General features: G+C 55.2%; 432 protein-coding genes, 4 tRNA genes, 4 rRNA genes, 1 other RNA gene and 5 pseudogenes (2 of these 446 cut by a window edge). 270 read left to right on the forward strand and 176 right to left on the reverse strand.

All coding sequences use genetic code 11. From position 1 onward, the window contains the following. Positions 1-1652, forward strand: partial view of an acetolactate synthase large subunit gene (gene ilvB / locus ACWPW2_RS14690; RefSeq protein ID WP_124966940.1) — the 3' portion only. The gene continues 37 nt to the left of window position 1, outside the view; 1652 of the gene's 1689 nt are visible here — the last part of the coding sequence; the start codon falls outside the window, past its left edge; the stop codon is at positions 1650-1652. Between the two features lie 3 nt (positions 1653-1655). Continuing rightward, positions 1656-1940, forward strand: coding sequence for an acetolactate synthase small subunit (gene ilvN, locus ACWPW2_RS14695; protein WP_454123832.1), 285 nt, complete (start codon positions 1656-1658; stop codon positions 1938-1940). Between the two features lie 154 nt (positions 1941-2094). On the opposite strand, the gene ACWPW2_RS14700 is transcribed toward ilvN, so the two are convergent. After that, on the reverse strand, positions 2095-4128 hold the full coding sequence (locus tag ACWPW2_RS14700) for a DUF4034 domain-containing protein (RefSeq protein ID WP_454123834.1): 2034 nt from the start codon (positions 4126-4128) through the stop codon (positions 2095-2097). A gap of 157 nt (positions 4129-4285) precedes the next feature. Here ACWPW2_RS14700 and ACWPW2_RS14705 point away from each other — a divergent pair, with 157 nt between their 5' ends. Both ACWPW2_RS14705 and nepI read left to right on the forward strand, forming a co-directional pair. Then, complete coding sequence (locus ACWPW2_RS14705; RefSeq protein WP_124966942.1) at positions 4286-4738, forward strand: DUF1198 domain-containing protein; 453 nt, start codon at positions 4286-4288, stop codon at positions 4736-4738. A 96-nt stretch (positions 4739-4834) separates the two neighbouring features. Then, positions 4835-6019 carry a purine ribonucleoside efflux pump NepI gene (nepI, locus tag ACWPW2_RS14710; RefSeq protein ID WP_042715086.1) on the forward strand — a complete coding sequence of 395 codons (1185 nt, stop codon included), beginning with the start codon at positions 4835-4837 and terminating at the stop codon, positions 6017-6019. Between the two features lie 539 nt (positions 6020-6558). Here the strand turns inward: nepI and ACWPW2_RS14715 are convergent. From ACWPW2_RS14715 to ACWPW2_RS14740, 6 genes are all read right to left on the reverse strand, one after another. Next, on the reverse strand, positions 6559-7461 hold the full coding sequence (locus ACWPW2_RS14715) for an EamA family transporter (protein ID WP_042715084.1): 903 nt from the start codon (positions 7459-7461) through the stop codon (positions 6559-6561). Between the two features lie 100 nt (positions 7462-7561). Then, a complete protein-coding gene (locus ACWPW2_RS14720; protein ID WP_124966944.1) occupies positions 7562-8941 on the reverse strand; it encodes a carbohydrate porin in 1380 nt (459 codons plus the stop codon). A gap of 144 nt (positions 8942-9085) precedes the next feature. Then, complete coding sequence (locus ACWPW2_RS14725; protein ID WP_454123837.1) at positions 9086-9391, reverse strand: PTS lactose/cellobiose transporter subunit IIA; 306 nt, start codon at positions 9389-9391, stop codon at positions 9086-9088. Between the two features lie 5 nt (positions 9392-9396). Further along, complete coding sequence (locus ACWPW2_RS14730; RefSeq protein WP_289744540.1) at positions 9397-10788, reverse strand: glycoside hydrolase family 1 protein; 1392 nt, start codon at positions 10786-10788, stop codon at positions 9397-9399. 12 nt (positions 10789-10800) lie between these two features. Continuing rightward, on the reverse strand, positions 10801-12132 hold the full coding sequence (locus ACWPW2_RS14735; protein WP_076769302.1) for a PTS sugar transporter subunit IIC: 1332 nt from the start codon (positions 12130-12132) through the stop codon (positions 10801-10803). A gap of 11 nt (positions 12133-12143) precedes the next feature. Then, positions 12144-12458, reverse strand: coding sequence for a PTS sugar transporter subunit IIB (locus tag ACWPW2_RS14740; RefSeq protein ID WP_042715075.1), 315 nt, complete (start codon positions 12456-12458; stop codon positions 12144-12146). Between the two features lie 292 nt (positions 12459-12750). Here ACWPW2_RS14740 and ACWPW2_RS14745 point away from each other — a divergent pair, with 292 nt between their 5' ends. From ACWPW2_RS14745 to ACWPW2_RS14755, 3 genes are all read left to right on the forward strand, one after another. Next, positions 12751-13707, forward strand: a complete 957-nt coding sequence (locus ACWPW2_RS14745; RefSeq protein WP_042715073.1) for a LacI family DNA-binding transcriptional regulator — start codon at positions 12751-12753, stop codon at positions 13705-13707. A gap of 201 nt (positions 13708-13908) precedes the next feature. Next, a complete protein-coding gene (locus ACWPW2_RS14750; protein WP_454123841.1) occupies positions 13909-14352 on the forward strand; it encodes a hypothetical protein in 444 nt (147 codons plus the stop codon). A 123-nt stretch (positions 14353-14475) separates the two neighbouring features. After that, complete coding sequence (locus ACWPW2_RS14755) at positions 14476-14685, forward strand: hypothetical protein (RefSeq protein WP_042715070.1); 210 nt, start codon at positions 14476-14478, stop codon at positions 14683-14685. Positions 14686-14874: 189 nt separating this feature from the next. Here ACWPW2_RS14755 and ACWPW2_RS14760 read toward each other — a convergent pair whose 3' ends face one another. Together ACWPW2_RS14760 and ACWPW2_RS14765 are read right to left on the reverse strand one after the other, a co-directional pair. Beyond that, on the reverse strand, positions 14875-15714 hold the full coding sequence (locus tag ACWPW2_RS14760) for a helix-turn-helix transcriptional regulator (protein ID WP_454123843.1): 840 nt from the start codon (positions 15712-15714) through the stop codon (positions 14875-14877). Between the two features lie 49 nt (positions 15715-15763). Beyond that, a complete protein-coding gene (locus tag ACWPW2_RS14765; RefSeq protein ID WP_454123845.1) occupies positions 15764-16618 on the reverse strand; it encodes a hypothetical protein in 855 nt (284 codons plus the stop codon). A gap of 605 nt (positions 16619-17223) precedes the next feature. On the opposite strand from ACWPW2_RS14765, the gene ACWPW2_RS14770 reads away from it, so the two are divergent. The 6 genes from ACWPW2_RS14770 to ACWPW2_RS14795 all read left to right on the forward strand — a co-directional run bounded on the left by ACWPW2_RS14770 (position 17224) and on the right by ACWPW2_RS14795 (position 24126). Next, the gene (locus ACWPW2_RS14770) at positions 17224-18954 is read left to right on the forward strand and encodes an ABC transporter substrate-binding protein (RefSeq protein ID WP_454123847.1); all 1731 of its coding nucleotides are present in this window, start codon (positions 17224-17226) and stop codon (positions 18952-18954) included. A 47-nt stretch (positions 18955-19001) separates the two neighbouring features. Beyond that, the gene (locus ACWPW2_RS14775) at positions 19002-19958 is read left to right on the forward strand and encodes an ABC transporter permease (RefSeq protein WP_042715061.1); all 957 of its coding nucleotides are present in this window, start codon (positions 19002-19004) and stop codon (positions 19956-19958) included. Between the two features lie 2 nt (positions 19959-19960). Continuing rightward, positions 19961-20908, forward strand: coding sequence for an oligopeptide ABC transporter permease (opp4C, locus tag ACWPW2_RS14780; RefSeq protein ID WP_454125230.1), 948 nt, complete (start codon positions 19961-19963; stop codon positions 20906-20908). Beyond that, entirely contained in the window at positions 20905-21888 is a 984-nt protein-coding gene (locus ACWPW2_RS14785; protein ID WP_454123850.1) for an ABC transporter ATP-binding protein, read from the forward strand. Before opp4C ends, ACWPW2_RS14785 begins: the two co-directional genes overlap by 4 nt. Continuing rightward, entirely contained in the window at positions 21885-22859 is a 975-nt protein-coding gene (locus tag ACWPW2_RS14790; protein WP_454123852.1) for an ABC transporter ATP-binding protein, read from the forward strand. The genes ACWPW2_RS14785 and ACWPW2_RS14790 overlap by 4 nt, the downstream gene beginning before the upstream one ends. Positions 22860-22932: 73 nt before the next feature. Continuing rightward, complete coding sequence (locus tag ACWPW2_RS14795) at positions 22933-24126, forward strand: zinc-dependent alcohol dehydrogenase (RefSeq protein ID WP_042715056.1); 1194 nt, start codon at positions 22933-22935, stop codon at positions 24124-24126. Between the two features lie 56 nt (positions 24127-24182). Here the strand turns inward: ACWPW2_RS14795 and ACWPW2_RS14800 are convergent, their stop codons facing one another. The 3 genes from ACWPW2_RS14800 to ACWPW2_RS14810 all read right to left on the reverse strand — a co-directional run bounded on the left by ACWPW2_RS14800 (position 24183) and on the right by ACWPW2_RS14810 (position 25701). Further along, positions 24183-24584: a type II TA system antitoxin MqsA family protein gene (locus ACWPW2_RS14800; RefSeq protein WP_124966951.1), complete on the reverse strand. Its 402-nt coding sequence runs from the start codon at positions 24582-24584 to the stop codon at positions 24183-24185. Beyond that, positions 24585-24890: a type II toxin-antitoxin system MqsR family toxin gene (locus ACWPW2_RS14805; protein ID WP_124966952.1), complete on the reverse strand. Its 306-nt coding sequence runs from the start codon at positions 24888-24890 to the stop codon at positions 24585-24587. Between the two features lie 157 nt (positions 24891-25047). Beyond that, positions 25048-25701 (reverse strand): oxygen-insensitive NAD(P)H-dependent nitroreductase NfsB, encoded by a 654-nt coding sequence (locus ACWPW2_RS14810; RefSeq protein WP_054802733.1) that lies wholly within the window; start codon positions 25699-25701, stop codon positions 25048-25050. A gap of 194 nt (positions 25702-25895) precedes the next feature. Here ACWPW2_RS14810 and ACWPW2_RS14815 point away from each other — a divergent pair, with 194 nt between their 5' ends. The 3 genes from ACWPW2_RS14815 to ACWPW2_RS14825 all read left to right on the forward strand — a co-directional run bounded on the left by ACWPW2_RS14815 (position 25896) and on the right by ACWPW2_RS14825 (position 28365). After that, positions 25896-26831 (forward strand): LysR substrate-binding domain-containing protein, encoded by a 936-nt coding sequence (locus ACWPW2_RS14815; RefSeq protein ID WP_454125232.1) that lies wholly within the window; start codon positions 25896-25898, stop codon positions 26829-26831. Between the two features lie 61 nt (positions 26832-26892). Further along, positions 26893-27846 (forward strand): aldo/keto reductase, encoded by a 954-nt coding sequence (locus ACWPW2_RS14820; protein ID WP_454123856.1) that lies wholly within the window; start codon positions 26893-26895, stop codon positions 27844-27846. 108 nt (positions 27847-27954) lie between these two features. Continuing rightward, a complete protein-coding gene (locus tag ACWPW2_RS14825) occupies positions 27955-28365 on the forward strand; it encodes a lysozyme inhibitor LprI family protein (protein WP_312201871.1) in 411 nt (136 codons plus the stop codon). Between the two features lie 79 nt (positions 28366-28444). Here the strand turns inward: ACWPW2_RS14825 and ACWPW2_RS14830 are convergent, their stop codons facing one another. Together ACWPW2_RS14830 and ACWPW2_RS14835 are read right to left on the reverse strand one after the other, a co-directional pair. Further along, a complete protein-coding gene (locus ACWPW2_RS14830) occupies positions 28445-29617 on the reverse strand; it encodes a multidrug effflux MFS transporter (protein WP_454123858.1) in 1173 nt (390 codons plus the stop codon). A 107-nt stretch (positions 29618-29724) separates the two neighbouring features. Beyond that, positions 29725-30327, reverse strand: coding sequence for a helix-turn-helix domain-containing protein (locus ACWPW2_RS14835; protein WP_438440318.1), 603 nt, complete (start codon positions 30325-30327; stop codon positions 29725-29727). Positions 30328-30372: 45 nt separating this feature from the next. Between ACWPW2_RS14835 and ACWPW2_RS14840 the strand changes: the two genes are divergently transcribed. The 3 genes from ACWPW2_RS14840 to vapB all read left to right on the forward strand — a co-directional run bounded on the left by ACWPW2_RS14840 (position 30373) and on the right by vapB (position 32297). Further along, positions 30373-31062, forward strand: a complete 690-nt coding sequence (locus ACWPW2_RS14840; protein ID WP_454123860.1) for a B3/B4 domain-containing protein — start codon at positions 30373-30375, stop codon at positions 31060-31062. A 13-nt stretch (positions 31063-31075) separates the two neighbouring features. Further along, positions 31076-31969, forward strand: coding sequence for a dihydrodipicolinate synthase family protein (locus ACWPW2_RS14845; protein ID WP_054802728.1), 894 nt, complete (start codon positions 31076-31078; stop codon positions 31967-31969). A 106-nt stretch (positions 31970-32075) separates the two neighbouring features. After that, positions 32076-32297 carry a type II toxin-antitoxin system VapB family antitoxin gene (gene vapB / locus ACWPW2_RS14850; RefSeq protein ID WP_054802727.1) on the forward strand — a complete coding sequence of 74 codons (222 nt, stop codon included), beginning with the start codon at positions 32076-32078 and terminating at the stop codon, positions 32295-32297. Between the two features lie 172 nt (positions 32298-32469). Here the strand turns inward: vapB and ACWPW2_RS14855 are convergent, their stop codons facing one another. From ACWPW2_RS14855 to ACWPW2_RS14875, 5 genes are all read right to left on the reverse strand, one after another. Then, positions 32470-33528, reverse strand: a complete 1059-nt coding sequence (locus ACWPW2_RS14855; RefSeq protein WP_076769313.1) for an AbrB family transcriptional regulator — start codon at positions 33526-33528, stop codon at positions 32470-32472. A 217-nt stretch (positions 33529-33745) separates the two neighbouring features. Next, positions 33746-35239 (reverse strand): pyridoxal-dependent decarboxylase, encoded by a 1494-nt coding sequence (locus ACWPW2_RS14860; RefSeq protein WP_232374422.1) that lies wholly within the window; start codon positions 35237-35239, stop codon positions 33746-33748. A gap of 251 nt (positions 35240-35490) precedes the next feature. Next, positions 35491-36081 (reverse strand): hypothetical protein, encoded by a 591-nt coding sequence (locus tag ACWPW2_RS14865; protein WP_042715029.1) that lies wholly within the window; start codon positions 36079-36081, stop codon positions 35491-35493. Positions 36082-36432: 351 nt separating this feature from the next. Then, complete coding sequence (locus tag ACWPW2_RS14870; RefSeq protein ID WP_054802725.1) at positions 36433-37476, reverse strand: virulence RhuM family protein; 1044 nt, start codon at positions 37474-37476, stop codon at positions 36433-36435. Between the two features lie 120 nt (positions 37477-37596). Then, positions 37597-37896 (reverse strand): SymE family type I addiction module toxin, encoded by a 300-nt coding sequence (locus ACWPW2_RS14875; protein ID WP_042715025.1) that lies wholly within the window; start codon positions 37894-37896, stop codon positions 37597-37599. A 134-nt stretch (positions 37897-38030) separates the two neighbouring features. Here ACWPW2_RS14875 and ACWPW2_RS14880 point away from each other — a divergent pair, with 134 nt between their 5' ends. Next, positions 38031-38216 carry a hypothetical protein gene (locus tag ACWPW2_RS14880; protein ID WP_076769314.1) on the forward strand — a complete coding sequence of 62 codons (186 nt, stop codon included), beginning with the start codon at positions 38031-38033 and terminating at the stop codon, positions 38214-38216. Positions 38217-38328: 112 nt separating this feature from the next. On the opposite strand, the gene ACWPW2_RS14885 is transcribed toward ACWPW2_RS14880, so the two are convergent. After that, a tRNA-Sec gene (locus tag ACWPW2_RS14885) sits at positions 38329-38423 on the reverse strand. Positions 38424-38709: 286 nt separating this feature from the next. Here ACWPW2_RS14885 and ACWPW2_RS14890 point away from each other — a divergent pair. Together ACWPW2_RS14890 and yicI are read left to right on the forward strand one after the other, a co-directional pair. Continuing rightward, on the forward strand, positions 38710-40101 hold the full coding sequence (locus ACWPW2_RS14890; protein ID WP_454123865.1) for a glycoside-pentoside-hexuronide family transporter: 1392 nt from the start codon (positions 38710-38712) through the stop codon (positions 40099-40101). Between the two features lie 10 nt (positions 40102-40111). Further along, on the forward strand, positions 40112-42430 hold the full coding sequence (yicI, locus tag ACWPW2_RS14895) for an alpha-xylosidase (protein WP_454123867.1): 2319 nt from the start codon (positions 40112-40114) through the stop codon (positions 42428-42430). A gap of 286 nt (positions 42431-42716) precedes the next feature. On the opposite strand, the gene ACWPW2_RS14900 is transcribed toward yicI, so the two are convergent. The 7 genes from ACWPW2_RS14900 to gmk all read right to left on the reverse strand — a co-directional run bounded on the left by ACWPW2_RS14900 (position 42717) and on the right by gmk (position 51941). Next, positions 42717-44438 carry an AsmA family protein gene (locus ACWPW2_RS14900; RefSeq protein ID WP_454125234.1) on the reverse strand — a complete coding sequence of 574 codons (1722 nt, stop codon included), beginning with the start codon at positions 44436-44438 and terminating at the stop codon, positions 42717-42719. Positions 44439-44561: 123 nt separating this feature from the next. Further along, complete coding sequence (locus ACWPW2_RS14905; protein WP_128481863.1) at positions 44562-45947, reverse strand: nucleobase:cation symporter-2 family protein; 1386 nt, start codon at positions 45945-45947, stop codon at positions 44562-44564. Between the two features lie 125 nt (positions 45948-46072). Further along, entirely contained in the window at positions 46073-48154 is a 2082-nt protein-coding gene (gene recG, locus ACWPW2_RS14910; protein WP_054802721.1) for an ATP-dependent DNA helicase RecG, read from the reverse strand. A 3-nt stretch (positions 48155-48157) separates the two neighbouring features. Further along, positions 48158-48847 carry a tRNA (guanosine(18)-2'-O)-methyltransferase TrmH gene (gene trmH / locus ACWPW2_RS14915; RefSeq protein ID WP_054802720.1) on the reverse strand — a complete coding sequence of 230 codons (690 nt, stop codon included), beginning with the start codon at positions 48845-48847 and terminating at the stop codon, positions 48158-48160. A gap of 4 nt (positions 48848-48851) precedes the next feature. Then, on the reverse strand, positions 48852-50969 hold the full coding sequence (gene spoT / locus ACWPW2_RS14920; protein ID WP_042715011.1) for a bifunctional GTP diphosphokinase/guanosine-3',5'-bis pyrophosphate 3'-pyrophosphohydrolase: 2118 nt from the start codon (positions 50967-50969) through the stop codon (positions 48852-48854). 18 nt (positions 50970-50987) lie between these two features. After that, positions 50988-51263, reverse strand: coding sequence for a DNA-directed RNA polymerase subunit omega (gene rpoZ, locus ACWPW2_RS14925; RefSeq protein ID WP_007369481.1), 276 nt, complete (start codon positions 51261-51263; stop codon positions 50988-50990). 54 nt (positions 51264-51317) lie between these two features. After that, positions 51318-51941, reverse strand: coding sequence for a guanylate kinase (gene gmk / locus ACWPW2_RS14930; RefSeq protein ID WP_279793959.1), 624 nt, complete (start codon positions 51939-51941; stop codon positions 51318-51320). Positions 51942-52196: 255 nt separating this feature from the next. On the opposite strand from gmk, the gene ligB reads away from it, so the two are divergent. Then, positions 52197-53876 (forward strand): NAD-dependent DNA ligase LigB, encoded by a 1680-nt coding sequence (gene ligB, locus ACWPW2_RS14935; protein WP_454125236.1) that lies wholly within the window; start codon positions 52197-52199, stop codon positions 53874-53876. On the opposite strand, the gene ACWPW2_RS14940 is transcribed toward ligB, so the two are convergent. Next, on the reverse strand, positions 53870-54487 hold the full coding sequence (locus tag ACWPW2_RS14940; protein WP_042715004.1) for a trimeric intracellular cation channel family protein: 618 nt from the start codon (positions 54485-54487) through the stop codon (positions 53870-53872). The two genes, ligB and ACWPW2_RS14940, sit on opposite strands and share 7 nt — an antisense overlap. Positions 54488-55180: 693 nt before the next feature. Between ACWPW2_RS14940 and ACWPW2_RS14945 the strand changes: the two genes are divergently transcribed. The 3 genes from ACWPW2_RS14945 to ACWPW2_RS14955 are packed head-to-tail and all read left to right on the forward strand — an operon-like array spanning position 55181 to position 58487. After that, a complete protein-coding gene (locus ACWPW2_RS14945; RefSeq protein WP_454123871.1) occupies positions 55181-56716 on the forward strand; it encodes a recombinase family protein in 1536 nt (511 codons plus the stop codon). Beyond that, positions 56717-57595, forward strand: a complete 879-nt coding sequence (locus ACWPW2_RS14950) for a ParB N-terminal domain-containing protein (RefSeq protein WP_411201671.1) — start codon at positions 56717-56719, stop codon at positions 57593-57595. Between the two features lies 1 nt (position 57596). After that, positions 57597-58487: a plasmid partitioning protein RepB C-terminal domain-containing protein gene (locus ACWPW2_RS14955; protein ID WP_454123874.1), complete on the forward strand. Its 891-nt coding sequence runs from the start codon at positions 57597-57599 to the stop codon at positions 58485-58487. Between the two features lie 369 nt (positions 58488-58856). Here ACWPW2_RS14955 and ACWPW2_RS14960 read toward each other — a convergent pair whose 3' ends face one another. Next, positions 58857-59069, reverse strand: a complete 213-nt coding sequence (locus tag ACWPW2_RS14960; protein ID WP_454123876.1) for a DUF4062 domain-containing protein — start codon at positions 59067-59069, stop codon at positions 58857-58859. 76 nt (positions 59070-59145) lie between these two features. Between ACWPW2_RS14960 and ACWPW2_RS14965 the strand changes: the two genes are divergently transcribed. The 7 genes from ACWPW2_RS14965 (at position 59146) to ACWPW2_RS14995 (ending at position 65695) form a co-directional block, all read left to right on the forward strand. Continuing rightward, positions 59146-59997, forward strand: a complete 852-nt coding sequence (locus ACWPW2_RS14965) for a DUF6387 family protein (protein ID WP_454123878.1) — start codon at positions 59146-59148, stop codon at positions 59995-59997. Positions 59998-60097: 100 nt separating this feature from the next. Further along, positions 60098-60304 carry a helix-turn-helix transcriptional regulator gene (locus ACWPW2_RS14970; protein ID WP_263753661.1) on the forward strand — a complete coding sequence of 69 codons (207 nt, stop codon included), beginning with the start codon at positions 60098-60100 and terminating at the stop codon, positions 60302-60304. Between the two features lie 327 nt (positions 60305-60631). Continuing rightward, complete coding sequence (locus tag ACWPW2_RS14975) at positions 60632-61837, forward strand: tyrosine-type recombinase/integrase (RefSeq protein ID WP_454123880.1); 1206 nt, start codon at positions 60632-60634, stop codon at positions 61835-61837. A 1-nt stretch (position 61838) separates the two neighbouring features. After that, positions 61839-63152, forward strand: a complete 1314-nt coding sequence (locus ACWPW2_RS14980) for a tyrosine-type recombinase/integrase (protein ID WP_454123882.1) — start codon at positions 61839-61841, stop codon at positions 63150-63152. Continuing rightward, the gene (locus ACWPW2_RS14985) at positions 63149-64780 is read left to right on the forward strand and encodes a DNA-binding protein (RefSeq protein ID WP_454123884.1); all 1632 of its coding nucleotides are present in this window, start codon (positions 63149-63151) and stop codon (positions 64778-64780) included. Before ACWPW2_RS14980 ends, ACWPW2_RS14985 begins: the two co-directional genes overlap by 4 nt. Continuing rightward, positions 64781-65185 carry a hypothetical protein gene (locus tag ACWPW2_RS14990; RefSeq protein ID WP_454123886.1) on the forward strand — a complete coding sequence of 135 codons (405 nt, stop codon included), beginning with the start codon at positions 64781-64783 and terminating at the stop codon, positions 65183-65185. A gap of 96 nt (positions 65186-65281) precedes the next feature. Continuing rightward, a complete protein-coding gene (locus ACWPW2_RS14995) occupies positions 65282-65695 on the forward strand; it encodes a hypothetical protein (RefSeq protein ID WP_454123888.1) in 414 nt (137 codons plus the stop codon). 57 nt (positions 65696-65752) lie between these two features. Here ACWPW2_RS14995 and ACWPW2_RS15000 read toward each other — a convergent pair whose 3' ends face one another. The 5 genes from ACWPW2_RS15000 to ACWPW2_RS15020 form a co-directional block, all read right to left on the reverse strand. Next, positions 65753-66418, reverse strand: coding sequence for a hypothetical protein (locus tag ACWPW2_RS15000; RefSeq protein WP_454123890.1), 666 nt, complete (start codon positions 66416-66418; stop codon positions 65753-65755). A gap of 305 nt (positions 66419-66723) precedes the next feature. Next, the gene (locus tag ACWPW2_RS15005) at positions 66724-67983 is read right to left on the reverse strand and encodes a relaxase/mobilization nuclease domain-containing protein (protein WP_454123892.1); all 1260 of its coding nucleotides are present in this window, start codon (positions 67981-67983) and stop codon (positions 66724-66726) included. Further along, complete coding sequence (locus ACWPW2_RS15010) at positions 67952-68389, reverse strand: hypothetical protein (RefSeq protein ID WP_454123894.1); 438 nt, start codon at positions 68387-68389, stop codon at positions 67952-67954. The genes ACWPW2_RS15005 and ACWPW2_RS15010 overlap by 32 nt, the downstream gene beginning before the upstream one ends. A 769-nt stretch (positions 68390-69158) precedes the next feature. Next, entirely contained in the window at positions 69159-69365 is a 207-nt protein-coding gene (locus tag ACWPW2_RS15015; RefSeq protein ID WP_148719884.1) for a hypothetical protein, read from the reverse strand. 3 nt (positions 69366-69368) lie between these two features. Further along, positions 69369-70322 carry an MvdC/MvdD family ATP grasp protein gene (locus ACWPW2_RS15020; protein WP_454123896.1) on the reverse strand — a complete coding sequence of 318 codons (954 nt, stop codon included), beginning with the start codon at positions 70320-70322 and terminating at the stop codon, positions 69369-69371. Between the two features lie 255 nt (positions 70323-70577). Between ACWPW2_RS15020 and ACWPW2_RS15025 the strand changes: the two genes are divergently transcribed. Further along, complete coding sequence (locus tag ACWPW2_RS15025) at positions 70578-72737, forward strand: ATP-dependent nuclease (protein WP_454123898.1); 2160 nt, start codon at positions 70578-70580, stop codon at positions 72735-72737. A 2-nt stretch (positions 72738-72739) separates the two neighbouring features. After that, the gene (locus tag ACWPW2_RS15030) at positions 72740-74491 is read left to right on the forward strand and encodes a UvrD-helicase domain-containing protein (RefSeq protein ID WP_454123900.1); all 1752 of its coding nucleotides are present in this window, start codon (positions 72740-72742) and stop codon (positions 74489-74491) included. A 136-nt stretch (positions 74492-74627) separates the two neighbouring features. Here the strand turns inward: ACWPW2_RS15030 and ACWPW2_RS15035 are convergent. The 5 genes and pseudogenes from ACWPW2_RS15035 to ACWPW2_RS15055 form a co-directional block, all read right to left on the reverse strand. Continuing rightward, positions 74628-74870 (reverse strand): annotated as a pseudogene (locus ACWPW2_RS15035) (integrase); the annotation flags it as partial. 243 nt (positions 74871-75113) lie between these two features. Beyond that, positions 75114-75560, reverse strand: a complete 447-nt coding sequence (locus ACWPW2_RS15040; protein WP_454123902.1) for a DUF943 family protein — start codon at positions 75558-75560, stop codon at positions 75114-75116. Continuing rightward, on the reverse strand, positions 75547-76356 hold the full coding sequence (locus tag ACWPW2_RS15045) for a DUF3289 family protein (RefSeq protein WP_454123904.1): 810 nt from the start codon (positions 76354-76356) through the stop codon (positions 75547-75549). The genes ACWPW2_RS15040 and ACWPW2_RS15045 overlap by 14 nt, the downstream gene beginning before the upstream one ends. A gap of 173 nt (positions 76357-76529) precedes the next feature. Further along, positions 76530-77753 carry a tyrosine-type recombinase/integrase gene (locus ACWPW2_RS15050; RefSeq protein WP_454123906.1) on the reverse strand — a complete coding sequence of 408 codons (1224 nt, stop codon included), beginning with the start codon at positions 77751-77753 and terminating at the stop codon, positions 76530-76532. Positions 77754-77956: 203 nt separating this feature from the next. Then, complete coding sequence (locus ACWPW2_RS15055; RefSeq protein WP_124966977.1) at positions 77957-78820, reverse strand: YicC/YloC family endoribonuclease; 864 nt, start codon at positions 78818-78820, stop codon at positions 77957-77959. A gap of 124 nt (positions 78821-78944) precedes the next feature. On the opposite strand from ACWPW2_RS15055, the gene rph reads away from it, so the two are divergent. Beyond that, positions 78945-79661, forward strand: a complete 717-nt coding sequence (rph, locus tag ACWPW2_RS15060; protein WP_279793960.1) for a ribonuclease PH — start codon at positions 78945-78947, stop codon at positions 79659-79661. Between the two features lie 120 nt (positions 79662-79781). Further along, positions 79782-80423, forward strand: coding sequence for an orotate phosphoribosyltransferase (pyrE, locus tag ACWPW2_RS15065; RefSeq protein WP_454123909.1), 642 nt, complete (start codon positions 79782-79784; stop codon positions 80421-80423). A 35-nt stretch (positions 80424-80458) separates the two neighbouring features. Here pyrE and ACWPW2_RS15070 read toward each other — a convergent pair whose 3' ends face one another. The 4 genes from ACWPW2_RS15070 to coaBC form a co-directional block, all read right to left on the reverse strand. After that, positions 80459-81475, reverse strand: a complete 1017-nt coding sequence (locus ACWPW2_RS15070) for an SMP-30/gluconolactonase/LRE family protein (RefSeq protein WP_454123911.1) — start codon at positions 81473-81475, stop codon at positions 80459-80461. A 184-nt stretch (positions 81476-81659) separates the two neighbouring features. Then, a complete protein-coding gene (gene slmA / locus ACWPW2_RS15075) occupies positions 81660-82256 on the reverse strand; it encodes a nucleoid occlusion factor SlmA (protein WP_124966979.1) in 597 nt (198 codons plus the stop codon). A gap of 124 nt (positions 82257-82380) precedes the next feature. Next, positions 82381-82839 (reverse strand): dUTP diphosphatase, encoded by a 459-nt coding sequence (gene dut, locus ACWPW2_RS15080; protein ID WP_042714993.1) that lies wholly within the window; start codon positions 82837-82839, stop codon positions 82381-82383. Next, positions 82817-84031 (reverse strand): bifunctional phosphopantothenoylcysteine decarboxylase/phosphopantothenate--cysteine ligase CoaBC, encoded by a 1215-nt coding sequence (gene coaBC / locus ACWPW2_RS15085; protein WP_042714991.1) that lies wholly within the window; start codon positions 84029-84031, stop codon positions 82817-82819. Before coaBC ends, dut begins: the two co-directional genes overlap by 23 nt. A 169-nt stretch (positions 84032-84200) precedes the next feature. On the opposite strand from coaBC, the gene radC reads away from it, so the two are divergent. The 4 genes from radC to mutM all read left to right on the forward strand — a co-directional run bounded on the left by radC (position 84201) and on the right by mutM (position 86398). After that, positions 84201-84869 (forward strand): RadC family protein, encoded by a 669-nt coding sequence (gene radC / locus ACWPW2_RS15090; protein WP_279793963.1) that lies wholly within the window; start codon positions 84201-84203, stop codon positions 84867-84869. Positions 84870-85085: 216 nt separating this feature from the next. Continuing rightward, complete coding sequence (gene rpmB, locus ACWPW2_RS15095) at positions 85086-85322, forward strand: 50S ribosomal protein L28 (protein ID WP_002436699.1); 237 nt, start codon at positions 85086-85088, stop codon at positions 85320-85322. A gap of 20 nt (positions 85323-85342) precedes the next feature. Continuing rightward, positions 85343-85510, forward strand: coding sequence for a 50S ribosomal protein L33 (gene rpmG, locus ACWPW2_RS15100; RefSeq protein ID WP_003024094.1), 168 nt, complete (start codon positions 85343-85345; stop codon positions 85508-85510). Positions 85511-85588: 78 nt separating this feature from the next. After that, on the forward strand, positions 85589-86398 hold the full coding sequence (mutM, locus tag ACWPW2_RS15105) for a bifunctional DNA-formamidopyrimidine glycosylase/DNA-(apurinic or apyrimidinic site) lyase (RefSeq protein WP_124966982.1): 810 nt from the start codon (positions 85589-85591) through the stop codon (positions 86396-86398). A gap of 39 nt (positions 86399-86437) precedes the next feature. On the opposite strand, the gene coaD is transcribed toward mutM, so the two are convergent. Both coaD and waaA read right to left on the reverse strand, forming a co-directional pair. After that, the gene (coaD, locus tag ACWPW2_RS15110) at positions 86438-86917 is read right to left on the reverse strand and encodes a pantetheine-phosphate adenylyltransferase (protein WP_279793965.1); all 480 of its coding nucleotides are present in this window, start codon (positions 86915-86917) and stop codon (positions 86438-86440) included. Positions 86918-86925: 8 nt separating this feature from the next. Continuing rightward, complete coding sequence (gene waaA, locus ACWPW2_RS15115) at positions 86926-88203, reverse strand: lipid IV(A) 3-deoxy-D-manno-octulosonic acid transferase (protein ID WP_054802713.1); 1278 nt, start codon at positions 88201-88203, stop codon at positions 86926-86928. 385 nt (positions 88204-88588) lie between these two features. Between waaA and rfaQ the strand changes: the two genes are divergently transcribed. From rfaQ to ACWPW2_RS15160, 9 genes are all read left to right on the forward strand, one after another. Then, positions 88589-89641 carry a lipopolysaccharide core heptosyltransferase RfaQ gene (gene rfaQ, locus ACWPW2_RS15120; RefSeq protein WP_454123918.1) on the forward strand — a complete coding sequence of 351 codons (1053 nt, stop codon included), beginning with the start codon at positions 88589-88591 and terminating at the stop codon, positions 89639-89641. Further along, positions 89641-90765 (forward strand): glycosyltransferase family 4 protein, encoded by a 1125-nt coding sequence (locus ACWPW2_RS15125; RefSeq protein ID WP_454123920.1) that lies wholly within the window; start codon positions 89641-89643, stop codon positions 90763-90765. Before rfaQ ends, ACWPW2_RS15125 begins: the two co-directional genes overlap by 1 nt. Next, complete coding sequence (gene rfaP / locus ACWPW2_RS15130; RefSeq protein ID WP_454123922.1) at positions 90758-91555, forward strand: lipopolysaccharide core heptose(I) kinase RfaP; 798 nt, start codon at positions 90758-90760, stop codon at positions 91553-91555. Before ACWPW2_RS15125 ends, rfaP begins: the two co-directional genes overlap by 8 nt. Positions 91556-91574: 19 nt before the next feature. Next, complete coding sequence (waaB, locus tag ACWPW2_RS15135) at positions 91575-92669, forward strand: lipopolysaccharide 1,6-galactosyltransferase (RefSeq protein WP_454123924.1); 1095 nt, start codon at positions 91575-91577, stop codon at positions 92667-92669. Next, the gene (gene waaO, locus ACWPW2_RS15140; protein WP_454123926.1) at positions 92666-93682 is read left to right on the forward strand and encodes a lipopolysaccharide 3-alpha-galactosyltransferase; all 1017 of its coding nucleotides are present in this window, start codon (positions 92666-92668) and stop codon (positions 93680-93682) included. Before waaB ends, waaO begins: the two co-directional genes overlap by 4 nt. Positions 93683-93702: 20 nt before the next feature. Beyond that, positions 93703-94725: a glycosyltransferase family 8 protein gene (locus ACWPW2_RS15145; protein WP_454123928.1), complete on the forward strand. Its 1023-nt coding sequence runs from the start codon at positions 93703-93705 to the stop codon at positions 94723-94725. A 20-nt stretch (positions 94726-94745) separates the two neighbouring features. Further along, the gene (gene rfaY / locus ACWPW2_RS15150; protein WP_454123930.1) at positions 94746-95444 is read left to right on the forward strand and encodes a lipopolysaccharide core heptose(II) kinase RfaY; all 699 of its coding nucleotides are present in this window, start codon (positions 94746-94748) and stop codon (positions 95442-95444) included. A gap of 97 nt (positions 95445-95541) precedes the next feature. Further along, positions 95542-96399, forward strand: a complete 858-nt coding sequence (waaZ, locus tag ACWPW2_RS15155) for a 3-deoxy-D-manno-oct-2-ulosonate III transferase WaaZ (protein WP_454123932.1) — start codon at positions 95542-95544, stop codon at positions 96397-96399. Positions 96400-96425: 26 nt separating this feature from the next. Next, positions 96426-97508, forward strand: coding sequence for a glycosyltransferase family 9 protein (locus tag ACWPW2_RS15160; protein ID WP_454123934.1), 1083 nt, complete (start codon positions 96426-96428; stop codon positions 97506-97508). 34 nt (positions 97509-97542) lie between these two features. Here ACWPW2_RS15160 and ACWPW2_RS15165 read toward each other — a convergent pair whose 3' ends face one another. Genes ACWPW2_RS15165 through rfaD form a run of 4 tightly spaced genes read right to left on the reverse strand, consistent with a single transcriptional unit; the run spans position 97543 to position 101754 of the window. Further along, positions 97543-98799 (reverse strand): O-antigen ligase family protein, encoded by a 1257-nt coding sequence (locus tag ACWPW2_RS15165; protein ID WP_454123936.1) that lies wholly within the window; start codon positions 98797-98799, stop codon positions 97543-97545. Positions 98800-98809: 10 nt separating this feature from the next. After that, on the reverse strand, positions 98810-99769 hold the full coding sequence (gene rfaC, locus ACWPW2_RS15170) for a lipopolysaccharide heptosyltransferase RfaC (protein ID WP_454123938.1): 960 nt from the start codon (positions 99767-99769) through the stop codon (positions 98810-98812). Between the two features lie 3 nt (positions 99770-99772). Beyond that, the gene (gene rfaF, locus ACWPW2_RS15175) at positions 99773-100819 is read right to left on the reverse strand and encodes an ADP-heptose--LPS heptosyltransferase RfaF (RefSeq protein ID WP_042718688.1); all 1047 of its coding nucleotides are present in this window, start codon (positions 100817-100819) and stop codon (positions 99773-99775) included. Between the two features lie 2 nt (positions 100820-100821). Beyond that, on the reverse strand, positions 100822-101754 hold the full coding sequence (gene rfaD, locus ACWPW2_RS15180; protein WP_076769324.1) for an ADP-glyceromanno-heptose 6-epimerase: 933 nt from the start codon (positions 101752-101754) through the stop codon (positions 100822-100824). A gap of 214 nt (positions 101755-101968) precedes the next feature. Here rfaD and kbl point away from each other — a divergent pair, with 214 nt between their 5' ends. From kbl to ACWPW2_RS15195, 3 genes are all read left to right on the forward strand, one after another. Beyond that, positions 101969-103162, forward strand: a complete 1194-nt coding sequence (kbl, locus tag ACWPW2_RS15185; RefSeq protein ID WP_124966997.1) for a glycine C-acetyltransferase — start codon at positions 101969-101971, stop codon at positions 103160-103162. Between the two features lie 9 nt (positions 103163-103171). Further along, a complete protein-coding gene (gene tdh / locus ACWPW2_RS15190; RefSeq protein WP_454123941.1) occupies positions 103172-104197 on the forward strand; it encodes an L-threonine 3-dehydrogenase in 1026 nt (341 codons plus the stop codon). Positions 104198-104485: 288 nt separating this feature from the next. After that, entirely contained in the window at positions 104486-105520 is a 1035-nt protein-coding gene (locus ACWPW2_RS15195; protein ID WP_454123943.1) for a glycosyltransferase, read from the forward strand. Between the two features lie 6 nt (positions 105521-105526). Here ACWPW2_RS15195 and ACWPW2_RS15200 read toward each other — a convergent pair whose 3' ends face one another. From ACWPW2_RS15200 to gpmM, 3 genes are read right to left on the reverse strand one after another with little or no spacing between them, the layout of a single operon-like run. Then, positions 105527-106456 (reverse strand): divergent polysaccharide deacetylase family protein, encoded by a 930-nt coding sequence (locus ACWPW2_RS15200; RefSeq protein WP_312118368.1) that lies wholly within the window; start codon positions 106454-106456, stop codon positions 105527-105529. A 2-nt stretch (positions 106457-106458) separates the two neighbouring features. After that, positions 106459-107724 carry a murein hydrolase activator EnvC gene (envC, locus tag ACWPW2_RS15205; RefSeq protein WP_454123946.1) on the reverse strand — a complete coding sequence of 422 codons (1266 nt, stop codon included), beginning with the start codon at positions 107722-107724 and terminating at the stop codon, positions 106459-106461. Between the two features lie 9 nt (positions 107725-107733). Further along, complete coding sequence (gene gpmM / locus ACWPW2_RS15210; RefSeq protein ID WP_454123948.1) at positions 107734-109278, reverse strand: 2,3-bisphosphoglycerate-independent phosphoglycerate mutase; 1545 nt, start codon at positions 109276-109278, stop codon at positions 107734-107736. A 244-nt stretch (positions 109279-109522) separates the two neighbouring features. Here gpmM and ACWPW2_RS15215 point away from each other — a divergent pair, with 244 nt between their 5' ends. The 5 genes from ACWPW2_RS15215 to cysE all read left to right on the forward strand — a co-directional run bounded on the left by ACWPW2_RS15215 (position 109523) and on the right by cysE (position 112675). Further along, a complete protein-coding gene (locus ACWPW2_RS15215) occupies positions 109523-109954 on the forward strand; it encodes a rhodanese-like domain-containing protein (protein WP_042718673.1) in 432 nt (143 codons plus the stop codon). Between the two features lie 47 nt (positions 109955-110001). Beyond that, complete coding sequence (gene grxC, locus ACWPW2_RS15220) at positions 110002-110253, forward strand: glutaredoxin 3 (protein WP_054802704.1); 252 nt, start codon at positions 110002-110004, stop codon at positions 110251-110253. Positions 110254-110292: 39 nt separating this feature from the next. Next, a complete protein-coding gene (gene secB / locus ACWPW2_RS15225; RefSeq protein WP_042718670.1) occupies positions 110293-110760 on the forward strand; it encodes a protein-export chaperone SecB in 468 nt (155 codons plus the stop codon). Then, positions 110760-111770 (forward strand): NAD(P)H-dependent glycerol-3-phosphate dehydrogenase, encoded by a 1011-nt coding sequence (gene gpsA / locus ACWPW2_RS15230; protein WP_042718668.1) that lies wholly within the window; start codon positions 110760-110762, stop codon positions 111768-111770. Before secB ends, gpsA begins: the two co-directional genes overlap by 1 nt. Before the next feature lie 83 nt (positions 111771-111853). Beyond that, the gene (cysE, locus tag ACWPW2_RS15235; protein ID WP_042718667.1) at positions 111854-112675 is read left to right on the forward strand and encodes a serine O-acetyltransferase; all 822 of its coding nucleotides are present in this window, start codon (positions 111854-111856) and stop codon (positions 112673-112675) included. Between the two features lie 215 nt (positions 112676-112890). On the opposite strand, the gene trmL is transcribed toward cysE, so the two are convergent. The 8 genes from trmL to ACWPW2_RS15275 form a co-directional block, all read right to left on the reverse strand. Next, positions 112891-113364 carry a tRNA (uridine(34)/cytosine(34)/5-carboxymethylaminomethyluridine(34)-2'-O)-methyltransferase TrmL gene (gene trmL, locus ACWPW2_RS15240; RefSeq protein ID WP_312118380.1) on the reverse strand — a complete coding sequence of 158 codons (474 nt, stop codon included), beginning with the start codon at positions 113362-113364 and terminating at the stop codon, positions 112891-112893. Positions 113365-113426: 62 nt separating this feature from the next. Next, positions 113427-114614, reverse strand: coding sequence for an FMN-dependent L-lactate dehydrogenase LldD (gene lldD, locus ACWPW2_RS15245; RefSeq protein ID WP_454123952.1), 1188 nt, complete (start codon positions 114612-114614; stop codon positions 113427-113429). Continuing rightward, complete coding sequence (gene lldR / locus ACWPW2_RS15250) at positions 114611-115387, reverse strand: transcriptional regulator LldR (RefSeq protein WP_454123954.1); 777 nt, start codon at positions 115385-115387, stop codon at positions 114611-114613. Before lldR ends, lldD begins: the two co-directional genes overlap by 4 nt. Beyond that, positions 115384-117039, reverse strand: a complete 1656-nt coding sequence (gene lldP, locus ACWPW2_RS15255) for an L-lactate permease (protein WP_124967006.1) — start codon at positions 117037-117039, stop codon at positions 115384-115386. Before lldP ends, lldR begins: the two co-directional genes overlap by 4 nt. A 261-nt stretch (positions 117040-117300) precedes the next feature. Continuing rightward, positions 117301-117663, reverse strand: coding sequence for a YibL family ribosome-associated protein (locus ACWPW2_RS15260; RefSeq protein WP_042718723.1), 363 nt, complete (start codon positions 117661-117663; stop codon positions 117301-117303). Between the two features lie 54 nt (positions 117664-117717). Next, a complete protein-coding gene (mtlR, locus tag ACWPW2_RS15265) occupies positions 117718-118305 on the reverse strand; it encodes a mannitol operon repressor MtlR (RefSeq protein WP_454125238.1) in 588 nt (195 codons plus the stop codon). Next, the gene (mtlD, locus tag ACWPW2_RS15270) at positions 118305-119453 is read right to left on the reverse strand and encodes a mannitol-1-phosphate 5-dehydrogenase (RefSeq protein WP_446669816.1); all 1149 of its coding nucleotides are present in this window, start codon (positions 119451-119453) and stop codon (positions 118305-118307) included. The genes mtlR and mtlD overlap by 1 nt, the downstream gene beginning before the upstream one ends. Before the next feature lie 109 nt (positions 119454-119562). Next, complete coding sequence (locus ACWPW2_RS15275; protein WP_454123957.1) at positions 119563-121476, reverse strand: PTS mannitol transporter subunit IICBA; 1914 nt, start codon at positions 121474-121476, stop codon at positions 119563-119565. A 654-nt stretch (positions 121477-122130) separates the two neighbouring features. Here ACWPW2_RS15275 and ACWPW2_RS15280 point away from each other — a divergent pair. From ACWPW2_RS15280 to ACWPW2_RS15295, 4 genes are all read left to right on the forward strand, one after another. Then, the gene (locus ACWPW2_RS15280; protein WP_454123959.1) at positions 122131-122739 is read left to right on the forward strand and encodes a glutathione S-transferase; all 609 of its coding nucleotides are present in this window, start codon (positions 122131-122133) and stop codon (positions 122737-122739) included. Positions 122740-122831: 92 nt separating this feature from the next. Then, positions 122832-124208, forward strand: a complete 1377-nt coding sequence (gene selA, locus ACWPW2_RS15285) for an L-seryl-tRNA(Sec) selenium transferase (protein WP_454123961.1) — start codon at positions 122832-122834, stop codon at positions 124206-124208. After that, on the forward strand, positions 124205-126055 hold the full coding sequence (selB, locus tag ACWPW2_RS15290; RefSeq protein ID WP_454123963.1) for a selenocysteine-specific translation elongation factor: 1851 nt from the start codon (positions 124205-124207) through the stop codon (positions 126053-126055). The genes selA and selB overlap by 4 nt, the downstream gene beginning before the upstream one ends. A 106-nt stretch (positions 126056-126161) precedes the next feature. Next, positions 126162-126629, forward strand: a complete 468-nt coding sequence (locus ACWPW2_RS15295; protein WP_454123965.1) for a 4Fe-4S dicluster domain-containing protein — start codon at positions 126162-126164, stop codon at positions 126627-126629. Between the two features lie 19 nt (positions 126630-126648). Here ACWPW2_RS15295 and avtA read toward each other — a convergent pair whose 3' ends face one another. After that, positions 126649-127893 carry a valine--pyruvate transaminase gene (gene avtA / locus ACWPW2_RS15300; protein WP_454123967.1) on the reverse strand — a complete coding sequence of 415 codons (1245 nt, stop codon included), beginning with the start codon at positions 127891-127893 and terminating at the stop codon, positions 126649-126651. A 136-nt stretch (positions 127894-128029) separates the two neighbouring features. Continuing rightward, positions 128030-130066 carry an alpha-amylase gene (locus tag ACWPW2_RS15305; protein WP_454123969.1) on the reverse strand — a complete coding sequence of 679 codons (2037 nt, stop codon included), beginning with the start codon at positions 130064-130066 and terminating at the stop codon, positions 128030-128032. Between the two features lie 317 nt (positions 130067-130383). On the opposite strand from ACWPW2_RS15305, the gene ACWPW2_RS15310 reads away from it, so the two are divergent. Continuing rightward, positions 130384-131211 carry a protein bax gene (locus ACWPW2_RS15310; protein WP_076769334.1) on the forward strand — a complete coding sequence of 276 codons (828 nt, stop codon included), beginning with the start codon at positions 130384-130386 and terminating at the stop codon, positions 131209-131211. Positions 131212-131259: 48 nt separating this feature from the next. Here ACWPW2_RS15310 and xylR read toward each other — a convergent pair whose 3' ends face one another. The 4 genes from xylR to xylF all read right to left on the reverse strand — a co-directional run bounded on the left by xylR (position 131260) and on the right by xylF (position 136321). Further along, entirely contained in the window at positions 131260-132438 is a 1179-nt protein-coding gene (xylR, locus tag ACWPW2_RS15315; RefSeq protein WP_454123971.1) for a D-xylose utilization transcriptional activator XylR, read from the reverse strand. A gap of 102 nt (positions 132439-132540) precedes the next feature. Continuing rightward, complete coding sequence (xylH, locus tag ACWPW2_RS15320) at positions 132541-133722, reverse strand: xylose ABC transporter permease XylH (protein ID WP_042718639.1); 1182 nt, start codon at positions 133720-133722, stop codon at positions 132541-132543. Continuing rightward, on the reverse strand, positions 133700-135241 hold the full coding sequence (locus ACWPW2_RS15325; RefSeq protein WP_454123974.1) for a xylose ABC transporter ATP-binding protein: 1542 nt from the start codon (positions 135239-135241) through the stop codon (positions 133700-133702). Before ACWPW2_RS15325 ends, xylH begins: the two co-directional genes overlap by 23 nt. A gap of 87 nt (positions 135242-135328) precedes the next feature. Further along, positions 135329-136321, reverse strand: a complete 993-nt coding sequence (gene xylF / locus ACWPW2_RS15330) for a D-xylose ABC transporter substrate-binding protein (RefSeq protein WP_124967016.1) — start codon at positions 136319-136321, stop codon at positions 135329-135331. A 349-nt stretch (positions 136322-136670) separates the two neighbouring features. On the opposite strand from xylF, the gene xylA reads away from it, so the two are divergent. The 4 genes from xylA to ACWPW2_RS15350 all read left to right on the forward strand — a co-directional run bounded on the left by xylA (position 136671) and on the right by ACWPW2_RS15350 (position 141063). Next, positions 136671-137993, forward strand: coding sequence for a xylose isomerase (gene xylA / locus ACWPW2_RS15335; protein WP_042718634.1), 1323 nt, complete (start codon positions 136671-136673; stop codon positions 137991-137993). A gap of 39 nt (positions 137994-138032) precedes the next feature. Beyond that, positions 138033-139487 carry a xylulokinase gene (gene xylB, locus ACWPW2_RS15340; protein WP_454123977.1) on the forward strand — a complete coding sequence of 485 codons (1455 nt, stop codon included), beginning with the start codon at positions 138033-138035 and terminating at the stop codon, positions 139485-139487. A gap of 121 nt (positions 139488-139608) precedes the next feature. Next, positions 139609-140145, forward strand: a complete 537-nt coding sequence (locus ACWPW2_RS15345; RefSeq protein WP_200134903.1) for an isochorismatase family protein — start codon at positions 139609-139611, stop codon at positions 140143-140145. Continuing rightward, complete coding sequence (locus ACWPW2_RS15350) at positions 140146-141063, forward strand: GlxA family transcriptional regulator (protein WP_128481905.1); 918 nt, start codon at positions 140146-140148, stop codon at positions 141061-141063. It abuts the gene before it with no gap. Here the strand turns inward: ACWPW2_RS15350 and ACWPW2_RS15355 are convergent. Continuing rightward, a complete protein-coding gene (locus ACWPW2_RS15355; RefSeq protein WP_454123978.1) occupies positions 141056-142051 on the reverse strand; it encodes an acyltransferase in 996 nt (331 codons plus the stop codon). The genes ACWPW2_RS15350 and ACWPW2_RS15355 overlap by 8 nt on opposite strands. Before the next feature lie 171 nt (positions 142052-142222). Between ACWPW2_RS15355 and ACWPW2_RS15360 the strand changes: the two genes are divergently transcribed. The 4 genes from ACWPW2_RS15360 to ACWPW2_RS15375 all read left to right on the forward strand — a co-directional run bounded on the left by ACWPW2_RS15360 (position 142223) and on the right by ACWPW2_RS15375 (position 146065). Continuing rightward, complete coding sequence (locus tag ACWPW2_RS15360; RefSeq protein WP_128481907.1) at positions 142223-142522, forward strand: YsaB family lipoprotein; 300 nt, start codon at positions 142223-142225, stop codon at positions 142520-142522. 135 nt (positions 142523-142657) lie between these two features. After that, entirely contained in the window at positions 142658-143569 is a 912-nt protein-coding gene (glyQ, locus tag ACWPW2_RS15365; RefSeq protein WP_042718627.1) for a glycine--tRNA ligase subunit alpha, read from the forward strand. Between the two features lie 9 nt (positions 143570-143578). Then, positions 143579-145648 carry a glycine--tRNA ligase subunit beta gene (gene glyS / locus ACWPW2_RS15370; RefSeq protein ID WP_333870982.1) on the forward strand — a complete coding sequence of 690 codons (2070 nt, stop codon included), beginning with the start codon at positions 143579-143581 and terminating at the stop codon, positions 145646-145648. Between the two features lie 168 nt (positions 145649-145816). After that, positions 145817-146065: a hypothetical protein gene (locus tag ACWPW2_RS15375; RefSeq protein ID WP_454123981.1), complete on the forward strand. Its 249-nt coding sequence runs from the start codon at positions 145817-145819 to the stop codon at positions 146063-146065. Here ACWPW2_RS15375 and ACWPW2_RS15380 read toward each other — a convergent pair. The 3 genes from ACWPW2_RS15380 to ACWPW2_RS15390 are packed head-to-tail and all read right to left on the reverse strand — an operon-like array spanning position 146043 to position 148014. Continuing rightward, a complete protein-coding gene (locus ACWPW2_RS15380) occupies positions 146043-147002 on the reverse strand; it encodes a GGDEF domain-containing protein (protein ID WP_454123983.1) in 960 nt (319 codons plus the stop codon). The genes ACWPW2_RS15375 and ACWPW2_RS15380 overlap by 23 nt on opposite strands. 2 nt (positions 147003-147004) lie before the next feature. Further along, positions 147005-147646, reverse strand: coding sequence for a chemotaxis protein CheC (locus tag ACWPW2_RS15385; RefSeq protein WP_454123985.1), 642 nt, complete (start codon positions 147644-147646; stop codon positions 147005-147007). Beyond that, positions 147643-148014, reverse strand: coding sequence for a response regulator (locus tag ACWPW2_RS15390; RefSeq protein WP_054802698.1), 372 nt, complete (start codon positions 148012-148014; stop codon positions 147643-147645). Before ACWPW2_RS15390 ends, ACWPW2_RS15385 begins: the two co-directional genes overlap by 4 nt. Before the next feature lie 420 nt (positions 148015-148434). On the opposite strand from ACWPW2_RS15390, the gene ACWPW2_RS15395 reads away from it, so the two are divergent. The 3 genes from ACWPW2_RS15395 to ACWPW2_RS15405 all read left to right on the forward strand — a co-directional run bounded on the left by ACWPW2_RS15395 (position 148435) and on the right by ACWPW2_RS15405 (position 151778). Beyond that, complete coding sequence (locus ACWPW2_RS15395) at positions 148435-150054, forward strand: ABC-F family ATP-binding cassette domain-containing protein (protein ID WP_454123987.1); 1620 nt, start codon at positions 148435-148437, stop codon at positions 150052-150054. Between the two features lie 174 nt (positions 150055-150228). Continuing rightward, a complete protein-coding gene (locus ACWPW2_RS15400) occupies positions 150229-151191 on the forward strand; it encodes a hypothetical protein (protein ID WP_312118656.1) in 963 nt (320 codons plus the stop codon). Continuing rightward, the gene (locus ACWPW2_RS15405; RefSeq protein ID WP_312118425.1) at positions 151191-151778 is read left to right on the forward strand and encodes a hypothetical protein; all 588 of its coding nucleotides are present in this window, start codon (positions 151191-151193) and stop codon (positions 151776-151778) included. Before ACWPW2_RS15400 ends, ACWPW2_RS15405 begins: the two co-directional genes overlap by 1 nt. 51 nt (positions 151779-151829) lie before the next feature. Here ACWPW2_RS15405 and ACWPW2_RS15410 read toward each other — a convergent pair whose 3' ends face one another. Beyond that, on the reverse strand, positions 151830-152123 hold the full coding sequence (locus tag ACWPW2_RS15410) for an HTH-type transcriptional regulator (protein ID WP_042718609.1): 294 nt from the start codon (positions 152121-152123) through the stop codon (positions 151830-151832). 390 nt (positions 152124-152513) lie between these two features. Here ACWPW2_RS15410 and ACWPW2_RS15415 point away from each other — a divergent pair, with 390 nt between their 5' ends. Together ACWPW2_RS15415 and ACWPW2_RS15420 are read left to right on the forward strand one after the other, a co-directional pair. Further along, positions 152514-153224, forward strand: coding sequence for a DUF3053 domain-containing protein (locus ACWPW2_RS15415; RefSeq protein ID WP_042718608.1), 711 nt, complete (start codon positions 152514-152516; stop codon positions 153222-153224). Positions 153225-153557: 333 nt separating this feature from the next. Further along, positions 153558-153878 carry a hypothetical protein gene (locus ACWPW2_RS15420; protein ID WP_279794006.1) on the forward strand — a complete coding sequence of 107 codons (321 nt, stop codon included), beginning with the start codon at positions 153558-153560 and terminating at the stop codon, positions 153876-153878. A 67-nt stretch (positions 153879-153945) separates the two neighbouring features. On the opposite strand, the gene ghrB is transcribed toward ACWPW2_RS15420, so the two are convergent. The 5 genes from ghrB to ACWPW2_RS15445 all read right to left on the reverse strand — a co-directional run bounded on the left by ghrB (position 153946) and on the right by ACWPW2_RS15445 (position 159115). Continuing rightward, on the reverse strand, positions 153946-154920 hold the full coding sequence (gene ghrB, locus ACWPW2_RS15425) for a glyoxylate/hydroxypyruvate reductase GhrB (RefSeq protein WP_054802695.1): 975 nt from the start codon (positions 154918-154920) through the stop codon (positions 153946-153948). Then, complete coding sequence (locus ACWPW2_RS15430; protein WP_054802694.1) at positions 154917-156209, reverse strand: MFS transporter; 1293 nt, start codon at positions 156207-156209, stop codon at positions 154917-154919. Before ACWPW2_RS15430 ends, ghrB begins: the two co-directional genes overlap by 4 nt. 79 nt (positions 156210-156288) lie before the next feature. Then, a complete protein-coding gene (locus ACWPW2_RS15435) occupies positions 156289-157230 on the reverse strand; it encodes a sugar kinase (protein WP_454123991.1) in 942 nt (313 codons plus the stop codon). Further along, complete coding sequence (locus tag ACWPW2_RS15440) at positions 157223-157984, reverse strand: sugar phosphate isomerase/epimerase family protein (RefSeq protein ID WP_454123993.1); 762 nt, start codon at positions 157982-157984, stop codon at positions 157223-157225. Before ACWPW2_RS15440 ends, ACWPW2_RS15435 begins: the two co-directional genes overlap by 8 nt. 114 nt (positions 157985-158098) lie before the next feature. Then, entirely contained in the window at positions 158099-159115 is a 1017-nt protein-coding gene (locus ACWPW2_RS15445; protein WP_076769342.1) for a LacI family DNA-binding transcriptional regulator, read from the reverse strand. Positions 159116-159307: 192 nt separating this feature from the next. Between ACWPW2_RS15445 and ACWPW2_RS15450 the strand changes: the two genes are divergently transcribed. Continuing rightward, the gene (locus ACWPW2_RS15450) at positions 159308-161638 is read left to right on the forward strand and encodes a molybdopterin guanine dinucleotide-containing S/N-oxide reductase (protein ID WP_454123996.1); all 2331 of its coding nucleotides are present in this window, start codon (positions 159308-159310) and stop codon (positions 161636-161638) included. Here the strand turns inward: ACWPW2_RS15450 and ACWPW2_RS15455 are convergent. Together ACWPW2_RS15455 and tag are read right to left on the reverse strand one after the other, a co-directional pair. Beyond that, entirely contained in the window at positions 161601-162047 is a 447-nt protein-coding gene (locus ACWPW2_RS15455) for an N-acetyltransferase (RefSeq protein ID WP_454123998.1), read from the reverse strand. The two genes, ACWPW2_RS15450 and ACWPW2_RS15455, sit on opposite strands and share 38 nt — an antisense overlap. Next, complete coding sequence (gene tag / locus ACWPW2_RS15460) at positions 162025-162606, reverse strand: DNA-3-methyladenine glycosylase I (protein ID WP_454124000.1); 582 nt, start codon at positions 162604-162606, stop codon at positions 162025-162027. Before tag ends, ACWPW2_RS15455 begins: the two co-directional genes overlap by 23 nt. Positions 162607-162753: 147 nt before the next feature. Between tag and ACWPW2_RS15465 the strand changes: the two genes are divergently transcribed. The 13 genes from ACWPW2_RS15465 (at position 162754) to dppF (ending at position 174873) form a co-directional block, all read left to right on the forward strand. Continuing rightward, entirely contained in the window at positions 162754-163434 is a 681-nt protein-coding gene (locus tag ACWPW2_RS15465) for an autotransporter domain-containing protein (protein WP_128481915.1), read from the forward strand. A gap of 241 nt (positions 163435-163675) precedes the next feature. Then, positions 163676-164878, forward strand: a complete 1203-nt coding sequence (locus ACWPW2_RS15470) for an L-lactate MFS transporter (RefSeq protein WP_454124002.1) — start codon at positions 163676-163678, stop codon at positions 164876-164878. A gap of 182 nt (positions 164879-165060) precedes the next feature. Then, positions 165061-165351: a type II toxin-antitoxin system Phd/YefM family antitoxin gene (locus ACWPW2_RS15475; RefSeq protein WP_288874886.1), complete on the forward strand. Its 291-nt coding sequence runs from the start codon at positions 165061-165063 to the stop codon at positions 165349-165351. Further along, the gene (locus ACWPW2_RS15480) at positions 165348-165608 is read left to right on the forward strand and encodes a Txe/YoeB family addiction module toxin (protein WP_054802690.1); all 261 of its coding nucleotides are present in this window, start codon (positions 165348-165350) and stop codon (positions 165606-165608) included. Before ACWPW2_RS15475 ends, ACWPW2_RS15480 begins: the two co-directional genes overlap by 4 nt. A 103-nt stretch (positions 165609-165711) precedes the next feature. Next, positions 165712-166143 carry an organic hydroperoxide resistance protein gene (locus ACWPW2_RS15485; RefSeq protein WP_042718589.1) on the forward strand — a complete coding sequence of 144 codons (432 nt, stop codon included), beginning with the start codon at positions 165712-165714 and terminating at the stop codon, positions 166141-166143. A 214-nt stretch (positions 166144-166357) separates the two neighbouring features. Beyond that, positions 166358-168040, forward strand: coding sequence for a kdo(2)-lipid A phosphoethanolamine 7''-transferase (eptB, locus tag ACWPW2_RS15490; protein ID WP_312605497.1), 1683 nt, complete (start codon positions 166358-166360; stop codon positions 168038-168040). Positions 168041-168130: 90 nt separating this feature from the next. Further along, positions 168131-168207: transfer RNA gene (locus ACWPW2_RS15495), tRNA-Pro, on the forward strand. A gap of 29 nt (positions 168208-168236) precedes the next feature. Then, positions 168237-168368, forward strand: a non-coding RNA gene (locus tag ACWPW2_RS15500) — RtT sRNA. Positions 168369-169189: 821 nt separating this feature from the next. After that, positions 169190-170797: a dipeptide ABC transporter periplasmic-binding protein DppA gene (gene dppA / locus ACWPW2_RS15505; protein ID WP_042713259.1), complete on the forward strand. Its 1608-nt coding sequence runs from the start codon at positions 169190-169192 to the stop codon at positions 170795-170797. Between the two features lie 141 nt (positions 170798-170938). Continuing rightward, entirely contained in the window at positions 170939-171958 is a 1020-nt protein-coding gene (gene dppB / locus ACWPW2_RS15510) for a dipeptide ABC transporter permease DppB (protein WP_042713258.1), read from the forward strand. A gap of 9 nt (positions 171959-171967) precedes the next feature. Further along, on the forward strand, positions 171968-172870 hold the full coding sequence (gene dppC, locus ACWPW2_RS15515; protein ID WP_054802687.1) for a dipeptide ABC transporter permease DppC: 903 nt from the start codon (positions 171968-171970) through the stop codon (positions 172868-172870). A gap of 10 nt (positions 172871-172880) precedes the next feature. After that, positions 172881-173873, forward strand: a complete 993-nt coding sequence (gene dppD / locus ACWPW2_RS15520) for a dipeptide ABC transporter ATP-binding protein (RefSeq protein ID WP_042713256.1) — start codon at positions 172881-172883, stop codon at positions 173871-173873. Next, entirely contained in the window at positions 173860-174873 is a 1014-nt protein-coding gene (dppF, locus tag ACWPW2_RS15525) for a dipeptide ABC transporter ATP-binding subunit DppF (RefSeq protein ID WP_042713255.1), read from the forward strand. Before dppD ends, dppF begins: the two co-directional genes overlap by 14 nt. Before the next feature lie 205 nt (positions 174874-175078). On the opposite strand, the gene ACWPW2_RS15530 is transcribed toward dppF, so the two are convergent. Next, complete coding sequence (locus tag ACWPW2_RS15530) at positions 175079-176227, reverse strand: integrase core domain-containing protein (RefSeq protein ID WP_454121351.1); 1149 nt, start codon at positions 176225-176227, stop codon at positions 175079-175081. A gap of 785 nt (positions 176228-177012) precedes the next feature. On the opposite strand from ACWPW2_RS15530, the gene bcsO reads away from it, so the two are divergent. From bcsO to ACWPW2_RS15565, 7 genes are read left to right on the forward strand one after another with little or no spacing between them, the layout of a single operon-like run. Beyond that, positions 177013-177432, forward strand: a complete 420-nt coding sequence (gene bcsO, locus ACWPW2_RS15535) for a cellulose biosynthesis protein BcsO (RefSeq protein WP_454124007.1) — start codon at positions 177013-177015, stop codon at positions 177430-177432. Further along, a complete protein-coding gene (gene bcsQ, locus ACWPW2_RS15540) occupies positions 177423-178226 on the forward strand; it encodes a cellulose biosynthesis protein BcsQ (RefSeq protein ID WP_454124009.1) in 804 nt (267 codons plus the stop codon). Before bcsO ends, bcsQ (ACWPW2_RS15540) begins: the two co-directional genes overlap by 10 nt. 14 nt (positions 178227-178240) lie before the next feature. After that, positions 178241-180346, forward strand: a complete 2106-nt coding sequence (gene bcsA, locus ACWPW2_RS15545) for a UDP-forming cellulose synthase catalytic subunit (protein ID WP_454124011.1) — start codon at positions 178241-178243, stop codon at positions 180344-180346. Then, the gene (gene bcsB, locus ACWPW2_RS15550) at positions 180343-182598 is read left to right on the forward strand and encodes a cellulose biosynthesis cyclic di-GMP-binding regulatory protein BcsB (RefSeq protein WP_454124013.1); all 2256 of its coding nucleotides are present in this window, start codon (positions 180343-180345) and stop codon (positions 182596-182598) included. Before bcsA (ACWPW2_RS15545) ends, bcsB (ACWPW2_RS15550) begins: the two co-directional genes overlap by 4 nt. Further along, the gene (locus tag ACWPW2_RS15555) at positions 182595-186557 is read left to right on the forward strand and encodes a cellulose synthase subunit BcsC-related outer membrane protein (protein ID WP_454124015.1); all 3963 of its coding nucleotides are present in this window, start codon (positions 182595-182597) and stop codon (positions 186555-186557) included. The genes bcsB (ACWPW2_RS15550) and ACWPW2_RS15555 overlap by 4 nt, the downstream gene beginning before the upstream one ends. Next, positions 186554-187030: a cellulose biosynthesis protein BcsD gene (gene bcsD, locus ACWPW2_RS15560; protein WP_454125240.1), complete on the forward strand. Its 477-nt coding sequence runs from the start codon at positions 186554-186556 to the stop codon at positions 187028-187030. Before ACWPW2_RS15555 ends, bcsD begins: the two co-directional genes overlap by 4 nt. Positions 187031-187038: 8 nt before the next feature. After that, positions 187039-188034 carry a glycosyl hydrolase family 8 gene (locus ACWPW2_RS15565; RefSeq protein ID WP_454124017.1) on the forward strand — a complete coding sequence of 332 codons (996 nt, stop codon included), beginning with the start codon at positions 187039-187041 and terminating at the stop codon, positions 188032-188034. 595 nt (positions 188035-188629) lie between these two features. On the opposite strand, the gene bcsG is transcribed toward ACWPW2_RS15565, so the two are convergent. The 3 genes from bcsG to bcsE are packed head-to-tail and all read right to left on the reverse strand — an operon-like array spanning position 188630 to position 192055. Beyond that, positions 188630-190309, reverse strand: a complete 1680-nt coding sequence (bcsG, locus tag ACWPW2_RS15570) for a cellulose biosynthesis protein BcsG (protein WP_023481977.1) — start codon at positions 190307-190309, stop codon at positions 188630-188632. Beyond that, the gene (bcsF, locus tag ACWPW2_RS15575) at positions 190299-190499 is read right to left on the reverse strand and encodes a cellulose biosynthesis protein BcsF (protein ID WP_023482035.1); all 201 of its coding nucleotides are present in this window, start codon (positions 190497-190499) and stop codon (positions 190299-190301) included. The genes bcsG and bcsF overlap by 11 nt, the downstream gene beginning before the upstream one ends. After that, on the reverse strand, positions 190496-192055 hold the full coding sequence (gene bcsE, locus ACWPW2_RS15580; protein WP_454124020.1) for a cellulose biosynthesis c-di-GMP-binding protein BcsE: 1560 nt from the start codon (positions 192053-192055) through the stop codon (positions 190496-190498). The genes bcsF and bcsE overlap by 4 nt, the downstream gene beginning before the upstream one ends. A 172-nt stretch (positions 192056-192227) precedes the next feature. Here bcsE and bcsR point away from each other — a divergent pair, with 172 nt between their 5' ends. The 9 genes and pseudogenes from bcsR (at position 192228) to ACWPW2_RS15625 (ending at position 207861) form a co-directional block, all read left to right on the forward strand. After that, positions 192228-192416: a cellulose biosynthesis protein BcsR gene (bcsR, locus tag ACWPW2_RS15585; protein ID WP_023482010.1), complete on the forward strand. Its 189-nt coding sequence runs from the start codon at positions 192228-192230 to the stop codon at positions 192414-192416. 11 nt (positions 192417-192427) lie between these two features. Next, entirely contained in the window at positions 192428-193174 is a 747-nt protein-coding gene (gene bcsQ, locus ACWPW2_RS15590) for a cellulose biosynthesis protein BcsQ (RefSeq protein WP_124967042.1), read from the forward strand. Then, a complete protein-coding gene (bcsA, locus tag ACWPW2_RS15595; protein ID WP_454124023.1) occupies positions 193171-195774 on the forward strand; it encodes a UDP-forming cellulose synthase catalytic subunit in 2604 nt (867 codons plus the stop codon). The genes bcsQ (ACWPW2_RS15590) and bcsA (ACWPW2_RS15595) overlap by 4 nt, the downstream gene beginning before the upstream one ends. 25 nt (positions 195775-195799) lie before the next feature. Continuing rightward, the gene (gene bcsB / locus ACWPW2_RS15600; RefSeq protein WP_454124025.1) at positions 195800-198205 is read left to right on the forward strand and encodes a cellulose biosynthesis cyclic di-GMP-binding regulatory protein BcsB; all 2406 of its coding nucleotides are present in this window, start codon (positions 195800-195802) and stop codon (positions 198203-198205) included. A gap of 6 nt (positions 198206-198211) precedes the next feature. Next, entirely contained in the window at positions 198212-199318 is a 1107-nt protein-coding gene (gene bcsZ, locus ACWPW2_RS15605) for a cellulose synthase complex periplasmic endoglucanase BcsZ (protein WP_454124027.1), read from the forward strand. After that, on the forward strand, positions 199300-202788 hold the full coding sequence (bcsC, locus tag ACWPW2_RS15610) for a cellulose synthase complex outer membrane protein BcsC (RefSeq protein WP_454124029.1): 3489 nt from the start codon (positions 199300-199302) through the stop codon (positions 202786-202788). Before bcsZ ends, bcsC begins: the two co-directional genes overlap by 19 nt. A gap of 219 nt (positions 202789-203007) precedes the next feature. Further along, positions 203008-204654, forward strand: a pseudogene (locus tag ACWPW2_RS15615) (EAL domain-containing protein); the annotation flags it as partial. A 213-nt stretch (positions 204655-204867) separates the two neighbouring features. Further along, on the forward strand, positions 204868-206154 hold the full coding sequence (locus tag ACWPW2_RS15620) for a dicarboxylate/amino acid:cation symporter (protein ID WP_023482021.1): 1287 nt from the start codon (positions 204868-204870) through the stop codon (positions 206152-206154). A gap of 216 nt (positions 206155-206370) precedes the next feature. Beyond that, on the forward strand, positions 206371-207861 hold the full coding sequence (locus tag ACWPW2_RS15625; RefSeq protein ID WP_454124032.1) for a M16 family metallopeptidase: 1491 nt from the start codon (positions 206371-206373) through the stop codon (positions 207859-207861). A 41-nt stretch (positions 207862-207902) separates the two neighbouring features. Here ACWPW2_RS15625 and ACWPW2_RS15630 read toward each other — a convergent pair whose 3' ends face one another. Next, a complete protein-coding gene (locus tag ACWPW2_RS15630; protein WP_124967049.1) occupies positions 207903-208832 on the reverse strand; it encodes a 2-dehydro-3-deoxygluconokinase in 930 nt (309 codons plus the stop codon). Between the two features lie 273 nt (positions 208833-209105). Between ACWPW2_RS15630 and pdeH the strand changes: the two genes are divergently transcribed. Both pdeH and ACWPW2_RS15640 read left to right on the forward strand, forming a co-directional pair. Continuing rightward, positions 209106-209834 carry a cyclic-guanylate-specific phosphodiesterase gene (gene pdeH, locus ACWPW2_RS15635; RefSeq protein WP_370277300.1) on the forward strand — a complete coding sequence of 243 codons (729 nt, stop codon included), beginning with the start codon at positions 209106-209108 and terminating at the stop codon, positions 209832-209834. Positions 209835-209901: 67 nt separating this feature from the next. After that, positions 209902-211956, forward strand: a complete 2055-nt coding sequence (locus ACWPW2_RS15640; RefSeq protein WP_454124034.1) for an AsmA family protein — start codon at positions 209902-209904, stop codon at positions 211954-211956. Positions 211957-211994: 38 nt separating this feature from the next. Here the strand turns inward: ACWPW2_RS15640 and ACWPW2_RS15645 are convergent, their stop codons facing one another. From ACWPW2_RS15645 to ACWPW2_RS15655, 3 genes are all read right to left on the reverse strand, one after another. Beyond that, positions 211995-213311: an MFS transporter gene (locus ACWPW2_RS15645; protein ID WP_279794042.1), complete on the reverse strand. Its 1317-nt coding sequence runs from the start codon at positions 213309-213311 to the stop codon at positions 211995-211997. 270 nt (positions 213312-213581) lie between these two features. After that, positions 213582-214625 carry an inner membrane protein YhjD gene (gene yhjD / locus ACWPW2_RS15650; RefSeq protein WP_454124036.1) on the reverse strand — a complete coding sequence of 348 codons (1044 nt, stop codon included), beginning with the start codon at positions 214623-214625 and terminating at the stop codon, positions 213582-213584. Positions 214626-214674: 49 nt separating this feature from the next. Continuing rightward, positions 214675-215577, reverse strand: a complete 903-nt coding sequence (locus ACWPW2_RS15655) for a LysR family transcriptional regulator (protein ID WP_454124038.1) — start codon at positions 215575-215577, stop codon at positions 214675-214677. Between the two features lie 118 nt (positions 215578-215695). Between ACWPW2_RS15655 and ACWPW2_RS15660 the strand changes: the two genes are divergently transcribed. Then, the gene (locus tag ACWPW2_RS15660) at positions 215696-216454 is read left to right on the forward strand and encodes an SDR family NAD(P)-dependent oxidoreductase (RefSeq protein ID WP_454124040.1); all 759 of its coding nucleotides are present in this window, start codon (positions 215696-215698) and stop codon (positions 216452-216454) included. A gap of 42 nt (positions 216455-216496) precedes the next feature. Here the strand turns inward: ACWPW2_RS15660 and ACWPW2_RS15665 are convergent, their stop codons facing one another. Beyond that, positions 216497-216895 carry a YdeI family stress tolerance OB fold protein gene (locus ACWPW2_RS15665; protein WP_124967055.1) on the reverse strand — a complete coding sequence of 133 codons (399 nt, stop codon included), beginning with the start codon at positions 216893-216895 and terminating at the stop codon, positions 216497-216499. Positions 216896-217171: 276 nt separating this feature from the next. Here ACWPW2_RS15665 and ACWPW2_RS15670 point away from each other — a divergent pair, with 276 nt between their 5' ends. Beyond that, entirely contained in the window at positions 217172-218764 is a 1593-nt protein-coding gene (locus tag ACWPW2_RS15670; RefSeq protein ID WP_454124043.1) for an STY4199 family HEPN domain-containing protein, read from the forward strand. Positions 218765-219309: 545 nt separating this feature from the next. On the opposite strand, the gene ACWPW2_RS15675 is transcribed toward ACWPW2_RS15670, so the two are convergent. The 3 genes from ACWPW2_RS15675 to aguB all read right to left on the reverse strand — a co-directional run bounded on the left by ACWPW2_RS15675 (position 219310) and on the right by aguB (position 223367). Then, positions 219310-220989, reverse strand: a complete 1680-nt coding sequence (locus tag ACWPW2_RS15675; protein WP_023482028.1) for an alpha,alpha-trehalase — start codon at positions 220987-220989, stop codon at positions 219310-219312. Between the two features lie 408 nt (positions 220990-221397). Further along, positions 221398-222480, reverse strand: coding sequence for an agmatine deiminase (gene aguA / locus ACWPW2_RS15680; RefSeq protein ID WP_454124045.1), 1083 nt, complete (start codon positions 222478-222480; stop codon positions 221398-221400). Continuing rightward, the gene (gene aguB, locus ACWPW2_RS15685) at positions 222480-223367 is read right to left on the reverse strand and encodes an N-carbamoylputrescine amidase (RefSeq protein WP_094422496.1); all 888 of its coding nucleotides are present in this window, start codon (positions 223365-223367) and stop codon (positions 222480-222482) included. The genes aguA and aguB overlap by 1 nt, the downstream gene beginning before the upstream one ends. 131 nt (positions 223368-223498) lie before the next feature. On the opposite strand from aguB, the gene ACWPW2_RS15690 reads away from it, so the two are divergent. Both ACWPW2_RS15690 and dinQ read left to right on the forward strand, forming a co-directional pair. Next, entirely contained in the window at positions 223499-224392 is an 894-nt protein-coding gene (locus tag ACWPW2_RS15690) for a LysR family transcriptional regulator (protein WP_023482113.1), read from the forward strand. Between the two features lie 436 nt (positions 224393-224828). Beyond that, entirely contained in the window at positions 224829-224915 is an 87-nt protein-coding gene (gene dinQ, locus ACWPW2_RS15695) for a damage-inducible type I toxin DinQ (RefSeq protein WP_312118660.1), read from the forward strand. 81 nt (positions 224916-224996) lie between these two features. Here dinQ and pqqF read toward each other — a convergent pair whose 3' ends face one another. The 9 genes from pqqF to ACWPW2_RS15740 form a co-directional block, all read right to left on the reverse strand. Further along, positions 224997-227177 carry a pyrroloquinoline quinone biosynthesis protein PqqF gene (gene pqqF, locus ACWPW2_RS15700; protein WP_454124048.1) on the reverse strand — a complete coding sequence of 727 codons (2181 nt, stop codon included), beginning with the start codon at positions 227175-227177 and terminating at the stop codon, positions 224997-224999. Positions 227178-227179: 2 nt separating this feature from the next. Next, positions 227180-228313 (reverse strand): pyrroloquinoline quinone biosynthesis protein PqqE, encoded by a 1134-nt coding sequence (gene pqqE, locus ACWPW2_RS15705; RefSeq protein WP_094422491.1) that lies wholly within the window; start codon positions 228311-228313, stop codon positions 227180-227182. Continuing rightward, a complete protein-coding gene (gene pqqD / locus ACWPW2_RS15710; RefSeq protein WP_454124050.1) occupies positions 228306-228584 on the reverse strand; it encodes a pyrroloquinoline quinone biosynthesis peptide chaperone PqqD in 279 nt (92 codons plus the stop codon). Before pqqD ends, pqqE begins: the two co-directional genes overlap by 8 nt. Continuing rightward, positions 228584-229339 (reverse strand): pyrroloquinoline-quinone synthase PqqC, encoded by a 756-nt coding sequence (pqqC, locus tag ACWPW2_RS15715; RefSeq protein WP_076769366.1) that lies wholly within the window; start codon positions 229337-229339, stop codon positions 228584-228586. The genes pqqD and pqqC overlap by 1 nt, the downstream gene beginning before the upstream one ends. A gap of 8 nt (positions 229340-229347) precedes the next feature. Continuing rightward, positions 229348-230259 carry a pyrroloquinoline quinone biosynthesis protein PqqB gene (gene pqqB / locus ACWPW2_RS15720; RefSeq protein WP_454124053.1) on the reverse strand — a complete coding sequence of 304 codons (912 nt, stop codon included), beginning with the start codon at positions 230257-230259 and terminating at the stop codon, positions 229348-229350. A 55-nt stretch (positions 230260-230314) separates the two neighbouring features. Then, positions 230315-230386, reverse strand: a complete 72-nt coding sequence (pqqA, locus tag ACWPW2_RS15725; RefSeq protein WP_071789594.1) for a pyrroloquinoline quinone precursor peptide PqqA — start codon at positions 230384-230386, stop codon at positions 230315-230317. A 40-nt stretch (positions 230387-230426) separates the two neighbouring features. Next, positions 230427-231470: a dipeptidase gene (locus tag ACWPW2_RS15730; RefSeq protein WP_454124055.1), complete on the reverse strand. Its 1044-nt coding sequence runs from the start codon at positions 231468-231470 to the stop codon at positions 230427-230429. Between the two features lie 52 nt (positions 231471-231522). Further along, entirely contained in the window at positions 231523-232875 is a 1353-nt protein-coding gene (gorA, locus tag ACWPW2_RS15735) for a glutathione-disulfide reductase (protein ID WP_454124057.1), read from the reverse strand. An 84-nt stretch (positions 232876-232959) separates the two neighbouring features. Further along, the gene (locus ACWPW2_RS15740; RefSeq protein WP_454124059.1) at positions 232960-233802 is read right to left on the reverse strand and encodes a 23S rRNA (adenine(2030)-N(6))-methyltransferase RlmJ; all 843 of its coding nucleotides are present in this window, start codon (positions 233800-233802) and stop codon (positions 232960-232962) included. Positions 233803-233982: 180 nt separating this feature from the next. Here ACWPW2_RS15740 and prlC point away from each other — a divergent pair, with 180 nt between their 5' ends. Further along, entirely contained in the window at positions 233983-236025 is a 2043-nt protein-coding gene (gene prlC / locus ACWPW2_RS15745; protein WP_454124061.1) for an oligopeptidase A, read from the forward strand. 3 nt (positions 236026-236028) lie between these two features. Then, the gene (rsmJ, locus tag ACWPW2_RS15750) at positions 236029-236781 is read left to right on the forward strand and encodes a 16S rRNA (guanine(1516)-N(2))-methyltransferase RsmJ (RefSeq protein WP_054802668.1); all 753 of its coding nucleotides are present in this window, start codon (positions 236029-236031) and stop codon (positions 236779-236781) included. A gap of 65 nt (positions 236782-236846) precedes the next feature. Here the strand turns inward: rsmJ and uspA are convergent, their stop codons facing one another. After that, positions 236847-237284, reverse strand: coding sequence for a universal stress protein UspA (uspA, locus tag ACWPW2_RS15755; protein ID WP_023482018.1), 438 nt, complete (start codon positions 237282-237284; stop codon positions 236847-236849). 453 nt (positions 237285-237737) lie between these two features. On the opposite strand from uspA, the gene uspB reads away from it, so the two are divergent. Next, positions 237738-238073, forward strand: coding sequence for a universal stress protein UspB (uspB, locus tag ACWPW2_RS15760; protein ID WP_023481978.1), 336 nt, complete (start codon positions 237738-237740; stop codon positions 238071-238073). Between the two features lie 718 nt (positions 238074-238791). Here the strand turns inward: uspB and pitA are convergent. Continuing rightward, a complete protein-coding gene (pitA, locus tag ACWPW2_RS15765; protein ID WP_454124064.1) occupies positions 238792-240288 on the reverse strand; it encodes an inorganic phosphate transporter PitA in 1497 nt (498 codons plus the stop codon). Between the two features lie 229 nt (positions 240289-240517). On the opposite strand from pitA, the gene ACWPW2_RS15770 reads away from it, so the two are divergent. From ACWPW2_RS15770 to ACWPW2_RS15825, 12 genes and pseudogenes are all read left to right on the forward strand, one after another. After that, positions 240518-241717, forward strand: coding sequence for an NAD(P)/FAD-dependent oxidoreductase (locus ACWPW2_RS15770; RefSeq protein WP_454124066.1), 1200 nt, complete (start codon positions 240518-240520; stop codon positions 241715-241717). A gap of 387 nt (positions 241718-242104) precedes the next feature. Then, a complete protein-coding gene (locus tag ACWPW2_RS15775; RefSeq protein ID WP_454124068.1) occupies positions 242105-244027 on the forward strand; it encodes a type VI secretion system Vgr family protein in 1923 nt (640 codons plus the stop codon). Then, positions 244027-244446, forward strand: coding sequence for a DcrB-related protein (locus tag ACWPW2_RS15780; RefSeq protein ID WP_094422477.1), 420 nt, complete (start codon positions 244027-244029; stop codon positions 244444-244446). Before ACWPW2_RS15775 ends, ACWPW2_RS15780 begins: the two co-directional genes overlap by 1 nt. Positions 244447-244448: 2 nt before the next feature. Beyond that, on the forward strand, positions 244449-249008 hold the full coding sequence (locus ACWPW2_RS15785; protein ID WP_454124070.1) for an RHS repeat-associated core domain-containing protein: 4560 nt from the start codon (positions 244449-244451) through the stop codon (positions 249006-249008). 2 nt (positions 249009-249010) lie between these two features. Then, positions 249011-249475 carry a hypothetical protein gene (locus tag ACWPW2_RS15790; RefSeq protein WP_454124072.1) on the forward strand — a complete coding sequence of 155 codons (465 nt, stop codon included), beginning with the start codon at positions 249011-249013 and terminating at the stop codon, positions 249473-249475. A gap of 725 nt (positions 249476-250200) precedes the next feature. Next, positions 250201-250308: pseudogene (locus ACWPW2_RS15795) on the forward strand (RHS repeat-associated core domain-containing protein); the annotation flags it as partial. Between the two features lie 539 nt (positions 250309-250847). After that, positions 250848-251174, forward strand: a complete 327-nt coding sequence (locus ACWPW2_RS15800) for a hypothetical protein (protein ID WP_080263024.1) — start codon at positions 250848-250850, stop codon at positions 251172-251174. Between the two features lie 84 nt (positions 251175-251258). After that, positions 251259-251645 (forward strand): hypothetical protein, encoded by a 387-nt coding sequence (locus ACWPW2_RS15805; RefSeq protein WP_051372134.1) that lies wholly within the window; start codon positions 251259-251261, stop codon positions 251643-251645. Further along, a complete protein-coding gene (locus tag ACWPW2_RS15810) occupies positions 251645-252148 on the forward strand; it encodes a hypothetical protein (RefSeq protein WP_454125244.1) in 504 nt (167 codons plus the stop codon). The genes ACWPW2_RS15805 and ACWPW2_RS15810 overlap by 1 nt, the downstream gene beginning before the upstream one ends. A 162-nt stretch (positions 252149-252310) precedes the next feature. Then, complete coding sequence (locus ACWPW2_RS15815) at positions 252311-252811, forward strand: hypothetical protein (RefSeq protein ID WP_454124074.1); 501 nt, start codon at positions 252311-252313, stop codon at positions 252809-252811. Continuing rightward, positions 252808-253161, forward strand: coding sequence for an SMI1/KNR4 family protein (locus tag ACWPW2_RS15820; RefSeq protein WP_454124076.1), 354 nt, complete (start codon positions 252808-252810; stop codon positions 253159-253161). The genes ACWPW2_RS15815 and ACWPW2_RS15820 overlap by 4 nt, the downstream gene beginning before the upstream one ends. Positions 253162-253363: 202 nt before the next feature. Further along, on the forward strand, positions 253364-255256 hold the full coding sequence (locus ACWPW2_RS15825; RefSeq protein ID WP_454124078.1) for a methyl-accepting chemotaxis protein: 1893 nt from the start codon (positions 253364-253366) through the stop codon (positions 255254-255256). 40 nt (positions 255257-255296) lie between these two features. Here ACWPW2_RS15825 and ACWPW2_RS15830 read toward each other — a convergent pair whose 3' ends face one another. The 9 genes from ACWPW2_RS15830 to ACWPW2_RS15870 form a co-directional block, all read right to left on the reverse strand. Continuing rightward, a complete protein-coding gene (locus tag ACWPW2_RS15830) occupies positions 255297-256289 on the reverse strand; it encodes an alpha/beta fold hydrolase (RefSeq protein ID WP_454124080.1) in 993 nt (330 codons plus the stop codon). Between the two features lie 17 nt (positions 256290-256306). Next, on the reverse strand, positions 256307-257101 hold the full coding sequence (locus ACWPW2_RS15835) for an SDR family NAD(P)-dependent oxidoreductase (protein ID WP_454125246.1): 795 nt from the start codon (positions 257099-257101) through the stop codon (positions 256307-256309). Between the two features lie 74 nt (positions 257102-257175). Further along, a complete protein-coding gene (gene nikR, locus ACWPW2_RS15840; protein WP_454124082.1) occupies positions 257176-257589 on the reverse strand; it encodes a nickel-responsive transcriptional regulator NikR in 414 nt (137 codons plus the stop codon). Beyond that, on the reverse strand, positions 257571-258362 hold the full coding sequence (gene nikE / locus ACWPW2_RS15845) for a nickel import ATP-binding protein NikE (RefSeq protein WP_454124084.1): 792 nt from the start codon (positions 258360-258362) through the stop codon (positions 257571-257573). The genes nikR and nikE overlap by 19 nt, the downstream gene beginning before the upstream one ends. After that, positions 258359-259123 carry a nickel import ATP-binding protein NikD gene (nikD, locus tag ACWPW2_RS15850; protein ID WP_454124086.1) on the reverse strand — a complete coding sequence of 255 codons (765 nt, stop codon included), beginning with the start codon at positions 259121-259123 and terminating at the stop codon, positions 258359-258361. Before nikD ends, nikE begins: the two co-directional genes overlap by 4 nt. Continuing rightward, positions 259123-259956, reverse strand: a complete 834-nt coding sequence (gene nikC / locus ACWPW2_RS15855) for a nickel ABC transporter permease subunit NikC (RefSeq protein ID WP_023482000.1) — start codon at positions 259954-259956, stop codon at positions 259123-259125. The genes nikD and nikC overlap by 1 nt, the downstream gene beginning before the upstream one ends. Next, positions 259956-260897 carry a nickel ABC transporter permease subunit NikB gene (gene nikB / locus ACWPW2_RS15860; RefSeq protein ID WP_023482093.1) on the reverse strand — a complete coding sequence of 314 codons (942 nt, stop codon included), beginning with the start codon at positions 260895-260897 and terminating at the stop codon, positions 259956-259958. The genes nikC and nikB overlap by 1 nt, the downstream gene beginning before the upstream one ends. Further along, the gene (gene nikA / locus ACWPW2_RS15865; protein ID WP_454124089.1) at positions 260894-262465 is read right to left on the reverse strand and encodes a nickel ABC transporter substrate-binding protein; all 1572 of its coding nucleotides are present in this window, start codon (positions 262463-262465) and stop codon (positions 260894-260896) included. Before nikA ends, nikB begins: the two co-directional genes overlap by 4 nt. Positions 262466-262660: 195 nt before the next feature. Continuing rightward, positions 262661-263521, reverse strand: a complete 861-nt coding sequence (locus tag ACWPW2_RS15870) for a LysR family transcriptional regulator (RefSeq protein ID WP_128481959.1) — start codon at positions 263519-263521, stop codon at positions 262661-262663. 98 nt (positions 263522-263619) lie between these two features. On the opposite strand from ACWPW2_RS15870, the gene ACWPW2_RS15875 reads away from it, so the two are divergent. The 8 genes from ACWPW2_RS15875 to arnF all read left to right on the forward strand — a co-directional run bounded on the left by ACWPW2_RS15875 (position 263620) and on the right by arnF (position 271898). Beyond that, the gene (locus tag ACWPW2_RS15875) at positions 263620-264129 is read left to right on the forward strand and encodes a phenolic acid decarboxylase (RefSeq protein ID WP_042713196.1); all 510 of its coding nucleotides are present in this window, start codon (positions 263620-263622) and stop codon (positions 264127-264129) included. 411 nt (positions 264130-264540) lie between these two features. Further along, a complete protein-coding gene (arnB, locus tag ACWPW2_RS15880) occupies positions 264541-265677 on the forward strand; it encodes a UDP-4-amino-4-deoxy-L-arabinose aminotransferase (protein ID WP_454125248.1) in 1137 nt (378 codons plus the stop codon). 1 nt (position 265678) lies between these two features. Continuing rightward, the gene (gene arnC / locus ACWPW2_RS15885) at positions 265679-266662 is read left to right on the forward strand and encodes an undecaprenyl-phosphate 4-deoxy-4-formamido-L-arabinose transferase (RefSeq protein ID WP_042713194.1); all 984 of its coding nucleotides are present in this window, start codon (positions 265679-265681) and stop codon (positions 266660-266662) included. Beyond that, on the forward strand, positions 266659-268638 hold the full coding sequence (gene arnA, locus ACWPW2_RS15890; RefSeq protein WP_454124092.1) for a bifunctional UDP-4-amino-4-deoxy-L-arabinose formyltransferase/UDP-glucuronic acid oxidase ArnA: 1980 nt from the start codon (positions 266659-266661) through the stop codon (positions 268636-268638). Before arnC ends, arnA begins: the two co-directional genes overlap by 4 nt. Positions 268639-268640: 2 nt before the next feature. After that, entirely contained in the window at positions 268641-269543 is a 903-nt protein-coding gene (gene arnD / locus ACWPW2_RS15895) for a 4-deoxy-4-formamido-L-arabinose-phosphoundecaprenol deformylase (RefSeq protein ID WP_454124094.1), read from the forward strand. Continuing rightward, complete coding sequence (gene arnT, locus ACWPW2_RS15900) at positions 269540-271180, forward strand: lipid IV(A) 4-amino-4-deoxy-L-arabinosyltransferase (protein ID WP_454125250.1); 1641 nt, start codon at positions 269540-269542, stop codon at positions 271178-271180. The genes arnD and arnT overlap by 4 nt, the downstream gene beginning before the upstream one ends. Beyond that, positions 271177-271515: a 4-amino-4-deoxy-L-arabinose-phosphoundecaprenol flippase subunit ArnE gene (gene arnE, locus ACWPW2_RS15905; protein ID WP_454124096.1), complete on the forward strand. Its 339-nt coding sequence runs from the start codon at positions 271177-271179 to the stop codon at positions 271513-271515. The genes arnT and arnE overlap by 4 nt, the downstream gene beginning before the upstream one ends. Next, positions 271512-271898, forward strand: coding sequence for a 4-amino-4-deoxy-L-arabinose-phosphoundecaprenol flippase subunit ArnF (gene arnF / locus ACWPW2_RS15910; RefSeq protein ID WP_454124098.1), 387 nt, complete (start codon positions 271512-271514; stop codon positions 271896-271898). Before arnE ends, arnF begins: the two co-directional genes overlap by 4 nt. On the opposite strand, the gene ACWPW2_RS15915 is transcribed toward arnF, so the two are convergent. Further along, complete coding sequence (locus ACWPW2_RS15915) at positions 271895-272944, reverse strand: AI-2E family transporter (RefSeq protein WP_023482089.1); 1050 nt, start codon at positions 272942-272944, stop codon at positions 271895-271897. The genes arnF and ACWPW2_RS15915 overlap by 4 nt on opposite strands. Positions 272945-273091: 147 nt before the next feature. On the opposite strand from ACWPW2_RS15915, the gene ACWPW2_RS15920 reads away from it, so the two are divergent. Then, complete coding sequence (locus ACWPW2_RS15920) at positions 273092-274282, forward strand: MFS transporter (protein ID WP_454124100.1); 1191 nt, start codon at positions 273092-273094, stop codon at positions 274280-274282. 69 nt (positions 274283-274351) lie between these two features. Here the strand turns inward: ACWPW2_RS15920 and ACWPW2_RS15925 are convergent, their stop codons facing one another. Continuing rightward, positions 274352-274909, reverse strand: coding sequence for a DcrB family lipoprotein (locus ACWPW2_RS15925; RefSeq protein WP_042713186.1), 558 nt, complete (start codon positions 274907-274909; stop codon positions 274352-274354). Positions 274910-274981: 72 nt separating this feature from the next. Continuing rightward, positions 274982-275647: a 7-cyano-7-deazaguanine/7-aminomethyl-7-deazaguanine transporter gene (locus ACWPW2_RS15930; protein WP_454124102.1), complete on the reverse strand. Its 666-nt coding sequence runs from the start codon at positions 275645-275647 to the stop codon at positions 274982-274984. A gap of 188 nt (positions 275648-275835) precedes the next feature. Between ACWPW2_RS15930 and tusA the strand changes: the two genes are divergently transcribed. After that, positions 275836-276081, forward strand: coding sequence for a sulfurtransferase TusA (tusA, locus tag ACWPW2_RS15935; RefSeq protein WP_023481988.1), 246 nt, complete (start codon positions 275836-275838; stop codon positions 276079-276081). On the opposite strand, the gene zntA is transcribed toward tusA, so the two are convergent. From zntA to rsmD, 4 genes are all read right to left on the reverse strand, one after another. Then, positions 276078-278285 (reverse strand): Zn(II)/Cd(II)/Pb(II) translocating P-type ATPase ZntA, encoded by a 2208-nt coding sequence (gene zntA, locus ACWPW2_RS15940; protein ID WP_454124104.1) that lies wholly within the window; start codon positions 278283-278285, stop codon positions 276078-276080. The genes tusA and zntA overlap by 4 nt on opposite strands. Before the next feature lie 75 nt (positions 278286-278360). After that, positions 278361-278987, reverse strand: a complete 627-nt coding sequence (locus ACWPW2_RS15945) for a lysoplasmalogenase (protein ID WP_023482129.1) — start codon at positions 278985-278987, stop codon at positions 278361-278363. Between the two features lie 122 nt (positions 278988-279109). Beyond that, a complete protein-coding gene (locus tag ACWPW2_RS15950; protein ID WP_023482020.1) occupies positions 279110-279379 on the reverse strand; it encodes a DUF1145 family protein in 270 nt (89 codons plus the stop codon). Then, complete coding sequence (gene rsmD / locus ACWPW2_RS15955) at positions 279369-279971, reverse strand: 16S rRNA (guanine(966)-N(2))-methyltransferase (RefSeq protein WP_094423010.1); 603 nt, start codon at positions 279969-279971, stop codon at positions 279369-279371. Before rsmD ends, ACWPW2_RS15950 begins: the two co-directional genes overlap by 11 nt. A gap of 190 nt (positions 279972-280161) precedes the next feature. Here rsmD and ftsY point away from each other — a divergent pair, with 190 nt between their 5' ends. From ftsY to ACWPW2_RS15985, 6 genes are all read left to right on the forward strand, one after another. Further along, the gene (ftsY, locus tag ACWPW2_RS15960; protein ID WP_454124106.1) at positions 280162-281652 is read left to right on the forward strand and encodes a signal recognition particle-docking protein FtsY; all 1491 of its coding nucleotides are present in this window, start codon (positions 280162-280164) and stop codon (positions 281650-281652) included. Positions 281653-281654: 2 nt separating this feature from the next. After that, entirely contained in the window at positions 281655-282323 is a 669-nt protein-coding gene (gene ftsE / locus ACWPW2_RS15965) for a cell division ATP-binding protein FtsE (RefSeq protein WP_023482101.1), read from the forward strand. After that, entirely contained in the window at positions 282316-283374 is a 1059-nt protein-coding gene (gene ftsX / locus ACWPW2_RS15970; RefSeq protein WP_454124108.1) for a permease-like cell division protein FtsX, read from the forward strand. Before ftsE ends, ftsX begins: the two co-directional genes overlap by 8 nt. 266 nt (positions 283375-283640) lie before the next feature. Further along, complete coding sequence (gene rpoH / locus ACWPW2_RS15975; protein ID WP_023482062.1) at positions 283641-284498, forward strand: RNA polymerase sigma factor RpoH; 858 nt, start codon at positions 283641-283643, stop codon at positions 284496-284498. Positions 284499-284646: 148 nt separating this feature from the next. Next, positions 284647-285912: a 4-aminobutyrate--2-oxoglutarate transaminase gene (locus ACWPW2_RS15980; RefSeq protein ID WP_312118566.1), complete on the forward strand. Its 1266-nt coding sequence runs from the start codon at positions 284647-284649 to the stop codon at positions 285910-285912. A gap of 241 nt (positions 285913-286153) precedes the next feature. Next, positions 286154-287257, forward strand: a complete 1104-nt coding sequence (locus tag ACWPW2_RS15985) for a branched-chain amino acid ABC transporter substrate-binding protein (protein ID WP_454124111.1) — start codon at positions 286154-286156, stop codon at positions 287255-287257. 127 nt (positions 287258-287384) lie between these two features. Here the strand turns inward: ACWPW2_RS15985 and panM are convergent, their stop codons facing one another. Beyond that, complete coding sequence (gene panM / locus ACWPW2_RS15990) at positions 287385-287768, reverse strand: aspartate 1-decarboxylase autocleavage activator PanM (RefSeq protein ID WP_454124113.1); 384 nt, start codon at positions 287766-287768, stop codon at positions 287385-287387. Between the two features lie 463 nt (positions 287769-288231). Here panM and ACWPW2_RS15995 point away from each other — a divergent pair. The 13 genes and pseudogenes from ACWPW2_RS15995 to ugpQ all read left to right on the forward strand — a co-directional run. Next, positions 288232-288509: pseudogene (locus ACWPW2_RS15995) on the forward strand (hypothetical protein); the annotation flags it as partial. A gap of 88 nt (positions 288510-288597) precedes the next feature. Then, entirely contained in the window at positions 288598-289524 is a 927-nt protein-coding gene (gene livH / locus ACWPW2_RS16000; RefSeq protein ID WP_023482039.1) for a high-affinity branched-chain amino acid ABC transporter permease LivH, read from the forward strand. After that, entirely contained in the window at positions 289521-290798 is a 1278-nt protein-coding gene (locus ACWPW2_RS16005; RefSeq protein ID WP_128481969.1) for a high-affinity branched-chain amino acid ABC transporter permease LivM, read from the forward strand. The genes livH and ACWPW2_RS16005 overlap by 4 nt, the downstream gene beginning before the upstream one ends. After that, complete coding sequence (gene livG / locus ACWPW2_RS16010) at positions 290795-291562, forward strand: high-affinity branched-chain amino acid ABC transporter ATP-binding protein LivG (RefSeq protein WP_023482112.1); 768 nt, start codon at positions 290795-290797, stop codon at positions 291560-291562. The genes ACWPW2_RS16005 and livG overlap by 4 nt, the downstream gene beginning before the upstream one ends. 1 nt (position 291563) lies before the next feature. Next, complete coding sequence (gene livF / locus ACWPW2_RS16015) at positions 291564-292277, forward strand: high-affinity branched-chain amino acid ABC transporter ATP-binding protein LivF (protein WP_023482055.1); 714 nt, start codon at positions 291564-291566, stop codon at positions 292275-292277. A gap of 585 nt (positions 292278-292862) precedes the next feature. Further along, entirely contained in the window at positions 292863-293018 is a 156-nt protein-coding gene (locus ACWPW2_RS16020; protein ID WP_023482078.1) for a type I toxin-antitoxin system Hok family toxin, read from the forward strand. 39 nt (positions 293019-293057) lie between these two features. Then, positions 293058-293231 carry a hypothetical protein gene (locus tag ACWPW2_RS16025; protein ID WP_438440398.1) on the forward strand — a complete coding sequence of 58 codons (174 nt, stop codon included), beginning with the start codon at positions 293058-293060 and terminating at the stop codon, positions 293229-293231. A 162-nt stretch (positions 293232-293393) separates the two neighbouring features. Next, positions 293394-293549: a type I toxin-antitoxin system Hok family toxin gene (locus tag ACWPW2_RS16030; protein ID WP_454124117.1), complete on the forward strand. Its 156-nt coding sequence runs from the start codon at positions 293394-293396 to the stop codon at positions 293547-293549. Positions 293550-293831: 282 nt separating this feature from the next. Beyond that, the gene (ugpB, locus tag ACWPW2_RS16035) at positions 293832-295148 is read left to right on the forward strand and encodes a sn-glycerol-3-phosphate ABC transporter substrate-binding protein UgpB (protein WP_454124119.1); all 1317 of its coding nucleotides are present in this window, start codon (positions 293832-293834) and stop codon (positions 295146-295148) included. Between the two features lie 97 nt (positions 295149-295245). Next, positions 295246-296133 carry a sn-glycerol-3-phosphate ABC transporter permease UgpA gene (gene ugpA / locus ACWPW2_RS16040; protein ID WP_124967100.1) on the forward strand — a complete coding sequence of 296 codons (888 nt, stop codon included), beginning with the start codon at positions 295246-295248 and terminating at the stop codon, positions 296131-296133. Beyond that, positions 296130-296975 (forward strand): sn-glycerol-3-phosphate ABC transporter permease UgpE, encoded by an 846-nt coding sequence (gene ugpE / locus ACWPW2_RS16045; protein WP_139966392.1) that lies wholly within the window; start codon positions 296130-296132, stop codon positions 296973-296975. Before ugpA ends, ugpE begins: the two co-directional genes overlap by 4 nt. A 1-nt stretch (position 296976) precedes the next feature. Continuing rightward, positions 296977-298050 carry a sn-glycerol-3-phosphate import ATP-binding protein UgpC gene (locus ACWPW2_RS16050; RefSeq protein WP_200580547.1) on the forward strand — a complete coding sequence of 358 codons (1074 nt, stop codon included), beginning with the start codon at positions 296977-296979 and terminating at the stop codon, positions 298048-298050. Further along, positions 298047-298787: a glycerophosphodiester phosphodiesterase gene (ugpQ, locus tag ACWPW2_RS16055; RefSeq protein ID WP_454124122.1), complete on the forward strand. Its 741-nt coding sequence runs from the start codon at positions 298047-298049 to the stop codon at positions 298785-298787. Before ACWPW2_RS16050 ends, ugpQ begins: the two co-directional genes overlap by 4 nt. 161 nt (positions 298788-298948) lie before the next feature. Here ugpQ and ACWPW2_RS16060 read toward each other — a convergent pair. After that, positions 298949-299341: pseudogene (locus tag ACWPW2_RS16060) on the reverse strand (DUF2756 family protein); the annotation flags it as partial. A gap of 123 nt (positions 299342-299464) precedes the next feature. Between ACWPW2_RS16060 and ggt the strand changes: the two are divergent. Continuing rightward, the gene (gene ggt / locus ACWPW2_RS16065; protein ID WP_124967103.1) at positions 299465-301225 is read left to right on the forward strand and encodes a gamma-glutamyltransferase; all 1761 of its coding nucleotides are present in this window, start codon (positions 299465-299467) and stop codon (positions 301223-301225) included. 35 nt (positions 301226-301260) lie between these two features. On the opposite strand, the gene yhhY is transcribed toward ggt, so the two are convergent. Beyond that, positions 301261-301752, reverse strand: a complete 492-nt coding sequence (gene yhhY / locus ACWPW2_RS16070; RefSeq protein WP_023481986.1) for an N-acetyltransferase — start codon at positions 301750-301752, stop codon at positions 301261-301263. Positions 301753-301970: 218 nt separating this feature from the next. Next, positions 301971-302579, reverse strand: coding sequence for a bactofilin family protein (locus tag ACWPW2_RS16075; RefSeq protein ID WP_454124125.1), 609 nt, complete (start codon positions 302577-302579; stop codon positions 301971-301973). 237 nt (positions 302580-302816) lie between these two features. On the opposite strand from ACWPW2_RS16075, the gene ACWPW2_RS16080 reads away from it, so the two are divergent. From ACWPW2_RS16080 to gntU, 5 genes are all read left to right on the forward strand, one after another. Beyond that, positions 302817-303854: an oxidoreductase gene (locus tag ACWPW2_RS16080; protein ID WP_454124127.1), complete on the forward strand. Its 1038-nt coding sequence runs from the start codon at positions 302817-302819 to the stop codon at positions 303852-303854. A 122-nt stretch (positions 303855-303976) separates the two neighbouring features. Further along, positions 303977-304672, forward strand: coding sequence for a pirin family protein (locus ACWPW2_RS16085; protein ID WP_023482050.1), 696 nt, complete (start codon positions 303977-303979; stop codon positions 304670-304672). A gap of 104 nt (positions 304673-304776) precedes the next feature. Continuing rightward, the gene (gene gntR / locus ACWPW2_RS16090; RefSeq protein ID WP_023482014.1) at positions 304777-305772 is read left to right on the forward strand and encodes a gluconate operon transcriptional repressor GntR; all 996 of its coding nucleotides are present in this window, start codon (positions 304777-304779) and stop codon (positions 305770-305772) included. A gap of 136 nt (positions 305773-305908) precedes the next feature. After that, a complete protein-coding gene (gntK, locus tag ACWPW2_RS16095; RefSeq protein WP_034814182.1) occupies positions 305909-306442 on the forward strand; it encodes a gluconokinase in 534 nt (177 codons plus the stop codon). Beyond that, a complete protein-coding gene (gntU, locus tag ACWPW2_RS16100) occupies positions 306439-307779 on the forward strand; it encodes a gluconate transporter (RefSeq protein ID WP_023481953.1) in 1341 nt (446 codons plus the stop codon). Before gntK ends, gntU begins: the two co-directional genes overlap by 4 nt. Positions 307780-307831: 52 nt before the next feature. On the opposite strand, the gene glpD is transcribed toward gntU, so the two are convergent. Then, the gene (gene glpD, locus ACWPW2_RS16105) at positions 307832-309337 is read right to left on the reverse strand and encodes a glycerol-3-phosphate dehydrogenase (RefSeq protein ID WP_023482029.1); all 1506 of its coding nucleotides are present in this window, start codon (positions 309335-309337) and stop codon (positions 307832-307834) included. Between the two features lie 188 nt (positions 309338-309525). Here glpD and glpE point away from each other — a divergent pair, with 188 nt between their 5' ends. The 3 genes from glpE to ACWPW2_RS16120 are packed head-to-tail and all read left to right on the forward strand — an operon-like array spanning position 309526 to position 311517. Beyond that, entirely contained in the window at positions 309526-309852 is a 327-nt protein-coding gene (glpE, locus tag ACWPW2_RS16110; protein WP_454124131.1) for a thiosulfate sulfurtransferase GlpE, read from the forward strand. 58 nt (positions 309853-309910) lie between these two features. After that, a complete protein-coding gene (glpG, locus tag ACWPW2_RS16115) occupies positions 309911-310741 on the forward strand; it encodes a rhomboid family intramembrane serine protease GlpG (RefSeq protein WP_454124133.1) in 831 nt (276 codons plus the stop codon). Positions 310742-310758: 17 nt separating this feature from the next. Beyond that, complete coding sequence (locus ACWPW2_RS16120; RefSeq protein WP_023482097.1) at positions 310759-311517, forward strand: DeoR/GlpR family transcriptional regulator; 759 nt, start codon at positions 310759-310761, stop codon at positions 311515-311517. Between the two features lie 3 nt (positions 311518-311520). On the opposite strand, the gene malT is transcribed toward ACWPW2_RS16120, so the two are convergent. Continuing rightward, positions 311521-314226 carry an HTH-type transcriptional regulator MalT gene (gene malT / locus ACWPW2_RS16125; protein ID WP_124967109.1) on the reverse strand — a complete coding sequence of 902 codons (2706 nt, stop codon included), beginning with the start codon at positions 314224-314226 and terminating at the stop codon, positions 311521-311523. 516 nt (positions 314227-314742) lie between these two features. Between malT and malP the strand changes: the two genes are divergently transcribed. Together malP and malQ are read left to right on the forward strand one after the other, a co-directional pair. Next, positions 314743-317136, forward strand: coding sequence for a maltodextrin phosphorylase (gene malP, locus ACWPW2_RS16130; protein ID WP_270222001.1), 2394 nt, complete (start codon positions 314743-314745; stop codon positions 317134-317136). A 9-nt stretch (positions 317137-317145) separates the two neighbouring features. Further along, positions 317146-319227: a 4-alpha-glucanotransferase gene (gene malQ / locus ACWPW2_RS16135; protein ID WP_454124136.1), complete on the forward strand. Its 2082-nt coding sequence runs from the start codon at positions 317146-317148 to the stop codon at positions 319225-319227. Between the two features lie 370 nt (positions 319228-319597). On the opposite strand, the gene gntT is transcribed toward malQ, so the two are convergent. From gntT to gntX, 3 genes are all read right to left on the reverse strand, one after another. Beyond that, positions 319598-320914 (reverse strand): gluconate transporter, encoded by a 1317-nt coding sequence (gntT, locus tag ACWPW2_RS16140; RefSeq protein ID WP_023481969.1) that lies wholly within the window; start codon positions 320912-320914, stop codon positions 319598-319600. A 576-nt stretch (positions 320915-321490) separates the two neighbouring features. Then, positions 321491-322066 carry a Fe-S biogenesis protein NfuA gene (gene nfuA / locus ACWPW2_RS16145; RefSeq protein WP_023481993.1) on the reverse strand — a complete coding sequence of 192 codons (576 nt, stop codon included), beginning with the start codon at positions 322064-322066 and terminating at the stop codon, positions 321491-321493. A 58-nt stretch (positions 322067-322124) separates the two neighbouring features. Further along, positions 322125-322808 carry a DNA utilization protein GntX gene (gntX, locus tag ACWPW2_RS16150; protein ID WP_454124139.1) on the reverse strand — a complete coding sequence of 228 codons (684 nt, stop codon included), beginning with the start codon at positions 322806-322808 and terminating at the stop codon, positions 322125-322127. A 38-nt stretch (positions 322809-322846) separates the two neighbouring features. Here gntX and bioH point away from each other — a divergent pair, with 38 nt between their 5' ends. Further along, positions 322847-323617, forward strand: a complete 771-nt coding sequence (gene bioH, locus ACWPW2_RS16155) for a pimeloyl-ACP methyl ester esterase BioH (protein ID WP_454124141.1) — start codon at positions 322847-322849, stop codon at positions 323615-323617. A 41-nt stretch (positions 323618-323658) separates the two neighbouring features. Here bioH and envZ read toward each other — a convergent pair whose 3' ends face one another. Further along, entirely contained in the window at positions 323659-325011 is a 1353-nt protein-coding gene (gene envZ / locus ACWPW2_RS16160; protein WP_094422385.1) for a two-component system sensor histidine kinase EnvZ, read from the reverse strand. After that, positions 325008-325727 (reverse strand): osmolarity response regulator transcription factor OmpR, encoded by a 720-nt coding sequence (gene ompR / locus ACWPW2_RS16165; RefSeq protein ID WP_006177890.1) that lies wholly within the window; start codon positions 325725-325727, stop codon positions 325008-325010. Before ompR ends, envZ begins: the two co-directional genes overlap by 4 nt. A gap of 217 nt (positions 325728-325944) precedes the next feature. Between ompR and greB the strand changes: the two genes are divergently transcribed. From greB to feoC, 5 genes are all read left to right on the forward strand, one after another. Continuing rightward, on the forward strand, positions 325945-326418 hold the full coding sequence (gene greB, locus ACWPW2_RS16170; protein WP_023482054.1) for a transcription elongation factor GreB: 474 nt from the start codon (positions 325945-325947) through the stop codon (positions 326416-326418). A 101-nt stretch (positions 326419-326519) separates the two neighbouring features. After that, positions 326520-328856: a Tex family protein gene (locus ACWPW2_RS16175; protein WP_454125253.1), complete on the forward strand. Its 2337-nt coding sequence runs from the start codon at positions 326520-326522 to the stop codon at positions 328854-328856. A 449-nt stretch (positions 328857-329305) separates the two neighbouring features. Then, entirely contained in the window at positions 329306-329533 is a 228-nt protein-coding gene (gene feoA, locus ACWPW2_RS16180; RefSeq protein ID WP_023482091.1) for a ferrous iron transporter A, read from the forward strand. Positions 329534-329563: 30 nt separating this feature from the next. Further along, a complete protein-coding gene (gene feoB, locus ACWPW2_RS16185; protein ID WP_454124145.1) occupies positions 329564-331882 on the forward strand; it encodes a Fe(2+) transporter permease subunit FeoB in 2319 nt (772 codons plus the stop codon). 11 nt (positions 331883-331893) lie between these two features. Beyond that, entirely contained in the window at positions 331894-332133 is a 240-nt protein-coding gene (feoC, locus tag ACWPW2_RS16190; protein ID WP_454124147.1) for a [Fe-S]-dependent transcriptional repressor FeoC, read from the forward strand. A 62-nt stretch (positions 332134-332195) separates the two neighbouring features. Here feoC and pckA read toward each other — a convergent pair whose 3' ends face one another. From pckA to ACWPW2_RS16215, 5 genes are all read right to left on the reverse strand, one after another. Continuing rightward, positions 332196-333815 (reverse strand): phosphoenolpyruvate carboxykinase (ATP), encoded by a 1620-nt coding sequence (pckA, locus tag ACWPW2_RS16195; RefSeq protein WP_454124149.1) that lies wholly within the window; start codon positions 333813-333815, stop codon positions 332196-332198. Between the two features lie 335 nt (positions 333816-334150). Further along, positions 334151-335029, reverse strand: coding sequence for an Hsp33 family molecular chaperone HslO (hslO, locus tag ACWPW2_RS16200; RefSeq protein WP_054802627.1), 879 nt, complete (start codon positions 335027-335029; stop codon positions 334151-334153). 24 nt (positions 335030-335053) lie between these two features. Then, positions 335054-335455 (reverse strand): ribosome-associated heat shock protein Hsp15, encoded by a 402-nt coding sequence (gene hslR / locus ACWPW2_RS16205; RefSeq protein WP_023481974.1) that lies wholly within the window; start codon positions 335453-335455, stop codon positions 335054-335056. Then, positions 335455-336132 carry a GMP/IMP nucleotidase gene (gene yrfG / locus ACWPW2_RS16210; protein WP_454124152.1) on the reverse strand — a complete coding sequence of 226 codons (678 nt, stop codon included), beginning with the start codon at positions 336130-336132 and terminating at the stop codon, positions 335455-335457. The genes hslR and yrfG overlap by 1 nt, the downstream gene beginning before the upstream one ends. A 66-nt stretch (positions 336133-336198) precedes the next feature. After that, positions 336199-338334, reverse strand: coding sequence for an intracellular growth attenuator family protein (locus tag ACWPW2_RS16215; protein WP_454124153.1), 2136 nt, complete (start codon positions 338332-338334; stop codon positions 336199-336201). A 317-nt stretch (positions 338335-338651) separates the two neighbouring features. Here ACWPW2_RS16215 and nudE point away from each other — a divergent pair, with 317 nt between their 5' ends. Continuing rightward, complete coding sequence (nudE, locus tag ACWPW2_RS16220) at positions 338652-339212, forward strand: ADP compounds hydrolase NudE (protein ID WP_124967119.1); 561 nt, start codon at positions 338652-338654, stop codon at positions 339210-339212. A 67-nt stretch (positions 339213-339279) separates the two neighbouring features. Here the strand turns inward: nudE and mrcA are convergent, their stop codons facing one another. Beyond that, a complete protein-coding gene (mrcA, locus tag ACWPW2_RS16225) occupies positions 339280-341832 on the reverse strand; it encodes a peptidoglycan glycosyltransferase/peptidoglycan DD-transpeptidase MrcA (protein ID WP_454124155.1) in 2553 nt (850 codons plus the stop codon). A gap of 119 nt (positions 341833-341951) precedes the next feature. Here mrcA and ACWPW2_RS16230 point away from each other — a divergent pair, with 119 nt between their 5' ends. The 12 genes from ACWPW2_RS16230 to trpS all read left to right on the forward strand — a co-directional run bounded on the left by ACWPW2_RS16230 (position 341952) and on the right by trpS (position 352038). Then, positions 341952-342737, forward strand: a complete 786-nt coding sequence (locus ACWPW2_RS16230) for a DNA utilization protein HofM (RefSeq protein ID WP_454124157.1) — start codon at positions 341952-341954, stop codon at positions 342735-342737. Beyond that, a complete protein-coding gene (locus tag ACWPW2_RS16235) occupies positions 342737-343276 on the forward strand; it encodes a PilN domain-containing protein (RefSeq protein ID WP_454124159.1) in 540 nt (179 codons plus the stop codon). The genes ACWPW2_RS16230 and ACWPW2_RS16235 overlap by 1 nt, the downstream gene beginning before the upstream one ends. Further along, on the forward strand, positions 343260-343721 hold the full coding sequence (locus ACWPW2_RS16240) for a HofO family protein (protein WP_454124161.1): 462 nt from the start codon (positions 343260-343262) through the stop codon (positions 343719-343721). The genes ACWPW2_RS16235 and ACWPW2_RS16240 overlap by 17 nt, the downstream gene beginning before the upstream one ends. Then, positions 343711-344058 carry a HofP DNA utilization family protein gene (locus ACWPW2_RS16245; RefSeq protein ID WP_454124163.1) on the forward strand — a complete coding sequence of 116 codons (348 nt, stop codon included), beginning with the start codon at positions 343711-343713 and terminating at the stop codon, positions 344056-344058. The genes ACWPW2_RS16240 and ACWPW2_RS16245 overlap by 11 nt, the downstream gene beginning before the upstream one ends. Further along, positions 344024-345259 carry a DNA uptake porin HofQ gene (gene hofQ / locus ACWPW2_RS16250; RefSeq protein WP_454124165.1) on the forward strand — a complete coding sequence of 412 codons (1236 nt, stop codon included), beginning with the start codon at positions 344024-344026 and terminating at the stop codon, positions 345257-345259. The genes ACWPW2_RS16245 and hofQ overlap by 35 nt, the downstream gene beginning before the upstream one ends. Positions 345260-345545: 286 nt before the next feature. Continuing rightward, a complete protein-coding gene (gene aroK, locus ACWPW2_RS16255; RefSeq protein ID WP_002920267.1) occupies positions 345546-346067 on the forward strand; it encodes a shikimate kinase AroK in 522 nt (173 codons plus the stop codon). Between the two features lie 54 nt (positions 346068-346121). Next, positions 346122-347210 carry a 3-dehydroquinate synthase gene (gene aroB, locus ACWPW2_RS16260; protein ID WP_454124167.1) on the forward strand — a complete coding sequence of 363 codons (1089 nt, stop codon included), beginning with the start codon at positions 346122-346124 and terminating at the stop codon, positions 347208-347210. Positions 347211-347297: 87 nt separating this feature from the next. After that, positions 347298-348659 carry a cell division protein DamX gene (gene damX, locus ACWPW2_RS16265; RefSeq protein ID WP_454124169.1) on the forward strand — a complete coding sequence of 454 codons (1362 nt, stop codon included), beginning with the start codon at positions 347298-347300 and terminating at the stop codon, positions 348657-348659. A 67-nt stretch (positions 348660-348726) separates the two neighbouring features. Continuing rightward, positions 348727-349554 (forward strand): adenine-specific DNA-methyltransferase, encoded by an 828-nt coding sequence (gene dam, locus ACWPW2_RS16270; RefSeq protein WP_023482009.1) that lies wholly within the window; start codon positions 348727-348729, stop codon positions 349552-349554. A 55-nt stretch (positions 349555-349609) separates the two neighbouring features. Continuing rightward, positions 349610-350287 carry a ribulose-phosphate 3-epimerase gene (gene rpe, locus ACWPW2_RS16275; protein ID WP_023482084.1) on the forward strand — a complete coding sequence of 226 codons (678 nt, stop codon included), beginning with the start codon at positions 349610-349612 and terminating at the stop codon, positions 350285-350287. Beyond that, entirely contained in the window at positions 350280-351041 is a 762-nt protein-coding gene (gph, locus tag ACWPW2_RS16280) for a phosphoglycolate phosphatase (RefSeq protein WP_023482033.1), read from the forward strand. The genes rpe and gph overlap by 8 nt, the downstream gene beginning before the upstream one ends. Further along, positions 351034-352038, forward strand: coding sequence for a tryptophan--tRNA ligase (gene trpS / locus ACWPW2_RS16285; protein WP_042717438.1), 1005 nt, complete (start codon positions 351034-351036; stop codon positions 352036-352038). Before gph ends, trpS begins: the two co-directional genes overlap by 8 nt. Before the next feature lie 539 nt (positions 352039-352577). Here the strand turns inward: trpS and cysG are convergent. The 3 genes from cysG to nirB form a co-directional block, all read right to left on the reverse strand. Next, positions 352578-353942, reverse strand: coding sequence for a siroheme synthase CysG (gene cysG / locus ACWPW2_RS16290; RefSeq protein ID WP_454124173.1), 1365 nt, complete (start codon positions 353940-353942; stop codon positions 352578-352580). A gap of 123 nt (positions 353943-354065) precedes the next feature. Beyond that, a complete protein-coding gene (gene nirD / locus ACWPW2_RS16295) occupies positions 354066-354392 on the reverse strand; it encodes a nitrite reductase small subunit NirD (protein ID WP_042717441.1) in 327 nt (108 codons plus the stop codon). Continuing rightward, positions 354389-356932 (reverse strand): nitrite reductase large subunit NirB, encoded by a 2544-nt coding sequence (gene nirB / locus ACWPW2_RS16300; RefSeq protein WP_454124176.1) that lies wholly within the window; start codon positions 356930-356932, stop codon positions 354389-354391. The genes nirD and nirB overlap by 4 nt, the downstream gene beginning before the upstream one ends. Before the next feature lie 240 nt (positions 356933-357172). On the opposite strand from nirB, the gene ACWPW2_RS16305 reads away from it, so the two are divergent. The 4 genes from ACWPW2_RS16305 to ACWPW2_RS16320 all read left to right on the forward strand — a co-directional run bounded on the left by ACWPW2_RS16305 (position 357173) and on the right by ACWPW2_RS16320 (position 360087). Further along, the gene (locus tag ACWPW2_RS16305; RefSeq protein ID WP_023481975.1) at positions 357173-358471 is read left to right on the forward strand and encodes a cytosine deaminase; all 1299 of its coding nucleotides are present in this window, start codon (positions 357173-357175) and stop codon (positions 358469-358471) included. A gap of 155 nt (positions 358472-358626) precedes the next feature. Continuing rightward, on the forward strand, positions 358627-359199 hold the full coding sequence (gene ppiA / locus ACWPW2_RS16310; protein ID WP_042717446.1) for a peptidylprolyl isomerase A: 573 nt from the start codon (positions 358627-358629) through the stop codon (positions 359197-359199). Between the two features lie 125 nt (positions 359200-359324). Continuing rightward, positions 359325-359495 (forward strand): YhfG family protein, encoded by a 171-nt coding sequence (locus ACWPW2_RS16315; protein WP_023482040.1) that lies wholly within the window; start codon positions 359325-359327, stop codon positions 359493-359495. Further along, positions 359485-360087, forward strand: coding sequence for a putative adenosine monophosphate-protein transferase Fic (locus tag ACWPW2_RS16320; protein WP_023482067.1), 603 nt, complete (start codon positions 359485-359487; stop codon positions 360085-360087). The genes ACWPW2_RS16315 and ACWPW2_RS16320 overlap by 11 nt, the downstream gene beginning before the upstream one ends. Positions 360088-360106: 19 nt before the next feature. On the opposite strand, the gene ACWPW2_RS16325 is transcribed toward ACWPW2_RS16320, so the two are convergent. Both ACWPW2_RS16325 and ACWPW2_RS16330 read right to left on the reverse strand, forming a co-directional pair. After that, positions 360107-360430 (reverse strand): helix-turn-helix domain-containing protein, encoded by a 324-nt coding sequence (locus tag ACWPW2_RS16325; protein WP_305207350.1) that lies wholly within the window; start codon positions 360428-360430, stop codon positions 360107-360109. Next, positions 360408-360785: a type II toxin-antitoxin system RelE/ParE family toxin gene (locus ACWPW2_RS16330; RefSeq protein WP_034814189.1), complete on the reverse strand. Its 378-nt coding sequence runs from the start codon at positions 360783-360785 to the stop codon at positions 360408-360410. The genes ACWPW2_RS16325 and ACWPW2_RS16330 overlap by 23 nt, the downstream gene beginning before the upstream one ends. 151 nt (positions 360786-360936) lie before the next feature. Between ACWPW2_RS16330 and pabA the strand changes: the two genes are divergently transcribed. Together pabA and argD are read left to right on the forward strand one after the other, a co-directional pair. Beyond that, entirely contained in the window at positions 360937-361500 is a 564-nt protein-coding gene (pabA, locus tag ACWPW2_RS16335; protein WP_454124180.1) for an aminodeoxychorismate synthase component 2, read from the forward strand. Positions 361501-361587: 87 nt separating this feature from the next. Beyond that, positions 361588-362808: a bifunctional acetylornithine/succinyldiaminopimelate transaminase gene (argD, locus tag ACWPW2_RS16340; protein ID WP_023481981.1), complete on the forward strand. Its 1221-nt coding sequence runs from the start codon at positions 361588-361590 to the stop codon at positions 362806-362808. Here argD and ACWPW2_RS16345 read toward each other — a convergent pair. Further along, entirely contained in the window at positions 362798-364876 is a 2079-nt protein-coding gene (locus ACWPW2_RS16345) for a YccS/YhfK family putative transporter (RefSeq protein ID WP_124967134.1), read from the reverse strand. The two genes, argD and ACWPW2_RS16345, sit on opposite strands and share 11 nt — an antisense overlap. Before the next feature lie 48 nt (positions 364877-364924). Continuing rightward, a complete protein-coding gene (crp, locus tag ACWPW2_RS16350) occupies positions 364925-365557 on the reverse strand; it encodes a cAMP-activated global transcriptional regulator CRP (RefSeq protein ID WP_000242758.1) in 633 nt (210 codons plus the stop codon). A gap of 309 nt (positions 365558-365866) precedes the next feature. On the opposite strand from crp, the gene ACWPW2_RS16355 reads away from it, so the two are divergent. Beyond that, a complete protein-coding gene (locus ACWPW2_RS16355) occupies positions 365867-366271 on the forward strand; it encodes an OsmC family protein (protein WP_023482049.1) in 405 nt (134 codons plus the stop codon). Positions 366272-366301: 30 nt separating this feature from the next. Here the strand turns inward: ACWPW2_RS16355 and ACWPW2_RS16360 are convergent, their stop codons facing one another. Genes ACWPW2_RS16360 through ACWPW2_RS16370 form a run of 3 tightly spaced genes read right to left on the reverse strand, consistent with a single transcriptional unit; the run spans position 366302 to position 368460 of the window. After that, entirely contained in the window at positions 366302-367171 is an 870-nt protein-coding gene (locus ACWPW2_RS16360; RefSeq protein WP_454124183.1) for a phosphoribulokinase, read from the reverse strand. A 54-nt stretch (positions 367172-367225) separates the two neighbouring features. Continuing rightward, positions 367226-367444 (reverse strand): YheU family protein, encoded by a 219-nt coding sequence (locus ACWPW2_RS16365; protein ID WP_023481955.1) that lies wholly within the window; start codon positions 367442-367444, stop codon positions 367226-367228. Then, a complete protein-coding gene (locus ACWPW2_RS16370) occupies positions 367441-368460 on the reverse strand; it encodes a hydrolase (RefSeq protein WP_346440351.1) in 1020 nt (339 codons plus the stop codon). The genes ACWPW2_RS16365 and ACWPW2_RS16370 overlap by 4 nt, the downstream gene beginning before the upstream one ends. A 173-nt stretch (positions 368461-368633) precedes the next feature. Here ACWPW2_RS16370 and ACWPW2_RS16375 point away from each other — a divergent pair, with 173 nt between their 5' ends. Together ACWPW2_RS16375 and ACWPW2_RS16380 are read left to right on the forward strand one after the other, a co-directional pair. After that, a complete protein-coding gene (locus tag ACWPW2_RS16375; RefSeq protein ID WP_454124186.1) occupies positions 368634-369746 on the forward strand; it encodes a toxic anion resistance protein in 1113 nt (370 codons plus the stop codon). Between the two features lie 14 nt (positions 369747-369760). Beyond that, positions 369761-370717 (forward strand): 5-bromo-4-chloroindolyl phosphate hydrolysis family protein, encoded by a 957-nt coding sequence (locus ACWPW2_RS16380; RefSeq protein ID WP_454124188.1) that lies wholly within the window; start codon positions 369761-369763, stop codon positions 370715-370717. A gap of 34 nt (positions 370718-370751) precedes the next feature. Here the strand turns inward: ACWPW2_RS16380 and ACWPW2_RS16385 are convergent, their stop codons facing one another. Further along, complete coding sequence (locus ACWPW2_RS16385) at positions 370752-371474, reverse strand: NUDIX hydrolase (RefSeq protein WP_312118673.1); 723 nt, start codon at positions 371472-371474, stop codon at positions 370752-370754. Between the two features lie 196 nt (positions 371475-371670). Here ACWPW2_RS16385 and prs point away from each other — a divergent pair, with 196 nt between their 5' ends. Continuing rightward, positions 371671-372531, forward strand: a complete 861-nt coding sequence (prs, locus tag ACWPW2_RS16390) for a ribose-phosphate diphosphokinase (RefSeq protein ID WP_454125256.1) — start codon at positions 371671-371673, stop codon at positions 372529-372531. Between the two features lie 12 nt (positions 372532-372543). Continuing rightward, positions 372544-374034, forward strand: coding sequence for a nicotinate phosphoribosyltransferase (locus ACWPW2_RS16395; RefSeq protein ID WP_454124191.1), 1491 nt, complete (start codon positions 372544-372546; stop codon positions 374032-374034). A gap of 58 nt (positions 374035-374092) precedes the next feature. Here ACWPW2_RS16395 and ACWPW2_RS16400 read toward each other — a convergent pair whose 3' ends face one another. Continuing rightward, positions 374093-375997 (reverse strand): ABC transporter ATP-binding protein, encoded by a 1905-nt coding sequence (locus ACWPW2_RS16400; protein ID WP_454124193.1) that lies wholly within the window; start codon positions 375995-375997, stop codon positions 374093-374095. A 179-nt stretch (positions 375998-376176) separates the two neighbouring features. Here ACWPW2_RS16400 and kefG point away from each other — a divergent pair, with 179 nt between their 5' ends. From kefG to slyD, 4 genes are all read left to right on the forward strand, one after another. Next, the gene (gene kefG, locus ACWPW2_RS16405) at positions 376177-376728 is read left to right on the forward strand and encodes a glutathione-regulated potassium-efflux system ancillary protein KefG (protein WP_454124195.1); all 552 of its coding nucleotides are present in this window, start codon (positions 376177-376179) and stop codon (positions 376726-376728) included. Continuing rightward, on the forward strand, positions 376728-378533 hold the full coding sequence (gene kefB, locus ACWPW2_RS16410) for a glutathione-regulated potassium-efflux system protein KefB (RefSeq protein WP_023482115.1): 1806 nt from the start codon (positions 376728-376730) through the stop codon (positions 378531-378533). Before kefG ends, kefB begins: the two co-directional genes overlap by 1 nt. 10 nt (positions 378534-378543) lie before the next feature. After that, positions 378544-378744 carry a YheV family putative zinc ribbon protein gene (locus ACWPW2_RS16415; RefSeq protein WP_023482007.1) on the forward strand — a complete coding sequence of 67 codons (201 nt, stop codon included), beginning with the start codon at positions 378544-378546 and terminating at the stop codon, positions 378742-378744. Positions 378745-378838: 94 nt separating this feature from the next. Beyond that, positions 378839-379432, forward strand: coding sequence for a peptidylprolyl isomerase (slyD, locus tag ACWPW2_RS16420; RefSeq protein WP_023482004.1), 594 nt, complete (start codon positions 378839-378841; stop codon positions 379430-379432). Positions 379433-379542: 110 nt separating this feature from the next. Here the strand turns inward: slyD and ACWPW2_RS16425 are convergent, their stop codons facing one another. After that, positions 379543-379761: a protein SlyX gene (locus ACWPW2_RS16425; protein WP_023482131.1), complete on the reverse strand. Its 219-nt coding sequence runs from the start codon at positions 379759-379761 to the stop codon at positions 379543-379545. A 229-nt stretch (positions 379762-379990) separates the two neighbouring features. Between ACWPW2_RS16425 and fkpA the strand changes: the two genes are divergently transcribed. The 11 genes from fkpA to bfr all read left to right on the forward strand — a co-directional run bounded on the left by fkpA (position 379991) and on the right by bfr (position 388218). After that, positions 379991-380839 carry an FKBP-type peptidyl-prolyl cis-trans isomerase gene (gene fkpA, locus ACWPW2_RS16430; protein ID WP_023482031.1) on the forward strand — a complete coding sequence of 283 codons (849 nt, stop codon included), beginning with the start codon at positions 379991-379993 and terminating at the stop codon, positions 380837-380839. Between the two features lie 159 nt (positions 380840-380998). Further along, on the forward strand, positions 380999-381721 hold the full coding sequence (locus ACWPW2_RS16435) for a helix-turn-helix transcriptional regulator (protein ID WP_023482043.1): 723 nt from the start codon (positions 380999-381001) through the stop codon (positions 381719-381721). Further along, positions 381721-382107, forward strand: a complete 387-nt coding sequence (tusD, locus tag ACWPW2_RS16440; RefSeq protein ID WP_076769407.1) for a sulfurtransferase complex subunit TusD — start codon at positions 381721-381723, stop codon at positions 382105-382107. Before ACWPW2_RS16435 ends, tusD begins: the two co-directional genes overlap by 1 nt. Beyond that, positions 382107-382466 carry a sulfurtransferase complex subunit TusC gene (tusC, locus tag ACWPW2_RS16445; RefSeq protein ID WP_454124200.1) on the forward strand — a complete coding sequence of 120 codons (360 nt, stop codon included), beginning with the start codon at positions 382107-382109 and terminating at the stop codon, positions 382464-382466. Before tusD ends, tusC begins: the two co-directional genes overlap by 1 nt. Positions 382467-382473: 7 nt before the next feature. Beyond that, positions 382474-382761, forward strand: coding sequence for a sulfurtransferase complex subunit TusB (tusB, locus tag ACWPW2_RS16450; RefSeq protein WP_454124202.1), 288 nt, complete (start codon positions 382474-382476; stop codon positions 382759-382761). Between the two features lie 125 nt (positions 382762-382886). Next, positions 382887-383261, forward strand: coding sequence for a 30S ribosomal protein S12 (gene rpsL / locus ACWPW2_RS16455; RefSeq protein WP_023482011.1), 375 nt, complete (start codon positions 382887-382889; stop codon positions 383259-383261). A 96-nt stretch (positions 383262-383357) separates the two neighbouring features. After that, the gene (gene rpsG, locus ACWPW2_RS16460) at positions 383358-383828 is read left to right on the forward strand and encodes a 30S ribosomal protein S7 (RefSeq protein ID WP_007369802.1); all 471 of its coding nucleotides are present in this window, start codon (positions 383358-383360) and stop codon (positions 383826-383828) included. Between the two features lie 100 nt (positions 383829-383928). Further along, positions 383929-386043: an elongation factor G gene (gene fusA, locus ACWPW2_RS16465; protein WP_023481958.1), complete on the forward strand. Its 2115-nt coding sequence runs from the start codon at positions 383929-383931 to the stop codon at positions 386041-386043. 70 nt (positions 386044-386113) lie between these two features. Further along, positions 386114-387298, forward strand: a complete 1185-nt coding sequence (gene tuf, locus ACWPW2_RS16470) for an elongation factor Tu (RefSeq protein WP_076768836.1) — start codon at positions 386114-386116, stop codon at positions 387296-387298. 176 nt (positions 387299-387474) lie between these two features. Further along, positions 387475-387669 carry a bacterioferritin-associated ferredoxin gene (gene bfd / locus ACWPW2_RS16475; RefSeq protein ID WP_034812717.1) on the forward strand — a complete coding sequence of 65 codons (195 nt, stop codon included), beginning with the start codon at positions 387475-387477 and terminating at the stop codon, positions 387667-387669. 72 nt (positions 387670-387741) lie between these two features. Beyond that, positions 387742-388218 (forward strand): bacterioferritin, encoded by a 477-nt coding sequence (bfr, locus tag ACWPW2_RS16480; protein WP_034812713.1) that lies wholly within the window; start codon positions 387742-387744, stop codon positions 388216-388218. Here bfr and ACWPW2_RS16485 read toward each other — a convergent pair. Further along, positions 388215-388670: a prepilin peptidase gene (locus ACWPW2_RS16485; RefSeq protein ID WP_454124206.1), complete on the reverse strand. Its 456-nt coding sequence runs from the start codon at positions 388668-388670 to the stop codon at positions 388215-388217. The two genes, bfr and ACWPW2_RS16485, sit on opposite strands and share 4 nt — an antisense overlap. Before the next feature lie 377 nt (positions 388671-389047). Between ACWPW2_RS16485 and rpsJ the strand changes: the two genes are divergently transcribed. The 31 genes from rpsJ (at position 389048) to ACWPW2_RS16640 (ending at position 403925) form a co-directional block, all read left to right on the forward strand. Further along, positions 389048-389359 carry a 30S ribosomal protein S10 gene (gene rpsJ, locus ACWPW2_RS16490; RefSeq protein ID WP_001181005.1) on the forward strand — a complete coding sequence of 104 codons (312 nt, stop codon included), beginning with the start codon at positions 389048-389050 and terminating at the stop codon, positions 389357-389359. A gap of 32 nt (positions 389360-389391) precedes the next feature. Further along, positions 389392-390021: a 50S ribosomal protein L3 gene (gene rplC, locus ACWPW2_RS16495; RefSeq protein ID WP_023479430.1), complete on the forward strand. Its 630-nt coding sequence runs from the start codon at positions 389392-389394 to the stop codon at positions 390019-390021. A 10-nt stretch (positions 390022-390031) separates the two neighbouring features. Continuing rightward, positions 390032-390637 carry a 50S ribosomal protein L4 gene (gene rplD / locus ACWPW2_RS16500; RefSeq protein WP_023479434.1) on the forward strand — a complete coding sequence of 202 codons (606 nt, stop codon included), beginning with the start codon at positions 390032-390034 and terminating at the stop codon, positions 390635-390637. Beyond that, on the forward strand, positions 390634-390936 hold the full coding sequence (gene rplW / locus ACWPW2_RS16505; RefSeq protein WP_000617546.1) for a 50S ribosomal protein L23: 303 nt from the start codon (positions 390634-390636) through the stop codon (positions 390934-390936). The genes rplD and rplW overlap by 4 nt, the downstream gene beginning before the upstream one ends. A 17-nt stretch (positions 390937-390953) precedes the next feature. Further along, the gene (gene rplB, locus ACWPW2_RS16510; RefSeq protein ID WP_000301859.1) at positions 390954-391775 is read left to right on the forward strand and encodes a 50S ribosomal protein L2; all 822 of its coding nucleotides are present in this window, start codon (positions 390954-390956) and stop codon (positions 391773-391775) included. 16 nt (positions 391776-391791) lie between these two features. Then, a complete protein-coding gene (gene rpsS / locus ACWPW2_RS16515) occupies positions 391792-392070 on the forward strand; it encodes a 30S ribosomal protein S19 (RefSeq protein ID WP_001138115.1) in 279 nt (92 codons plus the stop codon). Between the two features lie 14 nt (positions 392071-392084). Further along, positions 392085-392417, forward strand: coding sequence for a 50S ribosomal protein L22 (gene rplV, locus ACWPW2_RS16520; protein WP_002919773.1), 333 nt, complete (start codon positions 392085-392087; stop codon positions 392415-392417). Positions 392418-392434: 17 nt separating this feature from the next. Next, positions 392435-393136, forward strand: coding sequence for a 30S ribosomal protein S3 (gene rpsC / locus ACWPW2_RS16525; RefSeq protein ID WP_000529945.1), 702 nt, complete (start codon positions 392435-392437; stop codon positions 393134-393136). 12 nt (positions 393137-393148) lie between these two features. After that, complete coding sequence (gene rplP / locus ACWPW2_RS16530; protein ID WP_007369814.1) at positions 393149-393559, forward strand: 50S ribosomal protein L16; 411 nt, start codon at positions 393149-393151, stop codon at positions 393557-393559. Further along, on the forward strand, positions 393559-393750 hold the full coding sequence (gene rpmC, locus ACWPW2_RS16535; RefSeq protein ID WP_004388609.1) for a 50S ribosomal protein L29: 192 nt from the start codon (positions 393559-393561) through the stop codon (positions 393748-393750). The genes rplP and rpmC overlap by 1 nt, the downstream gene beginning before the upstream one ends. Continuing rightward, a complete protein-coding gene (gene rpsQ / locus ACWPW2_RS16540) occupies positions 393750-394004 on the forward strand; it encodes a 30S ribosomal protein S17 (RefSeq protein WP_017460070.1) in 255 nt (84 codons plus the stop codon). Before rpmC ends, rpsQ begins: the two co-directional genes overlap by 1 nt. 165 nt (positions 394005-394169) lie before the next feature. Beyond that, on the forward strand, positions 394170-394541 hold the full coding sequence (rplN, locus tag ACWPW2_RS16545) for a 50S ribosomal protein L14 (protein ID WP_023479426.1): 372 nt from the start codon (positions 394170-394172) through the stop codon (positions 394539-394541). 10 nt (positions 394542-394551) lie between these two features. Then, positions 394552-394866 (forward strand): 50S ribosomal protein L24, encoded by a 315-nt coding sequence (gene rplX / locus ACWPW2_RS16550; RefSeq protein WP_016538464.1) that lies wholly within the window; start codon positions 394552-394554, stop codon positions 394864-394866. A gap of 14 nt (positions 394867-394880) precedes the next feature. After that, the gene (gene rplE / locus ACWPW2_RS16555) at positions 394881-395420 is read left to right on the forward strand and encodes a 50S ribosomal protein L5 (RefSeq protein ID WP_023479410.1); all 540 of its coding nucleotides are present in this window, start codon (positions 394881-394883) and stop codon (positions 395418-395420) included. Positions 395421-395434: 14 nt separating this feature from the next. Continuing rightward, entirely contained in the window at positions 395435-395740 is a 306-nt protein-coding gene (gene rpsN, locus ACWPW2_RS16560) for a 30S ribosomal protein S14 (protein WP_007369817.1), read from the forward strand. A 33-nt stretch (positions 395741-395773) separates the two neighbouring features. Continuing rightward, on the forward strand, positions 395774-396166 hold the full coding sequence (gene rpsH, locus ACWPW2_RS16565; protein ID WP_023479407.1) for a 30S ribosomal protein S8: 393 nt from the start codon (positions 395774-395776) through the stop codon (positions 396164-396166). A 12-nt stretch (positions 396167-396178) separates the two neighbouring features. Continuing rightward, complete coding sequence (rplF, locus tag ACWPW2_RS16570; RefSeq protein WP_023479418.1) at positions 396179-396712, forward strand: 50S ribosomal protein L6; 534 nt, start codon at positions 396179-396181, stop codon at positions 396710-396712. A 9-nt stretch (positions 396713-396721) separates the two neighbouring features. Next, complete coding sequence (gene rplR, locus ACWPW2_RS16575) at positions 396722-397075, forward strand: 50S ribosomal protein L18 (RefSeq protein ID WP_017460073.1); 354 nt, start codon at positions 396722-396724, stop codon at positions 397073-397075. Positions 397076-397089: 14 nt separating this feature from the next. Continuing rightward, positions 397090-397590 carry a 30S ribosomal protein S5 gene (gene rpsE / locus ACWPW2_RS16580; RefSeq protein ID WP_007369821.1) on the forward strand — a complete coding sequence of 167 codons (501 nt, stop codon included), beginning with the start codon at positions 397090-397092 and terminating at the stop codon, positions 397588-397590. 6 nt (positions 397591-397596) lie between these two features. Further along, a complete protein-coding gene (rpmD, locus tag ACWPW2_RS16585) occupies positions 397597-397776 on the forward strand; it encodes a 50S ribosomal protein L30 (protein WP_001140434.1) in 180 nt (59 codons plus the stop codon). Positions 397777-397779: 3 nt separating this feature from the next. After that, positions 397780-398214: a 50S ribosomal protein L15 gene (gene rplO / locus ACWPW2_RS16590; RefSeq protein WP_023479414.1), complete on the forward strand. Its 435-nt coding sequence runs from the start codon at positions 397780-397782 to the stop codon at positions 398212-398214. Between the two features lie 7 nt (positions 398215-398221). Continuing rightward, positions 398222-399553, forward strand: coding sequence for a preprotein translocase subunit SecY (gene secY, locus ACWPW2_RS16595; protein WP_007369823.1), 1332 nt, complete (start codon positions 398222-398224; stop codon positions 399551-399553). 30 nt (positions 399554-399583) lie between these two features. Next, entirely contained in the window at positions 399584-399700 is a 117-nt protein-coding gene (rpmJ, locus tag ACWPW2_RS16600) for a 50S ribosomal protein L36 (protein ID WP_000868187.1), read from the forward strand. A 146-nt stretch (positions 399701-399846) separates the two neighbouring features. Then, positions 399847-400203, forward strand: coding sequence for a 30S ribosomal protein S13 (gene rpsM, locus ACWPW2_RS16605; RefSeq protein ID WP_023479435.1), 357 nt, complete (start codon positions 399847-399849; stop codon positions 400201-400203). 16 nt (positions 400204-400219) lie between these two features. Next, positions 400220-400609, forward strand: coding sequence for a 30S ribosomal protein S11 (rpsK, locus tag ACWPW2_RS16610; RefSeq protein ID WP_002919257.1), 390 nt, complete (start codon positions 400220-400222; stop codon positions 400607-400609). A gap of 32 nt (positions 400610-400641) precedes the next feature. Continuing rightward, the gene (gene rpsD, locus ACWPW2_RS16615; protein WP_000135224.1) at positions 400642-401262 is read left to right on the forward strand and encodes a 30S ribosomal protein S4; all 621 of its coding nucleotides are present in this window, start codon (positions 400642-400644) and stop codon (positions 401260-401262) included. A 25-nt stretch (positions 401263-401287) separates the two neighbouring features. Then, positions 401288-402277 carry a DNA-directed RNA polymerase subunit alpha gene (locus ACWPW2_RS16620; RefSeq protein ID WP_023479415.1) on the forward strand — a complete coding sequence of 330 codons (990 nt, stop codon included), beginning with the start codon at positions 401288-401290 and terminating at the stop codon, positions 402275-402277. A gap of 40 nt (positions 402278-402317) precedes the next feature. After that, a complete protein-coding gene (gene rplQ, locus ACWPW2_RS16625) occupies positions 402318-402704 on the forward strand; it encodes a 50S ribosomal protein L17 (protein ID WP_023479432.1) in 387 nt (128 codons plus the stop codon). A 105-nt stretch (positions 402705-402809) separates the two neighbouring features. After that, positions 402810-403178 (forward strand): DnaJ family domain-containing protein, encoded by a 369-nt coding sequence (locus tag ACWPW2_RS16630; RefSeq protein ID WP_454124244.1) that lies wholly within the window; start codon positions 402810-402812, stop codon positions 403176-403178. Positions 403179-403180: 2 nt separating this feature from the next. Further along, a complete protein-coding gene (gene zntR / locus ACWPW2_RS16635) occupies positions 403181-403612 on the forward strand; it encodes a Zn(2+)-responsive transcriptional regulator (RefSeq protein WP_054804495.1) in 432 nt (143 codons plus the stop codon). Between the two features lie 58 nt (positions 403613-403670). Next, entirely contained in the window at positions 403671-403925 is a 255-nt protein-coding gene (locus tag ACWPW2_RS16640) for an alternative ribosome-rescue factor A (protein ID WP_454124246.1), read from the forward strand. Here the strand turns inward: ACWPW2_RS16640 and mscL are convergent. The 5 genes from mscL to def all read right to left on the reverse strand — a co-directional run bounded on the left by mscL (position 403875) and on the right by def (position 408646). After that, positions 403875-404288, reverse strand: coding sequence for a large-conductance mechanosensitive channel protein MscL (mscL, locus tag ACWPW2_RS16645; protein WP_023479411.1), 414 nt, complete (start codon positions 404286-404288; stop codon positions 403875-403877). The genes ACWPW2_RS16640 and mscL overlap by 51 nt on opposite strands. A gap of 143 nt (positions 404289-404431) precedes the next feature. After that, on the reverse strand, positions 404432-405808 hold the full coding sequence (gene trkA, locus ACWPW2_RS16650) for a Trk system potassium transporter TrkA (protein ID WP_023479428.1): 1377 nt from the start codon (positions 405806-405808) through the stop codon (positions 404432-404434). A gap of 22 nt (positions 405809-405830) precedes the next feature. Then, positions 405831-407120, reverse strand: coding sequence for a 16S rRNA (cytosine(967)-C(5))-methyltransferase RsmB (gene rsmB / locus ACWPW2_RS16655; RefSeq protein WP_454124248.1), 1290 nt, complete (start codon positions 407118-407120; stop codon positions 405831-405833). A gap of 47 nt (positions 407121-407167) precedes the next feature. Next, complete coding sequence (gene fmt / locus ACWPW2_RS16660) at positions 407168-408115, reverse strand: methionyl-tRNA formyltransferase (protein ID WP_279794949.1); 948 nt, start codon at positions 408113-408115, stop codon at positions 407168-407170. 21 nt (positions 408116-408136) lie between these two features. Beyond that, positions 408137-408646 carry a peptide deformylase gene (gene def, locus ACWPW2_RS16665; RefSeq protein ID WP_454124251.1) on the reverse strand — a complete coding sequence of 170 codons (510 nt, stop codon included), beginning with the start codon at positions 408644-408646 and terminating at the stop codon, positions 408137-408139. 129 nt (positions 408647-408775) lie between these two features. Between def and dprA the strand changes: the two genes are divergently transcribed. Genes dprA through ACWPW2_RS16695 form a run of 6 tightly spaced genes read left to right on the forward strand, consistent with a single transcriptional unit; the run spans position 408776 to position 412569 of the window. Further along, positions 408776-409900, forward strand: coding sequence for a DNA-protecting protein DprA (gene dprA / locus ACWPW2_RS16670; RefSeq protein ID WP_454124253.1), 1125 nt, complete (start codon positions 408776-408778; stop codon positions 409898-409900). Next, positions 409872-410345 (forward strand): DUF494 family protein Smg, encoded by a 474-nt coding sequence (smg, locus tag ACWPW2_RS16675; protein ID WP_023479416.1) that lies wholly within the window; start codon positions 409872-409874, stop codon positions 410343-410345. The genes dprA and smg overlap by 29 nt, the downstream gene beginning before the upstream one ends. Before the next feature lie 26 nt (positions 410346-410371). Beyond that, on the forward strand, positions 410372-410914 hold the full coding sequence (locus tag ACWPW2_RS16680; RefSeq protein ID WP_124967151.1) for a DNA topoisomerase family protein: 543 nt from the start codon (positions 410372-410374) through the stop codon (positions 410912-410914). 4 nt (positions 410915-410918) lie between these two features. Further along, positions 410919-411491, forward strand: coding sequence for an L-threonylcarbamoyladenylate synthase type 1 TsaC (tsaC, locus tag ACWPW2_RS16685; RefSeq protein ID WP_454124256.1), 573 nt, complete (start codon positions 410919-410921; stop codon positions 411489-411491). Between the two features lie 5 nt (positions 411492-411496). After that, positions 411497-412315: a shikimate dehydrogenase gene (gene aroE / locus ACWPW2_RS16690; protein WP_454124258.1), complete on the forward strand. Its 819-nt coding sequence runs from the start codon at positions 411497-411499 to the stop codon at positions 412313-412315. Beyond that, positions 412312-412569 (forward strand): DUF1488 family protein, encoded by a 258-nt coding sequence (locus ACWPW2_RS16695; protein WP_139967063.1) that lies wholly within the window; start codon positions 412312-412314, stop codon positions 412567-412569. The genes aroE and ACWPW2_RS16695 overlap by 4 nt, the downstream gene beginning before the upstream one ends. Here ACWPW2_RS16695 and ACWPW2_RS16700 read toward each other — a convergent pair. Then, the gene (locus tag ACWPW2_RS16700) at positions 412545-413099 is read right to left on the reverse strand and encodes a gamma carbonic anhydrase family protein (protein ID WP_200581497.1); all 555 of its coding nucleotides are present in this window, start codon (positions 413097-413099) and stop codon (positions 412545-412547) included. The two genes, ACWPW2_RS16695 and ACWPW2_RS16700, sit on opposite strands and share 25 nt — an antisense overlap. A 469-nt stretch (positions 413100-413568) precedes the next feature. Between ACWPW2_RS16700 and ACWPW2_RS16705 the strand changes: the two genes are divergently transcribed. The 6 genes from ACWPW2_RS16705 (at position 413569) to rrf (ACWPW2_RS16730) (ending at position 418835) form a co-directional block, all read left to right on the forward strand. Then, positions 413569-415110 (forward strand): 16S ribosomal RNA (locus ACWPW2_RS16705). Between the two features lie 84 nt (positions 415111-415194). Then, positions 415195-415270, forward strand: a tRNA-Glu gene (locus ACWPW2_RS16710). Positions 415271-415472: 202 nt separating this feature from the next. Continuing rightward, positions 415473-418379 (forward strand): 23S ribosomal RNA (locus ACWPW2_RS16715). Between the two features lie 93 nt (positions 418380-418472). Then, a 5S ribosomal RNA gene (gene rrf / locus ACWPW2_RS16720) occupies positions 418473-418588 on the forward strand. Between the two features lie 14 nt (positions 418589-418602). Then, positions 418603-418678 (forward strand) — tRNA-Thr (locus tag ACWPW2_RS16725). Positions 418679-418719: 41 nt separating this feature from the next. Then, positions 418720-418835, forward strand: a 5S ribosomal RNA gene (rrf, locus tag ACWPW2_RS16730). The 16S, 23S and 5S rRNA genes sit together here with 2 tRNA genes alongside, the layout of an rRNA operon. 118 nt (positions 418836-418953) lie before the next feature. On the opposite strand, the gene ACWPW2_RS16735 is transcribed toward rrf (ACWPW2_RS16730), so the two are convergent. The 18 genes from ACWPW2_RS16735 to msrP all read right to left on the reverse strand — a co-directional run bounded on the left by ACWPW2_RS16735 (position 418954) and on the right by msrP (position 436018). Continuing rightward, the gene (locus ACWPW2_RS16735) at positions 418954-419712 is read right to left on the reverse strand and encodes an amino acid ABC transporter ATP-binding protein (protein WP_054803019.1); all 759 of its coding nucleotides are present in this window, start codon (positions 419710-419712) and stop codon (positions 418954-418956) included. 8 nt (positions 419713-419720) lie between these two features. Then, positions 419721-420767, reverse strand: a complete 1047-nt coding sequence (locus tag ACWPW2_RS16740) for an amino acid ABC transporter permease (RefSeq protein ID WP_454125258.1) — start codon at positions 420765-420767, stop codon at positions 419721-419723. 66 nt (positions 420768-420833) lie between these two features. Beyond that, on the reverse strand, positions 420834-422015 hold the full coding sequence (locus ACWPW2_RS16745) for an amino acid ABC transporter permease (RefSeq protein ID WP_454124262.1): 1182 nt from the start codon (positions 422013-422015) through the stop codon (positions 420834-420836). Positions 422016-422088: 73 nt separating this feature from the next. After that, positions 422089-423114, reverse strand: a complete 1026-nt coding sequence (locus ACWPW2_RS16750) for an amino acid ABC transporter substrate-binding protein (RefSeq protein ID WP_454124264.1) — start codon at positions 423112-423114, stop codon at positions 422089-422091. Positions 423115-423587: 473 nt separating this feature from the next. Then, positions 423588-423809 (reverse strand): lipoprotein, encoded by a 222-nt coding sequence (locus tag ACWPW2_RS16755; RefSeq protein ID WP_023480815.1) that lies wholly within the window; start codon positions 423807-423809, stop codon positions 423588-423590. A 334-nt stretch (positions 423810-424143) separates the two neighbouring features. After that, positions 424144-426231, reverse strand: coding sequence for a bifunctional diguanylate cyclase/phosphodiesterase (locus ACWPW2_RS16760; protein ID WP_454124267.1), 2088 nt, complete (start codon positions 426229-426231; stop codon positions 424144-424146). 164 nt (positions 426232-426395) lie between these two features. Then, complete coding sequence (locus ACWPW2_RS16765; protein ID WP_023480928.1) at positions 426396-426557, reverse strand: DUF2556 family protein; 162 nt, start codon at positions 426555-426557, stop codon at positions 426396-426398. 160 nt (positions 426558-426717) lie between these two features. Beyond that, positions 426718-427014: a DNA-binding transcriptional regulator Fis gene (gene fis, locus ACWPW2_RS16770; RefSeq protein WP_000462905.1), complete on the reverse strand. Its 297-nt coding sequence runs from the start codon at positions 427012-427014 to the stop codon at positions 426718-426720. 25 nt (positions 427015-427039) lie between these two features. Continuing rightward, positions 427040-428005 (reverse strand): tRNA dihydrouridine synthase DusB, encoded by a 966-nt coding sequence (dusB, locus tag ACWPW2_RS16775; protein WP_034813628.1) that lies wholly within the window; start codon positions 428003-428005, stop codon positions 427040-427042. 310 nt (positions 428006-428315) lie between these two features. Next, entirely contained in the window at positions 428316-429053 is a 738-nt protein-coding gene (locus tag ACWPW2_RS16780; protein WP_454124270.1) for a carbonic anhydrase, read from the reverse strand. A 142-nt stretch (positions 429054-429195) separates the two neighbouring features. Continuing rightward, positions 429196-430077, reverse strand: coding sequence for a 50S ribosomal protein L11 methyltransferase (gene prmA, locus ACWPW2_RS16785; RefSeq protein WP_312122076.1), 882 nt, complete (start codon positions 430075-430077; stop codon positions 429196-429198). 11 nt (positions 430078-430088) lie between these two features. Further along, positions 430089-431540 carry a sodium/pantothenate symporter gene (gene panF / locus ACWPW2_RS16790; protein ID WP_023480847.1) on the reverse strand — a complete coding sequence of 484 codons (1452 nt, stop codon included), beginning with the start codon at positions 431538-431540 and terminating at the stop codon, positions 430089-430091. After that, positions 431530-431772, reverse strand: a complete 243-nt coding sequence (locus ACWPW2_RS16795; protein ID WP_023481056.1) for a YhdT family protein — start codon at positions 431770-431772, stop codon at positions 431530-431532. Before ACWPW2_RS16795 ends, panF begins: the two co-directional genes overlap by 11 nt. A 108-nt stretch (positions 431773-431880) precedes the next feature. Continuing rightward, a complete protein-coding gene (gene accC / locus ACWPW2_RS16800) occupies positions 431881-433230 on the reverse strand; it encodes an acetyl-CoA carboxylase biotin carboxylase subunit (RefSeq protein ID WP_023480919.1) in 1350 nt (449 codons plus the stop codon). A gap of 10 nt (positions 433231-433240) precedes the next feature. After that, positions 433241-433711: an acetyl-CoA carboxylase biotin carboxyl carrier protein gene (gene accB, locus ACWPW2_RS16805; RefSeq protein WP_187800287.1), complete on the reverse strand. Its 471-nt coding sequence runs from the start codon at positions 433709-433711 to the stop codon at positions 433241-433243. A gap of 21 nt (positions 433712-433732) precedes the next feature. After that, complete coding sequence (gene aroQ / locus ACWPW2_RS16810) at positions 433733-434185, reverse strand: type II 3-dehydroquinate dehydratase (protein WP_023480704.1); 453 nt, start codon at positions 434183-434185, stop codon at positions 433733-433735. Positions 434186-434419: 234 nt separating this feature from the next. Next, the gene (gene msrQ / locus ACWPW2_RS16815; RefSeq protein ID WP_312122069.1) at positions 434420-435019 is read right to left on the reverse strand and encodes a protein-methionine-sulfoxide reductase heme-binding subunit MsrQ; all 600 of its coding nucleotides are present in this window, start codon (positions 435017-435019) and stop codon (positions 434420-434422) included. Continuing rightward, positions 435020-436018 carry a protein-methionine-sulfoxide reductase catalytic subunit MsrP gene (gene msrP, locus ACWPW2_RS16820; protein WP_454124275.1) on the reverse strand — a complete coding sequence of 333 codons (999 nt, stop codon included), beginning with the start codon at positions 436016-436018 and terminating at the stop codon, positions 435020-435022. A 289-nt stretch (positions 436019-436307) separates the two neighbouring features. Here msrP and csrD point away from each other — a divergent pair, with 289 nt between their 5' ends. The 8 genes from csrD (at position 436308) to tldD (ending at position 448590) form a co-directional block, all read left to right on the forward strand. After that, positions 436308-438251 carry an RNase E specificity factor CsrD gene (gene csrD / locus ACWPW2_RS16825; RefSeq protein ID WP_454124277.1) on the forward strand — a complete coding sequence of 648 codons (1944 nt, stop codon included), beginning with the start codon at positions 436308-436310 and terminating at the stop codon, positions 438249-438251. A gap of 306 nt (positions 438252-438557) precedes the next feature. Next, on the forward strand, positions 438558-439601 hold the full coding sequence (gene mreB / locus ACWPW2_RS16830) for a rod shape-determining protein MreB (RefSeq protein ID WP_006818047.1): 1044 nt from the start codon (positions 438558-438560) through the stop codon (positions 439599-439601). 61 nt (positions 439602-439662) lie between these two features. Beyond that, the gene (gene mreC / locus ACWPW2_RS16835) at positions 439663-440661 is read left to right on the forward strand and encodes a rod shape-determining protein MreC (protein WP_023480946.1); all 999 of its coding nucleotides are present in this window, start codon (positions 439663-439665) and stop codon (positions 440659-440661) included. Further along, on the forward strand, positions 440661-441149 hold the full coding sequence (mreD, locus tag ACWPW2_RS16840; protein WP_454124280.1) for a rod shape-determining protein MreD: 489 nt from the start codon (positions 440661-440663) through the stop codon (positions 441147-441149). Before mreC ends, mreD begins: the two co-directional genes overlap by 1 nt. Before the next feature lie 8 nt (positions 441150-441157). After that, on the forward strand, positions 441158-441751 hold the full coding sequence (locus ACWPW2_RS16845; RefSeq protein ID WP_023480864.1) for a Maf family protein: 594 nt from the start codon (positions 441158-441160) through the stop codon (positions 441749-441751). Continuing rightward, the gene (gene rng / locus ACWPW2_RS16850; protein WP_023481025.1) at positions 441741-443210 is read left to right on the forward strand and encodes a ribonuclease G; all 1470 of its coding nucleotides are present in this window, start codon (positions 441741-441743) and stop codon (positions 443208-443210) included. The genes ACWPW2_RS16845 and rng overlap by 11 nt, the downstream gene beginning before the upstream one ends. Positions 443211-443265: 55 nt before the next feature. Then, positions 443266-447060 (forward strand): AsmA2 domain-containing protein YhdP, encoded by a 3795-nt coding sequence (gene yhdP, locus ACWPW2_RS16855; RefSeq protein WP_454124283.1) that lies wholly within the window; start codon positions 443266-443268, stop codon positions 447058-447060. A gap of 84 nt (positions 447061-447144) precedes the next feature. Beyond that, positions 447145-448590 carry a metalloprotease TldD gene (gene tldD, locus ACWPW2_RS16860; protein WP_023480905.1) on the forward strand — a complete coding sequence of 482 codons (1446 nt, stop codon included), beginning with the start codon at positions 447145-447147 and terminating at the stop codon, positions 448588-448590. A gap of 43 nt (positions 448591-448633) precedes the next feature. Here the strand turns inward: tldD and aaeR are convergent, their stop codons facing one another. Then, complete coding sequence (aaeR, locus tag ACWPW2_RS16865) at positions 448634-449557, reverse strand: HTH-type transcriptional activator AaeR (RefSeq protein WP_094422282.1); 924 nt, start codon at positions 449555-449557, stop codon at positions 448634-448636. 178 nt (positions 449558-449735) lie between these two features. Here aaeR and aaeX point away from each other — a divergent pair, with 178 nt between their 5' ends. The 6 genes from aaeX (at position 449736) to ACWPW2_RS16895 (ending at position 458931) form a co-directional block, all read left to right on the forward strand. After that, positions 449736-449939 carry a p-hydroxybenzoic acid efflux pump operon protein AaeX gene (gene aaeX / locus ACWPW2_RS16870; protein ID WP_023480966.1) on the forward strand — a complete coding sequence of 68 codons (204 nt, stop codon included), beginning with the start codon at positions 449736-449738 and terminating at the stop codon, positions 449937-449939. Between the two features lie 7 nt (positions 449940-449946). After that, positions 449947-450879: a p-hydroxybenzoic acid efflux pump subunit AaeA gene (gene aaeA / locus ACWPW2_RS16875; RefSeq protein WP_454124286.1), complete on the forward strand. Its 933-nt coding sequence runs from the start codon at positions 449947-449949 to the stop codon at positions 450877-450879. 5 nt (positions 450880-450884) lie between these two features. Next, on the forward strand, positions 450885-452852 hold the full coding sequence (gene aaeB, locus ACWPW2_RS16880; protein ID WP_454124288.1) for a p-hydroxybenzoic acid efflux pump subunit AaeB: 1968 nt from the start codon (positions 450885-450887) through the stop codon (positions 452850-452852). Between the two features lie 83 nt (positions 452853-452935). Next, positions 452936-454390 (forward strand): NAD-dependent succinate-semialdehyde dehydrogenase, encoded by a 1455-nt coding sequence (locus ACWPW2_RS16885; protein WP_454124290.1) that lies wholly within the window; start codon positions 452936-452938, stop codon positions 454388-454390. Positions 454391-454417: 27 nt separating this feature from the next. Beyond that, positions 454418-454687, forward strand: coding sequence for a barstar family protein (locus ACWPW2_RS16890; RefSeq protein WP_454124292.1), 270 nt, complete (start codon positions 454418-454420; stop codon positions 454685-454687). Positions 454688-454848: 161 nt separating this feature from the next. Beyond that, positions 454849-458931: a S6 family peptidase gene (locus tag ACWPW2_RS16895; protein WP_454124294.1), complete on the forward strand. Its 4083-nt coding sequence runs from the start codon at positions 454849-454851 to the stop codon at positions 458929-458931. 58 nt (positions 458932-458989) lie between these two features. Here ACWPW2_RS16895 and yhcN (ACWPW2_RS16900) read toward each other — a convergent pair whose 3' ends face one another. The 3 genes from yhcN (ACWPW2_RS16900) to argR form a co-directional block, all read right to left on the reverse strand. Further along, positions 458990-459253: a peroxide/acid stress response protein YhcN gene (yhcN, locus tag ACWPW2_RS16900; RefSeq protein ID WP_023480975.1), complete on the reverse strand. Its 264-nt coding sequence runs from the start codon at positions 459251-459253 to the stop codon at positions 458990-458992. 102 nt (positions 459254-459355) lie between these two features. Then, positions 459356-459619 (reverse strand): peroxide/acid stress response protein YhcN, encoded by a 264-nt coding sequence (gene yhcN / locus ACWPW2_RS16905; RefSeq protein WP_023480826.1) that lies wholly within the window; start codon positions 459617-459619, stop codon positions 459356-459358. Positions 459620-459998: 379 nt separating this feature from the next. Then, positions 459999-460469, reverse strand: a complete 471-nt coding sequence (gene argR / locus ACWPW2_RS16910; RefSeq protein WP_023480960.1) for a transcriptional regulator ArgR — start codon at positions 460467-460469, stop codon at positions 459999-460001. A gap of 412 nt (positions 460470-460881) precedes the next feature. On the opposite strand from argR, the gene mdh reads away from it, so the two are divergent. Beyond that, on the forward strand, positions 460882-461373 hold the 5' portion of the coding sequence (gene mdh / locus ACWPW2_RS16915) for a malate dehydrogenase (protein ID WP_042715833.1). Its footprint extends 447 nt past the window's final position; only the first 492 of its 939 coding nucleotides appear in the window; the start codon lies at positions 460882-460884; the stop codon falls past the right edge of the window.

Here is a 461373-nt window from a genome sequence, read left to right on the forward strand (position 1 = left end):
ACACCGGCGCGCAGCTGATTGTTCATTTACTGGAACGACAGGGCATCACCACCGTTACCGGCATTCCGGGCGGCACCGTGCTGCCGCTGTACGATGCCCTGAGCCAGAGTACGCAGATTCGCCACGTGCTGGCCCGCCACGAACAGGGCGCCGGTTTTATCGCTCAGGGAATGGCGCGCACGCAGGGTAAACCGGCGGTCTGTCTCGCCTGTAGCGGGCCGGGTGCGACGAACCTGGTTACCGCCATTGCCGACGCGCGCCTCGACTCCATCCCGCTGGTCTGCATTACCGGCCAGGTGCCCGCCTCAATGATCGGCACCGATGCGTTTCAGGAAGTGGACACTTACGGCATCTCTATCCCCATCACTAAACACAACTATCTGGTCCGCGACATTGCCGAACTGCCGCAGGTGATCAGCGATGCGTTTCGCATTGCGCAGTCCGGCCGTCCAGGCCCGGTGTGGATAGATATTCCTAAAGATGTGCAGACTGCGGAGATCACCTTAAGCGAGCTTCCGGAACCGGGCGTTAAAGCCCCGGCTCCGGCGTGGAATGCGCATGACGTTCGTGCCGCAGCGGAGATGATCAACGCCGCGCAGCGCCCGGTGCTCTACCTGGGCGGCGGGGTGATCAATGCGCCGCAGCAAATTCGCCTGCTGGCGGAGAAAGCCAGCCTGCCGACTACCATGACGCTGATGGCGCTCGGTATGCTGCCGAAACACCACCCGCTCTCCCTCGGCATGCTCGGCATGCACGGCGCGCGCAGCACCAACTTCATTCTGCAAGAGGCGGATCTGCTGATTGTGCTGGGCGCGCGTTTTGATGACCGGGCGATTGGCAAGACCGAGCAGTTCTGTCCGAATGCCAAAATCATTCATGTTGATATCGACCGCGCTGAGCTGGGGAAAGTGAAGCAGGCACATGTCGCGATCCAGGGCGATGTCGGCGAAGTATTGGATGTATTGATCCCGCAGATTGAGGCGAGCGCGCGCCACGCCTGGCGCAACACCGTCGAGCAGCTGCAAGCGGAGTTCCCTTCCTCCATTGCGCAGAACAGCGATCCCTTAAGCCACTACGGGCTGATTAACGCGGTGGCCGCCTGCGTTGATGATGAGGCGATTATCACCACCGACGTCGGGCAGCATCAGATGTGGACGGCGCAGGCCTATCCGTTCAATCGCCCGCGCCAGTGGCTCACCTCCGGCGGCCTCGGCACCATGGGCTTTGGCCTGCCGACGGCGATCGGCGCGGCGCTGGCGAACCCGGAGCGGAAGGTGATCTGCTTCTCCGGCGACGGCAGCCTGATGATGAATATTCAGGAGATGGCGACGGCGGCGGAAAACAATCTCGATGTCAAAATCATCCTGATGAATAACGAGGCGCTGGGGCTGGTGCATCAGCAGCAGAGTCTGTTCTACAAATCCGGCGTCTTTGCCGCGACCTATCCGGGCATGGTTAACTTTGTGCAGATTGCCGCCGGGTTTGGCCTGCATACCTGCGATTTAAACGCCGCCGCCGATCCGCAGGCCGCGTTGCAGGAGATTATTGACCGCCCAGGGCCTGCGCTGGTGCATGTGCGTATCGATCCACAACAGAAAGTCTATCCGATGGTGCCGCCGGGCGCGGCGAATACAGAAATGGTGGGGGAATAAGCCATGCAGAGCAATGATAACGTCATTCTTGAACTCACCGTGCGTAACCATCCGGGCGTAATGACCCACGTCTGCGGGCTATTTGCCCGCCGGGCATTCAACGTGGAGGGCATTCTCTGCCTGCCGCTACAAAACGGCGAGCAGAGCCGCATCTGGCTTCAGGTCGCCAACGATCAGCGGCTGGAGCAAATGATAAGCCAAATCGACAAGCTGGAAGATGTGGTGCAGATCATCCGTCACCAGAGCGATCCCGGCGTGTTCAACAAATTGGGGCTCTTTTTCGAGTAAGCGCTAAATTGGCACGCCGCCCGTAAAGGCGGCGCGCCTGTGCCCTACTTTTTGCGCGGCAGCGGGGTGCTGAGGTAGTAGCGCGACTTCTTATTGGTTCTCACGCCGACGACCACAAGTACCACGACGAACAGAATGTAACCGATATAAGACATTACTCATCCTCCAGTATGCCAAGCTTGTCCAGTAATTCCACCTGCCACTCGGGCGCGCGTTTTCTATCCCGCTTCGCCAGGAAGCGAACCACTAAAAAGTTGACGTAGCGCGATTCGAAGAACTGCTGCATTTTTTGGTAGTGCTCGTCCGGCCAAAGCTCGATGGCGTAGTTGATCCAGCGGATAAACAGCCAGACATTTTTACGCATACCGCCGCGTTGATTGAGCACGCCAAACGCGTAGAGATAGGCGATATAGGCCAGCTTCTCCTCTTCAACGCGCGACTCAAGCAGCACCTCCGCACACACTTTTTCCACCGCCAGCCGCTGATGCTCCACATCGCGCGACCAGAAGAGCGCACAGGCATAATCATAATGCGCCAGCGCGTGTCCGCGGCGGGTCGCCTCCTCTAACAGCTTCAGGCGCTCTGGCTGGGCCTCTCTTCCGTGCTGCGCTTCCATAATGCGGCTTTTGCGGAACAGTGCTTCCGGCGAGCGGTTCTGGCAGGCGCGATCAAGCGCTACGGCCGCCGACTCTGCGGATGGCGTAATCAGCAAATTGGTCGCCGCAACCGGTGCCAGGCCACTGTGAATATCGCTTAACAGCAGCAGGGCGGGGATCACGTCATGTTCGGCGAGCAGTGTTAAAAAGCCCTGCGCCTGCGCTTTCTGCTGGAAGAAGCAGAGACGGTTGAGCAGCACGTTCAGCTTGTCCGGCCCGATGCGATCGTCCGTCTGCTTCAGGCGCGCAAGCCACGGCTCTGCCGGACCAGGAAGATGCACACCCTCCAGCGTCTGCAAACGCAGATAGGCGCTCAGCAGCAGTTCGGTGTCGTTTTCGCAGCGCGCACCGGTCAGCGCGATATAGCGCGGGAACAGCCCCTTCTCATCTTGCAGCGCGTACTCTTTATGGCACAGCACCGACAGCAGCCAGAAGAGCAATGCCCCTTCCTGGGCAAACAGCAGCCGGACTGAGCCGTGGTTGAGCATAAACTCAATGCTCTCATAAATGCGCCGCGCGAAGAGCGGGCTATGGGCGTAGAAGGTGTAATCGTCGTCCAGCAGGAAATGGACGTAGGTATCCAGGCAGGTGAGGTGCAGCGCCGCCTTATCTTCCGGCTCCATCGGCAGGGCCAGCATCTGCTGGAACTCCTCATCGAACGCGCCGATCGCTTTGCCGCTGTGCTTATCGGGCCAGTACTCGGGGTTGCCGAGCTTATCCAGCCACTTCACGCTGTAGAGTTTGTTGCGCTTAAGCTCCGGCAGCACGGTGCAGTAGTTGCTGGCTAAAAAGTTGTCGATGGCGACATGTTCATCATCGCCGTACCAGCGCGGATAGAGGTAATAGATAAACTGCTCGCGCACCGGCATGCTTTGCGGGTCGCACTCCAGCGCGCGGTTGAGCCAGTAAAGCGGCGGCATCTCCGCTTCCTGCTCGTCGGCCACGGGCAGACCGGTGTAAATCGGCTCACTGGAGAGCGGTAAACCGCCTTTTTCGCGGGCAAAGGCCAGCGCCGCGTCTGAATAGGCGCTCAGGTCGAGCGCTATCGGCTGATGCGGCTCCTCGAACCACGCGGGTTGGTTAAAGTGCCCGCTCGCCGTCAGCAGTAGGTAATAGAGAAAAGGCGTCTGGTTATTCAGGGAGATCGCCTTCGCCGCCCAGTAAAAGAGCAGATCGCTACTGATGCGGGCGCGGCTCCACTGGGTGGCCGTCACCCGGTCAGCGTAGTGGCCGCCGCGCGCTTCGCCAGCGATGTTAAGCCAGCGCTGGGCCAGCATCGCACAGGGATAATGGGCCTGCGGCTGCTGCTGATGCCAGGCGGTCAGCAGTTCGACGATCTTCTCTTCGCTATACAACTGCGAGGTAAAGAGAAAGGTGTACTGGCTGATGATGGGAAAAAACGCATCATCGCGATCCTGCTGCCAGCGGGACTCGGCAGCCGCATAGTAACGGGTAAGGGCTTCAAACTCCCCGGCGTGCATCAAATCGCGCAGCTGCTGGCGGACGGAAAAAATCTCATCCAGTGAAATCATGGTGCCTCATAAGGGAGATGTGAGAAAAATGTTGCCCATTGTCCCGAAAAAAGCTGGCAGGAACAAACCCCTGATTTAGGTGTTTGAGCGCACTTAGCGCTGTTAGTCGACGCCGATTTGCCCGTATGATGAGCCTCTTTTCGCTGCGGGAGAACGTATGATCTGGTTGATGTTGGCCACGCTGGTGGTGGTCTTTGTGATTGGTTTTCGGGTATTAACCTCCGATTCCCGCCGTGCGATCCGCCGTCTTACCGACCGGCTTAATATTCAACCCGTGCCGGTGGAGTCGATGATTGATCAGATGGGCAAAACCGCGGGCAATGAATTTCTGCGCTATTTAGCGCGTCCCGATGAAGCGCACCTGCAAAACGCGGCACAGTTGCTGCTGATCTGGCAGGTGGCGATTGTGGATAGCGGCGAGCAAAATTTTCACTACTGGCACCGCCTGATGCAGAAAGCACGGCTTGCGGCACCGATCACCGACGCGCAATTACGCCTGGCGCTTGGCTTTCTGCGTGAAATCGATCCGGATAAAGCCGAACTGAGCAATTTCCAGATGCGCTACAACGCGCTCTTCGCGCCGCAAGAGGGCGTCTACTGGCTGCACTGAGGGCGACGCTGAAGAGTTGCCGAATTGTTAATTGCGTCACACTTTATGAATGTTACACTGCGCGACTTTCACGTTTAACAATTAAGCAGGTAATCAATGAGTGAGCAAAGTATGGCGCAATCTTCAGCCGATCCGGTCACGCGGCCGAACTGGTCCGCCGTTTTCGCCGTGGCCTTCTGTGTAGCATGCTTGATCACCGTTGAGTTTCTGCCGGTCAGCCTGCTGACGCCGATGGCGCTGGATCTGGGCGTTTCCGAAGGGCTTGCCGGGCAAACCGTCACCGTGACGGCTTTTGTGGCGATGTTCGCCAGCCTGTTTATTACCAGCATCATCCGTACAACTGACCGCCGCTATGTGGTGTTCGCCTTTGCGCTGCTGCTTACCCTCTCCTGCCTGCTGGTCTCGTTTGCCACCAGTTTTACCCTGCTGTTAGTCGGGCGCGCCTGCCTCGGGCTGGCGCTCGGCGGTTTCTGGGCGATGTCCGCCTCGCTGACCATGCGTTTAGTGCCGATGCGCACGGTGCCGAAAGCGCTGTCGGTCATCTTTGGCGCGGTGTCGATTGCGCTGGTGATTGCCGCGCCGCTGGGCAGTTTTCTTGGTGGGATTATCGGCTGGCGTAACGTCTTTAACGGCGCAGCGCTGATGGGCGTGGCCTGCATTATCTGGGTGTGGATGGCGCTGCCGTCGCTGCCTGGGCAGACCGAGCAGCACCAGAATATGTTTGGCCTGCTGAAACGCCCCGGCGTTGCGGCGGGAATGCTGGCGATTTTCATGGTCTTCGCCGGCCAGTTCTCCTTCTTTACCTACATTCGCCCGGTCTATACGACCCTCGCCGGTTTCAGCGTCGATGGGCTGACGCTGGTGCTGCTCAGTTTTGGTATCGCCAGTTTCGTCGGCACCTCGTTCTCGTCAGTGGTGATGAAGCGCTCAGTGAAAATGACGCTGGCCCTTGCGCCGCTGACGCTGGCGATAAGCGCGCTGGTGCTGATTTTGTGGGGCAGCGATAAAGTGGTGGCGGCGGGGATCGCCATTGTCTGGGGGCTGGGCTTCGCCCTGATTCCGGTGGGCTGGTCAACGTGGATCACCCGCACTCTGGCCGATCAGGCAGAGAAAGCCGGTTCGATCCAGGTGGCGGTTATTCAATTGGCGAATACCTGCGGCGCGGCGATTGGCGGCTTCGCCCTCGATCATTACGGCCTGCTCTCGCCGTTGATGCTCTCCGGCGGCCTGATGCTGCTCACCGCGCTGCTGGTGGCGGCAAAAGTGAAGGTCAGAGCCTGAATCTCAAAATGCCGGGTGGCGCTTCGCTTACCCGGCCTACAATTCGCGTAGGCCCGATAAGGCGTAGCCGCCATCGGGCATTATGCCGGGTGGCGCTCTGCTTACCCGGCCTACAATTTGCGTAGGCCCGATAAGGCGTAGCCGCCATCGGGCAATGTGCCGGGTGGCGCTTCGCTTACCCGGCCTACAACTCGCGTAGGCCCGATAAGGCGCAGCCGCCATCGTGCTTTATGCCGGGTGGCGCTCTGCTTACCCGGCCTACAATTTGCGTAGGCCCGATAAGGCGTAGCCGCCATCGGGCAATGTGCCGGGTGGCGCTTCGCTTACCCGGCCTACAATTCGCGCAGGCCCGATAAGGCGCAGCCGCCATCGGGCAATGTGCCGGGAGGCGCTTTACTTACCCGGCCTACAATTCACGTAGGCCCGATAAGGCGCAGCCGCCATCGGGCTTTATGCCGGGTGGCGCTGCGCTTACCCGGCCTACAATTCGCGTAGGCCCGATAAGGCGCAGCCGCCATCGGGCAATGCACCGGCGTTCGTTATGCGGCGCGCACCTTGCGGCGCGAATCCAGCGCGATAAGCAACACCGACGAGACAATCAACAGCGTGCCGAGCCAGTCCGGCAATGTGAAGACCACGCCGAGCAAGGCCACCGAAAGCAGGGCGCTACTGAGCGGTTCGGCGCAGCTTAAAATGCTCGCTTTCGAGCCGCCAATCATCTGCGCGCCCTTCAAATAGAGGCTAAAAGTCACCGCCGTACCAATCACTACCAGGTAGAAAAAGGCCATCAACAGCGCGCCGTCGATGACAAAATCACTCCCCTGCCCGGCATAGAACGGCGTCAGCATTAACCCCGCCAGCAACATACTCCAGCCGACAATCGGCAGCGTGCCGTAACGGGCAATCAGCGCCGAAGGGTATGTGGTGTAAAACGCGGCGGAAAAGGCGGAAATAATCCCCCACACCAGCGCGCCGGAGGAGATGGAGAGCGAGGTGAGATTACCGTGCGTCACCAGCAGGAAGGTGCCGATTAACGAGGTCATGATCGCCGCTGAGACCAGCAGCGTCGGGCGCGCTTTGCGTACCAGCGCAAACCACGCGACGATAATCGTCGGCGAGAGGAATTGCAGCACCGTGGCGGTGGCGGCGTTGGATTTCTCGATGGTCACCAGGAAGCTCAACTGCACCACCATCGCGCCAAACAGCGAGAAGAAGAGCAGGCTCAGCGCATCTTTCCGGTTTTTCAGAATGGTAAAAATCTTGTCGCCGTGAACAAACGACAGCGTAAGCAGGATCACGCCGGTAAAAAGCAGGCGCGTCATGGTCAACCACTGCGCAGAGATGGCGCTCTTCTCCATAATAAACTGCGCGCATACCCCGGAACTGCCCCACAACACTGCCGCTGCGAGCACGCAGAGCATCCCTTTTTTCGTCGAACTCATCGCTAACCCGTTGATAACTTATTAACAGGTTAAGAAGCATAACACAGGGCCGGGCAGGAACCGGAGGCGGCCTGAGGGAAACCGCCTCCGGGCTGTTACCTTACCACCAGGCTTCCCACATCGCGCCGATATTGAGCGAGTCGAGGGAGGTATCGTTGGTGCCGTTAACGCGTGCGGTGCGTTTGTTATCCACTTCGCCGCCGGTTACGTAGAAGCGCAGCATCGGGCGGAACTCCGGCCCCATCGCGATAGAGATGTTCTGCGACAGCGTGGCTTTCCAGCCGTGGTTGTCGCCGCCATCATCATAATCCACGCGCTGGTAGCCCAGCTCCAGCCAGGTCGAGTGCACATCGTTCCACCAGTGCATCGGGCGAACAATCGCGCCATAGTTGCGGCGGTTATCCGTTTTTATGCGGCTGTTGTCGTAATCATGGAAGGCGAGCAGGTAATCCACCTGGGTTTGCTGGGTGAATTTATAAGTCCCTTCGAAGCTGGTGTAGATGGCCTTCAGATCGTCGGTTTTGTTAAAGACGCTGTTGTCCGAGTTATCGGAGTAGCGGGCGATCAGCTTGTTGATGCCGCTGTCGTAGGTATGGCTCAGCACCGCGCCGCCCTGCCAGGCGTGCAGGCGCTCGTCGCGATCCACCGCTTTCGAGTCAAAGCCGTAGTTGGCGTAAATCTCCAGATCGAGCGGGCCAACTTTCATGCCGTGCACTTTCGAGGTGACCGCATAGTTGCCTTTATCGCCAACGTTAGAGCTGCCGGTACAGGTGATGCGCGACGGGTTGGATTCATCCTCCAGTACTTCCGGGCTACAGGATTCGATGGAGCCAACGGCCGCAACGTCAAACTGCACGCCGCCAATGTCGAAGTTTTTCACCCCCGCGCCCTGACCGTCGTGGTTCATCCAGAAGTAGTCGTTGATCCCCTGCTGCGGACGTTGGTGGAAATCACGCCCCGCCCAGAAGTAGGCGTTAGGGTTGGAGGCCAGCAGATTAGTCACGCCAGCGTAGGCTTTTTTCAGGTTAACTTCATCGCCCCAGTGATCGAACATCACGTTGACGTCCCAGATCGCGCCATTATCGCCTTTGAACGCTTTCGAGAGCTGAAATTCGCCGCCGTTGCCTTCGTTGCCAAGACGACCAATCGCCGACGCGCCGTTGTAAGAGCCGTCAACGCCGACATATTTCTGATCGCCGGACTGATAATGCGCGCCATAGCGGGCATAGCCGGTAAATTTCACGCCGTAAGGGATCGCCAAATCGGGCGTTTGCGCTGCGCTTTGCGGCTCAACCACCACATCGGCTTTTTTATTCATTGCGGCGTCCATTTTCGCCTGGCGTTCCGCCAGCGCTTTATCCACCGCTTTTGCGACAATGGCGTCAATTTGCTCTTGCGTAAACTCCTGGGCGAGGGCGGAACCAGAGCAAAGTGTAGCCGCAACCGCCAGCGCCACTGGAAGTTTTTTATTTATCTTCATGGTTATCTCAATATAGTAAGTTGTTCTCAGACAATAACCTTCCGCTCCGTTACAGAGTGGAATATTGCCATCATCAAAACAGACTGCTTTATTTTATTAAGTTGGGTACAGACGTATTAAGATTTACCGTAATCAATTCTCCATTCAGTTACGCTGATAAAGCTGAACGATCTCCTCAGATAATTCGCGAGCTAATAACGACGTCATTAAATGGTCCTGCGCATGCACCATAATTAAGGTCATCAGCTGGCGGCCTTCGCCGGCATCCTGTTCGATTAATTTGGTTTGCATCTGGTGCGCCTGGCGCGCATAGCCATCGGCCTCTTTCAACAGCAGTTTTGCTTCATCGATGTTGCCTTCGCGCGCGGAGCGCAGGGCTTCAAAGCAGAGGCTGCGCGACTGCCCGGCGTTGACGATAATCTCCATTACCGCCTCTTCAAGTGCGACCATAATTTTCAATCCTGAGTAGTAAAACCATTATTTTCAGCGGTGGCGGCAAACCACTCTCCACTTTTTTTAACGGTGCGTTGTTGGGTGTCGAGATCTAATTGCACGAAACCGTAGCGGTTTTTATAGGCATTACACCACGACCAGTTATCAATAAAGGTCCACATATGGTAGCCAAGACAGTTGCTGCCTTCGCTAATCCCTTTATGCAGCCAGATAAGGTGATCGCGAACGAAATTAATTCGGTAGCTATCGTTTATTTGGCCATCTTCAATAAACCGCTGTTCATTCTCGACACCCATACCGTTTTCAGAAATAAAACAGCGTGGGTTACCGTAATTCATGCGCAGGTTGGTGAGAATATCGTAAATACCCGGTTCATAAATTTCCCACCCGCGATAAGGGTTCATTTTACGGCCCGGCATATCGTAATAATCAAACAGCCACTCCGGCATAAACGGTGAATCGGGATTGACCGCGCTCTCCCGGCACTTTACCCGCCGCGGCTGGTAATAGTTGATGCCGAGCAAATCGATCTTCCCTTCTGCGATCAGCGCAATATCGTCTGGCTGGCAGGCGGGCAGCTGATTGTGCTCTTTCAGCAGCGCCACCAGGTCAGCGGGATACTCGCCACGCAGTACCGGGTCGAGAAAACTGCGGTTAAACAGTAAGTCAGCGTAGTGCGCCGCTTTCACATCCGCCGGGTGCTGCGAACGCGGATAAGAGGGTGTCAGGTTGAGCACAATGCCAATCTCACCGGGATGATGCCCGGCGCGAAAGGCGCGCACCGCGCTGGCGTGAGCCAGAACCGTGTTGTAAGCCACCGTGGCCGCGCGTTTAAAATCGACCACATTCGGGTAGTGGAAATCGTAAAGATAACCGCCTTCCACCGGCACAATCGGCTCGTTGAAGGTGAACCAGTGATGCACGCGATCGCCGAACAGCTCAAAGCAGATCTGCGCATAACGGCTGAAGGCGTCGACCACTTCCCGGCTCTCCCAGCCGCCCTTCTCCTGCATCACCATCGGCATATCGAAGTGGAACAGGGTAATAAACGGCGTAATGCCCTGCGCCAGCAGTTCGTCAATCACACTGTTATAAAACGCTACCGCCTGCGGATTCACCTCGCCGGTACCGTCCGGGATAAGACGCGCCCAGCTCAGTGAGGTGCGAAAGCTGTTGTGCTTAAGCTGTTTGAGCAGGGCGATATCCTGCCGCCAGTGGCGGTAGAAGGTCGACGTCTGCTGCGGCCCCACCTGCTGATGAAAACGCCACGGCTGACGGGCAAACCAGGCATCCCACGTGGTGGCGCTTTTACCGCCCTGTTCGCTTTCCCCTTCGGTTTGCAGCGCAGAGCAGGCGCTGCCCCACCAGAAGTTTGCGGGAAATTCATATTTCATTACCGGCTCCTTTTAATTACTGCTGACGGTTTCCGCCATCGGGGCGCTGCTCTGCGCGGCTTTTTCCTCTTCTGCTTTCATCAGCGAATGCTCGTAAGCACGCAGGAAAGGCAGATACATCAGGGCGGACATCACCATACAGATCAAACACATCACCAGCGGGCTAAAGGCCCAGTTTGCGGCCCAGGAGGCACCGATTGGCGCAGGCGTTGTCCACGGCGTCAGGGAAACGACCTGTGCCAGCAGCCCCATTTTGGTGGCGGTCCAGGCGAGCACGGCGTTAATCAGCGGCACGCAGACAAAAGGCACAAACAGCATCGGGTTCATGATGATCGGTGCGCCGAAGAGGATCGGTTCGTTGATGTTAAAGAAGCTCGGCACCACGCCCATTTTGCCGATGGTACGCAGATGGGTGACGCGGCTGCGCAGCAGCAGGAAGGCCAGCGGCAGCGTAGAACCAACACCGCCAATCAGCAGGTAGTGATCCCAGAAGCCTTGCAGATAGACGTGCGGTAACGCTGCGCCCGCTGCCAGCGCGGCCTGGTTCGCGGAGAGGTTGGCCATCCAGAACGGGTTCATGATGCCGGTGACAATCAGCGAACCGTGGATGCCGGCAAACCAGAAAATCTGGCACAGCAGCACAGAGAGCAGAACCGCGGGCAGCGAGTCAGAGGCAGAAACCAGCGGCTCCAGCAGGTGCATAATCGCCTGCGGCATAATCATGCCGGTTTGCGCTTCGATAAAGAGGTTAAGCGGGTGCAGCGTGCCAATAATCACCAGCACCGGAATGAGGATCTCAAACGAGCGGGCCACGCCGGTCGGCACCTCTTTCGGCAGACGAATGGTGATCTTGTGCTGCTTCAGCCAGGCATAAACGCGCGACGAATAGATAGAGGTAATCAGCGCAGTAAAGATGCCCTGGCCCGAAAGATACTGCGTCGAGATGGTGCCATCTTTGTAAGGTGCGGCGACCAGCAGAAAGGCCATAAACGCCAGCAGGCCGGTCATTACCGGGTCGAGATTAAACTGGCGACCGAGACTGGCACCAATGCCGACAGAGATGAAAAAGGTCATCACCCCCATGCTGAGGTTAAATGGCAACATCAGCTGTTCGCGGTATTCAGTCGAGAAATCAAGCCACGCGCGGGCGAAGCCGACGGTGGTATCCGCTGAAAAGGGCGGGAAGATAAACACCAGCATAAACGAGCCGATGATCATAAACGGCAGCGCGGCGGTAAAGCCGTCGCGGATGGCGATAACGTACTTTTGCTGACCGAGACGACCGGCCAGCGGCGTGATGCTTTGCTCAATCACCGTAATCATGGATTGGTAGAGGGAACTCATAAGAACACCTTTTAATGTGCCGCTTCAATCAGCGACAGAGCATAGTCCAGTACCTCGTCGCCACGTTGCATGCCGTAATCCATCGGGTTGATGGGTTGTACCGGAATGCCCTGGGCGGCGGCCTTTTCTGCCAGTGTTTTTAACATGTATTTAACTTGTGGACCGAGAAGCACGACCTGGTAGCGCGGAAACTGCAGATCAAACTCAGCTACGCCGTACGCGTCGATCTCAACCGGAATATCGCGGGCTTTCGCCGCCTCTTCCATTTTTCTGACCAGCAGACTGGTGGACATACCGGCTGAGCAACACAACATGATCCTGAACATCGTTAACCGTCCTCGAAGTGTAAAAAGTTATTGCGGAGACGATTGGATATCATATGGAAACCGGTTTCCATGAATTCGCCGTAGAAGTGTGATAGCTGTCAATATCTGTAAATAATAAGGCTGAGTTATTGGATTTCGGTCACGAAATTGCGCTGTTTGAACAAGAAAAACGGCGCAAATGGAAAATCGGTTTCCATGAAAAAAAGAAACGGCTATACTCGCGGTGGTTATAGATTAGCCATTGCAGTGTCTGTTTTTTGCGGGCGCACATTGCGCCTGCCAGGGGAGAAAGATGTCTACAATCAACGATGTATCACGTTTAGCTGGGGTGTCGAAAGCCACAGTCTCACGGGTGTTGAGCGGTTCGCGCGGCGTTAAGGAAGCCAGCCGTCTCGCGGTACTGAAAGCGGTCGACGAGCTGAACTATCGGCCCAATGTTATCGCCCAGTCGCTGCTCAGCCAGTCGACAGGCTGCATCGGAGTGATTTGCGCGCAGGAGAATGTTAACCAGACCACCGGTTACCTCTACGCACTGGAGAAGCATCTCAGCCAGAGCCAGAAGCATCTGCTGCTGCGCTTTGCTAACACCAAAACGGAGGTGATGAGCGCGCTCGATGAGCTCACCTGCGGGCTGTGTGACGATGTACTGATCATTGGCGCCCGTTTTCCGTTATCCATTGACGACGAGAATGTGATTCTTGTGGATTGCGTCGAGTCTGCCGATACCACGCTCAACAGCATTCAGTTCGATCGCGCCTTTGCCGCCGAAACTGCCTGCAACTATCTGACAAGCCAGGGCCGCCGCCAGATCGCGCTTATTCACCCGCATAATGCCGCCGCCGAACAGGTGCTGCACGGTTATAAACTGGCGCTGGAAAACAATTTCCTGCCTTTTAACCGCAACCTGGTCTTTATGGACGACACCTCATCATCCGTGGCGTTGCAGGTGCTGCTGAACAACGCCACCACGCTTAATTTCAATGCGTTGCTGGTCGCCGATGAGCAGGAAGCGCAGCGCGTGATCCCGCAACTGCAGGCGTTTAATAAATCGGTGCCGGAAGATATTATGGTCTTCAGCCTCGCCGGCTCGCTGCATCTGCCGGGTATTCCGACTATTCCGGCAATTGAATATTCAATGGATGCGATGGCAGCGCGTATTGTGTCGTGGCTCAATGAAAAAACGCAGAGCGTATTAGGAACATATCGCGTGCGCGGGGATTTAATTATTCCGGACGTAAGAAAACGCTAAATAACCAGGCCTTCGAAAGGAGGCTTTTTATTTTATATCAGATAAGAATACTCTTTTCGGCGGTTAACCTTTCCCAAACTCTCCCTTCGCTATTGAAATGTAATAGAAAATAAACAAACCTATCATACATCGATTTTAAGGGAGCTTAATCGGTATCGAGTCGTACCTGTAAAATCCATTCTTTTAATAAGGAAGGTAGCTATGCGGCACTCGAATATATGTGAACCAGGGATAAAAATCCTGTTCGCTTTTATTATTATGATGGTCGCCATGCCTGCGGATTCACATATTCAGAAGCCAATATCCGCTGCAATCGTACAGGTGTCAGCGGATTCATTTACTACCTTTCTTCCCTCTGGTCGCAACACGGCGGCCAGACAGTTCGTCCGCATCGCCGGCGAAAAGCAAAAAAACATCGATCCTGATGGGCTGCGGCAACGGGGCTATTTCCGCAACCTGGCAGAATGCCCCCTCTCGTGTGATCTGTGTGCATCCTGTTGCACCTGCTTTATGGGGCTTAGCGATAACCGTTCACAACTGACCAGCTACAGCGTGCCGTTTAAGCCAGAAAACCGAGGTTATTCCGGCGATATCGAATGGTTCTCACCCTGCTGCCACACCATGCAAATGGCAGCCTGTTATTGAACTGAGAGTGCGTTTTTTCATATACCCCTGCGTTGATGGTCTGACTTGTACGACTTGTTAGATTTGCCGGTCTGTGGACCGGCTTTTTTTTGGCAGGCCGCCGCAGAGCCAAGGAGAAGAGCCGTGGAAAAGAGAGAGAGCCTCTGGAAAGTCGCTGGCATTACTAACCTCGCCAGCCGCCTCTATTGTCCGCTAGTCTCCCTGACGGATGGCCGCGTATTTCGCACAGTCCGGCTGGAGCTTGATGGGGATCGGTTGAAATATATGACGTTGCGCGAGATAGAGGTGGTGGCAGTCAGCCTGATTAAAAACCATGCTGATGAGAAAACCTGAAACAGGCAGACGAGCAGAAAGTAAAAAGCATTCGTCTGGGCACTACCTTCAGCGTGAAAATGAAGGCCGGGAATAACCCATAATGCCCAGGCGAATGCGTTCTGGAAGCGCAAAAAATATTATTGAAATATAGCGAGATGTTCGCGCGTCATAAAGCGATGGATTTCACTATCAGACAAAATAACCCGCTCACGGAGGGGTCTCATCGTTACCTTTTTTACACCCTTCGTGGCAGGGTAAATTACATTTATCAGACTCTGAGTCATAGCAGAAATGGTAAAGCGGACAGGTTTCGCACAGCGCTCTTTCATTATTACAACGCGTCTTGTACATATGATTAAGGCACTCGTTATCCTGGTTTTTATCCTCGACGCTTAATACACGAATTAACTCGCGTGAAGACATGGTGTGTTCTATTTTTTGCGCCAGTTGCGATTTGTAAGCGTAAATGGTTTTAATCTGTAGGTTCTTTAATTCCGCTATTTTCTGTATCGAGAAACCAGCGATAAGCAGTCGCAGGGTGTTAATCTCATTGGGCGTTGCGCCCAGCAAATAGAGTCGGTGATAGATTTTGTCCTGAATCTCTTTATATAACGTCTGCCTGTCATAGAGCAGATTCATCATTCTGGGTCGCATAATACCCGGGGAGAGGCAGACCGGTGAGCGATCGACACGCATCGCTGTCTCTATATCCGCGCGCGTCATGGTAATCAGTTTTGAATGCGTTATGCAGCGCTTCTCTTCAAAATAAAATTCAGCAACGACTTTATCATTGAGATGAATTTTCCGCGCCGTAAAAAAAACCGCGCGCAGGCGTGAAGTTGAGGCAACCGCCGCGATAAGTACTACTTTGCGATGCGGTGAGGCATCAATGATTAAAGGGAGTGCGGTGTTTTTATGCAGGACCTCTAACAGCTTTTGCTCATCCTGGTATATTTTTATAACGATATAACTGTTTTTTTCAAAAAAAGCGGTGATGGCCAGGAGCGCAGGCCAGGAATAGCTAAAGACGATGATCTCAGCAGACATACAAAAACTCCCTTTATTTATACCTGCAAATATGAGAGGTATTTCCTTTTTAAAGCCCGGTGTAAATCTCCAGACCGAGCCAAATCAAGCTAACGACCAGCATGATTAAATAGATGGTTATTGCCGCAACGGTTCCATCCGCGACCTTCTTTTTCTTAGTGCCCTCTTCGTCTTGCCAGTATTTTTCTTCAGTGCAATTTTCTTTGAACCTATCTTGCTCGTGGTTATTCCGTTCCATAAGGTCCTCGTTTCTTTGACAGTAAAAGGCTCTCGCAAGCTGCCGCCATTTTTCTCTGAGCACAACAAATAGGCTGATGATGATTATCCCCATGGCAGTAGCAAAAAACATCCTGATGCTGTAGCGCATACGCACGGGCGAAATTTGATAAGACTCCTTTTCTATACGGTAAAACGTGTGGTTAATATCTTCTAAATAACATTTGCTGATTTCGTTAATCATACTCTGCTGCTCATTGTTGGCTTGCTGCAGCACCAGCTGAATTGACGTATTCTGCGCGCCGGCAAACCACGAGAGTAGGGATATTCTAATCTGATTAGGACTGGAATCATCAAGATAGATATCCTGCCACTCGCCGCGAGCGATAACTTTTTTTAAGTAAATAAGGTAATCATTAAAAAAATCGTCAGCCTCAATCACCACTTCAGCACCATAAAAGTTTTGTATGCAGGCCATCAGTGGATAAAGGGTAAATTTTTCTGCCGAACTGATGGTGAGTGATGTGAGCCATTGTTGAGGGTAATAAAATGTACTCAGTATCGCCAACATAAAACCCACTATACCAGAGCAAATGATGTCGCGGCGGGCGTGATAAAGAGTAATTAATATTCCTGAAGTGTGATTGCTTTTATTACTATTCCCCATGCGGCACTGTTGTGATGCCATTTATTTAACCCTCATTGTTAAATGGTTAAAGCAACCTCCTGGTCTATTAAGTAAGATATTTTTTGTTGCTGCTTTTTTCAAATCGGCAAAAAAAGGGCTGGCGGCAAATAGAGATTTTTATGTGATCTGCGTCACATAAAATTGTGTATTTGCTCCTGGAATAGCGTGATTCAGGCAGTAATAAAGCGATAAGTAAAACCAGGAATTTATTATCTCAACGTAAAAAGCTTTTAGTGATAATAATCTCTCTGTAGATAATTAGCAGGAATTGGGCTTTCGTTAAGAATATTCTTCTGTTTTTTCTTTTTGTCTGAAAATAATAATGCGCTGTTTAATAAATAATCTCAAGCGGGTATTTTTATTTTGCCTGGCTGACTAACCAGCTTGCTAAGCCATTGTCACACTCTCCCACCGGTCGGCCGGGCACCCACACATGCGTTTTAGTCTGTTTTTCTTTATTAGAGGATAACCAGGTAAATCCTTAGCTAAAAAAATCACCAGGTTAGCCATAAGATTGCTAAGGCCGGTTTGCTATAAGCCATACGTTTTCGTTGTTAGACAGGTTGATGAGCGACTCTTATCTTTCGTCATGATTTGTAAATTTCATGCAACGACTTGATGAGGGAGCAATTTTGGCCAGGTTACTGAATCGCTTAACAACAAAGCCCACGCACTTCACCCTTGCGCTGAAAATTGCGTTGCTCAGCGGCATGGTGGCGTTTTCCACCGCCTCTTTCGCCGATGAACCCTTAAAGGAGGGCATCACACCTGCAACGGACGCCAGCCAGATCCCGGCGGCGGCGAAATTACGCAAAGATACCGTTGTTGCTGGCATCTCTGAGCCACAGGGCATTTTTAACCCCTACTTTTTTGTTAACGGTTGGGATGAGAACGTCACTAACGTCATCTTCTCGCGCCTGATCGACTGGGACAGCCACGGCAAGCTGGTGCCGGGTCTGGCAGAGAGCTGGACCATCAGCCCGGACAATAAGGTCTACACCATCAAGCTGCGCCCCAATTTGACCTTTAGCGACGGTTCACCGCTCACCGCAGAAGATGTGGCCTTCACCTTAACCGTGCTTTATGACCCAAAATATGATGGCGATACCGATATCACGCTGGCGAATATCGCCGGCGGCGCAGAGTACAAAGCCGGTAAAGCGGAGAGCGTCAGCGGCCTGAAAGTGATTGATGCTCACACGCTGCAAGTGACCACCACCCAGCCGGGCGCGACGACGCTGGCAAAAATCGGCGGGCCGGTGCTGTCGAAAGCCTATTACGGTAAAGGGTATCAGCGCGGCAATCTCGACTATTTACGCACGCTGCACGGCAAGCCGCTCGGCAACGGGCCGTATGTCTATGACAAATACATTCCTGGCCAGGAGATCCGTTTCCACGCCAATACCCATTTCTACCGCGGTACACCGCCGACGCCGCGCTTTATCTATCGCGTCACCAACCCGTCGACCAACTTCCAGCTGTTCCAGACTGGCGAGACCGATTACGACGCCTTTACCTCGCGCCCGGATGATATTGAGCAACTGAAAATGCTGGGCTTCGCCAATATCAATCTCTACGGCTCCAGCGACTACAGCAAAGTGGAGTTCAACGTGCATCGCCCGGCGTTGCAGGATGCGAAAGTGCGCCAGGCGCTGATTTACGGTCTCGATCGCCAGAAACTTATTGATGTGGTCTATCAGGGCTACGGCAAAGTGGCGATTGAACCGATCGCGCCCATCTCCTGGGCCTACAACGCCGATGGCGTAAACCCCTATAAGTACGATCCGGCACAGGCGAAAAAGCTGCTTGATGAAGCAGGCTGGAAACCGGGCCCGGACGGCATCCGTGTAAAAGATGGCAAACGCCTTGAACTGACGCTGCTGGTGAGCAAAAAAGTGCTCAACGATGCGCTGATCCCTATCGCCAAAGAGAACTGGCAGCAGATTGGCGTGTTGCTGAAGCCGCAGGTGGTGGACTTTAACGCCCTGATGTCCCAGCGCAAAGCGGGCAACTATGACCTGGCCTCGTTTAGTACCAGCACGCTGAACGATCCTCATGATGGCGTCTGGGATTACTACAGCACGGAATCGAAAGAGTCGGGCTATAACAATCCGCAGGTCGATAAGCTGATTAACGAAGGCAACGCCGAGCTGGATGTCGAGAAACGCAAGCCGATCTACCACCAGCTCTATAAAGTGCTGGCCGACGATCCGCCGGTGATTCTCCTCGGCTACCGCCAGATTTTGTCAGCGAGCAGCGCCCGCGTAACCGGCTTCAAACCGGACATCTATAACGGCCTGACCGGCAGCCTGCCGGATGTCAAAATCGTTAAGTAAGACCTTCACCGCCGCCGGAAAAGCCCGGCGGCGGGCATGAGAGCGCTATGGGAAACTTTATCCTCAGGCGGCTGCTGCAAACCGTGCCGATGCTGCTGCTGGCTTCACTGATCATCTTTATGCTGTTCGCCAAAACACCGGGCGACTTTATCGACGGCAATATCACCCTGACCGCCGCCCGCGCCGCTGAACTGAAAGCGATTTACGGCCTCGATCAGCCCCTTTTTACCCGCTATCTGCATTGGCTCGGCCAGCTGCTGCGCGGCGATCTCGGCTTCTCGCTGCAATACCAGATCCCGGTCAGCCAACTGCTGAACCAGTACATCTGGAACTCCTTCCTGCTGGCAAGCGTCGCGCTGGTCTTCTACTGGGGGATTGGCCTCGCGGTCGGCATTGCTTCAGCGCTGAAACCCAATTCGCTGTTTGACCACGTGGTAAGCGTGGTGGTCTTCGCCGCCATGTCCTTTCCGACCTTCTTCCTCTGCCTGCTGCTGATTAAATGGTTCGCCGTCGATCTGCACTGGCTGCCGGTGGGCGGCATGACCAATACCGGCAGCGATGACAGCGGCTGGGCGTGGGTGATGCAGGTTGCCGCGCATCTGGCGCTGCCGGTGCTGGCGCTGGTGATGTTGCAGGCGGGCAGCCTGACGCGCTACTTCCGCGCCAGCATGCTCGATGTGGTGAAGATGGACTTTATCCGCACCGCCCGCGCCAAAGGGCTGCGCGAGCGCACGGTGATCTTCAAACACGCGCTGCGCAATGCGCTGCTGCCGATTATCACCCTGCTCGGGTTTGAGCTGCCGGGGCTCTTTTCCGGGGCGATCATCACCGAAAAGGTGTTTAACTGGCCGGGTGCCGGGCATATTCATATCGATTCGCTGGCCGCGCGGGATTACCCCGTGCTGATGGGGTTCACCCTTTTCCTGGCGGTATTAACCATTGTCGGCAACCTGATTGCCGATGTGCTCTACGCGTGGGCTGACCCGCGTATCCGGGTGAGGTGATGATGCTGGGTTCACTCTTCTCAACTAACCGCCGTCTGCGCAAAGCAGAGATCCCGGCGCTGGCTCAGGCCACGCCTTCCCCGTGGCGCCAGGCGTGGCGCGCGCTGCGCCACAACCGGCTGGCGATGCTCTGCCTGCTGGCGCTGATCGTCATGGCAATCTGGTGCGTCGTCGGGCCCATCTGGTCGCCGTGGAAAAACGACGCTACCGATGCACTGATGATCAACAAACCACCTGGTGCTGCGCACTGGCTCGGCACCGATTTCCTCGGGCGCGATGTCTACACGCGTCTGCTGCTGGCCGGACGTATTTCGCTGATTATTGGCCTGCTGACCATGCTGCTCTCGGTGGCGCTCGGCTATCTGCTTGGCGCGCTGTCGGGCTATGCGGGTGGCTGGACCGATAAAGTGATTATGCGGCTGGCGGATCTGGTGATGACCATCCCAAGCCTGCCGCTGCTGATTGTCGCTGGCGCGATGCTGTCGGAGCTCGATTTCCCTGCCGAATCGCGTATCTACATGGTGGTGGTGATGCTCAGCCTGCTGGAGTGGCCGAAGCTGGCGCGGCTGGTGCGCGGGCAGATCCTCTCCCTGCGCGAGCGCGATTTTATGCTGGCCACCCAGGTGCTGGGTTTGTCCTCGCGGCGTCGTCTGTTTGGTCATCTGTTGCCCAACACGGTACCGATTCTGGTGGTGATGGCGACGATGGCGGTGGCCAATGCCATTCTGATGGAGTCGGCGCTCAGTTACCTTGGCATGGGCGTGGTACCGCCAACGCCGTCGTGGGGCAATATGATGGATGCCGCTAACAGCCTGATCGATTTTCAACGCCGTCCGTGGCTGTGGATGCCGCCAGGCATCGCCATTTTTATTACCGTGATTGCCATTAACGTGCTGGGCGATGGCCTGCGCGATGCGCTCGATCCGAAGATGAAACGGAGCCTGAAATGAGCGAGCCGCTGGTCACATTCAACCAACTTTCCGTCTCTTTCGCCGCAGAACAGGGGCGCGTGCGCGCCGTGCAGGAGGTCTCCTTTGCCATTCAGGCCGGGCAGACTATCGGCGTGGTCGGTGAATCCGGCTGCGGAAAAAGCGTCACGGCGATGTCGCTGATGGGTTTGCTGCCACCGCAGGCAGCGCGCATCGATGGCGGGGAGATCCGCTTTCAGGGCGAGGATCTGCTGCGCCTGAAGCCGTCGAAAATGGCCGATCTGCGCGGCAACCAGCTGGCGATGATTTTCCAGGAGCCGATGACCGCCCTCAACCCGGTGCTGACCATCGGTGAGCAGCTGTGCGAGCCGCTGATCCGCCATCGCGGCCTGTCGCCGAAAGCGGCCTGGCAGCGCGCAACGCAATTAATTGCTGAAGTGGGGCTGGCGCGGGCAGAGAGCCTGATGAGCAGCTACCCGCATCAGCTCTCCGGCGGCATGCTGCAACGCATCATGATTGCCATGGCCCTGAGCTGCCAGCCGAAGCTGTTAATCGCCGATGAGCCAACTACCGCGCTGGATGTCACCGTGCAAGCGCAGATCCTGCGGCTGCTGCGCGATCAGGCGCAGGCGCACCATATGGCGCTGATGTTGATCACTCACGATCTGGGTGTGATCGCGCAGATGGCGGAGCATGTGGTGGTGATGTACGCCGGACGGATTGTTGAGCAGGGTCCAACCGCGGATGTATTACGTCATCCGCTACACCCCTATACCAAAGGGCTGATCGCCTCGCGTCCGGTGCCGGGCGAGCGGCGGCGTCGGCTCTACTCGATCCCCGGCCAGGTGCCGGATCTGGCTGAACTGCCGCCGTGGTGCGCTTTTTACGATCGCTGCGAGCGCGCGACCGACGCCTGTCGGCGCGGCATTCCGCCGCTGGTGGGCGACGAGACCCGGCAGGCGGCCTGTATTCACAGTGCGTTAACGGAGCCGCAGGTATGAGCGCAGAGTATGTGATTGAAGTTAACGACCTGAAAAAGTACTTCCCGCTGCGCGACGGGCTGTTTGGTCAGCAAACCGGGCAGGTGCGCGCGGTCGATGGCGTCAGTTTTAACATTCGCCCTAGTACCATTTTTGGCCTGGTCGGCGAATCCGGCAGCGGCAAAACTACCGTCGGACGTACGCTACTCGGGCTGTACGACAAAACTGCGGGCAGCGTGAAGTATCGCGGCCAGGAGCTGGGCGATCTTCCGGCGAAGGCGCTGCGCGCCCTGCGACCGAAAATCCAGCTGGTGTTTCAGGATCCCTACAGCTCGCTCAACCCGCGCATCCGCATCGGCGACGCGATTGGTGAAGCGATGCTGGAGCATAAGCTCTGCACCCGCGCGGAGCTGTATGACAAGGTGATTGCGGTGATGAAGATTTGCGGGCTGGCGCCGCAGCACTACAACCGCTTTCCCCATGAGTTTTCCGGCGGCCAGCGCCAGCGAATTGGCATTGCACGGGCGCTTATCCTCAACCCCGACTTTATTATTGCCGACGAGCCGATTTCGGCGCTGGATGTCTCTATTCAGGCGCAGATTATCAACCTGTTCGCCGATCTTCGCGACGACTTCGGCGTTACCTTTCTCTTTATCTCCCACGATCTCGGCGTTGTCGAACATCTGTGCGATGACGTGGCGGTGATGTATCTCGGGCAACTGGTGGAGACCGCCAGCCGCGACACGCTCTTCAACCAGCCGCTGCACCCCTATACCCGCGCGCTGCTGGCCGCCGTGCCGACCCTCGATCCGCTGCGCGAACCGGTGGCGGGGGTGCAGGGCGAGATCCCGGATCCTTCGCGCCCACCGCCGGGCTGCCGCTTTTCGTCGCGCTGCCCGCACGCCACGGAGATCTGTCGTGAACAAGCGCCTGCGCTGCGTGAAGTGGCTTCCGGGCATCATGTTGCCTGCCACTGGGTGGATAAGATGTAGTGCCGCTTCGCCGTGCTTCCCCAGGCTGTTCTATGCTTATCAGTCCTGTCTGAAATCATGGGGAACACGGTACATGAGAGCACTTACTTATCACGGGTCACATAAAGTCAGCGTCGATAACCATCCCGATCCGATTATCCAGGCGGCGGATGATATTATCCTTCGCGTGACCGCCACGGCGATTTGCGGCTCGGATCTGCACCTTTATCACGGCAAAATCCCCGGTACGCATCACGGTGACATCTTCGGCCATGAGTTTATGGGCGAAGTGGTCGAGACCGGGGCTGGTGTGCATGCGGTCAGCAAGGGCGACCGGGTGGTGATCCCGTTTGTTATCGCCTGCGGCGAATGTTTTTTCTGTAAGCTCCATCAATACTCCGCCTGTTCGGAAACGAACGAAGGCAAAGGTGCGGCGCTAAACCGAAAAGGCATTACTCCGCCGGCGGCGCTGTTTGGCTACAGCGATCTCTATGGCGGTATTCCCGGCGGCCAGGCGGAGTATGTCCGCGTGCCGAAGGCCAATACCGGGCCGTTTAAAGTGCCGGATACGCTCTCTGACGAGAAGGTGCTGTTCCTCTCCGATATTCTGCCAACGGCCTGGCAAGCGGTGAAAAACGCCGAAATTAAACAGGGCTCAAGCGTGGCGATTTACGGCGCAGGCCCGGTCGGGCTGCTGTCGGCGGCGTGCGCGCGTCTGGAAGGGGCTGAACAGATTTTCATGATCGATGACAGCGACTACCGGCTTGCTTTCGCCCGCGACCGCTACGGCGTTATTCCTATCAACTTTGATAAGAATGACGATCCGGCGGCGTGGATTATCGAAAACACGCCCGGTCATCGCGGCGTTGATGCGGTGATTGATGCTGTGGGCTTCGAAGCCAAAGGCAGCACCACCGAAACGGTGCTCAGCACCCTGAAAATCGAGGGCAGCAGCGGCAAAGTGCTGCGTCAGGCGATTGCCGCCGTGCGGCGCGGCGGGATTGTCAGCGTGCCGGGCGTCTACGCCGGGTTTATCCACGCCTTTATGTTTGGCGACGCCTTCGATAAAGGGCTGACCTTCAAAATGGGGCAGACCCACGTGCACTCGTTCTTGCCAGACCTGCTGCCGCTGATTGAGTCCGGCCATCTCAAACCAGAAGAGATTGTCACGCACCATATGCCGCTTGAAGAGGCCGCCCGCGGCTATGAGATCTTCGATAAGCATGCGGAAGATTGCCGCAAAGTGATCCTCGTTCCGGGGCTCAACGCCGCAAAAGCGACGATCTAACCACGCCATGCCCGGTTCGCCGGGCAGATCTGCAAAAAGCCCGGTGAACCGGGCTTTCAGGCATGTTTTAGTTCCTCGAAAAGTTCTGGATGCTTGTCCAGCGCCTTAAAGAGCAAAACTAAAGGTCTTGGCGGGGCAACACGCCCGGTTTCGTACCGGCTAAAGGCATTTGCGCCGCCGCCAAACATCTCTGCCGCCTGGCGCTGATCGAGATTAAACCGCTTTCGGATGGTGGCAATAAACTGAGGATCAACTTCTTCGGCGTTAACTTTGCGGACAAAAGCTGCAACCTGTTTTGAGTAATGTTCACCGTTCAGACGGTCGAAAATGATCTCTCCACATGCGTCGCAGTAATCGCCTGCAATCGCAGTGAGCGTAGTCACTTTCCCTTTGTAACGGTATTCAATGTTGCGGGTGTCATGTTTGAGTCCCGCAGCGCCGCAAACAGGGCATTTCATTTATCTCTCCTTAAACGACACGATCAGTACATCATCAGAGACGATTAACTTCAGATAGAGTTTCTGCCTCTTCCAGACTGGTCGGTAAACATCGTGCCACACCGTATGATCGGCATATGCCGTCATGCTTTTAAAAAAATCTTCTGAAGTGAGCGCCAGAATCACCGCGCACATCTCGTCAAATGGCGGTGGATTAAAGCCTAATTCAATCGCTCCCGCGACAGCGCTGGCCGTGGTTCTGACCTTTCCCTCAAGCACCATCCGCTTGACGATATGTAAGCGGACATGGGGAGTCCCTTTCTCCATATTTTTAACCTAAAAGCTAAATTATGCAAATAGGGTAAAAAGCTACCGCACGCAATGTCCTGGTCAAAGCGGGAAAGTAGGGAAATGCGGGTGATGGACGGGTTGGCCTGCAAGAGAATGCAACAAATAAGAAGCCCGGTGAACCGGGCTTCCATTTTTAGATAAAGGTGAAGATCTCGTCGCGCGGCAGGCGGGATTTAGGCAGCGCGGCATTAAAATCCTGCTCGCTGCGCACGCCGAGCGATACCAGCACGACGCTGGTCAGCCCTTTCTCGCGCAGGCCCAGCGCCAGGTCGAGTTCACGCGCGTCAAATCCCTCCATCGGCGTGGCGTCGATGCCGAGCATCGCTGCGCTCAGCAGCAGGCCGCCCAGCGCCAGATAGACCTGTTTCTCCATCCACTGCGGCAGATCGCGCTGCTCATAGCGGTGCAGATCGACATAGGAGCGGCGACCCTTATCCTGACCCGCTTTCGCGCCGTCAGCCACAAAACGGCCATCCTTCTCTTCCTGCGCAAGCACCTTTTGCAGGTGGGCTTCATCGAGATCGCTGCGCATGCAGAGCGCAATCACGTGCGAGGCATCGGCAATTTTCGGTTTGTTATAGATGAAGTTGCTGGTGGCGGATTTCGCCATCGCCGCGCGTCCCTCCTCGCTTGAAGCGACAACAAAGTGCCACGGCTGCGAGTTAACGGAAGAGGGGCTGTTGTGCAGCACGTTGAGCAGGGTGTCGATCTTCTCCTGCGGCACGCGCTGAGCGGGGTCGAAGGCTTTAACGGTATGGCGGGAAATCACGGCTTCATCAAGGGTCATTTTTCTCTCCTGGCGAACATTCAAATAATGCGGGGCGCACCGTCCCGTAGAGTCGCCGAGGATAAACGCAACGCCAGCGAAGATAAATTGGTGAAAAACGGCAACACTTTCACTCGCAAAGTGAAAATACGGTTTGCCTGCGCCCGCTTTTCTGGCACAACAGAAGCGCTTGTTATTTGCCGTTCGGAGAGATGATGATTCGGCTGGAAGATGTCACGCTGTTTGTTCGCTCGGCGCTGCTGGGCAGTTTTTCTAACGCCGCGCGCGAAGCCGGACTGCTTCCCGGCCAGGTCAGCGCAGCGGTGCACCGCCTGGAGCGCGATCTCGATAAGCGCCTGTTCGTGCGCTCGACCCGCAGCCTGCGCTTAACTGCCGAAGGCGAAAAGTACCTCCCCTTCGCCCAGGAGATGCTGGAGGTGGTGCGCGCCGGATCAGAGAGCCTGCACAGCGGCGATAACGAACCGCAGGGCGAGCTGCGCATGGCGGTGCCATCCGATCTGGGGCGTAACGTGCTGCTGCCGATCATCACCCGTTTTTGTGCCCAGTATCCGAAGGTCTCTCTGCGCCTCTCCCTTTCCGATCAGCTTAGCGATGTGTTTCGCGATCCGGTGGATGTCGCTATCCGCTACGGCGTGCTGGATAACAGCAGCTATGTGGCGCTGCCGATTGCCGAAGATAACCGCCGGGTGCTTGCCGCCTCGCCCGCTTATCTGGCGCAGCACGGCAGGCCGCAAACCCTCGATGAGGTGGTTAACCATCACTGTCTGCTCTTCACCATGAACAACCAGGTGTATGACAAATGGAGCTTTCCGGAAAATGGCCTGCGTCGGCAGCTGATCGTCAAAAGCCGCATGTTATGCGACGACGCGGATGTCGCCCGCCGCTGGGCGGTGGAAGGGATGGGGATTGTCTATAAATCGTGGATCGATGTTAGCGCCGATGTACTGGCCGGGCGGCTGGAGATGTTGCTGCCGCAGCATCCCGGCGAGGCCGCGCCGCTTAACCTTATCTGCCCGCACCGCAAACAGTTCTCCCCGGCGATTCGCCACCTGCATGCGGTTTTGCGGGAAGCGTTAAGACCCATTACCGCACAGCTGCGCAGCCTGGCAGCGGAAAAACCGCACGGATAACCAAAAGCGATCGCCATTACGCGCCAGGCTTAAAGTTTGACCTTCACAGGAGGAAGTGGCGATGGCATTACGTTCATTAGGCACCACGGGGTTACAGATCCCGGCATTAGTTTTTGGCGGCAACGTATTCGGCTGGACCGTCGATGAGCAGCAGAGCTTCAGTTTGCTGGACGCGTTACTGGAAAAGGGCTTTACGGCGATCGATACCGCAGACGTTTACTCTGCATGGGCGCCGGGCAACAAGGGTGGCGAATCGGAAACCATCATTGGTAAGTGGCTGGCGGCGCACCCTGGTCATCGCGACAAGATCACCCTGTTTACTAAAGTGGGCGCCGATATGGGCGAGCCCGGCAAAAAAGGGCTTTCGGAACGCTGGATTGAGCAGGCGGTTGATGACTCACTCCGTCGCCTGCAAACGGACTATATCGACCTCTACTTCTCCCACTGGCCGGATAGCGAAACGCCCTACGATGAAACGTTAGGCGCTTATGAAAAGCTGCTGAAAGCGGGGAAAATCCGCGCGATTGGCGCGTCCAACCTCGACGCCCAACAGCTGGCAGAATCGCTGAAAGTAGCGGACGAGAAAGGGCTGCCGCGCTACCAGGTACTGCAACCGGAATATAACCTCTACGATCGTGAGAGCTTCGAAGGCACGTTGCAGGATTTAACGGTACGGGAAAATATTGGCGTGGTGACCTACTACAGCCTCGCTTCCGGTTTCCTGTCAGGAAAATATCGCAGCGAAAGCGATCTTAGCCAGAGCCAGCGCGGGCAGGGCATCGCCAAATACCTGAATCCACGCGGCTTCGCCATTCTCGACGCGCTCGACAAGGTGGCGGCGAATCATAATGTGAAACCCGCCGAAGTAGCGCTCGCCTGGCTTATTAACCAACCGGGAGTGACTGCGCCGATTGCCAGCGCAACCAAAACCGCACACGTCGAGAGCTTCGCTACCGCGGTGGCGCTGAACCTCTCCACCGACGAGATCGCCGCACTAAATAAAGCCGGCGCGTAAACCACAAATGCCCGGTGGCGCGCTGCTTACCGGGCCTACGAACTTCTGCACTTCATAAAATAAGGTTTTATAATCGCGCCACCTTCACTGTCGGCTGAAATAAAGATTATGAAAGCTTACGCCCTGGTTTCCCTGCTCCTTCTGTTTAGCCATCACGCTTATTCCGCGCAAAAAAGCATTTCCCACTGCATCGAACAATATGGCGAAAACAATGATGAGTGCCTGGCGGATGTAAACGATACCTCTGAGGCTGCGCTGAATAAGGCTTATGAAGCGAAGCTGAAAGAGATCGCCTCTTTTGACTACACGCGCTGGTGGCGAGGCTCTCAGGAGCAGAAAGATCGCATGCTGGCAACCTATAAGCAGAATCAGAAAGAGTGGCTTCAGTACAGAAACAATTACTGCGAACTGGTGAGTACGCAAGCGATGGGCACCCATGCATTTGGTGAAGCTATGTTAGGTTGCGTTCTCAATATGAATACGTTGCGTATCGATCAGATTAATAAAATCCGGCTTTAAACCCGCCATACCGTGATGCTTATCCGGCCCACAACCCCGTAGGCCGGATAAGGCGCAAGCCGCCATCCGGCATCGCCCTTCATTGCTGGGAGCCGACCCGCCATGCCATTGCGGCGCTGGCGACGGCGAACAGTGCCATGATCCACGCCATTGTCCACGGCGTGCCGTCGCGAAATCCCGCCAGCAGCAGGGAAGAGATAATGCCGCTGCCATATTGCAGGGAGCCGATCAGTGCCGAGGCCGAGCCGGCAAAGGCCGGGACGGTATCCAGCGCAGCGGCGGTCGAGGCGGCGGCGATAATGCCGTTCATCGAAAAGAAGACAAACACCGTAATCAGCACGGCAACCAGGCCGCCAAATTGCAGTTTCACCAGCAGCGCCAGCACTATGCCCGCGAGGGCGGCCAGCGTGACGGCAATCTTCAGCAGCTTATCGAGCGGATGGCGCTGCACCAGCCGTCGGTTAACGGCACTCATCCCCATCAGACCAACAATATTGAGCGCAAACAGCCAACCAAAATGCTGCGGCGCGACGTCGTAATAGCCGATATAAACGAACGGCGAGCCGGTGACGAAAGCGTACGCGGAGACATAGAAAAAGGTGACGCACAGTGTGTAACGCATAAACGCGCGGTTGCGCAGCAGCGTGATGTAGTTGCGAAATACGCCCGCCAGCGATGCATGAATGCGCTTCTCGGCGGGCAGGGGTTCCGGCAGCGCGAAGAGGGAGATAAACATCAGCCCGCCAATCACCACCAGGATCCAGAAAGCCGCATGCCAGGTGGTGAACTTGATAATCTGCCCACCCGCCAGCGGCCCGATAATCGGGGCGATCGCCATAATAATGGTCAGGGTAGAGAGCATCTGCGCCGCGCGGGTGCGCACAAAGAGGTCGCGGATCATCGCCCGCGCCAGCATCGGCCCGGTACAGGCACCAAATGCCTGAAACACGCGCCAGAACACCATCTGATGGATCTCCGTCGATAACGCACACCCCGCCGAGCCGATGATAAACAGCACCATACCGATAAACAGCGGCTTGCGGCGACCAATCGCATCGCTCACCGGCCCCCACACCAGCTGCGCCAGCGCGAAGCCCATCAAAAAGCCAGTGATGGTCAGTTCGACATCGCCCTGCAGCTCGCGCGCCATTAGCGGCATCGCGGGCAGATAGATATCTGTCGACAGGGAGGTGAAGGCCATCAGCGCGCTGAGGATCGCGAGAAACAGCGGCCCGTGTAGCTTGGTTTGCATAAGATCCTGATTAAGTCACGAAGAGGGTGCCGACAGCGCGGCGCGTTAACTTAAGCAGGGCGACACAAAGCATAACGCCATTAAATCATCATGGCGTTAACGCGGGCTCAGGCGTGGCGTTCACTGACCGTCATGGTAAAGACCACGGGGAGGTCGCCATCGTTGGCGTAGTGGTGCGGCACATCGGTTTGCGCCACGGCAGAGCACCCTTCGGCAATAACCAGCGACGTTTGCGCGACCTCTAACGTCAGCGTACCGCGCTCAACGTTCAGCAGCTCGACGGTGCCGACCGGATGGCCAGGTGAAGTAAAACGCTCACCGGGAAAGATCTCCCAGCGCCACAGCTCAAGCATATCCGGGCCGCTGGTGCCCGCCAGCAGGCGCGCGCTGCCGCCTTTCTCGCCGCGCCAGAGCAGCGGAATATCCTCTTTGGCAATCAGGTGCGCCAGCGGTTTACTGGCGACATCAACAATGTCGGCCACCGAGACGCCCATCGCCGCTGCAATTTTGCACAGCAGCGCGATGCTCGGGTTGGCGAGACATTTTTCAATCTCGACCAACATACCTTTACTGACGCCCGCCCGGCGGGAGAGCTCATCCAGCGAGAGTTTTTGCTGCTTACGAAACGCTTTGATTCGCGTAGCAACCGCTTCACTGACGCGCTGGATATCCGCGCCGGAGTCGGTCGATTTATTGACTTTTTTGGTCATCGGTCGATACTGTGCAATAAAATGGTCACTAAAAAGGATTATCCAATGCTTTCCGTTCAGCCGTCAATCGATGGGCGTCTTGCCGCGCTGGCGCCCGGCTTTCGCGCTATCAGCATCTCGTTGCAGGCCGCGCCGCTGATCCACCCGCAGGTGGGCGAAGAGGCGTTAAGGCATGCTTGTGCACTGGTCACGGCGGGCGAGCCTGCGTGGGCGGATGCGCACCTGGCGGCCTGGGATGAAGTGTTTAAACAGTTTGGCGCGAAACCCAAACGCACGCCCTGTTCCGCCCAGGCTTTACGAAAACGCGTATTGCGAGACGGTGTACTACCCGCCATTGACCCGGTAGTCGATCTCTATAACGCCATCAGTTTGCGCTACGCTGTGCCGGTCGGTGGCGAAAATATCGCCGCGTATGTCGGCGCGCCCTGCCTGACGCTGGCCGACGGCAGCGAGCCGTTCGATACCCTGAAAGAGGGCGAACCAGCGCTGGAATCACCGGAGCCAGGGGAGGTTATCTGGCGCGATGCGCAGGGCGTAACCTGCCGACGCTGGAACTGGCGTCAGGGTGTGCGTACCCGGCTGAGTGCGGCAGACAGCCAGATGTGGTTTATCCTTGAGAGTCTGCCGGCGATGCCGCTCGATGCATTATGTGAGGCAGGCGACGAACTGATCGCCGGGTTAGGTCGTATGATGCCGGGTTGCCACACTGAAAAAAGCCTGATTGGGTTTGCGTAATGAGGGAACAAGAATGGACTTCACAGGATTAAGCGCCTTTGCGCTGACGCCGCTTCTCGATGACCGCCTGGATGAGGCGGCCTATATCACCATTATTGAAAAACTGCGCGCTGCTGGCGTCGACTCCATCGGCGCGCTCGGCTCTACGGGATGTTATCCCTACTTTAGCCGCAGTGAACGCGCGAGCGTCCTGCGTCTGGCAACGGAGTATTCCGGCGCAGTGCCGGTGATCGCCGGGATTGGCGCGCTGCGTACGCGCGATGTGCTCTGGCTGGCGGAGGATGCGCAGAAAGCGGGCGTCAGCGCCGTGCTGTTGGCCCCGGTCTCCTATCATCCGTTAACGGAAGATGAAGTCTTCGATCTGTTTGCCACCGTCACCCGCGAACTGTCGGTGCCGCTCTGTATCTATAACAACCCTAACGCCACGCACTTTAACTTCAGCGACGAGCTATTTGCCCGTATCGCCCAGTTGCCTAATATTGGCTCGATCAAAATCCCGCCTCTTGCCGCGGAGCTTGCCCCGGAGCGGGTGAGTGCGCTGCGCGCGCAAATCCCGGCGGAGATCCGCCTCGGCATCAGCGGCGACGGCACGGCGGTTGAAGCGCTGAATGCCGGGTGCAGCGTCTGGTATTCGGTGTTCGGCGGGCTCTTCCCGCAGGCGGCACTGGCAATTTCCCGCGCGGCGATGGCGGGCGATATCGTACAGGCGCGCCAGCATACCGCCGCGCTCCAGCCGCTATGGGATCTGTTTAAGCGTTACGGCGGCAGCCTGCGCGTTATCGCCACTGCCGCAGAGCTGCTCGGCGTGGTGAAAGCACCGTGTTTACCCGCGCCTTTACAGACGCTGCAAGGCAACGCACGACGCGAGGTTGCCCAGGTTATTGAGCAACTGCGATTAACCGTGTGAGAGGGATGCCGGATGGCGGCTGCGCCTTATCCGGCAAAAATAGCTTTGTAAACCCCATAGCTGGTACGTACTGTCGAAGCATTAAATTTCAGCACTGGAACAGTAAATGGTAAAAACAGCGGTCTTCAAAAGTAATCGTCGTCTGACCATGCACGCGCCCAAAGCGGTGACGCTGCCAGGGGACGTGAAACAGGTCGATATCATTTCCGTAGATAATTCGCGCATCATCATGCCGGCGTTGGACAGCTGGTTTGACGGTGAAAGAGCATCATCAGATTTTATGCCTTCACGGGAACAGCCGGGCGAACAGGACAGAGAAGCGTTTTGATGCTCAAATCATGCTTGATACAAACTTCTGAATTTTCGACTTATAAAATAAGCCAGAAATCCTCCGCCAGGCTTCCAATGGGCATCATGTGCAGATGCGTAAACTAACAACACCCATGAATTTATGCGTATCCCGGGCTTAAGATTGCAGGACTGGACAACACACTAGCGAATTATTTTCCCAGCCGCTTCGCCACAAACCTTGAGATCGCCGGGCCGGTAATCAGCACCACAATAAAGCGCCCGGTCTGCATCGCCATCACAAAGGCGATATCAACATGGCTGGATGAGGCGATAATTGCCACCGTATCGGCCCCGCCGGGGCTGGTGGCGAGGTAGGCGGTAAGCGGATCGATGCCGGCAAATTTCACCAGCAGGAAGGCGAAACCGCAGCAGATCGTCACCAGCGTCAATACCGACAGCAGCACGCGGGGCAGGGCGCGGGCGGCGTAGCGCACAATCTCGCGCGTAAAGCGCAGGCCAATACTCCAGCCGATAAGCGCGTAAGAGAGCGCCAGCAGCCACGGCGGCAACTCAAGCGTCATTAGGCCGCTATCCTCGACGATAATCCCCAGCGCGAGCGTAATCAGTAACGGCCCGGAGGGCATTTTCACGCGTCGGGCAATTAGAAAACCAATGGCAATCAGCATTAACGTTGCGATAAATGGCCACGCGCGCAGCGGGGCGAACAGCGTAAAGGTTGCCACCGCATGCTCGGCGCTCTCTGCCCCCATGCCGAGGCGGGTGACCAGCACCGCGACCAGCGCCACCACCATCACCCGCAGATACTGCATAAAGGCCACCAGGCGCACATCGGCGCCAAAACTCTCTGCCATGATTGTCATCGCCGCTGCCGCGCCGGGCGATGAACCCCAGATGGCGGTCGAGCCGGGAAAAACCTGCAATTTCGCCATTATCCAGCCGAGAATGGCGCTGGCGAAAATTACGGAGAAAATACAGACCACAAACAGCGGCCAGTCGGCGGCGATACGACCAAATACCGACGGCGGAATGGCGTGCGCAATCATCGCGCCAACCACCGCCTGCGCGGCGCTAAACCCCTGTTTATTAATGGTGACCGGGCGGCCGTTGATGGCGAGAAAAATGCCCGCGAACATCGGGCCAAGCAGCAGGGCGGCGGGAAGATGGAGCCACTCCATTACCACCACCAACAATAATGAGAGCGTAATAAGCTGCAACCAGTTACGCCATATGGGCGTTAACGTGGTCATTAACGGCAATCCTTTTGTGTCGCCGTAATATGAATAAATAGGCTGGATGACATACGCTTCCCGCAATCAATAAATTGAAGAGCAAATCAGATTATTGGAATGTAAGCGCTCTCTCTGTGGACTGCAAACCTGAGACTCTTTTTAGATAAAAAGGGTGTAAATCAAACATTATTTACACCCTGCATTACTACTGGCGACAAAATAAAGAGATCTTTTATTACTGGAATTCCTGCCCAACGACCTCGTCCCGTGCCGCCATAATGCAATCCAGCACGTGCTTCATCAGCTCCGGCGTCAGGTGCATATTCATAATGTAGATTTTCAGGGCGAACACTTTGGCCTCCGGATCGGCCGCATCGCGGTTGTACTCGGTGACGCAGAAACCGGTGGTAAAGCTCATATAGGGCGTATGCATCCCGTTGATCTGCTTACCTGCGCGGAACCATTCATAGAGTTTATTGCCAATCGCTAGCGTTAACTGATTATGTGCCGACAGCTGCGGTTTATACGCGGGGTCGGTCAGTTCACGTTGATACTGCTGCTGGGCATTCACTCCCTGCGGATAGATGCGCAGCAGGGTGACCATGCCATTATCCTGCGGATTGACGCATACCGTAGATTGCTCTGCTTGCAGCAGATTACGCATCACCAGATGATTTTCCAGGATCGAGCCCAGACATGCCTGGAAGCCCTCATAGCCAAAGTATTTCATCGTCGCCCAGCCCGCGACTGCGCCGGTTGCCGCGCGCGAGACTTCAAGCGTGTAGTGGTAAGGGTTGTAATCCGTGCGGGACTGCAAATAAGCCGAGCCAGGGCGCTGCAACAGCGCTTCAAACTCACCAGCATCGCGATATGCAAAGAAGCTGCTGGTGTAAGGCGAAAAGCCCGCTTTATGGAAATCAATGCCAATAGCGTCCGCGTATTTCATCTTCTCAAGTTCACGAGCGTTGCTCTTCATCATCGGCAGTAGCGCTTCGGTGAACTGCAGCGGGTTAGTGGCAAAGTCATATTTCTGGAAGGCCAGCCATGACCAGCTGGTCACCGCATCGCAGTAGAGCAGCGCCTTGCCATATGGCGCGGCGTTGCGATAGCGATCCAGTAAGCGGCGCACGTCCGCCACCGGATCGAAGGCGTTAGCGTCGGTTGTCCCCATCGTACAGACCACTGACGCAACCGGGATATTTTGCATCCACAGCGCAATAAGCACCGCTTCCAGATCTTTTAGATCCATGGCGTTAGTCTTTGGATCGGTTTTGATGCAGATAATGTTATCCGTTCCTAGACCGGTCCAGTCGGTGCTGTTGAGCATGGTGAAGTGCGCCTGCTGGGAACAGAGGACTTTCGCATTAGTGCGAACGCCTTCGCGTCTGGAGCCAGGCAGCACGCGCGACAGGGCATATTTGAGATGATAGGTCCAGCAGCCGGAGCCGCCGTAGGTATAAAGACCGCCAGCACGTTGCGCATCCCAGCCAATCAGGTTTGCTACCATCCCGGCGCTTTCCAGTTCCGCGCGTTGAACGTTCCAGGAGTACTCCCCCGACACAATATTAGGGGAGAAGACCTGCGCGATCATGCCTGCAATAACTGAAGCCGTATTTCCCTGCGGGATGGTATTGCACATCGCTAAGGGATGGCCCCAGTTCGGCATACCGTGAAAAAGTGCTGCCGTCTCGTTAATAACATCCTCGCACTGGCGTAAATTATCGGCCATTTCGGCAACCCTGACACTTTTATAATCAACGTCAAGCTTACCGCTATTACCTAACCACGCCGGGCCATTATTCTGCGGACGCAATCGGTTTATATGCTCTGAAATACGCGTCATGTTTTCAGTAAGAGCATCATGGTTATCAGAAAAGGCTGAAGGAAACAACGAGCTGGCTACTTCCTGATATTTCTTTGCTCGTCTGTTTGGATCTTTATTAATAGTATTCATCACAATCCTTTGCGCGTGGAGTGGTATTAAATGAGCGCTTTTTGCGGTTCTCTTAAAATAGGGTAGAGCTCAGGGAAACCGTCGACGCAGAGTTTGAAATCTGCGGGTTTGAAGCCAAGACGCCCGGCAAGACGCTGCACACGCGCAGCCGTACATTCGGCATAGCAAGGAACGCCTGCTTGATCCTGTAAATGGATTAACCGGTACATCAACGCGTTGATAACGTCCATGCCGCGATCCTGGCCAGGAATAGCGAGCACGAAAATATAGAAGTGGGGAGTTGTTGGATGATAAGCGCTCAGCTTGTGCATTAAATAGGCCATAGTGGCGTAATCGGCACTATATTCATCTCGTAATTGCTTGAACAGGATCTCATCGGTAATATTTTCTGAGTCATAATGAAAATACATTAGTGCGCCGACATTATTTTCATCAATAATAACGCCGCCTTTGCGTAGCGCGACTTCGGCATAGATCCTGAAAAAGCTGCGCAATGCCTCTCGTCGTCTTTCCGGTGCCGGAAAGGCTGATTCAATAAGCACATCGTCATAAAATGCCTCGGCCAGCAGGTCGCATATCAGCTCGATATCAGAAAAGGTAGCATCCCTTACATTCATTATTTTCCCTCGGTTGGTTGGATTGATATAAATGCTTTATTAATGCGTCTTATTAATTTCAGGAGGTGGTATGGCGCAAAAAGATATCATGATTAATAAATGCGAGGGTGACGAAACATCCGAAAATAAATTATCGGGTGTATTCTGTTAATGGGGTGAATAATTATTGAGGTTTTTTTGTTCACTCACGTGAAAACGATATTTTTTATTTAAGAGAATAAAATTAAGGGAAAGCAATTCAGGAATTTATCTTTTTATTTAACTTTTTCATTTTTCCTCTCTTCATTCTAAAAGGAGATGCATTAAGCTAGCTGAGAGGATTTACCTCTATCTCTTTTAAAAATAACGCGTTCAGGATGAAGCGTTATTATGCTTTTCCCAGCGGATCAGATCGACAATGTCTTTTTCGCCCTCCGTCTCTTTTAAGCGGCGTTGCTGCTCGGTGAAGCGAGAATATTCAGCTAGTGCTTTGTCATCAGCTATTTTTTTAGTGATTTTGCCTGCGTCATGTAAAACCTCCCGATCGTTAAATTGCAAAAATTGATCTAGCTTATCTTGCCAGTCTCTCAGGAATATTTGCTTACGACGACGGGCCTGATCTTCTGCAAAATCTAGCCACATATTTACTATACGGTTGAGCTCTCCAACCTCATGTTGGCTGAGGAAATTTTTGGCGACTGTGACATCACATTTACGCACCTCATCGCCTTTATAGCTGGTTAAACCCATATTAGGTTTATTGGCGTCTGCTCGCTGATAGATAAGCTCAGCCGCGGTATGGCCTGTACAGGCAAAATGGAGCTTGTTCTGGATGGTCTGGAAAAATTGTGTGGTCTCTTTTAGCGTCGGCTGATAATCAGCAGCCAGCGCAAAGATCTCTCGAACCCGCAAATAGACCCGACGCTCGCTGGCGCGAATATCGCGGATGCGTTCAAGCATCTCATCGAAATAGTCAGGCAAAGCGGATGAACCGACAGGCGGATTCTTGAGCCGGATATCATCCATTACAAAACCTTTGACCAGGTACTCTTGCAGGGTTTGCGTTGCCCACTGGCGGAATTGTGTGCCGCGGACAGAGCGGACGCGGTAGCCCACGGCAATAATGATAGGCAAGCTGTAGTGAAGCGTATTACGACTTACTTGCCGTGTTCCTTCTTGTCGAACCTGTAAGTAAGACTTACAGGTTACATTTTGTTCAAGCTCGTTCTCTTCATAAATAGCTTTAATATGTTGAGTAATAGCTTGCGGCGTCACTTGATAAAGTGAAGCAATTGCAGCCTGCGGAAGCCACAGCGTATCGCTTTCAAAGCGGCATTCAATACGCACTTTCCCGTCTCCGCTGGCGAACATAATGAACTCGCCCGCGGGGGATGGGGGTAGGTGTTTATCAGTCATGTCGTCTCCGCGCTACGCATATGAAGTGAGAGTGGTTGATGCAGTATGCCAGAGAGGTACACTGCATTTCATTAGTGCAACCGCTACTTGTTAATACACCTTGAAGGGATATTAAACCGGTCAGGAGTCTTTGCAGGCCGTTTTTATCATGCTCTTAATTTCCTTCAGCTCACTGCTGCTCTTTTTCGCTTCGGCTAATAAAAACTCCTCTCTTTCACTGTATTTCACCAGCACGATACAACCATTCATTGCTTTAACCGTTAAATGCTGTCCTGTATCAAACCCGGCATCGCGAAGCCACGCGCCTGAAAGAGTAATGCTGGGGATGCTTTTATCGCCACCATTTGGGCGGTAACGCACAATTACGCTGCGCTCGGTTCCGGTAGTCGGGATCGCTGGGGTAGAATGCGAATCAGCCATTATCAACTCCTTGATAGTTGTGATGGTTAGCTCTTGTCAGGTATGGCATTACCTGATGAGAGCGTTTAAGAATCAGGTCGTCTTTCCTTGAAGGTACGTACCTGTTGGTTAAGGATTATGCTCCAGGTACGTACATGACAACAGCCAAACGTGATACCAATCAATCAAAATGCGGCAAAGCTCCCACCTTTCAAATGCGTATTACACCGGAACTAAAACAACAATTTGACGCAGCTGCAAAAAATGCGGGGATGAGTTTAGGTAATTGGCTTAAATCTTTAGGAAGAAAAGAACTGGAAAGATTAGCGAACGATGCCTAAGAAAAATAAAACAAGCGTGACGCTGAATTAATTTAATACGCGCTCAGGCTGCAAAAAGCATGGTGTAAATAAGAAGTGATATTTAGCGATGTGCCAACTAGAGGCTTAATTTTGGCGGAAGATCACAGGAGTCGAACCTGCCCGGGACCGCTGGCGGCCCCAACTGGATTTGAAGTCCAGCCACCTCACCGGAGATGACGATCTTCCGCGCCTGCATTGCTACATGGAGGCGGGGCGCATTATACCTACTTTCAGTGATTTACCACATCCCTCACCGTAATTTTTCACATTCTGCTTTCCCTTTCTACGATCGTTTAAGATAAATCTCTATCTTTTCCATTGCTTAGCTTTTTTCATACGTTAAGGAATCGCGATCACAGAAAAGAATAAACGTAATTTAATAACCAGAAATCGCAATTTCCGCCCGTAAAGCGATCGATTAAAACCCTTAACACCGCAATCGGCATGGTTTTGCTGCGTTAAGGAAACAAAAATGGACAGTCAGGCTATTTCTGTAAAAGAAAAGATTGGCTACGGGATGGGCGATGCCGCCAGCCACATCATCTTTGATAACGTCATGCTCTACATGATGTTCTTCTATACCGATATCTTCGGCATTCCCGCCGGGTTTGTCGGCACCATGTTCCTGCTGGCGCGTGCGCTGGACGCTGTTTCCGACCCTTGCATGGGGCTGCTCGCCGACCGTACGCGCAGCCGCTGGGGCAAATTCCGGCCATGGATTATCTTTGGCGCGCTCCCTTTCGGTATCGTCTGCGTGCTCGCTTACAGCACGCCGGATCTCAGCCTTAACGGCAAGATGCTCTATGCCGCCGTCACCTATACGTTACTCACCCTGCTTTATACCGTCGTGAATATTCCTTACTGCGCGCTGGGCGGGGTCATCACCAACGATCCGCAACAGCGCATCTCTCTGCAATCCTGGCGCTTCGTACTGGCTACCGCAGGCGGCATGCTCTCCACGGTACTGATGATGCCGCTGGTAACACTGATTGGCGCAGAGGATAAGGTCGTCGGTTTTCAGGGTGGGATCGCCGTGCTCTCGGTAATCGCATTTATGATGCTGGCATTCTGCTTTTTCACCACCAAAGAGCGCATCCAGGCACCACCAGCGACCACCTCCATGCGCGAAGATCTGCGCGATATCTGGCAAAACGATCAGTGGCGCATTGTGGGGATGCTGACCATCCTGAACATTCTTGCGGTGTGCGTGCGCGGCGGCGCGATGATGTATTACGTCACGTGGATCATGGGCGATGCCGCCATCTTTACTGCTTTCCTCACAACCTACTGCGTCGGCAACCTGATTGGCAGCGCGCTGGCGAAACCGCTCACCGACTGGAAGTGCAAAGTCACCATCTTCTGGTGGACCAACGCCGCGCTCACCCTGCTCAGCATCGCCATGTTCTTTATCCCCATTCAGGCCAGCTTCACCATGTTCGCCTTTATCTTTGTTATCGGCGTGCTGCACCAGCTGGTCACCCCGATCCAGTGGGTGATGATGTCTGATACTGTCGATTACGGCGAATGGTGCAACGGCAAGCGTCTGACCGGCATCAGCTTTGCGGGCACGCTGTTTGTGCTGAAACTCGGCCTCGCCCTTGGCGGCGCACTGATTGGCTGGGCGCTGGCGGGCAGTGGCTATGAAGCCGCCGCACCGCTGCAAAACAGTATGACGCTCACCATCATCGTCTCGCTATTCACACTGGTGCCGGCTGCCTGCTATCTGCTCAGCGCCCTTATCGCCAGACGCTACTACACCCTGAAAACCCCCCTGCTGAAGTCGATTGCGGCGCAGCTGGCGCGCGGCGAACACCGTAGCCAGAAGCGGTTCGGCAATATCTCACCCCGGGAAGAGTTACTGTAAGGAGCAACGTATGAAGATCAGTGATGGCAACTGGCTTATCCAGCCCGGTCTGACATTAATCAACCCAATTCAGGTATTTGATGTTGACCAGCAGGGGAGTGAGATGGTGGTGTATGCCGCCCCGCGCGACGTGCGCGAGCGCACCTGGCAACTGGATACGCCGCTCTTTACGCTGCGCTTCTTCTCGCCGCAGGAGGGCATTATCGGGGTGCGTATCGCGCACTTTGAGGGCGGCACAGAGAAAGGTCCGCATTTCCCGCTCAACATTGCGCAAGATGTGGCGGTCGCGATAGATAACACACAGACGTATGCCGAGCTACGCAGCGGCGCGCTGGCCGTTCGGGTGACGAAAGGCGAAGCGTGGGCCATTGATTTTCTGCGCAACGGCGAGCGCATCACTGGCAGCCAGCTTAAAAACAGCGGCTACGTGCAGGATGGTAACAGCGGGCGCAATTACGTTTTCGAACGGCTGGATCTGGGCGTCGGTGAAACGGTTTATGGCCTGGGCGAGCGCTTCACGGCGCTGGTGCGGAACGGGCAATCTGTGGAAACCTGGAACCGCGATGGCGGGACCAGCACCGAACAAGCCTATAAAAACATTCCCTTCTATCTCACCAACCGGGGCTACGGCGTGCTGGTCAATCATCCGCAGGCGGTGGAGTTTGAAATCGGTTCGGAGAAAGTCTCCAAAGTGCAGTTCAGCGTTGAGGGGGAGTCGCTTGAGTACTTCGTCATTGACGGCCCAACACCGCAAGCGGTGCTAAACCGCTACACCCGCTTCACCGGCCGCCCGGCGCTGCCACCGGCATGGTCGTTCGGCCTGTGGCTCACCACCTCTTTTACCACCAACTACGACGAAGCGACCGTAAATAGCTTTATCGACGGCATGGCTGAGCGCCAGCTGCCGCTGCATGTTTTTCACTTCGACTGCTTCTGGATGAAGGCCTTCCAGTGGTGCGATTTTGAGTGGGACCCGGTGACCTTCCCGGATCCGGCAGGGATGATCAAACGCCTGAAGGAGCGTGGGCTAAAAATCTGCGTCTGGATAAATCCCTACATTGGACAAAAATCCCCGCTGTTCCGCGAACTGAAAGAGAAAGGCTATCTGCTGAAACGGGCTGACGGCACGATATGGCAGTGGGATAAATGGCAGCCGGGGCTGGCGATTTATGACTTTACCAATCCGCAAGCCTGCCAGTGGTATGCCGATAAGCTCAACGCGCTGGTGGCAATGGGTGTCGACTGTTTTAAAACCGATTTCGGCGAGCGCATCCCAACGGATGTGGTGTGGCACAACGGTGCCTGCCCGCAAAAAATGCATAACCACTACGCCTATATTTACAACGAGCTGGTGTGGAACGTGCTGAAAGATAAGGTGGGTGAGCAAGAGGCGGTGCTGTTTGCCCGCTCGGCCTCCGTCGGCGCGCAACAGTTTCCGGTGCACTGGGGCGGCGACTGTTATGCCACCTATGAATCGATGGCGGAAAGCCTGCGCGGCGGGTTATCCATTGGTCTTTCCGGCTTTGGTTTCTGGAGCCATGATATCGGTGGCTTCGAGAATACCGCGCCTGCGCATGTCTATAAGCGCTGGTGTGCGTTCGGCTTACTCTCCAGCCACAGCCGCCTGCATGGCAGCAAATCCTATCGGGTGCCGTGGGCTTACGATGACGAGTCCTGCGATGTGGTGCGCTTTTTTACGCAGCTGAAATGCCGCCTGATGCCCTATCTCTACCGGCAGGCGGTAGCTGCAAACGAATCGGGTGTACCGATGATGCGCGCAATGATGCTGGCTTTCCCGGACGATCCGGCCTGCGATTACCTTGACCGCCAGTATATGCTCGGCGACGCCCTACTGGTCGCACCGGTGTTCAGCGAAGCGGGTGAGGTGCAGTTTTACCTGCCGGAAGGGCGCTGGACGCACCTGTGGCATAACGACCTCCTCGGCGGCAGCCGTTGGCACAAACAGCAGCATGGCTTTATGAGCCTGCCGGTCTACGTTCGCGACAATACGCTGCTGGCGCTGGGCGATAACGATCGGCGACCCGATTACGCCTGGCACCAGGGTACTGCGTTCCAGCTCTTTCAACTCGACGATGAGCGCGAAGCTGTGTGTGAGGTGCCGGATAGCGGCGGCGAGAGCGTTTTCCGTTTATCAGCCAAACGTGAAGGCGCTGTGATTACCGTGCGGGCTGATGGCGAAGGCAAAAACTGGACGCTATGCCTGCGCAATATTATGCAGATAACCCATCTGCAGGGGGCGACGGCGAGCAAGAGTGAAACCGGTCTGGTCATTACCCCGCAGGGCACCGAAGTTTATATCACCCTCTAAACGCAGATTGCCCGGTGGCGCTACCGCTTACCGGGCCTGCAAAAAGCGAAGGTCAAACGTAGAAACGTAGGCCGGATAAGCGCAGCGCCATCCGGCAATGGTGCAGGAACTGCCCGGTGGCGCTACCGCTTACCGGGCCTACAAAGGGAAGTTCAAACGTAGGCCGGATAAGCGCAGCGCCATCCGGCAATGGTGCAGGAGCTGCCCGGTGATGCTAACGCTTACCGGGCCTACAAAGGGAAAGTCAAACGTAGGCCGGATAAGCGCAGCGCCATCCGGCACGGGTTTACGGCGTTGCCTGCGGCGCGGCGGCTGGCGCAACGGCACCCGCGCTGCTCACCGTGCCGCTGTGCATGCTCTGTTTAATCTGCTGTTTTTGCGCGTTCACCGCCTGTAACTCGCCGTTGACGGAGGGTTTTAACGGTGCCTCGGCGCGCACCTGGCCGCTGGCGGTTAACTGTAAATTACCTTCGCCATCAATCGGCAATGCGGGCCAGCCCCACGCCTGCAATACATTGACCGGCACGCCGCGCCCGTTGAGGCTGACATTGACGCTGCGATCCGGCGTTTGCGCAACCACCGCTCTTGCTTCCAGCAGCCCCTGACCGGTAAAGGCGCTAAGCTCGGTGATATTGACCGTGTTGCTATTGGCGTTGAGCGCCAGCGACGGACGGCGGACATCGACGCGGTTAAAGGTGCCTGCGGCAGCGTTCAGCTTCGCATTCCCACTCCAGACACCCCATTTCCGTTCGCGCACCAGCTGCAAATTGTTGCCATACCCATCCAGCGCGGTGAGCTGCCACGGGAATGTCGGATCGATATCAATCACCAGGTTGCGGCTGGCGCTGAATTTTTTCAGCACCAGGCTGTTCAGCCATGGGGGCAGATCGTCCATCCACAGCTGTTTCCAGTTCGCCGGCAGCGTGTACTCCAGCCCAGCAAACGCCGCATCATCCAGCACTAGCGCCTTGCCTGTGCGGTACCAGTTACCGGAGGTGCGCACCATGCCGTTTTCCCAGCGGGAGGTGAATTGCTGCAGCGCGATGCCCTGCGGGGAGAAGCTGGCATTCAGAATCGGGTCGAAGAAGTGCAGCGAACCGTAGATAAACTCGCTGGCATTCATCGACAGTTTGCCCTCTTCGCTCTCCCAGTCGCCCTTCTTGAAGGTCAGGTTGCGCAGGCTAAGATCGAGGTCGGTCACTGCCCACTCAGGCCCCTGCAAGGTGGCGTCGGTCACTTCCACACGGCCGATTTTCAGCGAAGGCAGGGTGGTGAGCGGGGCAAAGAAATCCTGCAGCGACTTATCGCTTTGCAGACGAATATCGTTAAGACGCAGATTATTCACCACCCAGCTGCCGTCGGCGCTGCGCTTTGCATCACCCGTGAGCGAGCCGCGCGCCATATCGGCACCGATAGTGGTTAAAGTCACCACATCTTTATCAATACTGCCCTGAATCAGCACGTTACTGGCGGGAACGCCATTTAACGTCAGCGAACCGGCGCTCATCTGCAACTGTGCTTTACTGCCGATCACATTACCTGCGGCTGGCTGCCAGGGTGAGATACCGCCGGTAACGCGCTGCGCGCTTAACTCCCAGCCAGTTGCCGGGCTGTTAAAAGCCATGTTGCGCAGTTGCAGGCGATCGGCCTGGAAAGGCATCGGCGCGGCGGTTGGGGAGAGGTTAAGCGTACCGTCCTGTAGCAGAATGGTGTCGGCATGCAGCGGGTCAGTGAGTTGCCGGCTGCTGAGGCCGATATCGACCATTTTCGCCACCAGCGTTGCTGGCTGGCCTTTGCGGCCGAAGCTGACGCCTTTTAATACCAGATGAGAAGGGGAAGAGAAGCGGTGGTCAATGGCATCAAAGGTGAGGTGATAATCGCTGTTGTCGCTGATCCACTGGCTCGCTTGCGTCGCGCCCCAGCGGGTTTGCAGCAGGAAGTAGGCCGCCAGCAGCAGCACAAACAGGATAATAACGACCGCTAACAGCAGCTTCCCAAGAAATTTCATCATCTTCCTCCCTCACGTGACCGTAAGGGAGTTATGCACGAATTGTGCGCGATGCTCAAGGGAGGAATGATGAAAGGAAATTGCGGCGGCAGCAGAGGATGCTCTGTTGCCGCGCGAGGTAATTTACTCTTTTTCCGGTGGGAAAATCAGGTTCAGGACGATAGCGGTGATCCCGCCTGCTGCGATGCCGGAGGAGAGCAGGTTTTTCAGCCAGTCCGGCGCAAATTGCAGGATCTGCGGCTGCTGCGACACGCCTAAACCTACCGCCAGCGACAGCGCGATAATCAGGATCGCGCGGCGGTTGAGCGGTTCGCGGGAGACGATGCGCACGCCGGAGGCGGCAATAGTGCCGAACATCACCAGCGTGGCGCCGCCGAGTACCGGCTCCGGTAACTGCTGCACAAACGCGCTTACCGCCGGGAAGAGGCCGAGCACCATCAGCATCACCGCGATAAAGAAGCCGATATAACGGCTGGCGACGCCGGTCAGCTGGATCACGCCGTTATTCTGGCCAAAGCAGGAGTTGGGAAAGGTATTGAACACCGCAGAGACAAAGGAGTTAAGGCCATTTGCCAGCACGCCACCCTTCAGCCGCTTCATGTAGAGCGGACCGGTAACAGGCTGTTCAGAGACATCGGAAGTGGCAGTGATATCGCCGATGGTCTCCAGGGAGGTGATCATAAAGACCAGCATCAGCGGCAGCAGCAGGCTCCAGTCAATGCTCAGGCCGTAATAGAGCGGCGTCGGCACCATAAAGGTACTCTCCGGCGCGTTGTACTCCGGCAACATGCCCATAAACATCGCCAGCACATAGCCGACCGCCATCGCGATTACCAGTGAGGCAATGCGCAGATAGGGGTTGCGCTGGCGGTTAAGCAGGATAATCAGTCCGAGCACCACGCCTGCCAGCAGCAGGTTTTTCGGCGCGCCAAAGGTATGGTTGCCCATTGCCGCGAAGCCGCCACCGACGGAGGTCAGCCCAACCTGAATCAGTGACAGGCCGATAATCATCACCACCACGCCGGAAACCAGCGGGGTGATAATGCGGCGCGCCAGCGGCAGAATACGCGAGATAACCATCTCGGTGCAGCTTGCCAGCATCAAGGTGCCAAACAGCGCCGCCATCATCGTCGGCACATCGGCACCGCCGGTTTTCAGCGCCGTGCCGCCCATAATCAGCGGTGCCACGAAGTTAAAGCTGGTGCCCTGGATTGAGAGCAGCCCGGAGCCGACCGGGCCCCAGGCTTTAATCTGAATCAGCGACGCGACGCCGGAAGCGAAGAGCGACATGCTGAGAATATGTTGAGTGTCCTGAGCCGGTAAACCCAGCGCCTGGCAGATCAGCAGCGCGGGCGTGATTACGCCAACGAACATTGCCAGCAGGTGTTGCAGCGCAGCAAACAGCGTTTGCGGCAGCGGGGGACGATCTTCAAGGCGGTAGATCAATTCGCTGGGTTGAGTCTGCGCAACCGGTTGCGCATTTTCCGACTCGATGGTGTTTACGGACATCTCAAGCTATCCCCTGATGGAAAAGCGCTGATTTTATCGGACTGAATGGTAAAAGCAAACGGTTGCTTCGGCTGGAGGCATACTTTTCTAAGGGAGGTTGATCTCACACCATCAGGTTCTAAAAATCAGGCGTTGGAGTAGCGTTCGGTTTCTGGCATCCAGCGGTCAATCAGCGCTTCTGCCAGCTGCGGGTAACGCTCGTGAATATGGCGCGCAACGCGCTGCACTTCGGGGATCATTGCCTGGTCGCGCAGCAGATCGGCAACTTTGAATTCGGCATTGCCAGTCTGGCGGGTGCCCAGCAGTTCACCCGGGCCGCGGATCTCGAGATCTTTTTGCGCAATCACAAAGCCGTCGTTGCTGTCGCGCAGCACCTGCAGGCGCTTTTGCGCGGTTTTCGACAGCGGGGATTTGTAGAGCAGCACACAGTGTGAGGCCACCGCGCCACGTCCGACGCGCCCGCGTAGCTGGTGGAGTTGCGCAAGACCAAGGCGTTCGGGGTTCTCAATAATCATCAGGCTGGAGTTCGGTACATCCACGCCAACCTCAATGACTGTGGTGGCGACCAGCAGATGCAGCTCGCCCTGTTTAAAGGCCTGCATCACCGCCTGTTTCTCGGTCGGCTTCATGCGGCCATGCACCAGCCCAACGTTCAGCTCCGGCAGAGCCAGCTTTAACTCTTCCCATGTCGCTTCCGCGGCCTGGGCTTCCAGCAGATCCGACTCTTCAATCAGCGTGCAGACCCAGTAGGCCTGGCGACCTTCGCCGGTGCAGGCGCTGCGGACGCGATCGATAATCTCGCTGCGACGCGTATCGGGAATGGCGACCGTGGTCACCGGCGTACGGCCCGGCGGCAGTTCATCAATCACCGAGGTATCGAGATCGGCATAGGCCGTCATTGCCAGCGTTCGCGGGATTGGCGTGGCGGTCATAATCAACTGATGGGGATGAAAACCCTGCTGCTGCCCCTTTTCCCACAGTGCCAGCCGCTGGTGGACGCCAAAGCGGTGCTGCTCATCAATGATCACCAGTGCCAGGCCGTTAAACTGCACCTGCTCCTGGAAAATAGCGTGGGTGCCGACGATCATCTGCACCTGCCCGCTGGCAATCGCCTCTTGCTGCGCCAGGCGGGCTTTGCCTTTCTGCTTGCCCGCCAGCCAGCCAACTTCGATACCGAGCGGCGCAAACCACGCGCGGAAGTTATTGGCGTGCTGCTCTGCCAGCAATTCGGTGGGCGCCATCATCGCCACCTGCTTGCCATTGGCGATAGCGCGTAGCGCCGCGAGTGCGGCCACCAGCGTTTTACCGGAGCCAACGTCGCCCTGGACCAGACGCATCATCGGCATATCCAGCGCCATGTCGCGTTCAATTTCCGCCACCACCCGCGCCTGTGCGCCGGTTGGTTTAAAGGGCAGGGAGGCGAGCAGTTGCTCTTTTAACGTATCGTTAGCGGCGAGCGACTGCGCATGGTAACGCTGCGCACCGGCGCGCAGCGCCAGCATGCTCAGGTTATGAGCCAATAGCTCTTCGAGAATTAGTCGGCGCTGAGCGGGGTGCTGCCCGCTCTCCAGTTCGCTTAATTGCAGCGAAGGCGGCGGGCGATGCAGCGTATGCAGCGCCTCCGGCAGGCTCATCAAACCCTGCGCCAGCTCGGGCGGCAGCAGTTCGCTGATGGCGCAGGTTGCCAGCAGCTCCAGCGCTTGATCGGTTAATTTGCGCAGCGTGGCCTGCTTAACGCCTTCGGTCGTTGGGTAGACCGGCGTCAGCGTCTCCTGAAGCTCCGGAGTGCTGAGATCGCCCTGCACCTTATACTCCGGGTGGATCATCTCCGCGCCATACTTTCCACGTTTCGCTTCGCCATAAGCCAGCACGCGGCGGCCAACCGCAAGGCTGTTTTTCATCGCCGCGTTGAAGTTGAAAAAGCGCATGGTCAGCATGCCGGAGCCGTCGCTTATCTGGCAGGTCATCATCCGGCGACCGCCGAAAGTGACGTTACAGTTCAGCACTTCGCCCTCCACCGTGGCGTAAATGCCCGGCAGCAGGTCGGCGATGGGGTAGAGTTGGGTTCGATCTTCGTAACGCAGGGGAAGGTGTAACAGCAGATCCTGAACGGTGTGCAGGCCAATTTTCGCCAGCTTGCTGCTCTGCGCCGCGCCAACGCCGGTCAATGAACTCAGTGGCACCGCATCGAGCAGCTTCCCTTTCATCGGTTACCTCGAAGCCTGCATGGTAGCCCACCACGTCGGGTCGGCTTCAATCTGCCCCTCATTATTCACATGAGGGTAAGGCAGGCCTTTTTGTTTCGCGACCCGCGCGAGCACAGGGTAGCCGCCTTCGAACAGCAGGCGTTGCTGCTCGGCGTCCGGCAGCATGCTGTTTTCACGCTTATACATACCGGCGTTTTGCCGCTGGCGCTGCGCTTCGTAGAGAATGAGCGCCGAGGCAACGGAGACATTGAGCGACTGCACCATGCCCGTCATCGGAATGATGATATCCCGATCCGCGAGATCCAGCGCTTGCTGGGTGATCCCGGTTTTCTCCTGACCCATCAAAATACAGGTCGGACGGGTATAGTCGATCTCACGGAAGTCGACGGCTTTGTCTGACAGATGGGTAGCCAGGATCTGCATGCCGCGCTGCTTGAGCACGCCGACGGCGTCTTCAATGGTACGGTGAGTTTTAACATCCACCCAGCTGTTGCTGCCCGCGGCGGAAGAGGCCATGGTTCGCATGCGGTTCCCCGGCCAGACAGCGTGCACTTCATGCACGCCGACGGCATCCGCAGTACGGATAATGGCAGAGACGTTATGAGGTTTGTGGACCTGCTCCATGCAGACCGTCAGATCCGGCTGACGCCTGGCGAGCATCTCGCGGATTCGCGCATAACGCTGAGCATTCATACAATCAGTTTCGGTTACGGGTGACTTTAATCACATCCGGCATCACGCGGATTTTACGCATGATATTCGCCAGATGAACGCGATCGCGTGCCGTCAGGCGGATGAACGCGCTATAAACGCGGCCATCTTTCTCTTCCGTATTCAGGCTCTGAATATTGGAAGTGGCGGTGTTAATGGCCGCCGTCAGGTTCGCCAGCGCGCCCTGGTGGTTAAACATATCCACCTTGATCTCGGTGATAAACTCCTGCGCTGTCTCTTTATCCCACTCCACGGCCATAAACTTCTCTGGCTCTTTCTGGTAGCCACGAATATTACGACAGGACTCATGGTGGATAACCAGCCCTTTACCGGGGCTGACGTGGGCGACAATCGGGTCACCCGGGATCGGACGGCAGCATTTGGCGAAGGTGATCAGCACGCCGTCTGCGCCTTTGATCGGCAGGTGCGCGGTATTTGCGCCAGTCGGTGCTGCGGTGCCCGGCGTGGCTTCCCCTTGCTGCAGATTCTTCGCCACCACAACGCTCATCGCGTTGCCAAGGCCGATTTCCGCCAGCAGATCGTCAAGCGATGCCAGCCGCATACGCTCCAGCTCGCGCTGAATATGCTCCTGCGGAATTTCCGCCAGCTTGCGGCTTCCGCCCAGCGCGTGATTCAGCAGTCGACGTCCGAGGCTTACGGAGTCGTCGCGCTTGAGGTTTTTCAGCATCTGGCGGATCTTCGCGCGCGCTTTCGAGCTGACGACAAAGTTCAGCCAGGCGGCATTAGGGCGGGCGCCCGGCGCGGTGATAATCTCTACCGTCTGGCCGCTGGAGAGCGACTGTGACAGCGGGTAAGGCTGACGATCGACGCGCGCGCCAACGCAGGCGTGACCGATATCCGTATGCACCGCATAGGCGAAATCTACCGGCGTGGCGCCAGCAGGCAGTTCGACAATGCGGCCTTCGGGGGTGAAAACATAAATCTCATCGGGGAAGAGATCAGATTTAACGCTTTCGATAAATTCGAACGAGCTACCGGCGCTCTGTTGCAGCTCCAGCAGGCTCTGCATCCAGCGCTGGGCGCGGATTTGCGCAGTGGTGCTGCTTTCACCGTGCTCTTTATAAGCCCAGTGCGCGGCAACCCCCATCTCTGCCATTTGATCCATATCTTCAGTACGGATCTGCACCTCGACCGGTACGCCGTGCGGGCCAATCATTGAGGTATGGAGGGATTGATAGCCGTTCGCCTTGGGGATGGCGATGTAGTCTTTTACGCGGCCGGGACGCGGCTTGTAGAGACTATGCATCTGACCGAGTACGCGATAGCAGGTATCGAGATCGTGAACAATAACGCGGAAGGCGTAAATATCCATGATCGAGTGAAAACGCTGCTCTTTCAGCACCATCTTGCAGTAGATGGAGTAAAGGTGCTTCTCCCGACCACTGACGCGGCAGGGAATACCCGCTTCCTGTAAACGCCCTTCGATTTCCGAGAGGATTTTTTGAATCATCTCTTTGCGGTTGCCGCGCGCGGCTTTTACCACTTCTTTAATCACGCGGTAGCGGTTCGGGTAGAGCGCCTCAAAGCCCAGCTCTTCCAGCTCGGTTTTGATGTGATGGATACCTAAACGGTGCGCCAGCGGACTGTAGATTTCGAGGGTTTCACGGGCGATGCGGCGACGCTTGTCCGGGCGAAGAGAGCCCAGTGTGCGCATGTTGTGGGTGCGGTCGGCAAGCTTGATAAGGATGACGCGGATATCCTGCACCATCGCCATAATCATCTTGCGAAAGTTTTCCGCCTGCGCCTCTTTTTTATCCTGGAATTTGAGCTTATCCAGCTTGGAGACACCCTCCACCAGCTCGGCAACGCTTTTGCCAAAGAGCTGCTCCATATCCTGGTAGGTGGCGGGGGTATCTTCAATCACGTCATGCAGCAGCGCGGCCATCAGCGTTTCATAGTCGAGTTTCATCTCGGCCAGAATACAGGCCACCGCTACCGGGTGCGTGATATAAGGTTCACCGCTTGAACGTGTCTGACCCTCGTGAGCGTCACGTGCAACGAGATACGCCTGCCTGAGACGTTTGATCTGGTCTTCAGGCAGATAGTTTTGAATCAGCTGATTCAGGCTTTCAAACAGATACAAGGGTGACCTGCAGGTTAATTAACGACGACCTTCAGCAATGGCGGTGACGGCCTGCAGTTCTGCGGCTTCCTGCTCTTGCTGTTCCTGGCGCTCACGTACATCAAGGATCTGGTTGTTAATCAGACCTTCTTCGATTTCGCGCAGCGCGATAACGGTGGTTTTATCGTTTTCTTCCGGTACTAACGGATCTTTACCGCCAACCTGCATCTGACGAGCGCGACGCGCGGCGACCAGCACCAGGTCAAAACGGTTACCTACTTTCTCTACAGCGTCCTGAACAGTTACGCGTGCCATACTTAAAATGCTCCACAGGTGAAGAAATGACTGGGCATGATACTGAAACCAGGCTCAGTCTGCCAATAGTTTGCTGATTAAAGCGTCATGTCGCTGCTTTTGGCGGCCCATGCGCAGACGTTCAGCGCGAATAATGGTTTTCAGATCGCCCAGGGCGGTATCGAAATCATCATTCACAATCAGGTAATCATACTCGGCGTAATGGCTCATTTCGGCAACCGCCTGGGCCATACGTTTCGCGATCACCTCTTCGCTATCCTGGCCGCGGCCACGCAGGCGGCGATCCAGCTCCAGCTTCGACGGCGGCAGAATAAAGATGCTGCGCGCCTGCGGCATGCGGGTACGAATTTGCTGCGCGCCCTGCCAGTCGATATCAAGAAACACATCGACGCCCGTTGAGAGAACTTGCTCAATCGTCGCGCGCGAGGTGCCGTAATAGTTGCCGAACACTTCGGCATGCTCAAGAAACGCATCCTCACTAATCATCGCTTTGAACTCATCGTGATTAACGAAGAAATAGTGTTCACCGTGCACTTCACCCGGGCGCGGTGCGCGCGTGGTGTGCGAAACAGAAACTTGCGTGTCGTATAACGGTTGGGTTTTCAGCAAAGCCTGGATGAGGCTTGATTTACCCGCGCCGCTAGGGGCGGAAACAATATAGAGCGTGCCTTGAGCCATGAGAGTCTTTTGTATGTGAATGCGATAGGAACTTACATACGTGCCTATTATACACATCGCCGCTACGTGACGTAGCTTTTGTCACCCGTTTTCCCATCAATGATTCGATTTTGCGTACTGCTTTCCTGATTTTTATGCACGTTTTCATCGCCATGTAAGTTTCCCGGAAGCCCGCTCGCATCCTGCTTTTTTGCCACTCGAAAGCGCTCAACCGCAGCGCTATAACCACTCCGCAATCACAAGGGAGAAGGGATGATGTGGAGAAGAGTTGGGATCACCATTTTTCTACTGCTATGGAGTGCGTTCAGCTTCGCGGCTTGCCCGGTCTGGTCGCCCTCACGGGCGCAGGAGGAGGTAACGCGCCTGAAACAGCAGCTCAGCAGATGGAACGACGATTACTGGTCCAGAGGCGCAAGCGAGGTGAGCGATGATGTTTACGATCGGATGAGCGCGCGCCTGGCGAACTGGCAGAGCTGTTTCAACATAACGTCCACAGACCTTGCGCCTGCTTTGCTGGGCGGCAATCTTGCTCATCCGGTTGCCCATACCGGGGTGCGCAAGCTGGCGGATAAATGGGCGCTGCAGCAGTGGATGAGGGGAAAGCAGGAGCTTTGGGTACAGCCAAAAGTGGATGGCGTTGCCGTCACGCTGGTCTATCGCAACGGCAGGCTGGCACAGGCGATCAGTCGGGGTAATGGCCTTGCGGGCGAGGAGTGGACAGCAAAGGCGCAGGCCATTCCTGCGATCCCGAAAACCGTTACCGGTGCGCTGGCGAATAGCGTCTTGCAGGGTGAGCTCTATTTACGCCGCAAGGGACATATCCAAAAACAGGCCGGAGGTCTTAATGCCAGAGCAAAAGTCGCCGGCGCGATGATGCGGCACGATAACCCGGAATTGCTTAATGAGCTTGGTTTCTTTGTCTGGGCCTGGCCCGATGGCCCTGCCACCTTAGCGCAGCGGCTGGTGGCACTGAAAAAGGCGGGCTTTGAAGAGGCGCATTACTACAGCGCGCCGGTCAACAACGTGCAGGACGTGGAGCGTCTGCGCCAGCACTGGTTCACTTCGCCGCTGCCTTTCGTCACGGATGGCGTGGTGGTGCGCACCAGTGCGGAGCCTGCGGGCAAAGAGTGGTTACCCGGTCAAAGTGACTGGGTGGTAGCCTGGAAGTATGAGCCGGTAGAAGAGGTGGCAGCGGTACAGGATATTCAGTTTGCCATCGGGCGGACCGGGAAAATTTCCGTGGTCGCGCTGCTGGAGCCGGTAAAACTGGATGATAAGCGCGTGCAGCGCGTGAATATTGGGTCCATCCAGCGCTGGCAGGCGTTAGATATCGCACCGGGCGATCATATAGCCGTCACCCTTGCCGGGCAGGGGATTCCTCGCGTGGAGCGCGTGGTCTGGCGCAACCTTGTTCGAAAGCTGCCTACGCCGCCGGAGGCTCGCTTTACGCCGCTGAGTTGCTTTTATGCCACGCCGGATTGCCAGCAACAGTTTATTGCCCGCCTCTCCTGGCTCAGTTCCGATAAGGCGCTGGAGATAGCCGGATTGAGCGAGAGCGGCTGGTGGACTCTGCATCAGGCTCACCATTTTGAGCATCTTTTCTCCTGGCTGGCACTGACAAAAGAGCAGTTGCAGGCCACACCCGGTATGTCGCCCGCGCGCGGGCTGCAACTCTGGCACCGTTTTTCCTTAACGCGGGAGAGACCTTTAAGCCGCTGGCTTCACGCACTCGGTACGCCGCTGCCACAATCGGCGATCAATGCCGCGGGCGATACTTCATGGCGGCAGATGCGAAGCCGGGATGAACTGGCCTGGCAACAACTACCCGCCATCGGCGCACAGAAAGCGCGTCAGGTTGTCGCTTTTATCCGCGAGCCGGCGGTTGAGCAGCTCACGGCCTGGCTGGCGAAGCAGGGCGTAAAAGCCTTTCAGTGAGCATTATGCTTGTAGTGAAACACCGGCAGGCCCAGCTTCCAGCGAATCGCCAGCAGGCGGCTGGTAAAGCCAAACAGCAGGGTGGTAATCACCACGATGTCATGGTTGGTGACGACATGGCTTAGCGCGATATAGAACACGGCGGCAGCAAACGCGATCCCGGCATAGAGCTCTTTCTGGAAGACGAGAGGAATGCGTTTACAGAACATATCGCGCAGCACGCCGCCAAAAACGCCGGTGATGACGGCCGCAATGACGGCGATGATGGGGCCTTCGCCCATATCGAGCGCGATTTGCGCCCCGATAATGGAAAATACCACCAGGCCGAGTGCGTCCAGCACCAGAAACAGGCGGCGAAGATGGGGCATCACCGGGGCAAATATTGTGGTCAGTACCGCTGCGACAGCAACAATGATCACATACTCCGGGTGCTTCACCCAGCCAAGCGGGTAGTGACCAAGCAGGATATCGCGCACCGAACCGCCACCGAGCGCGGTCGCAGTGGCAATAATAATGACGCCAAAGGTGTCCATACGACGTCGCCCTGCCGCCAGCGCGCCGGTCATGGCTTCGGCAGTGATGCCGATCAGATAGAGAATGTGTAACAGCATGCCGTCCCCTTAAATTCAGTGCAGGCAGGGTAATGATTAAGCCGGACAGGGGCGATTGAGATTTTCTAAGGAGAGGCGTTTCGGATTAGATAGGTTAATGCCTGATGTGACAGGTTTTGTTATTTATCTTATTGATTTTAAATTTATTTAATCAGGGGTATCTGTAATGTGCGCCAGAATAATAAAGCAGTAATCGATAAATAATATGTGGGTGAATGAATACAAAAAAAGGCCCTTGCGGACCTTTTAATGAGACGAGAGGTTTATTCGATATTCTGAATCTGAATATCGAATAGTATTAATTTTTTAATAAAAACAATACTATAATTATGATTTATATGCTTAATAATAAAATACTCCCCACATTACCCCCCGAACAATTTCCGTAAATTCTGCCCTTTCTAAAACCCCGCTTTCACGCATCGGTCATTGGTAGGTTGCACGAAGGTAGCGACACTTAGCCCATGCACGAGAGCCTTTTTAAGTATGGGTATGTCATCGTATACGCGTAGCAGCCCTACCTTCCCACTTAACACCTGTCTGCAACCCTGGCGGGGTTCACATGAGCCTACTTTGATTATGGTGTAGACCTGTGAGATTGAAGCCGCTTTCGTCAAGAAAAGGTTGCATAAGTTCTAAAATTGATCAATTTTTAATCAATTAGAAGGTTAAATGGTCCCCTAAGGCTCACCAATGAATAATAATATTAATGAAAAACAAGGGATTAGAAGGGCGGCACAATATCTGAGGATGTCCACCCTGAATCAAGAGTTTTCGTTAGACAATCAGGCTCATTTCATTAGGCAATATGCTCATGAACATAACTATGAAATTCTTCACACTTATGATGATGCTGGTAAGAGTGGAGTAACGGCTTCTGGTAGGCACGACTTTAATAAACTAATAAATGACATTTTATTTAAAGAAATTAGTATAGATGCAGTGCTTGTATATGATGTAAGTAGATTTGGTCGATTTGAAGATCCATTAGAGGGTATCTACTATAAATATCTCGTTGAGAAGCATGGAGTTAAAGTAATATTTTGTGCTGAAGATATACCCGAAAATTTAATGGAAAGTCCGTTCTTTTTACTAATGCTTATGTACTCCGCAGGATCATACAGTAAAAATTTATCACAAAAAGTATTGGCCGGACATATTAATCTTGTAAATCGAGGATATTATCAAGGTGGTGTACCAGGGTATGGATTAAAACGGAGCCTTGTTGACAATAATAATCAATTTAAAATGCCTCTTAATGCAGGGGAAAGAAAAAGTTTAACAACTGATCGGGTTGTCCTCTCTCCAGGGAAAAAAGAAGAAATACAACTGGTAAAAAGGATATTTGATACATTTATTTTTAAAGGTTTAAGTGAATATCTTATTGCGGTAAATCTTAATAGAGAGGGGTTTAGATACAGTGATGGTAGTTATTGGAACAGAAGTCGCATACATGCCATATTAATCAATATTAGGTATACTGGTAAATATCTTTATAATCGAACGTCATCAAGATTACAAAGCAAAAGAACGAAGAATCCTGAAAGCCAATGGGTAGAGAATAAATGTTTATTTAAGCCCATCATTTCTCTTGAAAAATTCAGATTAGCTCAAGAAATAATAAATTCAAAATCAAGGCATTTGACTGATGATGAAATTTTAACATTCCTCAAGAAAAAGTTAGAAGAAAACGGGAAGATATCTGGCTTCATTATTGATCAGGATAGTTCTGGGCCATCTAGTAGTGTTGTAGCCAATCGATTTGGTGGTCTAATCAATGCATATAAACTAATAGGTTATACACCAGAAATAGATTACAGTTTTTTGGCAATAAACGAAAGTTTAAGAAATAAGCATAACATACTTCTCAAAGAGATAGAGGAAAAACTAACAAGTAAAAATATATACATCACTGATAAAAAATTGGTATCAATAAATAAAGCACTCACTTTTTCAATAGTACTTTCAAGATGTAGAAAAAGAGGAAATGAAAAATATCAATGGATCGTTAGGTTGGATCGGAGTCTAAATACAGACCTCAATATAGTCGTAAGAATGAATACTTTAAATAGTGAGCCAGTTGATTATTACATCTTGCCGTCATTGGAGAAATTTGAAGATGAGCTGAAAATAAAGGAGGACAACGACATGTTATTCGAGTTGTATCGATTTGACAATCTTGATGCATTCTTAGATATGTTAACACCATCGTTAATGGAGGCATCTTAAATGAACGAAGGCAAAATTCAAATGATAAAAGCCTCATCAATTAAAGTTGTTCTGCCGAGGTCCCGTAACAAGTTCAAGCATGCTGAGATCACTGAGAGTATTGATTCAAGTGGAATAAGGAAGCCTGTAACTGTTAGAAAGATAAAAGACAGTAAATTCGATTATGCTTTAATTTGTGGGCAAGGAAGACTTGAGTCAATTTCAAATTTGAAGGAGGAGTTTATACCTGCATTCGTGTTAGATGTCGATGAAAATACTGCTCATATTATGAGCCTTGCCGAAAATATGGCCCGGGTTTTACCAAGAGCGGGGCAGCAGTATCTCAGAATTAAAGAAATGAAAGAACAGGGGTTAACCAATAAGGAAATATCGGTAAGCACTGGCCTGTCAGTAAATTGGATTACCAGCTTAACTATGCTCATCGATAAAGGAGAAAACAAACTACTTTCAGCCGTTGAAAGCGGAAAAATCCCCATATCGCTTGCTGTAGAAATCGCAAGAGTAGATTATAAAGACGGACAGGAAGTTTTTATCAAGGCTTTTGATGAGGGGAAAATAAAGCATAAAGATGTTGGGAAAATCAGAGAGATATTAGACTTAAGGAATGAAGGATTAAAGGGGGTAATAAACACATCATATAAAAAAGATAAAAACAAAAAGAAATTAACCCCTGATGAATTAAAAAAAATATTTGAAGAAAACATAAAAGAACATCGATCACTAATCAATAAAGCAAACTATTTAGAAACAAATTTATTGTGGGTGAATGAAATATTTTCTGATCTGCTTAAGGAAGAAGAGTTCAAAAATATAATTCAAAAAGAAAATTTAAATGACATAGTAAACATAGTTGTCAAAAACTCTACGAAGGAACATTGATATGATAAAGTGCTGTTTTAGCCAAGAAACTGTTACCTTAAACATATCGGATCTATTGCCGACTAAAAAAATGCCCCTGAACTATGAAAGAAGTGAAAAGTTTTTGCAAATAAAATGCACTTTAAAGGCAATAGGACTTATAGAGCCTATCTTGATTTACATCGACTCCACAAAGGGTGAAGTTAAAATACTTGATGGTCATTTGAGAGTTGAAGCATTGAAAAGTCTTGGTGAAACTAAGGTAGAATGTCTGGCATCTACTGTTTACGATACTTACACTCCTAATAAAAAGGTCAATCAGGTAACAATTATCCAAATCCAAAAAATGTTGAAAGATGCGATCAAAGCTGGAGTTCCTATGGAACTGCTTAGTTCTTCACTTAACATTTCAATTGAATCTTTGAAGGGCAGAATATCCATTCTGAATGGCATTAGCCCCAAAGTGGTTGAGATTTTGAATGATAAAGATGTTCCTAAAGCAACTTTTATGGCATTAAAGAAAATGGTTCCTTTACGACAACTTGAATGCGCAAATATAATGATTAAGTTAGATAACTATTCAACAAACTTCTCAAATTCACTTCTTCAAAGTTCACCAAAAGAAACATTACTTGAAAGTAAAAACAAAAAATCTGAAAGTAAGGCAGGGCAAAGAAAAAAAATTGAGAGGCTTGAAAAGGAAATGGCACATGTTCATTTAGACTCAGATATACTAAAAGAGAATTATGGCTCGAATAGTTTGAAATTAGCGATAATTATTTCTCACATTAAAAACTTATTAGAAAATCAAATTGTATTTCGCTGGTTACATAAAAATAAGCCTGACTTTTTAAATGTATTAGTAAAAATATCTGAAATTAATAGTTTTGACAAAATTAAATCAGACCTTTAGTAAGGTTTTTAACTTTACAATCACGCTACATGCCAAGGAAAATGCTGTTGTTTAAGATTATTGCAGATAAGAATTATGGCTAAATTTATGTGGTTTGATAAGCATTCATCCTCGAATTAGTAACATGCTGAATGATAGTACATTTCTAGTAATATGTATTGATTTTGTGAATATGGATTCAATAACAACCAAGGCTTGCATTATTTCAGTTATTAGTTCTCATACTTAACCATAATAAATGGCACCGGATGAATGGTGTCAGCAATGAGAAATTACTTGTTAGATTTTATTTTGTCATCAAGATATTAAATTTTTCAATGGCTTAGTTGTACGGGCTTCCAGTATTTCTTCATGAGTTGCAAATAATCCTTATTGTTGTTTTGCTCCATACCGTGAACCCAAAATTAGAATTACAGCATCTGATTCGCGTACACCTTTGAGGTAGGTAACTTGAGGGGAGTCGGATCTTGCTCCAAAATCTTCAGCCATTACAGGTTTGTGTCCCAAAACAATAATGGCTTTCTTAACAGCATCTCTTTTATCCTCGAAACCGGATATCAATGAACTTATGAAAATATTCATATAATTCCTTAACATGGAGAGTTCTTAGTAGTATAGGTGACATGATAATTTTACCTTGTGCATTCAAAGGGGAATCATGAAAAACTGGACAATTGAACATACCAAAGAAATCAAGAAATGGTTAGATATCGACACATATCGTAAGTTCGAAGATCTCACCCTTCTACAGTTATACCATGAGCTGCTTGCAAGGACGCTGTTCTTCAAGCCATACCATGAAGAGTTTGAGGCAGAAGCGGTCAGACTCTACATTAACCGGATTTTCAGTGGGAACCCTTTCCTAATTACAGAGCAGCATCTGGGCTACCTGACCAGGGAAGACACCCTCTACCAGCCACCGCACTTCTTTTTGACGACAACCGAAAGACTGGCTCAACTCAGCATAGTAGGTTTACAAAATTCGTTGTTCTTTTGGGAAGGCGGCGATGAGTATTCGGTTAACCGTGAATTCCTCGATAGACCTGTATCAGAAGCTCTACCACGCCTTTTCAGGGATACCGTTATGGTCGAAATCGACCTGACTAATGGAACAGATGAAGAAATTGCTGAATCCCTGAAGGCTGCACTACCTCAGTGGCGTAAGGTCAGAGGTATCGAGGCAGATACAACGGAGGCTATCCGCTTCGGGTATGGCACGATTAAGAAAATCATCAACTACAGACTGATACCCCTCATTGATATCTTAGTATGGTCAAATCTGCACCAAGTTCGTGTATCCGAAGACCGCCTTTCCCGGCTTCTATATACGGACGACGACAATGAGGAACAAACACGTCTTAATCACCAAATCCGAGATACAGACAGACCCCTTGCTCTGAAGGCCGCGAGTATACCGTTCATCCGACAGTTTCATCTGTTCATCAACAAAAACAGCCATCTCAAAAACATCAGAGTTTCAGACGTGATGAGAATCTCTGATTCTGACTAATGCCAATCTCCATTAGCTCTGGCGTTCCCACCTTCGGTCTCTTTCCCGCTGATTCATTCGTATAGTCGTTTCCATCAAAACGACATAAAAGGAAATGACAATGAATCAGCACACTACACGCCTTATTCGTTTACCAGAGGTTCTGCATCGCACTGGATACGGTAAAGCCTGGATCTATCACCTCATCAACCAAAATCGTTTTCCTTCCCCCGTTAAAATCGGTGCTCGTGCCGTTGCTTTCATTGAAAGTGAAGTGGAAGAGTGGATTCAATTAACTATCGAAAATTCAAGAAAGCATGTCGCCTGAAATAATATCATAGCCTTCTTATTTATGTATATTAATTCTCGAATTTGTAAAGTTTGTATCTTAACAAAACCTATATTTAACGTAATTCTTTACGTTTTTTCAGGCAGGGCTTATGCCATAGGTATTTAAAGGTGGTTTCTTAATATCGGGTATGGATACTGATAACTAGCCGTACCTGTTTCTTTCACGTGAAAGAAATTTTTTTAAATATTTAAATTCATTATAAATAAAGTCATATATAACAAAAAAATTTGCAAAATTTAAATTGATAAAATAAAGATAAGCCGTAGTGATTACTAAATGTAAAGTTTTCGGAGGGTAGTTATAATGTCATATCAAATAAAAAAATTTGTGATGAGCAATGGCGAACGAGGATGTTTGGTTCTCGATAAAGAAACACAGTTGCCTGTTTATTATCAAAATCTCTATCTTACAACCAATGTCAGGAATAGAAGTGCGACCGCATCAACGATGGAGATAGTTGCAACAAACTTACTAATACTAAGCAATTTCCTCAAAAGCAGGAAAATAAATATCATTGATAGGATTGAAATTAAGGAGTTCCTAAGTGTAGCAGAAGTGGATGACCTGATACGTTATGCAAGGCAGAGATTTGATAAGCAAAAGATTACAAATGTAAGATTAATAAAAGGGTATCAGATTGCAAGAAGAACTTTCGGTTATAGGATTTATGTTTTTTCGAACTATCTTAACTGGCTATGCGGGTTGATTCATTCTATTAATGGAATTCATGCTAAGCATGAAGTCGAGAGTTTCATAGAAAGTATTAAAGCACATCTCCCGCGAAATAAATCTCTTAGCATGAATGACAGAAAAGATAAATCACTGAGCAAAGAAGAGATAAAAAAACTGTTTGAGTTATTAGAAATTGAAGGAAGCCAAAATCCTTTCCAGAAGGATGTTCAAGTGAGAAACAGACTCATTTTTACCTTACTATTGAATTGTGGTTTAAGAGCAGGAGAGCTATTAAATCTAAAAGTTAATGATTTAAATCCTAGGGATTACACACTAAGTATTTTCAGAAGACATGATTGCATTGAAGATCGAAGGCTGAATCAACCTTTAGTCAAAACTGGTGAAAGGGAAATTCCATTGTCGGATGAGTTAGCATTGGAGATTTTGGATTACATAAATAACTATAGAAATAAATACACCAAAAAGAAGAATCATGACTTCCTGTTTGTTACACACAGTTCATGTAAAACAGTTGGAGAACCTTTATCTGTTTCAGCATATGAAAAGATAATTTCGACCATTAAAAAATCAAGCCCGGAATTAAAGAATTTATCAGGTCATAAATTGAGACATTCCTGGAACTATTTCTATTCAAGTGAAATTGATGATTCGAATTTAGATATCAGCCGAAAATCAGGTTTGAGGTGCTATCTCATGGGGTGGTCAAAAGACTCAAAGATGTCAGAAAATTATAACTTCAAACACATATCAATAAAAGAAAAGGAAGTTATTGGAAGAGTTTATGACTCTTTGAGAAAAATAACTAAAGGGGAATGAAATGAAAACAAGCACTTTAAAAAAAGAGAATGTAGTTTTTGCAATGATGAAAGGGTATAGCTTCAGGATTTCTGATATTAAATGGCAATTAGATATAAATAATTGTGTTTACCCATATAAGGTTGCCGATAAAATGCCAGAGTCGATGCGTGTTGGCTATCTTAATACCTTGGCATATTTTTCGTCTGAATATAGTTCAAGTTACATAAAGAATATAAACCACATCTTTAGCCAATGGCTAAGATTGATGGATCTTGAAATGATTAATTCCACAGCGGTTTATCAATTTCATGTTAGCTTAGGCCCTGAGAAAAACTATAAGCTAAATTCAATAAAGAACTTTCTTAGTAAATGGAAAAAACTCGGTTATGAAGGAGTTGATAACTCAGCTCTAAGAATGCTGGAAAAAATAAGCATTAAACCTAATTTGACAGGGGAGGCCGTTAAACGAAGAGATCCGAATAGTGGACCACTAACGGAAGAAGAGATGAAAATCATACTTGAAAGTATCAGCAACTTTTTGAATGAAGATAAAATCCCTCTTTTTATTTATTGCTACATTATTCTATTAGCAACAACGGGAAGGAGGCCATTACAGTTAACTTCGTTAAAAGCGAAAGATCTCATCAGAACGGGAGAAAATTGCTTTCTAAAAATACCGAAAGTAAAACAAAGGAAGAACTTTAGAAGTGAGTTTAGCTTGGTAAGTATCGATGACTACCTTTATGAGAAACTAACAACCTTGGTTAATATGAATCAAAAACATATTGAAGATAGCGTTAGTCAGAGTATGGACCATATAAAAAATGAATTACCCATATTCATGAACACTAAAAAAACTTTATTGATTCATTCTGATGAAAGTTTAGATACCATCATGACAACTGATTTTTTACATATGAATATTTCTTTTATCTCAAACAAACTAAATAATTTGAATACTAAATTCAATCTTGGGTCATCAAGTAATAAAGACCCTATACGTATTAATGCAAGACGATTTAGATATAGCCTGGGAACTCGTTTAGCAAAGGAAGGAGCATCAGTTGAAGTGATCGCTAAAGCATTAGACCATAAATCTATAAACTCATCAGGAATATACATAAAAAATAGTCCAGACAATGTTCATAATATAGACAAGATGCTTAATTCATTTTTTGAACCGCTATCAAAGATATTTCTTGGAGAAGAACAGTCAAAAAACAAGAAGCTCTTTACTGAATATGTTTTAGATTCTTTCGGGTTTTTTAATGGTAAAAACGACCAAATTGAATGTTTCACTTGTAAAAACTTTAGAGCTTGGAGTTCCCAATGACCAATATCATCTTATTCGAGCCAGACAATACTAATAACCCGAGTTCAAATGTTGATGGATTTATTGAATTTTGTAAGAGTAATATTTTCAACTCGAAGTTAGCGATTTCATGGGAAAGCAATATATGGAAGAGATATTATAGATTCAATAAATTTGACATGAACAATAATCGAAATAGCAAAGATAGATTAGATGGTAGTTTCATTGATTTCGCTAAAGCTTATATGTTTCATATTCACTCATTTAACAAGTCAAAGTCAAACCAGAATACTTTGTCAATGTTGAAAATCATTGAGTTTGTTTTATTGAAATCATACGGAGAAGCTAATATTATCAAGTGTAATAATATCATATTTGATGAATGTGCAAGGTTAGCATCTGCCAAATATTCAAAAAAACAAGCAGTTGGAATTGGTAAAGAACTTGAGAAACTATGTTCATTCTTAACTGGAAACAGAATGACAGCCTCATCATACTTTTTCTGGGTAAATCCGTTAAGGCATAAAATAACTCAGAGCTGGAAAGGTTATGAGCCTTCACTCGAAGGACACTCAAAACTACCAGACATAAAATCCGTAATAGCTATTGCTGAGATTTTCTCAAAAGATGAAAGCCAATTGTCTACGAGGGACATTTTCACTACTTCTGTTCTTGCACTACTCATGTGTGCTCCAGGAAGAATTTCAGAAATTTTAAGTCTTCCAGCGGATTGTGAGATTACTGAAAAAGATGACAAAGGCATTGAACGATATGGTTTAAGATTTTTTTCAGCAAAGGGTTATGCTGGGGATATCAAATGGATTCCTACAGTAATGGTCCCTATAGCTCAAAAGGCTATAGCCCGATTAAAAAAACTGTCCAACCATGCAAGGTTTGCCTCAAGAACAATGGAAGGCCAAGGCACTGAGTCATCCAAATATGCACTCGTTACCACAAAGCCTCAGAATTTTCCTTGGTATGATGAAGAAAAAAGAATTAAATATTCAAATGCTTTATGTCTTTTATTTGACAGGCAACTGTGTCAGAAGACAAGAAAAGATTTTACATCTTTTTTCAGACCCACGTCTGATTTTTTTAGAATGGATATTAATGCTTTTGCAAGTATTAAAGGCACAACAAATCTTTTCAAAAGACACGGCTATATCAACGAGGATGGTATTCCCTATTCTATTAGAACCCATCAATTAAGGCATCTGTTGAATACTTTTTCTCAAATTAATGGCATGGATGAGTTTAGCATCGCTCGATGGTCTGGAAGAAAGTTGGTCTCACAAAATGTTTCCTATGATCACCGATCACACTTACAAATGACTAAGCTCATAAGAGAAAAAACGACAATCGAGGCAAGTAATAGCCATAGGAAAAAAGAAATAGCTATCATGGACATAACTGATTTCGATTCATTGAATGATGGAGCTGTGCTCGTTACTAAGCATGGTTACTGCAAGCACTCATATGCTTTTGATCCATGTGGTTATTATCCAATACAAGACTCTGGAAAGGATGATGACCGACTATTGGTAATTCATAATAAAATTATTGAAAAAACGTATTATGATAAAAAAGATGGGAATGTCAATGCTGAAAAATGGTATGAGTTTCAAACTAAAATTATAAAAGGAGAATAAATGGCTAAACATATTACTGGTTATGATGAAAAAAGAATAACTAATGTTATAAATAACTGGAATAAAGATGAGAAGCTAACCTGGGATGCTTTATGCGACAAGTTAGTAAAGATCATTGGTAAGAGACCTTCAAGACAATCTTTAAGTAGTCATATCAAGGTTTCAGATTGTTTTAATTCAAAAAAGAAGATTCTCAAGCTTAGTATTAAAGAAACATGTTCTATTAAGCCTGCTAATTTAGAAATCGCTTGTCAGAGAATAAAAAGACTCGAAACTGAAAACGAAGCTTTGATAGCATTAAATAATAGATATTTAGAGCAGTTCAAGATATGGCTTTATAATTCTCATTTGAAGCAAATAACAGTTGAAGAGCTTAATAGACCCTTACCTGTAAAAGATATTTAAATATAATTTGATAGGTTTTAACTATTGACATGATTAATTATTATGATATTTCTTTAATTGTCAGGGAGACAAAAATAAATTGCAAGGATGCATATTATGAAAAAAATAAGTATTAATCTCATGGAAAGGTATCTTCTTCTGCTTGATCGATTCGTTGATAAACTTACGGAATCAGGCTTTGAAGAAAAGGAAATTATAGAGCAATCATACCTGTTTTGTGCCGGGTTTTACATTAAATACCAGCCTGAAATAGAAAAGCTAACGTTTTCAAACAGGGAGGTTGTTTTAACCTTTCTGCTACTCTCATATTATAGTCATATAAATAAACTGGATGATAATTTGATCAACAAAGAGCGTATGAAGCATGTATGTTCTTCATTGATTAACTTTATAGTCAGTAATGGTAGCCGAACAGAGAAAGTCTATGTTAACGAGAAAAGGAAATATGAGGCTTCTACCCTAAAAAGAGGGTTATCCATCAAAGAGAAGAAAAGGAAATATGGATTGTGATTATTTTAAAAGCCCGTAGTAGGAATCTACGGGCTAACTCTTTGTTGCTTGTAATTTTTAGCTTTTTACTAAATCGATAATATTTCTGAGTTCATGATTAAACCTCTCGCTTCTTCTTTTGATCCATTTAATACAAACGAAACTTCCGATCCTTGAGAGGAAATATGTAAACCACATATACTTGTGCTCATCCCACACATATCCGTCTTTGAATCCTACGAGCAATGAACAAAATGCAATGAAAGAAGCCATACAGAGCAAAGTGAAGAGAATATAAAACCACTTCGGAACAGGCATTGCTCTGAAGAAAGATGTCGTCGAAGCATTATGAAACAGCATTGTCAGAAAAGCGGGGATAACAATAGTTTTCCTTTTTAAGTTTACCTCGTGTTCACCCGTTTTCTCATTAACGATAAGCGCATCTTTATATGCATCATACGAACCATCCTCACTATACTGGCGAAGTTCGTATTTATGGATAGTGTGTGAACTTCTGAACGGGATACCATAGTCAGAAATCTGCTTCTCATCCCCAGCGTTGGTTTTTACCCAGATCTGACCATCGCTTGGATCGGAGTTGATGACAGTGGCCGAGAAAGTCTTAACAAAAGTGTAAGTTTCACCAAACAGATCAAACCTGGGGGCCGTAATCTCTGCTTTCCGACGATCAGAATGACCAACGTTGACTTCTTCATTGCGGCGTTTCGTGGTGGAGATACTCATACAAGTTCCTTTGTGTTAGATGTGAAATTCATATTCGATGTATGAAGAAATCAGGGACTACAGATGAGATGGTATCTGCCATTTCAAAACCTGCGCGTTAGTTGAATGTGTGAAAAGTCTAGCTAAATCAGTTTGTTATATTATTTGGTGTGAAATCACATTTTGACTGGGTTTACAGGAAAGGCAAATCACTTGTACCGATCGATCAAAGATTAATGATAGTTAGTAACTATCAACACTAGAGTATCGATCGGTATAAACGATCGATTTATTGACCTGTACTTCTCTAAAAAGGCTTGCCAGCCTTACATTGAAAGCGACGCTCTTCTGGGTAGAGATACTGATTCGGGACGATTTTTTTGGGAGAGATGTGTTATCTCTATCGTCTTCACACCAGTGATAGTTTTATGTTTTCTTGGGCGTTTGAGGGTTGGGACTTTGAGGTTTTTGAAGATGGTAATAATGGTATTGATATAGGGGATGGTCTCTAACCATCTGAACGTTGAAACCATATAGCTTCGCTTGGAGGCTTCTTTTACTGCTTTGGTTGCAAACGCTTCTTGAGCACCAGCACCTGCTTCTAAGTGAAGCTGCTTTACAGAAACGTTAGTGTATTTGTCCTGACCAGCACGGTTATGATTATCATGGATAAGCGCTTCTATGGGGCTGTTAACGGCTGCTGTTGTGATTTCAGGAGCATCTGGAGTCATGAACACACAAGGCGCTTCACTGACAGATGCTCTCAGTTTAAACAGGAAAGCATTATCGCGTTCCGGCTGATAATCGAGTTTGTCCTGTAAAGCTGTCCAGGAGTAGCTTTTGCCAAGCTGAGATGCCTTGAAAGAAATTCCGCTGTATTCGAATGAGAAGCCGTTCATTTTCCCTGTTGAAGCAATATTTGGGATGGCTTTGATCCTTTGAGCAAGAAGCTGTTGCACGAAGCCGGTAATAGATTGCCTGCTGCCAAGCAGTTCATTAAGGGCGTTTTGGATGATTGCTTTTGGGCATAGCTCACCAGTTCTCTTTTCCATCATCAGTTCATTACGGGATTTTTTGAGCTTCGGTTTAGGTGAGGGCGCTGCTGGAGATGCTTCCTGCCCTTTGGTTCTTGTCAGTGAATAGTCGAGTTCAAGCTGCTGGATGATGCGGGTGCTAATGAGATTTTCATTTTTTCCAAGGTAGAGCTTCCCCGAACTGAGTTCGATGCGACTGGCGATGATATGGATGTGCTGGCCGGCCGCATCATCATGAAGGACATAGCATCTGAGGTGCGTTTCAGAGAAGCCCATTCGGGACATATAATCATCAGCAATCTCTGACCACTGAGCATCTGTCAGCGCTTCATTTTTCGGCAAGCGAAGCGAATTGTGCCAGACGGGTTTAACAACATCTGGGCGAAGCGCTTTAGTCGCATTGAATTCTGCAATCAACTCTCCGGTATTGCTTCCATCCATATTGCCACCAATTACTGATGGGGGAGTTTTATGATGCGAAGCTGGCCTCAATGCATAAAACACTACGCCAGCGAAGTTCTTACCTCGCTTTATCTTCTGCATCCCCTTCATGGGAAGCTCTCCACAGGTCAGCGGTAATTAAATGCAAGCGAAGCGCTGAGACCTGGCGCTTTACGGCGAAGAGTTCAGTTTGCGTCAGAGAGCTTCCCTGGCTTTTGTTATCCAAATGAACAATAAGCCTATTCAGTTTCTGAGATATTTCGCTCAACGATTTCCATGCCTCAATATTGATAGCTGGAACGACAGCAGGAAGTTTATTGAGTAAAGATAAGCGAAGCCATTCACCTTTACGATGACGGCCACGTTTCTCATTGAGAAGCGTTAGCTCTTCATCATTTAATCTGACACTGACGCAATGAGAACGAAGCTGGTTGTGTGAGAGCTTCGCTTCGTTAACGCTTCCATTACGGGAATGCTTACTTACAATTATCTTATTAAAAGTATTACTTTCGACCATATGAACTCCTTTTCATATAAATAAATTAAGCATATTCCTTATGCTTAATTTATTTATATGATAGATGTGAATAATGTCAATGCAGTGTCTTAATTTTGCTTTTAATTTTTTCCAACCGAAGGGCGGAAAAACAAGGGGAACTCGAAGAAGTAGCGTAGCGCTTCGATGAGTTAGCCCTTGCTTAATTAAAGAATTCAATCCATATTGACTAAAGGTTAAAAAAAGATAAAGTTAAAATAAAAAGGAGATGAATATGTATAAATATATAAAATTTAAATACACTCAAGATAGATTATTGTTTCTTCTGCGAGTCTATATATTTTTATTAGTAATAAAAATAATCACATTGATTGTTTAGACGCCAAGAAATAAAACTTACTCTATTCTTTGATAAATGGTATTTTGGTTCTCTTGTTTCATGGGAGGTGTATAGACGATATAATTTATAATAATTAAACAAGCAATGCCGAAAATTGAGTAATAAAGATGCTTTAATGAATCAGCCTTCGATGTGTTTGGATTGCCATTGTTATCTTTACTTGGTTTCATGAAGTATTTCAATGTTAATGCTATAGTAATAATTATATTGATTAGAAGTAAACCAAGCCAAAAAGAGTTATTAGTGTATTGGTTTTTAAAAACTTCAGTGGAGAACTTCAATATGTTGTCGATGAATCCAGACATGTAATATATCCTATAATTTTATAATTACCGATGTATGCTATCTATTTTTAAATCCAGTGAACACTTTGTGTGTTCACTGGATTACTTAAGCTGCTAACCCTTCGTTAGGACGATCTGAATCCTCTCTGCTATCTTTTTCAGCAGCATAAGTAGATTCACGAGATTTCGTTGACATACCTGAACCATAGATTCGTTGAGCTTCACTATTCTCAGGTTTCCATGCCCAGTTTGAAACATCAACTTTTTGTTCCGATTCCATTCTTTCAAGAAAATTTAAACCAAATACATTCATAGTTCACCTGCTATTTGAAGTTAACCAATTTGCAATGGACCCGGAAATATCCATGCCGGATAAATCTTCGATCCACAACCATTGACCAGCAGAATTCACCTCTAAGAACCACCAGTCATTATTTTCATCAACGATGAAATCTAAAGCCCCATATCGAAGATTTAACTTAGACATTAAGGAATTAATTTTTTCCTTCACCGAAGTGGGTGCATCAATTTTCCAGTGCGGTGTATTAGGTATATCGTATCTGCGCCAGTCTACTTTTGCCTTGTTTGAATGCTGAGAGTCTATGGCACAAGCAAAATGTTCATCTCCAATTACTGTGTATCTAACTTCAAATTTTTTATTAACATATTTTTGAAGCGTAATTGGATTTTCTGAATCGTTTGAAAAACTTTCTAATTGTTCTAAAGTTATTTTGTTTACATATAGACCTAATAACTCACCTGATTCAGAGACATACATATCTTGCGACATGAATTTAACAACCGAATCAGGGTAAGTAGTTAAGAAATTTTCGAGGTCTTCTTTGGAGTTAGAAGTTATAAATATTGGATTGTTTAGTCCAACTTCATTAGCTATTTTGTGTTGAAAATACTTGTTATCAGCGAGAGTTGCATCTCTTACATGATTAAACCAGCAACTTTCTGATAATGCATTATATAGACCAAAAAGGGTTTTATTCCATTCAGATCGCCATAATCTAAAACCATTACTTTGATCTTGCTGTTGTTCAGAATTGACTTGAACAGATACCCGCCTTGGCCAAACACATTTTACGGATGAATTTTTTATCGTTTTTCCGTTCTGGGAGATAGTCCATTCAGAGCCATCAAAGCTAACTTTTGTATCTTTGAGGGCTTCTATATCTAAATTCAAACGGAAATAGTTATCACCGAGTTTCATCGAAACTATGTCTGCATGAACATCGTTACTGTCAGTAAGTATCAAGATCATTGTTAGGATGTGTCTGAAATTTTTTGTTCACTAAATATCCAACAGTTATGCTTCATCGTCAATATTAATTTTTATTGAATGTAAGATGTTGATTTAATGGCATTTTAATCATTGCATTAGTTTTCATAATTTAGTTTACATATGGTATTATATCTTTTCTTCTAGTATTACACGTAAATTACCTTGCTTTTACTTGACTTACCTAAACTTTTGTACTCGATAGCTTTGTGCTTCTTGTGGCTATGGAGTAATCTAATGTGTAATAAAACTATGCTAAGAGTTCAATCGATTACTATGTATATCAATAAATTAGCTATTAGAAATTATAAAAACTTTCGAAGCTCGAGTTTCTGCTTTGTTAAAGACTCAGTGAATACAATTATCGGTGAGAATGCTTCAGGTAAAACAAATTTGTTTAATGCTATGCGGCTGATTCTCGATGACTCACTTCCAATGAATTCAAGAGTTCTATTAGATGAAGATTTTTATCGTGGCTTAAATGACCCCTTCGGGCACTGGATTATTATCACAATGTATTTTGATGATTTAAGTAAATCTGAAGAAGAACAGGTTATAGCGAATTATACCATAAATAATGGTAACGAAGAGGCATTAAAAGAAGGAAATTATACATTTATATATCGCCCAAGATTTCATATAAGGCAAAAGCTATACGAGTTAACTGTAGATAACAAAGATTTAGATGCTAGATTGGAGGCTTTTACAGAGTTGAAATCAACTTGTATAATATCCAAAGAGACTTACGAGGCAGTCGCTTTTGTTAGAACAAAAGTTGATTTTAATAATGACGAAGTTTATAAGCAATTAGTTGGGGATTTTGAAAATTACATTTTTTCAAATCCCAATGAAGATGATGCTACAGTCATTGGTGTAAAAAAACCGCCATACTTCGCCTTAGGTAGTGAAGTTGCTTGTACTTATGTCAAGGCTCTTCGCAACGTGGTAGCTGATTTAAAGTATTATAAAACCAATCCACTGTATAAATTGCTCACCTTAAAAAGCAAACAAATTGATGATAGAAAAGATATTTCAGAGAATGTTAAGAACATTAACGAACAAATTTCAGCAATCCCTGAAATTGCTCGGCTAAGTAATAAAATATCAACATCTTTACTTAATACGGTTGGCTCAACATATTCCCCAAAAATATTGGTTTCATCACAACTGCCCGAGGATTTTACTGAGTTAATCCAATCACTTGGATTAGTAGTCGAGGATTCTTTAGATTATGACGGTTCAGGAAGAATTGATGATTTAAGTCTTGGCGGAGCAAATTTAATATATTTGGCTTTAAAGTTATATGAGTATGAAGAAATTAGAGATGCTGAAGAGCATATAACTCATTTTCTATTGATTGAAGAACCAGAGGCTCATATACATAATCATATTCAGAAAACTTTATTTGACAATTTTAATTTTCAAAATACTCAAGTCTTCGTTTCCACTCATTCAACCCAAATAAGCTCTGTTTCTAAAATATCGTCGATGAATATTTTGGCTAGGCAACGAGGATATACAGACATCTATCAGCCTTCCAACGGACTACAGCCAAAGGAAATTTCGTCAATAGAAAGATATCTTGATGCAATCCGTAGTGATGTGTTGTTTGCTAAAAGTGTAATTCTCGTAGAGGGTGATGCTGAATTAATAATCATCCCAGAGCTTATAAAGGTTACTTTAGGTATTAGCTTAGATGAATTAGGTATTAGCTTAATAAAATTGGATGGAACAGTATTTAAGCATATTTCAAATCTTTTTCATAGTAATAGATTAAAACGCTATTGCGCAATTTTAACTGATAAAGATTTGGCATATGTGAAAGAACCGGATGAACTATTTGATGATGATTTCGTTGAGTCTTTGAAAAACGCTGAGATTGATGGTTTACGCAGAGAACGAGAGTTGGCAGAGTATGTAGAAGGCAATGAATTTGTCTCCGTTTTTTATGCAGAGAATACGTTTGAAACAGAGCTTGTTCGGTATGATGAAAATTCCGATCTTTTCAACAGTGTCATTAGTACTACATATAAAAGATCAGGTGATATTGAGCGAGTTGTTGCAGGTATTAAGTCCGATGATTTAAGAGTAAGATTTAGAACTGCTCGTTTTTTCGCCAATAAAATAGGTAAAGGGTGGTTAGCTACTGAAATGGTAGAGTATCTCCATAATGAGAATCGTGTTCCAGACTATATATTAAAAGCGATCCATTTTGCCCTTAAAGATAGAGAACTGAATGCTGTGCTTAATAAAATGCTTGCCTATAATATGTCTTTAATGGGAACTTGCTGGAATGGTGTATGCAACAAGATTAATTCTGAATCAGATTTTGATAAAAAGATGCAAGAGTATAGCAAACATTTCGATGATAGCTTTTCTAGATTTTGGGAGTTGTAATTATGCCATATAGAAATTTGACTTCTGAACAACTAGATGCTGTAAAATTTGATGGTAATCTATTACTTACAGCTTGTCCAGGTTCAGGTAAAACAAAAACATTAGTTTCAAAACTTTGTTTTATCCTTGAAAATAAGGAATTGTTTGATATAGGTAAGAAAAAAATTGTGGCATTGACATATACTAATGTTGCAGCGGATACTATTCTCGAAAGAATTATTTCATATGGTATAAATAGCGATTCACTGTGGATTGGAACAATACATAGTTTTTGTTTAAATTGGATTATAAAGCCTAACATTGATAGAATTCCAAGGCTCTGCAAAGGTTTTAATGTAATTGATGAATATGAAAAAGAATTCATATTAAATGATCTGAGAGAACGTCATAACTTATCTCCTTACGATAAAATAGATACGCTTTTAGACTTTAATTTAACTCCGGTATATTCTCGAAATACTGCTGAATATTCAGTGGTAAAAGCCTATCACTCCTATTTGTATGATAACCGATTAATCGATTTTGATTTGATTTTGAATTTAACGTGCAAATTATTATTGAATAATGATGTGCTATGTGAAAGACTATCTTTAATTATGCGATATATTTTAGTCGATGAATATCAAGATACCTCTCATATTCAATATGAAATTCTAAGATTAATAGTAAGTAAAAGAAATTCCTTAGTTACCTTTATTGGTGATAAAGAACAAGCAATATATACTGGATTGGGAGCGGTTGTTAAAAATAGAAAAGAGTTAATCGATTACTTCAACCTTGAAGTACTGGAAGAAATGAGATTAACCGGTTGTTTTCGTAGTAGTCAATCGATCATAGATTTTTATAGCAAGTATAAAGATGATGCCTATTATATAAACTCATTATCAGAACTTAAAACATTTCCTTCTGTGATACTCAAGGAAAATAGTGTTGATATCACACAGTTGTCTGATTATGTTTCGGGAATAATACGAACTCACTTGGAACAAGGTATTTCTCCTGGTGAAATTGCTGTTCTATGCCCAAGTTGGTTTGATGTAATAAAACTATCCAATGAAATTATATCGCTAAATTCTGATCTAGATATCGATGGTGTCATGGTTTCTCCCATACCTAAAAATAATGAAAACTTGTGGCTCAAGCTTGTAAAGCTTGCTTTACTTAAAAAGAATCCATCTAATTATCTTGTTAGGCAGAAACTTTTGCGAGATTTACTCAAAGAGTTAAATGATTTAGAGTCGTATACAAAATTCTTGTCTCCAAAGAAAATTATAAAAGAAATAAATAAAATAGAATTTGCAATGGATTATAATTGTGAAATAGACATTTGGATAAATAATCTTATAAGTATGTTCTGTAATTCAATAGGGTTGGATATTAATAATCAAAGCTATGTTTACAAGGAAATGATCTGCTTGATAGATGCCACTAAAAAAAGAATGGCTAAATATAGTATGAACTATAGGGCAAATGATCTTCATTCTTTTTTCAATTTTAAAAGCGGAATTAAAATTACGACTTGTCATTCGACAAAAGGAGATGAGTACGATGTCATTATTTGCACAGGGTTATTAAATGGGAAAATACCAAATTGGAATGACATTATAGATTGTAGCTCGGCACATCAGAATTATGTGGCTCGCAGGCTCTTATATGTCATAGGGTCTCGTGCAAAAAAACATTTATATTTGATATCTGAAAGCGGTCATAAGACACAAAAAGGTTATCCATATCAGATCACTCCACAGCTTTAAGTGCCCTTTTGTAGCAATAATTTTGGTATTATTGCTACTGGTTGATATAGCACTTAACTTATTTTTTTTTTGCTTTGTTAATTATTTAGCCAGCATAAGCTTTTAACCTTTGAGTTTGCATATAGCCACTCCTCCACTATGTGAGAACCACTCGGTCTGCGAGATACTCCGCAGGATTGTATGCAGCAATTAATTATTCCTTCTTTGAGTGAGCAAGTGCTGCTTCAAGAACTTCAATTCTGAACTTGCCAAATTCCCCTGCTGCTGTCCTTGCTATTGAGCGCATACCGTGCGCTACAAACGCACCTCCGAAACCCATACGGGTTATGGCCTTATTAGCTGTTTATTCATGCATATGGCTAAGAGGTACTTTTATGCTGAAACATCTGTTCCCCACGTCCACTGTTCATTCTTTAGGTTTCGTAACTACTTTGCTTGATGGAATTTATGTAGTTCCTTCATTTCATAAAGTAAACTGAGAACTACACATAACTAATTGGTTACCTCGAATGCTGCAAAATGAATGTATAGTCTTACGAATACTTTTGTTTTTTGTTAGATAAACTTCTTTTTCTGTCATAACTGATGATTTTATTAAAATTATAATTTGTTAGAGCGTTAATCATTCTTTTTCAATTTTCCCATCATCTTTCTGGATATATGTTTTGCCATCAATATTTATAAATTGTTTTCCATCAAGGTTGCCTCTAATAATTATTGCTATATTGTTATACACGCATTTTTCATGCTTTTGATCAGTATCATCAAAGCAGGTATAATCATCGATAGAACCGTCCATTGTTCCTTTAGGTAATTCTTCATAACCATCAAAGCTCATGATGGTAACCGTAAAGTTATACGGTTTATTAATGATGTGATATTTTTCCTGCAATAATTCTTTGTTTTTCAACCACCATTTTAGTTTTCCTTCTGTTGTCATTGGCAAGTGTTCTACAAAAACAGCACCATTATCGACTCTGACTATTTTCGCTGGTCTGACAGCAATCCATATGCAGTATGCAATGATTAAAACAATTACAGTTGCTACAGTCCTTTTATATTTTAACATTGGCTTCTCCTGTCAGTGTTATTGTGGCTTCAAAATTAGTGAAAAATGGTTTTTGAGCCAAATGCTTTGCACGCTGAAGTACAAACCATATCCTAAAAAAGGAAATTGAATTAAATTTAGGTTTCAGTATATCTTCTCTGTCTAATCCAAAATGGTCCTGTGCTCTGTATTTGATAACCGCAGTATATTTATTTCCTTCAAGCACGAGACTCTCAATTGAAATCTCTGTACTGTTCACGTCATGAACGGTAATACCCATACCATTAACCCAGTCTTTCCATCTTGTATATTTGGGTAAATGACTTTTATATAAATCATTAGTGAAGTTTTCTTTTGTTAGTTTTGATTTGCTAAAATCAAACTGTTCTATAGCTCTTTTAATTATCGCGCTGGTGCTGTTCGGGGAATTATCAGCCAGGATTAAGTTTCTGTATGCATTATTCATTGCTGGATTTTGATAATCTCTTCCATTATTTCGTTGCATATGATTGAAAAGATCCTTGATCAAACCCTGGTATGGTCCCTGGAAAGAAAATACATACGACTGCGATCTTAACTCATCATATAGCATTGCAATGGCTTTTTCTTTGCTTGCTGGCGGTATTGAATTCAGATAGGGGTGTTTATAGGAGGGACCAAAAGTTGTCCAGTCGATAAAAGTTGAGACTTGCCCCAGATGGTAATGCTTTTTTAATGTTTCAACATCAATGTCGCCGCTTTGCATATCATCGGCATTTCTGTCATTGAATTTTTTTTGGGTTGAGAAGATTATCAGCCTACTGTCGATTGCGTTCATTCGAAATAAATCCCTTACAGTCAAATGTGCAACCACTATACAACTATCGCTCTGTGGCGCAATTAGGACTTTTCTTAACATTTTTTTTCAAAAAGTCAGACAGGACGTTCCTTCAAATGTGCTTTATGTCGCTGTGCCTGTTAAGGTAGGCAATCGCTCAGGAACAAAGTTGATTAAACCTGACTCTCAATAATGAAACTTATTTTCTCTGCAACTCTTTCTAAGGCTTCTTTTCTTTCATCAAAATAGTCATACCTGTCATAGATCCCTTCAACACCTTTGAGTTTGTGGTTCAGACACCGTTCTGCCACATGCGGAAGAACGGACAGTGAGGCAAGTAGGCTTCTACTGGTTCTTCTCAGGTCATGGACAGTGAAGTAATCAATGTGTCCCATGACATTAGGTGGTTGCTTCTTCTTGCCTGGTTCAGCTCCAAACAACTTGGCAATTGCTCTGTTTAGAGTGTCTTTACCCATGTGCTGAGATTTGCTCACGCGGCGGTTTGGGAAGACATAAGGCGAATCCCATGCTCTGACCTTTAGCTCTTCCAGAATCTTGATAGCGAGCGGGGGAAGTGGGATGACTATGCCAACACCAGACTTACTTCTTTCTTTGGGCAGGCACCATTTTTTCTCGTTTAAATTGAATTCTGACCAAGGTGCTTCCGTTAGTTCACTTTTGCGAACAGCAAGGAGTAGTAGCAGGGCACATGCAAGGTAGTTATCACGAGAGAAGCTGTCAGAGTGTTCCCTGAACACTTTAAAAACATGAGTAATCTCATCCAGACTCAATGCTCTTTCTCTGCTTTTTTCGATTCCACCTGCATCATTGACCTTAAACGCAGAAGCTGGATTGTTTAACAATAATCCAAGCTTGATTGCATGGTCGAAGAGTTGTTTCATGTAGAGCAGGGCATCATTTGAAATGGTTGGCCTTCCGCTATCTGTAATTTTTTGGAGAATGGCTCGAACATCAATGGGGGTTATCTTCACCAAAGAAAGTTGACCAATAGTAGGGGCAATATCCTTCTTGTATACCCTTTCTGGGATTTGTGGATGCTTCAACCGCCTAACCAGGTCTTTGTGCCAGTCTTCAAACAATCCATCTACCGTTGTGATTTGCTTAGGTCGGTTAAGTTTCCGTTCAGCAATAGGATCATCTCCGGTGGCAACTTTTCTTCGAGTATCCTCAGCGAGGCTACGTACCTCAGACAGAGATAGATGAGATACCTTGCCAAGTGTGAGTTCTCGTCTCTTAGAGCCGATTGTGTATCGAAGCATCCAATACGCCTCACCTTTTTGTGGGACTTTCAGGTACAAGCCTCGCCCATCTCCAAACTTCCCCGGTTCTCCTGCTTTGATGAGAGCCTGAACCGTCCTGACAGTGAGTGAGGCCATATACCTATCCTGATTAAAAATCGTCGTGGGGGGTATATGGTTATAAACTGCCAGATGAGACTAGTAAAGCAAAAGCGCTCCCCGTTTTACTCCCCACTTATTGGTGGTTTTTAATGTATCTAAGTGGTCTTTAATAGACTATGGTTTGCATAAAAAAGCCCATATAATATGGGCTTATGGATTTTGGTGGACTTTGAAAGAATTTACTCGATATTCTGGATCTGCTCGCGCATCTGCTCGATAAGCACTTTCAATTCAATAGCCGAGTTGGTCACTTCCGCATTGATTGATTTAGAGGCCAGCGTGTTCGACTCGCGGTTGAACTCCTGCATCATAAAGTCGAGGCGGCGACCCACAGCTTCCTTCTTCTTCAGGATGTTGTAGGTCTCTTTCACATGCGCTTCGAGCCTGTCCAGCTCTTCGGCAACGTCGATTCGCTGCGCCATCATCACCAGCTCTTGCTCGAGGCGGTTGTTTTCGAGCTGCACCTGCGCCTCTTCCAGCTTGCTGACCAGGCGCTCACGCTGCCATTGCAGGATTTGCGGCATATGGGCGCGCACGTTATTGACTTCGGTGCTGACGCCTTGCAGACGCTGCTCGATCAGCGCTTTCAGCGCCTGGCCTTCGGTTTCACGGGCGACGATAAAGTCGTCCAGCGCGCCATCCAGCGTGGCGAGGATTTCAGCGGTAATCGCATCGAGATCCTGCTCCTGAGCCGCCATCACGCCAGGCCAGCGCAGAATATCGACCGGATTAATTTCACCTTCGTCGCTCTGCATTTTTACCCAGTTAGCGGCGGTGACCAGCTGCTTAGCCAGTTTTTCATTCAGAATCAGTTCGCCCTGCGCGCTGGCGTCCGGCTCAAAGCGTAAGGTGCATTCCACTTTACCGCGGGTCAGACGGGTACGCAGACGCTCGCGGACGACCGGTTCAAGGCTGCGGAATTGTTCCGGCAGGCGGAAGTAAGTTTCCAGATAACGCTGGTTAACCGAGCGCAGTTCCCAGGAGGCGGAGCCCCATGCACCCTTGATTTCACGCCGGGCGTAGGCGGTCATACTGCGGATCATAGTCGTTCCCGTTTTGAAGGAGAGATGCGGGGGATTATAGCTTTGGTGGCCTTATCAGGATAGGAATAACCAGGGTTAGCCAGTATAATGCGCAGCCACATTCGTAACAGCCGGAGAAATCATCATGCGTCCAGCAGGCCGAAGCGCCACTCAAGTGCGCCCCGTCACCCTGACCCGTAACTACACAAAACACGCAGAAGGTTCCGTGCTGGTGGAATTTGGCGACACCAAAGTGCTCTGCACCGCCTCCATCGACGAAGGTGTTCCACGCTTCCTTAAAGGCCAGGGCCAGGGCTGGATCACTGCCGAATATGGCATGTTGCCGCGTTCGACCCACACCCGTAACGCCCGTGAAGCGGCGAAGGGCAAGCAGGGCGGACGCACTATGGAGATCCAGCGCCTGATCGCGCGTGCACTGCGCGCGGCGGTCGATCTGAAAGCGCTTGGCGAATTTACTATCACCCTCGATTGCGATGTTCTGCAGGCCGATGGTGGTACCCGTACCGCGTCGATCACCGGTGCGTGCGTGGCGCTGGCCGATGCGCTGAACAAACTCGTTGCCGCAGGCAAGCTGAAGGCCAACCCGATGAAAGGCATGGTCGCGGCCGTCTCTGTGGGTATCGTCAATGGCGAAGCGGTATGCGATCTGGAGTATGTTGAAGACTCAGCGGCTGAGACCGACATGAACGTCGTGATGACCGAAGATGGCCGCATGATCGAAGTGCAGGGCACCGCAGAGGGCGAGCCCTTCACCCACGAGGAACTGCTCGCAATGCTGGCGCTAGCCCGAGGGGGCATTGAGTCCATTGTCGCGGCGCAAAAAGCGGCATTAGAAAATTGATTTTGAGGGCGACGATGAGTCGCCCTTTTTTTTGCGCAACATCCGGCCTTCAAGCCTGCTGTCTGCGCAACGCACTTTGCTAAATTTTTAAATCATCAAAACAGGAAGAGGAGCGGATCCATGAAAGCGTACCAGCGTCAGTTTATTGAATTTGCGCTTAACAAACAGGTACTGAAGTTCGGCGAGTTCACGCTGAAATCCGGGCGCAAAAGCCCCTATTTCTTTAATGCCGGGCTGTTTAATACCGGGCGCGATCTGGCGCTGTTAGGCCGTTTTTACGCTGAAGCGTTAATGGATTCCGGGATTGATTTCGATCTGCTGTTCGGCCCGGCCTATAAAGGTATCCCGATTGCGACCACCACTGCGGTGGCGCTGTCAGAGCATCACGAGCGCGATGTGCCTTACTGCTTTAACCGTAAGGAAGCCAAAGATCATGGCGAAGGCGGTAACCTGGTCGGCAGCGTGCTGCAGGGCCGTGTGATGCTGGTGGATGATGTGATCACTGCCGGGACGGCGATCCGCGAGTCGATGGAGATTATTCAGGCTAACGGCGCGACGCTCGCCGGCGTGCTGATCTCGCTCGACCGTCAGGAGCGTGGCCGTGCCGAGATCTCTGCGATTCAGGAAGTTGAGCGTGATTATGGCTGCAAGGTGATTTCCATCATTACGCTGAATGACCTGGTGGATTATCTGGAAGAGAAACCGGAGTTAGCCGATCTGGTCGCCTCCGTGCGTGCGTATCGCGAAGAGTACGGCGTCTGAGTAGCTACCCGGCAGCAGGCCTGCCGGGTTTCGCCTTACAGAAGCTGCGCGCCCTGCGTGTTGACGTACAGGGCGTAAATCGAGGTGCTGGCTGCCATAAAAAGCCGGTTTCGCTGCTCACCGCCGAAGCAGAGATTGGCGCAGCGCTCGGGCAGATGAATCATACCAATCGCTTTGCCCTGCGGGTTAAATACCCGGACACCATCCAGCTCGTCGCTGCCCATCCCCCAGCCGCACCATAAATTGCCGTCAACATCACAGGCGATACCGTCCGCGGTGCCGTTGCCACAATCAATATGCACCCGCTTGTTTTGTAACTGCCCGTCGACAATGTCCCACGCCAGTATTAAACGATTAGGCGTAGCGCGGCTCTCCACTACATAGAGGATTTTTTCGTCCGGCGAAAAGCAGATGCCATTAGGCCCGTGCACATCGCCCAACACCACTTCCAGCTTTCGGGTCTGCGGATCGAGACGATAAACATTCTGTGGCAGCTGCGGCTCGGCTTTATGCCCTTCATAAAAACCGGTAATGCCAAATGGCGGGTCGGTAAACCAGATTGAACCATCTGATTTGACCGCGATATCGTTCGGCGAGTTGAGCGGCTTACCGTCGAAGCTATCCGCCAGCACCGTGATGGAGCCATCGTACTCTGTGCGCGTAATGCGCCGCGTATCGTGCTCACAGCTGATTAGCCTCCCCTGGCGATCGCGGGCATGACCGTTGGCGTTATTCGCCGGTTTGCGAAAAACAGCGGTCTCGCCGGTCTGCTCATCCCAGCGCATCACCGCATTATTGGGAATGTCGCTCCAGAGCAGCATGCGCATATCACCAAACCATACTGGCCCTTCCGCCCAGCGACAGCCGGTGGCGATCTGCTCCACTTTCGCGCTGGAGACCATATACCCGCGAAAAGCGTCATCAAGCGCGACCACGCGCGGATCCGGGTAGCGCTGCGCAGGCGTCCAGGCAGCAAAACTTTTTTGACTGAGTAACAGGGAAGCGGTAGCGATACCGCTCAGCTTTAACAGTTCCCGACGAGATGTTGCCATCCGGTCTCTCCTTCTTGCTTTTGTAGGGTATCGAAGCGGTAATTTGTTTCAGGAATAACCAGGTGCCTGAAGGAGCGTAGAGAATCGGGAAGGGTGCCACATCTGGCATTTTTACGAATTACGTTGGGCTTTTACACAGAATGGCGGGAAATGCGAATGCAGCCACAGAGGCTGCATAAGGTGATTACTGTAATTGCAGAAGTAACAGCGGCCAGCGCGCGTCAAAATCTTCGGTTGGGCTATATTTGAACTCGCTGCGCACATAGCGCGACAGCATCCCTTCACAGAAGGCCAGCAACTGGCTTGCCAGCAGCGTTTCGTCGGTCGTATACCCTTCGCCTTCACGCATTTTGCGTTCGCGCAGTACCTGGCGCAGCTGCGCTTCGATACGCTCAAACAGCTGGTTAATGCGCCCTTGCAGGCGATCCTGCTCAAACATCAGCGCATGACCAGTCATGATGCGGGTCAAGCCGGGATTACGTTCGCCGAAGCCCAAAATCAGTAAGACAATCAGACGCAAACGCGCAGTCGTGTCTTTTTCATCTTTTAAGATCAGGTTGATGCGGGTAATCAGGCTATCTTCGATAAACTCAATCAGGCTATCGAACATGCGCGTTTTGCTGGGAAAGTGACGATACAGCGCGGCTTCAGAGACGCCGACCGATGCCGCCAGTTTCGCCGTGGTAATACGTTGGCTTCCATCGCTGGATTCCAGCATTAACGCCAGAGATTGAAGTATTTCCTCACGGCGATTCTTTTTCGCAGTCTGTTTTTCTGCCATGTTCTAAAAAACCCCAGAAAATAATCACTTGTCAGGCGAGCAACCACACAACGGCCGCAAATGCCTGGCATTTGCGGTCATCTTATCGCGTTATAGTGTTGTGTAATGCGTTAAATAGCGCGGATTATTGACGCCCGGAGTGGCCAAAGCCGCCTTCGCCACGCACGGTGGCATCGAACTCTTCCACCAGGTTAAATTCAGCCTGCACCACCGGTACAAAGACCATCTGCGCGATACGCTCGCCAGGCACAATGGTGAAGCTCTCTTTCCCGCGGTTCCAGACGGAGACCATCAGTTGCCCCTGGTAATCGGAATCAATCAGCCCCACCAGGTTGCCGAGTACCACGCCATGTTTATGACCCAGGCCCGAGCGCGGCAGAATCACGGCTGCAAGTGTTGGGTCGGCAATGTGAATCGCCAGACCGGTTGGCAGCAGCGTGGTGTCGCCTGGTGCCAGCTCTACGGCGTCATCCAGACAGGCGCGCAGGTCAAGACCGGCGGAGCCGGAGGTGGCATAGGTCGGCAGCGGGAACTGCTCACCCACGCGCGGGTCCAGAATCTTAACGTCGATTTTTTTCATCATAACGGGTAACAATCTCGTCCAGTAATAGGTGTCCCAGCAGCGCTTTGCGCTCCAGCGGCAAGCGCTTATCGCCATCTTGCCAGAACAGATGTAATGCGTTGTTGTCGCTATTAAAGCCTTGATTAGATTGCGAAACATCGTTGGCGCAAATCAGGTCGAGGTTTTTGCGGGCGCGTTTCTGCCGGGCGTATTCTTCCACATTATTCGTTTCCGCGGCAAACCCAACAACATAAGGTCGATGGCTGGTGAGTGCCGCAACGCCGGCGACGATATCGGGGTTTTTCACCATTTTTATTGTGATTTCATCGCCTTGCTTTTTAATTTTCTCAGGGGCGATCTCGCTGGCGCGATAATCCGCGACCGCCGCGCAGCCAATAAAAATATGCTGCTGCTGGGCGCGCTGCTGTACCGCCGCCTCCATCTCAAGAGCGGTGGTCACATCCACGCGCTGAACAAAGGCGGGCGTAGGCAGCGACACCGGGCCTGAAACCAGCGTCACGTTTGCGCCGCGCTTTGCGGCCGCTTCAGCAATGGCGAAGCCCATTTTGCCGGAGCTGAGATTGGTGATGTAGCGCACCGGGTCCAGCGGTTCGCGGGTCGGACCGGCGGTAATCATAATGTTCAGATGTTGCAAATCCTTGACTGGCGAGAAGTGAGCCGCGGCCATATCAACGATGGTCAGCGGATCGAGCATACGGCCCGGGCCGACATCACCGCACGCCTGGCTGCCGCTATCTGGCCCCCACAACAGCAGACCGCGCGAAGCCAGCACCTGCAAATTGTGTTGGGTGGCGGCGTTGCGGTACATCTGCTGATTCATCGCCGGAACAACCGCAACCGGTGACGGGGTGGCCAGGCAGATGGTTGAGACCAGATCGTTTGCCATGCCCGCTGCGACACGGGCGATTAAATCAGCGGTGGCGGGTGCCAGAATCACCAGATCGGCCCATTTACCCAACTCGATATGCCCCATTGCCGCTTCCGCAGCGGGGTCGAGCAGGCTGTCAGAGACCGGGTAACCGGAAACGGCTTGCAGACTTAGCGGTGTGATAAAGGCTTTGGCGGCCTCGGTCAGCGCCACGCGGACTTCCGCGCCGCGATCGCGCAAGCGGCGCACCAGCTCAGGCGCTTTATAGGCCGCGATACCGCCGCTTACGCCGAGGACAATTTTTTTACCCGCCAGAGTTGTCATGATTCTTTCCTGTTGGATTCGCCAGAGGCTGGGGATTTTATCACAATCCTGATGTCGTCGTGCCTATGCCCGTAAACCACTTTGCGAGGCGTTACGCAATGTTGAAAAGTGCCATTCGATGAGCATTCCAGGATGTGGCAGCATGAGTTCCTGACAGGGAGGTGTGGATATGGCGATTGTGTTAATTCCTCAAAAGCCGCGTGAAAAGATGATGCAGTTGGGCGTTGAGTCCCTTACGGACGTTGAGTTACTGGCGCTGTTTTTACGCACCGGCGCGTGCGGGAAAAGCGTACTTACCGTTGCGCGCGAGATGTTAAACCACTTTAGCTCGCTCCACTCTTTGCTCTGTGCTGACTATGATGAGTTCCGGTTTATCTCGGGAATTGGCGTCGCCAAATATGCGCAGCTCAGGGGCATCGGTGAACTGGCGAGACGCTCCTACAACGCGCGTATTGCCGAGGAGAGTTCTCTGCTCAGCCCGGAGATGGTGCGGGAGTTTTTGCAGAGCCAGCTGGCGAACGAAGAGCGGGAGGTCTTTATGGTCATCCTGCTTGATAACCGCAATCGCATCATCAAACACGCCCGGCTATTTTCCGGCACGATTAACCACGTTGAGGTGCATCCGCGAGAAATTTTGCGCGAAGCGATAAAATTCAATGCGGTCGGCGTGATCCTCGCGCATAATCACCCCTCGGGTAATGCTGAGCCCAGCAGAGCAGATAAGGCCATCACCGAACGAGTGATAAAATGCTGCCAACTCATGGACATTCGCGTTCTTGATCATTTGGTCATTGGTCGCGGCGAGTGCGTTTCTTTTGCAGAACGCGGTTGGATTTAGACCACTTTGCGCGATCCATCGGGATCTTTGTCTGTTCGGGACTTGAGCACACCGCCGAGTCAGCGTATACTACGCCACCTTTGAGAATCTCGGGTTTGGCATTTGGGCCTGGCAATCGAGAGTTCACATAGAACTGCGATGACCGGGCTGTAAAGCCTGACGAGGCGCCAATACCCCATACGAAGCTCGAGCTAATTTGATTTTTGGAGAATAGACATGTCCCGAGTCTGCCAAGTTACTGGCAAGCGTCCGGTGACCGGTAATAACCGTTCCCACGCACTGAACGCGACTAAACGCCGTTTCCTGCCGAACCTGCACTCTCACCGTTTTTGGGTTGAGAGCGAAAAGCGTTTTGTCACCCTGCGTGTATCTGCTAAAGGTATGCGTGTAATTGATAAGAAAGGCATCGATACAGTTCTGTCTGAACTGCGTGCCCGTGGCGAAAAGTACTAAGTACTTAAAGGATATAAATCATGGCTAAAGGTATTCGTGAGAAAATCAAGCTGGTTTCTTCCGCTGGTACTGGTCACTTCTACACCACCACGAAGAACAAACGTACTAAGCCGGAAAAACTGGAACTGAAAAAGTTCGATCCAGTTGTCCGTCAGCACGTGCTGTACAAAGAAGCTAAAATTAAATAATTTTAGTTTTCTTGAACAAAAACCCCGCACTGTCGGGGTTTTTGCATTTCTGATAGCCCGCAAAAAGCCGGAGACGAGATGCCTGAATTACCTGAAGTTGAAACCAGCCGCAGAGGCATTGAGCCGCACCTGGTCGGTGAGACCATCCTGCATGCGGTGGTGCGTAACGGCCGCTTACGCTGGCCTGTTTCCGATGAGATCCACAGCCTGAGCGACAAGCCGGTGCTCAGCGTGCAGCGACGCGCTAAATACCTGCTGCTCGAACTGCCGGATGGCTGGATCATCATTCACCTCGGTATGTCCGGCAGTCTGCGCATTCTTCCCCATGAGCTTCCCGCACAAAAACATGACCATGTCGATCTGGTGATGAGCAACGGCAAAGTGCTGCGTTACACCGATCCGCGTCGTTTCGGTGCCTGGCTGTGGACCAAAGAGCTGGAAGGGCATAACGTGCTGGCGCATCTCGGCCCGGAGCCGCTGAGCGACGCCTTTAATGCCGACTATCTGCGGGAGAAGTGCGCGAAAAAGAAAACGGCGATCAAACCCTGGCTGATGGATAACAAGCTGGTGGTGGGCGTCGGGAATATTTATGCCAGCGAATCGCTGTTTGCTGCCGGGATCCATCCGGATCGGCTCGCTTCATCTCTCTCGCAGCAAGAGTATGAACTGCTGGTACGCGTGATCAAAGCGGTGCTGTTACGCTCCATTGAGCAGGGTGGAACGACGCTGAAAGACTTTCTGCAAAGCGACGGCAAACCGGGTTATTTCGCGCAGGAGTTGCAGGTTTACGGGCGAGAAGGGCAGCCGTGCCGCATCTGCGGTGCGCCAATCGTGGCGGCAAAACATGCGCAGCGCTCGACGTTCTACTGCCGTCAGTGTCAGAAATAGGTGTGGAGTAAAGCCGGATAAGCTATCCGGCATCGAAGCTTATTTCAGCTTATCAAGCAGCGCCTGGTGAACCGGCTGCGGCAGGAAATGCGCGACGTCGCCCTGATGGCGCGCCACCTCTTTGACCAGCGAAGAGGAGATAAACGACCACTCTTTCGACGGCATTAAATAGACGCTTTCCAGATCCGGCATCAGATGCCGGTTCATATGCGCCAGCTGCATCTCATACTCAAAATCCGCCACCGCGCGCAGACCGCGGATCAAGATCGTGGCCTGCTGGTCACGTGCGAAGTTGGCCATCAGATCGCTAAAACCGACTACCTTGACGTTTTGCAGATGCGCCGTTGCTTCTTGTGCCAGCGCAACGCGCTCATCAAGGCTAAACATCGGCTTCTTACTTGGGCTGGCGGCAATCGCCAGTATCAGCTCATCAAACATCGCGGCGGCACGGGTCACAATATCGATATGCCCGTTAGTGATGGGATCAAACGTACCAGGGTAGATTGCCCGCTTTTGCATAATCGACCTTATTGCGCTTTAGGTGGCAGATAGGGTTCCAGCAGTTGCAACAGAAGCTGCAGAGCGCCCTGGTTCTGGTAGAGCACTTCCACTGCGTGGCGACCGTAAAAATTCCGGTAATCTTCATCGGTCAACAAAGAGGTGATCTCTTTGATGAGCGCATCCACGTCGTTTACGGTGATCAACCCATCAGCCTGCGTCAACCGCGCGCAGATATCTTTGAAGTTGAACGTATGCGGCCCCATCAATACCGGGATCGCATGCGCGGCGGCTTCAAGAGGGTTATGCCCGCCTCTCTCTACCAGCGACCCGCCGACAAAGGCCAAATCGGCAATGCCGTAAAGCAGCATCAACTCGCCCATCGTGTCGCCAACCACCACCTGCGTGCTGGCAGAGGGGATCTCGCCGGAAGAGCGCGTGATGAAACTCAAACCCGCCTCCCGCACCATATTCACGGCGTCAGGGAAGCGTTCAGGATGACGTGGAACCAGAATCAAGAGTAAATCAGGAAACTGTTTTAGCAAGGCCTGATGCGCGAGCAGCATGATGCTCTCTTCGCCTTCGTGGGTGCTGGTAGCAATCCACACCGGGCGATGAGGTGCCCACTGACGACGCAGCGCGACAGCGCGGGAGGCAAGCTGCGGTGTGACAGAGATATCAAACTTCAGGCTACCGGTTACGGTAAGCTGATTGCGTTTGGCGCCAAGTGCGATAAAACGGTCGCCATCTTCGCTGTTTTGCGCGGCAATCAGCGTAATTTTGCGCAGCAACTTCTGAATAAATTTACCCAGCTTCGCATAGCCAGCGGCGGAGCGCGCCGAGAGGCGGGCGTTGGCAATCACCAACGGAATGTTTCGTTTATGCAGCGCGCTAATCAGGTTGGGCCACAGCTCGGTTTCCATAATCAACACAAGCTTGGGGTCGACCTTATCAAGGAAACGGTTTAGCGCGCCGGGCAGATCGTAAGGCAGATAGACATGCTGAACGTCGCCGCCGAATGCGGACATAACGCGTTCAGAGCCAGTTGGCGTCATGGTGGTAACGGTAATCGGCAAATCGGGATAGCGGTGACGTAAGGCGCGCACCAGCGGAATCGCCGCCAGAGTTTCGCCGACCGAGACGGAGTGCAGCATGATGCCGCCTGCTTTCAATGGCTTATTGTAGAAGCCATAGCGCTCGCCCCAGCGTTTGCGGTAAGCCGGAGCTTTTGCACCACGCACCCACAACCGCACCCAAATCAGCGGCTGAATGATGTACAGCAGTGTGGTGTAGAGCAATTGGAGCATAGTATGTTGCAGGCTTAGGAATGTGCTGGGGATTTTATGTATTTAGTACCGCCATTGCTATTACTTTTGCTGAAATCGGTCAAATTCACCTCTTATCACGTCATTAGTATCAATCTTATGAATTTTTTTTCATTTTTATATAATTTATTGAATGTTTCAGAACGTACCCATTATCACCATGCAGCATTGTTGTGTTTTTATCATATTGATTTTTATGGTCTTTATAAGGGCTTTGTTGAAAAGTGCTTCGAGTCGGATTGGTGATAAAGAAGTGGTACAATAAAAGATCTATAAGTGCGCAATATCAGTGTTCAGGTAGCTGTCGAGCCTGGGGCGGTAGCGTGCCTGTAATTTTTCACGGACATCACATCAAGAAGAGCCGATTGTGGAAAAGCCATTTCACCGAATTCTGGTTATTAAAATGCGTTTTCATGGAGACATGCTGCTGACCACACCGGTCGTCAGTACGTTAAAACGCAACTATCCTGATGCGCGCATTGATATGCTGCTTTACAAAGACACAATGCCAATCCTATCCGAAAACCCGGAGATTCATGCTCTTTATGGCATGAGCAATAAAGGGGCGTCATCAAAGGAAAAGATACAGAATTTCTTCTCTCTTGTGAGCCAATTACGCAAGAATAATTACGATCTCATCGTCAACCTGACGGATCAGCATATCGTGGCGCCGCTGGTACGTTGTCTGCCAGCAAAAGTGAAAATTTCACAGGATTACGCCCATCGTCAGTCCGCTTTCTGGAAAAAGAGCTTTACCCATCTCGCACCGTTTGCCGGTGAGCACGCGGTAGAGCGTAACTTATCGACCCTTGCTCCGCTGGGCATCACTGACTTCTGTCGTGAAACCACCATGAGCTACGCGCCCGAACATTGGGAGCATATGCGCAGCGCGCTGAATAAAGCAGGCGTTGGTGAACACTATGTTGTAGTGCAGCCGACTGCCCGACAGCTGTTTAAATGCTGGGACAATGAAAAATTCTCGCAGGTGATTGATGCCCTGCAAGCCCGGGGCTATGACGTTGTGCTGACCTCCGGCCCTGGCGCGGACGATCTCGCCTGCGTTGAGGAGATTGCCCGCGGATGCGCGCGCAGGCCCGTTACCTCTCTGGCGGGTAAAACACGTTTTCCTGAACTTGGCGCTTTAATTGCCCACGCTGCACTGTTTATCGGCGTGGATTCCGCGCCAGGTCATATCGCCGCCGCGGTGAAAACGCCGATTATCTGTCTCTTTGGCGCAACCGACCACGTTTTCTGGCGCCCGTGGAGCGACAACATCATTCAGTTCTGGGCCGGCAATTATCAGCCGATGCCTGCGCGCAGCCAGTTGGACAGAAACAAGAAATATCTCTCCGTCATTCCGGCAGAAGATGTCATCGCGGCAACGGAGAAAATGTTGCCCTCTTTAGAAGGCGTCTCCTGATGATTGTCGCTTTCTGTTTATACAAATATTTTCCCTTCGGCGGCCTGCAGCGCGACTTTATGCGTATTGCGCAAACCGTTGCCGGGCGCGGGCATCACGTCAGAGTCTATGTCCAGTCCTGGGAAGGCGATGTGCCAGCCGGGTTTGAGCTGATCCGCGTCCCGGTCACCTCGCGCACCAACCACGGTCGCAACGCTGAATATCACGCCTGGGTAGTGGCGCATCTGGCGCAGCATCCCGCCGATCGCGTGGTCGGCTTTAATAAAATGCCGGGCCTTGATGTCTATTATGCGGCCGATGTTTGTTACGCCGAAAAAGTGGCCCAGGAGAAGGGCTTTTTCTACCGCCTGACGGCTCGCTATCGCCACTATGCCGCGTTTGAGAAAGCGACCTTTGAACAAGGGAAAGCGACGCAGCTGCTGATGCTGACGGACAAGCAGATCGGTGATTTTCAACGGCACTACCATACAGAAAGCGACAGGTTTCACATTCTGCCGCCGGGGATCTATCCGGATCGTAAATACAGCCAGCAGATCGCCAATGCCCGCCAGATCTTCCGTGAAAAAAATGGCATCGCGGACGATCAGTTCTGGCTGTTACAGGTCGGATCCGATTTCAGCAGGAAAGGCGTTGATCGAACGCTTGCCGCTGTTGCCGCGCTGCCAGAAGCATTAAGAAAGAAAACGACGCTGTTTGTGGTCGGTCAGGACAAGCCCGGACGCTTTGCCGCCCAGGCGGCGAAGGCAGGCATCAAAGAGAATGTGCACTTCTTTTCAGGGCGCAGCGATGTAGCTGAACTGATGGCGGGTGCCGATCTGCTGATGCATCCGGCTTATCAGGAAGCGGCGGGCATTGTGCTGCTCGAAGCGATAACAGCTGGCCTACCGGTGATCGTCAGCGCCGTTTGTGGATATGCGCACTATATTTCCCGCGCGCAGTGCGGCGTGGTGATTGACGAACCATGGTCTCAGGCCACGTTAAACGAGGCGCTACAGCATGCGCTGCAAGAGCCAGCCTTGCGCGAAGCGTGGGCTGCGCGGGCGCGCCACTTCGCGGACACAGAAGATCTTTATAGCCTGCCGGAGAGAGCGGCGGACATCATTACGGGTGAAGTGAATGGTTGAATTGAAAGAGCCGCTGGCGACACTCTGGCGGGGTAAAGATGCGTTTACTGAAGTTGAAAAATTACAGGGAGAGGTGTTTCGCCAGCTCGAAACCCGCCGCACCCTGCGTTTTGAACTGGCCGGTAAAAGCTATTTCCTGAAATGGCATCAGGGCACGGCGTTTAAAGAGGTAGTGAAAAACCTGCTTTCGCTGCGCCTGCCGGTGCTGGGTGCCGATCGCGAGTGGAAAGCCATTCATCGTCTGCATGACGCGGGTGTTGATACCATGCACGGCGTTGGGTTTGGCGAAAAGGGTGCCAACCCTATCAATAAAACCTCCTTTATTATCACTGAAGATCTAACGCCAACCATTAGTCTGGAAGATTATTGCGCCGACTGGCTGAAGACGCCGCCGGAACCGCGCGTCAAACGGATGATTATTCGGCGCGTCGCAACCATGGTGCGCAAGATGCATCAGGCTGGCGTAAACCATCGCGACTGCTATATCTGCCATTTTCTGCTTCATCTGCCGTTTGACGGCGATGAGCAGCATCTGAAAATCTCGGTGATCGATCTTCATCGTGCGCAAATGCGCGCGCATGTGCCGACGCGCTGGCGCGATAAGGATCTGATTGGGCTCTACTTCTCTTCACTCAATATTGGTCTTACCCAGCGGGATATCTGGCGTTTTCTTGCGGTTTACTTTGCCGCGTCGCCGCGAAAGATTGTTCAGCAAGAAGCGGGATTATTAGCGCAAGCGCAGGCCCGGGCTGAAAAGATCCGCGAAAGAACGGAACGTAAGTCTCTCTAAAATGAGAAGTGGTCACTCAATGAAAATTGCATTTGTTGGTGAAGCCGTATCGGGCTTTGGTGGCATGGAAACGGTCATCAAAGCTGTCATTCATTCGTTTCAGCAAGACGCCTTTGCACAGTGTGAGATGTTCTTTTTTTGCCGTAACGACAAAATGGATAAAGGATGGCTGGCAGGGATTAACGCCGCTTACTCCTTCTCGAACAGTAAACTCAGCTTCCTCAGGCGCGCGATACATATCCGTAATTTCAAGCGCTGGGTAGATGAGCATAAGCCCGACCTCGTTATCTGTATTGATACACCTTCCTGCTTTCTGGCAAACAGAGCCAAGCGGAAATGCAAACATCGTTTTACTGTTTTGTCCTGGCCGCATTTCTCGCTGGATCATAAAAAGCACGGCGACTGTGTAGCCTGGGCTGATTACCACCTCGCGATAAGCAGCGGCATCAAAAGGCAGATGGAGGCGCGGGATATTGTGCCGGAGGTAATCCACGTCATCTATAACCCGGTCGAACCGCAGGCTGATACGATCCCCGCCCCGAATGCGGATGAGACCACGACCTTCTTATATGTCGGCAGGATGAAGTTTGAAGGGCAGAAACGGGTTAAAGATCTGCTTGATGGCCTCGCGCAGGTCAAGGGCGACTGGCATCTGCATGCGATTGGCGATGGCTCGGATTTTGAAAAGTGCAAGGCCTATGCGCGCAAGCTCAATATCGACCGCAACATCACCTGGCACGGCTGGCAGGCTCAGCCCTGGGACGTGGTCAGGGATAAAATCAAAAAAGTCTCCGCATTGCTGCTGACCTCATCTTTTGAAGGCTTCGGCATGGTGCTGCTGGAGGCGATGGCGTGGGGCATCCCCTGTATCAGTGCAAACTGTGTGGCCGGCCCGGAAGATATTATTCGCCAGGGCGAGAATGGTTACCTCTACCCGCCGGGCGAAATGGCTGAGTTTGTGACATTGCTACAGCAGGTCGTTGATCGTCGTACTTCGTTCCAGCCGGATACGATTAAGCAGTCAATCAACGGGTTTTACAGCGAAACATATAATCGAAATATGCGAGAGGCGATTCGCTCTGTCCTCGCTGCACTGACAACGAGCATTAAATGAGCCAAACTTATTTTGATGAGAAAGAAGTGATTCTTTCGATAAAGGATTATAACTATTTATCTGATGCTGGCATTAGTACGTTTAATATCGCCTACGGCATCGATAAAAACTTTCTTTATGGATGTGGGATCTCGATAGCGTCAATTCTTTTAAATAATAAAGATAAGCGTTTATCCTTCCATGTCTTTACAGATTATATAACCGAAGAGGATAACAAAAAGTTCTCTTCACTCGCAGAGCAGTACCAGTCAAGAATTACGGTTTACCTGGTGAACTGCGATAAATTAAAATCGCTTCCCAGCACCAAAAACTGGACCTATGCGACCTATTTCCGCTTCATTATTGCTGACTACTTTACGGAAAAAGCCGACCGTGTGCTCTATCTTGATGCGGATATCGCCTGTCAGGGTAGCGTCCAGGAGCTGATTGATCTTGAGTTCAAGGATCATGAGATCGCCGCGGTTGTTGCTGAAGGTGATATCACCTGGTGGCAAAAGCGGGCGGTAAGCCTGGACTCGCCAGGATTAGTTAACGGTTATTTTAATGCGGGCTTTTTGCTGATTAATATTCCGTGCTGGACGGCGAATGATATCTCTCGGAATGCAATTGAAATGTTACGCGATCCGATTGTCGCCAGCAAAATTACGCATCTCGATCAAGATGTATTGAATATGCTGCTGGTGGATAAAGCGAAGTTTATTGATAAAAAATTTAATACTCAGTACAGCATTAATTATGAATTGAAAACCGGTGTATTAAATCCGGTAAACGAAAATACGGTATTTATTCATTATATTGGGCCAACGAAACCGTGGCACGATTGGTCGGACTATCCTGTTTCACAGGGCTTTCTGCGGGCTAAAAGAGAGTCACCGTGGAAAAATGATCGCTTACTGAAGCCAACCAATGCAAATCAGTATCGATATTGTGCCAAGCATATGCTGCATCAGAAGAAGTTCGTTAAAGGGTTGATTAGTTATTTGTTCTATTTTCAAAAGAAAATCGCAAACTAAAAAAATACATAGGTGATGCAGTGGACTCATTTCCAGGTATTAAAATTTCTGAATTCGAAGTTTTTGATCATAGCAAAGAGAAAACAACCAACGCTCTAAACATCGCCTATGGAATTGATCGCAACTATCTTGATTGGGTTGGCGTATCAATAACGTCGATTGTAATCAATAACAGCATCAGCATTAATTATCACATCATTTCAGATGAGTATGATGACTGTTTCCTGAAGCGAATAGCGGTCCTGGCTGAGAAGTATGCAATCAAAATCAGCTTATACTTGATTAATGCTGAATGCCTGAGCGATCTTCCGAGCACCAAAATATGGTCACGCGCCATGTATTTCAGGTTGTTCGCCTTTGAATACTTCAGCAATAGCTTCGATAAGTTGCTCTATCTCGACGCCGACGTCTTTTGTAAGGGTAAGCTTGACGAGCTGGCCGGGTGTAATCTTGAAAACGTTGCCGCCGCGGTGGTCAGGGATGTTGATTCGATGCAAAGTAAAGCCATCGAAAGATTAAAAGACCCTGAAATCCGTAATAATTATTTCAACTCTGGCGTGGTGTTTGCGAATCTTAAAGAGTGGGTAAAAAACGATCTCACTAACCGTGCATTCTCCATTCTGCTAGATAAAAATAACTGTGGCATACAATTTAAGTATCCGGATCAGGATGTGCTTAATGTATTACTAAAAGATAAAGTCCATTTTTTGCCGGGAAAATTTAATACAATTTACACCATTAAGAGTGAGTTAAAAGATCGCACTCACCAGAATTTCAAGAATATTATTTCGGATGAAACAGTATTAATACACTATACAGGTGCAACAAAACCCTGGCATAAATGGGCGACGTATCCGTCCACCATTTACTATCAAACAGCGTTAGCTGCGTCACCATGGAAAGATCAACCGCCGCGTGACGCAAGAACATTTATTGAGTTTAAGAAGAGATACAAACATCTTCTGGTGCAACATAAATATATGGCAGGTATCAAAGCAGGTTTCTTATATCTTCTGAGAAAATATTCTTTACATTCAAAATAAAATAATAGCTGGTTTAATTTATGAGTGACAAATATCAAGTTGGGGATTATGTTGTTTTCACCAAAACAGGGGGTGAAAAATACCTGAAAATCTTTAAAGATTTCATGGATTATAATCTCGATGTGATAAAAGTTTTTCGTAGTATTGATGACACAAAAGTTGTGTTAATCAATACGGAATATGGTAAGTACATTTTAAAAGTCTTCGCACCTAAGCAGAAAAAAACAGAGCGTTTTCTCAAGTCTATTTTCAAGGGCGATTACTATGAAGCCTTGTTTCATCAGACTGAACGCATCAGGAAAAATGGCGCAGGTGCAATCAATGATTTTTACCTGCTGGCGGCTAAAAAGACATTTCGCTTTGCCCACTCCTATATTATGTTAATTGAATATATTGATGGTATTGAGTTAGCAGACTTTACCTCTATTGATGATCAACTGAAACAAAAAATAAAATTATCGATAGATGAGTTGCATAAAAATGGTATGGTTTCAGGCGATCCGCATAAAGGCAATTTTATCATTCAAGGCGGTGAGGTTCGCATCATCGATTTGTCAGGTAAATCGCCATCCCGGATACGAAAAGCCAAAGACCGTATCGACCTGGAGCGACATTACGGTATTGTTAATAGCGTGAAGGATCTTGGCTACTACCAGTTTGTTTATAAGAAAAAGATACGTAACTTTATTCGTAGGGTTAAAGGCAAACCGGTTCGCTGAAAAAGTATAAAAATTTTTCAAGTTTGGCCCACATTATTAAAGATAAGCATATTGTTAGTCTGAAACAGTAATATGTATTAATCCCAACAGGTTTATTATGAAAAATATTAAATATATTACACATGCATGTGTTGAACGGTTGAAAAGACACAAGTCTTCAGATGACATTGTTATCTTTCTGTCTGGGCCTACGTCAAAGAAGACACCTCTGTCGATTCTTCGAACTCGTGATGTGATCGCGGTCAACGGGTCAGCCGCATATTTAATCGAGAACGATATTACTCCGTTGATTTACGTTTTAACGGACGCCCGCTTTTTGCTGCAGCGACGCGATGATTTTTATCACTTCAGCCGCAGCAGCCGTTTTACCATCGTTAACGCAGATGTGTACGAGGCGGCATCGGAAGAGGATAAACGTTATCTGCGCGAAAATTGCCTGGTCCTGCGTGCCTTCTACAAACGGGAAAAAGGTGGGGCGGTTAAAAAGGTAAAGTTTCTGATGAAAAGCCGCCTGCATAAAAATTTACTCATCAATATCCCATGGTCAAAGAAAGGGCGTCTGGTCGGCTTCAGTAAAGATATCGCTTTGGGCTACTGCTCATGCCATACGGTGGCTTACACCGCGATTCAAATTGCGTATTCGTTGCAGTACAGTGCCATTATTTGCTCAGGCCTCGACCTGACGAATACCTGCCGCCGCTTTTATGATGAAAGCAATAATCCGATGCCATCTGAATTAAGTAAAGATCTGCCCAAGATCTTACCTTTCTTTATCTTTATGCGGGCTAACATTCCCGATATTAATATCTTTAATCTTTCGGATGATACTGCAATTAGTTACGACATCATTCCTTTCATTCAACCCGATGAACTTAAAAATAATCATTATAAAAACAGTCGCGAGTTGCATGAAAAAATTGATTTCGAACGCAAAGCAAATACCTTTGCTAACTAGTGACAGACACCTTTTTGGTAAGAAAAATGCGCCTTGGAACTTTCCACAAGAAGAAAAAGCATTTAATCAATAAAATTAAAATCAACTTCCTCTCTGTGTTGTTTAAACACAGAAGGGGAGCTGATATTGATGGCAAAAGCATAAAAAGCTGCTTGTTAATTCATGACAACAGTAAGATTGGCGACCTGATTGTTCTCAGCGCGCTTTACAGAATACTGGCCAGAAAAGGTATCACATTATCGATACTCTCTTGCGGCACGGGGCACGCTTTCCTCAAAGCGCACCCGCATATTGAACAGCTGTTTATAAAAAAATCAAACAGCCTGACGGAAACGCTTAAACTCCGACGCCAGTTACGAGAGCGGCAGTTCGATGTTGTTCTGGATCCCTTCGAAACGTTTCCCTGCTTTGGTCATGCGCTCCTGCTCTCCGGTTTTCGGGATTCGTACGTGCTGGGATTTGATAAATGGTACAAGCGCTACTATTCGCGCTATAACCCTCATGACGAGCAGTTAAATGAGCATATGTCTTCGCGCACAAACGTCATTGTGCGACAGCTTTTCGGCAGCGATGCAGACGATGATTATCGTTACGATATCGCTATTCCAGCCGAGGTCGAGGATGCGGTGAGTGCGTTGGTGGGATCGTCTGATGTTGTTGTTATCAATCCACTGGGCGCCAAGAAGATTTGCCGCCTTTCATCTGAACAGATGATGCTTATCCACAGTTGGTTTGCACAGCATCATCCTGGCCTGAGAATTATCTATACTGGCCATCCGGATGACTTATCGACCATCCCTGTAAGCAATATTGAAACGCTGCCCTATCCTGATTTTATCTATACCGTAGCCTTAACGAAGCTCAGCAAATATGTTGTCTCCGTCGATACCGCACTGGTGCATATCGCTTCAGCCTTTAACCGGCCAATGCTGGCGCTCTATCCTCAGGCACGCACCGTCGAGTATCCGTCGCCGCTGATTTGGGCGCCAAATAATGAGTGCGCGCAACAAATTATCTCTCCCACGCATTTCGTTTCTGATATCGATGAGCGCACGTTAGTTCACGGGCTGGAAAGCCTGATGTCCGGCAGGATGAACGCAACGCAATAAAATGGCCACACGCGGTGGCCATTAATTCATCATGCTATTGCGTACTGCGAATCTTATTGAAGAGTAAAAGCAGCGTCAGGCCGCAGATAATGATAATCGGCACGCTTCTCGCCCAAATAAGCACGTCGCTTAGCCCGGTGCCAATGATTGCAAGGCTGAAAGCAAATAGCCCCAGCGCACGGTAGTACCAGGCGGAAAAGATCAGCGCGGCATAAAAACAGAGAACGGAAATTACGCCAACAATACCCTTGAGTGAGGCATTCTCGACAATTTCGTTATGCAGATGAACATTGATATATACCATCGCAGAGCTTAACGTCTTATCTTTGACGATTAGATTTTCAACTTCCTGCGAGCGTTCCTCAGCCGAACGCCATTTCAATGGCGCTTCTTTAAAGAGCGTCATACCGGACCTGTACATTGCAAACCGTGCACCGAGGGAGGAGTTACCATCCCCTTGCTGATATAAGTTTATATCGTTAACGGCGGCATCGTACCGACTGGAGATTGAATGGCTAAACACGACTCCAAGAACAATCATCAATGCTAAGAAACCACACATTCCCAGAAGAAGTTTTTTCGTATTCTTAAGGTAATAAGTAGCGATGGTGACACAGCAGATGATTGGGAAAATCAAGATAGATGAGCGGGTCTGTGTCATCACCAGAGCAGCAAAGACCATCACCGTGTTCAGCACAAATAAAAGCGGATGTCTTCTGGATGTATACAGGATGGATACCGCGCTGATCAACCCAACCAGCATGATGGAGTAAGCGGCACCCGTTGACGTGCCGATACCAAAATCAATCCTGTCCATGCCGATAGAGAATTTCTGAAACAGCGCGTAGCCCAGAATAATAAAAGAGACTGAGTAGAGAAGATAAAGGAGCACGCTGCTCTTGTACTTAATTTTTGTCGTGGCGGCCAGCAATACGATAAAGAAACCAAAAATAAAGACCCGCACAGTATTGATGTAGTTATGGTACGTCGCCTGAAAGGGCGAGTTACTAACTTTAAAAAGCTTGTACCAGATAAGATCGATGATGCCAATAAACAGAATGGAAGCGGGCAATGCGAAAATCTTCCAGTTTATATTTGACGACCTTCCTTTAATTATTAGCGTTAATATTGCAAGGATCCCGCAGATATTAAACAGCTTCATGCTCAAGTTATTATTTATCATCGCGACGACCAGCGTAGCGGCGCTAATGATAAACGTACCATACTCCATAATAAAGGCGGCTTTCTCACTTCGCCCCTTCCAGGTTTGCGCATTCATCGAGACTGGCATTCACTTTCCTTTATGCTAAACAGGCTATCTCATTAAAAACGTTATCTGCGCTGAGATGGGCTAAGTCGCCATCAGTTGCGCGGCATATATGCTGGTTTTTTCCATACCCGCCAATAAGCCCGGGATCGGTTGGGCCATATAACGTGATATTTGGTCGATCCAGTGCCGCCGTCAAATGACTGAGGCCCGTATCCACCGATACCACGAACTTCGCGCCAGCAAGTGTTTGCGCGACCTTCTCAAGAGTCATCTTCGGCAACACTTCAACGTAATCAAACCCTTCCGCTAACCGCTTCGCACGCGCCTCTTCATGCGCGGCTCCCCAGGGGAGCTTTATCTGCAAGCCGCTGCCGTTAAGCAGGCCAATCAATGTGCGCCAGTGGCTTTCCGGCCAGTGTTTATCATCGCGCGTGGTGGCATGTAAAAAGACGGCATAGGAGGAGGCTGGTGCAGCGCTGGAAGTAAAATGCTGCGCAATGGCGTAGTCGCCCTGCGTCTGTGGTTTGGCGTAGCCCAGACTCTTCGCAAAGAGCTCGCGCGTCCGTTCAACCGCGTGTTGCTGTTTCGCAATGGCGTGACGGCGATTATAGAACAGGCTCGCCAGCGGCTCGCGCGCGGAGTGCCAGTCCATCCCATGTTTCACGCCATGCGCCAGCCGGGTGACCAGCGCGGCGCTCTTCACCAGCCCCTGTGCATCAATGATGGCGTCATACTGCCTCTCCTTCACCGCATTGCGAAACGCCTGGCGCTCTGCCGTAACAGGCGCGGAAAACCACGCTTTGCGCCAGCGGCGGATCGCCACCGGGATAACCCGGTCGACCGCTGGGTGCCATGAAGGAATCTGGGCAAATCCCTCTTCCACTACCCAATCAAAACGGATGCCCGGTATGGCCTGCGCGGCATCGGTCAGCGCAGGCAGCGTGTGCAGCACATCGCCCATTGACGAGGTTTTCACAATCAAGACCCGCATCGCTTATCCTTCTGCTGCCAGCAACAAACCATTCAACTCATCCAGCACGCGCTGCGGCGTAATATCGATCAGGCTCTGGTGATACCCTTCGGCGGCATCGCCTTTGCGTACCTTGTGGTAGCCGGTGATTAAGCGGATCACGCGCGCCTTGTGTGAGAGCGGCGGCGTGAAATCGGGGCTGCTGGGGCCATAGAGCGCAACCAGCGGGCGATCGAGCGCGGCGGCAACGTGCATCAAACCTGAATCATTGCTCACCACCGCTTTACAGGCGGCAATCAGCACCACGGCCTGCTCCAGCTGCGTCTCTCCCGCCAGGTTGCGGCACCACGCCTGTTGCTCAATGCTCAGCGCGGTCAGAATCTGATTACCCGCGTCGTGATCTTTTGCTGAACCGAACAGCAGCACCTGATAGCCTTCATCAATAAGCTGCTTCGCCAGCTCAGCGTAGTGATAGTGCGGCCAGCGCTTTGCCGGGCCAAACTCGGCGCCGGGGCAAAAACCGATCATCGGGCGTTCAGCCGCGAGGTCGAAGGTGGCGCAAACCTGTAGCTTCTCACTCTCATTGACCTGCAACTGCGGCCACAGCAGCGGCTGCGGCAGATCTTTCGCCGAGCCCATTACGCCTTTGTCATAGGCCAGCGCAACATAGCGCTCGACCATCAGCGGCCATGCTTGTTTGTCCAGCACCCGCGCATCGTTAAGCACGCCATAGCGCATTTCACCGCGCCAGCCGGTACGGTGCGGAATGCCAGCAAAGAAGGGCACCAGCGCAGATTTAAAGGAGTTCGGCAGCACATAGGCGCGATCGTAACGTCGTTCGCGCAGGCTGTGCCCCAGCTTACGGCGCGCGCCAATCTCCAGCGCGCCGTGGCCGAGCGGCATCGGGATCGCCTCGTTAACTTCCGGCATACGCGATAAAAGCGGACGGCACCACGCGGGTGCCATCACATCGATTATCGCCTGGGGAAAGCGCGCCTTCAGCGTGCGGTACAGACTTTGCGACATCATCATGTCGCCCACCCAGGAGGGTCCAATGACCAGAATTTTCATACTTACGCGTCGCGGTTCAGCCAGGCCATATATTCGCTCACGCCTTCAGCCACGGTTTTAAACGGCTTGTCGTAGCCCGCCGCGCGCAGGTTGGTGAGATCGGCCTGCGTAAACGCCTGATAGCGGCCTTTCAGCTTGTCCGGGAACGGGATGTACTCAATGCTGCCTTTTTTATGGAAAGCGAGCGTGGCATCCGCTACGGCCTGGAAGGACTCCGCGCGGCCGGTGCCGAGGTTAAAGATGCCGGAGACACCGTTTTCCCAGAACCAGAGATTGACCGCCGCCACATCGCCAACGTAGACGAAATCGCGTTTAAAGTTGTCGCTGCCTTCGAACAGTTTCGGGCTCTCGCCGTTGTTCAACTGCGTATTGAGATGGAAAGCGACGCTCGCCATGCTGCCTTTGTGCCCTTCGCGCGGGCCGTAGACGTTGAAATAGCGGAAGCCGACAATCGGTGAGTTCGCTTCCGGCAGAATGCTGCGCACATACTCGTCGAACAGCATTTTCGAGTAGCCGTAGACGTTAAGCGGCTTTTCATATTCGCGCGATTCAATAAAGTCAGAGGTGCGGCCGCCGTAAGTGGCTGCGGATGAGGCGTACAGGAAGGGGATTTCGCGCTCCAGGCAGTAGTGCAGCAGCTCTTTGGAGTACTGATAGTTGTTCTCCATCATGTACTTGCCATCCCACTCGGTGGTAGAGGAGCACGCACCTTCATGGAACACCGCTTCAATCTCGCCGAACTCTTCGCCAGACATAATCTGGATCAGAAAATCCTCTTTATCCATATAGTCGGCGATATGCAAGTCGACCAGATTGACAAACTTAGTGCCGTCTTTCAGGTTGTCCACCACCAGGATATCGGTGATGCCTTTGTCATTCAGGGCTTTAACGATATTGCTGCCGATAAAACCCGCGCCGCCAGTGACGATGATCATAACTGTACCTTTGCAAAATGAAGCGTTGAGACAATCTCAGACACGAATAACTTTATCATACCATCACATTGCTGCCCCTTCAGCCATTCCCCGGGAAAGGGGAGGGCTATGCGTGATTTATGCTGCAAAACGGATAAGCAGTGAAGCGTCATCTCGTATCAACGTATAGCTTTGGGTAATATGTGCCGAAATTTGCCCAGTCTGGAGAATTGCGATGCGTGGGGATTTTTATCAACAGTTAACGAACGATCTGCAAACCGCACGTGCGGAAGGGTTGTTCAAAGAGGAACGCATTATCACGTCAGCGCAGCAGGCTGACATCACCGTGGCGAATGGTAGCCACGTCATCAACTTCTGCGCCAACAACTACCTTGGTCTCGCCAACCACCCGGAGCTGATTGCCGCCGCAAAAGCCGGTATGGATAGCCACGGTTTCGGCATGGCCTCGGTGCGCTTTATCTGCGGCACGCAGGATAGCCACAAAGTACTGGAGAAGAAGCTGGCCGACTTCCTCGGCATGGAAGACTCCATTCTTTACTCCTCCTGCTTCGATGCGAACGGCGGGCTGTTTGAGACGCTGCTCGGCGCGGAAGATGCCATTATTTCTGATGCCCTCAACCACGCGTCGATCATTGACGGCGTGCGTCTGTGTAAAGCGAAGCGCTACCGTTACGCCAACAATGACATGCAGGAGCTGGAAGCCCGTCTGCAAGAAGCGCGTGCAGCGGGGGCCCGCCACGTGCTGATCGCCACAGATGGCGTCTTCTCAATGGATGGCGTGATCGCCAACCTGCAAGGGGTCTGCGACCTGGCAGATAAATATGATGCGCTGGTGATGGTCGATGACTCGCACGCAGTCGGTTTTGTCGGTGCCAACGGCCGCGGAACCCACGAATATTGCGACGTGATGGGCCGGGTCGACATCATTACCGGAACGCTTGGCAAAGCGCTCGGCGGCGCATCAGGCGGTTATACCGCTGCGCGTAAAGAGGTGGTGGAGTGGCTGCGTCAGCGTTCGCGCCCTTATCTCTTCTCCAACTCGCTGGCGCCAGCCATTGTCAGCGCCTCGATCAAAGTACTGGAGATGCTGGAGTCCGGCGGCGAACTGCGCGATCGCCTGTGGGCCAACGCCCGCCTGTTCCGCGAACAGATGAGCGCCGCGGGCTTTACGCTGGCGGGTGCCGATCACGCCATTATTCCGGTGATGCTGGGCGATGCCGTGGTGGCGCAAAACTTTGCCCGCGAGCTGCAAAAAGAGGGCATTTACGTCACGGGCTTCTTCTTCCCGGTGGTGCCGAAAGGCCAGGCGCGTATTCGTACACAGATGTCGGCGGCCCATACGCCTGAACAAATTGAACGCGCGGTAGCAGCCTTTACCCGCATTGGTAAACAACTGGGTGTGATCTGAGGACGTGAAATGAAAGCGTTATCCAAACTGAAAGCGCAAGAAGGCATCTGGATGACCGATGTGCCAGAACCGGAAGTTGGGCACAACGATCTGCTGATTAAGATCCGCAAAACCGCGATTTGCGGCACCGATGTGCACATCTACAACTGGGATGAGTGGTCGCAAAAAACCATTCCGGTACCGATGGTGGTCGGTCATGAGTACGTGGGTGAAGTGGTTGGCATCGGCCAGGAAGTGAAAGGCTTTAAGATCGGCGATCGCGTCTCCGGCGAAGGGCATATCACCTGCGGCCACTGCCGTAACTGCCGCGCCGGTCGCACCCATTTATGCCGTAATACCGTCGGCGTCGGCGTCAATCGCCCGGGCTGTTTTGCAGAGTATCTGGTGATCCCGGCCTTTAACGCCTTCAAAATACCGGACAATATCCCCGACGAGCTGGCGTCGATTTTCGACCCGTTTGGTAACGCAGTCCATACGGCGCTCTCCTTCGATCTGGTGGGCGAAGATGTGCTGGTCTCTGGCGCAGGCCCCATCGGCATCATGGCGGCCGCGGTCGCCAAACACGTTGGCGCGCGCCATGTGGTGATCACCGATGTGAACGAATATCGCCTTGAGCTGGCACGCAGAATGGGCGTCACGCGCGCGGTAAACGTCGCTAAAGAGAATCTCACTGAGGTGATGGCGGAACTGGGGATGACGGAAGGGTTCGACGTGGGGCTGGAGATGTCCGGCGCGCCTGCGGCATTCCGTACCATGCTCGATACCATGAACCACGGCGGACGCATTGCCATGCTCGGTATTCCGCCTTCAGAGATGTCGATCGACTGGAACAAAGTCATCTTCAAAGGGCTGTTTATCAAAGGGATTTATGGCCGTGAGATGTTCGAAACCTGGTACAAAATGGCCGCGCTGATCCAGTCCGGTCTCGACCTCTCACCGATCATTACCCACCGCTTCGGGATCGATGAATTCCAGCAGGGATTTGACGCGATGCGTTCGGGTCAGTCTGGCAAAGTCGTGTTGAGTTGGGATTAAAAGAGTAAGGGCCAGATAATGGCCCTTTTTTCTGCGATAAATCTCAAAACACATTTATTAAATGTAAACTTTTGTCAGTGTCATAAATTCTTCGCAATTCCGCAATACTCTTATTACGCCCTTTAACTCCCCAGGCTACTCTGAATAATCTTAGTTCGCATTGACGATGAAACTTAATCGTAACCGCTGTGTCTGAGAATTTACCTAATCAATCTGCCAGACCTTAATTTTTTCTTAATTAAAACAATTTAAAAATAGTCACTGTAATGACAATGAATCAGGTAATTAATGATGAATAGCCCTGGTAAGCTTAGCGTTATTATCCCCCTCTACAATGCGGGCGATGACTTTGTACCTTGCATGGAATCCCTGTTAGCGCAAACCTGGACGGCGCTTGAAATCATCATCGTCAATGATGGTTCGACCGATAATTCTGCTGAAATAGCAGAGCGTTATGCAAAGAAGTACCCGCATATCCAGCTTATTCACCAGTGTAATGCCGGTGCCTCGGTGGCGCGTAATCGTGGCTTAACGTATGCCACAGGTGAATACGTCGCGTTTGTCGATGCCGATGATATTGTCTATCCGCAAATGTATGAAACATTGATGAAAATGGCGCTGGAGGACGATCTGGACGTCGCGCAGTGTAACTCGGACTGGTGCGATCGGCAGAACGGCAGTACCTGGCAATCCATTCCGCTGGATCGTATCCGCTCCACCGGCGTGCTTAGCGGGCCGGACTGGTTAAGAATGGCGCTGGCAAGCCGCCGCTGGACGCACGTGGTCTGGATGGGCGTTTATCGCCACGATGTGATTAAGCAAAATCGTATTGAATTTATTCCCGGGCTGCATCATCAGGATATTATCTGGAGCACCGAATTTATGTATAACGCCAAACGCGTGCGTTATACCGAACAATCGTTATATAAATATTTTCTCCATGGCTGTTCGGTCAGCCGCTTAAAGCGCCAGGGATTAAAAAATCTCGCCTATCAGCGTCATTACATGAAAATTACGCGCCTGCTGGAGAAATTGAATCGCGATTACGCTGACCGCATTACGATATATCCCGAATTCCATCAACAAATTACTTATGAAGCACTCCGCGTGTGCCACGCCGTGCGAAAAGAGCCGGATGAAATAATCCGCAAACGCATGATTGCTGAAATATATGCATCAGGAATGTTTAAACGCATGGTGAGTAATGTGCGCAGCCCTAAACTCGCTTATCAGGCGCTGCTGTGGTCACTTCGTCTGTATAAATGGCGGGACAAGACGACATCTCACCATCGCCTTGCCCGTAAAGCGGTGAAAATCTACTAACGCTGCTTACTTCCGGCCCCAGCCCTGCCACTGGTGCTGGAAGTACTGTACCAGCGTACTTTCGCTGATGCTCTCTCCCACCACGCTAAAGAAGCGGCTGGCATTCACCGGCTCTGGCTTCTGCTTCGCTTTACACACCTTCGCAACGCGGAACGGATTACGTGGCGGCTGCGGCTGCGCATCAGGTTTGGCTGGCGTTGAGTTGTCGACCTGCGGCTCATGAAGCAGGTCGCTCGGTCGCACCAGCGTAATGTCAGAGGGTAAGTTTGCCAGCGCCTGCTGCAATACGCGTACGGTCGCAGGATGTGGGTGTCCAATAGCGATAGCCGAGCCGTTACGGCGCGCCAGCGCGACGGCACGATCGAACTGACGGCGAATATCGCCCTCATTCTGCGTATCGTCAAGGAACACTTTGCGCTTAATCACTTTTACCCCGGTGCCGGAGGCTGCGCGCATCGACTGGCTATTGCCAATGGTCATGCTGTCGAGGAAGTAGAGGTTATAGCGCTCCAGCGCCTGCATCACTTTCTGCATGCCAAACAGGCTGGAGGTCATGGCGCTGCCCATATGGTTATTCAACCCGACGGCATAGGGCACCTTATTCACGGCGTCACTGATGATGCGCTCAATCTCTGCGCTGCCCATCTCCGGGCGCAGGGTATCTTTTTCCAGCGGCTGTTTGCTGAGCGGTGCCATCGGCAGATGGATCAGCACTTCGTGACCGCTATTGTGCGCTTTTGTCGCCATGTCGCGGGCGTGCGTGGCATTGGGCAGCACCGCGACGGAGACCGCCTGCGGCATGGCCAGCACCTGGTTTTCTGTCTGGGGACGGTAGCCAAAATCGTCGATAACGATGGCCAGTTTGCCGGCAAACACCGGCGAGGAGAGCGCCAGCACGCTGGCCAGAGTAATCACGATGCGGCGAAGTTGAAGCAAACCTATCTTCCCAACCACGGCTGTGGATTGACCGCCTGGCCCTGACGGCGAATTTCAAAATAGAGTGAGGGCCGGCCCTGACCACCACTGCTCCCGACGAGAGCTATCGGCTGGCCTGCGCGCACCTGCGCACCGACGCTAACGAGGGCGCTTTGGTTATAACCATAAAGGCTCATATCACCTTTGCCGTGCTCTACGACAACCACCAGGCCATAGCCCTGTAGCCAGTCGGCGAGGATCACGCGCCCGTCGGCGATGGCTTTGACTTCGCTGCCTTCAGACGCACCGATAACAATCCCTTTCCACCGTAGCTCACCCTGCAACTGTTCGCCATAACGATGAAGTAACGGACCGCGAACCGGCCATATCGCGCGGCCTGCCGGCGAGCCTAAGCCGCCGGTGCGGGACATCAGTGAGCGTTCGCTCTCGGTTGGCTTATAGGTAGTGCCTTTGCGGCTGGCCTCGTTCTGCCGCTCACGTACCGCCTGCGCTTCACGGGCTTCGCGCTCGGCGCGGGCTTTCGCTGCTGCTTCGGCGCGGGCAAGGCGATCGCGCAGACGTGATTCGTTAGCGCGCATCTCGCTAAGCTGCTGCTGACCTTCCTGAATCGAGGATTCAAGCCCGGCAAGGGTCTTTTTACGTTCGTTTCGCGCCTGCTCCAGCTTCGCCTGCTGCGCTTTCTGCTCATAAAGCAGGGTTTGCTGCTGGCTCTGCTTCTCTTCCAGTTCGGCCTTTTGCGAGGTGACCTCTTCACGCGTCTGTTTGAGCTGTGCGATGGTCTCCCGGCGCGCCTGGTTGAGATAACCGAAGTAAGCCTGCAAACGCTGGCCGCGCTGGCTCTCTTCACCGCTCAACAGCAGCTGGATACCGCTGTGCTCGCCCTGGCGAAACGCGGCATCGAGCTGCGCGGCAAGATTGCGCTCCTGCGACGCGCGCTGACGCTCCAGTTTGGCGATGGAGGCGTTCATCTCATCAATCTGTTTATTGAGTTCAGAGAGTGTGCTTTCGGTTTCGTGCAGCTGGCGGGCAGCGGCGGAGATGGCCTCCTCCTGCGCCTTCAGCTGCGCAAGCAGGCCTGCGCGCTGCTGCTGCTGTTGGCGAACCGCGCGCTCTTTGGCGGCGATATCGGCCTGGATGGATTTGAGCTGATCGCGGTCATCCGCGTGGGCGGGAACGGCGCACAGCAAAACGCCAGCGCTGAGTGCGCTGGCGCAGAGCAGAGGTCGGAGCCCGACCCATGTAATTGAAAAAATCGCCTTTCCCCTCATGGGGAGCGATTATTCCACGATGAACAGCGGCTTACCAGTCATCTCTTGCGGGATTTCCTCGCCCATCAGCGACAGCATGGTCGGCGCGATGTCGGAAAGTTTGCCGCCGGAGAGTGCTTTCACCGTTTTCTCACCCACATAAATCAGCGGAACCGGCAGATTGGTGTGCGCGGTATGTGCCTGGCCGGTTGACGGATCGCGCATCTGCTCGGCGTTGCCGTGGTCGGCGGTAATCAGCAACTGCCCGCCAACGGACTCAACGGCGCGGGTGACCTGCGCAATGCAGTTATCCAGCGCTTCCACGGCGGCGACAGCTGCATCAAACACACCGGTATGACCAACCATATCGCCATTCGGGTAGTTACAGATGATGGTGTCATATTTGCCGCTGGTAATGGCGGCGACCAGTTTTTCCGTCAGTTCGGCGGAGCTCATCTCCGGTTGCAGATCGTAAGTGGCAACTTTCGGGGAGTTAATCAGGATGCGGTCTTCGCCCGGGAACGGCTCTTCAACGCCACCGTTAAAGAAGAAGGTGACATGGGCATACTTCTCCGTTTCGGAGATACGCAGCTGGGTGCGATTTTTCTTCGCCATCCACTCACCAAGGGTGTTGGCAAGAGAGGTCGGCGGGTAGGCCACGGCAGTTTTGATGTCGGCGGCGTATTCGGTCAGCATCACAAAATCGAGCTTCACGACTTTCTTACGCGGGAAGCCGTCAAAATCGGCGTTAACAAAGGCACGGGTGATTTCGCGGGCGCGGTCGGCGCGGAAGTTCATGAAAATCAGCGCGTCGCCATCTTCCATTGCCGCATCGGGTTGGCCGGCGGTGCGAATGACCGTCGCTTTTACAAACTCATCGTTTTCGTCGCGGGCGTAAGCGGCTTGCAGCCCGGCAACGGCGCTGTCGAAGGTGAACTCGCCTTTGGCCTGGGTCATCAGGTCGTACGCCTGTTCGACGCGATCCCAGCGGTTGTCGCGATCCATGGCGAAGTAACGACCAATAATGGACGCCACGCGGCCTTTACCGAGGGCGGCGAATTTCTCTTCAAATTTTTTCAGCGAGGATTCAGCGCTGCGCGGCGGCGTATCGCGGCCATCAAGGAAGGCGTGCAGGTAGATTTTCTCTGCGCCGCGTTCGGCGGCCAGTTCGACCATCGCCATAATGTGATCTTCATGGCTGTGCACGCCGCCCGCGGAGAGCAGGCCCATAATATGCACCGCTTTGCCGGCGCTAACCGCGTTATCCACCGCGCCGCGCAGTACCGGGTTAGTAAAGAAGGTGCGCTCTTTAATTTCAACGTCCAGGCGGGTTAAGTCCTGGTAGACAATACGCCCGGCACCGAGGTTGACGTGGCCCACCTCGGAGTTGCCCATCTGGCGATCCGGCAGACCGACTTCCAGGCCGGAAGCGTCAATCAACGTGTGCGGACGGTTAGCCCACAGGCTATCCATCACCGGGGTTTTAGCGTTGAAAATGGCGTTATCTTGCTGATCTTCGCGATAGCCGTAGCCATCGAGAATCACCAGTACCATAGGTTTTTTTGAAACCGACATTGCGACAACCTCATGCTCTGAAGATAAAAATTTGCGTAATTTTACTACAGCTGAATCGATCAAATAGCCGCAGAAGATCAAAGAAAGGGGTCACCTGAGGGGGTGTTTTACATCGCTTTGTTTATTTTTTTCGTAACACGCCGCAGAAAATGCAATCCATCGCGCTCGCTGGCTGTATTTGCCCAACTGCGCAGGTATACTCCTTGCTGGTTTTTAATCACTTAGTCGGGAGCTGTTACCCCAGATGCAAGAAATTATGCAATTTATTGGACGCAACCCGATACTCTGTATCGGCTGGCTTGCGTTGTTCGCCGCGGTGTTATACACGACCTTCAAAGGCGTCGCGTCGAAAGTGAAAGTGATTTCCCGTGGCGAAGCCACGCGCCTCATCAACAAAGAAGATGCGGTGGTTGTGGACTTACGTCAGCGCGATGATTTCCGTAAAGGTCATATCGCCGGTGCGGTGAATTTGCTGCCAGGCGAGATCAAAGCCAATAATGTAGGTGAGCTTGAAAAACGTAAAAGCACGCCGATTATTGTTGTAGACGGTACCGGCCTGCAGGCGCAGACCCCGGCAAACGAGCTGGTAAAAGCCGGTTTCGAGAAAGTCTTTGTGCTCAAAGACGGTGTCTCCGGCTGGGTCGGCGAAAATCTGCCGTTAGTTCGCGGTAAATAAGTTATCCGGTGGGCTTCGGCTCACGGGGTAAAACCAGGAGAAGAGATATGGCCAATATTGAGATCTACACCAAAGCAACCTGCCCGTTTTGCCACCGCGCAAAAGCGCTGCTGAGCAGCAAAGGCGTTGATTTTGCCGAGCTGCCGATCGACGGCGACATGGTAAAACGTGAAGAGATGATTCAACGTAGTGGCCGTACCACGGTTCCGCAGATCTTTATTGATGCACAGCATATCGGCGGCTGCGACGATTTATTTGCGCTGGATGCGCGTGGCGGATTGGATCCGCTGTTAGGTTAATGCTTTCTAAGCACTACAACACTTAAGGGTTACTTATTCATGTCTGAGCTAAACAACACCGAAATGACTTTCCAGATTCAGCGTATCTACACGAAAGATATCTCTTTCGAAGCGCCGAATGCGCCGCACATCTTTCAGAAAGAGTGGCAGCCGGAAGTCAAACTGGACCTCGACACCGCGTCAACGCAGCTGGCGGACGGCGTGTATGAAGTGGTTCTGCGCGTAACCGTAACCGCCTCGCTGGGCGAAGAGACCGGCTTCCTGTGCGAAGTACAGCAGGGCGGCATCTTCTCTATCGACGGTATCGAAGGCACCCAGATGGCGCACTGCCTGGGCGCATACTGCCCGAACATCCTGTTCCCGTATGCCCGTGAATGCATCACCAGCCTGGTTTCCCGCGGTACATTCCCGCAACTGAACCTTGCACCGGTCAACTTTGATGCGCTGTTCATGAACTACCTGCAACAGCAGACTGGCGAAGGTGCCGAACAACATCAGGATGCCTGATGAACGCACTTAATGCTGCAATGACTGTGATCGGTGCCGGCTCTTACGGCACCGCTCTTGCCATCACGCTGGCAAGAAATGGCCACCAGGTTGTGCTGTGGGGCCATGACCCGAAACATATCGCGACGCTGCAACGTGACCGTTGCAACGTGGCGTTCCTGCCCGATGTGCCTTTCCCCGACACCCTTGAGCTTGAGAGCGACCTTGCCCGCGCGCTGGCCGCCAGCCGCGACATTCTGGTCGTGGTGCCAAGCCACGTCTTTGGCGAGGTGCTGGCGCAGATCAAACCGCTGATGCGCAGCGATGCGCGCATTGTCTGGGCGACAAAAGGGCTGGAGGCAGAAACCGGGCGTCTGTTACAGGACGTGGCGCGTGAAGTCTTAGGCTCCTCTATTCCGCTGGCGGTGATCTCAGGTCCGACGTTCGCCAAAGAGCTGGCGGCGGGAATGCCCACGGCAATCTCTTTAGCCTCCACCGACCCGCAGTTTGCCGACGATCTTCAGCAGCTGCTGCACTGCGGCAAAAGCCTGCGCGTCTACAGCAACCCGGACTTCATTGGCGTGCAGCTTGGCGGCGCGGTGAAGAACGTGATTGCGATTGGCGCAGGCATGTCCGATGGCATCGGCTTTGGCGCGAATGCGCGCACGGCGCTTATCACGCGCGGTCTGACGGAGATGTCGCGACTTGGCGCAGCGCTGGGTGCCGATCCTGCTACCTTTATGGGCATGGCGGGGCTGGGCGATTTGGTGCTGACCTGTACCGACAATCAGTCGCGTAACCGCCGTTTTGGCATGATGCTCGGGCAGGGCATGGATGTCGAAGGCGCGCAGGAGAAGATAGGCCAGGTGGTTGAGGGCTATCGCAATACCAAAGAAGTGCGCGCGCTGGCGCACCGGTTTGGCGTCGAAATGCCAATAACCGAGGAAATTTATCAGGTATTGTATTGCGGAAAAAATGCGCGCGAGGCAGCATTAACGCTGTTGGGCCGCGCCCGCAAGGATGAGCAATAAGCGGCTAATCGCAGGGATTCTCATCACTATCACGTCAAGGCTGGCTGAGTCCGGCCTTGCTTTTATTTCGTCTGGAGTAAGCAATGCCGTGTGAAGAACTGGATCTGGTCTGGAAAAATATCAAAGCCGAAGCGCGCGCGCTGGCGGACTGTGAACCGATGCTGGCCAGTTTTTATCACGCAACCTTACTCAAGCATGAAAACCTCGGCAGTGCCCTGAGCTATATGCTGGCGAACAAGCTGGCGTCGCCCATCATGCCCGCCATCGCCATTCGCGAAGTGGTTGAAGAGGCCTACGCCGCAGACCCGGAGATGATCGCTTCTGCCGCCTGTGATATTCAGGCCGTGCGCACCCGCGACCCGGCGGTGGATAAATACTCAACGCCGCTGCTCTACCTGAAAGGATTCCACGCCCTACAAGCGCACCGTATTGGTCACTGGCTATGGACGCAGGGCCGCCAGGCGCTGGCTATTTTCCTGCAAAACCAGGTCTCGGTGAGCTTCCAGGTCGACATTCACCCGGCTGCTACCATCGGGCGCGGCATCATGCTCGACCATGCCACCGGCATTGTGGTGGGGGAAACGGCGGTTATCGAAGATGATGTGTCGATTCTGCAGTCGGTCACCCTCGGCGGGACCGGCAAAACCAGCGGCGATCGCCATCCGAAGATCCGTGAAGGAGTGATGATTGGCGCAGGGGCGAAGATCCTCGGCAATATCGAAGTGGGACGCGGCGCGAAAATCGGTGCCGGCTCCGTGGTATTGCAGCCCGTACCGCCGCACACCACCGCCGCAGGCGTTCCGGCGCGCATTGTCGGCAAGCCAGAGAGCGATAAACCGGCGATGGATATGGATCAGCATTTCAATGGAGCCAATCACGGGTTTGAATACGGCGACGGTATCTAATTTCTGGCTATTTTACTCGCCAGCCTGAACCCGGGCAGTGCTCAAAATCCTCACGTACTACGTGTACGCTCCGGTTTTTCCGCGCTGTCCGTCTCCAGCCTGCCTTCGCCAATAACGCCAGAAGTGCGGTAGGTTGATGCTCGCTACCCGTACCCGCTACCCGTAGGCCGGATAAGGCGTAGCCGCCATCCGGCAATCTACTCCCAAACCTCACATCAGCTGCGCAACACCGCGCCGGGATACCCGAGCTGGCGCCAGGCTTCATACACCACTACCGACACCGCATTGGAAAGGTTCATGCTGCGGCTGTCCGGCATCATCGGAATACGGATCTTCTGCTCCGGCGGCAGCGCGTCAAGAATGGTGGCGGGCAGGCCGCGGGTTTCCGGGCCAAACATTAAATAATCCCCATCGGCAAACGACACGGCGCTGTGCGCGGGCGTCCCTTTGGTGGTCAGCGCAAACAGGCGCTGAGGCTGAGCGGCGGCCAGAAAGGCGTCGTAATCGGCGTGGCGCTGCACGGCGGTAAATTCGTGGTAATCCAGCCCTGCGCGGCGCAGGCGCTTGTCGTCCCAGGTAAAGCCCATCGGCTCAATGATATGCAGACGAAAGCCGGTGTTCGCGCACAGGCGGATAATATTCCCGGTATTAGGCGGGATCTCAGGTTCAAATAAGACAATGTTCAGCATGCAGCCCCCTTAATAGCGGGGGCAGGATAGCACTCTCCCCAGGGCGGGGAGAGCATTTTTTACTACGCCGCATCGCCGTGCGACAGCGGTGCCAGCGCCGCCGGGATCTCGCTCTGCGCCTGCACCAGCGACTCTTTGCTGATTTCGCGAATCGATTTCGCGCCGGTCAGCGTCATCGCCACGCGCATCTCTTTTTCAATCAGATCCAGCAGGTTAGCCACACCTTGTCGGCCATGTGTCGCCAGCGCATAGAGATAGGCGCGGCCAAGCAGCACGGTGTCTGCGCCGAGCGCAATCATCCGCACCACATCAAGGCCGTTACGAATCCCGCTATCCGCAAGAATGGCAATATCGCCCTTCACCGCATCGGCAATGGCTGGCAGCGCGCGCGCTGAAGAGAGTACGCCATCAAGCTGGCGACCGCCGTGGTTAGAGACGACAATCCCATCCGCGCCAAAACGCACCGCGTCGCGGGCATCTTCCGGGTCGAGGATCCCTTTGATCACCATCGGGCCATCCCAAAATTCACGGATCCACTCCAGGTCTTTCCAGGAGATGGAAGGATCAAAGTTGTTCGCCAGCCAGCCAATATAATCCTCCAGCCCGGTAGGTTTACCAAGATAGGCAGAGATATTGCCCAGATCGTGAGGACGACCATTGACGCCCACATCCCACGCCCACTGCGGATGCATCACCGACTGCCAGTAGCGGCGCAGTGCGGCGTTTGGCCCGCTCATCCCGGAGTGCGCATCGCGATAACGTGCACCGGGCGTTGGCATATCGACGGTAAAGACCAGCGTGGAACAGCCCGCTGCCTTTGCCCGCTCCAGCGCATTACGCATAAAGCCGCGATCGCGCAGTACGTAGAGCTGGAACCACATCGGGCGCTTAATGGTTGGCGCAACCTCTTCAATCGGGCAGACGGAGACGGTCGACAGGGTAAAGGGGATGCCTTTGGCATCTGCCGCCCCGGCAGCCTGCACTTCGCCGCGACGGGCATACATACCGCACAGCCCGACGGGTGCCAGCGCCACTGGCATTGAGAGCTGTTCCTTGAACAGCGTGGTCTCAAGGCTCAGGTCGGACATATTCTTCAGTACCCGCTGGCGGAGCGCGACCTGCGAGAGATCCTCGACGTTGCGACGCAGGGTATATTCGGCGTAAGCGCCACCGTCAATATAGTGAAACAGGAACGGCGGCAGAATGCGTTTTGCCGCGGCGCGATAGTCGCTGGCTGCGGAAATAATCATGCTTTTTTCTCCCTTAAATGAATCGGTTGCTCGTCGGGCAGGCGGGTAATGCGCGCCTGGCGGGCCCGGTCTTCGTCAAACTGGCGAATCGTGGTGTGGACGAAAGCGAGGTGCGCCATCATCGCCTGACGCGCTCCCTCGGCATCGCCCGCAAGAATGGCATTCATTACCGTGCGGTGTTGCTCCGTAAGCCGGGCGAAAACCGGCGGAACAAGGTACATCCGCTGGCGGCTCTGCTTGACCGAGGATTGCAGTAGGTCGAAGAAACCGCGCATGGTTTGCAGCAGCACCACATTGTGCGAGGCTTCGGCGATCGCCAGATGGAAACGCACATCCGCCTGCGAGGCGAGATCCGGATCATCGGATTGCGACGCCTCAAAGCAGAGCACGATTTTCTCTTTATCCGCTTCGGTGGCGCGCATCGCCGCATGCCAGGCGGTGCTGGCCTCAATAGCGTGGCGGGCTTCGAGAATATCAAAGCTGTAATCGGGGTCGTCATTGAGCAGCGTTTTCAGCGGCTGGACGATGTTCTGCTCCGACCAGGCCTCATGCTGCCAGCGTACAAAGGTTCCACCCCCGCGGCGGCTCAGCAGCACGCCTTCGCTGACCAGCATTGCCAGCGCTTCGCGTAAGGAGTTGCGTGAAACGCCAAGCTGCACGGCAAGCTGGCGCTCGGCGGGCAACTTCATGCCCGCTTCCAGCTGTTGTTCTGCAATTAACGCCCGTACGCGGTCGGCGACCTCGTCAGCCAGGCGTTTGGGTAATAGGTTCATGGGATCATCCAGGTCAGCACATAAGCCTGCAAGGTGGTGATCACGCCGACCATACAGGTGAATATCAGGCTGTGTTTGACGGTAAAGCGGAAGAGATCGGACTCTTTGCCCACCAGCCCCACCGCCGCACAGGCGATAGCGATGGATTGCGGCGAGATCATCTTGCCGGTCACGCCGCCGGTGGTGTTAGCCGCCACCATCAGCACATCCGAGACGCCAATCTGCTGCGCAGCCGTGGCTTGCAGCGCGGCAAACAGCGCGTTTGATGAGGTGTCGGAGCCGGTTAAAAAGACCCCCAGCCAGCCGAGGAACGGCGAGAAAAAGGTAAATGCGCTGCCGGTGTGCGCCAGTGCTAATGCCAGCGTCGACGACAGGCCGGAGTAGTTGGAGATAAAGGCGAAAGCCAGCACCATACCGATAGAGTAGATGGGCAGCGCCAGCTCTTTCAGCGTACCGGCAAAGGTGGTGATGGCATCCTTCGGTTTCATCTTCAGCCACACAATCGAGAGGATTGCCGCAAAGAGAATGGCGGTGCCGGTGGCAGAGAACCAGTCGAACTTATAGACCGCCGCATACGGCGTGGCGGCGTTCACCACCGGCGGCATGCGCGCCACCAGCTTATCGAGGTGCGGCACGGAGATATTAAACACCCAGTCGTAGAGCGCGCCGCCCGGCGCAAAGAGCGCTTTGAAGGGTGGAACGCTCCACAGCGTCACGGTCGCCGTCAGGAACAGGAATGGCGACCAGGCGCGCAGGATCTGCCCGGCGCTATATTTCGTGCGGGAGAGATCGAGATCGACCTGCGATGCGCCCATATCGCCAAAACGGAAAATGCGCACCGGCTTCCAGCGCTTGAGGAACAGCGTCAGGCAGACCAGCGACACCAGCGAGGAGATGATGTCCGGCAGTTCCGGGCCGATAAAGTTAGAGCTGAGATACTGCGCAATGGCGAACGACCCACCGGCAACCATCACCGCAGGCCAGGTCTCTTTCACCCCGCGCCAGCCATCCATAATCGCCATGATCCAGAAGAGCACAATAATGGTCAGGAAGGGGAGCTGGCGGCCCACCATCTGGCCGATTTCGAAGCTGTCCAGCCCGGTCACCTGGCCGGCAACCAGAATCGGAATGCCCATCGCACCGAAGGCTACCGGCGCGGTGTTGACAATCAGGCACAGCCCGGCGGCATAGAGCGGGTTAAAGCCCAGACCCACCAGCAGGGCGGCGGTAATCGCCACCGGCGCGCCAAACCCGGCGGCCCCTTCCAGAAACGCGCCAAACGAGAAGCCGACAATCAGCATCTGCAAACGCTGGTCTGGCGTAATGGAGAGAATCGACGAGCGAATAATGTCGAACTGACCGGTTTTGACGGAGATCTTATAGACAAAGACGGCGGCGATAATGATCCACGCAATGGGCCACAGACCGTAGAAAAAGCCGTACACCACCGATGCCAGCGCGCGATCCACCGGCATTTTGTAGAACAGCAGCGCAACGGCAAGGGCGATGGCGACGGTCCAGCTTGCCGCAACATAGCCTTTGAGCTTCAGCTTTATCAGCGCGAAAAAGAAGAACAGGATCGGAAGCGATGCGATGAGGCTGGAAAGCCAGAGATTGCCAGCCGGGTCATAGTTCTGTTGCCAGAGCGTCATGCAGGTCTCCTGAGAACCACGGCAAAACCGCGAGCGATAAGTCTCTGCTTAGCTCTGTCTCACAGGTTTTGTAAAAGTGGTCCTGCCAATGCGGTTGTGTAGGGTTTGTGATAACGAATGGTTATCCAAATGTTGCGGCGTGGCAATCAGGCTGTGAAGGCATTTAGTGGAACTGTGAAGCGCGGAGAAAAAGCAGAGGGAATTGGTAGGGCCAATTAAGGCCGCCCGCGCGCTCAAGGGAGGCGGGGCGGAGAGAAGCTGTCAGAACTCGGTGTTGGCGAAGCCGGTCATTGCGTCGAGACCCATTTCACGGCCCAGCGCCGTCATCGGGTGAACCACGACAATCCCGCGCACGCTTTTTTTCAGCTTGCCGAGATCGGCCTGCTCTTTCTTGGTAATCGGGCGGCTGTAGCGCATTTGCGTCAGCTTCTGCGCCTCTTTACTCAGCTTCTGGCTGTACTGGTCGCGCAGACGGGCGATTTCGGTCTCCAGCGTGGTCTTCTCTTTTTCCAGTTCGGCGTACTTCTCAGCCGCGTCAACCAGAGAGAGCTCCGCCTGCTGGTGGCGGATCGCGTCGAGACGGTCGCTCAGACGTTTAATTTCGTTTTTTTCGACTTCTTTCATGATAGGCATTTTCTTCAGGAACAAAGTGCAAGGATACAACACTTCAGGAGGGGATTACTTCTGGAATGCTTTTTTTAAGCTGATCCGTGAGATCAGCTCGGTGAGCGAAAGCACCATGGTGGAGCGCACCACCTGCTGATAACGCTGTTTTTGCATGGCGAAAAAATCTGCATCGCTGGTATCAAAGGCGGGCTGCGGCGGCAGGGCGGCGACGCAGTGCAGCTCGCCAAACGGCCCGAGGATCTCATCATCGGTGAAGGCGTACTCTGTGCCATCATGATTCAGCTCTTCGCGCAGCGCCATCAGCAGCTCGGCATCTTCATACTCGGCCCGCGAGATAACCCCGAGGCCGTAAATCAGCTTCAAACGCACAGACAAATTGCCCAGCGGACCGTCGCCGTCCAGCAGCGGCTCGACGGCATATTTCACCGCGTAGTCATCTTTGCGAAACACCTGTAGCACGAGGATATTGATCGCTTCATTGAGTAACTCAACGGCGGCAATCAAAAAACTGCGCACGGTTTTTCCCGCATTCAGACGCTCGAGTACACGGTTTTCGAAAGCCTGGGTGTGTTCCATTATTGCCTGCATATCTGACAACTTCGTTAGCTGGCGCGGGTTCTCCCGCGCCAATATCGGCATCATGCCTGGGTTTGATAAGCGTTAACGGCTTCGTGTACCACCGGGCTGTCGGCGTCGAGGCCGGAAACCTGCGCCAGTGCCGCCTGCGGGCCTTTCTCAGCAATAAGCTGAGCCAGCTCTTGCGCCTGCGGATCCTCTTCGCTGCGATAGTGCATCGCGGCGGCGATCCCTTGCACCAGGTTGGCGTGCGGCAGGTTGTACTCCAGCGTGCCGAGCAGCGGTTTAATCAGACGGTCGCCCGCGCTCAGTTTACGCAGCGGTTGACGCCCTACGCGCTCGACATCGTCTTTCAGATAGGGGTTCTCAAAACGACCCAGGATTTTCTGAATATAGGCCGCGTGCTTATCCGCATCGAAGCCATAACGCTTGATCAGCACCGCGCCGCTCTCTTCCATCGCGCCTTTCACTACGGCACGAATTTTCTCATCAAGGATCGCGTCGCGAATAGTTTGATGACCGGTCTGTTTTCCAAGGTAGGCGGTTATAGCATGCCCGGTATTCAGCGTGAAGAGCTTGCGCTCAACAAAGGCCATCAAATTGTCGGTCAGCTCCATCCCCGGAATGGTCGGCAGCGCGCCCTTAAACTGGGTTTTGTCGACAATCCACTCGCTGAAGGTCTCCACGGTCACTTCCAGCGGATCGTTGTTGGCAGACGCGGAAGGGGGAACAATGCGGTCAACGGCAGAATCGACGAAGCCGACATGCGCCTCAACCCAGGCTTTATCCTCTTCTGCCAGCTGGGCGAAAACGTGCCCTTTCAGCTGGCTGGTGCCGCGCACCATATTTTCACAGGCGATAATATTCAGCGGCGTATCGATGCCCTGCGCCTTACGTTTTACCAGCCCTTTGGCAACCGCCGGGGCGATGCGCTCCAGCACGACCGGGCCAACGGCGGTGGTGACTAAATCGACCTGCGCAATCAGGTCGACAACTTCATCGCCGATGCTGCTCACCGCATTGACGCCAGAGACGGTATCCACCTGCTCTTGTTCACCGACTACGTGAACCTGATAGCTATGACGGGCGTTGAGGGCGTCCAGAACCACCTGATTAACATCGGCGAACGTCAGTTCAATCCCCGCGTCGGCCAACAGCTTGCCGATAAAGCCACGTCCGATATTACCTGCGCCAAAATGTAATGCTTTCATAGAATGACCCTTAATCAATGTTTTTACCCGAGAGGGCTGGGGTGAGGAACGTCAGCGGCTTCTCCTCACCCAAGCCCTCTCCTCCGAAGAGGAGAGAACGTGGAGCGGATTACTGGTTCAGCAATGCCAGCACTTCCTCAACGCTTGTGGTGTGCGTGAGACGTTCGACAATCGTCTCATCATCCAGCGCAGTGGTCAGGCTGGTAATCACCTGAATGTGTTCGTTATTACGTGCGGCAATACCGATCACCAGATGCGCAATCTCATCCTCTTCTTCACCGAAGCGCACGCCCTGCGGATACTGGCAGAAGACCACGCCGGTTTTCAGGACGCGATCTTTCGCTTCCACCGTGCCGTGCGGAACTGCAATAGACTGGCCCAGATAGGTTGGCGTCATTTTTTCACGTTCCAGCATCGCGTCAATATATTCAGGCTGCACATAGCCGCCTTTGACCAGCTGCTCACCGGCAAAGCGGATCGCCTCTTCTTTCTGCGTGGCGCTACAGCCGAGGAAGATATTCTCCGCGCCCAGCTTAAACAGATGGGTGTTGGAGGTATCAAAGCTGTCCTGCAGGCTGCTGTTAACCTTCGCTTCGTTAGTCGTGTGGCGTTGGGCGGCCGCCAGACGCTCGGTCAGGCCGGTGTACAGGCCGCTGTCGAGGAAGTTGGTCAGCGAGATATGCTGCGCTTGCGGTGCCTGGCGCATGGCGCGCTCGGTCAGGTCGCGGTGCGTAATCACCAGATCGACATCAGACGGCAGGCTGTTAATCGCACTGTTGGTAACAGAGATGTTGGTCAGGCCCGCATCCTGCACTTTCTTACGCAGCACACCTGCGCCCATGGCGCTGGAGCCCATTCCGGCATCACATGCGACGATGATTTTGCGCACGTGGCTCAGATCGTTAGTGACATCTTTTGTCCCCTGCGCAGTAGTAGCGCCTTTGGACTCAGCTTTCATATCCTGCATACGGCGGGTTGCCGCTTCGATATCGTCCTCTTCCTCTTTCACTTTGCTGGTTTTCAGCAGGATTGCCGCGATAACGAAGGAGACAATCATGGCTGCGAAAATCGCCGCGAGGTTAGCGAAGTAGGCACCTTTTGGCGTCATCGCCAGTACCGCGAGGATAGAGCCAGGAGAAGCCGGAGAGACCAGGCCGCCGTTCAGCACGCTCAGGGTAAAGACGCCGGTCATACCGCCGAGGATCACCGCAATCAGCAGACGCGGGTTCATCAGCACGTACGGGAAGTAAATCTCATGGATCCCGCCGAGGAAGTGAATAATCGCCGCGCCGCCCGCAGACTGCTTCGCGCTGCCGCGACCGAAAAACATATACGCCAGCAGGATACCCATACCCGGGCCCGGGTTCGCTTCAATCAGGAAGAAGATGGACTTGCCGATCTCATGGGACTGCTGAATACCCAGCGGCGAGAAGATGCCGTGGTTGATGGCGTTGTTAAGGAAGAGGATTTTCGCCGGCTCAACGAAGATAGAGGCCAGCGGCAGCATGTCGTGAACCACCATAAAGTTCACGCCTGCGGCGAGCGCTTTCGAGAGCACTTCCACCGCCGGGCCAATCGCCAGGAACGCCAGAATGGCGAGGATCATCCCGATGATGCCAGCGGAGAAGTTGTTCACCAGCATTTCGAAACCGGACTTGATCTTACCGTCGACGGCCGCGTCAAATTTCTTGATGCAGTAGCCGCCCAGCGGGCCTGCAATCATCGCGCCGAGGAACATCGGCATATCCGCGCCTACGATCACGCCCATGGTGGTGATAGCACCGACCACGCCGCCGCGATCGCCGCCTACCAGGCGACCGCCGGTAAAGCCGATCAGCAGTGGCAGCAGGTAGGTAATCATAGGGCCGACGAGTTTCGCCAGCGTCTCGTTAGGTAACCATCCTGTCGGAATAAACAGGGCGGTGATAATCCCCCACGCGATAAAGGCGCCGATATTCGGCATCACCATATTGCTCAGGAAACGACCAAAGCTTTGCACCTTGATCTTGATATCGGATGACATAGAACACCCCTTCTTATGTTTGCTAGCGCACAGGCCGGAAGCCCGAGGTTTATTGTTAATGTGGCGGCAGAGGTAGCCGGACCTGAATTGTCTGTGATGCGGAATCTGGCACCGAATCGTTAACCTGTCCAGATGACACACTTTTATGTGATCTCGATCACGATGAAGAGAGGGGTTATCCACCATTAACAGTGATTTTCGTCACAAAAAATGAGTGTAAAAAAAGAACAGTGCGCAGAATTTGTGCGGCATCGGGCATTAAATGTGAGTTATGTCACATTTATTTGCCGAAGGTTTGTTAGTAATTTGTGACATCAATCACAAGATATTTTCCTCGGAAAATTCCGAACGTGATCGACCGCAAAGTGCGTCTTTTCACCAGCCCAAAGATGTAACTCCCTTTCATCATCCAGGTGGTAATGATGCTGGCATAAGAAATTGACACGGTGATGAACGCAACGCGCGCCTTTTATGCTTTAAGAGAGGCTCTTTTTTTCAGTAAGAGGTTCCTGGTTTTCGCGGCCTGACATTCCAGCACGGGTTAAAAGGACTATTTTATTAATGCCGGGCGATGTAAAGAGGTTCGCTGTACAACCCCCGCACGTGACGTACACTCTTTTTTATCCCTGCGGCAAATTTCAAAAGGACACGGCAATGAAACTGATCGGCAGCTATACCAGCCCGTTTGTACGCAAAATCTCCGTCATACTGCTGGAAAAAGGCATCACCTTTGAATTTATCAATGAGCAGCCCTACAGCGCCGACAGCGGCGTCGGTCACTACAATCCGCTCGGCAAAGTACCGGCGCTGGTCACCGATGAGGGAGAAGTGTGGTACGACTCGCCGATCATTGCGCAATACATTGACCTGCTGGATGCAGAGCCGCCGATGCTGCCGGACGATGCTAAGGCGGCGCTGAAAATCCGCCAGCTGGAAGCGCTGGCCGACGGCATTATGGACGCTGCGCTGGTCTCGGTGCGTGAATTAGCCCGCCCCGTAGAGCAGCAGTCGCAGGCGGAACTGCTGCGCCAGCGGGAAAAAGTCTCTCGCGGTCTGGATGCGCTGGAGAAGTGCCTGCAAGAGGGCGAACTCGGTGTCGATACGCTTAATCTTGCAACCATCGCGATTGCCTGCGCCATCAGCTACCTCAACTTCCGCCGCGTCTCGCCGGGCTGGAACGTCAATCGCCCGTTGCTGGTGAAGCTGGTGGAAAATCTCTTCCAGCGTGAAAGCTTTGCCCGCACGGAACCGCCCAAGGCGTGATCCGTGTTATGCCCGCCTGAGAAAATCGCTGTACAATCCCCCTCACGTCAACACCCCTGACGGGAGGGGTAACTCCACAGCCGGGCCTTTTCATGACAACTCTTTACAGCCAGATTCCTTCGACCGATCGCCTGTTACGTGATGAGGCGTTCGCATCGCTGTTAACCACGTATGGCCACAGCCGCGTCACGCAAACCCTGCGTCATTTGCAGGATGAAGCGCGCGCAGAGATCCGTGACGCCCGGCGCTTGCCTGCCTGGTGTGAAAACTGGGCGCAGGCCGCGTTACAGCACCTGGAGCAGGAAAACAGTGGCGCGTTGCGTTCGGTGTTTAACCTCAGCGGCACGGTGCTGCATACCAACCTCGGGCGCGCGGTGCAGTCGCAGGCGGCCATTGATGCGGTGACGACGGCGATGGGCTCGGCGGTAACGCTGGAGTACGATCTCGACGGTGCCGGGCGCGGTCATCGCGATCGCGCCATTGCGGCGCTGCTCTGCCAGTTAACCGGCGCGGAAGATGCCTGCATCGTCAACAACAATGCCGCGGCGGTGCTGCTGATGCTGGCGGCAACGTCATCCGGTGGTGAAGTGGTGGTATCGCGCGGCGAGCTGGTGGAGATTGGCGGCGCGTTTCGCATTCCTGATGTGATGCGCCAGGCGGGCTGCATTTTGCATGAAGTGGGCACCACCAACCGCACCCACGCCAAAGATTACCGCCAGGCGATCAATGCCAATACCGCGTCGTTGATGAAAGTCCACATCAGTAACTACCACATTGCAGGCTTTACCAAAGCGGTGGAGGAAGCCGAGCTGGTGGAACTGGCGCAGGAAGCCGACCTGCCGGTGATTGTCGATCTCGGCAGCGGCTCGCTGGTCGATTTAAGCCTCTACGGTTTACCAAAAGAGCCGATGCCGCAGGCGCTTATCGCTGCGGGCGTCAGCCTGGTGAGCTTCTCCGGCGATAAGCTACTCGGTGGGCCGCAGGCGGGGATTATCGTTGGTAAAAAAGCGTTGATTGAACAGCTTCAGCACCACCCGCTAAAACGCGCGCTGCGGGCGGATAAAATGACCCTCGCGGCGCTGGAAGCGACGTTGCGCCTCTATCTGCACCCGGAAAAACTGACGCAAAATCTGCCGACGTTGCGCTATCTCACCCGCCCACAGGCGGAAATCCGTGACCAGGCCCAGCGCTTATGCGACGCGCTTACCGCCCGCTACAGCGAGTTTGCGCTGCGCGTCGAGCCCTGTCTGTCGCAAATTGGCAGCGGATCGCTGCCCGTCGAGCGGCTGCCGGGCGCGGCGCTAACCTTTACCCCGCATGACGGCAGCGGCCGTCGGCTGGAAGCGCTGGCAAGCGAGTGGCGCGCGCTGCCGCAGCCGGTGATTGGCCGTATCTATGAGGGCCGTCTGTGGCTCGACTGCCGCTGTCTTGATGATGAATCCCGCTTGCTGGAGATATTGCTGAAATGATTATTGCCACTGCCGGGCATGTTGACCACGGCAAAACCACCCTGATCGAGGCCATTACCGGCGTCAACGCCGACCGCTTGCCGGAAGAGAAGCGGCGCGGCATGACCATCGATCTCGGCTACGCCTACTGGCCACAGCCGGATGGCCGCGTGCCGGGCTTTATAGATGTGCCGGGGCATGAAAAATTCCTCAGTAATATGCTGGCGGGCGTCGGCGGTATCGATCACGCCCTGCTGGTGGTGGCCTGCGACGATGGCGTGATGGCGCAGACCCGTGAACATCTGGCGATTTTGCAACTGACCGGCAACCCGGCGCTGACCGTCGCGCTCACTAAAGCCGATCGCGTCGACGAAGCGCGTATCAACGAGGTGCGCGAAGAGGTGGAGAAGACCTTACGGGAGTTTGGCTACCCGCAGGCGACGCTGTTTGTCACCGCTGCCGCCGAAATGCGCGGCATTGATGAACTGCGCGCGCACCTGTTGCAGCTGCCGGAGCGGGCGCACCCGGAGCATCAGCGCTTCCGGCTGGCGCTGGATCGCGCCTTTACGGTGAAGGGGGCAGGGCTGGTAGTCACCGGCACGGCGCTCTCCGGCGATGTCCGTATCGGCGATACGCTGTGGCTCACCGGCGTTAATAAGCCGATGCGCGTGCGCGGTCTGCATGCGCAGAATCAACCCGTTGAACATGCTCACGCCGGGCAGCGCATTGCGCTGAACATTGCCGGTGATGCGGAAAAAGAGGCGCTCAGCCGCGGCGACTGGCTGCTGTCGCAACAGCCGCCTGCGCCAACGGAGCGGGTGATTGTTGCCCTCCATAGCCATACGCCGCTCACCCAGTGGCAGCCGCTGCATATCCATCACGCCGCCAGCCATGTCACCGGGCGCGTGTCGCTGCTGGAGGATGGCCTAGCCGAGCTGGTGCTGGATACGCCGCTATGGCTGGCAGATAACGACCGGCTGGTGCTGCGCGATATCTCCGCGCGCACTACGCTTGCGGGCGCTCGCGTGGTAACGCTGAACTCGCCGCGGCGCGGCAAGCGCAAAGCGGATTACCTGGCGTGGATCGCCGCCCTTGCGCGTGCTGAAGATGATGCGCAGGCGCTCAGCGCGCACCTGTCGCGCGGCGCGGTGGATCTCACCGCCTTCGGCTGGGCGCGCCAGCTCAGCGCCAGCGGCCTGAATCTGCTGCTGGAAAATCCCTGTTTTATTCGGGCCGGTAATAACCTGCTCGATGCGCCGATAGCCGCCCGCTGGCAGCGCAAGCTGCTGGAGACGCTGGCAACCTACCATCAACAGCACCATGACGAACCCGGCCCTGGCCGCGAGCGTTTGCGCCGCATGGCGCTGCCGATGGAGGATGAAGCGCTGGTCTTAACGCTGATTGAGCGTATGCGCGAGAGCGGCGATATCCAGAGCCATCACGGCTGGCTGCATCTGCCGGAGCATAAAGCGGGCTTTAACGATGAGCAGGCGCAGCTGTGGCAGAAAGCCGCACCGCTCTTCGGCGATGAACCCTGGTGGGTGCGTGATTTAGCGCGTGAAACGGGGGTTGATGAGCAGGTGATGCGCGGCGTATTGCGCCAGGCGGCGCAGCAGGGGCTGATCACCGCCATCGTCAAAGACCGCTACTACCGCAACGATCGCATTGTCACCTTCGCCAGCATGATCCGCGATCTCGATCAGGGGCGCGGCTCCACCAGCGCGGCGGATTTTCGCGACCGGCTTAATGTCGGGCGCAAGCTGGCGATTCAGATCCTCGAATACTTCGATCGCATTGGTTTTACCCGCCGCCGTGGCAACGACCATATTCTGCGCGACAAGGCGCTCTTTATTAACGAGAAGGGGTAAGGCACTTCGCCCGGGGATAAATGTGCCGATCTGCCGGGTGCGATCAAAGCACGCAGGCAGTTTTTTCTGGCACTCTCGCTCTTTTCAGCCTCAGGCGGGAGGACGCGTGAACCGATTTATCATCGCCGATGCGGCAAAATGCATCGGCTGCCGCACCTGCGAAGTGGCCTGCGCGGTGTCGCACCAGCAAAATCAGGATTGTTCGGGCCTTAATCCCGCCCGTTTCTCTTCACGCATTCGCGTGGTCAAAACCGGCGACTTTTCCACGGCAGTTACCTGCCATCACTGTGAAGAGGCGCCCTGTGCCAGAGCCTGCCCGGTTGGTGCCATTTACCGCGCGCAGGGCGCAGTGCTGGTGGAGCAGGCGCGCTGTATTGGCTGCAAAAGCTGCATGATCGCCTGCCCGTTTGGCGCAATGGAGGTGACTTCAGCGCCGTTACAGGCGCTGAAGTGCGATCTCTGTCAGCACCGCGACGGCGGGCCAGCCTGCGTTGAGGCCTGCCCGACGAGCGCGCTGAGTTGTGTCGATCCGGCGCGCTTACGCGAAGCGCGGCTAAAAAGCCTGCCCGCGTAACCCTCTGTTAGGCGCTGTGCTACTGCCAGGCGCGCTCCACCTCTTCGGCGAGGATTTTAACGCCCGCTTCGATAAGCTCTGGCTCCGGCACATAGTTCATGCGCATGCATTGATGGGTGTGCGGCCACGGCTTATCGAGGCCGGGGAAGAAGTAGTCTCCCGGCACCATCAACACGCCGCGTTTTTTCAGGCGCTGGTACAAAAGCTCGGTGCTGATCGGCAGATCTTTAAACCACAGCCAGAGGAAAATCGCCCCTTCCGGTTTGTGGATCAGGCAGCGCTCCGGCGGCAGATAACGGCGCAGCGTGGCGATGGTCTCCTGCACGCGCTGGTAGTAAAACGGCTTAATCACCTCGTTAGAGAGGCGCAGCAGGTCTTTGCGCTTAATCATCTCGCACATCATCGCCGGGCCAATGCCGCCCGGTGAGAGGCTGATAATGCCGTTCATATTGCGAATGGCAGAGATCACTTTGTCATTGGCGATAATAATGCCGCAGCGGCTGCCCGGCAGGCCCAGCTTCGACAGGCTCATGCAGAGAATGATATTCGGGTTCCACAGCGGGCGCGCTTCGCTGAAGATAATGCCGGGGAAGGGGACGCCGTAGGCGTTATCAATCACCAGCGGGATATTGTGCTGATTGGCCAGCACGTCCAGCTTCATCAGCTCCTCATCGGTGATGACGTTGCCGGTCGGGTTGGTGGGGCGCGAGACGCAGATCATCCCCGTTTCTTCACCAATATGCAGGTGCTCGAAATCGACGTGGTACTTAAACTGCCCTTCCGGCAGCAGTTCGATATTGGGTCGCGTGGAGACGAAGAGATCCTCTTCCAGCCCGGCGTCGGCGTAGCCGATATACTCGGGTGCCAGCGGGAAGAGCACTTTGCGCGTGCTGCCGTCGGCGCGGCGGCCGGCAAAGAGGTTAAACAAGTAGAAAAACGCGCTCTGGCTGCCGTTTGTCAGTGCAATGTTCTGCGGTTCAATATCCCAACCTAACTCTTCACGCAGCATCGCGGCCAGCGCCGTCAGAAGCTCGGTTTTACCCTGCGGACCATCGTAATTACACAGGGCATCCGTGGCGCTGCCGCTCTCCAGCATCTGTGAAAGTAGCTGCTGGAAGTAGTCGGTCATCGCCGGGATTTTTGCCGGGTTGCCACCGCCGAGCATGATAGCGCCTGGGGTGCGTAAACCGTCGTTAAGATCCTCCATCAGACGCGTAATGCCTGAATGTCGGGTAAATTTGTCGCCGAAAAGTGAAAATGTCATCGCTACTGCTCTGTCGGGCTGCGGGTGAAAGTGGCTAACCATAACGCTCTCACCCGCGAGGTGCAAATCTCCCTTCGTCGCAGTTTATCGACGTTTGCTCTTAACAAGATTGCTTTATCAGCACAATATTCTGGTATTAATTCTGCTGTGTACGTCCGGCCCAGACGACCATCACTTTATCCTCGCCCTGGGTGCGCACAAAGCCGTAACCCTGCGACAATGTAAGCGATGTTTGCTTGCCGCTGCCGAGTGCCGGATGGCGGGCGCGGAACTGGCCAAGCGTCTGCCAGTGGCGCAGGCTGGCGGCGGCTTTACCGTCAAGATCCTGCCAGTTCATCTGCGATCGTGTGCCCTGTAGCGGATCCGAACCCGTCGGGCCGAATGGACGATCGGATTCGTCGCCGTAGAAGATCTGCACCGCACCAGGGGCAAGCAGCAACAGCTCTGCCGACTGCGCACCGCCTTCGCGGAACAGGCGGGTATCGTGTGAGGAGAGGTAGCTCAGCACATTAAAGCTTTGCAGCTTCTCCGCCATCTCTTGCCAGACGCTGTCCATATTCGCCAGGCAACTGGCTGCATCTGCGGCCTGCTGCTGGTAATCAAAGTTGATCATCGCATCGAAACCGTGCTGATAGTAAGCGCTCTGCATCACGCCGTGCCCCCAGGACTCGCCGGTCATCCAGAAGGGCGCATCGTCGATTTTTTTCTGCGGGTTGGCCTGTTTCCACTCCGCCAGCGCCGCCGTTGCCTGGGTTTTCAACTGCTGCCAGGCCTCCAGCTCAACGTGCTTGGCGGTATCAACGCGGAAACCATCAATGCCGTAGTCGCGCACCCACTGGCTCAGCCAGTGGGTCAAATAGTCGCGTGGCGTGTAACCGGCAATCTCGCGCGCGGCGGTATCCGGTTTATGGCGATAAAAGAGCGGCAGCCCGGAAGCCTCTTTCGATTCGGTTTTCAGATCCGGCAGGAAGGCCAGCGACATCGTCAAATCGTCGAAACCGGGGTTGTCGTAATCGCCAATATCGGTGCGGATCCACTTTTTGCCCCACCAGTTTTGCCAGGCGGTTTTATCGCTGAAGTTGATGTAATCATTGAAGCTGTGCCAGGTTTGCCCGGCGGCGGGTTTCCAGTCGGTCCAGTGCTCGCCGAGGATTTTTTTACGCTCCTCCTCTTTCAGGTAGAGCGCGCCGAACTGGTAGGTCTGCATATCCGCAAGCGTTGCGTAACCGGCGTGGTTCATCACCACATCAAACAGCACGCGGATGCCGCGGCGGTGCGCTTCATCAACCAGCGTGCGCAGATCGTTTTCATCGCCCATATTGGCGTCGAGGCGCGTCCAGTCGAGCGTGTAGTAACCGTGGTAGGCGTAGTGGGGGAAATCCCCTTTGGTGCCGCCGCCAACCCAGCCGTGGATCTGCTCCAGCGGCGAGCTGATCCACAGCGCGTTTACGCCAAGTTTTTGCAAATAGTCGAGCTTGCTGGTCAGCCCCTTCAGGTCACCGCCGTGAAAGGTGCCAATCTCCTGCATGCCATCTTTGTGCCGCCCGTAGCTGTTGTCATTGGCGGGATCGCCGTTGACATAGCGGTCGGTCAGCACGAAGTAGACCGTGGCGTTATGCCACTGAAACGGTGCCGCGCCGCGCGTCTGCGCTGGCTCAAGCAGCAGCAGGCCGTTGCTCTCTTTCGCTGGCAGCAGCGTGATTTTGCCCTCGCGCACCGTTGCGGTTTGCTGGCTGTAGAAATCCCGCACTTCGCTGCCTTCCGGGAAGGTGTCGCCCACCGGAATGGTCAGCGGTTTATCGCTGCGCACCGGGCACTGGCGCGCCACCACCGCTTGCTTCTCTGCCGGGGCTTTCACGCTGATTAACAGCGTCGGCGTGCCGGAGCGGGTATCAAGCTGGAGCTGATAGTCGCCGTCGCGGAAGATGCGCCACTGCGGCGCGCTGGCGCTGCACGGCACCAGTGACAGCATCTGATTGAGCTTGATGGCACCGGCAGGCTGCCAGCACGCGTCGCCTTGCTGTACGGTAACGGGCATCTCACCCTTTTTCAGCGTTGCCTGGCTGCGCCAGACGCCGGTGCCGTCGTCGGTTAATGCGGGAAAACCGGCCGCCGTCCAGTTGGCGCAGGCGACGCCGGGCAGTAACAGCAGAAGTAAGGCAGCGTGTTTCATCAATAAGCCCCGTGATAGCGATTTTCCCTAGTGTGCCCGTCTGCTGGCCCGGGTAACTCCTCCCCATCGCCGGTTCGCCAGGGAGGAGAGCTAAGGTTGAGAAAATACGTAAAACGTGCGGTTTTCAATATTGCGATAATCGCCGCAATTTTAAGAACTTGTGCGTTTTATATGCAGTTTACTGGTGACATAGTTTCAGAATTGGATTATTTCTGTACGTGCCCGATAAGGTTAATTTTGGTATGATTTGCGATTCAGCCCGCAAAATCGTGCATAAAAGAAGGCGTTGGAATGCTTATATCCGACCAGGAGACCTAATGATATCGATACCCATGCGACGAAGTGGGGCGACGATACTCATGTTTTTCACCTTGATGTTTTCAGGTGGAGTGCTGGCAAAAACGCACACAGAAACAGCGAGTCACAAAGCCCACGTCACTAAGGCAAGCGTAAAAAAACAGGCAAGCAGTAAGAAAGAGTATTCTCGCAATAGTGTAAAAAGCCGTTCACTTCCTGATTTGCGAAAATACCCTTCCGGGACACCACGAAAGAGAGCGTTTCTCCGGACCGTAATGCCTTACATCACCAGCAAAAACGCTGCGATCACCGCGGAGCGTAACTGGCTGCTCAGAAAACAGTACGACAGCCAGTGGTCGCCCTCTGAGCGCACGCGTATGAAGGATATTGCCAAACGCTACAAGGTAAGCTGGTCCGGGAATACGCGCCGTATTCCGTGGAACACGCTGCTGGAGCGCGTTGACATTATTCCGGACAGCATGGTTGCCACTATGGCCGCAGCAGAGAGCGGCTGGGGCACCTCTAAGCTGGCGCGCAGCAACAACAACCTGTTCGGCATGAAGTGCGCGAAAGGCGCCTGTAAAAGCGGCTCGGGCAGAGTGAAAGGCTACTCGCAGTTTGGCTCGGTGCAGGAGTCGGTAGACGCTTACGTCACCAACCTGAATACGCACGCGGCCTATGCTTCATTCCGTAAATCCCGTGCGCAGCTGCGTAAAGCGGACCAGGAAGTGACGGCGACGGCGATGATCCACAAGCTGAAGGGCTACTCCACCCGCGGCGCGAGTTATAACAACTATCTGTTTGCCATGTATCAGGACAATCAGCAGTTAATTGCCGCCCACATGTAACCCCGCTTGCTGAAACGCCTTCCACCCGGAAGGCGTTTTTCTTTGCGCCTAGATCAGGATTTCGCTGTAGCGATCGCGATAATCCTTCGGCGTGCTGTCGTAGGCCTTGCGGAATACCGAGTAGAAGTACTGCAATGACGGGTAGCCGCACATCTGCGAAATCTCATTGATAGAGAGCGAGGTGGAGATCAGCAGGCTGCGCGCTTTCTCCAGCTTCTCGGCGTGGATCACTGCGTGAATGGTTTCGCCCACCTCCTCCTTGAAGCGCTTCTCCAGATTGGAGCGCGAAATACCGACCGCATCCAGCACCTGATCGACCTTAATGCCTTTGCAGGCGTGGTTGCGGATGTAGTGCATCGCCTGAATCACCGCCGGATCGTTCAGCGAGCGGTAATCCGTTGAACGGCGGGCAACCACCCGCATCGGCGGCACCAGCAGACGCTGCAACGGCATCGCTTCGTTATCCAGCAGCCGGTGCAGCAGCTTTGCGGCCTGGTAACCCATCTGCCGCGTGCCCTGCGCCACCGAGGAGAGCGCGACGCGGGAGAGGTAGCGGGTCAGCTCTTCGTTATCAATGCCGATCACGCACAGCTTTTCCGGCACCGGGATATGCAGATGGTCGCAGACCTGCAAAACGTGGCGCGCCCGCGCGTCGGTGACGGCGATAATCCCCGTTTGCGGCGGCAGCGTTTGCAGCCAGTCGGCAAGGCGATTTTGCGCATGCTGCCAGTTTTCCGGCGCGGTGGTCAGCCCCTGGTAGACCACACCGCGATACTTCTCCTGCGCCACCAACTGGCAGAAGGCATATTCCCGCTCGGCGGCCCAGCGCTTGCCGCTCGAGGCGGGCAGGCCGTAAAAGGCGAAGCGATGCACCCCTTTCTCTTTCAGGTGCAGAAACGCGCTCTCGACCAGCGCGTGGTTGTCGGTGGCGATATAGTGCACCGGCGGGTAGTGCTCCGGCGTGTGGTAAGAGCCGCCGACGCCGACAATCGGTACATCGACATCCGCCAATAGCCGCTCAATCTCCCGGTCATCGTAGTCGGCGATCACGCCGTCGCCGAGCCACTCCTTAATGTTCTCAATACGGGCGCGGAAATCCTCCTCGATAAAGATATCCCACTCCGATTGCGACGCCTGAAGATACTCCCCAACGCCTTCAACCACCTGACGGTCGTAGGCTTTATTCGCGTTAAATAACAGCGTGATGCGATTGCGCTTTTCAAACATAGTGGTTCGCTTCCTGACTATTCATCAGTTCTGATTACCATATTCAACACACTGCCGGACAAAAATAATCCGGCAGTGTGATCGCGCCTCGGTTCGCCCGGCTCAGGCGCGACGTTTGGTGGCGGAGTCCATCCACACCGCCAGCAGTAAAATGGCTCCTTTGACGATGTACTGCCAGAAGGTGGGGACATCCATCATGCTCATGCCGTTATCCAGCGAGGCCATAATGAAAGCGCCCATTACCGCGCCCGCCACGCTGCCGATGCCGCCCGCCAGGCTGGTGCCGCCAATCACGCAGGCGGCAATCGCATCCAGCTCGGCAATGTTCCCGGCCGACGGCGAACCGGCACCGAGACGCGAGCTGAGGATAAGCCCGGCAATCGCCACCATCAGGCCATTAATCGCAAAGACTGCCAGCTTGGTGCGCTCAACGTTAATACCGGAGAGCCGCGCCGCTTCAAGGTTGCCGCCGATGGCGTAAATGCGGCGGCCAAAAGCGGTGCGCGTCGCCATAAACAGCCCGGCCAGCAGCAGAAAGACCAGCAGCAGCACCGGCGTCGGCACGCCGCGATAATCATTCAGCAGCCAGATGGCACCGAGCACAATCACCGCGATCAGCGCCTGACGGCCAACCGCATGGCCGGAAGAGGAGGTGGCTAAGCCGAGCGACTGGCGGCGCATGCGCCCGCGCCACTGCCAGAGCACAAAGGCGACCAGCCCGAGCGCGCCAACGCCGAAGCCCACGCCGTCCGGCAGATAGCTCTGGCCGATTTGCGACATCGCCGCACTGGTGGGGGAAACGGTGGTGCCGTTGGTAATGCCGATTAACACGCCGCGAAACGCCAGCATCCCGGCAAGGGTGACGATAAACGACGGCACTTTGCGATAGGCAACCCACCAGCCGTTCCACGCGCCGAGCAGCAGGCCAAGCAGCAGCGTCACCACCACGGTGAGGGGCAGCGGCCAGCCGAGCCAGACGTCAAAAATAGCCGCCGCACCGCCCAGCAGACCCATCATCGAGCCTACCGAGAGGTCAATCTCGGCCGAGATAATGACAAACACCATCCCCACCGCGAGGATGCCGGTGATGGCGGTCTGGCGCAGCAGGTTAGAGATATTACGCGCGCTCAGGTAGGCACCGTCGGTCATGCCGGTGAAAAAGAGCATGATCACAACGATGGCCGCAAGCATCACAAACACCTGCAGGTTGAGTGATTTCAGCCCGGAGAAGGGGCCCGGCGACGCGGTGGATAACTGACTTTCAGACGGGTTGCTTTTCGACATGATGTTCGCTCCTCAGCGCCGCTTCCATAACCTGCTCCTGGGTCAAATGACGGTTGATAAGATCGGCTTTCAGCTTCCCTTCGTGCATCACCAGCACGCGGTCGCTCAGGCCCAGCACTTCGGGCAGCTCGGAGGAGATCACAATCACCGCGATCCCCTGCTGCACCAGTTGGTTAATCAGTTTGTAGATTTCATATTTCGCGCCGATATCGATGCCGCGCGTCGGCTCATCAAGGATCAAAATGCGCGGGTTGAGCAGCAGGCAGCGGGCGAGAATCGCTTTCTGCTGGTTGCCGCCGCTCAGCCGGCCAATCGCCAGCTCCGGCGACGAGGTTTTTACTTTCAGCCGCTGGATGGACTGCAAAATGCACGCCTGCTCGGCGGCGTCATCGAGGCTACTCAGGCTGCCGGTAAACTGGTTTAGCGCCGCCAGCGTGATGTTTTTGCCCACCGCCATCACCGGCACAATGCCGTCGCGCTTGCGATCCTCCGGTACCATGGCGATGCCGTGACCAATCGCCTGCTGGCAGTTGCGGATCTCAACCTCCTTGCCATCCAGAAAAATTTTTCCCTCCCAGCGCCCCGGCCAGACACCAAACAGGCACTGCACGGCTTCGGTGCGCCCGGCGCCGACCAGCCCGGCAATGCCGAGGATCTCGCCGCGCTTGAGGCTAAAGGAGACGTCATTGACGCGTTTGATATGGCGGTTAACCGGATGCCAGGCGGTGAGGTGCTCGACGCGCAGGATCTCCTCGCCGTGGGTGTGCGGTTCATTGGGGTAGAGCGCCGTCAGCTCGCGGCCGACCATCATGGTGATGATGTCATCTTCACTCATCCCTGCCGCATCGCGGGTGCCGATATGCTTCCCGTCGCGGATAACGCAGATGACGTCGGAGATGGCTTTCACTTCATTAAGCTTATGGGAGATGTAAACGCAGGCGATATCGTGGTTGCGCAGGTCGCGGATGATATCGAGCAGTACCGCCGTCTCCTGCTCGGTCAGCGAGGCGGTCGGCTCATCTAAAATCAGCAACCGTACCTGCTTGTTCAGCGCCTTAGCGATCTCCACCAGCTGCTGCTGGCCCAGGCCTAAGTCACCGACGCGGGTATCGGGCGAGATGGCGAGGCTCACCTGTTTGAGCAGCTTCTCGCAGCGCAGGGTCATCTGGTCGTAATCCATCACGCCGTGGCGGGTGATCTCCGCGCCAAGGAAGATGTTCTCCAGCACCGTGAGATGCTTCACCAGCGCCAGCTCCTGGTGAATGATGGCGATCCCTTTACGCTCGGTATCGCGGATATGGTTTGCTTGCAGAAGCTCCCCTGCAAAGTAGATTTCGCCTTCATAGCTGCCGGTCGGATAGATGCCGCACAGCACTTTCATCAGGGTCGATTTACCCGAACCGTTTTCGCCGCACAGGGAGAGCACTTCGCCCGCGTTAAGTTGCAGGCTGACGTTATCAATCGCCTTCACGACGCCGAAGGCTTTGGTGATGTTCTTCATTTCGAGTAAGTAAGGCATGGCTGCTCCACGTCGATCGCTTATCAGACAGCGCCTGAAGTGAGGGCGGCGGCGCGCCTGATTCTGAACTCAGGCGCGCCGTCGTTTTCAGAGCTGATTCTTCTGGTGGAAGCCGTCTTTGATCACCGTAGCGTCAATATTCTCTTTGGTGACTTCAATCGGCGTCAGCAGGCGGGCAGGCACATCTTTCAGGCCATTATTGAGTGAGGCATCGGCCTTCGGCTGCTTACCGTTGCCAAGCTCGACGGCGATCTCCGCCGCGGTGTTGGCAAGCTGGGTGATAGGTTTATAGACGGTCATCGTCTGGCTGCCGTTCATCAGGCGTTTGACCCCGGCGAGATCCGCATCCTGGCCGGAGATGGCAACTTTGCCCGCCAGCCCTTGCGCGCTCAATGCCTGAATAGCGCCGCCAGCGGTTGCGTCATTCGAGGCAACCACGGCATCGATTTTATTGTTGTTGGCGGTCAGCGCGTTCTCCATTATTTTCAGCGCGTTTTCCGGCAGCCAGCCATCGACCCACTGATCGCCGACAATTTTAATTTTCCCGCTGTCGATATAGGGCTTTAACACCTTCATCTGCCCGGCGCGGAACAGCTTGGCGTTATTATCCACCGGCGAGCCGCCCATTAAGAAATAATTACCCTGCGGCACCTTATTGACCAGGCTTTGCGCCTGTAATTCCCCGACTTTTTCATTGTCGAAGGAGATATAGAAATCGATATCCGCATTATTAATCATGCGGTCATAGGCCAGAACTTTAATTCCTTCCTGTTTGGCTTCTTTCACAACGTTACTTAATACCTGACCGTTGTAGGGAATAATAACCAGCACGTCGACGCCGCGGTTGATCATATTTTCGATTTGCGACATCTGGGTCTCTTCATTACCGTTCGCCGACTGGACAAAGACATCGGCACCGAGAGATTCGGCTTTCTTAACAAAAATGTCGCGATCTTTTTGCCAGCGTTCAAGACGGAGATCGTCAATCGCCATGCCGATTTTTATCGTTTTGGCATGGCTGAACGTGCTGGCAAGCAGCAGGGTGGCGCAGAGTGTAAGGCAGAGATTCTTTATCTTCATAATAGGAATACCTTTCGTAGGGTGGTGTGCGAGATAAAAGAAACGTGCACTGCTTAGAACGAGCAAATTCTTAACGCAGAATGGAATAGTGGCAATTACAGATTTTAATAGGCGGGTTACGTTTTTTGGTTTATTTGCTGATTTATGACCCCGATCTTATTTTAAAAAAAATAAAACTGGCGTTGCATAAAAAACAGGAAAGCACCTCGCAGCAACTTTTGCGGTTATTTTGCGAGCCAGCGCACGTTTGCGTATTCTCTCAATGGCAGTGTGAAATAACGTAATTGAGCAAGGCGCAGAGAGAATCCAGTATTAACTCAGATATGTTCACTCGCCAATGGAGCTCATTATGCACGCTTATTTTGACCAGCTGGATCGGGTTCGTTTTGAAGGTTCAAAGAGTACGAATCCGCTCGCGTTTCGTCACTACAACCCGGATGAGCTGGTGCTCGGGAAACGCATGGAAGATCACCTGCGTTTCGCCGCCTGCTACTGGCACACCTTCTGCTGGAACGGCGCGGATATGTTTGGCGTCGGCTCCTTCGATCGCCCGTGGCAGCAGCCGGGCGAGGCGATGGCGCTGGCAAAACGCAAAGCCGATGTCGCCTTCGAATTCTTCCATAAGCTCAATGTGCCCTACTACTGCTTCCATGATGTCGATGTCTCCCCGGAAGGCGCCTCGCTGAAAGAGTACCTGAGCAACTTTGCCGAAATGGTTGATGTGCTGGGGGAAAAACAGCAGCAGAGCGGCGTCAAACTGCTGTGGGGCACGGCAAACTGCTTTACCAACCCACGTTACGGCGCGGGCGCGGCCACTAACCCGGATCCGGAAGTCTTCAGCTGGGCGGCAACCCAGGTGGTGAGCGCGATGAACGCCACCCATAAACTCGGCGGCGAAAACTACGTGCTGTGGGGCGGACGCGAAGGGTACGAAACCCTGCTCAACACCGACCTGCGCCAGGAGCGCGAGCAGATTGGCCGCTTTATGAACATGGTGGTTGAGCATAAACACAAAATCGGTTTCCGCGGCACGCTGCTGATTGAGCCAAAACCGCAGGAGCCGACCAAGCACCAGTACGATTACGACGCCGCGACGGTCTATGGCTTCCTGAAACAGTTCGGGCTGGAGAAGGAGATCAAGCTCAATATCGAAGCCAACCACGCCACCCTCGCGGGCCACTCTTTCCATCATGAAATCGCCACCGCCATTGCGCTGGGGCTGTTTGGCTCCGTCGATGCCAACCGCGGCGATCCGCAGCTCGGCTGGGATACCGACCAGTTCCCGAACAGCGTCGAAGAGAATGCGCTGGTGATGTATGAAATCATCAAAGCGGGCGGCTTCACCACCGGCGGCCTCAACTTTGACGCCAAAGTGCGTCGCCAGAGCACCGATAAATACGATCTTTTCTACGGCCATATCGGCGCGATGGACACTATGGCGCTGGCGCTGAAAATCGCTGCCCGCATGGTCGAAGAGGGCGAGCTGGATAAACGCGTCGCCAAACGCTACGCGGGCTGGAATGGTGAGCTGGGCCAGCAAATTTTGCAGGGGCAGCTTAGCCTTGCGGAACTTGCGAAGTACGCTGAAGAGCAGAACCTGGCGCCGCGTCACCAGAGCGGTCACCAGGAGCAACTGGAGAACCTGGTCAACGCGTATCTCTTCGATAAGTAACCGGCTTCTGCGCGGCACACTCAACAAGGAGTAGTCACTATGTATATTGGGATCGATCTCGGTACCTCGGGCGTGAAGGCGATTCTGCTCGGTGAGCAGGGCGAGGTGCTGGCCTCCCATACGGAGAAACTCAGCGTCTCTCGCCCACACCCGCTATGGTCGGAGCAGGATCCCGAAAGCTGGTGGCAGGCGACGGATCGCGCCATCCAGGCGCTCGGCGCGGCGCATTCGTTGCAGCAGGTGAAGGCCATCGGCCTTGCCGGGCAGATGCACGGCGCGACGCTGCTCGATAGTGAAAACCGCGTTCTGCGCCCGGCGATCCTCTGGAACGATGGTCGCTGTGGTGAGGAGTGCGGGCTGCTGGAGGCGCGGGTCGCTAATGCCCGTGCGATCACCGGTAACCTGATGATGCCGGGCTTTACCGCGCCGAAGCTGTTGTGGGTGCAGCGGCATGAACCAGAGATCTTCGCAAAGGTGGCGAAGGTGCTGCTGCCGAAAGATTACCTGCGGCTGAAGATGTCCGGCGTCTTTGCCAGCGATATGTCCGATGCCGCAGGCACCATGTGGCTCGATGTGGCGAAGCGCGACTGGAGCGACGAGATGCTCGCCGCCTGCTCGCTGTCGCGCAGCCATATGCCAGCGCTTTTTGAAGGCAGCGAGATCACCGGCGAACTGCTGCCGGAAGTTGCCCGGCGCTGGGCGATGCCAGTGGTGCCGGTTGTTGCAGGCGGCGGTGACAACGCCGCTGGCGCGGTCGGTGTCGGCATGGCGGACGCGGGGCAGGCGATGCTCTCGCTCGGCACATCCGGCGTCTACTTTGCCGTCAGCGAAGGGTTTCTCAGCAAGCCGGAAAGCGCGGTACACAGCTTCTGCCATGCGCTGCCGGGGCGCTGGCACCTGATGTCGGTGATGCTGAGTGCCGCTTCCTGTCTGGACTGGGCGGCGAAACTGACCGGCATGGAATCGGTGCAGGCACTGATTAGCGCCGCGCAGCGGGCGGATGAGAACGCGGGCGATATCTGGTTTCTGCCCTATCTCTCCGGGGAGCGCACGCCGCACAACAACCCACAGGCAAAAGGCGTCTTCTTTGGTCTGACCCATCAGCATGGCCCGGCAGAGCTGGCGCGTGCGGTGCTGGAAGGGGTGGGGTATGCGCTGGCAGACGGGATGGATGTGGTGCACGCCTGCGGTGTGACGCCGCAAAGCATTACCCTTATCGGCGGCGGCGCGCGCAGCGACTGGTGGCGGCAGATGCTGGCCGATATCAGCGGCTTGCAGCTCGATTACCGCACCGGCGGGGATGTTGGCCCGGCGCTGGGTGCGGCGCGGCTGGCACAAATCGCCGTTAATCCCGGCGTACCGCTGGCAACGCTGCTGCCACAGCTTCCGGTTGAGCAGCAGCATCAGCCGGACGCGCAGCGTCATGCGCACTATGCCGCGAAGCGCGACACCTTCCGCCGCATCTATCAGCAGCTGTTACCGCTGATGTCATAACCTTTCCGGCCCACTTGCAACGGTGGGCCGTAATCACCCTGATGTTGTCCTTTTTTGGTCTTAGCAGCAGCGTAAACCCTTGCCAGAATAGCGTTAACCCCACTGAGCAAGGAGTCCTGAAATGACCCGTACCGCCCTGATTAACATCGACACCCAGCAATCCTTTTTCCACCGTGACTTCTGGCAGGATAACGACTTTCCCGCTTTCCAGCAGGCGATGCTGACGCTGATTGCCGGTTGCCAGGCGCGCGGCATTCCGCTGGTGGATATCTTTCACGTCGCCGACAGCGGCCCCTTCTCGCTGGAGAGCGGCTTCGTGAAACCGATGCCCTTTTTGCAGCACCAGGCGGATGTCACCTTCCATAAGCATGTCCACAACGCCTTTACCGATACCGGTCTCGATCGCTGGCTGCGTCAGCGCGATATCAATCATCTGATCATTTGTGGTATTCGTACGGAGCAGTGCTGTGAAACGACCGCCAGAGTGGCATCGGATCTGGGCTATCGCGTGACCTTCGTCAGCGAAGCGACGCTCACCTTCCCGATGACGCACAATGGCGTGACGCTGGATAGCCACACGCTGCGCCACCGTACGGAAACCGTGCTCGTCGGGCGATTTGCCGCCATTAAAACCGTCCAGGAGACGCTGGAACAATAAATGTGTGATGTCTGGTTTGTGATGCTGCCCGGCGTGCTGGCGCTCGATATGGCCGGTCCGGCGGAGACCTTTGCGCAGGCGCAGGAGACCTTTCGCCTGCACTACATCGGCCCGCAAGCGGAGGTGGCAACCTCCCTTGGCTTAACGATGGGCAACATCGCGCCGCTGCCGGAGACGTTGCCGGAGGGGAGCCTGCTGGTGCTGCCCGGCGTCAGCGATTCTTCGCAGTTATTTGATACGCCGCAGGCAACGCAGGTGCGCAACTGGTTGATGCGCCTGCAACCGCTGCTCCACCGCCGGGCGATTACGCTGATGTGCGTCTGTTCCGGCGCGATGCTGGCGGCGAAAGCCGGGCTGTTAAACGGGGTTCAGTGCACAACGCATCACAATGTGATTGCCCGCTTGCAGGCGCTCGAACCGGCGGCGCTGGTTAAAGAGAACCGGATTTTTATTGAGGATCGCGGCATCTGGACCAGCGCGGGCATCACCTCAGGCATCGATCTCGCCCTGCACATTATCAACCGCTTATGCGGGCCGGCGCGTGCGCTGGCGGTGGCGCGCGAAATGGTGGTCTGGTTTCGCCGCTCCGGCGACGATCCGCAGCTTTCACCGTGGCTACGCTATCGCAACCATCTCCATCCGGCGGTGCACCGCGCGCAGGATGCGCTGACCGCCGAGCCGCAAAAAGCCTGGCAACTGGCGGAGATTGCCGCGCAGGCACACGTCAGCGCCCGGCATCTGACCCGTCTTTTTCAGCAGCATCTGGGGATCAGCGTGCGCGACTATCTGGAGCAGCTGCGGCTGGTGATTGCCGAGCAGGCGCTGTTACAGGGCCAGGGTGCGGAGCAGGCGGCGCTGGCCGCCGGTTTCTCCTCCCCGCGCCAGCTGCATCGGGCGCGGGCGCGAATTGCTAGCTGACAAACCGCCGCCGGTCGATGCGCTGCACCAGCATCGAGAGCGCCAGGCTCGCCGCCAGCGCCGCGCTGAAGACCCACAGAATGTCGAGCAGCGGCCAGCTTTGCACCTCAACGCCGCGCGTGCGCAGCGCATGAATAATCAGTGCGTGGAAACCGTAAATGCCCAGCGAGTGGCGGGAAATCAGCGCCAGCCCCGGCAGGGTACGGCTATTGAGGGTGTTTTTGACCAGCGTAAACAGCGCGATGGCGCAGAGAAAGACCATCGGGCCGCAGTAGAGATACCAGGTATCGGCGAAGTTGCCGCGCCATCTCAGCTCATGCAGCGTACCGCGTGAAATCGCCACCACCGCCAACACAACTACCGCGGCGCTCAGCCAGTTCAGCGCCCGTTTTTGCGTCTCCATCATACCGATGGCGCGCCCGAGGATGGCGTAGAGCACATAGTAAAAGGTATCGCCGTTGATATAGAGATTGATCGGTAGCCACTCCACGCCATCGCTTTTCAGCGTCACCAGATTGGGGTTGGCGACGATGCCAATCACCGCAATCAGCGCCAGCAGCATCTTGCCGCTCAGGGCTTTGACCTGAATCAGGGGCGAGAGCAGGTAGATAACGATGACGGCGAAGAAGAACCACAGGTGATAAAAAAACGGCTTTTGCAGGATGTTCTTCAGCGACAAATCGCTGTTAATCGAAGTAAACAGCATGATGTAGAGCAGGGCGATGAGGCTATAAAACAGCAGGCAGAGTCCGATACGCAAAAAGTGGCGCGGCTGGGCGCTGCGTTCGCCATAAAAGAGGTAGCCTGAAATCATAAAAAAGAGGGGAACGCTGACGCGCGAGGCGGAGTTGAGCAGGTTAGCAACATTCCAGTCGAAGCTGGTAACGGCGGCCGGATTGGTAATGTACCAGGTGGTGGTGTGGATCATGACCACCATTAAACAGGCTATTCCGCGTAAATTATCTATCCAGTGAATTTTTGACGGCATCACATCCTCAATTTCTTATTGTCGACAAATATCCTGAGACTGGTAATTTACCTGCGTATCTCTTTGGATAATTCTGAGTTTCCCCACGCGTGGTTGTGCACTAAGCGCAGTGCTGCACAATGGCGTTTTTGGCCGTTCACCCTATCAGCCCGCAAGGAAATGCGTAAGAAAATGATGAAGTTTACTCTGCCGATGCTGATGTTGCTGCTGACAAGTTGCAGTGCGCCCGAGAAAATGCCTGAGCAGAAGGCGCAAACGGCGCGGCCTGGCCCGACACGCTCCCTCGATATGGAGCAACTCTGCCGGGAAAACGCTGCGCACCGCTACAACACCGGGGCGGAAAAAGTGAACGTTACCGGCTTCGAACAGTATCAGGGCAGTTACGAGATGCGTGGCGTTACGCCGCGTCATGAAGCGTTTGTCTGCACTTTTGACGCTGAAGGGCAGTTTTTGCATCTTTCGATGCGTTAAGCCCCATAATACGCGCCAATGCCGCCGCTATTTCCCAATTTTCCGTAAACAACCCCGTTTCGTACTGTATATCTTGCAGTCAGCGGGTATACTGGTCGCTTCCTTTAAATCCACACGTATCCAGCACGAAATAATATGCAAAAGTTTGATACCAGGACCTTTCAGGGTCTGATCCTGACCTTACAGGATTATTGGGCTCGTCAGGGCTGCACCATCGTTCAACCTCTGGACATGGAAGTGGGTGCCGGTACTTCGCACCCAATGACCAGCCTGCGCGCGCTGGGCCCGGAGCCGATGGCAACCGCCTACGTTCAGCCTTCCCGTCGCCCGACCGATGGTCGCTACGGCGAAAACCCGAACCGCTTACAGCACTACTACCAGTTCCAGGTGGTGATTAAACCCTCTCCGGACAACATTCAGGAACTGTACCTCGGGTCACTGAAAGAGCTGGGTATGGACCCGACCATTCACGATATTCGTTTCGTGGAAGATAACTGGGAGAACCCGACGCTGGGTGCCTGGGGACTTGGTTGGGAAGTGTGGCTTAACGGCATGGAAGTGACGCAGTTCACCTACTTCCAGCAGGTTGGCGGCCTTGAGTGCAAGCCGATCACCGGCGAGATCACCTACGGTCTGGAACGTCTGGCGATGTACATTCAGGGCGTAGACAGCGTCTACGATCTGGTCTGGAGCGACGGCCCGCTGGGTAAAACCACTTACGGCGACGTGTTCCATCAAAACGAAGTGGAGCAGTCCACTTACAACTTCGAATACGCCGATGTCGACTTCCTCTTCACCTGCTTTGAGCAGTATGAGAAAGAGGCTCAGCAGCTGCTGGCGCTGGAAAACCCGCTGCCGCTGCCGGCTTACGAACGCATTCTGAAAGCCGCCCACAGCTTCAACCTGCTTGATGCGCGTAAAGCCATCTCCGTCACCGAACGCCAGCGCTACATTCTGCGCATCCGTACGTTGACCAAAGCAGTCGCTGAAGCCTATTACGCTTCCCGTGAAGCCCTTGGCTTCCCGATGTGCAACAGAAATAAATAAGAGGCGGCCATGTCAGAGAAAACATTCCTGGTGGAAATCGGCACCGAAGAGCTGCCACCAAAAGCCCTGCGCAGCCTGGCGGAGTCCTTCGCTGCCAACTTTACCGCGGAGCTGGATGCGGCAGGCGTTGCCCACGGCGACGTTAAATGGTTCGCCGCGCCGCGCCGTCTGGCGCTGAAAGTGGCCAACCTTGCCGCCGCGCAGCCAGATCGCGAAGTTGAAAAACGCGGCCCGGCCATCGCCCAGGCGTTCGACGCGGAAGGCAAACCGAGCAAAGCGGCTGAAGGTTGGGCGCGTGGCTGCGGTATCACCGTCGATCAGGCCGAGCGTCTGACCACCGACAAAGGCGAATGGCTGCTCTATCGCGCCCATGTGAAAGGCGAAAGCATCGAAGCGCTGCTGCCGAACATGATCGCCACCTCGCTTAGCAAACTGCCGATCCCGAAACTGATGCGCTGGGGCGCGTCGGATGTGCACTTTGTGCGTCCGGTTCACACCGTTACCCTGCTGCTGGGCGACCAGCTGGTTCCGGCAACGATCCTTGGCATTCAGTCCGATCGCGTCATTCGCGGCCACCGCTTTATGGGCGAGCCGGAGTTCACCATTGACAACGCCGATCAGTATCCGCAGATCCTGCTGGAGCGCGGCAAAGTGATGGCGGATTACGCCGAGCGTAAGGCCAAAATCAAAGCGGACGCTGAAGAGGCGGCGCGTAAGATTGGCGGTAACGCCGATCTGAGCGACAGCCTGCTCGAAGAGGTTACTTCTCTGGTTGAGTGGCCGGTGGTGCTGACCGCGAAGTTCGAAGAGAAATTCCTCGCCGTTCCGGCGGAAGCGCTGGTCTACACCATGAAAGGTGACCAGAAGTACTTCCCGGTATATGGCAACGACGGCAAACTGCTGCCAAATTTCATCTTCGTCGCCAATATCGAGTCGAAAGATCCGCAACAGATTATCTCCGGTAATGAAAAAGTGGTGCGCCCGCGTCTGGCGGATGCCGAGTTCTTTTTCAATACCGACCGTAAAAAACGCCTGGAAGATCACCTGCCGCGTCTGCAAACCGTGCTGTTCCAGCAGCAGCTCGGTACGCTGCGCGACAAGACCGATCGTATCCAGGCGCTGGCGGGCTGGATTGCTGGCCAGATTGGTGCAGATGTGAACCACGCAACGCGCGCGGGCCTGCTCTCCAAGTGCGATCTGATGACCAACATGGTGTTCGAGTTTACCGACACCCAGGGCGTGATGGGCATGCACTATGCGCGTCACGACGGCGAAGCGGAAGACGTTGCCGTTGCGCTGAACGAGCAGTATCAGCCGCGCTTTGCCGGTGATGAGCTGCCGTCTAATCCGGTGGCCTGCGCCGTAGCGATTGCCGATAAGATGGATACCCTCGCGGGGATCTTCGGTATCGGCCAGCATCCGAAAGGCGATAAAGACCCGTTCGCGCTGCGCCGTGCCGCGCTGGGTGTGCTGCGTATTATCGTCGAGAAGAACCTGGCACTGGATCTGCAAACTCTGACCGAAGAGGCGGTGCGTCTCTACGGTGATAAGCTGACGAATGCCAAAGTGGTCGACGATGTGATCGACTTTATGCTGGGCCGCTTCCGCGCCTGGTATCAGGACGAAGGTTACAGCGTTGATACCATCCAGGCGGTGCTGGCGCGCCGTCCGACCAAACCGGCAGATTTCGACGCGCGTATGAAGGCGGTTTCCCACTTCCGTACGCTGGAGGAAGCGGCGGCGCTGGCGGCAGCCAACAAGCGCGTCTCCAACATCCTGGCGAAATCTGACGAAACGCTGAATGAGAACGTGCAGGCGGCGGTGCTGAAAGAGGCCGCAGAGATTAAGCTGGCGGGCAACGTGGTGGTTCTGCGCGATACCCTGCAGCCGTTCTTTGCCGAAGGGCGCTATCAGGAAGCGTTGATCGAGCTGGCGCAGCTGCGCGAGCCGGTGGATGAGTTCTTTGAGAACGTGATGGTGAACGCCGACGATAAAGAGGTGCGCATCAACCGCCTGACGCTGCTGGCGAAACTGCGTGAACTCTTCCTGCAGGTTGCGGATATCTCGCTGTTGCAGTAATCGTTCAGACGATAAAAAACCCGCTACGGCGGGTTTTTTTATGCCCCGATTTTGCCGGAGCGTGTTGCCGGATGGCGGCTACGCCTTATCCGGCCTACGGTTACATGCCATCGCTCCACCCATGTAGGCCGGATAAGCGAAGCGCCATCCGGCAAAGCAGCCGGCTCGGTGCCGCCGCCCTGCGCCCACGTAGGCCGGATAAGCGAAGCGCCATCCGGCAAAGCAGCCGGTTTCGTGCCGCCGCCCTGCGCCCATGTAGGCCGGATAAGCAAAGCGCCATCCGGCAAAGCAGCCGGTTTCGTGCCGCCGCCCTGCGCCCATGTAGGCCGGATAAGCGAAGCGCCATCCGGCAAAGCAGACGGTTCGGAACTGCCATCCGGCAACACCACCCAACTCAGCGGCGTGGCGCGTGGGTGAATCGACGAAAGGCGGTGCTGACGCGCACGGTGTTGCGCCCGGCGCGTTTCGCCTCGTAAAGGGCGTTATCCGCGCTCTGGATCAACTGCCCATATTCGGTATGGTTCTGCTGACACAGGCTGGCGACGCCGATACTGACGCTGACGCAGCCATCCGGTGAACTGGCGTGGGGAAGCTCAAGGTGCTGCACGCTGGTGCGCAGCTTTTCTGCCAGCTCCACCGCCGCTGCCGAGCGCGTTTCCGGCAGCAGGGCGCAAAACTCTTCGCCGCCGTAACGAAACAGGATCTCATTCGGGTTGCAGAGCGTGCCGCGCATCGCTGACGCAATCTGTTGCAGGCACTCGTCACCGTGCTGGTGGCCATAGCTGTCGTTGTAGGACTTGAAGTAGTCCACATCGATCAGCAGCAGCGACAGCGGTTTGTTATTACGCTTGCTGGCGCGCCACTCGCGCTCAATGCAGAGATCGAAATAGCGGCGGTTGCCGACGCCCGTCAGGCCATCCGACAGGGATTGCGACAACAATTCATGGGCCTGATCGCGCAGCAGCGACTCACGGCGGACTGCCGCAGTGACATCGACAATCTGAATCAGGCAGTAATGCTCGGCATCGCCGAGTGGAACAATGGTCACCGCCTGGCTCAGACGGGCGGTTGGCCGAGCCGGTTCCGCATAGAGCGGAAAAGGCGAGCGGTGTAGCGATTGTGAAAGCAGGGAAGATAAATTGTGACCAATGGCCTGACGGATCGCATCGCCAACGCGGTGATAGGTCAGGTCCGGGAAGACGGAAAAAAAGTCTTCGCCAACGGTGTCGCTGGCCGCCCGCCCGGTATGCGTCTCTAACCACGCATTCCACAGCGCGATACGGTACTGCGCATCCACGAGGATGACACCGAGGCTGAGGGCTGAAAACGCATCCAATAACAACTTATCTTTCATGATTAATGCATTCCGCTGGGAACACTACCGGATTCTAAACGGCTGATATAAAGCCGAACCTGCTCGCGTAAGTCGCACAGAGCGGACATATCGAGGATAAACGCGAGATAGCCCTGGATCTGCTGACGCTCGAGCGCAAAATCAATGCGCAGCATCATCACCAGCGGATCGTTCTGATCTTTTTCCGGGTTGAGAATCTCTTCGCTGCTGCCAACCCGCACCACCGGCAGCGATCCTTGTAGCTCTTTCTGGAACATATTTGCCAGCGTGCCGACGCAGGCGTTGAGCACGATATTGCCAATCTCGCTCATCGCTTCGCGCTCCATCTCGCCCAGTTCATGCGCCGGGATCAGATCGCCGACCATCATGCGCACGATTTCGAAACTCGCGGCTTCCGGAAACATCAGAATCGCTTCGGTAGCATAGGCCCCTTCGTAATGCTGGCTAATGCCGAACAGCGATACGCCAGCCCCCATCTCGTCGGCCGCTTTCGAGCGCGGCGTAAAGCGGATAGTCGGCACCGACATGCGCACCTCTTCGTTGACGATATTGCTCATCGCCGCCGCTGCGTGGCCGACGCCGATGTTGAAGATCTCCATCAGGCTGTCCGCTTCAATCTCGCTGATATCGGGCAACTCGGTCATGGCTGGCTCTCCAGGCTCTTCAGCATGGCGTGCAGCTGCGGCTCTTTCAGCGGTTTTGGCAGGAAACCGAGGCCCATCTCTTCGGCGGCAGCCTGCACGGAGTTCTGCACGTTGGCGGTAAGCAGCACGATGTGGGTCTGCGGGTGCGTTTGACGCAGGCGTGACGCCGCTTCAATGCCGCCAATGCCGGGCATGTTCACATCAAGCAGAATCAGATAGGGGGTATTCGCCGCGGCATGGGCAATCGCCTCTTCACCCGTACCGGCCTCATCAATGCTCCAGTCGCTGTGCAAGTTAAGAACATACTGGCGGGAAATCATGCGTGACAGGCGGCTGTCATCGACAATCAGAATATATCTGGACATCATTCATTCTCATTTTAGGATTCAGGGCCTGAAACCAGAACAATGCTTTACTTCCGGATCTCCTCCCTGAGCACTACTGAACGATATGCCACCGTTATGCGTTTGGGGTAACGCGCGGTTTTATCGTCTCCTTTCTGAAATGGCGATCCTGGATTGCACGCATGGCCTGCTACTTTCAGTTAAGTCACCTTATTCATCGGCAATATTGCGCAAACAATTAGCCCTCAATTTTGCGCACCGCGACGTAAAGATGAAAATTTGACCTTGAACCTGGCCTGGATCTCTGGCTATCCTGTGCCGCGACGAACTTCTCGTCTCACTGGAGCGCACCCGGAAAATGAACAAACACGACTGATGAATCCACTACCTTGTTAAACGCTCGCGCGTTGGCAAGGCCGTTAACGATCTCATTCAGGAGTGCTTATGGCTCATTGTGCGCAGTCACCCGCCTTTATTTTGCATCAGGTCACCTGTCAGTTTGCGACGGGCGAGACCCTTTTCGGCCCGCTGAATTTAACCCTCGACGCCTCGCTGTGCGGGCTGGTCGGGCGTAACGGCGTCGGCAAAACCCAACTTTTACGCCTGCTTGCCGGGCAAAGTCAGCCCGCGTTCGGGCATATCGAATCCGCAGTGCGCTGGGCGTATGTCGCGCAGCAACACACCCTCTCTTCGCAGACTACCCTTGCGCAGCTGCTCGGCTATGGCGAGATCTTCGCTGCGCTGGAGCGCGTGTTGCAGGGACACTATCAGCCCGCCGATCTGGAGTTACTCGACGGTCAGTGGGATCTGCCTGAGCGGCTCGAGGCCGCCTTTCAGCACGCTAATTTGCCGCCGTTCGCGCCGGACAAACCGGCTGCCGCACTGAGCGGCGGCGAGCGCGTTCGGGCGCTGCTCTGCGGCGCGTTTATGACCGGCGCGGATTACCTGTTACTGGACGAACCGACTAATCACCTTGATGGGGAAGGGCGCGCATGGTTTAGCGACCTGCTCCGGCAGCATAAAGGCGGAGCCCTGATCGCCACTCACGACCGGCAGCTGCTCGGCGAGATGTCGCGCATTGTCGAACTCACGCCGGGTGGGCTTCGCAGCTACGGCGGCAATTACGCTGATTATGAACAGCAGCGCGAAGCGCAGCAGCAGGCCGCCCGCGCGATGCTGGATCATGCCGCCGTTGAGCGTCGGCGCGCACGCAGCCGGATGCAGAAGGAGCACGACGCCAGCCTGCGGCGTTCGGCGAAGACGCTGCGCACCGTCGATACGCTCAACATCGCCTCTTTTGAACGGGTGAAATATAAAAACCTCGCCAAAGAGCGCCCGGCGAGCTGGCGCAAGCAGCATCAGCAGCAAAACGAAGCGCTTAACGCGGCGGTCACCGAGGCGCGTGAGCGGGTCGAGGAGGAGATGCCGGTGCTGTTTACGCTGCCCGGCAGCCAGGTGCCACCGGGCAAACAGGTGCTGGTGCTCGACGACGTTGTGCTGCCGCACGTCGCGCTTCCTCCCCTGAGCCTGCGCATCGACGGCCCGCTGCGCGTCGCCATTCGAGGGCCAAATGGCTGCGGCAAGTCGACGCTGTTAAAGGCAATCCTCGGCGAGTTAGCGCCGCTGGCAGGCGAATGCCACCGTTCGGTCACCTGCGCGTGGTTGGATCAGCATCTCTCCCGGTTTGATCTCTCGTTATCAGTGCTGGAGCACCTTCAGCGGGGTGACTCATTGCTGGAGGAGGGCGTGCTGCGCAGCCGTCTGGCGCAGCTACAGCTGGGCGCGGAGAAAGTGATGTTGCCGCTGGCGGCCCTGAGCGGCGGTGAGCGGTTAAAGGCGGCGCTCGCCTGCGTGCTCTGGCAGCGTGATGCCACGCAGCTGTTACTGCTCGACGAGCCGACCAACCATCTCGATCTTGCCTCCACCCGTGCGATTGAGGCGGCACTGGCGGATTTTCCCGGCGCGATGCTGGTGGTTTCGCATGATGAAGCGTTTCTTGCCGGGCTTGGGTTGACGCACAGCCTGACGTGGTACGCCAGCGGATGGCGCTGGCAGCAAGCGTGAGCGGGCAACCAATTCTCGTAGTCAATCCTGCTCTAAACTTGAGTGATGAAAATAAACGCGATACGGTTGCCTGCTGTTAATAAGAAGTAACATAAGTGAAAGCGATAGATATGCTCACGCTGTTTAGCCCCGGCTGGACAGCTTCTGCTACGCCACCGCCACAAGGAAACGATGATGAATCTGCCAGGAATGAACCCCGAAAGAAATCTGCCGGGGTATGAATTTGCCCGTATGACCGGTGCAGGAGCGAGTGATTTTGATTTTAAAGCCCTCGGCGCCGCAATGGATTGTACCCGTGAATTTGCCGACGCAGGCATCATCTATGCCGATGGCCCGGAGCGTTACCTGGTGCGTCCGAGTAAACGCCATCCCAACGGGCAGAGCGGCATCGTCACTCACGTTATCGTCACCAAAGCCGCCGCCCAGCCGACCAACTCCAGCAACGGTAAAGCGCTGACGGAAGCGGTCTCTGCAACTTCGATGGGCACCGAGATCGCCTCGACGGTGCTCTCCTGCGGCGCGATGCTTATCACCGCAGGCGTGATGGCCGCCGGTACCGTCGCCACACCGCTCACCGCGGGCGGCAGCACCGTACTGGTGGCGATTGGCTATGCGGGCACGGCGGCGACCGGTTTGCAGTGCCTTAACGGTATCTACCGCGTGTACGATCTGGTGGAGAACGGCGGTGAAAACGTCGCCTGGCTGGATTCGCAGGAGTGGTATGTCGCCACCTCAACTTCGCTGGATCTTATCTCGCTGGCGAGCGCCGGCGGCGCGCTGAAAGAGGCGCTGGCGACCTGGAAAGCGATGAAGTCGGTCTCTTCGCTGAAAGCGACGCAGTGGCTGAAAGAGTATCCGCGCCAGGATCGCGCCCGTCTGACGGAGCTGATTATCCGCGCGCAGAACCCCGGTATCAGCAATAAAGGCATCAAGGCCGCCATCCGCGCCGGTCTCTATCCGAAACGCTTCCCGGTCGAGCCGGTACAGGTTGAGCTGACCCGCCAGTTGGGCCAGGTGGTGACCAGCGCGGCGGCACTGGTCGGCAGCGGGGTGAGTGGCGTAATTGCTGCCCCGGGCAACGTGCCGCGCACCGGGCGCTATATAGTCGGGACCATTCAGTCGCTGGCGGTGATCTGATGTCGTTGTTGAGCTGGCTGACAGGATCGGTGTTCTACGATTTATGGCAGCACGGGCGTGAAATCGAGCCGCTGATCATGCGCAAAGATGAACGCGTCCTGTCGCGCTCCACGCCCGAGCTGGAGCGCCATTTTGACAAAACCGCCGTCGAGCAGCCGCGCCAGAACGGCTTTCCGGTGGCGTTTGTGATCCTGCTGCTGCTGGTGGCGTTTGCGCTCGATTTGCTTTCTCTGCTGCGACTCTTGCCGGGGTTGACGCCGCCGCTACACGCGCTCGCCTTTTTTGCCCCTGCGCTGGTCGTGCTGGCGACAACCCTCAGCAGCATGTTTATGCTGGCGCGCGGATTTAGCGCCGGGCTTGCCGGTTTCGCGTATCTCTTTAGCGGCTTACTGCTGGTCACCGTGGCGCAGTTGGTGATTAATCTGCTGACGGGCGGCGGCGCGGCGATACCGTTGCTGATTGCATTGGCGGCATTAGTCGGGTGTCGGCGGTTGCTGAATGGCGAAGGGTTTGTGCTGTTTGCGCTTTACTGTCGAACAGCGCGTCTGACAAGAGTGGCGAGGGAGTTGCGGTTGAAGTCTCGTTAAGGCGGGAAAAACATAAACCCCCGGCGTGGCGGGGGCTCTGACCGTTGCAGCTTAGTCAATAAGCTGCTTGCTGAGCATCGGATTCGAATGAATCAGGCGCATCAGTTTCATCTCGGTGGCGGTGGGGGTTATACGTTGTGATTCCCACTCATGCACCATTGAGACTGACACTCCCATCGCACGAGCGAAGTCGTCAATCTTCAGACCGGTTCCACGTCGCAATTGTTCAAAGTCACTAAAGGAATTCGGCTTCTTGCTCAGGGTTCCCGTCTGCGCAACATCTTTCTTAAATACGATCTGTTCGAGACTGCTCATCAGTTCAAACATCGGGTCTTTGTACTCCATTGAGCACTCCTCATAAAATCACACAGCGGATATCGTGATACAGCCTGATAAGAGTAGTCGGAAAAAAACCTGGCGTATGATTTCGCCAGTGATTATTTACGTGGTAAGCGGGGTAGATGTGCTGAAAATGCGCCTTCTGCCGCTTAAGTTTTGTTTAATTGATTGATTAATAAGAGAGCGATTTTGCTCGGTATAAATTTGTAAATCGTCAGCAAAAATTTGGATTAAGAATAATCTGACCGCGATCACGGAAAATATCGTGCCAAAACGGATCCGCACGCTTTTGTGTGTAATGAAGGGGTATCTTGCGAGGCTGACCTGGACTATCCTTGTAGGCCGTTGGGCACGCGTGTGCCGAGAAGCGGTTTTATGGGTGAAAGGAGTAATAAAATGGCGACAGGACAGTCCTGCTCTCGCTGGTTTGCGTCTCTTGCGGCGCTATTAATGGTGGTAAGCCTGAGTGGGTGTTTTGATAAAGAAGGCGATCAACGTAAAGCGTTTATCGATTTCCTGCAGAATACGGCAATGCGCAGCAGCGAACGTCTGCCGGCGCTGACGGCGGATCAGAAAAAACAGTTCGGCCCGTTTGTCTCTGATTATGCGGTTATCTATGGCTATTCCCAGCAGGTGAACCAGGCGATGGATTCCGGTCTGCGCCCGGTCGTTGATAGCGTTAACGCCATCCGCGTGCCGCAGGATTATATGACGCAGCGCGAGCCGCTTCGCCAGGCCAACGGTTCGCTCGGCGTGCTGAGCCAGCAGCTGCAGAACGCAAAAATGCAGGCCGATGCCTCCCATGCCGCGCTCAAGCAGGCAGACGATCTGAAACCAGTCTATGACCAGGTTTACACCAAAGTGGTGACCAACCCGGCTAACGCGCTGCAACCGCTGATCCCGGCGGCGCAGGTCTTCACCCAGCAACTGGTGCAGGTTGGCGACTTTATCGCGCAGCAGGGCACGCAGGTGAGCTTTACGGCGAACGGCATTCAGTTCCCGACCTCCGAGCAGGCCAGCCAGTATAACGCGCTGATTGGGCCGCTGGCGGCGCAGCATCAGGCATTTACCCAGGCCTGGACGGCAACCGTCTCAGGAATGAAATAAGTAATAAGGTTACGGTGAAGCGCGGTTGCTAATGGCTGGCGCGACACCTGCTACATCCGAGCCTGAAAGGAACGGCCTGTTAATGGCCGTTCCGCTCCTCTTCAGGCAGACGAGGAAGCTATGTCAGCGCTTTTTCCTCTACATTCATCTGTCACAGTGAATCTTCGCAAACAAGTCGCCGTAAATGGCTGAGCCAGCCCATCGCCTTTACCCATGAACGCGGTTAGATTTCAACGTAGGGGTTATTTATCAGTGGAGATAACCAAATACTTACATTTTGTTCCATGGATATTGGTTGTAGTAATCATCTTTTCTTCACTTAAAGGAATAAAGGTGAATAAAGAAGAGAACACGCTAATCAGGCAGTGGAACAGCAGAGGAAAATGGCAAGGTGAAGTGACCGCTGCCTCCGTTGTTGAGTGGAAGCAGCTGAGCGTCATGCATAATTTTGACTACTTCTACCTGTTCACGCTGGAATGCATTATCAGCGGGGAAAAAACGGTACTGAAAGCCGCGGGCGTGATACCGGTATCGCAAGTGAAGCTCATTAAGAAGGGCGCGTCTGTAGTGCTCAAATACAGTCTTAACCCTCCAAAAACTGCCGTTGAAAACATTGTCGATCCCGAGGGGCAAGAGGCTGTCGATTTACCGTAGCAGTAAGCGGATGCAGGTATAAAAAAAGAGGCGATACGATCGCCTCTTTTTTATTGCTCAATTGATCTTAGCGAACGACCTGCGGGTTAACGCAGTTCTGCTCCACCTTGCCATTGAGCGCATCAATCAGGTTATCGACCGCGCAGGCCGCCATGTTGTAGCGCGTCTCATGGGTTGCAGAACCGATATGCGGCAGTGCCACAACGTTGGGCAGCGACAGCAGCGGTGAGTCCGCTGGCAGCGGCTCCTGCTCAAACACATCCAGCCCGGCGGCGTGGATTTCGCCGTTTTGCAGCGCCTCAATCAGCGCCGCTTCATCCACTACCGGACCGCGCCCGGCATTAATAAAGATGGCGGATTTTTTCATCATCGCGAACTGCGCTTTGCCGATCAGATGCTGCGTCTCTTCAGTGAGCGGCAGTACGACACAGACAAAATCGGACTCCTGCAATACCGTTTCCAGATCGCAATGGCGCGCCTGAAAGCGCTCTTCCGCTTCGGCGTGCTGGCGGCGGGCGTGGTAAAGGATCGGCATCCCGAAGCCACAGTGCGCGCGCTGCGCCAGCGCCAGGCCAATGCGCCCCATACCGACAATGCCCATCGTTTTATGGTGTACATCAATGCCGAACCAGTCCGGCCCGATGCTCTTTGTCCATTCGCCCGCTTTAACGCGCTCAGCCACATCCACCACCCGGCGGGCGCTGCTCAGCACCAGCGCCATAATGGTGTCAGCCACGGTTTCGGTCAGCACGGTTGGGGTGTGCATCAGGGCAATCTTGCGCGCGTTCAGCGCATCCACATCAAAGTTGTCATAGCCTACCGAGATGGTCGAGGTAGCACGCAGTTGCGGCATCTTCTCCAGCAGCGCGCTGTCCACCGTCTGGCTGGAGCCTAACAGCCCCTGCGCGTTGGCAAACGCTTCGGCGTGTTGCTGCACCGTTTCTGGTTTCAGGTTAGCAACCTGGGTCACGGTAAAGTGCGTCTCCAGTCGTGCGAGCAGATCATCGGGCAAGGCTTTGTACAGGATGATAGATGGCTTCATGCGGTTCTCCCTTGTGACGGTGCGCCTGCCGGAATCTGCTTATTGTTAGCAGGCTTAACAATTAAAGTAAGCCATACAGAGGCGAAAAGCGCCACCCCCATAAATATGTACGAAGCGGACGGGCTGCCGGTCGCGCCGTTGAGGTAGCCGACAAACCACGAGCCGCAGAACGAGCCGAGCGCGCCCATGCTGTTGATTAGCGCCATTGCGCCGCCCGCCACATTACGCGGCAGCATCTCCGGGATAATCGCGAAGAAGGGGCCATAAGGCGCGTACATCGCCGCCCCGGCAATCACCAGCAGGGTGTAGGAGATCCAGAAGTGGTTCGCGCCCACTGCCCACGAGCCGATAAAGGCGAACGCGCCAATCAGCAGCAGCGGCCAGACAAAGAGTTTGCGGTTTTGCAGCTTATCGGAGGCCCAGGAAGCGAGGATCATCGCAATGGTTGCTGCCAGGTAAGGTACGGAAGAGAGCCAGCCCACTTCCACCATGCCAAGGTTGTCGCCACCGCTGCGAATAATTGACGGTAGCCACAGCACAAAGCCATACACGCCGATGCTCCAGGCGAAATATTGCAGGCAGAGCAGCACCACATTGCGCGAGCGGAAGGCTTCGCTGTAGTTACGAACCGCTTTAATGCCCTGCTGCTCTTTATCAAGCTGCGTTTGCAGCGCGCGCTTCTCATCTTCGCTCAGCCACTTCGCTTCGGTCGGTTTATCTTTTACCAGCACCCACCAGCAGAAGGCCCAGATCACCGCCGGTACGCCTTCAATGATAAACATCTCGCGCCAGCCGAAAGACTGGATCAGATAGCCGGAGACCACCGACATCCACAGCACCGTGACCGGGTTACCGAGGATTAAAAAGGTGTTCGCCCGCGAGCGTTCCGATTTGGTAAACCAGTTACTGATGTAAATCAGCATCGCTGGCATCACCGCCGCTTCCACCACGCCGAGGATAAAGCGGATGGCGGCCAGCATTGGGATATTGCTCACCACGCCGGTCAGCGATGCGCAGGCACCCCACAAAATCAGGCAGATAAAGATCAGCTTGCGCACGCTGCGCCGTTCGGCGTAGACCGCGCCGGGGATCTGGAAGAAGAAGTAGCCGAGGAAGAAGAGCGCGCCCAGCAGCGAAGAGACGCCTTTGGTGATGCCGAGATCTTCGTTAATCCCGGCCGCAGAGGCGAAGCTGAAGTTCGCGCGATCGAGGTAGGCCAGACTGTAGGTGATAAACACAATCGGCATGATATAGAGCCAGCGTTTGGCTGAGTTGGTGGCGTTGCTCATAAGGTTGCCTCTATGGTTGAGGTTATTTTCCACCTGTCATGTAGGGTACAGGCGGTTTGAGTATCGGCGAAACGGGCGCTTACAGCGCGCCCAGCTCCGCGCGGGTTGGCAATCCTTCGCTGTCGCCGGGCACCTGAATCGCCCGCGCGCCGATGGCATTGCCCCGGCGCACCGCATCGTGCAGCGTTTTTCCTTCCAGCAGGGCGCTGATCACCCCGACGGCAAAACCATCGCCCGCACCAACGGTATCGACAACGTTCTCGACAATAACCGGCGCAACCGCACCCTGTTCGCCGTCGGCGGTTTTAAACCACGCGCCGTCAGGGCCGGTTTTGATAATTACCGCCTTCACGCCGCGTTGCAGATAGAAATCAGCAATCCCTTCCGGCGTCTGCTGACCGGTGAGAATGATGCCCTCTTTCAGCCCCGGCAGCACCCAGTCCGCCTGGAAGGCGAGCGCGTTGAGCTTCTCGACCATCTCCGCTTCACTTTTCCACAGCACCGGGCGCAGGTTGGGATCAAACGACAGGGTTTTGCCCTGCGATTTCATCGCCTTCGCCGCGTGCTCCAGCAGGGCGTAAGAGGTGGGGGAGATCGCCGCCGCCACGCCGCTCATGTGCAGATGGCGCGCATCGCTGAACAGCGCGGCATTAAAATCCTCCGGCGAAAGGTGGCTGGCAGCGGAACCTTTACGGAAATACTCCACAATGGGATCGGTTCCATCGTCGCATTTCGATTTCAGCTGAAAGCCGGTCGGGTAGCGGGTATCCAGCGTCACGCCGGAGGTATCAATCCCCTCTTTGCGCAGCGTGTTGAGGATAAAGCGGCCAAAGCTGTCATCGCCGACGCGGCTGACCCAGCTCACTTTCAACCCCAGCCGCGCAAGGCCGGTAGCGACATTTAACTCGGCACCGGCCGCACGTTTGATAAAGTGTCCGGCCTCGGCGAGATCGCCGGTTTCGGTGGCGACAAACATCGCCATCGCTTCGCCAAGGGTGATGACATCCAGCGCGTTATGCATGGCTGAACTCCTTACGCAGCAGAGAGACATAGTGGCGGGTGACGGAGGTCAAATCGTCGCCTTCAAGCGGAAACTCGATGCCGCGCGGTACATCGCCAGGCAGTGCGTCGAGCAGCGCCAGCCAGCGCGGGTTTTCGCCATTGGGAGGTATTGCGCGGTGTTTATCGCCTGCGCGCTCAACGGCTTTAACGTGCACATAACTGACGGCGGGCGCGAGCTGGCGCGCGGCCTCTTCCGGCTCATCGCCGACCCACAGCCAGTTGCCGGTATCAAAAGTGAGCGTGACAGGGAGTTGCGCGGTGTGGCAGGCGGCTTTAAAGCGCAGCATCGGTGCGAGCTTGCCGCACTCGGTTTGATCATTTTCCACCACCAGCGGCACATCGCTTGCCGCCAGCCAGCCGCGCAGGGTCTCCAGCACGGCGTTATCTTTGAAATGACCCAGCGAGACTTTCAGCCACAGCGCTTTTAGCGTGCGGGCCTCTTCCAGCAGGGCGGGCAGGCGCGGGTTTAATGTGCCATCGGCCAGGCAGAGCGGCTCCGGCGCAGAGTAACAGACCAGCAGGTTGTGCATATCAATCGCGAAGGCCAGCGACGGCAGATGCGATAACTCCTCGTCGTTCAGCAGTTCGCGGCGGATCTCCACGCCGTCGGCACCCGCATTGGCGATGATCGGCAGTGTGCCGACCTGGCCCCCCAGCGCCGCCACCTGGTCATGACCATAGGCGGCGGTAACAACAATAATTTTTCTTTCCATCTTCCGGTTCCCCGATAACGGCAGGGTGATTAGCTTCCATTAACGCTAGATGGAACCGGTTCCAAAGAAAAGTTCACTGTGTCGAATTTATGATCGGCATCACGAAGGGGAAAATTAACGCGACGTGGAGCCGCGCACGATCAGTTCGCCGGAGAAAACCCGCTCGTGAACCGTATCGCTGTGGCCCTCAATGCGTCGCACCACCTGCTCGACGGCGGCAAAACCGATCTGCCAGGTGGGCTGTTTGAGGGTGGTAATGCCCACGCCCGCCAGCTCTGCCCACTCCAGTTCATCAAAGCCGAGCAGGCCGATATCGCTGCCCCAGTTCAGGCCAATACGCTTTAGCGAGCGCGCCACTTGCAGGGTCAACGCGCCGTTGGCGGAGATCACCGCTTTGCGCATGCCGCGATGGCGGGCGTGGAACTGGCGCAGCGTGTTATCCAGCTGCGCCGCTTCGTGCAGCACCACTTCCGCATCTTCCGCCACCACGCCGGGGTAGCGGGCAAGGGTGGAGTGAAAGGCGTGCAGGCGTTCGCGGCGGGTGTTGACGGTGCCGAGCGGCTCGCTGAGAAAGAGCAGGGCTTCAAAACCCTGTTCGATCAAGTGCTCGGTGGCGGTGGTGGCGGCCTGGGTGTTATCCAGCCCGACCACATCGCAGGCGAAATCAGGAATTTTGCGGTCAATCAGCACCATCGGCAGGGAGGATTGTTGCAGGCGGTTCAGCCCCTCTTCGCGCATGCCAACGGCGTTCACCACGATCCCCTCCACCTGGTAGCTGCGCAGCAGGTCAAGGTAGTGCAGCTCCTGATCGACTTCGTTATTAGTGTTACACACCAGCGGCGTAAACCCCTTTTCGCGGCAGGCGGCTTCGATGCCGCTCAGCACATGCACGGAGTAGGGATTGGTGATATCGGCGATAATCAGCCCGATAAGCCGGGTGCGCCCGCGCTTAAGACCGCGTGCCATCAGGCTTGGGCGGTAATCGAGTGTGGCGATGGCCTGCTCAATGCGCGCCAGCAGGGCATCGGAAAGCAGATGTTTTTCACCGTTGAGATAGCGTGAAATACTGGTTTTGCCGGTGTTGGCCGCTTTCGCCACATCGCTGATGGTTGGGCGCGTCGTTTTCGCCATTGTTGCTTCCCTCGCCGTAACTGGTTGCCCACACCTTAGCGCGAAATCGCGGGCAATCAAGCACTAACCTGCGCTTATCACCCGCCGCGCGGCGGTAATGACGTTTAATTCTTTGCCAAACGCGCTTCGCCGTGGATGATAGAGCGCAAACAACACATCCGACACCACCTGCAAGCTATTCAGGAGCGCGCTTTGGCAAACTCTGCTATCAAAACAGTTCTTACGGCGGCCCACTGGGGCCCGATGCTGGTCGACACCGACGGTGAAAGGGTGCTCGCCTCGCGCGGCGCGCTGCCGACGCCTTTCCCCAACTCGCTGCAAAGCGTGGTGCAGGAGCAGGTGCACAGCGAAACGCGCGTGCGCTACCCGATGGTGCGCAAAGGCTTTCTTGCCTCGCCCGACAGCCCGCAGGGCGTGCGCGGGCAGGATGAGTTTGTGCGCGTCAGCTGGGATCAGGCGCTGGATCTGATCCATCAGCAGCACAAACGTATTCGTGAAAGCTATGGCCCGTCGTCAATCTTTGCGGGTTCCTACGGCTGGCGCTCCAACGGCGTGCTGCACAAAGCCGCCACGCTGTTACAGCGCTACATGAGCCTCGCGGGCGGCTATACCGGCCATCTCGGGGATTACTCCACCGGCGCTGCGCAGGCGATTATGCCGCACGTGGTTGGCGGCAACGAAGTTTACCAGCAGCAGACCAGCTGGCCGCTGATCCTTGAGCACAGCGACGTAGTGGTGCTGTGGAGCGCCAACCCGCTAAACACCCTGAAGATCGCCTGGAACGCCTCAGATGAGCAGGGCATTCCTTACTTTGACGCGCTGCGCAACAGCGGCAAGCGGGTGATCTGTATCGATCCGATGCGATCGGAGACCGTCGATTTCCTCGGCGACCGCGCTGAGTGGATCGCGCCGCATATGGGCACCGACGTGGCGCTGATGCTCGGCATCGCCCATACGCTGGTGGAGAACGGCTGGCAGGATAATGATTTTCTGTCGCGCTGCACCGTGGGCTACGAGATTTTTGCCGCCTACCTCACCGGCGAAAGCGATGGCGTGGCGAAAACGGCGGAGTGGGCGGCAGGTATCTGCGGCATTGAAGCGGCTAAAATCCGCGAACTGGCGGAAGTTTTCCATAAAAACACCACCATGTTGATGGCAGGCTGGGGGATGCAGCGCCAGCAGTTTGGCGAGCAAAAACACTGGATGCTGGTGACGCTGGCGGCGATGCTTGGGCAGATCGGCACGCCGGGCGGCGGGTTTGGCCTCTCTTATCACTTTGCCAACGGCGGTAACCCGACACGCCGCGCGGCGGTGCTCGCTTCAATGCAGGGGCTGGTCAAAGGCGGTACCGACGCAGTACATAAATTCCCCGTCGCGCGCATCGTTGAAGCGCTGGAAAACCCCGGCGCACCTTACCAGCACAACGGCATCAACGGGCACTTCCCGGATATCCGCTTTGTATGGTGGGCGGGCGGCGCCAACTTTACCCATCATCAGGATACCAACCGCCTGATCCGCGCCTGGCAGAAGCCGGAACTGGTGGTCATCTCCGAGTGTTTCTGGACGGCTGCGGCGAAACACGCCGATATCGTGCTGCCAGCGACTACCTCCTTTGAGCGTAACGACCTGACGATGACCGGCGATTACAGCAACCAGCACCTGGTGCCGATGCAGCGCGTGGTGCCGCCGCAGTTTGAGGCGCGCGATGACTTTGAGGTGTTCGCTGACTTAAGCGAGCGCTGGGAAGCGGGCGGGCGCGAACGCTTTACCGAAGGGAAGAGCGATCTGCAATGGCTGGAGACCTTCTACACCATCGCCGGCGAGCGCGGGGCGAGCCAGCAGGTGACGCTGCCGCCGTTTGCTGAGTTCTGGCAGGCAAACCAGCTGATTGAGATGCCGCAGAGCGAGCATAATGCGCGCTTTGTGCGTTACGCCGATTTTCGTCGCGATCCGCAGGGGCACCCGCTGAAAACGCCGAGCGGTAAAATCGAAATCTACTCTGAGCGCATCAACAGCTTTGGTTACGCTGACTGTCCGCCGCATCCGACATGGCTGGAGCCGGATGAGTGGCACGGCAATGCCGAACCGGAGCAGCTGCAGGTGCTCTCTGCGCATCCGGCGCACCGCCTGCACAGCCAGCTCAACTTTACCCGTCTGCGCGAGGAGTATGCGGTTGCCGGGCGCGAGCCAATTACGCTGCATCCGCTCGATGCGCAGGCGCGCGGGATTGCGCCGGGCGATGTGGTGCGGGTGTGGAACCAGCGCGGGCAGGTGCTGGCGGGCGCGGTGGTGAGCAGCGGCATTAAGCCTGGCGTGATCTGTATTCATGAAGGGGCATGGCCGGATCTTGAACCAACGGCGGACGGGCTGTGTAAAAACGGCGCGGTGAACGTGCTGACCAAAGATCTGCCCAGCTCGCGGCTGGGCAATGGCTGCGCGGGAAATACGGCGCTGGCGTGGGTTGAGAAGTATCGCGGCCCGGCGCTTACGCTGACGGCGTTTGATCCGCCTGCCAGCTCATGATCCACGTCGGATGACCGGTCTCCTCCTGCCATGCGTGCTCGGTAATGGTAAAGCCCTGCGCATGGTAGAAGTTCACCGCCCGCTCATTCTGCTGGTAAACCTCAAGGCTTAAGCGGGGAAAGTGCTGTTTAACATGGTTAATCAGCGCTTTCCCGAACCCCTGGCCAAATGCCTGCGGGCGCACAAACAGCGCACCGATAAACTGCTCATCCATCACGCTGACAAACCCCTGCAATTCGCCCTCCTGCTCAACCACCCAAGTTTTCGCCGACGGAAGATAGGCGTCGCGCACCAGCGCTTCGCTCTCCTGCCAGTAGCTGGCCTGAATAAAGGGGTGGGCGAGGGTGGTGCTCTCCAGCCACAGCGCCAGCAGCGGGGTTAAATCTTCACTGTTCCATGCGCGAATCATGCGTTCCTCCCGGGTAACAGATGCAGCCGACGACGTGGTCATTAACCAGGCCGCAGGCCTGCATAAAGGCATAACAGATAGTTGAACCAACAAATTTGAAGCCGCGTTTTTTTAGCGCTTTCGATAAGGCATCGGAAACGGGCGTTGAGGCGGGGATCTCGGCGAGCAGTGCGGCGTGCGCGACTTGCGGCTGGTTATCGACGAACCCCCAGATAAAATCTGAAAATGACTCGCCGTTTTCTTCCATCGCCAGGTAGGCGCGGGCATTGCCAATAATCGCTTCAATCTTGCCGCGGTGGCGAATAATCCCGGCATTTTGCAGTAGATTATCGACATCCTGCGCCGTCATGGCAGCGACGCGCTGCGGGTCAAAATTGTGGAAGGCGTGACGGTAATTCTCCCGCTTTTTCAACACCGTAATCCACGACAGGCCCGCCTGCTGCCCTTCGAGGCAGATCATCTCGAACAGCTTTTTGCCCTCTATTTGCGGCACGCCCCACTCATTATCGTGATAATCGAGATAGAGCGGGTCCTGCGTAACCCAACCACAACGCTGCATATCCGTACTCCGTTTGTGAAGGAAAAATAAACGTCGTCCTGCCTTGACGTAAACTTCAGAAAGACAATATTTATTACAGGGCTTTTGCCCGTTCTAACAACGATAACAATTACGCCGAGTTCGGCTCTTCTCTGGAGTCGTAAAATAATGAAAACAACCCGCAGTGGCCTGATGATGTCGCTGCTGCCTGCCTGTCTGCTTTTTTCCCAGACGGCGGCGGCGTGGCAGCAAGAGTATGTCGGTGCTGATGACACCGATGGACGCTATCGCTGGGATAGCGAACGGCAACCCCGTTATAACGATATTCTTGAAGAGCGCATTCGTTCGACGCAAAACTCGCCGGGGCTGGCCATTAATCTCCCCGATACGTCGCCGCTCGATACGATTAGCACCATGAGCCTTGGCTGGAATATTCCGCTCTCAAGTCAAGTCACCACCGGCCCGGTGGCGGTGTGGCATTACGATGGCTCAACGACCTCAATGTATAACGAATTCGGCGACAGCGCGACCAACGTGCAGTACAGCGATCCGCTGTGGCACGCCAGCGTCAGTTCGCTGGGCTGGCGCGTTGATAGCCGCTTTGGCGATCTGCGTCCGTGGGCGCAAATCAGCGTTAACCAGCAGTTTGGCGAAAACGTCTGGAAGAGCCAGTCGGGCCTTTATCGCCTTACCGCCGCCAACCAGTATGGTAACTGGATGGATGTGACGCTGGGGGCCGATATGCTGCTCAACCCGCACCTCGCCGCCTACGCATCGATGTCGCAATCGGAAAACGAGACCTGGGGGCAAAACTACCTCTACAGCATGGGGGTTAGCGCCCGTTTTTAGCTCGATTAAAACAATCTTTTTACACTCTGGAAACAATAGCGGCGCGTTTTGTATTGATAGTATGTACTAACTCACACTTAGTATTCGCCGCAGTGATATTTCGCGCGGTCATTCATTCCCGCTCAGCGGCATTTCATTCCTCTCTCGCTGCATTTCATGCCTTTTTTACCCAGGCATGAAATGCGCTTCGTTATGGTTGTCGGCAGTGAATTCCTTTTTATTCTTCTGCGGGACAACTGCCATGAATAGTTCCTTTGCTCAACACACTCGCTGGCTGACGCTGGTCGGTACCATCATCACGCAGTTTGCGTTAGGGTCGGTTTATACCTGGAGTTTGTTCAATAGTTCGCTGGCGGAAAAACTGGGCGAGCCGGTAAGCCAGGTCGCCTTCTCCTTTGGCCTGCTGAGCCTTGGCCTCGCGCTCTCCTCCTCGGTAGCCGGTAAATTGCAGGAGCGTTTTGGCGTGAAGCGCGTCACCATCGCCTCCGGCCTGCTGCTCGGGCTTGGCTTCTTCCTCACCGCGCATGCGACCAATTTGATGATGCTGTGGCTCAGCGCTGGCGTGCTGGTTGGCCTGGCAGATGGCGCGGGCTACCTGTTAACCCTCTCTAACTGCGTGAAGTGGTTCCCGGAGCGCAAAGGGCTGATCTCCGCCTTCTCTATCGGTTCTTACGGCCTTGGCAGCCTCGGTTTTAAATTTATCGACAGCCATCTGCTGGCGACCGTCGGCCTGGAAAGCACCTTTATGATCTGGGGCGCGATTACGCTGCTGATGATTGTCTTTGGCGCAATGCTGATGACCGATGCGCCGCTGCAGAAAGTCTCCACCGTTAACGGCGTGGTGGAAAATGACTTCACTCTCGCAGAGTCGATGCGTAAACCGCAGTACTGGATGCTGGCGGTAATGTTCCTGACTGCCTGCATGAGCGGTCTATATGTGATTGGCGTGGCGAAAGATATCGCGCAGGGGATGGTGCATCTGGATATTGCCACTGCTGCCAATGCGGTAACGGTGATTGCGATTGCCAACCTCAGCGGCCGCCTGGTGCTGGGTATCCTCTCTGACAAGATTGCTCGTATCCGCGTGATTACCATTGGTCAGGTGATTTCATTAGTCGGCATGGCCGCACTGCTCTTCGCACCGCTGAACGCCATGAGCTTCTTTGCCGCCATCGCCTGCGTTGCTTTCAACTTTGGCGGCACCATCACCGTCTTCCCGTCGCTGGTGAGTGAGTTCTTCGGTCTCAACAACCTGGCGAAAAACTACGGCGTGATTTATCTCGGTTTCGGTATCGGCAGCATCTGTGGCTCAATTATCGCCTCACTGTTCGGCGGCTTTTATGTCACCTTTTGTGTCATCTTCGCCCTGCTGATCCTGTCGCTGGCTCTCTCCACCACCATCCGCCAGCCGCAGCGCGAGGTCTACCAGCAAGCGCACGCGTAATAACGAACTGGCTACACCTTTGCAGGCCGCGACAATCGTCGCGGCCTTGTTATTTTCTGAATTTCTCACGCCATCAACGATTGTTGCGGGCGATCGCAATGCTAACTTTCACGGCCCGCTATGATTTCGCCCTGCCATCCGGTGCGTAAAGGGTGGGGTTCTATATGTACAGGTACTTGTACGTGAGCTATAGTGTCTCGCGTAACAGAACCTGGGAGATGAATATGCAACATGTTAACTACACCGACGCCCGCCAGAACCTGGCCTCGCTGATGCAGCAGGCAAATGACGAGCTGGCACCGATCCTTGTCACCCGCAAAGGGGCTAAAAGCGTGGTGGTTATCGATGCCGAGGAGTTTGCCTCTATGCAAGAGACGCTTCATCTGTTCAGTAATCCGGTCAACGCCGCGCATATTGAGCGCAGCATCCAACAGGCGGAAAGCGGCGACCTACAGGAATATAAATTTGAATGACGCCCAGGATAACGCCGGAAGCGCAAGCTGATATAGATTTCTGGAAGCAGAACGACCCTAAGGTAAAGCAGAAGATTGATACCCTCGTCAGGGATGCGCTTGAGCACCCTTTTCAGGGGCTCGGAAAGCCGGAAGCGCTTAAGCACCATAAACCGCTCTGGTCGCGCCGCATCACCAAAGAGCATCGTCTCGTTTACTACATAAAAGATGACTCGCTGATTATCGTTTCTTGCCGCTACCACTACGTAAATCTTTAATGCCTGGCCTCGCTTTCGCGAGGCTTTTCTCTCTCTGCGCCGCACACTTTCCGCAAAGCGACTATCCTTATTAATCAGGTTCATCCAACAGAAGGAGTCACAAATGTCTTTAGAGAAAGTGGTTTACCGTGCTAAAGCGAAAGCAACCGGGGGACGCGATGGTCGTGCAACCTCCTCTGATGGTGTGCTGGATGTCAAGCTGGGCGTACCGAAAGAGATGGGCGGCCCTGGCGGCGAAGTGACCAACCCGGAACAGCTTTTCGCAGCGGGCTACTCGGCCTGTTTCCTTGGTGCGCTAAAACACGTGGCGTCGACCGAGAAGAAGAAAGTGCCGCAGGATGCTTACATTGAAGGTCAGGTAGGCATTGGGCCGTTGCCGACCGGTTTTGGTATCGAAGCGCAGCTGGATATCCACCTGCCGGGCATGGATCACAAAGAAGCGGAAGAGCTGGTGCAAAAGGCGCATATTGTCTGCCCTTACTCCAATGCCACTCGCGGTAACATTGATGTAAAACTCAATGTAATTACCTCCTGATAACCCATCGCGGTTAACATTTTTTGTCATCGGCCATCTATTTTTTGTAAATATATGGCCGAATTTTATCTCTCATTGACACTTTTCTCTGCCGCTATGGTCTACTTAGCGCGCTTCAGAAGTTTCACGTATTAACTTCCTTCGCAATTGTTTAGCCTGACGCGTGAATGACTCTCGCTTTCAGGAGCTTTTTCCTCTTTTTTGAGCTGCTTGCATGAACTATATCAAAACGATAACCCAGCAGAAGTTGAGCTTCCTGCTTGCGTTGTATATCGGCCTGTTTATGAATAGCGCTGTGTTTTACCGTCGGTTCGATGGTTACGCGCACGCATTCACCCCACTGAAAGGGCTCTCCGCTGCCGTGGAGCTGATCGCGACCGTGCTGGTCACCTTCTTCTTGCTGCGCGTCCTGTCGCTGTTCGGCCGACGCGTCTGGCGTATTCTGACTTCGCTGATTGTGGTCTTCTCGGCCGCCGCCAGCTACTACATGACTTTTCTCAACGTGGTGATTGGCTACGGCATTATCGCCTCGGTGATGACCACGGATATTGACCTCTCCAAAGAGGTGGTGGGCTGGCAGCTGTTCGTCTGGATCGTGGCAGTAAGCGCGCTTCCACTGCTCTTTATCTGGCACAACCGCTGCCGCGACACCCTGCTGCGCCAGCTACGTCAGCCTGGCGCGCGCATCCGCAGCGCAGGGCTGGTGGTGTTAGCCGGACTGCTGGTGTGGGGGCCGATTCGCCTGATGGATGTGCAGCAGAAGCAGACCGAACGCGCCTCAGGCGTTGATCTGCCAAGCTACGGCGGCGTGGTTGCTAACTCCTACCTGCCCTCCAACTGGCTCTCTGCGCTGGGGCTCTATGCCTGGGCGCGGGTTGATGAGTCTTCAGACAATAGCTCGTTGATGAACCCGGCGACGAAGTTTACCTACGTCGCGCCGAAGAATATTGATGATACCTGGGTGGTGTTTATCATCGGCGAGACCACGCGCTGGGACCATATGGGCATGCTCGGCTATGAACGCAACACGACGCCGAAGCTGGCGCAGGAGAAGAATCTCGTCGCCTTCCGCGGTTACTCGTGCGATACCGCGACGAAGCTCTCGTTGCGCTGTATGTTTGTGCGCGAAGGCGGTGCGGAGACCAACCCGCAGCGTACCCTGAAAGAGCAGAATATTTTCGCGGTGCTCAAGCAGCTTGGCTTCTCCAGCGATCTCTACGCCATGCAGAGCGAAATGTGGTTCTACAGCAACACCATGGCGGACAATATCGCCTATCGCGAGCAGATTGGCGCCGAGCCGCGCAACCGCGGTAAGCACGTTGATGATATGCTGCTGGTCGATGAGATGGACCGCTCGCTGGCGGATAACGCCAACGGTAAGCATATGATTATTCTTCACACCAAAGGGTCGCACTTTAACTATACCCAGCGTTACCCGCGCAGCTTTGCGCAGTGGAAACCGGAGTGTATGGGGGTCGATCGCAAGTGCAGTAAAGAGGAGATGATTAACTCCTTTGATAACTCGGTGACCTATGTCGATCACTTTATCGACAGCGTGATCGATAAGATGCGCGACCGCAAAGCGATAGTGTTTTACGCAGCGGATCACGGCGAGTCGATTAATGAGCAGGAGCACCTGCACGGCACGCCGCGCCATATGGCACCGCCGGAGCAGTTCCGCGTGCCGATGATGGTGTGGATGTCTGATAAGTACCTTGAAGACCCGCAGAAGGCGCAGATGCTGGCGCAGCTTAAGCAGCAGGCGGCCTATAAAACGCCGCGCCGCCACGTTGAGCTGTACGACACCATTATGGGTTGCCTCGGTTATACCTCGCCGGATGGTGGGATTAACGAGAACAATAACTGGTGCCGTTTGCCGGCGCAGGCCGCGAAGTAACGCGCTGATGGCTTTCTCGCCAGTCAGTTAGCTTTTTTCGATTAAAGGATTGACGGGGCATGTCGGCGGCAGTAAGATGCGCCCCGCATTCGGTGATTGGCGCAGCCTGGTAGCGCACTTCGTTCGGGACGAAGGGGTCGGAGGTTCGAATCCTCTATCACCGACCAAATTTGAAAACCCCGCCTCGGCGGGGTTTTTTGCATCTGAAGTAAAGAGGATGAGAACCTCCGGGGGTGGAGGTTCGACTCGAGCGCAGCGAGAGAACGTTGCGCAGCAACGGCCCGCAGGGCGAGCCACGCAGTGGCGAGTCATCCTCTGGCACCGACCAAATTCAGAAAAACCCAACCTTACGGTTGGGTTTTTTGCTTTCTGCGTCAGCACAATTGCCTGATGGCGGCTTCGCCTTATCAGGCCTACGCGATCCAGCAAAACCCTCAATTCCGTAGGCCGGATAAGCATTTATGCGCCATCCGGCAAAACCCATGATTCCGAATCCAGCGCACCCGTAGGCCGGATAAGCGTTCACGCGCCATCCGGCAAACCGACGATTCCGCAGCCAATGCCTCTGGCAAAAACCAAAACCCGCCGAAACTCTACTTATCCCTGCTTCCCGCTGCCTGACGGCTATTTTTTGCGATATTCCATCGTATTTATTTATATATCTAACGATCTTTTTTCGCGTTGCTTATGGATAAAGTCAGCATTTTGCGCTGTGCGTTTTAACGTTCGCGGGATATACCGCTCAGATAATCATCATTGTGATAGAAATTTTTCATAATCTGCATGAATGTTAATCACTGGGTAAGGGCGCTTTATAAGGGGAATATTCTGCCTCCGCGCCCTTAGCATAAATTTCCCTGCTGAATATGGTGGCTTGAACTTTTTTTTAACTTTGTTTGCCGATTCTCACCGTCGTTGTAAATCCCGGTTACCTGTATTGACGTTTTGACATTCTGTTGACAGATTGTAGGGCATGAGGGGCATTTCATGGAGAATCTGTACTGCAACTCAGTCAACCTTGTGAAAGGAATCCCCATCTCTCATAACGCCTGCGGGCACAACCGACCAGACCGGGTAAAAAACTAAAAAAGGCCTGTCGGACATACCCACTGCATGGGTAACAACACATATCACATTGGAGCAGAATCAATGAGTATTTCCTTGAAGAAGTCAGGGATGCTGAAGCTCGGTCTTAGCCTGGTGGCCATGACCGTCGCGGCAAGCGTGCAGGCTAAAACCCTGGTTTATTGTTCTGAAGGTTCGCCCGAAGGCTTTAACCCACAGCTTTTCACCTCTGGTACCACTTACGATGCCAGCTCTGTGCCAATTTATAACCGTCTGGTTGAGTTCAAAACCGGCACCACGGAAGTGATTCCGGGTCTGGCGGAGAAGTGGGACATCAGCGAAGACGGCAAAACCTACACCTTCCACCTGCGTAAAGGCGTTAAGTGGCAGGACAACAAAGAGTTCAAACCGACGCGTGAATTCAACGCCGATGACGTGGTGTTCTCTTTCGATCGCCAGAAAAACGCCCAGAACCCGTACCATAAAATCTCTGGCGGCAGCTACGAATACTTCGAAGGCATGGGTCTGCCGGATCTGATTAGCGAAGTGAAAAAAGTCGACGACCACACCGTGCAGTTCGTGCTGACGCGCCCGGAATCGCCGTTCCTCGCTGACCTGGCGATGGACTTCGCCTCCATCCTCTCCAAAGAGTATGCGGACAACATGCTGAAAGCCGGCACGCCGGACAAAGTTGACCTCAACCCAATCGGTACCGGTCCGTTCCAGCTGCTGCAATACCAGAAAGACTCGCGCATTCTCTACAAAGCGTTTGAAGGCTTCTGGGGCACCAAGCCGAAGATCGATCGCCTGGTCTTCTCCATCACGCCGGATGCTTCCGTGCGTTATGCCAAATTGCAGAAAAACGAATGTCAGGTGATGCCGTACCCGAACCCGGCTGACATCGCGCGCATGAAGCAGGACAAAAACATTAACCTGATGGAGCAGGCTGGCCTGAACGTCGGTTACATGTCCTTCAACACCGAGAAAAAACCGTTTGATGATGTGAAAGTGCGCCAGGCGCTGACCTACGCGGTAAACAAAGAAGCGATCATCAAAGCGGTCTACCAGGGCGCGGGCGTGGCGGCGAAAAACCTGATTCCGCCGACCATGTGGGGCTATAACGACGACGTTAAAGACTACACCTACGATCCGGAGAAGGCGAAGCAGCTGCTGAAAGAAGCCGGTCATGAGAAGGGCTTCACCGTTGAGCTGTGGGCGATGCCGGTACAGCGTCCGTACAACCCGAACGCGCGCCGTATGGCTGAGATGATTCAGTCTGACTGGGCGAAAGTGGGCGTACAGGCCAAAATCGTCACCTACGAGTGGGGCGAATACCTCAAGCGTGCGAAAGCGGGCGAGCACCAGGCCGTTATGATGGGCTGGACCGGCGACAATGGGGATCCGGATAACTTCTTCGCCACCCTGTTCAGCTGCGCAGCGGCGAAAGATGGCTCCAACTACTCGCGCTGGTGCTACAAGCCGTTTGAAGATCTGATTCAGCCGGCGCGCGCCACTGACGATCACAACAAGCGTATTGAGCTCTACAAACAAGCGCAGGTAGTGATGCATGACCAGGCTCCGGCGCTGATCGTCGCGCACTCCACCGTCTATGAGCCAGTGCGTAAAGAAGTGAAAGGCTATGTGGTTGATCCATTAGGCAAACACCACTTTGAAAACGTCTCTGTCGAATAATAAGTAAAATGCCTGATCTCCCCCTCTTCGCTGGGAGAGGGGGAGAGGTCTGTTCCCTCTTGTGATGAGAGTGGAAATACATTTGTGAGCAATACAGACGTGCCGTCGCCAGGCGTCGCGTCACTACTGAGAATCCGGGTTATGTTGCAGTTCATCCTCCGACGTCTGGGGTTAGTTATCCCGACGTTTATCGGTATCACCCTTCTCACCTTTGCCTTTGTTCATATGATCCCCGGCGATCCGGTGATGATCATGGCGGGTGAGCGTGGTATCTCCCCTGAGCGTCACGCTCAGTTGCTGGCCGAGCTCGGTCTCGACAAGCCGCTGTGGGAACAGTATGTCCACTATGTGTGGGGCGTATTGCATGGCGATTTAGGTCTCTCATTGAAGAGCCGTCTTCCGGTGTGGGACGAATTCGTGCCGCGCTTTAAAGCCACGCTGGAGCTGGGCGTCTGCGCGATGATCTTCGCCGTTGCCGTCGGCATTCCGGTGGGCGTACTCGCTGCGGTCAAACGCGGCTCCATCTTCGATCACACTGCCGTGAGCATCGCGCTGACCGGCTACTCCATGCCGATCTTCTGGTGGGGCATGATGCTGATTATGCTGGTCTCGGTGCAGCTAAACCTGACGCCGGTCTCCGGGCGCGTCAGCGATATGGTGTTCCTTGATGACACCAATCCGCTAACCGGCTTTATGCTGATCGACACCGCCATCTGGGGCGAAGAGGGCAACTTTATTGATGCCGTCGCGCACATGATCCTGCCGGCCGTGGTGCTCGGCACTATTCCGCTGGCGGTGATCGTGCGTATGACGCGCTCCTCGATGCTGGAAGTGCTGGGCGAAGACTATATCCGCACCGCGCGCGCCAAAGGGCTGACCCGCATGCGGGTGATTATCGTCCACGCGCTGCGCAACGCGATGCTGCCGGTGGTAACGGTTATCGGTCTGCAGGTCGGCACCATGCTGGCGGGCGCGATCCTGACCGAAACCATCTTCTCCTGGCCGGGGCTTGGCCGCTGGCTGATTGATGCACTGCAGCGCCGCGATTATCCGGTGGTGCAGGGCGGGGTACTGCTGGTCGCGACGATGATTATCCTCGTCAACCTGCTGGTCGACCTGCTGTACGGCGTGGTGAACCCGCGTATTCGGCATAAGAAGTAAGGGGCCATCATGTCACAAGTTACTGAAAATAAAGTTGTCTCTGCGCCGGTGCCCATGACGCCGTTGCAGGAGTTCTGGCACTACTTCAAACGCAATAAAGGCGCGGTTGTCGGCCTGGCCTATGTGGTGGTGATGTTGATTATCGCCATCTTCGCCAACTTCATCGCGCCGCATAACCCGGCGGATCAGTTCCGCGATGCGCTGCTGGCACCGCCGGTCTGGCAGGATGGCGGCACCTGGACGCATATCCTCGGCACCGATGATGTGGGCCGCGATACGCTGTCGCGCCTGATGTTTGGCGCGCGCCTCTCGCTGCTGGTTGGCTGCCTGGTGGTGGCGCTGTCGCTGGTCGCCGGGATTATCCTCGGCCTGGTGGCGGGCTACTTTGGCGGGCTTATCGACAATATCATCATGCGCGTCGTCGATATCATGCTGGCACTGCCGAGCCTGCTGCTGGCGCTGGTGCTGGTGGCGATCTTCGGCCCGTCGATTGTCAACGCCTCGCTGGCATTAACCTTTGTCGCCCTGCCGCACTATGTGCGTCTGACGCGCGCCGCCGTGCTGGTGGAGGTGAACCGCGACTATGTGACCGCTTCCCGCGTGGCGGGTGCAGGCGCGATGCGTCAAATGTTCGTCAATATCTTCCCGAACTGCCTTGCGCCGCTGATCGTTCAGGCATCGCTCGGCTTCTCTAACGCCATTCTCGATATGGCCGCCCTTGGCTTCCTCGGCATGGGTGCGCAGCCGCCAACACCGGAATGGGGCACCATGCTCTCCGACGTGTTGCAGTTCGCACAGAGTGCCTGGTGGGTCGTGACCTTCCCGGGTCTGGCGATCCTGCTGACGGTGCTGGCATTTAACCTGATGGGTGACGGACTGCGTGATGCGCTCGACCCCAAACTGAAGCAGTAAGAGGTTCGAGATGGCGTTATTAAATGTAGATAAATTATCGGTGCACTTCGGCGACGTTGGTGCCGAGTTCCGCGCCGTAGACCGCATTAGCTACAGCGTAAACCAGGGCGAAGTGATCGGCATCGTTGGCGAGTCCGGCTCCGGTAAATCGGTCAGCTCGCTGGCGATCATGGGGCTGATTGATTTCCCCGGCCGCGTAATGGCAGAGAAGCTGGAGTTTAACGGTCAGGATTTAAAACGGATTTCCGAAAAAGAGCGCCGCAGCCTGGTCGGCTCGGAAGTGGCGATGATTTTCCAGGATCCGATGACCAGCCTCAACCCCTGCTACACCGTCGGTTTCCAGATTATGGAAGCGATCAAAGTGCATCAGGGCGGCAATAAGAAAACCCGCCGCCAGCGGGCGATCGACCTGCTGAACCAGGTCGGCATTCCCGACCCGGCTTCGCGGCTGGATGTTTACCCGCACCAGCTTTCGGGCGGTATGAGCCAGCGCGTGATGATCGCAATGGCGATTGCCTGCCAGCCGAAGTTGCTGATTGCCGATGAACCGACCACTGCGTTGGACGTTACCATTCAGGCGCAGATCATCGAACTGCTGCTGGAGTTGCAGCAGCAAAAGAACATGGCGCTGATCCTGATTACGCACGATCTGGCGCTGGTGGCGGAAGCGGCGCACAAAATCATCGTCATGTATGCAGGCCAGGTGGTGGAAGCGGGCGAATCGCGGGATATCTTCCGCGCGCCGCGTCACCCGTACACCCAGGCGCTGCTGCGCGCGCTGCCGGAGTTTGCCCAGGACAAAGCGCGTCTGGCGTCGCTGCCGGGCGTGGTGCCGGGGAAATATGACCGCCCGAGCGGCTGTCTGCTTAACCCGCGCTGCCCCTATGCGACGGACAAATGCCGCGTCGATGAGCCGGATCTGAACACCGTCGACGGCGGCCGCCAGTCCAAATGTCACTACCCACTCGATGATGCCGGGAGGCCGAATTATGAGTACGCATGAGGCCACTTCGCAGCAGCCGCTGTTGCAGGCGATCGACCTGAAAAAACACTACCCGGTGAAGAAGGGCTTTTTTGCCCCGGAGCGCCTGGTCAAAGCGCTGGACGGCGTCTCGTTTTCGCTGGAGCGCGGCAAAACCCTGGCGGTGGTCGGCGAGTCCGGCTGCGGCAAATCAACGCTTGGCCGCCTGCTGACGATGATTGAAACGCCGACCGGCGGCGAGCTCTACTACCAGGGCCAGGATCTGCTCAAGCACGATCCGCAGGCGCAGAAGCTGCGTCGGCAGAAAATCCAGATCGTCTTTCAGAACCCCTATGGCTCGCTGAACCCGCGTAAAAAAGTGGGGCAGATCCTCGAAGAGCCGCTGTTGATTAACAGCTCCCTCAGCAGAGAGGCGCGCCGCGAGAAAGCGCTGGCGATGATGGCGAAAGTGGGGCTGAAAACCGAGCACTACGATCGCTACCCGCATATGTTCTCCGGCGGTCAGCGTCAGCGTATTGCTATCGCCCGTGGCCTGATGCTCGACCCGGACGTGGTGATTGCCGATGAACCGGTTTCGGCGCTCGACGTCTCCGTGCGTGCGCAGGTGCTGAACCTGATGATGGATCTGCAGCAGGATTTAGGGCTCTCCTACGTCTTTATCTCGCACGATCTGTCGGTGGTGGAGCACATTGCCGATGAGGTGATGGTGATGTATCTCGGCCGCTGCGTGGAGAAGGGCAGCAAAGAGCAGATCTTTGCCAACCCGCGCCATCCTTACACCCAGGCGCTGCTCTCCGCGACGCCGCGGCTTAACCCGGACGATCGCCGCGAGCGCATTAAGCTTACCGGCGAGCTGCCGAGCCCGCTCAACCCGCCGCCGGGCTGTGCCTTTAATGCCCGTTGTAGCCGTCGCTTCGGCCCCTGCACGCAATTACAGCCGCAGTTGAAGGATTACAACGGTCAGCTGGTGGCCTGTTTTGCGGTGGATAAGGATGAGAATCGCGAGATTCCGCAGGTGTAGGTTGATTCGTAGGCCGGATAAGCGTTTTACGCGCCATCCGGCATGTTTCGCGGCGCTAATGCCGGATGGGTGGAATGGTTCCGTTCACCACGGGACGGGATCCTCATAAATCATCTGTGCGGTGAACGGGACAAGGGGAGCGCCGTGTATGAACCGGTCACATGGGTTACAGATCTGACCGGTCACATGGGTGACACTTTTTGCTTCAGTCGGCCCGGATTATACGATGATTCCGTCTGTCGTACCGGGCCAGTATCAGTTCACCAAAACCTATTTCGTCCAGCTCTTCCCCGACCTGCTTCATCCATACCCATTCTCCTCTCAGCGCTTCTGATAAAAATATCCGTGTGCTGTTAAAGCATAAATCGCCTTTTAATGAGACACGCAGTGTCCGGGCATCATCCGGTACGGGCATTGCCTTCAGCGGGCCGGTAAAGATGCGCTCTGACGGATACCAGACCGAACGGGGTGTTTTTCCGCCCAGCGCCCTGTGGGGGCGTATCTCATTAAATTCATGACGCCATGCATCCATCCAGATCTGCTGCTCCTCAAGAGAAGTGAACTTCGCATGTCGCTTCAGCGCATCCTTCAGGGTGCGGTGCATCCGCTCATGTCTTCCGTTTTCGGTGGGTTTACCCGGCCGGATACGTTCCGGCAGGACACCACATTTAATCAGCCATACGGACATCTGGCTCAGCCCCCACAGACCGGCCCCGGCAAAGGGAGGACCGTTGTCCGTACGCAGCACCTGCGGCATCCCGCATTCCCGGAACACCCGCTCAAGGCAGGGGATAACAAACCGGCCATCAGGCGTATAGGTGGCATCGCAGGCCAGCACAATCCTGCTGCAGTTATCGGTCAGCGTGAAGGGATGGCACCAGCGGCCGCCGGCATGGGTGAACTGCCCCTTGAAATCGGCACTCCAGACATCGTTTGGCCGCACGGCAGCGTGCAGCTCATGCCGCTTCGTGGGCTTAAAGGTGAGGGGCTTACGTTTTTTAACCAGACCATGACTGCGGAACAGCTCACCAATGGTACTGGCGGCAGGAACGCCGGTGATGTTCAGGTTAAGAAGGCGCTGCCTTATCTTCTCAGGCCCCCAGAGGGGATGCTGTTGCTTCGTATCCAGCAGCAGCTTCACCATGGGTTCAGACGTTGCGTTCTGGTGATGGCGGGCCCGGGAACGGTCACTGAGGGAGGTGGCATCATCGGGTGAAAAACGGGCCAGCCACTTGTAGCCGGTCTTACGGCTGATATTAAAGCGGCGGCACACTTCGGCAACCGTGAGGTTGCCTTCAAGGCAGGCCGCAACAAACTGCAAACGTTGCATGGTAACAGTCTCAGTCCAGGGCACGGTAAACCTCCGTCAGCTGTTTACCGTACCGTTATAACCTGTTACCCATGTGCCCGGTTTAAAGTGTTACCTATGTGCCCGGTTCATACAGCCGCGCTCCCCTTGTCAATCCCGCTTCGGTTCGCCGATTTCAGCGGGGACACAACCCCCTCGCTGTCATATCGCAGATATAAAGCCGCACCAGTGTCGCTGAAAGCGCGTTTTTGTAGGCCGGATAAGGCGCAGCCGCCATCCGGCAATCGATGCCGCGGAAATAATGCCGGATGGCGCTAACGCTTATCCGGCCTACACGGTTTCAGTAGCTCGGATTGCGTAGGCCGGATAAGGCGCAGCCGCCATCCGGCAATTGGTGCCGCGGAGAAAATGCCTGATGGCGCTTCGCTTATCAGGCCTACGCGGTTTCAGAGGCTCTTCGTGCTGCATTATTCTGTTTATGCTCTTTTCTCGCCCCGGTTCGCTGTTTAAATAATCTGATTTAACTTTGGTATTAGTATAAATATCGCCCGTCTGTTTATTGGCAGCGATTAACGCTGTCACCTCTCTTCGTACCTAAAAAAAAAGATGCAAACAGCAGCATTGTTTATATATTTAGTGCCAGTTAAAGCGCGAATTAGTGCCACTAAAATTACTAGCGCAACCGCAGGCCGCAGGTCATCGCCGTTTCATTCACCTGTACCCTCATAAAAAGCACCGCCAATAAAAACATTCATCACCCTACGCGTGGCAGAAGAGCCTCTCCTGCTGGTGGGGAGTACTCGTTTATTGCGTAAATCACGGATTCAACCATGAAGCATTATGATGATTTGCAGAGATTCAGGGAGAAGAGCGGCAAACAGCATCACGCCTTCAAAGATCTCTCTACCCAATCCCTCGCCGCCGAGCAGGGTAGCTGGGCGATCCTCAACCAGCTCGCGCCCGCCGATGAAAATGCCGGGCTGGCGCTGGGCGGGCATGTCGCCTCTTCTGTTCCACAACCTGTTGATAGCGAACTCTTCGTCTCTGAGGCGCAAATAAGCGCCCCGCCAGTCCCGAATGCCAGCCAACCCGAGCGCCCTCCCGCGCAGCGTTCAGCCACGCCGTCGCCGCGTGACGCCAGCATTCAATACGACCAACTGTTTGCCGCGAAGCCCGCGCAGACTAAACCGCGCAGCCAGAAAAACCAGCCTCTACAACCGTTGTTAGAAAGGATTGCCGCATGCCGCTGATTTGTATCTGCTCGCCGAAAGGCGGGACAGGGAAAACGACCCTCGCGGCGAACCTTGCCTATGCGCTGGCCCGCAACGGCAGCAAAGTGCTGGCGCTCGATTTCGACGTACAAAACAGCCTGCGCCTGCACTTCGGCGTGCCGCTCTCCGACACACGCGGCTATGTCGCCCGCGCTGCGGATGCCTCCGACTGGAGCCAGTTTGTCCTCACCGCCGGCGGCAATATTTTTGTCCTGCCCTATGGCGATGCCACCGACGCACAGCGCCGCGACTTTGAGGAGCGCCTCACCCATGATGAGCACTTCCTCACCCGTGGGCTGAACACGCTGCTTAACTACCCGGGGCTGATTATTGTCGCCGACTTCCCGACAGGCCCCTCGGCGGCGTTAACCGCCCTGTCGCGGCAGGCCGATTTACATCTTATTCCGTTGCTGGCAGATAGCGCCTCGCTCTCACTGCTGCCGCAGATTGAAAACCACCGCCTCACCGGAGACGTGCTGAACCAGAGAGCGGGCCACTTTGTGGTGCTCAACCAGAGCGATAATCGCCGCCAGATCAGCCGTGATGTCACCGCATTTATGGAGCAGCGCCTCGGCAACCAGTTGCTCGGCGTGCTGCACCGCGACGAAAGCGTGGTGGAAGCCAACGCCTCACAGCAGTCGGTGTTCGACTTCAGCCCGGCTTCGGCTGCGGCATTTGATATTGAGCTTATCGCCAAACGCGCCGCTGGCATGCTGGGCGTTAACATCGGCGACGGCACGCTGCACAGCTCGCCGCGCATGTCGGGGCTTTAAGCGTCAGGACAACTATGAAAAAAATCCTCTCTCTCCTGCTGGCGCTGGTTATGCTGCCGCTCGCCCTGTTGGTGATCATCACGCCGATGGACAGCCAGAAGCAGTACATTTTTGGTCTCATCAGCATCGGCGCGCTGTTTATTGCGGGCACTATCAGTAAAAAGCGCAGCGTCTCGCTGGTGATGGTGGCGATGTCGGTGCTGCTCTCCACCCGCTACATGTACTTTCGCCTGACCCAGACGCTGCACTTCAACTCAGAAATTGAAACGCTGCTCGGCATGGGGCTGTTTCTGGCTGAAGTCTATGTCTGGGTGATGCTGCTGCTCAGCTACCTGCAAACCGCCTGGCCGCTGAAGCGCGACATTGTGCCGCTGCCGGATGACACCAGCCTGTGGCCGACTGTCGATGTCTATATCCCCTCCTATAACGAGCCGCTGGAGGTGGTGCGCGACACGGTGCTGGCGGCGCAGTGCCTCGACTACCCGCGCGATAAACTGAAGATCTACCTGCTCGATGATGGTAAACGCAGCGAGTTCGCGGTATTTGCCGCCGATGTCGGCGTCGGCTACATCACGCGCAATGACAATGCCCATGCGAAAGCGGGCAACCTCAACCATGCGATGAAGCTGACCCACGGCGAGTTAATTTGTGTGTTTGATTGCGACCACGTGGCGACGCGCATCTTTTTACAGGCCACTGTCGGCGGTTTTCTGCAAGATCCGAAACTGGCGCTGGTGCAGACGCCGCACTACTTCTACTCGCCGGATCCGTTCGAGCGTAATCTTTCGGTCGGGCGCAATATTCCCAACGAAGGGGCGCTCTTCTACGGCCCGATCCAGCAGGGGAATGACAACTGGAACGCCACCTTCTTCTGCGGCTCCTGCGCCGTGATTCGCCGCAGCGCGCTCGATCAGATTGGCGGCTTTGCGGTCGAAACCGTGACCGAAGATGCCCACACCGCGCTCAAGTTGCAGCGTCTTGGCTGGGGCTCGGCGTTTATTGATATCCCGCTGGCAGCAGGGCTGGCGACGGAGCGGCTGGTGCTGCATGTGATCCAGCGTACCCGCTGGGCGCGCGGTATGACGCAGATCTTCCGTCTCGACAACCCGCTGCTCGGGCGCGGGCTGACGCTGCAACAGCGGCTCTGCTACCTGAGTGCGATGCTCTATTACCAGTTTGCCCTGCCGCGCATCGCCTTCTTAACCGCGCCGCTGGCCTACTTACTCTTTAACCTCAACATCATTCACTCTTCGGCGAGCCTGATTTTCGCCTACGCGCTGCCGCACCTGTTTCTGGCGGTGTATGTGAACTCGCGACTCAATGGGCGCTTTCGCTACAGCTTCTGGGGCGAGATTTACGACCTCGTGCTCGCCTTCCACATTGTGCTGCCGACGGCGGTCACCATGCTCTTTCCGAAACGCGGCAAATTCAACGTCACCGACAAAGGCGGTCTGCTTAATGTCGGCTACTTCGACTTCAGCGTGGTGCGCCCGCACCTGATTATCGCTCTGCTGCTCGGCGCAGGGGTGATCGCCGGGATTGTCCGCGCCTGCGCCCACGACTACTTCGGCGTCGATCCGCGCGTGATTGCCCTCAACGTCGGCTGGGGGTTATACAGCCTCATCTTCCTGCTGGCGGCGATTGCGGTGGCGCGCGAAACGCGGCAAACCCGTAAAACCATCCGCATTGAGGTCGAAATCCCGGTGCTGATCCACTACGCCAGCGGCATTGTCTCCCGCAGCCAGACGGCGGATCTGTCGATGGGCGGTTGCCGCATTGTCGCCCCGGACGATCGTCACCTGAACGATGAGATCGAGGAGATCGAACTGCTGCTGCACTCCGGAGCTATTGCCCTGCCGGTGCAGACCGTCGCCAGCGATGAGAACGCCATCCGCTTGAAGTTTAATGATATTCCGCTGGCGCGCCGCCGCGAACTGGTGCGCGTGGTGCTGGCGCGTGCCGATGCGTGGATCCACCCGCCGAAACCGCAGGACAACCCGTTCCGCTCGATGTTGACCATTGTGCGCTGCGTTTTTGACCTCTTCTGGCTCACCTGGCGTTCGCGGCGCGAAAACCGCCGCCTGCGCGCCGAAAAAGTGCAGGAGGAGAGCCGGGTATGAAACGTCTCACCTTACTTACCCTGCTGGCGAGCGCGCTGGTTACCGCACCGCTGCACAGCGAACCGACGGCCGTTGACGCGCTACTGCCCGCGGTCTCCGCTTTTGCCCCCTCACGCGTTGAGAGCGTGTCGCTGGCGCAGATGGGCCAACCGCAGGGCCTGACGCTCAGCGGCGGTCAGTTCCAGGGCGGCGTCGATTTCACGCTGCCGATCGATCAGGTAGTCACTAACGCGCGGCTGGCGCTGAACCTGAAAATCTCCCCGGCGCTGGCGGCGGCGAACGCCACGCTGCAACTGATGCTGAACGGGCAACCGCTCGGCACCGTGCCGCTGAGCGCCGTCGAAGGCGATACCGCCCGCTACCAGCTCGATGTCCCGGCGGCGCTGATGGTTTCCAGCAATAACCTCAGCTTTAAAATTAACGGCGGTGACGCCGCGCAGTGCCAGCGCGATGCCGACACCAAAAGGTATGTGACCATTCTGCCGGACTCGCGCTTTGAGCTGGAGGGGCAGCAGCTCGATATTGGTGCCGATCTCAGCCATTTCCCGCGCCCCTTTTTCGACAGCATGCAGATGACGCCTGCCGCCATCGCCATCGCTTTTTCGGCGAAACTGAGCCCTGACGCGCTTAGCGCCGGGGCGCTGATTGCCTCATGGTTAGGCATTCAGGCCGATTATCGCGGCGTCGCCTTTGCCGCTTACCACGACCGGCTGCCGGAGAAGAACGGCATTCTGATTGGTCACCCGGGTGAGCAGATCGGCGGCCTGATGCTGCCGCAGAGCCAACAGCCGCTGCTGAAGATCATCGATAACCCGGCTAACCCGGTCTATAAGCTGCTGCTGGTGGTGGGCAAAGATGATGAAGCGCTGCGGGCGGCGGCCTGGCGGCTGACGCGCGGCGAGTTCAATGCGCAGACGGCTGCCACAGAAGTCGCCGCGCAGACGCTGCCGCTGAGCCAACCCTATGATGCGCCGCGCTGGATCGCCACCGATCGTCCGGTAATGCTCTCGGAACTGATCCGCAAGGATCAAAGTTTGACCGCCACCGGCATCTGGCACCCGTCGTTACAGGTCGCGTTTCGCGCCGCGCCGGATCTCTTTTTGTGGGACGGCGAGACCATTCCGCTGCATATCGGTTACCGCTTCCCGACCGAAAACTGGATCGATGAAGAGCGCTCGTGGCTGAGCATGACGCTTAACAACACCTTCCTGCACAACCTGCCGGTGAACAAACAGGGCGCGCTGGAGAAGCTGTGGCACAAGCTCGGTGGCGATGCCCGCCAGGAGCAGTTTGATATGCCGCTTGAGCCTTACATGATCTATGGCGACAACCAACTCTCCCTCTACTTCAATATCGTGCCGAAGGCGGATGCGCCGTGCAGCACCTTGCTGAACAACAACATCAAGAGCCGCATCGACGAGCATTCGTGGATCGATCTCAGCCATACACGCCACTTCGCGCTGCTGCCCAATCTCTCCTACTTTGTCGGCGCGTCATTCCCCTTTACCCGGCTGGCGGACTACGCCGAAACGGTGCTGATGCTGCCGCCCGCGCCGAGCGAAACGCAACTCGCGACACTGCTTGATATGGCGGCGCGCGCCGGTAACGCCACCGGCACGGCACTAACCCACAACCGCGTGCTGCTCGGCATGCCCTCCGGCGACAAGGCGCGTGAAGTGCTGGAAAACCGCGATGTGCTGGCGATAAGCGGCATGGATCAGCATGCATTTAACCGCGCGCTGCTCGCGGACTCACCTTTCACCGCCCATGACAGCACGCTCGGCGTGCGTAAACCCAGCGCGTGGCAGAAGGCGCAGCGCTGGATGATGGGCGACTGGGCCGCCGACGGGCTGGAGGCGGATCGCTACTTCTCCTCCAACGAAGCGTGGCGCGGTTTTGTCAGCTTCCGTTCGCCGTGGAGCAGCAAACGGCTGGTCGTGCTGGCGCTCGGCAGCAGTGACGCCCAGCTGGCGCAGCTGCATGACGATCTCTCCTCGGCGACGATCAACGCCGGGATTCGCGGCGATGCGGCGATCATCACCGATGAGAACGGCGTGCGCAGTTTCCGCGTCGGCGAGCAGTTCCCGAGCGGCGAGATGCCGCCGCAGATGATGATTATCTGGTATGCCAACCAGCACTCGGCGCTATTGGCGCTGCTCGGCCTGCTGCTGGGCGCGCTGGTGGGCGGGCTGCTCTACCGCACCCTGAAACAGCGCGAGCGTAAACGACTCAACCCGGAGAAGCAGAAATGAAAAAGATCACCGCGTTATTTTGCCTCTCCGGCGCGCTCAGCTTCGCAGCGCTCGGCCAGGCGCAGGCCGCGTCTAACCCGGCGGCGTTAAAAGCGCTGTTTGATCAGGCCAACTACTGGCATGAAAAATCCCATGACGATCTGGCGACGGCGTCGCTGCAAAAGGTGTTGATGGTCGATACCAACAACACCCAGGCGCTCTACCTACTGGCGCTGTGGGCGCAGCAAAATGGCGATCTGAAAAGCGCTGCGCAGTGGCGCGCGCGGCTGGTACAAACCGCCCCGGCCGATGGCAGCCTGCAAGCACTCGATAACGCCAACGCGCTGGCGCAGGTGCCGCAGGGGCAGCTAACCCTCGCGCGGCAGCAGGCGCGCAGCGGCAATATTCCGGCGGCGCTGGAGACCTGGCACGGCCTGTTTAACGGCGATACGCCGCCGCAGAGCCTGGCGCCGGAGTATTACCTCACCATGGCGAGCGACAAAAGCCTCTACCCACAGGCGCTGGCGCAGTTGCGTGCGCTGGTTGAGCAGCATCCGCAGGATAACGCCGCGCGCATTGCGCTCGGCAAACTGCTCACCTGGCAAGAGGCGACGCGCCGCGAAGGGATGCTGGCACTGGAGCCGATGGCGGGCGGCAGCAAAGAGGCCGACGAGGGGCTGCGCCAGGCGCTGTTGTGGCTCGCGCCGCAGGCGGGTGATGAACGCTTCTACGACACCTGGTTGCAGCGCCACTCGGACGACAGTGAAATGCAGGCCTGGTATCGCAAAAGCATCGGCGGCCGGGCGAAGGGCGCAGGCTTTGAGGCGCTGAACAGCGGCGACAGCAGCGCGGCAAAGCGCCAGTTTGCCCAGGTGCTGCAAACCAACCCGCAGGATGCCGACGCGCTGGCGGGCATGGGTTATATCGCCCAGCGCAACGGTGATTACCAGGCGGCGGCGCAGTATCTGAGCCGGGCGGCAAGCCAGGGCGGCGACGCGTCTGACGAGCGCCGGGCACAGGCGGAAGATGCCGCCTTTTATGGGCAGCTGGCGCAGGCGCAGCAGGCGCTGAAAGAGGGGAACCTCAGCCAGGCGCTGGCGATCTCCGCGCCGCTGGCAGAGCAGAACGGCGATCGCGGCACGGCGGCGAAGCTGTTTCGTGCCGATGTCCTGCGCCAGAACAAAGATTACCCGCAGGCGGAGCAGGCGCTGCGCGGCGTGCTGAATAGCGAGCCGCAAAACGCTCCGGCGCGGGAAAATCTCTACTACGTGTTACGTGAGCAGAACAAAACCGCCGAGGCGCAAACTATTCTGCGCACCTTGCCCGCCGCGCTACAGGCAAAGCTGCAACCGCGCACGGTGAGCGGCACGCCTGGCGATCCGCTGCGCCGCGAAGCGCAACAGCTGGCGGCAAGCGGCAAGCGTGAGCAGGCGATTGCCGTGCTGCGCCAGGGCGTGGCGCGCTTACCGGATGATGGCTGGCTGCGTCTCGATCTGGCGCGTCTGCTGGTGCAGGCCGGGCAGGCGAACGAGGCGGCGAATGTGATGCTGCCCGCGCAGCGTCAGGGGGCAGGGGCCAGTGCCCTCTATGCCGCCGCGCTGTTTGCCAGTGAGCAGGGCGGCTGGCAGCAGGCCAGCGCATTGCTGGGGCGCATTTCGCCTGCCAGCCAGACGGCGCAGATGCGCGAGCTGGCGCAGCGGGCTAACTACAACTTACAGATGGTCACCGCCGAGCGTTATCTGGCGCAGGGCAATATGACCGCTGCCGCCAACACCCTGAAAGCGCTGGCGCAAACCTCGCCCGTAAGCCCCGTCGATGCCGGAAAACTGGCGCGCATGCTGGCGCGCAGCGGCGATCTTACTTCTGCGGTGGCGCTGGTGCGCGGCAATATGCGCCAGGGCGTGCAGGGCAACGCCGGGGATTATGCCGATCAGATTGCCGTGCTCAACCAGGCGGGACTGAACGCCGAAGCGCAGACATTTGTTGAAAGCCCCGAGATGCAGGCGCGCAGCACGCCAGCGCAGCTTGCCGGGGTACGCAACGGCTATGTCATCAACGAGGCCGACAGGCTGCGCGAGCAGGGGAACTACGCTGCGGCGTACGACACGCTGATCCGCGCATTGCAAAACGACCCGCAGAACACCGATTTGATGTTCGCCATGGGGCGCTTGTATCAGTCCGGCAAGATGAACAAAGAGGCGGGCGTGCTCTATGACTACCTGATGACCCGCGACAGCGACGATCAGGCGGCGCGCGTCGGCGCGATTGATGTCGCGCTTGCAGAGAACAACGTCGAGAAAGCGCAAACCCTCGCCAGCGGCCTGCGCAGCGACAATACGCCGGACCGTTTGCTGTTACTGGCGCGGCTGGAGGAGGCGAAAGGCAACCACCAGCAGGCGATGACCTATTTACGCAGCGCGCGCGGCAAGCTGGTCGGGCTGGAGGAGAGCAACGGCACCGGCACGCCAACCCTCGGCGGTGTACTGCTGGCGGATAACCCCTTCACCACTACCAGTAAAACGCCGTCGCCTTACGGGCAAGCTATGCCGTGGCAGGTGGCGCAGACGGCGCGCGAGCCGGGGAGCCAGCTGCCAGGTACCGCACGAACCGATCTGCCGATCGAGACGACGCAAAGCCGCACCCTGCGCCAGGTGGACGAGATGATGCAGCAGATGAACGAGAAAACCGGCATGTGGTTGCAGGGCGGGGTGGCGATCCGCGGGCGCGATGGCGAGACGGGCACCAGCAAGCTTACGGAGGCGAAAGCGCCGCTTACCTGGTCCAGCTCGCCGTTTGGCGAGTCGCGCTTTGAGTTGACCGCCACGCCGGTTTCCCTCAGTTCCGGCAGCGCATCGGGCGATGCCTGGCGGCGCTACGGCAGTAACCCGCTGGCGGATGCGGCGACCAATCTGGCGACTTCCATCAAAACGGCCAACGGTTCAACCGCCACCGACGGCAGCGATAAGTTCGCCGATCTGGCCCGCTACGCCGACGCCGGGAAACTATCGCCCTTTACCGCAGAGGGTTTCGACAACCTCAGCACGCTGCTCGGCTCAAGCCGTTTACAGAGCCTGAGCGAGTCGACCTACAAGAAAAATTATAACGATCCGATCCGCACCTCGACCGATGCGCAGAACGGCAGCGGCGTCGAGCTGAATATGGCGCTGAGCGGCGAGGGCTATAAGTTCGATATCGGCACCACGCCGCTGGGGGAAGATCTCAGCACACTGGTGGGCGGCGTAAAATGGTCGCCGAAGCTGACCAACTACCTGACGCTGATCCTTACCGGCGAACGCCGCGCGGTGACCGACAGCCTGCTCTCCTACGTTGGCTTGCAGGATAAGTTCTCCGGCGAGCGCTGGGGACGGGTGACCAAAAACGGCGGTAGCGCGCAACTGAGCTACGATGATGGCGATGCCGGGTTCTATGTTGGCGGCGGTGGCTACAGCTATCTCGGCGAAAACGTCGCCAGCAACCGCAGCCTCAACGCGAACGCCGGGGTCTATCTACGCCCGTGGCATGATGATTTCCGCCAGCTACAAACCGGGCTGAGTATTAGCTGGATGGATTACGCGAAAAACCTCAGCTACTTCACCTTCGGCCAGGGCGGTTACTTCAGCCCGCAGAACTACGTCAGCGTCTCGCTGCCGGTCGACTTCACGCAGAAGATCGATAACTGGAGAGTGCGCCTCGGCGGGGCGGTGGGGTATCAATCCTACACCCAGGATAAGAGCGACTACTTCCCGACTTCTCCGCAGGCGCAGGGGATGCTGGAGCAACTGGCGGCGCTCGGCTTTATCAAAGAGGCGCAGTATCGTGGCTCGTCGCAAAACGGCATCGGCTACAACTTCCGCGCCGGGCTGGATTACAACGTGAACAAAAATATGTCGGTGGGCGGCAACGTCGGGTACGACACCTTCGGCAGTTATAACGAAAGCACCGCAGGCCTCTGGCTGCGGTATATGTTGGGAGAGAAATAATGACCACCAACCTGTCCCCTGAACTGGCCTGGCATCAGCAACAGCAGACGCCGCCGGGCTGGTTTGATCTGCTTAGCGTGATGGTCGATGGCATGGCGAGAAACGTCGGCGAAGCGCAGAGCCTGCCGTTTTTGCGCCAGATGGGCGAGACGCTGGCCGTGCAGATGCCGCTTATGGCATCAACTACCGTCGGCGAGCTGGAAGCGGCGATCAACACAAGGCTTGCCGCCTTCAACTGGGGCGTAATTGATATTGAGGCCAGCGACAGCGGCATGACCTTTCGCCACCGCGCGCTGCCCGTCGCCCGCGATGAGGCGCAACAGACGCGCTGGTGTCACGCCTTTTGCGCCGTGCTTGAAGGGCTTTATGGCCGCTGGATGCAGGATCAGGGCGGCGATGCGCGCCTCGTGTTTAGCCGGGAAGCGCTCTATTCTGTCTCGGATGTTCTCTTTCGCTACGCCAACCCAGAGTGAGACTCGCTATGTTTAAACCCCTGTTTGCCGCGATGGTGATATTAACCAGCCTGCTCTTTTCCACCGTGTCGCAGGCCGCGACCGCCTGGGAGAGCTACAAAGCGCGCTTTTTAATGCCCGACGGGCGGATTGTCGATACCGGCAATAACAACGTCTCCCACACCGAAGGGCAGGGTTTCGCCATGCTGATGGCGGTCGGCAATAACGATAAAGCGGCGTTCGACAGCATGTGGCACTGGACGCATACCACGCTGCAAAACAAGGAAAACGGCCTCTTTTACTGGCGCTATAACCCGGTGGAGGCCGATCCGATTGCCGATAAAAACGATGCCACCGACGGCGATATCCTTATCGCCTGGGCGTTGCTGAAGGCGGGTGAGCGCTGGAATCTGCCCGCGTATACCGCCGCGTCGGACGCCATTACCCAGGCGGTGCTGAAACATACTGTGACCACCTTTGCTGGCTATCACGTAATGTTGCCGGGGGCGAAAGGCTTTAATCTCAACAGCCGCGTGACGCTGAACCCCTCCTACTTTATCTTCCCGGCGTGGCAGGATTTCGCCAACCGCAGCCACCGGGTGATCTGGCAGCAGCTGATTGATGACGGGCAAAAAATGGTGGGCAAGATGGCCTTCGGTAAACCGCGCCTGCCGACCGACTGGGTGTCGCTCTCGGCGGACGGTACCTTTAGCCCGGCAACGGAGTGGCCGCCACGTATGAGTTACGATGCCATTCGCGTGCCGCTCTACATCGCCTGGCACAATCCGCAGAGCGAGTTGTTGACGCCGTGGCGCAGCTGGTGGCAGGGGTTTGAGCGCAGCAAAACACCGGCGTGGGTCAATGTGACCAACAACGAGAATGCGCCTTACAACATGAATGAGGGGTTATTGGCGGTGCGGGATTTAACCGTTGGCGAACCGACGGGGGAGCCGCAGATCACCGCCCAGGATGATTATTATTCCGCCAGCCTGAAGATGCTGGTCTGGCTGGCACAGCAGCGTTAACAGGTGCGGTCTGATGCCGGGTGGCGGCTTTGCCTTACCCGGCCTACGGAGTGTGCGGTGTGGATGGGCGGTGCCCGATGCCGGGTGGCGGCTACGCCTTACCCGGCCTACGTAATGTGCGGTCTGGATGGGTGGTGCCTGATGCCGGGTGGCGGCTACGCCTTACCCGGCCTACGTAATGTGCGGTCTGGGTGGGTGGTGCCCGATGCCGGGTGGCGGCTTTGCCTTACCCGGCCTACGTAATGTGCGGTCTGGTTGGGTGGTGCCTGATGCCGGGTGGCGGCTACGCCTTACCCGGCCTACGGAGAGTGCGGTATGGATGGGTGGTGCCTGATGCCGGGTGGCGGCTTTGCCTTACCCGGCCTACGTAATGTGCGATCTGGATGGGCGGTGCCTGATGCCGGGTGGCGGCTTTGCCTTACCCGGCCTACGTAACGTGCGGTCTGGGTGGGTGGTGCCTGATGCCGGGTGGTGGCTATGCCTTACCCGGCCTACGGAAAGTGCGGTGTTGATGGCTGATGGCTTACCGGGCCTGCAAATACCACCGGAGCGGTTTTCGTAGGCCTGATAAGCGCAGCGCCATCAGGCAAGAGCGTTACTGCGGATAGGGCACCCAGTCGCCGCCGTTGAGCCGCACATACGGCTTGTTCTGGTACTGGATCACCACCGCATTGGCGTTCTCCGATACCGGCGCGGTTTGCGGCAGGTTGCCAATCAACTTATCCCAGTCGACGCTATCCTGGGTGAAGATTTTGCCATCCAGCACGCGGGTGACAATCTCCGACACCGCCAGGAAGCTGCTCGGCTGGTTAATCACCAGCGGCGCGCCCTGGTGCGGCGCTTTCATGCCGAAGAACTTAATCGCCGTCGGCACGTTGGTAATCGACGGGCTTGGAATATCGCGCAGGCCGGAAACCTGCATCTTATCCCCCTGCAACGCCGCGCCGTGCTCCGGCACCAGCACTACCATCACTTTGCGCCCGGACTTATCAAGCTGCGTGAAGAAGGCATCCAGCTCATCAAACAGCTTCTGCGCGCGCAGTTTGTAATCCGCCGTTTTGCGATCGCCCGGATAGTGGTTGCCATCGTGCAGCGGCAGCAGGTTATAGAAGGTAGCGGTCGGTTTGCCCTGTTTGAAGCTGTCTGACTCCATCCAGCGGTTAAGCACCGCGGTATCGTCAAAAATCGGCGAGCCGTCAAAGGAGAGCAGCGTCGGCGGCAGCCCCGCCTGGTTCATCAGCGGCGCCTGCATGCCGCCATTGTCGCGCACCTCTTTCAGGAAGCCGCCGAACTCGCCGTTATGATCCATCATCAGCTGTTGGGTAAAGCCGAGTTTCGACAGATTATCAAAGAGATAGCACTGGTTATTCGCCTGCTGATAGAGATTCTTATGCGACGGCTGACCGCAGCTAGCGCGCAGCAGGCGAATCGCTGCCGGGCCGCTGTAGGCGGTCGCCGAGTTAAAGTTTTTAAACTCAATATCGAAGTGCGACCAGAGCGGGTGCGACGCCAGACCGGCGGCTTCAATATCGGCCCACGACAGGGAGCAGATATTAATAAACAGCAGATCGAACGGCTGCGCATCGGCAGGAAGCTGCGTCGGGAAGGTGGTTTGACGCTTCTCTTCCGCCGCGTAGAAGCTGGCGAGCCACGCGTTGAGGTTTTCCGAGGTTGGCGGTGCCGTTTGCGCCGGAATATCGCCGACTACCGGCGTATTGCCCGCAGCGGCAACCGTTGCTGCCTGCGAACCGCCGGTAGTGGTAACCGTGGTAGTCGGCTGGCCGCCGGGCCAGAGATTAAAGGCCGGGCCGGTTAAGGTCAGCACGTTCAGCCAGATCATGATCGCCACCACGAACACCGTGACGCGTATCCACTGCGACAAAAAGAGCCACGCCACCAGCAGCACAAACACCGCGCCAATCATCTGCCAGTTGATAAAGCGCGTCACCAGATCGAGCAGATAATCAGCGCTAAAGCCCGCCACCTGCGTGCCCTGGCTCATCATACTTTCAAGCCCAGGCAGCCAGGTGTCGTGCCAGAAAAGGGCAAAACCAAGCGGGATCGCCACCCAGTGGCGCAGGCGATGCAGGCTCAGGCGCGGCAGCGGCACCAGCAGAAACGCCATAAATACCAGGTTCAACATCGGGTGGAAGTTAAGATAGCCTGCCCACAGCAGGCCAAACTTCACCAGGAAGTAGAAGTTCCAGCCGGAAAGGCCGCGCCAGTATTGCCACAGCGGCGACGGCGCAGAAGAGGGGATCGTATTATTTGTCATGTTTACGGTCTGCCTTGGCGTGCGGATCCCTGCGTAAAACGCCAATCGGTTTTACATAGCGGGGTTTAGTAAAAGTTAAACGGAGCGCGGTACGTAACGGGCGCTGCCAGTGGCGCGCAAGGTAGCCCAGCGGAAAGAAGATCAGCGCGCAAAGCACGATAAGCTGAATAATATCGCTGATTGACATCATGAGGAGGGCTCCGTCACATCGCTTAATAACCGGTGCGGTTGGGGAATACGACGCCAGCTGGTGCCATCGTGTTCGGCATTAATCAACTTCTTCTCCTGACGGGTGGCGGGCAGCGGCTTCGAGGCGCGCTCCGGCGGCAGGGCGCGCATCTGCACCACTTCGGCGGCAATCTGGTTATCTTCGAACCACACCATGCGGTTTGAGAAGATATCGCCCGTCGGTAGCGGGAAGATGTGGTTCAGCGCGGTATCGAGATCGTTAACCCGGCAGAAGGATAAGAAGAGCACCAGCCGGTTGTCGCTCATGCTGACAATATCGCCGACGCGGTTTGGCCGGCAGAGCGTCAGCGCCTGCTCAACGCGAATGCCCGGCACCGGGCGCAGCGCGACCAGCACCCCTTTGCCATCCGGCGGCAGCAGCGTGTTGTTGACCATATTGCTCACCGCATCGCAAAACACTTCCCACGGCTGGAAGCCGCGCAGCTTCAGCGGCTGCGTCATCGACAGCAAGGTGGAGATATCTTCCGGCACCAGCCGCGTAAACTGCTGCCCCTGCACGCTCTCAATCAGCGTTAAGCAGCGCGACAGCGGGGCGTTCCACGGGATCACCATATTCGCACCGCAGCCGAGCAGCAGGCGCTCATCGGTGGCACGCAGGCTGGCGATGGTTTCACGCACGATAATTTTGAGGTTGTTGCCGCGCTGACGGCGCAGGGTGTGGATCTGGCGCGCAAGGCCGTCGATTTGGCTATTTTGCGCGAGGACGAAAATCAGCGTCGCCGCCTGGCTGGCGCGCGCCTCTTCAAATAGCGCCTCGTTGGTGGCGAACAGGTTCCAGTGTTCAGAGAGCGGCGGCGCGCCCTCCAGCACGGCGACATTACTTAAAACCCTTTTTTCATCGCTGCGCGGCTGAACGGAAGCCTCTTCCTGTTTGGCTAATTGCCATTGACCTTCAACTTCGGTGAGCAGTAATTGCTGACGGGCGCTGATCCCTTTTTCATTACACCACCACGCTACATCATATAGCGGGATACCATTCTGATAGCGCAGGCTCGCCAGACCAAAAAGCGAGCGATATTCACTCATCAGAATCGAGGATTGCTTGTCATTGTTGCTGCCGGGGTTAATTACCATCAGGGTGCAATTATTATATTTCGCCCAGGCTTGAGTTTTTTCTAACCATTTGCGTAATTTAGGCGCAGGAATATTCTGCCATGCATTATTAGCACAGAGCAGGAACACTAAATATTTGTCCGGGTCAATAGAGCTGAGTAAATCGCGGGTGAAAAAGTATAGACTATTTTCCTCTTTTGGCATGGAAAAGAGCTCGACTTTCTCCGGACCGTGATTTTTATCTAATTTAATGACATTTCGCAGGTCGTGACCCATGCCCGCTACCGCGACTTTCGCCGCTTTATCCTGCGCAGCAAGGGTTTGGTTGAGCAGGCTCAGGGCGTCCTGCTCGCGGTCGGTATTTAGCCACCAGACCCCGCCCACAGGCATGTGACGCAATTCGTCCCATAATGATTGGATGCCGATAGAAAATATGGGGTTCACGGTGTCCCTCTTGCAGCGAATTTATCTGTAACTCAGTTTACTAGCGAAAGCCGAGAAATAAACCTAACATTGAAATTAAAGAACATCAGATTTAGCATGTAAACGCACTTTCTTGGGCACGATGCCTTGTGTCTTCTTACATCATTTTATATGCAACTGGGATCGGGCCAACATGAAAAAAAATGAACCCGTTACGCAATCTGACCCGACTCTGGGTTACACATTCCAGAACGATTTTTTGGTGCTTAGCCGGGTATTTTCCCTGCCTGAAATCGACTATGCCGATATTTCCCAGCGCGAACAACTGGCCGCCGCGATTAAACGCTGGCCGCTGCTGGCTGAATTAGCCCGTCAACAATAAAGGACCCGTGGATGACCATCTTGGGACTACAGGGGATCCGTGGTGGCGTGGGGACGACCTCGATCACCGCGGCTCTGGCCTGGTCACTGCAACTCTTAGGTGAGTCGGTGCTGGTAATTGATGCCTGCCCGGATAACCTTTTGCGCCTCTCATTTAATGTCGAGTATGAGGATCCAACCGGCTGGGCGCGGTCGCTGCTTGACGGCAACGAGTGGCGCGATGCCGGTATGCGCTACACCACGCAGCTCGATCTGCTGCCGTTTGGCCGCCTGGCAGCCAACGAGTGGGAGAATGCCGCGCAGCTTGACGCCGTGGCCGCACAGCTGACTTCCGCCCTGAAAGAATTAAAAACGCAGCAGCACTATCAATGGGTGCTGATTGACCTGCCGCACGGCGTATCCCCGCTGGCGCGGCACTTTATCGATCTCTGCGACAATCTCTTCACCATTATCAAACCCGATACCAATTGCCACGTGCGTCTGCACCAGCAGCCGCTGCCCACCGGCGCGCATCTGTTAATTAACGATCTGCGCATTGGCAGCCAGTTGCAGGACGATCTCTGGCAGGTGTGGCTGCAAAGCCAGCCGCGCATGATGCCGATGGTGATCCACCGCGATGAGGCGATGGCAGAGTGCCTGGCTTCGAAGCAGCCGCTCGGTGAGTACCGCAGCGATGCGCTGGCGGCCGAGGAGATCCTGACGCTGGCCAACTGGTGTCTGCTCCATTTCGCGCCTGCTGCACAGGGGAGTGAGGCATGATTCGCCTTGCCACCTGGCTGCTTATTCCGCCAGTGGGCGCGCGGCTGAACGCGCGCTATCAGCATTATCGCGACCATGGCGCACCGCGTTTTAGCGCCGCATTGGGCTGTTTCTGGGCGATCCTCGCCTGGATGTTTATCCCGCTGGAGCACCCGCGCTGGCAGCAGCTGCGCGCGCAGCAGAACCACTGGTTCCCGCATATCGATCCCGACCGTCCGCGCCCGCTCGACCCGGCACGCTACCTGATCCAGACCCTGTGGTTGATGGTGACGCTGCCGCTGGGTGCGCCAAGATCGCCGCGTCGCCAGCACTTTGCCCGTCTGCGCCTGCTGCGCGGGCGCTGGCACCATTTCCTTGAAACGCTGCCGGAGCGCATGACGCAGCGCACGGGGCATCTCGACAATAAAAAAGAGCTGGGGCACATCAACCCGAAAGTGCGGCGCATTATTCTTGGCACTGTGGTGGTCTTCTCGTTCCTGCTCGCCATTGTTTGTATTACTCAGCCCTTTAACCCGCTGTCGCAATTCGTCTTTTTGATTCTGCTGTGGGGCGTGGCGCTACTGGTGCGACGCATTCCGGGGCGCTTCTCGGTGCTGATGCTGGTGGTGCTCTCCCTGACGGTCTCCTGCCGCTACATCTGGTGGCGCTATACTTCGACCCTCAACTGGGACGACCCGGTCAGCCTGGTGTGCGGCCTGGTGCTGCTGTTTGCTGAAACCTACGCGTGGATTGTGCTGGTGCTCGGCTACTTCCAGGTGATCTGGCCCCTTAACCGCCAGCCGGTGCCGCTGCCGAAAGATATGTCGCTCTGGCCGTCGGTCGATATTTTTGTCCCGACCTACAACGAAGATCTTAACGTGGTGAAAAACACCATTTACGCCTCGCTGGGTATCGACTGGCCGAAAGATAAGCTCAAGGTCTGGATTCTGGATGATGGTGGGCGCGAAGAGTTTCGCCAGTTCGCCAAACAGGTCGGCGTTGAGTACATCGCCCGCACCACCCATGAGCATGCAAAAGCGGGCAACATCAACAACGCCCTGAAGTATGCGAAAGGGGAGTTTGTGTCGATTTTCGACTGCGACCACGTGCCAACGCGCTCCTTCCTGCAGATGACCATGGGCTGGTTCCTGAAAGAGAAGAAGCTGGCGATGATGCAGACGCCGCACCACTTCTTCTCACCGGATCCGTTTGAACGTAACCTCGGGCGTTTTCGTAAAACGCCAAACGAAGGCACCCTCTTTTACGGCCTGGTGCAGGATGGCAATGACATGTGGGATGCCACCTTCTTCTGCGGCTCCTGTGCGGTGATCCGCCGTGGGCCGCTGGACCAGATTGGCGGCATTGCGGTTGAGACGGTAACGGAAGATGCGCACACCTCGCTGCGCCTGCACCGCCTCGGCAATACCTCCGCGTATATGCGTATTCCGCAGGCGGCGGGGCTGGCAACAGAGAGCCTCTCGGCGCATATCGGCCAGCGTATCCGCTGGGCGCGCGGCATGGTGCAGATTTTCCGCCTCGATAACCCGCTGATGGGCAAAGGGCTGAAGTTCGCCCAGCGGCTCTGCTACGTCAACGCCATGTTCCACTTCTTGTCGGGCATTCCGCGGCTTATCTTCCTGACCGCGCCGCTGGCGTTTCTGCTGCTGCATGCCTACATCATCTATGCCCCGGCGATCATGATCGCGCTCTTCGTAATGCCGCATATGGTGCACGCCAGCCTGACCAACTCGAAAATTCAGGGCAAGTTCCGCCACTCCTTCTGGAGCGAGATCTACGAAACCGTGCTGGCGTGGTATATCGCACCGCCAACGTTGGTGGCGCTGATTAACCCGCACAAAGGGAAGTTCAACGTTACTGCTAAAGGCGGGCTGGTCGAAGAGGAGTATGTCGACTGGGTGATCTCGCGGCCCTATATCTTCCTCGTGCTGCTCAACCTGCTCGGCGTGGCGGTCGGTATCTGGCGCTACTTCTACGGCCCGGAAAACGAGATCCTCACCGTCTTCGTCAGTATCGCGTGGGTGTTCTATAACATGGTGATCCTCGGCGGCGCGGTGGCGGTGTCGGTGGAGAGCAAACAGGTGCGCCGCGCGCACCGCGTGGAAATGACCATGCCAGCGGCCATTGCCCGTGAAGATGGGCACCTCTTCTCCTGTACCGTACAGGACTTCTCTGACGGCGGGCTGGGCATCAAGATCAACGGCCAGGCGCAGGTGCTGGAAGGGCAGAAGGTGAGCCTGCTGCTCAAACGCGGCCAGCAGGAGTACGCCTTCCCGGCGACCGTAGCACGCGTCAACGGCAATGAAGTGGGTCTGCAACTGCTGCCGCTGACCACCAAACAGCATATCGATTTTGTGCAGTGTACCTTCGCCCGCGCCGATACATGGGCGCTGTGGCAGGACAGCTTCCCGGAGGATAAACCTCTGGAGAGCCTGCTGGATATTTTAAAACTGGGTTTCCGCGGCTACCGCCATCTCGCGGAATTTGCTCCATCGTCCGTCAAAGTGATTTTCCGCTCGCTCACCGCGCTGGTGTCCTGGGTGGTGTCATTTATTCCGCGCCGCCCGGAACGGAATGTGGCCGTGCAGCAACCGATGACGTGATTGGCTTAACAATGATGAATACGCGATGAAAAGAAAATTATCCTGGATGTGTGCAGTGGCAGTGGGGATGAGCACGCTGGCCCCGATGATGACCCACGCAGCGCCTGCGCAACCCGCGCAACCCGCGCCAAGCGTGCCAGCCGTCGCGCCAGCGACTCAACCGGTGGTCACGCCTGCGCCGGGAGAGACCGAGAGCGTTACGCCAACCATGCCGACCGAAGGCCAGACCGTCATTGGCCAGGTGATGCCGGGCGTGCAGGGGGCGAATGCGCCCGTGGTGGCCGCCAATGCGCCGTCACGCGATGTGAAACTCACCTTCGCCGAGATCGCGCCGCCGCCGGGCAGCATGGTGCTGCGCGGTATCAACCCGAATGGCGGGATTGAGTTCGGTACGCGCAGCGATGAAGTGGTCTCCAGTGCGGTGCTCAACCTTGAGTACACGCCGTCGCCGTCGCTGTTACCGGTGCAGTCGCAGCTGAAGGTCTATCTCAACGATGAGTTGATGGGCGTGCTGCCGGTGACCAAAGAGCAACTGGGTAAGAAAACCCAGGCGCAGATGCCGATCAACCCGCTGTTTATCACCGACTTTAACCGCGTGCGGCTGGAGTTTGTCGGCCACTACCGCGACGTGTGTGAAAACCCGGCCAGCTCAACGCTGTGGCTCGATATCGGGCGCAGCAGTTCGCTCGATCTCACCTACCAGAAGCTGTCGGTGAAAAACGATCTCTCCCACTTCCCGATCCCGTTCTACGACCCGCGCGATAACCGCCCGCTGACCTTGCCGGTAGTCTTTGCCAGCGCGCCGGATATCGCGCAGCAGCAGGCGGCGGCGATTGTCGCTTCGTGGTTCGGTTCACGCACCGGCTGGCGCGGGCAGACCTTCCCTGTCTCCTATAACGCGCTGCCGGAGAGCAACGCCATTATCTTTGCCACCAACGATAAGCGTCCTGATTTCCTTGAAGATCTGCCGCCGGCGAAGGGGCCGACCATCTCAATGGTTAACCACCCGAACAACCCTTATCTGAAGCTGCTGGTGATCAGCGGGCGTGACGATAAGGATCTGCTGCAGGCGGCGAAAGGCATTGCCCAGGGCAATGTGCTGTTCCGCGGTGAGAGCGTGACGGTGGATGAGGTGAAACCGCTGCTGGCCCGCCAGCCTTACGATGCGCCAAACTGGGTGCGTACCGACCGCGCGGTGACCTTTGGTGAGCTGAAAAGCTACGAAGAGCAGCTGCAGGCGACCGGCCTCCAGCCGTCGTCCATCAACCTGTCGCTGAACCTGCCACCGGATCTCTATCTGCTGCGCAGCACCGGCATCGACATGAACCTCAACTATCGCTATACCGCGCCGCCGACCAAAGATGGCTCGCGGATGGATATCAGTCTGAATAACCAGTTCCTGCAATACTTCAACCTGACCGGCACCCAGGAGAGCAACAACCTGCTGCTGCGTCTGCCGGTGCTGCAAGGGCTGCTCGACAGCAAAACGGATGTCTCCATTCCGGCGCTGAAACTCGGCGCGGTGAACCAGCTGCGCTTCGATTTCCAGTATATGAACCCGATGCCGGGCGGCACCATTGATAACTGCGTCACTTTCCAGCAGGTGCCGAACCGCGTGGTGATTGGCGATGACTCCACCATCGACTTCTCGAAGTATTACCACTTCCTCGCGATGCCGGATCTGCGTGCCTTTGCCAACGCCGGTTTCCCGTTCAGCCGCATGGCGGATCTGTCGCAAACCATCGTCGTGACGCCGCCGCAGCCGACCCCGGCACAGGTCTCCACCCTGCTTGACTCTCTGGGCACGGTAGGCGCGCAGACCGGTTTCCCGGCAATTAACGTGCAATTAACCAGCGATGGCAACCAGATCAAGGATAAAGACGCCGATATCATGATTATCGGTGCCATTCCTGCTGAGCTGAAAGATGATAAGCATATCGATCTGCTGGTGAATGCCGCGCAGAGCTGGGTGAAAACCCCGCTGCGCCAGACGGCGTTCCCGTCGATTGTACCGGATGCCGCTGACCGCCAGGCCGATGCGCAAACCGGCGTGACCTCCGATGGGCCGATGGCGGCGATTATCGGCTTCCAGTCACCCTACAACGACCAGCGTAGCGTGGTGGCGCTGCTTGCCGATAGCCCGCGCGGTTACGAGCTGCTGAACGGCGCGATTAATGACAGCGGCAAGCGCGCGGCAATCTACGGCTCGGTGACGGTGATCCGTGAATCGGGCGTGAATGGCCTGCGCGTTGGCGATATTTACTATGTCGGCCATCTGCCGTGGTTTGAGCGCATCTGGTATGCGCTGGCGAACCATCCGGTGCTGCTGGCGGTGCTGGCTGCGGTTTGCGTGGTGTTGATGGCGTGGGTGCTGTGGCGTCTGCTGCGTATCATCAGCCGCCGCCGTCTTGACCCTTCGGATCATGAGTAAACAGTAATGAAAAGCGTACGCTGGGTGGTGATGGCGATGCTGGTGATGGCGGCGATGAACGTTCGCGCCGCCTGTAGCTGGCCGGCCTGGGACCACTTTAAACAGGCCTATATCAGCGACGGCGGGCGAGTTATCGACCCGAGCGATTCGCGCAAAATCACCACCTCGGAAGGGCAGAGTTATGCGCTCTTCTTCGCGCTGGCGGCTAACGATCGCGCCATGTTCGATAAAGTGCTGCGCTGGACCGAAGATAACCTTGCCGCAGGCTCGCTGAACAAGCAGCTTCCCGCCTGGCTGTGGGGCAAGAAGGCCGATAACGGCTGGGAGGTGCTCGACACCAACTCCGCCTCTGACGCCGATATCTGGATCGCCTGGTCGCTGCTGGAGGCGGGCAGGCTGTGGAAAGAGGATCGCTACAGCCAGTTGGGTAAATCCCTGCTGACACGGATTGCGAAAGAGGAAGTGGTGACGGTGCCGGGGCTCGGTTCCATGCTGCTGCCGGGTAAGGTCAGCTTCGCTGAACCGACAACGTGGCGCTTCAATCCGAGCTATCTCCCGCCGCAGCTGGCGAGCTACTTCACCCGCTTTGGCGCGCCGTGGTCGACGCTGCGTGAAACCAACCTGCGCCTGCTGCTGGAGACCGCGCCCAAAGGCTTCTCGCCGGACTGGGTGCGTTACGAGAAGGGTAAAGGGTGGCAGCTACAGCCAGGTAAAACGCTGGTCAGCAGCTACGATGCCATCCGCGTCTATCTGTGGGTCGGGATGATGAATGATGCCGATCCGCAGAAAGCGCGCCTGCTCAACAAACTGAAGCCGATGGCGACCGCGACGATAAAAAATGGCGTGGTGCCGGAGAAGGTGGATGTCGCCAGCGGGCAGATCCGCGGCGATGGCCCGGTCGGTTTTTCCGCCTCGATGCTTCCCTTCTTGCAGGATCGTGACGCGCAGGCCGTGCAGCGCCAGCGCGTTGCTGACCACTATCCCGGCGACGATGCCTACTTCAGCGCGGTGCTGACGCTGTTCGGCCAGGGCTGGGATCAACACCGTTTTCGCTTCACCTCTCGCGGTGAGTTACAACCTGACTGGGGCCCGGAATGCACAAGTTCGCCGTAACTTTTCTTTGTGTTTCAATCGGCCTCTCGCTGGCACCTGCCGCCGGGGCGGCCGAGCCAACCAGCGCGCAGCAGCAGTTGCTGTCGCAGGTGCGTCTGGGTGAAAGCGCCCGCCGCGAAGATCTGGTGCGCCAGTCGCTCTACCGCCTTGAACTGATCGACCCCGATAACCCTGAAGTGGTGGCGGCGCGTATGCGCTATCTGCTGCGCCAGGGCGACAGTGCCGGTGCGCAGAAACAGCTCGACCGCTTAAAACAGCTGGCACCGGACTCCAGCGCCTATAAAGCGTCGGTTACCACCATGGCGCTCTCCTCGGCTGAAGGTCGCCAGGCGCTGCAACAGGCACGTTTACAGGCCACTACCGGCCACACGCAGGAGGCGATTGCCGCCTATGACGCGCTGTTTAAAGGCAACCCGCCGGAGGGCGATATTGCCGCTGAGTACTGGCTGCTGGTGGCAAAAGTGCCGGCGCGCCACAACGAGGCGGTAAGCCGGTTGCAGGCGCTGAACAGCCGTAACCCCGGGAATGCGCAGTTGCAGGGCGGGCTGGCGCAGATGCTATTTGCCGACGGGCGCGATGCCGAGGGCTACGCGCTGCTGGAGGAGATGGCGAAATCGAACGCCGGGCGCGACACCGCAGCCGGGCTCTGGTATCAGCAGATCCAGCGCATGCCGGTCAGCGATGCCAGCGTTAAAGCATTACAACATTTTCTGACTATCTTCTCCGCAGGCGACACGGTCGATAACGCCCGTTCCCTGCTGTCGGCGCAGCAAAAACAGCTGGCTGACCCGGCGTTTCGTGCCCGTGCCACCGGCCTTGCGGCAGTCGATGCCGGGCAGGGGGCGAAAGCGATTGGTGAGCTGCAACAGGCGGTTAATGCCAACAACGCCGACAGTGAAGCCGTCGGCGCGCTGGGCCAGGCTTATTCACAAAGCGGCGATCGCGCCCGCGCGGTGGCGCAGTTTGAAAAAGCGATCGCTATGGACCCGAACAGTGGGAGCCGCAGCAAGTGGGAGAGCCTGCTGCAAACTAACCGCTACTGGCTGCTGATCCAGCAGGGCGATGCGGCGTTAAAAGCCAATAATCCGGCGCAGGCCGAACGCTACTACCAGCAGGCAAGGGCGACGGATAACAGCGACAGCTACGCGGTGCTCGGCCTCGGTGACGCGGCGGCGGCGCGCAAAGATAACGCCGCGGCGGAAACCTTCTACCGCCAGGCGCTGCGCATGGACAGCGAAAACACTAATGCCGTGCGCGGGCTGGCCAATATTTACCGCGCCGAGTCGGCGGAAAAAGCCGAAAGCTTTATCCACTCCCTCAACGCCAGCCAGCGGCGCAGCATCGACGATATTGAACGCGGCCTGACCAATGATCGCTTAGCGCAGCAGGCCGAGGCGCTGGAGAGCAAAGGCGAGTGGGCGCAGGCCGCCGCGCTGCAACGCCAGCGGCTCGCGCTCGATCCGGGCAGCGTCTGGATCACCTACCGGCTGGCGAGCGATCTGCGCCAGGCCGGGCAGGCGAGCGAAGCGGACAGCCTGATGCGCCAACTGGCGACGCAGAAAGCGGGCGATGCGGAGCAGGTTTACGCCTACGGGCTCTATCTCTCCGGCACCGATCGGGCGCAGGCGGCGCTGAACCACCTCAACACGCTGCCGAAGGCGCAGTGGAACAGCAATATTCAGGAGCTGGCCGACCGGCTGCAAAGCAACCAACTGCTGGATCGGGCGAACCGTCTGCGCGACAGTGGCCATGAAGATGAGGCTATCGCTCTATTAACCCAGCAACCGGAGAGCACGCGGCTCGATTTAACCCTTGCCGACTGGGCGCAGCAGCGCGGTGATGCCACCGAGGCGCAGGATTACTATCAGCGCGTGCTCAAGCGCGAACCGGCTAATGAAGAGGCGCTGCTTGGGCTGGCTGAACTCTATGCTTTCAGCGGCAATCCGCTGGCGGCGCGAGCGCAGCTGGCAAAACTGCCTGCCGCCTCAGCCACCGGCGAGCCGCCCTCGATCAACACCCAGCGGCGGCTGGCGCTGGTAGAGAACCAGCTTGGTGACAGCGCCAGCGCAAAACGCATTTTCAGCACGATTGTGCCGCAGGCCAAAGCACAGCCGCCGTCGATGGAGAGCGCGCTGGTGCTGCGCGATGCCGCACGGTTTGAGGCGCAGAATGGCGCGCCACAGCAGGCGCTGGAGCACTATAAAGAGGCGATGGTCGCCGCAGGCATCACGCCGCAGCGCCCTGCCGATAACGACGCCTTTACGCGCCTGACGCGCAACGATGAGCGCGATGACTGGCTGAAGCGCGGCGTGCGCAGCGATGCGGCGGATCTCTATCGCCAGCAGGATCTCAACGTCACGCTGCAACATGAGTACTCCGGCTCCAGCGGCACCGGCGGTTATTCCGATTTGAAAGGCCACACCACCATGTTGCAGGCGGATACGCCGCTGGCAGACGGGCGGCTGTTGCTGCGTGCCGACATGGTGAATATGGATGTCGGCACCTTCAGTCAGAACGCCGATGGTTCCTATGACCCGAACTTTGGTACCTGCGGAGACATTGATTGTGTAAGCGGTAACCGCCATCAGTCCGATCGCGGCGTCAGCATTGGCGCAGGCTGGCGTAACGAACGCTGGGGGATGGATATCGGCACCACGCCGATGGGCTTTAACGTTGTTGATGTGGTCGGCGGCGTGAGCTACAGCGGAGATGCCGGGCCGCTCGGTTACACCGTTGATCTGCACCGTCGCGCTATCTCCAGTTCGCTGCTGGCCTTTGGCGGACAGAAAGATCCCAACACCGGAAAAACCTGGGGCGGGGTGCGCGCCAACGGCGCTACGCTGAGCCTCAGTTACGATAAGGGTGAAGCGAACGGCGTCTGGGCAAGTCTCGGCGCGGATACGTTGCAAGGGAAAAATGTTGACGATAACTGGCGCGTGCGCTGGATGACCGGCTACTACTACAAGCTGATTAACGAGAATAATCGGCGCGTTACCGTCGGCCTGAACAACATGATCTGGCACTACGACAAAGACCTGAGCAACTACACGCTGGGCCAGGGCGGTTACTACAGCCCGCAGGAGTACCTCTCGTTCGCGGTGCCGGTGTTATGGCGTCAACGCACGGAGAACTGGTCGTGGGAGCTGGGCGGTTCCGCGTCGTGGTCTCATTCGCGTAACAAAACCATGCCGCGCTATCCGCGTTTAGATCTCATTCCGTCAGAATTCCGCAATCGCGCACGTGATATCCCTGAGAATGGAAGCCACAGTAACGGCTTCGGCTATACGGCGCGGGCGCTGGTCGAACGGCGGGTGACAAATAACTGGTTTGTCGGCGCGGGCATTGATATTCAGCAGGCGAAAGATTACACCCCGAGCCACGGGATGATTTATGTGCGCTACTCCGGCGCGGGCTGGCAGGGCGACATGGATATGCCGCTACAACCGCTGGTACCGCAGGCCGACTGGTAAAAATAGACTATTCCTGGCGGAGGATTGCCGCGCATTGGCTGCATTGCGCGGCGGTTAACCGCCTAAGATTCAACGTGTTATTACCTCTTTTTGCGCCACTCGCGGGCCAATGAGAATCTGCGTAGCCCCTTATCTTAATCGCCCTGCGATAGAGTATACTCTGGCGGCAGAGTCATCCTGACCCATCCTCTGCGCCGATTGTTTCTCTGGAGAGTGATTTTGCGTGTTAGCCGTTCTTTAACCATCAAACAAATGGCCATGGTTGCTGTTGTCTCCATGTTCTTTGTGCTTATTTTTTGCGTTATTTTGCTGTTCCATTTCCTGCAGCAGAATCGCTATAACACGGCTACGCAACTGGAAAGCATCGCCCGCTCGGTGCGCGAACCCCTCTCGGCGGCAATTTTAAAGGCGGATATTCCTGAAGCCGAAGCGATCATCAAACAGATTAAACCCGCCGGGGTGGTAAGCCGCGCCGACGTGATGCTGCCCAACCAGTTCCAGGCGCTGCGCATGCGCTTTATCCCCGAGCGCCCGGTGCCGGTGACCATCACCCGCATGTTTGAGTTGCCGATCCAGATTTCACTGCCGATCTACTCGCTGGAGCGCCCGGTCAACCCGCAGCCGCTGGCCTACCTTGTGCTACAGGCAGACTCTTACCGCGTTTATAAGTTTGTGATCAGTACCCTGTCGACGTTAGTAACGGCTTACTTACTGCTGACGTTAATGCTGACCGTGGCGCTCACCTGGTGTATTAACCGGCTGGTGATGCACCCGCTGCGTAAAATCGCCCGCGAACTGGATGAGATCCCGCCGCAGGCGCTCCCCGGCCACCAGCTGCCGCTGCCGCGCCATCATAAGGATGATGAAATTGGCCGTATTGTGCGCAGCTATAACCGCAACCAGCAGCAGCTACAGCATCAGCAGGAGGAGAGCCATGCGCAGTCGGTGCGCTTCCCGGTCTCCGATCTGCCGAATAAAGCTGTCCTGCTGGCGCTGCTTGAGCAGGCCGTCACCGCCGATGCGCGCGCGGCGCTGCTGGTTATCTCCAGCGACACCCTGCGCGACACCGCCGGGGTGCTGCATGAAGATCAGCGTGAAGTGCTGCTGCTGACGCTGGTGGAGAAGCTCAAATCAGTGCTGTCGCCAGGAATGATGCTGGCGCAGCTTAATATCAGTGATTTCGCCCTCTTCGCGCCTGCTGTTCAGCAGCCCTGGCAGGCGATGAAATTAAGTAAGCAAGTGCTCACTGTTATCAACGAGCGGGTACCGCTGAAGGGGATTCAGCTGCGCCCGCACGCTAACCTTGGAGTGGCGATGACGGGCAGCACGCACTCTGCTCAGGCGCTTATGCAGCAGGCCACTTCCGCCCTTGCCGCCGCCCAGCGAAATGGTAAAAACCAGATCCACTTCTTCGATGCGCAGCAGCGCGAAGCGGCTCATAACTGGCTGTCGCAGGAAGCTGACATTCTCTCTGCTCTTGAGCAGCAGCGTTTTGCGCTCTGGCTGCAACCGCTGCGCGCACAGCCGGATGGCGAGGTGGTCGGCGCCCGCGCGCTGCTGCGTTTACGTAAGCCCGATGATAACGAGGTCGCAGGCGCGGCGCTGTTCGCGCAAATCGAGGCCTGCGGGCTGACGGGCAAAGTGTGCGACTGGATGCTGGAAGAGGCGTGTCACCTGCTGGCCGACTGGCAGTCGCGAGGCATTACGCTGCCGCTGGCGGTTGCACTTCCTGCCGGGGCGCTGTTGCAGCAGGCAGATGTTGCAGGCGTTGATGAGCGGCTGCGCCATTACGATCTTCCACCCCAGCGATTGCGTCTTGATATCTGCGAACGCCAGCTTTTTTCCGCTGCGGATGAGGTGATATCGCCAGATGCCTTTGAGAAGCGCTATCTGGCCGCTGCGGGCGTTGATTAAAATAGTTACTTTGTTACGAGATTGTGCGAGTCAGCTCAAAGTTTTTAACATTCTTGTTTCAGAAACGCCGTAAGCACATTTCTGTCATTCAGGACGGGTGTTATTTTTAATCCGCAGGCTAACCGAAAACCCTATAAAGCCTGAGGTTAATCTCAAGGACACCTTATGAAAACCTCCCTGTTTAAAAGTCTCTACTTTCAGGTCCTGACAGCGATCGCTATCGGTATTTTGCTTGGCCATTACTACCCTGAACTCGGCGCACAGATGAAACCCCTTGGTGATGGCTTCGTGAAGCTCATCAAGATGATCATTGCGCCGGTTATCTTCTGTACCGTTGTTACCGGTATTGCCGGTATGGAGAGCATGAAAGCAGTCGGGCGTACCGGCGCGGTGGCACTGCTCTACTTTGAAATTGTCAGTACGCTGGCGCTGATCATCGGCCTGATTATCGTCAACGTTGTGCAACCCGGCGCGGGGATGAACGTCGATCCCTCCACCCTCGATGCGAAGGCGGTGGCGGTCTACGCTGAACAGGCGCAGTCGCAGGGAATTGTGGCGTTTATTATGGATGTCATCCCGGCGAGCGTGATTGGCGCTTTCGCCAGCGGTAACATTCTGCAAGTGCTGCTCTTCGCCGTGCTGTTTGGTTTTGCTCTGCATCGCCTGGGCCACAAAGGCCAGCTGATTTTTAACGTCATCGAAAGCTTCTCGCAGGTGATTTTCGGCATCATCAACATGATCATGCGCCTCGCGCCCATCGGTGCGTTCGGGGCGATGGCCTTTACCATCGGCAAATATGGCGTCGGGTCGCTGGTGCAGCTGGGTCAGCTGATCATCTGCTTCTACGCGACCTGTATTCTGTTTGTGGTGATTGTGCTTGGGACTATTGCCCGCGTTACCGGCTTCAACATCTTCAAATTCATCCGCTATATCCGCGAAGAGTTGCTGATTGTGCTGGGAACCTCCTCTTCCGAATCGGCGCTGCCGCGCATGCTGGAGAAGATGGAGCGCCTGGGCTGCCGCAAATCGGTGGTGGGTCTGGTGATCCCGACCGGTTATTCGTTTAACCTGGATGGCACCTCTATCTACCTGACGATGGCGGCGGTGTTTATCGCCCAGGCGACCAACAGCCATATGGATATTTTCCATCAGATCACTCTGCTGGTGGTCCTGCTGCTCTCCTCCAAAGGGGCGGCCGGGGTTACGGGTAGCGGCTTTATCGTGCTGGCGGCGACGCTCTCTGCGGTTGGCCACCTGCCGGTTGCGGGCCTGGCGCTGATCCTCGGTATCGACCGCTTTATGTCCGAAGCGCGTGCGCTGACCAACCTGGTCGGTAACGGTGTAGCGACTATTGTGGTGGCGAAATGGGTTAAAGAGCTGGATGAAAAACAGCTTAACGATACGCTTAATAATCGAACCAGCGCCGCAAAAACGTCAGAAATCTCTTCATAATTTCAAGACTTACGCCCGTAGTCCTTGTCTGACTACGGGCAGCTAAGCATAATTACCCTCTTGCTTCCGTCACAATTCACGCTGAATTTTCGGGATTCTTCACTTCGCGCTGTGACGTTTTGCGTTTCCTGCGGTCTAAAAGCGGAGTGTTTTATGTCTGTCCATTGACCTATGGGCGGCATACTTTTTAACCAGGAATGTTGATTAGGGGTTCTCATGCAGGGCACAAAAATTCGATTGTTAACAGGCGGGTTGCTGATGTTGGCAGCGGCCGGTTATGTGCAGGCAGAGGCGCTCCAGCCCGATCCGGCATGGCAACAAGGCAAGCTGGCGAATGGTTTCCAGTGGCAGGTTCTCTCCACTCCGCAGCGCCCCAGCGATCGTATTGAAATCCGACTCTCGATTGATACCGGCTCGCTCACCGAAAATGCGCAGCAGAGCGGTTTCAGCCACGTTATTCCCCGCGTTGCCTTAACCCATAGCGGCCGCCTCGAACCGGCGCAGGTGCGATCTCTCTGGCAACAGGGTATTGACCCGAAACGCCCGCTGCCGCCGGCGCTGGTCTCCTACGAATACACGCTCTATAACCTCAGCCTGCCGAATAACCGCAGCGATCTGCTGAAAGAGGCGATGGTCTACCTGGCCGATGCCGCCGGGAAACTCACCATTACCCCGGAGACGCTCAACTACGCGCTGAGCAGCAATGATATGGTCGCGACCTGGCCTGCCGACACCAAAGAGAGCTGGTGGCGCTACCGCCTGAAAGGGTCGCCGCTGCTGAGCCACGATCCGGCGGCCGAGGTGAAAGCGCCGGTTGATGCCGCGCAGCTGAAAGATTTCTACGAAAAATGGTACACGCCGGATGCGATGACGCTGATTGTGGTCGGCAACGTCGACAGCCGCGCAGTCGCCGAGCAGATCACCAAAACCTTTGGCGAGCTGAAAGGCAAGCGCCATACGCCGACCCCGGTCGCGACGCTTTCGCCACTGCCGCATCAGCCGGTGAGCCTGGTGAGCGAGGCGGTCACCCAGGATCGCCTGTCGATCATGTGGGAGTCGGCCTGGCAGCCGATCCGCGAATCGGCGGAGCTGGAGCGCTACTGGCGCGCAGATTTAGCCCGTGAAGCGCTCTTCTGGCACGTTCAGCAGAGCCTCAACAAGAACAATGCCAAAGACCTGAGCCTCGGCTTCGACTGCCGCGTACTGTTCCAGCGCGCGCAGTGCGCCATTAACGTCGATTCGCCAAACGACAAGCTGAACGCCAACACCGGCGTGATTGCGCGTGAACTGGCGAAAGTGCGGGAAAAAGGGTTGCCGGAAGAGGAGCTGAAGGCGCTGATTGCGCAGAAGTCCCTCGAACTGCAAAAGCTGTTCGCCACTTATGCGCGCGCCGATACCGATATTCTTATCAGCCAGCGGATGCGCTCCCTGCAAAATCAGGTGGTGGATATCGCGCCGGAGCAGTACCAGAAACTGCGCCAGCGTTTTCTCGACAACCTGACGCCGCAGATGCTGAACCAGGATCTGCATCAGCAGCTGTCGCAGGAGATGACGCTGGTATTAATGCAGCCGAAAGGCGAGCCGGAGCATAACATGCAGGATCTGCAGGCAACGTGGGAAGAGGTGATGAAACCGCAGACCACCACACCTGCCGCCGCCAGCGAGGATGTGCGCCCGGACGTGTCGGATATCCCGCCGCAGCAGTAAGTAAAAAAAAGCCCTCGTTGTTTAGCGAGGGCTTTTTACTGTTACTCCGGCATCGCCTCGCGCGGGATAATCGCGCCGCGATACTGGATAACGGTGCTGGCGGTAAGGTGTCCGCGTTTCGCCGCTTCAGAAGCATCGCCGCCGGTCAGGCGCACGGCAAGGTAACCGGCGCTGAAAGAGTCGCCTGCTGCCGTCGTATCGATCACCTTCTCTTTCGGCAGCTTCACCGCCGGGATCTCAATCACCGCTTCGTCGGCAATTGCTACCAGGCAGGAGTCCGCGCCGCGCTTGATTACCACTTCGCTAACGCCCGCTTGCTGGGTGCGCTCAATTACCGTTTCCACCGGCTGCTCGCCCCAGAGCAGATCTTCATCATCCAGCGTCAGGAAGGCGATATCGGTGCAGGCGAGCATTTGTTGATAGACCTCGCGGGTCTCCTCTTTGCTCGCCCACAGGCGCGGGCGGTAGTTGTTATCGAAAATCACTTTGCCGCCGTTGGCGCGGCACTCTTTCAGCAGTGACAGGAGCTTCGCCCGGCTGCCGGGGCTTAAAATCGCCAGGCTAATGCCGCTCAGGTAGAGGTAGTCGAAGGTCGCCAGTTTTTCGCAAATTTCCGCCGACTGCTCGCTCTCCAGCCAGAATTTCGCCGCCGCTTCGTTACGCCAGTAGTAGAAGGTGCGCTCGCCGCTGCTGTCGGTTTCGATGTAGTAGAGACCCGGCAGACGGTTCTCCATACGCTGCGTCAGGCTGGTATCAACCGCTTCCTGCTGCCAGGCGTCGAGCATCTGCTGGCTGAAGTTGTCGGTACCGAGCGCGGTAACGTAATGCACCGCCAGCGCAGACGGATTGACCTGACGGGCGATATAAACAGAGGTGTTCAGCGTGTCGCCACCAAAGCCACGGTTAACTTCTGCGCCTTTTTGTGACAGCTCAATCATGCATTCGCCGATGACGGCAATTTTCCTGGACATAGTCGTAACCTGAATCAGATAAATTATCGCTAGTGTGCGATGGGGCTGTTTTGTGGTCAACTATATTAAAACAACGTTCCACTATTTTTTTGAGCTAAGACGTATTACCTGCAATTAGCACGCTACGCTTTTTCCCTTTTGCCGGGCAACCCGAGGTAAAGTTCTCAGCGCACCCGCCGATAACCTTTTGACGAGTTCTTCCAGGTCATCCCCATCGACAGGACAGCAGAAATGACGTTACAGCAGGTCAACACGCCGCCAGACATTCCCCACATGAATGTCGAAAGCTTGCACGAGCACCGCTACTGGCTGCAGTGCGAGCGCGCGTACACTTACCAGCCCATCTATAAAACCGATGGTCGTCTGATGGCGATTGAAGTACTGACCGTTGTAACCCACCCCTCGCAGCCGGAAAAACGTATCGCGCCCGATCGCTACTTCTCAGAAGTGCCGGTGCGCCAGCGTATTGATGTAGTGCATGAACAGCTTGCGCTACTGGCGAAACAGCGGGATTTCTTTGCGCAGCACGGCGTGCTGGCGTCGGTAAATGTCGATGGCCCAACGCTGCTGGCGATGCGGCAGTATGGTGACATCATGGCGCTGGTCGATTCGCTGCCGTGGATCCGCTTCGAACTGGTGGAGCATATCCGCTTACCGCAGGATTCGTCGTTTGCTTCCATCTGTGAAATTGGCCCGCTGTGGCTGGATGACTTTGGCACCGGCATGGCCAACTTCTCCGCGCTGAGCGAAGTGCGTTATGACTACATCAAAGTCGCGCGCGAGCTCTTTATGATGCTGCGCAAAACGCCGGAAGGGCAGAATCTCTTCACCCTGCTGCTGCAACTGATGAACCACTACTGCCAGGGCGTGATCGTCGAAGGTGTCGAAACGCTGGAGGAGTGGCGCGATGTGCAAAACTCACCCGCCTTTGCCGCGCAGGGCTATTTCCTCTCGCGTCCGGTTCCGCTGGCCAATCTTGAGAACGTAATACTCGATCTTTAACCGCTGCCCTTTCTGCCAGGTCTACTATCTTTATGAGAGGTAAGGCTTTAAAGGAAAAGGCATAACAATGACAAGAACGAGCAAAATACTGACTGCGGTGGTGTCGACGCTGCTGTTGGTGATTGTGGTGGCCATCGTCATCATTGCGACATTTGACTGGAACCGGCTTAAACCCACCATCAATGAAAAAGTCTCCACTGAGCTGAATCGCCCCTTTGCGATCCGCGGGGATCTCGGCGTTAACTGGGCGCGGCAAAAAGAGGAAGCGGGCTGGCGCAGCTGGATCCCGTGGCCGCATATTCACGCCGAAGATATTATTCTCGGCAACCCGCCGGGGATCGATGAGATCACCATGGTGCATCTGCCGCGCGTAGACGCGACGATTTCGCCGTTAGCGCTGTTTACCAAAACCGTTTACCTGCCGTGGATCAAGCTGCAACAGCCCGATGCGCGGCTGATTCGCCGCTCGGAAAAGCTCAACAACTGGACCTTTACTCTGGCGGCGGATGAGAACGCTGATGCCAACGCTAAACCCTCCTCCTGGTCATTCCGTCTCGATAACATCCTGTTTGATAAAGGGCGAATCGTCATTGATGACGCAGTGAGCCGCGCCGACATGACCATTCAGGTCGATCCGCTGGGTAAACCGCTGCCGTTCAGCGAAGTGACCGGTAAAAAGGATGACAGCAACAAAGCGGGCGATTATGTCTTCGGCCTGAAGGCGAAAGGGCGCTACAACGGCCAGCCGCTGAGCGGCGAGGGGAAGATTGGCGGCATGCTGTCGCTACGCAGCGAAACGACGCCGTTCCCGGTGCAGGCGGATTTCCGCTCCGGTAACACCCGCGTGGCGTTTGTCGGCACGGTGAAAGATCCGATGAATATGGGCGGCGTCGATCTGAAGCTGAAGTTTGGCGGTGATTCGCTGGGCGATCTCTATGAGCTGACCGGCGTGCTGCTGCCCGATACGCCACCGTTTGAGACGGATGGCCGTCTGGTGGCGAAACTCAACGATGAGAAGGGCGCGGTCTACGACTATCGCAACTTCAACGGCCATATCGGCGAGAGTGATATTCACGGCACCCTGACCTATACCAATGGCAAACCGCGCCCGAAACTGGAAGGCGATGTCGAGTCGCGCCAGCTGCGTCTGGCGGATCTTGGGCCGCTGATTGGCGTCGATTCTGGTAAAGGGGCCGAGCAGTCGAAGAAATCGGAGCAGAAAAAGGGCGAGAAACCGGTGCAACCTGCCGACAAAGTGCTGCCTTACGACCGCTTTGAAACCGATAAGTGGAACGTGATGGATGCCGACGTGCGCTTTAAAGGCCGCCGCATTGAGCACGGCTCTTCGCTGCCGATTAGCGATCTCACCACCCATATCCTGCTGAAAAACGCCGACCTGCGTCTGCAACCGCTGAAGTTTGGCCTTGCGGGCGGCATTATCTCCTCGAACATTCATCTCGAAGGAGATAAGAAGCCGATGCAGGGCAGCGCCACTATTCAGGCGCGTAAGCTGAAGCTAAAACAGCTGATGCCCGATGTTGAACTGATGCAGAAAACCCTCGGCGAGATGAATGGCGATGCGGAATTCCGCGGCGTCGGCAACTCGGTAGCGGCCCTGCTCGGCACCAGCAACGGCAACCTGAAGCTGCTGATGAACGACGGGCTGATAAGCCGCAACCTGATGGAGATCGTCGGCCTTAACGTCGGCAACTATGTGGTCGGCCAACTGTTTGGCGATGATGAAGTGCGCGTCAACTGCGCGGCGGCTAACCTCGATCTGGTTAACGGCGTTGCCCGCCCGCAGATCTTCGCCTTCGATACGGAAAACGCGCTGATTAACATTACCGGCACCGCCAGCATGGCTTCAGAACAGCTCGACCTGACCATCAACCCGGAGAGCAAAGGGGTGCGCATCGTGACGCTGCGTTCACCGCTCTATGTGCGCGGCAGCTTTAAAAACCCGCAGGCCGGTGTGAAACCGGGCCCGCTGATTGCCCGTGGCGCAGTGGCGGCGGCGCTGGCAACGCTGGTGACGCCAGCCGCCGCGCTGCTGGCGCTTATCTCCCCGTCGGAAGGCGAAGAGAACCAGTGCCAGGCGATTCTGTCACAGATGAAACGCTAAAAGGAAAACCCCTCTCTGGTGACAGAGAGGGGGAGTCATCAGAGGGATTGATGCTTAGTTTCGTGGGTCAGCAGCAGGGCGATAAGGGTTAACCCCGCCATTGCCGCCAGGTAGAAGCCGACGTACATCAGGCCGTAGTTCGCCTGCAACCAGGTGGCGATATAAGGCGCTACCGAAGCACCAAGGATCGACGAGACGTTATAGGAGAACGAGGCACCGGTATAGCGCACTTCCGTCGGGAACAGCTCCGGCAGCAGCGCGCCCATCGGACCAAAGGTCAATCCCATCAGGCTCAGGCCAATCAGCAGATAGGTCATCACCAGCGCCGGGCTACCGGAACCCAGCAGCGGCGGGAAGACGAACAGCGCGAAGAGAATGATAAGCGTGGTGATGACAATCATGCTCTTACGACGCCCATACGCATCCGCCAGCAGACCGGCAATCGGCACCATCACGCCAAAACCAATTACCGCCATCATCAGCATCCACAACACTTCATTGCGCGGCATACCTAAGCCCTGCGGCGAGGTGCTGAAGGTCATCGAATAAACGGTCATGATATAGAACAGCGTATAGGTCGCCAGCATGATAAAGGTGCCCAGCACCGTCACGCGCACATGTTTTGTCAGCAGCGTGCCGAGCGGGATCTTGACCTGCTTCTTCGCGGCTGCGACTTTGGCGAAGACCGGGGTTTCATGCAGCGAGACGCGAACATAGAGACCAATCAGCACCAGCACGGCGGAGAAGATAAACGGCACGCGCCAGCCCCACTGCATAAACTGCTCATCGGTCAGCAGCCAGGAGAGCAGCAGGAAGGTACCGTTGGCAAAGAAGAAGCCGATAGGCGCGCCCAGCTGCGGGAACGAGCCATACAGCGCGCGTTTACGCGGCGGCGCGTTCTCGGTCGCCAGCAGCGCTGCGCCGCCCCACTCACCGCCCAGACCTAAGCCCTGGCCAAAACGGGCCAGCGCCAGCAGCAGCGGTGCCAGCACGCCAATGGTTTCATAACCCGGCAGCAGGCCGATGGCGACGGTAGAGATACCCATGGTCAGCAGCGAAGCGACGAGGGTGACTTTGCGCCCGACGCGATCGCCGAAGTGGCCGAAAACGGCGGAGCCGATAGGGCGGGCAATAAAGGCGATAGCGAAGGTTGCCAGTGATTGCAGCGTGGCTGCGGTGGTGTCGCCCTGGGGAAAGAAGATATGCGGGAAAACGATAACCGCGGCGGTGGCGTAAATATAGAAATCGAAGAACTCAATGGCGGTGCCAATCAGCGAGGCGACGACGACTTTTTTGCGCGAGTTTACCGGGGGATTTTCCTGCTCGTTGTCAAAGGTTGTAGCTGTAGCTTGCATAATGTTTTCTTATTTTTAGGCGAACGAACGAGCATATTAGCCACAGCAAAAGCGTTATTTCAATCTGTAACAAACCCGGCGGGCGGGCAAAAAAGCGGCAAAAAGCGAATAATTTTCAGACCTGTGATTTCACATCTATGAAATGCTTCACACATTTTAGAAGTTAGTGGATAAAACTGGTTTTCGGTTAAATAAAAGTTACGGTCTGGATTTTCATGCTGGAATTATGGATCGGGCTGATATTTTCATTCTATCTATCAGCCCGATAGCTTATTTAACGGTGCGACGACGGCGACCTTCCGGCATCAGTGGGTCATCTTTATACTGCGCGGTGGCAATCCACGCCGCGCAGAAAAGCGTCAGGCGGGCGAAGAAGTAGAAGAACGCCATCAGACCCAGTACCGAGCCAAATGCCGCGCCGGAGGGGGATTTCACCAGCGACGGCAATGTCCAGGTCATAACGATTTTGATCACTTCAAAGCCAATCGCGGCGATAAACGTACCGCGGATCAGCGCGCGCTTACGCGGACGATGGCGCGGCAGTCGCCAGAAGATCCAGAAGAAGAGCAGGTAGTTGGCGAGCACCGAAATCATCAGGCCAATCAGCCCCCAGGCTGGCTTCAGCCAGTCGATGTAATCAAGGTGCAGCGTGGAGATGATCAACTCCTGCGCCGCCCCGGCCACCGAGGTGATGGAGAGGGTGATGACCAGCGCCACCAGCAGGCCAATCAGCGAGATAAAGTCGCGGAAGTACTTTACCCAAATCTTCTCTTCATCCTGCGCGTTACGCTCCCAGACATCGCGCGACTGGGCGCGAATCGCTTCCCGCAGGTTGCCCATCCAGTTCACGCCGGAGTAGAGCGCGATAGCAAAGCCGACAATCCCGACGGTCGTACGCTGCTCCACGGCGATATTGAGCGTGTTTTTCAGCGTCGAGGCCATGGTCGGATCGCTGACGCTTTGCAGGATCTTATTAAAGATGTCCTGCAACAGCGTCGGATGCGAGGCGAGGATAAACCCGGCGGTAGCAAACGAGACCATCATGATGGGGATCATCGACAGAAAGGAGAAGTAGGTGATCGCTGCACCAAACTGGTTGCCCATCCGATCGTTAAAGCGCTCTGCGGCGCGGATAAGATGCGCCACCAACGGTTTACGCTGGATCTTTTTTGCCGTATCGGTCACGGCGGCAATTGCACCGCTATCTTTATCAGAGGTCTCTTTTTCCGGCTTTTCCGGTGTTTCTGCCATCTTCCTGACAGGCTCATACTCAAGGTCTTGCGTGGGACGTTTTTCGACATCTTCCGTTTTCATCAGGTTTTATTTCCTTCTCCTGAATGTGTGGTATGCAGAATTATAGTCGCTACTGGTCGACATAATCCTTCAGCACGGTTGAGAGCCACTCCATAAACAGATGTACGCGTCGCGACAGGTTGCGCCGGTGCGGATAGATCAGCGAAACCGGCATCGGTTCGGCGCGATATTGCGGCAAGATCTCCACCAGCTTTCCGTTGCGTAACGCCTCGCGCACGCCGACGCGCGGTACCTGAATAATGCCCAGCCCTGCCACGCAGGCAGCGTGATAGGTTTCGGTGCTATTGACGGTGAGAATACCGCCGGTTTTCACCCAGCGCGTCTGCTTATCCAGCCACACTTCAAAGCCCTGCGGCCGCGCACCGAGGTTAACGGTGTAGTGCACCAGCGCGTGGAAGGCGAGATCCTCCAGCGACTCCGGGTAGCCAAAACGCGCCAGATAATCGGGACTGGCGCAGTTGATCATTGACAGCCTGCCAAGCTGGCGGGCAATCAGACCGGAATCCTTCAGCGTGCCGACGCGCACCACGCAATCAAACCCTTCGCGGATCACATCCACCAGCCGATCGCTGCTGCTTAGCTCGAGCTCAATGCCGGGGTAGTGCTGTAAAAAATCGGGCAGCCGCGGGATCACTAAATTTTTTGCCACCGCGACCGGCATATCCACCCGCAAACGCCCGCTGATACTTGAGGGATCGTGCAGGAACATCCCGTCCAGCTCCTCAATATTCGCCAACAAATCTTTCGCCCGCTCGTAATAGACCATGCCATCCTGCGTCAGCTGCACGCGGCGCGTGGTGCGGTGCAATAACTGCGTGCCGAGCTCCGTTTCCAGCGCCTGAATCTGGCGCGACACGCTCCCTTTCGGTAACCCCATCGACTCCGCCGCGTTAGAGAAGCTGGAAAGCTCCGCGACGCGGACAAAAAGCTGCATTGCGTAAATTTTATCCATCACTGTGCACTATTGTTGTTATTTATGAAACAGTAAAGCGTAATTTAGCACCTTTATTGTTTTCCGTGCAGCCAATAAGCTTTTTGTCGTGCAGGTTATCAACAAAGAGGAGCTTTATATGACACAACCCATCGCAATCGTAACGGGTGGCAGCCGCGGTCTGGGTAAAAACGCAGTATTGAAGCTGGCGGCAAACGGAATCGGCATCATCCTGACCTACAACACCAACCAGTCTGAAGCGCAAAAAGTCGTGGAAGAGATTGAGCAAAAAGGCGGTAAGGCGACAGCATTAGCATTGAATGTCGGCGATATCAGCCAATTTGATGAGTTTGTCTCGCAGGTACAGGAGCGGCTGCAAACAGTATGGCAGCGCGATAGCGTTGATTATTTAGTGAACAATGCCGGAACCGGCATTCAGGCCGCTTTTGCCGAGACGCGCGAAGAGCAGTTTGACGAGATGGTCAACATCCACTTTAAAGGCCCCTTTTTCCTGACGCAGAAACTGCTACCGCTGATCAAAAACGGCGGGCGCATTCTGAATGTCTCTACCGGGCTAACGCGCTTTTGCCAGCCGGGACGCGCCAGCTATGCGGCAGTGAAAGGGGCAATGGAGGTGCTGACCCGCTATCAGGCAAAAGAGCTGGGCGAGCGCGGTATTGCGGTAAATATCATCGCACCAGGCGCGATTGCCACTGATTTTAGCGGCGGTGTGGTGCGGGACAACGAGCAGGTTCACCACTATATCGCTTCGCAGACGGCGCTCGGGCGGGTGGGGCAGCCGGATGATATTGGCGATGCGATTGCTGCCCTGCTCAGCGATAAGCTGGCATGGATGACGGCGCAGCGGGTGGAGGTCTCAGGCGGGATGTTCCTGTAATGCACATAACGCCCGGTAGCGTGAAGGCTACCGGGCGGCCACTTACTCCACCTGGAAGTGCGTGACTTTAACGCGTGCGGGCTTCTGTTTTTTATCCAGCGAGCCGCTGATCCCGACTAAATCATCCGGAGAGAAGGACTTACCTTCAAACACTGCCATCGGGATTTGCACCTGAATATGGTCCGTTTTATCGCGGAACTGATAGAGATCGTTCCCCTCTTTCTTCAACAGATTGCCGCGCATCGAAACTGAAGCACCGTCATGCAGGCTCTTCGCCTGTTTAACGGTCATGCTGCGCGCATCTTCAATGCCCCGGTAACCGTCATCCATTTTATGTGGCGGCGGCGGGGCTTTATCCGCTTTCAGGCCGGGTGCCTCATCTGCAAATGCTGACATCGAAAAGAGAGCTGCTAAGCAGGCGGAAAGCACGATTTTTTTCATAACTTCTCCTGATTGTTACCAGTACACGACTTTAAGCCTGGCAGAGAGCGGGCAACTGTACAGGCGATTTATCTGTTTTCCTGGTCTTATAAAAAAACGACCGCGTGTAAAAAAATAAATATCGTGAATATTTGGGGCTGTTTTTATTATTCTGAAACAGGTATCACTGATAATTAGCCGCCGCTGAGCTATCTTTTAGCGACTAATAACTAAAGAAAAAATTACCCGCTGACCGGGTCAGCGCAATATGTCTTAAGTTGTGCTTAAGGGAAAATAATGACAACTCCTGCCCCTGTTAATACAGGTGAACAGTTTGAAAAATGCATCGCTATTATTCGCCAGGCTTCTGTCGAAATTTTGCTGCTGTTAAATGTGCATTTTGATGAAGGAAAAGATCCGCGCTGGTTTCTGGAACAGCTTGATGTTGCGCGCCTCAGTTTGGGTGGCTGGGGAGCGGTGGCGAAAAGACTCAAACTTAACGATGCGGAGTTAACGCAGTTCACGTTGCAGCTTCGTCACCTGCAACAACTGGTGCCGCGCTATGAGAACGGGCAGAGCGTTACGGAAAACCAGCTTATCGCCGCGCTGCGCTTTATCGCCGCGCTGGAGAACCTGCGTAAAAAGCAGAAGCTGCTGACCTACAGCACCGCGCTCGGCCCTAACGATCCGCTCCAGCAGCAGAGCGGGCTGCAACACCTGCGCGCGATGGAGATGATGATGAAAGGGCTGGTGATGCAGGCGTGGCCCGATGCGGAGCGTCTGCGCAATCACCTGAAAACCCAGTTTGGTGCCGATCGTGTGCGCCGCTGGCTGCGCCTCGGCGACCGCAACGATGTGTTAAGCGGCATGCTGTTTAGCGAGCTGGCGTTGCTGCTGGTGGATAAAAAAGAGTACGGTCAGCGCTACGCCAGCCTGTTTAACGATGCGTCCGGTCTGAGCCTGTTTGTCGAACCGCGTAAAACCCTGCAAACTCTGTTAGATGATGTGCGGGAGATCCGCACCAGCGTCATCGCCGGCAATGCGCTGAGTTCTAACCAGTTAGCGATGCTCGAGGGCTACTATCCGCAGATCGCCGGGCCAGTACAACGCGCCTTTGATGAGGGGCGCGGCAAAATTAACCCCGCTGCGTTACTGAAAGAGGCGGCAGGTGAGCTGGATGCCTACTGGGAGCAGGCGCGCAAAAAGGATCGCGCCGCGGGCGGCGATACACAGCCGATTCGCGACAGTATTGATAAACCGGCGACCCGCCAGGTGCGCAGCCGCGAAGAGCGCGAACAGATGGTCTCTGGCGTGCTGTGGGGCGCAGTGGGCGTTGTGGCTTTGGTGATTGTGATTGGTGCCTTCTGGCTCTTTATGGGCGGCGTCTCCGCGCCGGTAGCGCGTCAGACCAATATTACGGTACCCATTGCCGAAGAGCGTCAGAAACCGTCGGCGAAAGAGGAGCTCAGCTCAATGGGTCTACCGCGGGATGAGAACAACTTCCGCTCGGCTATCGACCGCAACGATACTCGCGTGGTGTCGCTCTTTTTGCGTACCGGCATGAACTGGAAACTCTCCTGGACCGAGCATGCGGTGATTTCGGACTATAACGACGTCCTCGATCTGCTGCTGCGCTACCGTTTGCAGATGGATGAGAAGCGCCCGTGCCGACGTTTTATTACCACCCTGACCCATGAGATGGTGGCGAATAATAAGCCGCTAACCTCCATCACCAAAAATTACCTGCAGGCGTTTTGCACCACCAAACCGGTGGTCGATCGCCAGCGTTATGAGATGGAGCAGGCGCAGCTGCGTTATGACGCCAGTCCGAACGATGAGAACCGTAAATGGGCAGAGACGCACACCGCCATTTATAACGCCATTGATTGAGTAATGCTCAAGTCCCGTAGGCCTGATAAGGCGTAAGCCGCCATCAGGCATGATTTGCCGGATGGCGCTGGTGCTTATCCGGCCTACAGGTTCGCAGGGAGAGATTTTGTAGGCCTGATAAGGCGTAAGCCGCCATCAGGCGTGGTTTGCCGGATGGCGCTGGTGCTTATCCGGCCTACAGGTTCGCAGGGAGAGGTTTGTAGGCCTGATAAGGCGTAGCCGCCATCAGGCAGGGTTTGCCGGATGGCGCTGGCGCTTATCCGGCCTACAGGTTCGCAGGGAGAGGTTTGTAGGCCTGATAAGGCGTAGCCGCCATCAGGCAGGGTTTGCCGGATGGCGCTGGCGCTTATCCGGCCTACAGGTTCGCAGGGTGAGATTTTGTAGGCCTGATAAGGCGTAAGCCGCCATCAGGCATGGTTTGCCGGATGGCGCTGGTGCTTATCCGGCCTACAGGTTCGCAGGGAGATGTTTTGTAGGCCTGATAAGGCGTAAGCCGCCATCAGGCGTTGAATGCCGGATAGCGGCCCACGGAATGTGCAGGGTTATCACTCTTGCGGTTTTTCTTCCGGCTCGTCCACTTTTGGCTCGCCGTAGAGGCCAATCAACCGGCGTACCACGCCGTTGGTCCAGCCGAAACCATCCTGCAACGGATACTCACCACCGCCACCTTCACGCGGCGTGCTGCTGGCGATGTGGTACTTCTCAATCAGCTTATGGTGCTGCTGATAGAAAACATTCACCGTCTTAAGCCAGCTGCGGGCAATCTGGTCGCCCAGCTCATCGTTACCGTAGAGCTTAAAGCCCTGGATCGCCATCCACTGCAACGGCGCCCAGCCATTGGGTTTATCCCACTGCTCAGCGGTTTCATACTCCGTTGTCAGAATGCCGCCCGGCGTCAGCAGACGGTTGGTAACCGCCTCCGCCAGCCGTTCAGCCTGTTCGTGAGTGGCCATGCCGACATAGAGCGGCACAATGCTCGCAGCAGAGAAGAGTGCCATCTCTTCACGACGCCAGTCGTAATCGCGGAAGCAGCCGCTTTCGTCATCCCACAGATAGCGGTTAATGGCCGCACGGCGGTCGCTCGCTTTCTGGCGGAACAGCGCTTCACGCTCGCGGTCGCCTTTCAGCCCGGAGATATTGGCAATGGCGCTCTCGAGCTTAAACATAAAGGCGTTCAGATCGATCGGGATGAACTGCGTGGTGCGGATGCTCGCCAGACGGTGCGCATCACGCAGCCAGCGGGAGGAGTAATCCCAGCCGGAGGCCGCGCCAGCGCGCAGATCGCGATACACCTCATTTGGCGGACGGCCGGAGTGACGCGCCGTCTCGACGTCTTCAATCCAGGACTCATCACGCGGCGTATCGCGGTCATCCCAGTAACGGTTAAGCAGCGAGCCGTCCGGCATACGCACCACATGGCGGTAAGCCTGGTTCAGCACCAGCGACTCCGCGCCATCCATCCAGAAGTCATACTCCATCAGCAGATGGTCGAGGTAGCGCCGCGCGCCGCGCACGCCATCCTCCTCAAACAGTTCAACCATCAGCGCAAACACTGGCGGCTGGGAACGGCTTAAGTAGTAGGTGCGGTTGCCGTTAGGGATATGCCCGTAACGCTCAATCATCCACGCGAAGTTATCGGCCATACAGCGCAGCAGGTCGTCGCGCCCGCTCTCTGCTAGCCCCAGCATGGTGAAGTAGGAGTCCCAGTAGTAGGTCTCACGGAAACGCCCGCCGGGCACAATATAGGATTGCGGCAGCGCCAGCAGTGAAGACCACGGAATATGGTCTCGCGGCTCACGGGTGAGGATCGGCCACAGCTGGTCGATATGCTCTTTCAGCGAGTTTTCCGGGTTGGAGACATACTCTTTGGCGTAGTTTTCCGGCATCCAGAAGTGCGCCTTCACGAACTGGCGTAAGTTGAATTCCGGTTTACGTTTAATTTTGCGATAACGAATCAGGATATCGAGCGGATCCATCTTCGGCGCACAGTCAGGGAAGGTTTTGCTGTCGGCGAAGATGCGGGAGGACTGCACGTGCTCAAACAGTTCCAGATAACGATCGGCAGGCGTGAGCGCATCAGATGCGGGCATCCCCTCAATCATCTCCGGTTCCGGTTCCGCCTCGATCATTTCATCCAGTTTTAACTCGCACGGATCGGTGTCGTAGGTTTCGTCTTCGAATACCCATTCCATTAATTCTGCGCTTTGTAGTTTCTGGTTGAACATAGTGACGTTGGCCTCCGGATGTCGTCGTAAAAAACTACGGGTGTTGCCCGGCTATCTATAAAGCTTAGACATTCGCTTCGATCTCTGGTGATCAAAGTGTGCGGATGATCACGTTTTAAAATCGGCCTTACAGCAGCTAAAAATCCACAACTGGCTGATAAAGCACGAATAAGTCACTTATTCCTGTGCTTTAAGTAGCGGTAAATTTCGGAGCATTCGTTTTGCAACGATTTGTGAATTAACCCGGTATTACGCAGTTGACCACCGCAGAACAGGGTCGTTCATTTTATCGCTGGGGAAAGAAATCAGAATACGCTCTTATTACGTTAGAGCAATGTTGGAATACCCGCCATACGGCGCGAGAGAAAGAGTGAAAACTCCCGGCGACACAGGCCGCCGGGAAGGGGATTAGCGGGGGATTTGCTGCGTGATGCAGTGGATGTTACCGCCGCCGAGTAGGATCTCGCGAGCCGGCACGCCGGTGATAATGAAATCCGGAAACATCTCAGTAAACAGCGCCTGCGCCGCGCCATCGGTCGCCGGGTCCAGCAGCGGGAAAATGATCTGCTGGTTGCTGACCAGATAGTTGACGTAGGAGCCCGCCAGGCGGTTGCCTTCGTGACGCTCAATCGCCGTGCCTTTCTCAACATCGCACGTCTCTTCCGCGCTGGCGTAAAGCGGCTGCGGAGAGGGCACTTTCCACACTTTCAGGCGACGACCCTGCGCATCTTCCACGCTTTGCAGCACTTCAAGCGCCGCCATGGAGCGGGCGTACTGCGGATCGTTTTCATCATCGGTCCAGTGCAGGGCAACTTCGCCCGGGCGCACAAAGCAACACATGTTATCGATATGACCGTCGGTCTCATCGTTAAACACGCCGTCCGGCAGCCAGATGATCTGCGTTACGCCAAGGTAGTCACGCAGCTGCTGTTCGATCTGCGCTTTGCTCAGGTTCGGGTTGCGGTTGGCGTTGAGCAGACACTCTGCGGTGGTCAGCAGGGTGCCTTCGCCATCAACGTGAATCGAGCCGCCTTCCAGCACCAGGTCCGTGTGGTAGCACGGCATCTGATGGTAGTTTGCTACCTGCTCAGCCACTAACTGATCGCGATCCCAGCTGGCGTAGAGACCGCCGTTAAGGCCGCCCCATGCGTTAAATGTCCAGCTAATACCGCGTTTTTCGCCCGCAGCGTTAGTCACGACCGTCGGGCCGGTATCGCGCATCCAGGCGTCGTCGCTCTCCATCTCCACCAGCGTGACGTCGGCGGGCATTACTGCCCGCGCTTTCGCCATTTCCGCTGCCGGCACGCCCATAATGACCGGCGTAGTACGGGAGATCGCTTTTGCCACCGCAGAGAAAGCCTGCTGCGCGGGCGCGGCGTCGGCACGCCAGTTATCCGTACGGTAGGGCCAAATCATCCACACGGCCTGATGTGGCGCCCACTCGGCGGGCATGCTGAATCCGTCTTTTACCGGCATGGTCAGCTGCGACATTACTTGCTCCTCACGCTGCCATCAGAGGTTGCCAGCGCGGTGTACATGTTCGGACGACGGTCGCGGAACAGGCCCCAGGAGGCGCGCTGTGCGGCAATCGCATCGAGATCGAACGTGTGAACCAGCACGGCTTCGCTGGTTTTGTTTGCCTGCTCAACCAGCTCACCGGTCTGATCGGCAATAAAAGAGGAGCCGTAGAAGGTCATTTCCAGGCCTTCAATATATTTGCTGGCTTCAGTACCGATACGGTTAGAGGCGATCACCGGTACAACGTTTGCGGCAGCGTGGCCCTGCTGGACGCGGGTCCAGTGCGGCTGGCTGTCGATATCCGGGTAAGCCGGTTCTGAACCGATAGCGGTCGGGTAGAAAATCAGTTCCGCGCCCTGCAGGGCCAGGCAGCGAGCCGTTTCCGGGAACCACTGATCCCAGCAGATGCCGACGCCGATTTTCGCATAGCGGGTGTTCCACACTTTGAAGCCGGTATCACCCGGGATGAAGAACTGTTTTTCCTGGTACGCCGGGCCGTTCGGGATGTGCGTTTTACGGTAGGTGTCGAGCACGCTGCCGTCGGCATCAATCATCACCAGCGAGTTGTAGTAGGCGTTGTTGCTCTTCTCGAACAGGCTCAGCGGCAGCACCACTTCCAGCTCTTTTGCCAGGGCAGAGAAATGTTTAATCAGCGGGCTGTTGTCCACTTCCTGCGCCAGCGCATAGTGCTCCGGGCTCTGATCGATGCAGAAGTAAGGCGCGGCGAACAGCTCCTGAATCAGGATCACCTGCGCGCCCTGGCGGTGAGCTTCACGTACCAGACGCTCGGCGTTCTGTACGTTTTTCTCCAGATCCCAGGTGCATGCCATTTGGGTGGCGGCGACAGTTACATTTCTCATAAACATCTCCCGTAGGTCTCGGTTCGGTTAGTGCAAAATTTCAGCACTTATTGTGGCGCAAACTATAGCAACGATCTGCGTTATGAATAAAATGTATTGTTATCATGAAAACATGAACAGGATGCATAATTGTGGTCGATCTGAATTTGCTGCGCCTTATCCCGATTCTGGCGAAAGAGAAAAACGTCACCCGCGCGGCGCAGAAGGCGAATTTGTCCCAGTCGGCCTTTAGCCACGCGCTGAACCGCCTGCGCGAACAGCTGAAAGATGAGATGTTTATTCGCACCCATAGCGGCATGGAGCCGACGCCCTATGCGGCGCGGATGATCCCGGTGATTGAGAGCGCGCTGAGCAAACTCGATACCGCCACGCGCGGGCCAAGCCACTTCGATCCGGCGCGTGATGCGCATACCTTCTATATCGGTGCGGTCGACTACTTCGAATTTATGTTTATGCCGGTGCTCACCGCGCGCTTTAAAACCATCGCGCCGAATGTGCGGCTCTCGGTGGATATTCTTTCGGAGACGATCAAGGTCGAACGTGTAGAGAACGGGCAACTAGATGCGTTTATCGGCGTCGAAAATGTGCAGCACATTCCGCACTACTTTAATAAGCACCGGCTTATCTCCGATCACTTTGTCGCCATCGCCTCGCTTGAGCGCAGCGATCTGCCGGAGCAGCTGACGATGCGCCATCTGGTCAGCGAGGCGCAAATCCACCTGCCCGCCGTCAGCTCCGGCGCGGACCATATCGACAACTGGCTCTTATCGCAGCACCTCTACCGCCCGCTGGCGACGGTAGTGCAAAGCTACGCCGTTGGCGGCCGTGTCGCCGTGGCATCGGGGTATTTAATGTGCGTTCCGTTTCGTATTGCCCAGGAGCTGGCAAAGATGTTGCCGCTGCGCATCATGACGCTGCCGGAAGGCGCGCCGTCGTACGATTTACTGCTGCTCTCGCACCGCCTCTATGACTACCAGCCCGCCGTGCAGTGGCTGATCGATGAATTAAAAACGGTGCGGATATAGTTGCTGTATGTGGTTGAAGAGAAAGCGTTATTAAAGAGAGTAAACATGCATTTACTCTGCGTTTCGAAGGCATAAAAAAACCGACTGGTGAGGTCGGTTTTTTTATCTTCCGGTAGCGAATGTTGCTCTGTCCGGAATGGGACTGTCTTTAACTAACAGGTGCAGTATAAGGCAGGCAAATTTTATCTGCAATCTTAAGTCATTAGCTATCGTGTGGAAATAAAAGCATCGCTATAATCCGTGCGTTAGTTTTATGACAGCTCTCTCTGGGGCTCTTGTTAACGTATTTTAAGTCCTGACCAAATATACGGGTGGTGCCGTATTTGGTGCTCTGGCCGGAGTGGGACTGTCTTTAACTAACATTAAGATAAACCACTGTGACAGGCAGTTCAGGAGTAAGCAGTGGCGTTCTGGCTCCATCAATTGGAGAAAACGGGTGATTGATAAAGCAATCATCGTTCTTGGCGCGTTAATAGCGTTGCTGGAACTGATCCGTTACCTGCTTCAGTTAATGAACAGTTAACGGAAACGTAAATAAGGGCAGGAAGCTAACCACTTCCTGCCCTTTAATATTGCGGCATAACATCTTTTGTTCTTTATCTGATTATCTCGTGGCTTTCCCACTCGTACCGCGCCAGGCATTCGGCATCTGCTGCGCCAGCCACGCGGCTTGCTGGCCGGGTGCTGCGCTGGCCTGCTGCACAAAGAACCCTTGCGCCTCTTCGCGTAGCGCGTCCGGGGAGTGAGTGGGCGACTGCATCACCACCAGCACACCCTGGCGATCCGCGCAGTAATACCACTGGCACTGAGCCACATACCCGAGGCTGCGCTCGACACGCATCTGGTGGAAGAAGAGCGGCTGATAGCGCTGGATAAGCGCCTGCATCTCTTCAATATCCTCTTCAACTGGCAGGAACAGCAGCAGCGCGTTGTCCTCCTCATGCGTATCCAGCATGAAGTGTTTCCCGGCCGCGATAAGCGGCGGCGCATCGGTTTCGGTCTCAACAGGAAAGAGAAAGGCGCTTAACAGGCGGGAGAGCGCCTGATGCAGCGCCTCGTCGCCGCCCGTCAGATGGGCTTGCCAGACCTGCTGAGTTGGCTGTGAGACAGAAGTTATCAGTTCGCGCGGCAGCTGCGCCAGTAAGCGGCGCACGGCGCTGCCCTGCATCTCGCGGGCGGTCTCCTGCGCCAGCGCAAGGCGCGCCTGGACTCCGGCGTTAGCATCCTCGCGGTGTAAAATCTGGTTAATTTCCGCCAGCAGGGACTGCATCAGCAGCGCCTCTCCGCAGAGGTGAAGCTGCCAGATCCCTTGCTCACGCTGCACGGTCAACACGCCGCCCTGCCGCGCGGCCCATGCACTAAGCGGCCGCAGGCGCGATGCCAGCCACCAGCCGGTTTCATCACTAAATGCCGTGGCAGGTTGTGGTCGCAGCCGCAGCGAAGCGTCGCCCGCAGCCGGTTGCCACGCCAGCGGCGCAGAGGCTGAAGGGAGCGCAGGCGCATGCAGCGGCGCAGGTGTCGGGAAGGGGGTAAAAGAGACCGGCTCATCAGGTGCCGCTTGCGGGACGAAAGGAGCCAGCGTCAGGGTAAAGCCCTGGCTCTCAACGGTTTCTCCGCGCACCTCAGGCGAGGCCCATAACCGGCTGGCGTTTGCCGGGGTAAGGGCGGCCAGCAAGGCAGGCCAGCCGTCGGGATCGGGCGGTAGCAGGCCAATGGCGCGCGCGCGCAGCGCTTCAAGCGGCGCGAGCTGCATAAAAGCGTGTTGCGTAAAGCGGCAAAGCGCCTGACACTGCGCCTCGCTCAGGGCGCTGACGGCGTCAAGCCAGCGGAAGAAGAGGGACTCGACCTGCGCGGCGCTGACGCTCTCATCGCGCAGCGTAAAGGTGAACCGCAGCCAGAGGGGTTCGCCATTCAGGCAATCGGCCTGCAAGTTGATGGCCGTCACCAGGTTGCGCTGACGCCAGATATCCATCAGCCCGCCCGCGGTTTCGTCCAGCAGCAGGGTTTCCAGCAGACGCAGCGCGCCGCTGGCGGCGGCAGGAGGGGTAAAGCTCAGCACCAGCATGGTTTCGCGCGGCTGATGCAGCGCGCAATCTCCCCGTTCGAGGGTGAGCGGCATTACCGCATCGGCCTCTCTGGCAGAGGGAGGCGGCGCGGCGCTACAGCGCGCCAGCGCTTCGAGATTCTCCAGCGTCTGCGGCCCCTGTAAAAAGAGGCGCAGATTCCCGGCGTGATAGTGCTGCTGGTGGAAAGCCTGCAACGCCTGCTGAAGCGGGGCGGCTTCGTCGCCAAAGCTTGCGTGGTTGCCGATGCGAAAACGCGCCAGCTGACCATCGCCATCCAGCATCTTTAGCAGGGCGGCTTCACGGCGTTTTTCCGCATCGTGCTGCAACAGGCGATACTCTGCGTCGATCACCGAGGCTTCGGCGAGGATCTCGCTCTCATTAAGCTGCGGTGTCACCAGCATATCGGTAAGGCGTAACAGCCCCGGCTCCAGCAGGTCAGCAGGCACTTCAAAAAAGTAGGCTGTCTGCGCCAGGCGGGTTGAGGCATTAAGCCGCCCGCCCTGCGACGGTACCCAGCTGATTAAGCGCTGCGCCTGCGGAAAACCGAGGCTGCCGCGAAACAGCATATGCTCCAGCAGATGCGCCAGCCCCGGCCAGGCCTGCGGCTCTTGCAGGCTGCCGGCGTCGACGCACCACAGCGCTGCCGCCTGGCGCGCGTCGGGTTGATGCACCAGTGTGACGTGCAAACCATTGTCGAGGTGGAGCTGTCGGGTCTGCATGGTTAGCCTTTGACGATCAGTTGCGAGTTAACGCGGTTGCGAAAACGCAGTTCATGCACGCCGATGCGGCTATGGTTGGCCTCTTCGCGTGCCGCGAGAATGGTGCCGTGATGCGGCGATTTGCTGCATACCGGGTCGGCATTCGCCGCATCGCCGGTCAGCATATAGGCCTGGCAGCGGCAGCCACCAAAGTCCTGCTCCTTCTCCGGGCAGGAGCGGCACGGCTCCGGCATCCAGTCGTTGCCGCGATAGCGGTTAAAGCCGAAGGAGTCATACCAGATGTGCTCCAGCGAGTGTTCCAGCACCGAGGGGAATTTCACCGGCAACTGGCGCGCGCTGTGGCACGGTAGCGCGGTGCCTTCCGGGGTCACGCTTAAGAAGATCGCTCCCCAGCCGCCCATGCAGCCCTTCGGGCGCTCTTCATAGTAGTCCGGGGTGACAAACAGTAAGTTGGTCAGATTGCCGCTTTCCGCCATCTTCGCCCGGTAGTCGCTGACCACCGCTTCGGCGCGGGCAATCTGCTCGCGGCTCGGCAGCAGCCCTTCACGGTTAAGCTGTGCCCAGCCGTAAAACTGACAGGTCGCCAGTTCAACGTCATCGGCTTCCAGCTGTAACGCCAGCGCGATAATCCGGTCGATCTGGTCGATATTGTGCCGGTGCAGGACGAAGTTCAGCACCATCGGGTAGCCGAGCGCTTTGACCGCTTTCGCCATCGCCAGCTTCTGGTGAAAGGCTTTTTCGTTGCCCGCCAGCGCGGCATTCAGTTCAGGATCGCTGGCCTGGAAGCTGATCTGGATATGATCCAGCCCGGCATCGGCAAAGGTGTGCAGCTTCTTCTCGCTCAGGCCAATGCCCGAGGTGATCAGATTGGTGTAAAACCCCATCCCGCGCGCGGCGGCAATCAGCTCCGGCAAATCTTTGCGCAGCAGCGGTTCGCCGCCGGAAAAGCCAAGCTGCACGCTGCCCATCGCCCGCGCCTGGCGAAATACCTCAATCCACTGCGCCGTGGTCAACTCCTGCTCCTGGGTCGAGAAGTCGAGCGGGTTGGAGCAGTAGGGGCACTGTAGCGGGCAGCGATAGGTCAGCTCCGCCAGCAGCCAGAGCGGCGGATTGACGCTTTTGGCGGCCTCACTCACGGAAAATCACCCACTTCTGCGCATAGGCCTGCGTCAGGAAATCGAGCACGTCAGCGGCGAGCTCTTCGGCGTCGGGAAAACGCGCCTCCAGCGTAGCGATAATCTCGCCCACGCTTTTAATACCATCGACTTCCGAGAGAATCGCCGTTGCGCTGTCGTTAAGCTTCGCCATCCCTTCCGGGTAGAGGATCACATGGCAATCTTGCGCGGCTTCCCACTGCAAACGGTAGCCCCGGCGGAAGGCGGGAATGTGATGTGCCTGAATGTGCATTACACCAGTCTCCTTGTGTGCCACACCGCGTCTGCGGTGACGGTGTGATAGGGCGCGCGATGAAGGCTATAGGCCATGGTCATCGCATCGAGCATGCTCCAGAGGATGTCGAGTTTAAATTGCAGGATGTCGAGCATCCGCTGCTGTTTCTCAGCGGTGTCGCACCACTCCAGCGCCAGCGATAAACCGTGCTCGACATCGCGTCGCGCCTGGCCGAGACGGCTGCGGAAGTAGTCATACCCCTGCGGTTCAATCCACGTGTAGTGCTGCGGCCAGCTGTCGAGGCGCGACTGGTGGATCTGCGGCGCGAAGAGTTCGGTCAGCGAACTGCATGCCGCCTCCTGCCAGCAGGCGCGGCGGGCAAAGTTAACGTAAGCATCCACCGCAAAACGCACGCCCGGCAGCACCCGCTCTTCCGAGAGCAGGCTTTCGCGGGTTAACCCCACCGCTTCGCCAAGACGCAGCCACGCTTCGATACCGCCTTCGCTTTCCCCCTCGCCATCGTGATCGAGAATGCGTTGCACCCACTGGCGGCGCACTTCCGGATGTGGGCAGTTGGCCATGATCGCCGCGTCTTTCAGCGGAATGCTGGTCTGGTAGTAGAAGCGGTTGGCGACCCAGCCCTGGATCTGCTCCCGCGTGGCTTCACCGTTATGCATCGCGATGTGATAAGGGTGATGAATATGATAGTACTGACCCTTCGCTCGTAATGCGGCCTCAAACTCCTCGGGCGTCAGGCATATTGCTTCACTCATGAAACCTCTTATAGCGCGATAACCATCCCGTCCCAGCTCACTTCAATCCCCTGTTGCTCAAGGCTTTTTCGTTCCGGGGAGGCTTCATTCAGGATCGGGTTGGTATTGTTAATATGAATTAAAATCTTGCGACGGGCGGGCAGCGTCGCGAGCAGGGATGTGAGACCCTGCTCTTCGGCTAACGCCAGGTGACCCATCGCTTTGCCACTGTGGCCGCCCACGCCGGTGGCGCTCAGCTCGTTATCACGCCACAGCGTGCCGTCGATCAGCAGGCAGTCGGCGCGCTGCAACCACGGCATAATCGTCTCATCTGGCTCGCCAAGACCCGGCGCGTAAAGCAGGCTCTGCCCGCTGTTGCTGTCTTCAATAAACAGCGCCACGTTGTGCCCGGGTAGCGGGCGATCGCGGTAAGGCGAGTAGGGCGGCGCATTGCTCAGCAGCGGGATAGCGGTAAAGTGCAACTGCGGGCAAACCGCCACCTGGAAGCGCGTCAGCGGCTCAACAGGGTGATGTTGCAGCCCGCCGTTCCAGTGGCTGAGCATCGGGAAGACGGGAAAGCCGGTGCTGAGATCTTCATGCACTTCCGGCGTGCACCACACCTGATGTGGGCACCCTTCGCGCAGGCTTAGTAGCCCCGCGCTGTGATCAATCTGGCTGTCGGTCAGGATAATCGCGCCAATGGCGGTACCGCGCAGCTTTTCGGGTCTGTTCAGCGCAGGCGTGGCGCGTAATTGCTGGCTGATATCGGGCGAGGCGTTGCACAACACCCAGTTTTTGCCGTCATCGCTTATCGCAATCGACGATTGCGTGCGCGCTGAGGTTTGCATTGTGCCGTTACGCACTCCCGCGCAGTTCGGGCAGTTGCAGTTCCATTGGGGAAAGCCGCCGCCCGCTGCGGAACCTAAAACAGTAATCAGCATCTGTGTAAACCGGTAAGCAAAAAGAGGAAGCCCGCAGCAAGGCGGGCGGGCGCGTTTAGCGGTTGGAAATATAGAGAGTGACTTCCAGACCTAAGCGCAGATCCACGAACGTTGGTTTAGTCCACATAGCGTAACTCCTTGGGATGAGAGGAGGTAACCCGCGTGATTCAGTTACCCCAGGTCATATTCAGAACTCGTAGCCAGTTGCGCCAGGCAAGTTTCTCTGCCAGCGGCTGGCTGATGCCAGACGATGTCAGCAGGGCCATGAGTCGCGGTAGCCCCGTGACATCGCCCAACTCTTCCGGCAGGTCGATGCCGTCAAAGTCGGAGCCGAATGCTACACGATCCTCACCAAGTTTAGTAAGCAGATAGTCGATGTGTTGGAAAATTTTGTGTAAAGGGGTGCGGGGGTCGCGCTTGCCGTCTTCGCGCAGGAAGGCGGTACCGAAGTTAACGCCCACCAGCCCGTCGCTGGCGGCAATCGCCTCCAGCTGAGCATCGGTGAGGTTGCGCGGCTGCGGACAGAGGGCGTGAGCATTGGAGTGGCTGGCGACTAACGGCGCAGTGCTGAGGGCAGCGGTGTCCCAGAACGCCCGTTCATTCATATGCGAGAGGTCGATCAGAATTCGCCGTTGGTTGCAGGCGTGGATAAGCCGTTTGCCCGCCTTGCTCAGGCCTGGCCCGGTATCCGGCGAACCGGGAAAGCGGCCGTTTACCCCTTCGCCAAACACATTCGGCAGGTTCCAGAACGGCCCAATACTGCGCACGCCACGAGCGACCAGCGCATCAAGCGGCTCTAACTCTGCGTTGAGCGCGTCGGCACCTTCAATATGCAGTACCAGCGCGATAGTGCCATCTTGCAGGCACTGCGCAATCTCCTGCGCGCTGTGGCAGACGCGCATTCTGCCCTCTGAAGCGTCGACCATGCGGTAGAAGAGATCGATCTGCTGGTGGGTGATCTGGAGCGGATCGTGCAGCGCCTGCGCCGCATCGGGCGTGATGCCGCGCATCTCTGCGATATAACGCGCGGGAGGCACAAAGACGGCGAACAGCCCGCCGGCAAAACCGGCGCGCTGCATACGGGGAAAATCGAGATGGCCGCCGTTAAGGCCGCTGAAAACCTGTTCGACAGAGGTGTTTGGCTGCTCCATCCACAACCGCAGCAGCAGATCGTTATGACCATCAAACACCGGAAATTGCGCTGCCATCATTGAGACCTTGTGTAAAAACAAACTGGCCGTGGGGGCCAGTTTGCGTGGAGCATTAACGCATGGTGACGAACTCTTCCGCCGCCGTCGGGTGGATGGCGACAGTGTTGTCGAAGTCCTTCTTGGTCGCGCCCATCTTCAGCGCCACGGCGAAGCCCTGCAACATCTCATCCATTCCGGAGCCAATGCCGTGAATACCGACAATCTTCTCCTCTGGCCCAACGCAGACCAGCTTCATGCGGCACGGCTGGCGGTGAGAGGTGACGGCGGTATACATCGCGGTAAAGGAGGATTTATAGACCTTCACCTGGTCGTCGCCATACTGCTCGCGCGCCTGCGGTTCGGTTAAGCCGACGGTGCCGATTGGCGGGTGGCTGAAGACCACGGTCGGAATATTGCTGTAGTCCAGATGCTCGTCCGGCTTGTTGTTAAACAGGCGCTCGGAGAGGCGGCGACCAGCCGCCACGGCAACCGGCGTCAGTTCAACCGCGCCGGTGTTATCCCCCACAGCGTAGATGCCGGGAACGCTGGTGTTCTGGAACTTATCCACTTCGATATAGCCCTTGTCGTTGGTTTTCACACCGGTGGCGGCAAGGTTGAAGTTATCGGTTTCCGGTTCGCGGCCAATCGCCCAGATCAGGCAGTCGACGGTCTGCGAACGGCCATCTTCCAGCGTAATCGTCAGGCTGCCGTCGCCGTTTTTCACCACCGCAGTCGGCACGGCGTGGGTGTGCAGGTTCGGGCCTTCTGCCGCCATCACTTCCACCAGCGTCTCGGAGATCATCGGGTCGAAGCTGCGCAGCGGCGCGTGTTTACGCACAAAGAGGTGCGTTTCAGCGCCGAGACCGTTGATTACGCCCGCCAGTTCAACGGCGATATAGCCTGCGCCCACCACCGCAACGCGTTTTGGCAGCGCGGGCAGGGCGAAGAAGCCGTCGGAATCAATGCCATATTCCGCGCCGGGAATCGACGGGTGGCTCGGACGACCGCCGGTGGCGATCAGGATATGGTCGGCGGTGATCGTCTCGCCGTTCACTTCCACGGTTTTAGCATCGACAAAGCGCGCAAAGCCGCGGATCACATCCACGTTATTTTTGCCCAGCACGTTGTCATAAGAGGTGTGAATACGGTCAATGTAAGCGCTGCGGCTGGCGACCAGTTTGCCCCAGTCGAAGTGATTCACCGTGGTGTCGAAACCGTAATCCGGGCCGTAGAGATGGATCGCTTCGGCGATCTGCGCCGCATGCCACATCACCTTTTTCGGCACGCAGCCGACGTTAACGCAGGTGCCGCCCAGCTCTTTAGCTTCGATCAGCGCGCATTTTTGACCATACATGGCGGCACGGTTGATCGAGGCGATACCGCCGCTGCCGCCACCGATGGCGAGGTAGTCATAATGTTTGCTCATGGTCGTTTCCTTAATCCTGAACGAAGTCGACAGTCGTGGCGCGATTGTAACGCGCCGGGCGTAATGTGCCACCGATGGCTGCGATTACTCGGGTACTACCTGGTTTATCAGCGTATGGCCTGTACCGGCCGGGACCAGTTTTTTGTGCAGCCACGGCAGCACGCTGTTCATTTGTGCTTCCAGTTTCCACGGCGGGTTAATTACGATCATGCCGGAGGCGGTCATGCCGCGCTGGTCGCTGTCCGGGCGCACGCCCAGCTCGATTTGCAGGATGTTGCGAATGCCGGTCGCTTCCAGATCGCGCAGCATGCGTTTGATCTGCTGGCGCATCACTACCGGATACCACAGGGCGTAAACACCGGTGGCGAAACGTTTGTGGCCTTCGCTGATACCGCTTACCACTGCCTGATAGTCGGTTTTGATCTCATACGGCGGGTCAATCAGGATCAGACCACGACGGGAGACCGGCGGCAGTTTGGCTTTTAATTGCTGATAGCCGTCGGCGCGCGCTATGCGAGTGCGTTCGTCTTTCTGGAACTCCTGGCGCAGCAGCGGGAAGTCGCTCGGGTGCAGCTCGGTCAGCATCAGGCTATCCTGCTCGCGCAGCAGCTGGCGCGCAATCAGCGGTGAACCTGGGTAGTAACGCAGCTGCTCGCCACGGTTAAAGTGACGCACCACATTCATGTAAGGTTCCAGCTCGGCGGGCAGATCGTCCTGCTGCCAGATGCGCGCAATCCCTTCCATATATTCACCGGTGCGCTCCGCATGCTCGCCGGAGAGCTGATAACGCCCCGCGCCGGCGTGGGTGTCGAGATAGAGAAACGGTTTCTCTTTTTCTTTCAGCGCTTCGATGATCAGGCTCTGAACGGTGTGTTTGAGGACGTCGGCGTGGTTGCCCGCGTGGAAGCTGTGGCGATAACTGAGCATAGCGTTGGAGATTCCAGAAATTAAACGAGATTTCGCACAGTCTATCGCAGATCGCGGCGGATTACCGCTCAACCCTCCGCTTATTGCAGCGATACCCGGCTTAAGCGCACCCTCCGGCATTGAAATCTCCAGAAGTTAGCCCCATGCTAATCAAACACCCTTTTCAACAGGACTGCGCATATGACCAACCCCCTTTTGACGCCTTTCGAGTTACCGCCGTTTTCCCACATTCGTCCTGAACACGTTGTCCCTGCGGTAACGAAAGCGCTGGACGACTGCCGAAACGCGGTTGAGAGCGTTGTCGCGCAGGGTGGCCCCTATACCTGGGCCAATCTTTGCCAGCCGCTGGCGGAAGTCGATGACCGCCTGGGTCGTCTCTTCTCTCCCGTCAGCCACCTGAATTCCGTGAAAAACAGCCCGGAACTGCGTGAAGCTTACGAACAGACCCTGCCGCTGCTCTCTGAGTACAGCACTTGGGTCGGCCAGCATGAAGGGCTCTATAACGCCTATCGCGATCTGCGCGACGGCGACCACTACGCTGAACTGAGCGTTGCCGAGAAAAAATCGGTCGATAACGCCCTGCGTGACTTCAAACTGTCGGGTATTGGCCTGCCGAAAGAGACGCAGAAACGCTATGGCGAAATCGCCGCGCGCCTCTCTGAGCTGGGCAACCTCTATAGCAACAATGTGCTCGACGCCACCATGGGCTGGAGCAAGCTGGTTACTGACGAATCTGAACTCTCCGGCATGCCGGAAAGCGCCTTAGCGGCGGCGAAAGCGCAGGCAGAAGCCAAAGAGCAAGAGGGCTATCTGTTAACCCTCGATATTCCGAGCTACCTGCCGGTGATGACCTACTGCGATAACCAGGCGCTGCGCGAAGAGATGTACCGCGCGTACAGCACCCGCGCCTCCGAGCAGGGGCCGAACGCCGGTAAATGGGATAACAGCCCGGTGATGGCAGAGATCCTTGCCCTGCGTCACGAACTGGCGCAGCTGCTTGGCTTTGAGAGCTATGCGGATAAATCGCTGGCGACCAAAATGGCAGAAAACCCGGCGCAGGTGCTGGAGTTCTTAACCGATCTGGCGAAACGCGCGCGCCCGCAGGGCGAAAAAGAGCTGGCGCAGCTGCGTGCTTTTGCGAAAGCGGAGTTTGGCGTCGACGATCTGCAACCGTGGGATATCGCCTACTACAGCGAAAAACAGAAGCAGCACCTCTACAGCATCAGCGATGAGCAACTGCGCCCTTACTTCCCGGAAAACCGCGCCGTTAACGGCCTGTTCGAAGTGGTAAAACGCATTTACGGCATTACCGCCAAAGAGCGTACCGATGTTGATGTCTGGCACCCGGAAGTGCGCTTCTTCGAACTGTATGACGAAAACAACGAGCTGCGCGGCAGCTTCTACCTCGATCTCTATGCCCGCGAGCACAAACGCGGCGGGGCGTGGATGGATGATTGCGTCGGCCAGATGCGCCGCGCCGACGGCACGCTGCAAAAACCGGTCGCCTATCTCACCTGTAACTTTAACCGCCCGGTGAGCGGCAAACCGGCGCTCTTCACCCATGATGAAGTGATCACTCTGTTCCATGAGTTTGGTCACGGCCTGCACCATATGCTGACGCGGGTTGAAACCGCAGGCGTTGCGGGCATCAGCGGGGTGCCGTGGGATGCGGTCGAGCTGCCGAGCCAGTTTATGGAGAACTGGTGCTGGGAGCCGGAAGCGCTGGCGTTTATCTCCGGTCACTTTGAGACTGGCGAGCCGCTGCCGCAGGAGTTGCTGGATAAAATGCTGGCGGCGAAAAACTACCAGGCGGCGATGTTTATCCTGCGCCAGCTGGAGTTCGGCCTGTTCGACTTCCGTCTGCATGCGGAATTTAACCCGCAAGAGGGGGCGAAAATCCTCGAAACTCTGGCTGAGATCAAACGCCAGGTAGCGGTGATGCCTGGGCCGTCGTGGGGCCGTTTCCCGCACGCCTTCAGCCACATCTTCGCAGGCGGTTACGCAGCGGGTTACTACAGCTACCTGTGGGCCGATGTGCTGGCAGCCGATGCTTACTCCCGCTTTGAGGAAGAGGGGATTTTCAACCGTGAAACCGGGCAGTCGTTCCTCGATAACATCCTGACGCGTGGCGGTTCAGAAGAGCCAATGGAGCTGTTCAAACGCTTCCGCGGGCGTGAGCCGCAGATTGATGCGATGCTTGAGCATTATGGTATCGAAGGCTAACACTTGAAGATCTGCTTAGTGGATGAAACAGGCACCGGAGACGGTGCCTTATCCGATCTTATCGCCCGCTTTGGGCTGGAGCCGGATGACGACAACCTGATGGCGCTGGTTCGCACTCCGACTCACCTTGAGCTGCGCAAACGCGATGAGCCGAAACTCGGCGGTATCTTTGTCGATTTTGTCGCAGGCGCGATGGCACACCGGCGCAAGTTTGGTGGCGGTCGCGGCGAAGCGGTGGCGAAAGCGGTCGGCATTAAAGGCAGCTATCTGCCGGAAGTAGTGGATGCGACTGCCGGGCTCGGGCGCGACGCCTTTGTGCTCGCCTCCGTTGGCTGCCGGGTGCGCATGCTGGAGCGCAACCCGGTGGTTGCCGCTCTGCTGGAGGATGGTCTGCAGCGCGGCTATGCAGATGCGGAAGTCGGCCCGTGGCTACGCGACCGGTTAACGCTTATTCACGCCTCAAGCCTTTCCGGGCTGGCGGATATTACGCCGCGCCCGCAGGTGGTTTATCTCGATCCGATGTTTCCGCATAAGCAGAAGAGCGCACTGGTGAAAAAGGAGATGCGGGTCTTTCAGTCGCTGGTTGGCCCGGATCTTGATGCCGATGGCTTACTGGAGCCTGCGCGTCAGTTAGCGATTAAACGCGTGGTGGTAAAGCGGCCCGACTATGCGCCACCGCTGGCAGGTGTCGCTACGCAATCTGCGGTGGTGACCAAAAGCCACCGGTTCGATATCTACCCCGGCTCCGGGGAATAAAAAAGCCCGGTGGCGTTGCGCGCACCGGGCGGTATTCAGGCTACTGACGAAAGGTCAACGAACGATTATTCGTCCTCTTCATCGCGTAGCGGGACAATCAGCATATCCACATGAACGGTGTTAATCAGCTGGCGCGCAGAGGACATCAGTTTGCTCCAGAAGTCTTGATGATGGCCGCACACCACCAAATCCATATCATATTTTTTGATCGCATCGACCAGCACCTGGCCCAGATCGCCGCTGCCGCTCAGGGTTTCGGTAATCGGATAGCCTGCGTTGGTGGAGAGCTCCGTCAGTGCATGGTGCGTTTCGTCGGAGATGCGCTTTTGCATATCGCCGAGGTTAACGTCGATAAGGCCGGTGTAGAGATCGGAGTAGTTCACATCGACATGAATCAGTGAAATCTTTGCGTTGTAAGGGCGCGCCATAGAGACGGCTTTATCAACCAGCAGCTTGCTTTCAGGGGAGAGATCGACGGCGATAAGGATGTGTTTGTAAGCCATAATGTTACTCCTTCCATAAGTTGTCGATGGCCATCCGGGTGAAACCCTGATGGGGTTGCGCTGCGCTCGCATCCTGCGTTGTACGTGAGCGTAGCGCCCGACTTTTCAGGTCGCATTCAAAATGATTCCTACCTTATAACGCTCTAACAGCACCGTCAATCAACCTGGATCACGATTCACTTACGTAATATTTACAGCGAGATGCAGGGATCTGCGTTCGCTTGTGGCAAAAAAAGAGCGCTATCTCCTACACTATTAAGAAACCGTACGGAAGAGAGAGACGGTGTCCCGAAGTTGTCCTGTTTCTTTGCGCGAGGTCAACTACGGAACATCGCCTTCGTTGTGGTCCGTCCGGAGCCTTGGTTACACTCTTTGTTGTCTACCTTAGTGGGGTTTTCAGGAGCGTGAGCGCTGGAGTGAAACTCTGTGGGCTCTCGCCGGGGAGGGGATATGGTGATCAGCACTGTTGCGCTATTTTGGGCTTTGTGTGTGGTGTGTGTGGTGAACATGGCGCGTTATTACTCATCGCTGCGCGCCCTGTTGGTGGTACTTCGCGGATGCGATCCCTTGTTGTATCAATATGTCGATGGCGGCGGGTTTTTTACCGCCCACGGTCAGCCGAGCAAGCAGATGCGGCTGGTGTGGTACATCTATGCCCAACGTTACCGCGATCACCATGACGATGAGTTTATCCGCCGCTGCGAGCGGGTGCGCCACCTGTTTATTTTGACCAGTTCGTTATGCGGGCTGGTGGTGCTGAGCCTGATTGGGCTGATGATTTGGCACTGAGCGCTGTTTTGATAAATGCCTGATGGCGCTGCGCTTATCAATCCTACGGGGACCGGGCTGAGCTTTCGGCGTAGGCCGGATAAGGCGCGAGCCGCCCTCCGGCAATGTGCACTGTTCCGGCAACTGCCTGATGGCGCTGCGCTTATCAGGCCTACGGGTTACCGGGCCGGGCTTTCGCGTAGGCCGGATAAGGCGTCAGCCGCCATCCGGCAATGCACACGGTTTCAACAACTGCCTGATGGCGCTTCGCTTATCAGGCCTACGGGTGACCGGGCTGAGCTTTTGGCGTAGGCCGGATAAGGCGCAAGCCGCCATCCGGCAATGCACACGGTTTCAACAACTGCCTGATGGCGCTGCGCTTTATCAGGCCTACGGGTTACAGGGTTGAGCTTTCGCGTAGGCCGGATAAGGCGCAAGCCGCCATCCGGCAATGCACACGGTTTCAACAAATGCCTGATGGCGCTGCGCTTATCAGGCCTACGGGTTACCGGGCTGAGCTTTCAGCGTAGGCCGGATAAGGCGCAAGCCGCCATCCGGCAATGAACACGGTTTCAACAACTGCCTGATGGCGCTTCACTTATCAGGCCTACGGGTGACCGGGCTGAGCTTTCGGCGTAGGCCGGATAAGGCGTTAGCCGCCATCCGGCAATCAGCACGATTCCGGCAATAAAAAAACGGGTCAGTTTCCTGACCCGTTTTTTCGTTTCTGAAGCTTACGTTAAATCAGCTTCAGCGCAATCCAGTACAGACCGCCGGAGAGGATAATCGACGCAGGCAGCGTGAAGATCCAGGCCATCAGAATGTTGGTCACGGTTTTACGCTGCAGACCGCCGCCGTCGACAATCATCGTACCGGCTACGGACGAAGAGAGCACGTGGGTGGTTGAGACCGGCATCCCGGTATAGCTTGCCAGACCAATCGACACCGCTGCGGTCATCTGCGCGGACATCCCCTGAGCGTAGGTCATGCCTTTCTTACCGATCTTCTCGCCGATGGTGGTGGCAACACGACGCCAGCCAATCATCGTCCCCAGACCCAGCGCCAGCGCGACTGCCATGATGATCCAGATTGGCGCGTACTCGATGGTGCTGAGCATATCGCCTTTCAGTTTCTTCAGCAGACGCTGATCGTCGGCACCGATCTCCGGCTGCTTCGCCACTTTATCCGTGATATCGGAGAGGCAGAGCATAATCCGGCGCAGCTGTCCGCGCTGCTCCAGCGGGATCTGATCGTAGTTTTCAATCCCGGTGAGCATCGCTTTCGCACGGTCCAGCGCAGTGATAGCGCGGCCCGCATGGCAGTGAAACTCGCCAGGCTTGGTGGCAACTTCTTCCGGCGTTGGGATCAGCGGATCGACACCGGTCGCTTTTTGCAGCAGCACCGGATGTTGCTGGAAGTAGGTTTCCACGTTGTTGACGGCATCCCGCGTACGGGTGATGTCGTAACCGGAGGCGTTCATATTGACCACGAAGCCCGCCGGCGCGACGCCGATCAGCACCAGCATAATCAGGCCGATACCTTTCTGACCGTCGTTTGCCCCATGAGAGAAGCTGACGCCGATAGCAGAGAGGATCAGTGCGATACGCGTCCAGAAAGGCGGCTTTTTCTTGCCGTCGATCTTCTCACGTTCCGCAGGCGTCATATGGATGCGCGCACGTTTCTTGGTGCTGCTCCAGTAGCGACGCAGCAGGAACACCAATCCACCGGCAAATACCAGGCCGACGATCGGTGAAACGATCAGCGAACCAAAGATATTCAGCACTTTCGGGATGTTCAGCGCGTCGACCACTGAGGTGCCGGTCATCAGTGCATTGGTTAAACCAATACCGATAATTGCGCCAATCAGGGTGTGAGAACTGGAAGCAGGCAGGCCCAGATACCAGGTGCCGAGGTTCCAGATAATGGCAGCCAGCAGCATGGAAAAGACCATCGCCAGGCCGTGTGCGGAGCTAACATTCAGCAACAGATCGGTTGGCAACATATGCACAATGGCATACGCAACGCTTAACCCGCCCAGCAAAACGCCGAAGAAGTTAAACACTGCCGCCATCACAACCGCCAGCTGAGAACGCATAGCGCGTGTATAAATCACGGTTGCAACGGCATTCGCTGTGTCGTGGAAGCCATTAATGGCCTCGTAAAACAGAACAAAAACCAGTGCAAGCACGAGGAGTAGCCCGGTGTGGAGATCCAGGCCGGCAAACAAATGTACCATAGGTCGTTAAGCCATTTTGGGGACACGAACGCCGCGCATTATCAGGGACATTGGCGGTATGGGCAAAGTGAAATATCGACTTTTTTTGACATCATCGCTTACATTCCGCTGAATTTCTAAAATTATCTTATAAATTTCAATGGTATGTTTCTTTTCTCACCACGCCGCGCTGGTGTGACCAGCCTGAACTCTTTACAATTCGCGACCAGGTAAGAGAGAGGGTGAAGATGTGGAAAGCTTTGATGCCATTATAGTCGGTGCTGGCGCGGCGGGGATGTTTTGTGCGGCGCTGGCGGGGCAAGCGGGCCAGCGCGTGCTGCTGCTGGATAACGGCAAAAAGCCGGGGCGTAAGATCCTGATGTCCGGCGGCGGGCGCTGCAACTTCACCAATCTTTATGTCGAACCGGCGGCTTACTTAAGCCAGAACCCCCATTTTTGTAAATCTGCCCTCGCGCGCTACACCCAGTGGGATTTTATCGATCTGGTGGGTAAACACGGCATCGCCTGGCATGAAAAGACGCTTGGCCAGCTCTTTTGCGACGACTCGGCGCAGCAGATTGTCGATCTGCTGGTGGCAGAGTGCGAGAAGGGCAATGTCACCCAGCGCCTGCGCACGGAAATCCTCTCCGTCGAGCGTGATGATAACGGCTACATCTTACAGCTGAACGGCGGCACGGTGCAGGCGGCGAAACTGGTGATCGCCTCCGGCGGGCTGTCGATGCCGGGGCTGGGCGCTTCGCCTTTCGGCTACAAAATCGCCGAGCAGTTTGGCCTGAAGGTGCTGCCGACCCGCGCCGGTCTGGTGCCCTTTACGCTGCACAAACCTTTGCTTGAGCAGGTGCAGACCCTCTCCGGCGTCTCTGTGCCGTCTGTTATCACCGCTGAAAACGGCACGGTATTTCGCGAAAACTTGCTCTTTACCCATCGCGGCCTGTCGGGGCCTGCGGTGCTACAAATCTCCAGCTACTGGCTGCCGGGCGAGTTCGTCACCATTAACTTAGTGCCGGAGTGCGATCTGGCAGAGTTTCTGAATCAGCAGCGTGATGCGCACCCCAATCAGAGCCTGAAAAACACCCTCGGCATGCAGTTGCCAAAACGGCTGGTGGAGTGTTTGCAGCAGCTCGGGCAGATCCCTGATGTGACGCTAAAACAGCTCAATAGCCGTGACCAGGAGAAGCTGGTCGAGACCCTGACCGCGTGGCGCGTCCAGCCCAATGGCACCGAAGGTTACCGCACCGCAGAGGTAACGCTCGGCGGCGTGGATACCCATGAACTCTCGTCGCGCACGATGGAAGCGCGAAACGTGCCGGGGCTCTATTTTATTGGCGAAGTGATGGATGTGACCGGCTGGCTGGGGGGCTACAACTTCCAGTGGGCATGGTCCAGCGCCTGGGCCTGCGCACAGGCACTGGCGGAGCAAGAGGCATAAGCGTTTTTCGATCGCGCACGGTTTACCGCCAGCAACGTTCATCTTTCAGGCAATAAATTGCGAGAGCCCTCGCGAAACCGCAATGTCAGCATTTGACTCTGCGGCTGCGCACTTACACAATCCTTTTCACTTAAAGCAAATTACGCTGAAGGCCATTGATTTAAGCGTCTTTATTTTTGCGGGGTGTTTATTAACTCGCTAAAAACAGACGCTTTTTTTGGTAGGTTTGCTATGGATTAGGATAATTCCTGGCACTTATTTCGCCGAAAAATCAGACAATAGAGGCCTTTTCGCTTTCAGAAAGGGTGCGGTAGCTTTCTATCAAGCCCGCCACGTTAAACCGATGAACGCGCCTGGAGTGGTGCGTTTTATGTCAGGATCCGCTTTATGAGCAATCGCATCACTGTTCAGTTACCTGCCGAGGGGCTGCTCTTCTGGAAAATTTCTGGTCGTGAAGCCCTGTCCGAAGCATTCTCCTTTACCCTGCAATTGCTCGGGACTGACGCGCGCATGGATCGCAGCCAACTGCTCGGTAAACCGGTCACCGTCACCCTGCCAACCCAGGGCTTGTCCGGCAGCCGCTACCTTAACGGTAAAATCACCCGCGTCGCCGTAAGCGCCGTCGAGCTGAGCGGTACGCGTTATGCCGTTTACCAACTTACCGTAGAGTCGGATCTCTGGCCGATGAAGCGCGACCGCAACCTGCGTATTTTCCAGGGACAGACGGTGCCGCAAATCGTGAAAACCCTGCTGGGCGAATACCAGGTCAATATTGAAGATAAGCTGACAGGCAGCTACCGCACGTGGGAGTACTGCGTGCAGTACCAGGAGAGCAGCTTCGATTTCATCAGCCGTTTGATGGAGCTGGAAGGCATCGCCTACCATTTCAGGCATGAAGCGGACAAACACACGCTGGTGCTGACCGACGCGGCCACCCAACATCAGCCCTTTAGCGGCTATGAATTTATTCCCTACCACCAGACGCCATCGGGCGGCAGTACCGATGAAGAGGGGATCAGCCAGTGGGCGCTGGAAGATAGCGTGACGCCAGGGATTTACAGCCTGGATGATTACGATTTCCGCAAACCGAACGCCTGGCTTTTCCAGGCGCGGCAAAACCCGAACTCTCCGTCGCCTGGCGCTATTGATGTTTATGACTGGCCGGGCCGCTTCGTCGAGCATGGGCACGGTGAATTCTACGCCCGCATTCGCCAGGAGCGCTGGCAGGTTGAGCATCAGCAAATCGAAGGCACCGCCACGGCAATCGGAATTGCGCCGGGCTCTACTTTCCAGCTCACCAACGCCGCGTTCTTTAATGACAATGGCGAATATCTTGTCACCGCCGCCCACTACAATTTTGAAGAGAACCGCTACGCCAGCGGTGCCGACAGCCAGACGGTGCACCGTATCGACTTCAGCGTTATTCCCTCCTCGGTGGTGTTTCGCCCGCCGCAGCACACTCCCTGGCCGCGCACTTACGGCCCGCAGACTGCGCGCGTCGTGGGTCCGCAGGGGGAGAGCATTTGGACGGATAAATATGGCCGCATAAAAGTGAAGTTCCACTGGGATAGGCTGGCGAAAGGCGATGACACCAGCTCCTGCTGGGTGCGCGTCTCCAGCGCCTGGGCCGGTCAGGGCTATGGCGGCGTGCAGATCCCGCGCGTCGGCGACGAAGTGGTCATCGACTTTATCAATGGCGATCCGGACCGCCCGATAGTTACCGGCCGCGTATACAACGAAGCGAGTATGCCGCCCTGGGCGCTGCCTGCCGCCGCAACGCAGATGGGCTTCCTCAGCCGCTCGAAAGATGGCTCGGTAGATAACGCCAATGCCCTGCGCTTTGAAGATAAAGCGGGTGAAGAGCAGGTGTGGATCCAGGCCGAGCGTAACCTTGATACCCATGTGAAAAATGATGAGACGCGCAGCGTTGGCGGCTCACAGACCGTCAACATCACGCGCGATCACAGCGGCAAAGTGGCCGGAACCCACTTCCAGGCGACACAGCTTTCCCACGACGAGGTGATCGGCGGCGATTTTACGCAGAAGGTTCAGGGCAATCTGACACTCGCCTCTGGCTCGAGCATCAAACTCGTTACCGGACAATCAGCCCTCATACTGGGTGCCAACGGCACGGTCACACTGCAGTGCAATGATTTTAAAATCGACGCGCTGGGCAGTGGGCAGATTAATACCAAAGGATTGCTGGATTTGAACTTATCAACACCGCAAAAACATGACGATGTTGCCCCCACCATCGACCAAATCCAGGCCGCGGTTAAAAAAGCATTTGATCAAGGGAAAGATAAATAATGGCGACCGCACAGTTTGTTGTTTCGGAAGGCATCCTCAACCTGCCGGAAGCATGCCAGGATCGCAGCATTAACGTGCTGCGCTTTAACGAGAGCAACGCGACGCTGGTGATCACCCGTGCGTGGGACATCAAGGCAGGCGAGGAAGAGGCGTTTATCAGCCAGCAGCTGGCGAAAGTGAAGCGCAGCATGAAGAAAGTCGTAATGGGCGAAGTGGGAGATAGTCTGGTGGCGAACCAGCCTGCCCGTGAAGTTTCACTGCGCTTTGAAAACCAGGGCGTGCTGGTGCATGAGAAACTGGCCATCACCCGCGTGGAGGATCATCTTCTGGTGCTGACATTCAGCCGCACCGCGCCCTTTGACGCGCCGGCTGATGCCTTCTGGGCGTCGATTAAATCGGGCTTACAGTTAGGGGCGTAACGATGACGGATTACATCGCGGCCCGTATTGATGACCCACTGATTCACAGTTCAGCGCTGGCAGATTTTGTTGGCGCTGTTGTGGAAGGGGCGATTATCGCCGGGCTTCTGTTTGCTTGCTCTACACCTGTTGGTGCAGTGTTGGCTGGCACGACAATTGCCGTTTTGGTCTTCGGCGGCGGTTTGCAGGAAATCGGTGACGCCGCCGGGAGGCTGGTCGACAGCCTGATAGATCCCGGGCCCCCCGACGCACATATTGTCACCGGCTCTGAAAACGTGCATATCAAGGGCAAAAAAGCCGCGCGTGCCGCCGGCACCGTGGATCGCGATTATCTGCTCGCGCCTCCTGCTCCTGAAGAGAGCATCGACTGGGCGGCTGTTGGCGTGCTGGCGCTGGCCACTGCGGCTGAAGCGGCAAAGCTCATCGTGACCCCCGGCGGCATGACGATAGCGCTTGCCGAACGCGCCAAAAATCTCACCCTCGATGATATGAAAAAGTGGGGCTCAAACCTGTGGGAATCCCTTTCGCAACCGCTGGTTGAGAGCGCCGATCCCCATGCGACCCCGATGCCACTCGATACCGTTGACTGCAAAAAAGGCCATGCGGTCACCAGCAGTAACTTTATCGCCCAGGGCTCCAAAAGCGTTCTAATCAATAATCAGCCCGCGGCGCGCAATGGTGAGAAAAGCACCTGCGAAGCGGAAATCAAAGTCAGTGAAGATTCCCGTGTACGTATCGGTGGTGACACAATCACCGTTCGCGATATCCGTAGTGGCAAAAACCAGCTGGCCTACTTGCTGGGCGCGATTGTCGGCTCGCTGGGGGTCGCTGAACTGCCCAATCTGGCAAGAATGCTCTGCAGACGCATGCTAACCCGCAGCGTGCTGAAAAATATCGTCTGTGCTTTTGGCAGCGCGGTAGTTTCAGATGCGGTTTCTTCCGTTCTTATCTCCGCAGCGAGCACCACTTTTCCGGTCAATATTGCCAGCGGCGCAAAGATCCTCGCCAAAGAGGAGGATCTCGACTTTGTGCTGCCGGATCGTATGCCGCTCTACTGGCAGCGTATCTACAACAGCCGCAACCGCGCCTCCGGCATGTTCGGCCCCGGCTGGATGATGCCGTTTGAGACGCGTCTTTACCGCTTGGCGGATAATCAGCTCATTTTCAAAGATATGAGCGGGCGCGAGCTGGGGCTCGGCGAAGTGCTCAGCGGCGATATGATCTCCTATCCGGACGAGGGGCTCAGGCTCTTCTCCAGCCCGAACGGCGCGATCGCGATCCAGACTGGCGAAGGCGATCATCAGGTCTATGAACCGGATCCCACCCGCCCGGGCGAGTGGCGCATGCACCGCATGTATGACCGCCATGAAAATGCCCACTACTTCAGTTGGAACGAACAGGGCCAGCTGGCGCGTATCTCCAGTGACAACGAAGCGCTGGATGTCGAGCTTGAGTACGACGCCCATAGCGGGCGCTTACGCGCGGTTTACCAGATTGTTGATGGCGGACGCCAGCTGCTGGTGAGCTATCGCTACAACGACCAGGCGCAGCTGATTGCAGTCATCGATGCCGATGATGTGGTAACCCGCCAGTTTGGCTGGGATCGCGCCAGCGACATGCTGGCCTGGCACAGCTTCTCGACCGGCCTGAAAGTGCATTACCAGTGGCAGCCGAGTGCAGATGCAGAACACTGGCGCGTGAAGGCGTACCAGGTTCATGACGAGCAGGGCACAGTGCTGGAAAACTGGCGTATCGACGCCGATGAGAGCAAACGTTACGCCCGCGTCAGCAATGATGAAGGCGTGGTCAGCGAACACTACTGGGATGAGATCTACCGCATCACCGCGTACACCGATGTGCACGGCGGTAAATGGCAGTTTAACTGGGCGGGACAGTCCGAACAGCTATTGTCAGCCGTGCAGCCGGACGGCGGACGCTGGGAGTATGCCTGGGACGATCGCGGCAATATGACGCTGGAGCGCGACCCGCTCGAACGCGCAACGCTGAAAACCTGGCATCCGCTGTATGACTTCCCGTTAAAAGAGGTGCTGCCGGACGGCGGCGTCTGGCAGTACGAATACAGTCTGGCGGGCGATGTGGTGGCGCTGACCGATCCGGAAGGCGGCGTGACGCGCTTTGAGTGGAACGATCAGGGCGACTTAATCCGCCGCATTGATGCGCTGGAGAATAGCCACCGCTTCTGGTGGGATGCGCTGGGCCAGCTGATCCGCGAGGAGGACTGCTCCGGTAACCAGAGCCAGAATCAGTATGATGGCGCCGGGCGTCTTATCCGCAGCACCGACCCGCTCGGCAATACGGACCGCTACGTCTGGAGCCCCGCCGGTCGCCTGCAGACCTATATTCGTGCCGACGGGCGCGAGACGCAGTTTAGCTACACAAAATCCGGCCTGCTCTGCGGACAGAGCGTCGACGGCGTCAGCACGCGCAGGGTAAAACTCAATGCGCGCGGCCAGGTAACGGAAGCCACCGACCCGGCAGGGCATGTGACCCGTTTCCGCTTCAACCGGGCGGGCCGTCTGGTGACACTGACCAACGCCAACAACCAGGAGTGGCGTTTCGACTACACCCCGACCGGGCTGCTGACCTGTCAGCAGGATTACGCCGGGCGGCAGACGGAGTATCACTACAACGCCGCGCAGCAAGTAGCTTCTCTGGTGCGCCACCCGGAGCGTGGCAGCGACCTGCCGGCGCAGGTGCTGAATTATGAATATGACGCCCTCGGGCGCATGACGGCGCGGGAAACCCCGGAGCACCGCACCGAATACCGTTACAGCGCGCTGGCCACCGAAATCCACCGTTATGCCTACACCGAGTGGCGTCAGGCCGCGGTGGAGATGCGCGAGCCAGCGCACAGCGAAGCCATCATCCTCGCGCGTAACAAGCTTGGCGACCTGGTCCGCGAGGAGAACCACTCCGGCGTCTATCAGCATGAATACGATGCCTTAAGCAACCTCAGTGCCACCACCTTCCCGGACGGGCGGGAGCTGAAGTTCCTGCGCTACGGCACCGGGCACCTGCTGGAGATGCAGCTCTCCCTGAGCGGCAAAACGCTGCCGGTCACCGGCTACCAGCGTGACCGCCTACACCGGGAGACGCACCGCACGATGGGCGCGCTGGAGCTGGAGACGCACTACGACATGGCCGGGCGTATCACGCACCGGCGCTGCACGGACAACCTGCGTGACCGTCTGGTCTCGGAGCGCCGCTACCAGTGGGACCGCGCGGACCAGATAATCCGCCGCATGTACACCGACGGCGCCCCCTCCACTCCGGCGGAGAAGTACCGTCAGTCCCTGTGGGGCTACGACGCGGCCGGGCGCATGACGCAGAGCCTGCAGCCGGAAGGCGAGGAGCGTTTCTGGTATGACGCCGCGGACAACCGCACCACGCCGGAACTGCAGCCGGTATGGAACAACCTGCTGAAACGCCTGGACGGCGTGAGCCGGGAGTATGACAGTTTCGGGCGCATGACCGTGCGCCACGACACGCACCGGAGAGTGACGCAGCGTTTCAGCTATGACGACGAGCACCGCATCAGCCGGGTGGAAATCGACGGCGACGCGGAATACACAAAAGCAGAATACCGCTACGACGCGCTGGGCCGCCGTACGGAGAAACAGGTGTGGCGACGCCATGCCCGGAAACCGGAACGCACACAGTACGCCTGGTCCGGCCTGCAGATGGTGGGTGAAACCAGCGACAGCCACCCGGACGCGGCGGTGCAGTATATCTACACCGAAAACAGCTATGAACCGCTGGCGCGCGTCGACAGCCACGGTGAGCATGCGGACATCTTCTGGTACCACACGGAACTGAACGGCCTGCCGGACAGCGTGACCGACAGCAACGGCGACACCGTCTGGCGCGGCGCTTCCACCGCCTGGGGTCGAAGCCTGCGGGAAAGCACACCGGTAAACTGGGACACCCCGCAGAACCTGCGCTTCCAGGGCCAGTACCTGGACCGCGAAACGGGCCTGCACTACAACACCTTCCGCTACTACGACCCGGCGGGCGGGTGTTACACGCAGATGGACCCGATTGGTCTGGCGGGCGGGCTGAATACCTATACCTATGTGGATGATCCACTGGGGTGGGTGGATCCGTTGGGATTGGCGGGATGTGGTCCAGGGAAGGTTACTGGTGATTTTAAAACTATTCGCGAGAAATTTAGACTTGCCAGAAATGGTGACGTCTCAGCACAAGCAGAGATAGCATATGCTAAATATATGCGCAGTCAGGGTAATCATGTGCATTTTAACACACCGCCGAACCGTTCTATTTCGATGGCTGATTTTACGGTTAACGGTACGCAGGTTGATACGAAGTTCTTGAGCGGTATAGGTGGAAATGCTGCAAAGAATGTCAATAAAGGCGTACGTCAGGTTGGCGACAATGGTATTGTTCAAGTAATAAGGAGTTCTAATTCTAAAAATACACTCGAACAATTTGATGAGTTCTTTGGCGGCTTTAAACCCAATAACCCTAGCGTCCGTGTAGATGTAATAGATCAATCAGCATTGGATCCTTTTTGGAGATTTTAAACATGATTACTAAAGCAAGCATTCTTATTAGTTATGAAAATAAAGAGATATTGACAGAAAAAATATCTAATTTATTAGGGGCAGCTGATATTGACTTCACTATTATGGAATATGATTATTTTGATGCTAATGAATATAAGGAATATGTTGAAGGGAGAGGCATAAGCCCTGATGAAGATTCAAAATATATTGAAATATTAAGTAAGGTGGATTTTATATATGAGGTTGACTTTGGTACATCGGTAGCTTCTATTGAAAGTAATTATTTACCTGCATATATTGATTTTATTTCTCAAGTGCTTTCTCTACAGTTAAGGTGTGATGTTCTAACTAGTTTTAAGCCGCTGAGTGGCGACGAGTATTGTCCTGTAAGTTATTTTTCAGATGGCAAAGAGATTGTCAGCTTTATATCTAATCCATCTAATTGCTGGGATGGGGTTTTATGGATAAAAAAGTCAACTGCCTAATTCCTAAGTCATTCTAAGTTGTGATTTTCTCTATTCTATTCTGTACCATAGTTTCGAAAATGAGGAGTAATTTATTTCCATATGTGGGTTTATTCACTAGGACAAAGAACTATGAAAAGTGCTTGAGATTGGATTATGAATAGAGAACTAACGTTGTAATTTTTATCAGATCATCAACCGATGCCGCCTGATCAGATTTTGACACAGGGCCTTGTTAATAAATATAATGATATTAGACAATTTTTCATTAATCACTCCGCTAAAGAGGCCATATCTCTATTTATGAAATCTTATGGATGTGGGGATGGTTGGGGAGTATATCACTTATTTGAAAATATTTTTATAAGTGTGATAGTGACGATGTCATAATGTCTATTTCAAATATTATTGAAAATCCTCTTATAACGAAAGGTGTCAGATATTAAATAACTCAGTTTGCAGCTTCATTTCCTGACAAAAAACTAATTGACGGCTTAAATATATCATTGTCATTAAATGATGGTGATAATTATGAGGTGGCAATAATTTCTCTTGATTTAATTAAATAAATAAAACCCAGGAAACAATTTAGTCTTGCGGTTAGTGTGGGAGGTGCCGACAAGACGGCCTATGTTTTGGAAATGGTGACTTATGGCGTAATACTTTTTCAGCCATTAATCACCTCTGAAAGTGGGTTGTGCCATGCAGTAAGCGGATATATTGACGGAAACCAGCGAAGGTAATCCGACGCCGCGGTGCAGTATATCTACACCGAAAACAGCTATGAGCCGCTGGCGCGCGTTGACAGCCACGGTGAGCATGCGGAAACTTTCTGGTATCACACAGCCAAGAATCGCGGAAAAAATATGAAAAAAATCAACAATAGCTATATCTCGATGCTTTGGCAGGCACTTTCTGAAGATCCAAATATGGATGCTTCCCTTGTTGGTTTAAACTTATCCAATGAAAAAAGCTTATCATTAGCCTTCCGGGAGTTAATAAAGTCGTCTTATGATAATTTCCCTTATTTTATAAAAGACAGATGCAAAAATAGTCTTGCTTATGCGATTAATTTCTATGATGAAAAACTACTTTCGCGTCTTTATGAGTCTGCCATTCCGCTTTTTGATCCACCTAACAATATGAGTATGAAAGAGTTTTATGTAACCGTTTGGGAATGTCTCTTTCCGGGGGAGAGTTGTTTGATAAATAATCCAGAGGAATACGTAGAAATTCCCTTTAATGAGTTATACAAAAAATAGCATAATTTAAGTGTGGCTTAAATATAGCTCTGTCTTTCTCATCTCCCCAGTTATGCCCTAAAATCATCAGAGTATTTCTCTTGATGTTTCGTTTGCCCTGAATTTATCAATAATATCCGTGAGGTAGTAAGTTGAAATTGTTAAAAGAAAATGAAGAGATCTCTTTGTCAGGAGAAGAGGCCATTAAAATATTAACTGATGTTGAATATACTCTTATTTCATTGCGAGATATCGCCAGGCATTATTACGATAACGTCGAGGGTGAGATTACATCTGAGAATAGATCTGCCTATTGTGAAGAAACAACAAGATTTATAGATGAAAATAAGATTGCTAATAAATTAGCAAATATAAGAAGAGTGATTAGCGAAAAATTTAACCTTGAGCCAGGTGATGATGAGATGGATGATATTGAAAGAGAATTAGAAAATATTCGTTATTGGAAGCCACGTTCGTAGTAGGGTACTGATAAATCGGAATTTTTGGAGTTGTTTATCGGCGCTGCTTTTTTATGAATAGTAATACTATATTGGATTTTTATCGTGGCAATTAATAAGAGTACTCTTAAAGATGGTTTGGTTTTTATAAATGACGATAACCCAGGCGAGTCCGTTATAGTTAATTTCTACACTTTTGTTAGCCTTATCAAAGGCATAATGGTCGCTTATGGTAACAAATCAGAAGGCGCGGCCGAGTCTATAATTAATAACTCACCTGTGCTAACCGCGCCACCCCAAAATTATCTTGAAGCTTGCTTGCTGGGGCACGAGGAGGAATATTATTGGGCTATGGTTATTTCGCATGGAGATCGATATTTTGAAAAGGGATTTAGTTATGCTGCGCCTGATAGCTACGAAGAGTGGGAAAGTAAATATATAAAAGATAACAATCTCAAAACTAATACTTTGATATATAAAGATGGGGAGTGATGGAATTGCTGGCAAATAAAAAAGATCTGATTCTAAAGATAATGATCAAGCAAATTAATCCCTCTGAGTTTCTATGCCAGTTTGGTGATGGTTCCGGAGAGTTAGATCTCTGTAAAGAGTTAACCATTGCGCGGGAAGCCAAAGACGCTGAGCTGGTTGATCTGCTTTTATATTTAAGCGCGGTAGTGAAATTTGATTACTATGATGTCGACATACTAAACCAGCTTGTGACAGATCCCTGGCACCAGAAACATGAAGAGATCGTAAGATTGTTAGAACATTATCGGCAGCCTTCCAGCGTCAACCCTCTTTATGAAGCCGCGCTGCTCAATCTTGACTACAGGGATTACGATGAGGATTTCATACTGGCAAATAAATGCATACGGGTGCTGGAGAAAATACAGGACCAGAATGCTATTGAGAAAATGGAATTATTAGCCGAAGTTGATAATGCGTTAATCCGCCAATATGCACAAAAACACTTAAACAGAATGCGGCGCTAAAGCAGAGCAAGCTTATTGGATTGGCTGATCTTTAAGGCTTGAAGGCGCGCTATCCGCAACAAGTCGCGCTTCTTAAGACCTTACTTATCTCTTCTGGCAGACCAAATTGACAACCACACCTCGCCACGCTAGTTTTCCCGAAAGCCCTCGACCTGTTAAACCATGATTGATTTTAACGCCGACATCATTAGCTTCACCTCGCTTGCCAATATCCGTCTCGGGCATTCTGTGGATATTTACCTTGAGGAGATGCTTACCCGCTTTACTGTCGAGACGAAAGAGTATCCCTCTTCATCGCCATTGGGCGGCGATATGCACGGCTATTTTCTTGATGACAACACGGTATCGATCTTTACCGATGCGAACGATATCATCGTCTCCGTCGTTTGTAACCAGAACTACCACGGGAGATATCAGAACAGGCTCTATGCCGGTATCACCATGGAGCGGCTTACGCTTCTCAGCAACAGCATCCTGCTGATTAACGGCGCTCTGATTGTTGATGGTGATTACGGGCTCGCTTTCTCTCTCCCTTCGCCCTATGACGAAATTACCGATCATCTCCAGCACATCCCTGGCGATCTGCAACTCAATGAGATTGTCGTCAGCGACTACTCTTCATGGGCACCGCAAGCTTCACGAAGAGGACGTAAAAAAAGATGAATAACAGCATGTTGCAAACCACCCTGGACGCATTCAAAACCACCTATCACCTGACTTTCCCCGAACGTTACACGCGCTTTCTCGCCGCGCAGCGCGACGCCACCGAAATCACCACGCCCGATGGTGATGTGATCTATCTTTTCGCCCACGGCGATCTGCTGGAGCGAAACGACACCTACGCCATCCAGCAGGCGGAGCCTGAGTATCTGCTGATTGGTCAGGATGGCGATATTGGCTACTTTATCCACGGTATATTGGGCCGCGAGACGATCTACAGGCAGGATCTGGGCGCGCTTGGCGCACTGCCGATGGAGCCTGCCGCTGAGAGCATCGACCAGCTGCTCGCCTGAGCGTCTTTTGCCTTTGATTTTCCTCACAAAGCCCTTTCCTGTACTGCCCGCCCGCGCATCACACAAAAATTTAATTTAAAGCCGGTATAACTTTTGCGCACATTCGTCCGATATATCCGTCATGCGCCCCGCGCCACGCCATATCGGAGAAGTTATGTCAGTCAAAAGAAATACCGGGAAAAAGCTCAAAGCCAGGACGCTGATGTTGATATCCATCTTTGTCACGATAACCGCCGGTTTTCTTGTGACCATTGGCTTGCTGATATGGCAAGCGATGGCGCAGCAGGAGATGGTGGCAAAGAAACATCTGCAACAGATTGCCCAGACCGAAACCCTGCAAGTGAGCCAGCAGCTCGATTCCGCGCTGGTTGCAGCACGCGATGTTGGTAACAGCGCCTGGTCTCTGCGCGAAGCAGGCCTTGCGGATCGCAAAGGGCTGGATCAGATCCTGCGCGACTATCTGCATGCGCACAGCGATTTCCTCTCAATGTCGCTGGCCTTTGAACCGAACGCTTTCGACGGCAAAGATGCCGAATTTGCCGGCAAACCGGAGCAGGATCCCGCCGGGCGCTATGCCCGTTATGTCGATCGCGATTCGGCAGGTAACCCGTCGCTGCACAACCTGCTCGATTACGAAACGCCGGGCAGCGGTAACTACTATGTGCTGCCGCGCCAGCGCCAGAAAGAGGTGATTATCGAGCCCTATATCTACCCCTATAACGGGGTCGATGTGATGCTTACCTCCATCGCCGCGCCGATTATGCGCAACGGTAAATTCCAGGGTTCGGTCACGTCCGACTTCTCGCTGGCGACGCTGCAAAAACGGATTGGTGCCATCAAACCGTGGGATGGCGTCGGCTATGCCGTGCTGCTGTCGGCGGAGAATAACGTCGTCTCCAGCCCGGATAAAGCGGCCATCGGCAAGCCCTACAAGGGCAGCATTACGGGCAGCGAGGTGGTGCGTTTTGACGATCCGCAGCTCGGCGAACCGGCATTCATCACCTGGCGCACCATTGCGGTTGGCAACAGCGGCACGCCGTGGAAACTGGCTATTATCACCCCGGTCAGCGTGGTGATGGCGGAAGCCTGGCACTTCCTGATGAACGCGATAGTGATGATGGTGCTGAGCATTATTATCGTCAGCCTGGTGGTGGCGCTGGTCTTTACCCGCAAAGTCGCGCGCCCGGTGGGCGGCGAGCCATCCGAAGCGGCGGAGATCGCGCTCTCAGTTGCGCAGGGCGATCTTAGTAGCACCATCCCCGTGCAGAGGGGCGACAGCAGCAGCATCTTCTACGCGCTGCACGCCATGCAGGGGCAACTGCACCGCATTGTCAGCACCATCACCGATGCCAGTAACTCGGTGCGTGCGGGCAGTAGCGAAATTGCCGCCGGTAACCTCGATCTCGCTTCACGTACTGAAGAGCAGGCGGCGGCGATTGTACAAACCGCGGCGAGCATGGAGCAGATTGCCGTCACGGTGAAAAATAACGCCGATAACGCCCACAAAGCGACGCGTCTTACCGAGCAGGCGACGGAGATTGCCGGGCAGGGCGAAGCGCTGGTCGACGAAGTGGTCGATGTCATCAATAAAATCGACGAAAGCGCGCATAAGATCGGCGATATCAACAGCATCATCGACGGCATCGCTTTCCAGACCAATATCCTTGCGCTGAATGCTGCCGTGGAAGCGGCGCGCGCCGGGGAGCAGGGGCGTGGTTTTGCCGTGGTTGCGGGTGAAGTGCGCAGCCTGGCGCAGCGCAGCGCCAATGCGGCGAAAGAGATCTCAACGCTGATAGATGAGTCGACCGGGCGCGTCAGCAAAGGCGTGGCGCTGGTGAATGAAACCGGCGCGATGATGAAGCAGATCATCGAGGCGGTGACCAATGTCCACCTGGTGATCAATGAAATCGTGCAGGCGCTGGATGAGCAGACCAAGGGCATCAACCAGGTCAGCGTGGCGGTAAACCAGATGGATAGCGCCACCCAGCAGAACGCCTCGCTGGTGCAGCAGATCTCCGCCGCGGCCATGTCGCTGGAGGAGCAGGCGAAATCACTGGAAGAGACGCTGGCCTTCTTCGCCGCGCGTCAGGTGTAATGCAAAGGCCCGCAATGAGCGGGCCTTTCTCTTTGATGCGTCACTTTGCCAGATCGTCGAGCAGCGCCCGGTGAAATGTCGCCGGGTCCTGCATCTGCGGCGCATGGCCTAAGCCATCGAATTCCACCAGCCGGGCATTGGGGATCAACTCTGCCGCCTCTTTGCCCAAGACCTTGTAGTTGCCGACTACCTTTTTCACTTCCGGCGGCGCATCATCGCTGCCGGGCGCGGTTGTGTCGCCGGTGCCGATAAACAGCGTAGTGGGCACGCGTAAATCCTTGAACTCATAGAACACCGGCTGGGTGTAGATCATGTCGTAGATCAGCGCCGAGTTCCACGCCACCCGCGTCTTGCCCGGTCCGTTGTTCAACCCCGCCAGCATCTCAACCCACTTATTGTATTCCGGCTTCCATTCACCCATGTAATAGGTCTTCTGCTCGTAGGCTTTAATGCTCTGCGCGGTGCTTTTCAGCTCGCGCTGATACCACGCGTCCACGCTGCGATAGGGCACGCCCTTCGCCTTCCAGTCCTCAAGCCCAATCGGGTTAACCATCACCAGCTTCTGCGTCTCTTGCGGGTACATCAGCGCATAGCGCGTCGCCAGCATGCCGCCGGTAGAGTGGCCGATAATCACCGCTTTTTTCACTCCCAGCTTCGCCAGCAGCTGATGGGTATTCTCCGCCAGTTGTTGGAAGCTGTACTGGTAATTGGCCGGTTTAGTGGAGGTGCAAAAGCCAATCTGATCGGGGGCAATCACCCGGTAACCGGCCTCATGCAGCGCGGTAATGGTGCTCTCCCAGGTGGCGGCGCAAAAGTTTTTGCCGTGCAGCAATACCACGGTTTCACCGTTCGGTTTATCGGCGGAGATATCCATATACCCCATGCTTAAGGGCTGGCGCTGAGACTGAAACTCAAAGTGCATCAGCGGCCACGGGTAGGTGAACCCTTCAAGCTGACCACCATACTCCGCGGACTGCGCCGCACCGGTAAAGAGCAACGCGAGCAGTAGCGCGCGGCGGGGAAAACGTCGCATACAACCTCCTGGCCCGTTTAAACGATATCGTCCACCACGCCGCCATCGACGCGCAGTGCCGCGCCGGAGGTTGCCGACGCCTGCGTTGAGCAGACATAAACCACCATATTCGCCACCTCTTCAACGGTGGCGGCGCGCTGGATAACCGATGAGGGGCGATTCGCCATCACAAACTCTTTCGCCAGCGTCTCCAGTGACTTACCGGTTCTCTCCATCTCTTCCTGCATCATGCCGGCGAAACCGTCGGACATCGTCGGCCCCGGTAATACGCTGTTAACCGTGACGCCGCTGCCGGCAACAAACTTCGCCAGCCCGCGCGCCAGCGACAGCTGCGCCGTTTTGGTCACGCCGTAGTGGATCATATCTGCCGGAATATTCAGGGCGGACTCGGAGGAGATAAACACCACGCGACCCCAGCCTTTATCGACCATCGCGGGCAGCAGCGCGCGTGCCAGCCGCACGCCGGACATCACGTTGGTCTGCCAGTAATTCTCCCAGGTCTCGTCATCGGTGGCGTAGAAATCTTGCGGGCCATAAATACCGGCGTTATTGACCAGGATATCAACGTCAGAGGCTGCTTTAAGCAGGGAAGCCACGCCTTGCGCCGAGCCAAGATCGGCAACGGCGGTACGTACGCGGGCACCGCTCACTTCCTGCGTTAATGCCGCTTTGGCCTTGTTGACCGACTCGTCACTGCGCCCGTTGAGGATCACTTCTGCGCCGCTCTGCGCAAGTCCGGTCGCAATCGCGAAACCAATCCCGCCCGTCGAGGCGGTAACCAGCACTACTTTTCCGCTCAGATCAATCTTCATCATTCGCTCCTTATCACGTGGATTTGGCAAATAAATAAGCCTGGCACATGTGGCGCGGTGCGGGCGAAAAAGCATCAGCTGTGGGTATGGGGTTCCTGCGCCAGACACTGTAAATGGCCGTGGCGCACGCCGCGCTGGGCGATCACCTCATCGGCGAAGCGCTCAATCTCGCCCTGTTTGCCTTTTAGTACGGCGATCTCAAGGCAGTCGTCATGGCTGATGTGCACGTGCAGCGTAGCCACTGAGAGATCGTGATGGTGATGCTGTGTGGCGACCAGGCGGCTTGCCAGTTCACGCTTCTCATGTTCATACACGTAGGTCAGCACATCGAAGCCCGGTTTATCCTGATCGGCTGGAGCCTCCTGTGCCAGCGCGCCGCGCAGCAGATCGCGCGCGGCTTCTGAGCGGTTGTGGTAGCCGCGCCGCTGGCTTAGCGCGTCCAGGGCGGCGAGCAGATCGTCATCGAGCGTTAGGGTAACGCGTTGCATAGCGGGTTCCTCGGGCGGAGTGAAGGGAGGGCGGGTAACACCGCCTGTTGTAGCGCCCGGCCCGCAAGGGAGCTAAAGCGCAGCGGCGCGCTGACGGTGACGTTTTCGACTATCTGCCCGGCCTCCATCACCAGCACCCGCTGGCAGAAGCGCTCCACCAGGCGCAGATCGTGAGTGATAAACAGGCACGCCGCGCCGGAGCGCTGTTGCAGGCGTTGCAGCAGGGCGATGATGCCACTTTGCACCACGCGATCGAGGCTGGAGACCGCTTCATCCAGGATCAGTAACCCTGGCGCGACCGCCAGCGCCCGGGCGAGGCAGACACGTTGCAGCTGACCGCCGCTCAGCTGCGTGGGGCGTTTCTCCAGTAGATCTGGCTCCAGCTCGACATCTGCCAGCAATTGCATGATGCGCTGGAGCTGCTGCGCTTTGCTAAGTTTTGCCAGATGGCGCAGCGGTTCACGCACGAGGTCGCGCACCGTCATGCGTGGGTTGACCGCGCTAATCGGATCCTGAAACACCATCTGCACATCGCGGCGAAAATCGCGCCGTGCGGCGGCGGTAAGCTTCTGAAGTGGCGTTCCACGCCAGCAGACGTGGCCTTGCTCAGGTGCTTCCAGCCCGACCAGCAGGCGCGCCAGCGTGCTCTTGCCGCAGCCGCTGCGCCCGAGCAGGGCGACGGTTTCACCCTGCTTCAGGGTCAAGGAGATATTGCTCAGCACCTGTTGATGGCGGTAAGCGTGCGAAAGAGCGTTAACCGTGAGGAGGGTCATTGCGCAAGCTCCATGCCGTAGAGCGCCAGATGCGCGCTCACTAACTGGCGGGTCAGCGGGTGCTGCGGCGCGTGAAAAATAGCCCCGACCGCGCCGCGCTCGATAATGCGCCCGTTATCCATCACCGCCACCTCATCGGCGAGACGTGCCACCACGCCCATATCATGCGTCACCAGCAGCATTCCCGGCTGGCGCTGCTGCATCAGGGAGTCGAGCAGGTCGAGGATACTGGCCTGGGCGATGGCGTCGAGATCGGTGGTCGGCTCATCGGCGATAAGAAAGGGCGCCTCGGCCAGCAGCGCCAGCGCAATCATCACCCGTTGCAGCATACCGCCGCTCATCTCAAAAGCGTGAAGGGCGAGAACCCGGCGCGCATCGCGCAGGCCGACCTGCTCCAGCGCGGCGATAGCGTGCGCTTCACTGAACGGTTTGCCCAGCGCCAGGCAGCTCTCCCGCGCGTGGTCGGCCATGGTTCGCAGCGGGTTGAACGCGCTGCGTGGGTTTTGCATCACCGTTGCCACCGTCACGCCGCGCAGCGCCTGGGGCGAAACCGGCTGACCGTCGATCAGCACCGCGCCCGCCGTTTGTCGAACGCCTGCGGGCAACACGCCAAGCGCTGCCGCGCAGGTGAGGGATTTACCGCTGCCGCTGGCACCGACCAGCGCCAGCACCTGGCCGCGGCGTAGGGTAAGAGAGAGATCGTCAACCAGCGGTTGCGCTGCCGAAAGCGTGAGATGTTGCAAACTCAATTGTGTGGGCATCAGTGGGCATGCTCCGTGACCAGATGCGGATCGAGATGGTCGCGCAGCGCGTCGCCCACCAGGTTGAAGGCCATGACGCTGAGAAACAGCGCCAGCCCTGGCCACAGCATTTGCAGCGGCTGCGTCCAGATAAACTGCCGCGCATCATTGATCATCACCCCCCACTCCGGCGTCGGCGCGCTGACCCCGAGGCCGAGAAAGGACATCCCGGCGACATGCAGCATCATATGGCCGATATCCAGCGTCGCCAGCACCAGCAGCGACGGCACAATTGCGCCCGCGAGGTGGTCGCGAAAAAGATGCAGATAACCCGCTCCGCTCAGCCGCGCTGCCAGCACATATTCGCGGCTACGCAGCGACAGCACCAGGCTGCGCACCATGCGTGCATACCAGGCCCAGTGGGATAGGGCGATGGCGATAATCACATTGGTCAGGCCGGTGCCAAGCACGCCCACCATAAAAAACGACAGGATCGAGGTGGGAAAGGTCATAAAGAGATCGGCAACACGCATAATCAGCTGATCCACGCGCCCGCCGAGCAGCCCGGCGCAGCCGCCGGCGCTCAGCCCGAGGATCAGCACCAGCAGCAGGCAGCAGAGCACCGAACCGAGCGACACGCGGGTGGCGGCCAGCAGCCGGGAGAAGATATCGCGCCCGAGGTGATCCGTGCCGAGCCAGTGCTGGCTATCGGGCGGCAGCAGCCGCGCAGGCAGGTCGATAGCCTGCGGATCGAAGGGCAGCCACCACTGGCAGCTCAGGGCGATGATAAACAGCAGCGCCAGTATCAGCAGGGCGAGGCGCACCGGCCAGCGCGCAGTGTGGAGAAAGTGCATCAGCGCGCTCCTTCATGATGACGCACGCGCGGATCGAGCGCGGCGCTCAGCAGATCCACTGCCAGGTTGCAGAGGGCGAAAACCATCACCATCACCAGCGTAAAGCACTGGATCACCGGGTAGTCGCGGTTGAAGATCGCCGACACGGCGTAGCGGCCAATGCCGGGCCAGGCGAAGATGCTCTCAATAATCATCGTGCCGCCAATCAGCTCGCCAATATGCATCCCCAGCGCAGTGATTACCGGCAGCGAAGCATTGCGCAAAATATGCCGCCGCTCGGTCTGCTTCTCGCTCAACCCGCGCAGCCGCGCCCAGGTGACGTGGCGCTGCCCGGCGGCCTCCAGCAGGCTGGCGCGCAGCAGACGCGCATTGATGGCCAGCGACATTAGCGCGATGGAGACGGCGGGCAGAATCAGGTGCTGCCAGCCGCCGTAACCGAGCGCGGGCAGCCAGTGCAGATGCACGGAAAAGAGCATCACCAGCAGAAAGGCGAGCCAGAAGTTGGGCATTGAGACGCCAAGAAACGCCACCGCGCGGACAACAAAATCGGGCCACTTATCGCGGTGCCTTGCCGCCCAGATGCCGAGCGGTAGCGAGGTCAGCAGGATCAGCACCAGCGCCGCGCCCGCCAGTTGCAAGGTGGCGGGCAGAAAGCGCAGCACATCCTCCAGCACCGGGCGCTGGGTGGCATAGGAGAGGCCAAAATCGAGATGCAGCGCGCGCCATAACCAGTGGGCGTACTGATCGACTAACGGCTGATCCAGGCCGAGCGCCACGCGCGTGGCGGCAATCATCTCCGGCGTCGGCGGCAGGTTCGACAAGCGCAGGTAATCGAGCGCCGGGTCGCCCGTGCCGAGGCGCAGCAGCAGGAAAATCACCACCGAGGCGGCAAGGATCATCGGGATCAGTAGCAGCAAACGCTTTATCACGTAGCGGCTCATTGCGCGCTGCCCGGTTTGATCTGATCAAACGGGATCTCGGCGGCAACGGGCGCAAACGGGATCTCTCCCAGCTCCGGCTTCGCCACCACCATTGTCGACACATAGCTGATCGGCAGATAGACGGCATCGTTATGCAAGCGGGTGAGAATATCGCGATAGAGTGCCTGCCGGGTGGCCTCATCCCGGGCGATGAGCACTTCGCCAATCTCTTTGTCGATCAGTGGCTTGTCAGGTAAACCCTGCTGCGCCTGGTAATCGGCGTGCGAGGGCACACGCATCGAACTGACAAACGCGTGCGGATCGTAGGGCGCGCCCCAGCTGCGGTTGAAGATCATGCCGAAACGGCCGTCGCGCTGGCGGGCGTAGATGCTGCTCTCCTCTTCACCGACCAGCGCGATATCCACGCCCACCTGGCGCAGATTGGCTTGAATGATTTCTGCCATCGATTTGCTCAGCGCGTCGGTGCCGGTAAAGGCCAGTTCGATATGCAGCGGCTGGCCCGCTTTTTCGCGAATGGTTTTCCCGGCGGGCAATAACCAGCCCGCGTTTTCCAGCAGCGCATTGGTGCGGGCGGGATCGTACTGACGCGCTTTAAGACCAATATTGGCGTAGGGCACGCCCGGAGCGAAAAGCGTATCGGCGACCTGTTGTGTACCGTACAGCGCGCCATTAATAAGGGTTTTTTTATCCACCGCATAGTTCAGGGCTTCGCGCACTGCCAGCTCGTTGGTCGGCGCGCGGGCGGAGTTGAGCGCCAGCATCACCGTTTCCACTGGCGCAGAGAGTTGGGTGCGCCACTGCGGGTTCTGCCGATAGCGAGCGAAGGTATCGAGCGTCAGCAGCCCTTCGTTGCCGTAGAGCAGGTCAATCTCGCCGGTTTCAAACGCCACGGCGCGGCTGGTGGCATCGGGGATCACCTTAATCACCACTTTTGCCAGCGCCGGTTTCGCACCCCAGTAGCGCTCGTTGCGCACCATCACGTCATATTGATTCAGGCGTGACTCCTGCAAGATCCACGGCCCGGTGCCGATAGGCGCGACAATGCCGTTCAGGGTTTCATGGTTTTTAAATTGCGACGGGGCGATAAAGCGAAACGGGCGGGGCAGGGCAAGCTCTTGCAAGAAGGGGTAATAGGCGCTTTTCAGCGTGATTTGTAGCTGATTGGGGCTTAACGCTTTCACCTCGCTTATCTGGTTTACCAACTCCAGCCAGGCGTGGCGCGAGCGGTTATCCAGCACCGCGCGGAAGTTCTCCGCGGCCGCTTCGGCGTTAAAGGGTTCACCGTTGGAGAAGGTCACGCCGTCGCGCAGGGTGAAGACCCAGGTTTTACCATCGTCCGAATGGTGCCAGCCTGTCGCCAGCCACGGCCGCACCGTGCCGTCGGCCTGGTATTTCACCAGCGGTTCATAAACCATGCTTTGCGCGAACATCTGGTTCGGGGTGTAGAGGTGAGGGTTGAGCGGGCCGACATTCACCGGCCAGGCGGTGGTGAGAGTATCCGTTGCCGCGAAAAGGGCAAACGATGCGCAGAGCAGCAGCAGAGCGCCAGCATAACGGTAGAAAAACACGTAAGCGTCCTGACGAAACGTCATTGGCGGGAAAGTATGACGATTTTAGTTATTCATCATACGAATGAGATGTTTTAGATCAAACGGCGGGCGGTTGCGCGGGATTAATTTTGGGTGGGCGGATGAGGATTGCCGGATGGATACGCGCGCGGAATACGTAGGCACGGTAAGCGCAGCGCCACCGGGCATCTTCCCTTACTGCGCCTTAAACAACTGCAACAGCATCTCTACCTGCTCATCAATCGGGGCGAGATCCTTTTTGACGATCAGATGCAGCGGCGTGGCGCGGCGTGCGCCGTGGTTGAGCGGCAGCGCTTTCAGCTGACCGCTCGCCAGCAGCGGCGCAATCCGCTCCTGCGGCAGCCAGCCGTAACCGACCTGATACTGCACCGCTTCGATGGCGGCATCAATGGTGGAAAAGGTCCACGCCTCCTGCGCAACCGGCGTTTGCCGGGCGTCGCTTTCGGCGATACGGATCTGCGGCCAGGCGGCAAGCATCGCTTCGCTCACCTGCTGCGCCGCGCTGAGAGGGTGATCGCGATGCGCCACGCAAACAAAATCGATATTCATCAGCCACTCCCCGCGCCCGGTCATATCCTGGCGGCGCGTTAACACCATCACATCGGCCTGCGCGTAGCTCGGCGCATCGTCCGGGGCGGTCTCCAGCACTTCGGTCAGGCGCACCTGGGTTTGCGGGTAACAGTGCTGGAACTGGCGCAGGATGGCGAACAGCCGCGCGCGCGGAAAGATGCTGTCGACCACCAGATCCAGCCGGGTGCGCATGCCATTTCGCAGCGTGGCGGCGCGGGTCTCCACCCACTCAAACGCTTTCAGCAGCGGCTTCACCTGGCTGAGCAGCAGTTCGCCCGCAGGCGTCAGCACCGCCCGTCGCCCCTCCGGCACCAGCAGCGCAACGCCGAGCCGCTCCTGCAGGAGCGCCAGGTTATAGCTGACCGAAGACTGGCTGCGGTGTGTCTCTTCCGCCGCTTTAGCAAAGCTGCCCAGTTCGACCACTTTTTGCAGCAGCGACCATTGTTCCAGCGTGCTCTTGTGCATGACTCATCTAATTTTTGAATGAATTTGATGCAAATATAGCGTTATTCATTGGTTTTTTGCAGGGGTACGATCTCCTCAACAACAAGAGGAGATGAGATATGAGCAGCTTTGATAAACATGATTTGAGTGGCTTTGTCGGTAAACATCTGGTCTACACCTACGATAATGGCTGGAACTACGAGCTGTATGTAAAAAATGCCAACACGATTGATTACCGAATTCACAGCGGGATCGTGGCCAACCGTTGGGTGAAAGATCAGCGGGTCTATATCGTTCGCGTTGGCGAAAGCATCTATAAAATTTCCTGGACTGAGCCGACCGGTACCGATGTCAGCCTGATTGCCAACCTCGGCGATCGCCTGTTCCACGGCACCATCTTCTTCCCGCGCTGGGTGATCAACAATCCGGAGAAAACTGTCTGCTTCCAGAACGAGCATATTGCGCTGATGGAATCCCTGCGCGAGGCAGGCCCCGCTTACCCGACAGAAGTGATTGATGAGTTTGCCACCATCACCTTTGTGCGCGACTGCGGTGAGAATAATGAGCAGGTCATTGCCTGCCCGGCCAGTGAATTACCGGCTAATTTCCCGCGCAACTTATCAGAATAGTTTCACATTTATGACGTTATTAACGGTGTGGCTAATGAAATAATTGTTTGCAGAAAAATAAGACTATTTTTGCTTTGTTGTCATTCCGTTTAAATAATTAAGATAACGCCCGTTCATTGACTGAATGGGCGTTTTTTATTGCACTTTTTTGACAGGAATCACAGTATAAAAAACTTGCTGTATTATATATCTAGATGTTTTTTAAAGGTTTTTATATTTTTATCCGAAGGTTAATTTCTTAATCTTCTCCTAATCTTTTATTGCTACCCTCACCATTATCACCTTTTCGGTAAAAAACACTGAAATCGTAGGTTCATTCTATTTTCATTTAAGTTTTGTACGCCATTTTATTCCCATTACATGTTTCACTGTGGCAGTTTTTTAATATGCCGTTGATGCCAGGAAAAAATGATGAGTGAATTTTTACCCTTTTCACGCCCATCGATGGGAGAGGATGAACTCGCCGCCATTCAGCAGGTGCTGGCGTCGGGCTGGATCACCACCGGGCCGAAGAATCAGGCACTTGAAGCCGCGTTTTGCACACTGACCGGCAACCAGCACGCCATTGCCGTCAGCTCCGCCACGGCGGGGATGCATGTCACGTTAATGGCGCTGGGTATCGGTGCGGGCGATGAAGTGATTACTCCCTCAATGACCTGGGTCTCCACCCTCAACATGATCGTGCTGCTCGGCGCGACGCCGGTAATGATCGATGTCGATCGCGACACGCTGATGGTGACACCCGAGGCGATCGAAGCGGCGATCACACCGCGTACCAAAGCAATTGTGCCAGTGCACTACGCCGGCGCGCCGGTGGATATCGATGCCATTCACTCCCTCGGTGAGAAGTACGGCATTCCGGTGATTGAAGATGCCGCCCACGCGGCGGGCACCTACTACAAAGGCCACCACGTTGGCGCGCGCGGTTGCGCAATCTTCTCCTTCCACGCCATCAAAAATATGACCTGCGCCGAAGGCGGGCTGGTGGTGACCGATGACGAAGCGCTGGCAAACCGCATTCGCAGCCTGAAGTTTCATGGCCTTGGCGTCGATGCCTATGACCGCCAGACCCACGGCCGCGCGCCGCAGGCCGAGGTGATTTCGCCGGGCTTTAAATACAACCTCGCGGATATTAACGCCGCTATTGCGCTGGTGCAGCTCGACAAACTGCCTGCCGCCAACGCCCGCCGTCAGGAAATTGCCCAACGCTATCTGAATGAACTGGCAGCGACGCCGTTTCAGCCGCTGGCGCTGCCGTCGTGGCCGCATCAGCACGCCTGGCATCTGTTTATTATTCGCGTCGACGAGCAGCGCTGCGGCCTCTCCCGCGATGCACTGATGGAGCGGCTAAAAGCGCAGGGTATCGGCACCGGCCTCCATTTTCGCGCGGCGCATACCCAGAAGTACTACCGCGAAAACTTCCCGACCGAACTTCCCAACACGGAGTGGAACAGCGCGCGTATCTGTTCCCTGCCGCTCTTTCCGGATATGACCCATGACGACACAACCCGCGTCATTGACGCGCTTAAACAGATTGCAGGCTGCTGATATGTTCACCCTCCCGCTTATTGAAAAAGTCTCGGTGGTGATCCCGGTTTATAACGAACAGGAGAGCCTGCCGGAGCTGATCCGCCGCACCACCACCAGCTGCGCGCAAATCGGTATCGATTACGAAATCCTGCTGGTGGATGACGGCAGCAGCGATGACTCTGCGCGTATGCTGACCGATGCGGCAGAGCAACCCGACAGCCATATCGTCGCGGTGCTGCTCAACCGCAACTACGGCCAGCACTCGGCGATCATGGCCGGTTTCAGCCATGTCACCGGCGATCTGGTGATTACCCTGGATGCGGATCTGCAAAACCCGCCGGAGGAGATCCCGCGGCTGGTGGCGAAAGCCAACGAAGGGTATGACGTGGTGGGCACCGTGCGGCAAAACCGCCAGGACAGCCTGTTTCGCAAGCTGGCGTCGCGCGGCGTTAACCACCTGATCCAGCGCGCCACCGGGAAAGCGATGGGCGACTACGGCTGCATGCTGCGCGCCTATCGCCGCCATATCGTTGACGCCATGCTGCGCTGCCACGAGCGCAGCACCTTTATCCCGATCCTCGCCAACACCTTTGCCCGCCGGGCGGTTGAGATCCCGGTGCAGCACGCCGAGCGTGAATTTGGCGACTCGAAATACAGCTTTATGCGCCTGATTAACCTGATGTACGACCTGGTGACCTGCCTGACCACCACGCCGCTGCGTCTGCTCAGCGTGTTTGGCAGCGCCATTGCCCTGTTTGGCTTCTCGCTATCGCTGCTGCTGGTGATTCTGCGGTTGGCGTTTGGCGCGCAGTGGGCGGGGGAAGGGGTGTTCACGCTCTTCGCCATTCTCTTCACCTTTATCGGCGCACAGTTTATCGGCATGGGCCTGCTTGGGGAGTATATCGGGCGCATCTACAACGATGTGCGCGCCCGTCCCCGCTACTTTATTCAACGCGTTGTCCGCCAGGATCATGACGTTTCGCAAGAGGAAAAGAACCAATGAAAGCCGTTGTTTTTGCTTATCACGATATGGGATGCGTCGGTGTACAGGCGTTACTGGATGCCGGGTTTGATATCGCCGCGATTTTCACCCATGCCGACAACGCACAGGAAAACGCCTTTTTCGGCTCGGTGGCGCGCCTTGCCGCCGAGCGCGGTATTCCGGTCTATGCTCCGGATGACGTTAACCATCCGCTGTGGGTCGACCGCATTACCGAGCTGAAGCCGGAGGTCATTTTCTCGTTCTACTACCGTAACCTGCTCGGCGAAGCGATCCTCAACAGCGCGCGGATTGGCGCGTTTAACCTGCACGGTTCGCTGCTGCCTGCCTATCGCGGACGCGCGCCGCTCAACTGGGTGTTGGTGAATGGCGAAACGCAAACCGGCGTCACGCTGCACCGGATGATCTCCCGCGCCGATGCCGGGGCAATTATCGCCCAGCAAGCGGTCGAGATTGCCGACGCCGATGACGCGCTGTCGCTGCACCGTAAACTGACCGAGAGCGCCAAACATCTGCTGGAAGGCGCTTTACCGACGCTGAAAAGCGGCACCTTCAGCGAAACCGCGCAGGATGAGAGCAAGGCGAGTTATGTTGGCCGCCGTACGCCGGAAGATGGTCGTCTGGAGTGGGAAAAACCGGCGCAAACTCTGCACAACCTGGTGCGCGCGGTGAGCGATCCGTGGCCGGGCGCGTTCAGCTTTGTCGGCACGCACAAATTTATCGTCTGGAAATCCCGCGTGCGCAGCGATGTTGCGCCAGCGCGAGCGGGAACCGTTATCTCCGTTGCGCCGCTGATTATCGCCTGCGGCGAGGGGGCGCTGGAGGTGATGACCGGCCAGACGGAGAAAGGCGTTTATATGCAGGGCGCGCAGCTGGCGCAGTCGCTGGGGCTGGTAGCCGGGGCGCTGTTGAGCAGCAAACCGGTGGTGGCGGTAAAACGCCGCACTCGCGTACTGATCCTCGGGGTAAACGGCTTTATCGGCAACCACCTGACGGAGCGACTGCTGCGCGACGATAACTACGAGATTTACGGCCTCGACATCGGTTCCGACGCCATCGGACGTTTCCTCGACTGCCCGCGTTTTCACTTTGTCGAGGGCGATATCAGCATCCATTCCGAATGGATTGAGTACCACATTAAAAAATGCGACGTGGTGCTGCCGCTGGTGGCGATCGCCACGCCGATTGAGTACACCCGCAACCCGCTGCGCGTCTTTGAACTCGATTTTGAAGAGAACCTGAAGATCATCCGCGACTGCGTGAAGTACAACAAACGCATCATCTTCCCGTCGACCTCGGAAGTGTACGGCATGTGCACCGACAAAGTGTTTGATGAGGATAACTCGAACCTGGTGGTCGGGCCGGTAAGCAAACAGCGCTGGATCTACTCGGTGTCGAAACAGCTTCTTGACCGTGTGATTTGGGCATACGGCGAGAAAGAGGGGCTGCGGTTTACGCTCTTCCGTCCGTTTAACTGGATGGGCCCGCGTCTGGATAACCTCAATGCCGCGCGCATCGGCAGCTCTCGCGCCATCACTCAGCTGATCCTCAACCTGGTGGAAGGCTCGCCGATCAAGCTGGTTGAAGGCGGAAAACAGAAGCGCTGCTTTACTGATATCAGTGACGGTATCGAAGCGCTGTTCCGCATTATTGAAAACCGCGACGGTCGCTGCGACGGGGAGATTATCAATATCGGCAACCCGGAGAACGAAGCCAGTATCAAGGAGCTTGCCGAGATGCTGCTGGAGAGCTTTGAGCAGCATCCGCTGCGCCACCGCTTCCCGCCTTTTGCCGGTTTCCGCGACGTCGAGAGCAGCAGCTATTACGGTAAAGGATACCAGGATGTTGAGCACCGCAAACCGAGCATTCGCAACGCCAAACGCTGCCTGCAGTGGGAGCCGACGGTGGCGATGCGCCAGACGGTTGACGAGACGCTCGACTTCTTCCTGCGTACGGTCGAACTGACGGATGAGCAATAAGCATGAAAAAAATCGGCTTACGTATTGATGTCGATACCTTTCGCGGCACGCAGCAGGGCATGCCGCGCCTGCTGCAGCTGCTGGAGAAGCACCAGATCCAGGCGAGCGTCTTTTTTAGCGTCGGCCCGGACAATATGGGGCGGCATATCTGGCGTCTGCTGAAGCCGAAATTTTTCTGGAAGATGCTGCGCTCGCGCGCGGCGTCGCTGTATGGCTGGGATATTCTGCTGGCGGGTACCGCCTGGCCGGGGCGCATTATTGGCGATGCCAATGCAGAGATCATTCGCCAGACGGCGCGCATGCATGAAGTCGGGCTGCACGCCTGGGATCACCACGCCTGGCAAAGCTGGAGCGGCGTCTGGGATCAGGCGCGGCTGGAGACGGAGATCGCACGCGGCCTCTCGGCGCTGGAGCGGATTATCGGCCAGCCGGTCACCTGCTCGGCGGCGGCGGGCTGGCGTGCAGATCAGCGGGTGGTGAAGGCGAAAGCAGTTTTCCCGTTCCGCTATAACAGCGACTGTCGCGGTAGCCAGCCTTTTCGCCCGCAACTGACAGAGACAACCTACGCCGCGCCGCAAATCCCCGTTTCGCTACCCACCTGGGATGAGGTGGTCGGATCCTCGGTGAGCGCCGAGGGCTTCAACCGCTTTATCCTCGATCGCATGCATCGCGCCCACGGCACGCCGGTCTACACCATCCATGCTGAAGTGGAAGGGATTATCGGCGCCGATGCGTTTGATCAGCTGCTGATGCTGGCGGCGCAGGAGGAGATTACATTTTGCCCGCTGGGGCAGTTGCTACCGGACGATGTCACGACACTGCCGCCCGGCAAAGTGGTACGCGGCGAAGTGGTTGGCCGCGAAGGGTGGCTGGGATGCCAAAAACTGTTGAGTGCACAACGATGAAACCTGTTCACTATGGTTTAGCGCTGCTGGCGCTGTTTGCCCTTTATTACCTTGCGCCGCTGGAGTACCGCCTGCTCTGGCAACCGGATGAGACCCGCTATGCGGAGATCAGCCGCGAGATGTTGCAAAGCGGCGACTGGATGGTGCCCCATTTCCTGGGGCTGCGCTATTTTGAAAAACCGATCGCCGGGTACTGGATCAACACCCTTGCGCAGTGGGTGTTTGGTCACAACAACTTCGCGGTACGCTTTGGCGCGGTCTTCTCCACCACCGTTTCTGCCCTGCTGGTTGGCGCGTTAGCGTGGAAAATGTGGCGCGATAAAGCCACGGCGCTGCTCTCTGGCGTGATCTACCTGACCGTGCTGCTGGTGTACGGTGTCGGTACCTATGCCGTGCTGGATCCGATGATCGCCTTGTGGATGACGCTGGCGATGTTCAGCTTCTGGCTGGCGGCGCAGGCCACCAGCCGACGCGGGAAAGCGGGGGGCTATCTGCTGCTCGGCATCGCCTGCGGCATGGGGGTAATGACCAAAGGGTTCCTGGCGCTGGCGCTGCCGGTTATCGGCGTGTTGCCGTGGGTGATTGCGCAGCGGCGCTGGAAAGAGGTGCTGATTTGGGGCTGGCTGGCGGTGCTGGCGTGCGTGCTGACGGTGCTGCCGTGGGGCCTGACCATTGCGGCGCGCGAGCCTGATTTCTGGCGCTACTTCTTCTGGGTGGAGCATATTCAGCGCTTTGCCCAGGATGACGCGCAGCATAAAGCCCCGTTCTGGTACTACATTCCCTGTTTGCTTGCCGGTTCGCTGCCGTGGCTTGGGCTGCTGCCCGGTGCGCTGAAAACCGGCTGGCGGGCGCGCAGTGATGCTTTTTACCTGCTCGGCTGGGTGGTGATGCCGCTGATCTTCTTCAGTATCGCCCAGGGAAAACTGCTGACCTATATTCTGCCCTGCTTTGCGCCGCTGGCGATATTGATGGCGCGTTACGCGTGCACCGCCGCGAGCGTAAAAGTGCTGCGTATCAATGCCGGAATCAATATCGCTTTCGGGCTCACTGGCGCGATCGCCGCGCTGGTGGTGTCGCCGTGGGGGATGTTGAAGCATCCCGTCTGGCTGCCGATCGAAGATTATAAAGCCGCGCTCGCCGCCTTTATCTTCCTGATGTGGGCGCTGGTCGGGCTGTTTACCTTCAAGGCCAGCGCCGAGCGTTGGTTCTTCGCCGCGCTTTCGCCACTGACGCTGGCGCTGCTGGTGGGGTTTGCTATTCCGGATAAAGTGATGGATTCCAAACAGCCGCAGTTCCTGATCGCCTGCATTGATGACGCGCTGGCGGAGAGCCGCTACGTGCTGTCGGATAATCCCGGCGTCGCCTCCGGGCTCGCCTGGGAGCTGAAGCGCAGCGATATCCTGCTGTTCGGTTCGCGCGGCGAGCTGGCTTATGGCCTGGATTATCCCGATGCGAAAGGGCGCTTTGTCGCCGAGCGTGATTTCACCGACTGGCTGGCCGGGCATCGCCAGCAGGGGATTGTTTCGCTGGTGCTGCATCAGTCGCAGGCCGATGAGTTTATGCGTCTGCCTATTCCGAAACCGGATAACGTCTATCAGCAGGGGCGGATGGTGTTATTGCAGTACTTTCCGCAATGAGTAGCTGGATCTGGCTCGGCGCGGCCAGCCTGTTGAGCTGCCTGGGGCAGTTGTGCCAGAAGCAGGCGACGCGCCCGGCGAGTGGGGCATCGCGCGGCAGGCACGTTGGCCTGTGGCTGGCGCTGGCATTGCTGGCGCTGGGTGCGGGGATGGTGCTGTGGCTGCTGGTGTTGCAGCGCATTCCGGTCGGCCTCGCCTACCCGATGCTGAGCCTTAATTTTGTCTGGGTGACCCTGGCGGCGAGGGCGATCTGGCATGAGCGCATCACGTTGCGGCATGCCTGCGGTCTGGTGTTGATTATTGCCGGTGTGGCGCTGCTCGGGAGTTCATTATGAAGGGGCTACCCTGGGCGCTTCTTAGCGTGCTGCTGGTGAGTGGGGCGCAACTGTTACTGCGTGATGGCATGCTGTCGCTGCCGCCGTTGGCCGATCTGCGCGCCTTTTTGCTGGCGCTGCTGCATGGTCAGGCTGGCACGCTGGCGCTGCTGTTGGGATTGGTGGGCTACGTGGCGTCGATGGGCTGTTGGTATCTGGCCCTGCACCGGATGGCGCTGAGCAAAGCCTATGCCCTGCTCAGCCTGAGTTACATTCTGGTGTGGGCCGCCGCCATCTGGTTACCTGGCTGGCATGAACCCTTCACGCTGCGCGGTGCGTTTGGCGTGGCGCTGATTGTGGCGGGCGTGCTGGTTATCTTCCTGCCCGCCCGCAATAGAGCTTAACCGGGTAATCGCGATTTCGGTCGGCCTGGGCCAAGCATAATCGCCAGCTTGCTGCCGCCGGTGGTGGTCTCCATCCAGATTTTGCATACGCTGGTGAGCGGCACCGAGAGCAGCATCCCTACCGGGCCGAGCAGCCATCCCCAGATTAATAACGAGAGGAACACCACCAGCGTCGACATGCCGAGGCGGTGGCCCATCATGCGCGGCTCAAGGATGTTGCCAATCAGCATGTGCACCACCAGGAAGAGAGCGCCGACTAACAGGCACTCGTAGGTGCCGTTGAACAGCAGGGCCTGGATCATTGGCGGAATGGCGGAGATCACCGACCCGATATTTGGCACGTAGTTCAGCAGGAAGGCGAGCACGCCCCACATCAGCGCAAACTGCACATCGAGCGCCACCAGCCCGACCCAGACAATCAGCCCGGTCCAGACGCTAAGCAGCGTTTTCAGTGCCAGGTAGTGCGACACCCCTTTCAGCGCGCGGTGCAGGCCAGCGATATGGATCTGCGGATTATTCAGGGCGAAGCGCATTTTATACGGCACATGGCGCACTTCAAACAGCATAAACACCACCGTCATCACCAGCAGCACGACGCTTGCCATCGCATTCGATAACTGCGTCGCCATGGTGGTGGCGAACGACATCATGCGGTCCGAATCCATGCGTTGCAGCATGCGCTCCGGGGAGAGATGCAGATGCAGGAACGGCAGCGCGTCCTGAAGCTGCAAAAACTTGCGTGTCAGCTCGCGGTTGTACTTCGGCAGCAGGGTCATAAAGTCGTTCATCGACGCGGCAAGCACGGCGAATAACGCGGTCAGGAAGACCAGCATCACCAGCACGACAATGGCAATGGCCGCCGGGCGCTTGATGCCGCGGCGTAGAAACCAGGTCACTAGCGGGTTAAGAACAATGGCGAAGAAGAGCGCCAGCAGGAGTTGGACAATAATATCGGCTGCGGCGTGGATACCGGCGAGAATGACCACCAGTGACGCCAGTTTGAGAAGAATGTGGAGGCCCGCCCGGTCTGGCTGAGGTTGCATCATGATTAATTCCTTTTTTTTCTTATTGCCAGTAAGTGTAGTGCGCCGCGCCACCTTCGCCTGACAGAGATAATCTTAAAGTCGTGCTGCTTTCTACCTTGTGTCGTGGTAATAGTGAAATCCTGTTGTAAAAAATCTGAGTAAATCCTGATGCCTGAACACCGCGCTGAACCGGCGCTAAGCGGATTGCGCCTCAATCTGCGGATTTTGTCCGTCGTAATTTTTAACTTCGCCAGCTATCTCACCATCGGTTTACCGCTGGCGGTATTGCCCGGTTTTGTTCATGACGTGATGGGCTACAGCGCCTTCTGGGCCGGGCTGGTGATAAGCCTCCAGTACTTCGCCACGCTGCTCAGCCGCCCGCACGCCGGGCGCTACGCCGATCTGCTGGGGCCAAAAAAAGTGGTGATTTTCGGCCTCTGCGGTGCGTTTCTCAGCGGGCTGTGCTATCTGCTGGCGGGAATGCAGTCTGGCGTGTTGAGCCTGGTGCTGCTCTGCCTTGGGCGGGTGATTTTAGGCATCGGCCAGAGCTTTGCCGGTACCGGCGCGACGCTGTGGGGCGTTGGCGTGGTCGGTTCAGTGCATATTGGGCGCGTGATTTCGTGGAATGGCATTGCCACCTACGGGGCGATGGCGCTTGGCGCACCGCTCGGCGTGCTCTGTTATCACTATGGCGGCCTGCACGGGCTGGCGGTGACGATTATGGCCGTCGCGCTGTTGGCGGTGCTGCTTGCGCTACCGCGCGCGGCGGTGAAAGCCAGCAAAGGCAAGCCGCTGCCGTTTCGCGCTGTGCTCGGGCGTGTCTGGCTCTACGGGATGGCGCTGGCGCTCGGTTCGGCGGGTTTTGGCGTCATCGCTACCTTTATTACCCTCTATTACGATGCCAGAGGCTGGGATGGGGCGGCGTTCGCTCTGACGCTCTTCAGCGTGGCGTTTGTTGGCGCACGCCTGCTGTTTCCCAATGGTATCAACCGCTTTGGCGGCCTTAATGTGGCGCTGATCTGCTTTGCGGTGGAGACCTGCGGGCTGCTGCTGGTGGGCCTGGCGGTCGATCCGTGGATGGTGAAACTGGGCGTTTTCCTGACAGGGGCCGGTTTCTCGCTGGTCTTCCCGGCGCTGGGCGTGGTGGCGGTAAAAGCGGTGCCGCAGCACAATCAGGGCTCCGCGCTGGCAACCTATACGGTGTTTATGGATCTCTCGTTAGGCGTGACCGGCCCGCTGGCTGGGCTGCTGATGGCCTGGGCGGGCGTCTCATCTATTTATCTTGCCGCCGCCGGGCTGGTGGCGATTGCGCTGCTGTTGGCGTGGCGGTTAAAGCAGAGAGTACCGGATAGCGCGTAAACGCTTATCCGGCTGGGCATAAAAAAAGGGAACCCGCAGGTTCCCTTTCTCTTGTTGATTGTTGCGGCGTTATTTCACCACGATGGTGTTGATAATGTTTTCAGCGGCGGTTTGCGCCTGCTGCTGATTTTCCGCCGGCAGCGTCACCTGAAGGGTCACCAGGTGGTTATCAATTTTCCCCAGCACCACGGAGGACCATGCGGTCTGGCCTTTGGCGGAGATCACGCTGTCGAGCTGCTGCAAAGTCTGCCCTTTCAGCTCAATCGCACGGTTGGTCACGACCTGCAACTGCGGGTCGCGGCTGCGCTGCTGATCTTCCAGACGTTTTGCCAGCACGCTCAGATCTTCCTGAGTGTTATCACCCACAATCACAATCACCGCTTTCTGGCCAGTGGCGTCAGAGTAGACGTGCATGTTGTTGGATTGCGTGCCCAGCTTGCCGCTCTGATCGGTCATATCCGCAGGCAGCGAGAAGCTGAGTTTACCGTCGAGCAGGGTCACCGGCTGGCCGGAGGCGTTACTCTCTGCGGCGGCACCCTGTACGGGCTTCTTGCTGTCGCTGTTATCACAGGCAGCCAGCCCCATCACCAGCAGGCCAATACCGACATATTTCACCAGATTGCGCATTGACTTCATCCTTTCAATAAACAGCCATAATGGCTCGTTGTTCCATATTATCACAACTGATAAGTCGTACCTTTAACCCGCATGTAATGCCGAGATTTCAGATTTGTCTGCCAGTCTTTTCAGCAACATATTCAACAGCACACCATACATCGGCAGGAAGAAGGCGATGCTGATAAGCACCTTGAAGCTGTAATCCACCAGTGCGATTTCGGTCCAGTGCTGCGCCATAAAGGGATCCGGGCTGCGCCAGAAGGCGATAAAGAAGAAGGCCACCGTATCGCTGGCGTTACCAAAAATGGTCGAGGCCGTTGGTGCAAGCCACCAGCGGCGGCTCTGGCGCAGGCGGTTAAAGACGTGCACATCGAGGATCTGCCCCAGCGCATAAGCCATAAAGCTGGCGGCGGCGATACGCGCCACAAACAGGTTAAAGTGGGCGAGCGCGCCGAAACCTTGCCAACTGCCCATATAAAAGAGCGACGAGATAACGTAAGAGGCGAGCAGGGCGGGCACCATCACGGCAAAGATAATCCTTCGTGCCAGAGGCGCGCCGAAAATGCGTACGGTGAGATCCGTTGCCAGGAAGATAAACGGAAAACTGAATGCACCCCAGGTGGTGTGGAAGCCGAAAATGGCGACCGGGAGCTGCACCAGATAGTTACTGGAGATAATCACCAGCAGGTGGAAAAGCGATAGCCAGACCAGCGCCTTCATGCGCTGTGCGTTGGAAAAGTGCGTCATATTGTGACCTTTTTGGTAAATGGGGTGAGGGAACCCAGTTCAATTTATGCTCTGCCAGGCAGAAGCCGCCGCATGATACTGCAATCATCGCGCGATGCAATGGCTAATTTTAACGCAATCGTTAACCTCCCTTGCGCCCTGAAAATGGCAGCGTAAACTAGGGCGGTTTTTTCACTTGTGAGATGAAGATGAGCGATCCGTTTTCTACCGCCGACCACACTCTTGATGCCCTTGGCCTGCGCTGCCCGGAGCCGGTAATGATGGTGCGCAAAACCGTGCGTAACATGCAGGTTGGCGAAACTGTACTGATTATCGCCGACGATCCGGCAACCACCCGCGATATTCCCGGCTTCTGCCGTTTTATGGAACATGAGCTGGTTGCCGACCAGACCGAGACGCTGCCCTACCGCTATTTAGTGCGAAAAAGCCACTAATCTTTGCGGCGTAACAGGCGCAGCGCGTTGGCTGTCACCAGCACCGTTGCGCCGGTATCCGCCAGCACTGCCAGCCATAATCCGGTGATCCCCAAAAGCGTGGTGACCAGGAAGATCCCCTTCAGCCCCAGCGCAATGGCGATGTTCTGACGAATATTATGGTGCGTGGCGCGCGCCAGGCGGATCATCTGCCCAAGGCCGGAGAGCCGGTTATGGGTTAATGCCGCATCGGCGCTCTCCAGCGCGACATCGGTACCGCTGCCCATCGCAATGCCGAGGGTTGCCGCTTTCATCGCCGGCGCATCGTTAATACCGTCGCCGACCATCGCCAATGGGGCAACTTCATTCAGCGCGCGCACGGCGCTCACTTTATCTTCCGGCAATAGCCCGGCACGAAACTCCAGCCCCAACTCACCGGCAATCGCTGCCGCTGCCCGTGGGTTATCGCCGGTGAGGATTACCCCCGTGATGCCAAGGGCATGCAGCTCGGCTACTGCGGCTTTTGCATCGTCGCGCAGGGTGTCCTGTAGCGCCAGCGTACCGATAATGGTGTTATCGCGCAGAACCACTACTACCGTTTGCCCCTGTGCTTCCTGCTGCTCAATCTGCTTGCGCCCGGCGTCATTCAGCAGGCCTGCTGGCACCTTTTCCGGCGCGCAGATATGAGTGTTATGCGCGCCGATGCGCGCTTCAATGCCTTTCCCGGCCAGCGCCCGTTGCCCGTCGGCCTGCGCAATAGCGATGCCACGGCGCTGCGCCTCCTGCACAATCGCCAGCGCCAGCGGGTGCGTCGAACCCTGCTCAACCCCGGCGCTGAGCGCCAGCAGCTCCTGCTCCTCTGTACCCGAAAATGCCTGCATTGCGACCAGCTGGGGTTTGCCGAGAGTCAGGGTGCCGGTTTTATCAAACGCCACCTGACGCAGGGTGCCGAGCTGCTCCAGCGCCGCGCCGCCTTTGATCAGCGCCCCGCGACGTGCGGCTGCCGCCAGCCCGGAGGTGATGGCCGCAGGCGTGGAGATCACCAGCGCGCAGGGGCAGCCAATCAGCAACAGCGCCAGCCCTTTGTAGACCCACTCCAGCCACGGAGCGGAAAAGAGCAGGGGGGGAATCACCGCCACCAGCAGCGCCACGGCCATGATCGCCGGGGTGTAAATGCGGCTGAAGCGATCGATAAAGCGCTCGATGGGCGCGCGGCGCTCTTCTGCCTCTTCAATCAATTTCAGGATGCGGTCGATGGCGCTTTCGCCCGCTTTTGACACGACTTCGAGGGTGATCAGCCGATCGACGCTGGTGGCACCTGCGGGCACGCTTTCGCCCGCGCTGCGCTCGACGGGGAGTGATTCGCCGGTTAACGCGCTCTCATCAAAACTGGCGAACGGCGAGATTAGGCGGCCATCTGCCGGTAAGCGCCCGCCTGCGGGCACCTCAATGGTATCGCCGGGTTGCAACTGGCTGGCGGGAATAGTTTCACGCACGCCGTTACGCACGCGAATGGCGCTGTCAGGTTTTAACGCCATCAGTGCGCTTACGCCCTTGCGCGCACGGCTGGCGGCCCAGCCCTCAAGCCGCTCGCCGATTAAAAACAGCAGCAGCACCATCGCCGCTTCGGCGGTCGCGCCTATAACCAGTGCGCCAATCGCCGCCACGCTCATTAAGGTTTCGATGGCGAACCAACTACCGCTTCTTATCAGGCGTACGGCCTGGCGGGCAATCGGCCATAAGCCGACCAGCGTGGTAAGCACAAAGGCCGCCTGGCCGAAGGGGTGATTGAACTGCTCCAGCCCCCAGCTCAGGGCCATCATCACGATGAGCAGGAGCAACGGCAGGTTTTCGCGCAGAGGTGAAGATGCAGGCGCGGGAGCACTGTTTTCGCTGCGAAGCTGGTAGCCCGCCTGCTTAACGGCTTTTTCTACGCGCTCGCGCACATCACTCTGCGCGATGACAATCAGCTTTTCAGTGGCAAAAGCGACCTGCACCTGGGTGATGCCCTCGACCTGGCGCACCGCGTTTTCCACTTTACGTGCGCAGGCGGCGCAATCCATGCCGCTCACCTGCCAGCTAAAGCGATCGCCTGCGGCGGTTATTTCCGGTGCGGAGCGGGTTTCACAGCTTATATCGCCGCAGCAGGGGGCATTGCTTTCAGCAACGGGACGCAGTTTGAGCGCGGCAAAGTGCGGTGTTTTCTTGAGTTCGGGAGCAGCCATCGCATCCTCCGGTGAATGATAATTTTCTCATTAACCGGAGGATACACTCTGGAGTCGACTCCAGAGTCAAGCGCTTTAGATATAGAGCGAACGGACGATCAGGAAGTGGCCGGCAAAATAGCAGGCGGAGGAGATAGCGTTATCCGCGCTAAAGCGTTTACGGTAGTGGCTGCCGAGCCAGACAATATTGCCGATAAGCAGCAGCGATGCGCCGATAAACGCCGACAGCGCCTGACTGGTCGGACGGAAGAACCACAGTTCACCGGCCAGCCATACCATCACCAGCGTCATGGCGACAAAGGTGGAGACAGCCATGCGCAGCTCTTCAAGACGCGTCCAGATCACCGCCAGCAGCAGGGCACCAATCACCAGCAGCACCAGCGGCAGCGGCCAGAAGAAGGTCAGCGTCATCTGGCTGGCGAAGTAGATGGTATAGAGCAGATGGGCCAGGAAGAAAGCGCCGATGGCGTAAAGTAACTTTTGGCGCGGCAGCAGCGTCAGGGCATCACCCACCAGCGAGGCGCACAGACCCGCCAGCACCAGATAGCTGATAGCGTCGAACATTGGCGCTTGCCAGGCGAGCAGAAGTAACAGCAGAAGGGTTACGGGTTTGAACACCCAGCGTTGCCACACCGGGCCACGATAGGAAGCGTCGACGTACAACCAGCCGGAAAAGCAGACAGCAATAAATGACCACAGCATAATTAAGTCCCTGTAACTGTTATTGTTGCGTAAAACTCTCCCCTCAAGTGTAGTGGCGTAAAAAGGGGGATGACAATGCGAACTTCCCCCAATACCCTGCAATTCCGCTTAATCTGACAGAGTTATCTCTTTGCTTTCAGCTTCTTCTGCCAGACCAGCAGTTCAAAGACGCCGAAAAGAAAAATGCGCAGCTGCTCCAGTTTGGTCATCTGCGGCCCCTCTTTCGGCAGCGCGGTCTTCATCATCGTCGCCTGCAAAGCATGCATAAAGAAGGTAAAAACCAGCGCGACGTTGACGAAAATATTCAACGGGCGCGGAAAGGGGTGGATCAGGTTGAAAATCAGAAAGGCCCAGATGCAGAGCATCATCAGACGGCCCAGATTAATCAGCAACGGCATGCTTCTCTCCTTGTGCTTCGCGGTGATACAAACGGTAAGCCACCTGGCCCGCGACTTTTTCCCGGTGTAAATGCCAGTGCGCAGGCACTGACGGTAAGCCATTTTCCACTTCGCTCTCGATATAAATGAGTGCGTCATCCGCCAGCCAGCCGTTGTTTTCCAGCAAACGCACGGTGTCGTCCAGCATCCCTTTGCGGAACGGTGGATCGATAAACACTATGGTGTGCGGTGTGCCCGCTGCGGCTAAAAAGTTCAGTGTGTTGCTGTTAACGACTTTCGCGTTAGTGGCTTTAAGCGTAGCGAGGTTTTGCTGGAGCTGCTGGGCAACGCTGCGCTCCATCTCGACCAGCGTCGCGCTGGCGGCGTAGCGGGAGAGCGCTTCCAGCCCGAGCGCACCGCTGCCGGCGAAGCAGTCGAGACAGCGGGCGTCAACCATTGACGGTGCCAGCCAGTTAAAAAGGGTTTCGCGCACGCGATCGGTGGTCGGGCGCAGGCCTGGGCTGTCGGGAACCGGTAATTTACGGCCGCGCCACTGCCCGCCAATAATACGAATTTGTCCGCTGGCGGCACGGTTGGGTTTCTTCATGGTCTTCGCTTTGCTCATCATTTCGGCCTGCTATTCTAGCGGGCGGATGAATTGCGTTAAACCCTAATCCTCAGGCCGTGATGAGAGATAAGGAAAGTGTTAGACTATCCGACTAATTCACCAATGATTTCAGTCCTGGTCGAGCAGACAGGCTGCGCTATAGAATCAACAGCGAGGAGTGTAGTCGCCAATGGCAAATGAAAAGAAACGTGGCTTTTTTTCCTGGCTGGGCTTTGGGCAGAAAGAGCGTGCCGATGAGGCGCAAGCAGAAGAGCAGAAAACAGCGGAACAACCGGTAGAAGAGACACCGGTTGCCGAGCCTGCCGCCGACAGCGAAAAGTTCGCCGAAGAGGTTGTCGAAGTTAGCGAGCAGCTGGCGCATGAAGAGGCACCGCAGCCGGTCGCTGAAGAGCGCGTTGTAGCAGAACCGGTTGCCGAAGAACAGGTTATAGAAGAAGCGGCTGTTGAAGAGCCTGTCGAAGAGATTATTGAAGCAGCACCTATTGCCGCCGTTGAGCATGAAGCGTTGCCGCTGCCGGAAGAGCTTAGCGAGCAGAGCATTGACGCCGAAGAGTGGCAGGCCGAAGCCGAGCCGCTGGTTACGGCGGACGTCGAAGTCGACGAGCCAGAAGTTGAAGAGATAGAAGACGAGACGCTTCCGAGCGACGAAGAGCTGGATGCGCTGGCGGCTGAAGCGGCGGAAGAAGCGGTGATGGTCGTGCCGGTCGACGAGCCGGTTCAGGAGCAGGAGAAGCCAACCAAAGAGGGTTTCTTCGCGCGATTGAAGCGCAGCCTGCTGAAAACCAAGGAGAATCTCGGTTCCGGATTTATCAGTCTGTTCCGCGGTAAAAAAATCGATGATGATCTCTTCGAAGAGCTGGAAGAGCAGCTGCTGATTGCCGATGTTGGCGTTGAAACCACGCGGAAAATCATCACCAACCTGACGGAAGGGGCCAGCCGCAAGCAGTTACGCGACGCAGAAGCGCTGTATGGCCTGCTGAAAGAGGAGATGAGCGAGATCCTCGCGAAGGTGGACGAGCAGCTGAATGTCGAAGGCAAAACGCCGTTCGTTATTCTGATGGTCGGCGTTAACGGCGTCGGTAAAACCACCACCATCGGCAAGCTGGCGCGCCAGTTTGAGCAGCAGGGTAAATCGGTGATGCTGGCGGCGGGCGATACCTTCCGTGCAGCGGCCGTTGAGCAACTGCAGGTGTGGGGCCAGCGCAACGATATTCCGGTGATTGCCCAGCATACCGGCGCAGATTCCGCTTCGGTTATCTTTGATGCTATTCAGGCTGCGAAGGCGCGTAATGTTGATGTGCTGATTGCGGATACCGCCGGTCGTCTGCAGAATAAATCGCACCTGATGGAAGAGCTGAAAAAGATTGTGCGCGTGATGAAGAAGCTCGATGAAAATGCGCCGCACGAAGTGATGCTCACGATTGATGCCAGCACCGGGCAGAATGCGGTAAGCCAGGCCAAACTGTTCCACGAAGCGGTCGGTTTAACCGGCATCACGCTGACCAAGCTTGACGGCACCGCGAAAGGCGGGGTGATCTTCTCGGTTGCGGATCAGTTCGGTATCCCAATCCGCTATATCGGTGTTGGCGAACGTATTGAAGATTTGCGTCCGTTTAATGCGGGCGATTTTATTGAGGCGCTTTTTGCCCGAGAGGATTAACAATGATTCGCTTTGAACATGTCAGCAAAGCCTATCTCGGTGGGAGACAAGCGCTGCAGGGGGTGACTTTTCACCTGCAGCAGGGCGAGATGGCGTTTCTGACCGGGCACTCCGGCGCGGGGAAAAGTACCCTGCTGAAGCTGATCTGTGGGATTGAACGGCCAAGCGCCGGAAAAATCTTCTTCAGCGGCCACGATATTTCCCGGCTGAAAAGCCGCGAAGTGCCGTTTTTGCGCCGCCAGATCGGCATGATTTTCCAGGATCACCATCTGCTGATGGATCGCACAGTATTTGATAACGTCGCGATCCCGCTGATTATCGCCGGTGCCAGCGGGGATGATATTCGCCGTCGCGTGTCGGCGGCGCTGGATAAAGTCGGGCTGCTCGACAAAGCGAAAAGCTTCCCGATCCAGCTCTCCGGCGGTGAACAGCAGCGTGTAGGCATCGCCCGTGCGGTGGTGAATAAACCTGCCGTCTTGCTGGCGGATGAACCGACCGGGAACCTGGATGAAGCCCTGTCTGAAGGGATTTTACGTCTGTTTGAAGAGTTTAACCGCGTTGGGGTGACGGTACTGATGGCGACGCACGACATGGGGCTCATTTCCCGGCGTTCGTACCGCATGCTGAGCCTGAGCGACGGCCATTTGCATGGAGGCCTGGCGGGTGAATAAGCGCGACGCAATCAATCATATTCGGCAATTCGGCAGCAAGCTCGACCGTTTTCGCAAATCCTCCCCAGCGGCGGGCGAAGGGAGCCGCAGTGCACCGAGGCGCAGCAAACCGGCCTCCCGGCCGCCTTCGCGTAAAACCAATGTCTTCAACGAGCAGATGCGCTACGCCTGGCACGGTGCGCTGCAGGATCTGAAGAGTAAACCGCTGGCAACGTTCCTGACGGTAATGGTGATTGCCATCTCGCTGACGCTGCCGAGCGTCTGCTATATGGTCTACAAAAACGTCAGCCATGCGGCGTCGCAGTACTACCCTTCGCCGCAGATCACCGTCTACTTCGATAAATCGCTGGATGATAACGCCGCGCAGCAGGTGGTCGGGCAGCTTCAGTCCGAACCGGGCGTCGAGAAGGTGAACTATCTCTCGCGCGAAGATGCGCTCGGCGAGTTTCGTAACTGGTCAGGCTTTGGCGGCGCGTTAGATATGCTGGAAGAGAACCCGCTGCCGGCAGTGGCGGTAGTGGTGCCGAAAATTGATTTCCAGAGCACCGAGGCGCTGAACACGCTGCGCGATCGCATTACGCGTGTGCAGGGCATCGACGAAGTGCGCATGGACGATAGCTGGTTTGCACGTCTGTCGGCATTGACCGGGCTGGTCGGGCGCGTTTCGGCCATGATTGGCGTGTTGATGATCGCCGCCGTCTTCCTGGTCATCGGGAACAGCGTGCGTCTCAGCATCTTTGCCCGTCGCGACACCATTAATGTGCAAAAGTTGATTGGCGCAACCGATGGATTTATTCTGCGTCCGTTCCTTTATGGCGGCGCGCTTCTTGGCTTCTCCGGCGCGTTTTTATCGCTCATTTTGTCTGAAATTTTGGTGATGCGACTCTCGTCGGCGGTGACGGATGTGGCGAAGGTCTTCGGCACGCAGTTTGAGTTAAGTGGCTTATCTTTCGATGAATGTTTGCTGCTATTGCTGGTCTGTTCGATGATTGGCTGGATCGCCGCCTGGCTGGCAACAGTGCAACATTTACGTCACTTTACTCCGGACTAACGATTCTCTGGTATACTCCTCCCCTGCAATGACGAATACCGTTGCAGGGAGAGCGTATCCAACTGTCTTGCTGTTCCCCGCTTCGGCTGTTCATCCGGATGTCACAATTTGTGCGTAATTTATTCACACGCCTACAAGGAACTTGTGGATAAAATCACTGTCTGATAAAAAAGTGAATGCTATTCTCGTTGCTCAAAAATGCTGGCATGTTTGTTGCCTGATGGGGACAGACCGCCGCCAGTTGATAGTGAATTGAGAGGATTTGAATGACCAAAGAAATGCAAACTTTAGCTTTAGCCCCTGTTGGCAACCTGGAATCTTACGTCCGGGCCGCTAACGCATGGCCGATGTTGACGGCCGATGAAGAGCGGGCGCTGGCTGAAAAGCTGCATTACCAGGGCGATCTGGAAGCAGCGAAAAAGCTGATCCTGTCTCACCTGCGCTTTGTTGTTCATATTGCTCGTAATTACTCGGGCTATGGTCTGCCGCAGGCGGATCTGATCCAGGAAGGAAATATCGGCCTGATGAAAGCGGTACGCCGCTTCAACCCTGAAGTTGGTGTACGTCTGGTCTCTTTCGCCGTGCACTGGATCAAAGCTGAGATCCACGAGTATGTGCTGCGCAACTGGCGTATCGTGAAAGTCGCGACCACCAAAGCACAGCGTAAGCTGTTCTTTAACCTGCGTAAGGCAAAACAGCGTCTCGGCTGGTTTAACCAGGACGAAGTCGAAATGGTCGCCCGCGAACTGGGTGTGACTAGCAAAGACGTGCGTGAAATGGAGTCGCGTATGGCGGCCCAGGACATGACGTTTGATATGTCTTCCGATGACGATGCGCAGGACGGCCAGCCGATGGCACCGGTGCTCTACTTACAGGACAAAACATCTAACTTTGCTGATGGCATTGAAGATGATAACTGGGAAGAGCAGGCAGCCAACAAGCTGACCGATGCGATGCAGGGTCTTGACGAACGTAGTCAGCAGATCATCCGCGCCCGCTGGCTGGACGAAGATAACAAGTCCACGCTGCAGGAGCTGGCCGACCGTTACGGCGTCTCCGCCGAACGCGTACGCCAGCTTGAAAAGAACGCGATGAAAAAACTGCGCGCCGCTATCGAAGCGTAAGCGCCAGCCGCAAACAGACCGGGTCAGCGAAAGCTCACCCGGTTTTTTATTATCTGAATTTCCTCTCACTCCCGGTGCTGGTTAAAACGTCGACTTAACGAAGGCGCTATATACTTACTCTGTGGGTTGGCACAGAGAGGGGAAAAAGGTGAAGAATAGTGAATTACATCAGCGGCGTGTAGACGCGACGCCGCGCGGGGTTGGCGTGATGTGCGGCTTCTACGCCGAGAAAGCAGAAAACGCCACGCTGTGGGATGTGGAAGGCAACGAGGTGATCGATTTTGCCGCCGGGATCGCGGTGTTAAACACCGGTCATCGACATCCGAAAGTAATGGCGGCAGTCGAAAAACAGCTCCAGGCCTTTACGCACACCGCGTATCAAATTGTTCCTTACGAAAGCTATATCGCGCTTGCCGAGCGCATCAACGCGCGCGTCCCTATTGATGGCCCGGCGAAAACCGCCTTTTTCTCTACCGGTGCCGAAGCGGTTGAAAACGCGGTGAAAATCGCCCGCGCTTATACTAAACGTCCGGGCATTATCGCCTTTGGCGGCGGCTTCCACGGACGCACCTTTATGACCATGGCGCTGACGGGAAAAGTTGCACCTTATAAAATCGGCTTCGGGCCGTTTCCCGGTTCGGTTTATCACGCCCACTATCCAAATGAGCTGCACGGCGTCAGCACTGAACAGGCGCTGCAAAGTCTGACGCATCTCTTCAAAGCCGATATCGCCCCCGATCAGGTCGCCGCGATCCTGTTAGAGCCGGTGCAGGGTGAAGGGGGCTTTAATATCGCTCCGCCAGAGTTTATGCAGGCGCTGCGCGCCCTGTGCGACAGCCACGGCATTCTGCTGATCATCGACGAGGTGCAGAGCGGTTTTGCCCGTACCGGCAAACTCTTTGCCAGCGAGCATTACGCTATCAAACCCGATCTCATTACTATGGCGAAAAGTCTGGCGGGCGGTTTACCGCTCTCGGCGGTTGCCGGGCGTGCCGAGGTGATGGATGCCCCTGCGCCAGGCGGCCTGGGCGGAACCTATGCCGGTAATCCGCTGGCGGTGGCTGCAGCGCACGCGGTGCTGGATGTGATTGAAGAGGAGAAGCTGTGCGAACGCGCGAACCAGCTGGGCAAAGATCTGGTCGAAGTGCTGACCCATGCGAAAGCGCACTGCCCCTATATTGCCGATATCCGCGCGCAGGGCTCAATGGTGGCGGTGGAGTTTTCTGACCCGCAAACCGGCGCGCCATCGCCGGAATTTACCAAACAGGTACAGGATAACGCCCTTCAGGCAGGTCTGTTGCTGCTGAGCTGCGGCGTCTATGGCAACGTTATCCGCTTCCTCTATCCGCTTACCATTCCTGATGAGCAGTTCCGAAAAGCGCTGGATATTATCCAGCGGTCGCTGACGCGTTAATTATTCAGCCGCCTTATGGGCGGCTTTGTCACGTTCTCGCATCGCTCTGCCGCATAACCTGCAAAATTGCTATTCCTTATTCCATAAAATGGGGTATGTTTTAGCAGAGTATGCTGCTTACAGGGCACTATTCTGCACAATAACAAATATCATATTCTTTGCTTAGGGTAATAAGCGAAGCAATATTCCAGATAACAACATCACAACAATTGCAAAAACCATAACAATGGGGAAACTCAGGATGAAAATGAAGGGCAAAGCGTTACTGGCAGGATGTATTGCGTTAGCAATGAGCAACGTGGCATTCGCCAAAGATATCAAAGTTGCCGTTGTCGGTGCGATGTCCGGTCCGGTTGCGCAGTATGGCGATCAGGAATTTACCGGTGCTGAGCAGGCTGTTGCCGATATCAACGCAAAAGGCGGCGTCAAAGGCGACAAACTGGTGGTGGTGAAATATGACGATGCCTGCGACCCGAAACAAGCGGTAGCGGTAGCCAACAAAGTGGTTAACGACGGCATCAAATATGTTATCGGCCACCTCTGCTCCTCTTCCACTCAGCCAGCGTCCGACATTTATGAAGACGAAGGCATCCTGATGATCACGCCTGCGGCCACTGCCCCTGAGCTGACCGCGCGCGGTTACAAACTGACGCTGCGTACTACCGGCCTCGACTCTGACCAGGGCCCGACCGCGGCGAAATACATTCTCGATAAGGTGAAGCCGAAACGCATCGCCATCATTCATGATAAGCAGCAGTATGGCGAAGGTCTGGCGCGCGCCGTGCAGGATGGCCTGAAAAAAGGCAATGCCAACGTGGTCTTCTTTGACGGCATCACCGCCGGTGAAAAAGATTTCTCCACGCTGGTGGCGCGTCTGAAGAAAGAGAATATCGACTTTGTTTACTACGGCGGTTACCACCCGGAGATGGGCCAGATCCTGCGCCAGGCGCGTACGGCCGGTCTGAAAACCCAGTTTATGGGACCGGAAGGCGTGGCGAACGTGTCACTCTCTAACATCGCCGGTGAGTCTGCCGAAGGGATGTTAGTCACCAAGCCGAAGAACTACGATCAGGTACCGGCGAACAAACCGATTGTGGATGCCATCAAAGGTAAGAAACAGGATCCGAGCGGTGCGTTTGTCTGGACCACCTACGCCGCGTTGCAATCGCTTGCTGCGGGCCTGAACCAGTCTGACGATCCGGCTGAAATCGCCACCTATCTGAAAGGTCACTCCGTTGAAACCGTGATGGGGCCGCTGACGTGGGATGAGAAGGGCGATCTGAAGGGCTTTGAGTTCGGCGTCTTTACCTGGCATGCGAACGGTACCGCGACCGACGCGAAGTGATGAATATTTGATAGTCGCCTTTCGCGCCGCAGGTGCGTTGGCTGCATTCGCCCCGGTCGCTTACGCCTGTAAGCTTCCGGGGATTAACGACTTCCTGCTCAGGCATGGCTCACGCTGCCCGCTATTTTTAGTGCTTTTCCCAGCCATCTTGCTGCGCGGTGAAGCCGAGCGCTTGTGCAAAAGCGGCCATCACGGCGCGATCTTCAACGCCGATATCTGCGATCCACCAACTGGTCATCGCCGGGTTATCGCGCATCACCTCTTCAACCAGGTATTGCCCGACGCCGCGACGGCGAGTGACCTCCCGTACCCGCAGCGAATCCAGCACGCCTTCGGTGCCGCGCAACGTCACCCGCACGGCGGCCAGCAGGCGGTCATTAAACCGCGCGGCGTAAATGCGGTGCGTATCGTCAATATCCAGAGAGGCGGGGGCGTATTCCGGCCAGATTTTCGCTAAATCAATATGATCCTGCTCGCTGAAACTGGTCAGCCGGATAATGGTTAATTTCATCTACCGTTTGTCCAAAACGTGAAACAGGGAGTGAGTGTAAACAATTTCACCCGCCGGGGCTGGAGACTTTTTTATATTTAATACAACAGGTGAATAGTTTTAGCGCAGCGACTGGCATAGCCGGAAACGTCAGAGATCGAAAAAGACACAGGATTTTAACCTGAATGATGGCGCTTTTTCCCGCGTATACTGCCGTTATTTTATGCTGAAAGCCCCACTTTTAGATGTTTATCTCGCGCTTAATACAGAATATTATCTCTGCTTAATCGCCTGAAAAATAGAGTATTTAGTATGGTTTACGCCAGAAAACCACGCTAACCCATTAAAGGCGCTGATAAAAATAGCATTGTGCATTAAAAGTACAGAATGCTTTTTAACCACATAAAAACAAAATTTTCACACAACATCACGAACGGGGTAGCAGACATGAAAAGGCACGCGAAAACATTTGTCGCGGGAATGATTGAAAGCCGGTCATGGCAACGCGGTCTTGTTTAAAGGTATTACCGTCAGGGAAGTAGTTTTTTCTGCGCTTAACGCTCATCTAAAAAAAGAAAATATCGTCTTTGTCTACTACGGTGGTTATTAACCGGATAGTGGAGAGATGCTGCGCCGGGCCCGCTGAAACAAGCCGCTGACCTGATTAACGCGTTAAAAGCCAACGGGGCTAAAACCGAAACAGGGCCGCCGAACTGGGATGAAAAAGGCGATCTGAAGGGATTTGAGTTGAGTGTCTTCTAACGACACGCCGATGGTTCGTCCTGTGTGGCGAGTCACAGTCATCCCTCTCTTTGGACGAAAATCTTGAGAGATTTAAGAAGGTTAAGTTATGTCTGAGCAGTTTCTCTATTTCTTGCAGCAGATGTTCAACGGCGTCACGCTGGGCAGCACTTACGCCCTGATCGCCATTGGCTACACCATGGTGTACGGCATTATCGGCATGATTAACTTCGCCCATGGCGAGGTCTACATGATCGGCAGCTACGTCTCCTTTATGATTATCGCCGCCCTGATGATGATGGGCATCGACTCAAGCTGGCTGCTGGTCGGGGCCGGTTTCGTCGGCGCGATTATTATCGCCAGTGCCTACGGCTGGAGTATCGAGCGCGTTGCTTACCGCCCGGTGCGCAGCTCCAAGCGTCTGATTGCGCTTATCTCCGCCATCGGCATGTCCATCTTCCTGCAAAACTATGTCAGCCTGACGGAAGGCTCGCGCGACGTGGCTTTGCCAAGCCTCTTCAACGGTCAGTGGACTATCGGCAGCAGCGAAAACTTTGCCGCCTCCATCACCACCATGCAGCTGGTTATCTGGATCGTCACCTTTGTCGCCATGCTCGCGCTGACGCTCTTTATCCGCTATTCCCGCATGGGACGCGCCTGCCGCGCCTGCGCTGAAGATCTGAAAATGGCGAGCCTGCTCGGCATCAACACCGATCGGGTGATTGCGCTGACCTTTGTGATTGGCGCGGCGATGGCGGCGGTTGCTGGCGTGCTGCTCGGCCAGTTCTATGGCGTGATAAATCCCTACATCGGCTTTATGGCGGGTATGAAGGCATTTACCGCTGCGGTGCTGGGTGGTATCGGCAGCATTCCTGGCGCGATGATTGGGGGGCTGATCCTCGGGGTGGCGGAAGCGCTCTCTTCAGCGTACCTGAGCACTGAGTATAAAGATGTGGTCTCCTTCGCGCTGCTGATTGGCGTCCTGCTGGTGATGCCGACCGGTATCCTCGGTCGCCCGGAGGTAGAGAAAGTATGAAACCGATGCATTTTGCGATGGCGCTGCTCTCTGCCGCCATGTTCTTCATCCTTGCTGGCGTCTTTATGGGCGTTCAGCTGGAGCTGAATGGCACCAAACTGGTGGTCGATAACGCGGCAGATATCCGCTGGCAGTGGATCTTTATCGGCACCGCCGTGGTCTTTTTCTTCCAGTTACTGCGCCCTGTTTTCCAGAAGAGCCTGAAAGGCATTTCCGGGCCGAAATTTGTCCTGCCGGCGATTGATGGATCTACCGTTAAGCAGAAGCTGTTCCTGCTGGCGCTGTTGGTCATTGCCGTGGTGTGGCCGTTTATGGTGTCGCGCGGCACCATTGATATCGCCACCATGACGATGATCTACATCATCCTCGGTCTGGGGCTGAACGTGGTGGTTGGGCTTTCCGGCCTGCTGGTGCTGGGTTATGGCGGTTTTTATGCTATCGGTGCCTACACCTTTGCGCTGCTGAACCACTATTACGGGCTGGGCTTCTGGACCTGCCTGCCGCTGGCGGGGCTGGTCTCTGCCGCTGCCGGTTTCCTGCTCGGCTTCCCGGTGCTGCGTCTGCGCGGCGACTACCTGGCGATTGTGACGCTGGGCTTCGGTGAGATTGTGCGCATTCTGCTGCTTAATAACACCGAAGTGACCGGCGGGCCAAACGGCATCAGCCAGATCCCGAAACCGACGCTGTTTGGCCTTGAGTTCAGCCGCACAGCGCGCGAAGGGGGCTGGGATACCTTCAGCAACTTCTTCAATGTGAAATACGATCCGAGCGACCGCGTGGTGTTCCTCTATCTGGTGGCGCTGCTGCTGGTGGTGCTGACGCTGTTCGTTATCAACCGCCTGCTGCGTATGCCGCTAGGCCGCGCGTGGGAAGCACTGCGTGAAGATGAGATTGCCTGCCGCTCGCTGGGACTCAACCCGACGCGCATCAAGCTGACGGCATTTACCATCAGCGCCGCGTTCGCCGGTTTTGCCGGGACGCTGTTCGCCGCGCGCCAGGGCTTTGTCAGCCCGGAGTCTTTCACCTTTGCCGAATCTGCCTTTGTACTGGCGATTGTCGTACTGGGCGGAATGGGTTCGCAGTTCGCGGTGATCCTTGCCGCTATTTTGCTGGTGGTATCGCGTGAACTGATGCGTGATTTCAATGAATACAGCATGTTAATGCTGGGTGGTTTGATGGTGCTGATGATGATCTGGCGTCCGCAGGGCTTGCTGCCGATGACGCGGCCGCAGCTGAAACTGAAAAACGGCCAGGCAAAAGGAGAGCAGGCATGAGTCAGCCACTGTTATCGGTAAATGGCCTGATGATGCGCTTCGGCGGCTTACTGGCGGTCAACAACGTCTCGCTGGAGCTGCGACCGCAGGAGATTGTCTCGCTGATTGGCCCGAACGGCGCGGGGAAAACCACTGTATTCAACTGCCTGACCGGGTTTTATAAACCCACCGGCGGCACCATTATGCTGCGTGACCAGCATCTCGAAGGGCTGCCGGGCCAGCAAATCGCGCGTATGGGTGTGGTGCGCACCTTCCAGCATGTGCGCCTGTTCCGTGAAATGACGGTGATTGAGAACTTACTGGTCGCTCAGCATCAGCAGTTAAAAACCGGCCTCTTCTCTGGCCTGTTGAAGACGCCCGCGTTTCGCCGCACGCAGAGCGAAGCGCTCGATCGCGCCGCGACCTGGCTTGAGAGGATCGGTTTGTTAGCGCACGCCAACCGCCAGGCCAGCAATCTGGCCTACGGCGATCAGCGCCGTCTGGAGATTATCCGCTGCATGGTGACGCAGCCGGAGATCCTGATGCTGGATGAACCCGCGGCAGGGTTAAACCCGAAAGAGACCAAAGAGCTGGATGAGCTGATCGTCGAGCTGCGTAACCATCACAACACCACCATCCTGCTGATTGAGCATGATATGAAGCTGGTGATGGGCATTTCCGACCGGATCTATGTCGTCAACCAGGGAACACCGCTGGCCAACGGAACGCCGGAAGAGATTCGTAATAACCCGGACGTGATCCGCGCTTATCTGGGTGAGGCATAAGATGGAAAACGCAATGTTATCTTTCGATAAAGTTAGCGCCCACTACGGCAAAATCCAGGCGCTGCACGAGGTCAGTCTGCATATTAATCAGGGGGAAATTGTGACCCTGATTGGTGCCAACGGCGCGGGGAAAACCACCTTGCTCGGCACGCTGTGCGGCGATCCGCGCGCCACCAGTGGCCGCGTGGTATTCGACGGCAAAGATATTACCGACTGGCAAACGGCGAAGATTATGCGGGAAGCGGTAGCGATCGTGCCGGAAGGCCGCCGCGTCTTTTCGCGGATGACCGTGGAGGAGAACCTGGCGATGGGCGGCTTTTTCGCCCACCGCGATCAATATCAGACGCGTATTAAATGGGTGTATGAACTCTTCCCGCGCCTGCATGAACGCCGCATACAGCGTGCCGGCACCATGTCCGGTGGTGAACAGCAGATGCTGGCGATAGGCCGCGCGCTGATGAGCCAGCCACGCCTGCTGCTGCTGGATGAGCCGTCGCTCGGGCTGGCGCCGATTATCATTCAACAGATCTTCGACACCATTGAGCAGCTGCGTAAAGAGGGGATGACCATCTTCCTCGTGGAGCAAAACGCTAACCAGGCGCTGAAGCTCGCCGATCGCGGCTATGTGCTGGAGAACGGGCATGTGGTGCTCGAAGATACCGGCGACGCGCTATTGGCGAATGAAGCAGTGAGAAGCGCTTACCTCGGCGGCTAACACGTTGAAGTAAAAGCCTAAAAACCGGTCTCGCAAGGGCCGGTTTTTTTCTGAAAAATGCAATTCCGCCATGTGCAGCGAGAGGGTTTGGAACAGGATGCGGGCGGCGCTTGAGGCTTTTTGCCTTATGGCTGTGCTTTAGGAAGTTATGCAGAAGTGTTGTGAGGCAAAAAGATGAAAGCCCCGAGTCAATTTTTCAATTAACCCGAGGCTACACTAACGCACAGACAACGTCAGCGTAGCCTCTTACCTGCTGAAAGGCAAGGAAGTGAAGCTGCGCAAACAAGGGGCTTTCTGGTTCGCCGGGAAGCCCTTTTTTATTAGCGAAAACAGTAACATCAGCGATCGGGTTTAAATCTGAAAAACATATTTCAGCCATGAAGTATGGCGTGTGACCGGGATATGATGCGGGCGGCGCTTGAGGCTTTTTGCCTTATGGCTGCGCTTTAGGAAGTTATGCAGAAGTGTTGTGAGGCAAAAAGATGAAAGCCCCGAGTCAATTTTTCAATTAACCCGAGGCTACACCGACGCCTAGACAACGTCAGCGTAGCCTCTTACCTGCTGAAAGGCAAGGAGTTAAAGGCTATGAAAATCCCGCAAACTTTTATCTGCTGCGTGTTTATTCTCTGCTTCACGCTGCTGATATTCACCTACCTGACCCGTAAATCCCTGTGCGAGCTTCGCTACCGGGATAAGGAGAGAGAGGTGGCGGCTTTGATGGCTTACGAATCCGGTAAGTAGCGACCTGGGGCAGGGAGCAATCCCTGCCTTTCAGGTGCGATGATGTTGTTACAGCGTTGCCTTCGAGCGCCGCTTAAAGGGCTTTCTGGTTCGCCGGGAAGCCCTTTTTTATTAGTGAAAACAGTAACATCAGCGATCGGGTTTAAATCTGAAAAATATATTTCAGCCATGAAGTATGGCGTGTGGCCGGGATATGATGCGGGCGGTGCTTGAGGCTTTTTGCCTCATGGCTGCGCTTTAAGACGTTATGCAGAAATGTTGTGAGGCAGAAAGATGAAAGCCCCGAGTCAATTTTTCAATTAACCCGAGGCTACACTACGTCCAGACAACGTCAGCGTAGCCTCTTACCTGCTGAAAGGCAAGGAGTTACAGGCTATGAAAATCCCGCAAACTTTTATCTGCTGCGTGTTTATTCTCTGCTTCACGCTGCTGATATTCACCTACCTGACCCGCAAATCCCTGTGCGAGCTTCGCTATCGGGACAAAGAGAAAGAGGTGGCGGCTTTGATGGCTTACGAATCCGGTAAGTAGCGACCTGGGGCAGGGAGCAATCCCTGCCTTTCAGGTGCGATGATGTTGTTGCAGCGTTGCCTTCGAGCGCCGCTTAAAGGGCTTTCTGGTTCGCCGGGAAGCCCTTTGTCTGCGCCGCCATTTTTCCTTCATCTTTCCATCACTTGCGCGACATCTCTCTGACGCCTGGCTGTCATTTTTTTGTAATCAAAAAGTTATTTTTCTGTCATTCGAGCGTGTCATGTTACCTCGCGAGCACAAAACGCGTGATATCGCGCATCCCGTATAACAAGAGAGAGCACAATGACGACGTTACGACATACAGCTTTGGGTCTGGCGCTGGGATTTGTTTTTGCTGGCAATGCCATGGCCGTAACCACTATCCCGTTCTGGCACTCCATGGAAGGCGAGTTAGGCAAAGAGGTCGACTCCCTGGCGCAACGTTTTAATGATACCCATCCCGACTACAAAATCGTTCCGGTCTATAAAGGCAACTACGAGCAGAACCTGAGCGCGGGCATTGCCGCCTTCCGCACCGGTAATGCGCCAGCGCTATTGCAGGTTTACGAAGTGGGCACCGCGACGATGATGGCCTCGAAAGCGATCAAGCCGGTTTACGAGGTCTTTAAAGATGCAGGCATCACCTTTGACGAAAGCCAGTTTGTGCCGACCGTTGCGGGCTACTACACCGATTCAAAAACCGGGCATCTGCTCTCTCAACCCTTTAACAGCTCCACACCGGTGCTTTATTACAATAAAGATGCCTTCAAAAAAGCGGGCCTGAACCCGGAGCAGCCACCGAAAACCTGGCAGGATCTGGCGGCCTACACCGCGAAGCTAAAAGCGGCGGGCATGAAGTGCGGTTACGCCAGCGGCTGGCAGGGCTGGATCCAGATTGAGAACTTTAGCGCCTGGCACGGTCTGCCGGTCGCTACTAAAAACAACGGTTTTGACGGTACCGATGCGGTGCTGGAGTTCAATAAGCCGGAGCAGGTGAAACATATCGCCATGCTGGAAGAGCTGAATAAAAAAGGTGAATTCAGCTACTTTGGCCGTAAAGATGAATCCACCGAGAAGTTCTACAACGGCGATTGCGCCATCACCACCGCCTCATCCGGTTCGCTGGCAGATATCCGCCACTATGCGAAATTTAACTACGGTGTCGGCATGATGCCGTACGACGCCGATGTGAAAGGCGCGCCGCAAAACGCCATTATCGGCGGTGCCAGCCTGTGGGTAATGAAAGGCAAAGATGATGCGACCTACAAAGGCGTGGCGCAGTTCCTCGACTTCCTGACCAAGCCGGAAATAGCGGCCGAGTGGCATCAGAAAACCGGTTATCTGCCTGTCACCAAGGCCGCATACGATCTGACGCGCCAGCAGGGTTTCTATGACAAAAACCCGGGGGCGGATATCGCCACGCGCCAGATGCTGAACAAGCCGCCGTTGGCCTTCACCAAAGGGCTGCGTCTGGGCAATATGCCGCAGATCCGCACCGTGCTTGATGAAGAGCTGGAGAGCGTGTGGACCGGTAAGAAGACCCCGCAACAGGCGCTGGACTCAGCGGTTGAGCGCGGTAACCAGTTGCTGCGCCGCTTCCAGCAGTCAACCAAGTCTTAATGAGTTAAAGGCCGGATAAGCGCAGCGCTTGTCCGGCCTGTAAATCGGTCAATGTATCGCGTCGCCGCCCTCCGGCATATTCAAAAAGAGCCTTGCTATGTCCTCATCCCGTCCGGTGTTTCGTTCACGCTGGCTACCCTATCTGCTCGTCGCGCCGCAGTTGGCGATCACGGTGATTTTCTTTCTCTGGCCTGCGGGCGAAGCGCTGTGGTACTCCGTGCAGAGCGTCGATCCCTTTGGTCTCTCCAGCCAGTTTGTCGGGCTGGATAACTTTACCGCGCTGTTTCACGACAGCTACTACCTCGACGCCTTCTGGACGACGATCCGCTTTAGCGCGATGGTCACCTTTAGCGGTCTGCTGGTTTCGCTGTTCTTTGCCGCGCTGGTGGATAACGTGGTGCGCGGTAGCCGTATCTACCAGACTTTAATGCTGCTGCCCTATGCCGTGGCACCAGCTGTTGCCGCCGTATTGTGGATCTTTCTTTTCAATCCCGGACGTGGATTGATTACGCACTTCCTTGAGCAGTTCGGGTATCACTGGAACCATGCGCAGAACAGCGGTCAGGCGATGTTTTTAGTGGTGTTCGCCTCGGTGTGGAAGCAGATTAGCTACAACTTCCTCTTCTTCTTCGCCGCGTTGCAGTCTATTCCCCGCTCGCTGGTGGAAGCCGCCGCCATTGATGGCGCGGGACCCATTCGCCGTTTCTTCAAGCTTTCGCTGCCGTTGATCGCACCGGTCAGCTTCTTCCTGTTGGTGGTCAACCTGGTCTATGCCTTCTTCGATACGTTCCCGGTTATCGATGCGGCGACTGCCGGCGGCCCGGTGCAGGCGACCACTACGCTGATTTATAAGATCTACCGCGAAGGGTTTGTCGGCCTGGATCTCTCTTCATCCGCGGCGCAGTCGGTGATCCTGATGGTACTGGTGATTGTGCTGACGGTGGTGCAGTTCCGCTATGTCGAAAGTAAGGTGCGCTACCAATGATTGAGAATCGCCCAGGGCTGACGCTGTTCAGCCATATCATGCTTATCGCAGGCGTTGCGGTGGTGCTCTTCCCGCTCTACGTCGCCTTTGTCACCGCCACGCTTGATATCAACGCGGTGTACGACACACCGATGACGCTTATTCCCGGCGGCCATCTTTGGGAGAACCTGCGCGCGATTTGGGTTAACGGCGTCGGCTCCAATAGCGCGCCATTTTGGCTGATGCTGACCAACAGCTTCATCATGGCACTGGTGATAACCGTAGGGAAAATTGCCGTTTCTATCCTTTCGGCCTTCGCTATCGTCTGGTTCCGTTTTCCGCTGCGAAATCTCTTCTTCTGGATGATTTTCAGTACCTTGATGCTGCCGGTAGAGGTACGCATCTTCCCGACGGTGGAAGTGATCGCCAACCTCAAGATGCTCGACAGCTACACCGGCCTGACCTTGCCGCTGATGGCCTCTGCCACTGCGACTTTTCTCTTCCGCCAGTTCTTTATGACGTTGCCGGATGAACTCATAGAAGCCGCGCGCATTGATGGCGCTTCGCCGATGCGCTTTTTCCGCGACATTGTGCTGCCGCTGTCGCGCACCAATCTTGCGGCGCTGTTCGTCATCACCTTTATCTACGGCTGGAACCAGTACTTATGGCCGCTGTTGATTATCAACGACGTCAACCTCGGCACCGCCGTGGCGGGCGTCAAAGGGATGATGTCGCTCGGTGAGGGCACGACGCAGTGGAACCAGGTGATGGCTGCGATGCTGCTGACGCTGATCCCCCCGGTTGTTATCGTTTTAACCATGCAGCGCGCCTTTGTGCGCGGTCTGGTCGACAGTGAGAAATAAGATGTCATCTCTAAAATTACAGGCAGTGACAAAAAGTTGGGACGGCGGCAAAACTCAGGTGATTGAGCCGCTGACGCTGGATGTGGCCGACGGCGAATTTATTGTCATGGTTGGCCCGTCGGGCTGCGGAAAGTCGACGCTGCTGCGCATGGTTGCCGGGCTGGAGCGCGTCTCCGGCGGCGATATCTGGATTGACCGCCAGCGCGTCACGGAGAAGGAGCCAAAAGATCGCGGTATCGCGATGGTGTTCCAGAACTATGCCCTCTATCCGCACATGAGCGTGGAAGAGAACATGGCCTGGGGGCTGAAAATCCGCGGCATGGGCAAGGCGCATATTGCCGGACGCGTGGCGGAAGCGGCGCGTATTCTGGAGCTTGAAGGCTTGCTGAAACGCCGCCCGCGCGAGCTTTCGGGCGGCCAGCGCCAACGCGTGGCGATGGGCCGCGCCATTGTGCGCGATCCGGCGGTCTTCCTGTTCGATGAACCGCTCTCCAACCTTGATGCCAAGCTGCGCGTGCAGATGCGCCTTGAGTTGCAGCAGTTGCACCGACGCCTCAACACCACCTCGCTCTATGTGACTCACGATCAGGTGGAAGCGATGACGCTGGCGCAGCGCGTGATGGTGATGAACAAAGGCGTTGCTGAGCAGATCGGTACGCCGGTTGAGGTGTATGAAAAGCCCGCCAGCCGCTTTGTCGCGAGCTTTATCGGCAGCCCGGCAATGAATCTACTCGATGGGCACATCAGTCAGACTGGTACGCACTTTGAGCTGGCAAGCGGCATGGCATTGCCGATTAACTGGAACTATCGCGGTTATGCCGGACGGAAAATGACGCTGGGTATCCGCCCGGAACATATTGCGCTAAGCTCACAAGCCGCAGGCGGCGTACCGCTGGTGATGGATACGCTGGAGATGCTCGGCGCGGATAACCTGGCCCATGGCCGCTGGGGTGAGCAGAAACTGGTGGCGCGTCTGTCGCATCAGGAGCGCCCGGCACCCGGCAGCACGCTGTGGCTGCATCTGGCGGAACATCACCTGCACTTATTCGATGGTGAAACAGGACAACGCGTATGAATAACTGGCCCTATCCCCGCATCGTCGCCCATCGCGGCGGTGGAAAACTGGCTCCGGAAAACACCCTGGCAGCGATCGATGTCGGCGCCAGATATGGCCACACAATGATCGAATTTGACGTCAAATTATCAAAAGATGGGCAGATCTTTCTGCTGCATGATGACAACCTGGAGCGTACCAGCAATGGCTGGGGCGTGGCGGGCGAGCTGGCGTGGAGCGATCTGCTGAAAGTCGATGCCGGGAGCTGGTACAGCGGCGAATTTAAAGGCGAGCCGCTGCCGCTGTTATCGGAGGTGGCGCAGCGCTGCCAGCAGCATGGCATGATGGCGAATATTGAAATCAAACCGACGACCGGAACCGGCCCGCTGACGGGCAAAATCATCGCGCTTGCTGCCCGCGAGCTGTGGTCAGAGATGACCCCGCCGCTGCTCTCCTCGTTTGAGATCGATGCGCTGGAAGCGGCGCAACAGGCTGCGCCGGAACTGCCGCGCGGTCTGCTGCTGGATGCCTGGCGCGATGACTGGCAGGAAGTGACCGATCGCCTGGCCTGCACCTCTATTCATCTCAACCATAAACTGCTTGATGAAGCGCGCGTTCGCATGCTGCGCGACGCCGGGCTGCGTATTCTGGTTTACACGGTGAATCAGCCGGCGCGCGCGGCGGAGTTGCTGGCGTGGGGCGTCGATTGCATCTGTACGGACAATATCGAAACCATCGGGCCCCACTTTGGCGCTTAAGGCGTAGTGGTTTGCGGTGTGCTGTGCAGCATGCCGCCACTTTGCGTTTGAGTCTGCGGCAGCATATGCGGCTGCTGCAGGGTCGAACCGCTGGCGCTGTTTTGCGGATGTAACATTCCGCCGCCGTTGCCGCTTTCCTGGCTTAGCATTTCGCCCCCGTTACTGCTGCTCTGGTTCAACGCTCCTGCGTTGTTACTACTCTGCTGGCTGAGCATCCCGCCACCGCTACTGCTGCCCTGGCTTAACATCCCGCCGTTGCTGTTGGGGAGCACTTGCTGGTGGGCGGGGTCGAGCTCCCCCGGCTGAGCCTGCCTTATTCGCTGTGAATTATCGTTCATCTGCATTTGCAGGTTCTGCTGCTGCTGGCGGCTCTGCGTCTGCTGCTGCTGTTTCAGTAACCCTTGCTGCTGCTGTTGCTGATTGAGCATTTGCGTCTGCATCCGCTGCTGGCTTGGCACGACATACCCCGGTTGATTCGGGTTATTTGTCGGGTTAAGCGGCTGTGCGAAAGCGGTAAAAGGCAGCAGGGCTGCCACAATCACAAGGCGTTTCATTCTCATCTCCTCCCGTTGAGGCCTGCCCCTAAGTTTAGTCGCATTCCTGCATGACCATGATTTTTTGCGCATTGTGAACCAGACTTAAGCGGGAACTGTAGCCCTTCTTTGTGGAGAACGACGATGATCAAACAGCAGTTTGCGCGTTGGGCGGCAATCGCCGCGCTGACGGCGGGAGCATGTTTCAGTGTCGGCGCTGCGCCGCCGCCTGCTCAGGCACCCGCGCCAGCCCCCGTTTCTTATGGGGTAGAAGCCGATGTCTTTCATCCGGTTGTGGCCCATCAGGGGATGGTGGCCTCGGTGGATGAGGCCGCGACCCGCGTGGGTGTGGAGATCCTCAAAGAGGGCGGTAATGCGGTCGATGCGGCGGTCGCGGTCGGTTATGCGCTGGCGGTAACCCATCCGCAGGCGGGCAACCTCGGCGGTGGCGGATTTATGATGATCCGCACCAAAGAGGGCAAGGTCACGGCGATCGATTTCCGCGAAATGGCACCCGCAGCCGCCACGCGCGATATGTTTCTTGATGAGCAGGGCAACCCGGACAGTAAAAAATCCCTGACCTCCCATCTCGCTTCCGGCACGCCCGGCACGGTCGCTGGTTTCTCGCTGGCGCTGGAGAAGTACGGCTCGCTGCCGCTGAAAAAGGTGGTGCAGCCTGCCATCAAACTGGCGAAGCAGGGCTTCACGGTTAACGATGCGCTGGCGGACGATCTCAAAACCTACGGCAGTGAAGTGCTGCCGAACCACGACACCAGCAAGGCGATCTTCTGGAAAGAGGGCCAGCCGCTGAAGAAGGGTGACAAGCTGGTTCAAACGAATCTCGCGAAGAGCCTTGAGCTGATTGCTGAAAAGGGGCCGGATGGTTTCTATAAAGGCACAACGGCAGAGCAGATCGCCCAGGAGATGAGCAAAAACGGCGGGCTGATCACCAAAGAGGATCTGGCAAATTATAAAGCCGTTGAGCGTACGCCGGTGAGCGGCGACTACCGCGGTTATCAGGTCTACTCCATGCCGCCGCCATCGTCTGGCGGGATCCATATCATTCAGATCCTCAACATTCTGGAAAATTTCGATCTGGCAAAATTTGGCTTTGGCAGCGCCGATGCCATGCAGGTGATGGCGGAAGCGGAAAAATATGCCTACGCCGACCGCTCTGAATACCTCGGCGACCCCGATTTTGTGAAAGTGCCGTGGCAGGCGCTGACCAGCAAAGCGTACGCCAAATCGATTGCTGAACAGATTGATGTCAATAAAGCGCGCCCCTCCAGCCAGATCCGCCCCGGCAAGCTGGAACCTTACGAGAGTAACCAGACCACGCACTTCTCGGTGGTGGATAAAGAGGGGAATGCCGTTGCGGTAACCTACACGCTGAACACCGTGTTTGGCAGCGGCATTGTTGCCGGTAATACCGGTATTCTGATGAACAACCAGATGGATGATTTCTCAGCCAAACCGGGTGTGCCAAATGTTTATGGCCTGGTGGGCGGCGATGCGAATGCTATCGGGCCCGGCAAGCGTCCGCTCTCATCCATGTCGCCAACCATTGTGCTGAAAGATGGCAAAACCTGGCTGGTTACCGGTAGCCCTGGCGGCAGCCGCATTATCACTACCGTGCTGCAAATGGTGGTGAACACCATCGATTATGGGATGAACGTTGCCGAAGCGACCAATGCGCCGCGCTTCCATCACCAGTGGTTGCCGGATGAGCTGCGCGTGGAGAAGGGTTTTAGCCCTGACACCCTGAAACTGCTCGAGCAGAAGGGGCAGAAAGTTGCCGTGAAAGCGTCGATGGGCAGTACGCAGAGCATTATGGTTGGGCCGGATGGCACGCTGTATGGTGCGTCCGATCCGCGTTCGGTTGATGATTTAACCGCAGGATATTAAAACAATTTCCCTCTCCCGGGCGGGAGAGGGATCCTTTAGCCCTTCATGCGCGCCATATAGTACGAATCGACATACTCGCCGTTGCGTAATGCGTGGCGTTTCGCGGTGCCTTCCACTTCAAAACCAAACTTGCGATAGACCGCCAGCGCCGGCGCGTTATCGGCGAAAACCGACAACTCAATGCGGTCGATGCGCAGCCAGTTATCGCACAGATGCACCATCTCGTTGATTAACGCGCTGGCGACGCCGCGGTTTTGAAACTGCGGCGCAACCATAATGCCAAAGCTGGCGACGTGGCTGCGACGCGGGTTCTGCTCAACCATTAAACCGAGATGGCCCGCTACCCGCTCATCAAGCGTGGCAATCAGATCCCGGCGGCCCGGCTGCGGCGTTAAGCGTTTATGCCAGTGATCGGAAGAGGGATGAGGTAGCTGGAGTAGGTTTTGATACACCTCGGGCTGCGCGTAAATCTGTCGTAACGGTTCGACATCGTGCATTTCAGCGTGGCGTATCACTATCTCGCTCATCCTGCTTCTCCTGTTGGTTGGGTTAGCTTTCACATTCCGGTCTTTCAGGCGAAGCGTCAACTGCCATTTTTTGCCACATGGGGGTAGACAAGTGCGAATGATAATGATTATTATTGCCATGCGTTCAGGGAAACCGTACGGTAATCCTGAAAGCACGACATTGCTCACATTGCTTCCAGTATTTCTTAGCCAGCCGGGTGCTGGCTTTTTTTTACCTGCTATTCACCGACGCGCTTCTTCTCTTTCTCAACGCTTAGTTTTGCTACTGGCGCGGTGAGTTTTGCCTGGCCTGAGAAGGTGCCGCCTTTTTTGATGGTCAGCGCGCTGTAGGTCAGCGTACCGTTGATGTTGCCATTCTCCTCAATATTCAGCGTTTCGCTGCTGCACTCGCCGTTCACCGTGCCATCAATAAACAGCTCGCGACAGGAGAGGTTACCTTCCACCACGCCGTTGCGCATGATGCGGATAATATTGTCTTTCGCTTCGATATTGCCGGTAAGGGTGCCGTAAATATGCACTTGCCCGTTCGAGGTAATGTTGCCAACAAAGTTGGTGCCGCTGGCGACAACCGTGTTCTGCTTCTCATCGCGTAGCGTCTCTTTTTCGTTAATCAGTGAGGCTGCAATCGGTTGTAGTGGAGGCGTTTTTGGGTTTTTCTCTTTACCAAACATAGCGTTAACCTGATGTTGTACAAAGTGTAAGAAGAAGCCGAGAAGCGTTAGCGATGCCGCAACCTGTGCCCAGAGCCGTGCGTCAACGCACCAGCTCCCCAGCGCGAAGGCCCAAAAAGCAAGAGCGAGATTTAAATACCAGTAGTGCTTATCCATGCTGTATTGCGCGCAACTCCCTGCGTGGTGGGTGCTTCTGACTCATGAAAGGGGCAAACGGATATTGCCGCGTGTTTTATGCGCGAATTAGGGGAGGCGATCAAGTGCGCGGAAGAAAAATCGGAATTTATAAATGGCTAAGAAACATAACAATAATCGATAAATAGAGGCTTCTGGTTTTAGCTCTCGCCGGGCCTGGTCTAAGGTAAAGAGAGATATTCTGCAAAGGACGACACGATGACTCTACATTGCGCATTTATTGGATTTGGTAAAAGCACCACCCGTTATCACCTGCCTTATGTTCTTAACCGTAAAGCCAGCTGGCACGTGGCGCACATCTTCCGCCGCCATCCGAAGCCAGAGGAGCAACATCCCGATTATCAGCACATCCACTTCACCAGCGATCTGGACGAAGTGCTTAACGATCCAGAGGTCAAACTGGTGATTGTCTGCACCCATGCCGATAGCCATTTTGACTATGCGAAACGCGCGCTGGAAGCGGGTAAAAACGTGCTGGTCGAGAAGCCTTTCACGCCGACCATGGCTGAAGCGATCACGCTATTTGAGCTGGCGAAAAGCAAAGGGCTGACGGTGACGCCGTATCAGAATCGCCGTTTCGACTCCTGCTTCCTCACCACCAAAAAGGTGATTGAGAGCGGCAAACTGGGTGAAATTGTCGAGATCGAAAGCCATTTTGACTACTACCGCCCACAAGCGGAAAGCAAGCCGGGTCTGCCGCAGGATGGCTCGTTTTACGGCCTCGGCGTGCACACCATGGATCAGATTATTTCGCTGTTTGGCCGCCCGGATCACGCCGCGTATGACATTCGCAGCCTGCGCAACAAAGCCAACCCTGACGATACGTTTGAAGCGCAGCTCTTCTATGGCGATCTGAAAGCGATTGTGAAAACCAGCCACCTGGTGAAAATCGATTACCCAAAATTTATCGTCCATGGCCGTAAAGGCTCGTTCGTTAAATATGGCGTCGATCAGCAGGAGACCAGCCTGAAAGCCAATATCATGCCGGGCGACGCGGGCTTTGCCGCAGACGACAGCGTGAGCATTCTGGAGTATGTCAACGATGCGGGCGAAACGGTGCGTGAAGAGATTGCGCCCGAACCTGGCGACTACGGGCGCGTCTACGATGCTCTCTATGAAACGCTGGTAAACGGCGCGGAAAATTACGTCAAGGAAACTGACGTTCTTACCAACCTTGAGCTGCTGGAACGCGCGTTTGAGCAGGCATCACCCGCAACGATAACCCTCGCCAAATAAGGGAATAGGGCTCCTCTGCGCTTGTTCACTTTTTTTGAACAGAGGAGTCAATTTTCACCCTCTATGATTGGGCAATGATTGCGTCCACACTTACCCCATCGAAAACAGACGGGGTAAACAAGATGATCTTCTTACGCAAAGCAAATGACCGCGGACACGCTAACCATGGCTGGCTGGACTCCTGGCACACCTTCTCGTTTGCTAACTATTACGATCCGAACTTCATGGGTTTTTCAGCGCTGCGCGTGATTAACGATGATGTTATCGATGCGGGGCAGGGTTTCGGTACCCATCCGCATAAAGACATGGAAATCCTGACTTATGTGCTGGAAGGCGCGGTAGAGCATCAGGACAGCATGGGCAACAAAGAGCAGGTTCCGGCGGGCGAATTCCAGATCATGAGCGCCGGTACCGGGGTGCGTCACTCTGAGTACAACCCGAGCAAAACCGATCGTCTGCGCCTGTACCAAATCTGGATCATTCCGGAAACTAACGGTATCGAGCCGCGCTACGAGCAGCGCCGCTTTGACGCCACGCAGGGCAAACAGCTGGTGCTTTCGCCGGATGCGCGCGACGGTTCGCTGAAAGTGCATCAGGATATGGAGCTTTACCGCTGGGCGCTGCTGAAAGATGAGCAGTCTGTGCATCAGATCGCCGCCGAGCGCCGCGTCTGGATCCAGGTGGTAAAAGGTGAAGTCACCATTAACGGCACCAAAGCGACCACCAGCGATGGTCTTGCGATCTGGGATGAGCAGGCGATCTCGGTGCATGCCGATAGCGACAGCGAAATCCTGCTCTTCGATCTGCCGCCGGTGTGATGCGGCGTAAATAAATCGCGCAATCCTGGGGTTTTTGACCGCAGGATTGCGCATTGTCCGTGATAAACTGCGCACCCCTCTCTTTTGCGTAAATTATCAGGGCGATGAAAAAGAAAAGACCCGTACTACAGGATGTGGCCGATCGCGTAGGCGTGACCAAAATGACGGTCAGCCGTTTTTTGCGTAACCCGGAACAGGTTTCCATCGCTTTACGCGGCAAAATCGCCGCCGCCCTTGATGAACTGGGCTATATCCCCAACCGCGCGCCCGATATTCTCTCTAACGCCACCAGCCGCGCCATTGGCGTGCTTCTCCCCTCTTTGACAAACCAGGTCTTCGCTGAAGTGCTTCGCGGCATTGAAAGCGTCACCGACGCGCACGGCTATCAAACTATGCTGGCGCACTACGGCTACAAAGCGGAAATGGAGGAGGAGCGGCTGGAGTCGATGCTCTCCTGGAACATTGACGGCTTAGTCCTTACCGAACGCACCCACACGCCGCGCACGCTGAAGATGATCGAAGTGGCGGGCATTCCGGTCGTTGAATTGATGGACAGCAAATCTCCCTGCCTCGATATCGCCGTTGGCTTTGATAACTTCGAGGCCGCCCGGCAGATCACCGCCGCCATTCTTGCGCGCGGCCATCGTCGCGTCGCCTATCTTGGTGCACGTCTGGATGAACGTACTATCATCAAACAGAAGGGGTACGAGCAGGCGATGCTGGATGCGGGGCTGACGCCGTACAGTGTGATGGTGGAACAATCCTCCTCTTATACCGCCGGCATTGAGTTGATGCGTCAGGCGCGCCGCGAGTATCCGCAGCTTGATGGGATTTTCTGTACTAACGATGACCTTGCCGTTGGTGCCGCGTTTGAGTGCCAGCGTCTGGGGCTGAAGATCCCACAAGATATGGCGATTGCCGGGTTCCACGGGCATGACATCGGTCAGGTGATGGAGCCGCGTCTGGCAAGCGTGCTGACGCCGCGTGAACGCATGGGGCGCATCGGTGCGGAACGGCTGCTGGCGCGTATCCGTGGTGAAGCAGTTACGCCAAAGATGTTAGATTTAGGTTTCACTTTGTCACCGGGTGGATCTATTTAGTCTGACAAATTTGAAGTAGCTCACACTTATTTATCTCTGACCGCTGTGGATATTGCTTCTCTGGGATCGCGGCAGGACAATGTTACCGATAACAGTTACCCGTAACAATCACTCTTGCACCCGTGGGGGCTACCCTTTGAGCACAACAAACCTTGATCACCATGTTTTCGTTCTGATGGGCGTTTCAGGCAGCGGCAAATCAGCGGTTGCCAGTGAAGTCGCGTATCAGCTTAAAGCCGCGTTTCTCGACGGCGACTTTCTCCATCCGCGGAGCAACATCAACAAGATGGCCTCCGGCGAGCCGCTGAATGATGACGACCGTAAACCGTGGTTGCAGGCGCTGAACGATGCCGCCTTCGCCATGCAGCGCACCAACAAAGTGTCGCTGATCGTCTGCTCGGCGCTGAAAAAACACTACCGCGACCTGCTGCGCGCCGGTAATCCTAATCTCTCCTTTATCTACCTGAAGGGCGAATTCGATGTTATCGAAAGCCGTCTGAAAGCGCGTAAAGGCCACTTCTTCAAAACGCAGATGCTGGTAACCCAGTTCGAAACGCTGCAGGAGCCGGGCGAAGATGAACGCGATGTGCTGGTGGTGAACATTGACCAACCGCTTGATGGCGTGGTCGCCAGCACCATTGAAGTGATAACCAAAGGCCGTGAGCAGTGAGTACATTAACGCTGGTATTAACCGCAGTCGGTTCTGTTTTACTGCTGTTGTTTCTGGTGATGAAAGCGCGAATGCACGCTTTCGTTGCGCTGATGGTGGTCTCGATTGGTGCCGGCCTCTTCTCCGGTATGCCGCTAACGAAAATTGCGCAGACCATGGAAAAAGGGATGGGCGGTACGCTCGGGTTCCTCGCCATTGTGGTAGCACTCGGCGCGATGTTCGGCAAAATCCTGCATGAGACCGGTGCGGTGGATCAAATCGCCGTCAAAATGCTTAACTCCTTCGGGCACAGCCGCGCGCACTATGCGATTGGCCTCGCTGGGCTGATTTGCGCCCTGCCGCTCTTCTTCGAAGTGGCGATTGTCCTGCTGATTAGCGTCGCCTTCTCGATGGCGCGCCACACCGGCACTAACCTGGTCAAACTGGTTATCCCGCTGTTCGCAGGCGTTGCGGCAGCGGCGGCATTTCTGCTGCCGGGGCCTGCGCCGATGCTGCTCGCCTCGCAGATGCATGCTGACTTTGGCTGGATGATCCTGATTGGCCTTTGCGCTGCGATCCCGGGCATGCTGGTTGCCGGGCCGCTGTGGGGCAACTTTATTAGCCGCCACGTTGAGCTGCATATTCCCGACGATGTCAGCGAGCCGCATCTCGGCGAAGGCAAAATGCCCTCGTTTGGCTTCAGCCTCGCGCTGATCCTGCTGCCGCTGGTGCTGGTGGGGATGAAAACCATCGCCGCGCGTTTCGTAGCGCAAGACAGCACGCTCTATCAGTGGCTGGAATTTATCGGTCACCCCTTCACCGCCATTCTGGTTGCCTGTCTGGTAGCGATTTATGGTCTGGCAGTGCGTCAGGGAATGGCAAAAGATCGCGTAATGGAGATTTGCGGCCAGGCGCTACAACCAGCGGGGATTATCCTGCTGGTGATTGGTGCGGGCGGCGTCTTCAAACAGGTGCTGGTCGATTCCGGCGTTGGCCCGGCGCTCGGTGAAGCGTTAACCGGCATGGGTTTACCGATTGCCCTGACCTGTTTCGTGCTGGCGGCGGCGGTGCGCATTATCCAGGGTTCCGCGACGGTCGCCTGTCTGACCGCAGTCGGTCTGGTGATGCCGGTCATTGAACAGCTGCACTTCAACGGCGCGCAGATGGCGGCACTCTCCATCTGTATCGCGGGTGGTTCGATTGTGGTGAGCCATGTGAACGATGCTGGTTTCTGGCTCTATGGCCGCTTTACCGGCGCGACAGAAGCGCAAACCCTGAAGACCTGGACAATGATGGAAACCATCCTCGGCACCACCGGTGCGATTATCGGTATGATCGCCTTTACGCTGCTGAGCTAAAGGCAAAAGAAAACCCGGTGGTTTCAGGCCACCGGGTTTTTTGCGTTAACGCTTAAGAAGCTAAAGAGAGTTCCGCTTTGTTATTGCGCGTCAGCCACTGAGCCACACGCGCCTGCTCCTCTTCACTCAGCCACATGCCAAGTTTAGTTCGACGCCAGATAGCATCGTCGAGGCGACGCACCCACTCATGCTCCACCAGGTAACGCAGTTCGGCTTCATACAGTTCATGACCGAAGTGCTCGCCCATGCCCTCAAGGTTGGTGATACCGGACAGAATCAGTTCACTGTTGCTACCGTAAGTACGGGCATAGTGGCGCGCCAGCGATTCGCTGATGAACGGGTATTTACGACGCAGTTTCGCCGCGTAATCCTCACGATCGCCGCTGATATCGCCGCCAGGCAGCACACACTCTTTGGTCCACGCCGGGCCGATGCCTTTGTAGTACGGCGTCAGTTTTTCCAGCGCATGTTCCGCCAGCTTGCGGTAGGTAGTGAGTTTCCCGCCGAAGACCGACAGCAGCGGCGCCTGGCCGTTTTCGTCATGAATATCGAGCGTGTAATCACGGGTGATCGCCTGCGGCGAATCGGATTCGTCATCGCAGAGCGGACGCACGCCGGAGTAGGTCCAGGCGATATCCTCACGCGTCAGCTGTTTCTTAAAATGATCGTTGTAGACATTGAGCAGGTAGTTGATCTCATCTTCGTCAATCTTCACGTTTTTCGGATCGCCGTGATATTCAACATCAGTAGTACCAATAATGGAGAACTCATCCATCCACGGGATGACAAAGACAATACGTTTATCTTCGTTTTGCAGAATATAGGCCTGCTTCTGCGCATGGGCGCGCGGCACCACAATGTGGCTGCCTTTGATCAGGCGAATGCCGTATGGCGAAGGCAGTTTCATGCCGTCATCGAAGAACTCTTTCACCCACGGGCCGGTGGCATTCACCAGACCGCGTGCCTTCCAGCTAAATTTTTCGCCGGTATCGATATCTTCCGCTTCTACCACCCACAGGCCGTTTTCACGGCGCGCGCTGGTGGCGCGAGTGCGGGTCATCACTTTCCCGCCTTTACGCTCAACCATCTGCGCATTTGCCAGCACCATGCGCGCATCATCGACCCAGCAGTCGGAATATTCGAATCCGCGCACGATTTCCGGTTTCAGCACCGATTCTGAGCCAAATCGCAACCCTTTCGATGCCGGCAGGCTGGTACGTTTACCGAGGTGATCGTACATAAACAGACCAATACGAATCATCCACGCCGGACGCAGGTGAGGGCGGTGCGGCAGGCGAAAACGCATCGGGAAGGCGATATGCGGTGCCATTTTCAGCAGCACTTCACGTTCGGCGAGCGCTTCGCTCACCAGGCGGAATTCGTAGTGTTCAAGGTAGCGCAGGCCACCGTGAATCAATTTAGAGCTGTTGCTGGATGTCGCGCAGGCGAGATCCTGAGCCTCAAGCATGAGCACGGATAAACCACGCCCTGCGGCGTCAACCGCGATACCGGCACCGTTGATGCCCCCGCCTATCACAATCAGATCTTTGGTTTCCATGCTATCCTCACGCACTTTCGTAAAAGCTCAATAATGTTCGATATCGCTCATAATAGCAAAGGAACGCGCTTTTGGTAACATCAAAAAAACAATTTAGAGTGATATGCATAACATAATGGCGCATCACCGGGGTCACGACGTACACTTGTCGCAGCCTAGCCATAATTCGTGTCAATAAAGAGAACGCCATGGATCAGTTTGAATGTATTAATGTCGAAGAGACCCACCAGAAATTGCAGCAGCAGGCCGTGCTGGTCGATATCCGCGATCCGCAGAGTTTCGCGATGGGCCATACGCCGGGCGCGTTTCACCTCACCAACGACACGCTGGGCGCGTTTATGCGCGACAACGATTTCGACACGCCAGTGATGGTGATGTGCTATCACGGCAACAGCAGTAAAGGTGCCGCGCAATATCTGTTGCAGCAGGGCTATGAAGAGGTCTACAGCGTCGACGGTGGTTTCGATGCGTGGCATCGCCACTTCCCGGCAGAAGTCGAGCACGGCACGCTTTAGGCGAAGCGCGACTCTCCGCTATACTGTCTCTCTTTGTATGGACTAAGCGACGCCCGTCATGTTGATGATTACCTCTTTTGCTAACCCCCGCGTCGCCCAGGCGTTTGTCGACTATATGCAGACTCAGGGCGTTATCCTGACCATCCAGCACCATGAGCAGACTGACATCTGGCTGGCGGACGAAAGCCAGGCCGAACGCGTGCGCACAGAGCTGGCGTGCTTTCTGGAAAACCCCGCCGATCCGCGCTATCTGGCGGCAAGCTGGCAATCCGGACAGACCGACAGCGGATTGCACTACCGCCGTTTCCCTCTTTCAGCCGCCCTGCGCGAGCGCGGCGGACCGCTGACTATCGCCATCTCCGTGCTCTGCATTATCGTCTTCCTGCTGATGAACGTGATGGGCGATGAAGTCGTTATGGCGTGGCTCGCCTGGCCGTGGGATGAGAGCCTGCGCTTTGAAGCCTGGCGCTACTTCACCCATGCGATCATGCACTTTTCGCTGCTGCACATCCTCTTTAACCTCTTCTGGTGGTGGTATCTTGGCGGCGCGGTGGAGAAGCGGCTCGGCAGCGGCAAACTGGTAGTGATCACGCTGATTAGCGCGCTGTTGAGCGGTTTTGTGCAGCACCAGCTTACCGGCCCCTGGTTCGGCGGTCTCTCCGGGGTGGTCTACGCGCTGATCGGTTATGTCTGGCTGCGCGGCATACGCGACCCGGAACCGAAAGTAGCGCTTCCGAACGGCCTGTTTATCTTTACGGTGTTACTGATGGTGGCGGAATGGTTCGGCTTAACCGGCTTCGCCATTGCCAGCGGCGCGCATACGGCAGGGATTGTTATTGGCCTGGCGATGGCGCTGGTGGACTCGCAGAATGTGCGAAAACGAACATAATTATCCAGGGACCCATGATGAAACAGACACAGCGTCACGACGCGATTATCGAGCTGGTTAAACAACAGGGATATGTCAGCACCGAAGAGCTGGTTGAACAGTTCTCCGTCAGCCCGCAGACCATTCGCCGCGATCTGAACGATCTGGCCGATCAGAACAAAATCTTGCGTCACCACGGCGGTGCGGCGCTGCCTTCCAGCTCGGAAAACACCTCGTGGCACGACCGGAAAACGACGCTGGCGGCGGAAAAAGAGCGTATTGCCCGCCGCGTTGCCGAGCAGATCCCCAATGGCGCGACGCTGTTTATCGATATCGGCACCACGCCGGAAGCGGTGGCCCATGCGCTGCTCGACCACAGCGAACTGCGGGTTGTCACCAACAACCTCAACGTCGCTAATACCTTAATGAAGAAGTCGGATTTCCGCGTCATTCTGGCGGGCGGCGAACTGCGTAGCCGCGACGGCGGTATCGTCGGCGAAGCGACCCTCGATTTTATCTCCCAGTTCCGCCTCGATTTCGGTATCCTGGGTATCAGCGGCATCGATGCAGACGGCTCGCTGCTGGAGTTTGACTACCATGAAGTGCGCACCAAGCGCGCAATCATTGAGAACTCGCGCCATGTGATGCTGGTGGTGGATCACTCGAAGTTTGGCCGCAATGCGATGGTCAATATGGGCAGCATCAGCCTTGTCGATGCGGTCTACACCGATGTGATGCCGCCCGCAGGCGTGATGCAGGTGATCAGCCACAACAATGTGCAGCTGGAACTCTGCTAGCCGTTATACCCCATAACCCATGATTTTCAGCAGCCGCTGGGCATGCTGCACCGCATCCTGACGGTGGGCAACGCCCAGCTTCTGATAGAGGTTGCGGATATGGGTTTTGATGGTCGTCGCGGCGACAGCCAGCTCGCCGGCGATCTGCTCGTTGCTGTACCCCGAATAGATAAGCCCAAGCACCTGCCATTCACGCTGGGTCAGTGGACTGGTGCGGATCAGCTCCGGTACTTCCGGGTGCGTCAGTAAGCGCTCAACAAAGCTCTCATCAAAGTGGGCGAACTTATGCCGGTGATGCTGGTTGATTTCGCGCAGAATGCGCTGGGCGCGGTGCTGATCCAGCTCCGGCAGCGTGTTGAGCTGAATTAACTGACGCAGTTGCTGCGCCATCGGCTCACCCTCAATCACAAAGTGGCTGATAAACCCGGTGCGGTTAGCGAGTTGTAGCGCTTCAAGCAGCACGCGCTGGGCATCGTTTTTGCGCCCGGCATGCCAGTAAAGCTGGTTGAGCAGCAGCAGGTTGCGGTTGATATCGCTCATCAGACGCAGGCTGCGCGCGTTTTCGTTTAACTCCTCCAGCACCATCTCCGCCGGGTCAAAATCTCCCAGCAGGATCTGCGCGCGGGCAATGTTGCGCCACTGGCTTTGCAGGAAGTGGTTATTGGCAAAGGCCGGTTTTGGCGTCTGGCGCAGCCACTGCGCGGCGGCGTTTTTGTCCCCGGTCATTTGCCAGTAGATCATCCGCACTTTATCGGCGTTCGACACCCAGTCGCTGTGATACTGACCGTTGCCGAGCAGGTTCTCCAGCCGGTGCAGGTGGCTGCGGGCATTATCCAGATCGCCACGTGCCAGCGAGACCTGTACAATCAGCGCCAGGCACTGCAACTGCTGCTGCGGTTGCAGCGCAGAGAGCACTTCCATTCCCTGACGCGCGGCGGCTTCCGCCTCGTCGAGCCGCGCCCACGCCCACAGAAGCTGGGCGCGGATGCGGAGTAAAAACTCATGCATCGGCAGCTGTTCAAGGTGCTGCTCACGGATAAGCGCGAAGGCTTTCTCCTGCATCTCCCACGCGGCCTGCAAAAAGCCCTGGGCGAAGAGGATTTCGCTCTGCTGGATCAGGCTCCACAGCGCGTAGTGCCAGACATCGTGACGGCGGGCCATCTGCTCGGTTTGCTGCATCACTGCCAGCGAATTGGCCAGCTCGCCTTTGCAGTGCAGCACTTCGCCATGCACCGAGGTGGCGACAATCCGGCTGTAGTAGTTAGCCAGCGGCAGTTCATCGAGCGCCACCATCGCCAGCCGTTCTGCTTCCACCGGATCGCCATCGTTAATCGCCACCTGGGCGCGCAGGGCGTTGAAATCGCCGTGCAGGGAAGCATCCATCTGGGTCGTCATCTCCTGCTCAGCGCGTGCCAGCAGGGTGTTCACTTCGCTATAGCGGTGCTGGCTTTGCATCAGCCATGCCTGCAACAGCACCAGCCGCGGGTTCTCCAACAGGCTCTCCCACGGCAGCGCTTTCAGCGACTCCTCCAGCAGGCTCAGCTCGCTGTGGTTAAACAGACCCCACGCGTGATTGAGCAGGATATCGCGCAGCATCACGCCGTCGCCCGCCGCCAGCGCGTGGTGGATCGCTTCGCTCGGGAAGCCTTGCGCCATCCAGCTCTCTGCTGCTGCGCGGTGAATATTGGGTAGCTCCGTCGCCAGCTCCCACTGGCAGCGCTGGCGCAGGAAATTGCCGAACAGCGGGTGGTAGCTAAACCACTCGCCGGAATCATCCATGCGCTGTAAAAAAAGCCCCTGACGCTCAATCTCCTCCAGCCGCATCTGCCCGTTCTCCTCGCCGGTGACGCGCACAATCAGCGCATCGTTCATCGAGCGCAGCAGGGCACTTTTCAGCAGGAACTGGCGAGTGGCAGGATCGACATTATCCAGCACCTCATCGACCAGATAATCGGAGAGGTGGCTGGCGTTAATGCCCGCGAGGCGGCGCGCGGAATGATGCGGCGCGCTGTGGTTTTGCCGGGCGGAGAGGGCGATCAGTTGCAGCGCCGTGGCCCAGCCGGCGACATCATCACACAGCCTGCTGCTCTCAGCCGCTTCGATCGGCGCGTTCAGGCGGCAGTCAAAAAACTGCTTCGCCTCCTGGTGGGTAAAGGCCAGCTGTTGGCTGCCCACTTCGAGCAACTGTTCGCGCACGCGCAGGTTGGCAATCCCCAGTTGCGGCAGGTTACGCGAGAGCACAATCAGGGTCAGGTTTTCCGGCTGATGGCGCAGGAAGAAGCGCATCGCATCGTGGATCACCGGGTTGGTAATCAGATGGTAATCATCAATCACCAGATAGAGCGGGCGCTGCCATTCGGTCAGTTCGACAAACAGCTGGGAGAAGAGTGAAGGCAGGCTGGCGTACTGGCGTTTTTGCGCCATCACTTCGCTGCTGACGCAATGCCCGCCGGTGGCCTGCTGCACCGCGGCGATAAAGTAACTGGCGAAGCGCTCCTGCTGATTATCCCCCTCATCGAGCGAGAACCAGCCGACGTCGCTTTTCCCCGCCGCCCACTGCGAGACGAGGGTGGTCTTGCCGTAGCCCGCAGGGCTGGTTACCAGCGCAAGCCGATAATTGTTGGCGCCGGAAAGTTTCGCCAGCAGACGTTCGCGCACCACCGTATGGTCGAGACGAACCGGGCGACTTAATTTGGACGGAATCAACATAGTTATCACTTCACTGTGAGGGAGAACTGAGATGCGATTTTTTTTGTGCTTCGTAATTAATCTCAATACGTTCGGACAGATGAGGAAATATTGCAAGTTATGTCCGGATCTGACGATTGTGAATTTGCACTATGTCACAGTTCTATTTTAGTAACGAATAAATCGACCCCGGACGCAGCGGGCGGCTGGGCAAAAGCGGGCACATTTTCCGCAGAAAAAAATAGGCCATATTAATAGGTCGCGTAAAAGCAACGCGCAATTAGCGAAACGGTAACGTCGCCGCGCATAAAATATTATTTCGCCGCGTTCTCTGCGCGCGTAAAACAATTTATTACCGAAACGGCATTTCATTATCGACTCACCGTGCGATAAAAATTTTAGGTGGCGGCGATCACATTTTTTCGCTCATCCCCGCTACTCCTCCCTGTCTAATCCCCGCCAGGATGAGGAAGTGCTACCCGTAGATCTGCACACTAGCGCTAATGTCGATTATCTTCACACAGGACCCGGATTTTTATGACAAAGCCAACGTTTGATAAAGCGCAATTTGAAGCGGCCCTGACGCGCCAGTGGCAGCGTTTTGGGGTTCACTCTGCAACGGAAATGACAACTCGCCAGTGGTGGCATGCCGTGAGCGGCGCGCTGGCGGAACTGTTGGCGGCGCAGCCTGCGCCAAAAGCGGCGAAGGAGCAGCGCCACGTTAACTACATCTCAATGGAGTTTTTGATCGGTCGCCTGACGGGCAACAACCTGCTGAACCTCGGCTGGTATGAGGCGGTCGGCGAAGTGTTGCAGGCGCACGATATCCAGCTGACCGATCTGCTGGAAGAGGAGATCGATCCGGCGCTCGGTAACGGCGGCCTGGGGCGTCTGGCGGCCTGTTTCCTCGACTCAATGGCGACCGTCGGCCAACCTGCCACAGGTTATGGCCTCAACTACCAGTACGGGCTGTTTCGCCAGTCCTTTGTCGACGGCCAGCAGCATGAAGCGCCGGATGACTGGCATCGCCGCAGCTACCCGTGGTTCCGCCATAACGAACAGCTGGATGTGCAGGTCAACATTGGCGGCAAAGTGAGTAAAGAGGGGCAGTGGCAACCGGCCTTTACCCTCGTGGGCGAAGCCTGGGATCTGCCGGTGATTGGCTACCGCAACGGCATTACCCAGCCGCTGCGCCTGTGGCAGGCCACCCACGCGCATCCGTTTAATCTCACCAAATTCAACGATGGCGATTTCCTGCGCGCGGAGCAGACGGGTATCGACGCTGAAAAGCTCACCAAAGTGCTCTACCCGAACGACAACCATCAGGCCGGTAAAAAGCTGCGTCTGATGCAGCAATATTTCCAGTGCGCCTGCTCGGTGGCGGACATTCTGCGCCGCCATCACCTGGCCGGGCGCAAACTGGCGCAACTGCCGGATTACGAAGTGATCCAACTGAACGATACCCACCCGACCATCGCCATTCCTGAACTGCTGCGCGTGCTGCTTGATGAGCATCAGCTGAGCTGGGATGACGCCTGGGCGATCACTAGCCGTACTTTTGCTTACACCAACCATACGCTGATGCCGGAAGCGCTCGAGCGCTGGGATGAGTCACTGGTGAAAGCGCTGCTGCCGCGCCATATGCAGATCATCAAACGCATCAACGAGCGTTTTAAAGCGCAGGTTGAGCAGACCTGGCCGGGCAATAAAGCGGTGTGGGCAAAACTGGCGGTGGTGCATGACAAGCAGGTGCGCATGGCCAACCTCTGCGTGGTTGGTGGCTTTGCCGTTAACGGCGTGGCCGCGCTGCACTCGGATCTGGTGGTGAAAGATCTCTTCCCGGAATACCACCAGCTGTGGCCGGGCAAATTCCATAACGTCACCAACGGCATCACGCCGCGCCGCTGGATCAAACAGTGCAACCCGCTGCTGGCCGCGCTGCTCGATAAGACGCTGAAAAAAGAGTGGGCCAACGATCTCGATCAATTAATCAATCTTGAGAAGTACGCCGACGATGCGGCATTTCGCCAGCACTATCGCGACATTAAGCGGCAAAACAAAGTGCGTCTGGCGGAATTTGTCAAAGCGCGCACCGGTATTGTGATCAACCCTGAAGCGATTTTTGATATCCAGATCAAGCGTTTGCATGAGTACAAACGCCAGCACCTTGGCCTGCTGCATATCATTGCGCTCTATAAGGAGATCCGCGAAAACCCGCAGGCGAACCGCGTACCGCGCGTCTTCCTGTTTGGCGCAAAAGCGGCGCCGGGTTACTACCTGGCGAAGAATATCATCTACGCTATCAACAAAGTGGCAGACGTAATTAACAACGATGCGTCGATTGGCGACCAGCTGAAAGTTGTGTTCCTGCCGGATTATTGCGTCTCGGCGGCGGAAAAACTGATCCCGGCGGCGGATGTCTCCGAGCAGATCTCAACCGCGGGCAAAGAGGCTTCCGGCACCGGCAACATGAAGCTGGCGCTCAACGGCGCATTAACGGTCGGCACACTGGATGGCGCTAACGTTGAAATCGCTGAGCAGGTGGGCGAAGAGAATATCTTTATCTTCGGTCACACCGTTGAGCAGGTGAAGGCGTTGAAAGCGAAAGGTTACGACCCGGTCAAGTGGCGTAAAAAAGATAAGCTGCTTGATGCGGTACTGAAAGAGCTGGAGAGCGGGAAATACAGCGGCGGCGATAAGCATGCCTTCGACCAGATGCTGCACAGCATCGGCAAACAGGGCGGCGATCCCTACCTGGTGATGGCGGATTTCGCCGCCTATGTCGAGGCGCAAAAGCAGGTGGATGTGCTCTATCGCGACCAGGAGGCCTGGACGCGTGCGGCGATCCTCAATACCGCGCGCTGCGGCATGTTCAGCTCTGACCGCTCGATCCGCGATTACCAGACCCGCATCTGGCAGGCAAAACGTTAAGGAAGCGCAATGCAGAGTAAACGTCTGGAACAGGCCGCGCTGACGGCAGGAATCAGCCCAAATTATATCAATGCGCACGGTAAACCGCAGTCCATCAGTGCGCAGACCAAACAGCGGTTACTGGATGCAATGCACCCTGTCCCGGCGACGGTAAATGCTGCACCTGTGCCGGCGGTACAGGTGTTTATTCACGGTAAAAAGAAGCGGCTGGTGGTCTCCGGTAAGGGGCAATACCAGTGGCAGCTGACGACCGAAGCGGGCAAAACCTATCAGGGCGAGGTAAGCGGCGGTGACGATCTACCGCTGCCAGGCGGCCTGGCGCTGGGTTACCACTCTCTGACGCTGACACAGAAAAAGCAGCAGTGGACGTGCCGGGTAATTATCGCGCCTGCCCGCTGTTATGAGCCGCAGGCGCTGCGTGACGGTAAAAAATTGTGGGGTGCCTGCGTGCAGCTCTACACGCTGCGTTCTGAAAACAACTGGGGGATCGGCGATTTCGGCGATCTGAAACAGATGCTCTCCGGCGTCGGCGAGCGCGGCGGCGCGTTTATCGGGCTGAACCCGATTCATGCGCTCTATCCCGCTTACCCGGAGAGCGCCAGCCCCTATAGCCCGTCGTCTCGCCGCTGGCTGAACATAATCTATATCGACGTTAACGCAGTAGAGGATTTTGCCCAGAGCAAAGCGGCGCAGGCGTGGTGGAAAAAAGCCGCCACCCAGAAGGCGCTGCGCGCTGCCCGCGAAAGCGAGTGGGTCGACTATTCGGCGGTTACCGCCCTGAAGCTGACGGCACTGCGCATGGCGTGGCAAGGCTTCAGCCAGCGCGGCGAGAATGATGAACAGTTTGCCGCTTTCCGCGCTTTCGTTGAGCAGGAGGGCGACAGCCTTTACTGGCAGGCGGCGTTCGATGCGCTGCATGCGTTCCAGGTGCAGGAAGATCCGCTGCACTGGGGCTGGCCGGCCTGGCCACAGGGCTATCAATCCATCGACAGCCCGGAGGTGAAAGCCTTTTGCCAGCAGCATGCCGATGAGGTCAATTTCTACCTCTGGTTGCAGTGGCTGGCATTTACGCAGTTCGCCGAGTGTTGGCAAACCAGCCAGGGTTACCAGATGCCGATTGGCCTCTATCGCGACCTGGCGGTTGGCGTGGCGGAAGGCGGCGCGGAAACCTGGTGCGATCGTGAGCTCTACTGCCTGAAAGCCTCCGTTGGCGCACCGCCGGATATTCTCGGGCCGCTGGGGCAAAACTGGGGCTTACCGCCGATGGATCCGCACGTTATGCAGACGCGCGGCTATGCGCCGTTTGTCGACCTGCTGCGCGCGAATATGAAAAATTGCGGCGCGCTGCGTATCGATCATGTGATGTCGATGCTGCGCCTGTGGTGGATACCCTACGGTGAAACAGCGGATCAGGGAGCGTATGTTCACTATCCGGTTGACGATCTGCTGGCGATCCTCGCCCTTGAGAGCCATCGTCACCAGTGCATGGTGATCGGTGAAGATCTCGGTACCGTTCCGCAGGAGATCGTCGGCAAGCTGCGGCGCGGCGGCGTTTACTCCTACAAAGTGCTCTATTTCGAAAACGACGATAAAGTGTTCCACGCTCCCGAAGCGTGGCCGGCGCAGTCGATGGCGGTTGCCACCACCCACGATCTGCCGACCCTGCGCGGCTACTGGGAGAGCGGTGATTTAACCCTTGGCAAAACGCTGGGCCTCTACCCGGATGAAGAGTTGCTGAGCGGTTTATATGACGATCGTGAGCAGGCAAAACAGGGGCTGCTGACGGCGCTGCATCAGCATGGCTGCTTGCCGCAGCGCACGGGCAAAAAGGCGTTACGCATGCCGATGTCGTCGATCCTTAATCGCGGTTTGCAACGCTATATTGCTGACAGCAACAGCGCTCTGCTGGGGCTGCAACCGGAGGACTGGCTGGATATGTCGTCGCCGGTTAACGTGCCCGGCACCAGCGATCAGTATCAAAACTGGCGGCGTAAGCTTGCGGTTTCGCTTGAGGAGATGTTTGCCGATGAGACGGTAAACAGGCTGATTAAGGATCTCGACCGCCGCCGTAAGGCCGCCGGAAAACGGTAATAAAAATGCCCGGCCGCGTAATGCGCCCGGGCATATTGCCGGATGGCGGCTACGCCTTATCCGGCCTACGCCGTTTCAGTAACACAGAACCTGTAGGTCGGATAAGCGCAAGCGCCATCCGGCAAGCGTTTTCAGCCACATCAATCCGCATTCACAGGCCGGATAAGCGAAGCGCCATCCGGCATGCGGTAGCAGCCACATCAACCCGCATTGTAGGCCGGAGAAGCAAAGCGCCATCCGGCACGTGGTTTCAGCCACATCAATCCGCATCGTAGGCCGGATAAGCGAAGCGCCATCCGGCAAGCGGTTTCAGCCACATCAACCCGCATCGTAGGCCGGATAAGCGAAGCGCCATCCGGCAATTCCTGCCTCAGACCACCATCCCTAACAGCAGGCAGCCCACCAGGCCACATACCGAAATAATGGTTTCCAGCGCGGACCACGAACGCATGGTTTCACCGATGGTGAGGTTGAAATACTCCTTAAACAGCCAGAAACCCGGATCGTTAACGTGTGAGAAGATTACGCTCCCTGAGCCAACGGCAATCACCATCAACTCCGGGCTTACGCCAGTTGTGGCGATCAGCGGAGCCGCGATGCCACCTGCGGTAATTGCCGCAACGGTTGCGGAGCCGAGCGCAATACGCAGCACGGCGGCAATCGACCAGGCCATAAACAGCGGAGAGAGGTTGGTGGCATGCATCATTGAGGCGATGTACTTATCCACGCCGCTGTCGACCAGCACCTGCTTGAACGCGCCGCCGCCGCCGATGATCAGTAGCATCATGGCGATGATTTTGATCGAACTGGTCAGCGTCTCGTTGATATCGTCCATCGAACGGCCGCGATTCAGACCAAAGGTGAAGACCGCAATCAGCACCGCAATCATGGTCGCCATCACCGGGTCACCAAAGAACTCAGCGTAGGGCAGCAGGGCGTGGCCTTTCGGCAGCACCATCTCCGCCACGGCGCGCAGCGCCATCAGGATCACCGGCACCAGCGATGTCCAGACGCTGACGCCAAAGCCCGGCATCTCTTCTTCGCTAAAGGTTTTTGAGTTGTAGAGCCCTTCCGGGATCGGTTTGTCGATATTTTTCAGGAAACGGGCGTAAACCGGGCCAGCGAGGATCACTGTCGGAATGCCGAGCAGCGTACCGTAGAGCAGGGTTTTACCCATATCAGCATGGAAAATGGTGGCGATAGCGGTTGGGCCCGGGTGCGGCGGCAGGAAGCCGTGCGTCACGGAAAGCGCCGCTGCCATCGGCACGCCGACATAGAGCAGGGGAATGCGCGCGGAAGCCGCAACGGTAAAGACCAGCGGCAGCAGCAGTACAAAACCTACTTCGTAGAAGAGGGCGAAACCGACGGTAAAACCGGTTAACACGATTGCCCACTGGATGTGCTTGCGACCAAACTTTTCAATCAGCGTGGTGGCAATGCGCTGCGCGCCGCCGCAGTCCGCCAGCAGCTTACCCAGCATGGCACCGAAGCCCATGATCAGCGCAAGGCTGCCCAGCGTTCCGCCAACGCCGGCTTTGATCGATTTAATCACCGCATCCAGCGGCATGCCCTGCATCATCCCCACGGCAAGCGCGACGAGGATCAGAGCGATAAATCCGTTCATTTTGAAACGGATCATGAGTAACAGTAGGAGAGCAACACCGATAGCAACGATGACTAATGGCATGATTTACCTGGCCTTTAATTTGTTATGGGTAACGTCAGTGTTTTCGGGCAGCCGCTTTCAAAAGGTGAAATCGCGCTGCGGCACCGTTTCGGCTTACATCCATTGCTGAAAATTGTAGTCGGATGTTTTTTATCTTGTCGGTGCCGGTCGGGATGATACGGGTAACATCCCGATAAAGAGAATCACCCGGCGGATCAAAATGTAAGAAGTGAGAGCTTCGTCATACTAACGGCAGAGTAAAAGTAGGGGGGTATTTGCCGGATGGCGGCTGCGCCTTATCTGGCCTACGGGGCGGGGGAGCGGGCTTGTGGGTTGAAGCGGTTTGATTGCCGGGTGGCGGCTGTGCCTTATCCGGCCTACGGTGCGGGGGAGCAGGCTTGTGGGTTGAGGCGGTTTGAGTGCCGGATGGCGGCTACGCCTTATCCGGCCTACGGGGGCGGAGGAAAAGGCTAATGGGATGGAGAGGTTTGATTGCTGGGTGGGGGCACGCGTTAGCAGACCCGTAAGGGCTGCCATGAAGGAGTAGGCCCGGTAAGCGAAGCGCCACCGGGCAACATACTCAAAGCGCAAAGAGGCTTAGTAGTAAGAGTGCTCGCCGCGCTGGTGCTCGGTGAGGTCGCGTACGCCGGCGAGTTCCGGGAACTCGTTCAGCAGCTGCTTCTCGATGCCTTCTTTCAGGGTTACGTCAACCATGGAGCACCCGTTACAGCCGCCGCCGAATTGTAGAATGGCGTAGCCTTCATCGGTGATCTCCATCAGCGTAACGCGACCGCCGTGGCCTGCGAGCTGCGGGTTGATCTGCGATTGCAGTAAATACTCCACGCGCTCCATCAGCGGGGCGTCGTCAGAGACTTTACGCATTTTGGCATTCGGAGCTTTCAGCGTCAGCTGAGAGCCCAACTGGTCGGTGACAAAATCGATTTCCGCATCTTCCAGATACGGCGCGCTCAGCTCATCGACATAGGCAACCAGTTGTTCAAATTTCAGTGCGGTATCGGTGGCTTCGACCGCATCCGGCGGACAGTAAGAGACACCACACTCTGCGTTTGGCGTGCCTGGGTTGATCACAAATACGCGGATTTGTGTCCCTTCTTCCTGATTCGCCAGCAGTTTGACAAAGTGCGCTTGGGCAGCGTCGGAAATACGGATCATAGCAATGGCCTAATAGTTGACTATTTTACTCGGTTATAATACGCCCATCATCGAGGGTCTACAAGGTTCGACACAGGCACCAGACCTGAACAGTGGCTGCGCCGCTGCGTAAAAGCAGCTGGCTGATCTCTGCGACCGTGCTGCCGGTGGTGACGACATCATCCACAATAACGATATGGAGACCCGCTACTGGCAATTCAAGACGGAAGGCGTTTTTCACGTTCCTTTTACGTAGCCGTGCCGCTAACTGATGCTGAACCGGCGTCGCCCGCTGTCGCCTGAGCGCCGCGCGCGGGTAAGGGCAGCGCAGCCAGCGCGAAAGGCTTCTGCACAGCAGATCGCTCTGATTGAACCCTCTTCGCCACTGGCGGCGGCCGTGCAGCGGCACGCTCACCAGCATATCCGGTGGCGGCAGGGCATTGATGCGCCGCGCACTGTGGACCGCCAGCAGCAGCAGGCGCGCCAGCGCGGGAGCCATCTCCGGGCGCGGATGGAATTTAAACTGATGCACCAGCAGGCTGAGCGGCGGCGCATAGCGGCTAACGGCAATCAGCCGCTGCCAGGGTGGCGCGCGGCGTAAACAGCGCCCGCAGGGAAGCCGTTCACAGGCGGTGGGTAAACCGCACAAAGGGCAAACTTTTTCTCGCCGTTGCAGGCTTCGCGTACAGCGCGAACAGACCCCCCAGTGGCTGAGCATTAATGGCATCAGGCATAGCCAGCACAATCCCGGCACTGTTAGCATGTGGCACCTCCTTGTGTGAAAGAAGAGAACGATAACTGATGAGTGAAATCTGGTGGCAAACCAAAGGCGAAGGAGATGCGCATCTTGTGCTGCTGCACGGCTGGGGGCTGAATGCACAAGTATGGGATTGCATTACGGCGGAACTCAGCTCGCATTTTACGCTGCACCTGGTCGATCTTCCGGGGTATGGCCGCAGCCGCGGTTTTGGCGCGCAGACCCTGGCGCAGATGGCGCAGTGCGTTTTAGCCGAGGCGCCGGAAAAAGCGATATGGCTCGGCTGGAGCCTCGGCGGGCTGGTGGCAAGCCAGATTGCGCTGCAGGCACCGGAAAGGGTAAGCGCGCTGGTTACCGTCGCCTCCTCGCCCTGTTTCAGCGCGCGTGACGCGTGGCCGGGAATTAAACCTGAAGTGCTGGCCGGTTTTCAGCACCAGCTTAGCGAGGATTTTCAACGCACGGTTGAGCGCTTTCTGGCGCTGCAAACCATGGGCAGCGATACCGCGCGTCAGGATGCGCGCTTGCTGAAAAGCGCCGTCTTATCGCTGGATATGCCGTCGACGGAGGTGCTGAACGGCGGGCTGGAGATTTTGAAGACGGTCGATCTGCGCGAGGCGTTGCAGAGCCTGTCGCTGCCGTTTTTGCGCCTATATGGTCATCTTGATGGATTAGTGCCGCGTAAGATTGTGCCACTGCTTGATGAGATGTGGCCCGCAAGCGAGTCGATTATCTTCCCGAAAGCGGCCCATGCACCGTTTGTGTCGCACCCTGAAGCTTTTTGCGACGCGCTGCTGGCGCTGAAAGCGAAGTTGTAGAAAGGAAAAGCGCTTTGCCAGCCGTGCAAAGCGCTACAGGTTTACACCTCTTTGAGCTGCCCGTTCTGGCGAACGACAGGGATCGGCAGCCAGGCGCGGATACAGAGCCCGCCGCGCTCGCTGGTGCCCAGTTCCAGCAGTCCGTTATGGTTATCGACAATACGCTGGACAATCGCCAGGCCTAAGCCGGTGCCGCTGGTGCTGCGGGCGCTGTCGCCGCGCACAAACGGCTGGAATAGATGCTCTCGCTGCTCGGGCTTAATGCCCGGGCCATCATCTTCCACCTGGAACCAGGCGCGGTTCAGCTCCGTGCCGCTGCTGACTTTGATCCAGCCATTGCCGTAGCGCGCCGCGTTGACCACCATATTGGCGACCGCGCGTTTAATCGAGAGCGGATGCATGCGCACGATGATTTCACCCTCTTGCAGACCGGTGTCGATTTCACGTTCGTAGCCGCTCTCTGCGGCAATCACTTCTCCGAGCACGGCGTTAAGATCCGCCGCTTCCATCGGCATCTCCTGGCCGGTGCGCAGGTAGTCGATAAACTGCTCGATAATCGCGTTGCACTCTTCGATATCTTTGTTGATGGATTCAGCCAGATAGCCATCCTCTTCACCCATCATCTCGGTCGCCAGACGAATACGCGTTAACGGTGTGCGCAGATCGTGGCTGACGCCCGCCATCAGCAGCGTGCGGTCATCCGCCAGCTGTTTGACACCCGCCGCCATCTGGTTGAAGGCGCGGGTCACCGAGCGCACCTCCGATGCGCCATACTCCCGCAGCGGCGGCGGGATCTGCCCTTTCCCCACTTTCAGGGCGGCATGTTCAAGGTCAACAAGGGGTCGGTTCTGAATACGGATAAAGAGCCACGCGCCGCCGATAGCCAGCAGCATAATCGCCAGCGTATAGCGGAAGAGCGGGGAGAAATCGCCCTGATGAATTTCCGTGAGCGGTACGCGCACCCAAATGTTGGGTGACAGCCAGGTTTTCAGCCACACCACCGGCGAACTTTTGTTCACCTCAACGCGTACTTCGGTCGGTCCGCCGAGCTGCTGCGCCATCTGCTGGCTCAGAAACTCATAGTGCTGCGCCCAACGCAGGCCGGCATCTTCCGCCGCCTCGTTGGAGTAGAGAGAAATGCCTAATTCGCGATAGATCTCGCGGCGAAATGCCGGGGGCACCACCAGCTGCGTGCCATCCTCCAGTTGCAGTTTATCGGTCATCAGCATACGAACTTCGTAAGCAAGAACCTTATTGAACTGCTGAAGGCTTGGCAAAATGGCGAAATTCAGTACCACCAGGTACGTCGTCACCAGGCTGACGAACAGCAAAGTGACGATGAGCAGCAGCGTGCGGGCAAAGGAACTTCGCGGCGAGAAACGCACTCGCATCATGCTTTAGCGCCGTCCGGTACAAATACGTAGCCCAGGCCCCAGACGGTCTGAATATAACGCGGATGCGCCGGATCCTCTTCCACCATGCGGCGCAGGCGGGAGATCTGCACGTCGATGGAGCGCTCCATCGCCGAGTATTCACGACCGCGCGCCAGGTTCATCAGCTTATCGCGCGACAGCGGCTCGCGCGGATGGCTGACCAGCGCTTTCAGCACCGCAAACTCACCGCTGGTTAACGGCATCGGCTCATCTTCGCGGAACATTTCGCGGGTGCCGAGGTTCAGTTTGAACTTACCAAAGGCGATAACCGCTTCTTCCTGAGAGGGGGCGCCCGGCAGTTCATTAGCCTGGCGACGCAGCACCGCACGGATACGTGCCAGCAGTTCACGCGGGTTGAAGGGTTTGGGAATATAGTCGTCGGCACCGATCTCCAGCCCGACAATGCGGTCAACCTCTTCGCCTTTTGCCGTCACCATAATGATCGGCATCGGGTTGCTCTGGCTGCGCAGACGGCGGCAGATAGAGAGACCATCTTCGCCCGGCAGCATCAGATCCAGCACCATCAGATGGAAGGATTCGCGGGTTAACAAACGATCCATTTGTTCCGCGTTAGCCACGCTACGAACCTGGAAGCCCTGCTCAGTAAGGTAACGCTCGAGCAATGCGCGCAGACGCATATCGTCATCCACGACCAGAATCTTATAATTCTCTTGCATTGTTTTTACTCCCAAAGGTTCCGACAATAATGTTTCCGTATTCTAAAAAAGTGCGCGTTAACGACCAGCGAAATCTGGTATACATTCTAGTCGAAATTGTTACAAAGCATATTTAACAGCAGCTTATATGCATATTGCATCACATAAAGCATGATTAATCCGCACGTTACCGCGTTCCGTTTGTAAAGTGCAGCGAAGACATTAATAAGGCCCATCAATGAAAACGCCCCTGATTACCCGTGAAGGTTACGACAAACTGAAGCAGGAACTCGATTTTCTCTGGCGTCAGGAGCGCCCGGAAGTGACAAAAAAGGTCACCTGGGCGGCAAGCCTCGGCGACCGCAGTGAAAACGCTGATTATCAATACAACAAAAAACGCCTGCGCGAAATCGATCGTCGCGTGCGTTACCTGACAAAATGCCTCGAAAATTTAAAAATCGTCGATTATTCGCCGCAACAGGAAGGAAAGGTCTTTTTTGGTGCCTGGGTGGAGATTGAAAACGACGATGGCGATACCCTGCGTTTTCGCATTGTCGGCTACGACGAAATTTTCGGCCGCAAAGATTACATCTCTATCGATTCGCCGATGGCCCGCGCGCTGCTGAAAAAAGAGGTCGGCGATGTGGCGGTAGTGCAGACACCGGGTGGTGAAGCGACCTGGTACGTCAACGAGATCGTCTACGTAAAATAAGTGCCCGGATGAGTCTGAGAGCGCCCGCCAACGGCTGGCATTTTGCTGTGTCAGTCCGTATAACTGTCCCCTGATTTTTTGTTCAGAAGATGATGAAAGACATGATGAATGATTCGCTCTGCCGCATTATTGCGGGTGAACTTAAGGCACGAACCGAACAGGTGGAATCCGCCGTTCGCCTGCTTGATGAAGGCAACACTGTCCCGTTTATCGCGCGTTACCGTAAAGAGGTGACCGGCGGTCTGGACGACACGCAGCTGCGTCAACTTGAAACCCGTCTCGGCTACCTGCGCGAGCTGGAAGAGCGCCGCCAGGCGATCCTGAAATCGATCGGCGAGCAGGGCAAACTGAGCGATGAGCTGGCGCAGGCGATTAACGGCACCCTGAGCAAAACTGAACTCGAAGATCTCTATCTTCCCTACAAACCGAAACGCCGCACGCGCGGGCAGATCGCTATTGAAGCGGGTCTCGAGCCGCTGGCGGATTCGCTGTGGAACGATCCGTCGCAGGATCCTGATACTCTTGCAGCGACCTTCGTAGATGCTGACAAAGGCGTTGCCGACAGCAAAGCGGCCCTCGACGGCGCGCGTTACATCCTGATGGAGCGCTTCGCGGAAGATGCCGCGCTGCTGGCGAAAGTGCGTAACTACTTATGGAAGAACGCCCATCTCGTCTCGACGGTTGTCGCCGGGAAAGAGGAGGAGGGCGCTAAGTTCCGCGACTACTTCGATCATCATGAACCGCTCTCCACCGTCCCTTCTCACCGCGCGCTGGCGATGTTCCGCGGGCGTAACGAATGTATCCTGCAACTTTCGCTGAACGCCGATCCGCAGTTCGATGAGCCACCAAAAGAGAGCCACGGCGAGCAGATTATTATCGATCACCTTGGCCTGCGCCTGAATAACGCTCCGGCGGACAGCTGGCGTAAAGGCGTGGTGAGCTGGACCTGGCGCATCAAAGTGCTGATGCATCTGGAAACGGAGCTGATGGGCACGGTGCGTGAGCGTGCGGAAGATGAGGCGATCAACGTTTTCGCCCGCAACCTGCACGATCTGCTGATGGCGGCACCGGCCGGTCTGCGCGCCACCATGGGTCTCGATCCCGGTTTACGTACCGGCGTGAAAGTGGCAGTAGTCGATGCCACCGGCAAACTGGTCGCTACCGACACCATCTACCCACACACCGGGCAGGCGGCAAAAGCGGCAGTGGCCGTGGCGGCGCTGTGCGAAAAGCATAACGTTGAGCTGGTGGCGATTGGTAACGGCACCGCTTCACGCGAAACCGAGCGCTTCTTCCTCGATGTGCAGAAACAGTTCCCGAAAGTGACGGCGCAGAAGGTGATTGTCAGCGAAGCGGGGGCGTCGGTCTACTCCGCCTCTGAGCTGGCGGCGCTGGAGTTTCCTGATCTGGATGTCTCCCTGCGCGGCGCGGTGTCGATTGCCCGTCGCTTACAGGATCCGCTGGCCGAGCTGGTGAAGATCGACCCAAAATCTATCGGCGTCGGCCAGTATCAGCATGACGTCAGCCAGAGCCAACTGGCGCGCAAACTCGATGCGGTAGTAGAAGATTGCGTAAACGCCGTCGGTGTCGATCTCAATACCGCCTCCGTGCCGCTGCTGACGCGCGTGGCCGGGTTAACCCGCATGATGGCGCAGAACATTGTTGCCTGGCGCGATGAAAACGGTCAGTTCCAGAACCGCCAACAGTTGTTAAAAGTGAGCCGCCTCGGGCCGAAAGCTTTTGAGCAGTGCGCGGGCTTTTTGCGTATCAATCACGGCGATAACCCGCTCGACGCCTCTACCGTTCACCCGGAAACCTACCCGGTGGTGGAGCGCATTCTGGCAGCGACAGAACAGTCTCTGCGCGATCTGATGGGCAACAGCACTGAGCTGCGCAAACTGAAAGCGTCAGAGTTTACCGATGAGCAGTTCGGCGTGCCGACGGTGACCGACATCATCAAAGAGCTGGAGAAGCCGGGCCGCGATCCGCGTCCGGAGTTCAAAACCGCGACCTTTGCGGAAGGCGTTGAGACCCTCAACGATCTCCAGCCGGGCATGGTGCTGGAAGGTGCGGTGACAAACGTCACCAACTTCGGCGCGTTCGTCGATATCGGCGTCCATCAGGATGGGCTGGTACATATCTCTTCGCTGGCGGATAAGTTCGTTGAAGATCCGCATACGGTGGTGAAAGCGGGCGATATCGTGAAGGTGAAAGTGCTGGAAGTCGATCTGCCACGCAAACGTATCGCTCTCACTATGCGTCTCAATGAGCAGCCGGGTGAAAGCGCGCCGCGCCGCGGTGGCAATGGCAATGACCGTGATAATGGCAACCGCAACGCCGCCCGTCCGGCGAAAGCGCCGCGTGGTCGCGACACGCAGCCTGCCGGCAACAGCGCGATGATGGATGCGCTGGCAGCGGCGATGGGTAAGAAACGCTAATAGAAAAGCCCTCTTCTCCTGAAGAGGGCTTTTTTTCTTCCGCCCGTTATTTTGCCCGTTGCGCTTAGGGTTTTATTTTCCGCTGAAGAGAATAGTCAGTAAATTGAAGCTATTCCGCGCGCCATTAGCGGTTGAGCTAATATTGACGACATTTATTATATTTCGATGTGTTATTAAACGCGGTTGCCAAATATAAATTTATTCTTATTATTCCCACTCGCTATTCACTATTTGATCCTGAAAATTCCGATATAGCAAATATTGCGCTACATCAAAAAGAGCGTAACTTTTTAATTATCCCCGCCGGAAGCGCACGCTTTGGATTGCTGATAGAAACCATTCTCATTATCATCGTACCCACAGACTCACTCCTCCTCTCTTTGATGACCAAACGTACGTCTCAACGACGCATGAGTGATATTGACTCGCAGAAAAGATAAGTAGGCTCTATGCAATTCTCTCCTGATAGCGCGTGGAAAATTCTCGGTTTCTCGCCAGAAATAAGCCCGGCATGGCGGCAGAAACTTTTATCCCTCGGCATGTTGCCCGGCTCCTCTTTTAATGTTGTTCGCGTTGCCCCTTTGGGCGATCCGGTGCATATCGAAACGCGCCGCGTTAATTTAGTGTTAAGAAAAAAAGATCTCGCCTTTCTTAAATTAGAAGTGGTTTCACGTTAATCGCAACGTTTTCGCGGGGTGCGAAATAAAATGAAAAAAATGACCATTGGCTTAATTGGCAACCCCAATTCAGGCAAGACGACATTATTCAATCAGTTAACCGGTGCCCGCCAGCGCGTCGGTAACTGGGCCGGGGTCACCGTTGAACGCAAAGAGGGGCTCTTTACCACCACCGACCACCAGGTCACACTGGTTGATCTGCCCGGCACTTACTCGCTAACCACCATCTCCGCGCAAACCTCTCTCGATGAGCAGATTGCCTGCCACTACATTCTGAACGGCGATGCCGATCTGCTGATAAACGTAGTGGATGCCTCTAACCTTGAGCGCAACCTCTACCTGACGTTGCAGTTGCTGGAGCTTGGCGTGCCCTGCATTATTGCCCTCAACATGCTGGATATCGCCGAAAAGCAGAAGCTGCGAATTGATATCGATGCGCTCGCCAGCCGCCTTGGCTGCCCGGTGATCCCGCTGGTCTCCACGCGCGGGCGCGGGATCGAGGCGCTGAAACTCGCCATCGATCGCCACCGTGCCAATGACAATGTCGAACTGGTGCACTACGCGCTGCCGCTGGCGCGCGAGGCAGATACGTTGGCCGGGCAGATGCGCGACGCGCTTCCCTGGCAGCAGCGCCGCTGGATGGGCTTGCAGATGCTGGAAGGGGACATCTATAGCCGCGCCAATGCCGATATTTCCGACAGCCAGCTTAACGCCGCGCTTTCGCGCTTGCAGGCGGAGATGGACGATCCGGCGCTGCATATCGCCGATGCGCGTTACCAGGCCATCGCCGCGATTTGCGATACCGTCAGCAATACGCTGACCGCTGAGCCAAGCCGTTTCACCGCCGCCGTTGACCGCATCATTCTCAACCGCTTTCTCGGCTTACCGATCTTCCTGTTTGTCATGTACCTGATGTTCCTCTTCGCCATCAATATTGGCGGGGCGTTCTCACCCATTTTTGATGCCGGTTCGGTGGCGATCTTTATCCACGGTATTCAGTGGCTCGGGTTTACGCTGCACTTCCCGGAGTGGCTAACGGTCTTCCTCGCCCAGGGGCTGGGCGGCGGTGTGAATACCGTGCTGCCGCTGGTGCCGCAACTGGGGATGATGTACCTGTTTATGTCCTTTCTTGAGGACTCCGGCTATATGGCGCGCGCCGCGTTTGTGATGGACCGCCTGATGCAGTCGCTTGGTCTGCCGGGCAAATCCTTTGTACCGCTGATTGTCGGCTTCGGCTGCAACGTGCCGTCGGTGATGGGCGCGCGTACGCTTGATGCGCCGCGTGAGCGGCTGATTACCATCATGATGGCGCCGTTTATGTCCTGCGGCGCGCGGCTGGCGATTTTTGCCGTCTTTGCCGCCGCCTTTTTCGGCCAGCAGGGTGCGGTGGCGGTCTTCTCGCTCTATCTGCTGGGCGTGGTAATGGCAATCCTCACCGGGCTGATGCTGAAATACACGCTGCTGCGCGGTGAAGCATCGCCGTTTGTGATGGAGCTGCCGGTCTACCATGTTCCGCATCTGAAAAGCCTGCTGCTGCAAACCTGGCAGCGGCTGAAAGGCTTTGTTATCCGCGCCGGGAAAGTGATCATTATCGTCAGCATTTTCCTCAGCGCGATGAACAGCTTCTCGCTGAATGGCCGCACGGTGCATAACATCAACGACTCCGCGCTGGCCTCTATCAGCCGCGTCTTTACCCCGCTGTTAGAGCCGATTGGCGTGCAGGGCGATCACTGGCAGGCAACGGTCGGGCTGGTCACCGGCGCGATGGCAAAAGAGGTGGTCGTCGGCACGCTCAACACGCTCTACACCGCGGAAAATATTGAGCAGGAGGCTTTTAACCCGGCGACATTCAGCCTGAGCGATGAACTGATCGCCGCGCTGGAAGAGACCGGCAGCTCCATCAAAGAGACCTTCAGCCTGAGCGTGCTTGCTAACCCGATCGAAGCCAGCAAGGGCGACGGCGAGATGGCGACCGGCACCATGGGGGTGATGAGCCAGAAGTTCGGCAGCGCGGCTGCGGCCTACAGCTACCTGATTTTTGTTCTGCTCTATGTGCCATGCATTACCGCAATGGGCGCGATTGCCCGCGAAGCCAGCCGCGGCTGGATGGGCTTCTCGGTGCTATGGGGGCTGAATATCGCCTACTCGCTCTCCACGCTCTTCTATCAAACCGTCACTTTCCATCAGCATCCGCTCTACAGCCTGACCTGCATGCTGGCGGTGGTGGTGTTTAACGTGCTGGTGATTAGCGTGTTGCGCCGGGCGCGCAGCCGCGTGAATGTTAATCTGCTGGCTACGCGCAGAACGGTAGCCAGCTGCTGCGACAGCCCGGCAAGCGACTGTCATTAAGGAGTCACGTAATGGCATCGCTTATTGAGGTACGCGATCTGCTGGCGTTGCAGGGGCGGATGGAGGCAAGCCAGCTCAGCCTCGCCCTGCATACACCGAGGGCGCTGATCGACGCCATGCTGGCGCGGCTGGAAGCAATGGGGCGCGCGGTGCGTGTTGAAGAGGAGGCGAGCGGTTGCCTGTCCGGCAGTTGCAAAGCGTGCCCGGAAGGCAAATCTGCCTGTTCGCGCGAGTGGTGGATGCTGCGCTAACCGATTCAATACCATAAAAAAACCCGCCTTTCGGCGGGTTTTGTCTCTCTTGCGTAAGCGGATTACAGTTTCGGCCCGGCGCTGACCAGCGCGGCACCCGCAGGCGTATCGGTATACTTCTCGAAGTTCTCGATAAAGAGTTTCGCCAGTTGCGTGGCTTTCTCCTGCCACTGCTCCGGCGACGCGTAGGTTCCGCGCGGATCGAGAATACGGCTCTCAACGCCCGGCAGCGAGGTCGGGATCGCCAGGTCAAACATCGGCAGGGTAAAGGTTTCGGCATCGTCCAGCGAACCATTAAGAATGGCGTCGATAATCGCGCGCGTATCCTTAATGGAGATACGTTTGCCGGTGCCGTTCCAGCCGGTATTCACCAGGTAGGCCTGCGCCCCGGAGGCCTGCATGCGTTTTACCAGCACTTCGGCATACTGCGTCGGGTGCAGCGACAGGAAGGCTGCGCCGAAGCAGGCGGAGAAGGTTGGCGTCGGCTCGGTAACGCCGCGCTCGGTGCCAGCCAGTTTAGCGGTAAAGCCGGAGAGGAAGTGATACTGCGTCTGGCTGGCAGTCAGGCGCGACACCGGTGGCAGAACACCGAACGCATCCGCCGTCAGGAAGATCACTTTGGTGGCGTGACCCGCTTTCGAGACCGGTTTAACAATATTCTGGATATGGTAAATCGGGTAGGAGACGCGGGTGTTCTCGGTTTTCGACGCATCATCGAAGTCGATGCTGCCATCGGCGCGCACGCTGACGTTTTCCAGCAGCGCATCGCGGCGAATAGCATGGAAAATATCAGGTTCTGCCTCTTCGGAGAGACGAATGGTTTTCGCGTAGCAGCCGCCTTCAAAGTTGAAGACGCCATCGTCGTCCCAGCCGTGCTCATCGTCGCCAATCAGGCGGCGTTTCGGATCGGTGGAGAGGGTAGTTTTGCCGGTGCCGGAGAGACCAAAGAAGACGGCAACATCGCCTTTCTCGCCGACGTTTGCCGAGCAGTGCATCGACGCAATCCCTTGCAGCGGCAGCAGGTAGTTCATGATCGAGAACATCCCTTTCTTCATCTCACCGCCGTACCACGTCCCGCCAATCAGTTGGATGCGTTCGGTCAGGTTGAAGGTAACAAAGTTCTCTGAGTTGAGGCCCTGCTCTTTCCACTGCGGGTTGGTGCACTTCGCGCCGTTCATCACGATAAAGTCCGGCGTGAACTCTGCCAGCTCTTCGTCGCTCGGGCGAATAAACATGTTTTTGACGAAATGCGCCTGCCAGGCAACTTCCGTAATAAAGCGTACCGCGAGGCGGGTGTCCGGGTTGGCGCCGCAGAAGGCATCGACAATAAAGAGACGCTTGCCGGAGAGCTGTTCGGTGACAAGGCCTTTCAGATGCTGCCACACTTCCGGCGAGAGCGGCTTGTTGTCGTTCTTGCCTTTGCCTTTATCAGACCACCAGACGGTGTCGCGCGTGGTGTCATCGCGAACAATGTACTTATCCTTCGGCGAGCGGCCGGTAAAGATGCCGGTATCGACGGCAACCGCGCCGGAGGTGGTCAATACGCCGCGCTCATACCCTTCCAGGTCCGGACGAAGTTCCTCTTGATACAGCGTTTCGTAATCGGGGTTGTAAACGACATCCTGAACATCGTTGATTCCATAAGCCTTGAGATCTTGCGGGGTTAAACTCTTAACACGCATGTCACTGCTCCTTAGCCAAAATGTACTGCCTGAAAGTGTAGGGGTGATTCTTTGCCGCAACCGGGACGAGGTTCATAGATTTACCTGGCTCAAAGCCCAGTCTGACGAAAACGCTGTGATTGAGGTCACTTAACGGCACGGATTATGCCAAAATTTATTACATTCATCGGGGAAATGTTCTTAAAACGGCGCGGGACGGCATTTTTAACCTTTGCTTTGTGACTGTAATCGCTTTCATGAAAGAGAATTACGTAACACTTACAGGCAGGATTTTAACGGAAACGTGATCGGCGAGACAAAAACGCCGCCCTGAAGGCGGCGATTAATAACTGCTATCAATGAACCTGGGGGTCAGCAGGGGAGGCGTTATTGCGGATTTCCGCAATATCCATCGCATTGAAGAGGTAGTGGTTGCCGCAATAATCGCAGTGCATATCGATTTCGCCCTCTTCGGCGAGGATGCTGTCCACTTCTTCATCCGGCAGGGTTTTCAGCGCGCCTGCGCAACGCTCGCGCGAGCAGGTGCACTTGAACTCAACATCCTGCGGATCGTAAAGGGTGACCTCTTCTTCATGATAGAGACGCCACAGCACTTCATTCGCCGGCAGGGTAAAGAGCTCTTCCGCTTTGACGGTTTCCGTCAGTACGGCCAGGTGCTCAAAGTCTTCCGCCTGGGTATCCTGCGCGGGCAGCACCTGCAGCAGCATACCGCCTGCCGCCGGCTGGCCTTCGACATCACCGGTGCGAATGAACAAGCGCGTCGGCAGCTGTTCAGAGCGCTGGAAGTAATCTTCCAGGCATTCGGCCAGCGTTTCACCTTCGAGGCCAACTACGCCCTGGTAGCGCTCGCCCTCTTCCGGCGTAATGGTAATCACCAGATAACCGTTACCCACCAGCGTTTTCAGGCTTGCATCGTCCGCGATCTCGCCCTGTACGCGCGCAACGCCGCGCATCTGCTGACGGTTGTTGCCGTTGATTACCGCAAGGCTCATCGGGCCATCGCCCTGCACCTGAACGGTAATGTCGCCAGCAAACTTCAGCGTTGCGGTCAGCAGGCTGGTGGCAACCAGTAACTCGCCGAGCAGGTTTTTCACCGGCAGCGGGTAGTTGTGGTTTTCCAGCACCTCTTTCCAGGTGTTGGAGACGGTTACCAGCTCGCCGCGCACGGCGTAGTTTTCAAAAAGGTAGCGGTGTAATTGGTCTTGATTGGCCATGTTTTTCTCTCTTGCGGGTGCGCGTTACTCGCTGCCACCGGATTTAAATTTCATCAGATCGCGGCGCTCCTTCTTATCCGGGCGGCGATCGGGGTGCGGCATGGTCAGCGCATTGAGCTTGCGGGCCTGCGCCATTTTTTCGCGTTTCTCAATGCTCTCGGCCGTCTCTTCATACAGTTCAACGGCTTCGCTTGCCGGACGGCGCTGATCGGTAATCCTTTTTACGATCACGGTTCGCTCATCATTGCCCTGACGCAGCGTCAGGGTGGCGTTCAGCTCGACGATTTTACTCGGCTTGCTGCGTTGCCCGTTGTAGTGCACCTTGCCGCCGTCGATCATCTCGCGGGCAAAGGCGCGGGTTTTATAAAAACGCGCTGCCCAGAGCCATTTATCCAGGCGGACCTCTTGCGCAGGCTGCTGTTTCATTACATCTCCTTTAGAAGCGAGGGGAGTAAGCGGCGGTAGTCGTTCATGGCCGGATGGCGCAAATAGCGCTTATCCGCCAACCCGGAGTCTGGATTGGCGACGCCGAGACAGTAGCGAATACCAAATGTCGCGGCGGCATCAAGAATCGGCTCGCTGTCATCAATGAACAGCGTTCGCGCGGGATCAAGGCCGGTATGAGTGGCGACAGCCTGCCACAAGCGCTGATCCTCTTTCGGATAACCAAATGTATGGGTGGAAAGTAATAAATCAAGGTGCGCCGCCAGACCCGTGTGTTCAAGCTTAACCGCCAGGTTGTGCGGGTGCGCGTTGGTCAGCAAAATGCGGCGCTTGCCGCTTTTTTTCAACGCATCAAGAAACGGAACCGTATCTTCACGCAGTACGGCGCGCGCCCCTTGCTGGGTAGTCATGGCGCAAATATCCAGCCCAAGCCGTTCGCTCCAGTAGTCCAGACAGTACCAGTTTAGCGTATGCTGCACGTCGTGATAGGCCTGGCTGATGGCGCTTTGCGCCTCTTGCGGCGTTAAACCCGCTTTCTCACCGTAGGTTTGCGGCACCAGCTGTTGCCAGAAATAGTTATCGAAGGCGAGATCGAGCAGCGTGCCGTCCATGTCCAGCAGAACGGTATCAACGTCCTGCCAGGCAATATCAATGTGCATGAGAAGGGCTCCAGCCAGAGAAAAATCTGCGCGAAAGGTTAACACAGCTCGCGCAGCAGATCGTTATCAGCCGAGGCTATCTTCGCTGGGGATGAGGCGGGGGTTCAGGCAGCTTTCGTAGTACTGCTGAATCTCTTCGATACGGGTGCGGTTACGCTGGTAGCGGCGCAGTGCCAGCACGCCATTGTAGATGCTGGATAAGAGCATTGCAGCCAGCAGCAGGGTGGTGGCGGCATAGCGCCATAAACCGGCGGCATCCGGCATGCGGTGCAGGCTGATATGTTTGGTGCCGTTGGCATCGGTCACAAGGCTTGTGATGATCCCCTCAGCGTGGAACGGCGTCTGCATCAGCATCTGCGCCAGGCGCTGGAACTCGGCCCATTGCTCCTGTGCCGGGTAATCATAGAGCGCCATCGGCGGCCACGGCTGATCGACCAGTTCATTACCCTCTTCGCTGACAATCAAAAAGCCGCCCGGTGCGGGGCTGTTCAGCGCCTGCGCCGCGCGCGTGGTTTCACGCATAATAAACGGCGCGGTCGAGGTGGTGACCAGGTTGTCGAGGGACTCTGCGCTCACCGGGCGCAGCAGAACGTTCACCCCGGTAAGCTTACCTTCGCTGGCGCGTTTGGTCAGCGTCTCCCAATCCTTGCTGTTGCCGAGGTTTACCAGCGCATTCTTCAGGCGCAGACACTCATCTTCAGCCGAGCAAAGTTCCTGTGTTTTCAGCACGATATCAGCGAAATCATCCAGCAGAACCATGCCGGATTTTTGAATGGCGGAGCGTAACACCGGGCTGACGCGGGAATCCTCCTCCGTGGTCGGATGCAGCTGCTGGCTGACTGCCTGCGCCAGCGCGGTGGCTTTGGTCACAATATCCGATTCCGGCAGCGGCAGGGGAGGGGCGTTATTCCAGATAATCTGCGAGCAGTCGAACGGCGTGAACGGCGACGTCTGGCGCGAGGCCCAGTTGCCCTGCGTGTGAATATTACACATCCCGGTACCGCTGATGCGCAGCGTATCGCCAATGCGCAAACCGGCGGCTTCAAGCTGATTGACGCTGCTGGCTTCAACGGTTTGCGCGCCTTTAATCCACGAAACGGTGAATTTGATCGGCATATCCAGCGGCACCCAGATGAGCAGCATCGCCAGCACCACCAGCGAGCCGAGCGCGATCACCGCGCTGCGCACCCAGTGCTGAAGCGGGAAATTTTTCACTTCATCATGCAGTGACAAAAAGCGCCCTTGGCGCACGACGTGACGATCAAGATAGATATCGATATCGGTTTGCTGGCCCAAATCGCGGGTGATAAAGGGCTGCCAGTGTTTTGGATAAATCAGATCGATAATACCGAGCGAGATGTTGTTCATCTGCTCCTGATTATTTTCACCGAACAGCCCCCAGCGCTTTGGCGTCCCGCGCAGGCAGTGGATTTCGCGCAGCGTGTTCTTTGCTGGCGGCGCATAAAGCCCCCACAGCCCGGCCGCCAGCAGCAGCACGCCGCCGCCCGCCATCCACGGCACAAAGACTTCCGGCGACGCGAGGCAGAAGAAGAACATCAGGAATGAAGCACAAATCAGCAGCGCTTCGCGCATGCCGTCCGGGCGGTTCAGCGTATGTTCATAGGGGCTTTCGCGGCGAATATTGAGCAGTTCAATCTGTTCACTCTCTTCACCGCGGATCGCCGAATGGGTTGAGCTAATATGCTGCAGTTCGCTGCCGCGCTCTTCATACATATATTCGCTAAGCGTGTGCCCATTGAGAGCAATCACCAGCGGCATGGAGTCGGTGCGAATCAGCTCAACATTATTCTCATCATTAATGTATTGCTCCCACGATGGCGGGAGATGGACCTCAACGGAGTCCAGGTAGTAGCGCCATTTATTCGGCGCGTCGGTAGTGATGCCGTAGCGCGTGATGGGATGGGCGACAAACAGCACCGTATTACTATGTGCGGTAAGTTTAATCGGGACAGGAGCGGCAGTAGCACCGGTCGGGCCAGGGGTATTTTGGGTACGGGAAAGCGATTCCAGGTAGCGTTCGACGGCGTCGCGCTCTTCTGGAGTCAATTTGCGAGCCGTCGCGCCGGAGAATGCCGGTAAATAAGGCAGTCGGTATCGACGTTGCGACCTGTACCTGTAAATCCATCCGGCGAGGAATGCGCAGGCCAGCATAGCAGCTAAAAAAATCAAAATGGTGCTCATGCTTTCCCCATCTTACTTTTTCAAACAGGTGTAGTCAGTTGCACCCTTCCCGTAAATATCTAATGTGGTTGGCCGCGATAAGCAAGAAATTAACTTGAGTATTTTTAAGCGCATACCATCGTTGGGAAGAATAGCAAAAGCACCCTGGCGGGAATATCAGCAAATTCTTAGTTTTATTTCAAGCTATTGACTTTTTAGTGAAAATGCGAATTGATTTCAGATAGGTTGCAAGAATGTAAATAAGCGGCAAAGGAGATTGCCCAGGGCGTGCGTAGTGTCGCACAATAACGAAAGTTTCTCTGCAAAGACCGATAATAATGAGCAAATCATTGCAAAAACCCACCATTCTCAACGTCGAAACCGTGGCTTCGTCACGACTTTTTAACGTCGAAAGCGTGGATCTGGAATTTAGCAACGGTGTGCGTCGGGTCTATGAACGCATGCGTCCCTCTAATCGTGAAGCGGTAATGATTGTGCCGATCATCGACGATCACCTGATTCTGATCCGTGAATATGCGGTCGGCACCGAATCCTACGAACTGGGCTTCTCCAAAGGTCTGATCGACGAGGGTGAAAATATATATGAAGCGGCCAACCGCGAGCTAAAGGAAGAGGTTGGATTTGGCGCGAACGAGCTCACTTTTCTGAAGAAACTGAGCATGGCGCCCTCCTACTTCTCCAGCAAAATGAATATCCTGGTGGCGGAAAATCTCTATCCTGAATCCCTGCCGGGCGATGAGCCTGAGCCGCTGCCGCAGGTGCGCTGGCCGTTAAAGCATTTAATGGACCTGCTTGAAGATCCCGATTTTCACGAAGCCCGCAATGTCAGCGCGCTCTTCTTAGTGCGTGAGTGGCTCAAAGGGCAGGGGCGGCTTTAACCGCAGCAATCAATAAAAGAAAAGGGCGCGAAAGCGCCCTTTTTTATATCTCTGTCCAGCGGCTGCGTTAAAACAGCTCGTGCGTCTCGCCATTATCGATAAGCGTGGTGCCCGCTTCATGAACCGCCTGCTGAGTCGGCTGCGTTCCTTCGATAAAGTACTCCTGACGGCTGCTACCGCCATTGGCTAACTGCCCGGTGCTGCGGTCAATATTGACCGTCACCACGCCCGGCGGCGGCGTAAGCGGATCTTCCGGAACGCCTTCCAGCACCGCTTTCATATAAGCATCCCACGCCGGCTGCGCACTCTTCGCGCCACCTTCATAGCCGGAGATCTGATCCTTAATCGCGCCGGAAGCACTGGTGCGGCCGAGGTTGCGGCGGTGATCGTCAAAACCAATCCATACCGATGTCACCACGCCCGGACCGTAACCTGAGAACCAGGCATCTTTCGAGCTGTTGGTGGTGCCGGTTTTGCCGCCGATATCATTGCGCTTGAGATCGCGACCCGCGCGCCAGCCGGTACCTTGCCAGCCCGGTTCACCGAAGACGTTACTGTTCAGCGCGCTCTTGATCAGGAAGGAGAGCGGCGTACTGATGACGTGCGGCGCATACTCTTCCGCGCCGGTGCGTTCAACCAGCGCCTGGTTTGCCTGCTCCAGCTGCGGCATCGGGACGGCAGGGTTTTGCTGCTCCTGCGAGGTCGCGACGTTTTCCATATCCTTGTTTTCCAGCACGTTCGACTTCGGCGTTTCGCCGTAAATCACCGGAATATCGCAACTCGCACAGGCGACTTTCGGACGCGCTTCAAACAGCTTATCACCCTGAACATTCTCGATTTTGCTGATGAAGTAGGGGTCAACCAGGAAGCCGCCGTTGGCCATCACCGCATAACCGCGAGCCACCTGCAGCGGAGTAAAGGAGGCAGAGCCGAGTGCTAAGGATTCGGTATGTACAATGTTCTGCGCCGGGAAACCGAAACGCTGCAGATACTCCGCCGCGTAATCAACGCCCATCGCCCGCATCGCGCGTACCATCACCACGTTTTTCGACTGCCCCAGACCCTGGCGCAGACGGATCGGCCCGGCATACTCGTCCGGCGAGTTCTTCGGTCGCCAGTCGGAGCCCGCGCCCGCATCCCAGCGCGAAATCGGCGCATCGTTAAGGATGCTCGCCAGCGTCAGGCCTTTATCCATCGCAGCGGTATAAAGGAACGGTTTGATGTTCGAACCCACCTGGCGCAGCGCCTGTGTGGCACGGTTGAACTTGCTCTGGTTGAAATCGAAACCGCCCACCAGCGCCATCACTGCGCCGTTATGCGGGTTGATTGACACCAGCGCCGAGTTAACGTCCGGCACCTGTCCCAGCCACCAGTTATCGCCAACCTGGCGAACCCAAATCTGCTGACCCACCTGAACGGCATCGGTTACTTTGCGCGGCGTCGGGCCCTGTTGCGTATCCGAGCGGTAAGGGCGCGCCCAGCGCACACCTTCCATCTTCAGCGAGACCGTTGAACCGTCCGCCAGCATTGCGGTCGCTTCCTGCGGGTTTGCACTGGTGACAACGGCAGGCGAGAGCGGTCCGTAAGTTGGCAGCGCTTTCAGAGAGTCCGTGATCTTTTTACTCTCCCACGCCGCTTCGCCCACTTTCCACAGCACATTCGACGGCCCGCGATAGCCGTGACGCATGTCGTAATCCATCACGTTATTACGTACCGCATCCTGCGCGGCCTGCTGCACTTTACGTGTGACGGTGGTGTAAACGCGGTAACCATCTTCGTAGGCTTTATCACCGTAGCGGCTCACCATCTCCTGGCGCACCATCTCGGAAAGATAGGGGGCGGAGAAGGCGATTTCCGGCGCATGGTAATTGGCATCGATAGCTTCGCTACGGGCTTCATCAGCCTGCTGCTCGCTGATATACCCTTCGCTCTGCATACGCGCCAGCACTACGTTACGTCGCGCGGTAGCACGTTCGAGAGAGTAGAGCGGGTTAAAGGTAGAGGGTGCTTTCGGCAGCCCGGCAATCACCGCGATTTCGCTTAAGGTGAGCTGGTCGACGCTTTTACCAAAGTAGACCTGCGCCGCCGCACCCACGCCGTAAGCGCGATAGCCGAGATAAATTTTATTGAGGTAGAGCTCGAGAATTTCGTCTTTGCTCAGCAACTGCTCAATGCGGATCGCCAGGAACACCTCTTTGATTTTACGCATCATCGTGCGTTCCGGGCTTAAGAAGAAGTTACGCGCCAGCTGCTGCGTAATGGTACTTGCGCCCTGAGAGGCGTGGCCGGAGAAGAGCGCCACGCTGGCCGCACGGAAGATCCCGACCGGGTCGACGCCGTGATGCTCATAAAAGCGGCTGTCTTCCGTGGCGATAAAGGCTTTCACCATTACCGTCGGAATGTGATCCAGCGTCAACGGGATACGGCGCTTTTCACCGTACTGCGCGATCAGCTCGCCGTCGGCGCTATAGACCTGCATTGGAATCTGCAGCCGGACATCCTTCAGCGTGGCGACGTCAGGTAACTGCGGCTCAATATATTTGTACAGACCGTAAATCGAGCCTGCTCCCAACAGAATGCAAAAGACTGCAAGGATGAATAAATACTTTACGAACTTCACTGGAGATTTCCCATTTAGAGTCACTTGGGCAGTTTATAAACAACCGCGCGGTAGTATAAAGGCAAGCCTTGAGCATTGATATAGCGTCCGCCAGCGAGACGATAAGGAGATCGTAATTTATGACATTCAGGCATTGGCAAATTGGTGTGCATATTCAACAGGATGGCGTCTTTATCGTGGCGCTTTCCGCCGGGCGTTACGGGCGGGCGCTGCGCCGCTGGTGGCACCTTCCGCTACCCAGTGGCGCGGTGGTTCAGGGGCGCATTAAGGCACCGGAGCAACTGCTTGATGCTCTGCGCCCCTGGCGTCATGCTTTGCCGCAGCGCCACTGCGCGCGTATCGCTTTTCCTGCCGGGCAAACCCTACAGCGAAGATTGCCGCACCCGGTGGTGACGCTACGTGAACCTGCGCTAACCAGCTGGGTTTCACAGGCGATGGCGCGCGAGCTGGAGATGGCGCAAAGCGATCTCTGTTTCGACTTTACCGAGGATGAGCCTGCCAGAAGCTATGGCGTGACCGCCGCGCAGAACCGAGATATCGCCGCGCTGCTGGAGATCGCGCAGCAGCTTTCACTCCACCTCTCCTCTATCACGCCCGATGCCTGCGCTCTTCAGCCGCTGCTGCCCTCATTAGCGGCACCGGCGCGCTGTCTCGCCTGGTGCGATGAGCGCCAGTGGTTGTGGGCGACAAAAGAGAGCTGGGGGCGGCGAGCGCGCGAAGAGGCGCAAGATGTCACGCAGCTTGGCGCACTGCTCGCGCTTCCCCCGGATGAAATTATCCAGTGTGGCGAAGGCGCGGGTGAGTTTGATTGCTGGGACGCGGTGCCGTCGCGCCAGCCGCCGCTACCGGATGCAAGTCAGCGCTATGCCGTTGCGCTAGGGCTGGCGATCGCCAGGGGGTACTAATGCGCCCTGTGGTCAATTTTATGCCGTGGCGGCAGTTGCAGCGGCGGCGCTGTTTGCGCTTCTGGATGGCGATAGCGGCGTTAAGCGTGGTGAGCCTGTCGCTGGGCGGCACGCTGTGGCATGCGCAGCGCGCTCAGGCCGGGCGTAGCTGTACACTCTGGCTGGCGGCGGATCGGGCACTGCTGGCGGCGCTGCATGCACAAGAAGAGCCGCTCCGTCTGCGGCAACAGCGGTGGCAGCAGGCGCAGGAGAAAGCGCGTCGGCGGCAGATAACAACCGCCTGGCGGCAAACGCTGCTCACCCTTGCGGCCGCGCTACCGGAAAACGCCTGGCTGACAGAGCTGCGCTGGCGACAGAACCAGCTTGAAATTCACGGGCTGTCGCGCGCCTTAAGCGCGCTGCGCGAGTTCGAACCGCAATTGCAAAAGATGGTGGGGTTCCATCTTTTGCCGATGGGAAGTGCCTCGCGCGATGGGCAGGGGCTGTGGCAATTTACCTATCAGCTGAGCCGGGAGCAGGTCGATGGCGCTAAACCCTGATGTGTGGCTCGCACTTTCACCCCGTATGCGGGCGATCTGCTGGCTGGTCGCAACGCTTATCGGCGTGCTGCTTATCGGATGGTTCGCTATTCGCCCGCTGAATCAGGCGCAACGCCTTACGCTCCGCCAGCAGAGCGTGCTCCAGCCGCAATTACAGGCCGAGTGGCGAAAGCTTCGCGCGTTGGCACCGCCTGAAGAGCAAAACGGTCTCACAGAGGTACGCCGTTTTAGCCCGCTCGACTTTCACGGCCAGTCGCGGCAACTGTTGCGCTGGCAGCCGATGCAGGGCGGCGGTGAACTGGTGCTGGAAAGCCGCTGGCCGCAGGCCGTGGAGACCTTTTCACTGCTGGCGGATCGCGGTATGCAGATCCCGGCATTTTCCCTCTCCGCCTGCGAAAACGGGCTGCGTTTTACGCTGCAACTGGAGCATGACGATGATGGTTAAACGCCTGCTTTTTACCTTTGGGATCGTCACTGTGCTGTGCGGTATGCGCGATCCTTTTCTGCCCCCACCGGATCGCTGCCAGCTTGCGCAGCTCCGCGCCTGGCAGCTGCATGGTGTTCTTGAAAGCGGGCAGCGGCTGGCCATCATCCGCGATGCGGCGGGGCGCTGGCACCGGGTACGCGTGGGCGACACGCTTTCACCCGGCTGGCGTGTTACCGCCATCGAAACAGATGAGACAGAGATAGCAACAGGGAAGGCGTGCGCCCCCTCAACATGGCGCTGGAAACGAAAAGGAACTCAGGATGAGAAAATGGATAGCGAGCGTCGTGCTTTTTAGTCTGCCGCTGGCCTTTGTCAGAGCTACGCCTCTGGTAACGATTAGCGTTGACGAGGTGCCGGTCGCACAGGTGCTGCAGGCGCTGGCGACGCTGGAAAAACAGAATATTGTTATCCCGCCCGAGGTAAGCGGTGTCGTCTCTCTTAGCCTGACGGAAGTACCCTGGTTACAGGCGATGCAGACCGTCGCGGCCAGCGCAGGGTTAACTCTGAACCAACAGGGCGCTATCTGGCAGGTGCATACCGCATCATGGCAGCAGCAGAAGCAGGCGGAGCGGGAGGCGGAGCAGGCACGGCGTAAAAAGAGTGCACCAACGCTGACGCGCGGCATTGTGTTACGCCACGCGAACGCCGCCGAACTGGCAAAAGCCGCAGAGAAGCTCATCAGTGCCCAGGGAAGTATCACCGTTGATGTACGCCTTAACCGCTTACTGGTACGTGATAATAAAGAGAGCCTTGCCGCGCTGGAAAAGTGGGCCGCGCAGATGGATCTGCCTGTTGAGCAGGTTGAACTGGCGGCCTGGATCGTCACTATTAATGAAAAAAGCCTGCGCGAGCTTGGCGTGAAGTGGGGGCTCGGGCAGGAGCCTGCCGCCACGCGCGGGCAGGTGAGCACTCTGGCGGCAGATCACAGCGTTGCCAGCGCCACAACTCGAATCGGCTTTAATATCGGCAGCATCAATGCGCGTCTTCTCGAGCTTGAGCTTTCCGCGCTGGAACAAAAGCAGCAACTGGAGATTATCGCCAGCCCGCGCCTGCTGGCCTCACATTTGCAGCCCGCAAGCATCAAGCAGGGGAGTGAAATTCCTTACCAGGTGGCGAACGGGGAGAGCGGCAATACGGCGGTTGAGTTTAAAGAGGCGGTGCTGGGCATGGAAGTGACCCCAACTGTGCTGCCCGATGGGCGGGTACGCCTGAAGTTGCGCATCAGCCAGAATATGCCCGGTCAGGTACTGCAACAGGCCGGAGGCGAAGCGCTGGCGATTGATAAGCAGGAGATTGAAACCGTGGTAGAGGTGAAAAGCGGCGAAACGCTGGCATTGGGTGGCATCTTCTCGCAAAAGAAGCGTAACGGCAGAGCCCAGGTTCCGGGTCTTGGCGCTATTCCCGGCTTCGGTCGTCTGTTTCGTCAGGAGGCAAAAGAGGGAGATCGCCGCGAACTGGTGGTCTTTATTACCCCTAGGCTGGCAGCGGTACATTAAATCTGCCGTAACGCCCCTTTTTCACCGTAACTTGGCCCAGGTGTTTGACGTGGGAGATGATTTAGCTTACAAGGAGTACCGATTTGAGTGTCAGCGGTCTCCGTATAATAAAGGGCGGTAAGAGGGATAACGTGTTTATTCAGTTGCCAAACAAGCCGGAGTACTGAGATAATTTTCGATCTGACTCTCGCACTATCGCATATGAGGTTTCAGTTCATGTCCTGCTACGCCGTACGTTTGCGAAGCGGGTTTATCATCAACGAATAGTCTTAGTAGTACCGAAAAAATGGCAGAGAAACGCAATATCTTTCTGGTTGGGCCTATGGGTGCCGGCAAAAGCACTATTGGGCGTCAGTTAGCTCAACAACTCAATATGGAATTTTACGATTCTGATCAAGAGATTGAGAAACGAACCGGAGCTGATGTGGGCTGGGTCTTCGATGTTGAAGGTGAAGAAGGTTTCCGCGATCGCGAGGAAAAGATCATCAATGAGCTGACGGAGAAGCAGGGCATCGTTCTGGCGACCGGCGGCGGCTCTGTGAAATCCCGCGAAACCCGTAATCGTCTCTCCGCCCGCGGTGTAGTGGTGTATCTGGAAACCACTATCGAGAAGCAACTGGCACGTACTCAACGTGATAAAAAACGTCCCCTGCTGCAGGTGGACGCGCCGCCGCGTGAAGTGTTGGAAGCGCTGGCCGACGAACGCAATCCGCTCTACGAAGAGATTGCCGACGTGACCATTCGTACTGACGATCAGAGCGCGAAAGTGGTGGCGAACCAGATTATTCATATGCTGGAAAGCAACTAAATCAGGCTTAATAGACGGCCTGTAGGTTTAAGCAACTAAGGTGGATGTCGCGTCATGGAGAGGATCACCGTTACTCTCGGGGAACGTAGTTACCCTATCACCATCGCGGCTGGTTTGTTTAACGACCCAGCTTCCTTCGCGCCCCTGAAGTCTGGTGATCAGGTTATGCTGGTCACCAACGAAACCCTGGCACCGCTCTACCTTGATAAGGTACGTAGCGTGCTGGAACAGGCCGGCGTTAATGTCGATAGCGTGATCCTGCCTGACGGCGAGCAGTACAAAAGCCTGGCGGTGATGGACACGGTGTTCACCGCACTGTTGCAAAAACCTCATGGGCGCGATACCACACTGGTCGCGCTCGGCGGCGGCGTAATCGGCGATTTGACCGGTTTTGCTGCGGCCAGCTATCAGCGCGGCGTGCGCTTTATCCAGGTGCCGACCACGCTCCTTTCTCAGGTTGACTCCTCCGTTGGCGGTAAAACGGCGGTAAACCACCCCCTTGGCAAAAACATGATTGGCGCGTTCTATCAGCCCGCGTCCGTTGTGGTCGATCTCGACTGCCTGGCAACCCTACCTGCCCGTGAACTCTCCTCCGGTCTTGCGGAAGTGATCAAATACGGCATTATTCTCGACGGCGCGTTCTTTAGCTGGCTGGAAGAGAATATGGATGCTCTGCTGCGCCTTGATGGCGCGGCGCTGGCTTACTGTATCCGTCGCTGCTGCGAACTGAAAGCGGAGGTCGTTGCCGCCGATGAGCGCGAAAACGGCTTACGTGCTTTACTCAATCTTGGACATACTTTCGGCCATGCGATTGAGGCGGAGATGGGCTACGGTAACTGGCTGCACGGCGAAGCCGTCGCTGCCGGGATGGTGATGGCGGCACACGCGTCAGAACGCCTCGGGCAGTTTAGCGCAGCAGATACGCAGCGCATCAAAGCGTTGTTAAAACGCGCCGGTTTACCCGTTAAGGGTCCGCGTGAAATGGCGGCGCAGGCTTACCTGCCGCACATGATGCGCGATAAAAAAGTGTTAGCGGGAGAGCTACGTTTAGTGCTTCCGCTGGCCATAGGGAAGAGTGAAGTTCGCGGCGGAGTGTCGCACGACGTAGTACTTAGCGCTATTGCTGATTGCCAGCAGGCGTAACGATAAGAAAGGTCTGTTCACGCGCTGCGTGGCGTTTAACTTCGGGCGGTATGCATCAGTGGCATACGCCTTTGTGTGGGGTGTTAAATGGATGAATTCAAACCAGAAGACGAGCTGAAACCCGATCCCAGCGATCGTCGTACTGGTCGTTCTCGTCAATCTTCCGAGCGTGTCGATGAGCCGCAGATCAACTTTGATGAGGTTGATGTTGATGCCGACGATCGCCGTCCTGCGCGTTCGCGCCGGGTGCGTGATGAGCGCGAAGAAGAGAGCTATCAAGAAGATGAAGCCGCTCTGGACGAGGAGCCGCAGGAGCGTCGCCCGCGTAAGCGTAAGAAAGCCGCTGCCGCTGCGAAGCCAGCGTCCCGCCAGTATGTGATGATGGGCGTCGGTATTCTGGTGTTACTGCTGCTGATTATCGGCATCGGCTCTGCGCTGAAATCCCCCGCGCCTGCAAACAACGAACAAAATACGTCGGGCGAGAAAAATATCGATCTCGGCGCGACGAACAACACTGCCGGTAACAGCGGCAACGCCGCCGATCAGGCAAATGGCACACAGCCCGCACCGGGCGCGTCGCCGTCTCAGGCACAGAACGCAGGCAGCGCGCCGGCTCAGCAGGATGTGACGCTGCCGCCGATCTCCTCGACGCCGTCGCAGGGCCAGCCATCCGCTACGCCGGAAGGGCAAAATCGTGTAGAAGTGCAGGGCGATCTTAACAGCGCACTGTCGCAGCCGCAGGGCCAGACACAGCTTGATAGCGCGGCCAGCTCGACGCTGCCGACCGAACCGGCAACGGTTGCACCGATTCATAACGGCAATGGCAACAGTAATTCCAACGCCGCGCGTACTCAGCAGCAGCCTGCAGCGGGCGAAAGCCACGCCACGGCGCCGCGTAACGAACGTAAGCAGATGGTGATTGAGCCGAAGCCAGCCGCCAAAACACCGGTAGCGAAAAGCGAGCCGAAAGCGGAGTCCCGCCCGGTTGCTCAGCCGCCGAAACGCACGGAAAGCACCGCTTCTGCGCCAGTGAAAGCGCCTGCTGCAACGTCGACAGCAGCACCGTCAACGTCAACGGCCGCATCCACACCGGCTCAGCCGAAAACCACGGCTCCGGCGGCGAGCGCAAGCAGCGCACCTGCTGCCAGCGGCACGGCTTCTACCGGCAATGTCGGTGCGCTGAAATCGGCGCCGGGCAACCACTACACCCTGCAGCTGAGCAGTTCATCGAACTACAACAACCTCAATGCGTGGGCGAAGAAAGAGAACCTGAAAAACTTCGTGGTCTACCAGACAACGCGTAACGGTCAGCCGTGGTACGTGCTGGTGAGCGGCGTCTATGCCTCGAAAGATGATGCTAAACGCGCCGTTTCCGCGCTGCCAGCGGATGTGCAGGCGAAAAACCCGTGGGCGAAGCCGCTGCATCAGGTTCAGGCCGATCTTAAGTAATGTGTAAAGCGCAGGATGCTGTCGGAGCTTTCTCCACAGCCGGAGAGAGTGTAAGTAATCAGTCAGCATGAAAAAGAATCGCGCTTTTCTAAAATGGGCAGGGGGAAAATACCCCCTGCTCGACGATATCGGTAGGCACTTGCCCAAGGGAGAGTGCCTCATCGAGCCTTTCGTTGGCGCGGGCTCGGTGTTTCTCAACACCTCCTACTCCCGCTATATCCTTGCAGATATCAACAGCGACTTAATCAGCCTCTATAACATCGTTAAAGAGCGCCCTGATGAGTATGTTCATCACGCGCGCGCGCTGTTTGTGCCCGCGGTGAATCAGTCCGAAGTCTATTACCAGCTGCGTCAGGAGTTTAACCAGTGCCAGGAGCCGTTCCGGCGCGCGCTGCTGTTTTTATACCTCAACCGGCATGGCTACAATGGTCTGTGTCGTTACAACCTGCGCGGGGAGTTTAACGTGCCGTTTGGGCGCTATAAAAAGCCCTACTTCCCGGAAGCGGAGTTGTACCACTTTGCAGAAAAAGCGCAGAATGCCTTCTTTTACTGCGAATCTTACGCCGAGAGTATGGCGCGCGCGGATGCGAACTCGGTGGTCTATTGCGATCCGCCCTATGCGCCGCTCTCTGCGACAGCCAACTTTACGGCGTACCATACCAATAGCTTTACCCTTGAGCAGCAGGCTCATCTTGCCGCGATTGCGGAGAGCCTGGTGCAGAACCGAATCCCGGTATTGATTTCCAACCATGACACGCTGCTGACGCGTGAATGGTACAGTCAGGCGAAATTGCACGTGGTGAAAGTGCGACGCAGTATCAGCAGTAATGGCGGGACGCGTAAAAAAGTGGATGAGCTGCTGGCGCTCTATCGCCCGGCTCCCGCGCCTCGCTAACCCTGCGTTCACCGCGCCGCCGCCTGCCGAAACCTACTTTCTCAAGGAGATGCGGATGAAACAGTATTTAATTGCCCCTTCGATTCTGTCGGCTGACTTTGCTCGCCTGGGCGAAGACACCGCCAGCGTACTGGCCGCGGGCGGGGACGTTGTCCATTTCGACGTGATGGACAACCACTACGTACCGAACCTGACCATCGGCCCGATGGTGCTGAAAGCGCTGCGCAACTACGGCATCACCGCGCCTATCGATGTGCACCTGATGGTGAAACCGGTCGACCGCCTGGTGCCGGACTTCGCCGAAGCCGGGGCAAGCATTATCACCTTTCATCCTGAAGCTTCTGAGCATATCGACCGCACGCTACAACTGATCAAAGAGCATGGCTGCAAAGCGGGGCTGGTGTTTAACCCGGCGACGCCGCTGAGCTATCTGGATCATGTTATGGACAAGCTAGATGTGATCCTGCTGATGTCCGTTAACCCCGGTTTTGGCGGTCAATCCTTCATTCCCCATACGCTCGACAAGCTGCGCGAAGTGCGTCGTCGCATCGACGCGTCCGGTCTTGATATCCGTCTCGAAGTGGATGGCGGCGTGAAAGCGAGCAATATCGGCGAGATCGCGGCAGCCGGCGCAGATATGTTTGTGGCGGGCTCGGCGATTTTCAATCAGCCGGATTACAAACAGGTTATTGATGAAATGCGTAGCGAACTGGCGAAGGTAAGTCATGGATAAATTGCAGTCGATTCGGGGTGTCGCGTTCGATCTCGACGGCACATTAGTGGACAGCGCGCCGGGGCTAACGGCCGCCGTAGACAGCGCGCTGTATGCCCTTGAGCTGCCGCAGGCTGGCGAAGCGCGCGTGATTACCTGGATTGGTAACGGTGCCGATGTGTTGATGGAGCGCGCCTTCAACTGGGCTCGCCAGGAGCGTGCTATTCAGCGCGCTTCGCAGGGCAAGCCCGATATTGATACCGGCGATGTGCCGCAGGCCGAGCAGATCGCTATGCTGCGCAAGCTCTTCAACCGCTACTACGAAGAGACCGTGGAGGAGGGCAGCTTCCTGTTCCCGGACGTGGCGCAAACTCTTGCGGCGCTGCACGAAAAAGGGCTGCCGCTGGCGCTGGTGACCAATAAGCCGACGCCGTTTGTCGCGCCGCTGCTGGATGCGCTGGAGATTGCCCACTACTTCACTTTTGTCGTCGGTGGTGATGATGTGGTGAATAAGAAGCCGCACCCGGAGCCGCTGCTGCTGGTGTGCGACAAGCTGTCGATTCAGCCCCATGAGTTACTCTTCGTTGGCGATTCCCGCAACGATATCCGCGCCGCGCAGGCGGCCGGCAGCGTCTCCGTTGGCCTGACCTACGGCTACAACTATGGTGAAGCGATTACCCTAAGCGAGCCGGACTACGTCTTCGACCGCTTTAACGATTTACTGCCCGCGCTCGGGCTCCCGCTCAGTGAACATCAGGAAATGAAAAATGACTAAGCCCATCGTTTTTAGTGGCGCACAGCCCTCAGGTGAATTGACCATTGGCAACTACATGGGTGCGCTGCGTCAGTGGGTGAACATGCAGGACGACTATCACTGCATCTACTGCATCGTTGACCTGCATGCCATTACCGCGCGTCAGGACCCAGAGAAGCTGCGCAAGGCGACGCTGGATACGCTGGCGCTCTATCTGGCGTGCGGCATCGACCCGCAGAAAAGCACGATCTTTGTGCAGTCCCACGTTCCTGAGCATGCCCAGCTGGGTTGGGCGCTGAACTGCTACACCTACTTCGGCGAGCTGAGCCGTATGACGCAGTTCAAAGATAAATCCGCACGCTATTCAGAAAACATCAACGCCGGCCTGTTTGACTATCCGGTGCTGATGGCGGCAGACATTCTGCTTTACCAGACCAACCAGGTGCCGGTCGGCGAAGACCAGAAGCAGCATCTGGAGCTGAGCCGCGATATCGCCCAGCGCTTTAACGCCATTTATGGCGATGTGTTTAAAGTGCCTGAGCCGTTTATTCCGAAATCCGGTGCGCGGGTGATGTCGCTGCTGGAGCCGACGAAAAAGATGTCCAAGTCGGACGATAACCGCAACAACGTGATTGGCCTGCTGGAAGATCCGAAGTCGGTAGTGAAGAAGATCAAACGCGCCGTGACCGACTCCGACGAGCCGCCGGTTGTACGTTACGATGTGGCAAACAAAGCGGGCGTCTCTAACCTGCTCGATATCCTCTCCGCTGTGAACGGCCAGAGCATCGCCGAGCTGGAGCAGCACTTCGAAGGCAAGATGTATGGCCATTTGAAGGGCGAAGTAGCGGACGCGGTTTCCGGCATGCTGACCGAGTTGCAGGAGCGTTACCATCGCTATCGCAATGATGAAGCTTTCCTGCAGCAGATCATGCGCGAAGGCGCGGAAAAAGCGAGCGCGCACGCTTCAGAAACCCTGAAGAAAGTGTACGAAGCGATTGGTTTTGTCGCGAAGCCGTAAGCAGAATAAGCTCGGTTTTGTAGGCCTGATAAGCGCAGCGCCATCAGGCATTATGCCGGGCGCTGATTGCCGGATGGCGGCATAAATGCCTTATCCGGCCTACGGATTAGCGTGTTTTGTAGGCCTGATAAGCGCAGCGCCATCAGGCATTATGCCGGGCGTTGATTGCCGGATGGCGGCGTAACGCCTTATCCGGCCTACGGTTTAGCGCGTTTTGTAGGCCTGATAAGCGCAGCGCCATCGGGCATTGTGCGTGGCGCTGTTTGCCGGATGGCGGCATAAATGCCTTATCCGGCCTACGGTTTAGCACGTTTTGTAGGCCTGATAAGCGCAGCGGTGTCAGGCGCTGATTGCCGGATGGCGGCATAAATGCCTTATCCGGCCTACGTTTAGCGCGTTTTGTAGGCCTGATAAGCGCAGCGCTATCAGGCATTGTGCCAGGCGCTGTTTGCCGGATGGCGGCGTAACCGCCTTATCCGGCCTACGGTTTAGCGCGTTTTTGTAGGCCTGATAAGCGCAGCGCCATCAGGCATTGTCTCTTAGAACCACTTCAACTTATCGCGTAACGCGACAACTCTGCCGACGATAATCAACGACGGGCTTTTCACCCGCTGCGCCAGCTCGCCAAGCTGCGACAACGTGCCGCTCACCACCCTCTGCTGCACCGATGTGCCATTTTCCACCAGCGCAACCGGCATATCCGCCTGCATACCGTGAGCGATCAACTGCTCCTGGATTGCCGCCGCCTGATTCAATCCCATATAGAACACCAGCGTCTGCTTCTCTGCCGCCAGGTTAGCCCAGTCCAGCTCACCGCCGGTTTTAAGGTGGCCCGTGACCAGCCGCACGCTCTGAGCGTAATCCCGATGGGTCAACGGAATGCCCGAGTAAGCCGAACAGCCGGAAGCCGCGGTAATGCCGGGTACGACCGAGAAGGGAATGCCCGCATGGCAGAGCGTTTCCAGCTCTTCGCCGCCGCGCCCAAAAATAAAGGGATCGCCGCCTTTTAACCGCACCACGCGCTTCCCGCTTTGCGCCTCGCGCAGCAGGATCTGGTTAATCTCCTCCTGCGGCACGCAGTGATAGCCCGCTCGTTTACCGACAAACACACGGTCGGCGTCACGGCGCACCAGATTCATGATCTCATCGGAGACCAGCCGGTCATACACCACCACATCCGCCTGCTGGATTTGCTGTAAGCCTTTCAGCGTCAGCAAACCGGCATCGCCAGGCCCCGCGCCCACCAGCGCCACTTCACCACGGTTATCCAGCGGCTCGGTCAGCATCTGTTCGGTGATGCTCTCCACGGCGGCCATATTCTGATTGGCCAGCGATTGTGCCAGCCGATCGTTAACGAACAACTTCTCCCAGAAACGACGGCGCTCGCTCATGGTGGCGAAATGGCGTTTTACGCGGTTGCGCAGTTGCCCGGCAAACTTCGCCACGTGCCCAAGATGTTGCGGCAGCAGTGACTCCAGCTTCTCGCGCAGCAAACGCGCCAGCACCGGAGATGTTCCGCCGGAGGAGATCGCCACCATCAGCGGCGAGCGGTCGATAATTGACGGCATGATAAAGCTCGCTTCCTTCGGCGCATCGACCACATTGCAGAAGATGCGACGCGCTTCTGCCGCGTCGCTGACCCGCTGGTTTACAGTGTCGTTATCGGTGGCGGCAATCGCCAGCCAGCACTCATCCAGCAGCGTTTCGCTAAACTCGCCTTCGACCAGCGTCAGCATGCCTTCTGCGGCCCAGGCGGTAAATTGAGGAATAAAGGTGAGGGAATTGACGGTGAGCTGCGCGCCCGCATCAAGCAACAGACGCGCTTTGCGCTCCGCGACATCGCCGCCGCCGACCAGCAGACAGGCGCGTCCCCGTAATTGACAGAAAATTGGCAGGTGATCCACGACATTACCCCGGAATTGTAGTTATAGGCTGAAGCGGGCACCGCGCGACGAGAGCCGCGGGCGCTGAGCATGAGCCGTAGCATAACAGCAAGCTGTCGCTACGGCCGTTGAGAGGGCAGGGGATTATGCTTTGATCTGCACCTCACCATCCTTCACTCGTGCTTCAAAATGGGCAACTGAACGGCTTTCATCTTCCATGCAGAGGCCATCGCGCAGACGGAATCGCTGTTTTTTTAACGGGCTGGCAACCCACAGCTCGCCCTGATGTTCGGCGATAATGCCGCGAGAGAGCACGCTCGACTGGAAAAAGGGATCGATATTGCTGATGGCGTAAACCTGGTCATCGTGGCGCGGGCGGAAAATCGCCACCTGCTCACCATTGACCAGCGCGCAGACGCCGGTTGCCGGGACGATATCATCGATATTGCAAACGCTGTTCCACTGGCTCATGCGTTCTCCTCCACTAACATCACCGGAATACGTTCATAGGGTGTCGCCGGGCGATGCTGAGCACGCTCCGGAACCACCTGCACGTTCGGGTCGCGGCGATCGCTGTTGATAAAGTGTTTGAAGCGCGTTTGCGCCGCCGGGTTGTTGACGGTTTCCGTCCACTCGCAAATCACCGCTTCACGCAGGCGGGTCATCTCTGCTTCCAGCTGTGCATCAAAGCCCAGTTTGTCGTCGATGATGACGCTGCGCAGATAGTTGATGCCGCCTTCCATCCCCTCAAGCCAGGAGGCGGTGCGGGTCAGTTTGTCGGCGGTGCGAATGTAGAACATCATAAAGCGGTCGAGGTAACGCAGCAGGGTTTCGCGATCGAGATCCGCCGCCAGCAGATCCGCATGGCGCGGTTTCATGCCGCCGTTACCGCACACATAGAGGTTCCAGCCTTTTTCCGTGGCGATGATCCCCACGTCTTTCCCCTGCGCTTCCGCACACTCACGGGTACAGCCAGAGACGCCGAACTTCATTTTGTGCGGAGTGCGGATGCCTTTGTAGCGGTTTTCCAGCTCGACGCCGAAACCGACGCTGTCGCCGACGCCATAGCGGCACCAGGTCGAGCCGACGCAGGTTTTCGCCATACGCAGCGCTTTGGCGTAGGCATGACCAGTTTCGAACCCGGCATTGATTAACTGACGCCAGATCTCCGGCAGATCGTCTTTTTGCGCGCCGAACAGGCCGATACGCTGCGAGCCGGTGATTTTGGTATAGAGATTAAACTCCCGCGCGATGCGCCCCACTTCCATCAGCCCTTCCGGCGTGATTTCACCGCCCGCAGAGCGCGGAATAACGGAGTAGGTGCCATCTTTCTGGATATTGGCGAGGAAGTTGTCGTTGGTATCCTGCAGCGGCGTGTGCTGCGGTTTCAGGATGTACTCGTTCCAGCAGGAAGCAAGCAGCGAGCCGACGGTCGGTTTACACACTTCACAGCCGTAGCCGGTCCCGTATTTCGCCAGCAGTTCGTCGAAGGTTTTAATCCCTTCCACCTGGATGAGATGGAACAGCTCCTGGCGGGAGTAGGCGAAGTGTTCACACAGGTTATTGGTGATTTCGATACCCTGTTTCGCCAGTTCGGCGTTCAGCACCTGGGTAACCAGCGGAATACAGCCGCCGCAGCCGGTGCCGGCTTTGGTTTCCGCTTTCAGTGCGGCCACGGTGTGGCAGCCTTTATTGATAGCGGTAATCAGGTCGCCTTTGGTGACGTCGAAGCAGGAGCAGATTTGCGCGCTGTCCGGCAGCTTATCGACGCCAATTGAGGGTTTACCGCCGCTGGCATGCGCTGGCAGGATCAGCGCATCGGGGTTTTCCGGCAGTTCGATGGCGTTGAGCACCAGTTGCAGCAGGTTGCCGTAATCGCTGGTGTCGCCAACCAGTACGGCGCCGAGCAGAGTTTTGTTATCCGGGCTGACAATCAGGCGCTTATAGACTTCTTTGCTTTCGTCGAGGTAGACATAGCTGCGCGCGCCCGCTGTGCGGCCATGCGCATCACCGATACCGCCAACATCCACGCCGAGCAGTTTCAGCTTGGCGCTAAGATCTGCGCCTTGGAACGCGTTTTGTGTGCCGAGAATATGGTCAACTGTCACCTGCGCCATTTTGTAGCCTGGCGCGACCAGACCGTAAACGCGGTTGTTCCAGCTGGCGCACTCGCCGATGGCATAAATATTGGGATCGGAGGTCTGGCAGCAGTCGTTGATCATGATGCCGCCGCGCGGGGCAACTTCAAGCCCGCACTGGGTCGCCAGCTTGTCGCGTGGACGGATGCCGGTGGAGAAGACAATAAAGTCCACTTCCAGCTCACTGCCGTCGGCGAAGCGCATGGTTTTGCGCGCCTCAACGCCCTCCTGCACGATCTCTTTGGTATTTTTGGTGGTGTGCACGCGCACGCCCATGCTTTCGATTTTACGTCTTAGCTGCTCGCCGCCCATCTGATCGAGCTGTTCTGCCATCAGCATCGGGGCGAATTCAATAACGTGAGTTTCGACGCCTAAGTTTTTCAGCGCGCCTGCGGCTTCCAGACCCAGCAGGCCGCCACCAACCACCGCGCCACGGCGGCTACGACGCGCGCATGACTCAATGGCATTCAAATCTTCAATGGTGCGATAAACAAAACAGTCCTGGGTTTCAGACCCTTTGATCGGTGGGATCCACGGGTAGGAGCCGGTGGCCATGATCAGCTTATCGTAATAGACCGTGCGGCCCGCGCTGGAGTGGATCACTTTTTCCTGGCGGTTAATGGTGATGGCGCGTTCACCGACCAGTACTTTGACGCCATGTTTTTCGTAGAAGCCTTCGCGTACCAGCGACAGCTCTTCGGCCGTATGGTGGGAAAAATAGGATGACAGGTGGACGCGGTCGTAGGCTTTACGCGGCTCTTCACAGAATACGGTAATGTCGAACTGGCTGGCGTCGGCTTTGTCGAGAAGGTCCTCGATAAAGCGGTGGCCGACCATGCCGTTACCGATGATAGCGAGTTTGACTTTGCTCATTTTTGCCTCGATTTCTTTTTTACTACCTCCTACCTTAACGATTCAGCTTGCACGGTTATTGATGTATATCAATTACACCTTAGCCTACTCCTTAATGAGTATATTGCTGATTTTTCATGATTTTTATAAGTATTGGATATCATTCATATTTATATGTTGAGGAATTTCTATACTGAAAGTGACGTTTTTTAGCACGAGGTTAGCTACGACATATCTGAGGGAGAATGAGGAGGTAATGCGATGTCAGCAACACCACTATGGTTAGTGCAGAATGTGCACTTACCCGATCGCGAAGGAGTGTGGCAAATCGCCATTGAGAATGGGCGATTTGGTGAGATTACGCCGATGGGCGACACCCAGAGCGAGACACTTGACGTGCTTGATGCCGGCGGCGGTTTAGCCCTGCCGCCGTTTGTCGAACCGCATATTCACCTGGACACCACGCAAACGGCTGGCGATCCCCGCTGGAACGAGTCCGGTACGCTGTTCGAAGGGATCGAGTGCTGGGCCGAACGTAAAGCGCAGCTCTGCCATCAGGACGTGAAAAAGCGTGCCTGGCAGACGCTGAAATGGCAAATGGCCAACGGTGTGCAGCATGTTCGCACCCACGTTGATGTTTCCGATCCGCTGTTAACGGCGCTGAAAGCGATGCTGGAGGTCAAAGAGGAGGTCGCGCCGTGGATTGATCTACAAATTGTCGCCTTTCCACAGGAGGGCATTCTCTCCTACCCGAACGGTGCGGCGCTGTTAGAAAAAGCGCTTCAGTTGGGTGCCGATGTGGTTGGTGCCATTCCGCATTTTGAGTACACGCGTGAATATGGCATTGAATCACTCAATATTGCTTTCGATCTGGCGCGTGAGTATGAGCGCCCGCTGGATATCCACTGCGATGAGATTGATGATGAGCAGTCGCGCTTTGTTGAGACCGTCGCCGCGCTGGCACTTGAAATGGAGATGGGCTCGCGCGTCACCGCCAGCCACACCACCGCCATGCACTCCTACAATGGCGCGTATACATCCCGTCTTTTCCGCCTGCTGCAACGTTCCGGCATCAATTTCGTGGCCAACCCGCTGGTCAATATTCATCTTCAAGGGCGCTTCGATGACTACCCGAAACGGCGTGGCGTTACTCGGGTGAAAGAGTTGATGGCTGCAGGGATGAATGTCTGCTTCGGTCACGACGATGTGTTCGATCCCTGGTATCCGCTCGGCACCGGCAATATGTTGCAGGTGCTGCATATGGGTCTGCATGTTTGTCAGCTGATGGGGTATTCGCAGATTGAGCAGGGGCTGCAACTCATCACCCACAACAGCGCGAAAACGCTCGGATTGAAAGAGTATGGCATTGCGCCAGGTCTGCCTGCCAATATGATCATTCTGCCGGTTGAAAATGGCTTTGAAGCGGTGCGTTGCCAGTCTCCGGTGCGCTGGTCAATTCGTCACGGACGCATTATTGCCAGCACGCAACCTGCGCAGAGTTGGGTACGGATGGAGGAGGGATGCGAAGAGGTGCATTTTAATAGGATGCCGCAAGCGTAGCGGCGTGCCAGGCCGTTAAGACGCACGAATTTGGCGGTCTGGCGTTACATCTGTTACCAAATACGTAAAATTAAGTAAAAGGCTGGCCTGCTGGCTGAGTGCTCTTTAGAATCAAGCCACTCGCTTTCGTTACTGCACTTCGTTAAGGAAACCTTATGGTTAAATCGACTCTGGCGGCTATGGCGGCTCTGCTCGCCCTTTCTGCTATCTCCCCTGCTGCGCTGGCCGCAAAAGGCGACCCGCATGTTCTGCTCACCACTTCTGCCGGTAATATCGAACTGGAGCTGAACAATCAGAAAGCCCCCGTGTCGGTGAAAAACTTCCTTGATTACGTGAATAACGGTTTTTATAACAACACCACTTTCCATCGCGTTATTCCTGGTTTTATGGTTCAGGGCGGTGGCTTTAACGAGCAGATGCAGCAGAAGCAGCCTAACCCGCCTATCAAGAACGAAGCGGATAACGGCCTGCGCAACACGCGCGGTACCATTGCTATGGCGCGGACTGCAGATAAAGACAGCGCCACCAGCCAGTTCTTTATCAACGTTGCGGATAACGCTTTCCTGGATCATGGTCAGCGTGACTTTGGCTACGCGGTATTTGGCAAAGTGGTAAAAGGCATGGACGTTGCCGATAAGATCTCCCAGGTGCCGACGCACGATGTTGGCCCGTATCAGAATGTCCCGTCAAAACCGGTTGTTATCCTCTCCGCGAAAGTGCTGCCATAAGTTTCCTCCACACGGGCTTTGCGGCCCGTGTTTTACCGCTTCCCTGCGTAACCCGGAATTACTGCTTATAATTTTTTGGGCATGTACATCATTTGGGTATGTATATCGCTTAACTGGGAGGCGCTATGCCGAAAAAACTCACCGACAGGCAAAAATCCCGACTCTGGGAGCAGCAGCGCAACATCAATTTTCAGGCCAGCCGCCGGCTGGAGGGCGTTGATAGCGAGCTTGTTACGCTGAATGCGGAAGAGGCCACTTTACGTCTTGAAGAGCTGCGGAGGCAAAATGAGCGATAAATTCGGCGACGGGCGCGACCCGTATCTTTTCCCCGGCCTGAAAGTGATGCGTAATCGCCTCGGCATTCGCAATGCTAAGGGGCTGGAGAAGGAGGCGTATCAGTTTACCGCGCTGCGTGCTGCAACCCTGGAACTGGGGCCGATTGCCCGCGGGCTGCCACATCTTTGCGCCATTCACCGCCATCTTTACCAGGATGTGTTCGACTGGGCCGGGCAGATCCGCGAAGTCGATATCTACGAGGGCGATACCCGCTTCTGCCACTTCGAGTATATCGAGAAAGAGGGCAATGCCCTGATGCAGCAGCTAGAAGATGAGGAGTGGCTCGTCGGGCTTGAAAAAGAGGAGTTTATCGCACGCCTGGCGCATTACTACTGCGAAATCAATGTCCTGCACCCGTTCCGCCTGGGTAACGGCATTGCCCAGCGCATCTTCTTTGAACAGCTGGCGCTGCACGCGGGCTTCTCGCTCGACTGGCGAGATATCGATCCCGACGACTGGCGCAACGCCAACCAGGCAGGCGCGATGGGCGATCTCGAACCGCTAACCGCCATCTTTAGTAAGGTGGTGAGCGAGGCGCGCGAGGGCGAGTAAAACGAAGGTCTTGCTCCAGTCAGAGCAAGACCTTAAGCCCATGTTTCTGCACTACAGAGAGTAACTTGAGAGAGACACCACTAGGTCGCTTCATACCGTTTTCCCACTTTTGTATCGTTGAAACGCTGGTGTTGAGATAGCGGGCAAAGACCGACTGACTAACGTTAAATCGCTCACGTAGCCCTTTGATCTCTTCAGGTTTTAGAGCATCAACGGGGCTCAGGCAGCGCTCATCAAAGTTACGCATTGTTTCCTGAGTCATCGCCCCAGCATCAAACAAACCCTTTGCCGCACTATGGATTGCCTCAAAAGCAAGGCTTTTACTTTTTCGTGTCGTTGTCATGAGTAATCTCAACCAGCTCTCTGTTACTGATTAGCACCAAAAGGACGCTTTCGGAAAGGCCAGCGTAATGTTTTGCCAGTTCACGAAACGCGGCTAACTCACCGTCATCAATATTTGCCATATCCTGCTTTGCATAGATAAAGGTGTAAAACGCATGTGCGCCGCCTTTCGTCAGGATAATGGCACGATCGCGGTTTTGATTTAGCCGCTTCTTGTAGACCCCTCCGCCTAAATTATCCGCCTGGCCCTGCATCAACTCATCGATTGCCTGACGTAATTCGCTGTCGCGGATGCCCATTTTTTTGGCCGCTTTGGCAAACCATTTGGTTTTAAAGATCCGTTTAAAAGATAACATTACTTCCGTCCACACTGTAGCACTAAGTGCAATGGTATTCCTTTGTGTGTGGAAAGGAAGATTTCCGCAAACCCGTTTTTTATCTTTGCGAAGTGCCGTATAGTTTCGCGCAAACTGCATGAAACGCGGCACATCCATTGGTTGAATTCACATGATCCTGCTTATCGACAATTACGACTCCTTTACCTGGAACCTCTACCAATATTTTTGTGAGCTGGGAGTACACGTAGAGGTGAGGCGTAACGATGAGCTGGCGCTGGCGGATATTGAAATGCTAGCGCCGCAGAAAATTGTTATTTCGCCAGGCCCCTGCACGCCGGATGAGTCGGGCATTTCGCTGGAAGTTATTGCGCACTACGCGGGCAAGCTGCCGATCCTCGGCGTTTGTCTCGGCCATCAGGCGATTGCCCAGGCATTTGGTGCCACCATTGTGCGCGCGGCGAAGGTGATGCACGGCAAAACTTCCCCTATTACGCACTCTGGCAGCGGTGTGTTTAGCGGCTTAAATAATCCGTTAACCGTTACGCGCTATCACTCTTTGGTCATCGATCCATCTACCTTACCTGACTGCTTCGAGGTCACCGCGTGGAGTGAAAACGGTGAGATTATGGGCATTCGCCATAAGGCGTGGGATCTGGAAGGGGTGCAGTTCCACCCCGAAAGTATTCTCAGTGAGCAGGGCCATCAATTGCTGGAAAACTTCCTTACGCGGTGATTTGTGGTTGCCATCTAGTGATTTTTTATGCATATTTCGTGATTATATTTTCACTATGAATGCAACATAACACGGGATGGGCAACCTATGGCAACTCAGCAAGACGCGGTGACACGTGCAAACTTCGATGACGTTATTCTGCCAATTTACGCACCGGCCGAGTTTATCCCGGTAAAGGGGAAGGGCAGCCGCGTCTGGGATCAGCAGGGTAAAGAGTACGTTGATTTTGCTGGCGGCATTGCGGTAACTGCTTTAGGCCACTGCCATCCGGCGCTGGTGGAGACGCTGAAAGCGCAGGGCGAGACGCTCTGGCACCTGAGCAACGTCTTCACTAACGAGCCCGCGCTGCGTCTGGCGCGCAAGCTGGTGGATGCCACCTTTGCCGAGCGCGTCGTGTTTATGAACTCCGGTACCGAAGCCAACGAAACCGCCTTTAAGCTGGCGCGTTTTTATGCAACCACGCGCCACAGCCCGCACAAAACCAAAATCATCGCTTTCCATCACGCTTTTCACGGGCGTTCCCTCTTTACCGTGACTGTTGGCGGCCAGCCGAAATACTCCGACGGCTTTGGCCCGAAACCGGCCGACATCGTGCATGTTCCATTTAACGATCTGCACGCGGTTAAAGCGGTGATGGACGATCACACCTGCGCCGTGGTGGTAGAGCCGATTCAGGGCGAAGGCGGAGTGACCGCCGCCACGCCTGAATTCCTCAAAGGCCTGCGTGAACTGTGCGATGAGCACAACGCACTGCTGGTGTTTGATGAGGTGCAGTGCGGGATGGGGCGCAGCGGTGAGCTGTTCGCTTACATGCACTACGGCGTGACGCCGGACATTCTGACCAGTGCTAAAGCTCTTGGCGGCGGTTTCCCGGTCAGCGCCATGTTGACGACGCACGAGATCGCCAGCGTCTTCCACGCCGGTTCCCACGGATCCACTTATGGCGGAAACCCGCTGGCCTGCGCGGTGGCCGGTACCGCATTCGATATCATCAACACCCCTGAAGTGCTGAATGGCGTCAGTGCCAAACGTCAGCACTTTGTTCAGCATCTGCAACAAATTAATGAGCAGTACGATCTGTTCAGCGATATTCGCGGTATGGGGCTGTTGATCGGTGCCGAGCTGAAGCCGCAATACAAAGGCCGTGCACGCGATTTCCTGCATGCGGCTGCCGCAGCGGGCGTGATGGTGCTGAATGCCGGCCCGGATGTGATGCGTTTCGCGCCGTCGCTGATTATCGAGGAGCAGGATATTGATGAAGGGATGCAGCGCTTTGCGCAGGCCGTTGCGAGCGTGGTTAACGCGTAAGACGTCGGCGTAGCCAGATGCCGTGATGCGGGCGCTGACGCCATGCCACCGACGAGATGGTGTGCATGGTGCTCAGATGCCCAATAATGCGCTGCAAATGCTGCTCCAGCGTGCTCATTGGGCCGTGGGTCAGCGTCTCCGGTCCTTCCATAACATTCACATCACCGGACTCTCCCGGCCCGTCATACTCCAGCCGCTGCTGACAACGTTGCAGCGCAATTTCACATGATTCGAGATAGCGCTGCGCCAGGTCCGGCGTCAGCATGGTGTGCTCGCGCGCCAGCGTCGTCATGGCGTTAATGTGTTCGACAATAAACTGGCTATGCGTCACCCACAGTTTCATATCGCTCAGATAGCGGCTGTTAAAGCCGGGCTCCTGCATCGCCTGGTTGAGGGAGTTGAACAGGGCGTTGTGCGCCTGATTAACCTGCATACGCTGCCAGGCCAGCGGCGTTGCTTCCGGGTTATTGCTGAGGATCAGGCGAATCGCATCCTGATAGGCCTCCAGCGCATCGTGCGCATTCTGGCGCAGCAGGCCGCTCTGCCACTGCGGCCACAGCCACACCATCCCGCCAAAGGCAATCAGGCAGCCAATCAGCGTATCGACCAGCCGGGCGAGGATAAACTGGTCGCCGTTAAGCGTCAGGATTTGCAAGGTATAGACCGCCGTAATCGTGAAACCGACCGTCGCCCAGCCGTAACTTTTGCGGATAATCAGATAGCTACTCAAGGTGATCATCAGCATCGCAGCGAGGGTAAAACCGAGCGGCACATGAAAGTGCAGCGTCATTCCCGCCACCACCAGCCCGGCCAGCGTGCCGGCGGCACGGTTGACAATGCGTACCCGCGTCGCGCCATAACCGTTCTGCGTCACCACCATCACCGTCATCATGATCCAGTAAGGTTTCGGCAGATTTAATGCGCTGCCCATCAGGCTGGCGATGCTGAGCATGACGCTGATACGCGCCGCATTGCGCAGGGCGGTCGATTTCAGGGACAGATAGCTTTTTAGCGCCGGGATCAGCGGCAGGCGCTCCTGCTTATCCTCCATCAAATCGCGGATGTAGAGCGGGCGCTGGGTGCGCAGCACGCGGGCGATACGGCTGAAGTGCCAGGCGCAAAACTGCCCGACCGGATTATCAGGGTGCTGACGGGCAATTTTTTCCAGCGCACCGACCTGCTTCTCCATGGTGAAGCGGGTCGGATAGCGGTGATAGAGAATGTCATCTGCCAGCACGCGCAGGCGAGCCGCGACGGTTTGCGCATTCCAGCGAATCACCTGCTCGGCGTGGGTGCGCTCGACCAGCTTCTGCACCTTTTCCGGCTGATGCAGGCTGACAGAGATATGCTCCTGCAGATCCAACGCGACCTGAAAGACGCGCAGCAGGCGCTTGTAATCGTTGTTCTGATTGGCCGCCAGCATATGCAGCTGCTGGTAACACTGGCTAATCAGATCCACCGCTTTCTGCTGGCGGTCGAGCAGCGGCGGCAGCGCGGTTTCCGGATCGATGTGTTGGGTTAACAGGCTATATTTCGCTTCGCAATAGTCCGCCAGTTGCCGGTAGAGCAAGCTGAGGGATTCGCGCAGCGGCTGTTCGCGCCATAGCCAGAACCAGAACCAGTTAAACAGCCCGTACCACAGGGTGCCGAGGGTGTAGATCAGCAGCGGCTCCCACACCGGCATGTTTCCGGCGAGGCTGAGAGTAAAAATGGCGGCAATGAGAGATGCGGGAAGTAAGCGGCCATGCAGCGCGCTGATTTCACCTGTCACGCCCAGCAGCAGCGTTAGCACCGTCATGATCACCGGTAGCGGAAGATTTTCCGCCAGCAAAAGCTGCACCGCCAGGCTACAGCCGGCAAACAGCGAGCCGCCGATAATCAGGCGTTTAAAGAAGCGTTTATGCGGGGTATCGAGGCCCGCAATATTGCAGCAGGCGGGAACCAGCGAGAAGAGAAGACCCTGTTGCAGATGGCCGAGCAGCAGCCCAACCGCCACAGGCAGGCATAACACCAGCGTTTGTCGCAGTGCGTAGTTGATTTCGGGGTGATAAATCAGCCTGCGCCACATGGGAAAACAAAAACGGCGCACCGCATGAGCGATGCGCCATTTCGCAGATTAACGCGTACCGTAGACGACGATAGTTTTACCGTGGGCGGAGATCAGGTTTTGATCTTCGAGCATTTTAAGAATGCGGCCAACCGTTTCGCGGGAGCAACCGACGATCTGACCGATCTCCTGACGGGTAATTTTAATTTGCATACCGTCCGGGTGGGTCATGGCGTCCGGCTGTTTTGCCAGGTTCAGCAGAGTCTGTGCAATGCGGCCGGTCACGTCGAGGAACGCCAGGTTACCGACTTTCTCCGAGGTCACCTGCAGGCGACGCGCCATCTGCGAGGAGAGGCGCATCAGAATATCCGGATTCACCTGGATAAGCTGACGGAATTTTTTGTAGGAGATCTCCGCCACTTCACAGGCGGTCTTGGCGCGAACCCAGGCGCTGCGCTCCTGACCTTCTTCAAACAGGCCCAGTTCACCAATAAAATCGCCCTGGTTGAGGTAAGAGAGGATCATCTCTTTACCCTCTTCATCCTTGATGAGCACTGCCACTGAGCCTTTAACGATGTAATACAGCGTTTCCGCTTTTTCACCCTGGTGAATCAGCGTGCTCTTCGACGGGTACTTATGAATATGGCAATGAGACAAGAACCATTCGAGAGTCGGGTCTGTTTGCGGTTTGCCAAGCACCATGCGCGATTATCCTCTGTTATAAGCTGGCTCCAGAAACGGCGTGAATCATTCAGCTTCTGGGGTTGCAATCAAAGCTTCCCAAATCCCGGGAAGTGGACCGTCAGCGACATCTGCGGTCTCTAATGTATGATATCCCTTGCGTACATTCGTAACGTCAATGTTTCTCTGTAGCATGTAGACTGTTTTAGCATAGCTTTTGGCGCCTGTCTCCTGGTGTCTCGCTTCAGCATGACGCAGGTCGCCTTCCGTTGCGCGTTTTGTTATGTACGCGTAATCTGTGAAAAAATTTGCCATACCGGAGTGATGAACATGCAGGCACGAGTGAAATGGGTTGAAGGGTTAACGTTCCTTGGTGAGTCCGCTTCCGGCCACCAAATCCTGATGGATGGCAACTCCGGGGACAAAGCTCCCAGCCCGATGGAGATGGTCTTAATGGCCGCCGGCGGCTGCAGCGCCATTGACGTGGTGTCGATTCTGCAAAAAGGGCGTCATGACGTGACCGACTGCGAAGTGAAGCTGACCTCCGAGCGCCGTGAAGAAGCACCGCGCTACTTTACCCATATCAACCTGCACTTCATCGTCACCGGCAAAGCGCTGAAAGAGGCTGCCGTCTCCCGCGCGGTCGATCTCTCGGCTGAGAAGTACTGCTCCGTGGCGCTGATGCTGGAAAAAGCAGTCAAGATTACCCACTCCTTTGAGGTGATCGAAGCCTGATAAGCCCGCCCGGCGGCGCTTCCCGCCGGGTTATTTAATCTTTTTGCCTTCCATCAGCCGCTGCACCAGCGGCGTCATAATCAGCTCCATCGCCAGCCCCATTTTGCCGCCCGGCACCACCAGCGTATCCATATGCGAGATAAACGATCCCTGCAACATTGCCAGCAGCCACGGATAATCGATCCCCTCCAGATTGCGGAAATGAATCACGACAAAGCTCTCATCAAGAGAAGGAATGCCTTTGGCGGCAAAGGGGTTTGAGGTATCGACGGTGGGAACGCGCTGGAAGTTGAGATGAGTGCGGGAAAACTGCGGCGTGATGTAGTTGATGTAATCTTCCATTGAGCGCACCACCGAATCCATCACTGCTTCCCGGGAGTGACCGCGCTCGCTGGTGTCGCGGATCATCTTCTGGATCCACTCGAGGTTAACGATCGGCACCACGCCCACCAGTAGATCAACATGGCTCGCCACATCATGCTGCGGCGTCACCACACCGCCATGCAGCCCTTCGTAGAACAAAACGTCGGTTGGCTCCGGCAGTGGTTGCCAGGGGGTGAAGGTTCCTGGAACCTGGTTCCACGGCACGGCTTCATCATAGGTGTGGAGATATTTGCGCGCCTGGCCCTGGCCGCTCTGGCCATACTCGCTGAAGGTCTGCTCCAGCAGGCCGAAGTCGTTCGCTTCCGGGCCAAAATAGCTGATATGCCGCCCGAGATCGCGGGCTTTGCGGATCGCCATATCCATTTCCGGACGGGTATAACGATGAAAGCTGTCGCCTTCCACCTCCGCCGCGTGCATGTTGAGCTGGGCGAAAATCTTACGGAAGGCGAGGCTGGTGGTGGTGGTTCCCGCGCCGCTGGAGCCAGTGACGGCGATGACCGGATGTTTGGCGGACATAGCAACTCCCTGAAGAAAAGCTGTTGTTCAGTATCAAAGCCGCCCGGCGTCCGGTTATTCGTGGAACTGCCCGCGCGGCATAATATTCACCGTTTCGTGCAGTTCTGACCACACCAGTACGGCCTCGCCGCGCTGCAATTGCCGTTTTACGTCGGCGACCTTTTGTTCAAGCGAACGCTCATGTTCACCATAATCGGTACCTTCGCGCAAGACAAAGCTCTCAATCAGATTGTCGAGCGTGTCGGCGTCAAGTTCTTGCCACGGAATAATCATGATGCTCCCAGATAAGCGGATAACCAGTCCGGAATGCGCGTTTCAAGCCACATCTCCGGGCGACGCAGCGTGCCGCCGACAAAGCCGACGTGCCCGCCATGTTCCGTCAATTGATACTCAATATTAGCGGGTAATTGCGCAAGATCGGGGATGACGTGATGATCCATAAACGGATCATCCTTGGCGTGAATGATAAGCGTCGGTTTACGAATCTGCGGCAGCAGCGGCATGGCGCTACAGCGGCGATAGTAATCAAGTGCATCGTCGAAGCCGTGGATTTTCGAGGTGATCACATCATCGAAATCGCGGATGCGCCGCATTTTACGCAGCACCTCCATGGTCGTCGGTAGCGAGCCAGGATAGGCGCGCAGTTTCCGCGCGGCATTGGCCTTCAGCAGGTTGAGCAAATAACGCTGGTAAACGCGCGTGAAGCCTTTATCCATATGATAACTGCACGCTTCCAGCACCAGCGGGGCCGAGACAATCACCGCCGCATCGACGGGCAAATCATCATCCGCTTTCGCCAGCAGGCAGCCGAGCATATTCCCGCCGAGCGAATATCCCACCGCCGCGGTCGGCGCCTCGCCAAGCTCCTGACGCAGCCAGGTGAGAAACCAGGTGCCATCTTCGGTTTCACCGGAGTGATAGATGCGGTTCAGGCGATTAGGAATCCCACTACAGCCGCGAAAATGCATCACCACGCCCAGCCAGCCGCGCTGTTTCGCCGCATTAATCAGGCCGTGCGCATAGGGGCTGTGCAGGCTGCCTTCCAGGCCATGAAACACCACCAGCCGCGGTTTATGCCGCGCCTGATTCGGCTCTTCGCTCCACGCAAGATCGACAAAATCCCCGTCCGGCAGTTCAAGGCGCTGCCACCAGGGTTCAAACGCCACGCGACGGCGAATAAGACGCGGCAGCATGGTTTGAAGATGTGGGTTGCTTGCGCCACGCATCGGTTGGAAGGTGGAGGCAACGCGTTGATCTGCATCGAGAAGTGCAGGTGTAATTTCTGCCATTTCATCAAAATAGGTAGGTAAATAGGCGGTTATTATACTTGCTAATAATTGGCCTGTTTAATACTTTGCTGCTGTTGTACCGTATTGACCCACTAAGGCAGCGGCAAAAAGACGTATTACAACCCACGCTGACACTGCGCCTGCCTGCTATTTCACTTTCAAGGACACTTATTATGACGGACATTACCTCGTCTGGCCTGATGGCAGCGCAGCCATTAAATGATTTGCCGCAGACGGATAATTTAACCCCCGAGCAGCAGACGCAAATCGAGGCGATTGTTAAAGAGATCGATATTTACGATCCGGCCTACTCGCTCGGTTTCGGTGCGCAAACCATGAAAAAGATGTCGCAATTCTCTGATTCCCTCATGCAGCAAGTGCGGGCAAAAGATGCGGGCATCATCGGTTCGCAACTTACCGATCTTCTGCAAAAAATTAAGCAGGTCGATATCAGCGCCTTTGAGCAAAAACCGGGCTTTCTTGCCTCGCTGCCGCTTGTGGGATCACTTTTTAACCGCATTGAGCGCACCATGCTGGAGTACAAAACGCTCTCCGCTCAGGTGGAGGATATTACTGAGAAGCTGAATGACGCGATGGTCGATCTGCTGCGTAATATCTCGACGCTGGAGATCATGTTCGATCGCAACCGCGATGTTTTCCAGCAAATTACCCTGCATGTTATCGCCGGCAAGCAACGCCTGGAGCAGATAAAACAGGAAGAGCTGCCCGCTCTGCAAGCACAGGCGGCGTCCGATCCGATGATTGCTCAGCGCGTGCGCGACCTGCTCGACGGTATTTCGCGTTTCGAGCGTCGTCTGCATGACTTGATGCTGTCGCGCACCATTGCTATGCAGAGCGCGCCGCAAATTCGCCTGATGCAGAGCAACAGCCAGTCGCTGGCGGAAAAGATCCAGAGCAGCATTCTCTCCACCATTCCGGTGTGGAAAAACCAGATTGCCTTATCGCTCTCTTTGCAGACCCAGCGCCAGGCCGCGAAGCTGCAAAAAGATGTTGCTGATACCACTAACGACCTGCTGCGCCGCAACGCCGAGATGCTGCAGACCGGTACGATTGAGACTGCCCGTGAAGTCGAGCGCTCGGTTGTGGATATCGAGACGCTGCGCGAGGTGCAGTCACGCCTGCTTAACACCATTGAAGAGTCCGTGAAGATCGCTGCCGATGCGCGCCAGCGCCGTCAGGAAGTGGAAAAAGAGCTCGGCACGATGGAAACCGATCTCCGCGCGCGTCTGGCCGCTATCGCCAGCGGTAATCAGGCACAGGCCTGAGTCAGGAAAAGAGAATGGGTTATCAAATTACCTACATGCTGAATAAATTCTACCGCAATCGCCTTAACCGGATCGCTGTGCAGATAGGTTTGTTTCCCCTCGGCTTCCTTTATGGCGGGTTGAAGGGGAAGGAGCTGGACTATCTCTCTCCGATCATTATGTCTTGTGAAGGGCTGGCGTGGTTAAGCTTTATCCTGCTGGCTCGCACGCTTTTCCACGACCGCATTGCGCTGGGGGCCGGTGCCTTCGCAGGCTTTATCTGGCTTATGTTCAGAGATGCAGCGACGATGCCATTTGCTGCGGGTACGGCAGCAATATTCGTGCACTTTTACAGAAACCGGCAGGCACCGGGCCAGATCCACGCCTGGTATCTGTTTGTCTGGTACCTTGCGGCAGCCATTTACTGCGACATATTTCGCCATACCATGCTGGTTATTAACATAATCTTCTGGGGAGTGCTTATCAGTGGAGCGGTGCTTAACTGGCGAAAAAGCAGAAATGAAGCACGCCTAAATGAGCGACAAGCCGCGCCGGTGGAAGAGTTTAAGCAAGACAGGCAAAAAACCGCCGAAGAGCCATCCTTGCTGGATCAGAGAATCTATCGCCTGCAAAATCAGTACACCTTACCCGATGCGCTGAATATTCATCTGACAGGCATCGCCACGCTGGCAGATAAGATCCTGCAGTGCATGGAGACTGATCCCAGAGATGTTGTGCCGGGGAGACGTTTCCTTGAGCGCTATTTGCCGCTCGTGGAAAAGATTGCCGCCAGGGGGCAGATACTTTCCGACCAACTCAGTGACGAGGCGCAACGGCAAAAGGCGATAACAGAGCTGGCAGTTGTGCTTGAACGCGTTGAGCGCGCGTTTGAGCAGCAGCATCAGGCCCTGCTGGAGAATGACTCGCTTGATTTAGACGCGGAGTTACTGACCATAGACAATATGCTGAAAGCGGATGGCTTCGGTAAATAACACACACAGCACCCGTTGCTCCACGGGTGCTGTTTTAGCTGTCTGCCAGCAGGTTGCGCGAAAAGAGGTGGATATCAACATCCGCTTTACGTCGCCACAAGCGCGCTTTTCGCGCCCCGGTCGCCACGCTCTCCCCGGTCTCTTCAAACATGCCAGAGGCTTCAAAACGGCGGATCAGGCTTTTGCGCTGGATCGGCTGGCCGAGAATTATCTCCGTCGCTTCCTGCAACTGGCTCTGGGTAAAGGTCTCAGGCAAACAGTAAACGGGCAGTAACGAATACATCGTTTTCTGCCGCAGGCGGCGCAGCGCAGCGTGGATTATCTCGCCGTGATCGAAGGCCAGTTCGCGCTCATCAAGTTCGGCAACGGGCACCCATTTGGCATCGCTGACGCTTGTAATATGCGGCGCGCAGGCGACCCACGAGATAAGCGCATACCAGGCAACGGTCAGACTCCAGCCGCGCGGATCGCGCTCTGGGCCGGAGAAAGTATCCAGCTGTTCAAGCCACGAGGGCGAGACGCCGGTTTTTTCCGTCAGCTTGCGCAGCGCCGTGGCGCGGGTAGAGCTATCCTGCGCCATATCAATAAAGCCGCCGGGCAATCCCCAGCGCCCTTGTTGCGGCTGGCTGGCGCGCTCAACCAACAGCACGCAGAGCGTCTGCTGATGCAGGCTAAACAGCACGCTATCGACCGTCACCAGCGGCGAGGGAAAACGACTCGGATCGTAAGAATCCAGATACTCTGCTTCGCTGATCATCACTGACTCACCTCATTTCACACGCAGCAAGTTTATCAGCCTACCCTGGTGCGGCAAGCGAACTTTTATTTTATGTATTTTCAGTGTCTTATATATTCAGTATAAAAATAATCCAGACGGGGGCTTGCTTAATAGTGTCTTATGGACAATATTAAATGTGTCCAAGGGACATTAACTAATGCAGGTGAGGTGAATGATGGCGAGCAGAATCGAACTCTTTATCGATAATCAAAACGTTGAAATCGACCACGGCGTATTTCCCGATGGTGCAGTGTGGCTAAAAGTGACGGGCGAACTGCCTGCTTTCGCCCAGCTGATGCGCATCCGTGTCGCCGCCATGCGCGATATGAATGATTTTATGCTACTGGCGCAGCTGGTAGACGCGGTACGCCACGTTACTGATGTTGCGGTTAGCCATCTGCAGCTCGCCTGGCTGCCGTGGGCGCGCCAGGATCGCCATATGGTGGCGGGCGACAGCTTCGCGCTGAAAGTCTTCGCTAACCAGCTCAACACCCTGAACTTCGACAAAATCTTTATTCTCGATCCCCACAGCGATGCCGCCGCAGCCGCCATCAATAACTGCGTCGCCATTCCTCAGGAAACCTGTCTGTTGCAGAGCGAAACGCTACGCCGCGCCATTGCGCAGGGCGAACTGATGCTGGTGGCTCCGGACGCAGGCGCGCTGAAAAAAATTCACAACGTGGCGAAAGCCACCGGCGCGAAAAATTACGCCATTCTCACCAAAGAGCGTGATGTTGCCAGCGGCAATCTGACCGGCTTTGCGCTGGTGGCCGGCGAGGTGGCGGGGAAAGATCTGCTGATCGTCGACGATCTCTGCGATGCGGGCGGCACCTTTATCGGCTCAGCGCAGGTTCTGCGTGAAGCGGGTGCGCGCAGCGTCAGTTTGTATGTTACGCACGGTATCTTCTCTAAAGGCGTTGAAAACCTGCTGAATAATGGGATCGACGCTATCTATACCACCACCTCGTTTACTTCGCCGACGCTGGCTTCGCCGCGCGTTGAACTGATCGATATCGCCACGTTATTTCGCGCTTAAGGGGACCACACCATGAAACTGAATCCGATTCTCGCCATCGACGGCTATAAAGTGTCGCACCGCGTGCAGTATCCGCAGGGCACTACAAAGGTTTACTCCAACTTCACGCCGCGCAGCGACCGCTTTTTCCAGTCGCCGGTGGCTGACGGCAAGCTGGTCTTCTTTGGCCTGCAGGGTTTTCTGAAATGGTTTATGGTCGATCTCTTTAACGATGCCTTCTTTGCCCGCCCGGAAGAGGAAGTGGTAAATGAGTACAAAGAGGTGATGGACAGCTATCTCGGCAAAGATAGCGTGGCGGTCGATCATATCCGCGACCTGCACCGTTTAGGCTACCTGCCGCTGCACATCAAATCGCTGGATGAGGGGAGTAAAGTGCCGATGAAGGTGCCGGTGCTGACCATCACCAACACCCGTGAGCAGTTCTTCTGGCTGGTGAACTATCTGGAAACGGTGCTCTCCGCCGAGTTGTGGAAAGCCTCGACTAACGCCACCATCGCGCACCACTACCGCAAAATTTGTGAGCAGTGGGCAGCTAAAACCTGTAGCGAACTCTCGCATCTGGATTTCCAGTGCCACGACTTCTCATTCCGCGGCATGGCCGGTCTGCACGATACCGCGCAGGCGGGCGCAGGCCACCTGCTGAGCTTTAAAGGCACCGACAGCATTCCTTCGCTGCTCTATGCCCGCGATTTCTACACTGGCGGAGAGGAGTATTTTATTGGCGCAAGCATTCCGGCGACTGAGCACAGCGTGATGTGTATGGGCGAGCATGAGCATGAAATTGAGACTTTCCGCCGCCTGATTGCCGATATCTATCCACAGGGCTTTGTCTCTATCGTCTCCGATACCTGGGATTACTGGCGCGTGATTACTGAATACACCCGCGAACTGAAGTCGTTGATTCTGGGGCGTGAAGGACGCGTTGTTTTCCGCCCGGACAGCGGTGACCCGGTTGAAATCCTCTGCGGCACCGGCGCGGATGACGACACGCGCGCCGATCGAACCCCGGAGGAGAAAGGTTCCGTTGAAGTGCTGTGGGAGATTTTCGGCGGCACGGTTAACGATAAGGGTTACAAGGTGCTGGATCCGCATGTCGGCCTGATTTATGGCGACTCAATTACGCTGGCGCGCGCGAATCAAATTCTCTCGCGGCTGGAGGCCAAAGGTTTCGCCAGCTCCAACGTGGTCTTCGGCGTCGGCTCTTTTACCTACCAGTACAACACCCGCGATACCTTCGGCTTTGCGATGAAAGCGACCTGGGGCGCGGTGAATGGCGAAGGGCGGATGATCTTTAAAGAGCCGAAAACGGATAACGGCCTGAAACGCTCGGCGCGTGGGCTGTTACGGGTTGAGCGCGATGCGCAGGGTGAACTGCAACTGCACGATGAACAAAGCTGGGAGCAGGAGCAGGGTGGTGAGCTGAAAACCCGTTTCCTCGATGGCAAGCTTTACGACACCGAGCACTTTGAGACGATTCGCCAGCGCCTGGCTAACCAGCGTTAAACCCTGAATGGCGGTACGGCTGTACCGCCATCAACTTTACCGCTTACGGCAGAGGTTGTTACTCCGCTGTAAGCATCGCCTCCAGTTGCTCCTGCGCTTCGAGCCACGCCATTTCACACTCTTCAAGACCCGCTTTCGCCGACGCCTGTTGTTGCAGACAGGTTGTCAACTCCGCTTTACGGCTCTGATCGTACAGACCGCTGTCGCTGAGCTTCTCTTCCGCGTTGGCCAGTTGCGCATTGAGCTTCTCCATCTCTTTTTCCAGACGGGCGATCTCTTTACGCAGCGGCTGTGTTTGCGTGCGCAGCTCTGCTTCACGACGCTTCTGATCTTTACGCGCCTGAGCGCTGTTACCATTCTCTTTTGCCGCGTCCGTCGGCTGGCTCTCCTGCTTTTGCACGTCGCTCAGCCACTGCTGGTAATCATCCAGATCGCCATCGAACGGCTCCACTTTGCCATCGTGCACCAGGTAGAGATCGTCGGTAGTCGAGCGTAAAAGGTGACGGTCGTGCGACACCACTACCAGCGCGCCTTCAAACTCAATCAGCGCGTCGGTCAGCGCCTGGCGCATATCGAGATCGAGGTGGTTGGTCGGTTCATCGAGCAGCAGCAGGTTCGGGCGCTGCCAAACAATTAATGCCAGCACCAGCCGCGCTTTTTCGCCGCCGGAGAAGCGCTCTGTTGCTTCGGTGACCTTATCCCCCTGGAAGCCGAAGCCGCCCAGGTAATCACGCAGTTTCTGCTCCAGCTCCTGCGGGGCCAGGCGCGCCAGATGCTGCAACGGTGATTCGTCGGCGCGTAAAAATTCCAGCTGATGCTGGGCGAAGTAACCGAGTTTGATCCCCTTCGCCAGGCCGATTTCGCCGCTCTGCGCCGCCAGCTCGCCCGCCAGCAGTTTAATCAGCGTCGATTTACCGGCACCGTTACGTCCCAGCAGACCGATGCGCGAGCCAGGCACCAGGTTGAGTTTGATGGCATTCAGAATGGTGCGATCGCCATAGCCGGCGCTCACTTTCTCCATCTTCAGGATCGGGTTGGGCAGGCTTTCCGGCGCGCGGAAGCTGAAGTGGAACGGGTTATCAACATGCGCCGGGGCAATCAGCTCCATACGCTCCAGCATCTTGATGCGGCTTTGCGCCTGCTTCGCTTTACTCGCCTTCGCTTTGAAGCGATCGATAAAGCTTTGCAGATGGGCAACCCGCTGCTGCTGGCCTTCATAGGTAGCCTGCTGCTGCGCAAGCCGCGTAGCGCGCTGGCGCTCAAACGAGCTGTAGTTGCCGGTGTATTCAAACATTGATTGCTGCTCAATGTGCAGGATCTTATCGACTACCGGATCGAGAAAATCGCGGTCGTGCGAGATAAGGATCAGCGTGCCCGGATAGTTCTTCAGCCACTTCTCCAGCCAGATAACGGCATCGAGATCGAGGTGGTTGGTCGGTTCATCAAGCAGCAGTAAATCGGAGCGGCAAATCAGCGCCTGCGCGAGGTTTAAACGCATACGCCAGCCGCCGGAGAAGGCGCTGACCGGGCGGTCGAGCTGCTCGTTAGAGAAGCCTAAACCGTGCAACAGGCTGGCGGCGCGGGAGCGCACCGTCCAGGCGTCGATAGCGTCGAGCTTGCCGTGTACCGTGGCGATAGCATTGCCGTCGTTGCGCTCGTTGGCGGCATTAAGCGCCGCTTCCAGCTGGCGATATTCGCGATCGCCGTCTATCACATAATCTATTGCCGCTTCGTCCAGCGCCGGTGTTTCCTGGTTGACCCACGCCAGTTGCCAGGTGCCGGGGAAAGTGGCACTTCCGCCATCAGCACTTATCTCGTTTTTCAACAGCGCGAGCAGGGTCGATTTGCCGCAGCCGTTTTTACCCACCAGGCCCACTTTTTGGCCCGGATTGATGGTGGCTGTGGCGTTATCCAACAGGACACGCACGCCGCGACGAATTTGTAACGAGGAGAAAACAATCATAAGACGCCGTATGTTCAGACTATGTTAATTTGTCTTTATGGTAATGTAAGGCCACGGCGAAATGCCGCACCGGGGCCGCAATGTTAGCCCAAAATGAAGACGATAGACAAAAGCATTCTGGCCACGCCGCAGGGCGCTGGTTTGCAGAGAAGAGAGAATTTAGACCCGGGAGGGGAGTGATGTCGCAGACAGCAAAAGTGTTGCTGATCTATGCCCATCCGGAATCACAGGACTCGGTGGCGAACCGGGTTTTGCTTAAGCCGGCCACGCAACTGGAGAACGTAACGGTGCACGATCTTTACGCCCGTTACCCCGATTTTTTTATTGATATTCCCTATGAACAGGCGTTATTGCGCGAGCATGACGTTATCGTTTTTCAACATCCCCTTTATACCTACAGTTGTCCGGCACTGCTGAAAGAGTGGCTTGATCGTGTGTTGAGCCGCGGCTTTGCCAGCGGAGCAGGCGGGAATGCACTGGCGGGAAAGTACTGGCGTAGCGTGATCACCACCGGTGAGCCGGAGGCGGCTTATCGTCATGATGGTCTCAACCGCTACTCTCTCAACGATGTTTTACGTCCCTTTGAGTTGACCGCCGCGATGTGTCGCATGCACTGGCTCAGCCCAATTATCATCTACTGGGCACGTCGGCAGACGCCGCAGGAGCTGGCGCACCACGCCAAAGCCTACGGCGACTGGCTGGCTTCGCCGCTGCCGCCGGGAGGCCGTTAATGGAAGGTTCTGCACTCTTACTGGCCGGCGTCCTGTTCCTCTTCGCGGCCGTGGTCGCCGTGCCGCTGGCCGCGCGTTTAGGGATAGGTGCCGTGCTTGGTTACCTGTTAGCGGGTATCGCCATCGGCCCATGGGGACTCGGATTTATCAGCGATGTTGATGAGATCCTCCACTTCTCAGAGCTGGGCGTGGTGTTCCTGATGTTCATCATTGGGCTCGAACTTAACCCGTCGAAATTATGGGAGCTGCGTCGCTCAATTTTTGGTGTTGGTGCAGCGCAGGTGCTGTTAAGTGCGGCGATCCTCGCAGGACTGTTAATGCTGACGCAATTCTCCTGGCAGGCGGCGTTAATTGGCGGTATTGGTCTTGCGATGTCATCCACCGCGATGGCGCTGCAACTGATGCGCGACAAAGGGATGAACCGCAGCGAGTCCGGCCAACTCGGTTTTTCGGTGCTGCTGTTCCAGGATCTGGCGGTGATCCCGGCGCTGGCGCTGGTACCGCTGCTGGCGGGCAATGGCGACGATCATCTCGACTGGATGAAGGTGGGCATGAAGGTGCTGGCCTTTGCCGGGATGCTGATTGGCGGGCGTTACCTGCTGCGCCCGGTGTTTCGTTTTATCGCCGCTTCCGGCGTGCGCGAGGTCTTTACTGCCGCGACTTTGCTGCTGGTGCTCGGGTCGGCGCTGTTTATGGATGCCCTCGGCCTGTCGATGGCGCTCGGCACCTTTATCGCTGGCATTCTGCTGGCAGAGAGTGAATATCGCCACGAGCTTGAGATTGCCATTGAGCCGTTTAAAGGGCTGCTGTTGGGGCTGTTCTTTATTTCGGTGGGCATGGCGCTGAACCTCGGCGTGCTCTATACCCATCTATTGTGGGTGGTGATGAGCGTTGCGGTGCTGGTGGCTGTAAAATCGCTGGTGCTGTACGGGCTGGCGCGCATTTATGGTTTGCGTAGCTCAGAGCGGATGCAGTTTGCCGGGGTGTTGAGCCAGGGCGGCGAGTTCGCTTTTGTGCTCTTTTCCACCGCCTCATCGCAGCGGCTGTTTAAAGACGATCAGATGGCGCTGCTGCTGGTGACCGTCACGCTGTCGATGATGACCACGCCGCTGCTGATGCGCGTGATTGATAAGCTGCTCTCCCGGCGTTTCAATAAGCCGGAGGATGAAGATGAAGCGCCGTGGGTTGATGATGATAAGCCGCAGGTGATTGTCGTTGGCTTTGGTCGCTTCGGACAGGTGATTGGCCGCCTGCTGATGGCTAACGAAATGCGCATCACCGTGCTGGAGCGCGATATCAGCGCCGTGAATCTGATGCGTAAATATGGCTACAAAGTCTATTACGGTGATGCGACGCAACTGGAGCTGTTGCGTTCGGCAGGGGCGGAGGCCGCACAATCGATCGTCATTACCTGTAACGATCCGGTCGATACCATGAAGCTGGTGGAGCTTTGCCAGCAGCACTTCCCCCATCTGGCGATTCTGGCGCGGGCGCGGGGACGTGTCGAAGCGCATGAACTGTTGCAGGCGGGCGTGACGCAGTTCTCGCGCGAAACCTTCTCCAGTGCGCTGGAGCTAGGGCGTAAGGCGCTAATTTCGCTCGGCATGCATCCGCATCAGGCGCAGCGGGCACAGCTGCACTTCAGGCGGCTCGATATGCGCATGCTGCGTGAGTTGATGCCAGTGCATACCGATACGGTACAAATTTCCCGCGTACGTGAAGCGCGCCGCGAGCTGGAAGAGATTTTCCAGCGTGAAATGCAGCAAGAGCGGCGTCAGCTCGACGGCTGGGATGAGTTTGAATAAGGGGAGTCGAATGGCTGTTCGTAAACGTTTTATCGCTGGCGCGACCTGTCCGTCGTGCCAGGCGAAAGACTCAATGGCAATGTGGCGCGAAAATAACGTCGATATTGTTGAGTGTGTTAAGTGCGGGCATCAGATGCGCGAAGCGGATAAAGAAGCGCGCGATCATGTTCGCAAAGATGAGCAAGTTATCGGGATTTTTCATCCGGACTAGCGATATCAGGCAGGATTTTTTAAGCTTAAGGGTACACGGGTGCAGAATTCCGTTACAATCTGCGCCAGTAATTTTCCCACGCTCAGGAGATATCATGAAAGTAGCAAAAGACCTGGTGGTCAGCCTGGCCTATCAGGTACGTACAGAAGACGGTGTATTGGTTGATGAGTCTCCGGTGAGTGCACCGCTGGACTACCTGCACGGTCACGGCTCCCTGATCTCCGGTCTGGAAAACGCGCTGGACGGTCATGAAGTCGGCGACAAATTCGATGTGGCTGTTGGCGCGAATGACGCTTACGGTCAGTATGACGAGAACCTGGTGCAGCGCGTACCGAAAGACGTCTTCATGGGCGTTGACGAACTGCAGGTTGGTATGCGCTTCCTGGCTGAAACTGACCAGGGTCCGGTACCGGTTGAGATCACCGAAGTGGAAGATGACCACGTAGTGGTTGATGGTAACCACATGCTGGCGGGTCAGAACCTGAAGTTCAACGTCGAAGTTGTCGCAATTCGCGAAGCAACTGAAGAAGAGCTGGCACACGGCCACGTTCATGGCCCGCACGGTCACGATCATGACCACGACCACGGTCACGACGGTTGCTGCGGCGGCCATGGCCACGATCACGACCATGGTCACGACCACGGCGGGAAAGGTGGTTGCGGTAACGGCGGTTGCGGCTGCCACTAATCATACCCGTCGTCTTTCGCACCGCAGGTGCGTTGGCTAAGGTATCGAGAAGCCCGGTAAGCGTTAGCCCACCGGGCACAAAAAGCGGGGAGACCCGCTTTTTTTACGTCTTAATAATGGGGCGGGGGTGTCTCTTCCGACGGGGACGCCAGATGTGAAGGCTGGCTGGCTTTCACTTTCTCCACCAGCAAACGCAGATGTTCGCGCAGCTTCGCCATTTCCAGCTCATGAGCCACCACCGTCTGGTTTAGCTCTTCAATGGTCATCTCCTGAAAAGCCAGTCGACTCTCCAGTTCAGCCAGTCGCGCTTCTATCGATAACTCTTGCATCATTTCACCTCCGGGTAACATCCGGGTCGATTGGGGTAATCGGGCGGATTTTACTTAACTTTGCGCGAAGGTACAGCCTTCATGCAGAAACTTATTTAAACAAAAATAGTCACAGATAGGGTGAATTCGGGCAGAGTCCTTATGTTGATTTCCGCCGCAACACTTTATAGTACGCTTCTTACTTTATGTTTAACCCTGGGGCGAGATGCCCCGGTCCCTGGAGAAATGGATGAAATCACTGTTTAAAGTCACGCTGCTGGCGACCACCATGGCTGTAGCCCTTCATGCACCGCTCACCTTAGCTGCAGATGCCGCAACTAAAGATACTGCTGCTGCAACTGACAGCAAATCGGCATTCAAAAACGACGACCAGAAATCAGCTTACGCGCTGGGCGCGTCCCTGGGCCGTTACATGGAAAACTCCCTGAAAGAGCAGGAAAAGCTGGGTATCAAACTGGATAAAGACCAGCTGATCGCCGGTGTTCAGGACGCCTTTGCTGATAAGAGCAAGCTGAGTGACCAGGAGATCGAGCAGACCCTGCAGGCGTTTGAAACGCGTGTGAAAACTGCCGCTCAGGATCGCATGGAAAAAGACGCGACTGAAAACGAAACCAAAGGCAAAGCTTTCCGTGACGCTTTTGCGAAAGAGAAAGGCGTGAAAACCTCCAGCACGGGTCTGCTCTACAAAGTAGAGAAAGCGGGTACCGGCGATGCGCCGAAAGACAGCGACACCGTAGTTGTAAACTACAAAGGTACGCTGATTGACGGTAAAGAGTTCGACAACTCTTACACCCGTGGCGAACCGCTCTCCTTCCGTCTTGATGGCGTAATCCCGGGCTGGACCGAAGGCCTGAAAAACATCAAGAAAGGCGGCAAAATCAAGCTGGTGATCCCGCCGGCGCTGGCTTACGGGAAAACGGGCGTACCGGGTATTCCGGCTAACTCCACCCTGGTGTTCGACGTTGAGCTGCTGGATATCAAACCGGCACCGAAAGCGGACGCCGCAGCGCCTGAAGCGGCTCCAGCCGCAGGCGATAAAGCGGATGATGCGAAAGACGCCCCCGCTGCGAAGAAGTAAAAGTGTGAAACGCGCCGCCTCAGAGCGGCGTTTTTTTTTGCATCGGGGATATAATTCTGGAAAGCATAACCTACGATGTATTAATTTATATCCCCCTGCAAATACTGAGCCTGCCCTGAAAACTTAACGACAGGCTCCTGAAAAGGAGTGTTTTTTTTCATGTCCAGGTCGCTATTAACCAACGAAACCAGTGAGCTTGACCTCCTGGATCAACGTCCTTTCGATCAGACCGACTTCGATATCCTTAAATCCTACGAAGCGGTAGTGGACGGGTTAGCGATGCTCATTGGTTCGCACTGCGAAATCGTGTTGCACTCCTTACAGGATCTCAAATGCTCTGCCATCCGCATCGCTAACGGCGAGCACACCGGGCGTAAAATCGGCTCGCCGATTACCGATCTGGCGCTGCGTATGCTGCACGATATGACCGGTGCCGACAGTAGCGTGTCGAAGTGCTACTTCACCCGCGCGAAAAGCGGCGTGCTGATGAAGTCGGTGACGATTGCAATCCGCAACCGCGATCACCGGGTGATTGGCCTGCTCTGTATCAACATGAATCTGGATGTTCCTTTCTCGCAGATCATGAGCACCTTTGTTCCGCCGGAAACGCCGGATGTTGGCTCTTCGGTTAACTTCGCCTCGTCTGTTGAAGACCTGGTGATGCAAACCCTCGAGTTCACCATTGAAGAGGTGAACGCCGATCGCAACGTCTCTAACAACGCAAAAAATCGCCAGATCGTCCTTAACCTCTACGAGAAGGGCATCTTTGATATCAAAGACGCCATTAACCAGGTGGCTGACCGTCTGAATATCTCCAAGCACACGGTCTACCTCTACATTCGCCAGTTCAAAAGCGGCGATTTTTCGGGGCAAGGTCATTAATGCGTTTTGCGCTGATGGTCACCGGCCCTGCTTATGGCACGCAGCAGGCAAGCAGCGCGTATCAGTTCGCGCTGGCGCTGCTGGAGGCGGGGCATACGCTCGTGAGCGTCTTTTTCTACCGGGAAGGGGTGAGTAACGCGAATGCGTTGACTGCGCCCGCCAGCGACGAGTTTGATCTGGTGCGCGCCTGGCAGCGTTTGCATGCTGAGCAGCAGGTTGAGTTGCACATCTGCGTGGCGGCGGCGCTGCGCCGTGGCGTGGTTGATGAGAGTGAGGCCGCGCGGCTGGAATTAACGGGCGCTAATCTGCAGGCGGGGTTTTCACTTACCGGTCTGGGCGCACTGGCGGAAGCGGCGCTGACCTGCGACAGAGTGGTGCAGTTCTGATGAAGCGAATCGCCTTTGTTTTCTCCTCCGCCCCGCACGGCTCCTCCGCCGGGCGCGAAGGGCTGGACGCGGTACTGGCTGCCTCTGCGTTAACAGAAGAGATAGGCCTATTTTTTATCGGCGACGGTGTGATGCAACTGCTGGCTAATCAGCAGCCCGGCAAAATTCTGGCGCGCGACTATATTGCGACCTTTAAAGTGTTGCCGCTGTACGATATTGAAGACGTTTGGCTCTGCGCCGCTTCCCTGCGTGAACGAGGCCTGGGCGAGGAGGCTGCGTTGGTCATACCTGCTCAGCGTCTGGAGCCGGACGCACTGCGCGAGCAGCTCGAGCAGTACACCGTCGTGCTCAATTTTTGAGGCCTTTATGCTGCTGACTCTATCCCGCTCACCCTGGCAGTGCGATATGACCGCGCTGCTGCGCGTCCTGCGCCCCGGTGACGATCTGCTACTGCTCTCGGACGGGGTGCTTGCTGCTCTTAACGGTTCACCGTTCGTTGAATTACTGCTTAATGCCCCCATAACTCTGCATGTACTGAAAGACGATGTTGACGCGCGTGGTCTCTCTGCTCAAATTTCGAGCAGTACCGTCAGCGTTAGCTATACTGATTTCGTTAGCCTGGCGGTGAAAAACGCCGTTCAGCTGAATTGGTAATGCAGGGATCGCTGTATATTTCTTGACACCTTTTAAGCACAGCCATAAAATTCTGCGTCCTCATATTATATGAGGCCGTTTTATTACGTGTTTACGAAGCAAAAGCTAAAACCAGGAGCTATTTAATGGCAACAGTTAACCAGCTGGTACGCAAACCACGCTCCCGCAAAGTTGCAAAAAGCAACGTGCCGGCGCTGGAAGCATGCCCGCAAAAACGTGGCGTATGTACCCGTGTATATACCACCACTCCTAAAAAACCGAACTCCGCACTGCGTAAAGTTTGCCGTGTTCGTTTAACCAACGGTTTCGAAGTGACTTCCTACATCGGTGGTGAAGGTCACAACCTGCAGGAGCACTCCGTGATCCTGATCCGTGGCGGTCGTGTTAAAGACCTTCCGGGTGTTCGTTACCATACCGTTCGTGGCGCGCTTGACTGCTCTGGTGTTAAAGACCGTAAGCAATCTCGCTCCAAGTACGGCGTGAAACGTCCTAAGGCTTAATGGTTCTCCGTTAAGTAAGGCCAAACTGTTTTAACTTAATGTCACACTAAACTCTTAGAGTTTTGGACAATCCTGAATTAACAACGGAGTATTTCCATGCCACGTCGTCGTGTTATTGGTCAGCGTAAAATTCTGCCGGATCCTAAGTTCGGATCAGAACTGCTGGCTAAATTTGTAAATATCCTGATGGTAGACGGTAAAAAATCTACTGCAGAAGCAATCGTATACAGCGCGCTGGAGACCCTGGCTCAGCGCTCTGGTAAAAATGAACTGGAAGCTTTCGAAGTAGCTCTCGAAAACGTGCGCCCGACTGTCGAAGTTAAGTCCCGCCGCGTTGGTGGTTCTACTTATCAGGTTCCGGTTGAAGTTCGTCCGGTTCGTCGTAATGCCCTGGCAATGCGTTGGATCGTTGAAGCTGCTCGTAAACGCGGTGATAAATCCATGGCTCTGCGCCTGGCGAACGAACTTTCCGATGCTGCAGACAACAAAGGTACTGCAGTTAAGAAACGTGAAGACGTTCACCGTATGGCCGAAGCCAACAAGGCGTTCGCACACTACCGTTGGTAATCCCTTCGGAGTTCTAGTCAACTGGCGGGCGCTTCAAGTAAGTCGCCCGCCGTTTGGCAACTTAATTCTGAACGCCTAAAAGACACAAACGAGGAATCAAATGGCTCGTACAACACCCATCGCACGCTACCGCAACATTGGTATCAGTGCGCACATCGACGCCGGTAAAACCACCACTACCGAACGTATTCTGTTCTACACCGGTGTAAACCACAAAATCGGTGAAGTTCACGACGGCGCCGCAACCATGGACTGGATGGAGCAGGAGCAGGAGCGTGGTATCACCATCACCTCTGCAGCAACTACTGCATTCTGGTCTGGTATGGCGAAGCAGTATGAACCGCATCGCGTAAACATCATCGACACCCCGGGGCACGTTGACTTCACCATCGAAGTAGAACGTTCCATGCGTGTACTGGATGGTGCGGTAATGGTTTACTGTGCCGTTGGTGGTGTTCAGCCACAGTCTGAAACCGTATGGCGTCAGGCTAACAAATATAAAGTTCCGCGCATCGCGTTCGTTAACAAAATGGACCGCATGGGCGCTAACTTCCTGAAAGTTGTTGATCAGATCAAAACCCGTCTGGGCGCGAACCCGGTTCCGCTGCAGCTGGCAATTGGCGCTGAAGAAGGTTTCACCGGTGTTGTTGACCTGGTGAAAATGAAAGCGATCAACTGGAACGATGCTGACCAGGGCGTTACCTTCGTTTACGAAGATATCCCGGCTGAGATGCAGGACCTGGCTGACGAATGGCACCAGAACCTGATCGAATCTGCGGCGGAAGCTTCAGAAGAGCTGATGGAGAAATACCTGGGTGGTGAAGACCTGACTGAAGAAGAGATCAAAACTGCTCTTCGTCAGCGCGTTCTGAACAACGAAATCATCCTGGTAACCTGTGGTTCTGCGTTTAAGAACAAAGGCGTTCAGGCGATGCTGGATGCGGTAATTGATTACCTGCCGTCCCCGACTGACGTTCCTGCGATCAACGGTATGCTGGACGATGGTAAAGATACTCCGGCTGAGCGTCACGCAAGCGACGAAGAGCCGTTCTCTGCACTGGCGTTCAAAATCGCAACTGACCCGTTCGTTGGTAACCTGACCTTCTTCCGCGTTTACTCCGGTGTGGTTAACTCTGGTGATACCGTACTGAACTCCGTGAAATCTGCACGTGAGCGTTTCGGTCGTATCGTTCAGATGCACGCTAACAAACGTGAAGAGATCAAAGAAGTTCGCGCGGGCGATATCGCTGCAGCGATCGGTCTGAAAGACGTGATCACCGGTGACACCCTGTGTGATCCGGACAACCCGATCATTCTGGAGCGTATGGAATTCCCGGAGCCGGTAATCTCCATCGCTGTAGAACCGAAAACCAAAGCTGACCAGGAAAAAATGGGTCTGGCTCTGGGCCGTCTGGCTAAAGAAGACCCGTCTTTCCGCGTATGGACTGACGAAGAATCTAACCAGACCATCATCGCTGGTATGGGCGAACTGCACCTCGACATCATCGTTGACCGTATGAAGCGTGAGTTCAACGTTGAAGCTAACGTGGGTAAACCTCAGGTTGCTTACCGCGAAGCGATTCGCGCGAAAGTTACCGATATCGAAGGTAAACACGCTAAGCAGTCTGGTGGTCGCGGTCAGTACGGTCATGTTGTTATCGACATGTACCCGCTGGAGCCGGGCTCTAACCCGAAAGGTTACGAGTTCATCAACGACATCAAAGGTGGTGTAATTCCTGGCGAATACATCCCGGCCGTTGATAAAGGCATCCAGGAGCAGCTGAAGTCTGGTCCGCTGGCTGGTTACCCGGTAGTTGATCTGGGCGTGCGTCTGCACTTCGGTTCTTACCACGACGTTGACTCCTCTGAACTGGCGTTTAAACTGGCTGCGTCTATTGCCTTTAAAGATGGCTTTAAGAAAGCGAAACCAGTTCTGCTTGAGCCGATCATGAAGGTTGAAGTAGAGACTCCGGAAGAGAATACCGGTGACGTTATCGGTGACTTGAGCCGTCGTCGCGGCATGCTGCGCGGTCAGGAATCTGAAGTTACTGGCGTTAAGATCCACGCTGAAGTTCCGCTGTCTGAAATGTTCGGATATGCAACTCAGCTGCGTTCTCTGACCAAAGGTCGTGCATCATACACCATGGAATTCCTGAAGTATGATGATGCGCCGAACAACGTTGCTCAGGCCGTAATTGAAGCCCGTGGTAAATAAGCCGCAGGGTTAAAACCAAAGTCCCGTGCTCTCTCCATTGAGGGAGAGCACTATAGTAAGGAATAAAGCCGTGTCTAAAGAAAAATTTGAACGTACAAAACCGCACGTCAACGTCGGCACAATCGGCCACGTTGACCATGGTAAAACTACTCTGACCGCTGCAATCACTACCGTACTGGCTAAGACCTACGGCGGTGCTGCTCGCGCATTCGACCAGATCGATAACGCGCCGGAAGAAAAAGCTCGTGGTATCACCATCAACACCTCTCACGTTGAATATGACACCCCGACTCGCCACTACGCGCACGTAGACTGCCCGGGCCACGCCGACTATGTTAAAAACATGATCACCGGTGCTGCGCAGATGGACGGCGCGATCCTGGTTGTTGCTGCGACTGACGGCCCGATGCCGCAGACCCGTGAGCACATCCTGCTGGGTCGTCAGGTAGGCGTTCCGTTCATCATCGTGTTCCTGAACAAATGTGACATGGTTGATGACGAAGAGCTGCTGGAACTGGTTGAGATGGAAGTGCGTGAGCTGCTGTCTCAGTACGACTTCCCGGGCGACGACACCCCGATCGTTCGCGGTTCCGCGCTGAAAGCGCTGGAAGGCGAAGCTGAGTGGGAAGAGAAAATCATCGAGCTGGCTGGCTACCTGGATTCCTACATCCCGGAACCAGAGCGCGCGATTGACAAGCCGTTCCTGCTGCCGATCGAAGACGTATTCTCCATCTCCGGTCGTGGTACCGTTGTTACCGGTCGTGTAGAGCGCGGTATCATCAAAGTTGGTGAAGAAGTTGAAATCGTTGGTATCAAAGACACCGCGAAATCTACCTGTACCGGCGTTGAAATGTTCCGCAAACTGCTGGACGAAGGCCGTGCTGGTGAGAACGTTGGTGTTCTGCTGCGTGGTATCAAACGTGAAGAAATCGAACGTGGTCAGGTACTGGCTAAGCCGGGTTCCATCAAGCCGCACACCAAATTCGAATCTGAAGTGTACATCCTGTCCAAAGATGAAGGCGGCCGTCATACTCCGTTCTTCAAAGGCTACCGTCCGCAGTTCTACTTCCGTACAACTGACGTGACTGGCACCATCGAACTGCCGGAAGGCGTTGAGATGGTAATGCCGGGCGACAACATCAAAATGGTTGTTACCCTGATTCACCCGATCGCGATGGACGATGGTCTGCGCTTCGCAATCCGTGAAGGCGGCCGTACCGTTGGCGCGGGCGTTGTAGCAAAAGTTCTGAGCTAATTCGTTAGCTTTGAATTTGAAAAGAGGGCACTTCGGTGCCCTTTTTGCTGGCTGCTAGTTAGCCATCCTGCCATTACAGCTGTTCACACTTTTCTGCAAATCCCCTTATAGTTGTCCTGTTGTAATCATAACCATTCTCATTTACACTTTGCGCATTAAGTGAACGGGAGTGATCCATGTACGTTTGTTTGTGTAACGGTGTAAGTGATAAAAAAATTCGCCAGGCTGTGCGCCAGTTTCACCCTCAATCATTCCAGCAGCTCCGCAAGTTTGTTCCGGTAGGAAATCAGTGTGGTAAATGCATTCGTGCTGCTCGTGAGATCATGCAGGATGAGTTGACCCAGATGCCGGAATACAAAGAGATTGCCTGAGGCTCTATCTTTTTTTTGACATCCCTGTAGCCCCATCTACGCTTCAATGAGTGGAAGCGGAGGGACTACATAATGAAAGGTGATGTTAAAATCATAAATTATCTCAATAAATTATTGGGAAATGAGCTTGTCGCAATCAATCAGTACTTTCTCCATGCGAGAATGTTCAAGAACTGGGGGCTGACCCGCCTCAATGACGTTGAATACCATGAATCCATCGATGAAATGAAACACGCCGATTTGTATATCGAGCGTATTCTGTTTCTCGAAGGGATCCCGAACTTGCAGGATCTGGGCAAACTCGGTATTGGCGAAGACGTTGAAGAGATGCTGCAATCAGACCTGCGTCTGGAGCTTGAAGGCGCGAGAGATCTGCGTGAAGCAATCGCCTATGCTGACAGCATCCATGACTATGTCAGTCGCGATATGATGATCAAAATTCTTGCCGACGAAGAGCACCACATTGACTGGCTGGAAACAGAGCTGGATCTGATCGCTAAACTTGGTATGCAGAATTACCTTCAGTCGCAGATTAAAGTCGAAGGCTAAAACCTTATTAGCGTGGGGTAACCCACCACGAAACCCGCTGCCGCGAGGAAAGGTCCAAACGGCAGCGGGTTTTTTATTACCTGTAATTTACGGCAGCGGCAAAGGGTGAAAGCCGCTGCGCAGCAGGCAAAAAGCGCGGCATAAAATACAAGAGCAGGAAGAACCGGCCAGCCGTGCCACGCGCCGAGCGCGGCAAGATACTTCACATCGCCATAGCCCAATCCTTCATGGCCCCGTAATAATCGATATCCCCAGTAAATAGCGGCAAAACTGATATAACCCGCCATTGCCCCTAAGACGGCATCCGCCAGAAATTCAGTATGTGACAGATATTGCCAGAGTAAGCCCGTCCAGAGTAGAGGGCAGGTATAGCGATCCGGCAGCAGCCCCGAGCGCAGGTCACACCTGACGAGCAGAAGATTTAATACGATATAGAGAATGAGAAAAAACATGGCGTCCCTGCCTTAAGCTTTAGCAATCCGCTGCCAAGAGTGCTTCATACTCATAAACAAGGAAAGGGGAGGGTGAGCAGAGTGCGGGCCGCTTTCCAGACATTTTATGAGCGACATAAAGGGCGCCATACTCTTTGCGAGCCGGCACGCATCGTTGTTTAATTTCTAAACTGCACTTGCGTCCGCGCCAGATTTACGTATAATGCGCGGGCTTGTCGTAATTGACGGCTGGTTCGATCTGAGCCATAGCGACGAAGTTTGCCGCTAACAATGCTCCCAATCGGGGGGCTACGTAAGAACGATTACACTCCCCCATCAATCGTAATGGGTGTGAGGAGTAATTATTTTCGTCTATAAATAATTGGAGCTCTGGTCTCATGCAGAACCAAAGAATCCGTATCCGCTTGAAAGCGTTTGATCATCGTCTGATCGATCAATCAACCGCCGAAATCGTCGAAACTGCGAAGCGCACTGGTGCGCAAGTACGTGGTCCGATCCCGCTGCCGACCCGCAAAGAGCGCTTTACCGTTCTGATCTCTCCGCACGTCAACAAAGATGCGCGCGATCAGTACGAAATCCGCACTCATAAGCGTCTGGTTGACATCGTTGAGCCAACCGAGAAAACCGTTGATGCTCTGATGCGTCTGGATCTGGCTGCCGGTGTAGACGTGCAGATCAGCCTGGGTTGATCAGGTCATCGAGCGATTGAGAGGTTGAAACAATGATTGGTTTAGTCGGTAAAAAAGTGGGCATGACCCGCATCTTCACTGAAGATGGCGTTTCTATCCCAGTAACCGTAATCGAAGTTGAAGCAAACCGCGTTACTCAGGTTAAAGATCTGGCTAACGACGGCTACCGCGCTATCCAGGTTACCACCGGTGCTAAAAAAGCTAACCGCGTAACCAAGCCGGAAGCAGGTCACTTCGCTAAAGCTGGCGTAGAAGCTGGCCGTGGTCTGTGGGAATTCCGTCTGGCTGACGGTGAAGAGTTCTCCGTAGGTCAGGACATTAGCGTTGAGCTGTTTGCTGAAGTTAAAAAAGTTGACGTAACTGGCACCTCTAAAGGTAAAGGTTTCGCAGGTACCGTTAAGCGCTGGAACTTCCGTACCCAGGACGCTACTCACGGTAACTCCCTGTCCCACCGCGTTCCGGGTTCTATCGGTCAGAACCAGACTCCGGGCAAAGTGTTCAAGGGCAAGAAAATGGCAGGTCAGCTGGGTAATGAGCGCGTAACCGTTCAGAGCCTGGACGTAGTACGTGTTGACGCTGAGCGCAACCTGCTGCTGGTTAAAGGTGCTGTCCCGGGTGCAACCGGTAGCGACCTGATCGTTAAACCAGCTGTGAAGGCGTGAGGAGATAGCAATGGAATTAGTATTGAAAGACGCGCAGAGCGCGCTGACTGTTTCCGAAACTACCTTCGGTCGTGACTTCAACGAAGCGCTGGTACACCAGGTTGTTGTTGCTTATGCAGCTGGTGCTCGTCAGGGTACTCGTGCTCAGAAGACCCGTGCTGAAGTAACTGGTTCCGGTAAAAAACCGTGGCGCCAGAAAGGCACCGGCCGTGCGCGTTCAGGTTCTGTTAAGAGCCCGATCTGGCGTTCTGGTGGCGTGACCTTCGCTGCACGTCCGCAGGACCACAGTCAAAAAGTTAACAAAAAGATGTACCGCGGCGCGCTGAAAAGCATCCTGTCCGAACTGGTACGTCAGGATCGTCTGATCGTTGTCGAGCAGTTCTCTCTGGAAGCGCCGAAAACCAAGCTGCTTGCTCAGAAACTGAAAGACATGGCTCTGGAAGATGTGCTGATCATCACCGGTGAGCTGGACGAGAACCTGTTCCTGGCCGCACGTAACCTGCACAAGGTTGACGTACGCGATGCGACTGGTATCGACCCGGTTAGCCTGATCGCCTTCGACAAAGTCGTAATGACTGCTGATGCTGTTAAGCAAGTTGAGGAGATGCTGGCATGATTCGTGAAGAACGTCTGCTGAAGGTGCTGCGCGCACCGCACGTTTCTGAAAAAGCGTCTACTGCGATGGAAAAAACCAATACCATCGTTCTCAAAGTTGCAAAAGACGCGACCAAAGCAGAAATCAAAGCTGCTGTGCAGAAACTGTTTGAAGTCGAAGTCGAAGTCGTTAACACCCTGGTAGTTAAAGGGAAAGTTAAACGTCACGGACAGCGTATCGGTCGTCGTAGCGACTGGAAAAAAGCTTACGTCACCCTTAAAGAAGGCCAGAATCTGGACTTCGTTGGCGGCGCTGAGTAAGTCGGAGGAGTAATACAATGGCAGTTGTTAAATGTAAACCGACATCTCCGGGTCGTCGCCACGTAGTTAAAGTGGTTAACCCTGAGCTGCACAAGGGCAAACCTTTTGCTCCGTTGCTGGAAAAAAACAGCAAATCCGGTGGTCGTAACAACAATGGCCGTATCACCACTCGTCATATCGGTGGTGGCCACAAGCAGGCTTACCGTATTGTTGACTTTAAACGCAACAAAGATGGTATCCCGGCAGTTGTTGAACGTCTTGAGTACGATCCGAACCGTTCCGCGAACATCGCGCTGGTTCTGTACAAAGACGGTGAGCGCCGTTACATCCTGGCCCCGAAAGGCCTGAAAGCTGGCGACCAGATTCAGTCTGGCGTTGATGCTGCAATCAAAGCAGGCAACACCCTGCCGATGCGCAATATCCCGGTTGGTTCTACCGTTCATAACGTAGAAATGAAACCAGGTAAAGGCGGTCAGCTGGCACGTTCCGCTGGTACTTACGTTCAGATCGTTGCTCGCGATGGTGCTTATGTCACCCTGCGTCTGCGCTCTGGTGAAATGCGTAAAGTAGAAGCAGACTGCCGCGCGACTCTGGGCGAAGTTGGCAATGCTGAGCATATGCTGCGCGTTCTGGGTAAAGCAGGTGCTGCACGCTGGCGTGGTGTTCGTCCTACCGTTCGCGGTACTGCGATGAACCCGGTCGACCACCCACACGGTGGTGGTGAAGGTCGTAACTTTGGTAAGCACCCGGTAACTCCGTGGGGCGTTCAGACCAAAGGTAAGAAGACCCGCAGCAACAAGCGTACTGATAAATTCATCGTACGTCGCCGTAGCAAATAATTTTAGAGGATAAGCCATGCCACGTTCTCTCAAGAAAGGTCCTTTTATTGACCTGCACTTGCTGAAGAAGGTAGAGAAAGCGGTGGAAAGCGGAGACAAGAAGCCCCTGCGCACTTGGTCCCGTCGTTCAACGATCTTTCCTAACATGATCGGTTTGACCATCGCTGTCCATAATGGTCGTCAGCACGTTCCGGTATTTGTTTCCGACGAAATGGTCGGTCACAAACTGGGTGAATTCGCACCGACTCGTACTTATCGCGGCCACGCTGCTGATAAAAAAGCGAAGAAGAAATAAGGTAGGAGGAAGAGATGGAAACTTTAGCTCAACATCGCCATGCTCGTTCTTCTGCTCAGAAGGTTCGCCTTGTTGCTGACCTGATTCGCGGTAAGAAAGTGTCGCAGGCTCTGGATATTCTGACCTACACCAACAAGAAAGCGGCTGTACTGGTCAAGAAGGTTCTGGAATCTGCCATTGCTAACGCTGAACACAACGATGGCGCTGACATTGACGATCTGAAAGTTGCGAAAATTTTCGTAGACGAAGGCCCGAGCATGAAGCGCATTATGCCGCGTGCAAAAGGTCGTGCAGATCGCATCCTGAAGCGCACCAGCCACATCACTGTGGTTGTGTCCGATCGCTGAGACTCTGGAGACTAGCAATGGGTCAGAAAGTACATCCTAATGGTATTCGCCTGGGTATTGTAAAACCATGGAACTCTACCTGGTTTGCGAACACCAAAGAATTCGCTGACAACCTGGACAGCGATTTTAAAGTACGTCAGTACCTGACTAAGGAACTGGCTAAAGCGTCTGTATCTCGTATCGTTATCGAGCGTCCGGCTAAAAGCATCCGTGTGACTATTCACACTGCTCGCCCGGGTATCGTTATCGGTAAGAAAGGTGAAGACGTTGAGAAACTGCGCAAGGTCGTAGCGGATATCGCTGGCGTTCCTGCTCAGATCAATATCGCCGAAGTTCGTAAGCCTGAACTGGACGCAAAACTGGTTGCTGACAGCATCACTTCTCAGCTGGAACGTCGTGTTATGTTCCGTCGTGCTATGAAGCGTGCTGTACAGAACGCCATGCGTCTGGGCGCTAAAGGTATCAAAGTTGAAGTTAGTGGCCGTCTGGGTGGCGCTGAGATCGCACGTACCGAATGGTACCGTGAAGGTCGCGTTCCGCTGCACACACTGCGCGCTGACATTGACTACAACACCTCCGAAGCGCACACCACTTACGGTGTAATCGGCGTTAAAGTGTGGATCTTCAAAGGTGAGATCCTTGGTGGTATGGCTGCAGTTGAACAACCGGAAAAACCGGCTGCTCAACCTAAAAAGCAGCAGCGTAAAGGCCGTAAATAAGGAGCGTCGCTGATGTTACAACCAAAGCGTACAAAATTCCGTAAAGTGCACAAAGGCCGCAACCGTGGTCTCGCGCAGGGCACGGATGTGAGCTTCGGCACTTACGGTCTGAAAGCTGTTGGCCGTGGTCGTCTGACCGCTCGTCAAATCGAAGCAGCACGTCGTGCTATGACTCGTGCTGTTAAGCGTCAGGGTAAGATCTGGATCCGTGTATTCCCGGACAAGCCGATCACCGAGAAGCCGCTGGAAGTTCGTATGGGTAAAGGTAAAGGTAACGTGGAGTATTGGGTTGCCTTGATTCAGCCGGGTAAAGTCCTGTACGAAATGGACGGTGTTCCGGAAGAGCTGGCCCGTGAAGCCTTCGAGCTGGCAGCAGCAAAACTGCCGATTAAAACCACCTTTGTAACTAAGACGGTGATGTAATGAAAGCAAAAGAGCTGCGTGAAAAGAGCGTTGAAGAGCTGAACACCGAGCTGCTTAACCTGCTGCGCGAGCAGTTCAACCTGCGTATGCAGGCTGCGAGTGGCCAGCTGCAACAGACTCACCTGTTGAAGCAAGTGCGTCGTGATGTCGCACGCGTTAAGACTTTACTGACTGAGAAGGCGGGTGCGTAATGACCGATAAAATCCGTACTCTGCAAGGTCGTGTTGTTAGCGACAAAATGGAGAAATCCATTGTTGTAGCTATCGAACGTTTTGTGAAACACCCGATCTACGGTAAATTCATCAAACGTACGACCAAACTGCACGTACACGACGAGAACAACGAATGCGGTACCGGCGACGTGGTTGAAATCCGCGAATGCCGTCCGCTGTCCAAGACTAAGTCCTGGACGCTGGTTCGCGTTGTAGAGAAAGCGATTCTGTAATAGAGTACGCGTTCTCTAACGAATAAACGGCTCAGAAATGAGCCGTTTATTTTTTCTACCCATATCACAGAAGCGGTGTTATAATGCCGCGCCCTCGATATGGGGCTTTTTATCGACCCTGATTTTGGGGTCTTCAGTAGTAGTTGACATTAGCGGAGCACTAAAATGATCCAAGAACAGACTATGCTGAACGTCGCCGACAACTCCGGTGCACGTCGCGTAATGTGTATCAAGGTTCTGGGTGGCTCGCACCGTCGCTACGCAGGCGTAGGCGACATCATCAAGATCACCATCAAGGAAGCAATTCCGCGTGGTAAGGTCAAAAAAGGTGATGTGCTGAAGGCGGTAGTGGTGCGCACCAAGAAGGGTGTTCGTCGCCCGGACGGTTCTGTCATTCGCTTCGATGGTAATGCATGCGTTATTTTAAACAATAACAGCGAGCAACCTATCGGTACGCGTATTTTTGGGCCGGTAACTCGTGAACTTCGTTCTGAGAAGTTCATGAAAATTATCTCTCTGGCACCAGAAGTACTTTAAGGAGCGAGTCATGGCAGCGAAAATCCGTCGTGATGACGAAGTTATCGTGTTAACCGGTAAAGATAAAGGTAAACGCGGTAAAGTAAAAAATGTTCTGTCTTCCGGCAAGATCATTGTTGAAGGTATCAACCTGGTTAAGAAACATCAGAAGCCGGTTCCGGCCCTGAACCAACCAGGTGGCATCGTTGAAAAAGAAGCTGCAATTCAGGTTTCTAACGTTGCACTCTTCAATGCGGCAACCGGCAAGGCTGACCGTGTAGGCTTTAGATTCGAAGACGGCAAAAAAGTCCGTTTCTTTAAATCTAACAGCGAAACTATCAAGTAATTTGGAGTAGTACGATGGCGAAACTGCATGATTACTACAAAGACGAAGTAGTTAACAAACTCATGACTGAGTTTAGCTACAATTCTGTCATGCAAGTCCCTCGGGTCGAGAAGATCACCCTGAACATGGGTGTTGGTGAAGCGATCGCTGACAAGAAACTGCTGGATAACGCAGCAGCTGACCTGGCAGCAATCTCCGGTCAAAAACCGTTGATCACCAAAGCGCGCAAATCAGTTGCGGGCTTCAAAATCCGTCAGGGCTATCCGATCGGCTGTAAAGTGACTCTGCGTGGCGAACGCATGTGGGAGTTCTTTGAGCGCCTGATCACTATTGCTGTACCTCGTATCCGTGACTTCCGCGGCCTGTCCGCTAAGTCTTTCGACGGTCGTGGTAACTACAGCATGGGTGTCCGTGAGCAGATCATCTTCCCAGAAATCGACTATGACAAAGTCGACCGCGTGCGTGGTTTGGATATTACCATTACCACTACTGCGAAATCTGACGAAGAAGGCCGTGCTCTGCTGGCTGCCTTTGACTTCCCGTTCCGCAAGTAAGGTAGGGTTACTTCATGGCTAAGCAATCAATGAAAGCACGCGAAGTTAAACGCGTAGCTTTAGCTGAAAAATACTTCGCGAAACGCGCTGAACTGAAAGCGATCATTTCTGATGTGAACGCTTCCGACGAAGATCGTTGGAACGCTGTTCTCAAGCTGCAGAGTCTGCCGCGTGATTCCAGCCCGTCTCGTCAGCGTAACCGCTGCCGCCAAACTGGTCGTCCGCATGGTTTCCTGCGGAAGTTCGGGTTGAGCCGTATTAAGGTCCGTGAATCCGCAATGCGCGGTGAAATCCCGGGTCTGAAAAAGGCTAGCTGGTAATTGTCACCAATTGAATCACGGGAGTAAAGACAGATGAGCATGCAAGATCCGATCGCGGATATGCTGACCCGTATCCGTAACGGTCAGACCGCGAACAAAGCTGCGGTCACCATGCCTTCCTCCAGGCTGAAAGTGGCAATTGCCAACGTGCTGAAGGAAGAAGGTTTTATTGAAGATTTCAAAATTGAAGGCGACACCAAGCCGGAACTGGAAGTGACTCTTAAGTACTTCCAGGGAAAAGCTGTGGTAGAAAGCATTCAGCGTATCAGCCGTCCAGGTCTGCGCATCTATAAAAGAAAAGATGAGCTGCCGAAAGTTATGGGTGGTCTTGGTATCGCAGTTGTTTCTACCTCTAAAGGTGTTATGACTGATCGTGCAGCGCGCCAGGCTGGTCTTGGTGGCGAAATTATCTGCTACGTAGCCTAATCGGAGGAAAGAATGTCTCGTGTTGCTAAAGCACCGGTCGTCATTCCTGCCGGCGTTGATGTAAAAATCAACGGTCAGGTTATCACGATCAAAGGTAAAAACGGCGAGCTGACTCGTACCCTGAACGATGCTGTTGAAGTTAACCAGGCAGACAATGCCCTGACCTTCGGTCCGCGTGATGGTTACGTGGATGGTTGGGCTCAGGCTGGTACCGCGCGTGCCCTGCTGAACTCAATGGTTATCGGTGTTACCGAAGGCTTCACTAAGAAGCTGCAGCTGGTTGGTGTAGGTTATCGTGCAGCGGTTAAAGGTAGTGTTGTAAACCTGTCTCTGGGTTTCTCACATCCTGTTGACCATCAGCTGCCGGCGGGTATCACTGCTGAATGTCCGACTCAAACTGAAATCGTGCTGAAAGGCGCTGATAAGCAGGTGATCGGTCAGGTTGCAGCTGATCTGCGCGCCTACCGTCGTCCTGAGCCTTATAAAGGCAAGGGTGTTCGTTACGCCGACGAAGTCGTGCGTACCAAAGAGGCTAAGAAGAAGTAAGGTAACACTATGGATAAGAAATCTGCTCGTATCCGTCGTGCGACCCGCGCACGCCGCAAGCTCAAAGAGCTTGGTGCGACCCGCCTGGTGGTACATCGTACCCCGCGTCATATTTACGCCCAGGTAATCGCATCGAATGGTTCTGAAGTTCTGGTAGCTGCTTCTACTGTAGAAAAAGCTATCTCTGAACAACTGAAGTACACCGGTAACAAAGACGCCGCTGCAGCTGTAGGTAAAGCTGTTGCTGAACGCGCTCTGGAAAAAGGCATTAAAGATGTGTCCTTTGACCGTTCCGGGTTCCAATATCATGGTCGCGTCCAGGCACTGGCAGATGCTGCTCGTGAAGCTGGCCTTCAGTTCTAAGGTAGAGGTGTAAGATGGCTCACATCGAAAAACAGGCTGGCGAACTGCAGGAAAAGCTGATCGCGGTTAACCGCGTATCTAAAACCGTTAAAGGTGGTCGTATTTTCTCCTTCACAGCTCTGACTGTTGTTGGCGATGGTAACGGTCGCGTTGGTTTTGGTTACGGTAAAGCGCGTGAAGTTCCAGCAGCGATCCAGAAAGCGATGGAAAAAGCCCGTCGCAATATGATTAACGTCGCGCTGAACCACGGCACCCTGCAGCACCCGGTTAAGGGTACTCACACGGGTTCTCGTGTCTTCATGCAGCCGGCTTCCGAAGGTACCGGTATCATCGCCGGTGGTGCAATGCGCGCCGTTCTGGAAGTCGCTGGAGTTCATAACGTTCTGGCTAAAGCATATGGTTCCACCAACCCGATTAACGTGGTTCGTGCAACTATTGATGGCCTGGAAAATATGAAGTCTCCAGAAATGGTCGCTGCCAAGCGTGGTAAATCCGTTGAAGAAATTCTGGGGTAATTGACCATGGCAAAGACTATTAAAATCACTCAAACCCGCAGTGCAATCGGTCGTCTGCCGAAACACAAGGCAACGCTGCTTGGCCTGGGTCTGCGTCGTATTGGCCACACTGTAGAACGCGAGGATACTCCTGCGGTTCGCGGTATGGTCAACGCGGTTTCCTTCATGGTTAAAGTTGAGGAGTAAGAGATGCGTTTAAATACTCTGTCTCCGGCCGAAGGCTCCAAAAAGGCGGGTAAACGCCTGGGTCGTGGTATCGGTTCTGGCCTCGGTAAAACCGGTGGTCGTGGTCACAAAGGTCAGAACTCTCGTTCTGGCGGTGGCGTACGTCGCGGTTTCGAGGGTGGTCAGATGCCTCTGTACCGTCGTCTGCCGAAATTCGGTTTCACTTCACGTAAAGCAATGATCACGGCAGAAGTTCGTCTGTCCGATCTGGCTAAAGTAGAAGGCGACGTAGTAGACCTGAACACGCTGAAAGCGGCTAACATTATCGGCATCCAGATCGAGTTCGCGAAAGTGATCCTGTCTGGTGAAGTATCTCGCCCGGTAACTGTTCGTGGCCTGCGTGTGACTAAAGGCGCTCGTGCTGCTATCGAAGCTGCTGGCGGTAAAATTGAGGAATAAGTAGCAGATGGCTAAGCAACCGGGATTAGATTTTCAAAGTGCCAAGGGTGGAATTGGCGAACTGAAACGCAGACTGCTGTTTGTTATCGGTGCGTTGATTGTGTTCCGTATTGGCTCTTTTATTCCGATCCCTGGTATTGATGCCGCTGTACTTGCCAAACTGCTTGAGCAACAGCGTGGCACCATCATTGAAATGTTTAACATGTTTTCTGGTGGTGCTCTCAGCCGTGCTTCTATCTTTGCACTGGGTATCATGCCGTATATTTCGGCATCAATTATTATCCAGCTGCTGACGGTCGTTCATCCGGCCCTGGCAGAGTTGAAGAAAGAAGGGGAGTCTGGTCGTCGTAAGATTAGCCAGTACACCCGTTACGGCACTCTGGTGTTGGCAATATTTCAGTCAATCGGTATTGCTACCGGTTTACCGAATATGCCTGGTATGCAGGGCCTGGTAATGAATCCAGGCTTTGCATTCTACTTCACCGCTGTTGTGAGTCTGGTCACAGGGACTATGTTCCTGATGTGGCTCGGCGAACAGATTACTGAACGTGGTATCGGCAACGGTATCTCGATCATTATCTTCGCCGGCATCGTGGCGGGTTTACCGCCAGCCATTGCCCATACTATTGAGCAAGCGCGTCAAGGCGACCTGCACTTCCTCCTGTTGCTGTTGGTTGCAGTATTAGTATTCGCAGTGACGTTCTTCGTTGTCTTCGTTGAGCGTGGTCAACGCCGCATTGTGGTGAACTACGCGAAGCGTCAGCAAGGTCGTCGTGTCTATGCTGCTCAGAGCACACATTTACCGCTGAAAGTGAATATGGCGGGGGTAATCCCGGCAATCTTCGCTTCCAGTATTATTCTGTTCCCGGCGACCATCGCGTCATGGTTCGGGGGCGGTACTGGTTGGAACTGGCTGACAACAATTTCGCTGTATTTGCAGCCTGGGCAACCGCTTTATGTGTTACTCTATGCGTCTGCAATCATCTTCTTCTGTTTCTTTTACACGGCGTTGGTTTTCAACCCGCGTGAAACAGCGGATAACCTGAAGAAGTCCGGTGCATTTGTACCAGGAATTCGTCCGGGAGAACAAACGGCGAAGTATATCGATAAAGTAATGACCCGCCTGACTTTGGTTGGTGCGCTTTATATTACTTTTATCTGCCTGATCCCGGAGTTCATGCGTGATGCGATGAAAGTACCGTTCTACTTCGGTGGGACCTCACTGCTTATCGTTGTTGTCGTGATTATGGACTTTATGGCTCAAGTGCAAACTCTGATGATGTCCAGTCAGTATGAGTCTGCATTGAAGAAGGCGAACCTGAAAGGCTACGGTCGATAAAGGTCGCTCGAGAAGTTACGGAGAGTAAAAATGAAAGTTCGTGCTTCCGTCAAGAAATTATGCCGTAACTGCAAAATCGTTAAGCGTGATGGCGTCATCCGCGTGATTTGCAGTGCCGAGCCGAAGCATAAACAGCGCCAAGGCTGATTATTTCGCATATTTTTCTTGCAAAGTTGGGTTGAGCTGGCTAGATTAGCCAGCCAATCTTTTGTATGTCTGTACGTTTCCATTTGAGTATCCTGAAAACGGGCTTTTCAGCATGGGGCGTGCAAATCAAATTATAGGAGTGCATAGTGGCCCGTATAGCAGGCATTAACATTCCTGATCAAAAACATGCCGTGATCGCATTAACTTCGATCTATGGCGTCGGCAAAACCCGCTCTCAAGCCATTCTGGCTGCTGCGGGCATCGCTGAGAATGTTAAGATCAGTGAGCTGTCTGAAGAACAAATCGACACGCTGCGTGACGAAGTTGCCAAATTTGTCGTTGAAGGTGATCTGCGCCGTGAAGTTAGCATGAGCATCAAGCGCCTGATGGATCTTGGTTGCTACCGCGGTTTGCGTCATCGTCGTGGTCTCCCGGTTCGCGGTCAGCGTACCAAGACCAACGCACGTACCCGTAAGGGTCCGCGCAAACCGATCAAGAAATAATCGGGGTGATTGAATAATGGCAAAGGCACCAATTCGTGCACGTAAACGTGTAAGAAAACAAGTCTCTGACGGCGTGGCTCATATCCATGCTTCTTTCAACAACACCATCGTTACTATTACTGATCGTCAGGGTAACGCACTGGGTTGGGCAACAGCCGGTGGTTCCGGTTTCCGTGGTTCTCGCAAATCCACTCCGTTCGCAGCTCAGGTTGCAGCAGAGCGTTGCGCTGAAGCCGTAAAAGAATACGGTATCAAGAATCTGGAAGTTATGGTTAAGGGACCGGGTCCGGGTCGCGAATCTACTATTCGTGCTCTGAACGCCGCTGGTTTCCGCATCACTAATATTACTGATGTGACTCCGATCCCTCACAACGGTTGTCGTCCGCCGAAAAAACGTCGCGTATAACGCTCGTTTTCTAGGATTGTTGGAGAAAGAAAATGGCAAGATATTTGGGTCCTAAGCTCAAGCTGAGCCGTCGTGAGGGCACAGACCTGTTCCTTAAGTCTGGCGTTCGCGCGATCGATACCAAGTGTAAAATTGAACAAGCTCCTGGCCAGCACGGTGCGCGTAAACCGCGTCTGTCTGACTATGGTGTGCAGTTGCGTGAAAAGCAAAAAGTTCGCCGTATCTACGGTGTGCTGGAGCGTCAGTTCCGTAACTATTACAAAGAAGCAGCACGTCTGAAAGGCAACACCGGTGAAAACCTGTTGGCTCTGCTGGAAGGTCGTCTGGACAACGTTGTATACCGTATGGGCTTCGGCGCCACTCGTGCAGAAGCACGTCAGCTGGTTAGCCATAAAGCAATCATGGTAAACGGTCGTGTTGTTAACATCGCTTCTTATCAGGTTAGTCCGAATGACGTTGTTAGCATTCGTGAGAAAGCGAAAAAGCAGTCTCGCGTGAAAGCCGCTCTGGAGCTGGCTGAGCAGCGTGAAAAGCCAACCTGGCTGGAAGTTGATGCTGGCAAGATGGAAGGCACGTTCAAGCGTAAGCCGGAGCGTTCTGATCTGTCTGCGGACATTAACGAACACCTGATCGTCGAGCTTTACTCCAAGTAAAGCTTAGTACCAAAGAGAGGACACAATGCAGGGTTCTGTGACAGAGTTTCTAAAACCGCGCCTGGTAGATATCGAGCAAGTGAGTTCGACGCACGCCAAGGTGACCCTTGAGCCTTTAGAGCGTGGCTTTGGCCATACTCTGGGTAACGCACTGCGCCGTATTCTGCTCTCATCGATGCCGGGTTGCGCGGTGACTGAGGTTGAGATTGATGGTGTACTTCATGAGTACAGCACCAAAGAAGGCGTTCAGGAAGATATCCTTGAAATCCTGCTCAACCTGAAAGGGCTGGCGGTGAGAGTTCAGGGTAAAGATGAAGTTATTCTTACTCTGAGTAAATCTGGCATTGGCCCTGTGACCGCAGCCGACATTACCCACGACGGTGATGTCGAAATCGTCAAGCCGCAGCATGTGATCTGCCACCTGACCGATGAAAACGCATCTATCAATATGCGTATCAAAGTTCAGCGCGGTCGTGGTTACGTGCCGGCGTCTGCCCGAATTCATTCGGAAGAAGATGAGCGCCCGATCGGCCGTCTGCTGGTTGATGCGTGCTACAGCCCTGTAGAGCGAATTGCCTACAATGTTGAAGCAGCACGTGTTGAACAGCGTACCGACCTGGACAAGCTGGTCATCGAGATGGAAACCAACGGCACAATCGATCCTGAAGAGGCGATTCGTCGTGCGGCAACCATTCTGGCAGAACAACTTGAAGCTTTCGTTGACTTACGTGATGTACGTCAGCCGGAAGTTAAAGAAGAGAAACCAGAGTTCGATCCGATTCTGCTGCGCCCTGTTGACGATCTGGAATTGACTGTCCGCTCTGCTAACTGCCTTAAGGCAGAAGCTATCCACTATATCGGTGATCTGGTACAGCGTACCGAGGTTGAGTTGCTGAAAACGCCGAACCTGGGTAAAAAATCTCTTACCGAGATTAAAGACGTGCTGGCTTCACGTGGTCTGTCTCTGGGCATGCGCCTCGAAAACTGGCCGCCGGCAAGCATTGCTGACGAGTAACCGGATCACAGGTTAAGGTTTTACTGAGAAGGATAAGGTCATGCGCCATCGTAAGAGTGGTCGTCAACTGAACCGCAACAGCAGCCATCGCCAGGCCATGTTCCGTAACATGGCAGGCTCTCTGGTTCGTCATGAGATCATCAAGACGACCCTGCCGAAAGCGAAAGAGCTGCGTCGCGTAGTTGAGCCGCTGATTACACTTGCTAAGACTGACAGCGTTGCTAATCGTCGTCTGGCATTCGCCCGCACTCGTGATAACGAGATCGTGGCAAAACTGTTTAACGAACTGGGCCCGCGTTTCGCGAGCCGTGCTGGTGGTTACACTCGTATTCTTAAGTGTGGCTTCCGTGCAGGTGACAACGCTCCGATGGCTTACATCGAGCTGGTTGATCGCGCTGAATCGAAAGCAGAAGCTGCTGCAGAGTAATCTGTAGTAACGTAAAAAAACCCGCCTCGGCGGGTTTTTTTATTTCTACTCTATCCTCACCCTTCTAAACTAAGCCTGTTCTTGAGTTCAACCCCGGAGGCCATCATGTGGTTACTTGATCAATGGGCAGAACGGCATATCATTGATGCCCAGCAAAAAGGTGAATTCGATAATCTTGTGGGTAGCGGTGAGCCGATTACTCTGGATGACGATTCCCATGTTCCTCAGGATCTACGTGCGGGCTATCGATTATTAAAGAATGCCGGTTATCTTCCGCCTGAACTCGAAATGCGTAAAGAGGCGGTCGAACTTGTCGATCTGCTTAGCAGTGTTGAAAACGATCCCCATCAGCGCCATGAACTTAACCGTCGTCTCGCCTTACTGGAGCTCAAGCTGCGCCAGGCTGGCGTGAGTACTGATTTTCTTCGCGGTGAGTACGCGGCCAAACTACAGCATAAAGTTAACCCGGAGTGATCATGTATCGTATTGGTGAAATTGCAAAGTTGGCCGACGTTACGCCGGACACCATTCGTTATTACGAAAAGCAGCAGATGATGGATCATGGAGGGCGTACCGAAGGTGGGTTTCGCCTCTATACCGATCACGATCTCAAACGCCTTAAGTTCATCCGCCATGCCCGCCAGCTTGGTTTCACGCTTGAGTCGATCCGCGAACTGCTGTCGATCCGTGTCGATCCTGAGCATCATACCTGTCAGGAATCGAAGAGCATCGTCCAGGCGCGGCTGAGCGAAGTTGAAGCGCGCATCGAAGAGATGCAGGCCATGCGGCGTTCACTGCAGAAATTAAACGACGCTTGTTGCGGCACTGCCCACAGTAGTGTCTATTGTTCTATTCTTGAGGCGCTTGAGCAGGGGCCAGCTAACAATACGACCAACTCCCGGAGTTGATCTTCTTCATTGCGAGGTCTACACTTCGGCCGTTTTACTACACAACCTGGAGAAATACATGAGTCGCTACCAACATACAAAAGGGCAGATAAACGATAACGCCATTGAGGCACTTCTGCATGACCCGCTTTTTCGTCAGCGAGTTGAAAAGAATAAGAAAGGGAAAGGAAGTTATCTGCGGAAAAACAAACATGCAAAAAAGGGCTTTCAGGAGGCCAGTGGCAAGCAAGCGAATCGCTTATTTACCACTGGCCTTCTTACTTTAAACGCGGCTGTTTTGTTCTTTCAGCAGGTCGCGAATTTCACTGAGTAATACTTCTTCTTTGCTCGGAGCCGGTGGCGCTTTCGGCTCTTCAGCCTGTTTGCGTTTCAGCTTATTAATCACTTTGATTGCCAGGAAGATCGCAAAAGCGACGATAATGAAATCAAACACGTTCTGAATGAATACGCCGTAATGCATCACAACAGCAGGCACGTCGCCCTGTGCTTCACGTAGTGTCAGCGCAAACTGTTTAAAGTCGATGCCGCCAATCAATAATCCCAGCGGTGGCATAATGATATCGGCCACCAGTGAAGAGACGATTTTGCCGAAAGCCGCACCGATAATTACACCGACTGCCAAATCGACAACATTCCCACGCATCGCGAATTCGCGAAACTCTTTTAACATACTCATAATCTTCTCCATGTGCTTTGCGTCACACTAAGTCTAACAACATACCTAACAATTTCCATTTGGGTAAATAAAATAACGTGTCTTGTTAGACCCTTACAATAAAGTGGAAATAAGAAGGGCGCTTAAATAAGCGCCCTGAAGGATTAAAGGAAGAAGGGGCTGGGCTGGAAGAGACGCTCGACATCAGTGATGTATTTTTTGTCGGTCAAAAACATAATCACGTGGTCGCCTTGCTCAATGCGCAAGTTATCATTAGCGATCATGACATCATCTCCACGAACTACCGCGCCGATGATCGTACCCGGCGGCAATTTGATCTCGTCGATCACACGACCCACCACCCGAGATGTCGTTTCATCGCCGTGAGCCACCGCTTCGATCGCTTCGGCGACGCCGCGACGCAGAGAAGAAACGCCGACGATATCCGCTTTTCGCACATGGCTCAGCAGCGCAGAAATAGTCGCCTGCTGAGGAGAGATGGCGATATCGATAACGCTGCCCTGGACCAGGTCAACATAGGCGCGACGCTGGATCAGCACCATCACCTTTTTTGCGCCCATCCGTTTGGCCAGCATCGCTGACATAATGTTGGCTTCATCATCGTTCGTGACGGCGATAAAGAGATCCACTTGATCAATGTGCTCTTCAGCAAGCAGTTCTTGATCCGATGCATCTCCGTAAAAAACGATCGTATTTTGCAGTTTCTCGGCAAGTTCCGCAGCCCGCTGCTGATCGCGCTCGATCAGTTTGACGCTGTAATCCTTTTCAAGCTGATGCGCCAGTCCGGCACCGATATTCCCGCCACCGACCAGCATGATCCGTTTATAGGGTTTCTCCAACCTTTGCAGCTCGCTCATTACCGCGCGAATATGCTGTGATGCGGCAATGAAGAAGACTTCGTCACCAGCCTCAACGATGGTCGAGCCCTGCGGGCGAATTGGCCGGTCATGACGGAAAATCGCCGCCACTCGCGTATCAATGTGCGGCATATGCTCGCGCATCGTGGAGAGCGCATTCCCAACCAGCGGCCCACCGTAATAGGCTTTTACGACCGCGAGGCTTACTTTGCCTTCAGCAAAATTGACCACCTGCAGCGCGCCCGGATATTCAATCAAGCGATAGATGCTGTCGATAACCAGCTGTTCTGGCGCAATCAGATGATCGATAGGCACGGCTTCGGAATGAAATAACTTATCCGCATCCCGAACATAATCGGGGGAGCGGATGCGCGCGATGCGGTTTGGCGTGTTAAACAGTGAAAACGCCACTTGGCAGGCAACCATATTGGTCTCATCAGAGCTTGTGACTGCGACCAGCATATCTGCATCATCGGCGCCCGCTTCGCGCAGCACGCGCGGGTGCGAACCGTGGCCCTGCACAACGCGTAGATCGAATTTGTCCTGCAGGCTATGCAGGCGATCGCCATTGGTATCGACAACGGTGATGTCGTTATTTTCACCGACCAGGTTTTCAGCCAGCGTACCGCCGACCTGTCCCGCACCCAGAATAATTATCTTCATCTGCTGTGACCCGTTGTCTCTCTCACTGTTTGATTAGCTTAGCGTAAAAGAAGCCGTCGCCCTCTTCGGCACCTGGCAGCTTCTGCAGGCCTGGCTCCTCCGGTGTTCCGGTTTCGCTCAGCTGCGCATCCGGGGTTCGCTTCAGGAACGCTGCGACCTGATAACTATTCTCTTGCGGTAAAATCGAGCAGGTTGCGTAAACCAACGTACCGCCACTTTTCAAATGAGGCCAGATAGCATCAAGGATTTCTGCTTGTAGCTGTGCCAGCTCGGAGATATCACGATCGCGACGCAGCCATTTAATATCAGGATGGCGGCGAATAACGCCCGTGGCTGAACAGGGCGCATCAAGCAAAATACGATCAAACTGTTCATCGCCGCACCACTGCGCAGGGAAGCGCCCATCACCCTGTTTCACCTCGGCTTTCATGCCGAGACGTTTCAGGTTGTCATAGATCCGTGACAAACGTTGTTCGTCGACATCAACTGCTAACACGCTAGCCTGTGGTGCCGCCTCAAGGATGTGGGTGGTTTTACCGCCCGGCGCGGCGCACAGATCGAGAATACGCTCGCCATTCTGCGGTGCAAGGAAGGTAATGCACCCCTGTGCCGCTGCGTCCTGAACCGTTACCCAGCCTTCGCTGAACCCCGGCAGAGACATTACCGGCGCTGCATTTGCCAGGCGCACTGCGTCCGGGTAATCGGTGTGAGTGAAACCCTGCTGCCCGCTCTCTTCAAGCAGTGCCAGCCAGCCATCACGCGTATGGTGCTGGCGATTGACGCGTAGCCACATCGGAGGGCGCTGATTACTGGCTTCAATAATCTCTGACCACTGCTGCGGATAGGCTTGTTGCACACGCTTTAACAGCCATGCCGGGAAAAGGTAACGATTTTCGCTGTTGGCGAACTCCGCCAGTAGCTCTTCCTGCTGGCGCTGAAACTGACGCAGCACGCCGTTAATCAACCCTTTCAACTGCGGGCGTTTAATGACCACCGCGCCTTCAACGGTTTCTGCCAGCGCCGCGTGGGCCGGAATGCGCGTATGCAACAGCTGGTATAACCCAACCATAATGAGATAGTGCACCGTCCGCTGCTTACCTGTCATTGGCCGTGACATCAGCTTATTAATAAGCCAGTCAAGCTGCGGCATGACGCGCAGCACGCCGAAGCAGAGCTCCTGCAGCAGCGCCTTATCTTTATCGGTCACTTTCTGTTGTAACGGCGGCAGGATATTGCTGAGCGATTGCCCTTGTTCAATAACCTGTTCAACTGCCTGCGCAGCCATGCTGCGTAAATTCATCTGTTTTTTCATAACCACAAAAATAAAAATGCCCGGCAGAACCGGGCTTAAATATGAGATCAGGCCAGACGGTTGCCTGGCACAAACCATTCCCGCCGCGAATTCAGCAGATCCTGCGCGCTCATCGCTTTTTTACCTGCGGGCTGCAGCGATTCAAGATTAAGTATGCCTTCTGCGGTTGCGACCTGAATCCCGGATTTCGATGCTTCAACAATCGTGCCGGGCTCAGCCTGTGTAGAAGAGGGAAGCACAGAGGCCTTCCATACTTTGATCGGCTGCTCATCAATCACAAACCAGCTCATCGGCCACGGATTGAATGCGCGAATGCAGCGCTCAAGTTGCTCTGCGCTCAACGACCAGTCCATACGCGCCTCGTCTTTGCTGAGCTTCTCTGCATAGGTGACCAGCTCTTCATCCTGGACTTGCGGCTGGGCTGTGCCTTGCGCCAGCTGCTGCAGCGTCTCAATAAGACCCTGCGGACCCAGCGCCGCCAGCTTATCGTAGAGCGTGGCGCTGGTATCTTCAGATGTTATCGGGCAGGCCAGTTTATAAAGCATGTCGCCCGTATCTAGACCCACATCCATCTGCATGATGGTGACGCCCGTTTGTGTGTCGCCGGCCCATAATGCACGCTGAATCGGCGCCGCACCGCGCCAGCGCGGTAGCAAGGAACCATGCACATTGATGCAGCCAAGACGCGGCATATCGAGCACGGCTTTAGGCAAAATCAGCCCATAGGCGACGACGACCATCACATCAGCATTCAAGTCGGCGACCAGCTGTTGGTTTTCCTGCTGACGTAAGGAGGCCGGTTGAAACACGGGCAAGCCTTTCTCTTCCGCCAGCACTTTCACCGGGCTGGGCATCAGTTTTTTACCCCGGCCAGCAGGGCGATCGGGTTGGGTAAAGACCCCTACGATCTCGTGTTCGGAAGAGAGCAGCGCGTCAAGATGACGCGCTGCAAAATCAGGAGTGCCGGCAAAAATAATACGTAGAGAATCTGACACGTTTATCCTTTTCTGCCCGCCTTAAGCGCGGCCGTTCATACGATCCAGTTTTTCGACTTTCTGGCGAATACGCTGGCGTTTCAGCGGAGACAGATAATCGATAAACAGTTTACCGATCAGATGATCCATTTCATGCTGAATACAAATGGCCAGCAGACCATCAGCTTCGAGTTCAAACGAATTGCCATTACGATCCAGCGCGCGGATTTTCACTTTTTCCGCTCGCGGAACAAGGGCGCGTTGTTCCGGAATAGAGAGGCAACCCTCTTCAATACCCGTTTCGCCGCTCTTTTCCAGCAATTCCGGGTTGATCAGCACCAGTTGCTCATCGCGATTTTCTGACACATCAATCACGATAATTCGCTGATGAATATCAACCTGCGTCGCCGCGAGACCAATGCCCTCTTCGGCGTACATCGTTTCGAACATATCATCAACGATACGTTGAATATCCGCATTCACTTCTTTTACCGGATCGGCGACTTTGCGAAGCCGCTCGTCCGGAATATGTAACACATGCAAAACTGCCATAAATATCCAGAGTTGTGTTCAGGAGTTGTAAAGAATATGCCCTCTATTCTAGACAAATCCCCTGGCGATTGACAGCATCAGTGACCGATCGCAAGGATTGCCGATACGGCTTATGGCAGGGGAGAGGGAATGACATCCACGGAAATTTGGCTACGTCTGATACAGGTTGGCGACCTCTCTGGCGACAAGTGGCTGAGCATCGCGCAGCAGCTGGAGATAAGCGGTGCTGTGACGGCTGCGGAGCTGCAGGTTTTAGGCTTGACGGTTGCGCAGACGCGCCGCTTTTTTTCCCTTTCAGCACGGGAACTCGATCGCTGTCTAAACTGGCTGGCGGACCCTCAACATCACATGATCGTGGCCAGCGATGCGGCTTATCCCGAACCGCTGCGCGCCATTGCTGATTACCCGGGCGCGCTGTTTGTTAAAGGCGATATTGCGGTATTGAAATCCCAGCAGTTAGCCGTCGTGGGTAGCCGTGCGCACTCCTGGTATGGCGAACGTTGGGGGCGTCTCTTTTGCGAATCGCTTGCGCGTGCAGGCTTAACCATTACCAGCGGAATGGCGCTGGGAATTGATAGCGTCGCCCATCGCGCCGCAATAAGCGTTGGCGGGAAAAGCATTGGTGTGCTGGGTAATGGGCTTTTTAGCCTTTATCCGCGCAGACACACTGCCCTTGCTTCTCAGTTGCTGGAGCAGGGTGGGGCGCTGGTCTCCGAGTTTCCGCTATCGGCGACCCCGAAACCGGGTCATTTTCCCCGTCGTAACCGGATTATTAGCGGTCTTAGTCGGGCAGTTTTTGTGATCGAGGCCGCATTACGCAGCGGTTCATTGGTGACGGCACGGCTCGCACTTGAGCAAGGGAGAGACGTTTTTGCATTACCGGGGGCCGTTGGCAGCCCCGGTAGCGAGGGGCCACATTGGCTATTAAAGCAGGGCGCGACGCCCGTTACATCGGCTGAAGAGATCCTCGAACATTTGCAATATGGGCTAAATTGGGTGGCGGAAACGCACGAAAATGCAATTTATCCTCCAGAAGGCGAAAAGGCGGCATTGCCATTTCCTGAGCTCCTGGCTAACGTAGGAGATGAGGTAACACCTGTTGACGTCGTCGCTGAACGTGCCGGCCAACCTGTGCCAGTGGCAGTTGCTCAATTGCTTGAACTGGAGTTAGCAGGATGGATCGCAGCTGTACCCGGCGGCTATGTCCGATTGAGGAGGGCAAGCCATGTTCGACGTACTAATGTACTTGTTTGAGACTTACATCCATAACGAAGCTGAATTGCGTGTGGATCAGGACAAACTGGAACGGGATCTTACCGACGCCGGATTTGATCGTGAGGATATCTACAACGCGCTTATGTGGCTGGAAAAGCTGGCTGATTATCAGGAAGGCCTCGCCGAACCGATGCAGCTTGCTTCTGATCCACTCTCCTTACGCATCTATACCGCAGAAGAGAGTGAAAGGCTGGATGCCAGTTGCCGGGGATTCCTGTTATTCCTGGAGCAGATTCAGGTGCTAAACCTCGAAACACGGGAAATGGTGATTGAGCGTGCGCTGGCGCTGGATAACGCAGAGTTCGAGCTGGAAGATCTTAAATGGGTCATCCTGATGGTGCTCTTTAATATTCCAGGGTGTGAAAACGCCTACCAGCAAATGGAAGAATTACTCTTTGAAGTGAATGAAGGTATGCTGCATTAACTGTTTTTGCAGCTTCAAGAGTTGTTATGACCAAATCAGCACTATTTACTGTGCGTAATAATGAGCCCTGCCCACAATGCGGGGCTGAACTTGTCATTCGCTCCGGGAAACACGGTCCGTTTCTCGGATGCTCTCATTATCCGGAGTGCGATTATGTACGTCCCCTGAAAAGTCAGGCAGACGGCCATATCGTTAAAGTTCTGGATGGTCAATTGTGCCCGCTTTGTGGTGCCGAGTTGGTGCTACGGCAAGGGCGCTTTGGTATGTTTATCGGATGCAGTCAATATCCGGCCTGCGAACACACCGAACTGATCGATAAGCCTGACGAAACGGCTATTAGCTGCCCGCAATGCCAAAGCGGACATCTTGTTCAGCGGCGGTCGCGTTACGGCAAAACCTTCTACTCCTGCGATCGTTATCCTGATTGCCAGTTCGTCATCAATTCCAGACCGGTAGCGGGTGAGTGCCCGGAATGTCACTACCCGTTGCTGACAGAGAAGAAAACCGCGCAGGGCGTTAAATGTTTCTGTGCCAATAAACAATGTGGAAAGCTGCTCCCAGCGGAATAAACTCGTGAAGAATAACCTGCCAAAAGATCCCATCGCCACAATGGTGGCGATCCTGAAAAAAGAAGAAGTCATCGCTTATCCCACAGAAGCCGTTTTCGGCGTTGGTTGCGATCCGGACAGTGAAATCGCCGTGCATCGCCTGCTTAAACTCAAGCAGAGGCCTGTCGAAAAAGGGTTGATACTGATTGCCGCTAATTTTGCGCAACTTAAACCCTATATTGATGACAGCATGCTTTCTGATACCCAACGTCAGGCAATTTTTGCCTGCTGGCCAGGTCCGGTGACATTTGTGTTTCCCGCAAAATCAACCACGCCGCGATGGCTAACTGGACGTTTTGATTCTCTTGCTGTGCGCGTCACCGACCATCCGCTGGTGGTTGAGTTGTGCGAGGCTTACGGCAAACCTCTGGTATCAACGAGTGCCAACTTATCTGGTCTGCCGCCGTGCAGAACAGCCCAGGAAGTTGTCGCTCAATTCGGACCAGATTTCCCGGTCGTCGATGTGCCGACTGGCGGCCGGCAGAATCCCTCCGAAATCCGTGATGCACTCACCGGTGAACTCTTCCGACAGGGGTAAATAGCATGGAACCGTATGTCGTTTTTGGAAATCCTGTCGCGCATAGCAAGTCGCCACTTATACATCAGCAATTCGCCAGCCAGATGCAAATCGATCACCCCTATGGGAAAGCACTCGCCCCTGTTGATGATTTTGTTAATACGCTAAATGCTTTTTTTGATAAGGGAGGCAAGGGAGCAAATGTCACCGTGCCTTTTAAAGAAGAGGCTTTTGCGCGTGCGGATGAGCTGACGGAACGCGCTGCGCTGGCAGGGGCAGTTAACACCCTTAAACGACTCGATGACGGGCGCTTGCTCGGTGATAACACAGATGGCATCGGGCTCTTAAGCGATCTGCAACGGCTGGCATTTATCCGCCCCGGTTCGCGCGTTCTGCTGGTGGGCGCGGGTGGTGCGGCGCGTGGGGTGATCTTGCCCCTCTTATCACTCGATTGTGCTTTAACTATCACCAACCGCACCTGGTCTCGCGCACAAACGTTAGCTGAGCTCTTTGCCCATACCGGAAGCATAGAGGCGGCGGAGATGGAGTCGCTTGTAGAGCGGGAGTTTGATCTCATCATCAATGCGACTTCTAGCGGGATGGGGGGGGATATTCCGGCGCTACCGCAAGCAATTATTCGCCCGCAGACTTACTGCTACGACATGTTTTATCAGAAAGGCAGCACACCGTTCCTGGCCTGGTGCGAAAAGCTTGGCGCCGTGAATCGCGCTGACGGCCTCGGAATGCTGGTGGGGCAAGCGGCGCACGCTCTGTTTTTGTGGCATGGCGTATTGCCAGAAGTTGAACCTGTTATCGCAATGCTTAAACAGGAGCTGGCGAAATGAACCAGGCAATCCAGTTTCCCGATCGCGAAGAGTGGCATGACTCCACACAGGCGATCGTTTTTCCCGCGCTGGTTAACGGCATGCAGATGATGTGTGCAATAAAGAGCTCAGTACTGGCGCAGCGTTTCGGTGGCAATACGCCAGAGGATTACCTTTCGCTTTTTCGCCAGCATCGCTGGGATCTGGAAGAGGAGGCGGAGCAGTGCATCCGCCGCCAGGAAGAGGACGATCAGGGCGTAATCTGGCTCTCCTGAGTAAGATACTCATCCTTCCATTTCACATAGTTATTGGCCGAGTATTTCAAACCTTCGATTTCGGCCTCCGTCAGGGGGCGAATCTGTTTTACCGGGCTGCCCAGATAAAGGTAGCCGCTCTCCAGGCGCTTATTCTGTGGTACCAGGCTGCCTGCGCCAATCATAACCTCATCTTCAATCACGGCTCCATCCAGCACAATTGATCCCATCCCGACCAGCACGCGATGACCGATGGTGCAGCCATGCAGCATTACTTTATGGCCCACCGTGACATCCTCTCCTATAAGCAGTGGATTGCCTTCAGGGTTGTAGGAGGACTTATGCGTAACGTGCAGAACGCTACCGTCCTGAATATTTGTGCGTGCGCCAATCTCTACATAATTGACGTCACCCCGAATCACTACCAGCGGCCAAATGCCGACATCCTCTGCCATTCTTACATCGCCAACGACGACGCTGGTGGGATCAACCATGACGCGTTGACCAATAGTTGGGAAAAGATCCTTATAAGGACGCAGTACAGTAGACATAACACCTCACTTCAATCGGGCCAGAGTTATCACTTTGATCGCGGGATCCGCCTTCTGCAACTGTTTTATGGTGCATAAACTGTGCAGATCGCATGAGATCTCAGCGAAAAGGGCGAAAAAACAGCAGTCGGAAAAAAAGATCGCAAAAAGACTTGTGCTAAAAAATGGGATCCCTATAATGCGCCTCCGTTGACACGACAACGTGAATCACTTCACCAGATAGTCGCTTCAACGGAAGAGAAAAAATCCTGAAATTCAGGGTTGACTCTGAAAGAGGAAAGCGTAATATACGCCACCTCGCGACAGAGCGCTGAAGCGCGTCGCAACTGCTCTTTAACAATTTATCAGACAATCTGTGTGGGCACTCAGGTGACATGGATTCTTAATGTCCTCGGACACTAAATGAATACCAAGTCTCACGGGTGAACACGTAATTCATTACGGTTTAATTCGATGAGCATCAAACTTTAAATTGAAGAGTTTGATCATGGCTCAGATTGAACGCTGGCGGCAGGCCTAACACATGCAAGTCGAACGGTAACAGGAAGCAGCTTGCTGCTTCGCTGACGAGTGGCGGACGGGTGAGTAATGTCTGGGAAACTGCCTGATGGAGGGGGATAACTACTGGAAACGGTAGCTAATACCGCATAACGTCGCAAGACCAAAGAGGGGGACCTTCGGGCCTCTTGCCATCAGATGTGCCCAGATGGGATTAGCTAGTAGGTGGGGTAACGGCTCACCTAGGCGACGATCCCTAGCTGGTCTGAGAGGATGACCAGCCACACTGGAACTGAGACACGGTCCAGACTCCTACGGGAGGCAGCAGTGGGGAATATTGCACAATGGGCGCAAGCCTGATGCAGCCATGCCGCGTGTATGAAGAAGGCCTTCGGGTTGTAAAGTACTTTCAGCGGGGAGGAAGGCGATGCGGTTAATAACCGCGTCGATTGACGTTACCCGCAGAAGAAGCACCGGCTAACTCCGTGCCAGCAGCCGCGGTAATACGGAGGGTGCAAGCGTTAATCGGAATTACTGGGCGTAAAGCGCACGCAGGCGGTCTGTCAAGTCGGATGTGAAATCCCCGGGCTCAACCTGGGAACTGCATCCGAAACTGGCAGGCTTGAGTCTCGTAGAGGGGGGTAGAATTCCAGGTGTAGCGGTGAAATGCGTAGAGATCTGGAGGAATACCGGTGGCGAAGGCGGCCCCCTGGACGAAGACTGACGCTCAGGTGCGAAAGCGTGGGGAGCAAACAGGATTAGATACCCTGGTAGTCCACGCCGTAAACGATGTCGACTTGGAGGTTGTGCCCTTGAGGCGTGGCTTCCGGAGCTAACGCGTTAAGTCGACCGCCTGGGGAGTACGGCCGCAAGGTTAAAACTCAAATGAATTGACGGGGGCCCGCACAAGCGGTGGAGCATGTGGTTTAATTCGATGCAACGCGAAGAACCTTACCTGGTCTTGACATCCACAGAACTTTCCAGAGATGGATTGGTGCCTTCGGGAACTGTGAGACAGGTGCTGCATGGCTGTCGTCAGCTCGTGTTGTGAAATGTTGGGTTAAGTCCCGCAACGAGCGCAACCCTTATCCTTTGTTGCCAGCGGTTAGGCCGGGAACTCAAAGGAGACTGCCAGTGATAAACTGGAGGAAGGTGGGGATGACGTCAAGTCATCATGGCCCTTACGACCAGGGCTACACACGTGCTACAATGGCGCATACAAAGAGAAGCAATCTCGCGAGAGCTAGCGGACCTCATAAAGTGCGTCGTAGTCCGGATTGGAGTCTGCAACTCGACTCCATGAAGTCGGAATCGCTAGTAATCGTGAATCAGAATGTCACGGTGAATACGTTCCCGGGCCTTGTACACACCGCCCGTCACACCATGGGAGTGGGTTGCAAAAGAAGTAGGTAGCTTAACCTTCGGGAGGGCGCTTACCACTTTGTGATTCATGACTGGGGTGAAGTCGTAACAAGGTAACCGTAGGGGAACCTGCGGTTGGATCACCTCCTTACCTTAAAGAACCTTTCCCTGCAGTGTCCACACAGATTGTCTGATGAAAAGTAAATAGCAAGGCGTCTTGCGATTGAGACTTTGTGTCCCCTTCGTCTAGAGGCCCAGGACACCGCCCTTTCACGGCGGTAACAGGGGTTCGAATCCCCTAGGGGACGCCACTTGCTGGTTTGTGAGTGAAAGTCACCTGCCGATGTATCTCAAACCTGATTCCTGTGTGAACAGTGAGTCATGTCTGAGATATTTGCTCTTTAAAAATCTGGATCAAGCTGAAAATTGAAACACAGAACAATGCGAATTGTTCCGTGAGTCTCTCAAATTTTCGCAACTGAGGGTGTTTTACGAAACATCTTCGGGTTGTGAGGTTAAGCGACTAAGCGTACACGGTGGATGCCCTGGCAGTCAGAGGCGATGAAGGACGTGCTAATCTGCGAAAAGCGCCGGTAAGGTGATATGAACCGTTACAGCCGGCGATGTCCGAATGGGGAAACCCAGTGCAATCCGTTGCACTATCACAGCATGAATACATAGTGCTGTGAGGCGAACCGGGGGAACTGAAACATCTAAGTACCCCGAGGAAAAGAAATCAACCGAGATTCCCCCAGTAGCGGCGAGCGAACGGGGAACAGCCCAGAGCCTGAATCAGCCTGAGTGTTAGTGGAAGCGTCTGGAAAGTCGCGCGATACAGGGTGACAGCCCCGTACACAAAAGCACTCTGGCTGTGAGCTCGATGAGTAGGGCGGGACACGTGGTATCCTGTCTGAATATGGGGGGACCATCCTCCAAGGCTAAATACTCCTGACTGACCGATAGTGAACCAGTACCGTGAGGGAAAGGCGAAAAGAACCCCGGCGAGGGGAGTGAAACAGAACCTGAAACCGTGTACGTACAAGCAGTGGGAGCCTCTTTTATGGGGTGACTGCGTACCTTTTGTATAATGGGTCAGCGACTTATATTCTGTAGCAAGGTTAACCGTATAGGGGAGCCGCAGGGAAACCGAGTCTTAACTGGGCGTTAAGTTGCAGGGTATAGACCCGAAACCCGGTGATCTAGCCATGGGCAGGTTGAAGGTTGGGTAACACTAACTGGAGGACCGAACCGACTAATGTTGAAAAATTAGCGGATGACCTGTGGCTGGGGGTGAAAGGCCAATCAAACCGGGAGATAGCTGGTTCTCCCCGAAAGCTATTTAGGTAGCGCCTCGTGAATTCATCTCCGGGGGTAGAGCACTGTTTCGGCTAGGGGGCCATCCCGGCTTACCAACCCGATGCAAACTACGAATACCGGAGAATGTTATCACGGGAGACACACGGCGGGTGCTAACGTCCGTCGTGAAGAGGGAAACAACCCAGACCGCCAGCTAAGGTCCCAAAGTCATGGTTAAGTGGGAAACGATGTGGGAAGGCCCAGACAGCCAGGATGTTGGCTTAGAAGCAGCCATCATTTAAAGAAAGCGTAATAGCTCACTGGTCGAGTCGGCCTGCGCGGAAGATGTAACGGGGCTAAACCATGCACCGAAGCTGCGGCAGCGACACTATGTGTTGTTGGGTAGGGGAGCGTTCTGTAAGCCGTCGAAGGTGTGCTGTGAGGCATGCTGGAGGTATCAGAAGTGCGAATGCTGACATAAGTAACGATAAAGCGGGTGAAAAGCCCGCTCGCCGGAAGACCAAGGGTTCCTGTCCAACGTTAATCGGGGCAGGGTGAGTCGACCCCTAAGGCGAGGCCGAAAGGCGTAGTCGATGGGAAACAGGTTAATATTCCTGTACTTGGTGTTACTGCGAAGGGGGGACGGAGAAGGCTATGTCGGCCGGGCGACGGTTGTCCCGGTTTAAGCGTGTAGGTGTGTGTTCCAGGTAAATCCGGTTCACTTTAACACTGAGGCGTGATGACGAGGCACTACGGTGCTGAAGTGACAAATGCCCTGCTTCCAGGAAAAGCCTCTAAGCATCAGGTAACACGAAATCGTACCCCAAACCGACACAGGTGGTCAGGTAGAGAATACCAAGGCGCTTGAGAGAACTCGGGTGAAGGAACTAGGCAAAATGGTGCCGTAACTTCGGGAGAAGGCACGCTGGTGTGTAGGTGAAGTGACTTGCTCACGGAGCTGAAACCAGTCGAAGATACCAGCTGGCTGCAACTGTTTATTAAAAACACAGCACTGTGCAAACACGAAAGTGGACGTATACGGTGTGACGCCTGCCCGGTGCCGGAAGGTTAATTGATGGGGTCAACCGCAAGGTGAAGCTCTTGATCGAAGCCCCGGTAAACGGCGGCCGTAACTATAACGGTCCTAAGGTAGCGAAATTCCTTGTCGGGTAAGTTCCGACCTGCACGAATGGCGTAATGATGGCCAGGCTGTCTCCACCCGAGACTCAGTGAAATTGAACTCGCTGTGAAGATGCAGTGTACCCGCGGCAAGACGGAAAGACCCCGTGAACCTTTACTATAGCTTGACACTGAACATTGAGCCTTGATGTGTAGGATAGGTGGGAGGCTTTGAAGCGTGGACGCCAGTCTGCGTGGAGCCAACCTTGAAATACCACCCTTTAATGTTTGATGTTCTAACGTGGACCCGTGATCCGGGTTGCGGACAGTGTCTGGTGGGTAGTTTGACTGGGGCGGTCTCCTCCTAAAGCGTAACGGAGGAGCACGAAGGTCAGCTAATCCTGGTCGGACATCAGGAGGTTAGTGCAATGGCATAAGCTGGCTTGACTGCGAGCGTGACGGCGCGAGCAGGTGCGAAAGCAGGTCATAGTGATCCGGTGGTTCTGAATGGAAGGGCCATCGCTCAACGGATAAAAGGTACTCCGGGGATAACAGGCTGATACCGCCCAAGAGTTCATATCGACGGCGGTGTTTGGCACCTCGATGTCGGCTCATCACATCCTGGGGCTGAAGTAGGTCCCAAGGGTATGGCTGTTCGCCATTTAAAGTGGTACGCGAGCTGGGTTTAGAACGTCGTGAGACAGTTCGGTCCCTATCTGCCGTGGGCGCTGGAGAATTGAGGGGGGCTGCTCCTAGTACGAGAGGACCGGAGTGGACGCATCACTGGTGTTCGGGTTGTCATGCCAATGGCACTGCCCGGTAGCTAAATGCGGAAGAGATAAGTGCTGAAAGCATCTAAGCACGAAACTTGCCCCGAGATGAGTTCTCCCTGAGACTTTAAGTCTCCTGAAGGAACGTTGAAGACGACGACGTTGATAGGCCGGGTGTGTAAGCGCAGCGATGCGTTGAGCTAACCGGTACTAATGAACCGTGAGGCTTAACCTTACAACGCCGAAGATGTTTTGGCGGAAGAGAGACAGATTTTCAGCTGATACCAGATTAGTTGTGCGGCGACATGCGGCATGACAACAGAATTTGCCTGGCGGCACTAGCGCGGTGGTCCCACCTGACCCCATGCCGAACTCAGAAGTGAAACGCCGTAGCGCCGATGGTAGTGTGGGGTCTCCCCATGCGAGAGTAGGGAACTGCCAGGCATCAAATTTAGTGTGCTGATATGGCTCAGTTGGTAGAGCGCACCCTTGGTAAGGGTGAGGTCCCCAGTTCGACTCTGGGTATCAGCACCAGTTATAACGGTTTAAAAGTTCGGCAATAAGAAAAGAATTTGCCTGGCGGCACTAGCGCGGTGGTCCCACCTGACCCCATGCCGAACTCAGAAGTGAAACGCCGTAGCGCCGATGGTAGTGTGGGGTCTCCCCATGCGAGAGTAGGGAACTGCCAGGCATCAAATAAAGCAGAAGGCCTCGTCGAAAGACGGGGCCTTTTGTCATTCTGGATCCAGCTAAACCCGACGATAAAAAAGGCCGCCCATTAGGTAGCCTTAACCGAAAACACGCGGCAATCAATGAATAACCTGCGATAAAAATGCCCGCGTACGCTCTGATTTTGGTTGTGCAAAGAACTCATCGGGCGCTGCCTGCTCTACGATCTCACCGCGATCCATAAAGATCACCCGATCCGCGACGGTGCGGGCAAAACCCATCTCATGGGTCACGCACAGCATCGTCATACCCGACTGCGCAAGCCCAATCATGGTATCGAGTACTTCCTTCACCATTTCCGGATCCAGCGCCGAGGTGGGCTCATCGAAAAGCATAATTTTCGGCTTCATACAGAGCGAGCGCGCAATCGCGACGCGCTGCTGCTGCCCGCCCGAAATCTGCCCCGGGAACTTATGCGCATGCTCGGCAATACGTACCCGCTCCAGATAGTGCATTGCCAGCGCTTCCGCCTCTTTCTTCGGCATCTTGCGCACCCATATGGGTGCCAGCGTACAGTTTTGCAAAACCGTTAGATGGGGGAAAAGATTGAAGTGCTGGAAAACCATCCCCACTTCCTGGCGGATTTTTTCGATATTGCGAATATCCTCATTCAGCTCAATACCGTCCACCACAATACGCCCCTGCTGATGCTCTTCCAGGTGGTTGATACAGCGAATGGTGGTCGACTTTCCTGATCCTGACGGGCCACAAAGTACAATTCTTTCCCCCTGCTTCACATGCAAATTAATATCTTTCAAAACATGGAATTGCCCGTACCACTTATTCACATTTTCGAGCGTGATCATCGCGTCGCCAGATTGCATTGTTGTATTACTCATCATCATCCTCAGTGCGGTGTACGCCCGGTGTTAAAGCGCTTCTCCAGATGCTGGCTATAGCGCGACATGCTGAAACAGAAAACCCAATAGACTAACGCAGCAAACACATACCCTTCCGTCGACATCCCAAGCCAGTCGGGATCGACCGTCGCCTGCTGCACGCTGCTAAAGAGATCAAACAGGCCAATGATGATCACAAGGCTGGTATCTTTAAACAGCGCAATAATGGTGTTCACCAGGCCCGGGATCACCAGCTTTAACGCCTGCGGCAGGATCACCAGCCCCTGCGTCTTCCAGTAGCCCAGCGCCAGCGACTCGGCCGCTTCATACTGCCCCTTCGGTAGCGCCTGCAAACCGCCGCGAACCACTTCTGCCACATAGGCGGACTGGAACATGATCACCCCAACCAGCGCGCGGATCAGCTTATCGATGGTGGTGCCTTCAGACATAAACAGCGGCAGCATTACTGAAGACATAAACAGCACCGTAATCAGCGGTACGCCGCGCCAGAACTCAATAAACATCACCGACAATATCCGCACTACCGGCATCGTTGAGCGTCGACCCAGCGCCAGCAAAATCCCCAGCGGCAGAGCGCCGGCAATGCCGACCGAGGCGATAATTAGCGTCAGCGTCAGGCCGCCCCACTGGCGGGTCTCAACGCGCTCCAGCCCGAAAAAGCCGCCAAACATCAGCCACCAAACAACCAGCGGATAGAGCACCGCCCAGCAGGCAATGTAGCGTCCGCGTCGCGGCATCCCTTTCCAGAACATTGGTACGATAGAGAGCAGGCCAACAATCAGCGCCAGGTTGATTCGCCAGCGCTGGTCATGTGGGTAGAGCCCATACATAAACTGGCCGAAGCGTTGATGGATAAACACCCAGCAGGCGCCCGCTTTGGTGCAGTCCGCGCGAGTCGAGCCGACCCAGTTCGCCTGGAACAGCGCCCACTGCAGCAGCGGCGGGATAAGCTCCCACATCATCCACAGGCAAAAGAGCGTCAGCAGGGAGTTTGACCAGCTTGAAAAGAGATTTTTACGCACCCACAGCAGCATGCCGTTATTTCCCGATGGCAGCGGGCGCGTGGAGGGCGACACAATAGCTTTTGTCATCATTGATCCTCAGCGCTCAATCAGGGCAATACGGCGGTTATAGATATTCATCAGCAGCGAAATGGAGAGGCTGATAAGCAGATAGACCGACATGGTAATGGCGATGGTTTCAATGGCCTGGCCGGTCTGATTCAGCACCGTACCGGCAAATAGCGACACCATATCGGGGTAGCCGATCGCCGCCGCCAGCGATGAGTTTTTCGCAATATTGAGATACTGGCTGGTCAGCGGTGGAATGATCACCCGCAGCGCCTGGGGAATAATCACCTGCCGCAGCGTGACAGGATTAGGCAGGCCAAGGGAACGCGCCGCCTCTTGCTGCCCGTGCGGCACCGACTGGATGCCGGAGCGAATAATCTCAGCAATAAAGGCTGAGGTATAAACCGAAAGCGCGATAGTCAGCGCCGCCAGCTCCGGGATCAGCACCATGCCGCCGCGGAAGTTAAAGCCGCGCAGCTGCGGCACTTCCCAATGCAGCGCCGCACCGAACAGCGCATGCGCCATCAGCGGCAGCACAATAATCAGCCCCAGCGCGGTCGGCCAGGTTCGCCGCAGCTGGCCGGTCTTGATCTGGTGCGCTTTATTAAAGCGAAACAGTCCAACGGTAATGGCCGCCGCCAGCACCAGCGCGCCGATAAAGGCAAGCATCCCTTCGCCCACTTGCGGTGAGGGGATATAGAGTCCACGGTTGCTGAGAAAGACCAGCTCCATGGCATTTACCGCCTGGCGCGGACCGGGCAGGTTGCGCAGTACCGCAAAATACCAGAAGAAGATCTGCAACAGCGGGGGAATATTGCGAAATGTCTCGATATAGATCGTCGACAGCTTTCGCAGCAGCCAGTTTTCAGAAAGCCTTGCAAGACCAAGGAAAAAGCCCAGCAGTGAAGCGAAGACAATACAGAGCGCCGAGACCAGCAGCGTATTCAGTAAACCGACCAGGAACACTCGTCCGTAGGTGTCGCCCTGTTCATAATCAATCAGATGCTGAACAATGCCAAAACCGGCCGCGCGGTCGAGGAAGGCGAAGCCGGAGGTAATACCCCGGTTGTTGAGGTTAGTCACCGCGTTATGGAGCAGATAGAGGGCAACAACAACCACGACGATAATCGCCAGGATTTGAAACAGCCAGGCGCGAACCGCAGGGTTTGAAAGGGAGAGCGCGCCTTTCACGGTTGGGCGGCGATGGGGCATAGAGAAAACCTCAGTAACCATAATTCTGGACTGGGCGTCACCGCAGAGTGACGCCCGTTACGGCAGCAGCGGATTAACGCACCGGTGGAGCGTACTGAATCCCGCCGTTATTCCAGAGGTTATTCTGGCCACGTTTGATTTTCAGCGAGCTTTCAGAACCGACGTTACGTTCGAAGACTTCGGAGTAGTTACCAACCTTCTTAATAATGTTGTAAGCCCACTTGTTATCGAGTTTAAGATCTTTGCCGAAGTCGCCCTCTTTCCCGAGCAGGTGCGCCATATCTGGCGTTGCAGGGTTTGCCACTTTCTCATCGACGTTCTTCGAGGTAATGCCCATCTCTTCGGCATTCAGCATGGCGAAGAGCGTCCAGCGCACGATGGCGAACCAGTCATCGTCACCGCGGCGTACCACCGGGCCGAGCGGCTCTTTAGAGATCACTTCCGGCAAGACGATCCACTCTGCCGGGTTGCTCAGCTTGATACGCAGCGCATAGAGCTGAGACTGATCGGAAGCCAGCGTATCGCAGCGGCCGGATTCCAGCGCCTTCGCCGACTCGTCAGAGCGGTCAAAGGTCACCGGGGTGTAGCTCATTTTGTTGGATTTAAAGTAATCCGCCACGTTCAGCTCGGTATCAGTCCCGGCCTGAATACAAACGGTTGCGCCATCAAGCTCTTTAGCGCTCTTCAGGCCCGCTTTGTTATGGGTCAGGAAGCCGATGCCGTCATAGTAGGTCACGCCGGTAAACGAAAGCCCCATACCGCCATCACGCGAAGAGGTCCAGGTGGTATTGCGCGAGAGCATATCCACTTCGCCGGATTGCAGCGCCGTAAAGCGCTCTTTCGCCGTCAGCGGGGTATATTTCACTTTGCTGTCATCGCCGAAAAGGGCGGCGGCAACGCCACGGCAGATATCCACGTCGATACCGGTGAATTTCCCGTTTGCATCCGCATAAGAGAAACCAGGCAGACCATCACTGATCCCGCACTGAACAAACCCTTTCTTTTTGACAGCATCAAGCGTTGTACCTGCATGCGCCTGGCTGGCGACAGCAAACAGCACGCCGGCAGCGGCCAGGCTGGCGATCATCATCTTTTTCATAATGCATCCTGTGTGGCGAAAATTATCGTTATATGGGGCGTCCGGGTAACGCCTGAACCTGTCTGTGGCGAAGGCCGCAGTGGATATAGCAAAGGTGATGCCAGGTTGGTTTATGCAGGGTATTTAAGGAATCAAACAGGTTTCAGGATGAGTGTAGACAGGAAAGTGGAGAAGCAATGCCCCGGGCTGGTGCAAAAATAGAACGCACTCCACAAAATGGAGCAAAACAGCGTCGTTAATTCGCTATTTCTGCCAGACAAGTTTCGCAGGTGAATATAAGCATTAAATACGATGGGGTTGATTTGTGAATGTAATCACGTAAGACAAACAACAGCGTCGGAATGGCATTATGAAATATAAAAAAGTGATGCTTATAACGGGAACCGATGCACGTTTTCGATAGCAAAAGCGGTGAAATAAAAAATTGCTGCACCGTTATAAAGCAAAAGCGCGGAAAACCGCGCTTAAGAGAACTATTTGGTGAGGGCCACAATACCGAGCGTTAAGCCGGCAAGGGCTGCCGCGCCGCCGGCGATAGCGCCTGCTGTTTCCCAGTTATCCTGCGTGGTGCCTTTCACACAGGTGTTGGTATGCACCAGGCGGCCCTGATCGTCATAGACCGGTACGCAAGGTGAGTCGTGTGCACAGCCCGCGAGGAAGGTTGCCAGCAGGGCGACGGAGATCATTTTTTTCATTGTAATTACCTCTATTTAACCGCGACTCTTGATATCAACAGTCGCAATATCTGGTCAGTATCTATGGCTTGATTTTATCATTCAGTAAAACAGATTCACCGGGGCAATAATGTCCGGATATGTACTTTGTAAACTTGATGAAGTTAAAAAGGGTATTTAAGCGAAATTGTGCAGAAATTATGGAGACGAGATAAATAAAAGTGAGATTCAGAAAAAAGGAAGATAAAAGAAGGCGTTTAAAAGCGTAAACAGCGCTTAAGGGCATGAGAATAATCTAATTTCTCACTGACGTAAAATAAAAGCGTCCGCAGACGCCTTTATTTAATCATTAAATTCACGTCACCGTTTCAGTGGGGGCGAGACTCTTCCCTTGTGCGGTAATCGTTTCTGCACTGACCGGTTTACCTAAGAGATAGCCCTGCAACGTATTGCAGCCCAGCTCGGTGAGAAATGCCTGCTGTTCTTCCGTCTCGACGCCCTCTGCCACAACTTTGAGGTTCAGCGTTCTGGCTAACGCGACGATCGCGGAAACAATCGTGGCATCTTCTCCCTCCTGGCCCAGTTCGCGGACAAACGCGCGATCGATCTTCAGCTCGCACGCCGGCAGACGCTTAAGATAAAGCAGGCTCGAATAACCGGTCCCGAAGTCGTCAATCGATGCTTTCACGCCTGCGTCACTCAACTCGGTTAGCACCCGCACACTCTCATCGGGGTTACTCATCGCCGTCGTTTCAGTTACTTCAAGGATCAGCTGCTCAGGCGGAACATTATGTCTGCTCAGCGTGCCCAGAATGGTTTGTACCAGCGCGCTATGCTCGAACTGTAATGTCGAAAGGTTAACGGCTATCGTCCAGTCCGTATGTCCCTGCTGGCGCCATTCGCTGAGCTGGCGGCAGGCCTCATCGATCACCCAGTCACCGAGCGGAACAATCAAGCCAGTTTTCTCCGCCAGCGGTAAAAAGAGATCCGGGCTCAGCACACCCTGTTGGGGATGGTGCCAGCGCAACAGCGCCTCAAAACCGACAACCGGCCCGGAAGGTGCCTGGAATTTAGGTTGGTAAACGAGGCGGAACTCCTGACGCTCCAGCGCCATCCACAAATCATTCAGCAGCTGCAGCTGGGTTTGCGCCAGCCGGTTCATTGAGGGCTGAAAGAAGTGATAGCCGTTACGGCCCATATGTTTGGTGTGATACATCGCAGCATCGGCGTTGAACATCAATTCGCGCTCATTTTTGCCATCGTCAGGGTAGAGCGCGATACCGATACTCAGTGTCACCATCACATCATAGGGATCAATAGTAAAAGGGCGATCGACAGCGCGGATGAGCGAACTGGCGATCGTGGCGGCATCGTCCGGTGCGGCAATCTCAGCCAGCAGCACGAACTCATCGCCGCCAATGCGCGCCAGCGTATATTGCCCCTGCAGTTGTTGAGTAAGCCGCTCGGTTACCGCCACCAGTAACTTATCGCCGACATCATGTCCCCATGCGTCGTTGACCGTTTTAAAGCCGTCGAGATCCATAAACATCAGCGCAAACGCGCGCTCTTCACGGCGCGCTTTATTGATTGCCTGCTCAATGCGATCTTCCAGCAGGACGCGGTTTGGCAGGCGCGTTAAGGTGTCATGAAGCGCCAGCCTCGCCAGCTCGCGGTTTGCCGCCGCAAGTGAAGTGGCAAGCAGCGACGTGCGCGCCTGTAAACGAGCATCAAACATCGAAACCAGTAAAGTAATGCCGAGCACGGAAAAGGCCATCATGCTGACCAGCACGGCAAGCCAGTTGTTATTGAAGCCGTGATGCACCATTGCAATGTGATGATGCTGGAAGGGGATCTGCGCTGCCATCATTCCGGTGTAGTGCATGCCGGTGATGGCCAGCCCCATTAAGATGGCTGCGCCAAAGCGCATAAGCGCAACCTGAGCCGCTTCGTGGCGCAGGCGGAAGGTGAGCCATAACGCGGCGAAAGAGGCCGCCAGGGCAATCAGTATAGAGAGGGCGATCCAGCCTTTGTGCCAGACAATTGGCGGGGAAACCTGTAGCGCCGCCATACCGGTGTAATGCATCGCGGCAATGCCGAGACCCATTACGACAGAGCCAGGAATCAGCCGACGCAGGTGCAGCTTTGGCGCGCTAACCAGCCACAACGCAAACAGCGAGGAGCCAATGGCGATCGCCATCGATAAGCCGGTGAGAACAGGCTCGTAGCGCATGTTCATCGACATATTCATCGCCAGCATGCCGATAAAGTGCATCGCCCAGATGCCGATGCCCATCGCCACGCCGCCGCCGCACAGCCATACCCAGGATGAGGCACCGCTGCTGGTGGAGACGCGTCCGGCCATATTCAGGGCGGTATAAGAGGCCAGAATGGCTACAACAAACGAAACAACAACAAGGATATAGTCGTATTGGCTAACCAGCATGATGTCATCAACTCATTCACTAATGGCGTTACGTATTGCTACGGTCGTAGAGGCGAAAAGGGCTGAGACATTATCACTGTCCGGGAAGGACTCAAATCGATTTAAATCCCTGCGTTAATCAAGGCGATCGCTGCATTTTACCAAATATCGCAGCAAGCAATCACTTAGAGAGAATCGCAGTGAACCAGTTTGAGTGGATTGACGGAGTTCATATTGCGGCATTTATTAATGTCAGTGGTCAGATACTCGATCCACTGCATGATTAAGCCATCCAGCGCAAAGATCGAGAGAGCGAAAACCAGCAGCCACCCATATTTGCGAATCATTCCGTCTCTCCCTTTTTTGCAACCATTTGCGGAAAATATACACGATTTTGCGCTGAGGTAATGCCGATGAAAGCGCTCTTTTTAGCGTCATTTCAGGCAATAAAAAAGGCGCTTACCCATGCCGGTCAGCGCCTTTTTATCAATACCACTCACTGACGAATCAGTTCATGCCGTATTTTTTCAGTTTTTTACGCAGCGTACCGCGGTTGATGCCCATCATCAGCGCCGCGCGGGTCTGATTACCACGGGTGTATTGCATCACCATGTCCAACAGTGGCTGTTCTACTTCAGCCAGTACCAGCTCATAGAGGTCATTAACATCCTGACCGTTCAGTTGAGCAAAATAGTTCTTCAGTGCCTGTTTTACCGAGTCACGGAGCGGTTTTTGGGTTACCTGATCCTGAGAGTTAACGGTAGAAACGGTCAGTACGTCAGAATTTACGCGTTGTTCGAACATAGTTCTGTCAGCTCTTTATTTCTGTTTACGCAAAATTTTCGAAGTATGCCTCCAACGCCTCCAGCTGTTCGCTGGCATTCTCAATGGCGTTGAATGTGCGCCGAAACTGGTCATTCGGGGCGTGCTCCTGGAGATACCAGGAGACGTGTTTACGTGCAATTCGGTAACCTTTTGCCTGACCGTAAAAGTCATGCAGTTCCCGAACGTGCGCGCAAAGCAAGCGCTTAACCTCTGCCAGTGGCAGCGGAGCCAGCAGCTCCCCAGTGTCCAGATAGTGCTGGATTTCCCGAAAGATCCAGGGTCTTCCCTGAGCTGCGCGGCCTATCATCAGGGCATCCGCCCCCGTATAGTCGAGCACAGCTCTGGCTTTAAGCGGGTCAGTAATGTCGCCATTCGCGATAATCGGAATGGAAACTTTCTGCTTAACTGCCCGAATCGTGTCGTACTCAGCTTCTCCATTGAACAAACAGGCGCGGGTGCGTCCATGAATGGTCAGAGCCTGAATGCCACACTCTTCAGCCAGTTGGGCAATCTCTACGCAGTTACGGTGCTCAGGGGCCCAGCCTGTGCGAATCTTCAGGGTTACAGGAACATCCACTGCGCCAACCACCGCGGTGAGGATCGATTTCACCAAATCCGGGTGCTGCAACAGGGCGGAACCTGCAAGCTTGCGATTCACCTTTTTAGCCGGACAGCCCATATTGATATCAATAATTTGAGCGCCACTTTCCACGTTAATACGTGCGGCTTGGGCCATCTCTTCCGGGTCGCTGCCCGCAATTTGCACGGTGCGAATACCGGGCTCATCAATGTGCACCATCCGCAGTCGTGATTTGTCGCTTTCCCAAACCTGCGGGTTAGACGACATCATCTCGGATACGGTTAAACCGGCTCCCATCTCGTAGCACAGCGTCCGGAAAGGTCTGTCAGTAATGCCAGCCATGGGCGCTGCGATCAGGCGATTTCTAAGCTGGTGGTGTCCGATGCGCATGAGTTAAGAAATGACCATACTGTGACTGCAAGGCGGCGTATATTACGCATTTTTTGCACGAGATGAAAGGCCAAACTTTGAGCAATCCACTGTTGTAGATCAAGGAATAGCCAGTCCTGGCGAGGCAAACAGGCATTACATCATAATTTTCATTGGGTTATAGCAAAGCTAAAATTTTTAGCTTGCTGATAAATTCACGAGATTTATCGTTTTTAATGGGGCAATAAGCAGCATAACTGCTGATTTTTAAGCCAAAAAAAAGCGGATTTTGCGAACCCGCTCTCATTTTTATGCTGGTATTTACAGGCTGCTACTCGACGACCAGCCGGCCATACAGCTGCTGTGTTGGGCGGTTATTGGCGTGACCGAGCGCAGATTTGAACTGCGCAAGCTGCTCGGGAGAGAGTGTCAGCGGCTGTTTCATTACCAGCCAGGTGACCCCTTCTGAACAGGGCGGCGTGGTCAGCGATCCGCTAAAGCGCCAGTAGGTCTTATCACGCGGCAGCAGCGCCGCAATATCAATGTGCTGCGCCGTTAGCGCCGTTGAGCCACCGCGAGTGGGGAGATGCTGCGATAGCGCCGCCAGCTCACGATTTGCCGCCCCCGTTTCAAATAGCACCGCGACAACGGTGATATCGCCTTTCACCGAGGTATGAACCAGATGCATCTCCAGCGGGGCATGCTTGCCATGCAGGGTATGCTCACTGGGGGCGTGGAAGTGAAACTGCTGGAGGTGCGAGACAACTCCCGCCAGCTCTATGGTATTGAGGTTATCGATAAAGTTGGCTTGCAGAGTATGGCCATTGTTTATCAGCAGCGCGGGGCTTTCACGGTAGTGGCTGCTAAGCGGTGAAAGGCGAGCAGTGACGATATTATCAATATCAATTGGCGACTGGTTTTTACCACTCTGGCAGGTCTGAAACTCCTGACTTAACTCACCCCAATGTTCCGGCGACGTTGCGCCTTCATAACTCCAGTGAGCGGACCACGCCAGTAAGGGAAACAGGCTTGCCACAGCAAAGGCTGTTTTTGCTATACGAAGTGACATAGTATTCATCCGATGAATGTTTATAAATCAATGATTTACCATCCGTTAATACAGCGGCGGCTCATTATAAACTTCACGGGAAATAAATCACTACAAACGGCAGGGGAATAAAAAGCGTGGCCGGAAGGCCACGCTGTGGGGACTATTTTTTCTGGCCGGTGATGCGGCACCACTCCTCTTTTTCAACCACCGGATCGAGGTTGAACAGGTTGGTATAAGCTTCACAAACGCTCTCTGCCTGGCTGGCAAGAATGCCCGACAGCCCCAGCAGTCCGCCCGTAACAGGCAGAACGCTAATCAGCGGTGCCAGCTCGCGCAGCGGACCGGCGAGGATATTTGCGACTACCACGTCGGCTTTCATCTCTGCGGGCTGATCGTCCGGCAGATAGAGTTCAAGGCGGTCTGACACGCCATTGCGCTCGGCATTATCGCGGCTCGCCTGGATCGCCTGCGGATCGATATCGATCCCGATCGCTTTCGCCGCACCCAGCTTCAGGGCAGCGATCGCCAGAATGCCGGAGCCGCAGCCAAAATCGATCACCGTTTTGCCGTTAAGATCGAGGCCGTCGAGCCACTGTAGGCAGAGCGACGTGGTCGGATGGGTGCCGGTGCCGAATGCCAGGCCGGGATCGAGCATCACGTTGACGGCGGTTTCATCCGGCACATCGCGCCAGCTCGGGCAGATCCACAGCCGCTCGCCAAAGCGCATCGGGTGGAAGTTATCCATCCACTCGCGCTCCCAGTCTTTATCTTCCAGCTGCTCAATTTTATGCGCGAAGCCTTCGCCCAGCAGCGGATGAGAGGCGAGTTGGGCAACCACCTCTGCCATCTCTGTTTCAGCATCGAACAGACCGATCACATCGGTATCGCCCCACAGGCGGGTCTCGCCCGGCAGCGGCTCAAACACGGGGGTGTCGTGCGTATCCTGGAAGGTAATGGAGACTGCGCCTGCTTCCATCAGAGCGTCGCTCAGATCTTCAGCATGCGCGCCAGTGGTGTTCAGTTTCAGTTGGATCCATGGCATGGCGTTACTCTTTATTGATTAGCAGAAAGGGAAGCAGCCTGCGGCACCGGGCGACCAAAACGGTTCCCGACCACAAAGGCTAACAAACTTAGCAGCAGCGAGGGCACGATCGGATGAAAGCCCAGGTACTGAATATTCAGGGTGGCGAGCACGGCATACAGCACGCCGCCGACAATCATGGCGCTGAGCGCACCTGCGGCATTTGCCCGCTCCCAGTAAAGCCCCAGCACCAGCGGCCACAGGAACACGGCTTCAAGACCGCCGAACGCCAGCAGGTTCAGCCAGATGATCATCTCCGGCGGACGCCATGCTGCCAGCATCATCAGCACGCCGAGAATGAGTGTGGTTGCCGTTGAAATACGCTTCAGACTCGGCTCATGACGAATTTTAGTCGGCTGGGCGCTGAGCCACAGATCTTTAATGATGGTGGCAGAAGCCTGTAACAGATGAGCGTTGACGTTAGACATGATCGCCGCCATCGGCGCGGCGAGAAACAGCCCCGCCGCCCACGGTGGCAGCACCTCGACCATTAAGGTGGGGATCACCTGATCCGGCACCGACAGATGCGGCAGCACCGCCCGGCCGAGCGCGCCCGCCAGGTGCATACCGAGCATCAACAGCGCAATCACAATGGTGCCGATAATAATGCCGCGATGCACCGATTTGCTGTCTTTATAAGAGATGCAGCGCACGGCGGTATGCGGCAGGCCAATTACACCAAAGCAGACCAGCACCCAGAAAGAGGTCATAAAGGCCGGGGTGAGAATATCGCTCGCGCCGTGGGGGCTGACCAGTTTCGGGTCGATCTGCCGCAGAGTATCCACCGCATGGTGCAGACCGCCCGCCGCATGGATCACCCCCGCCAGCAGAACAAGCGTGCCGATCAACATGACCATTCCCTGCATGGTGTCGTTCAGTACGCTTGCACGAAAACCGCCAAACGCGGTGTAGAGCGCAATGGTGATGCCGAAAATCAGCAGGCCAGATTCATACTTGATGCCCGCAGCGGTCTCCAGCAGCCGCGCGCCGCCGATAAACTGCACGGCAATCGCCCCAACAAAGGCCACCAGTAAACTGATGCTGGCGAGCCACACCACCGCCCGGCTCTGGTAGCGGGCCATCAGCATATCGTTGAGGGTAATAGCGTTATACCGCCGGGCAAGAATGGCGAATTTTTTGCCGAGGATACCGAGCGACAGCCAGATGGTCGGCACCTGGATCATCGCCAGCAGTACCCAGCCGAGGCCGAATTTATAGGCAGCGCCCGGGCCGCCGATAAAGGAGCTGGCGCTGACATAGGTCGCCGTCAGGGTCATCGCCAGCACAAATCCGCCCATCGAGCGGCTCCCGAGGAAATACTCGCTCAGAAAGGTGCCGCTGCTGCGCTGACGCATGGCATAGAAGGAGAGGCCGAAAACGATGAACAGGTAGATCACCAGCACGGCAATAATTTCAGTTTGCATCCTTATCCTCCAGCGGGATATCACGGAAGATAAAACGCACCATCGCCCAGCAGAGCAGCACAAACACCAGCGGCGTTAACAGGCAGGCCATCTCAAACCAGTGGGGTAAACCGGTGATGCCCTGCGCTGAATCCGGTAGGTAAGCACACACTAACCAGGCAGCAAGATAGAGAAGGGTCAGCCACAGCGCCCAGCGGGCTTCAATGTGTGCCTGAACAAAACGGTTGTCCATTTTATTCCCTTGTGGATGAAGAAAGCGGGGATTGTACCTTAAGGAAAAGATGAGGGGAGAGAAAAAGAAAAAAGGCCGGAAGAACCGGCCTTTTGCGCGTAATCGCGATTATTTTTCCTGCAGACCGAGCTTCTTCTCCAGGTAGTGGATGTTGGTTCCACCGTGCTGGAAGTTCTCGTCAGACATAATGCGCATCTGCAGATCGACGTTGGTTTTAATCCCGTCGATGATCAGCTCCTGCAGCGCATTCTTCATACGTGCAATCGCCACATCACGGCTCTCGCCGTAGCAAATCAGCTTGCCTATCATGGAATCGTAATACGGCGGTACGGTATAACCGGCGTAGATATGCGATTCCCAGCGCACGCCAAAACCACCTGGCGCATGGAAGCGCGTGATTTTGCCCGGGCTCGGCAGGAAGGTGTTGGGATCTTCGGCGTTAATACGGCATTCAACCGCATGACCTTTGATCACCACTTCTTCCTGAGTGATGGAGAGCGGCTGACCGGCAGCGATACGCAGCTGCTCTTTGATCAGATCAACGCCGGTGATCATTTCGGTTACCGGGTGCTCTACCTGAATACGGGTGTTCATCTCAATAAAGTAGAACTCGCCGTTCTCAAACAGGAACTCGAAGGTACCCGCACCGCGATAGCCGATATCAACACACGCTTTCGCACAACGCTCACCGATGTAGCGACGCAGTTCCGGCGTGATGCCCGGAGCTGGTGCCTCTTCAACCACTTTCTGGTGGCGGCGCTGCATGGAGCAGTCACGCTCGGCCAGATAGATCGCGTTACCCTGACCATCTGCCAGCACCTGGATCTCGACGTGGCGAGGATTTTCCAGGTACTTCTCCATGTAGACCATGTCGTTGTTGAACGCCGCTTTTGCTTCCGCGCGCGTCATGGCAATGGACTGCGCCAGGTCGGCGTCTTTGCGCACTACGCGCATACCGCGACCGCCGCCGCCGCCGGAAGCTTTGATGATAACCGGGTAGCCGATGCGTTTTGCATGGGCACGGTTAGCGTCAACGTCGTCGCCCAGCGGGCCGTCAGAACCCGGTACGCAAGGTACGCCCGCTTTCTTCATCGCGTTGATCGCGGACACTTTATCGCCCATCAGGCGAATGGTGTCGGCTTTCGGGCCGATAAAGATAAAGCCGGAGCGTTCAACCTGCTCAGCGAAGTTGGCGTTCTCAGAGAGGAAGCCATAACCCGGGTGAATCGCCACTGCGCCAGTGATTTCGGCCGCAGAGATGATCGCCGGGATATTCAGGTAACTTTTAACGGACGGTGCCGGACCGATACAGACCGTTTCGTCCGCCAGTAATACGTGTTTTAAATCGCGATCCGCCGTGGAGTGCACAGCGACGGTCTTAATGCCCAGCTCTTTACAGGCACGAAGGATTCGCAGTGCGATCTCGCCGCGGTTGGCGATAACAATTTTATCCAGCATGTGCGCCTCGTTACTCGATGACGACCAGCGGCTCGTCAAATTCAACCGGTTGGCCACTCTCGACCAGAATGGCTTTCACCACGCCTGATTTATCGGCTTCGATCTGGTTCATCATTTTCATCGCTTCAACGATGCAGAGGGTGTCGCCCACGTTAACTTTCTGGCCGATTTCGATAAAGGCTTTCGCATCCGGGCTCGGGGTGCGATAGAAGGTTCCGACCATCGGGGAACGTACGATGTGACCACTGATTTCTGCTGCGGCTGCCGGTGCTTCTACTGTGGCTGTCGTAGCGACAGCGTTCGCCAGGGCAGGCTGTTGTTGCATCATCGGCGCGGCGTAAGCCTGCTGCATCATCGGGAAACTTGCGGCAGGTGCGCTGCGGCTGATGCGCACAGACTCTTCGCCTTCGGAGATTTCCAGTTCGGAGATGCCTGATTCTTCAACCAGCTCGATCAGTTTTTTAATCTTACGAATATCCATGAGTGGGTTCCGTACTCTTGTTTAGTGTGATTGTGACAGGCGTTTTACCGCCGTCTGTAAAGCGTATGAATAACCGTCCGCACCAAGCCCGCAGATAACGCCAACGGCAATATCCGAGAGATAGGAGTGGTGACGGAACGGCTCCCGCGCATGTACATTGCTGAGGTGAATCTCGATAAACGGGATATTCACCGCCAGCAACGCATCACGGATAGCAACACTGGTGTGCGTAAACGCGGCCGGATTAATCAGGATAAAGTCAGTTACGTCTTTAGCCTGATGAATACGGTCGATGATTGCGTACTCCGCGTTTGACTGAAAATGTGCCAGTTCCACGTTAAGTGACGCGCTTTCCGTTCTCAAAGAATTAACAATCTCCTCAAGCGTCAGCGTGCCGTACTTCTCCGGCTCTCGCGTACCGAGCATATTCAGGTTCGGTCCGTTCAAAACCAATACATGGAACTTATCAGCCATTATGCTGCTATCTCCTGCGATTCTTCGGCAAAAAACAAAATATACCTTCGATTCGCGCTTGTCACCTTTTCGGAGCTTAAAAAAGTCCGATAAACGAACCAAAGTCGCACATTATAACCATTTCGTTGCTTTTGGCAGCTAAATACTGGTCTTATCTGAGAAGATTCTAATTCATGTTGCGGGAACGCGTCGCGAAAGGCGCTTTTTCTGCGGGGAACCGCGCAAAAACGGTGGCTAACGCCACCATTGACGGAATTTTTTGTAACGCAACGCTAACAATACCAGCGCGGCAACCGCGTAGAGAATCGGCTGCGGGGAGAGGATCTTCACCGACCAGAGGTAGTGAATCGGTGCGAGGATCGCCACCAGATAGACGAAGTTGTGCAGAGTTTGCCAGCGTCTGCCCAGTTTACGTTGCGCCCACTGCGTCGACGTCGCGGCCAGCGCCAGCAAGATCAGCCAACTTATTGCACCCAGGGTTAAATAAGGGCGCGTGACCAACTCTTGTCCGAGCAAAGCCAGGTTATTAATGCCCAGTTCCAGCAGCGTATAGCTGACCAGATGTAAGCTGGCCCACGCAAAGCACCACAGCCCAAGCAGCCGACGCGTACGGATCAGCAGTGGCTGCTTACCGTAGCGCGCAAGTGGAGTGATCAGCAGGCTGGCAAGCAGAAACTTCAGCGCCATTCTGCCGGTGAAATGTTGAATATCTTTTGCCGGATCGGCGCTGAAGTAGCCCTGGTTCGCTGCCCAGAAGAGCCAGAGCAGCGGCAGGAAACCGGCAAGATGTAGCGCAACTTTAAGCCAGGTAATCTGTTTTGCCGTTAACCGCACTTAGAAGTTCTCCCGCAAATCGAGACCGCGATAGAGGGAAGCGACCTCTTCACCGTAGCCGTTAAACAGCAGCGTCGGCTGGCGTTTAACGTCCAGCGCACCGCCCGAACCGATAAAACGCTCCGTCGCCTGCGACCAGCGCGGGTGATCGACATGCGGGTTCACATTGGCATAGAAGCCATACTCATTTGGCGCGGAGAGGTTCCACGTCGTCGGCGGACGCTGGCTGGTGAGCTTAATACTCACAATAGACTTAATGCCTTTAAAGCCATATTTCCACGGTACGATGAGGCGGATCGGCGCTCCGTTCTGCGGCGGCAGCGCTTTACCATAGACCCCGACGGTGAGCAGCGTGAGCGGATGCATCGCTTCATCTATACGCAACCCCTCTACATAAGGGTAGGCCAGCCCGCCGCCAATAAAGCGATCCTTCTGGCCCGGCATCTCATCGGGCGCATAACGTGTTTCAAAAGCGACATACTTCGCTTTGCTGGTCGGCTCCACCAGCGCCAGCAGTTTATGCAGCGGAAAACCAATCCACGGCACCACCATCGACCAGGCTTCGACGCAGCGCATACGGTAAATGCGCTCCTCCAGCGGAAAGCGCGAAGTCAGCGCCGCATGATCGAGCGTCAGCGGTTTCGCCACTTCGCCATCAATGGTCAATGTCCAGGGATCGGTCTTCATGCTGCCAGCATTGGCAGCAGGATCGGCTTTATCCAGCCCAAACTCATAAAAGTTGTTGTAACCGGTAACCTTCTCTTCCGGCGTCAACGGCAGCTTACTTTGCCATTCGGCAGGCTGGGTGAATGTAAGTGGTTTACCAGCCGGCGCTTTTGGGCGGTCATTGCCTTTAAACCAGTCAAGAAGATCGGCGTGCGCCACCGAAGGGAGTGTGGCGGCCGTTGCACCGATGCCGAGCATCTTTAATACCTGGCGGCGCTGCATAAAAAACACGGATTCAGCGGTGACATCTGCTTCGGTCAATTTTTTCTTCATTTACATCCTCTGACGGTGTCGCGGCTGGCGTAGGGAAAGCTACGTTAACGCGAAGAAGAGTAAGTTAGCAATTAGTGAAAATTGCGTGTTAAAGACATTCTTTAAGCTTATTGATGATTGGAAAAAAATTTCTGAAGACTATACTCGCTGGGTGAAACGGTGTGCCATTTTCAGGCTTCACCGCAGTGCGCGCGCGTGTCGCGGCGAAGCTCAAAAGTTAGTGCTTACTATACAGACCTTCTTCAGACGATATCGTTCTGTTCTTTACACGCGCGGAGTTAAATCAGGGATGCGATTAACGACGAAATTTAGTGCTTTTGTAACACTTCTGACCGGGCTGGCGATTTTCGTCACGCTCATCGGCTGCTCACTCAGCTTTTATAACGCGATACAGGATAAAGTCGCCAATCGCGTGCAGGCCGTCGCTACTGTTATCGACACCCGCCTGATCTCCACTCCGTTTCCGCGCCTCTCCACGCAGCTTGATGAGATGATGGTGCCGGTCGATATCACCTCGATTGCCATCAAGCAGGGCCGCCATACCCTTTTAAGCCATACGCGCAAAGGGAGTTATCGCCCGGCGGGCAGTAACTCCGCCATGCGCGAGATTGAGATGCCGTCGATGAAGATCCCCGGCGTGACCTTTACGCTGGTCTATCAGGATCCGATGGCCAACTACTTCCGCTCGATGATGACCACCGCGCCGCTGACGGTGGCGATTGGTTTTATGATCGTCATTATCTTCCTCGCGGTGCGCTGGCTACGGCGGCAACTCTCCGGCCAGGAGCTGCTGGAACTGCGGGCGACGCGCATCCTTAATGGCGAGCGCGGCGCGCAGGTGCGCGGTAGCATCTATGAGTGGCCGTCGCGAACCAGCAGCGCGCTGGACGTGCTGTTAACAGATATTCAGTTTGCCAGCGATCAGCGCAGCCGCATGGATACGCTTATCCGCTCTTATGCGGCGCAGGACACTCGCACCGGCCTCAATAACCGCCTCTTTTTTGATAATCAACTGGCAACACTATTAGAAGATCAGGAGAAGGTCGGTTCGCACGGCGTGGTGATGATGATCCGCTTGCCAGATTTTGACCTGCTGCGCGACAGCGACGGGCTTGCCTCTGCCGCCGAAGAGTATCTCTTTACCCTTATTAACCTGCTCTCCACCTTTATTATGCGTTACCCCGGCGCGCTGCTGGCGCGCTATCACCGCAGTGACTTCGCGGTACTGCTTCCGCACCGCACATTAAAAGAGGCGGAGAGCATCGCCGGGCAGATCCTGAAAGCGGTGGATGGTTTGCCGCCGACCAAAATGTTGACCCGCGAAGACATTATGCATATCGGCATTTGCAGCTGGCGCGGTGGGCAGTCGACCCGGCAGGTGATGGAGCACGCGGAGGCGGCGGCGCGCAACGCGGTGCTACAGGGCACCAACAGCTGGTCGGTCTATGACGACTCGTTACCGGAGCAGGGGCGTGGCAATGTGCGCTGGCGAACGCTGATTGAGCAGATGCTGAGCCGCGGCGGGCCGCGCGTCTACCAGAAACCAGCGGTTAACCGCGACGGGCAAGTGCACCACCGGGAGCTGATGTGCCGCATTTTCGACGGCGAACAGGAGGTGATCGCCGAAGAGTATATGCAGATGGTACTGCAATTTGGCATGTCAGAAGAGTATGACCGGCTGCAGATCACGCGTTTAATGCCGTTCCTCGGCTACTGGCCGGAGGAGAACCTCGCCATTGAGGTCACCGTCGAGTCGCTGATCCGTCCGCGCTTCCAGCGCTGGCTGCGCGATACCTTGATGCAATGCGAAAAATCGCAACGCAAACGGATTATTTTTGAACTTGCAGAGGCCGATGTGTGTCAACACATCAGCCGATTGCAGTCGGTCGTGCGATTGATCAATGGATTAGGCGCGCGCGTGGCGGTGGTTCAGGCGGGTCTGACGTTGGTCAGCACCAGCTGGATCAAAGCGCTGGATGTCGAGTTACTGAAGCTGCATCCGGGGTTGGTCAGGAACATTGAGAAGCGCACCGAAAACCAGCTGCTGGTACAGAGCCTTGTTGAAGCGTGTAAAGGCACAGGAACCCGCGTCTTTGCGACCGGCGTTCGCACGCGCGGCGAATGGCAGATGCTGGTGGAGCGAGGCGTGGCGGGCGGACAGGGCGATTTCTTCGCGGCGTCCCAGCCGCTCGACACCAATGTGAAAAAATATTCACAAAGATACTCGGTTTGAACTGCTGTTTGAGTCGTTTTCACGTAGAATAACGCGCGCTGCCGTGGTCGGGGGGCGTGCGAGCCTGCCCGCCAGATTGTTGCAGTAAAAATGCCGGTTTGACCTTTGCCAGCTTGCAGGCGCAATGTGCCGGAACGACGGTTTTTTTACGCTTCCGGACAGAGTCATGTCGTTTTGCAACAAAGGAAACAAACTGCACTAATTTTCACCGTAGCTGAGACTTCTTGTGCCTTGTCGCTGCTGCGTGTGGTTGGTAAAGTAAGCGGATTTTTCTTTCCGCCCCAGCTTTCAGGATTATCCCTTAGTATGTTGAAAAAATTTCGTGGCATGTTTTCCAATGACCTGTCCATTGACCTGGGTACCGCGAATACCCTGATTTATGTAAAAGGACAAGGCATCGTACTGAATGAGCCTTCCGTGGTGGCCATTCGCCAGGATCGTGCCGGTTCACCGAAAAGCGTGGCCGCAGTCGGTCATGAAGCGAAGCAGATGCTTGGCCGTACGCCGGGCAATATCGCTGCAATCCGCCCGATGAAAGATGGCGTAATCGCGGACTTCTTCGTGACCGAAAAGATGCTGCAGCACTTTATCAAACAGGTACACAGCAACAGCTTTATGCGCCCAAGCCCGCGCGTACTGGTCTGTGTGCCGGTTGGCGCCACGCAGGTTGAGCGCCGCGCGATCCGTGAATCCGCGCAGGGCGCTGGCGCCCGCGAAGTGTTCCTGATTGAAGAGCCGATGGCCGCCGCGATTGGTGCGGGTCTGCCGGTTTCCGAAGCGACCGGTTCTATGGTCGTCGATATCGGTGGTGGTACCACCGAAGTCGCCGTTATCTCCTTAAACGGCGTGGTTTACTCCTCCTCTGTCCGCATCGGCGGCGACCGCTTCGACGAAGCGATCATTAATTATGTGCGCCGCAACTACGGCTCGCTGATTGGTGAAGCCACCGCAGAACGTATCAAACACGAAATCGGCTCTGCCTACCCGGGCGACGAAGTGCGCGAAATCGAAGTGCGCGGTCGTAACCTGGCTGAAGGTGTTCCGCGCGGTTTCACCCTGAACTCCAATGAAATCCTTGAAGCGCTGCAAGAGCCGCTGACCGGCATCGTTAGCGCTGTCATGGTCGCGCTGGAGCAGTGCCCGCCGGAGCTGGCATCCGATATCTCCGAGCGCGGTATGGTTCTGACCGGCGGCGGCGCGCTGCTGCGCAACCTCGACCGTCTGCTGATGGAAGAGACGGGTATTCCTGTGGTAGTGGCAGAAGATCCCCTGACTTGCGTAGCGCGTGGCGGCGGCAAGGCGCTGGAAATGATCGATATGCACGGCGGCGACTTGTTCAGCGAAGAGTAATCCGCGTCAGATACGGGGCCTCGCGCTCCGTATCTGTCTGGCCTGAGAATACGCAAAGCCTATGAAGCCAATTTTTAGCCGTGGCCCGTCACTGCAGATTCGCCTGTTCCTGGCGGTTTTGGTGGCGCTTGGAGTCATTATCGCCGACAGCCGCCTCGGTACGTTCAGCCAGATCCGGACGTACATGGATACGGCCGTCAGCCCTTTCTATTTTATTTCTAATGGTCCCCGCGAATTATTAGACAGTGTGTCGCAAACGCTGGCCTCGCGCGATCAGCTCGAACTTGAAAACCGGGCGCTGCGCCAGGAGCTGCTGCTGAAAAACAGCGAGCTGCTGATGTTAGGGCAGTACAAGCAGGAGAACGCGCGTCTGCGCGAACTGCTCGGCTCGCCGCTGCGTCAGGATGAGCAAAAAATGGTCACCCAGGTGATCTCAACGGTTAACGATCCCTACAGCGATCAGGTGGTTATCGATAAAGGCAGCGTCAACGGCGTTTACGAAGGCCAGCCGGTTATCAGCGATAAAGGCGTTGTCGGCCAGGTGATTGCGGTCGCTAAGATGACCAGCCGCGTGCTGCTGATTTGTGATGCGACTCATGCGTTGCCGATCCAGGTGCTGCGTAACGATATCCGCGTCATTGCCGCCGGTAACGGCTGTACTGACGATCTGCAGCTGGAACATCTGCCAGCGAACACCGATATTCGCGTGGGTGATGTGCTGGTGACTTCCGGTCTCGGCGGGCGTTTCCCGGAAGGCTACCCGGTTGCGGTGGTCTCCTCGGTGAAACTCGATACCCAGCGTGCGTACACGGTGATTCAGGCACGTCCAACCGCTGGTCTGCAACGTTTACGTTACCTGCTGCTGCTCTGGGGCTCCGATCGCAACGGCGCTAACCCGCGCACGCCGGAAGATGTTCACCGCGTGGCGAACGAGCGTCTGCTGCAGATGATGCCGCAGGTCTTGCCCTCTCCGGATACCATGGGGCCGCCTGCACCGATGCCTGCGCCGGCGACCGGCTTAACCCAGCCGATGCCGCAACAATCGTCGGGAGGGCAGTAGTGGCAAGTTATCGTAGCCAGGGGCGCTGGGTCATCTGGCTCTCGTTTTTCATTGCGCTATTGCTTCAAATCATGCCTTGGCCGGATGACATCATCGTCTACCGGCCAAACTGGGTGCTGCTGATTCTGCTCTATTGGATCCTCGCTTTACCACACCGCGTAAATGTCGGTACGGGTTTCGCGATGGGTGCCATACTGGATCTCATTAGCGGATCCACCCTCGGCGTACGGGCGCTCTCCCTGAGCATCGTCGCCTATCTGGTCGCACTAAAATTTCAGTTATTCCGTAATCTGGCGCTCTGGCAACAGGCGCTGGTGGTAATGTTATTGTCGCTGGCAACAGAAGTGGCCGTCTTCTGGGCCGAATTTTTGGTGATCAACGTCTCGTTCAAACCAGAAATTTTCTGGAGCAGCCTGGTCAATGGCGTGCTCTGGCCGTGGATCTTCCTGCTTATGCGTAAGATCCGTCAGCAATTTGCGGTGCAATAAAGGTTGATATGACAGCTATCTGGCTTGCTTCTGGTTCTCCCCGCCGTCAGGAATTACTGACGCAGCTTGGGGTGTCGTTTGAGCGTGTTGTTCCGGGTATCGAGGAGCAGCGGCAGGCCGGCGAGAGCGCCAGGCAGTACGTGGCGCGGCTGGCGCGGGAAAAAGCGCAGGCGGGCGTGGCGATGGTATCGCGCGATCTGCCGGTGCTGGGTGCCGACACTATTGTCATATTAAATGGGGAAGTGCTTGAAAAACCGCAGGACTCCTCGCATGCTGCCACTATGCTTCGTCAACTCTCCGGGCAGACTCACCAGGTGATGACCGCTGTCGCTATCGCGGACCGTGAGCAGGTGCTGGAGTGTCTGGTAGAAACCGAAGTGACCTTCAGAGCGTTATCAGAAAAGGATATTGCCGACTATGTAGCGAGCGGGGAACCGCTGGATAAAGCCGGTGCGTATGGTATTCAGGGGCTGGGCGGTTGCTTTGTCAGGAAAATTAACGGCAGTTATCACGCTGTCGTTGGCTTACCGCTGGTGGAAACCTTTGAATTGCTGAGCAATTTCAACGCAGTGCGTGAAGGAAGAGATAATCATGACGGCTGAATTACTGGTCAACGTTACACCATCGGAAACGCGTGTTGCCTATATTGACGGCGGCATTCTGCAGGAAATTCATATCGAGCGCGAAGCACGGCGCGGGATAGTAGGCAATATCTACAAAGGTCGGGTCAGCCGGGTGCTACCGGGTATGCAGGCGGCTTTTGTAGATATTGGTCTGGAAAAGGCGGCGTTTCTACACGCCTCCGACATTATGCCGCATACCGAATGCGTTGCCGGTGAAGAGCAGAAGAACTTTACCGTGCGCGATATCTCCGAGCTGGTGCGCCAGGGCCAGGACCTGATGGTGCAGGTGGTGAAAGATCCCCTCGGCACCAAAGGCGCGCGTCTTACCACCGACATCACTTTACCCTCCCGTTATCTGGTCTTTATGCCGGGTGCCGCGCACGTTGGCGTCTCCCAGCGTATTGAGAGCGAAGCCGAGCGCGATCGCCTGAAAAAGGTGGTGGCGAGCTACTGCGATGAGCAGGGCGGGTTTATCATTCGCACCGCTGCGGAAGGGGTTTGCGAAGAGGATCTCGCCTCTGACGCGGCCTACCTGAAGCGCGTCTGGACGAAGGTAATGGAGCGCAAAAAGCGCCAGCAGACGCGCTATAAACTCTATGGCGAGCTGGCGTTAGCCCAGCGCGTCCTGCGCGATTTCGCCGATGCCCATCTCGATCGCATCCGCGTCGACTCGCGCCTGACTTTTGAAGCGCTGCTGGAGTTTACCGCAGAGTACATCCCCGAGATGACCAGCAAGCTTGAGCACTACAGCGGCCGCCAGCCAATCTTCGATCTCTTTGATGTCGAGAATGAAATCCAGCGCGCGCTGGAGCGCAAAGTTGAGCTGAAATCGGGCGGCTACCTGATTATCGATCAAACCGAAGCGATGACCACCGTCGATATTAATACCGGCGCGTTTGTCGGCCATCGCAATCTCGACGACACCATCTTTAATACCAACATTGAAGCCACCCAGGCCATTGCCCGCCAGCTGCGGTTGCGCAATCTCGGCGGCATTATCATCATCGACTTTATCGATATGAATAATGAGGATCACCGCCGCCGCGTGCTGCACTCGCTGGAGCAGGCGCTGAGCAAAGACCGGGTGAAAACCAGCATCAACGGTTTCTCCCAGCTTGGCCTGGTGGAGATGACCCGCAAACGCACCCGCGAAAGCGTTGAACATGTGCTGTGCAACGAGTGTCCGACCTGTCACGGGCGCGGCACGGTAAAGTCAGTCGAAACGGTGTGCTATGAAATCATGCGCGAAATCGTGCGCGTGCATCACGCCTACGACTCCGATCGCTTCCTGGTCTACGCCTCTCCGGCCGTGGCGGAAGCGCTGAAGAGCGAAGAGTCTCATGCGCTGGCGGAGGTGGAAATCTTCGTCGGTAAGCAGGTCAAAGTACAAATCGAGCCGCTCTATAATCAGGAGCAGTTTGACGTAGTCATGATGTAATTCGCGGCCATGCTGCGAAACAAGCGGGTCTGATGGGTTTGACAAGGAGAGAGGCGTGAGGCGACTGCCGGGGATATTACTGCTTACAGGCGCGACGCTGATCGTTATCGCGGCGCTGCTGGTAAGCGGGCTGCGCCTTGTGTTACCCCACCTTAATGAGTGGCGTGAGCCAATTCTGGCGCGAATCTCTGCACAAACCGGGCTTCCGCTTAAGGCCAGCGAGTTTCAGGCGCGCTGGCAGACTTTCGGCCCGGAGCTGGAGGTGCGCGATATTCAGGCCACGCTGAAAGATGGCGGCAGCGCTGAGGTTAAGCGCGTTACGCTGGCGCTCGACGTCTGGCAGAGCCTGCTGCACCTGCGCTGGCAATTTCGCGATCTCACCTTTTACCAGCTCGCGGTTACCAGCAATACCCCGCTTGAGAGCAGCGAAGAGGGCAATACCCTCGGCAAAGATCGCATCAGCGATCTCTTTCTGCGCCAGTTCGATCACTTTGATCTGCGCGACAGCCGCGTCAGCTTTTTAACGCCTTCAGGCCAACGCGCCGAACTGGCGATCCCGCAGCTAACCTGGCTTAACGGCGACGATCGTCACCGTGCCGAAGGGCAGGTGAGCCTCACTAGCCTCACCGGGCAGCATGGCGTAATGCAGGTGCGCATGGATCTGCGCGATGACAACGGCCTGCTAAATAATGGCCGCGTCTGGCTACAGGCCGATGATATCGACGTCAAACCGTGGCTCAGCCAGTGGATGCAGGATAAGGTCGCGCTCACCTCGGCCCGCTTTAGCCTCGAAGGGTGGATGACGCTCAACAAGGGCGAAATTGAAAGCGGCGATGTGTGGCTGAAAAAAGGCGGTGCCAGCTGGCTGGGGAATAACACCACCCATCGCATGACCGTCGACAACCTCACCACCCATATCAGCCGGCAGAAAGCGGGCTGGCAGTTTGACGTGCCGGTGACGCGCATTGCGATTGATGATAAACCCTGGCCGCAGGGCGCGCTCAGCTTCGCCTGGGTCCCGGCGCAGGAAGCGAAAGAGGCGAGCGATGAGCTACGCGTTCGCGCCAGCAATCTTGAACTGAACAGCCTCGACGGGCTGATGCCGATTGCGCAGAAGATCTCCCCGGCGATGTATGACATCTGGAATACCCTGCAACCGGCGGGCAAACTCGAGCGGCTGGCGGTCGATATCCCGTTAAAAACGCCGGAAAAGAGCCGTTTCCAGGCGCGCTGGCAGGATCTCAGCTGGCATCAGTGGAAGCTGCTGCCGGGAATGGAGCACTTCGCCGGTACCCTTGAAGGGAGCGTCGAAAACGGGCGCTTAACTGCCGATATTTCACAGGCGAAGATGCCGTATGAGACGGTTTTCCGCGCGCCGCTGGAGATCGAAAAGGGGCTGGTCACGCTCAACTGGCAGAAGAACGACCAGGGCTTCCAACTGGACGGGCGCAATATTGATGTGCAGGCCACCGGGCTGCATGCGCGCGGGGATTTCCGTTATCTGCAACCGGAAGGCAAAGAGCCGTGGCTCAGCATCCTGGCGGGGATTAACGTCTCCGACGCCGGGCAAGCCTGGCGTTACTTCCCGGAAAACCTGATGGGCAAAGCGCTGGTGGATTATCTCAGCGGCGCGATTAAAGGCGGGCAGACGGAAAACGCCACGCTGGTCTACGCCGGTAACCCGAGCCTTTTCCCCTATAAGCACAATGAAGGGCAGTTTGAAGTGCTGGTGCCGCTGCGCAATGCCACCTTTGCCTTCCAGCCGGACTGGCCTGCGCTGCAAAACCTCGACATTAGCCTCGACTTCCTCAATGACGGTTTATGGATGAAGAGCGACAAGGTGATGCTCGGCGGCGTGACCGCCAGCAACCTGGCCGCCGCGATCCCGGATTACATCAAAGAGAAGCTGATCATTGATGCCGATATCAACGGGCCGGGCAAAGCGGTTGGCCCCTATTTTAAAGAAACGCCTCTGCATGACTCGCTCGGCAGCGCGCTGGATGAGCTGCAAATTGACGGCGATGTGAGCGCTCGCTTACATCTCGATATTCCGCTAGATGGCGAGATGACGCTGGCCAAAGGCGAAGTCGCACTGAAGAACAATTCGCTGTTTATCAAGCCCATCAGCAGCACGCTGAAAAACCTCAACGGCAAATTCAGCTTTGAGAATGGCAACCTGAAGAGCGAGCCGCTAACCGCCACCTGGTTTAACCAGCCGCTGAACGTCGATTTCACCACTACCGAGGGCGCTAAAGCCTACGAGGTGGCGGTCAATCTCAACGGCAACTGGCAGCCATCGCGTACCGGCGTACTGCCGGAGCAGCTTAACGATGCGCTGCGCGGAAATGTGACGTGGAAAGGGGATGTTGGCGTGACGCTCCCTTACCGCGGCGAAGCGAGCTATAAGGTCAACCTGGCAGGCGATCTCGGCAATATCGCCAGCACCTTACCGCCGCCGCTTGATAAGCGGGCAGGCCATGCGCTGCCGGTGAAGGTGAAAGTGGATGGCAACCTGCACAGCTTTGAACTGACCGGTAACGCAGGCGCGAATAACCACTTCAACAGCCGCTGGCTGCTCGGCAGCAAGCTGGCGCTCGATCGTGGCATCTGGACCTCGGAGAGTAAAACCACGCCGCCGCTGCCGGAGCAGAGCGGGCTGGAGCTTAATCTGCCGCCGCTGGACGGCGCGCAGTGGCTGGCGCTGTTTAATCAGGGTGCGGCAAGCCATGTCAGCAGCAGCGCTTCGCTGCCGTCGCGCATCACACTGCGTACGCCCGCCCTGACGCTCGGCGGTCAGCAGTGGAATAACATGAGCATCGTCTCGCAGCCGCAGTTTGCCGGCACCACTATTGACGCGCAGGGCCGCGAGCTTAACGCGACGCTGAAGATCAATAAAAACGCGCCGTGGCAGGCCGATATTCGTTATCTCTACTACAACCCGGCGAGCGCCGCGAAAACGAAAGATATCACTTCGCCAACCACACTTTTCAGCGAGCAGCAGCGGATTGATTTCAGCGGCTGGCCCGATCTGCAACTGCGCTGTAAAGAGTGCTGGCTGTGGGGGCAGAAATATGGCCGTATCGAGGGTGATTTCGCCATTAAAGGCGATACGCTGACGCTGGCAAATGGGCTGGTCGATAGCGGTGTGGCGCGCCTGACCGCCGACGGCGAGTGGGTCAACCGCGCGGGCGGCGAGCGCACTTCTATTAAGGGCATTCTGCGCGGCGACAAGCTCGATTCGGCGATGGGCTTCTTTGGGGTGCCGACGCCGGTGCGCGACGCGCCGTTCAACGTCAATTACGATCTGCACTGGCGCAGCGCGCCGTGGCAGCCGCAGGAGGCATCGCTCAACGGCATTCTGCGCACGCGCCTCGGCAAAGGCAAAATCGACGATATCAGCACCGGTCATGCCGGGCAGATCCTGCGCCTGTTCAGCGTCGACTCGCTGCTGCGTAAGTTGCGCTTTGATTTCAGCGACACCTTCAGTAATGAGGGCTTCTGGTTTGACTCCATTCGCAGCACGGCGTGGATCAAAGATGGCGTGCTGCACACCGATGACACGCTGGTCGACGGGCTGGAAGCGGATATCGCGATGAAGGGCTCGGTGGATCTGGTGCGCCGCCAGCTTGATGTTGAAGCGGTGGTGGCACCCGAAATTTCCGCGACCGTTGGCGTGGCGGCGGCGTTTGCCGTTAACCCGATTGTCGGCGCGGCGGTGTTTGCGGCCAGTAAAGTGCTGGGTCCGCTGTGGAATAAAGTCTCCATTTTGCGCTACCGCATTACCGGCCCGGTAGACCAGCCGCAGATCAACGAAGTGATGCGCCAGCCGCGCACCGACAAAAAGCAATGATTTGACGGCATCAGCGAATTGCCTCAAGCTCCTTGTATCGCACTTTTTTATTGCCCGATGTGGCGGCAACGACGAGAAAACATGATGAGTCTTAATCTGGTGAGTGAACAACTGCTGGCAGCGAATGGCCTGAATCATCAGGATCTGTTTGCCATTCTCGGTCAACTGACCGCGCGTCGTCTTGACTACGGCGACCTCTATTTCCAGTCGAGCTATCACGAATCCTGGGTTTTAGAAGACCGCATCATCAAAGATGGTTCGTACAATATTGACCAGGGCGTGGGCGTGCGCGCCATCAGCGGCGAGAAAACCGGTTTTGCTTACGCAGACCAGATCAGCCTGCTGGCGTTAGAGCAGAGTGCGCAGGCCGCGCGCACCATCGTCCGCGAAGAGGGCGACGGTAAAGTTAAAACCCTCGGTGCGATCGAGCATCAGAGCCTCTATACCAGCATCGATCCGCTGCAAAGCATGAGCCGCGAAGAGAAGCTCGACATCCTGCGTCGCGTCGATAAAGCGGCGCGCGCTGCCGACAAGCGCGTGCAGGAAGTGACCGCCAGCCTGACCGGCGTCTATGAACTGATTCTGGTGGCGGCGACGGACGGCACGCTGGCGGCCGATGTTCGCCCACTGGTGCGTCTCTCTGTCAGCGTACAGGTTGAAGATGACGGTAAACGCGAGCGCGGTGCCAGCGGTGGCGGCGGTCGTTTCGGTTATGACTGGTTCCTGCAAGAGGTAGATGGCGAAGTTCGTGCCGATGCCTGGGCGCACGAAGCGGTGCGTATGGCGCTGGTCAATCTCTCTGCCGTCGCTGCGCCTGCGGGCACGCTGCCGGTAGTGCTGGGCGCAGGCTGGCCGGGCGTGCTGCTGCATGAAGCGGTTGGTCACGGCCTCGAAGGGGACTTCAACCGTCGCGGCACTTCGGTGTTCAGCGGCCAGATGGGTCAACTGGTTGCCTCCGAGCTTTGCACCGTGGTTGATGACGGCACCATCGCCGATCGCCGTGGTTCAGTCGCAATCGACGATGAAGGGACGCCGGGCCAGTACAATACGCTGATCGAAAACGGCGTGCTGAAAGGCTATATGCAGGACAAGATGAACGCGCGCCTGATGGGCGTGAAACCGACCGGTAACGGGCGTCGTGAGTCATATGCCCATCTGCCGATGCCGCGTATGACCAACACCTATATGCTGGCGGGCAAATCGACGCCGCAGGAGATTATCGAATCCGTGGAGTACGGCATCTATGCGCCGAACTTCGGCGGCGGCCAGGTGGATATCACCTCCGGCAAGTTCGTCTTCTCCACCTCCGAGGCCTACCTGATTGAAAAAGGCAAGGTGACCAAAGCGGTTAAAGGCGCGACCCTGATTGGCTCCGGCATCGAAGCGATGCAGCAGATCTCCATGGTGGGTAACGATCTGAAGCTCGATAACGGCGTTGGCGTCTGCGGCAAAGAGGGGCAGAGCCTGCCGGTTGGCGTGGGTCAACCGACGCTGAAGGTCGACAACCTGACCGTCGGCGGCACGGCCTAAGCTTTACCGTTCACCCTCTTTCGCGCAAAGAGGGTGAGTGCTTTCACACCCTGCGCCCCTGCATGCTCTGGTAGACCTTCGCCACCTCGATAAAGTAATCCGTCAAATAGTTGATACAGACCTGCACTTTCAGCGGCAGCTTATCTTTCTGCGTGTAGAGCGCGTAAACCGGGCGCGGATCCGACTGGTAGCGCGGGAGCAGGATCTCAAGCTGACCGCTGTTGATCTCATCGATCACCCACATCAGAGGCACGTAGGCGATGCCCGCTCCGGCAGTTAGCCAGCGGGTTAAGGTCATCGGATCGTTGGTGACAAACCGCCCCTGCGGGATCAGGCGCGTGGCGATCCCTTCCGGGGCCACCAGCTCAAACTCGTTATCCGGGCGCACGCTATACTCCAGCCACGAGTGGTTGACCATATCGGCCGGTTTTTCCGGTGTGCCGTACTGGGCGAGATAGTTTTTGGCCGCGCAGACCACCATCGGCATGGTGCCGAGGCGGCGGGAGAAGAGGCTGGAATCCTGCAACGCGCCCACGCGGATCACTACGTCCAGCCCGTCGGCGATAAGATCCGGCGCGGGGATGCCCGTTACCAGATTAACCGACAGCCCCGGGTGCTCTTTCAGCATCTCGGCGGTCATTTTTGCCAGCACATTTTGCGCCATGGTTGAAGAGCTACCAATGCGCAGCGTGCCGATGGGCGTATTGTTAAAGGCGTAGAGCTGCTCGTGCACATCCTGCACCTCATGGAGCATCCTGCGACAGCCCTGATAATAGATCTTTCCCGCTTCGGTCAGTCCAATGCTGCGCGTGCTGCGGTTCAGCAGCTTAACTTGCAGCTCATCTTCCAGCTTCGCCACGGTCTGGCTGATGGACGAAACGCTCATCTGCAACTGACGGGCAGCCGCGGTAAATGAGCCCAGTTCCACCACTTTGGCGAACACCGACATGCGTTTTAAACGTTCCATTATTCACTCTGACTTAAAAGTGATTTAGATCACATAATATAGATAACAGCATAACAGTTACGCTAATATACTATCTATCCATAATATTCACGTCACTCTCGCCTGGCTCTCCTTGCCCTTTCCTGCGGTGGCGTACGAACGATTTATCACCTGCAAGCGTAAAAAAACCAAGGTCAACATGAGTCTGTTTCCCGTCATCGTGGTGTTCGGTTTGTCGTTCCCACCGATTTTTTTCGAGCTGATTTTGTCGCTGGCGATTTTCTGGCTGGTGCGTCGGATGCTGATCCCGACCGGGATCTACGATTTTGTCTGGCATCCTGCGCTGTTTAACACCGCGCTCTATTGCTGCCTGTTTTACCTGCTGTCGCGTTTATTTGTTTGAGGTAGAAGTGAAAACACTAACAAGAAATATCACCCGTACCGCGATCACCGTGGCGCTTGTTATCCTGGCGTTTATCGCCATTTTCCGCGCCTGGGTTTACTACACCGAATCACCCTGGACGCGCGATGCACGCTTCACCGCCGATGTGGTAGCCATCGCCCCGGATGTCACCGGGCTGGTCACCAGCGTCGATGTCCACGATAACCAGCTGGTCAAACAGGGCCAGGTACTCTTCACCCTCGACCAGCCGCGCTACCAAAAAGCGCTCGAGCAGGATGAAGCCGATGTCGCCTATTACCAGGCTTTAGTCAATGAGAAGCGACGCGAAGCTGGCCGCCGTAACCAGTTAGGCATTCAGGCGATGTCGCGCGAAGAGATTGATCAGGCGAATAACACCCTGCAAACCGAACTGCATCAGCTGGCGAAAGCGCAGGCGACACGCGACCTGGCGAAGCTCGATCTGGAGCGCACCACTATTCGTGCTCCGGCCGATGGCTGGGTCACCAACCTCAACGTTTACGCCGGTGAGTTCATTACTCGCGGCTCCACCGCCGTGGCGCTGGTAAAACAGAACAGCTTCTATGTGCTGGCCTATATGGAAGAGACCAAGCTTGAGGGCGTGCGCGCCGGTTACCGCGCCGAGATCACACCGTTAGGCAGCAATCAGGTGCTGAAAGGCACCGTCGACAGCGTCGCCGCCGGGGTGACTAACTCCAGCAGCACCAATGACAGCAAAGGGATGGCGACCGTCGACTCCAACCTCGAATGGGTTCGCCTGGCGCAGCGCGTGCCGGTGCGTATCCGTCTGGATAAACAGCAGGGCAACCTGTGGCCAGCAGGCACCACCGCAACCGTCGTGGTCACTGGCAAAACCGATCGCGACGCCAGCCAGGATTCGCTGTTTCGTAAAATCGCCCACCGTCTGCGTGAGCTGGGGTAATCGCTATGGGGCTGTTCTCTATCGCCAGCCAGCATCTGCGCTTTGCCTGCAAGCTGGCCGGCGCGGTGGTACTGGCGCTGTTTGTCGGCTTTCACTTCCAGCTTGAAACACCGCGCTGGGCGGTGCTGACCGCGGCGATTGTTGCCGCCGGGCCCGCTTTTGCGGCAGGCGGCGAGCCATACTCCGGGGCGATCCGCTACCGGGGCATGTTGCGAATCGCCGGGACCTTTATCGGCTGTATCGCCGGGCTGACCATCATCATTATGCTGATCCGCACGCCGCTGCTGATGCTGCTGGTGAGCTGCATCTGGGCGGGTTTTTGTACCTGGGTCTCCTCGCTGATACGCGTTGAGAACTCCTACGCCTGGGGGCTGGCGGGCTACACGGCGCTGATCATTGTTATCACCATTGAGCCTAACCCGCTGCTGGCACCGCAATACGCCGTGGAGCGCTGTAGTGAGATCGTGGTGGGGATTTTGTGCGCGATTGTCGCCGATCTGCTCTTTTCGCCGCGCTCGGTGAAGCAGGTGATCGACCAGGAGCTCGATAGCCTGCTGGTGGCGCACTACCAGTTGATGCAGCTCTGTATCAAGCATGGCGACAGCGAAGAGGTCGATGCCGCGTGGGCAGCGCTGGTTCGCCGCACCGCCGGGCTGGACGGCATGCGCAGCAACCTGAAGATTGAATCCTCCCGCTGGGGGCTGGCGAACCGCCGTCTGAAGGTGATCAATACGCTGTCGCTGACGCTGATTACCCAGGCGTGCGAGACCTACCTGATTCAGAACACGCGCCCGGATCTGATCACCGATACCTTTCGCGAGCTGTTCGACGAACCGGTCGAAACGGTGCAGGACGTACACCGGCAGTTAAAACGCATGCGCCGGGTGATTGTCTGGACCGGCGAGCGCGACACGCCGGTGACGCTCTACAGCTGGGTTGGAGCAGCGACGCGCTACCTGCTGCTTAAGCGCGGCGTGATTGGCAATACCAAAATCAGCGCCATCGAAGAGGAGGTGCTGCGGGGCGAAGCGGTGGTGAAAGCGGAATCCGCTGAGCGTCACCACGCGATGATTAACTTCTGGCGCACCACTCTCTCCTGCGCCCTCGGTACGCTCTTCTGGCTGTGGACCGGCTGGACCTCTGGCAGCGGGGCGATGGTGATGATCGCCGTTGTCACTTCGCTGGCGATGCGGCTGCCCAACCCGATTATGGTGGCGAAAGATTTCGTTTACGGCATGTTGTGGGCATTACCAATAGGCGCGCTCTACTTCCTGGTGATCCTGCCCGCCACCCAGCAAAGCATGCTGCTGCTCTGTATCAGCCTTGCGGTGCTGGCCTTCTTTATTGGTATCGAAGTGCAGAAACGGCGGCTGGGATCGATGGCGACGCTGGCGGGCACCATCAATATTCTGGTGCTGGATAACCCGATGACCTTCAAGTTCAGCTTCTTCCTCGACAGCGCGCTCGGGCAGCTGGTGGGTGTGGTGCTGGCGATAACGGTGATCCTGCTGGTGCGCGATAACTCGCAGGCGCGCACCGGACGCGTGCTGCTTAACCAGTTTGTCTCGGCGGCGGTCTCGGCGATGACTACCAACACCGCCCGGCGTAAAGAGAACCATCTTCCGGCGCTCTATCAACAGCTCTTCCTGCTGCTGAATAAGTTTCCCGGCGATGTGGCGAAGTTCCGCCTGGCGTTAACGCTGATCATTGCCCACCAGCGGCTGCGCGATGCACCGGTACCGATCAATGACGATCTCTCGGCGTTCCACCGACAGTTGCGCCGCACTGCCTCTGAGGTGATCGCCGCCGGATCCGATACCAAACGGCGTCGCTACTTTACCCAGTTGCTTGAAGAGTTGGCGGTCTACCAGCAGAAACTGCGTGAGTGGAATGCCTCGCCGCAGGTGACGGAGCCGGTCGAGCGGCTAACCGGCATGCTACATAAGTATCAACACGCGCTAACCAGCAATTAATGACAAAGCCGACGCCCTAAGCGTCGGTTTTTTTATGACTATACTTCACTGGAGAATCAACACACCGCAGATCAGGAGAACTCATGAGCACGCAGGCATTGCAGGAGAGTGCGCTTTTTCAGACCGGTTATCTGGTCGATGGCGTCTGGAAAACCCTGGAGACCACCTTTGAGGTTCTGAACCCGGCCAGCGGCGAGGTGATCGCGCGCGTGGCGAAAGCGGGGAAAAAAGAGACCGAAGAGGCGATTGCCGCCGCAGCGCGCGCCTTTCCCGCCTGGCGGGCAAAAACCGCCAAAGAGCGCTCAACCATTCTCTATCGCTGGTATGAACTGATTATCGAGAACAAAAGCTGGCTGGGGCGCTTGATGACCAGCGAGCAGGGTAAACCGTTGAAAGAGGCGGAGGGCGAAGTTGAGTACGCCGCCAGCTTTATTCAGTGGTTTGCCGAGCAGGCCAAACGTGCCAACGGCGAAATCATCCCGCCGGTTAAGCCGGGATCGCGCATTCTGGCGACCCGTGAACCTGTCGGCGTGGTGGCGGCAATTACGCCGTGGAATTTCCCGATGGCGATGCTGACCCGCAAGCTCGGCCCTGCGCTGGCCGCAGGCTGCACCGGGGTGATTAAGCCCGCCAACAATACGCCGCTGAGCGCCTTTGCGCTGTTAACGCTGGCGAAAAAAGCGGGCGTTCCGGATGGCGTGCTGAACGCGGTCGCCGGGACAACTTCTGAGATCAGCGATGCCATTATGGCAAGCCCGGAGGTGCGCAAAATCTCCTTCACTGGCTCAACGGCGGTGGGCAAAACGCTGGTGCGCAACGCTGCCGAGACGATGAAAAAGGTCTCAATGGAGTTGGGCGGCAACGCGCCCTATATCGTCTTTGACGATGCGGATATCGATGCCGCAGTGCAGGGCGCGGTGGCGAACAAGTTCCGCAACGCAGGCCAGGTGTGCGTCAGCGTTAACCGCTTCTATATCCAGGAGGGAGTCTATGAGGCGTTTACCCGCAAGCTGAGCGAGGCGGTTAAGGCGCTGAAAGTGGGCAATGGCATGGATGAGGGCGTGGTCGTCGGCCCGCTGATTGAGTCCTCCGCCGTCGATAAAGTGCGTGAACATGTTGAAGATGCGGTGGCGAAAGGCGCGAAAGTGCTGACCGGTGGCGAACCCCACGCGCTGGGCGGTAACTTCTGGCAGCCGACGGTGCTCGGTGATTGTAGCGATGGCATGAAACTGGCGCAGGAAGAGACCTTCGGCCCGCTTGCCGCTTGCTTCCGCTTCACCAGCGAAGAGGAGGTGATCAAACGCTCCAATGCCACACCGTTTGGGCTGGCGGCCTACTTCTATACGCAAAACCTGCAACGGGTGTTCCGCGTTTCGCAGGCGCTGGAGAGTGGCATGATCGGCGTGAACGAGTGCGCAGTGTCGACCGAAGTCGCGCCCTTTGGCGGCGTGAAGGAGTCGGGGTTAGGCCGCGAAGGCTCCGTGCTGGGGTTAGACGAGTTTATGGAAGTGAAAACGCTACATTTAGGCGGCTTATAAACAGTGGAACGGCAGATGATGGAGAGCATGAAAACCTACACTTTCGATTTCAAAGAGATCGCCGATCAGCGCGCCTTCTACCACGATTTTTGCCGCCAGTTCGCCCTTGAAGAGGAGAAGGTGCACGATCTCGATTCGCTGTGGGATGCGGTGATGGGGGAAGCGTTACCGCTGCCGCTGGAGATTGCTTTTATCCATCTGCCGGAGAAGAAGCGCCGCCGTTTCGGGGCGCTGATCCTGCTGTTTGATGAAGCGGAAGAGGAGCTGGAGGGCGCGCTGCATTTTAATGTGCGCTAGTCGCTCCCTATTTTCAGAATATATAAATATCTCGCTGTGCTAGAGTTAATTCGCGACGGGCAAAGAGCCTGTCGCGATAAATATAATAAGTAGGGGCTTATTACTATATTTTCAATGTAGAGCAATATTTTCTTCTATTACTAAACCAAAGGATGGTTAGTATGAAAAAAATATATTCGCTTGAAGTCACACTATCACTCTGTTTATCACTCTTTTTCCCTTCCTGCGCACTGCATGCGAAAGCGCGCATTGTTCAACGCTCCGTGGCGAATGCCGATATTCCTTATCAGACCTATCGTGATTTCGCGACCAATAAGGGGGCTTTTTATCCGGGAGCCAGGGATGTGCCCATTTATAATAAATATGGTCAGACGGTTGGCCGGTTAAATCAGGCGCCGATGCCCGATTTCAGCAGCGTAAATAACACCACGGGTATCGCTACACTTATTCACCCGCAATATGCAACTACGGTGCATCATAATCCCACGTCATATCTCAGAACCCTGGAATTTGGTCATCATCCTTATGAGCTGGCAGACAGAGAGAGTATTCGGCTAAAGGACTTTAGCGTTATTCGCTTAAATAAAGTGGTGACGGAGGTGGCGCCTGCCGCGATAGCCCCCTTGAATATGCCGCTTAAAACGCTGCATGACGAGGCGCGTTTTCGTCTCTTTTACCGCATGGGCTCCGGCAGACAAAAAGTGAGCGATGCCGCGGGAAAGCGGAGCGATATTCAGGGGGCGTATCGTTTTCTCACCGGCGGAACTATCGGGCAGCCGCGGATTAACCTTTATCAACTATTGGTGATCAACTCCGGTGATGTTTTTGACCCTAAAAATGGTCCGCTGGCGAGCCACGGCGCACTGGGCGATAGCGGCTCTCCGCTCTACGCCTGGGATAGCCTGAATAACCAATGGATCGTGGTCGGTTCATTAAGCATGCTCTATCTGGGGCCTCTTGAGCAGACCGCGTACACCTTTGTTGATCCGCAATTCATTCAGCAGACAAGGGATAAATATGCCAGCGCGGCGATAGAAAACAGGCAATACAATGCGCTGTTTATCTGGCGATACAATGCCGCCACAGGCACGGGCACGTTAACCCAGGGGAGAAACACTTATGCCATGCAGGGCAAGGGCACAGAGAGCACCCGCAGCGGTAACGATCTGATTTTTCGCGGCACGGACGCTATTTTGATGTTGCAGGATAGCGTCGATCAGGGCGCGGGAAGCTTAACCTTTTATGGCAATGCCAGCGTCTCGCCGATGCAGGCGCAGACATGGACCGGCGGTGGCGTCAATATCGCTTCCGGCGCGACAGTAAAATGGCTGGTGAACGGCACCGACGGCGATAACTTGCATAAGGTGGGTAAAGGGACGCTGAATATTAACGCGGTGGGCGTCAATCCGGGCGGGTTAAATGTCGGTGACGGAACCGTGGTGCTTGCCCAGCGTCCCGATGCACAGGGCAGGGTGAGGGCATGCAGCGTGCTGCGCATCGTCAGCGGCAGGCCGTTAGTGGTGCTTCGCGATGGTCAGCAGGTCGATCCCGATTCGATTACGTGGGGCTTTCGCGGCGGCAGGCTGGACGTTAACGGCAATGCGCTCACCTTCCACCAGCTCAATGCCGAAGATTACGGCGCCGCGCTGATTAACCGGGCAGCAAAGCGGGCTGATATCAATTTACGCTATCAGCGCGCTATCGACACCATTCCCGTCTACGAGTGGTCCTACTCGCGAACAGGGAAGGTCGGCGAGTTATATGGGTACCGTAATTCCAATACCGGCACCAATGATTACTTCATTCTTAAAACGCCTGACTATGACTGGTTCCCGGACAATCAGCACAGCAATGAACACTGGGAGTTTGTCGGTCACGATCATCAGCAGGCGATCCGCACCCGGTATGAGCGCCTCAAAGATGAGGATTATATCTATCACGGCCAGCTGCGGGGAAATCTTAACTTCACTAACCGTGTCGCACCCGGAACGCGAGGCGCGTTGATCCTGGATGGCGCAGTCGACATAGCCGGTGATTTTACGCAGCAGTATGGTCGGCTGGTGTTTCAGGGACATCCTGTTATCCATGCCTATAACACGCCGGAGATTGTTGAAAAACTGCGTTCGCTGAGGGATTTCTCGCTGCGCAGCGAGCCGGTCTCGTTTACGCAGCCGGACTGGGAGCGCCGCATCTTTCACGTCAATCGGTTAGTGCTTGATTATGCCTCGTTCGACCTCGCCAGAAATGCGTCGCTGACTGGCAATATTGAGGCCAGAGGCTCGGCTATCACGCTGGGTAGCTCTACACCCTATATCGATATCAATGATGGCAATGGCGTAGTGAACGTACCGCGCCGGGGCAGCTCAACGGGAGCGCTTGATGAGGAGCTTAGCCGCTTCTGGGGGCACATAAACCTCTCTGCGCACTCGACACTTGCCATTCGGGAGAAATTTACCGGCACGGTTTACGGACAGGATAGCCAGGTGACGGTTTCATCGCGGGATGCCACGTTTGATGGATTCAGCCAGTTTAGCCAAACCCCGCTCACCCTTGAGGAGAATGCACGGCTGACCGCAACGGGCGGCTGGGGCAGTGACGCTACGGTGACCGTCGGCTCTTCCGCCTCGCTACTGCTGGCGGCAAACCCTGTTGCGGCGGGGCGCGTTACCCCTACGCTCTATGCGCTCAAGAGCAGTGCGACGTATGAACTTAATGATGAAAGCACGCTTAACGTGGCCCCCTTCGCTTCTCTGTGGGGGCATATTCACGCCGTAGGCGAGGCGTTCATCCGCTTTGGTGAGAGTGACGTGCCGCGGCTTGTTCAGGGGCTTACGCCGGGGCAGAAGGGGAGCGTGGCCAGGCTCTTCGGTTTTAAGAGCAGCTGGATTGGTTCACTCTCTGCGCCGCGCGCGCGCTTAAGCCTCAATGCGACGCGGTGGCAGCTACGCCGTGATTCTGAGGTCGGCAAACTCTCTGCTTCGCGCTCGCTGGTGGGGCTTTCCGCAGGAAGATACCGCTTTAATACCTTAAAAATTGGTGAGTTAGAGGCCAATGATACGGGGTTCGCCCTGCGTACGGACCTGCAAAGCAGCGATAAAATCGTTATTAGCCAGCGTGCGGGTGGTCGCAATAACGTTCTGTTTCTTGATGTGCTCAAGCTCTCCCGACGCCTCCAGGGGCTGCATCTTCCGTTGATTACCGCCCCGCGCGGCACGCCCGTTTCGCTCATTACGGCGGCAAAAGCGGTGCGGGGGTTTAGCAAACTTGAGCCGATTATCAAACAGCAAGAGGATGCGCTAAGCACGCAGTGGATCCTGACCGGTTTCAGGCAGACGCCCGATCCCGCCGCCATTGCCAAAGCCAGACGCTTTTTTGCCATGAGTTATAAGCGCTTCATTACGGAAGTGAATAGCCTGAATAAACGCGCCGTGCAGTTGCGGGAGAAGGGCGGGCATGCGGGAGCGTGGGCATTCACGCAGCGCCATAACGGCACCGGCAAAGGGAGCGTAAACCACCACGACGCCATGACCTGGTCGGGTATCGACAGAAAAAGCGCCTTGCCAGGTGCCGATCTCTTTTCTGGCGTCTATATGAGTTACGCCACTCAGCAGTTGAGCGGCGCAAGCGTGCAGGGAAGCAGTCGCGATTTCGGCGCAGGCTATTACGCCACGTTGCTGAGCAAATCCGGTTTCTATCTCGATACCGCCGTGAAATATGTCCACTCATTCAATCACGACTGGCTGGCGTTCAGCGGTCTTAACGCGCGCGATTACCGCACTAACAGTTGGTTAGGCGGCGTTGAAGCGGGTTATCACTATCCGTTGACCCGGCATGCCTATATCGAACCGCAGGCGGGGGTGGTGCTGGGCAAGCTCTCCGGTGCCACGCTTCACTGGCACGATCGCGGCCTTCCTCTCACCCTGCATCGCCGGAGCGCGATCCCGTGGGTGGGGCGTGCAGGGATCGTGGCGGGTGCGCACTTCTGCGATGACGATCGGGCGATTACGCTGCGGGCAGGGTGGCATTATGAGACTGAACTGCGGCCAGATGGCGATATCATCCTTCATGACGACGCAGGCAATATGCGGGTTAAAGCCGGGCGTGACGGGCGCATACACTACCATGCCAGCATTGATGGGCAGGTGAGCGATAACCTCCACATGGAGCTTGATGTCGCGCACTCAAGGTTTGGCAACATGGATGCGGAGCAGGCTATCAACGCGCAGGTGCACTACTACTTCTGATAAAAAAAAGCCCCTGCCAGGGGAGGCAGGGGCAAGTCGTCGGACAGACGACGAGGGTTTATTTGTACAGTTCAGCCGTCACGTGGGTGTGAGAACCGGTGCGGGCTTCAATAATGCGGTAGCTGCTTGCGCCAGCCTGGTCGGCTTTCGCAGAGAGTTCCTGACGGATATCCATCGGTACACCGGCAATCTGTGAAACAGAGACGGTACCTACGGATTGCAGGTTGCTGGCCTGCTCGCTGTTAACCAGCGTTGCGGCACCTGCGCCGAACGAGATCAGGGAAGCAAGGCCAAGGGATGCGATAATCAGATTGCGTTTCATACTGTTTTCTCCTGAAGAGAGACTCAACGGCGAGAAGGGTTAAACGTCTTTTTTTATGCCTGGTGCCGTTGAGCGATTAATTCATAGGGTTTGGGGTAAAACTTATTTGTAGAGTTCTGCCGTCGCGTGCCAGCGGTCACCGCTGTGCGCTTCAATGATGCGGTAGGAGGATGCACCCTGCTCTTCCGCTTTTTTGCTCAGCTGCGCGTTCATGTCCATCGGTGAAGAGGCGATGGCGCCGACGGAGACGGTACCCAGAGACTGGCGGTCTTGCGCCTGGTCTGCATTGATCATGTCAGCGGCAAAGGCGCCGAATGAGAGTGCTGAGAGGATACCCATAGTTGCGATAGATGATTTGATATTCATAATGCTTACCTCGTCGTATTCTTTTCTTTGAATTTTTCCAGGGGCTCGTTTTGTGACCCCCATCACGAAATCAAGTATACACTAATCACGCGAATAATTAATACCAAGCTAATTATAACTACGACGAATACATATAACGCATGGCGGTTTTTATAACCTGACAGCATAAAAATTTTGCTTAAGGCGAGGAATTAGTTAACGAGGATTAATAAAATCAGCGAGATAGATTGCTTTGATTTTTTGTGCGGTGCTATCGGCTGCGGCAGGGTAATGAAACGAAAAATCGCACTATTTGTTAAATGATATGGGGTGGAAAGTCGCCTGAAAGGGAAGAAATGCCGAACATTCCCCCTCAGCGGGAACCGAGGGGAATGCGTGGTTAAAGCTCTTGTTCGAAGAGGACGAGGATCGCTTCGTAGAGATCTTTAACGGTAAAACCGCGGGCTGGGGTGGTGAAGATGGTGTCGTCACCGGCGATGGTGCCAAGGATCCCTTCCGCTTTACCCAGCGAGTCGAGCAGACGCGCGATCAGCTGCGCAGCACCCGGACTGGTGTGGATGACCACCACCGCATCGTTGTAATCGATGTCCAGCACCAGGTTCTTCAGCGGGCTGGAGGTCGTCGGCACGCCCATCTCAATTGGCAGGCAGTAAACCATTTCCATCTTCGCATTACGCGTGCGCACCGCGCCGAACTTGGTCAGCATGCGTGAGACTTTGGACTGGTTGATATTGTCGAAGCCCTCTTCTTGTAAGGCCTGGACAATTTCACCCTGGGAACTGAATTTCTCTTCTTTTAAAAGCGCTTTAAACGCCTTCACTAATTCTTCTTGTTTAGCCGAGCTTCGCATAAGTCACCCGTAATATGGCTGTGAAAATAACATTATTATGCATATTAATGAATTTTTATGCAAACATTGTGCAGATAAATATGCTGAAAAGTTATGGGGAAGGGCGCGAAGTTTAGCAAATTCTTTCGTTAAGGACATCAGCATGTGGCTTACGTCGCAAATAAGAGTAAAAAGTAAATTAAATGTTATAAATATGATGTTATTTTGGTGAATTCTACAGCTATATTATAAACTCGTTAAGTTAGTTGCTTAGCTTGCCGATCTGACGGTCGTATTTAACCCTTTTATAAAATCGCTACAGTGGGCTGTGCCGCGTTATTTTGGCGCACTTATTGTCATAATTAGCAGGGTGAATTAAGGTCGCCGCAGCGGAGTAACAATATATTTAGCTAACCATAATAAGGAGTTTAGGATGAAAGTCGCAGTCCTCGGCGCGGCCGGCGGTATCGGCCAGGCGCTTGCCCTACTACTGAAAACACAACTGCCTTCAGGTTCAGAACTCTCCCTCTACGACATCGCACCTGTCACTCCCGGTGTCGCTGTAGACCTCAGCCATATCCCGACCGATGTAAACATTAAAGGCTTCTCCGGTGAAGATGCGACGCCAGCGCTGGAAGGTGCCGACGTGGTGCTGATCTCCGCAGGGGTTGCGCGTAAGCCGGGTATGGATCGCTCTGACCTGTTTAACGTGAACGCCGGTATCGTGAAAAACCTGGTGGCGCAGGTGGCAAAAACCGCGCCGAAAGCCTGTATCGGTATCATTACTAACCCGGTCAACACTACCGTCGCGATTGCGGCTGAAGTGCTGAAAAAAGCGGGTGTCTATGACAAGAACAAACTGTTTGGCGTGACCACGCTGGACATCATTCGCTCCAATACTTTTGTTGCTGAGCTGAAAGGTAAG

Source organism: Kosakonia sp. Marseille-Q7440 (genome assembly GCF_965119485.1).

Excerpts from the sequence above, each read along its gene's own strand:
- pyrE (WP_454123909.1), top strand. The coding sequence starts at position 79,782 with ATGAAAGCGTACCAGCGTCAGTTTATTGAATTTGCGCTTAACAAACAG.
- rplC (WP_023479430.1), top strand. The coding sequence starts at position 389,392 with ATGATTGGTTTAGTCGGTAAAAAAGTGGGCATGACCCGCATCTTCACT.
- pqqD (WP_454124050.1), bottom strand. The coding sequence starts at position 228,584 with ATGCACATTCAGGCACATCACATTCCCGCCTTCCGCCGGGGCTACCGT.
- ACWPW2_RS16700 (WP_200581497.1), bottom strand. The coding sequence starts at position 413,099 with ATGTCTACTGTACTGCGTCCTTATAAGGATCTTTTCCCAACTATTGGT.
- ACWPW2_RS14825 (WP_312201871.1), top strand. The coding sequence starts at position 27,955 with ATGAAAGCTTACGCCCTGGTTTCCCTGCTCCTTCTGTTTAGCCATCAC.
- rplW (WP_000617546.1), top strand. The coding sequence starts at position 390,634 with ATGATTCGTGAAGAACGTCTGCTGAAGGTGCTGCGCGCACCGCACGTT.
- aroE (WP_454124258.1), top strand. The coding sequence starts at position 411,497 with ATGGAACCGTATGTCGTTTTTGGAAATCCTGTCGCGCATAGCAAGTCG.
- ACWPW2_RS15835 (WP_454125246.1), bottom strand. The coding sequence starts at position 257,101 with ATGAAGATTGATCTGAGCGGAAAAGTAGTGCTGGTTACCGCCTCGACG.
- bcsC (WP_454124029.1), top strand. The coding sequence starts at position 199,300 with ATGCACAAGTTCGCCGTAACTTTTCTTTGTGTTTCAATCGGCCTCTCG.
- yhcN (WP_023480826.1), bottom strand. The coding sequence starts at position 459,619 with ATGAATATCAAATCATCTATCGCAACTATGGGTATCCTCTCAGCACTC.
- ACWPW2_RS15215 (WP_042718673.1), top strand. The coding sequence starts at position 109,523 with ATGCAAGAAATTATGCAATTTATTGGACGCAACCCGATACTCTGTATC.
- ACWPW2_RS15825 (WP_454124078.1), top strand. The coding sequence starts at position 253,364 with ATGTTGATATCCATCTTTGTCACGATAACCGCCGGTTTTCTTGTGACC.
- ACWPW2_RS15790 (WP_454124072.1), top strand. The coding sequence starts at position 249,011 with ATGATTACTAAAGCAAGCATTCTTATTAGTTATGAAAATAAAGAGATA.
- ghrB (WP_054802695.1), bottom strand. The coding sequence starts at position 154,920 with ATGAAGCCATCTATCATCCTGTACAAAGCCTTGCCCGATGATCTGCTC.
- rplD (WP_023479434.1), top strand. The coding sequence starts at position 390,032 with ATGGAATTAGTATTGAAAGACGCGCAGAGCGCGCTGACTGTTTCCGAA.
- ACWPW2_RS16320 (WP_023482067.1), top strand. The coding sequence starts at position 359,485 with ATGAGCGATAAATTCGGCGACGGGCGCGACCCGTATCTTTTCCCCGGC.
- ACWPW2_RS16395 (WP_454124191.1), top strand. The coding sequence starts at position 372,544 with ATGAAACTGAATCCGATTCTCGCCATCGACGGCTATAAAGTGTCGCAC.
- ACWPW2_RS14740 (WP_042715075.1), bottom strand. The coding sequence starts at position 12,458 with ATGTTCAGGATCATGTTGTGTTGCTCAGCCGGTATGTCCACCAGTCTG.
- rfaD (WP_076769324.1), bottom strand. The coding sequence starts at position 101,754 with ATGATCATCGTCACTGGCGGCGCGGGTTTTATCGGCAGCAATATCGTT.
- ACWPW2_RS15000 (WP_454123890.1), bottom strand. The coding sequence starts at position 66,418 with ATGAGTATCTCCACCACGAAACGCCGCAATGAAGAAGTCAACGTTGGT.
- ACWPW2_RS16235 (WP_454124159.1), top strand. The coding sequence starts at position 342,737 with ATGCGCCCTGTGGTCAATTTTATGCCGTGGCGGCAGTTGCAGCGGCGG.
- ACWPW2_RS15380 (WP_454123983.1), bottom strand. The coding sequence starts at position 147,002 with ATGAAAGATAAGTTGTTATTGGATGCGTTTTCAGCCCTCAGCCTCGGT.
- rplR (WP_017460073.1), top strand. The coding sequence starts at position 396,722 with ATGGATAAGAAATCTGCTCGTATCCGTCGTGCGACCCGCGCACGCCGC.
- malP (WP_270222001.1), top strand. The coding sequence starts at position 314,743 with ATGACAAAGCCAACGTTTGATAAAGCGCAATTTGAAGCGGCCCTGACG.
- pitA (WP_454124064.1), bottom strand. The coding sequence starts at position 240,288 with ATGGTACATTTGTTTGCCGGCCTGGATCTCCACACCGGGCTACTCCTC.
- dppB (WP_042713258.1), top strand. The coding sequence starts at position 170,939 with ATGTTGCAGTTCATCCTCCGACGTCTGGGGTTAGTTATCCCGACGTTT.
- xylH (WP_042718639.1), bottom strand. The coding sequence starts at position 133,722 with ATGTCGAAAAGCAACCCGTCTGAAAGTCAGTTATCCACCGCGTCGCCG.
- eptB (WP_312605497.1), top strand. The coding sequence starts at position 166,358 with ATGAACTATATCAAAACGATAACCCAGCAGAAGTTGAGCTTCCTGCTT.
- ACWPW2_RS15665 (WP_124967055.1), bottom strand. The coding sequence starts at position 216,895 with ATGAAAAAAATCGTGCTTTCCGCCTGCTTAGCAGCTCTCTTTTCGATG.
- mscL (WP_023479411.1), bottom strand. The coding sequence starts at position 404,288 with ATGAGTATGTTAAAAGAGTTTCGCGAATTCGCGATGCGTGGGAATGTT.
- ACWPW2_RS14880 (WP_076769314.1), top strand. The coding sequence starts at position 38,031 with ATGACAACAGCCAAACGTGATACCAATCAATCAAAATGCGGCAAAGCT.
- dppA (WP_042713259.1), top strand. The coding sequence starts at position 169,190 with ATGAGTATTTCCTTGAAGAAGTCAGGGATGCTGAAGCTCGGTCTTAGC.
- ACWPW2_RS16435 (WP_023482043.1), top strand. The coding sequence starts at position 380,999 with ATGTCCAGGTCGCTATTAACCAACGAAACCAGTGAGCTTGACCTCCTG.
- kefG (WP_454124195.1), top strand. The coding sequence starts at position 376,177 with ATGTCGCAGACAGCAAAAGTGTTGCTGATCTATGCCCATCCGGAATCA.
- aguB (WP_094422496.1), bottom strand. The coding sequence starts at position 223,367 with ATGAGAAATGTAACTGTCGCCGCCACCCAAATGGCATGCACCTGGGAT.
- aroQ (WP_023480704.1), bottom strand. The coding sequence starts at position 434,185 with ATGGCTGATAAGTTCCATGTATTGGTTTTGAACGGACCGAACCTGAAT.
- ACWPW2_RS14745 (WP_042715073.1), top strand. The coding sequence starts at position 12,751 with ATGTCTACAATCAACGATGTATCACGTTTAGCTGGGGTGTCGAAAGCC.
- damX (WP_454124169.1), top strand. The coding sequence starts at position 347,298 with ATGGATGAATTCAAACCAGAAGACGAGCTGAAACCCGATCCCAGCGAT.
- vapB (WP_054802727.1), top strand. The coding sequence starts at position 32,076 with ATGGTAAAAACAGCGGTCTTCAAAAGTAATCGTCGTCTGACCATGCAC.
- ACWPW2_RS14830 (WP_454123858.1), bottom strand. The coding sequence starts at position 29,617 with ATGCAAACCAAGCTACACGGGCCGCTGTTTCTCGCGATCCTCAGCGCG.
- ACWPW2_RS14800 (WP_124966951.1), bottom strand. The coding sequence starts at position 24,584 with ATGAAATGCCCTGTTTGCGGCGCTGCGGGACTCAAACATGACACCCGC.
- rpsE (WP_007369821.1), top strand. The coding sequence starts at position 397,090 with ATGGCTCACATCGAAAAACAGGCTGGCGAACTGCAGGAAAAGCTGATC.
- ACWPW2_RS14725 (WP_454123837.1), bottom strand. The coding sequence starts at position 9,391 with ATGGTCGCACTTGAAGAGGCGGTAATGGAGATTATCGTCAACGCCGGG.
- ACWPW2_RS15195 (WP_454123943.1), top strand. The coding sequence starts at position 104,486 with ATGATGAATAGCCCTGGTAAGCTTAGCGTTATTATCCCCCTCTACAAT.
- ACWPW2_RS14760 (WP_454123843.1), bottom strand. The coding sequence starts at position 15,714 with ATGTCTGCTGAGATCATCGTCTTTAGCTATTCCTGGCCTGCGCTCCTG.
- rfaP (WP_454123922.1), top strand. The coding sequence starts at position 90,758 with ATGGTTGAATTGAAAGAGCCGCTGGCGACACTCTGGCGGGGTAAAGAT.
- gpmM (WP_454123948.1), bottom strand. The coding sequence starts at position 109,278 with ATGTCGGTTTCAAAAAAACCTATGGTACTGGTGATTCTCGATGGCTAC.
- ACWPW2_RS15260 (WP_042718723.1), bottom strand. The coding sequence starts at position 117,663 with ATGAAAGAAGTCGAAAAAAACGAAATTAAACGTCTGAGCGACCGTCTC.
- dam (WP_023482009.1), top strand. The coding sequence starts at position 348,727 with ATGAAAAAGAATCGCGCTTTTCTAAAATGGGCAGGGGGAAAATACCCC.
- coaBC (WP_042714991.1), bottom strand. The coding sequence starts at position 84,031 with ATGACAACTCTGGCGGGTAAAAAAATTGTCCTCGGCGTAAGCGGCGGT.
- bcsQ (WP_454124009.1), top strand. The coding sequence starts at position 177,423 with ATGCCGCTGATTTGTATCTGCTCGCCGAAAGGCGGGACAGGGAAAACG.
- arnF (WP_454124098.1), top strand. The coding sequence starts at position 271,512 with ATGAAGGGGCTACCCTGGGCGCTTCTTAGCGTGCTGCTGGTGAGTGGG.
- xylA (WP_042718634.1), top strand. The coding sequence starts at position 136,671 with ATGCACGCTTATTTTGACCAGCTGGATCGGGTTCGTTTTGAAGGTTCA.
- ACWPW2_RS15275 (WP_454123957.1), bottom strand. The coding sequence starts at position 121,476 with ATGTCATCCGATATCAAGATCAAGGTGCAAAGCTTTGGTCGTTTCCTG.
- nikE (WP_454124084.1), bottom strand. The coding sequence starts at position 258,362 with ATGACCCTCCTCACGGTTAACGCTCTTTCGCACGCTTACCGCCATCAA.
- ACWPW2_RS15160 (WP_454123934.1), top strand. The coding sequence starts at position 96,426 with ATGCGCCTTGGAACTTTCCACAAGAAGAAAAAGCATTTAATCAATAAA.
- rpsH (WP_023479407.1), top strand. The coding sequence starts at position 395,774 with ATGAGCATGCAAGATCCGATCGCGGATATGCTGACCCGTATCCGTAAC.
- ACWPW2_RS15325 (WP_454123974.1), bottom strand. The coding sequence starts at position 135,241 with ATGCCTTACTTACTCGAAATGAAGAACATCACCAAAGCCTTCGGCGTC.
- ACWPW2_RS16885 (WP_454124290.1), top strand. The coding sequence starts at position 452,936 with ATGAGCACGCAGGCATTGCAGGAGAGTGCGCTTTTTCAGACCGGTTAT.
- ACWPW2_RS14965 (WP_454123878.1), top strand. The coding sequence starts at position 59,146 with ATGAAAAACTGGACAATTGAACATACCAAAGAAATCAAGAAATGGTTA.
- ACWPW2_RS16755 (WP_023480815.1), bottom strand. The coding sequence starts at position 423,809 with ATGAAAAAAATGATCTCCGTCGCCCTGCTGGCAACCTTCCTCGCGGGC.
- ACWPW2_RS16765 (WP_023480928.1), bottom strand. The coding sequence starts at position 426,557 with ATGATTCGCAAATATGGGTGGCTGCTGGTTTTCGCTCTCTCGATCTTT.
- bcsA (WP_454124011.1), top strand. The coding sequence starts at position 178,241 with ATGAAAAAAATCCTCTCTCTCCTGCTGGCGCTGGTTATGCTGCCGCTC.
- arnA (WP_454124092.1), top strand. The coding sequence starts at position 266,659 with ATGAAAGCCGTTGTTTTTGCTTATCACGATATGGGATGCGTCGGTGTA.
- nepI (WP_042715086.1), top strand. The coding sequence starts at position 4,835 with ATGAGTGAGCAAAGTATGGCGCAATCTTCAGCCGATCCGGTCACGCGG.
- opp4C (WP_454125230.1), top strand. The coding sequence starts at position 19,961 with ATGCTGGGTTCACTCTTCTCAACTAACCGCCGTCTGCGCAAAGCAGAG.
- ACWPW2_RS14875 (WP_042715025.1), bottom strand. The coding sequence starts at position 37,896 with ATGGCTGATTCGCATTCTACCCCAGCGATCCCGACTACCGGAACCGAG.
- ACWPW2_RS15350 (WP_128481905.1), top strand. The coding sequence starts at position 140,146 with ATGTGTGATGTCTGGTTTGTGATGCTGCCCGGCGTGCTGGCGCTCGAT.
- aaeR (WP_094422282.1), bottom strand. The coding sequence starts at position 449,557 with ATGGAACGTTTAAAACGCATGTCGGTGTTCGCCAAAGTGGTGGAACTG.
- ACWPW2_RS15830 (WP_454124080.1), bottom strand. The coding sequence starts at position 256,289 with ATGCGACGTTTTCCCCGCCGCGCGCTACTGCTCGCGTTGCTCTTTACC.
- nudE (WP_124967119.1), top strand. The coding sequence starts at position 338,652 with ATGAGCAAATCATTGCAAAAACCCACCATTCTCAACGTCGAAACCGTG.
- ACWPW2_RS14715 (WP_042715084.1), bottom strand. The coding sequence starts at position 7,461 with ATGAGTTCGACGAAAAAAGGGATGCTCTGCGTGCTCGCAGCGGCAGTG.
- ACWPW2_RS15660 (WP_454124040.1), top strand. The coding sequence starts at position 215,696 with ATGACACAACCCATCGCAATCGTAACGGGTGGCAGCCGCGGTCTGGGT.
- ACWPW2_RS14945 (WP_454123871.1), top strand. The coding sequence starts at position 55,181 with ATGAATAATAATATTAATGAAAAACAAGGGATTAGAAGGGCGGCACAA.
- ACWPW2_RS16240 (WP_454124161.1), top strand. The coding sequence starts at position 343,260 with ATGGCGCTAAACCCTGATGTGTGGCTCGCACTTTCACCCCGTATGCGG.
- bcsG (WP_023481977.1), bottom strand. The coding sequence starts at position 190,309 with ATGACAAATAATACGATCCCCTCTTCTGCGCCGTCGCCGCTGTGGCAA.
- ACWPW2_RS15465 (WP_128481915.1), top strand. The coding sequence starts at position 162,754 with ATGAAAACAACCCGCAGTGGCCTGATGATGTCGCTGCTGCCTGCCTGT.
- rsmD (WP_094423010.1), bottom strand. The coding sequence starts at position 279,971 with ATGAAGAAACCCAACCGTGCCGCCAGCGGACAAATTCGTATTATTGGC.
- ugpB (WP_454124119.1), top strand. The coding sequence starts at position 293,832 with ATGACGACGTTACGACATACAGCTTTGGGTCTGGCGCTGGGATTTGTT.
- ACWPW2_RS16025 (WP_438440398.1), top strand. The coding sequence starts at position 293,058 with ATGATGTTGTTACAGCGTTGCCTTCGAGCGCCGCTTAAAGGGCTTTCT.
- aaeB (WP_454124288.1), top strand. The coding sequence starts at position 450,885 with ATGGGGCTGTTCTCTATCGCCAGCCAGCATCTGCGCTTTGCCTGCAAG.
- fkpA (WP_023482031.1), top strand. The coding sequence starts at position 379,991 with ATGAAATCACTGTTTAAAGTCACGCTGCTGGCGACCACCATGGCTGTA.
- ACWPW2_RS16680 (WP_124967151.1), top strand. The coding sequence starts at position 410,372 with ATGACCAAATCAGCACTATTTACTGTGCGTAATAATGAGCCCTGCCCA.
- arnC (WP_042713194.1), top strand. The coding sequence starts at position 265,679 with ATGTTCACCCTCCCGCTTATTGAAAAAGTCTCGGTGGTGATCCCGGTT.
- yicI (WP_454123867.1), top strand. The coding sequence starts at position 40,112 with ATGAAGATCAGTGATGGCAACTGGCTTATCCAGCCCGGTCTGACATTA.
- ACWPW2_RS15875 (WP_042713196.1), top strand. The coding sequence starts at position 263,620 with ATGAGCAGCTTTGATAAACATGATTTGAGTGGCTTTGTCGGTAAACAT.
- ACWPW2_RS16325 (WP_305207350.1), bottom strand. The coding sequence starts at position 360,430 with ATGACAACGACACGAAAAAGTAAAAGCCTTGCTTTTGAGGCAATCCAT.
- prs (WP_454125256.1), top strand. The coding sequence starts at position 371,671 with ATGGCGAGCAGAATCGAACTCTTTATCGATAATCAAAACGTTGAAATC.
- ftsE (WP_023482101.1), top strand. The coding sequence starts at position 281,655 with ATGATTCGCTTTGAACATGTCAGCAAAGCCTATCTCGGTGGGAGACAA.
- waaZ (WP_454123932.1), top strand. The coding sequence starts at position 95,542 with ATGAAAAATATTAAATATATTACACATGCATGTGTTGAACGGTTGAAA.
- hslO (WP_054802627.1), bottom strand. The coding sequence starts at position 335,029 with ATGGCCAATCAAGACCAATTACACCGCTACCTTTTTGAAAACTACGCC.
- tusB (WP_454124202.1), top strand. The coding sequence starts at position 382,474 with ATGCTGCTGACTCTATCCCGCTCACCCTGGCAGTGCGATATGACCGCG.
- ACWPW2_RS14960 (WP_454123876.1), bottom strand. The coding sequence starts at position 59,069 with ATGAATATTTTCATAAGTTCATTGATATCCGGTTTCGAGGATAAAAGA.
- aroB (WP_454124167.1), top strand. The coding sequence starts at position 346,122 with ATGGAGAGGATCACCGTTACTCTCGGGGAACGTAGTTACCCTATCACC.
- rfaY (WP_454123930.1), top strand. The coding sequence starts at position 94,746 with ATGAGTGACAAATATCAAGTTGGGGATTATGTTGTTTTCACCAAAACA.
- pqqB (WP_454124053.1), bottom strand. The coding sequence starts at position 230,259 with ATGCTGATTACTGTTTTAGGTTCCGCAGCGGGCGGCGGCTTTCCCCAA.
- xylF (WP_124967016.1), bottom strand. The coding sequence starts at position 136,321 with ATGAAGATAAAGAATCTCTGCCTTACACTCTGCGCCACCCTGCTGCTT.
- ACWPW2_RS15435 (WP_454123991.1), bottom strand. The coding sequence starts at position 157,230 with ATGCATAACGCGCTGGATGTCATCACCCTTGGCGAAGCGATGGCGATG.
- bcsR (WP_023482010.1), top strand. The coding sequence starts at position 192,228 with ATGAAAAAAAATGAACCCGTTACGCAATCTGACCCGACTCTGGGTTAC.
- rpmG (WP_003024094.1), top strand. The coding sequence starts at position 85,343 with ATGGCTAAAGGTATTCGTGAGAAAATCAAGCTGGTTTCTTCCGCTGGT.
- ACWPW2_RS16375 (WP_454124186.1), top strand. The coding sequence starts at position 368,634 with ATGACGGACATTACCTCGTCTGGCCTGATGGCAGCGCAGCCATTAAAT.
- rpoZ (WP_007369481.1), bottom strand. The coding sequence starts at position 51,263 with ATGGCACGCGTAACTGTTCAGGACGCTGTAGAGAAAGTAGGTAACCGT.
- ACWPW2_RS16415 (WP_023482007.1), top strand. The coding sequence starts at position 378,544 with ATGGCTGTTCGTAAACGTTTTATCGCTGGCGCGACCTGTCCGTCGTGC.
- ACWPW2_RS14730 (WP_289744540.1), bottom strand. The coding sequence starts at position 10,788 with ATGAAATATGAATTTCCCGCAAACTTCTGGTGGGGCAGCGCCTGCTCT.
- rpsQ (WP_017460070.1), top strand. The coding sequence starts at position 393,750 with ATGACCGATAAAATCCGTACTCTGCAAGGTCGTGTTGTTAGCGACAAA.
- ACWPW2_RS14870 (WP_054802725.1), bottom strand. The coding sequence starts at position 37,476 with ATGACTGATAAACACCTACCCCCATCCCCCGCGGGCGAGTTCATTATG.
- rplP (WP_007369814.1), top strand. The coding sequence starts at position 393,149 with ATGTTACAACCAAAGCGTACAAAATTCCGTAAAGTGCACAAAGGCCGC.
- envC (WP_454123946.1), bottom strand. The coding sequence starts at position 107,724 with ATGAGGGGAAAGGCGATTTTTTCAATTACATGGGTCGGGCTCCGACCT.
- ACWPW2_RS16630 (WP_454124244.1), top strand. The coding sequence starts at position 402,810 with ATGTGGTTACTTGATCAATGGGCAGAACGGCATATCATTGATGCCCAG.
- rfaC (WP_454123938.1), bottom strand. The coding sequence starts at position 99,769 with ATGCGGGTCTTGATTGTGAAAACCTCGTCAATGGGCGATGTGCTGCAC.
- ACWPW2_RS16745 (WP_454124262.1), bottom strand. The coding sequence starts at position 422,015 with ATGCCCCATCGCCGCCCAACCGTGAAAGGCGCGCTCTCCCTTTCAAAC.
- ppiA (WP_042717446.1), top strand. The coding sequence starts at position 358,627 with ATGGTTAAATCGACTCTGGCGGCTATGGCGGCTCTGCTCGCCCTTTCT.
- rpsJ (WP_001181005.1), top strand. The coding sequence starts at position 389,048 with ATGCAGAACCAAAGAATCCGTATCCGCTTGAAAGCGTTTGATCATCGT.
- arnT (WP_454125250.1), top strand. The coding sequence starts at position 269,540 with ATGAAACCTGTTCACTATGGTTTAGCGCTGCTGGCGCTGTTTGCCCTT.
- feoB (WP_454124145.1), top strand. The coding sequence starts at position 329,564 with ATGAAAAAAATGACCATTGGCTTAATTGGCAACCCCAATTCAGGCAAG.
- ACWPW2_RS16640 (WP_454124246.1), top strand. The coding sequence starts at position 403,671 with ATGAGTCGCTACCAACATACAAAAGGGCAGATAAACGATAACGCCATT.
- ACWPW2_RS16005 (WP_128481969.1), top strand. The coding sequence starts at position 289,521 with ATGAAACCGATGCATTTTGCGATGGCGCTGCTCTCTGCCGCCATGTTC.
- ACWPW2_RS15925 (WP_042713186.1), bottom strand. The coding sequence starts at position 274,909 with ATGCGCAATCTGGTGAAATATGTCGGTATTGGCCTGCTGGTGATGGGG.
- ACWPW2_RS14810 (WP_054802733.1), bottom strand. The coding sequence starts at position 25,701 with ATGACCCTTGATGAAGCCGTGATTTCCCGCCATACCGTTAAAGCCTTC.
- ACWPW2_RS15630 (WP_124967049.1), bottom strand. The coding sequence starts at position 208,832 with ATGTCCAGGAAAATTGCCGTCATCGGCGAATGCATGATTGAGCTGTCA.
- crp (WP_000242758.1), bottom strand. The coding sequence starts at position 365,557 with ATGGTGCTTGGCAAACCGCAAACAGACCCGACTCTCGAATGGTTCTTG.
- panM (WP_454124113.1), bottom strand. The coding sequence starts at position 287,768 with ATGAAATTAACCATTATCCGGCTGACCAGTTTCAGCGAGCAGGATCAT.
- tag (WP_454124000.1), bottom strand. The coding sequence starts at position 162,606 with ATGCAGCGTTGTGGTTGGGTTACGCAGGACCCGCTCTATCTCGATTAT.
- nirD (WP_042717441.1), bottom strand. The coding sequence starts at position 354,392 with ATGAGCCAGTGGAACAGCGTTTGCAATATCGATGATATCGTCCCGGCA.
- ACWPW2_RS14985 (WP_454123884.1), top strand. The coding sequence starts at position 63,149 with ATGACCAATATCATCTTATTCGAGCCAGACAATACTAATAACCCGAGT.
- ACWPW2_RS15740 (WP_454124059.1), bottom strand. The coding sequence starts at position 233,802 with ATGCTCAGTTATCGCCACAGCTTCCACGCGGGCAACCACGCCGACGTC.
- nfuA (WP_023481993.1), bottom strand. The coding sequence starts at position 322,066 with ATGATCCGTATTTCCGACGCTGCCCAAGCGCACTTTGTCAAACTGCTG.
- waaA (WP_054802713.1), bottom strand. The coding sequence starts at position 88,203 with ATGCTCCAATTGCTCTACACCACACTGCTGTACATCATTCAGCCGCTG.
- rfaF (WP_042718688.1), bottom strand. The coding sequence starts at position 100,819 with ATGAAAATTCTGGTCATTGGACCCTCCTGGGTGGGCGACATGATGATG.
- xylR (WP_454123971.1), bottom strand. The coding sequence starts at position 132,438 with ATGTTTGAAAAGCGCAATCGCATCACGCTGTTATTTAACGCGAATAAA.
- glpG (WP_454124133.1), top strand. The coding sequence starts at position 309,911 with ATGTTGATGATTACCTCTTTTGCTAACCCCCGCGTCGCCCAGGCGTTT.
- ACWPW2_RS16365 (WP_023481955.1), bottom strand. The coding sequence starts at position 367,444 with ATGATTATTCCGTGGCAAGAACTTGACGCCGACACGCTCGACAATCTG.
- ACWPW2_RS14980 (WP_454123882.1), top strand. The coding sequence starts at position 61,839 with ATGAAAACAAGCACTTTAAAAAAAGAGAATGTAGTTTTTGCAATGATG.
- ACWPW2_RS15390 (WP_054802698.1), bottom strand. The coding sequence starts at position 148,014 with ATGATGTCCAGATATATTCTGATTGTCGATGACAGCCGCCTGTCACGC.
- gntR (WP_023482014.1), top strand. The coding sequence starts at position 304,777 with ATGAAAAAGAAAAGACCCGTACTACAGGATGTGGCCGATCGCGTAGGC.
- ACWPW2_RS16425 (WP_023482131.1), bottom strand. The coding sequence starts at position 379,761 with ATGCAAGAGTTATCGATAGAAGCGCGACTGGCTGAACTGGAGAGTCGA.
- ACWPW2_RS14805 (WP_124966952.1), bottom strand. The coding sequence starts at position 24,890 with ATGGAGAAAGGGACTCCCCATGTCCGCTTACATATCGTCAAGCGGATG.
- ACWPW2_RS15310 (WP_076769334.1), top strand. The coding sequence starts at position 130,384 with ATGATATCGATACCCATGCGACGAAGTGGGGCGACGATACTCATGTTT.
- kbl (WP_124966997.1), top strand. The coding sequence starts at position 101,969 with ATGCGTGGGGATTTTTATCAACAGTTAACGAACGATCTGCAAACCGCA.
- ACWPW2_RS15385 (WP_454123985.1), bottom strand. The coding sequence starts at position 147,646 with ATGACCGAGTTGCCCGATATCAGCGAGATTGAAGCGGACAGCCTGATG.
- secY (WP_007369823.1), top strand. The coding sequence starts at position 398,222 with ATGGCTAAGCAACCGGGATTAGATTTTCAAAGTGCCAAGGGTGGAATT.
- ACWPW2_RS15675 (WP_023482028.1), bottom strand. The coding sequence starts at position 220,989 with ATGTTCAACCAGAAACTACAAAGCGCAGAATTAATGGAATGGGTATTC.
- bcsO (WP_454124007.1), top strand. The coding sequence starts at position 177,013 with ATGAAGCATTATGATGATTTGCAGAGATTCAGGGAGAAGAGCGGCAAA.
- grxC (WP_054802704.1), top strand. The coding sequence starts at position 110,002 with ATGGCCAATATTGAGATCTACACCAAAGCAACCTGCCCGTTTTGCCAC.
- secB (WP_042718670.1), top strand. The coding sequence starts at position 110,293 with ATGTCTGAGCTAAACAACACCGAAATGACTTTCCAGATTCAGCGTATC.
- trmL (WP_312118380.1), bottom strand. The coding sequence starts at position 113,364 with ATGCTGAACATTGTCTTATTTGAACCTGAGATCCCGCCTAATACCGGG.
- uspA (WP_023482018.1), bottom strand. The coding sequence starts at position 237,284 with ATGGCTTACAAACACATCCTTATCGCCGTCGATCTCTCCCCTGAAAGC.
- lldP (WP_124967006.1), bottom strand. The coding sequence starts at position 117,039 with ATGACGCTCTGGCAACAGAACTATGACCCGGCTGGCAATCTCTGGCTT.
- csrD (WP_454124277.1), top strand. The coding sequence starts at position 436,308 with ATGCGATTAACGACGAAATTTAGTGCTTTTGTAACACTTCTGACCGGG.
- ACWPW2_RS16385 (WP_312118673.1), bottom strand. The coding sequence starts at position 371,474 with ATGATCAGCGAAGCAGAGTATCTGGATTCTTACGATCCGAGTCGTTTT.
- zntR (WP_054804495.1), top strand. The coding sequence starts at position 403,181 with ATGTATCGTATTGGTGAAATTGCAAAGTTGGCCGACGTTACGCCGGAC.
- rplQ (WP_023479432.1), top strand. The coding sequence starts at position 402,318 with ATGCGCCATCGTAAGAGTGGTCGTCAACTGAACCGCAACAGCAGCCAT.
- bcsQ (WP_124967042.1), top strand. The coding sequence starts at position 192,428 with ATGACCATCTTGGGACTACAGGGGATCCGTGGTGGCGTGGGGACGACC.
- ACWPW2_RS16750 (WP_454124264.1), bottom strand. The coding sequence starts at position 423,114 with ATGAAAAAGATGATGATCGCCAGCCTGGCCGCTGCCGGCGTGCTGTTT.
- ACWPW2_RS15430 (WP_054802694.1), bottom strand. The coding sequence starts at position 156,209 with ATGAGCAACGCCACCAACTCAGCCAAACGCTGGCTCTATATCATGCCG.
- ACWPW2_RS15780 (WP_094422477.1), top strand. The coding sequence starts at position 244,027 with ATGGCGACCGCACAGTTTGTTGTTTCGGAAGGCATCCTCAACCTGCCG.
- ACWPW2_RS14770 (WP_454123847.1), top strand. The coding sequence starts at position 17,224 with ATGCAACGACTTGATGAGGGAGCAATTTTGGCCAGGTTACTGAATCGC.
- dut (WP_042714993.1), bottom strand. The coding sequence starts at position 82,839 with ATGATGAAAAAAATCGACGTTAAGATTCTGGACCCGCGCGTGGGTGAG.
- fusA (WP_023481958.1), top strand. The coding sequence starts at position 383,929 with ATGGCTCGTACAACACCCATCGCACGCTACCGCAACATTGGTATCAGT.
- waaB (WP_454123924.1), top strand. The coding sequence starts at position 91,575 with ATGAAAATTGCATTTGTTGGTGAAGCCGTATCGGGCTTTGGTGGCATG.
- feoA (WP_023482091.1), top strand. The coding sequence starts at position 329,306 with ATGCAATTCTCTCCTGATAGCGCGTGGAAAATTCTCGGTTTCTCGCCA.
- ACWPW2_RS15670 (WP_454124043.1), top strand. The coding sequence starts at position 217,172 with ATGACAACTCCTGCCCCTGTTAATACAGGTGAACAGTTTGAAAAATGC.
- malT (WP_124967109.1), bottom strand. The coding sequence starts at position 314,226 with ATGTTGATTCCGTCCAAATTAAGTCGCCCGGTTCGTCTCGACCATACG.
- tusC (WP_454124200.1), top strand. The coding sequence starts at position 382,107 with ATGAAGCGAATCGCCTTTGTTTTCTCCTCCGCCCCGCACGGCTCCTCC.
- ACWPW2_RS14820 (WP_454123856.1), top strand. The coding sequence starts at position 26,893 with ATGGCATTACGTTCATTAGGCACCACGGGGTTACAGATCCCGGCATTA.
- ugpA (WP_124967100.1), top strand. The coding sequence starts at position 295,246 with ATGTCCTCATCCCGTCCGGTGTTTCGTTCACGCTGGCTACCCTATCTG.
- glyQ (WP_042718627.1), top strand. The coding sequence starts at position 142,658 with ATGCAAAAGTTTGATACCAGGACCTTTCAGGGTCTGATCCTGACCTTA.
- trkA (WP_023479428.1), bottom strand. The coding sequence starts at position 405,808 with ATGAAGATAATTATTCTGGGTGCGGGACAGGTCGGCGGTACGCTGGCT.
- ACWPW2_RS14750 (WP_454123841.1), top strand. The coding sequence starts at position 13,909 with ATGCGGCACTCGAATATATGTGAACCAGGGATAAAAATCCTGTTCGCT.
- ACWPW2_RS15165 (WP_454123936.1), bottom strand. The coding sequence starts at position 98,799 with ATGCCAGTCTCGATGAATGCGCAAACCTGGAAGGGGCGAAGTGAGAAA.
- ilvN (WP_454123832.1), top strand. The coding sequence starts at position 1,656 with ATGCAGAGCAATGATAACGTCATTCTTGAACTCACCGTGCGTAACCAT.
- rpmC (WP_004388609.1), top strand. The coding sequence starts at position 393,559 with ATGAAAGCAAAAGAGCTGCGTGAAAAGAGCGTTGAAGAGCTGAACACC.
- ACWPW2_RS15620 (WP_023482021.1), top strand. The coding sequence starts at position 204,868 with ATGAAAACCTCCCTGTTTAAAAGTCTCTACTTTCAGGTCCTGACAGCG.
- lldR (WP_454123954.1), bottom strand. The coding sequence starts at position 115,387 with ATGAACCTATTACCCAAACGCCTGGCTGACGAGGTCGCCGACCGCGTA.
- ACWPW2_RS16485 (WP_454124206.1), bottom strand. The coding sequence starts at position 388,670 with ATGTTTTTTCTCATTCTCTATATCGTATTAAATCTTCTGCTCGTCAGG.
- rpmB (WP_002436699.1), top strand. The coding sequence starts at position 85,086 with ATGTCCCGAGTCTGCCAAGTTACTGGCAAGCGTCCGGTGACCGGTAAT.
- ACWPW2_RS16360 (WP_454124183.1), bottom strand. The coding sequence starts at position 367,171 with ATGTCCGCCAAACATCCGGTCATCGCCGTCACTGGCTCCAGCGGCGCG.
- ACWPW2_RS15025 (WP_454123898.1), top strand. The coding sequence starts at position 70,578 with ATGTGTAATAAAACTATGCTAAGAGTTCAATCGATTACTATGTATATC.
- ACWPW2_RS14995 (WP_454123888.1), top strand. The coding sequence starts at position 65,282 with ATGAAAAAAATAAGTATTAATCTCATGGAAAGGTATCTTCTTCTGCTT.
- ACWPW2_RS14835 (WP_438440318.1), bottom strand. The coding sequence starts at position 30,327 with ATGACCAAAAAAGTCAATAAATCGACCGACTCCGGCGCGGATATCCAG.
- glpE (WP_454124131.1), top strand. The coding sequence starts at position 309,526 with ATGGATCAGTTTGAATGTATTAATGTCGAAGAGACCCACCAGAAATTG.
- gmk (WP_279793959.1), bottom strand. The coding sequence starts at position 51,941 with ATGGCTCAAGGCACGCTCTATATTGTTTCCGCCCCTAGCGGCGCGGGT.
- ACWPW2_RS16400 (WP_454124193.1), bottom strand. The coding sequence starts at position 375,997 with ATGATTGTTTTCTCCTCGTTACAAATTCGTCGCGGCGTGCGTGTCCTG.
- mtlD (WP_446669816.1), bottom strand. The coding sequence starts at position 119,453 with ATGAAAGCATTACATTTTGGCGCAGGTAATATCGGACGTGGCTTTATC.
- selA (WP_454123961.1), top strand. The coding sequence starts at position 122,832 with ATGACAACTCTTTACAGCCAGATTCCTTCGACCGATCGCCTGTTACGT.
- ACWPW2_RS16305 (WP_023481975.1), top strand. The coding sequence starts at position 357,173 with ATGTCAGCAACACCACTATGGTTAGTGCAGAATGTGCACTTACCCGAT.
- dprA (WP_454124253.1), top strand. The coding sequence starts at position 408,776 with ATGACATCCACGGAAATTTGGCTACGTCTGATACAGGTTGGCGACCTC.
- ACWPW2_RS15125 (WP_454123920.1), top strand. The coding sequence starts at position 89,641 with ATGATTGTCGCTTTCTGTTTATACAAATATTTTCCCTTCGGCGGCCTG.
- gph (WP_023482033.1), top strand. The coding sequence starts at position 350,280 with ATGGATAAATTGCAGTCGATTCGGGGTGTCGCGTTCGATCTCGACGGC.
- mreB (WP_006818047.1), top strand. The coding sequence starts at position 438,558 with ATGTTGAAAAAATTTCGTGGCATGTTTTCCAATGACCTGTCCATTGAC.
- ACWPW2_RS16380 (WP_454124188.1), top strand. The coding sequence starts at position 369,761 with ATGGGTTATCAAATTACCTACATGCTGAATAAATTCTACCGCAATCGC.
- ACWPW2_RS16050 (WP_200580547.1), top strand. The coding sequence starts at position 296,977 with ATGTCATCTCTAAAATTACAGGCAGTGACAAAAAGTTGGGACGGCGGC.
- coaD (WP_279793965.1), bottom strand. The coding sequence starts at position 86,917 with ATGCAAAAGCGGGCAATCTACCCTGGTACGTTTGATCCCATCACTAAC.
- rplX (WP_016538464.1), top strand. The coding sequence starts at position 394,552 with ATGGCAGCGAAAATCCGTCGTGATGACGAAGTTATCGTGTTAACCGGT.
- rpmD (WP_001140434.1), top strand. The coding sequence starts at position 397,597 with ATGGCAAAGACTATTAAAATCACTCAAACCCGCAGTGCAATCGGTCGT.
- ACWPW2_RS15395 (WP_454123987.1), top strand. The coding sequence starts at position 148,435 with ATGGCTCATTGTGCGCAGTCACCCGCCTTTATTTTGCATCAGGTCACC.
- arnB (WP_454125248.1), top strand. The coding sequence starts at position 264,541 with ATGAGTGAATTTTTACCCTTTTCACGCCCATCGATGGGAGAGGATGAA.
- ACWPW2_RS16740 (WP_454125258.1), bottom strand. The coding sequence starts at position 420,767 with ATGCTGCTGTGGGTGCGTAAAAATCTCTTTTCAAGCTGGTCAAACTCC.
- rplF (WP_023479418.1), top strand. The coding sequence starts at position 396,179 with ATGTCTCGTGTTGCTAAAGCACCGGTCGTCATTCCTGCCGGCGTTGAT.
- ACWPW2_RS16795 (WP_023481056.1), bottom strand. The coding sequence starts at position 431,772 with ATGGACAACCGTTTTGTTCAGGCACACATTGAAGCCCGCTGGGCGCTG.
- ACWPW2_RS15305 (WP_454123969.1), bottom strand. The coding sequence starts at position 130,066 with ATGAAACACGCTGCCTTACTTCTGCTGTTACTGCCCGGCGTCGCCTGC.
- ACWPW2_RS15360 (WP_128481907.1), top strand. The coding sequence starts at position 142,223 with ATGATGAAGTTTACTCTGCCGATGCTGATGTTGCTGCTGACAAGTTGC.
- feoC (WP_454124147.1), top strand. The coding sequence starts at position 331,894 with ATGGCATCGCTTATTGAGGTACGCGATCTGCTGGCGTTGCAGGGGCGG.
- ACWPW2_RS15405 (WP_312118425.1), top strand. The coding sequence starts at position 151,191 with ATGTCGTTGTTGAGCTGGCTGACAGGATCGGTGTTCTACGATTTATGG.
- slyD (WP_023482004.1), top strand. The coding sequence starts at position 378,839 with ATGAAAGTAGCAAAAGACCTGGTGGTCAGCCTGGCCTATCAGGTACGT.
- ACWPW2_RS16080 (WP_454124127.1), top strand. The coding sequence starts at position 302,817 with ATGACTCTACATTGCGCATTTATTGGATTTGGTAAAAGCACCACCCGT.
- recG (WP_054802721.1), bottom strand. The coding sequence starts at position 48,154 with ATGAAAGGGAAGCTGCTCGATGCGGTGCCACTGAGTTCATTGACCGGC.
- greB (WP_023482054.1), top strand. The coding sequence starts at position 325,945 with ATGAAAACGCCCCTGATTACCCGTGAAGGTTACGACAAACTGAAGCAG.
- malQ (WP_454124136.1), top strand. The coding sequence starts at position 317,146 with ATGCAGAGTAAACGTCTGGAACAGGCCGCGCTGACGGCAGGAATCAGC.
- ACWPW2_RS16075 (WP_454124125.1), bottom strand. The coding sequence starts at position 302,579 with ATGGATAAGCACTACTGGTATTTAAATCTCGCTCTTGCTTTTTGGGCC.
- ACWPW2_RS15930 (WP_454124102.1), bottom strand. The coding sequence starts at position 275,647 with ATGACGCACTTTTCCAACGCACAGCGCATGAAGGCGCTGGTCTGGCTA.
- ACWPW2_RS15555 (WP_454124015.1), top strand. The coding sequence starts at position 182,595 with ATGAAAAAGATCACCGCGTTATTTTGCCTCTCCGGCGCGCTCAGCTTC.
- bcsB (WP_454124013.1), top strand. The coding sequence starts at position 180,343 with ATGAAACGTCTCACCTTACTTACCCTGCTGGCGAGCGCGCTGGTTACC.
- ftsY (WP_454124106.1), top strand. The coding sequence starts at position 280,162 with ATGGCAAATGAAAAGAAACGTGGCTTTTTTTCCTGGCTGGGCTTTGGG.
- ACWPW2_RS15785 (WP_454124070.1), top strand. The coding sequence starts at position 244,449 with ATGACGGATTACATCGCGGCCCGTATTGATGACCCACTGATTCACAGT.
- arnE (WP_454124096.1), top strand. The coding sequence starts at position 271,177 with ATGAGTAGCTGGATCTGGCTCGGCGCGGCCAGCCTGTTGAGCTGCCTG.
- rpe (WP_023482084.1), top strand. The coding sequence starts at position 349,610 with ATGAAACAGTATTTAATTGCCCCTTCGATTCTGTCGGCTGACTTTGCT.
- ACWPW2_RS15945 (WP_023482129.1), bottom strand. The coding sequence starts at position 278,987 with ATGCTGTGGTCATTTATTGCTGTCTGCTTTTCCGGCTGGTTGTACGTC.
- ACWPW2_RS16020 (WP_023482078.1), top strand. The coding sequence starts at position 292,863 with ATGAAAATCCCGCAAACTTTTATCTGCTGCGTGTTTATTCTCTGCTTC.
- accC (WP_023480919.1), bottom strand. The coding sequence starts at position 433,230 with ATGCTGGATAAAATTGTTATCGCCAACCGCGGCGAGATCGCACTGCGA.
- ACWPW2_RS14955 (WP_454123874.1), top strand. The coding sequence starts at position 57,597 with ATGATAAAGTGCTGTTTTAGCCAAGAAACTGTTACCTTAAACATATCG.
- yhjD (WP_454124036.1), bottom strand. The coding sequence starts at position 214,625 with ATGAAAACGGAAGATGTCGAAAAACGTCCCACGCAAGACCTTGAGTAT.
- nikR (WP_454124082.1), bottom strand. The coding sequence starts at position 257,589 with ATGCAACGCGTTACCCTAACGCTCGATGACGATCTGCTCGCCGCCCTG.
- xylB (WP_454123977.1), top strand. The coding sequence starts at position 138,033 with ATGTATATTGGGATCGATCTCGGTACCTCGGGCGTGAAGGCGATTCTG.
- ACWPW2_RS15640 (WP_454124034.1), top strand. The coding sequence starts at position 209,902 with ATGACAAGAACGAGCAAAATACTGACTGCGGTGGTGTCGACGCTGCTG.
- ACWPW2_RS14860 (WP_232374422.1), bottom strand. The coding sequence starts at position 35,239 with ATGGCCGATAATTTACGCCAGTGCGAGGATGTTATTAACGAGACGGCA.
- ACWPW2_RS16370 (WP_346440351.1), bottom strand. The coding sequence starts at position 368,460 with ATGGCAGAAATTACACCTGCACTTCTCGATGCAGATCAACGCGTTGCC.
- bioH (WP_454124141.1), top strand. The coding sequence starts at position 322,847 with ATGAGTGAAATCTGGTGGCAAACCAAAGGCGAAGGAGATGCGCATCTT.
- ACWPW2_RS14785 (WP_454123850.1), top strand. The coding sequence starts at position 20,905 with ATGAGCGAGCCGCTGGTCACATTCAACCAACTTTCCGTCTCTTTCGCC.
- livG (WP_023482112.1), top strand. The coding sequence starts at position 290,795 with ATGAGTCAGCCACTGTTATCGGTAAATGGCCTGATGATGCGCTTCGGC.
- ACWPW2_RS14950 (WP_411201671.1), top strand. The coding sequence starts at position 56,717 with ATGAACGAAGGCAAAATTCAAATGATAAAAGCCTCATCAATTAAAGTT.
- ACWPW2_RS16355 (WP_023482049.1), top strand. The coding sequence starts at position 365,867 with ATGCAGGCACGAGTGAAATGGGTTGAAGGGTTAACGTTCCTTGGTGAG.
- slmA (WP_124966979.1), bottom strand. The coding sequence starts at position 82,256 with ATGGCAGAAAAACAGACTGCGAAAAAGAATCGCCGTGAGGAAATACTT.
- nikB (WP_023482093.1), bottom strand. The coding sequence starts at position 260,897 with ATGAGCCGCTACGTGATAAAGCGTTTGCTGCTACTGATCCCGATGATC.
- ACWPW2_RS16330 (WP_034814189.1), bottom strand. The coding sequence starts at position 360,785 with ATGTTATCTTTTAAACGGATCTTTAAAACCAAATGGTTTGCCAAAGCG.
- mtlR (WP_454125238.1), bottom strand. The coding sequence starts at position 118,305 with ATGCCGATATTGGCGCGGGAGAACCCGCGCCAGCTAACGAAGTTGTCA.
- avtA (WP_454123967.1), bottom strand. The coding sequence starts at position 127,893 with ATGACATTTTCACTTTTCGGCGACAAATTTACCCGACATTCAGGCATT.
- ACWPW2_RS16215 (WP_454124153.1), bottom strand. The coding sequence starts at position 338,334 with ATGAGCACCATTTTGATTTTTTTAGCTGCTATGCTGGCCTGCGCATTC.
- ACWPW2_RS14900 (WP_454125234.1), bottom strand. The coding sequence starts at position 44,438 with ATGAAATTTCTTGGGAAGCTGCTGTTAGCGGTCGTTATTATCCTGTTT.
- ACWPW2_RS15810 (WP_454125244.1), top strand. The coding sequence starts at position 251,645 with ATGGAATTGCTGGCAAATAAAAAAGATCTGATTCTAAAGATAATGATC.
- ggt (WP_124967103.1), top strand. The coding sequence starts at position 299,465 with ATGATCAAACAGCAGTTTGCGCGTTGGGCGGCAATCGCCGCGCTGACG.
- gorA (WP_454124057.1), bottom strand. The coding sequence starts at position 232,875 with ATGAGCAAACATTATGACTACCTCGCCATCGGTGGCGGCAGCGGCGGT.
- ACWPW2_RS15655 (WP_454124038.1), bottom strand. The coding sequence starts at position 215,577 with ATGGATAAAATTTACGCAATGCAGCTTTTTGTCCGCGTCGCGGAGCTT.
- ACWPW2_RS14790 (WP_454123852.1), top strand. The coding sequence starts at position 21,885 with ATGAGCGCAGAGTATGTGATTGAAGTTAACGACCTGAAAAAGTACTTC.
- ACWPW2_RS14845 (WP_054802728.1), top strand. The coding sequence starts at position 31,076 with ATGGACTTCACAGGATTAAGCGCCTTTGCGCTGACGCCGCTTCTCGAT.
- rph (WP_279793960.1), top strand. The coding sequence starts at position 78,945 with ATGCGTCCAGCAGGCCGAAGCGCCACTCAAGTGCGCCCCGTCACCCTG.
- ACWPW2_RS16735 (WP_054803019.1), bottom strand. The coding sequence starts at position 419,712 with ATGAGTAATACAACAATGCAATCTGGCGACGCGATGATCACGCTCGAA.
- pabA (WP_454124180.1), top strand. The coding sequence starts at position 360,937 with ATGATCCTGCTTATCGACAATTACGACTCCTTTACCTGGAACCTCTAC.
- bcsB (WP_454124025.1), top strand. The coding sequence starts at position 195,800 with ATGAAAAGAAAATTATCCTGGATGTGTGCAGTGGCAGTGGGGATGAGC.
- dppD (WP_042713256.1), top strand. The coding sequence starts at position 172,881 with ATGGCGTTATTAAATGTAGATAAATTATCGGTGCACTTCGGCGACGTT.
- ACWPW2_RS16895 (WP_454124294.1), top strand. The coding sequence starts at position 454,849 with ATGAAAAAAATATATTCGCTTGAAGTCACACTATCACTCTGTTTATCA.
- ompR (WP_006177890.1), bottom strand. The coding sequence starts at position 325,727 with ATGCAAGAGAATTATAAGATTCTGGTCGTGGATGACGATATGCGTCTG.
- ACWPW2_RS15070 (WP_454123911.1), bottom strand. The coding sequence starts at position 81,475 with ATGGCAACATCTCGTCGGGAACTGTTAAAGCTGAGCGGTATCGCTACC.
- ACWPW2_RS15480 (WP_054802690.1), top strand. The coding sequence starts at position 165,348 with ATGACGCCCAGGATAACGCCGGAAGCGCAAGCTGATATAGATTTCTGG.
- hofQ (WP_454124165.1), top strand. The coding sequence starts at position 344,024 with ATGAGAAAATGGATAGCGAGCGTCGTGCTTTTTAGTCTGCCGCTGGCC.
- ACWPW2_RS16175 (WP_454125253.1), top strand. The coding sequence starts at position 326,520 with ATGATGAATGATTCGCTCTGCCGCATTATTGCGGGTGAACTTAAGGCA.
- ACWPW2_RS15410 (WP_042718609.1), bottom strand. The coding sequence starts at position 152,123 with ATGGAGTACAAAGACCCGATGTTTGAACTGATGAGCAGTCTCGAACAG.
- ACWPW2_RS14890 (WP_454123865.1), top strand. The coding sequence starts at position 38,710 with ATGGACAGTCAGGCTATTTCTGTAAAAGAAAAGATTGGCTACGGGATG.
- ACWPW2_RS14865 (WP_042715029.1), bottom strand. The coding sequence starts at position 36,081 with ATGAATGTAAGGGATGCTACCTTTTCTGATATCGAGCTGATATGCGAC.
- pqqF (WP_454124048.1), bottom strand. The coding sequence starts at position 227,177 with ATGCAGACCCGACAGCTCCACCTCGACAATGGTTTGCACGTCACACTG.
- ligB (WP_454125236.1), top strand. The coding sequence starts at position 52,197 with ATGTGGAGAAGAGTTGGGATCACCATTTTTCTACTGCTATGGAGTGCG.
- tusA (WP_023481988.1), top strand. The coding sequence starts at position 275,836 with ATGAGCGATCCGTTTTCTACCGCCGACCACACTCTTGATGCCCTTGGC.
- ACWPW2_RS15445 (WP_076769342.1), bottom strand. The coding sequence starts at position 159,115 with ATGGCGAAAACGACGCGCCCAACCATCAGCGATGTGGCGAAAGCGGCC.
- ACWPW2_RS16620 (WP_023479415.1), top strand. The coding sequence starts at position 401,288 with ATGCAGGGTTCTGTGACAGAGTTTCTAAAACCGCGCCTGGTAGATATC.
- ACWPW2_RS16890 (WP_454124292.1), top strand. The coding sequence starts at position 454,418 with ATGAAAACCTACACTTTCGATTTCAAAGAGATCGCCGATCAGCGCGCC.
- glyS (WP_333870982.1), top strand. The coding sequence starts at position 143,579 with ATGTCAGAGAAAACATTCCTGGTGGAAATCGGCACCGAAGAGCTGCCA.
- yhcN (WP_023480975.1), bottom strand. The coding sequence starts at position 459,253 with ATGAAACGCAATCTGATTATCGCATCCCTTGGCCTTGCTTCCCTGATC.
- panF (WP_023480847.1), bottom strand. The coding sequence starts at position 431,540 with ATGCAAACTGAAATTATTGCCGTGCTGGTGATCTACCTGTTCATCGTT.
- ACWPW2_RS16315 (WP_023482040.1), top strand. The coding sequence starts at position 359,325 with ATGCCGAAAAAACTCACCGACAGGCAAAAATCCCGACTCTGGGAGCAG.
- ACWPW2_RS16085 (WP_023482050.1), top strand. The coding sequence starts at position 303,977 with ATGATCTTCTTACGCAAAGCAAATGACCGCGGACACGCTAACCATGGC.
- ACWPW2_RS15915 (WP_023482089.1), bottom strand. The coding sequence starts at position 272,944 with ATGATGCAACCTCAGCCAGACCGGGCGGGCCTCCACATTCTTCTCAAA.
- ugpQ (WP_454124122.1), top strand. The coding sequence starts at position 298,047 with ATGAATAACTGGCCCTATCCCCGCATCGTCGCCCATCGCGGCGGTGGA.
- ACWPW2_RS15355 (WP_454123978.1), bottom strand. The coding sequence starts at position 142,051 with ATGCCGTCAAAAATTCACTGGATAGATAATTTACGCGGAATAGCCTGT.
- yrfG (WP_454124152.1), bottom strand. The coding sequence starts at position 336,132 with ATGCACATTGATATTGCCTGGCAGGACGTTGATACCGTTCTGCTGGAC.
- ACWPW2_RS16245 (WP_454124163.1), top strand. The coding sequence starts at position 343,711 with ATGATGGTTAAACGCCTGCTTTTTACCTTTGGGATCGTCACTGTGCTG.
- ACWPW2_RS15455 (WP_454123998.1), bottom strand. The coding sequence starts at position 162,047 with ATGATTCGCGCATGGAACAGTGAAGATTTAACCCCGCTGCTGGCGCTG.
- ACWPW2_RS15040 (WP_454123902.1), bottom strand. The coding sequence starts at position 75,560 with ATGTTAAAATATAAAAGGACTGTAGCAACTGTAATTGTTTTAATCATT.
- ACWPW2_RS15820 (WP_454124076.1), top strand. The coding sequence starts at position 252,808 with ATGAATAACAGCATGTTGCAAACCACCCTGGACGCATTCAAAACCACC.
- livF (WP_023482055.1), top strand. The coding sequence starts at position 291,564 with ATGGAAAACGCAATGTTATCTTTCGATAAAGTTAGCGCCCACTACGGC.
- trmH (WP_054802720.1), bottom strand. The coding sequence starts at position 48,847 with ATGAATGCTCAGCGTTATGCGCGAATCCGCGAGATGCTCGCCAGGCGT.
- rpsK (WP_002919257.1), top strand. The coding sequence starts at position 400,220 with ATGGCAAAGGCACCAATTCGTGCACGTAAACGTGTAAGAAAACAAGTC.
- rpsL (WP_023482011.1), top strand. The coding sequence starts at position 382,887 with ATGGCAACAGTTAACCAGCTGGTACGCAAACCACGCTCCCGCAAAGTT.
- ACWPW2_RS14840 (WP_454123860.1), top strand. The coding sequence starts at position 30,373 with ATGCTTTCCGTTCAGCCGTCAATCGATGGGCGTCTTGCCGCGCTGGCG.
- ACWPW2_RS14705 (WP_124966942.1), top strand. The coding sequence starts at position 4,286 with ATGATCTGGTTGATGTTGGCCACGCTGGTGGTGGTCTTTGTGATTGGT.
- prlC (WP_454124061.1), top strand. The coding sequence starts at position 233,983 with ATGACCAACCCCCTTTTGACGCCTTTCGAGTTACCGCCGTTTTCCCAC.
- ACWPW2_RS14975 (WP_454123880.1), top strand. The coding sequence starts at position 60,632 with ATGTCATATCAAATAAAAAAATTTGTGATGAGCAATGGCGAACGAGGA.
- ACWPW2_RS15030 (WP_454123900.1), top strand. The coding sequence starts at position 72,740 with ATGCCATATAGAAATTTGACTTCTGAACAACTAGATGCTGTAAAATTT.
- rpsC (WP_000529945.1), top strand. The coding sequence starts at position 392,435 with ATGGGTCAGAAAGTACATCCTAATGGTATTCGCCTGGGTATTGTAAAA.
- arnD (WP_454124094.1), top strand. The coding sequence starts at position 268,641 with ATGAAAAAAATCGGCTTACGTATTGATGTCGATACCTTTCGCGGCACG.
- ACWPW2_RS14795 (WP_042715056.1), top strand. The coding sequence starts at position 22,933 with ATGAGAGCACTTACTTATCACGGGTCACATAAAGTCAGCGTCGATAAC.
- selB (WP_454123963.1), top strand. The coding sequence starts at position 124,205 with ATGATTATTGCCACTGCCGGGCATGTTGACCACGGCAAAACCACCCTG.
- ACWPW2_RS14700 (WP_454123834.1), bottom strand. The coding sequence starts at position 4,128 with ATGATTTCACTGGATGAGATTTTTTCCGTCCGCCAGCAGCTGCGCGAT.
- bfd (WP_034812717.1), top strand. The coding sequence starts at position 387,475 with ATGTACGTTTGTTTGTGTAACGGTGTAAGTGATAAAAAAATTCGCCAG.
- ACWPW2_RS14765 (WP_454123845.1), bottom strand. The coding sequence starts at position 16,618 with ATGGCATCACAACAGTGCCGCATGGGGAATAGTAATAAAAGCAATCAC.
- bcsZ (WP_454124027.1), top strand. The coding sequence starts at position 198,212 with ATGAAAAGCGTACGCTGGGTGGTGATGGCGATGCTGGTGATGGCGGCG.
- lldD (WP_454123952.1), bottom strand. The coding sequence starts at position 114,614 with ATGATTATTTCCGCAGCCAGCGACTATCGCGCCGCGGCAAAACGCATT.
- ACWPW2_RS16780 (WP_454124270.1), bottom strand. The coding sequence starts at position 429,053 with ATGTCACTTCGTATAGCAAAAACAGCCTTTGCTGTGGCAAGCCTGTTT.
- ACWPW2_RS14940 (WP_042715004.1), bottom strand. The coding sequence starts at position 54,487 with ATGCTGTTACACATTCTCTATCTGATCGGCATCACTGCCGAAGCCATG.
- argR (WP_023480960.1), bottom strand. The coding sequence starts at position 460,469 with ATGCGAAGCTCGGCTAAACAAGAAGAATTAGTGAAGGCGTTTAAAGCG.
- ACWPW2_RS16760 (WP_454124267.1), bottom strand. The coding sequence starts at position 426,231 with ATGCTGGTTAGCCAATACGACTATATCCTTGTTGTTGTTTCGTTTGTT.
- ACWPW2_RS15815 (WP_454124074.1), top strand. The coding sequence starts at position 252,311 with ATGATTGATTTTAACGCCGACATCATTAGCTTCACCTCGCTTGCCAAT.
- ACWPW2_RS15400 (WP_312118656.1), top strand. The coding sequence starts at position 150,229 with ATGAATCTGCCAGGAATGAACCCCGAAAGAAATCTGCCGGGGTATGAA.
- ACWPW2_RS14775 (WP_042715061.1), top strand. The coding sequence starts at position 19,002 with ATGGGAAACTTTATCCTCAGGCGGCTGCTGCAAACCGTGCCGATGCTG.
- msrP (WP_454124275.1), bottom strand. The coding sequence starts at position 436,018 with ATGAAGAAAAAATTGACCGAAGCAGATGTCACCGCTGAATCCGTGTTT.
- rplB (WP_000301859.1), top strand. The coding sequence starts at position 390,954 with ATGGCAGTTGTTAAATGTAAACCGACATCTCCGGGTCGTCGCCACGTA.
- cysE (WP_042718667.1), top strand. The coding sequence starts at position 111,854 with ATGCCGTGTGAAGAACTGGATCTGGTCTGGAAAAATATCAAAGCCGAA.
- dppC (WP_054802687.1), top strand. The coding sequence starts at position 171,968 with ATGTCACAAGTTACTGAAAATAAAGTTGTCTCTGCGCCGGTGCCCATG.
- rpsN (WP_007369817.1), top strand. The coding sequence starts at position 395,435 with ATGGCTAAGCAATCAATGAAAGCACGCGAAGTTAAACGCGTAGCTTTA.
- aroK (WP_002920267.1), top strand. The coding sequence starts at position 345,546 with ATGGCAGAGAAACGCAATATCTTTCTGGTTGGGCCTATGGGTGCCGGC.
- ACWPW2_RS16845 (WP_023480864.1), top strand. The coding sequence starts at position 441,158 with ATGACAGCTATCTGGCTTGCTTCTGGTTCTCCCCGCCGTCAGGAATTA.
- nirB (WP_454124176.1), bottom strand. The coding sequence starts at position 356,932 with ATGAGCAAAGTCAAACTCGCTATCATCGGTAACGGCATGGTCGGCCAC.
- ACWPW2_RS14815 (WP_454125232.1), top strand. The coding sequence starts at position 25,896 with ATGATTCGGCTGGAAGATGTCACGCTGTTTGTTCGCTCGGCGCTGCTG.
- glpD (WP_023482029.1), bottom strand. The coding sequence starts at position 309,337 with ATGGAAACCAAAGATCTGATTGTGATAGGCGGGGGCATCAACGGTGCC.
- ACWPW2_RS15050 (WP_454123906.1), bottom strand. The coding sequence starts at position 77,753 with ATGGCCTCACTCACTGTCAGGACGGTTCAGGCTCTCATCAAAGCAGGA.
- pqqC (WP_076769366.1), bottom strand. The coding sequence starts at position 229,339 with ATGAGTGAAGCAATATGCCTGACGCCCGAGGAGTTTGAGGCCGCATTA.
- ACWPW2_RS15565 (WP_454124017.1), top strand. The coding sequence starts at position 187,039 with ATGTTTAAACCCCTGTTTGCCGCGATGGTGATATTAACCAGCCTGCTC.
- gntX (WP_454124139.1), bottom strand. The coding sequence starts at position 322,808 with ATGCTAACAGTGCCGGGATTGTGCTGGCTATGCCTGATGCCATTAATG.
- trpS (WP_042717438.1), top strand. The coding sequence starts at position 351,034 with ATGACTAAGCCCATCGTTTTTAGTGGCGCACAGCCCTCAGGTGAATTG.
- tusD (WP_076769407.1), top strand. The coding sequence starts at position 381,721 with ATGCGTTTTGCGCTGATGGTCACCGGCCCTGCTTATGGCACGCAGCAG.
- aaeX (WP_023480966.1), top strand. The coding sequence starts at position 449,736 with ATGAGTCTGTTTCCCGTCATCGTGGTGTTCGGTTTGTCGTTCCCACCG.
- livH (WP_023482039.1), top strand. The coding sequence starts at position 288,598 with ATGTCTGAGCAGTTTCTCTATTTCTTGCAGCAGATGTTCAACGGCGTC.
- ACWPW2_RS14990 (WP_454123886.1), top strand. The coding sequence starts at position 64,781 with ATGGCTAAACATATTACTGGTTATGATGAAAAAAGAATAACTAATGTT.
- rpsD (WP_000135224.1), top strand. The coding sequence starts at position 400,642 with ATGGCAAGATATTTGGGTCCTAAGCTCAAGCTGAGCCGTCGTGAGGGC.
- ACWPW2_RS15870 (WP_128481959.1), bottom strand. The coding sequence starts at position 263,521 with ATGCACAAGAGCACGCTGGAACAATGGTCGCTGCTGCAAAAAGTGGTC.
- ACWPW2_RS15005 (WP_454123892.1), bottom strand. The coding sequence starts at position 67,983 with ATGAAGGGGATGCAGAAGATAAAGCGAGGTAAGAACTTCGCTGGCGTA.
- ACWPW2_RS14905 (WP_128481863.1), bottom strand. The coding sequence starts at position 45,947 with ATGTCCGTAAACACCATCGAGTCGGAAAATGCGCAACCGGTTGCGCAG.
- ACWPW2_RS15045 (WP_454123904.1), bottom strand. The coding sequence starts at position 76,356 with ATGAACGCAATCGACAGTAGGCTGATAATCTTCTCAACCCAAAAAAAA.
- ACWPW2_RS15625 (WP_454124032.1), top strand. The coding sequence starts at position 206,371 with ATGCAGGGCACAAAAATTCGATTGTTAACAGGCGGGTTGCTGATGTTG.
- nikD (WP_454124086.1), bottom strand. The coding sequence starts at position 259,123 with ATGCCCACACAATTGAGTTTGCAACATCTCACGCTTTCGGCAGCGCAA.
- yhhY (WP_023481986.1), bottom strand. The coding sequence starts at position 301,752 with ATGAGCGAGATAGTGATACGCCACGCTGAAATGCACGATGTCGAACCG.
- ACWPW2_RS15055 (WP_124966977.1), bottom strand. The coding sequence starts at position 78,820 with ATGATCCGCAGTATGACCGCCTACGCCCGGCGTGAAATCAAGGGTGCA.
- argD (WP_023481981.1), top strand. The coding sequence starts at position 361,588 with ATGGCAACTCAGCAAGACGCGGTGACACGTGCAAACTTCGATGACGTT.
- prmA (WP_312122076.1), bottom strand. The coding sequence starts at position 430,077 with ATGCCATGGATCCAACTGAAACTGAACACCACTGGCGCGCATGCTGAA.
- gpsA (WP_042718668.1), top strand. The coding sequence starts at position 110,760 with ATGAACGCACTTAATGCTGCAATGACTGTGATCGGTGCCGGCTCTTAC.
- gntT (WP_023481969.1), bottom strand. The coding sequence starts at position 320,914 with ATGCCATTAGTCATCGTTGCTATCGGTGTTGCTCTCCTACTGTTACTC.
- ugpE (WP_139966392.1), top strand. The coding sequence starts at position 296,130 with ATGATTGAGAATCGCCCAGGGCTGACGCTGTTCAGCCATATCATGCTT.
- rsmB (WP_454124248.1), bottom strand. The coding sequence starts at position 407,120 with ATGAAAAAACAGATGAATTTACGCAGCATGGCTGCGCAGGCAGTTGAA.
- rplN (WP_023479426.1), top strand. The coding sequence starts at position 394,170 with ATGATCCAAGAACAGACTATGCTGAACGTCGCCGACAACTCCGGTGCA.
- ACWPW2_RS15470 (WP_454124002.1), top strand. The coding sequence starts at position 163,676 with ATGAATAGTTCCTTTGCTCAACACACTCGCTGGCTGACGCTGGTCGGT.
- rpoH (WP_023482062.1), top strand. The coding sequence starts at position 283,641 with ATGACCAAAGAAATGCAAACTTTAGCTTTAGCCCCTGTTGGCAACCTG.
- zntA (WP_454124104.1), bottom strand. The coding sequence starts at position 278,285 with ATGGCTGCTCCCGAACTCAAGAAAACACCGCACTTTGCCGCGCTCAAA.
- bcsF (WP_023482035.1), bottom strand. The coding sequence starts at position 190,499 with ATGATGTCAATCAGCGATATTATTCAGCTTATCGTGCTTTGCGCGCTG.
- def (WP_454124251.1), bottom strand. The coding sequence starts at position 408,646 with ATGGCAGTTTTGCATGTGTTACATATTCCGGACGAGCGGCTTCGCAAA.
- ACWPW2_RS15985 (WP_454124111.1), top strand. The coding sequence starts at position 286,154 with ATGAAAATGAAGGGCAAAGCGTTACTGGCAGGATGTATTGCGTTAGCA.
- hslR (WP_023481974.1), bottom strand. The coding sequence starts at position 335,455 with ATGAAACAGCAGCCTGCGCAAGAGGTCCGCCTGGATAAATGGCTCTGG.
- waaO (WP_454123926.1), top strand. The coding sequence starts at position 92,666 with ATGAGCCAAACTTATTTTGATGAGAAAGAAGTGATTCTTTCGATAAAG.
- nikC (WP_023482000.1), bottom strand. The coding sequence starts at position 259,956 with ATGCACTTTCTCCACACTGCGCGCTGGCCGGTGCGCCTCGCCCTGCTG.
- rpsG (WP_007369802.1), top strand. The coding sequence starts at position 383,358 with ATGCCACGTCGTCGTGTTATTGGTCAGCGTAAAATTCTGCCGGATCCT.
- aguA (WP_454124045.1), bottom strand. The coding sequence starts at position 222,480 with ATGTCGCAGCTGACCATGCCGGTAAAAGACGGATTCAGCATGCCCGCC.
- pckA (WP_454124149.1), bottom strand. The coding sequence starts at position 333,815 with ATGCGTGTTAAGAGTTTAACCCCGCAAGATCTCAAGGCTTATGGAATC.
- dusB (WP_034813628.1), bottom strand. The coding sequence starts at position 428,005 with ATGCGCATCGGACACCACCAGCTTAGAAATCGCCTGATCGCAGCGCCC.
- rplE (WP_023479410.1), top strand. The coding sequence starts at position 394,881 with ATGGCGAAACTGCATGATTACTACAAAGACGAAGTAGTTAACAAACTC.
- ACWPW2_RS15730 (WP_454124055.1), bottom strand. The coding sequence starts at position 231,470 with ATGATGGCAGCGCAATTTCCGGTGTTTGATGGTCATAACGATCTGCTG.
- bcsA (WP_454124023.1), top strand. The coding sequence starts at position 193,171 with ATGATTCGCCTTGCCACCTGGCTGCTTATTCCGCCAGTGGGCGCGCGG.
- envZ (WP_094422385.1), bottom strand. The coding sequence starts at position 325,011 with ATGATGCGAGTGCGTTTCTCGCCGCGAAGTTCCTTTGCCCGCACGCTG.
- ACWPW2_RS15645 (WP_279794042.1), bottom strand. The coding sequence starts at position 213,311 with ATGCAAGCTACAGCTACAACCTTTGACAACGAGCAGGAAAATCCCCCG.
- mutM (WP_124966982.1), top strand. The coding sequence starts at position 85,589 with ATGCCTGAATTACCTGAAGTTGAAACCAGCCGCAGAGGCATTGAGCCG.
- ACWPW2_RS16230 (WP_454124157.1), top strand. The coding sequence starts at position 341,952 with ATGACATTCAGGCATTGGCAAATTGGTGTGCATATTCAACAGGATGGC.
- ACWPW2_RS15280 (WP_454123959.1), top strand. The coding sequence starts at position 122,131 with ATGAAACTGATCGGCAGCTATACCAGCCCGTTTGTACGCAAAATCTCC.
- pdeH (WP_370277300.1), top strand. The coding sequence starts at position 209,106 with ATGAATGTCGAAAGCTTGCACGAGCACCGCTACTGGCTGCAGTGCGAG.
- ACWPW2_RS15345 (WP_200134903.1), top strand. The coding sequence starts at position 139,609 with ATGACCCGTACCGCCCTGATTAACATCGACACCCAGCAATCCTTTTTC.
- ACWPW2_RS15485 (WP_042718589.1), top strand. The coding sequence starts at position 165,712 with ATGTCTTTAGAGAAAGTGGTTTACCGTGCTAAAGCGAAAGCAACCGGG.
- ACWPW2_RS16695 (WP_139967063.1), top strand. The coding sequence starts at position 412,312 with ATGAACCAGGCAATCCAGTTTCCCGATCGCGAAGAGTGGCATGACTCC.
- ACWPW2_RS16120 (WP_023482097.1), top strand. The coding sequence starts at position 310,759 with ATGAAACAGACACAGCGTCACGACGCGATTATCGAGCTGGTTAAACAA.
- ACWPW2_RS16030 (WP_454124117.1), top strand. The coding sequence starts at position 293,394 with ATGAAAATCCCGCAAACTTTTATCTGCTGCGTGTTTATTCTCTGCTTC.
- rpmJ (WP_000868187.1), top strand. The coding sequence starts at position 399,584 with ATGAAAGTTCGTGCTTCCGTCAAGAAATTATGCCGTAACTGCAAAATC.
- mreC (WP_023480946.1), top strand. The coding sequence starts at position 439,663 with ATGAAGCCAATTTTTAGCCGTGGCCCGTCACTGCAGATTCGCCTGTTC.
- radC (WP_279793963.1), top strand. The coding sequence starts at position 84,201 with ATGGCGATTGTGTTAATTCCTCAAAAGCCGCGTGAAAAGATGATGCAG.
- rplO (WP_023479414.1), top strand. The coding sequence starts at position 397,780 with ATGCGTTTAAATACTCTGTCTCCGGCCGAAGGCTCCAAAAAGGCGGGT.
- kefB (WP_023482115.1), top strand. The coding sequence starts at position 376,728 with ATGGAAGGTTCTGCACTCTTACTGGCCGGCGTCCTGTTCCTCTTCGCG.
- rpsS (WP_001138115.1), top strand. The coding sequence starts at position 391,792 with ATGCCACGTTCTCTCAAGAAAGGTCCTTTTATTGACCTGCACTTGCTG.
- rng (WP_023481025.1), top strand. The coding sequence starts at position 441,741 with ATGACGGCTGAATTACTGGTCAACGTTACACCATCGGAAACGCGTGTT.
- accB (WP_187800287.1), bottom strand. The coding sequence starts at position 433,711 with ATGGATATTCGTAAGATTAAAAAACTGATCGAGCTGGTTGAAGAATCA.
- ACWPW2_RS14855 (WP_076769313.1), bottom strand. The coding sequence starts at position 33,528 with ATGACCACGTTAACGCCCATATGGCGTAACTGGTTGCAGCTTATTACG.
- ACWPW2_RS14735 (WP_076769302.1), bottom strand. The coding sequence starts at position 12,132 with ATGAGTTCCCTCTACCAATCCATGATTACGGTGATTGAGCAAAGCATC.
- fis (WP_000462905.1), bottom strand. The coding sequence starts at position 427,014 with ATGTTCGAACAACGCGTAAATTCTGACGTACTGACCGTTTCTACCGTT.
- ACWPW2_RS15010 (WP_454123894.1), bottom strand. The coding sequence starts at position 68,389 with ATGGTCGAAAGTAATACTTTTAATAAGATAATTGTAAGTAAGCATTCC.
- bfr (WP_034812713.1), top strand. The coding sequence starts at position 387,742 with ATGAAAGGTGATGTTAAAATCATAAATTATCTCAATAAATTATTGGGA.
- tldD (WP_023480905.1), top strand. The coding sequence starts at position 447,145 with ATGAGTCTTAATCTGGTGAGTGAACAACTGCTGGCAGCGAATGGCCTG.
- rplV (WP_002919773.1), top strand. The coding sequence starts at position 392,085 with ATGGAAACTTTAGCTCAACATCGCCATGCTCGTTCTTCTGCTCAGAAG.
- ACWPW2_RS15440 (WP_454123993.1), bottom strand. The coding sequence starts at position 157,984 with ATGGAAAGAAAAATTATTGTTGTTACCGCCGCCTATGGTCATGACCAG.
- ACWPW2_RS15920 (WP_454124100.1), top strand. The coding sequence starts at position 273,092 with ATGCCTGAACACCGCGCTGAACCGGCGCTAAGCGGATTGCGCCTCAAT.
- ACWPW2_RS14720 (WP_124966944.1), bottom strand. The coding sequence starts at position 8,941 with ATGAAGATAAATAAAAAACTTCCAGTGGCGCTGGCGGTTGCGGCTACA.
- ACWPW2_RS16345 (WP_124967134.1), bottom strand. The coding sequence starts at position 364,876 with ATGTGGCGCAGGCTGATTTATCACCCCGAAATCAACTACGCACTGCGA.
- ACWPW2_RS15015 (WP_148719884.1), bottom strand. The coding sequence starts at position 69,365 with ATGAATGTATTTGGTTTAAATTTTCTTGAAAGAATGGAATCGGAACAA.
- smg (WP_023479416.1), top strand. The coding sequence starts at position 409,872 with ATGTTCGACGTACTAATGTACTTGTTTGAGACTTACATCCATAACGAA.
- dppF (WP_042713255.1), top strand. The coding sequence starts at position 173,860 with ATGAGTACGCATGAGGCCACTTCGCAGCAGCCGCTGTTGCAGGCGATC.
- ACWPW2_RS15020 (WP_454123896.1), bottom strand. The coding sequence starts at position 70,322 with ATGATCTTGATACTTACTGACAGTAACGATGTTCATGCAGACATAGTT.
- ACWPW2_RS15775 (WP_454124068.1), top strand. The coding sequence starts at position 242,105 with ATGAGCAATCGCATCACTGTTCAGTTACCTGCCGAGGGGCTGCTCTTC.
- ACWPW2_RS15415 (WP_042718608.1), top strand. The coding sequence starts at position 152,514 with ATGGCGACAGGACAGTCCTGCTCTCGCTGGTTTGCGTCTCTTGCGGCG.
- ACWPW2_RS14970 (WP_263753661.1), top strand. The coding sequence starts at position 60,098 with ATGAATCAGCACACTACACGCCTTATTCGTTTACCAGAGGTTCTGCAT.
- tdh (WP_454123941.1), top strand. The coding sequence starts at position 103,172 with ATGAAAGCGTTATCCAAACTGAAAGCGCAAGAAGGCATCTGGATGACC.